This window comes from Bacteroides sp. RCH18 (genome assembly GCF_058231005.1).
Genome location: NZ_JBIPTC010000001.1, coordinates 3,344,941 through 3,806,313 on the forward strand (window position 1 = coordinate 3,344,941; position 461,373 = coordinate 3,806,313).

Below are 461,373 nucleotides of genomic sequence, written 5' to 3' on the forward strand. Positions count from 1 at the left end.
CAAAGATCAGCGGATAGACCGGTTTCTCATGCGTGTAGTTCATCACCGGCATAGTGGGGATGATGGAACCCTGCTTTACAAACATCGGGATGCACGACAAGGGAGCTTCCACGGTAGTCCACTGTTCTCCGGTATAGACTGTTTGTTTATTGTTGTAGTCAATCCAAGTGCCTTCGGGCAGATAGACATTCTTCGTACGTGCCCCCTTCTTCACCACCGGAGCTACCAGCAGCTCTTGTCCGAATAAGAACTGGCCATCTGTAGAGAAAGTCTCCATATCCGCCGGATATTCCAAAAAGAGAGGACGCATGATGGGCAATCCCGTATCATGAGCTTCGCGGGCATACGTATAGATATAGGGCAATAAACGATATTTCAGTTCGATGGCCTCCTTCGCGTTCTTTTCCGCTTCCGGACCGAAGAGCCACGGTTCTACCGGATTATCTCCCTCATGATGAATACGGCTCAAAGGATTGAATGCACCGAACTGTATCCAGCGGGTATAAAGTTCCGCAAAGGGGTGATAGTCTTCGATGTCTCCGCAATACCCCGTAATGTCACAGGTAGTAAACGGAATCACTCCCAGCCCTGCGGAAAGAATCACCGGAATCTGATTAGCCAGTTGCCCCCAACCCTGCAATACATCGTCTCCATTTCCGCAATCTCCCGTCCAACCGAACGTATAACGCTGCAATCCCGCATAAGCGGCACGAGTCATCTGGAAGACGCGACGGTTCGGATTCCGTTTCTCGAACTGCTCTTTGACCACTTTATCCCAAGTCAGTCCGTAGACATTATGGATTTCGTCGTGCATCCCCAGGTGATGTTTCATCACAAGGCGTTCGGTCTGCTCTTCGTTGCTCCATGCGGGTTCTCCCATATCCGTCCAGAAGCCGGAGATACCGTCGTCAATGGGTTTCTGCTGATAGGTTCCCCACCAGTCGGCTACGGCAGGCAAGGTAAAATCCACTACCCCACAGTTTCCACCCCAAGGCCACGGCATATCATAACTCTTCCCGTTCGTGCTGTCCTTGACAAAATATCCCAGACGGTCCGCCTCCTCCCATTGCTTCTTGTTGGCTTGCGAGATGACCGGGTCTTGCGATACGACTACCTTGAATCCCATTTCTTTCAGGTCGGCAAGCATCTTTTTCGGGTTCTCGTAGTTTCCTTTCCGCCATTCGAAGCCCTGTAGATGTTCCGTCCAGCCGATGTCCTGATAGATAATATCACAGGGGATGCCGCGTGACCGGTAGCCTTCGGCTATTTCGCGGCTCAGTTTCTCGCTTGTCAGCAAGCCACGGCATTGCGCAAAGCCCAATGCCCATTTCGGAGGCATGATAGGTTTGCCCGTCAGTCCTACATACTGACTCAGGATTTCCTTATAGTCCTTGCCGAAGATGAAGTAGTAAATCATCTCCCCGTCCGGCGCCTCGAAGCTGTAATAATCACGGCTTTCCGTTCCGAACTTAAATTCTGTCTTATACGTATTATCAAGGAAAATACCATACCGGTAACTGCTCATAAAGAAAGGGATGCTCTTGTAAAGAGGGTCTTCCACCACACTGTAACAAGGTTTATCGCTGTTCCACATCTTGTAAGATTCTCCTCTGCGGTCCATCTTGCCGGTCTTTTCCCCAAGCCCGAAGAAATGCTCGTCACGGCGAAGCGTTTTATATTCCACCTTCTTCGTGCCTTCGCTTACGTGTCCTTTATCGGCATAGTCACTGAAGAGGAGTTTCTGATATTTGTCGAATATCTGGATGCTCATCGGCGACTTGTTCACCCGTATGCGCAGCTTCGAGGTAAATATCTCATAGCAGGCGGCCTGTTCGTCCACATGAACCGTTCCCACATCTTCCAGTTCTTCCTTGATCACGGCAAAGGAAGCATTTCTCCGTTGCAGCTTCCCGTCCGGCGAGAACCAGATTCTTACTACGGAAGGGCTGCAAAGTTGCAGTTGCAGCGCGGCACTGTCCGCCAGGTGAAAAATCACCTGACGTCCCTGCTGTGTAAAAGAGGTACATATACTTTTTGCGTTTTCTGCCCAGACCAACGCCGGAAACATCAGACACAACATCCACACCCCAAACTTATATCTAATCTTCATACCTATCGTTTTTAGTTATTCCGTTGCAACTGCCTTATTCAGCTACAATCATTGTCCAGTATTTCAAGGCAGGCAGTGTGAAGGAAACTACCCCATTCTCCTGCGTAAACGCCAGTTCCTGCAAGGCTCCTCCGTGTACGTCTGGCGATGCCACCCACAATTTATTCACTTTGGCGGGAAGGTTCATCTGCAAGGCCGCTTTCGTGATCAGGGCAGGTTCGGGCATGGTGCCGTCCACGTCCCGCCAGCTAAGGCTGTTCGCCTGTGAGAAGTTAAGCAGATGCACTACTTGCTTGCCGTCTACCTGCTTGGCGTAGGTAGTGACCGACCCCAACTTTGGAGGCCATACGTTGAGTTTCATTTCTCCGTTGGTACAGTTCATAGCGATACTGTTCTCCGTTCCGCCATCGCGGAGCAGGTTCTGATAAGACGTGAGGAAGTCGTAGTAGTGAACCATTGCCGTTTTCAGTTCCTCGCTCATCGTCAGATTGTCGTTCGGAAAATATTCTTTGCACAGCATATGGTCACCACCCAGTTCGAGATGCGAGCCACCCAAAGCGAACATCACCGCATCCGTCAGCAAGATACCCGCTGTATTGAACTCTCCCCGATGATCCGCCTTATTATAGTTCATATAGGCAGCGAAAACCGTATTCAGCTGATTATTGCCATACACTCCGTTTTCATACAGGACGGCTTTCAGATGGGTAAAGTCCGCCTCATCCGCCCACATCTCATTATAGAAGAAATCTACTTTACCGGTTTCTCCGATCTGACGGGCACCGTAGCGGCTTACGGCATTCATCACCAGACTCTTGTCGGGATGCGCCTGCTTCATGGCTTCGATAAAAGAAGCATATCCTTCGCGGAGGTTGACCGGTGTACCGTTGTAGTTGTAAAGCGTTCCCCGCTTGCCCAACTGGTCGATCTGATAGCCGTCGAAGGCGAAGTTCGCATACACGTCGTCATTCCGTTCCGCCATATATTGCTGCCATTCCTTGTCGGAAGGATCTACCAGATAGATATTGCTCTTCCATCCGCTTGGCAGGTCGTGACTGTCTTTCGTGGTATGCGAAGCGTCCTTAAACAGATACCATTCTTCTTTCACCCCGTCGGAAGCCGCATCCTTCAATGCCCCGAAACAAAGATTATAGAACATGGACTTCATTCCAAAATGTTGTTGTGCCTTGATATAATTCTTCACAGAGCTTGTATGGACAGGGCGGTTCGCAATGTCGAGATATTCCTCGTCCAACTGCGTGCGTGTGCCGCCCAGCGGCCAATGATGTTTATTGTGCCAGTCCTGAAACTGTACCCAGTTGATGTGATGGCGGTTCAGATAGGCCATCTCTTCCAGTGTTTTCTCTTCTGTCTTGACTCCGTCGAAATCTGCCACGAAGCCATATCGGGGGAACCGTGCCGGATGGCTGGATACATCTACCGCAATCGTACCGACGATGACATCCGTACCGTTTTCCTGCCGGTAAAGTTCTGCCATGTATCCTTTGAAATCGGTGGAAGGAGCCTTCCATGTCCAGTTCGTACCGCTGACCGGTTCTTCTCCGACTATTTCTCCCAAAAGGCGATAGCGTACCTTTGTTCCGGCAGGCAAGGCATCGGCGGCAGTGAAAGTCACTGTCTCGTTCGGTTTATAAAAAGCCTTGTCAGTTGTCAGTTCCACGCATAAGTCCGATGTCACCGGAGTTACTTCGGTCACACTGCCCGACGCTCCTCCGTTCTGTGGGTTCGATTCATGATCGTCGCTGCAAGACAGACACAGGAAGGCAGCCACCAAATATATTATCTTCTTCATCTTGAATACTTGTTTATTGTTTTACAATTGAAATCGTTTCTTTCAACTGGTCAATCGTAATCCGATACGAGCCAGCTTCCTGAATATTCCATTTATTGTCCAGACTGCCGAGGTCTGTATCCGGATACATATTCTTCAGTTCCGCATCCGTTTTACTGGTAAATAAGGCTGTCTCCACTTCACCGGTCGGTGCCTTTCCGCTCTTGTCCGCCATCAGCCAGTCTCCGTTCCAGTCGGACTGCTTGTCGCAGGAGATCTTCATCTCCCCTGTATTCAGTGTACCGCTCCAGGTAAAGATGTAAGGGCTGTCGGCACTTTTAGCCATCGGGGTGGCGTTGTCGATGCTCCATCCGTTCGGAGTGGCATCGCCTACCAGATACAGTCCTTCGTAGGGGGTAAACGGACGCATCAGCATCTTTTCCTTTCCCTTGGCTGTGAGGAACAGCACTTTATAGGCCTTGCCGCATTCGCTTTCCTTCATTTGCCATTTATTGTCTTCACCTCCCAGTACAACTGAAGTGGAAGTATACGGAGCATTCCCTTCGGTGGGATGGAAGAAAGCATCCGACTGACCGAAGTCCGTCACGGAAGTAAACTTAAAATCACCGTCCGCCTTCCACGGAATCACGGCACCATAATGGAACAGATTCATCTGAACGGCATCTTTAGACAGTGCCTCGAATCCCCAGCCATTGTCGCCGGTAAAGGAGCCGACAATATAGAATTCTTCAAAGCGCCATCCGATGTTTTCCGTTTCGGTCATGGTCATTGTCAGGTCGAGCAGGTCTACCTTGACTATATAGGTCGCTTCCTTGCTGACTGTAAACGGTTCGTCCGGTTCGTCGCCCGATGTGCGGTAGATAAGCCGTAGTTCTTCTCCGGCAGCGGCATCCCGGTTGTAGGACGGAAGAAATTCTCCCAATGTCGTTATAAACTTGAATACACCGGTATTCAGCTTTCCTGTCCACGTAAACTGTCCGTTGTCCGTGCGCTCCATAGGCGTCGCTTGATCGGCGCTCCATCCGTTCGGGGCAGCTTCTCCGATGAGGTAAAGCGTCGGAGTAACCGGTTGATAAGTAGTCACATCCAGCGCAACTGTGGTACGCTGCTCCTTTTCTTCCATTCCGGCAACAGTAGCGGTAATGCGTGCTTCCAGCGATACTTTTTCGGCATAGCCGACGCCTAGCTGCGTGTTCAGAAACTGATTGAGTTCTTCCGTTTTCTTCGTCCACTGATAAGTTCCCGTTCCTAAATCTACGGAATAGGCACGGGCGAAGTCGGTTCCCGCCTTGGCTATTTCCAGTGTATAAGAAATACGGTTTCCGCTTCCGTAGTTCGTTCCCGTAGTCCATGAAAGCGTTAACGCCTCCTGACTGTGATTCTTTTCGTTCAATACGATCTCCTGCTGATTCACCGTAAGAGTCAGCGTATCATGTCCCTTGTCCGTCTCCATATAATCCTCGGCGCAGGAAACCATCGCTCCGCCGATGAAAAGAGAGCACAACATCTGATATATATATTTCTTCATCATATGATCTGTCTAAATGAATGATTGTAAAAGCGATTAATAACCGGGATTCTGAGTCATCAGATTGTTAGAGTCCATCTCTGTCTGCGGGATGGGCAGCAGCAGACGTTCCTTCGTCACCTGATTCTTGCCGATGGATTTCAGGAACTCAATCGCATAGTTACCATTATTGATGCGAATCATGTCAAACCAACGATGTCCCTCAAAAGCAAGTTCCATCCGGCGTTCGTGAATAATCTTTTCCCGCATTGTTTCCTGATTCAAGGTAGTCGGTACATCCGCCAGTCCGGCACGATGACGGACGATATTCAGAGGTGCGGCAGCCTGGTCGGGATGTCCCAGTTCGTTCAGGGCTTCCGCCTTCTTCAACAGGACATCCGCATAACGGTATACCACGAAGTTATTCGGGTTGGTATTATATTCCGGCGAAACGGTCTTCGACACAAGGAACTTCCGGACGTTGTAACCTGTACCCGACCATGAACGTCTGTATTCCATGCCGTCGAAAGCAGGACAGCCTTGATATAACACGGTCACATCTTTGCGCAAATCGCCCGCTTCGTACTCTTTGATAAATTCTTCCGTAGGCAGATTCCATCCGTAAGCGCCTGCCACCATACCGGAGTTGCGGGGTCCCATGAAAGTCGACAGCCAGGAAGCCTGGTTGTCCCCTCCCCAGAAATCGTATTCCGTACTGCCGGAGTATTGTACTTCAAAAAGGGATTCCGCACCGTTATTGATCGTAGCATCGAAATTATCGGCATACTTGCACTGAGACAAATCATATCCCATCGCAGTAATCTGGTCGCACAACGTAACAACTTCATTGTAATAATCCCGATGATTGGGCGCCAGCGTCAGGTAAATATCTGCCAGCATAGCCATCGCCGCCTCTTTGCAGGCACGTCCCTTGTCATTTTCTCCGTAACTGCTCTTTGGGGGAAGCATATCCACCGCATTCTTACAGTCCGAAAGAATCTGCGCATATACCTCATCTACCGTATTGCGGGCAATATCCGTCGACTGTCCCGGCTCAAAGGGCTGTAGCCGCAAAGGTACGCCACCATAAAGGCGGACGAGGATATAGTAGTAATGAGCACGCAGGAAATATGCCTCACCCATGCAACGGTCTTTTATCTCATCGGAGATGACAGCCGAAGGCAGATTGGAAAGCACGATATTACAACGTCCGATGCCTACCCACGGAGAACGCCATACGTACAGGGCAAAACCGTTGTCGCTCTGCGCTATAAAGTTAGCCGCCTGAACAGTTTCCAGTCCGTCGGTTCCTCCCCCGGCGCCTACCTCGCTGTTGCCGGCAAGGATGTCGAGGCTCCACAGGCGCTGATTATACATATTGGACGACTGCAACGTCTTATAGCAGGCAGTAGTCAGTGCTACGGCAATCTCATTGGTCACTTCCGATTCGGGGTCCACACCGTATTTGGGGTACTTATCCAGAAAATCACTGCACGATGTCAAGGCAAGTACGGCAAGTATCATTATAAAAGTCAGTTTCTTTTTCATTTTCTTCCTCCTGATTTAAAAGTTAAAGTTCAAGCCCATACTGAATGTACGCGAGATAGGGTAACGGCTGCTGTCTATACCGTTGACATCCACCTCGGGGTCGAAGCCCGAATATCCGGTGATAGTCGCCACATTCTCGCAAGAGAAGGAGATACGGGCATTTTCCAGTTGAATCTTTTGCAACCACTTTTTAGGCAGTGTATACGAAAGGGTGATATTTTTCAGACGGAGATACGAGCCGTTTTCCACAAATCGGTCGGATACGCGGCAGTTCTGGTTCGGGTCGCCCCAAATGGCACGCGGCATGGAGTAGCTTGTGCCTTCTCCTGTCCAGCGGTTCAGTACGGCTGTGGTCTGGTTGTAGGCGGCAGCCATTCCTTCGTTGTCCACATTGTTGGCATTATAAATCTTGTTGCCTGCCACTCCTTGCAGGAAAACGGAGAGTTCCCATCCTTTGTAAGATAGGTTGTTGGAGAGTGAGAAGAACCAGTTCGGGTTCGGATTGCCAAGAATCGTACGGTCTTCGTCGTTAATCACTCCGTCGTTGTTCAAGTCTCTGAAGCGGATGTCCCCCGGAGCTGCGCCCGGCTGGGTGGCGTGGCGGTTGACTTCTCCCCAGTTCTGGAAAAGACCGTCGGTAACGTATCCATAGAAAACGTTGATCGGGTAACCGGCTTTCAGCATGGTCACGTATGAATTGCCTATCTGGTTGATAAACATCGGAGTTTCGCTGTTCAGGTCCAGAATCTCATTTTTATTGTAGGTAGCCGTTAAAGCGGATTCCCAGGAGAAGATGCCTTTCAGGTTGATGGTACGCAATGTCATTTCCACTCCTTTGTTGCGCATCTTGCCGGCATTGGTGAAAGTCTCGGTAGTATCTTCAAAGCCCGAAGTGATGGGGATGGAAGCCTTCACCAGCATATCGTTCGTATTCTTGATATAAGCATCCAGTGAAAGGCTGACACGCGAATCGAACAGGCTCATGTCCACTCCGAAGTTGGCCTGGCGCACTTCTTCCCAATGGATGTTCGGATTGGAGAGGGTGGTAGATACCAAAGCGGTGGAGTTATTGTTTCCGAAAGGATAGACACCCGTGTTGTAGGATGCGACAAATCCATAGTTACCGATTTCCTGATTACCGGTCACACCGTATCCGACACGCAGTTTGAGATCGTTCATCAGGGAGTTATCTTTCGGGAACCAGTCTTCCTGAGAGACACGCCAAGCCAGAGATACGGAAGGGAATGTTCCCCATCGGTTGTTCTTACCAAAGCGGGAAGAGCCGTCGCGACGTACGGTAGCCGTCAGCAGGTATTTGTCTTCGTATGAGTAGTTGAGACGTGCCATCAGTGAAAGCAATGCCCAGTCGCTTTGGCTGCCGCCAAGGCTGTACATCTTTTCTCCGTTGTCCATCTCATGGATATTGTCGAACATGAAAATGTTTTTCTGTGCGTTCAGATAATCGTAGTTATTCCACTGTGCGGAAGAACCTGCCATCACACCTACACGGTGCTTCTTTGCAAAAGTATGATCGAATACGAAGTAGTTGTCCCACAGGTAGGTGAATGATTTGTTGTCGCTTTTATAGCGGGAAGATTCTTCTACCGGATTCGGTTTCCAGTCGTATGCCGGCGTGAAGTTGTCGGCAAACCAGAACTTGGCGTCATAGCCGAAGGTACTTTTCAGTTTCAGCCATTTAGTGAAGGTGATCTCTCCGGTGATGTTTGCGAGGAAGTTATATCCTTTCGTCTCGTTCGTCATCATGTGAAGCGTACCGATCGGATTGCGGATACTTCCGTACCATTGCGCTTCCTGTCCGGGACCGCTCCAACTGCCGTCGTCATTCTTCACCGGTTGGGTGGGAAGGGCTTTCATCGCATCACCGATACTGTATGTTCCTCCTTCTTTTACATCTGTGCTAAATGTCAGGTTGGTGGTGAATTTCAGCCATTTGTTGACTTGGGCGTCACTGTTCGCCTGAAAATTGAAACGGCGATAATTGACACTCTTCACAATACCGGACTGATCGAGAAAACCGCCGGATACATAATAATGCGCCTTTTCCGTGCCGCCGGAATAGCTGACCGAATAACTCTGCTTCACTCCCGTGCGCAGCATCTCGTCGAGCCAGTTGGTTCCTTTTCCCAATGAAGAAGGGTCTGCCCAGTAAGGGTTGGTGTTATCGTCATTGTTTGAGAGCATATCATTGCTCAATGCTGCATATTGGGCGGCATTCAGCATATCAGGCACTTTAGTTGCATTCTGTATCGCCCAGTTCGCATTGACCGTTACCTTTCCGGCGCCTTCGGCACCGCGTTTACTGGTAATCATCACTACACCGTTGGCACCGCGCGAACCGTAGATGGCAGTTGCCGAAGCATCTTTCAATACGTCTACCCGTTCCACATCTGCCATATTCAAGGAAGATAAGCCTAAATCGGTGGGAATCCCGTCGATGACAATCAGCGGATTGCTGTTGTTGATCGTGCCCAGACCACGGATTTTAATGGTTACATTGTCCCCCGGTTTGCCGGCATCGATAATTTGCACGCCGGATACTTTTCCCTGCATTGCCTGACCGATATTGGCTACCGGAGAGTCTTTGATATCTTTGACTCCTACAGAAGATACGGCGCCGGTCAGGTCACTCTTTTTCATCGTTCCGTAACCTACTACAACAACTTCGTCCAATACTTCGGTATCTTCCTGCAAGGTTACTAGTGCGGTTTTTCCGTTCACTGAAACAGTCTGCGTCTTATAGCCGACAAAAGAAATGGTCAATGTGCTGTTAGCAGAAACATTTAATGAGAAGTTACCGTCGATATCGGTAATCGTGCCGTTCGTGGACTTGCCTTCTATCACACTGGCACCGATCACCGGTTCGCCCGTGGCGTCCACTACATGTCCTTTTACTGTAATCTGCTGTGCGAATGCACTAAGAGATAGTAACAAGCCCCACATTATTAATAGGAGGCGATGTTCAAAGCCTTTCGACTTTATACTCTGTTCCATGTACATCAATTTAAAGTTAATATTAGGATTACTTTTTGTTTTCACTGAAACAAAAGTATCCACAATTAAATGCGCTTCTTTTGCCAGATAGCAAAAATATAGTGGTTTACACAGTACAAAACAGCATAAAACACTAATAATAAGAATATTATAGAATAGCGACCGTGCTAAAAAAGTAGTGGATTTCTTACTCTTCCACCTTCCCTATTTTCACTACTTTAGCCTCAAACTCATCCCGTTCGCCGAGTGCCTTGTTGCGGACACGTGTCCGGTAATTATAAATAGTGGTCACAGAGTAGCGGAGGAACTGGGCGATCTTGGTACTATCCGTAATCCCCAGACGGATCAGGGCAAAGATACGAAGTTCGGTATTCAGCAGTTCGCCCTGCTTGGGCTGCATCGGTTCGACAAGCAACGCATTAAATTCTTCCACAAAGTTAGGGAAGAGTTGCAGGAAGGTCATATCGAAGTTTGCGTAGAACTCTTTCAGCTCTTCTTCGAGGAATTGGGAAGATTTAATAGCTTTATACAACTCCTCTACCCTGCCGGTAGCCGCAATCTTATTCAGGGAACGACGGTATAAGTCCATCTTATCCAAGTAGGTGGAACACTGGTCCATATAGCGACCGATGTATTCCTCTTTAATATAGTTAGCTTCCGAAAGGGTATGGTTCATCTCTTTCAGTTGCGAATTGGAGTCATGAAGCTCACCGTTCAGCTCTTGCAGAAGCGTATTCGTGTCAATCACTTCCCGACGGGCGGCAGCCACTTTCTTCATCTGCTTGTAAACGAAGAATATAGCCACCAGCAGAAAGACGGAAAGCAGACTGATACAAATCAAAGATATCTTCATTTCCTGTTGCTGCCGCTTGGTTTTCAGTTGGTAAGCCTGATCGATGATGGGGAAGACTTGTGAGATTTCCAGGGTACGAAGGCGGGCATTGCAGAGCGTAGCATCTTCGAGCGAGCATTTCAGATAGTTGTATGCACGGTCAATGTCTCCGTCTTCATATACAAGAGAGGCGAGTTTCCGTAAGGAAACATATTCTTTGACTGCCGATTTTAAATCAGCGATGGCCGAGAGAGCCAGAAAGTGTTTCTGCCCTTTCTTGTCTCCTTTGAGGCGATAGGCTTCTGACAAGGTATAAGTAATCATCGCCTTGGAATGATCGTCCAGAGAGGGTTTCCGGTAGAAGTCGGTCAGCATGGTTATTGCCTGGTCATATTGGGCGTGTACGGTGCATTTGTCGGCCATCACCAGCACATGGCCCAATGAGTCGGAGGCATTAGTCTGTAAAAGGGAATCCCGATACAGGTCCGTCATCCGGTAATACTCTTTTTTCTCCTTCTCGGTGACGGCATAATCTCCCATCAACCCGTAAATAGTACGATACAAGTGGTAATAATAGGGATAGAGATAATCAGACAGAGTTTTCTTGTCTATCTGTCCCAACTGCTCCAAAGCTTCCTTGTACATTCCGGTGGTTCCCATCACCTCTGCCATATTCATGGCGGCATCATCCAGATAATCCTGTTTGTTCAAATGAGAAGCCAGTTCCTGCTTCCGCTGTGCATATACATACGAAGAGTCCAAATTATAAGCCCGATATTCGTCGAAAAGCCTGCCGCAAAATCCATAACGCTGCTCATCGGAGGTAGCCTCGGACAGCAACTTCTTCAAATCGGAGATACGTGCTTCTTTTTCTGCACCGTAAGTCTGACGGTTCCTGATAATTCCGTCAATCTCACGAAGCAGCATATCTGTACTCTTATCATCATTTCTTGCGCAAAGCAAACAGGGAAGAACAATTGTCACGAAAATCAAAATAATCTTTCTCATAGCGCCATATGTATTATATCTGCAAAGATAAAAGTCTTTCAGAAACCGACGGCCTTCTTTGAGAAATTATTGCAAGTATTGGGAATAAAAACGTGTCTGATCAGTAAGCCCTCAAACCGAAATCAAAGCTCATCTTTTTAGTTTCCCGTACTTCGATTTTCAACTCATTCTTTCCTTTTCGCAAATATCGGCAATAATTACTGATATTGTACTGATTATATTGCCTGGTTTGTTTCACCTCCTGCGAAAAGACCTCCACTCCATTCAACCATACCTTCACATCTCCGGTAGCACGCACCCACAAAGACAAATGGCTGAATTCCTCATTGACATCAAATGAGGTTTCCGACACAATTTCCGAACGGGGAGGACAATCGAAAGGCAAAGAGGTTATTTTTGACTCCTGCCCGTTAAGGCTGACTGCACGACTGACCGCACTCCCATTCTGAGCGTCGGACACCAAAGTAATGACTTTCGCCGGATTGACATGATATAAACGATCGTGCATGATATGCAACAAGCCTTCCGGAATTTTAATAACTTTCCGGTCATAAGTAATCAGACCATTTATTTCACCTTCGACATCAGTGGTTTGTGTATAAATCGCCGCACTCAGCCCCTGTGCTATCAATGTCTCCAAATCATAGACCAGACGACCATAGTTATCCATCAGCGCCATTGCTCCGTCAATATTTTTATATCCCCAGTTCCGCATACCGGGATTCCACAGATGTTCTTTGATGGCCCATCCATACCCTCCGAATTCTCCTAAGACAGAAATCCGATTGCCATTACAAGCGGGCAAAATCATGGAAGCAGACGGATAATTGTGTACATCATACATATGGCCTACTCCTCTGTCTGTCCAGCCGGTTACTCCGTCAATGATACGGCTTTTATCGTATTCCATTACCTTTTCCACTATTTCTACCGTATTATGCTGTCCCCATCCTTCATTGAAGACTACCCACGTTGTGATACAGGAATAAAAACGCAGACGGTCAATCATCTCGAACATCTCCTGTTGCCATTGGTTAGTATGTGATGCGGGTGCATTCCAGTCCGTTTGCGCATTGGGCTTAATATGTTCTTCGTCTTTTCTTTCGGTAGAGAAGCCGGATACCATATCCTGCCACATCATCAAACCCAACGAATCGGCATAATAATAATATTGCTCCGGTTCTACTTTAATGTGTTTGCGTATGGTATTAAATCCCATATTTTTGAGCTGAACCATATCCCAAAGCATTGCTTCTTCGGAAGGAGGTGTCAGCAAACCATCCGGCCACCAGCCTTGATCCAGTGTTCCATACTGGAATATTGGATCACCATTCAGACAAATACGCTGGTAACCACATTCATCTTTGCGGATACTGACCTCACGCATCGCAAAGTAGCTTTTCACCTTATCTATTACTTGTCCTTGACTTAACAACTCAATATTCAGATGGTAAAGTTTCGGAGAAGACGGACTCCAAAGAACAGCCTCCGGAACTTCCATTTCTATCTTTGAGGCTAATTTTTGCTCTGTCGTACCTACTACCTTACCTTCGTCCAGTAATTCCACTTTTACTTTTTCTCCTCCTTTAGCTTTAGCTACACTGATGTCCAGACTAACCGTCTTTTTATGAATATCAGCTGTAGGAAGAACCTGAAGAATATGGGTTGAATTTACAGCCTCCAACCACACAGTCTGCCAAATACCGGATACCGGAGAATACCAGATACCTTTCGGCTCCAACTGTTGCTTGCCACGGGAAATTGACTCCGTATCCGTAGGGTCGATAACAGCAACCTCAACAAGTTGCGAACCACTTTTTCTCAGCAATTTGGTTACATCGAAAGAGAAAGGATTATTCCCCCCTTTATGAATGCCCGCCAATTTGTTGTTTACCCATACCTGACATTCATAATCTACAGCTCCGAAATGCAAAATCACTGTTTTTCCTTTCCATGCGTCATCAAGGGTAAAGTTACGCTGATACCACAATTTCTCGGTAGGCAGAAAAGAACGCTGCACCCCCGAAAGGGAAGATTCGATAGCAAACGGAACGAGAATCTGTCCCTCGAACTTCACTTCTTTTTTAGGTGTATCCTGAGTAGTAACCGCATACTGCCATAACCCGTTCAGATTCATCCATTGCGAACGTTGTAACTGAGGACGCGGATAACTCTGCCATACATTTTCCGACGTAACTTTATCAGCCCAAACTGTTTTCATTCTATTTTCTTTCGGGCTTGCTGCGCAAGCGAACGTATGTGCCATAGCACTTACAAATACTGCAATTAGTAGTTTCTTGTTCATAAGTTCCTATCTTTTCTTTCCTACTGTGTTTTCCTACTTATCTCTATATTCTTTAAAGTCCTTCCGGCGTCCTTTATTATAAGTATTCCAAACCTTCGGGAAATAAAGCACATCACTATGGTCTGCCCACTCAAAATAAGCGTCTTCCAGTTCCTTTGCCATTTCAGGGTATTCCTTTATCAGATTATGTTGTTCTGTGCGGTCTTCTTTGATATTATAGAGTTCCCATTCATCACCTCTAAAATTCGCAGAGACCAGTTTCCAGTCACCTTTGCGTACCATACGATTACCTTCATGTTCCGCATAGATATAACGGTCCGGCATTTCTTCACCGCGTACAATAGGAAGGATTGACTTGCCCGGTGTAGGTACAATCTTTCTTCCTTCGTATTCTTCGGGATATTTAGTCCCTGCCAGTTCGATGCAAGTTGCCATGATATCCGAGAATTGTGCCGGTTGATGGTCAATACTGCCTTTGTGTTTGATCTGTTTACCCCACTGGATAATGCAAGGAGTGGATATTCCACCTTCATGCGCATAATGTTTATAAAGTGTAAATGGGGTACAACAAACGTTTGCCCAGCCGGTTCCGTAATGATGATAAGTTCCCGGTAGTCCCATCTGGTCTAATTCAGCACCAACATGAGTATGATATTCTGTTCCAGTTTGCTTGTCGAAACCAAATTCATGCCATTCGGCACAAGCTCCGTTATCCGACATGAACATGATAAATGTATTATCCAGTTCGCCGTTCTTCTGTAAAGTATCCAATACCCGACCAATATTGGTATCCATAATATCTATCATGGCAGCATAAATAGCCATACGGCGAGCCAGATCAGTCTGCTGTTCCTTTGTTAAAGAATCCCAGGCAGGCAGCGGATGTGTCTCATCCTCAAACAAACTTTCGGGAACAACACCACGCGGGCTTAATGCTGGTTTTCCTTGCAGAAGCCCCATCTTTACTATTCGTTTCCAACGTTGATCTCGAATCTTATCCCAACCCTGCAGGTAAATCTTCATATATTTATCCGTTACTTCTTTCGGAGCGTGCAACGGAAAATGAGCAGCATTGTATGCCAAATACAGAAACAAAGGTTTTTCTTCCTGATGTGCCTGATTAATAAAGTCTATGGCATAATCGGTTATTACGTTAGTAGCATAAAATTCTCCCTCTTTATATTGACGTGGGTTACGATCCTTAGGCAATCGGGTATATACGTCCGGATTCCAAAAAGAGTTGAATCCACCTAACAAACCATAATATTCCTGGAAACCGCGGTTTATCGGATTGGCGGATTTGCCCAGATGCCATTTACCGGACATGGCTGTGAAATATCCGGCATCTTTTAATACTTCGGCAATGGTAACGTTGTCAGAATTGGAACGAAAGCCGGCATATCCTTTCGGCCATGCCGGACGGGTTGCATCCATGTGTCCTAACCCTGTCTGATGCGGATAAAGTCCGGTTAATAAATTGGCACGTGACGGACAACTCCGCGCACTGTTATACATTTGTGTCATACGGACACCCTGTTTGGCCATCTTATCCAATACCGGTGTCTGTACTTCTCCTCCGTAGCAACCTAAATCGGAGAAACCCAGATCGTCCGCCAATATAACAATGATATTAGGCTTTTCTTGCGCAAAAGTCATTGCTCCGAAAGCCAATCCCCCGGTTATCAATAGTGATGTTTTCATTTTGCCTGATAATTGTGATTAGGTTTAAATTTTCCGTTTTCATAAAGCATCGGAATCAATCCCGGCCGGCATGTCACTTTATATTCGGCCGCCTGTGCGCCACGAGGGTTAAAAAACATGGTTGCCCACCAGTTGCCATCCTTATCCTGAAACAGATTGTTGTGTCCGCCGCCGGTAATTGCGTTATACCGTTTACCATAAGGACCATATACATTGTCGGCAGTGGCAATGATACAATCATAGCTATAACGAGTTTTCTTATTAGTTAACCCTTCCTTCTCGACATAAGTGTCCCCCTTCGCCGTGCGGTGTGCCCAGATAGCTTGTACCAAATGATATTTTCCATCATATTTAAAGATGAATGCTCCTTCAACATATGGCTCCGGAGAGTATTTACTTTCTTTTAATGTCTTTATCTCTTCTGCCAGACCACTCATATCTGGCTTCATGCGTGCTATATAGTGGTTGTGACCGACAAAATATACGGTACCATCCGTATCTTCAAACAGGCTTCCGTCAATGTTTGGAAAAATGGCTTTATCCTCGTTACCTTCGATATTTTCATAAGGTCCCTCCGGCTTCCCGGTAGTACTCCGCAGAATAAAAGAGCCTCTTCCGCCTGCCGATTGATTCATGCAGGCTACAATAAACCAATTTTTCGCACTCTTTATATAGTGCATTTCCGGTGCCCATACAGCGTGGAAACGGTTATCCATCGGATCATTATTGATAGACTTCTTCGCATATTTCTCTCCCTCTTTATATACTTTGGGATCTTTCTGCCAGGTACCGTCTTTTTCCATTGACCAGATTCGTCCCATAGCTTCCCATATCTTCAGGTCTTTGGAGCGCCAAAGATACAAACCGTCATTCCAATCCCAGCAATGTCTCTGTCCCGGAAAGTGACGGTCGGGGGTAGAAGTGGTTCCAGTGATATAGTAGTAACCGTCGGGGCCTAGTGTTGCCCATGTGTCACGCATCCAGTAGTCAAATGCCGGTTGAACAGATTTTGGGACACGCAGCTCCGGAGCGTTTGTATCAGCAGTTCCATATGCTTGTGCCGATGCTGTGCTGACTGAGACAAATCCTGTCAGTAAAGCAAGTCCTAATCGCAATATAAATTTCATAGATTACAGTTTTATTATTTACGGATACAAAAGTAGGCTGTTACAGGATTGAGCTCATGGAACAATGTCTTTAATATCCGTCAATATGTACATTCTTTTGATTTATTATTGTTCAGGTTGGAGATAATTATAAGGATCCTGTTTAAAATGATAACGTTTCCGGGGAAGAGGGAGTGGATCCTGCAGACGTAATTCCCATGCGACTAACTTCGTCAGAAGCTCTGTCTGAACAGCACTGTATTTCTTTTTACCAAACAGGTTATCTACTTCCGAAGGATCTTTCTTAAGATTATATAGTTCTCCGTTTCCATAGTTATCCATCACCAGTTTCCAGTCGTCTTTTCTGACCATACGAGAGGTACCGCTTTGAGTCCAGGTATTGAGTTCATCAAAGTATGCAATCTTACCCGGCGTCAATGCCCCTTCCTGTTCGAAAGTAAGAGAAGAATCCAGTCCGACATGTGCTCCTCCAAAACCTTGTTGTACGACAATGCTGGAAAACTCTTCTTTGGGGTATTCTTTTCCGGTCAACATCGGCCATAAGCTACGACCTTGAACACCAGCCGGAATCTTGGCACCGATTGCAGAACAAAGAGTAGGAAAAATATCAGCAATTGACACATGGCTATCCATAGGGGCTGATTGATTCTTGACATGATATCCTGCCCATACCATCGGGATACGTGCGAGACTTTCAGAAAGTCCGGCTCCTTTGCGGATCAACCCGTATTCTCCCCAATAATCGCCATGATCTGAAAGAACAACAAAGATTGTATTTTCAAACTGCCCGCTGGCTTTTAACGATTCGATCAGTCTCTTTATCTGGTCATCTATTAAACGGATCATGCCGATATAATTAGCACGGATTCTGGGTAGGTCCTGTTCCAGATTAGGACAAGACGCATCTTCCAGTTCTGCTAAAATGCGATATTTCTCTCCTTTCTTTTCCAAGTCTTTACGTGACGTCTTCAATACGGGAAGCTTATCCGGCGAAAACATAGAATAATAAGGTTCGCAAACCTGATAAGGATTATGAGGTTCCGGGAAAGATACCCACACAAAGAAAGGATTCTCTTTTTGACTCTCTATCCATGACAATGTCTCATTAACGATTTTAGCAGGGTGTTGCTCTTCTACAGGAATTGGCGAAGGTTCCAGCCATTGTCCCCTGGCTTTCTGGTTTAAGAAACGGGCTGTTTCTTTTTCTTCGGGAGTCGTTTTCTTATTTTTACCCCAATGCCCGTATTCTGACCAAAAGTCCAAGTCAGCAGGTTTCAGATAAGCATGGTTTTTACCTACAAGTGCTGTTTTATATCCGTTTTCTTTTAATACGCCCACCAAGTCCTGTTCAAAAAATATGTCCGGAATGTTGTGGTTGGTACGTACATGAGTTGCCGAAGGAAAACGTCCGGTGAACATAGAACAGCGGGCAGGAGAGCTGGCCGGTGCTACAGTATATGCTTTGTTAAACCATACATTTTCCTGAGCTAATTGATCTACATAAGGAGTAACTGCCAGAGGAAAACCTTCTCTGCCACATAGGTCAGCACGCTGCTGATCGGTCATAATGATTACAATATTCGGCTTGTCGGTTTGTGCCAGCAATGACATAGACAAACCCTGTAATGCTAATCCAGTAATACAAAACGCTGCATTTTTCATATTTATCTTATTTAAAACGGTATACAATCATTGAAGAAGCCTCGAGCTGCAAATCTTTGTTTAAGTCCAGTGTTACGGTCGACTGAACTGGCTTTACTGCATCCGGCATTTCCGGAGTGTTATTCTTTCCGGGTTCCAGACTCAATGTTATTTTTTGTGCCTGTATCTTTTTCCCAAATCCTTTCACTGCTGTTTGAAGTACCACCTCCTGTTTTCTCAAATTGATCAGTTTCAGGATATATTCTTTACTTTCACTATCATATCCCATCGTAACGAATACATTCTGCAACCCCTTCATCCCCTGAATCCCAGCATCCAGGCATACATCGAAAGTGTGATCTCTGAACATTTTTGATAAATAATAGAAAGATGTCCTGATGCTGCAATCTACCCCATTGATTAGCATAGAGTGCAACTGACGATGCTCTGAAAAATCCCAATGGCGCATCACCGGACGTTCTGCCAATAATGGATTCAAGTCTCCATTACGTTCAAGAGACATTCGTACCGCTCCGCTGGCTAACAGATTATAGGGATACTTCCCGTCAATGCCCAATTCTCCAACAAACAAATCCGCTATTCCCCGTTCATAGTTGTCAAAACGGTAATGCTGCTTGCAAGCCCATTCGACAGGTTGATAATGGTGTTCATCGAATACCTTCACATTCTTCGGGTTCACAAACTTCGCAATATCAATCCGTTTGTCGTCATTTTCTTTGCCTATGATACTGTTGGCTATGTATATCAAGTCGGGATACTGTTTGTGTAACGCTTGATAAATCTTCTCGTAACGTTCCCAATAAACAGGTCCAAAGTCTTCGTTTCCAATTTCAATGTACTTTAGAGGGAAAGGCTTCGGATGTCCGTTCTTTACACGTAAAGCCCCCCATTTGCTGGTTTCCGGACCGATTGCGTATTCTATGGCATCCAGTGCATCCTGAATATAAGCATCCAGATCAACGTCCGGTTGAATGAAATTCCAGGGAGAACTTTGCTTTACCCAACCTGTACAGATCATCCCTGTAGGGATTACGTACATAGCATCTGCTCCCAAATATTCGCACAATTCGTAAAACTCATGATAACCAATTCCATCTGTACGGTAGTAAGGCGCCCATTTACTCCATTGTCCCGGTCGATTTTCAATGGGACCTATTGTCTTTTTCCAGTGGTACATGGTAGCTTCATTCACCCCATGCACAATACATCCGCCGGGAAAACGAATGAAATCCGGTGCATATTCTTTCAAGTTCTGCATAATATCCGCCCGAAAAACAGATTTTCCATTGTCCCATGTATCAGAAGGGAATAAAGAGACGACATCCAGTTGGAATTGCCCTTTACCTAACGGCTGAATGGCAAGCATCCCCCGTTTGACATCTTTATCAGGTTTTAATGTTCCGGTAAGTTTCGTCCACTCTTTACCCTTTACATCCAAAACAAGCTGAGTACTGACCGGTTTACCTTGTTCGTCTACCAGCATAACTTGAAGAGGAGCTGTATAATTTTTGCTTTTTATATACATGGAAAGATGATAAGATACCTTCTTTCGTAGATTCATACCGTAATATCCCCGATTTAGAATCATTGCCTCCGGATTGTTTGCAATATCTTCAGTCACGTTGACCAGCATTGAATACTTATTCTCCTTATTCAGAGGATTTTCTTCTGTACGGCTAATGAAAATGGGAGTATAAGACAGAGGATAAGTGTTCCATCCGATCAGAGGGTCTACATGAAATACATCTTTGTTTTTTCCACGCGGATTCGGTACATTCTGATAAAGCCCATTTTTGACCGCCAGATCTGCGGGTGGAGTTGCTTCTTCGAATGAACGGTTGCGTACCAGTTCGGCATGCAAGGCACCTTCTCCTATCATACCAATCTCTTCATAATGGAACCCATATTGGACACGGCTTACTTTGCGTGTTTTCTGTTTGTCGATATGCAAAACACCCTCATAAGTATCATTTACCTGGCTTCCTGTTATCGGCTGGATAAACATAAAACAGCACAGGCAATACACTGCCGTTCTGCAAAATTTTGTTTTCATGGTCTTTTCATTTGGTTTACGATACAAATGTAGAGAATTCAAAGAATAAACATTCGTAACATCATGTTCAATATAAGGAAGCATGTATTGTTTGAGCCCATAAAGCTTCGATTGTGCACATAATTTCTAATGGAATATACATTTGTACTAGAAAAACCGATAGAAAAAAGACTATCTTTGAGCGTTAAACAAGGAGTAGAATCAGATATGAAAAGGAGTACACTCAAAAATCTTATATCGGTAGCAGTTTGTTTATTATTCCTGCTTCATCCGACATTTGCGGAAGGAAAAATCCAATATAATAATGTCCGCTTCAAACAGCTAAGTATTACAGAAGGGCTTTCTCATAATACTGTCAATGCCATATCTCAGGATAGTAAGGGATTTATGTGGTTTGGCACCAGGAATGGATTATGCAGATATGATGGGTATAATATTACCCGGTACTTTCACGAAGAAGGGGATTCCACTACGATCAGCCATGATTTTATCACCAAACTATATAATGACCCCTGCCGGAATGTCCTCTGGATTTCTACGGAGCAAGGAATCTGCAAATACAATCCTCAGAATGAACAATTCACACGCTATCACATAGAGGGAAACAATAAGAACAGTGTCTTATTTCTGAACACGTCTGACAGCAGATTACTGACCGGATGCAGTAACGGCATCTATCAATACGATAATGACAAAAACAGCTTCACTCCTTTTATATTAAATGAAGGAAAAGGAGAAAATATTCGTGGACTGGTAGAAGACTCAAACAATGTTCTATGGATAAACAGTAACAAAGGGGTGAAACGCTATAATCTAAAAAAGGAACAATTTGAACCGCTGCCTTTGAACATCCGTCCATTTTTGGAAACGTGCATTCAATTAGTTATGTTGCCTGGCAATCAGTTGTTATTCAATACACCTCAAGAGGTATTTGTGTACAATATCAATAATGATTCACTGTATCCTCTAGCCGCGATCAAGGATATCAGACAATTCAGATGTGCAACAACTGATACTATGAACAACATCTGGCTGGGAACCGAAAATGGAATTTTCATTTATGACCAGACATTTCGGTTAGTGACTCACTATCAGCAGTCGGAAAGTGACTTGAGCAATCTGAACGATTCTCCTATTTATAGCCTTTTTGAAGATTACAATCATAACATGTGGGTTGGAACCTATTTCGGTGGTGTGAATTATTTTATATATGCTTCGGATCAGTTCCGGATTTATCCTTATGGAAACTCTCCCAATCATCTGAGTGGTAAAGCTGTACGCCAGATCATCAATACCCCGGACAACGGTCTCTATATTGCTACCGAAGACGGAGGGCTTAACTACCTGAACAGCAATCGGGAAATAACGCGTTCCGAACGACTCCATGAACGGATGAATATAAAAGCCCGGAATATACATTCCTTGCTGATTGACAGTAAACAGAACCTATGGATCGGCCTGTTTCTTCGGGGAATGAACTATTATATGCCCAAAGAGAACAAAACGCTTTCTTTTAATGACGGAATGGGGAAAAACTCATCCGGTTTCTGCATCATAGAAGACGAAACCGGCAAAATCTGGTATGGAGGGCCGTCGGGACTATTTACCTTGAAGAAACAGAACGGCAGTTTCCAGTTGAAAAAAGTTTCTGCACTTCCTGTCTTTTGCATGCTTAACCTCAATGACAGCATTATCTGGACTGGAAACCGTCAAAATGGAATATACCAGATAAACAAACGAACAGAAGAACAGACACCTCTTCCACAATTCTCATCCAGTAAGTTGTATATGACTTATTTATATATGGACTCGCAGGGGAATATTTGGGCAGGAACGAACAATGACGGACTTTTTGTTCTGAATAAAAAAGGCGAAAAATTGAAAAGTTATTCGAAGAAAGAATTGGGATCGAACGCTATAAAAGGTATAATAGAAGATGATCAGAGCACTATATGGATAGGAACAGACAACGGATTATGTAATATTCAGCCGAAATCCGGATTAATCAGCCGGTATACCATAGCCGACGGATTGCCGACCAATCAGTTCAATTATTCCTCTGTCTGCAAGAAACCCGACGGCGAACTGTTCTTCGGAACAATTAATGGAATGATTTCTTTCTATCCTGAACAGGTGCGCCCTGTAGAACCTCATTTTAATATCGCTTTGACAGGAGTATGGAGCAATAACGATGTCGTATCTTCCAGCAATCCGGATGCGCTACTGCCCGCCTCTATCTCTGAAAGTGATGTGATGACGCTTACCCACGAACAGGCACAATCCATACGTATCGAATACTCAGGGCTTAATTATCAATACAAAGATAAAACGCAATATGCCATGAAGCTGGAAGGCATCGATAAAGAATGGCAGTTTGTAGGCAATCAGCATCAGGTACGTTTCTCTAATCTCCCGACCGGAGATTATACATTGAAGATTAAAGCAAGCAATGACGGAGTAAACTGGGATGAAAAAGGACAGAAAGAGTTGACTATCCATGTACTACCTCCGTGGTGGCTTTCTATATGGGCCTATCTGACCTACGTATGTATGGTTCTCTGCATCATCTATTTGGCATATAAATATACCAAAGCCAGGTTGATTCTTCTTATGAGACTGAAAACGGAACATGAGCAACGGGTTAATATGGAGAAGATGAATCAATCGAAAATAAACTTCTTTACGTACGTATCTCATGATCTGAAAACACCGTTGACTTTGATCCTGTCACCACTTCAGCGGCTCATCAAACAGAAACAAATCGATAATAATGATCGCGAGAAACTGGAAGTCATCTACCGCAATGCCAACAGAATGCATTATCTTATTGATGAACTGCTCACTTTCAGTAAAATCGAAATGCAGCAAATGGAGATTAACGTCAGAAAAGGAAACATCATGCATTTCCTGGAAGAGATTTCTCATATCTTCGATATTGTATCTAAGGAAAAGGAGATTGATTTCATTGTCAGTCTGGAAGAAACGGATGAAGAAGTCTGGTTCTCTCCATCCAAGCTGGAACGTATCATGTATAATCTGCTGTCGAATGCTTTCAAATACACCCAGCCGGGAGATTATGTGAAACTCAGTGCCAAGCTTCTCAAAAAAGATTCGGAAAATTTCATCGAAATATCAGTAAAAGACAGCGGCAGAGGGATTCCTAAAGAGATGAAAGATAAAATCTTTGACAGCTACTTCCAAGTAGAGAAAAAGGATCATAGAGAAGGCTTCGGATTGGGGTTATCTCTCACGAAGTCACTGATTCATATGCATAAGGGGGAGATTAAGGTTGAAAGCGAAGTCGGAAAGGGATCGGAATTTATCGTCAGCCTGAATGTTTCAGAATCTGCCTATAGCTCTTCGGAGAAATCTTTGGAAAGTATCACGTCCGAAGAAATACAGAAATATAATCTGCGGATGAAAGAAACGATTGAACTGATTCCCGACCAGTTGATTTCTACCGAGCAAGATAACACCGACGTCAAAGAAAGTATCCTTATTGTAGAAGATAATAAAGAGATGAATGATTATCTGGCAGAGATATTTAGCAAAGATTATCAGGTATTTCGTGCTTACAATGGTGCTGAGGCTTGTAAGTTACTGAAGAAGCAACTGCCCGATCTGATAGTCAGTGATGTAATGATGCCCGTGATGGATGGTCTGGAATTAACGGCATACGTCAAACAGGATTTGAATAGCAGTCATATCCCGGTAATTCTGCTAACTGCTAAAACGGATGAATTGGATCATACTCAAGGGTACTTGAAAGGGGCGGATGCGTATATAACCAAGCCTTTTAATGCACAGAATCTGGAACTATTGGTTCAGAATATGCGTACTAACAGAAAGCAGAACATTGAGTATTTCAAGCGGATCGAGAAGCTGAACATTACACAAATAACGAACAATCCACGTGATGAAGTATTTATGAAAGAGTTAGTTGACCTGATTATGGCTAATATCAAAGACGAAGAGTTCGGAGTTACTGAAATTATTACTCATATGAAAGTGAGCCGAAGCCTGTTGCATACCAAACTTAAATCATTGACCGGATGTTCTATCACCCAGTTCATGCGGACTATAAAGATGAAAGAAGCAAAGATTCATTTACAGAATGGCATGAACGTATCAGAAGCTTCGTACGCCGTAGGAATGTCCGACCCTAACTATTTTACAAAATGTTTTAAGAAAGAATTTAATATCACTCCTACTGAATTTATCAAACAATTGAATCTGTAATTTAAAAAACAAACTTAAAAGTAGAAAATTTATTGGATAAAGAATTCCTATGCTAAATTTAGCTCCGGCTTGTGCAATAAATAATCCCTTTCAGTGCATAAATTAATTCGTCCGTCTATAGGCGGACGAATTAATTTATGCACCTGCGGACATTATTTTTTATAAAGAAAATGTTTATTGTATTCGACGGCAATGGCTACAGTGGTTGGGAAGCAGATTCAGAAGCGAATCAGAAATGAACCATAATAAAGAGGAAATATCCAAATTCTAAGTGTTTTTTAATATGCAAACAGCTTAAATGGAAAAATCCCCGATAAAAAACGACTGGAAAATCAAAAGCCTCTATTTAATATATCCTAAAGATTTCAAGAAGACCACAGTAGCTGACATCGTTTTTTCAAAAAATTCTTCAAACTTAGCATTAAAGAAACCGTGCTTTTGTCCCGGATATAGCAATAAATCGCAACGTGACCCTACATGTTCCATTTTCTTCTTAAACTTTAGAGCCGTTTTAGGCAAAACAATATTATCCTCACTCCCTAAAAAAAATATAGCAGGAGGAGCATCTTTTTTTATATTATGTATAGGAGAAAAATCTCTATAATAATCTTTTACTCTGTCGAATCCGTACCCATGAGGTCCATTATCTATAACCGGATTAAAAAGGATCAAAGCTTTAGGTATTGATGACACATTAAGATCATCCTTCGGATTATTAATTTGATGACAAAAAGCTGTTGCAGCAGCCAAATGTCCACCTGCAGAGCCACCACCTGCCAATATTTTATCAGGATCAACATGTATGGACATTGCATGCTGCTTCAAATAACGCATAGCTGATTTTGCATCCATTAAAGCTTCTTTAGGAGTAGTACCCGCATTTTTTCGGGTTCGATAATCAGCTAATACAACTGTTACTCCATACTTATTCAAATAACTGGCTTGTGGTTCAAATTGTTTAGGAGAACCGGAATTCCAACCTCCACCAAAAAAGAAAATAACAGCCGGAGAACTCTGATTCGTTTGGTCCTTGGAATAATAAACATAAAGTTTACCTGTAGGATAGTGATTATATCTCAAAATCGTATCTGCACTTAAATCATTGTTATCTCTAATAAACAGGTTGCTACCTATTAATAGGTTTCCACTATTAATAAGAACTAAAGATAATGTTACAATAGCCTTTAATTCTATACACCGTATTAGTTTAATTCGCATTATTATACTTTTTATCATTTCATTCAAATTAACAGGTTTATTTATATCTGTCATTGGATAGCGAGATAACTTGCCTCATCAATATCAAAGATAAAACATTTATCCTCCTGAATCCATTGTCCCATAGGATGAAGACCATTAGAAGTATCTACTTCAATCTGCACACTGTTTACACATCACTTTTGTTTGGAAGGCATATGATCAAACGCCCGCATTTCGGTAGCTTGCCCTTCGTCTCCACACGCTTTCATCCATTTCTTTAGTTCTGCATCCAGCCGAATAATAATATTGGAGTATTTCGTATCTCCTGCCAAATTGTTCATGCAAAATGGATCATTCCGTACATCGTACAATTCAATGGCAGGACGATGCTGATACTTGAATGTCATCGCCTTTGCATGGGGATCTGTCTCTGCAAGCTGTTCCCATTCTTTAAATAAAGGCGTAGCAGTCATCGCATTCTGGAAGGTTGCCTCCGGAGTAAGGTTAACAATATATCGATATCTTCCATCATAGGCTGAGCGTATCCCGTAGTACTCCGGACCTTTATTTATCCCCCTGCTAGTCTGAAGAGAGAAAGAATATTTCTTATGCTCCTTCTTCTTCCCTGTCAAAACAGATTTAAAGCTTTCACCATCTACTCTCGTCTGCGGTTTTCCTCCTGCTATATCTACAAAAGTAGGAACTATATCCACATATTCTACTAATGCATCACTGACACTCCCCGGTTTGACTACTCCCGGCCAGCGGACAATGCATGCCGAATGTACGCCTGCATCATAACAAGTCCATTTGGCAAAAGGCAGACTGTTTCCTTGTTCACTCAAATATACTACAACAGATTGATCAGCGACCTTTTCCTGTTCCAGAATAGAGAGTACGTTACCAAACTCCTGATCCATAAAGTTGACTTCTGCAAGATACTTAGTAAACTCCTGACGTGTTTGTGGAACATCTACATACATAGGTGCCAAAGTTAATTTATCCGGATCGAACTGTGAGACATCACCTTTATTCCAAGGGGTATGTGGCTGATTGGAAGCAACAAACAGGCAAAACGGCTGGCCTTTCCTTTTGCAATCAGCGATAAATTCCTGAATAGCTTCAAAATGTAATTCCCCCCTTTCACTAGGCACGTAGAGGTCAAAGGGAAATACTGACTTTGGAGCAACATGCTTCTTTCCAATCAAAGCTACTTTATACCCCAATGGATGCAAATGATGCACAACGCTTAAAGTACCCTGATCAGCACAAGTATGGTTTGGATAAGCTCCGCTACCCACAGGCCATAAACCTGTATACAGATTATGGCGGGTAGGCGATGACATAGGAGCAGCTTGATAGGCTTGGGTGAAACGCACTCCCTGTGTGGCAAAATTATCTATATTGGGTGTTTTCGAATCCACACTTCCATAGCAACCTAAATCGTAATATGAACAATCATCGGCTATAAACAACACCAAATTAGGCTGCGTGATTTGCTGCGCAAAAGAGCAAGTTGTCGCACTTAATGCAACAGAAACACTCAAAAATAGTCTATTCATAATTTATTTCTCCTTTCATGGGAGTGCTTAATTTAAACATATATCTTTAGTATCCGGGATTTTGTTGTACTCCATCATTGCGAGAAACCTCTGCAAATGGTATCGGAAAATATTTCTTTCTTGCAGCCATAACTCCTTGCTTTTGTACATCCGCAGCCGGTCGTGATGGAATGAATGTATCCTTTATGTAGTCATACATCTGCGTGTTTTCATCATACTTCATACGAATAAGGTCGAACCAGCGTTTCTGTTCACCGGCAAATTCCAATCCCCGTTCCATGAATACCAGCCAGCGGAATTCTTGTTTGGTCAAGGTACGTCCGATATTATCGGGTCTGTCCGAACCTATATACTTCGGATAAGCACGTTCGGTTCCGTTCGCTTTGCGCGCACGTTCACGCACCATATCGATAGCCTGGCAGGCTTCTGTGTACTTTCCAAGTTCGTTCAATGCTTCTGCTCTTATAAGATACATATCGGACAGACGCAGACGTGGCATATCGTTTTCATTGGTACGGTTATTGATACCTTGCGGATCAATAAATTTGCGGATATATCCCCAGTTCTCCTGTGAGTTGCCTCCGGCAGCAGGATATACGGTTACAATATTGCCCAATACTCCTGTATTATTGTTCTTTTGTTGAAAACGTCTCCAGAATGTAACCTCAATCCGGTAATCTTTAGAAATGAGTTTGGATTCATCAATGGATGCATCAACAGAGGGGTCACTGTATCCTAGATTACCCTGATCGTCCTGAAAATATTTGATAAACCATTTTTGTACCCTATGAGCTCCTGCTCCTTTTCCATAGGGATTTCCAGAAACCAATTTACCACCAACCTGCACACCTGCCGGATTAAATAAATGAGCAATATTAGAACCCAATGACTGATCTGCTAAAGCATCTTTGTCACGAAAGAAAGGTACTGAGAAGATATGTTCGGTTTGAGCTAATGACTCTTGCTCAATGTCCCATAAATTCTGATAATCATTGACAAGCGTATATTGTTCGGAAGAAATCACCTCTTGGGCTTCTCTGGCTGCATCCTCCCATCTTCCGAGAGTCAAGTAGACTTCCGCCAAAAATGCATGAGCAGCTCCGTTAGTTACACGTCCGCTTGTGTACGCCGGATCTAAACGTTTCGGCAAACGGGGAGTATCATCATCGTTCAGTCCGGCTGCATATTCAAAATCACTTATTATCTGTTCGTAAACTTTAGATGCGGGAGATTGTGGTACATATGCGTTTTCAATTCCGGTCACAGGCTCAATAACAATAGGAATACCATTAACACCACCATACAAGCGCATTAAGTCATAATGATAAAGTGCTCTCAGAAAGTAGGCTTCTGCAATGATTCGATTCTTATCATTTTCACTTTTGAAGGAAATAGAAGGAACACGTGCTATTACTTCATTAGCGTTTTTAATGCCATTATATAGCTCTCCCCAAAAATTAACAACTGGAGCGGAACCAGCACTGTGTGTATTGTTGGAAACAGTGGCAGGCACAGCGTTTCCGGTAGAGAACATAGCGTCTTCATAGGTCGGAAGTATGATAGCCCAGTTTGTTTTATGATAAGCGAAAGCGTAAAGAGTGGAGTATACCCCGTTAATAGCCGCCAAGGCATGATCTTCCGTTTTGAAGAATCCGTCCTCTTTTTCTACACGGTCTACAATATCTACATCCAAACAGCTTGAAAGCAGCGCTGTTCCTATCAGTAAGGATAATATATATTTCTTCATATTTTCAGTATTTTGATGTTAAAAAGCTAGATTTATACCCATAGAATACGTACGGCTAGAAGGATAAGCAGCATAGTCAACATTAGGTGACATAGCGCCCGAAGTAATGCTGACTTCCGGATCATAACCGCTATAATTAGTGATTGTAAAGACATTGGTAACGGTACCGAATACACGTATACTACGTAACCATCGTAGTTTTTTCAAGCTAAACTGGTAGGCGAGTGTCAGATTCTTCAGACGGAAAAATGAACCATCTTCAAGCAAGAAGGTAGAGAAACGCTTGTTAAAGTAAGAACTGCCTTGCGAACCGTTTACTGCCGGATAAAAGTTACTGGTTCCTTCGCCCTGCCATCTTCCTTCCCAAGCCTCAGCACGAATATTGTCGTTGGTATCTGTAAAAGAATCCAAGAAATAACGGTTCAAATTGGCGATATCACCTCCTACACGGCCCGTGAAAATCATGGATAATGTCAGCCCCTTCCAAGATAGCTCAGAATTAATACCATAATTGAATTTCGGTTCTGCCGTACCGATGATAGTCATATCGTCAGAAGTTATTTTTCCATCCGGCAACCCGTCGGGTCCACTAATATCTTTGAATCTCAAAGAACCCGGAGTAGCTTGTGGAGTATCAAATGGAGCCAGTTTTGCTTCTGCTTCATTCTGATAAACACCATCCACTACGTAGCCATAGAAGCTGCCTACCGGATAACCGGCTTTAGTGATATGTATGCTTTGGCTGAATACACCGCCACCTGCCAGATAGGAGGTTCCCAGTAACTCATTGCCGCTGATATCGTCTACTTTATTACGGTTCAGGTATATGTTTCCTCCAAGAGTCCATTTTACGCGACCTGTCAGAATATCCGCACTGGCTTCCAGCTCAAATCCTTTATTGGTCATTTTTCCCATATTGTAAGGTATAGAACCGTATCCGGATGATAAAGGCAGTCCAAAATTCATCAGCATATCTTTTGTAGTACGTTGATATACATTCATGGTTACTCTAAAACGGTTGTCTATAAAACCTAAATCCAGTCCGGCATTGTAGGTAGCAGTACTTTCCCAACCTAAATTAGGATTAGCCAGCTTCCCGTTGACCATACCGTGAGTCACTGCACCTCCGGAATAAGAGCGGACATGGTTCATAATGGCGAGCGGAGCAGCATAAGCAATGCTTTGGTTACCTGTAACACCATAGCTCAAACGTAGCTTAATATTAGAGATAGCAGGTATGTCTTTCATGAACTTCTCTTGATTAATGCGCCAGGCTACTGCAAATGATGGAAAGAAACTCCACCTGTTTCCACTTGCCAACAAAGAAGAACCGTCGTAGCGTCCGGTTGCCGTGAAAATATAACGGTCATACAGGGTGTAGTTCATACGCCCTAAGAAAGAGGACAGTTTGGTTTGAATGACTGAACTGGATTTGTCCATCGTATTCGTTCCTTCTCCGATAGCGTAGTACAACAAGTCATTGCCTGCAAAATCACCTACCTGAATTGCCAGTGTCTTTCTCTGACGGTCTTCATGCGTATATCCCAAGACAGCATTGATGTGATGATGCTTCTTAAATTTACGATCATAATTAACCGTCGTTTCCAATACAATATTCTGGCGATTGTCTTCTCCACGAAATGCCATACCATGGGCACTGTTTCCAGCATTGGTACCTATTGGATAATAAGTAGAACGCGAACCGTCTGTACGATTGAAGCTACCGGCGCCTTTCCAGGAAAGCCCTTTACCAAAGTTATATGTCAAAGATGCATTCAGTATGAAGAACCGTTGTTGAAGAATGTCTTTTAGTTCGGTCGCCATAATATAAGGATTGTCTGCCGGAACATATTCCACATTTTCATCTTCATAAATTTGATCTCCAGGCATTAATGTCGGTTTGGTAGTCAAAATACGCCGTACCATTTGGTTCATACTTGAAGATTGAGAGTGCGACGTTTGCTTCTGCTCGGTCTGTGAATAACTTGTGTTCAGTTGCAAAACTAAACGCTTGGCAAGCTCAGATTTAAGATTCAGACGGAAAGAATAACGTTCGAGTCCAGTATTCATAATAATACCTTCTTGATCGGTGTAGCCGGCAGTAATATTATATTGAGTCATCTTGTTACCACCATTGACAGCCAACTGGTGGTCCTGAGATACTGCCGTCTGGTACATTAAGTCCTGCCAGTCAGTTGAATAAATCTTATATCTTTCCAAGGCATCATCTGTATGTCTGGGGACTTTTGTACTTGGAATGACGTTTCCTTGCATATCGTAACCGTTAGAGGTTCGATCCAATTCATTCTCAAAAAGCGCATAGTCATAAGCATTCAGTAAATTATAGCGTTTGGCAATGTTGGAAATATCTACACGGGTATTGTAGTTCACATTGACTTTTCCTTCTTTTCCCTGTTTGGTTGTGATCAGAATAACTCCGTTCGTAGCACGTGAACCATAAATAGCCGTTGCGGAAGCATCTTTCAGAACCTGGATAGATTCAATATCATTGGGATTGATGGAAGCTAGCGGGTTCATCGCCGGCTGTTGGCTCAACTCACTGGTGCCACCATTTACACTTGCTGTTGCAGCCTCTATCGGAAAACCGTCAACTACATAAAGCGGGTCTGTATTGCCTGACAGTGTAGAGACACCACGTATTTGAATATTCATGCCCGCTCCGGGTGCACCACTGTTAGCTGCGATACTGACGCCCGCTATACGTCCCTGCAAGAATTGGTCGGCACTTGTGATAGGCATAATCTCAGCTTCATTCTTCATACTGACAGCACTTACCGAACCGGAAAGGTCTGATTTACGAACGCTTCCATAGCCGATGACCACTACCTCGTCCAAATTGCGTGATGCTTCCTGCATTGTAATCGTCATCTTCCCTTTTAACTGTACCGGAACAGTTATAGTAGTAAATCCGATATACGATATCTGTAACTGGGCCTTGGGATTTTTTACTTCCAGCGAGAAGTTACCGTCAATGTCTGTAATGGTTCCGTTGTTAGCACCCTTCACTTGGATTGTAGCTCCAATGATAGGAGACTTTCCTTCATCAACTACCACACCGGAAATTTTATGAGACTGTGCTGATACGGTTGATATATATCCTAAAAAGCATATTAGTAGGACTAAGTATCTATCCGTCAACTTAAATCGAATCTTCTGTTTCATAATATTATATTCGTTATTCATTGATTGTTAAACCTTATTTTAATAAGCCCTGTAATGTCGGGTATTCACTTCCCATTTCCCAAACCGTACTGAAATTCCAGTTTGTGAATGAAGATGTGTTCTTCATTTCACTTGCAGACAGGTTCTTATAACTGGAAGAACCACCTGATATGTATGAGTCACTTCCGCTACTCTGTGACTTTCCGTCTTCGTTCAAAGAGAAACAGCTTTTCATTGTTATTTGAGAAATCTTGCCATCAGTACGATGGAACAGTCCGTTTCCGAAAGAAGCCCCGTTCGCAGTTGTCATGTCTCCTACGTTATGACAGTTTTCGATTGTCATGCCACCTCCTGCTGCTATAGTACATGTCGCTACAATTCCTGCGGCATTGCTGTTGCCATTGGTAGCTGTACCTGTGCTCTTTATCGCACCTGTATTGTAGCAATCTCTGACTATAGCATTGGTTCCACCCATACGTGCGATGATACCACTTGCCGAGCCCATCGCAGTGATAGAACCAGTATTGTAAGACTGGGATATTTCAGTATCAATAGTTGCACGACCGACAATTCCTCCTACTTGATTGTTAGCCTGAGTTCCAGAAATTTCTCCTGAATTTGCACAACCAGTCACTTTGATCAGGTCATTTCCTGCTGCTCCCGCTATTGAGCCGACCACACCTCCAACCGGTGATTTGCTGCTGCAAACTACATTCGCTTTATTGGTACAATATGCAACGGCAGGAGCATTGTTAGCATCACGCATTATGATTCCTACAACCCCGCCTACACAACCGGCTGTCCCTTCAATAGCCGCTGTATTAGAGCAATAGGAAACTTCGCCTTTCTCGGTGAGATAACCGACAATTCCTCCGAGATAGATTTCAGCATCCGTAGTTGCAGCCGTACTGATGCTTCCCTCATTACCTGTTGTGTGGCAAGAGATAATTTTACCAGAACAGTTACCGGCAATCGCACCAACTTTGGCTTTGGCCTTGATAACAACATTCTCGATACATACATTACGTACGATACCTTCCGCACCGATAGAAGCGAACAAACCGCAATTAGTATTGGAACTTTTATTCAGCGTCCAGTTCTTTATCTTATATTGTTCGGAAGAACGTCCTGTACCGGTATCGATAATATCTCCCTTAGTTGCTTCGTATACTCCGGTGAAATTACCGTTATAAGTGTTATTGACCAGTTCTGTACTGATAGGTGCCATATCTATGCCTGTAAGGTCAATATCTACAGTCTGTTTGTAGTTCTTATCAAGATACTTGCTGACGTTCCTCAAATGACGGGGCTTCGTGATAATATATTCAGATCCTTTTTCTCCGTCTCCGCTGGTCTCGTCAAACAGATTGTGTGCCTCTATAATTTCACTTCCCATCTGAGCTACAGTTCCTCCGCCAATGTTTGCGTAAGAGAATAACTGAATAGAAACCATTCCTACATATCCTTTCCAGTCAATAACATCCAGATTGTAAGATGCCGTTCCCGAAGGAATATCGATTGTGTTTTCGTTCTGGTCTGCAATGACTTTCAGCTTATAGCCGTCCACACCGGTAATTTCATTCCATGAAAGCAGGAAATCGTTGTGATCATCCAAAGTAATGACAGGAGCTTCCAGTTTGTCAGCCTGAATGACAGGAATACTCAGACTCTTGTCGGCAGCTGTAAAAACCAAACTGGCTTTACGTACCACTTCTGTCGTATTACTCTCGGTAGTGACTTTCAAAGTGGCTGCTCCTTTTCCTGTAACAGGAGTTACTGTACACCATTTAACCGGAGTATGGGTCGGTTCATCCACTACTTCGACATTCCATTCTACCGCATTGGTTTGTAGAGTAATATCCTTTTCACCTCCTCCAATGTTATATTGCAGTTCTTTAGAGTCCGCAGCCAAAGAAGTTTCGCTGGCTTCTTGCTCCACAGTTACTATCTTTATCTCCTGCGATTCATTGATAAGAAAAGTCAGTTCTGCCGTACGAGGTTCATTCCATGGATTCTCAGAATACGAAACAGGCACTTGGGAATATTTGAACCCTTCTGTTTCTGATACGCTGCACCATGCTTGTGAACTACTTAACGTCCATTTATCATCAGATATCACTTTCAATATATAGGTTCCCTCTGGTCCCGGTACTTGTAGAGGGGACTGAGTGAGCTCGTTTAAGGTCAAATAAGTTTCAGCGACCTTTGCATCCGGTTCGGGATATACAATATCTTCTTGTTGACACCCCGCGAAACATACAGCAGTCAGCATGATGACGGCTAGTTTACGATACTTATTTTTCATATGTTATAAATTAAAGATTATAATTCCGATACTTCTTATTTGAGATATTCTTCTACAGGAGTATACCATTTGCCAACCTTGAATTCGATCTCACTTTCTACTCCGATATGATCTGCCATTTTTTGGTAATCATGAATCATTCGGTTCAGTATTTCAGGCTCCCTATCTGCGAGATTCCGCATTTCAGTAGGATCATTCTTCAAGTTGTATAGCCTCCATTTCGGCTCTTTATATTCCTGCACTATTTTCCATTCTCCGTCACGCAGCATTTTGTTGCCTTCGTGTTCCACAATGGTCGGTTTGGTTTGCTTTACCGGTTCTCCCTTTAATAAAGGCAGTAAGGATATACCTTCCATTGGAGGTACTTTATGGCCGCCACGCGAAGAGGGATAAGTAGCGCCTGTAAGTTTCACCAAAGTAGGCATGATATCTACTATATGTCCGTAATTGTCTTTTTGAATAGTGCCGTTCAGACTTTTATCAATTCCATTCGGATAGGAAACAATAAACGGTGTGTTGCAACCTCCTTCATGACCGTGATGTTTGTACAAGAAGAATGGTGCATTAGCAACGTCTGCCCAGGCAGCACCCAGAAAAACTGTACTCCCCGCTGAACCGGGATTCTTTCCAGCAAAGCGTCCTTCTATGCCCGGTTCTCCATTTCCACCATTGTCCGAAAGGAGGATAATCAGGGTATTATCCAGCACACCTTTTTCTTTTAAATGTTCTACCACACGCCCGATACTCCGATCTACTTCCTCAATAACAGCTGCATAAATAGCCATCTGCATGTCATAGCGCTCCTTTTCTTCCTGAGTCAGTGAATCCCATTCCGGAACCTTGGGATTACGAGGTGTTAACTGGTCAGGACGCTCGAATAACCCTAATTCTAATTGCTTTTTGAATCGTGCATTACGCACATCTTCCCATCCCTTCATATATTTTCCCTTATATTTATTGATGGTTTCTACAGGAGCCTGCAAGGGAAAATGTGCAGCATTATGTGCCAGATACCAAAAGAAGGGCTGTTTTTCTTCAATAGCTTCATCAATAAACTTTAATCCAAAATCTGTCCACAAATGAGTAGAATACCAATTTTCAGGTAAACGATCATCATCGAATCCAATTTCTTCATCATTCAAATAAAGATTTCGTTGGTTGGTTCTTTCTTTTTTATTCTTCTTCAATGATTTGTCAGAAGAAAAATAATAGCCGCCAAACGGAGCGTTCAGTGAACGGTCAAATCCTCTGCTTATTGGAGTAACACCTTGAAAATATCCTAAATGCCATTTACCTGTCATGACATTAAAATATCCAGCTGTTTTCAATGCTTCAGGCAAGAAAACATTATTCTCATTTGGATATCCCTGATATGCCGGATAACCCGGAACTTTCCCTAAAGCACCATTCCCAACTTGATGAGGATATAAACCAGTAATCAACGAAGCCCTGGTTGGCGCACTCCGAGCCTGGTTATAAAAATGACGTAGTCTAATACCATTTTCAGCAAGCCGATCTATATTAGGAGTATTTATTTCCGAACCATAACATCCGAAATCGGAATATCCGACATCATCCAATAATATAAGGACAATATTAGGTTTTGATACATTCTGCTGGGACAATACAGGACAAGCACCTATTGACGCACCAAGGGTCAACATAAAAGTATAATCTATTCTTTTCATGGCTATATATTATTTTTTATTATTAGGAAATGGAATTAAAACTTTTGTCTCAGCTGCCCATACGGCCCATTTGTCCGATAACTGTTTAAGGATATCCGGATGAACGGCTGACAAATCACAAGCCTCCACGCGGTCTTTCCCGATATCATATAATTCCCAAACTTTTCCTTCCTGATCCCATACCGCTTTCCAGTTTTTCCAACGGACAGCTCTATTACCCTGATGTTCCCAATACATATATTCATGAATGGAAGAAACTTTTCCTTTTATAGCCGGCATAAGATCAGTGCCCACTAAAGGATGTATCTTATTACCATTGTGAAAGGTAGAAGGATATGTGGCACCAGTTACATTCAGTATGGTCGGCATGATATCCGGAAGATATCCGGGAACGTGGCACCATGTATTTTCAAAACCTTTCAAACGATTTTTCCATGTAATTATCAACGGAGTAGATATTCCCCCTTCGTATGCACGTTGTTTGTACTTTCTGAATGGAGTATTTGAGGTCTGAGCCCAAGCTTTGCCATACGAAGGATGGCCGCTTACCGCCGGATTATTGATATCTTTTTGCTTGCCACCACCAAGTTCATTATGCGGTTCGGCACATGCCCCGTTATCAGACATGAAAAAGATCAAAGTATTATCCAACTTTCCACTCTTTTTCAGGCTCTCAATCAGTTTTCCTATGTTATAATCCATACAATGCACTTGTGCAGCATAAACAGCCATTCTATAAGCTGTATGATCTTTTTCTGCTTCAGAGAGCTCTTCCCACTGACGATTCTCCCATTCAGCAAAACCGATCTCTGAGTCGATTATTCCTAAATCGGCCATACGTTTATGGCGTTCTTTACGAATCTGGTCCCAGCCTTTCGTACGATACAGTTCATAATATTTCTCTATATCTGCTTCTTTAGCTTGTAAAGGCCAATGCGGAGCATTATATGCTAAATATAAGAAAAAGGGAGTATTATCTTTTTGTTCATTTATAAAATTAACGGCATAGTCTGTAAACGCATCGGTAGTATAATAAGGTGCCTCGGGTGCAGGTAACTTTTCGTTGTCTAGGACCAATCCTCTTTCACCTTCTGGCCTCAGATAACTGCAAGCCCCTGCCAATATACCATAAAAACGTTCAAAACCACGCTGCAAAGGCCATTTTTCCATGCCATGCATCCCTAAATGCCATTTGCCCGTCATATAGGTATGGTAACCTGAACTTTTAAGAACTTCGGCAATAGTCACACAATTACGGTTCAAAGCCCCCCTATATTCAGCAACACCCCAGTCTTTCGGATCTTTATCGACATTTTTAAAAGGATCTTCTGACATCCATCCTATCCCAGCTTGATGTTGATACAAACCAGTCATAAGACTTGCCCGGGTTGGGCAGGAACGAGAAGTATTATAAAATTGAGTCAGCCGGATTCCCTGTAACGCCAAACTATCAATATGCGGGGTTTCTATCTCGCTACCATAACATCCGATATCGGAATAACCCATATCATCTGCCAATATCATAACTATGTTCGGACGCTCTTGTCCCGAGAGATTTCCAAACTGTAAAAAGGATAAAGCAACTATGCCTCCTATTCTTTTTCGAGATATAAAATTACCATCCATCATAATACATATTGTTTTATATACTTCTATTATTTCCACATTGGCTTGATAACATTTTCTTTATCAATCGTTATACTATATACGTCATTTTCCTTTTTTAAGATTAACGGAACAATGCGTGTCTTACGCGGCTGCACAATTGAATCTGAATGATGAACATGATATACATAGTAATATCTTCCGTCCAAACCTTTAAACAAATCCCCATGTCCGGAGCCGTTTTCGTGGACGATGCTTCGGTGAATAATAGGATTGTTTGCATGCTTCTTCCACGGACCGTAAGGAGACGTAGACGTAGCATATCCCACAGCATAATCTATATTCTTGAAATGATTGGCAGAATAGAACAAATAATATAAATCATCGAGTTTGACAACAGTAGGACCTTCCATTACTGGTGCCGATTTATAATTAGGCGTTCTTTCCCATGCCTCCGTATTATCGAAACACTTTTTCAGAGTTTCGGGCTTAATACAGCCTTTCTGCAAGTCAAATTCAGCTACCCACAGATAATTTCCTTTGTTGAAACGTACATGATACAAGTAGTACTTTCCATCTGAATCTTTGAATAAAAATGAATCGATATTTTTGGCCGTCTCGTCAATAGGACGTATGGAGTCTTGTCTGAATGGACCATATACAGAGTTGGAGGATGCCAGTGCAGTATGTTCATTAGCCGTATATGTCAGATAATACCTATTTCCTTCCTTAAATAATTGCGGAGCCCAGAATCCTCTTTCACCATAAGCGGAATCTCCCTTGCGTAGTATCAACTGAAGAGTATCTCCATTAGCAGTCTTCCATTCCTTCAAATCTGTAGATTCGAATATAGCAAATCCATTAGGTTCTCTATTGCGCGTACCTGTGAGATAATACTTGCCATTTTCTACAAATATAGTCGGATCTGCAAAGGTAATTTCATTCAATTTATCGTCTGTTTTTTCTTCTTTTGCAGTCTTGCAACATACACAAGCTAAAATGGTGAATGTCGCCAATAAAAATTGGATGAGTGTTTTCATATGATTCTAAAAAGTTAAACGTTATTTATGTATGATTGTGATGCAGCAAAAGTAAAAGAAAAAAGGTGTAGACGATAGAAAATATGTTTTATTATGAGCACACATGTTCAGAAACTATCCTTCTACACCAATTCCTGCAAAACAATCTAATACCTAATCAATCAAATGCTTTCCAGAAGGGGTTATCGGGCTTATTTTAATGGTTCTTCTTCCACCTCACTACGATAAAATCCATCTGTTTGCACAAAAAATTCCTGCTTTAACCGCTCAAGCAGTTCCGGATGTCTGCCAGCTACATTAGATTTCTGTCCCTTGTCTGATTTTACATCAAACAGACTGAATTCATCCAAGTTCCCCAATTCATTTCCGGTCAGGTTTCTTTGCGAACCTTTATAAGGTGGCATCATAATCCAGTCACCACTGCGGTAACCCAGTCTGCCTTGAGCTTCAATAATCAAATTTTCACGAGCTTTCAGTTCTGTTCCCATGAATGCATTTAAATAGTTGCGACTATCCAGTCCATCCGGCAGAGTGGCTCCCACCATGCTTCCTAAAGACGCCAACAAGTCCATCTGGCAGACTAGTGCATCCGATTTTACAGGCTGAATCTTTCCTTTCCAATAAACGAATAAAGGAATATGTGTACCTCCATCGAACAAACTATATTTACCACCACGTAATCCTCCGGCAGGAGCGTGCTTGCCAGCCAGTTCGGGAGCACCATCTTTATATCCATCATTCAAAACCGGACCATTGTCACTTGAAAAAATAATCAGAGTCTTTTCCAGAAGTCCTTCTTTCTTCAAATAAGTTAGTAATTCACCCACACACCAGTCTGCTTCCACAATTGCATCTCCACGAGGTCCCATAGTCGTTTTCCCAACAAAACGTTGATGAGGCGCGCGTGGCACATGAGGTTCATGCAAACCATAATAAAGAAAGAATGAAGAGTCTCTGTGTTCAGTAATAAAGTTCTTTACCTTGTCTACAAAATAATCAGCCATATCTTCGTCTTTCCAACGGGCTTTCTTCCCACCTTTCATATAACCGATACGGGGTATTCCATTTACAATCGAATTATTATGTCCGTGCGCCCATTGCATTTTCAGCATTTCGGGATTGGATATAGCAGTCGGCTCCCCCTCAAAGTTCTGTTCATAACTCACCTCAATAGGATCTGACGGATCACGACCTACCACATCTCCATTTTCTACATAAACAGTCGGAACGCGGTCATTTGTTGCCGCAATCAGACAAGAGTAATCAAAGCCAATCTCTTTTGCTCCCGGCTTGACTGTCTCATTCCAATTGACATTTCCATTTCCCATGCCCAAATGCCATTTTCCGATAGCTCCGGTCACATAACCACACTCTCGCATCATCTTTGGTAAAGTGTATTGGCTCTCGTTGATAATAAGAGGAGCATCACCCGGAAGGATTTTTGCATCTTTATTCTTCCATGGATACATTCCGGTCATTAGGGCATAACGACTGGGGGTAGAAGTAGCCGAAGTAGCATATCCATTTGTGAAACAAACTCCCCCACGGGCAAGACTGTCAATATTCGGTGTATGAATAGTAGTTGAACCATAAGCACTGACATCACCGAACCCCAGATCATCAGCAAGAATGACAATCACATTCGGCTTTTCTTCTACCTGCTGTGAAGTGCAACCTGCTAAAGATAACGCAGGAACAAGATAGATTATTTTTTTCATAATATTATATAGTTTATAATGATGCAAATTTAGTCAGTGCTTATTTATTTAAATAGAACATATGTTTAATAATAGGGAGTAATGTCCATCCATATCTATAAATGCACTATCTTAATATACAAACCTAACTTCACATCACCCCAATTTAACTCCCTTACGCTATTTGAAGTACCCCATATATCAAAGACCAAATTAAAAAATTGGAGGGTGACTGTTTTACAACCACCATCCTTTGCTGGTTATTGTTCTAAGTTAGTAATTTTATTCACTTTTACTTTTGCGTTTCAATTGTAAAAGCATCTTTTTTTCATAACTTTGTCCTCTGTATCCTTATTGTCTTTTTCTGTCGGAATATAACTTAATGATCCGGGATACTTCATAACATATGCAGATTCGACTACTACAACTAGCTGTTTTACTCATTTGCCTGTCCGGATGCATCGATAGACATACGAATACTCCCGCATTTTATGTCTGGAAAAGCAAATTGAGTGCAGAAGACGCGGATACTGCTTATCTGAATACACTCGGAGTCCAAAAGATATATGCCCGTATGTTCGATGTAGACAATAAAGGAAATGGGGCATTCCCTACGGCAGACTATTCGCCTTCTTCCGGCAATCCCGACTTTCAGCAAGAGGTAGTCCCCGTTATATTTATCACCAACCAAACCATCCTGCAATGTCCTGCCGCAGATATAGAAAAGCTTGCCCGCAATTGCGCCGACCGGATAGATACCGTTTACCGTTCGCATTTCAACAAGCTCCCAAATGAATATCAGTTCGACTGCGACTGGACGGTAAAGACAAAAGAAAACTACTTCAACTTCCTGAAACACATCCGGAAACTAAGGAAAGGAGCCCTGGTAAGTTGCACCATCCGCCTTCATCAAATCAAGTTCAAGGACAAAACCGGAATACCTCCTGTGGACAAGGGAACGCTGATGTATTACGCTTCATCGGAACCTACGGACTTCGAAAACAAAAACACCATATTAAACAATAAAGACGCTGCTTCATATATCAAAGACGTCGGCTCCTATCCGCTGCATCTGGACATCGCCCTGCCGCTCTACAGTTGGGGAATAGTGAGAAATCCGTTCGGACAGATTAAACTGATTAACGGAATCCGCCAAGCTACTATCGGCGCACATCCCGAATATTATAAACAAACGAAAGAAGGTGTCTACAACATACTCCAATCGCACTATCTGGGCGGAGTATGGGTGAACAAAGACTACGAACTCAAAGTAGAAGAGGTCAGCCCGGAAACCTTGCTCGAAGCGGCCCAACTCCTACAAAGGAAACTACGAAAAGAGAACAGGGAAATCATCTTCTACCATCTGGACAAAGAGATTCTCAAACAATATTCCACACAACAATTAACTAACATCATAAACGCTTTCTCATGAAATACCTGAAACGTTCTATCCTCACACTCGCCATAGCGGTGATTCCCTTCCACTCCTACGTCAACGGATGCGGAGGCGATTACTACGATTATATGAACTACTATAATCTTTTCGACCAACTTCTTTTAGAGAACAAAGGTCTGCAACCTTTCCTCCTGACTACAGACTACGCATTCTATGGAGAAGACACGAATCCGGACGCCGAACAGCAACCCGACGAGAACCTGAATGCGTGGATGACATTCTTCAAGAAAAACAACACCCTGCAAGGGATGGATGCAGCACAATTCAAAACATTGCTCTATTCCGCTTCTTACCAGTCGTTAAAGCAACCTTCTTCCCCATACGTCATCGCCCTGAACAAGACAGACGCAGGAAAGCAGACCCTCACTTACCTACAATATGCAAAGGAACTGGAACCCTACGCGCAACTATCAGAAAACGATGGCTGGTGGGACATGAAACGTGCCGCCTCCCCTTCGGAAGAGACGTACGCCCACTACAAAAACAAAGGGCTGGAACTCTACCAGCACTGCCCATATCATGAACTAAAATTAAGATACGGCTACCAGCTCGTACGCTTGGCGCACTATATGCGCAACAAGAACAATGAAGCCATCCGAATGTATAACCTATACGTGAAACCTCTCAAACAGGAACATTATATCTACTACGCCGCCCTTGAACAAACAGCCGGCGCCCTCTACAACATAGGCAAACTGGCAAATGCCAACTACCTCTACTCCCGTGTGTTCGACCATTCGGACAACAGAAAGAAAATAGCCTATTCCAGTTTCAGAATCCAAAGCGAAGTAGACTGGAACGAAGCGATGACCTGGTGTAAAGACAATCGGGAGAAAGCGGCCATGTACGCGCTCCGAGGGTATAATACCTTCTCCAACGAACTGGAAGAGGTGGAAAATATTCTCGAAATATATCCCGAATCCCCCTATATCAAGCTGCTCGCCATCCGTTATATCAACAAGATGGAAAGGAATGTGCTGACCCGCTACAATCATTCGAATGCCACAGATGACACAAGCTCATTCATGCAGCCTTCCGGAAAAGTACTTGCAGAGTATGAACGCGGACAGAAGGTTATCAAAGCAGTGATGAATCACCCCAAAGTGAGCGACAAAGACTTTTGGGCTCTCTACCTGGCACACCTGTCGTTCCTCTGCAAAGACTACCAACAAGCAGCCGCACTCATCGACTCCGTCCGAACCACGAAACCCGAATTGCTGAAACAAAAAAGCCGTACACAATTCAGCCTCTATCTGGCACAACTGAAGTTTATCGGTACAGACGAAGAAAAAACGATCCGCCAATACCTGCAGACGAGTAATGCCGATGAAGATTTCATCAACGAAATTGTCGGCCATCTCTATAAGATGCAGAAGGACTACGGCAAAGCATTCCTTACTCACAACCGTATAGAGGACTTGCGCCAGAATCCGGACCCGAATATTATCAATTCACTCATGAGTAATGCTGAGAAAGAAAATGACCAAGCACTGTTAGCCCAGCTTTACGAATTGAAAGGAACATATTTCCTGCACATGAATAAATTTGAAGAAGCTGCGAAATGGTTTGCCAAAGTTCCGCCATCTTACAGTATCACTCACTATGATTACGATTATGAAACAGAGAAATATATTCCTGTAGAAATCCTGCCGAACGAGTTCAACGGCTATTCAAAAATCTCCCCATTGATATTCAGTAATGGATTCAAGAGACTGTTTAGTGTACCTGCCGATTCGCAGCTGACAGATACGATGTACGAACAGTATCCCTACCTGAACCAAGAACACGATAAAGCTACATTGACCGCCGCCCTGATGCAACTGGAAAAAGAAAGCCAGATGATGACGGAAGAAAGCGCACGGGCTGCCTATATGCTGGCCAACTATTATTATAACATATCCCCTACCGGTTACTACAGGAATATTCTCATGTACTTCAAAGATAATTCCTATTATTGGTCTGCGTATGGATCATATGGCTCGGCAGTTTCAAACCGTATTCCCGATTACAGCAAAGAGTACAATTACAGGGACTTCACCCAAGAATACATGACTATCAACAACATGGAGAACGCCCTTGCCCTCTATGAACAGGCTGCCACTTACTTTACCGACCGTGAATGGAAAGCACGCGCACTGTTTATGGCATCCTCCTGTACAATGGACCTTTATGCCCAAAACTGGTGGGATAACTGGAACAACATCCTCGACCCTGATTTTAAACGGTCGGATGAAGAAAAGAAGGTGGACAGCTATTTCTACCAACTGGCAAAATCCTATTCCGACACGCAGTTTTTCAAGCAAGCTGTGCACGAATGCAAGTATTTTGATTATTACGTAAAGAATGAATTCTAATTCTCCCAACCATTATTTATAATATGAGAACAACAACATTTAAAACTAAGATTGCAGCTGTCACTATGTTACTGACAGGACTGACATTATCTTCTTCCTTACTTGCACAAGACATTTCGGGCACTTGGCATGGCAAACTCTCCCTTCCTGCCGGCTCGTTAACCATTGTATTCCATATCAAGCATACGGAACAGGGGACTTATGTGACAACTCTTGACAGCCCCGATCAGGGAACCAAAGATATAAAAACGGAAACAACTTCTTTTCAAGACTCTACACTGACTGTTCAGATACCGATTATCCATGCTTCTTATAAAGGAAAGCTGAATACCGACCAAACCATTACCGGCACATTCACACAAGGAATGCCCCTCCCATTGAATCTGACGAAAGGAGAGTTTAGCGGACCTAAACGCCCGCAGGAGCCTCAGCCACCTTTTCCTTATAAGGTCGAGGAAGTCAGCGTAAAAAATACGCAGGACGGAATCACTCTAGCAGGCACATTAACCCTTCCGGAGAAAGGGAATAAATTTCCGGCTGTAGTATTGGTTACGGGAAGTGGTGCTCAAAACAGAGATGAAGAAATCATGGGTCATAAACCATTTCTTGTTATCGCCGATTATCTGACACGTAACGGAATTGCCGTACTAAGATGCGATGATCGTGGCACAGCCGCTTCGCAAGGAGATTATGCAAGTGCTACCAACGAAGATTTCGCAAAAGATACGGAAGCAGCGCTGAACTATCTACGCAGCAGAAAAGAAATTAATACCCGGAAAATCGGCATTATCGGACATAGCTGCGGTGGAACAATCGCATTTGATATTGCCGCCAAAGACTCCAACATTTCATTTATCATATCATTGGCAGGAGCTGCCGTGCGAGGTGACAGCTTGATGCTTAAACAAGTTGAATTGATTTCCAAGTCCCAAGGGATGCCCGATCCGGTGTGGCAGACAATGAAACCGTCCGTTCGCCACAGATACTCTTTATTACAGCAAACGGACAAGTCGGCGGATGAAATCAGAAAAGAAGTTTACGCTGATGTTACCAGAACCATGTCTGCCGAACAGTTGAAAGACCTGAATACCGTACAACAACTATCTGCCCAAATAAACTCCATGACTTCACCGTGGTATCTCCACTTTATGAGATACGATCCGACTGCAAGTCTGAAAAAAATAAAGTGCCCGGTTTTAGCATTAAACGGAGAAAAAGACATTCAGGTAGATGCCGATATGAATCTGACTGCTATCAGGCAGCACATCAGCGAGAACGGAAACAAGAATGTGACAATCAAAGCCTATCCAAAACTGAACCACCTGTTTCAGACTTGTGAGAAAGGAACTTTAGCCGAATACGGACAATTGGAAGAGACAATAAATCCGGAAGTCCTGAAAGACATGACTGAATGGATAAAAAAGCAATAAATTGATTTAAATCAAAATCATTCCTGACGAACTCATTCTGAGAGATTTTGTTTTACCTTTGCACCCCGTAAAAAATACGCTAAATAAAGAAGGTAAAAAGTAACAGGTATCAGGTTGAGTTTCGTATGAAGAAGAGTCTTATTGCATTGGCATTCGGTACCCTCGGACTGGGTATCGCCGAGTTCGTGATGATGGGTATACTGCCCGATGTAGCCAGAGATTTAAAGATAAGCATCCCTGCTGCCGGACATTTCATTTCCGCCTACGCACTAGGCGTTTGTGTCGGCGCCCCTGTATTGACATTAGCACGTAAATATCCATTAAAACATATATTGCTGGTATTAGTCACGCTGATTATGGTAGGCAATATCTGTGCGGCATTATCACCTAACTACTGGATGCTGCTTATCTCCCGCTTCATCTCCGGACTCCCTCACGGAGCCTATTTCGGGGTCGGTTCTATCGTTGCGGAAAGGCTTGCCGATAAAGGCAAAAGTTCAGAGGCTGTCTCCATCATGATAGCCGGAATGACCATCGCCAACCTGTTCGGCGTACCGCTGGGAACCTCTTTAAGCACCATGCTTTCGTGGCGGGCTACCTTCCTGCTGGTAGGTCTTTGGGGAATCGTCATTCTGTATTACATCTGGCGTTGGGTTCCTCAGGTAGAAGGGTTGAAAGATACCGGTTTCAAAGGACAGTTCCGCTTTCTCAAAACTCCGGCTCCCTGGCTCATTCTGGGTGCTACGGCATTAGGTAATGGCGGCGTATTCTGCTGGTATAGCTATATCAACCCAATGCTCACTCATATCTCCGGTTTCTCTGCCGAAAGTATCACCCCGCTGATGATTCTTGCCGGATTCGGTATGGTCATGGGAAATCTGATCAGCGGGCGGCTCTCCGACCGCTACACTCCCGGAAAGGTAGGAACTGCCGCACAAGCACTGATCTGTCTGATGCTATTGCTTATCTTCTTCCTCTCTCCCTACAAATGGGCGGCTGCGCTATTGATGTGCCTCTGCACCGCAGGACTGTTTGCCGTATCCAGTCCGGAACAGATATTGATAATCCGTGTAGCCAAAGGAGGCGAAATGCTCGGTGCTGCCTGTGTACAGGTAGCGTTCAATCTGGGAAATGCCATCGGAGCTTATGCAGGAGGACTGGCAGTCAGCGGCGGATACCGTTATCCCGCCCTGACGGGTGTTCCGTTCGCACTGATCGGCTTCATCCTATTCCTGATCTTTTATAAGAAGTATCAAGCCAAATACTAAAGTAACTCCTATAAGAACGAATAACGCAATAAACAAAGCAAACAGGGAACTGCCTTTCAGTATGAAAGCATATTGACGTTTCTGCTGACAGATACATTTTCAGAAGAATGCCAGCCAGCTCTCAGAGCAATAAAACAATGTATCAATATGCAGACTATCTGCATATCCTTTCGATTATATTGGAAGATTATGCAAAAGGGTCGCTACTTAACATGCAGAACATTAATACCCAACCTGCAGAACATTAATGTCTGACATATTGGGTAAGGTTACCTGACAAGTCAGACATTAATATCCAACGTGTCAGTCAGCCTTATCCAACGCATCAAGCCTTCATATTTGACAAAATGGACATTACTTTCTAATTATTAGCATTGTAAAGATTCAGATACCGCCCTATTTATGAACGAAATACAGATTTTCATTCGCATATTTTCCCCTACTCCCGCCGTCGGGCAGGAAAAACGGATTCTAAGGAGACTAAAAATTCATTTTGTCAATTTGCTCAAAACCTTTTTCCAGCCAGCACAATTATCAGAAAAAGACAGAAAGTGCACCAAGTTTCCCTCATTAGCTCAAAAAATGATTATCTTTGCAAACTAAAATGAGCAGGCTGGCAATCAAAACTGTTTTTATCGGGAGATTAGCGCCAAGTCGCTGCTCACATGATATGATTCATTGATAATAAAAGAAATAATAGATTAATATGGCATTGCAATGTGGTATTGTCGGACTTCCGAACGTAGGTAAATCGACACTTTTCAACTGTTTGTCAAACGCAAAAGCGCAAGCGGCAAACTTCCCCTTCTGTACAATCGAACCGAATGTAGGCGTAATCACCGTTCCCGACGAACGTCTGAACGCACTGGCAGAACTGGTACATCCCCAACGGATTGTCCCCACGACTGTAGAAATCGTAGACATCGCCGGACTGGTGAAAGGTGCAAGCAAAGGCGAAGGGCTGGGAAACAAATTCCTCGCCAATATCCGCGAAACAGACGCAATCATCCATGTACTCCGCTGCTTCGACGATGACAACGTGACTCATGTAGACGGAAGCGTAAACCCCGTCCGAGACAAAGAGATCATCGACTACGAACTTCAGCTGAAAGACCTGGAAACCATCGAAAGCCGCATCCAGAAAGTACAAAAACAGGCTCAGACCGGTGGCGACAAGGCTGCAAAACAGGCTTATGACGTACTCGTTCAATACAAGGATGCACTGGAACAAGGCAAATCCGCCCGCACCGTCACTTTCGAAACGAAAGACGAACAAAAGATTGCTCACGAACTCTTCCTGTTGACCAGCAAACCCGTGATGTACGTCTGCAACGTAGACGAAGCAAGTGCGGTAAACGGCAACAAATACGTAGACATGGTGCGCGACGCCGTGAAAGATGAAAATGCACAGATACTCATTGTCGCTGCAAAGACCGAAGCAGACATCGCCGAACTGGAAACATACGAAGACCGTCAGATGTTCCTTGCCGAAGTAGGGCTGGAAGAATCGGGCGTTGCACGTCTTATCAAGTCAGCTTATAAACTGCTGAACCTCGAAACTTACTTCACAGCCGGTGTACAGGAAGTGCGTGCATGGACATATGAGAAAGGATGGAAAGCTCCGCAATGCGCAGGGGTTATCCATACTGATTTTGAGAAAGGATTTATCCGTGCGGAAGTAATCAAATACGATGATTATATCCAGTACGGCTCCGAAGCGGCTGTCAAGGAAGCCGGAAAACTCGGTGTGGAAGGAAAGGAATATGTGGTGCAGGACGGCGACATCATGCACTTCCGCTTCAATGTGTGATTATCGGTAATCACTAACGACTTATTAATTATCACATAAGCATCAATGACATGAAATATCTCATAGCAGGAACCGGTGGAGTAGGCGGCAGTATAGCAGGCTTTCTCTCGCTTGCAGGAAAAGATGTAACTTGTATTGCCCGTGGAGCTCATTTGCAGTCAATACAAACCAATGGTCTGAAATTGAAATCGGATCTGAAGGGTGAACATACGCTTCAGATTAAGGCTACGACGGCCGAAGAGTTCAAAGGAAAAGCGGATGTGATCTTCGTCTGCGTGAAAGGATATTCCGTCGATTCGATTACCGAACTCATCAAAAGGGCATCGCATGAGAAGACAGTCGTCATCCCTATCCTGAATGTTTACGGGACAGGACCACGCATTCAGCGTCTCGTTCCGGGTGTAACGGTGCTCGATGGTTGCATCTACATCGTAGGCTTTGTTTCCGGCACGGGAGAGATCACCCAGATGGGGAAAATCTTCCGTCTGGTATATGGTGCCCACAAAGGGACACAGGTGACTCCCGGCATCCTGGAAGCTATTCAGAAAGACCTTCAGGAAAGTGGAATCAAAGCTGAGATTTCTCCGGACATCAATCGGGATACATTCATCAAATGGTCGTTCATCTCGGCAATGGCGGTCACTGGTGCTTACTATGATGTACCGATGGGTGAAGTTCAGAAGCCGGGGAAAGTACGTGATACGTTCATCGGCCTTTCTACTGAGAGTGCCGCACTGGGACGTAAATTGGGAGTGGAATTTCCCGAAGACCCCGTCAGCTACAATTTGAAAGTCATTGATAAACTCGATCCCGACAGTACCGCATCCATGCAAAAGGACTTGGCACGGGGACATGAATCGGAAATACAAGGTTTGCTGTTTGACATGATTGCAGCAGCCGAGGAGCAAGGTATCGACATACCAACTTACCGGATGGTTGCCGAAAAATTCACAAAACACTAATTACAAACCGTAAACCGTTATCCAACATGAATACCCTTTTATTATCAATCAACTGGAATCCGAATCCCGAACTATTCAACCTGTTCGGCATTTCTATCCGTTACTACGGATTATTGTGGGCAGTAGGAATCTTCTTTGCTTACATCATTGTCCATTACCAGTTTCGCGACAAAAAAATAGACGAGAAGAAATTCGATCCCCTCTTCTTTTATTGTTTCTTCGGTATTCTGATTGGAGCACGTCTGGGGCACTGCCTGTTCTACGATCCGGGACAGTACCTGACCAGCGGAAAGGGATTTGTGGAAATGCTTCTGCCGATCAAGTTCCTGGCAGGCGGCGGATGGAAATTCACCGGTTATGAAGGACTTGCCAGTCACGGAGGTACACTCGGATTGATGATCGCCCTTTGGCTGTATTGCCGCAAGACGAAACTTCATTATATGGATGTGGTGGACATGATTGCCGTCGCTACTCCGATCACCGCCTGCTTCATCCGTCTGGCGAATCTGATGAACTCCGAAATTATCGGTAACCCGACCGATGTACCCTGGGCATTCGTATTCGAACGGGTAGACATGCTCCCCCGTCATCCGGGACAGCTCTATGAAGCGATAGCTTATCTGATCCTGTTCTTCATCATGATCTATCTTTATAAGAATTACAGCAAGAAACTGCATCGCGGATTCTTCTTCGGACTCTGTCTGGCTTATATCTTTACCTTCCGTTTCTTTATCGAATTCGTGAAGCAGAACCAGGAAGCATTCGAAGACAACATGATGTTCAACATGGGACAATGGCTGAGCGTTCCTTTCATCATCATCGGTTTCTACTTCATGTTCTTCTATGACCGGAAGAAGGTAGCAAAGAAATGAAACAAATCATAGATATAGAAAACTGGGAGCGGAAGGAGAATTTCAACTTCTTCCGCCACTTCCAGAATCCCCAATTATCCATTACCTCCGAAGTAGAGTGCGGAGGAGCCAAGCAACGTGCCAAAGCGGCCGGACAGTCTTTCTTTCTCCATTATCTTTATGCAGTGCTGCGTGCAGCCAATGAAATACCGGAGTTTCGTTACCGCATCGATCCGGACGGGCGTGTAGTGCTCTACGATACCATAGATATGCTGTCTCCCATCAAGATAAAAGAGAACGGCAAGTTCTTCACCACCCGTTTCCCCTACCACGACGATTTCGACACTTTCTATCAGGAAGCAAGGCTAATTATCGACGCCATCCCCGAAGACGGCGATCCGTACGCGGCAGAAAACGGAGAAGTAGCCGACGGAGATTACGGACTGATTCTGTTAAGTGCGACTCCCGACCTGTATTTTACTTCCATCACCGGCACACAGGAGAAGAGAAGCGGCAATAACTATCCGTTGCTGAATGCCGGAAAAGCCATCATAAGGGAAGGCAGACTGGTGATGCCTATCGCGATGACGATTCATCACGGATTTATTGACGGGCATCATCTTTCCTTGTTTTATAAAAAGGTGGAAGACTTTCTGAAATAATAGTGCTGTTCAAGTCGTATTTCTCATTCCTTTTATCTACCTTTAGCGCGACTAAATGATAAAAATATGAGCACAAAAACACTATTCAAACTACTATGGGTACCTTTCGTCACATCCGTATTCGCAAGTTGCAGTGACAAAGAAGAATTACCTTACACTCCTCCGGAGGAAACGAATGACAGTTACATAAGCCCTGCCGTACCACAAGGTAATAGCTGGCCTGAAGCCGCCATGTCACTTACACAGCCTTTTCTGGGTGCCGGATATGATATTATGGGCAGCTACATAGACAATAATTCGGTAAAAGAACCAGTGCTTGATCTGAGCAAAATAGATAATGAAAGGATTAGCAATCTGGTAGGTTCGAGCGGAGTAGGAGACAGCTTCATTGGTCGTGATATGAAAGAGTTTCTTCGGTCAATCACAAAATATAAGAAATTTGTGGTGCCGGCGGAAAACAAAGATGATTTGCTGTTTACCGCTACCATTACCGGTCATAAATATTTTCAGAAACCTTATGATTATTCATCCCAATACACATTTGCCTTTGGCAGTTCAGGAGCTAACGGAGTGATTCAAAGATTACTCACTCTGAATGCGGATTGGTCCAACTGGCTGGCCGATGATTTCCGGCAAGAGCTGGAAGATGCGTCACCTGAAACAATCATAGAACTATTTGGTACTCATATATTGGTAAACACTCATTTAGGTTATATAAGCAAAACCCTCTATCGCAGCATCGTAGCGGATGATGAAGAGAACTTATTGAGAACCGCAAACACAGGGATGGGCGCACAGCAGAGCAGCATTATTAAGCATCCCAATGTTTCCATCACTTATCCCGAAGAAACAGTAAAAAAGAACTATGGGGGAACAATTGTAGTGTCATTGCAAGGAGCTGATTCCAAAGTCTTTAATCAGCTGACAGGCGATCCGATGGATATCAGCCCCTGGATACAATCTGCCAATGAAAAGAATCGCGCCTTAACTACTCTGACCGGTGAAGACCTCATCCCCATCTATGAGGTAATAGCCGACCCCATAAAGAAACAGCAAATAAAAGAAGCGGTAATAGCCCATATCAAAGGCCACCAACTGTCCTTACAACAAACAGCTCCCATCTTTCAGGCGAGTGACGGGTACTATCACCGCTACTATACCTCTTATAAGGAGTTAACTGCAAAGGCGGATATCTGTCAAGGCGTGATAGGAAGCGTATTTATCAGACACGAACCGGGTACAGTACCGCTTTACCTGTCTTCCGACGGAAAGAATCACCGTTTGACATTAGAACCGGCACCGAACGGAGACGGAACAATCATAGGGTATGTCTATGAAAAGGAGAGCGATGACTTAAACTGTATCTACGAAATATCGGATGGAAAAAACTTTGCCTATACCACGGAAGAAAAGGATGCTTACGGAGACAAAGGCACATGGAAGCCAACCGGTCTCTCTTTCTATACAAAGAAGGTATAAGCATAAGGCCATACCATTGGCACGGCAAGTAACCCTATAACTTACAACATAAGAAGTCTATAGTATCTTCGTTGGGGCTGACTAAAAGTCGTTAGTATCTCCATTCTCCTCCTTCCGGAAGGAGGAGAGTTTAAAGTTACTAACGACTTTTTAGTCAGCCCCCGCATAAGTTATATCAGTTTTTACTTGCCTCTGACTATCTTCTTTATATCGTTCAGCTTATTCAACGCCTCAATCGGAGTAAGGTTATTCACATCCAGATTCAGTATCTCATCACGAATCTGACAAAGTATCGGGTCGTCCAACTGGAAGAAGCTGAGCTGCATACCGCTTCTGTTTTCACTGACTTCCGTCAATGGTTTGCCGGAAATACCTTGCTGGCGGTTGTCCGATTCCAGTTGCTTCAATATAGTATTTGCACGCTTCACAATACTCTTCGGCATACCTGCCATCTTTGCTACATGGATACCGAAGGAGTGCTCGCTTCCCCCACGCTCCAGCTTACGGAGGAAAATCACTTTATTGTCCACTTCCTTCACAGACACGTTATAGTTCTTGATGCGTTTGAAGGATTTCTCCATCTCGTTCAGCTCATGGTAATGCGTAGCAAACAGTGTGCGGGCTTTCGCTTTCGGATGTTCGTGGATATACTCGACAATTGCCCAGGCAATGGAAATACCGTCATAGGTAGACGTACCACGTCCCAACTCATCAAATAACACCAGACTTCTGGAAGAGACATTATTCAGAATATCCGCAGCCTCATTCATTTCCACCATAAAAGTAGATTCGCCCACCGAGATATTATCGCTGGCACCTACACGGGTGAAAATCTTATCTACCAGACCGATGTGGGCACTCTCCGCAGGAACAAACGAACCGATCTGCGCCAACAGCGTAATCAGTGCCGTCTGACGCAAGAGCGCAGACTTACCCGCCATGTTCGGACCGGTAATGATGATAATCTGCTGCGTAGTACTATCCAGCATCACGTCATTGGCAATATACTTCTCACCAATCGGAAGCTGCTTTTCAATCACAGGGTGACGTCCCTGACGGATATCCAGTACATCATTGTCCTCAATAACCGGACGGATATAATTATTCTCACGTGCCACATTAGCGAAAGACAACAGACAGTCCAGACGGGCAATCTGATTCGCATTAATCTGTATCTGCGGAATAAACTCCGTCAATGCCTGCACCAAATCAGTATATAACTGAGTCTCCAACACGAGAATCTTATCTTCGGCTCCCAGAATCTTTTCTTCGTAAACCTTCAGTTCCTGCGTAATATAACGTTCCGCATTGACCAGTGTCTGCTTGCGAATCCATTCCTGCGGGACTTTATCCTTATGTATATTACGGACTTCAATATAATAACCGAATACATTATTGTAAGCTACCTTCAGACTCGGAATACCTGTCTGCTCACTTTCACGCTGCTGTATCTGCAACAGATAGTCTTTGCCGGAGTATGAAATACGGCGTAATTCGTCCAGTTCCTCATTCACACCATCTTTAATCACGCCCCCTTTGTTGATCAATAAAGGAGGGTCATTATTGATTTCTTTGGCAATCCGGTCGCGAATAGAAATACAAAGATTCAGCTGTTCGCCTATCCGGTTCAAACTTGCGTTATCCGCTTCAAGACAAGCCTGCTTGATCGGCTCAATGGCCTGCAAGGCAACTTTCAGCTGCACCACCTCACGTGGCGACACACGTCCTACGGCTACTTTGGAAATGATACGTTCCAAGTCTCCTATCAGATGCAACTGCTCCTCGATCAGCTCTTTAAAATCCGGCTGGCGGAAGAAGTATTCCACCACATTCAGACGGTCATTAATCGGCTTCTCATCTTTCAACGGGAAAACCATCCAGCGTTTCAGCAGGCGGGCTCCCATCGGACTGATGGTACGGTCGATCACGTTCAGCAAACTGCTGCCGCCGTCATTCATGCTGCCGATCAGCTCCAGGCTGCGGACTGTAAACTTATCCAGACGCACATACTTATCCTCCTCAATACGGGCAAGAGAAGTAATATGACCGATCTGCGTATGCTGTGTCATCGTCAGGTATTGCAGGATAGCACCGGAAGCAATGATACCATTCTTCAGGTGCTCCACCCCGAATCCTTTCAGATTCTTTGTCTCAAAGTGTTTCAGTAGTTTCTCACGGGCGGTGGATTCGGTAAATACCCAGTCGTCCAGTTCGAATGTGAAGAACTTGCTGCCGAAGTTACCTTCAAACATCAGGCGTTTGCCCCGTTCGAAAAGAATCTCTTTCGGTCCGAAGTTATTCAGCAATTTGTCTACATAGTCAAAGGGACCTTCGGCGGTGAGGAACTCACCGGTAGATATATCAAGAAAGGCAACTCCACAGGAAGCCTTTCCGAAATGGACGGCAGCCAGGAAGTTATTCTCCTTATAATTCAGAACGTTATCATTGATAGATACACCGGGGGTAACCAACTCGGTAATACCTCTTTTCACCAGTTTCTTCGTCAGTTTCGGGTCTTCCAGCTGGTCACAGATAGCTACACGCTTTCCGGCACGAATCAGTTTCGGAAGATATGTATCAAGCGCATGATGGGGAAATCCTGCCATCTCGATAGTCTTTCCTTTTCCATTGGCGCGTTTTGTCAGTGTGATTCCTAAGATTTCGGATGCAACAATGGCATCGGTAGAATATGTTTCATAAAAGTCACCGCAACGAAACAGCATCACTGCATCCGGATGTTTGGCTTTCAAATCCAGAAACTGTTTCATCATGGGGGTAAGCACGATTTCTTCCTCGTTCACGGTTCGCTCCTTTTCTTTTTTGTTGAGTGAATAATGAGATTAACCTTGCAAAGATAACAGTTTTCCGGCAGAGAATCAACGGAATTTCCCGTTTCAATTTTCACAATTAGTGTTGCATCCTTTTAAAAAAGAAGGGTATATTTCTTAACAAGTAAAGGAAAACTATTAAAACGTGTTATAAAACATACTATTTTACTTGGATAATTTGCTAATTTCCCAATAGTCCGTATCTTTGCAATGTGTTTTTCATAGTATTAGATTTAAGGTTAACAAAGGTTGGGTCAAGGCGTTGACCCTTTTTTTATGTCCATACGTCCCGTTTGCCTCTTTCTTTCATTCATTTCTATTCAGCCAGCATCATCTTTTTATAGTAAGACGGAGTGAATCCGGTATGCTTCTTGAACGACTTATTAAAATGAGAAATCGTATCAAATCCGCACTCCACACTGATCTGCGAAATATTCATATCGCCCATGAGCAAGAGTTTACACGCATATCCTATCCGCATCTCCAATATGTAATTCTTGAATGATTTCCCCGTTTTGCTCTTAAAGAAGCGGCAGAATGCAGCAGGATTCATAGCTGCCAGAGAAGATATTTCATTCAGATCAATCTGTCGTGTATAGTTCTTATTCAGGTAAGCTATGATTTTGTCTATTCTCGAGCCGTCGTAGATAATATCATTTTCAAAGTCGGAAGTCGATAGCACAGACCGTGAAGCGACGTTTGCCATTTCTTTCAGAAGTTGCAGGAAAGAAGTGATCTGATCGACTCCTGTCTCCACCGGAATCGATTCAAGTAAATCAACCAGCCGCAGGGAGCATCCTGCGGGAAAGTAAATTCCCCGTTGCGCCTCTTCAAGCAGGTTCTTTATCTTCACAAAATGGGGATAATAATTGAAAGCGTGGTGCATGAAGTCCTTTTCAAACTGAATGATAGTCCCTGTTGTCCGAAGCGTACTGCCTTCTTGCCGATACACCTCATCGCTCTTCATATAATGAGGCAAATCGGAGCCTAGCAGAAGAATATCACCATCGGCATATTTCTCCGCGTTATTTCCTACAAAACGCATTCCCGTGCCCTCCTTGACATAGATAATCTCATACTCCGTATGGAAATGCCAAGGGTAAGTAAAATAAGGATAATCATAAAAACGAGCTTTCAAAGGAGACGACTTCGATATAGGAAGCTGCTCATTCATCATTTTTCTCATAATCTACTCTATTTCTTATCTACTCTATTTCTTTTCAGCCCAATATACCCCGCAGACAATACAAGCTGCGCCGCCTAAAGCGACTAGCGTAATCTTCTCATCCAAAATAAGGAACGATGCAATCATCGTGACCAGAGGATTGAGATAAATATAATTGGATGCCCGTACCGTTCCCAGCTGTTTTAACACCACATTCCAGAGCACATAGCAGATCAGCGAAGCCAATACGGCCAGAAACAGTAGGTTGAACAGCACGGCAGGCTGAAGAAGTACGGCGGTATCGGGCTGTAGGGGATGCAGGAGGAAGGCAGGCAGAATCGTCAGCACTCCGTAAAAGAAAATCTTGCGGGTGATAAATACGGTAGGATAACGCCCGGCCATCTTTTTAATAATCAGACTATAGAATGCCCATGATAATGCGGCAAGCAAGGTCAGCAGATCGCCTATCGGAGATATTTTGAGCACAAAACTGCCGTTAAAGACAATCAGCCCTACTCCCATCAATGCCAGCAGGGAACCGTATATCAGTCCTTTCGATGCCTTTTCACTTTTATAGAAAAGCAGGGAAAGGATAGTAGTCAGCAAGGGAGCCGTGCAGATGATAAACGATACATTCGACGCCTGGGTGATGCCTAAAGCGGTATTCTCTGTAAAGAAATAAAGGGAGCCACCGAATATACCGCCTGCTACCAGCCACAGTTCATCTTGCCAGTTATTGGTGAACAGACGTTTGGGAGAAATTACCCAGATGCCAAGGTATGCAATCAGAAAACGGTAAAAGAAGATTTCCTGAGGTGTCAGCCCGTGGTTTATCAATACTTTAGTCGAAATGAATGTCAGTCCCCAGATAGCTACTGTTAGTATGGCAATCAGATGATAGTACCCATGCTTTAGTTCCATAATTATGGTTTTAATGAGAATGCAAAGATACAGGGATTCATGGATATACCCACTGACTTTTACAGATATATTTTCAACAAAATTTCGCCGAAAGAGAACCGGTTATACATCCGGATATAACAAGAAAGCGAATATCCGGATGTCTGATAAAATGGCTGTATCTATTCAGGTAATCGTCTGCTTTTACCAGTTATCCGTCCGGAAAGGCGCCGCAGGGATGCCATGAATACTGAAAATACTTGCTTCCACATAATTCTTATACGCATACCGCACGGCAACGGGATGAGGGACTTTGTCACTCGAAACCGCCAGTCGGGCAGTCTTGGTTTCTATTTCGGCAAAAGCCGGATAGAATACTTTATCCTCGCCCGCAATCTCAAATCCTTTAAGAGATGTCCACATCGGACTTAGGCCGCGTTGGGCATTGTCGAAGTTTATATAGATTTTGTTCTCCTGTATCTCCATCGATTTATAAACAGGAGGAGCGTATCCGAATCCTTTCATGCCGTAGGTCTGCGCCAATGCCCAATACGCCAGTCGGTTCCCTACCGTCTCCTTGTCTACGGGATGGATGAAAACAGGATGGCCGACATCCATCGTCGTAACCATGCCACTATTCGGTATATCCTTCATATTCTGCAACTGGACCTCGCGCAGGCGGGCAGCCGATGTACCGTCGGCTCCTTCGTAATTGAAAGGCGCTATCTGCACAAAATAGAAAGGAAGTTCGCCCCTGCCCCATTTCGTACGCAAGTCAGCCACGAAGGCGGGCATAAGGCTCTGATAAAGATCGGCATTGTCACGATTACTTTCGCCCTGATACCACAAGAAGCCTCTCACTGCAAAATTAGTCAAAGGAGCTATCTTACCATTGTAGAGTACGCACGGAGTGGCGGTAGGATTCTTTACTTCAGCATCATTATCGAGGATGGAAAGATCGATACTACTAAAAGGCTTTATGGATTCTCTGCTCATCCATGCCTCTACTTTTGATCCTCCCCACGTAGAAACGACGATGCCGACCGGAACTTCCAGCACTTCCTGTATGTAACGCGCAAAGTAATAAGACACAGCACTGATATGAGAAACGTTTACCGACGTATTTTCCAGCCATTCGCCCTGGCAGTCCTCCTGAGGCGTTTTACTAAACTGGCGTACCCATCTCCCATCCTTTGAATCTGTAGTATACATTCGGATAGGCGTGGATGGCTTGGCTTTGGCAATAATATCGTTCGTCCCTCTGACCGGTTGCCGGTCGAAACCGCCCATCGGCATCTCCATATTCGATTGTCCCGAACAGAACCAGACTTCACCGATCAGTACATTCTGCAACGTCAGTAATTCGCCGTCATTGAAGGTGATCTTGTAAGGGCCTCCCGCAACAGGGGTGGATACTGTTAACAACCAGCCTCCCTTGCCATCCGATGAGGATTTATATGTCTGCCCGTTCCACGAAGTCTTCACCGTTACAGTAGCATTGGGACGGGCTTTTCCCCATAGTTTGACTTCTGCTTGCTGCTGTAATACCATATTATCTCCAAGTATGGAAGGTAATGTCACTTTAGCCTCACTTTTCATTGAAAATGCAAGAGCTAAGAATAAAAAGCTGATAAGATATTTCATATATATTTAATTTATTTATTCGGTTAATTACAACAGGATTGACCAATCTTCGGAATATATCCTACCGGAGGAGGTAGTCGGAATGAGATAAACTTTAGCTTGTTATTCCAATAGTCTCTGCTTTTTTGCGCTTCAGCAAAGAAGGATGTAAAAAGCATTGTTAATAGTACCAGCAACTTTTTCATTTCTTAGAATTTTATGATAACTGGCACAAATGTAAGTCCCGCTAGTTAATTTAGTAATTAATTTGCAATTAATTCGAGGAGAAAATAAAGGATATAGGTTGGAAAAGATACTTTTTAGTCGGTATACAGACTAGTTTAACGTTTATTTAAAGGCTTTTTCAGCCAACACTCTAAAAAGATTATCCCGACAGGACTTCAACTATAACCAGTATACACTCACATTTTATCCATATTCTTTGTATTATAAACGATCCTCCCAAAATATACTCACATTAATACGTATATAATAATACCAAATGAAAGAAACATATTATCCAAAAGTCTAACGAAAAAGAGATTCTTACAGATAGAAGCGCTCGTTTGTAAACAAATCACCACTATCAAAACAGTCCTATTAATATATCATATTTTTACCACATAAAGAAAGGAAGAGAACTTTACTCAAAAAAGTTTTCTCCCTTTCTTACACTACACTCCCGGAATCGAATAAACTCCTTCATCGTTTTTAATAAATAACGAGAGAGTTTATTATAAACGGTCCCCAAGTTTATTATAAACTATTTTTAGGCGTTTCCAGCAGTCCCAATAGAATTATTAATCGAGTAGGAGGAAAACGAAGTAGAAGTTTTCCTCCTACTTTCGTTTTCCGACCTCTCACACCACCGTACGTGCCGTTCGGCATACGGCGGTTCTCTTAACTGCGATGCAATTGGGTATAAAGAATTATCATTGACGGATAACCCGCCATTACAAGCTTATCTGTTGTGATTGCTCTATGCAATATCCAACTATCCGCAATGCGCCAATAGCCTTTACGGGTATTCGCCCATTCCCAAGATTTCCGACGAGGGATGCCACACTTCTGCAAGCTGGCAAAACGTGTACGTACCCGCTTCCAACTCTTCCATATATACATTCTAAGACGACGATTGTACCACTTCGCTGTTTTGATTATAAAATCTTTCATATCGGCATAACGATAGTATGTCAGCCAACCTCGGATGTATTGCGTCAGGTGGAGTTTCAGCCAAGCGTAGCCTTGACCACTACTACGGCTGGTCAGGTGCTTGATGGTGCGTTTGAACTTGGATTGACTTTTCTTATGAAGATTAAGACCACATTTACGGTCGGCTCTTCAGTAGAAGGAGTGTCCAAGATACTTCTTGCCGCAGATGGAACCGACTTCTGTCTTCTCTTTGTTTACTTTCAAGAATAACTTCTTTTCTATAAACTCGGAAATACTATCACGGACTCGCTCCGTTGCCCGAAGACTATGGACAAGGATCAGACAATCATCGGCATAGCGGACAAACGGGTGCCCCCTGCGTTCCAATTCCTGGTCCAACTCATTAAGAAGAATATTGCTCAATATAGGACTCAATGGACCACCTTGGGGGACGCCCTCGGCAGTCTCCGCGTATTTGTGAGATACTACAACTCCTGCATTAAGGTATTTGTGTATCAAAGATATTACACTGCCGTCCTTGACGGTTCGGGATAAGACCTCTATCAGTTTGCTGTGGTTAACACGGTCAAAGAACTTTTCCAAATCCAAACCGATACAGTAGCGATAACCTTGGTCTGCATATTCCTGCACCTTATGCAGTGCATCGTGAGCACTACGATGAGGGCGGAAGCCGAAGCTGTTGTCACTGAACTGAGGTTCGTAAAGCGGTATCAACACTTGGCTGATTGCCTGCTGAACAAAGCGGTCTACCACTGTCGGGATACCTAATGGGCGAGTTTTACCGTTGTCTTTCGGAATTTCTAACCTGCGCACAGGGGACGGACGATACTTCCCCCTGCGTATCTTTTCCAACAATTCGTCTTTATGGAGGGTAAGGTATGGCAACAGTTCGCTCGTCTCCATCTTATCGACACCTCCCACTCCTCCATTCCTTACGACTTGGCGGTATGCCGCATTCAAGTTCGATGGACTTAGAAGGAGTTCCAACAGATTGTTTTCTTCCAATTGCACTTCCACAAGCTGCTCATCTTTTATCTCCATAAAAGTCTGCACTCCCACATACTCGTCGGATGCTGTCCTATCCATTTGTGGGCAGTTCGTTTTACTGATTTTCCGCATTGACTCTTTCATAAAGTATTAAATGGTACTTGTTTGATTAAAAGTTCAGTCCTTCACCGACTGCCGATTTTTTTACCTTGTCGGTTACTATGACCTCTGCTGACTTCTCACGGTTCGTTATTACTGCTTGACTGTATTTATTTATTTTTCCTCGCCCGTGAGACCTCCCCAGTTATGGACATATTCTTTCCATCTTATGTCTGCTTGATTTACTTCGGATGTTCCGGACAACTATAGGACTTCGTTTTGTTTAGCAAACTTATCCACATCCTTAAGCCTTAATATCAAGTTTCTGTACGTCAGACCAGATATTTGCCGCAGGCTTCCTTCAGATTCCACCTCACGATGGACACCCTTGCCGTTGGCTATATACTTCCCGTTGTCAGGGCGCTTTAGGGACTTACACCCGTTAGAATATGTTCGTGCTGGGCGAACTAACAAAAATGGGCAAGAACCTTCGCAGTTTCTTGCCCATTCGTTACCCTGACTATGCAATTCTGCACATCCACCTATTGAACTTATGTTATAATTTTTATATATCCTATCATTACTATTCCGTTTTATATTCCTCCAAATATACGAAATAAAAACAAGAAAGTCAATAGCCGGACGGTATTTGCCGTGATATTTCTTCATTTATCAGGTATTACCTTGTTGTTCGGGCAATACCTTATTATAAAAGAAAGGTTTTTTTCACTCACTACGTGGTTATCTGAAAATAAACACGTAAATTTGCTGGCTCAAATTGAAATAACAGTATAAATCACTATAAATAAAAACTTTATCACTATGGAGTACAATTTCAGGGAGATTGAAAAGAAGTGGCAGCAAAGGTGGGTGGAAGAGAAAACCTACCAGGTTACGGAAGACGAATCGAAGCAGAAATTCTATGTATTGAATATGTTCCCTTACCCGTCAGGGGCCGGACTGCACGTAGGGCATCCGCTGGGATACATCGCTTCGGATATTTACGCCCGTTACAAACGACTGCGTGGCTTCAATGTACTCAATCCGATGGGATATGACGCATACGGTTTGCCGGCGGAACAATACGCTATTCAGACCGGACAGCATCCCGCAATTACTACTAAAGCTAATATCGACCGCTATCGCGAGCAACTCGACAAAATAGGCTTCTCTTTCGACTGGAGCCGTGAAATCCGTACGTGCGAACCCGAATATTATCACTGGACCCAATGGGCTTTCCAAAAGATGTTCAACAGCTACTACTGCAACGACGAACAGCAGGCACGCCCTATCCAGGAACTGATCGACGCATTCGCAATCTACGGAAACGAAGGACTCAACGCTGCCTGCAGCGAAGAACTCAGCTTTACCGCCGAAGAATGGAAAGCCAAAAGCGAAAAGGAACAGCAGGAAATCCTGATGAACTACCGCATCGCCTACCTCGGCGAAACGATGGTAAACTGGTGCCAGGCACTGGGAACCGTATTGGCAAATGACGAAGTCATAGACGGCGTCAGCGAACGCGGCGGCTTCCCTGTAATCCAGAAGAAGATGCGCCAGTGGTGTCTGCGTGTATCCGCTTACGCTCAGCGTCTGCTCGACGGACTAGATACCATCGACTGGACCGAATCACTGAAAGAAACTCAAAAGAACTGGATCGGACGCTCCGAAGGTGCCGAAGTACAGTTCAAGGTAAAAGACAGCGATCTCGAATTTACCATCTTTACTACCCGTGCAGATACCATGTTCGGTGTGACCTTCATGGTTCTGGCTCCGGAAAGTGATCTGGTAGCCCAGCTGACCACTCCCGCCCAGAAAGCAGAAGTAGACGCCTACCTTGACCGCACCAAGAAACGTACCGAACGCGAACGTATCGCCGACCGCAGCGTTACCGGTGTATTCAGCGGCTCGTATGCCATCAATCCGTTTACAGGTGAAGCAGTGCCCATCTGGATCAGCGATTACGTATTGGCAGGATACGGAACAGGAGCCATCATGGCCGTACCCGCCCACGATAGCCGCGACTATGCTTTCGCCAAGCATTTCGGACTCGAAATCCGCCCGTTGGTAGAAGGTTGTGACGTAAGCGAAGAAAGCTTCGATGCCAAGGAAGGTATCGTCTGCAACTCTCCGCGTCCGGATGTAACTCCGTACTGTGACCTGTCTCTGAACGGACTGACCATCAAGGAAGCCATCGAAAAGACCAAGCAATATGTGAAAGAACATAATCTGGGACGTGTGAAAGTGAACTACCGTCTTCGCGACGCCATTTTCTCACGCCAGCGCTACTGGGGGGAACCGTTCCCTGTATACTACAAAGACGGAATGCCGTACATGATCGACGAAGACTGTCTGCCGCTGGAACTTCCGGAAGTAGACAAGTTCCTCCCCACCGAAACAGGCGAACCTCCATTGGGACACGCCAAGGAATGGGCGTGGGACACGGTAAACAAGTGCACAGTAGAAAACGAAAAGATCGACAACGTTACCATCTTCCCGCTGGAACTGAACACCATGCCGGGATTCGCCGGTTCTTCCGCATACTATCTGCGCTACATGGACCCGCACAACAACAAAGCATTGGTGGACCCGAAAGTGGACGAATACTGGAAAAACGTAGACCTTTATGTAGGAGGAACGGAACACGCTACCGGACACTTGATCTACTCCCGTTTCTGGAATAAGTTCCTGCACGATGTAGGTGCATCGGTAGTAGAAGAACCGTTCCAGAAGTTAGTAAACCAAGGCATGATTCAAGGCCGCAGCAACTTTGTATATCGCATCAAAGATACTCACACCTTCGTTTCACTGAACCTGAAAGACCAATACGAAGTGACTCCACTTCATGTGGATGTAAACATCGTATCCAATGATATCCTCGACCTGGAAGCATTCAAGGCATGGCGTCCCGAATACGCGGAAGCAGAGTTTATCCTCGAAGACGGAAAATACATCTGCGGATGGGCGGTTGAGAAGATGAGTAAATCAATGTTCAACGTAGTCAATCCGGATATGATTGTGGAAAAATACGGTGCAGACACCCTTCGTATGTACGAAATGTTCCTCGGTCCGGTTGAGCAGTCCAAGCCTTGGGATACGAACGGTATCGACGGTGTACACCGCTTTATCCGTAAGTTCTGGTCATTGTTCTACAGCCGTACGGACGAATATCTGGTGAAAGACGAGCCTGCAACGAAGGAAGAATTGAAGAGCCTGCACAAACTGATCAAGAAAGTAACGGGAGACATCGAACAGTTCTCTTACAATACGTCTGTCAGCGCATTCATGATTTGTGTCAACGAACTCTCCAACTTGAAATGCAACAAGAAAGAGATACTGGAACAGCTCGTTATCACCCTCGCTCCTTTCGCTCCGCACGTTTGCGAAGAACTGTGGGATACACTGGGACACGAAACTTCCGTATGTGACGCCGCATGGCCCGCATTCAACGAAGAATATCTGAAAGAAGATACGATCAACTATACCATCTCCTTCAACGGAAAAGCACGCTTCAACATGGAGTTTGACGCTGATGCCGCTTCGGATGCCATCCAGGCTGCCGTACTAGCCGACGAACGTTCGCAGAAGTGGATCGAAGGCAAAACACCGAAGAAGATCATCGTAGTGCCGAAGAAGATTGTAAATGTGGTAGTATAAATAAGTATTAAGTAATAGGTATTAAGTATTACCGTAGCTGCTGTTCAAGCATATCCGCATGGTTAATACTTAATACCTGATACCTAATACCTATCAATTACGACTTATTACCTATTACTTAATACTTATTACCTATTAATTAAATGCGCAAACCAGCAAAAGCGGAAATAATGAGAGAAGTGAAGGATTATATCTACATCACTCTCGGATTGATAAGTTATGCTATGGGATGGGCGGCGTTTCTGCTGCCTTACCAGATAACGACAGGAGGTACTACCGGTATCGGGGCTATCATCTATTACGCAACGGGATTTCCTATCCAGTGGTCGTACTTCATCATCAATGCGGTTCTGATGACATTTGCCATCAAGATATTAGGTCCGCGATTCAGCATAAAGACTACTTATGCGATTTTCATGCTGACTTTCCTGCTATGGATATTCCAGGTGTTGGTAAACAACTACATACAAACGCCCGATATGTCGGCCGACGGAAAGCCTCTGCTGCTCGGCAGCGGACAGGACTTTATGGCTTGTATCATCGGTGCGGCTATGTGCGGTGTAGGTCTGGGCATTACTTTCAATTATAACGGCAGCACCGGAGGAACGGACATCATCGCCGCTATTGTCAACAAATACAAAGACGTATCCCTTGGAAGGATGATCATGATTTGTGATGTGTTCATCATCAGTTCCTGTTACTTTGTGTTTCACGACTGGCGCCGGGTAATCTTCGGTTTCGTCACTCTGTTCATCATCGGTGTCGTGCTCGACTGGATTATCAACAGCGCCCGTCAGTCCGTACAGTTCTTCATCTTCTCCAAGAAGTATGATGAGATAGCCGACCGCATCATCAAAGATACTGACCGTGGAGTGACCGTGCTCAACGGCACCGGATGGTACAGCAAAAACGATGTAAAAGTACTGGTCGTACTGGCCAAAAGACGTCAGTCGCTGGATATCTTCCGACTGGTAAAGCGTATCGATCCGAACGCTTTCATCTCGCAAAGTTCCGTCATCGGGGTGTATGGCGAAGGGTTCGATCAGTTGAAAGTGAAATAAACAGGTGAATGAATCCGGATAATTCCACTAAAAAACAAGAATAAGACAATGAAACGCAAACTTGTATTTGCCACCAACAATGCTCATAAGCTCGAAGAAGTAGCCGCTATCCTCGGGGATAAGGTAGAACTGCTCAGTCTGAATGACATTGGCTGCCACACGGACATCCCCGAAACAGCCGAAACGCTGGAAGGAAATGCCTTGCTGAAATCTTCTTTTATCTACCGGAACTATCAGCTGGACTGCTTTGCCGATGACACCGGACTGGAAGTGGAAGCTCTGAACGGAGCGCCCGGAGTGTACTCCGCCCGCTATGCCGAAGGCGAAGGACACGACGCTCAGGCGAATATGCGCAAGCTGCTCCACGAACTGGAAGGAAAAGAGAATCGGAAAGCGCAATTCCGCACTGCCATTTCGCTGATTCTCGACGGAAAGGAATATCTCTTTGAAGGTGTGATCAAAGGGGAAATCATCAAAGAGAAGCGCGGAGATTCCGGCTTCGGTTATGACCCGATATTCAAGCCCGAAGGGTACGAACAGACTTTTGCCGAACTGGGAAACGAAACAAAGAACAAGATCAGTCATCGTGCACTGGCTGTACAGAAACTTTGCGCGTTTTTACAACGCTGATTCTTTGGCATATTCCATACAACAGTCTGTCTTGACATCAACGAAGTACCAGCAGTAAAATTCTCTCAGGTCATTTCTTAACTATATGACACAGAGTTTAATAAAAGATTTTTTGTAATCTTCAGAAGAAAATTATTTCTTTGCAAAAAAAATAAAGCGTAATGAAGAAAATTGCATTATTTACTTTCCTTACATTGTTATTATGTACTTCATGTGTAACGAAAAAGAAGTTCATGATGACAGAAGCCGCACGTATTGCAAGTATCGACAGCTTGCAAAGTTTATTGACTGATTGCCGCAACACAGGCGACCAGCTGTCAGCACAAATCAAGAAGCTCCTGCGTGATACCACCCAGATGGGAAACAGTATCCGCCAGTATCAGAGCATGCTTAGTACTAACATGACGGAACAGGAAAAACTGAATGCCTTGTTGAGTCAGAAGAAAAACGAACTTAGCGAAAGAGAACGCACCATCAATGAGCTACAGGACATGATCAACGCTCAGAACGAGAAAGTGAAACAACTGCTGAGCAGTGTGAAAGACGCGTTACTGGGCTTTAGCACAGACGAACTGACGGTTCGTGAAAAAGATGGAAAGGTATATGTGGCAATGTCGGACAAATTGCTGTTCCAGTCAGGAAGCGCCCGTCTGGATAAACGCGGAGAGGAAGCTCTCGGCAAATTGGCGGAAGTCCTGAATAAGCAGACCGACATCGACGTATTCATCGAAGGTCATACCGACAATAAACCGATCAACACCGTACAGTTCAAAGACAACTGGGATTTGAGTGTGATTCGTGCTACCTCCGTCGTACGTATCCTGATCAAGAACTACGGTGTAAATCCTTTGCAGATACAGCCCAGCGGTCGCGGCGAATATATGCCTGTTGACGACAATGAAACAGCAGAAGGCAGAAGTAAGAACCGCCGTACGGAGATTATCATGGCTCCGAAACTGGACAAGCTGTTCCAGATGTTACAGACTTCCGAAGAGGTTAAATAAGAAAATAATAATAAGAGACTGTCAGAAGGTAGACAGTCTCTTATTATATAGAAACAAGGCTATAATATTTATTGCCCTATATGATATAACTCATCCATGTTTCTATTAGATACAATATCTGAATTCATACTGTTTACTTTCCCCATCCGGATGGTTTCTTACCCATCTTGAACACCATCGTACCACCGTTCATGATATCCTGATGAGTGATGAAGAAATCTTTGTGTTTCTTCCCGTTCAAAGTCACCGACTGAATGTAGATATCTTCGGGAGACTTGCGGATGGTCCGGATACGGAATTCCTTATTACCGGCCAGTTTCAAAGTACACTCATCCAAAAGCGGGGAACCGATGATATACCGGCCGTCGGCAGGATTGACCGGATAGAATCCCATCGCACTGAATACATACCAGGCAGACATCTGACCGCAATCATCATTTCCGGCATATCCCGAAGAAGTGTTGTTATACAGCGTGTTCAAAATATGACTGACATACTTCTGCGTCTTCCACGGCTGACCTGCAAAATTATAGAGATAAGCTACGTGATGGCTGGGCTCATTGCCATGTGCATACTGTCCCACAAATCCCGAAGCGTTATGATTCATCTGCTCACTCTTATAGGTAGAAGTAAAGAAAGTATCCAGCTTTTGTTCAAAGGCTTTCGTTCCTCCTGTCAGTTCCATCAAGGCTTGGATGTTGTGCGGAACATACCAAAAGTATTGCCATGCATTTCCTTCGGTAAACGGATGCCCACCGTTTCCACCGTATTGATACGGGTCGAAAGGTTCGATCCATTCTCCCTTGTCATTCTTAGACTGGAAGAACTTCGTTTTCGGATGGAAAAGGTTCCGATAATATTCGGAGCGTTTGTGGAATCGCTGATAATCGGCATCCTTGTTCAATTTTGCAGCCAGTTGGGCAACACACCAGTCATCAAAAGCCTGCTCCAGAGTGATGGAGACAGATTGAGTCTGAATGTTTTCGGGCATAAAGCCGTATTTCTCCCAAACCTCAAAAGGAGAGTTGGGGTGTGAGGTTACCGAACTGTTATAGACTGCTTCATAGGTTTTCTCCACATCAATTCCGGGAATACCTTTCAGGATGGCATCAGTGATCACAGGAATGGAGTGGTTACCGATCATACAATAATTGTCCTGTCCCCATAATTGCCAGATAGGCAGATAGCCGTAATATTCATACTGGCGTATCATGCTCTTCACGAAGTCAGTCACCCGTTCGGGTTCCAGCAATGTGTAGAGAGGATGAGAGGCGCGGAAAGTATCCCACAGAGAGAATGTGGTGTAATGAGTTTCATTGTTCGCCACCTTGCGGGTCGTATAGTCGGCAGCCATGTATTCGCCATTCACGTCGGACATGGTGTTAGGCTGTATCATAGTGTGGTAAAGAGCCGTATAGAATATCTCTTTCTGCACTTCCGTACCTTTCACTTCGATCTTTCCCAGTTGTTTTTCCCAATCAGCGTCCGCAGCAGCCACATAGCGGTCGAAGTCCCAGTGCGGTGCTTCCTGTTCCATGTTCTGACGAGCATTCTCCATAGAGACGGACGAAAGGGCTACCTTACATGTCAGTGGCTTGCCATTCAGTTGGCCGAAACGGAAACAGCCATGAAGATTCGTACCGTTGATCACGGCTGTGTTTTCATGAACACGACCACCGTCTCTCAGCGTAGAAGTAAGGATAGGACTGGAAAACTCCATATAGAAATAAATCTTGCGCAGTTTCGCCCATCCCGTAATGATACGGTAACCTTCCACTGCATGGTCATTCAGAATGCGGATCTGAGAGTTAATGATCCGGCGTCCCCAACTGCCCTTATCTGCCGAGTGGTCCATATCCAGTATAATCTCCGCATCTTTGCCGGCGGGATATTGATAGCGGTGGATACCGTTTCTCTGAGTAGTGGTAAGCTCTGCATTAATACCTTCATCTTTCAGCATTACCTGATAATAGCCGGGACGGGCTTTCTCTTCGTCGTGCGTGAATGCGGAAGAAGTGCGTCCGCTGCTGGTCGGCATCAATGTAATGTCGATCAGGTCCGAAGCTCCTGTCCCGCTCAGGCGGGTATGGCTGAAACCGAAGATTGTATTCCGGTTATAGTCGTAGCCGGAAGCGTCCCCCCAGTTAGGAGCTTCGCTGGTGTCCGGAGAAAGCTGTATCATACCGAACGGTGAGGTCGCCCCCGGGTAATTATTACCCGAAAGTCCCCCATCGATGGCCCCCGTTCCAATAAACGGATTTACATATTTAGTGATTTCCCCTGCCTGTAACGTAACAAGGGTCAATGAAAATGCACATACACTTAAAAGTAATTTCTTCATGGTTCGTGGTGTTTTTATAAGATATGTTTCTTATGTCTATGGCCTTTTATTCTTCTGTTATTTCAATGAGACGGCTGTTGAGCTGCTGCGTTGTGAAAAGATCCAGTCCGACGTTCATCAAATACTCTCCGGAGAAAACCTGGTTGTTACCCTTCAATGAGGAACCGCTACCGGGCATCATATTGATTTCCTTCACACGGTACTTTTTGTCGGCATCCAGTCCTTGCAGGCGGACAGGCAGTGTCTTTTCCGCATAGCGCGGATGGATATCGAAGGCGAATACCGCAGCTGTTTTCTTGTCCTTGCCTACAAACATGGAAGAAGTATGGTTGCTTCCGTAAGGAGAAACAAGGCGATACATATCACCTTCAAGGATAACAGATTTCAGACGGTTGTAGTTTTTGACTGCCAGATCACAGTACAAGTGCTCATTCTGATTCATGTCTTCCAGTTTGATGTCGAATCCTAATTTGCACATCATAGCTACATCGGTACGGAATTTGATACTGGTTCCACGGTTCCAGGTAGTGACGTGGGCACACAGTGTCTTACTCGGGAAGATCTGCGAATAGCCCCATTGGATAAACAGACGTTCGATAGGATCGGTATTGTCGCTTGGCCAAAATTCTGTGAAGTACTTCAATGCTTCATAGTCGGAGCGTCCGCCGCCACCGGCACACAGCATCATCGGAAGATCAGGATATTTAGCCTTGATTCTGTCCAGCACCTTGTAAAGTCCGCGTACATAGTCAACGTACAGATGAGACTGTTTATCTTTCAGATACATCGAATAGATATTCGTAATCGGGCTGTTGCAGTCCCATTTGAAGAAAGCGATGCCGGGATATTTGGTCATCAGGTTGTCCACCACGCCGAATACATGATCCTGTACTTTCGGATTGCTAAGGTCGAGAACCATCTGGTTGCGGAAGTAGTATTCATCACGGTTAGGCAGATGAATCACCCAGTCTTTATGCTTTTCGTAAAGCTCGCTTTTAGGATTCACCATTTCCGGCTCTATCCATATACCGAACTTGATACCTTTCTTTTGTGCTTCTTCAACAAGACGCCCTACTCCGTTCGGAAGTTTGCCGGCAGTCTCTTCCCAGTCGCCCAAACCCTGATGGTCACTGCTACGGGGATATTTGTTGGCAAACCAACCATCGTCCAGCAGGAACATATCTACGCCCAGCTTGGTAGCCTCATCCATCAAGCCGATCAGTTTGTTTTCATCAAAGTCAAAATAGGTAGACTCCCAGTTGTTGAGCAAAGTCATACGGGTATCATTACCGTTTTTCACCTGATGATTGCGCGCCCAGTCATGGAAGCTGCGGCTGGCCTCACCTTTCCCCTGCGTGCTGTAAGTGAAATAGAAGTCCGGAGTACGGAACACTTCTTTGGCGGGCAGGCTGTATTCGGAGTCGTACGGGTTGATACCGCTGATAATGCGCAGTTCGTTTTTATTGTCCACTTCGAAAGTAAAACGGAAATTACCCGTCCACCCGATAGTTCCTACCAGCACTTCGCCTGCATTCTCCTGCGAAGGATTGTCAAGAGCCAGCTGGAAGAAAGGAGATACAAACATATTGGCACGTGCGCCCAACTTCGTATCGATCACCTTTTTACCGAAAGCCAGTTCTCTTTCGGTCACGTTGGCTTCGTGTGCCCAGTCACCGGAAAATTCAGTCAGGAAATACTTGCTGCTGTTCAGGTGAAGCATTGATGAAGCATACTTGCAAAGTATCACAGGCTTCTTCTCTTCATGGCTGATTTCACTAAACGTACAGATAATGTTCTCTTTGCCGTAAGCCACATAATGTAACTTTACAGTCACAGGGTATTTATCATCTTTAAGGGTAATTACGGTTTCGTTGACCCCGTTACCGATGACATTGCTCGAATGATCTACGTATTTCAGCAGCAATGAAGAGTTATTATCATTATGACGTATGTGAATAGCCGGTTCAAAGTAGTCCTCCATACCGTGAGTCAGATAAGCTTCAGTCCCTTGTGGCAGATACTGGATATCGGAATCATGGTTAAGCTTTTTGCCCAAGTATTTCTGATACAGACGTCCGTTGTCAGCTACTTGATAGATAAGGCTGGTCCGTTCGGTTTCTATTTTGATCAGCGGCTTGTCGGCAGCCTGCAAAAGAGAAAAAGAACTCAATAGAAAAAAAAGTAAGAATGCTTTTAATTTCATGGTTTACATTGTTATGGTTGATATTTATTCTCTAGTGCGGAACGGGGGTACGGGAAGCCCGCTCTTGCCATATAGATTACAAACAGGATTGTCTGCCCACGCATAGCAAGCCGCCGTCGGTATTTCTATCCGGTCGGATTGCAGAATGACTTCTTTTCCCCGGATGGTTGCCTGTGCCGGAACGTATTTCCCGTCCGGTCCCGCCAGTATAAAGCCTTTCGGAGCCCCTTCTTTGGCTACTACTTCCTGATCGAAACTAAGAATCAGCGTACGTCCCGAAATGCGGTATCCAAGGAATGCGGGCACTTCGTATGTACCTTTGTTATAGGTCTTCGCCAATGCTGCTTGCGCCAGCCGCCTTCCTACCTCTTGCTTGTTTTTCGGGTGGATATCATAATCTTCGCCGAGGTCGATGGCACACGCCATACCCGTATTGGGCAGATGCAGCGCATGTGCCTGTGCATCACGGAGAGCCGCCCATTTGGAGTCCGGCTGCACTTCTTCGGGCTTCAGATAATTGGCCAACTGCACAAAGTAGAAAGGAAAATCCTGTTTCCATGCCCTTCTCCAATCTGTAATCATTGATTGGAAAAGTACTCTGTACTGCTCGTCGAATCCTACATTATTTTCTCCCTGATACCAGATAACACCCTTGATAGGAAAAACAGTAAAAGGATGTATCATTGCATTGTAAAGTACGGTCGGGTAACAGGATGTCGGCCAGCCGGTTCCTTCGGGAGACAATGGTCTGGAAGGTGCACCGGTCATCGATACTCCAGTGTGATAGTTCCAGTTGCCCGCCAAGGAAATCTTCTTGCCGTTCGCTTCCATATACATCTGCTGAGGTTCTCCATGGATACCACCTTCACCTCCATAATCTATGGCACGAATGGTGATAACCCCTTTACCTGCCTTTGCCAAGGTTGCGGGAATCTTATAGGTACGCATCGTATTACATCCCGAAGTTCTTCCTATCTCTTTTCCGTTAAAGTAAGTGATATCGTCGTCGTCGATCATAGCCAGATGGAAAGAGATTTCCTTGCCGCTCCAGTCGGCAGGTATTTCCACTTCTTTCTGGAACCAGACAGTACCGTCAAAATTCAGTCCGCGAGTTTCCCAGTAGGCGGGCAGTTCCATCGGTTTCCATTCATTCCCTGTCTGAAGAGCTGATATCCATTGGGGAGCTCCGTCTTTGAATCCGGCATCCCTGGCATCGAACTGCTGAAGCCACTCGTCCATTTCCCGATGGTAAAGTTCGACAAGTTTCTCTCTTTGGAAGCCTGCGCTTTCCATTTCGGCCATCTTTTTCTGGAATCCCATGACTCGCTTCAATGTCTGATGGCTTGTCCACGATTCGGCAGGTGTGCCGCCCCAAGTACAGTCAATCACCCCAACGGGCACATTCAGTTCTTTCCACAACTTACGGGCATAGAAATAAGCGACAGAAGAAAACTCCGATACAGTAGCGGAACTACATTCCTGCCAACCGTTCATATTCATTTCTACGTTATCCTGCGGAGAGAAAGCGACGGTCTTCTTTACCTGCAACAGACGGATGGAAGGATAATTGGCATCGGCAACCTCCTGTTCGTAATTCATCACTTTTCCCCATCCGGCAACGGGCATTTCCATATTCGACTGACCGGAACAGATCCAGACTTCTCCCGATAGGACGTTGTTCAGCACCAGTTTCTCACCATCCGAAACAGTGATCTGATAAGGTCCTCCGGCAGGCGGAGTCGGGACTTCTATACTAAAATGACCATCAGCTGACGCTTTAGCCGTATATTTCTCATGATTCCAGCTCACCTTCACAGTCACTTGTTTACCGGCTTTCGCTTTTCCCGGTAACGTCAGCTGACTGTTTTGCTGAATAACCATATTATCGGTAAAGAATGACGGCAATGTGACCTTCGCTTGCGCAAAGGCTGCCACACATAACGATAAGAGTGTTAATTGATATTTTTTCATTTCTTCGGTTATTTAAATTCAAGTAATTGCACGTCTTTGGAGGGTACGGTCACTTCAAGCTGTCCTGTGGCAGAAGTCTCGTTGCCGCTCCACAACTCCTTCACCTGATAGTTGCGTGCCTTGTCCAATCCTATTCTTTCTAACGAAAGCACAGTTGTCTGTTCCTGGTCCGAGTAGTTGAATACCGCACAATGGAAACGACCATCGGGTGTCTTTCTTACAAAGACATGTTCCGACTTCTCTCCGTTTCCTTCCACAGGACGGAACACTTCTCCTGTCGCCACCGCATTCACTGCCGCATTGGTCAGATATTTCTGTGACTTCTCTTTGGCGTCTTTTCCTCCTCCCGCACTGAAATCGTCTCCTGTAATGTAAATACCCGTAATGACACCCGAGGTAATACGGGCACGGTTTTCTCCGTCGGTAGCATCTCTCAGTACAATATGATCGGCATCATTATATTGGTAGATATACTTCTGCCACCAGCCGTATGAAAGAGCGTTCAATGTATATTCGGTATCCTTGATCTGGTTCCACGCATCACAGGCTATTCTGCGTGACTGCGCATACTGAGCGGGGAAAACAGGAGAAATGGAGAGATTGATATACATATCTCCAAAATATTGATTGAGCAGTTTCATGCCATAATTATATCCCTGTATACCTGTGGTAATCTCAGGATTATACCATTTGTCCGCTTCCATCGCACCGTGTGTCATGAAGTCCATCTTCACATACTCGAATCCTGCACGGTGGAACAAACCGGAAGTCTTCTTCATCATAGCTTCCACTGCCGGATGCGTTGGATCGACTGCATAGGCGCCGTCCAGTTCCTGCGGTTTTCCGTTGGCATAGAGATAGATATCTTTGTATTTATATTCCGGTGCTGCATCTACCGTCCGTTCCGGATCGCGTGCCCAGTCGGTGAACGGAGTCCAGTAGATACCACCGATCTGTCCGTTCGACTTACACTTTTCGATAAATGACTTCAGTTGCTCCTCATTCATACAGTCCCAACCGGAATCCAGACCGATATAGACAGTCTGATCAGGGTTTACAAAATAATTGTTCTGCAGATTCTCCTTGAAATAATCGGAGACTTCCATCGCTTTCTCATAAGTCAGATTGAATTGTAATGCCCCCCAGCTGTTCCAACCAAATGGAACAGCTTTCTCCCATGCTTTGGGAGGGGCAATTACAGCGTTGGCTTTTGCATACGCTTCAAGTCCATCGCACCAATCTTCAAAGAAACCCAAAAAGATTTTAGGGGATTTAATCTTTTTACCTGCTAATGCACCGTGAGCCTTTACGTCACGAGTCTGCTCATCTGCTATGCCCCCATAACATACCAGCGAACCAATGTTATCACAATCCCCCTTACCTATTGAAATACCTGTTTTCCAGTTATCATGTTCTACGGAGCCGATCACCAGACCGTTCCGGCTTTCATTATTGAATATGGCTGTCACTTCATAACTCACCAATGTATCGAAACCAAGCGGATGAGACTGATATCTGATCCATTTGTCATTGTCGAACGGAACAAAAAGGGCACGGTTATCACCTGCCTGCAAGAATCCGGATATAGAATCAACATTGACAGGAGCCATTCTGCCGGAACTGATTTCCTCTTTCGCTTCGACCGTAAAATCGGTCAGTATATATTCCTTACCCGGATAAAGATAGAAATACTGAGTCAGCTTCGGAAGTTCCTTATCCGTATACTCTACCTTATATATATGTCCTTTCCCGAAAGAATCGGAAACTTTGTCCGTACTGATTTTATGGCGGGCATAGTCAGTCGTCTTGATCTCCTTCCCTTCCCATTGATAGGAAGCATACATTCCGTTACAAATATTTTTTGACTTATAGGTGAGTGCTATCCCCCCTTGCTGATCATCGTAAGTTATATTCCATACATCGGTAGAGAAAATCTTGTCTCCACTGGCACAGTTGGAAAAGAAAAGAAACAGAAGAAGCATCAGGGATACTCCCGACATTTTTTTTAATAGTAGCTTTTGGTTTTTCATATGGTACAATGTTCTTATGTAAAAAAATAAAGCATACCCGAATAAGAAACCTTTTTCTCTTATTGAGGTATGCCACAAAGGTAAGGATTGGCATCTCCTTTACTATATACAAACGATTCAAAAAATGATAAAAATACGGCAAATAAGCTCCAATGGGGGCTAAGAGAGGTATTTTATCTATTTTGTGCCCTCTCCTGCCTCGACATTCTTTATCTCCTGCGTGATAATGATCTGCTTGCCGGATTGATATTGTTTCTCAAAATCTTTGGGTGTCATGCCGAATTGTTTCAGGAATAACTTGCTGAAATAAGACGGCGAATTGATGCCGACCATATAGCAGATATCTCCGATCCGGTATTTACCTTCCTGAATAAACTCGGCTGCCTTCTTCAGCTTGATCAACCGGATAAAATCGAGCGGAGACAAGTTGAACAGTGTCTTGATTTTCCTTAACAAACTGGAACGGCTCATGCAGAGTATATCCGCCATTCGTTCTACACCGAAATTATCATCGGTTATGTTATCTTCAATGACCTTGATCACCTTATTCATAAATTCTTCGTCCGCCTTGTTCATCTGCATATTGTTGACAGAGAAGAAGGGGCGTTTTGCAAAGGCTTCTCTTTCCCTGCGCCTGTTGTCAAGCAAGGACAGGACTTGTTCTTTCAGATAATTGAAAGAGAAAGGTTTCTCAACATATGCTTCCGCACCATATTTCAGACCGTTGATTTTGCTGTCGATGTCATTCTTGGCTGTCAGGAAGATAATAGGAATATGAGAAAGTTCCATATCCGATTTTACTTCCTTGCAGAGTTGGTATCCGTCCATTACAGGCATCATGATATCACTGATGATCAAGTCGATATGGCTGCTTCTCAATATTTCCAGTGCTTCTACCCCGTTCATCGCTGTCTCTACGGTGAAGTTTTCCTGCAAGCGTTCGAGAATAAAGGTCAGCATACTTTCATTGTCTTCTACCAGCAGGAGGGTATATCCATACATATCGGCCGTGACGGGCGTATGTTCGTCCAGCTCAACAATGTCTTTCTGTATGGCTTTGTTGTTCTCCTGTTTAATGCCCTCCATATTTAAAGGAATGGTCAGTACAAACATATTGTTTTCCTGACGGGTATCCAGATAGATCGTGCCTTTGTGCAGGGATGCCAGCGAACGTGCCAGAGACAAGCCGATGCCTACTCCATTACGGGGCTTCTCCTTTCTGTCCACCTGATAGAACGGTTCGAATATATATTGGCTGACTTCCGCCGGAATCTTGTTTCCGTCACTGGTGACGCGAATCGTAAAGCTGTCTTCTCCCTTTTCCAGTTCTACCAGTACATTCTGGCTGGCGTATTTCAGCGCATTATTGAGCAGGTTGCTCAGTATCTTGGTGATTGCTTCTTTATCTACGGCTGCCCATACCTGCTCTTCTGTCGATTTTAACTGCAATTCTTTCCGGTTCAGGCTGAACGTCACTTCAAAGCGTGCCACGATTCCGGCAAGAAGTTCGGTAATGTCCACGCTCTCAAATTTCATGGTCAGCTTGTTGGCACCGATCTTCTGGAAGTCCAGCAGTTGTCCGGTAAGTTCCAGCAGGCGTTTGGTGTTCTGAACCATCACACTGATATACTTCTTCATCTTGGGTTCCTGTATCTCCATTTCCTCAATGGCTTCGAGAGGACCGTTGATCAGTGTCAAAGGGGTACGCACTTCGTGCGCTATCTCTGTGAAGAAGTCCACTTTGGATTCGTACAGTTCCTTCTCCTTTTCGATCTCAAACAGCTTTTGCCGTTCTTCCAGTTGTTTCTCCTTGCGGCGTTTGTACCATAAGATGGTGCCAACCACGATCAGGATAATACATACTGTATATACAATGTAAGCAATGATAGACTGCCACCACGGAGGAAGAATGATAATAGACAGAGAGCGTGTGGACGACTCGGACTTGCTGCCGTGAGTAGCTTGCACACGGAAGGTGTATTTTCCCGGCGGAAGTTTGGCATACGAGATGTTCTGGTTGCTGGCAGCCCGTACCCAATCCCTGTCAAGAGGTTCCATACGATAATAGTATTGGTTGGACTCGGCCGTAGAGTAGCTGAGCAATGCCACATCAAAGCTGATATTGGCCTGGTCGTAAGGCAGGACGATTTCATCCGTATGTACGATACATTGTTTCAGGGGTGATTCGGGAGTATGCACCGTCACCTCCTTATTATATATACTGAACTTGGAAATGTAAACAGGCGGAAGCGGCTTTTCCTCCTCCTGAACAGTAGGATCGAACGCGATCAATCCGTCCACCCCGCCGAAATAGAACCTTCCATCCTGAGCTTTCAATGCCGATTGATAATTGAACTGATTACCCAGCAATCCGTCCTTATTGGTAAAGACACGTACATCTCCACTCTCGGGATTGAACTTGACCAATCCTTTATTGGTGCCAAACCACAGATTTCCGGCATCATCTTCCAATATGTTGTAAGCTACGTCATCCGGTAGTCCGTCTTCAATACTGAAAGTGGTAAAGTTGTCCTGCGCTTCATTATATCTGCATATACCGCCACGGTCGGTAGAGAACCATATATTCCCTTTACTGTCCTGCATGATGGAGCTGACGGAGTTGGAGCTTAGAGAGTTGTCAACTCCTTCCTTATAAGAATAATTCTTATAAGAATTATTCTTAGGATCACATTTCCAAACACCATTTCCCATAGTAGCAAGCCAAATTGTACCATCTCTAGCCTCCATTATATCGAAAACCCAGTTATATCCTACTTCTTCCACACGGTGAAATTTCCTTTCCTTAGGTTGTGATACATATAATCCCCACCCAGGTCCTATCCAAGTACGACCTTTACTATCTTTTAAAAAACTATATACACTTCCTTCTTCAATACCCAAATCCTTATCACTGACGTATTTAAGATGTTCACCAGGTATACTAATATCATTCATTCCTTGTTTAAATAATCCAACATATATATGATTTTCATAATGTTTTACTGATAGTGTAATGAGACGACCTGGAACATTATCATATATCTGATGTACTTTACCTGTTCGAGGATCCAATACATTAACACCATTATCTTCAGTACCTATCCAAATACACCCATTATTATCTTCTGCCAATCCACGGATACGTTTGGTATTTAAAGAATATGAATCGCTTCCCGGTACATATTTAGCAAAAGTCAAGATACGATTAGGCAGATAGTTGACACCTCCAAACATTGTTCCAATCCAAATTCCTCCTTCATAATCTTTATAAATAGAATAAATACTATTATCCGATAAACTAAATGAACGCATCAGGTCTTCTTTCAAATGAATAACATTATTTTCTTTCTCATTAATAATGAAAATTCCATGAAGAGAACCTACCCAAATTTCATCTCCAAAACACATTACATCTCGCAAAAATGTTTTTTTCTCACCAAGGAACGAAACTTCACTCAACTCATCTGTTCGAGTATTATATTTCAGCAAATCTCCTTCATGTATTCCCAAAATAGCATTTTCTTTCTGAAAACAAATACTTATAATTGTTTTGTCAATTAACGAACGTCCCATTCGGTCTGTCAAATATTGTTCAAAATTATCATCCCGATAATTGTACTTGAATAAACCTATTCCTGATGTACCTACCCATACTTCGCCCTGCTCATTGATACAAATACATTCCGGATTATTATTTTTTAAATTGTCTTTATCTATCAATGAATAATGATGTACCTTTCCGTCTTTATAACGAAAAAGTCCCTGATCAGGAATCAACACCCAAATATTATCTAGTGAATCAGACAGAATTTCCGCTACCCAGTTATCAAGAGTTATCCCTTCTGATGAAGCTATTTTGAAACGTTTAAATACATCGACCGCCGGATTATATATATAAACACCCCTGTCTGTTCCAACCCATAAATTCCTTTCTTTATCCTCAAAAAGAGCACCAATATTATGATTACCTGTACCCTCCTCCAAATCATCGCAATCGAATTGGAGAATAGAAGTTCCATCATAGCGGTTGAGCCCATTTTTTGTCCCAAACCACATAAATCCATAGCTATCCTGCAAGATTGCTTTTACATTACTCTCTGATAAACCATTTTCTCCATTAACACGGGTGAAATAAAAATCAGAATATTCCTGAGCAAAAATACAAATAGATAAGAATAGCAATCCATTTATGAAAGCTAATCGTAGTAGGTGTTTCTTCATAAATTATATAGTGGTTATATTTGGCTGTGCGCGCAAATATACACTAAAAAACAGTATATAAAAAGGAGTTGACGCATTTGTTTCAGTAATAGCCGCATTTGTTCATTTTTACTTTTCCCTTCTCCTATACCTTTGCAATATCATTTTGAAATAAACTATTTTATAACATGAGAAACGTAACATTAGGCCTGATAATAGGGGCCGCACTTCTAGTTAGTGGTAGTCTGTCACTGAAGGCAACCGAGAATAAAATGAAATTATGGTATGATAAACCTGCAGATGAATGGATGAAGTCTCTTCCTTTGGGGAACGGTCGTCTTGGTGTAATGATCTATGGTGGCATAGAAACAGAAACACTCGCTCTAAACGAATCAACAATGTGGTCAGGGGAATATGATGAACATCAGCAACGTCCATTCGGAAGAGAAAAACTCAATCAAGTAAGAAAGCTGTTTTTTGAAAATAACTTGTCAGAAGGTAATCACGTCGCAGGAAATATGATGGCAGGTAGCCCACATTCAGTAGGAACACATCTTCCCATAGGTGACTTGAAAATAAATTTTTCATATCCTCAAGGAGAAATATCAGATTATCGCCATGAACTGGATTTACATACTGCTATAAACACAGTTAGCTATAAAGTAGGTAATACTGAATATATACGCCAATGTATCGCTTCTAATCCAGATGACGTAGTTGCCATGCATATAAAAGCTAGTCGTCCAAAAGCAATAACGATGGAACTTGAATTGAAATTACTCAGACAGGCAAATGTAGTAGCATCCGGTAACCAACTTATTTATACCGGTAATGCAGAATTTGAAAAACATGGTAAAGGAGGAGTACATTTTGAAGGACGTATTGCTGTACAAATAAAAGGAGGAACAATAAAGGCTGAAGGGAAAAAACTTTATATTGAGAAAGCTACTGAAGTCACTTTATTATCTGATGTACGTACTAATTTTAAAAACAATACGTTCTCTGGTTACAACTACAAAATAAAATGTGAGAAAACAATTGAATTAGCATCAAAGAAAGATTTTAAGACTCTGAAGAAAAAACATATAGAAGACTATTCTCCACTTTTCTCCCGGGTAGGACTTTCGTTTGAGCATCACGCAAAGTTTGATCACCTACCAAACGATGAACGTTGGGCACGGGTAAAGAAAGGAGAATCTGATCCTGGATTAGATGCATTATTTTTCCAATATGCCCGCTATCTGTTGATCGCTTCTTCACGTCCTAATTCTCCTCTACCTGTAGCTTTACAAGGTTTTTTTAACGATAACCTCGCTTGCCATATGGGATGGACTAACGATTATCATTTGGATATCAATACTGAACAAAATTATTGGATTGCTAATGTAGGTAATTTAGCAGAATGTCATCTCCCTCTTTTTGACTATATTAAAGATCTATCAATTCATGGTGCAAGAACAGCAAAAGATTTATATGGTTGTAAAGGATGGACTGCACATACTACAGCCAATCCATGGGGATATACAGCTGTATCAGGTAGTATTCTTTGGGGATTATTCCCGACTGCATCTTCTTGGCTTGCCTCTCATTTATGGACACAATATGATTACACACAAGATAAAGATTTTTTAAAGAATACCGCATATCCATTATTAAAAAGTAATGCTGAATTTCTATTAGATTATATGGTAATAGACCCACGAAATAACTATTTGGTAACAGGTCCTAGTATCTCGCCGGAAAACAGTTTTCGCCATCAAGGACAAGAATTTTGCGCATCTATGATGCCGACTTGCGACCGTGTACTAGCTTATGAGATATTCTCGGCATGCCTGCAATCTACGGAAATATTAAATGTCGATGCCTCATTTGCCGACAGCCTCCGTACCGCTATCAGCAAACTCCCTCCTTTCCGTATCAGCACAAACGGAGGAGTACAGGAATGGTTTGAAGATTACGAAGAAGCACATCCCAATCACCGTCACACCACACACTTATTATCCCTCTATCCTTATTCTCAGATTACCTTAAATAAAACACCCGAATTAGCAAAAGCTGCCCGAAAAACTATTGAAAGACGTTTAGCAGCCAAAGATTGGGAAGATACAGAATGGAGTCGTGCTAACATGATTTGCTTTTATGCCCGATTAAAAGACTCTGAAAATGCTTATAATAGTGTAAAACAATTACTTGGAAAACTATCACGTGAAAATATGTTTACAGTTTCTCCCGCTGGTATTGCCGGAGCAGGTGAAGACATCTTCGCTTTTGACGGGAATACAGCCGGAGCAGCAGGTATTGCAGAAATGCTATTGCAAAGTCACGATAATTGCATTGAATTATTACCGTGCTTACCTAAAGAATGGAAAAACGGAAATTTTAAAGGACTTTGTGCTCGGGGAGGTATTGAAATAGATGCGAGTTGGAAAAATAGCCAAATAGAAAATGCAGTACTAAAAGCTACCGCTCCAATAGTATTTACTCTTCGTTTATCAAATGCAAAACTATACTGTTGGAAGTTGAACAAAAAAACATTCATTCCTAAAATAAAGGATGATGGACTAATTTATATATCCATGAATAAAGGAGATGATCTTACCATAATCATCCCTTAATAACAATTTTGCAGTAAATGCGTTATTTTTTGCTGCGTTTATACACTATTAAAATAACACATTTACCTAATTTTGACTCGTTGAATTTAGAAATTTATCACATTAAATCTAATAATATATGAAACGAATTCGAGATTTCCCCACCACTGACAAGACAACGATCTAGTTGCCAGAAATGTATTAACCTAATATTAATTTTAAATTATCCATGAAAAATATGAAAGAAAGACTCTTTTCATTCTTTAAAATGAATCGACTGATTCCAGTCATACTCTGTCTTTTCTTTGCGACAAGTATATATGCGCAAAATAGAGAAGTGAAGGGTATAGTGACAGGTGACGATAATGAACCTATGGCAGGAGCTACCATCAAAATAAAAAACAGTCAAGGTGGTGCAATTGCAGATATTGACGGAAAATTCACTATGCGAGTAAAAACCGGAGATATATTAGAAATTTCGTTTCTTGGTATGAAAAAGCAAGAAATAAAAGTAGATAGTAACGACTTTTACTCTATTAAATTATTTCCTGAAGCTAATGAGTTTGACGAAGTAACGGTAGTTGCTTTTGCCAAGCAAAAGAAAGAGAGCGTAATTAGTGCCATCTCTACAGTAAATCCACAGGAACTGAAAGTACCGAGTAGCAATCTGACAACCGCTCTTGCCGGAAGAATGTCCGGACTAATTGCTTTCCAAACAACAGGTGAACCCGGTAAGGACAACGCTCAGTTCTTTGTGCGTGGTGCCACAACATTTGGTTATAAAAAAGATCCTCTTATTTTGATTGACAACATTGAATTGAGTACAGATGATCTTGCCCGCTTGAATGTGGATGACATTGCTCAATTTTCTATTATGAAAGACGCTACAGCTACTGCTTTGTACGGCGCGCGCGGAGCAAATGGAGTAATCCTTGTGACGACTAAACAGGGAGTTGCCGGAAAGCCGAAAGTATCCGTCCGTGTAGAACAATCAGTATCCACTCCTCGAAAGAAGGTGAAATTAACAGATCCTATCACCTTTATGCGATTAAATAATGAAGCTGTAAACTCTCGGCGTGATCCTAATAATCCTGCTGCCAGCGCTAATTACACAGTTTATAGTCAAGAAAAAATAGAAAATACAATTGCTGGTACCAACCCATATTGTTATCCGGCAGTAAATTGGTATGATGAACTATTCAATGACTACGCTCTTTCTACAAGAGTAAATGCTAATCTAAGTGGAGGAGGCAGTGCAGTACGTTATTATGTAGCAGCTTCATACACCAAAGACGGAGGAGTGATCAAAAATGATAAACTCAACAACTACAACAGTAACATTAACTGGCAACGTTATTCTGTTCGGTCTAATATTAATATGGATCTTAGCAAGACTACAGAATTCTCTATTCGCGTCAATGGAAATTTTGATGACTATACCGGTCCGTTGGACAGTGGTGAAGGACTTTATAAGAAGGTAATGAAGACAAGCCCTGTTATGTATCCTAAAAGTTATCCTGCAACAGGCGAATATGTCAATGCTACGCATGTGCTATTTGGTAATGCCGATAAAGGAGCCTACATTAATCCATATGCAGATATGGTTAGAGGATACAAAGAATCCAATAATTTATTGGTAGCTGCACAAGCAGAATTAAAACAAAAGTTCGACTTCGTAACCAAAGGATTGGATGCCCGAATCTTAGTTAGTACCACTCGCTCTTCTTATTCCGACCTTACTCGAGCTATCAATCCTTATTATTATCAGGCCGACTATGACAAAGAAACCAATAGTTATACATTAACTAACATTGTAGAAGGGGAAGAGTATTTGTCATACAATCAAGGAAGCAGAAATATCAACACTACCAACTATGTAGAAGCTGCCATCAGCTATAACCGAACATTCGGTGTGCATGCCACTAGCGGAATGTTAGTATATACTCGCCGAGAAGAAAAAAGATCAAGTGAAGACACTCTACAGAAATCACTACCACGCAGAAACCAAGGGCTAGCAGGTCGCTTTACCTATGCTTACGATTCCAGGTATTTTGCAGAATTCAACTTTGGATATAACGGTTCTGAACGGTTTGCTGCTCACGAACGATACGGTTTCTTCCCTTCCTTCGGTTTAGGGTATATCATTTCGAACGAAAGCTTTTGGGAGCCATTATTAAACACAATGGATAAACTGAAATTCAAAATGACCTATGGTCTGGTAGGTAATGATGCCATTGGAAGTTCAGATGATCGTTTCTATTATTTATCGGAAGTAAATCCAAATGATGGTGGACGTGGCCAATATTTTGGAACAAATTACGGCAACCAAATGAATGGTGTATCTATTTCTCGTTATCCCAACACTAATATTACATGGGAGAAATCAAAGAAAGGGAACTTTGGTATTGAATTAGGTATGTTCAACAGTGCATTAGAAGTTCAAGCTGACTTCTTCTATGAACGTCGTACTCAAATTTACCAAAACCGCGCCTACATTCCTTCTACAATGGGACTTTCTGCCGGAGTAAGTGCTAATATAGGTGAAGCATCTTCCCGAGGAGTTGATTTATCAGTCAACTATTCTTATATTGCCAATAAAGATTTCTGGATAAAAGGAATGGGTAATTTTACGCTTGCCAAAGGAAGGTATGAAGTCTATGAAGAACCAGATTATGCTAGTTACGGACAAGGGTATCGTTCTAGAATAGGGCAACCAATCAACTTTAATTACGGATATATCGCCGAACGCCTATTTATTGATGAAAATGATGTTGCCAACTCTCCCTCACAAACAAGTTTCAATGGTGGAGCCATGCCGGGAGATATTAAATATAAAGATTTAAATAATGATGGAAAAATTACTAGTGAAGACCAAATTTTTCTCGGTTATCCTAATCAACCTGAAATTACTTACGGATTTGGTTTCTCTACCGGCTACAAAGAATTCGACCTCTCTATGTTTTTTCAAGGAAATGCAAGAGTATCTTTTTTCATCGACCCTAGAAACACATCTCCTTTTGTAAACTACGATGCAGGTGGAAAGACGGGTGTTCAACAATGTTTGGATGTTATAGCCAAAGATCATTGGTCTGAGGACAATCGTAATATATACGCATTTTGGCCACGTTTATCTCCCACACTTGTTGAAAATAATATGCAAACAAGTACCTGGTGGATGCATGACGGATCATTCATTCGTCTGAAAACTGTAGAATTAGGCTATACATTCTCGCAAAAAGCTCTGAAAAAAATAGGTGTACAATCTTTGCGCCTATACTTAACGGGAAGTAACCTACTAACCTTCAGCAAGTTTAAACTATGGGATGCAGAAATGGGTAATAATGGCCTAGGATATCCTATTCAGCGAGTATATAACCTCGGCATTAACATTAACTTCTAAAAAGCAATGATATGAAAAAATTTACGAAATATATTCCTACTATCATTTTGACGTTGCTTTGTTCTTGTTCAGATTATTTGGATATCGTTCCCGATAATGTGACAACATTGGACATTGTATTCAACAACAGAAATACAGCCGAACGCTATTTGGCCAACTGCTACCATTTTGTTCCAGACCATGGATCTGTCAAACGAATCCCCGGCATGGGAGCCGGACACGAATGTTGGTTCTATACTACTAATGACTCTCACTTTGACAATGAAGTCAGCTTTTATATAGCCCGTGGATTACAGAATATTGATGCTCCTTATGCCAATTATTGGGACGGAGAAGGAGGAAGTAATCTTCCCATGTTCCGTGCCATTAGAGAGTGTAATATCTTTCTTGATTATGTAAGAGATCAGCATAAAGTGAACGACTTGACAGATTCTGAACGAAAAAGATGGATCGCCGAAGTAAACGTACTAAAAGCCTATTACCATTTTTTTCTATTTGAACACTATGGTCCTATTCCTATTGTAGACAAAGCTCTTCCTGTATCGACTGATCCAGAAGGAGTAAAAGTTACTCGCATGCCAGTAGATCAAATAGTTGATTACATGGTAAAGCTTATAGACGACTCGTACAAAGACTTGCCACCAGTCATCACTATGGAAGCTACAGAAATGGGACGTTTGACACAACCTGCAGCATTAGCCCTTAAAGCCAAAATACTGCTGTGGGCAGCTAGTCCTCTCTTCAATGGAAACAAAGATTATGCAAATTTCAGAAACGAAGAAGGAGAACCATTCATCAACCAAGAATTCAGCCGTGAAAAATGGGTGAAAACAGCTGAAGCATGCAAAGAGGCCATAGAATCTGCAGAAACCAATGGATGTCAACTTTATGACTGCAGCATGGACATGTCTTATAGCCAGGACCTACCAGAAGAAATATTTTACAGCATGAATATCCGTCAAACAGTAACAGAACGTTTTAACTCCGAATTGATATGGAGCGTAGGCAAACAGGGTACCAATGAACTGCAAAACCTATCGATGGCTTGTATTGTTCCTTCTTTGCAACAAGGAAGTGGAAACGGTCAAGTAACAGGCAGTATTTTGCAAAGCAGGGCAGCAGGTGTATATGCTCCTACACTGGAAACAGCGGAACAATTTTACAGTAAAAATGGAGTGCCCATTGACGAAGACAAAGAATGGTTAACAAGCGGAAACTATGATAATCGTTACACAACCCGACAAGTGACTAGTGCTGATAAATATAACATGCGAACAGGCTGGACCACTGCCGTACTTCACTTCAACAGAGAACCCCGCTTCTACGGGTCTCTCGGTTTCGATGGTTCCACTTGGTATGGTAACGGACGTACAGATGTCAATGACTTGAATTATGTAGATGGTAAATATGGAAGAAACTCTGGAAACAAATGGGGATTTAACTACTCCATTACAGGTTATTTCGCTAAAAAAGTAGTATATTATCAAAATGCTATAACTCAATCTTCACAAGTAGTCTACGAATACCCATTCCCTATTATCAGATTAGGCGACTTGTATCTAATGTATGCAGAATCACTTAATGAAGCTGCAGAAGGTGATAATAATGTACCGGAAGAAGTTTATACATACCTACGGAAGGTACGTGAACGTTCCGGATTGAAAAAAGGTGTACTTGGACAGACCGAAGATATAGGAGATGTCAGAGTAGCATGGGAAAAGTACAGCAATGATCCTACCAAACCTAAAACTAAAGATGGGATAAGAAGTATCATCAAACAGGAACGTAAAATTGAACTTGCGTTGGAAGGACATCAATACAATGATCTCAGACGATGGAAAGACGCTTCAAAAGAACTGAGTAAATCCATTAAAGGATGGAACGTACAAGGAGAAATAGAAGAAGACTTTTATAAAGTCACAACTCTTTTTGTTCCTCGCGCATTTACAACTAAAGACTATTTGTGGCCTATAAAAAAACAAGACTTACAAGTAGACGACAAATTAATTCAAACGTATGGATGGTAATTATAAACATCGAAAAACAATGAAAAAAAGAATCTTATATTATATATGGATGGCATGTGCGGCAGTATTGCTACACAGTTGCGAAGATGTAGAAACTCATAAACCTTATGGGGATGACAGTGGACATGCTCCTGGTACAGTACAAGTGACTTCCTATGAACAAATTCCTGGTGGAGTGACATTGAAATTCACTGCTCCAACAGACGAAGATCTATTGTATATCAAAATAAAATATACACTTGACAATGGAAAAGAAATGGAAGCACGTGCTTCTCTCTATACTGATGAAACGACAATAGAAGGTTTCGGTAATACGAACCCGAAAAAACTAGTAATCTCAGCCGTTAACAAAATGGAGAAAGAAGGAGAAGCTATCATCACCGAAATAGTACCTGGAAAACCGGCATACCTTACTGCCATTGAAGAAATAGAAGTAAATCCTACATTCGGAGGTATTTATATACATACTACAAATAGAGGCAGAAACTATCTCATCTTTGATGTCTCTACAAAAGATTCAAAAGGTAATTGGAATGTAGAACATACAGAATATACTTCTGTAAAAAACATCGGCTTTACACTCCGAGGGTTCTCTGCCGAACCACATGATTTTAAAGTCCGTGTCCGCGATCTATATGATAACCAGTCAGAGGAATACTTAACAACCTTGACACCACTATATGAAGAAAAATTGGATTTGACCAAATTCAAAACTTTCTATCTAGCCAATGATATAAAGATGGACAACGCAGGTCATACTTTGGAGTCTTTATTCAATGGAGATCATGGATTAAACAGTTGGAATTATGCTCACGGTTATGACTTTAATCCTTCCGAGTTTCCTGTATGGTTTACATTCGATATGGGTCAAACCGCTCAATTAAGCCGCTTCACCTCATGGCAACGCTCCATGGGAGGTAGTTATTACTATCGTGCAGGTGCTATCAAAGAATGGGAAGTATGGGGACGTTCTGATTTACCATCTTCGGACGGAAGTTGGGACGGATGGACCAAACTGGCAGATTGTGAAAGTATAAAACCTTCCGGATGGCCCGCCGGTTCAAATTCAGAAGAAGATATAACATATGCTAGTAAAGGAGAAGAATTTGAATTTCCGGCAGATATTCCTCCAGTAAGATACATTCGATTTAAAATACTTTCTACTCATGACGGTGCCGGATTGGTAGTTATGCAGCAACTTTGGTTCTACGGAACCCCGATACAATAACCTTTTAACAAAGCAAAAGTATGAAAAAAATAAATATATTGATTCTCTGTAGTATCCTGTGCTTTTTCTATTCGTGTAATGGCATGCTGGATGGTATTCAGCCTTATCTAGACGAGGGAGAAAAAATCTATGTAGGAAAACTTGATTCACTCAAAGCTTTTACTGGAAAAAATAGAATCAAAATAGAAGGGAAAATGATGTACGGTGTAAATCAGGTAAAATGTGTTATTAGTTACAAAGATCCTATTACATTGGAAGAAAAGTTTAAAGAGTTTCCAATAGAACGTACGGAACCACGAGAAACCTTCGAATTTATGTTAGAGAATTTAACAGAAGGACAATATGACTTCTCGATAGTCACCTATGATCCCAAAAACAACACATCTATCCCGACAGAGGTATCTGCTTATGCATATGGCGAACTATACCAACAAGCATTAACCAACCGGATTTTACATAGTATCTCTCCTGAACAAAAAGAAATTGTAAATGAAAGTGGACAATCAGAAAGAATATGGGCAGCCAAACTGAATTGGAATATATCAAGAGGAGACGGTTTAGTAGGCTGTAACCTTGAATATGAACGTCAGGACGGAACTTTAGGCTCGAAATATATTTCAGTTGACGAGACTACAACAGAACTCGACAATTTTAAAGCTGATGGAATACTCCGGTACAATAGTATATATAAACCGACAACAACTTCCTTGGACGAATTTGTTACAGAATATAAAGAAGTTACATTGCCTTCCCAAAGTTACATTGGCATTACAAAAGACCTAACCAGTCTTTATATTAAGAATGCCGGATATCCATTTAGAGGATATGATGTAAGCAATAAATGGGGAAAACCTTACGATTGGAAATGGAATGAAGTTATGGAAACTAAAAATGCCAATGGAGGTGCCGGCTTCACAGAATATAACGATGGAACAATTCAGTTCGAAACAACACAATGGAGTCAGGGATATTATGACAACGGAAAGATCTGGCAAACATTTACTTTACCAGAAGGAAAGTATGAAATGCGTATCGAAGTAAAAAACGCCGCAAATATAGGTTCTGGCAGTACCAATATCCATTTTGCTGTAGCTCAAGGCGAATCACTACCTGACAATGAAGAATTGGAAAAGTCAGACATTATCCTCTCTTACCTCAAATTTGAGTCAGAACATACTAATAAAACATCTGCCTTACCTATATTTGAACTAACAGAAGAAAAAACTATTACCGTAGGCTGGGTAGTATCTTTCTCAGATATCTGTAGAAATATAGAATTTAAGTCAGTAAGATTGTGGAGTGTAGCTGAATAAAGTTCTCCATTTTATTAAACTATTCATCAAATGTTATTCTTATAAAAATAAACCCTGGAAGTTTGTATTATAAATTTCCAGGGTTTACTATAATCAAATCTTTTACTATATATTTATCTATTTCTTTTAAAATTGAAATAGAATTCATTTAAATAGGTGGTGCAACTGTACCCGATTTTCTTTTATTGTAACTTCATTACAATTATACATCTGAATAAAATCAGACTCTTTATTTTTTTCAGTATCTAGAGAATAAATCAAATTATGACGTATCATCAAGCCATCAACAGCTTTCGCTCGAATGGCACATGAGCTATTTTTTCTCATATAAAAATAATTTTCTTCAATAGTAATATTTTTATGAACCGCCCCTTTATATTCTCTATTCTCCGGATCAATGCTAATAATCGGTTCTCCACAGTTTAAAAACGTATTTTGACGAATAGTCAAGTCGTGTACCGGTCCTGACTCATACCAACTTAATCCATCATTGGCTACAAATATTCCACTCATCTGCATGCCGTAGAATGTATTTCCTTCTATCAGAGACTTACGTCGTGTTGTGATAAGAATCCCTCTGGTTGGTACTCTTGCAAAGTAATTGTTTGTAATCCGCACTTCCGGTGTCCACGTCACGTTCTCAACAACCAGGTCTTTCTGTTGCATTACCTCCGAAGAGAATGGACTTGACAGAGTGAGTTCCATTTCTCTTGGTGTTACTAATTTTGCCTCTTTTACTTTACATTTCCCTACTACCAACAAAGAACGTGAATCAACAAGTTCTATATCGTCTCCTTTAAAAAAGGCTTCAAATCCAAAAGTCTGATCATGCATAAAACGAAGTTTTAAACGATTGTCCGACAAAAATTCTATTACTCGCAAATGTGTACCATGTATATTGATAGGATCATCGTGTGCACCTACAAAACGGGAATTCTTAATATCAATCATACCACGGCAACCAGAAACCTGAATAAAATCAGCAAATCCCGCATTAGTACGTCCTGAACCTGGACGAGGAGCAAAGTTACAACGATCAACAGTAATATTCTCACTGTATTGACAGACTACCCCGAAATTTCCTAAATAATAGAAGTTGATATTCTCCAACAGTATTCCCTTACTCCTGTTTACAAATCCACTCACTTCGTCACGGAAAGAGTCGCGCATCTGAAAAATAGTATGTAGTCCTACTTGTGGTTTTGCTTTATATTGCAGATATAACACATTTGGACGAAGTTCTACTGTACGAAGCAAATTCTCCATCGGACTCCACGAACGCCAAGTCATTTCACTTATACGGTCATACGACTGCGCTATTCCGTTCTTAAAAGACCAACCATCACCATACCACTCCAACTGTTCGTCTACAATCCGATATTGGGATGTGGGATGTACCTGAACAATCAAATAATCATTCCCCTCTTCCAATACTTCAACCTCCGTTTGAGTAGGATGTTTATAATCTATATTAAAATTTTTCAAAACAATACCTTCACATTTATCAAGTACGAAACTTGTCATTTCACCATTCATCAATAAAGTTGACCCACAACCATCAATAGTGATATTCTTTAATGTATTAAGATACAATCCGATATGTTTAGTCGGATCAGGATCATCCAACTCAGAAGTCGTATTTGATATATAATATAACATTTGTGATGATTTCGCACGGTCTAACTGATAAATTCCCGGTGAAAACTTTACAGTAACTGGCCTCCCTTTACAGTCAGCAGCTTTTTTTAAAGCTAACGCTATATTTTCAATATCTTTTCCCTGCTCCGGAAAAACCTCTATTATCCTAGACTGGGCAAAAATAGCCAACTGGATGAACCAAACGCTCATCATAAACAAAATGTACTTTTTCATGATATTGATCTTTAAATTTTACTTTTTTCACAAAGATAGAAATTATCTATACCTTATTATAAATATAAAGCAATCAAAAAATAGAATGTTTGCTGCAAATATTTCATTTTTTGATTGCTTTGTACACATATAATCTTTCTGCTATTACCTAATTTTGTATCCGAACCTATATAACATAACCCATTAAAAAAAGAAAATAATGAAACACACTTTTATTACATTTATTCTACTGTCACTTTGTATTTTCACTTATGCACAGAAAAAGATTGCACGTGAATATATCGAATGGTCTGATATTTGGATTCCCGGAGCTAATAAAACAGATCTTCCACATGTATTGCTCATCGGTAATTCCATCACACGCGGATATTATGGAAAAGTAGAAGCAGCATTGAAAGAAAAAGCATATGTAGGGCGACTCTCTAATTCGAAAAGTGTAGGTGATCCGGCTTTAATCGAAGAATTGACTGTAGTACTCAAAAATACTAAGTTCGACGTTATCCATTTCAATAATGGTTTGCACGGATTCGATTATACAGAAGAAGAGTATGATAAAAGTTTCACAAAATTAATCAAAATCATTCGTAAATACGCCCCTAAAGCCAAGTTGATTTGGGCAACCACCACTCCCGTCCGTACCGGAGAAGGAATGAAAGAGTTTGCCCCTATCACCGAACGGTTGAAAATACGTAATCAGATTGCCTTGAAACATATCAATTATGCTGGCATAGAAGTGAACGACTTATGGAAAGTAGTCATCGACCATCCCGAATATTATGCAGGCGGAGACGGGACACATCCGATCGACGCAGGGTATTCAGCTTTAGCAAATCAAGTGATCAAAGTTATAAAGAATGTATTAGTACATTAAACCTTATTCATTCTATTTTAATATGGCAATAATGAAAAATCAAAAATCAACTCTATTATTAATTATCTGTTGTTTATCAACCTGCATAGTAACGGCACAACAACACGTAGAAACAATTAAAAATACTTTCTTAAATCCAAAATCAAACAAAGTGTTAGTTGTTGCTCATCGGGGAAATTGGCGTAGCGCACCGGAAAATTCAACTGCTGCTATTGACAGCGCCATTGCTATGAAAGTAGATATTGTAGAAATTGACATTCAAAAAACAAAAGATGGACAACTGATTCTAATGCATGATAATACACTAGATCGTACTACCACTGGAAAAGGAGAAATTAAAAACTGGACTCTGGCAGATATAAAAAAGTTAAAATTGAAAGATAAGGATGGAAAAGTAACAAATTATGTTGTGCCCACTTTAGAAGAAGCTTTGTTAACAGCAAAAGGAAAAATCATGGTTAATTTGGACAAAGCATATGACATTTTTGACGATGTATATGCTATATTGGAAAAAACCGAAACCCAAAATCAAGTAATCATGAAAGGAGGACAGCCTATAGAAACTGTCAAACGAGAATTTGGTTCTTATTTGGATAAAGTTTTATATATGCCAGTAATAGATTTAGGTAACAAAGAAGCTGAGAAAATAATCACAGACTATTTGAAAGAATTACGTCCTGCTGCTTTCGAAATTATTTATTCAGACCCCAAAAATCCGCTTCCTCCAAAAATAAAACAATTACTTTTTAAGAAAAGTTTGATTTGGTATAACACATTATGGGGATCACTTGCAGGAAATCATGATGATAATCTTGCACTGACCGATCCGGAAAAAAGCTACGGTTATCTGATCGAACAGCTAGGAGCCCGGATTTTACAAACAGATCAACCTGCTTATTTGCTCGATTATTTAAGAAAAAAAGGTTGGCACAATTAAATTAATAACATCTTTAATTCTCAATAAAACACATTATATGGATAAGAAAAAAATCAGTTATTTAATACTCCTTTGTTTATTCTCTTTAAGCTGCACGCTACAGGCAGAGAAATATGAAACGGTTTCTCCTAACGGAAAACTGAAGATTAAACTGAAAATAGACAAAGGTACCCAATACGAAGTATGGTACGATAATACACAACTTATACTTCCTTCTCCCATCGGATTACATCTGGCGGACGGCAAAGTAATCGGCAACGGAAGTGTAAAGTCGGCAAAGAAAAGAAAGGTGAACCAGACTATCGACGTCCTTGTTGGTAAAAACAAAGAATTACAGGATGCTTATAATGAACTCACCGTTTCTTTCAACGACAGCTGCGACCTTGTAGTACGTGCTTATGATGAAGGAGTGGCCTATCATTTCGTCACCCGTCTCAACGGAGAAATTACAATCATCAGTGAAGATGCTATTTTCAACTTTGCTTCCACCCCAACCATCTATTATCCGGAATGCGATGCTAATTATTCCGGCGAAACGGATCAATCCGGACGTACTCATCAGGTGCATCAAGGATATAGAAACTTTGAAAGACTCTATAAAGTCTACAAAGGTCCGTTGGAAATTCCTTACGAACGTTTTGCCGTTTCTCCGGTATTATACGAATATCCTGATTCTCCCTATAAAGTGGTCGTAACGGAATCAAATACCTATGATTATCCGGCTCTGTATATGGAATCCAACGGCTACAACTCCATGCGCGGAAAATGGGCTAATTACCCGAAAGAAACAATAGACTCCGATCCGTCCAATCCTTACTACTGGTATTCCAATCATTTGGTTGTTACCAGAGAGAATTACATCGCAAAGACTGATGGAAAGCGTAGTTTTCCGTGGCGTGTCATCATCGTTTCGGAAGATGATAAATCATTATTGAACAACGAACTGGTATACAAACTGGCCGATCCTTGCCGTCTGACCGATACTTCCTGGATCCAACCGGGAAAGAGTGCATGGGAATGGTGGCACAAAGCCGTTTTGGAAGGTGTTGACTTCCCCAGTGGAAACAAGCAGCTTTCTCTCCAGTTATATAAATACTACGTAGACTGGGCTTCAAAAAATCATATCGAATATATGACCTTGGATGCCGGATGGTCCGAAGATTACATCAAAGAACTATGCTCATACGCCAAAGAAAAGAATGTGAAGATTATCGTCTGGACATGGGCTAGTTGTGCCAGAGAGAATCCAAGTGACTGGATCGCTAAAATGCACAGCTACGGTGTATCCGGAGCAAAGATCGACTTTTTCGAACGGAATGACCAGATAGCCATGCGATGGGGAAAAGAATTTGCAGAACGTCTGGCCGAAAAGCAAATGGTAGCTATTTTCCACGGTTGCCCGGTTCCTACCGGATTGCATCGCACGTATCCCAATATACTGAACTATGAAGCAGTAAGAGGAGCGGAATGTAACTTCTGGGAAAAGACGTTAACTCCCGAATATCACACTCGTTTTCCTTTCATCCGCCTATTGGCAGGACCGGCAGATTATACTCCGGGATCCATGAGAAGTGTCACTCAGGATGAATTCAGACCGATGGATATAGATAATACTCCGCCTATGAGCATGGGAACACGTTCGCATGAATTGTCCATGTTTGTCATTTACGACCAATGGATGGCTTATTTATGTGACTCACCCACCGAATACAATAAATATCCGGATGTACTCGACTTCCTTTCCAAAGTTCCCGCAGTATGGGATAAGACCTTGCCATTAGAAGCAAAGTTAAGCGAATATATCGTAACAGCGAAACAAAAAGGCAATGACTGGTATGTGGGCGGAATGACCAACTGGAATGCCCGTTCTACAGAAGTGAACCTCAGCTTCCTGAAAGACAATGTCTCCTATCAGGCAACTATCTTTAAAGACGCTCCGAATTCCTACGAGCAACCTAAAGAATACATGGTAGAGAAAAGAACAGTGGATAATAAAACTATATTGAATATAGATATGGCAAAAGGCGGTGGATTCGTTATCCGTCTGGAAGCAGAAAACTAATATCGCTATGAATGAAATTTAAATGAGATAATTACATCTCAAAGAACGGTACCATCTGACGCACGGAATGGTACACTCCAATACATTAAACGGTACCTTCCAACATACTGGATAGTACCGTTTGATGTATTGGAAGGTACCGTTTGTATATCCTATCATAATCCCAGCTTCGCCGAAATCTCCAGCATCCGCTGAATAGGCTTCACTGCCTTCTCCGCTATTTCAGGATCCACCGTAATTTCCGGTGACTCATTCTTCAGACACTCATAGAGCTTCTCTAACGTATTCAACCGCATAAAGCTACACTCGTTACATCCACAGGTGCTATCGTTCGGAGGAGCAGGGATAAACGTTGTCTGCGGACACTTCTTCTGCATCTCATGCAAGATACCCGATTCGGTAGCCACAATGTACGTATTCTCCGGGTGGTTCACCGCATACTTCAGCAGTGCAGCTGTAGACCCTACCACATCCGCCAGTTTCAGCACCGTGCTTTTGCATTCGGGATGTGCCAGCACCAATGCTTCCGGATGCTGTGTTTTCAGCTCCACGATCTTTTCCACCGAGAACTGTTCGTGCACATGACAGGCTCCATCCCAAAGCAGCATATTCCTGTTCGTAACTGAGTTGATATAATTTCCCAGATTCCGGTCCGGACCAAAGATTATTTTCTCATCTTTGGGAAAACTTTCCACGATCTGCCGGGCATTGGTGGAAGTCACCACCACATCCGTTACCGCCTTCACAGCAGCTGTCGTGTTCACGTACGAAATAACGGTGTGCCCCGGATGCTCTTTGACAAACTGCGCAAACTGATCCGCCGGACAACTGTCCGCCAGCGAGCAACCCGCTTCCATGTCGGGCACCAGCACTTTCTTATCCGGACAAAGCACCTTCGCTGTCTCACCCATAAAGTGAACGCCGCACATCACAATGATGTCCGCCTCCGTTTTAGCAGCCAGTTGGGCCAACGCCAGACTGTCGCCAACGTAATCGGCGATATCCTGTATTTCACCCTTCTGGTAGTAGTGGCCCAGAATGATTGCATTCTTTTCTTTCTTCAGCTCGTTAATAGCCTTTATGAGATTATTCATAATAATATTCTTTTATTTTTTCCTTTTAAAAAAAATCCTTTGTTAGTGATGATAGCCTGTTAATAGTGTTAGCAAATAAATACGATTTTTCTTGCCGGATAAGTTATTAGTCCATACTTCTGCTTTATGAGTCCGTTATGAACGGAAGAAAAGGTGGAAGATTGACTATTTATTATCTTCATTATCAATGCAAGCCCTATCAAATGGGAGAATACTATTAACTCCCTGTTGATAAAGTGCAAAGTTAAAAACTTTATGGATATAAACAGGCAGATAAGTGCTGAAAAATATGTTGATGTCTGCATAGAAAGTTTCGTCTTTGTTTTTTGGAATGTTCATAATAAAGCACCCTTATACCTTCTTTTGAATAATGCAAGAATTATTTTTCAAATTCTTTCCCGATTGTTTTGACAGGTTTTAAACCGTTATCAACACCTCTGTTAACAGAAAAGAACTACCTTTGCAACCGAAACATAATAAATGAACAACGTATGCGAAAACTGAAAATAACAGAGCTGAACCGTATCAGTGCCGAAGAGTTTAAACAGGCAGAAAAGCTGCCTCTGGTGGTAGTGCTGGATGATATTCGTAGCCTGCATAATATAGGTTCGGTATTCCGCACGTCGGATGCTTTCCGTATCGAGTGTATCTATCTGTGTGGAATAACGGCTACCCCTCCCCACCCTGAAATGCATAAGACGGCTTTGGGCGCAGAGTTCACTGTTGACTGGAAGTATGTTAATAACGCTGTTGATGCTGTTGATAACCTCCGTAAAGAAGGATATATTGTTTATTCGATAGAACAGGCGGAAGGCAGCATTATGCTGGATCAACTCGAACTGGACAAGACGAAGAAATACGCTATCGTAATGGGAAATGAAGTGAAAGGGGTGCAACAGGAAGTGATTGATCATTCGGATGGTTGTATCGAGATTCCCCAATATGGTACCAAGCATTCTCTGAACGTGTCTGTAACAACGGGCATTGTCATCTGGGATTTGTTCAAAAAGCTACGTTGACGGTGTAAAATCAGTCGGTTAATAATTAGTTAATAAGTGGTTGATATCATAGTTAACTTGCTATTAATCAATATTCTTTTTCTGTTCATAATTGTGTGGGATAATAAGAGAGTATTGTAGCAATCTACTCTTGGATGAGTCTGATTGATTCAGTGTTTATTAACCATCCTGTTTCAAGCTGTTATCAGATGGCATCACAGCTATTAATAGCTGACTTCTCAACTGTTAATACTTGTCATGCAGACTATTAACACCTGACAAGTCAACTGTTAATACCCTAGAAGTCAGATAAAGCGGGGTAATTTTCCTATGGTGATCGTGGAATTAGATTTAATAGAAATATGATGGTTAATAACGACGTTGATAACCTTATAACAAGGTGAATCAGATTTGTCCGTTCTCTACCAGCAGCACGACTCTTTCCGTCAGTTTATCTTCTCCCAACGGATCATATTCCTTTTTCAGACTGGCACCGAACAGTGCGGCAAACGTCTGATAGAATCCTGCTTTGAAAGGTCCCATAAAAGCTTTTACCAGTTCATAACTGGTGGAATTACTTTGGCGGTCTATCAATTTAATCAAGAGTTTGCCTTGTGTGAAAGAAAGTTTCTTCATTTTGGCGGTATATTGTTCCTTCAGTCCTTTTTCCACCCGTTTGAGATGTTTTTGGCGAGCCTTCTCGTTGGGTAATGTTTGAAGATACTCATAAGTTTCGATAATAGCCTGGTTAATTTCTTTGGAGATAGGATATACCTTCTTTACGTTACGTACCAGCCGGTAGTATTCCAGCCGTTCTTTTTCGTTTTTGAATTTTAGCGGGCGGAAGATATAAACAGTCCTTAACTGGACACATGGAATGGTATCTCCGTTGTAGATACACATTGGAACCAAGTATCCGTTGATGCTTTGCTTGTCCTGTGCCTGCATCTTCGATGAACAGACCATAGCAAACGCCATCATTATTACTATGTTAAGCCTCCTTTTCACGTTACAAAAATAGAATTAAAATTTTATTATTCAGACATTTCTTTTAGACGTTAACCTATTTAAAGTATCTTTGTGCCCTTGTCTGTAAAAACGCAAGGTGCAAACAAATAATTTATTGATGAAAACTACTCAATTATTTCGGTTGATAAGTATTATAAACAGCCTGTTCGTTATTCCTGCTTGTAGTGCTCAAAACCCTTCTCAAAGTCTTATAGAAGATATTTTTGAAGATTTATCTGTTAATAATAGTGTTGATAATGCTGTTAATGAACCCAACTGGGAGAATGAACTGGAAGAACTGTCCGTCCGTCTTCACGAACCTGTAGATTTAAACCGGGCTACCCGTCAACAACTGGAACAATTTCCTTTTCTCAGTGATATTCAGATTGAGCATCTGCTGGCCTATATATACGTGCATGGGCAGATGGAAACACTTTATGAACTTCAGTTAATAGAGGATATGGACAGGCAGACTATTCAGTATCTATTGCCTTTCGTATGTATCAAAGCTATTAACAATGAGTCGTCTTTTCGGTGGAAAACTATGTTGAAAAGCGCTATGAAGTATGGAAAGAATGAAGTGCTAACTCGCATAGATATACCGTTTTACAAGCGGAAAGGTTATGAACATACCTATTTGGGACCTTCTGTTTATAACTCTGTTAAATACGCTTTCCGTTATCGCGATCAGCTCTATGCAGGTCTCGTTGCGGAGAAGGATGCCGGTGAACCCTTCCTTGCTCTGCACAATCGTCAAGGGTATGATTATTATTCTTTTTATCTCTTACTCAAAGATTGTGGGCGATTAAAAACATTGGCTGTTGGTAACTATCGGTTAAGTTTCGGACAGGGGCTGGTGATCAGCACGGATTACTTACTGGGAAAGACCGTATATGCTTCTTCTTTCAACACCCGCAGCGGAGGAATCAGGAAACATTCTTCTACTGACGAGACTAATTATTTTCGGGGAGTGGCGGCAACTGTAAGCATTACAAAACAATGGAGTATGTCCGGCTTTTACTCACACCGTTCGCTGGACGGTGTGCTGACCGATGGAGAAATAACTTCTATCTACAAAACCGGACTACACCGCAGTCAGAAAGAAGCTGATAAGAAGAACCTATTCACCATGCAGCTGACCGGTGGAAACGTGAGTTATCAACAGAACCGTATCCGGCTGGGTATCACCGGTATTTACTATGTTTTCAACCGACCTTATGAACCGCAATTAACAGGTTATTCCCAATACAACATTCATGGAAATCAGTTCTACAATTTAGGAATAGACTATGCCTACCGCTGGCATCGCTTTTCTTTCCAAGGAGAGATAGCTATGGGAAAACAAGGCAGTGCTACTTTGAACCGTCTTCAGTATTCACCGGTGGAAGGAACTCAGTTGATGATCGTACAACGATACTATTCATATAATTATTGGGCTATGTTCGCCCATTCTTTTGGGGAAGGAAGTGCGGTTCAAAACGAACAGGGATATTATCTGGGGGTGGAAACTTCCCCTTTCCGCCATTGGCACATCCTTGCTTCCTTCGATCTGTTTTCTTTCCCGTGGAAGAAATACCGGATCAGCAAACCTTCCCGAGGTATGGACGGATTGCTTCAGGCTACGTTTACTCCGCACAGTAATCTGACAATGTACTTGAAATATCGTTATAAACAGAAAGAGCGTGACTTGACAGGTAGCAAAGAAAACCTAACGCTTCCTATTTTTCATCACCAACTTCGATATCGTTTGAACTATTTTTATGGAGATGTGTTTAGCTGTCGTACAACTTTAGATTACAACCATTTTCATTCTCAAGACAGGGCTGCTAGTAAAGGATATCAAGTTACACAAATGATGTCCTCCCAACTGCCTTGGACCAGGCTGTTTGCTGACGTTCAAGGCAGTTATTTTTCTACAGACGATTATGATTCGCGGGTATATGTATCAGAGAAGGGATTGCTTTATACATTTTACACTCCCTCCTTTCAAGGTCGTGGATTTCGCTGTGCCGTTCGTCTGAGATATGAACCGAATGAACATTGGATGTTTATAACTAAATTCGGAGAAACCGTTTATCTCGACCGGAATGAAATAGGTTCCGGCAATGATTTAATCTTTGGAAATAAAAAAGCTGACGTACAAATGCAACTCCGTATTAAGTTTTAAAGTATCTTTGCCTCTGGATATTATAAAATAGTAAATGATAAAATAATGTGAGCTTGATGTGATAAACATCCGTATTGATATATTGAACTCACATTAAAACAATTAATAAAAAGATGACTATTATTTTTCCTTCACCCATCTTCGGCCCTGTTCATTCCCGCCGCTTGGGTGTATCTTTGGGAATCAACCTATTGCCGGAAGACGGAAAAGTCTGCTCGTTCGACTGCATTTATTGTGAATGCGGCTTCAATGCCGACCATCGTCCGAAGAAGCATCTGCCCACTCGTGAAGAAGTGCGCATCGCCCTGGAAGAAAAGCTGAAAGATATGCAGAAGAACGGTCCCGCCCCCGATGTACTCACATTTGCCGGAAACGGTGAACCGACTGCCCACCCTCATTTTCCGGAAATTATAGAAGATACACTGGCACTCCGTGACCACTATTTCCCGAATGCAAAAGTAAGTGTATTGAGCAATTCCACCTTCATCGACCGTCCTACGGTATTCGATGCATTGAACAAGATAGATAATAATATCCTGAAGCTGGATACGGTGAACGAAGAATACATTCATCTCTTGGATCGTCCCAACGGGAAATATTCCGTAAGGAAGATCATCGAAAAGATGAAAGAATTCAAAGGAAATTGTATTGTTCAGACTATGTTTCTGAAAGGTAGCTACCTTGGGAAAGATATGGATAATACATCCGATGAGTTTGTGCTCCCCTGGCTGGAAGCAGTCAAGGAGATAGCTCCCAGTCAAGTAATGATCTATACGATTGACAGGGAGACTCCCGATCATGATTTGCAGAAAGCCACTCATGAAGAACTGGACCGGATTGTAGAATTGATAGAGCGAACGGGAATTCCGGCAACAGCATCCTATTGATCGCTTATCTGAGATCATTTTAAACACATAAAACCCCCATATTATGAAAAACACGAATTTAGCCTTTTATGCTTTGGCAGGCATTTCTTCAATACCTGCTACGCTGACAGCCGGACAAGCTCATCCGAAGGAACGACCGGCTGATAAGCAGCAACCGAATGTAATCCTGATCGTCGCCGATGATTTGGGATACGGTGACTTGAGTTGCTATGGTGCTCATCGTATTTCTACACCGGGCATGGACCGTGTGGCGAATGAAGGAATTCGTTTCACACAAGGTTTTTGCACAGCGGCAACCTCTACTCCAAGCCGCTATTCCGTAATGACGGGTCTTTATCCCTGGACAAATACCGATGCAAAAATTCTGCCCGGTAATGCGGCACTAATCATCGACACCCAGAAGATTACTTTGCCCAAGTTGATGAAACAAGCCGGATACGCTACCGGTTCTGTAGGTAAATGGCATATCGGATTGGGAGACGGTAAAGTAGACTGGAATAAAGAGGTACATCCGGGAGCTGCCGAAATAGGATACGATTATTCCTTTATTCAGGCAGCAACGAACGACCGTGTCCCATGTGTATTTCTCGAAAACGGACGTGTAGTGGGGCTAGACCCCAATGATCCGTTGTATGTGGATTACCGGCAGAATTTTCCGGGAGAACCTACCGGAAAGAATAATCCGGAACTGCTCCGGATGCACCCGAGTGTGGGACATGCCGGTTCGATAGTCAACGGGGTGCCCCGTATCGGATTTCAGAAAGGTGGTAAGGCGGCACAATGGAAAGACGAGGAAATGGCGGAATTGTTTTTGAACAAGGCGAAGCAATTTGTCAATGACCATAAAGATGCCCCTTTCTTTCTTTATTACGGATTGCATCAGCCACACGTACCTCGTGTTCCTAACGAACGTTTTGCAGGTCAGTCGGGGATGGGACCCCGCGGGGATGTTATCTTGGAAGCCGACTGGTGTGTATCCGAATTTCTGAAAGAACTGGATAAACTGGGATTGGCTGAAAATACAATCGTCGTGCTGACCAGTGATAATGGTCCGGTACTGGATGACGGATACAAAGACGATGCGGTGGAGCTGGTAGGAGACCATAAGATAGCCGGTCCGCTTCGCGGAGGAAAGACAAGTATGTTCGATGGTGGTACACGTATACCTTTTATGCTTCGCTGGCCGGCAGCAGTTAAACCACAGGTTTCCGATGCATTCGTTTGCCAGATGGATTTGCTGGCATCCTTTGCAGCCTTGTTGGGGCAGTCTTATCCGGACAAGTTGGACAGTGAAAATACCTTGGACACCTTTTTGGGCAAGAGCAAGAAAGGACGTGAAGAACTTGTCATTGAAGGAATGTTCAATTACGCCTACCGTCAGGGTGACTGGGCACTAATTCCTCCTTATTATAATCCGTATAGCGAGGAAGACGGAGACTTTATCGGTTTGGGATATGGATATAAGCTCTATAATCTGAAAAAAGATATCGGGCAGCAGGAAAATGTAGCAACCAAATACCCGAAGAAGCTGGGCGAATTGATCAACCGCTTTGAATATCTGAAATCGACTACGAATAAGGTGACACGCTATTGACCTCCGCTTATCCTCATGGGATTTGTGAATAAATAATAATAAAGCAGCTTCTGATTTAGGGTAACCCAAAGATGAAGTGTATTTATTACCAAACGAGTAATTTTACAATCTGACACTAATAATCTTATAGTATGTCATCTGAATTAGTTAATACCATTTTTAAAAGAATATACAAAGGCACTTAATGTCTAATACTAAATAAATAAAAACATGAAAAAAGAAACCCCCATCTCTTTACGACATCTCAGGCGTATTACCGCCATTTTATTCTTATGTCCGATTTCCTTTTCTTCCATACAGGTATCCGCAGCATCGGATCAGAGTGACGTTTCTTCGGCATCTGTCCGCCAGGAACAGACTGCGGGAATCCTTCGTGCAGAAAAAATAAACCCGACGACGGTTGATGTACTGTTCGCGAACCAGCAACGGATGACTATCGACTTTTACGGAGAGAATATTTTCCGTGTCTTTCAGGACAATTCCGGAGGCGTCATCCGTGACCCTGAAGCGAAACCTGAAGCGCAGATACTTGTAGACCAGCCACGACGCAAAGTTTCCGGACTGTCGGTAGACGAGAAAGATGGATATATCACCCTTACTACCGCCCAAGTACGGATTGAACTGAATAAGCAGACCGGACTGATGAAAGTCTTTAATCCGTTGACCGGCAAATGTGTGATCGAAGAAATCGCTCCGGTGGTATTCGGTCCTAAAGAAGTGACCGTAACCTTAAAGGAGAATCCCGAAGAATACTTCTACGGAGGCGGTGTGCAAAACGGACGTTTCTCTCATAAAGGCAAGGTTATTGCCATCGAAAATCAGAATAGCTGGACGGATGGCGGAGTGGCCTCCCCTGCCCCTTTCTACTGGTCTACCAATGGTTACGGAATGATGTGGTACACATTCCGGAAAGGTGAATACGACTTTGGAGCAACAGAGAAAAACATAGTGAAACTGTCTCACAATTCTTCTTACCTTGATATTTTCTATATGGTCAACGACGGAGCTGTTTCCCTGTTGAATGATTTCTATCAGTTGACGGGAAACCCCGTTTTGTTGCCCAAATTCGGTTTTTACGAAGGACATCTCAATGCCTACAACCGTGACTACTGGAAGGAAGACGAGAAAGGAATCCTTTTTGAAGACGGAAAGCGTTATAAAGAAAGCCAGAAAGACAATGGCGGCATCAAAGAGTCTCTGAATGGTGAAAAGAACAATTATCAGTTCTCGGCACGTGCCGTTATCGACCGTTACAAGAATCATGATATGCCTCTCGGATGGTTACTGCCGAACGACGGTTACGGAGCCGGATACGGACAGACGGAAACACTGGACGGCAACATCGCCAATCTGAAAAGCCTGGGAGAATATGCCCGCAAGAACGGTGTGGAAATAGGACTCTGGACACAGTCGGACCTGCACCCGAAGGAAGGTGTAAGCGCCTTATTGCAGCGTGACATCGTGAAAGAAGTCCGTGATGCCGGTGTGCGTGTACTCAAAACTGACGTGGCATGGGTAGGAGCCGGCTATTCCTTTGGATTGAACGGAGTGGCGGACGTAGGACATATTATGCCTTATTATGGCAATGATGCCCGTCCCTTTATCATTTCACTGGACGGCTGGGCAGGCACACAACGCTATGCCGGCATCTGGTCGGGCGACCAGACCGGAGGCGAATGGGAATATATCCGTTTTCATATCCCTACTTATATAGGTTCCGGTCTGTCCGGCCAGCCGAATATCTGCTCGGATATGGACGGTATCTTCGGTGGAAAGAATGCGGCAGTCAATATACGTGATTTCCAATGGAAAACATTTACCCCCATGCAGTTGAATATGGATGGCTGGGGCGCCAACGAAAAGTACCCCCATGCTTTAGGCGAACCAGCTACATCCATTAACCGCATGTATCTCAAACTGAAATCGGAACTGATGCCTTACACGTATAGCTTTGCCCGTGAAGCGGTGGATGGTATGCCTCTCATCCGTGCCATGTTCCTCGACTATCCGAATGAATATACATACGGAACGGCTACCCGCTACCAATATATGTATGGTACCGACTTTCTCGTAGCCCCTGTCTATCAGAATACGAAAGCTGATAAAGAAGGCAATGATATCCGCAATGGAATTTATCTGCCCGAAGGCACTTGGATAGATTATTTCAGCGGAGAGAAATACGAAGGCAACCGTATTCTCAGCAACTTCGATACTCCGGTCTGGAAGTTACCCGTATTCGTAAAGAACGGTGCTATTATTCCGATGACACAACCTAACAATAATGTCAGCGAAATAGACCCCTCACTTCGCATCTATGAATTTTATCCGAACCGCCATACTGCAACCGTAGAATATGACGACGACGGTGTGACGGAAGCCTACCGTCAGGAGAAATCGGTATCTACCCTGATCGAATCGAACGTAGACGCAAAGAACCGTGTGACTATCACCATTCATCCCACAGCCGGAAGTTTCGACGGTTTTGTAAAAGATAAAAAGACGGAACTGCGCATCAACGTCACGGAGAAACCAAAGAAACTGACTGCAAGAATCAACAACAAGAAAGTAAAACTGACGGAAGTAAGCACGGCAGCGGAACTTCTGAATGGAGAAAACGTATTCTGGTACGAAGAAACCCCCAATCTGAATAAGTTTGCAACCAAAGGAAGTGAATTTGAGAAAGTGGTTATCACAAAGAATCCGCTGTTGCACATCAAACTGGGCAGCACCGACATCACCGCCAATCGTATCGAACTGGACGTGGAAGGTTTCCGTTTTGAACCGGCCGACCGGAACTTGGTAAGTACCGGAACCCTGTCTGCACCGCAAAACGCTCAGGTAAGCGAGCAGAACAGAGAAGCATATACCCTGCAACCGACTTGGGACAAAGTACCCAATGCCGATTACTATGAGATTGAATTTGACGGAATGCTTTATACGACTATCCGGGATACTCACTTACTGTTTGAAGACTTGAAAGCGGATACTCCTTACGCATTCAAAGTGCGTGCTGTCAACAAAGACGGTGTTTCCGAATGGGCAGAGATTCAGGTGAAAACGAAGACTAATCCGCTGGAATTTGCTATTCGTGGCATTGAAGGCGAATCGACTGCCGCATCGCAGGGAGGATTCGGTGTAGACCGATTGTTCAACTTCTCCGAATCGGGAGATACATGGCACACGAAGTATAATGTTAACTCCATACCATTAGATTTGATTATCGACCTCAAAACAGTTAACCAACTGGATAAGTTCCATTATCTGCCCCGTGCGGATGCCGGCAACGGTACACTGCTGAAAGGAACGGTATCTTACAGTATGGACAAAGAAAACTGGACGGAAGCCGGAGCATTCGAATGGCAGCGGAACGGTGATGTAAAAGTATTCACTTTCACAGAGCGTCCAAATGCACGTTACATCAAACTGAACGTTACGGCAGGTGTAGGAAACTACGGTTCCGGTCGTGAGATCTACGTATTCAAAGTACCGGGAACGGCAAGTTACCTGCAAGGCGACATCAACAATGATGACAAGATCGACCGCAATGACCTGACTTCTTATATGAACTATACCGGATTGCGTCGTGGCGATTCAGACTTTGAAGGTTATATCAGCAAAGGCGATATCAACATGAATGACTTGATAGATGCTTATGATATTTCTGTCGTAGCCACTCAGCTCGACGGTGGTGTCGACAGGGAAGCTACGGAGAAAGTATCCGGCTCTCTGTCTATCAGTACTCCGAAGAAGCAGTATCAAAAGGACGAAATCGTTGAAATCCGTGTGAAGGGTAATGATCTGCGGTCGGTTAATGCACTTAGCTTTGCTTTGCCTTATGATCAGAGCGACTATGAATTTGTAGGTGTGGAACCGCTGAATATGAAAGCAATGGAAAATCTGACTTATGACCGTCTGCATACAAATGGTGTGAAATCCCTCTATCCTACTTTCGTCAATATGGGAAAACAGGAGGCTTTGGAAGGTTCGGAAGAACTCTTTATTCTGAAATTGAAAGCGAAACGTAAAGTGAAGTTTGATCTGAATCTGAAAGACGGAATATTGGTTGATAAGCAACTGAGGATGCATTCATTCTAGAATGTATTTCGTGTAAATCATTGATATATAACAAAAGAGGATGCCTGTGGGGAACTATTGGCATCCTCTTTGGGAGACAGACGGGAAGGATTACTTTCACAAGCAGTCCTTCAGTCTGCTACCTCCATATTTAATCTGGTTAGGGATTTCTTCATTTGAATACTCTTTTTATGAAGTGAGAATCATTCTATTAGATAGTAATCTTTATTCTATTGTACGTAAACTGATTAGTTCCAGCCATTTATTCATACTCAGGTCAATGCCTCCTTTCTCTAAATAGTAAATGGCTTTTTTATAATGTGGGTTATCTTGCTCTCCAAATAAATTGTTACTTAATTCTCCAAGATTGTAATAAAGGCGTGCCATCTGCATATAGTCCAGCATAGTGTAGTTTTCATCGACGGCTCCGTCGGCCAAACGGTTCAACAGTTCATAAGCAATTCCTTTTTCTTCTTCCGATAACTCGGAGAGTCGAGAGTGAAGGAGTTTAGTAGATTGCATTAACTGAATAATGTCTTTTTTAAAATCTGATTGCATGTTTTGTTATGTTGCCGCATCAGTTTCCTGTTGGTGCGCGGTTTATAAAAAAGAGGACGTGGAAACTATCTACTATACGTCACCATAGGTATCCACTACGACCCCTCCACGACATAAGTGATAGTCCCACGCCCAACTGGTATATAACAAAGTATATATACGATTGTGCGCGAGACCTGTCACTCATTGTCACTCGTGGATAAAATTAGTGGATTCTATGGTGAGTGCAATAAATAACCGTTCTCAATACAAAATTTAAAGCTTTCTTTCTACGAGCGAAAGTAAGCATGTGGCAAAAGTAGCGATAATTATTTGTTTTACAAATAATTTTGTTTTATAATTTCGTTGATAATAATAAAGTAAATACTAGCCTGCAGATCACTTCCTTTACTAAGACTTAATACTGTGTATGCAAAGAACTAGTACTCGTTATACTTGAGCCTATTCGTCTGACAGTTGTTGAACTTTCGTCTAACAACTGTCAGACGAAAGTTCAACAACTGTCAGACGAATAGTTTTATGCATAACTTGGAGATAGATTTATTAAAGATAAGAGGCAGATATGTGTTAATCAGTATTAGTCTATTCTTGTACTGTTTAGCTCATTACACGCAGGAAATGATTCAAAGCTGTGCAGGAATGAATAAAATATAGTGTATTGAAAAAGGACTATTATTCAATATACAGGAGCTATATGCCCAATATATTGGATATATAGCTCCTGCGCGTTGGATATATAGCTCCTGTACGCAGGACATATATACCCTGCACACAGGCTAATCAGCTCTTACTTTACATCATCCCATGTATCCGTCCGGAACGGGAAAGCAGCGATCCCCAATGTATTGCGTAAAGTGATGTTTCCTACATAATTGCGGAAAGCATACCGTACGGCTACCGGTTGGGCGACCTGATCGCTCCATACTTCTACATTTCTTGTGCGACCTGCAATCCGTGCTTTTGCCGGATAGAATTTCTTGTCGGCTCCTGCAATTTCGAAACCTTCCAATTCACAGTTGCCCGGTGCCAGTCCGGAAGGGGCATTGTCGAGTGTGACGATCGCTTTGTTCTTTGAATATTCCACCTTTGTCATCATTGGTCCGGTAGATGGAAATTTATGGAGACCGTATGTTTTAGTCAGTGCGAGATTGGCCAGCCGGAGTCCTACTACATTTTTCTGAGGAGGATGAATGCAGAACTCGTCGCCGACATCTATCGTAGGAATCATTCCGGAGTTGGGGATTGTCTGTAATGCTTTCATTTGTGCTTCCTGCAATAAGGCGGAATTTATATTTCGGCTGTTTCCATATTTGTGCGGAGCAATCTGGACATAATAAAAAGGCATATCCGGTGCTTCCCATACATTTCTCCAAAGCTGGACCATTGCGGTCATCATCGGAGCATAGATCTGATAGTTGAATAGATTCGACTCTCCCTGATACCATAGAAATCCGCGTGCCGTAAAGTTTTTCACAGGCAGTAACATGATATTATACAGACATTGCAGTCGGCTATTCGTATCTAACTTTGGATTTTTGGCGGCCTTTATATTTGCGCCTTCCACGGAGGCGAGCGTTTCTTCTGTCATCCATGCCTCGATTCGTGAACCTCCCCAACTGTTGATGACCAGTCCTACGGGGAGATGAAGCGTTTCCGTCAGTTGTCGGGCAAAGAAGTAACCTGCGGCACTGCAATCCATAGTGGTTTCGGGCGAAGAAACTTCCCATTTCGCTCCTTCAAAGTCTGTCCGTTCTTTCACTCCTTTGGTTCGGGGGACAGTGATAAAACGGATACGGTCGCGGTAGTTGCCTGCGTTCAGAAGAGTTTCCAGCGAATGGTCGATGGGTTGTCCCATGTTTCCTTTCATGGTCATTTCCATGTTAGACTGACCGGAGCATATCCATACTTCTCCTATTAATATATCCGATAGCGTGACCCGGGTCCCGTCACTGATGGTAATAGAATAAGGAGTAAAACTTCCGGCAGGAGTATCCACTTTGACCAGCCATGCTCCCTCATCGTCTGTCGATACCTTATAAGTACGGTTATTCCAAGAGGTGGTGACAGTCACCTTTTTGCCGTCTGCCCATCCCCACAGCTTAACGGAACTGTTTTGTTGGAGTACCATATGATCTCCCATCATGGCAGGGAGCTTCACTTTGCCTTGTGCAAGCGAGAAAAATAAAAGAGAGATTGTAAAAATCAGAAAATGTTTTTTCATACTATTGTTTTATTAATTAGGATTTGACAAATACTTCACTTAGGTCTAGGGCAAAATTACAACCTAATTTGAATATGGAATAATACTATTTAGTCATTCTCTGACAGATTTTGGTCGATTTACTCTAACTTAGCTTCTATTCCAATGATTCATTTCCTTTCCGAGGTACTTGCAGGGGAAAGAAGTTTTGAATATATTTGTATTAAGACGCTTTACAGAATATGTTTTTGATGAGACAATAACTGAATAATAATATGAATTTGTTAATACTATGAGTAAATTATCAGAGAATAACACATCCAGACTTGCTTCTTTGGATATTCTTCGAGGTTTTGATCTATTTCTTCTTGTCTTCTTTCAGCCGGTGTTTGCGGCATTGGCACGACAGTTGAACTTGCCGTTTCTCAACGATATCCTTTATCAGTTTGATCATGAAGTGTGGGAGGGATTCCGTTTCTGGGATCTTGTGATGCCGTTGTTCCTGTTTATGACAGGTGCTTCGATGCCGTTTTCACTGTCAAAGTACGTCGGTATGTCCGGCAGTTACTGGCCCGTCTATCGGAGGATTCTGAGGCGGGTGTTTTTGCTGTTTATTTTCGGAATGATTGTTCAGGGAAATCTGCTTGGACTGGACAGCAGTCATATTTATCTCTATTCAAATACTTTGCAGTCTATTGCTGTCGGCTATTTTATTGCGGCAGTCATTCAGTTACATTTTTCATTCAGGTGGCAGATAGGAATCACTTTATTGTTGCTTTTCATATACTGGATTCCCATGACATTTTTGGGTGACTTCACACCGGCTGGAAACTTTGCCGAACAGGTGGACAGATGGGTTTTAGGTCGTTTCAGAGATGGTGTTTTCTGGAATGAGGACGGAACGTGGAGCTTTTCACCTTATTACAATTACACATGGATATGGAGCAGTCTGACATTCGGAGTGACTGTCATGCTCGGAGCTTTTGCCGGAAAGATTATGAAAGAAGGGAAAGCGGACCGTAAAAAGGTGGTACAGACTCTGTCGGTCATTGGTGTGCTTTTAGTAGGGCTGGCGATGCTTTGGAGTTTGCAGATGCCTATCATTAAGCGTTTGTGGACAGGTAGTATGACATTACTATCCGGTGGTTATTGCTTTCTGTTGATGGCATTGTTCTATTACTGGATTGACTATAAAGGACACAGCCGTGGATTGAACTGGTTGAAAGTGTATGGTATGAACTCCATCACGGCTTACCTGTTGGGCGAAGTGGTGAACTTCCGTTGCATTGCTGATTCGGTCAGTTACGGGTTGAAACAATACATCGGAGATTATTATCCCGTATGGCTTACTTTTGCTAATTATCTTATTCTTTTCTTCCTGTTGAGAATGATGTATAAACGGGGCTTGTTTCTAAAAGTTTAGTGGAGCGGTAATCCCTCCTCTCTTAAAATAAAAAGAGCCATTTTAATCCCGAAAAGCAGGAGATAAAATGGCTCTTTCTTTATGTTGGAATCTCTTTATTTCATGACTTCTTCCGCTCTATCCAGCGCTACCTTGAAGTTCGGGCAGATATTTTCTTTTCCCAGCAATTCATAGAATCCGGATTTCTCCAGCACCTTGTATACTTTCTCATTGACTCCGGAAAGAATGACGGTAATCTTTTCTTTCTGCGACATTTCGCAAAGTGTAGTCAGATTATGAATACCTGTGGAGTCGATGAACGGAACTTTACGCATACGGATGATGCGTACATTCGGACGGTCTCCCAGTTGCGCCATCGTTTCTTCGAACTTCGTAGCGATACCGAAGAAGTAAGGACCGTTGATCTCATATACTTCCACTCCTTTAGGGATCATGATGTTTTCTTCGTTGACGGCGATATCCGATTCTTTATTCGGGTCGATCTCATCCGTAATGACGGAGATTTCAGTAGTCTCCATGACACGTTTCATGAAGAGTACGCAGGCGATGATCAGTCCTACTTCGATGGCAACTGTCAAGTCGAAGATAACAGTCAGGAAGAAAGTGATCAGCAGTACGGTGACATCGGATTTCGGATTCTTCAGTAAAGCCTTGAAGACGCGCCAGCCGCTCATATTATAAGATACGATGACCAGTACTCCGGCAAGGCAAGCCATCGGAATATACTGTGCAAGGGGCATCAGGAAAAGAAGAATCAGAAGAAGGATAATCGCATGGATAACACCTGCAATCGGTGTCTTACCTCCATTGTTGATATTCGTCATCGTACGGGCAATAGCTCCGGTAGCGGGGATACCTCCGAACAATGGTGCTACGATATTTGCCGCACCCTGTGCGATTAGTTCCGTGTTGGAATCATGACGGTCGCCTATCACACCATCGGCTACGGTGGCAGACAAGAGTGATTCGATAGCTCCCAGCACTGCAATAGTGATAGCTACCGGAAACAGATTTTTGATAGCTTCCCAATCCAGAGCCGGTACAACGGCATCCGGCAATTCTGACTTAATGGTGAAACGGTCGCCGATGGTCGGAATGCAATCTATTCCGCCATAAGTCTTCATCAGATAGACGGCCACTGTCACTACAATAATAGCAATCAGCGAACCGGGAATTTTTTTAGAAAACCGGGGAGTGATTGCAATGATAATGATGCTGACAATACTTACAATGGTATTCCACCAATTCACGGTATCGAAATGACGGAAATAAATCATCCATTTCCCGACAAAGTCTCCCGGTACCTTTTCACCTCCGAAGGATAGTCCGAAGATATCGGCAATCTGCGTAGTAAAAATGGTAACAGCAATACCGCTGGTGAAACCGACGATAATGGGATACGGAATAAACTTGATAACGGCTCCGAGCTTGAACACTCCTAATAATATAAGGAGAACACCTGCCATGAGCGTTGCCACAATCAGTCCGGCTTCGCCATATTGCTGGATGATGCCGTAAATGATCACAATGAAAGCTCCTGTCGGTCCGCCGATCTGGACTTTGCTTCCTCCCAGCAGAGAGATGATGAATCCGGCAATAATAGCGGTGATAATACCTTTCTCGGGCGATACTCCCGAAGCAATACCGAAGGCGATGGCCAGTGGAAGTGCTACGATGCCGACAATGACGCCTGCCATCAGGTCCGCCATAAACGTTTCTTTCGAATAATTCTTTAAACAAGAAACCAATTTGGGTTTAAATTCAAATAACTTCATTTCTGTGAATTATTATATATAATTTGCTCTTTTGCAAAGTAGAGGTTGCAAAATTACGCAAAATAATCGAGATAAGTATGTTTAGCAACATGCTATTTGATTGTTGATAGGTTTTATCTATGAATTGATAGTTTTTATTCATCAAGAAAAGGGAGCTTATTACGAACAAATCGCTTATATTTGCGTTATAAATAGTACGACAAGTTACGTTTGGTAATAACCAATTTAAATATAGATTAGAATTATGACTAAAAGTATTAAAGGAACCCAGACAGAGAAGAATCTGCTGACTTCATTCGCAGGAGAATCACAGGCTAGAATGCGTTACACTTATTTTGCAAGTGTTGCAAAGAAGGAAGGTTACGAACAAATTTCAGCAATCTTCACAGAGACAGCTGATCAGGAAAAGGAACACGCTAAACGTATGTTCAAGTTCCTGGAAGGTGGTATGGTAGAAATTACTGCCAGCTATCCGGCTGGTGTGATCGGTAATACACTCGAAAATCTTCGCGCTGCCGCTGCCGGCGAACACGAAGAATGGTCACTGGATTATCCTCATTTCGCTGATGTAGCAGAACAGGAAGGTTTCCCGATGATTGCCGCTATGTACCGCAATATCTCAATCGCCGAGAAAGGCCACGAAGAAAGATACCTGGCTTTCATGAACAACATCGAAAATATGACCGTATTCGCTAAAGAAGGCGAAGTGGTATGGCAATGCCGTAACTGCGGTTATATCGAAATCGGTAAGGAAGCTCCCGAAGTTTGCCCGGCATGTTTGCATCCGCAGGCTTATTTCGAGGTGAAGAAAGAAAACTATTAATAAGAGGTGTTTATTAGATAATAAAAATGCCGCTTGCATATAATTGCAAGCGGCATTTTATTTATTAAGACATTTCATTATCTGACTGTATCATCTCTGTAGATCGTTACAGTCCTTTCTTTCGTAGAGTCATTCTTGATACTGGTCACATCCCCCTTTGTGGTAAAGTACACATAGTTTCCCATATCCATAAAACGATAGACTTTGACTCCGTCATGCTCGAACAAATAGCTGACTTCGTAGGTTCGGTTGTTTTCCGATTTGCCTTGTTTCAATGGGATCCCTGTATAGCAGGAACTTACACCTGCCATAACGAATAAAAGAATAAATAGTCTAGTTAATGTTTTCATGATTATTTTTTAGCGTGTGGATAATCAATCGTATAATGCAATCCGCGGCTTTCTTTGCGTTCCATCGCCTGACGCATAATCAGATATCCTACGTTGACCATATTACGCAATTCGCAAATCTCTCTGGAGGCTACGCTGCGTTTGAACAGGCTTTCAGTTTCTTCGTAAATGATATCCAGTCGGTCCCAGGCACGTTTCAGGCGAAGGTCACTGCGGACAATACCTACATAAGTACTCATAATCTGGTTGACTTCCTTCATGCTTTGCGTGATCAGTACCATCTCTTCCGGTGAACGGGTTCCCTCGTCGTTCCATTCGGGGATAGCTTCGTTGTAGGCATACTGGTCTACAACTCTCAGGCTATGCTTGGCGGCAGCGTCGGCATATACGACAGCTTCGATCAGTGAGTTGGAAGCCAGACGGTTACCACCGTGGAGACCGGTGCAGGAGCACTCTCCCACTGCATAGAGGCGTTCGATGGAAGACTGTCCGTTCAAGTCTACGAGGATACCGCCGCAAAGATAGTGGGCTGCCGGAGCTACCGGAATGTAATCTTTGGTGATGTCGATGCCCAGGCTGAGGCATTTCTCGTAAATATTGGGGAAGTGCTTCTTTGTCTCTTCCGGGTCTTTGTGGGTGACGTCGAGATAAACATGGTCATCACCCCGATTTTTCATTTCGTTGTCGATGGCACGGGCTACGATATCGCGCGGAGCGAGTGAAAGACGGGGATCGTATTTCTGCATGAACTCCTTGCCGTCCATTGTGCGGAGTACGCCACCGTAGCCACGCATCGCTTCCGTAATCAGGAACGAAGGGCGGTCACCCGGATGGTACAGGGCGGTAGGGTGGAATTGTACGAACTCCATATCCTTCACCGTACCTTTGGCACGATAGACCATGGCGATACCGTCTCCAGTAGCGACTAGCGGATTGGTGGTCGTTTTATAAACAGCTCCTACTCCACCGGTGGCCATAAGAGTCACTTTGGCGAGGTAGGTATCTACTTTTCCGGTTTTCGGGTCGAGGATGTAGGCACCGTAGCATTTGATGTCCGGTGTCTGGCGGGTAACGGTTACTCCCAGATGATGCTGGGTCAGTATTTCAACGGCAAACTGGTTTTCGATCACCTCGATGTTCGGATGCCTTTGCACAGCTTTGATCAGGCTGTCCTGAATCTCTGCTCCCGTATTATCTTTATGGTGAAGAATGCGGAACTCGGAGTGTCCTCCCTCGCGGTGCAAGTCAAATTCGCCTTTCTCGTTTTTGTCGAAGTCCACGCCCCATTTGATCAGTTCTTCAATTTGCGCAGGCGCTTCGCGCACTACTTTTTCTACTGCGCCACGGTCGCTGATCCAGTCGCCGGCAATCATCGTATCTTCAATGTGTTTGTCGAAATTATCCACCAGCAGGTTGGTGACGGACGCCACTCCTCCTTGTGCGAAGTACGTATTGGCTTCTTCCAGCCCGCTTTTACAGATAAGAGCAACTTTACCTTTGTGCGCCACTTTGAGCGCAAAACTCATACCGGCAATTCCGGAGCCGATAACGAGGAAATCGAATTTTCTTACCATAATTTTGTTTATTTCTCACCGCAAAGCTACAAAATAAGTCACTTCGTTGTTCTTTTCGTTGTCACTAATTCATAAATTTGCTACCTTGCACGCAAAAATCTGACAAAATGAATCGAATTTTTCATGCCCGCATCGCCTGGTACCAGTATTTTCTGCTGGTGGTGCTTACTGTAAATGCCGTCGGTGCTTTGTGGTGTAAATATATCTTGCCGGCAGTGCTACTAATGCTCCTGCTTATTGTAGTCATCGAACAGATTATTCATACGGTTTATACCGTATCTACCGATGGACTTCTGGAGATATCCACCGGACGTTTTATGCGTAAAAAAGTAATTCCAATTGCCGAAATCACGGCTATCCGGAAGTATCATTCCATGAAATTCGGAAAGTTTTCGGTGACGAATTATGTCTTGATAGAGTATGGAAACGGGAAGTTTGCTTCGGTGATGCCTGTCAAGGAACGTGAATTTGTGGAGTTGATTAAAAAGAGAATGGAACTATAAATTTTATACCTATGAAATACCAAGTCATTATCATCGGTGGCGGTCCCGCAGGATATACAGCCGCCGAAGCTGCCGGCAAAGCCGGTTTGAGCGTACTCCTTATCGAGAAGAACAATCTGGGAGGTGTCTGCCTGAATGAAGGATGCATCCCGACGAAAACTCTGTTGTATTCGGCAAAGACTTACGACAGTGCACGTCATGCCTCGAAATATGCGGTGAATGTCTCCGAAGTCTCTTTTGACTTGCCGAAGATCATTGCCCGCAAAAGTAAAGTGGTGCGCAAACTGGTATTGGGTGTAAAGGCAAAGCTGACCTCCAATAATGTCGTGATAGTGACGGGAGAGGCGCAGATCATAGATAAAAATACGGTTCGCTGTGGCGAAGAGACATACAATGCGGAAAATCTGATTCTTTGTACAGGCTCCGAGACCTTTATCCCTCCTATTACTGGCGTGGAAACGGTGAATTACTGGACGCATCGGGATGCGCTGGACAGTAAGGAACTGCCTGCCTCCCTTGCCATTGTAGGCGGTGGCGTGATCGGTATGGAGTTTGCTTCATTCTTTAATAGTCTCGGTGTGCAGGTGACGGTGATTGAGATGATGGATGAGATTTTGGGAGGAATGGATAAGGAACTGTCTGCATTGCTTCGTGCCGAATATGCGAAGCGGGGCATTAAATTCCTGCTCAGCACTAAAGTTGTCGCCTTATCACAGACGGAAGAAGGTGCGGTTGTTTCATACGAGAATGCAGAAGGAAAGGGCAGTGTTATAGCAGAAAAACTATTGATGAGCGTTGGACGCCGACCTGTGACGAAAGGTTTCGGACTCGAAAATCTGAATCTGGATAAAACCGGGCGTGGTGCTATCAAGGTCAATGAGAAGATGCAGACTTCGCTGTCCGGCGTTTATGTCTGCGGTGATCTGACAGGCTTTTCTTTGCTGGCTCATACGGCTGTCCGTGAGGCGGAGGTTGCCGTACATTCTATTTTGGGTAAGGAAGATGCAATGAGTTACCGGGCTATCCCCGGTGTTGTTTACACGAATCCGGAGATTGCAGGAGTCGGAGAAACGGAAGAATCAGCCTCAGCAAAAGGAATTACTTATAAGGTGGTGAAACTTCCGATGGCTTATTCCGGTCGTTTTGTGGCAGAGAATGAAGGTGTGAACGGAGTCTGCAAAGTACTGCTGGATGAACAGGAACGGATAATCGGAGCACATGTGCTGGGCAATCCTGCTTCGGAAATTATCACTCTTGCCGGTACTGCCATTGAGCTTGGACTGACTGCCGCCGCATGGAAGAAGATTGTTTTCCCTCATCCTACGGTAGGAGAGATTTTCCGGGAAGCGTTATAAGATTAAGCATAAGCGGATAGCCGTGATATCCAAGATACGGAAGAATCTGAAGTAGCATGAAAGTTAATGTAGAAGGTTGATGAAGAAGTATTTGTTGTTTTTGGTTTTATCAGTTGCCCTGTTGCCCGCATCCGTATGGGGACAGGCAAATTTTTCTCAGATTGATTCATTAATCAAAAGAATGCTTCCCGAAGCATCCGAAGTCGGCATCTCCGTGTATGACCTGACGGCGAAGAAGTCATTATATACTTATCGTGATACGAAACTCTCCCGCCCGGCTTCTACCATGAAGCTGCTCACGGCTATTACGGCTCTCTCCCGCCCCGATGCGGACAATCCTTTCCGTACGGAAGTCTGGCACGACGGGGTGATAGAGCATGATACGTTGCAAGGCAACTTATACGTTGTCGGTGGATTCGATCCGGAATTTGACAGTTTGATGATGGATTCATTGATCGAAGAAGTAATCACCTTCCCTTTTTCGGTAATCAACGGACAGGTGTATGGCGATGTTTCGATGAAAGATTCCCTTTATTGGGGGCACGGATGGGCATGGGATGATACTCCGGAGGCTTATCAGCCTTATATGTCTCCGTTGATGTTTTGTAAGGGTGCTGTGGAAGTGACGGTGGTTCCCGGCTCTCTGCAAGGAGATACGGCAAGCGTTTCCTGTAAACCTGTGTCTTCTTATTATACCTTGACGAACCGGACAAAGACACGTACTCCTTCTGCCGGAAAATATTCATTATCGAGAGACTGGTTGACCAATGGGAATAATCTGATCGTAACAGGCAATGTTCCTACGTTTAGAAAGGATTTGATAAATGTCTATGATTCAGGGAGCTTCTTTATGCACGCTTTTTTAGAACGTCTCCGTGCTAAAGGAATCGTGGTTCCCGAATCGTACGGTTTTACCGAATTACCGTCCGATGGAGCAGAGCAGATGGCTCGCTGGGAGACTCCGGTGCAGAAAGTCTTGAATCAGCTGATGAAGGAAAGTGATAATCTGAATGCGGAAGCAATGCTTTGCCGGATTGCGTCACAAGCTACAGGAAAGAAACGTGTAACGGCGGAGGATGGCATTGTTGAGATTATGAAACTAGTTCGTAACCTCGGGCACGATCCGAAAGACTATAAGATCGCGGATGGCTGCGGATTGTCTAATTATAATTACCTGTCTCCTGCCCTGTTGGTCGATTTTCTGAAATATGCCTATTCACAATCCGATGTTTTTCAGAAACTGTATAAGTCCCTTCCTGTTGCCGGAATAGACGGAACGCTGAAAAACAGAATGAAGAATACTCCCGCATTCAGAAATGTCCATGCAAAGACCGGTTCGTTTACGGCTATCAATGCTCTTGCCGGTTATCTGAAGATGAAGAACGGACATACCTTGGCTTTTGCCATTATGAATCAGAATGTGCTTTCGGCTGCCAAGGCGAGGGCGTTTCAGGATAAGGTTTGTGAGGTGATTATCGGACATTGAAATGAGCATTGAATAAGGTTGTTGATAGAAATGATAAATATTTGCTGAAAAAGTACTCTTTTATTTGAACGTTTGCTTTGCTCGCGTGTATGCTTTGTCAGAACGGTTCTAATTAAGCAATGTTGAATTTAATAAAAGAGTGAATAATGAAAACTATCAAATACTTGTTACTTGTCTTATTGTGCTATTGTACAGCACAGGTTTATTCTCAAAACAAGGCAAGCTGGGTCCCGGACTCTATTGCATCTCAGATTCCTGTAATTCAGAATCAGGCCCGGGAATGGAAACAGAAGATCTATGAAAACCCTAAAGATGAAAAAGCATGGATGTCTTATACACGAACGATTCAAACACTCAAATCGCTTACTCCCGGCGATGATATAGAAAAGGAAATCAATGAGATGATGGACAAAATGAAAAAAGAGATACCCAATACTGCTACTTATGCCTTAATACAGAATATGATTTTACCTTTTGGAAAAAATGATATGACTTTTGATGAAATTATAGATAAGTGGCCTGATGCTGTGATGCATTATCCTGTTTATATGGGCTTGTCTTTTAGCAATAAGGATAGGCTGAAAGACATTTCTACCCGGTGGTATCAATCAGGTGCATATCCTGTTCAGTCTTTAAATTATACCTATAATGAATTGGCTTCTGCCGAAAAGGACGCATTGATATTTACTGATGTTAATTGGACGCTGTTTGGAAGTTATCTGCTTCAATATGGAAAGGGATTGTTTGATGATAAAAAAGTAATCCTTTCAGGTTTAATCCTTCCTTCATTTTCTATGAACAGGCTTACGGAGGAATTAGGCATACCGGAGTTCAAAGATACTGACCCTGAATTTTATAAAAGTAAAACTCCTACGGCAACATTTGCAAATGAAATCAAAAAACGTATAGAGCATATTGCCAAATATACCAACCGTCCCATTTATATCTCTGTCTCAACCAATGAAGCTGTGAAAGATCTGCTGAAAGACCATTTATATACTGAAGGTCTGTTAATGAGATATTCTGCCAAACCTTATGATAATCTGGCTATCATGCGTCGCAATTATGAGAATACTTATCTGTTAGATTACTTATACGAGTCTTTTTATCCTGAGACGTTGACGAATGTTTGTCTTGATTTGAAAGGAGTAAAAATGCTTAGCATATATTATGTACCGGCTTTCAAGTCCCTTCTCCAGTTTTATAAGGAATCAGATGATGTGACTCATTATGATAAGCTTCATGCTTTATTGGAATCTATCATTAAGAAAGCGGATTATTACAATGAGGAAGTACGTGAACGGTATCTTAAAAGTATTAATTTCTAATCGTTCTTCTCATAAAGACTATGAAAAGACTTATATATATATTATTCCTCTTGATAGGTTTTGAGCAGGCTTTGTTTGCCCAGAAAATAGACACCTTGAGAACTGAACGTCTTGAGCTACGTTTGGAACCCGATTTGGTAGGCTTTATTCCTTGTGGAAAAGAATGGTTTCAAGTTCAAAAAGATGCATGGAAGTTAGAAATCGATAAAGATGTGAGAAATGAAAAAGCGTGGGAGAATTACTATCTTGCGTGCAAAGGAATTTGGGATGAAGACACATTGCTATGGAAGAAAGAACAGCCTCGTTTACTTAAGAAAATGAAAAAGTACATTCCTGATACACGGGTGTATTATAAAGTATTGGATGATGAGGTTATGATTTCTGACAAGGACAAAAGAGAGGCAATCAAGGAGAAGATTGTTTATTTGAGACGGGATTGTGAAAGGGATTACAGAGATGATATGTGGTATTATCAACGGCATGGACAGATAGATAAGGTGAGGGAAATAGCACGCGAATGGTTTGACAGCGGATTATATTCACGAAGTATCCTGACTTATTATTATAATGAATTTGTAGGGCTGAAAAGGAATGCTATTCTTGCGGGAACCGGTCCCGAATGGGCCTACAGCGTATTGCTTCAGTATGGAGCAGGGTTGTTCAAGGATGTGGAAGTAGTAGACTTAAGTGAGTTAATGAATCCGGAGGAAGAGAGCGACTTTTGGAAAGCAAAAGGAATAGATGTAAATACTTTTCCCGACCGGGGAAAGGTAAAATGTCCCGGTGCATGGTATTTTGCGGAGAAAGAGCAGCGTCCTGTATATATTTCTCAATATTCTGCAAGTAGACAAGACGTAGTGGAAATGAAAGACTTCCTCTACTCTGAAGGATTGGTATTCAGATATTCCTTAAAACCATATGATAATATGGCTATTTTAAGAAGAAATTATGAACAGGTTTATTTGCTTGATTATTTACAGTCTCCTATTATTACGGATATTTCACGTGGTGAAGATTCCTATGTTCTTTCTTTTCTTCCCCTTTTGCAATTCTATCATACGAGTGGAGACAAGAATCAATATTTGAGACTGAAGAAGTTATTATTAGATATTGTGGATCGTATGGATGATGGGTGTTTTGTAAATAAGTCTTGGGTAGATGCAAAGACTGCCGAACATTTGAAGTTGTTTAATAGAATTTTTGATCATGTAAGAGATATGGAAAAAAAAGGACCAACTTCTGTTATAGTTCGTTCATTTAAGGAAGAGCACCGGAAAGAATATCAACAATTAATAGAAATGGTAGAGCCATGATGCTATTCACTTCTTTCAGCCACGACGAAACAGACGAACAGCTAATGGAACGCTTTGCATTCAGGAACAATGAGAAAGCATTCGAAGAGCTTTACTGCCGTTATGCTCCCCGGTTTAAAGGTTTCTTTATGCGAATGCTGTCGGCAGACGGAGCGTTGGCGGATGATTTTCTGCAAGAGTTGTTTCTTCGCGTCTATGAGGCAAGAGGCAGTTATCAGCATGGAAAACAGTTCTCTACATGGGCGTTTGCGATGGCGTATAATCTTTGTAAAAATGAGTACCGCCATCGTGATATAGTAGACGAGTATCGTTTACAACAATCATATACCAATGAAGAAGATAGCTATTCCTCGCTTGAGTTTGAGGTGGCACATGATCGTCAGGTTTTCGACCGGCAGTTGAAGAAAGTACTTGCAGGGTTGACAGATGAACAACGGGCAGCATATACGCTGCGTTATGAAGAAGAGCTTCCGGTACAGGAGATTGCGCAAATCCTGTGTTGTCCGGAAGGTACGGTAAAGTCTCGCTTATATTATACTTTGAAAGTATTGCAGCGTTCTTTATCAGATTATAACCCCCAAAAATAGATGAATATGAAAAGTGATGATTTAGAAAGACTGGAAGAGTCTCAGGAAATGCAACAGTTGATTCATGCTGCTAAAGAGCAATATGAGCAGGTAAAGTCAGTTCACCCTCCTGTTTCTTATGCTGCTTTTGCACAGAATCTCAGAGAGAGACAGAAGGACGGAAAGATGAAGGCGAAGCAGGAACCGCCCGAAAGGGAAACTTTTGAAGTGAAAGGTGGAAAACGCTCGGGGATTTCTCCCTGGTGGCTGGTGGCCGCGTGTTTGTTGGGTGGGATAATAGGCTATGGGATTTCGACTACTTCAGACAGGCAGGAAGCTGGTTTGGAGAGACTTGCTGTAGCAGATACGGTGATTGTCGTACGCGAGCGGGTGGATACTGTCTATCGGGAGGTGAAAGTTCCGTCTCAGCCTTTGGTAACTTCACGGTCAATGGTAAAGTCTCAAAGTACGGGACTTCCGAAGGAACATGTTAAGCAGAGTAGGAAAGCTGTGCAGAAAGCGGACCCTGCTTTTATTTCTATTGAGTTCTTGCAACAGCAACAAAATCTGCCGGACCCGAATAGTGAGTGTTATGCTGCAAACGGGATGACTGTTGCAGAAGGTAATTATCCGTTCCATTTATTGGCAACAGTTCCATGTAAGTAGCACTTTGTTGTTGCGGATGCCAGCTTACGTATTTGTTTTTACCTGTAACGAATCAATGACTTGGTAGTCTTGCTCAATGACAAAGTTTATAGGAACAGACATACGGACTGCTACAGGACGCCCCAGTTGCATACCTGATTTCCATCGTGGCATGGATTCGATGATGCGTAATGCTTCTTTATCCAAGCTGGCAGATACGCTTTTGGTAACTTTTGCATCGCTGACATATCCGTTTACGTCGATGGTGAACTCTACGGTGACTTGTCCCTCTTCTCCTGCCTGAAAAGCTTCTTCCGGGTATTGTATGTTTTTCTTGATAAATTCATCGAGCCCGCTTAATCCTCCCGGGAAGTCGGGACCGTTGATTATAAAATTAATCATCGTTTGCTCAGGCATATCTTCGGGCTTAACCTTGATGATTTGCTTTTTCTGAATAAATATATTATTAATTTGAAAAGTATCCGGCTTCATTCGCACAAGAAGTTCCGATGGAAAATCTTTATCCAATTGTATCAGCACATCTTTCATACCTATATGTGAGAAACGGAGTGTCTCTTTATGTTTGGCCTCTACAGAAAAGTCTCCATTCATGTCCGAGGAAGTATATCTACCGGTTCCCGGAATATAGACGCTTACGGCACGCATAGGCTCTCCCTGCAAATTGGTCACCTTTCCCTTGAACTGTTGCAGTTCCCTTTTTTGCGAAAAAACATCGTTTGTATTTGCAACGCAAATACAAACGATGAATGATAGTATGAACGACAGACGTTTCATGCCTTATCTGGCATACTCTGCCCAATTCGTATTCTTCATATCCCCGCTCTTGGCCAGTTCGGCGTGCATGCCGAGTGCGGCCTGGATAGCGTGTGGAGTCTGCGCCCTGCCACCGGCCAGTTTGAGATAATCCCAGAGAAGCTGTTGATAGTCGGGATGTGCACAGTTTTCGATGATGGCTTGTGCACGTTCCTTCGGGCTCTTGCCACGCAGGTCGGCTACACCTTGCTCGGTGATAATGATATTCACGGAGTGTTCGCTGTGGTCGAGGTGAGAAACCATCGGGACGATAGCACTGATCTTACCTTCTTTGGCAACAGACGGACAAGTGAAGATAGAGATATAAGCATTGCGGGTGAAGTCTCCCGAGCCACCGATACCGTTCATCATCTTCGTTCCACCGATATGAGTAGAGTTTACGTTACCGTACAAGTCCACTTCGATAGCTGTATTGATAGAGATAATACCCAGTCGGCGAACCACTTCCGGATTGTTTGAGATTTCCGACGGGCGGAGAACCAGCTTGTCGCGGAAGAAATCCATATCGTTGTAAATACCTTCCAGACAGTCGTTGGTAACAGTCAGTGAGCAGGCGCTACCGAATTTGATACGTCCTTCACGGATCAATCCGATCACGGAATTCTGGATAACCTCTGTGTACATTTCGAATGCGGGAATCGTCTTGTCACGTCCCAGTGCACCGAGCACGGCGTTAGCGATATTTCCTACGCCCGACTGCAACGGAAGGAAAGTAGACGGAATGATGCCACGCTTCATGTCGGCAGCGAGGAAGTCGGCAACGTTCTGACCGATTTTGTCAGTCAACGGATCGGCATCGGCAAATGAGCGTGCTTCATCCGGCCAGTTGGTTTCTACTACGCCTACGATCTTTTTCGGGTCTACCTGAATATAAGGCAATCCGATGCGGTCACTCGGCTTGTAGATGGGGATTTCGCGGCGGTAAGGCGGGTCGAGCGGTTCGTACACGTCGTGCAGACCCATGCAGGATTTGCTGTGTGCGGCGTTCAACTCAACGATGATCTGGTCCGCCAGGCGGCAGATAGTCGGAGAAATACCACCGGCAGCGGTCAGATAAATCTTTCCGTCCGGAGTCACTTCGCAGGCTTCGATGATGGCTACGTTCACTTTGCCCATGAAGCCATAGCGCACTTCCTGTGCCATTTGCGACAGATGGATGTCGTTGTAGGCAATTTCACCGTTATTCACGGCTTTGCGGAAGTCGGAGTTGGTGGTATAAGGAGCGCGGTAGCGGATGGCCTTTGCGCGAGACATAACGCCGTCACAAGATTCTCCGGTAGAAGCACCTGTAAAAATTCCTACTTGAAATGGATTACCTTTGGCATGTTCCGCTTCTGCAATTTTTGCAAGTTCAGCTGTAACAGCCTTTGCAGTTCCGGCGGGAGTAAATCCGCTCAGACCGATGTTGTAGCCATGTTTGATCAGGCTTGCAGCTTCTGCTGCCGAAATACGATTGAATGACATAAATAGTATAATTTCGCGTTAAATGCGGTTGATATTTGTTGGTTAATACTTATCACTTAATACTTTCGCTGCAGGATTTCTCCCCAGATAATAGCGCGGCGAGCTTCTTCTACGGAATGGATGGAGAAATCTTCCTCGCCGGCGGGTTCCGGATGGTCATAGTGGGAACCTTGCTTCGTGTTTCGTTTATCTTGTGCGGAACTGTTTGCTATGGAGGCAGCTACAGATACTTCTTCTTTTTTCTTTTTCTTTGGCACCGGTTTGGGAGCCGGTTGTTCCATAGGTATGGGCTGGAGCAGTTCGTCCAAAGCCCTGCTGCCTCTCCCCCAGAATTCGGGTATGGGAGTAGCATCAGGATCTACTTCGACCGGAGACGGTGCAGGCGGGACGGGGCGTTTATTCTGAGCCTTTTTCGACTTGTTGTTCTTGCTCACCTCTTTGAATATTCCCACAAGAATGACACCTGCTATCAGGAGAAATTTCAAAAAATCTTCCATTCTGTTTCACTTCTAAATAGTTAATCTGCCAAAGTTACACATTATATCTGGTTTGAGCTAACATTTTGTTATGAAAAAAGGGCAGCTTCACAGCTCCCCTTAATTTTTTTAACCTAAACCTTAACTATGAAAAAATCTAATGTTTCTTTCATTGCACAAATGTGAAAAATAAATTTAAATTTAGCAAGGATATGCCCCGCAAATGTTTATTTCATTAACATTAATTATCAGAATAACGCCTGAACTACAAGTTTTTGCGTTATTTTCGTACCATTTTACCACTTATTGATTTCGAAGCCGTATCTTTGCGGACAAATTTAAAACAGGATTTGAATATGAACGAATTAACGGGAGCGGACTTTAAATCCGCAACTGCTGATGACAACAAGAAGTTGTTTATCGAGACTTATGGCTGCCAGATGAACGTGGCGGACAGTGAGGTGATCGCTTCGGTGATGCAGATGGCAGGCTATTCGGTAGCCGAAACGCTGGAAGAGGCCGACGCAGTGTTTATGAATACCTGCTCTATCCGCGACAATGCGGAGCAGAAGATTCTGAACCGCCTGGAGTTTTTCCATTCGCTGAAGAAAAAGAAGAAGGCCCTGATTGTAGGCGTACTGGGCTGTATGGCGGAACGGGTGAAGGATGATCTGATTACGAACCATCATGTCGATCTGGTGGTCGGTCCGGATGCTTACCTGACGTTGCCCGAACTGATTGCCGCGGTAGAGGCCGGCGAGAAGGCGATCAACGTAGACCTTTCGACGACCGAGACTTATCGTGATGTGATTCCGTCGCGTATCTGCGGCAACCACATTTCCGGATTTGTATCCATCATGCGCGGATGCAATAACTTTTGCACCTACTGTATCGTGCCTTATACACGCGGACGCGAACGCAGCCGTGATGTGGAAAGTATTCTGAATGAAGTGGCCGACCTTGTTGCCAAAGGTTATAAGGAAGTTACCCTGTTGGGGCAGAATGTCAACTCTTACCGGTTCGAGAAGCCGACGGGCGAAGTGGTTACCTTCCCGATGCTGCTCCGTACGGTGGCCGAAGCTGCTCCGGGCGTGCGCATCCGTTTCACGACTTCCCATCCGAAGGATATGAGCGATGAAACGCTGGAAGTGATCGCCCAAGTGCCGAATGTGTGCAAGCATATCCACCTCCCTGTGCAGAGCGGCAGCTCCCGCATTTTGAAACTGATGAACCGCAAATATACCCGTGAGTGGTATCTGGACCGGGTAGCCGCTATCAAGCGTATCATTCCCGATTGCGGACTGACTACCGATATCTTCTCCGGTTTCCATTCCGAAACGGAAGAGGATCATCAGCTCTCACTCTCTCTGATGGAGGAATGTGGCTATGATGCCGCTTTTATGTTCAAATATTCCGAACGTCCGGGGACGTATGCGTCAAAGCATCTTGAAGATAATGTGCCCGAAGACGTGAAAGTTCGCCGTCTGAATGAGATTATCGCTTTGCAGAACCGTCTGTCTGCAGAGTCCAATCAACGTTGCATCGGCAAGACGTATGAAGTGCTTGTAGAAGGCGTTTCCAAACGTTCGCGCGATCAGTTGTTCGGTCGTACGGAGCAGAATCGTGTGGTGGTGTTCGACAGAGGTACGCACCGTATCGGCGATTTTGTCAATGTGCGGGTGACGGAAGCCAGTTCGGCTACGCTGAAAGGAGAAGAAGTCTAGTATATCATTTTCTATGTCGGGACTGATTAAAAAATCGATAGTATCATAAATTCCCCTCCCTTCGGGAAGGAGGGGTGGCTGAAAGCCGGGGTGGTAGGTAAAATAAGGTTGACTATATTTTGTTGTGAATGAAAGGATTATGTATTCACCTACCACCTCCCCCTGCGGGTACTCCTCCTTCCCGAAGGAGGAGATTTGAGATACTGCCGACTTTTTAGTCAGCCCATGCAATATATTAAAGAAGGTATTTCAAAATGAAATGAACCCCGAAAGTCAGACAATAAACTTTCGGGGTTCACTTCGTTTAGACTTTGCCCTTTTCCTCTTTCCGGAGCAAAAGAAGCGTCATTCAAATTACATCATCATGTGTCTGCGGATGGAGAATTTCACGATTGCCATTGCATTGATGGAGCTGAAAGGGATATCCATTGGGTCGTGATGAGCGTTGTAGCTTACCAGCTTGAGGCATCCTTCCTTTTCCGAGCGGTTCACATACTTCACCGCCAGGTACTCGTCTCCTTCGATAGTAAACGAAACCAGATACATCTCACCGTAGATGAGGTTGCTGAAACTGTTAATCTCTTTAAAGCCTACGATGTCTCCCGATTTCAGTATCGGATACATGCTGTCGCCACTGATGTAGACGGCTCCGTCACATAAGGGAATGCTTGGAATCTGAATCTTTCCTACCATATACTGCCGTTTGTTGGTGAGCAGCGTTTTCAGGTTGGCGGCAGCTGTAATATCATATAGGGCAACGCTGCGGTCGTCCAACGCCTCTACTGTTTTAGGGTTGTGAATCATCTGGACCTCACCGCTTGCTAAATCGCTTTCGCAGAACTTGGCTTGATGTCTGGGCGTACCCTTTCCCACCAGCAGCCAATTGAGGTCTACATCTCTCATTTTGTTGAGCAACAGATGAAAGTCAATCCAGTTTCTGGCGCACCAGTTGGATAATGTTGCACGTGAAACACCTAAGTAACTGGCCAGTTCACTATCCTTTTTAAAGTCGAGCGCCTGCTTGGCGCGCTTCACAATTCCCGAAACATCTAGAAATGTATCCATTTTATTCTTGTTTTAAATTAGTGTAAAGATATTAGAAGTTCTTATTCGTTCATTGATAGTCAGTTATGTAATTTTTTAGCGTTAATTTCCAAAACCGTTTGTTTTATGTAAGAAAACTGATTTATCTTTGTAGCAGCAAACTTAGAAATATGTTTCAAAAATATAAATTTAAAATAGAATAACCATGAAAAACGGCAAAAAGTTTATGAAAGGTTGTAAAATGCCTCATCCACCCCCTTCCGGAAGATTCTGTATCGGATGAACACCAGTGATATTGAGCTGGTTTACAGCATCTATATATCCTGCATACAGGAGCTATAGATCCAATACGCTGGCCATATATCCCCAATATGCAGGAACTATATGTCCGATAATCACATAAACAAATATTTAAGCATGAAAACTTTAAAACGCAAAATCAATATGGAACCTTTAATGAATCAATCTCTGCACATTTGCGGGTGCTGCAAACGGGAGCTACCGCATGAGGCCTTTTATACAAACAAACGCACCGGGACCCTTGACAATTATTGCAAGGAGTGTCGCAAGGCAAACACCCGCAAGCGTCGTGATTTGAGACGATGTACATCATTTGAAAACAAACCTGTTTCTTATCCGGTGATAACCGAGGTGAAAGACCCCGCTTTGCGGATGCTTCTTATTCTTCATGCCCGTCAGGTTGTGGCAGAAAGTATCTCACGGAAACAAGAAAAAGAAAAACTGAATACGCTATGGGAAGAATAAAACGGGGACTGGATTATTTCCCCATGAGCACCAGCTTTATGCACGATCGGATGGTGCGCCGAATTATGAGACGTGAAGGTGATTCTGCCTTTGCCACACTGGTGGAAACGCTGTCGTACATCTATGCCGGGAAAGGGTATTATATCTCTGTCGGTGACGAATTTTACGAGGAGCTTGTGGACAGCCTTTACAGTACGGAACTGGATGATGTGAAGCGTATCATCAGTCTGTCCGTGGAATATGGCTTGTTTGATGCCGGACTTTTCCGGCAATACAACATCCTGACTTCCGCCGACATCCAGCGGCAGTATCTTTTCATCACCAAGCGGCGTAGCAGTGCGCTGATAGAGCCGGAATACTGCCTGCTGGAATCGGAAGAAATCACCTCATACCGTTCGTCTCAGAGCGGTAAAAGTAGTACGGATGATTCTTTGGATAGCGAATGTGCGGAAGCGGTAAACGGTGATGCTGATCACAAGACCGCCTGTACGGTAACATCAAGCTCCAATTCTGTAACAATGGAGGATGAAATTGTAACATCGGGTACACAAAACAAAAGAAAACAAATAAAAATAAATCAAAACAAAGTAAACCACCTCTCTAACCCTCCTCAAGGAGGAGATGAAGGAGGAAAATATTTGAAAAGTAGAACGGCTGTGACACAGGAAGATATTGACTGTCTGCAACCTCCATGCGATGGTGTGCAACGTAACTTCCGGGGACTGACAGATAACCTGCGGCTTTATAAAGTTCCGCCTTCCGAGCAATATGCCATTATTCTTAAAAGTAACTTCGGAGCTATTGGAAACCCTGTTTGGAAGGGATTTAACACCATCCGGGGGAGCAATGGAAAGATCAGATTGCCCGGGCACTACCTGCTGAGTATAATTAATTAATTTATGAACGCACTTTGAAAAAATGATTAGGTCAGTCTGAATAATGCTCCTATCTTTGCAATGTCATTAAGCTTGAGGACAAAACTAAACGAAATTATTAACACAAAAAAACTATTACGATTATGGCAGTATTGTACAAGTCATTCCAGTCTGTTCTGGAAGACAAAAATCACAAAAAAATGTTTCATCCCCGTGTGATATACACGGCTAATATCAGCACTTCGCAGATTGCTAAAGAGATTGCCGCTTACTCGTCTCTCTCCCCGGGTGATGTGAAGAATACGCTTGATAACCTGGTGACTGTGATGGGGCAGCATCTACAAGCATCGGAAAGCGTGTCGCTTGACGGTTTCGGGACTTTCCGCATGGTGATGAAATCCAACGGTAAAGGGGTGGAGACTTCGGAAGAAGTGTCGGCTGCGCAAGCTTCTCTTACGGTCCGTTTCCTTCCCAACTTCACCAAGAACCCCGATCGGACTACCGCTACCCGTTCTTTGGTGACCGGTGCGAAGTGTGTGCGCTTCGACCGTACAGACACTCCGGCTTCCGGCAGTGGAAATACAAATAAGCCGGGTGGCGGCGATGGTGGCGAAGGAGATGGTGAGGAAGCACCGGACCCGACAGTATAACCTTCCGTCACAACACAAAATATAAGAACGAATGACTAAACTAAATCGGAAACTTAACTAACTAGTAATCACTTATTCACATGAGAATTATCAATTTGATCGTGGTGCATTGTTCCGCCACGCAGGGGAATCGTACGCTTTCTCCGGAGGCTTTGGACCTGATGCACCGCCGCCGCGGTTTCAACGGAACAGGCTATCACTACTACATCCGCAAAGACGGAACGGTGCATCTCACCCGCCCTGTCGAACGCATCGGTGCACACGCAAAAGGTTTTAATGCCAGCAGTATCGGAATCTGCTATGAAGGTGGTCTGGACTGTCGGGGACGCCCGGCAGATACCCGGACTCCGGAACAGCGTGCTGCGCTTCGGCTGCTGATTCATCAGCTGCTGGAGGTATTCCCCGGCTGCCGGGTGTGCGGGCATCGGGATCTCTCGCCGGACAGGAACGGTAATGGAGAGATAGAACCGGAAGAGTGGATGAAGGCGTGTCCGTGCTTTGATGCCGAGCAGGAATTTAAAGAATTAGCGGCAGAAGGTACGGAAGAAACACAGAGTAAACTAAACTATTTAAAGAACAAGAAAGGAGGTAAATGATGGCAATGAAGAGATCTGTATGGGATATGATCCTGAAGGTGGTTATCGCGGTAGCGTCGGCTGTGGCAGGCGTTTTGGGTGCTAATGCGATGAATCTGTAAAAGAAGTAATTAACGGGAACTCCCTGTCATGGGAATATGCGCGCTACTTTATCGGGCAGGGAGTTTCTTAGTATTGTGATTTTATTTAAGAAACTATTATATATCAAAGAATATGAAAAAAAGACTACTATCAGTATTTGTTTTTCTGGCAATATTCAGTTTCAACTGTATAGGTCAGCAACAAATACCTATTAAAAATGTACCCAGTCCGGAAATAGCCGGTTTGGGAGAATATGGAAAAGTTCCAGTTAGTTTATATACGGGAGTTCCGGATATATCCGTGCCTATTTATGAATTGAAAGCTGGTAACTATTCGTTACCACTTGCTGCAAGTTATCATTTGGCTTCGGTAAAGCCTAATTCCCAGTCTGGTTGTCTTGGACTTGGATGGAATCTTATAGCAGGCGGCTATATTACACGTTCTGTTCGTGGAATGTATGATGAGAAATGTCAATCAAATGGATATGCTCCGGGTTATTATGCACATGCTTCTAAATTGAAAAATATCAGTAATGAACAGTTTAAAGCAGAAACGATGCATATACAAAGCACGGAAAATGATTATTATGAATTAACTGCTGACGAATTTTCGTTTAGTGTTTGTGGTTATTCTGGAAATTTCTACTATGCCGGTAATGGAGAGTGGAATGTTGTTTCTGATCAGGATATACGTGTGGAATTTAATCCTGTTGATGGGGAAGGCTTTCTTAGTTTGTCGGAAGTCGGAAAACGTCTTGATGTAAGGAGATGGGGAGCAAGCACAAGAAACAATCGTTTTTTCAATAAATTTACGCTGATTACTCCTGATGGATGCAGGTATGAATTTGGTGGAATCAACGCTACTGAATATAGTATTCCTTATTATGCCCGCTATAACAGTGATTTAATAGCTACTACCTGGAGGTTGTCCAAAATAACAACCGTAGACAAGCGGGTAATAGAATTCAGTTATGACACTTCAGCTATCATGTGTGATCTTCGTTATGTACCCCAACAGAAAGTGGTGACCAACATACCATGCACTTATAGTGGTATACAAAGTGGGCGTTCAGGGATGACTGGGTATCTGCTTTTCCCAGTTAATTTAAAGACTATAAAAACACCTAACGAGATATTGGAATTCAATTATTACAATGAATACGGATATGGAGATAAGTTTGTTGATAGTTATTTGGCATGGAAAGACAATGCAAATTATGACCGTCAGGATATAGATAACATGAATTTTGAAGACCCGGCTAATCAATTTACTCTGTTTTTAGGAAACCAAATTGATAATACTGATCAGGCAACATTGCGTCAATCGATTAAATCAAAACTACAACATAAAATTCTTCATTGTATTTATGTGAAAGGAAAGAACTCCAAGGCTTTGAAAACTATATATTTTGACTATGCAAGGAATAATCGTACTAAATTGTCTTTAATTACGGAACGTTCAGGGAATCCGGATTTGATCCCTAACTATGTATGGCACCCACATGGATTTTATTTTCTTACTTGGTATAATATACCTGAGAATTTGACCGGAGGTCGCGTACCTGAATATCGTTTTCTTTATAATTCGGAAAAACGTATGCCAAATGATTATGTACGCCCGATTGCCGATTCGTGGGGATATTATACAGGAGGAAGTGTTGCTTTTGCCGAGATACCTAATTTTTCTCAGACTTATAGTAGTTTGCAATATACTTTGGCAGAGGTCTTGACGGAAGTCATTTATCCAACAGGTGGAAAAAGCCGTTTTGAATATGAATTGAACAACTATTCAAAAGTGGTAGCTCCTTCTTTGATGTCATTAACAGACAAAAGTGGTACTGCAGGCGGTTTGCGTATTCGGCGTATTACCAATCTGGATAATGAAGATAATGTACTCGGTGCCAAGCAATATTACTATTCGAATACTCGTGACCGATTTGGAAAAAGTAGTGGAATATTGAAAAGTCTTCCTGTTAATGAGATGGTGTATACTCTTAAGGATGGAGATAAGGAGCCTGATCCTAAGAATGCAATATCGTTATATCTCAAATCAAAGGGAGGTTTTTCCCATCAGTTACTAATCTGAATACACCGGATGTAGGTTATTCTTGTGTAATTGAAGAAGCGTTCGACAAAGATAATAAGTCGCAAGGTTATATTGTGCGTCATTACTCTAACTATAATGAGGATATTTATGGTAATACTCATTATGACGAGCTTGCTTTTTATTCTATGTTTGAAGGGAACTCTTATACAATGCCATTTAGCAGTCGTTCTATGGAGAGAGGAAAGTTGTTGTCTGAAGAATACTATGATGTCAATGATCGTTTGCGAAAGAAGGTGAATTACCGATACAAAGAGGTAACTCCAGGCTCATTTGTAACAGCTGATCAAATGGTGTTGTTCTTTTGTACAGATTTAGACAATTTCATGCTAGGAAAAGTGGGGACTTTAACTCGTACATATACACATGCTTATCTGACCGACTCTGTTATAGAAACTCTTTATCCTCAATCGGGAAATACGGCATTTGTTATAGAAAAGGCGTATCAATATAATAAGTATAAGCAGTTAAGCCAAATAGCCGGTAGAAACAGCGATGGAAAAAGTACTCTGACAGAATATGTTTATGCTGCAACTTTACCGGAATATAAATGGATGGAAGAAGCACATATACTATCTCCGGTTTCTAGTAAAAAAGAACAGACAGGCGGCTCTTATTTAAAAGAGGTATATCAGTATATGGGTCCTATACCTTATATAAAGCAGATTAGTACAGATAGAGATGGTTATGTGCATAAACATTACACTGTGCAGGCTGTGGATGGTTATGGGAATCCTATATATCTTCACGAAGAGTCAACGCCCGTTGTATTGATATGGGGAGCTGAAGGTCAACGGTTAATATCACGGATAGAAAATGCCACTCTTAATCAAGTGGAAGAAGCATTGGGAATGAATGTGAAGGATTTCTCTTCATCCGATATCTCTGCAACTAATTTGCTAAAAATAGAAAATATCAGGCATAAGATATCCGGAACGCATTTCTATATTTACAAATATACAAATGAGTTGCGTTTGGTCTCAGAAACAAAGCCTAATGGAATCACTGTGTTTTATAAATATGATTTTCTGGGTCGCCTGACAGAGAATTATATTATGGAATTTAAAGATGGAGATTATCAAAAACGGATATTAAATATATATGATTACAATTATTATTATGGCTCCAAGATTGAAAGTGGAGAAGTAGCCATAGAGAAAGGAGGACAACTATGAAATTGCATAAAATAATATTACTTCTAATTTTGCTATCAGGATTTTCGATAGAAATACCTGCGCAGAATTCTTTGCAGAATGAGATAGGTAAGCTCGAATATGACACGTTGAAGAGGGATATGGTTAAAACAAAACATCTGGACCATATAAACATTTCTGATACATCGTCAGTGAGTTGCGCAAACTACTTGTTTCGTGTGAAAGAACCATTATATATTTCTTTTAAGTCTAATTATTTCACTATGGGAATGGAAATGGAGAAAGTTCCGGGACAATTGGAATGTCAATTAAAAATAACAGATGATAATTTGCTCACTAATCAGGTGTATTATCAGAATGCGAAAAGTGTTGATCCGGATTCTTTATCATCAGTGAGTTTCACTGATACTCTTTTGTTATTTGCCGGTACATATTGTTTGACATCGACTGTAATAGAAAAGAACAAAGATATTCTTGTTCCTGATGATAATGGTGTGAATGCTGCAAGTGTATTGAAAACTAATACTTTTGATCTTAAACCGATCGACCCGCATGAACCAATAAAGCCTTTTCCGCCGATTGATCCTTTTCCGCCAATAGACCCGGTCTTGCCGATGGACTCAATTCGACCACTTCCTTTATTTTATATCATGACTCTGTCAATAGAGACAAAAGGACTTGCTCCGGAAGAACAGCCGATGCCGGCTATTCCTTTTCCTGCAATAAATTGGGGAAATGATCTATTGCCCGAACGTTTTGGCAAAAATGCTGTTTCTGTTTTCAAGAGTAGGACAGGAAATAAGGAAGAAGGTATGCTTGTAGTAAATTACTATGATGGGCTGGGGCGTTCGAAAGAAACGGTACAACAAGGTGTGAGTCCTAGTCATAAAGATTTAGTAACCCTACAAGAATATGATGGGTGGGGGCGTAAAGCCAATACATGGTTGCCAGCTGTAACGACACAAAACACAGGTGATTTCATATCTGTAGCTTCTTGTGGAGAATTGGCACGCAATACTTATGGAGGAGATGCTTATCCGTATTTAACCTTTACCTACGAAAATTCTCCTTTGGAAAAAGTAATTAAACAGCATAATCCGGGGAGAGTATGGCGTGAAAATGGCAGATCATTGAAAATAGATGAGTACGTTAATATCGCTGGTAATGATACTTTAGGTTGTTTCGGTTTTCAATTGATCAATGGGGCAAGAGAAGCATTAAATATTAGTGTAAGTAAACAGTATGAAAATGGAAGCTTGCTTGTTACACGCTCAGAGGATGAAGATGGAGTCACTTTGTTTGAATTTAAAGACCGTTTGGAAAGAACCGTTTTGGAACGTCGTATAGAATCAAGACTGAAAGGGGATAAGCAATTGTCGGATACTTACTATATTTATGATGATTTGGGAAAACTCTGTGCTGTTCTTCCTCCTGCATTGTCCGATCGGTTGAGTGTAGGTAATATTCCTGCAGAAAAACTCGATATGTATGGATATTTATATAAATATGATGTGGCGGGAAACCTCATGGCTAAAAAGCTTCCAGGAATTTCATGGGAATACTATGTCTATAATGCAAACAACAATCTTATATTTAGCCAGAATGGCGAGGAACGTAAAAGAGGAGAATGGAATTTTAGTATTCCGGATGCATTCGGTCGTGTATGCTTGCAGGGAGTATGTAAAGTTGCGATTGATCCGTTTGATAATCCTTATTTAAAACCTATTTTTAGTGGATTGTCGAATTGGTATGTCTGTCAATACGTAGGAAGTTCTGAATATGGGGGGTACCAGTTCAGTGGAAGTCTTATGGCAGGATTAGTGGGGCCGAAACCATTAGTTCAGGTAATCAATTATTATGATAACTATGACTTTATGTATCGGACAGATCTTTCGGCAAGAGATGAATTTAGATATACCCGTGAAGAAGGTTTTGCCGCTACGTCATCCAGTGCTAAAGGAATGTTGACAGGAATAGCTAAGTTGCATACGGATACATACGATCAGTATCGTAATGGTGAATATGGAGTGGATTCTCCCTACAATTACTCAGTGATGTATTATGATGATCGTGGTCGCCTTTCTCAAACTGTTTCTGACAACCATTTAGGTGGTATGGACCGTGATTTCTTTTCCTATGATTTTAATGGGAACGCCTTGCGGCATTTACACCGTCAGACCGGGGCTGGAAATGAGATTTTGAGTGACAGTTATACCTATGAGTATGATCACGCCGAACGTCTTGTAAAGGCGCTGCATCGTTTGGGAGATGCTCAGGAAGTGACTCTTATTGACAATGCGTATGATGATTTGGGACGCTTATCCCGGAAGACGTTCCATAATGGTCTGTTGAATACGTCTTATTCGTATAATATTCGCAGTTGGCTAACTGGTATCACAGGTTCAACTTTTGAGCAAGTATTGCATTATACGGACGGAACGGGTATTCCATATTACAATGGTAATATCAGCAGTATGGTTTGGAAATCGGGTGAAGATGATATAATGAGAGGCTACCACTTTACTTATGATAATTTGAATCGTTTGACGAATGCGGTGTATGGAGAAGGCAGTGTTCTCGTTCAAAATCAGAATCGCTTCAATGAACAAGTAACCGGATACGATAAGATGAGTAATATTTTAGGGATCAAACGTTCCGGACAGACTTCATCTACCGGATACGGCTTGATAGATGATCTGGCAATGTCCTATAATGGGAACCAACTAAAATCAGTATCAGATAGGGCTACAAATTCTGTTTACGGCAATGGCTTTGATTTCAAAGACGGAGTAAACAAAGAAGCTGAATATGAATATGATGAAAATGGTAATATGACGAAAGATTTGAACAAGAAAATATTGAATATCCAATATAATTGTTTAAATTTACCGAGTCGTATAGAATTTGAAAACGGTCATGTCATTTCTTATCTTTATGATGCTGATGGAATAAAACTTCGTACGACGCATATCATAGGGAGTGATACTACAGTAACTGATTATTGCGGCAATGTGATCTATGAAAATGGAATCCCTGTCAAGTTGCTTACAGAAGCTGGCTATGTTACACTGGCCGATTCTAAGTATCACTATTTTGTCCAGGATCATTTGGGTAATAACCGTGTGGTTGTAGACCAGAGTGGTAATGTTGAAGAAGTGAACCATTATTATCCGTTTGGCGGTCTGCTATCAAGTTCGGTAAGTAATGCTGTGCAGCCTTATAAGTATAACGGTAAGGAGCTGGATAGGAAGAATGGTCTTGATTGGTATGATTATGGGGCGCGTATGTATGATGCAGCGCTTGGTAGATGGCATGCGGTTGATCCGATGAGTGAGAAGTATTATAGTTGGAGTCCGTATACTTATTGTAAGAACAATCCTGTGTTGAGGATAGACTTAGACGGAAAGGATGATTATGTTATCAGCAGATCAGGAAGATTATTTAATGAGACTCCTATTGATAAGAGAGGTAAAGGCTCAACAGATAATTTATATCTTTCCAGTGATCGTTCTATTTCAGTAACTGTAAATCAGGGGTTACTTGGGGAAATGCATAGTATGCAGGCGAAAGAGCAGAAGGAAAATCGGGTGAAGAAATCTTATGGAAGTACTCAAGATTTGGAGACAGCTGCTACTGTTTTTAAATTTGCTGCTGATCACACAACTGTTGAATGGAAGTTAGATGTTTATGATGATAATGGTACAAGAACAGCTGTTGTTGCGACAGATCGAGATCCATATGGGGTAGATAATGGTGTATATGCTCAAAATAAACTTTCTGTGAAAGGAGAAAAAGTTATAGATATTCATTCTCATTTGCCCGGAGGAACGAAAGGTGGAGCTGGTAATGATTTTAACTTAGCTAAGCCACAACGTAAGAATGCTGTGTATATGAAAGATAACCGTGTGAGTACTGATAAAAAGGGTATGATATATGAATATACCAAAAATGCAAGTCGGGTAAATTCTATTCGTGTATATGATGCTACAGATTTATTGCAATATATAAAACGTAAATGATATGCTTATGAGAAAATTAGTCTATGTTGTTCTATTAATTATACTGGGGGGATGCATATCCCCCTCCCCTTCTTTGGAAGATATTCATCAGCGTGTAGCAAAACAGGTGGAAGTGCTGATAGATAGTGGCTATTTACTTACGACATATATAGAAATAGATGAAGTGTTTTCGACAGATTCTAATTCACTTTATTATATCGGTGAATCAGATTCTCCTGGTTCTGATGGTGCTGAGTTACCTTCCAGAGTGATAAAGTATAAAGAAAGATATCTTTGCTTTATCGAATTAGATGAGCCTGAAATGTCACGCACAGAATTGTTTGAGAGAGGTTTTGTTTCGGACTCTAACTTTCATGAAAATTTATGTTTAAACAGAGGTCGTGATTGGCTGTTGGCTCTTCGAAAATATGAAGATAAACATATCTTAGTAAAGATGTTGCCTAATTATTATCGTCTATTTGAATATCCGGAACTTTGGTCGTATTTTTCTGGAGATATACCCCAGGAGAAAACTGCATTGATGGGATTGACTTCGCACGATATTATTGTTCCCAGTTCATATATTCCGGACCTTTTTGAACTTGAGATTGATAGTCTGAAGAATTATGTAGAAAGATTCTCAGGAGAAATATTTGTAAGAAATCAGACTGATTCCGTTTTGCTATTATCGAGGAATTCAGCGAGGAGTATGTGCTATGCTGTAATAAATGGACCGGATACATTAAAATTGGTTTTGAGGGATTCACTTCCAGTTGCTATTGCCCCTCATGATTTTAAATCCTTGAAATATGATAGTGAACCTCCCCATTCATTTCTTCAGAATTTACCGGATAAGGATATTTGGATGTCTATGTATAAGCTGTTTAGCGATTCGACTTTTTGCTTCTTGAATATTAATAATATCCCACAGAAATTTAGAATAATGCATAATGATGCAGTTTATTCGAGTGACTTAAGAGATTCTTTATCAAAAAGGGTAAGGTATATTTATAATAAAGGGGTTTATGATAAAGAAGAGAGAATACGACGTTTTTTTAAGTGGGATTAGAATTACAGCAGTTTAAATGAAGTTGGCTATATTGAAGATGGGCAGTATTCTTTTTATCTTCAGGATCATCAGGGTAATAGCCGTGTGGTAGCAAAGTTTGATGGAACAGTTGTCCGGACTAATCACTATTATCCTTATGAGGTGTCATTTGCAGAGAGTACATTAGTAGATAAACATTCGTAAGTATAACGGTAAAGAACTTGATAGGAAGAATGGTCTTGATTGGTATGATTATGGGGCGCGTATGTATGATGCAGCGCTTGGTAGATGGCATGCGGTTGATCCGATGAGTGAGAAGTATTATTCAATTAGTTCGTATGTATATGGATTAAATACACCACATAATTGTATTGACCCCGATGGGCAGAAGATTATTTTTGTTAATGGGTATTTAGGGTCTGGATCTCCTAGAGGAGGTGGCACTTATTGGGGAGGAGTAAATAGTTCTTTTGTTAAAGGTGCAAAAAACTTTTTTAATGATCAAAGTGCCTATTTCACCGACTTTGATTTTAACTATTTACGTAGTTCTACCTTTTTAAGAAATTTAGATGGATATGCATATGCTAAAGAAAATTACAAACAATTGATAATGGGTATGAATCCACAAGAGGATGTATTCCGAATTATTTCTCATAGTATGGGAGGTGCTTTTTCAGAAGGTATTATTCGATATTTAAAAGAGCAAGGTTGGAATGTTGATTTCTCAATTCATCTAAATACATGGTTGCCTTCTGAATTGATGGGCTCGGTTGGAACATTTTTGATTGATGCTACGATTACTAATGATTGGGTACAAGGATTAAGTCTTCCAATAGATGGTAGCAGAGATATTCCTAATGCGAATTATAAAATAAGAAAGAAAAGTAATGAAGGGTATCAATATAGGCATAGAGATTGGATTGATAGTGGAAGTTTTTGGAATGCTAACAATGGTATAACTTGGAATCAACTTATGCCAATCTTAGATTCATGGTTAATACAAAATCCAAATATACAAATAAATTATGGACAATAACATATTGAAAATTATTTTCAGGGTAGTTGCAGTGCTACTAAGTTTAGGTGCATTATTTTTTCAATTAATTAATTTTGTTTTTGGGACTATGGTTAAAAATGTCTCAGATATGCAAGATGATTATTGGTATTATGGTACAGAACTTATACCTCATTTATTTACGATTATTATTATTATCTGGTTTGTAGTATTCCAAATAAGGAAGATTATAAATATGAAATAATTATAGAATTTTGATATAGATTGGCCTCTTGCATTAATAAGTGTTACCCTGACATGAAGCGATATATATACTCATGTTGGGGTACCTTTTATTCGAGGAGCTATGTGAAAATTGATTTATTTAGATAATATGAATTTTAATACTGAATTAAAAAAGAATATAGGTTGTAACATCGTATATAGTAGTTCTGATGGAGGTAATTACTCAATTATTCTTATGGAATTTGATAGTGGGAATCGTATAATGACATATTGCTATTGGGAAGTTCAGAAAGATGGAAAATGAATTGCTACATCAGAAGATGATATTACAGCTGTCATGGTTTGATGGCACGAACAATTTGACTTTTCGAGAGTCAAAAGGTTGTGGATATTGAAATAGATGAATCACTTAATTTATTCATTGAAGTAGAGGATGGGTTGAAATAAAGTAAATTTTTCATTTTGGTGATTATGAGAAAAGTGATTATTTCTTTGATATACGTATCAATAGTATTGACTATTCCCCTGGCAGTTGCCTGTCAGGGGGTAAATTTTACCTACCAATGCTATGAATTACAAAGATAAATATATTCTTTTTTATTTGGAAGGGAAAAAAGCGCTGAGTGAAAAGAGAGTTAGTAGAATATTAGGTATTTCATATCCAGATGATATGCCTGATGGCTATCATGGACAAGATCCACGAATATGGGTATACATCAAAGATAAGTAATTAGATAAATCAGCTTTTACACAAATAGGTTATGACACTGAAATTAACTAGAATTTTCATTTGAGATATTTTAATGGTGGAGAAAAAATCTGCTGTAATTGATATCATAGCTTGTGGCAGCCTATTAAATTAGAAGATACGTTCCCGCATGAATGCCCTCACAAATTATATGTTCTATTTTGAAGATTACTTTTAAAAAGGGGATGTTAAGACTTATCCTGATAGAAGAAATACTGCATAAAAAGATGCAAGAATATGCAGGAATAATCTTGCTTTTGGATATAAATAGGTGAAATATGCATGATAACTACCAATGTTAGGAGACGTTTCATTTAAAGAAAAGCTTCGTTGGTTTTAAAGGAACGACTCGTTGGTCGGTGAGAAGCACTTCGCTTCATTTAAAGGAATGGGTAAAAAGGTACTTTGAGTGCTTGTTTTGCTCCGGATGTCGTCAGTTACAGAAGGATTCAAAAATATTAGATTGAAACTTAAATTATGAAATATGTGTTCGGATTTCGTGTTTTTGATCTAATATATGTTTTATTGATCGCTATAAAGTAAAATCTGTGTGATTCGGAAATATGTTAATCGCGAATCCTTCCGTTTTTCCTGTTCAGTCCGTACTTGTGTTGGATATTTCTGATTCTGCGAGATGATTCCTATCCATTCTTCATGTACTGAGAAATCACTGTTCTGATTGAGGGAAGTTGATTCACATTTAATTTCATCTCCTGTTTTGAGATACACTTTGATATAAGTGTCAGAGTAACGTTATATTATTAAAAGTACTTAACGAAAGCCCAATCCATCACTTTTTATTTGTTTCTTTGCACCAAATTCGGGAATAGTGTTGTCTTGTGAATCGAGGCAGCACTTAATTTTGCTTAGAAATTAATGGAGAAACTCATTATAAATGCTTGTCCGGTGTGTGGCAGTATGCACTTGAAACGCGTCATGACTTGTACGGATTTTTATGCTTCGGGCGAACAGTTTGAATTGTGTTCGTGTGAAGACTGCGGATTTACGTTCACGCAAGGTGTGCCGGTAGAAGCAGAGATAGGCAAGTATTACGAGACTCCCGATTACATTTCCCACACTGATACGCGCAAGGGCGCGATGAATACCATCTACCATTATGTACGTTCCTATATGCTGGGTCGCAAAGCGCGTCTGGTAGCAAGGGAAGCACACCGTAAAAGAGGGCGTTTGCTCGATATCGGGACGGGAACCGGATACTTCGCCGACACCATGGCACGCCGTGGATGGAAGGTGGAAGCAGTGGAGAAAAGTCCGCAGGCACGTGCTTTTGCAAAGGAGCATTTCGATCTGGACGTAAAACCCGAATCGGCTTTGAAAGAGTTTGCTCCCGGTAGTTTCGATGTGATCACCCTCTGGCACGTGATGGAGCATCTGGAACACCTCAATGAAACATGGGAAATACTTCGTGAACTGCTGACAGAGAAAGGGATGCTCATTGTGGCAGTGCCCAACTGCTCTTCCTATGATGCAGGACGTTACGGTGAATATTGGGCGGCATACGATGTCCCCCGCCATCTCTGGCATTTCACTCCCGTCACTATTCAGCAGCTGGCTTCCCGTCATGGATTTATTATGGCGGCTCGTCATCCGATGCCGTTTGATGCGTTCTATGTATCGATGTTGAGCGAGAAACATCGCGGCAGTTCGTGCAGTTTCCTCAAAGGGATGTATGCGGGGACGCTTGCGTGGTTCAGCACGTTGGGGCGGAAAGAACGGAGCAGTTCGATGATTTACGTATTCCGGAAAAAAAGATAGCGCATGGGAAATAAAAACAGATATAAGTCGAAGTCACTGTTCGATATGCAATTCATAACGTCCAGTATCAGTACGACATTGGTGTTGTTGCTGTTGGGGCTGGTCGTGTTCTTTGTGCTCACGGCGCACAATATGTCTGTATACGTCCGCGAAAATATCAGCTTCTCTGTTCTCATCAGTGATGACATGAAGGAGGCGGATATCCTGAAACTCCAGAAGAAACTGAATCAGGAACCTTTTGTGAAGCAGTCCGAGTACATCTCCAAAAAACAGGCTCTGAAAGAGCAGACGGAGGCGATGGGCACCGATCCCGAAGAGTTTCTTGGCTATAACCCTTTCACGGCCTCCCTTGAAATCAAGCTTCACTCCGATTACGCCAATTCCGACAGTATCGCGAAGATAGAGAAAATGATCAAGAAGAACTCTAACATACAGGATGTGCTCTACCGGAAAGAGCTGATCGATGCCGTCAATGAGAATATACGGAACATCAGCCTTGTGCTGCTGGCGCTGGCGGTGGTGCTCACCTTCATCTCCTTTGCACTGATTAACAATACGATACGGCTTGCCATCTACTCCAAGCGATTCCTCATTCATACCATGAAGCTGGTGGGTGCCAGCTGGAGTTTTATCCGCGGACCTTTCCTGCGGAAAAACGTGTGGAGCGGCGTATTGGCAGGTATGCTTGCCGATGCCATTCTGATGGGAACTGCCTACTGGGCGGTGACGTACGAACAGGAGCTGATTCAGGTCATCACCCCCGAAGTGATGCTCATTGTCTGCGGCAGCGTGCTGGTATTCGGAATTGTGATAACGTGGTTGTGTGCCTACATCTCGATGAATAAATATCTGAGGATGAAAGCCAATACCTTATATTATATTTAGGAGAATAACATATAGTTGGAAATTTAGTAACTTGTAACAAAATAAGCTTATGTCTGACAAACAGAAATTTGCCTTCGATAAAGTGAACTTTATCTTGCTCGCGATAGGGATGGCGATTGTCATTATCGGATTTCTATTGATGACGGGACCTACGTCGTCCGAAACGGTTTTCGAACCGGATATTTTCAGTGTACGCAGAATCAAGGTAGCACCTGTTGTTTGCCTGTTTGGCTTTATATCGATGATATACGCAGTGTTGCGTAAACCTAAAACAAAAGAATAATAAAAAGAAATTATGAGTTGGTTGGAAGCAATGATCCTCGGATTGATTCAGGGATTGACAGAGTATTTGCCTGTAAGCAGCAGTGGCCATCTGGCCATCGGATCGGCATTGTTTGGGATACAAGGGGAAGAGAATCTGGCATTTACGATTGTCGTGCATGTAGCTACCGTATGTAGTACGCTGGTGATTCTGTGGAAAGAGATTGACTGGATTTTCAAAGGATTATTCAAGTTTCAGATGAACGATGAGACTCGTTATGTGATCAATATCGTGATTTCGATGATACCGATTGGTATTGTAGGCGTATTCTTTAAAGATTATGTAGAAGCTATTTTCGGTTCGGGACTGATGATTGTAGGCTGCATGCTGTTGCTGACTGCTGCCCTGCTGTCATTCTCGTACTATTATAAGCCACGCCAAAAGGATAAGATTTCGATGAAAGATGCCTTTATCATTGGTCTGGCACAGGCTTGTGCAGTGTTGCCGGGGCTGTCCCGTTCGGGATCTACTATTGCTACGGGACTTCTGTTGGGAGATAACAAGGCAAAACTGGCGCAGTTCTCTTTTCTGATGGTGATCCCTCCCATTCTCGGGGAAGCGTTGCTTGATAGTGTAAAGATGATGAAAGGTGAAGATGTAGTAGGGGATATCCCTGCGTTATCATTGATTGTTGGCTTTCTGGCGGCTTTTGTAGCCGGTTGCCTTGCCTGCAAGTGGATGATTAATATTGTGAAGAAAGGAAAGCTGATCTACTTTGCCATCTATTGTGCAATAGCGGGATTGGCAGTAATTATTACGCAGTTGTAAGTCGTGGGTCATTTTACTCCCACTCACAACTCGTTATTTATAACTCTATAACGTGAATTTTAAAAAAGGAGAAGTACTGTTTTTCAATAAACCTCTCGGCTGGACATCATTTAAGGTAGTAGGACACGTCCGCTATCATATCTGCCGCCGGATAGGAGTGAAAAAACTGAAAGTAGGTCATGCCGGAACGCTCGATCCTCTCGCCACGGGAGTGATGATCCTCTGCACCGGCAAGGCTACGAAACGAATAGAAGAATTTCAGTATCATACCAAGGAATATGTAGCCACGCTCCGGCTGGGCGCTACCACTCCCTCGTACGACCTGGAACATGAAATAGATGCCACCTACCCTACCGGACATATCACCCGGGAGCTGGTGGAAGAAACACTGACGCACTTCCTTGGTGCCATCGAGCAGGTGCCCCCTGCCTTTTCCGCCTGCATGGTGGACGGCAAGCGCGCTTATGAGCTGGCACGTAAAGGCGAAGAGGTGGAACTAAAGGCGAAGCAACTTGTTATTGATGAGATAGAGTTGCTTGAATGCCGTCTGGACGATCCGGAACCGACGATCCGAATCCGCGTGGTGTGCAGCAAAGGGACGTATATCCGTGCCCTGGCCCGTGACATCGGCGAAGCGCTTCAGAGCGGAGCCCATCTGACGGAACTGATCCGCACACGTGTGGGGGATGTCCGTCTGGAAGATTGCCTGGACCCCGAACACTTTAAAGAGTGGATCGACCGGCAGGAAATAGAAAACGACGAAGATAATAATTAACGTAATAAGGAATAGATATGAAGCTATCACAATTCAAATTTAAGTTACCCGAGGATAAAATCGCTTTGCATCCTACGAAGTATAGAGATGAGTCGCGCTTGATGGTGTTGCACCGTCGTACTGGAGAGATTGAACACAAGATGTTCAAGGATGTTTTGAACTACTTTGATGATAAAGACGTATTTATATTCAACGATACGAAGGTATTCCCGGCACGTCTGTATGGTAATAAGGAGAAGACGGGAGCTCGTATCGAAGTATTCCTGTTGCGTGAGCTGAACGAAGAACTCCGTCTGTGGGATGTGCTGGTAGACCCTGCCCGTAAAATCCGTATCGGTAACAAGCTGTATTTCGGTGCCGACGACTCGATGGTAGCGGAAGTAATAGACAACACCACTTCCCGCGGCCGTACGCTCCGTTTCCTTTATGACGGACCGCACGATGAGTTCAAGAAAGCCCTCTATGCTCTGGGTGAGACTCCCCTGCCCCATTCCATCATCAACCGTCCTGTAGAGCCGGAAGATTCGGAACGTTTCCAGTCCATCTTTGCCAAGAACGAAGGTGCGGTAACTGCTCCGACAGCCAGCCTGCACTTTAGCCGTGAGCTGATGAAGCGTCTGGAAATCAAAGGTATTGACTTCGCCTATATCACCTTGCATGCCGGTCTGGGCAACTTCCGTGATATCGACGTAGAAGACTTGACGAAGCATAAGATGGACTCCGAGCAGATGATTGTAAACGCGGAAGCTGTCAATACGGTCAACCGTGCCAAGGATAAGGGTAAAAACGTGTGTGCGGTAGGTACAACCGTGATGCGTGCTATCGAAAGTGCGGTGAGCACCGACGGACATTTGAAAGAGTTTGAAGGCTGGACCAACAAGTTCATCTTCCCTCCGTATGAGTTTACTGTGGCCAATTCGATGATTTCCAACTTCCACATGCCGTTGTCTACACTGCTGATGATTGTGGCCGCTTTCGGTGGTTACGAACAGGTGATGGATGCTTATCATGTAGCGTTGAAGGAAGGTTATCGCTTCGGTACATACGGTGATGCGATGCTGATTCTGGATAAATAAACGAAAAGATACCGCTATGAAAATCTGTCCCAAATGCCACGAAGAAGCATTCGACTTATACGTCTGCCCGAAATGTGGCAAAGTAGAGTTCTTTGTTCCTTTGGACAGGGAGCGGGAGTTTAAGGTAGAATAGACCGGTAATGGCGAAAGTGTATATAAGTCTCGGCACTAATCTGGGAGATAAAGAACAGAATCTCCGGACTGCCGTGCAAAAGATAGAGGAGCAGGTAGGGAAAGTCATTTCCCTGTCTGCTTTTTACATCACTGCCCCTTGGGGATTCGATTCGGAGCATAGTTTCTTGAATGCGGCGGCGTGCATAGAAACGGAACTGTCGCCTCTGGAAGTGCTGCAAAAGACGCAGGAGATCGAACGGGAACTGGGACGTATACATAAGTCTGTCGGCGGCGTATATAGCGACCGGCTGATTGATATAGACCTGCTGCTTTATGATGATCTGATACTTTCGGTTACTTCTCTTTCCGGAGCAGCACTCAACCTCCCCCACCCTTTGATGGCGGAACGTGACTTCGTAATGCGCCCCTTAACGGAGATTGCCCCCGAACTGGTGCATCCGGTATTGGGAAAGACAATGAAGGCGCTGCTGGCGCAGATAGAAGAATAATACAGCATTCTCTTCCCCTTGCTTATCCTTTTACTTTTTACTTTTCTTTTCGGCGATAAACCTCGGCAGATAAGCCACGCAGCCTACCAATACTGCATATAACAAGTGAATATCCTGAAACTCAATCTTCAGGAAGTGGCATACAATGGCGTAAATGGCAATGGTGAATCCTATATAAAGCGCCAGTACAAAAAGGGTTCTTAATTTATTGTTGATAATCATATTTTTTTCTGTTTAGGATTAGGATGGCGGAGGAATAAATGACGGTTCAGAAGGCAGATGATAGTTCCGCCGATTCCTCCTTTTACAAACTCATACGTCCATGAAAATTCGTCTCCTTTCCAGAAATAATCCATGACGAGGAAGATGATGACCAGAAGGATAATGGAAAATACATATTGCATTAATGTAATTGTTCTCATACCAATTTCCTGTATATATGTGTTAAACATTGCCCAAAGATAAATATAATCTCCGAATAATACCTATCTTTGTCCCCGAAATGAAAGTGTGGACAGATTTGAGCAGCTTGCAACCACGGAAAAAAATGCTAAAACACGTCTTGTTGACGCCTTTTCGGCAATGCTTCCGCAGCTCTCTTCCTTCCCTCTTTATTTTCCCAATTTTAATTTTCAATTTATAATCTTTAATTTAAAAAGATGGGATACTTATTTACATCCGAATCGGTGTCGGAAGGACACCCCGACAAGGTAGCCGATCAAATATCGGACGCCGTGCTTGACAAACTGTTGGCTTACGACCCCAGTTCTAAAGTAGCTTGCGAAACACTAGTAACTACCGGACAGGTAGTATTAGCGGGTGAAGTGAAAACTAAAGCGTACGTTGACCTCCAGCTCATCGCACGTGAAGTGATTAAGAAAATCGGTTACACTAAAGGAGAGTACATGTTCGAAAGTAACTCTTGCGGTGTGCTTTCTGCCATTCATGAGCAAAGTCCCGACATCAACCGTGGCGTAGAGCGTCAGGACCCGATGGAACAGGGTGCGGGCGATCAGGGCATGATGTTCGGCTATGCAACGAACGAGACAGAAAACTATATGCCGCTTTCGCTTGATCTGGCACACCGCATTCTGCAGGTGCTGGCTGATATCCGCCGCGAAGAAAAGGTGATGACCTACCTCCGTCCGGACGCCAAGAGCCAGGTGACGATTGAATATGACGACAACGGAACTCCTGTCCGTATTGATACTATTGTTGTTTCTACGCAACACGATGACTTTATTCAGCCGGCTGATGACTCTGCCGAAGCACAGCTCAAAGCTGACGAAGAAATGCTGTCTATCATCCGTCGTGATGTTATCGAAATCCTGATGCCTCGTGTCATTGCTTCTATCCATCACGATAAAGTACTGGCATTGTTCAATGATCAGATCGTCTATCACGTCAATCCGACCGGAAAGTTCGTGATCGGTGGTCCTCACGGAGATACCGGTCTGACAGGCCGTAAGATTATTGTGGATACTTACGGTGGTAAAGGCGCCCATGGTGGTGGTGCTTTCTCCGGAAAAGACCCCAGCAAGGTAGACCGTAGCGCTGCTTATGCTGCCCGTCACATTGCCAAGAATATGGTTGCGGCAGGTGTTGCCGACGAAATGCTTGTACAGGTGAGCTATGCTATCGGTGTAGCACGCCCCATCAACATCTTTGTGGACACTTACGGACGTAGCCACGTGAATATGACCGATGGCGAGATTGCCCGTGTGATTGACCAGTTGTTCGACCTTCGTCCGAAAGCTATCGAAGAGCGTCTTAAACTTCGTAACCCGATCTATCAGGAAACTGCCGCTTATGGCCATATGGGACGTGAGCCGCAAGTGGTATCGAAAACGTTCTTCTCCCGCTATGAGGGCAACAAGACCGTAGAAGTAGAACTCTTTACATGGGAGAAACTGGACTACGTGGATAAGATCAAAGCAGCTTTTGGTCTGTAATTTTATTTGAAATCAGCTTATAGCTTTACGGCTATTTAGTCCATAGTGAGCCGCAATTTCATCTCTTCTTATACGGGAGAGATGGATTGCGGCTTTTGTTATTCGGGGTGATGCTATAAGGAATATAATCATTTGCTGTTTGCAAACAGCAAATAAAGCCAAATTTTGCTGTTTGCAAACAGCAAATGATTATATTTGTATCTGGATAATATAAACAAGGGAATATATGGAAACGCTTTTTGCCAAACAGGATCGTTTGTTGATGCTTACATCAACGGATATTATAAGGACTCTCATGCACCAGATTAACTGGGATGCTCAACTGATTGCTATCAAAGGACCTCGTGGTGTAGGTAAAACTACGTTAATGTTGCAGTATATCAAACAACATTATTCACTATATAGCCGTGAAGTACTTTACTGTACATTAGATTCGGTTTATTTTTCCAATCATACTTTGCTGGAACTTGTGGATACTTTTTATAAAAATGGAGGTAAACATCTTTTTCTGGATGAGGTGCATAAATATCCGACTTGGAGCAAGGAGATAAAGGAGATTTATGATATGTACCCTGATTTGAGAGTGGTATTTAGTGCGTCCTCTTTACTCAATATAATGAATGCGGATGCTGACTTGTCCAGACGTTGTATTCCTTATCAAATGCAAGGGCTTTCTTTCCGTGAGTTTCTTCTGTTTTATAAGCAGTTGGATTTGCCTATATGTACATTGGAAGAAGTGTTAACTTCTCCTGGAGATATTTGTTCTAAAGTGAACGAAGTGTGTCGTCCTTTGCCTTTTTTTAAAGAGTATTTGCAGTATGGCTATTATCCGTTCTATCTTAAGGACCAAATGGATTATTATACCAGTATAGAGCAGGTTACTAATTTTATAATTGAGACAGAATTGCCTCAGTTATGTGGAGTAGATGTTGGTAATGTACGTAAGATAAAAGCATTATTAGGAATTTTGGCAACTTCTGTTCCTTTCGAGGTTGATATTTCCAAGTTGTCAACTACTATTGGCATACATCGTAACACAGTGATAGAATATTTGAATAGTTTGGAAAAGGCTAAATTACTTCATTTGTTATATGCGGATTTGTTATCTGTCAAGAAGATGCAGAAGCCGGATAAAATATATTTAGATAATCCTAATCTGCTGTATGCTTTGGCTTCCCGTCCGGTGAAAATAGGGACAGCACGTGAGACTTTTGTTGTGAATCAACTTTCTTGTGAAAATGAGGTAGAATATGGGAAGAAAACAGGTGATTTTAAAATTAATGGCCGATATACCTTAGAGGTTGGCGGTGAAGGTAAAACTTATGACCAGATAGCTGATGTACCTGATTCGTACATTTTAGCAGATGGGATAGAGACACCTTATCGTTGTAAGCTTCCGCTATGGATTGTGGGTTTTCTATATTGATCCTTATTCGGTGTTTCAGAAAGGGCTTTCTACATGAATCATTGCTTTTGTTATTCGGGCGATTTTATAAGTTACGACTTATAAATAGGTTGAATTTGAACTGTTTATAAGTTATGATTAATAAAATCGTTATATTTGTTGCGGTTGACAAACTTGTAAACAGCAGATGACTATTCTGCATTCAGCTTTTTCAGTTTCGTCCGCAAACGCCTTGTCAGAAGGGGATAGCGGCTGAAAGCACTGCTTTACAACCCCGTCTCTGACATACTTTGAAAGGGGGCAGGTGGTTTCAGTTCTTTCAGCCCTGACATACGGGCTAAATTTGGTAAGCCCCGAGCTGAACTTCATTCATCGCCGAGCTAAAGTCTGCTCGCCTCCGAGGTGAAAGTTGGCGAGCTGCCGGCTTATTTCAGATCAATCAAGCGAAGAGAGTGTTCTGATCAAACAGAGGGTCTGTTTGCCTTGGATAGAGGCTCTGTTTATCTTGAATACAGGCTCTGTTTGAGGTAAATGCAGGCTCTATTTCAACTGTTGGCAGAGTTTATTCATTATACACAGTGACTCGGATAGTAATTAGCGGAAAGCCTGTGTAGTAATGAATAAAATATGGGGAGATTTCCAACTCCTTGAATGATGCTGGCTGACCTGCGGAATGGTACTTTCTGACACGCTGAGAGGTACCATCTGATATCTTGAACGGTATCAAGTTTGAGATTGTTTTTGGGGACTGAAAGGACTGAAGTACCTTACTCCCTTCATAAAGCTTCAAGAACGGGGTTGTAAAACTGTGCCTTCAGCCGCTATCCCCTTCTGACAGGGAGCTTGCGGGCGAAACTGAAGATACTGAATGCGGGTATTTCTTCTTTGTGTGGAATATCAGAGATTTAGTTCATCTTTTTAAAAAGAGACAATGAAGTCATCTAGGTTTGCGGGTGTTCCTTCTTTATTGAATATCTTCTTATAAAGCTGTTTTCTGCTCATAGATACAGCGCTTTGTGTACGGCATACCAATTGTGAAATTGTAGAAACTGGAATTTTAATTTTTAACAGTAAACAAATACGTAGTTCCATCTTGGTAATAGAGGGATGCAGTATGAATAACTTGTTGGTGAAATTGTCATATGTATCATTAATGATATTTTCTAGTTCTTTCCATTCTGTTTCGGTGAGTCTGATCGAGGAATCTTCTATCGCACGATAACAATAAGCATAAATATCAGACCTTCTAAGCGCTTCCTCAAGTAATGCTTGTTCTCTTTGTGATGTTTCGATAGCTTGATTGGTTTGTTCTAGCTTTTCCTTTTTTGCAAGTAAAAGTTTTTGTTGTAAATCATTGTTTTCCTGCTCGAACAATTTTACCTTTTCTTTTAATTCTTCAATTTTTTTCTTGTTCTCCTCTATATATAGTTGGCTTTTCCGATATTGTTGTTCGTTAATCTCATGAAGTTTTTTCTCTTGTTCCCGAATCATAGCTTTCCTGTTTCTATTATATCGAATAAGGATGATAACTCCTAAAACGATGGCAATAACAATAAAGATGATCCATGCTTGTTGTTCTGCATTTTTCTTGCGCAAATATTCTTTTTCTTTCTCAATATGTTGGTAATCATACAAAGCCTTTATTTTTCGCAAAGATTCTGTGTTGGATATGTCGTAAATGCTATCAGAACATTCTGTATATTTCTCCAGATATGCTAATCCTTCTTCATAGTTGCCACGTTCTTTTTCTATTTCATATAAATTCCGATAGGCTCCTATGTCTGAATATACATTATTATGTCCTATATTTTTCTTGAAGTAATAGGCTGCTGAATCTTTTTGTCCTATACTTACATAGAAATTTCCCCAAACATCATAATTTATATCTTTCTCATCTTGCCATTTACTATTTGTTTCTTGTAGCGTTTTCAATGCTTCGTCATATTTTCCCATTTGAATATAGATGCCTGCCAATTCTTCGAGAATATTTACTTCCCTTTGTATGTCTCCATTGCTATTAGCTAATTGGTATGCTTTGTTATAATAATAGATTGTGCTGTCTGTTATCTCAAGTAAATTGAATGCTCTTCCTAAATCTCGTAGTGCATAAGCGCTAGTAAGACTGTCTTTGCCTAGTTGTAAGTAGTGATAAGCGTTTCGATAAGCTTGTAGTACTTCCTCTGTGAGACCTTCATAGGCAAATAGAGTTCCCATTTGGCTGTATATTCGCCCCAATAAAGCGTAGTTCTTGCTATCTGTAGAAATATCAAAAGCTTTGTGGAAATAAGAAAGTGCTGTAGGACCTTCATGAAGATCAAGGTATACTCTGCCTGTGTAATAATAGGATTTTATCAGTTTGTCCTTATCATTTTCTCTTTCATAATAATCAGTGACGGATAACATTAGAGAATCAGACGTATGAGGCACGTAACATCTGTCACGTGCCTCTGTTAACAGCAGGTAATAGTACATTCTTGCTGATTGTGATTCCTTTGTGATACTCTCACTCAGAGAGTCTAAAATGGTTAATGCACTATCTGGATATTCTTTAATAATATTTTCCACCCGCAGTATTGTGTTGGGGTATGGGGCAGTGCATGAGAATAGGCATATAATGCTTAAATAGAATAGTATAAATTTTCGTCTTTGTTTCATTTGAATGTATGTATCATTGCGATTTTATTTGCGCAAATATACACATATATCAAGACTTATAATATAAAACAACCGATAATATAGTTTTCGCCGGATTTTATTTCGATAATATATTCTCCGGAAGATATATTTTCCAGAGTAAATACATGTTCATTGTTAGCTTGAATACTTGTAAGGTCTAGGTAGATAGTTTTGTTGAAGGAATCCTTTACTTCAATTATAATGTTTTCTAAATCTATATTAGCATGAATAAAGAGTGTACTCCCTTCGTAGTAAAGATTAAGGGGGGTAGATATTGGCACTCTAGTACTTGCTTTTACTTCCCAAGACTCTCTTTTTATTCTGATGCGATTTTTAGCTTGGAGTGCTGTGCATCCTAATACTGCAATAATTGCAATAAATAGTAGTTTTTTCATCATGATCGTTCTTTTATTTTTTTTGCAAATTAAAGGCTAATTGTCTGATTGTTTAGTATGGATGAGTTCAGAAATAATTCAGTTTTTAGATCAAATGGCATTTTTTATTTCTGAATTATTACTGAATTGAATATCTAGGTCGATACCTCCATTATCTCTACTTTTGTAGCAGATAATCTGGTCAAAGTTTTGGTAAGGGTTTTTTGAGTACAGGATTATTGAAGGATAGAAAAAGCCATTAAATAATTGAGTCATAAAAAATAGCATAAAGATAGTTGCAACTACGAATTGATATTAACTAAAAAAGAAAAAACAATGAAAAAACTATTTTCAACACTGACACTAACAGTATGTTTAGGTGCATTTATTTCTTGTACCAATGATGAACAGGAAGTGAATATGGTTAAACCGACGAATGCTAATCCTGAAATAGAAGTAATAAACGACGGTACTATGATTAAATTTAAAGATGTGGAATCGTACGAGAATGCTCTTTTGAAAGTGAGTGCAATGTCTACTTCAGAACAAGTTAGTTTTCTTAATTCATTATCTTTTAAGTCTCAGATGATTCTGATGCAAGAAGCGGATGGTGAGTTGGATAAAATCTGTAATCAAGCTGCTGATAAAGCGGAGTTTGATGTTCTATATGAGAAATATAAACATAAATATGGTGATGTATTTATGTTTAATACTATCGATGCTACTGATCTGTCACCTTATTCAAGGCTTGTTTATGTAGCCAATGAATACTTTGTTAATATGAAAGGTGAATTTATGATTGGCGATTCTTTGGTTGTGGATAAGGTATATACTGACTTTAAAGAGCGTCAACAACAATTTACGGTTTCTACTCGTTCGTCTGTTTCAGATTTAAGTTCTATAAATGAAGCATATAGTCGTCAAAAAGATAGAAAAGTAGGATTATATTTATCTGTTTCATCAGGAATAATACATGCTAATTTTACTTCGCAAAAGAAAGGAGTCTTTGGATGGAGCCGTTACTCTACGACATACCATGCTAAAGTAAACCTTCGTGGTTTTGAGTTTGCTCAAGGAGAACTACTGGGGTATGGTCCAGTGTATGTAAATAAAGATGGTATTCCTTTTGCTATTGATACCAAAGAAATGGGTGGAAATGTAACCAAAGTTTTTGGACGTAAGTTAGCACAAGAGTGTACGGGTACAATAGAAATCTGGTCTCGGGGTGTGCCGTATGACCAAAGAGGATTTGCCACTGTGAGATTATAAAAGTGTAAATGAGGACGAAAGTAGCAACAACCATAAACTCTTTTGTCCTCATCATTTGTATATTAAATAATAAAAACTGAACTTCTAATGAAAACAATTACTAATTTAATATTTATAGCATTGCTATTTGTTACAGCATCATTATCTGCACAGGAACATGGTCCTGTTTTAGGAGGCTCTTTAGGAACATTGCATGAAAAAGTGAGTGTGGTTTCCAGTAATTTTGAGGGATATAAACTTCATTATCATATTGGATATGCTTATCGGCAGTATTGGGGTAATCGTAAATTTGCAATGGATGGCATTGCTCTTTTTGGCTCGCAGGGGACTGATTATCAAGCCTTCAATTCGGATAGTCCTAAGTATAGTGTAAACGGAAAATATCTATCAATAGGGACTGTGTTCAGTTATGAATGTTTTTCTAATTTTAGACTTGGAGTCGGAGCAGATGTGGCTTGGTATGTAAATCGATTGGGTGCATCTACTTATAATAGCAAAAAAAATGCGATCGATATACCTATTGTGGCAAGAGTTAGTTATACGCTGAAATGGCTTGAACTACAACTATCTTATAAACAAGGTACTTGCAATCTGATGAATACTAGTGGTGTTGGAAAAGTAACTTCACGAAATATTCAATTTTCTGTTTTTATGCCAATATTTAAATAATGAGTGTTGAAGTAGGAGAATATAGGCTTGACTGTGCTATTTATAGAAATAGAATATGCAGTCTTGCCTTCGTGTTTATTCTTCTATCTTCACTTTGACATAAATTACACATTCATTTTGATATGTATATGATTTCTTTGTACTTTTGTACCCATTCATCCAGTAAACTTGCAAAAGACAATGAATCAGATACATTCCGTATGCGTATACAGCGCATCCAGCACTAAGATAGCCCCCGTATATTTTGAAGCAGCCGAAAAGCTCGGCAGCCTGCTTGCCAAACAACATATCCGTCTGATAAACGGTGCCGGAAGCATCGGGCTGATGAGCTCCGTGGCCGACGCAGTTCTGAAGAATGGCGGTGAAGTGACAGGTGTTATCCCCCACTTCATGGTCGAGCAGAACTGGCATCACACAGGGTTGACGGAATTGATCGAAGTCACTTCCATGCACGAACGCAAGCAGAAGATGGCGAATCTGAGTGACGGCATCATTGCCTTGCCGGGCGGATGCGGCACTCTGGAAGAATTGCTTGAAATCATCACATGGAAACAGCTCGGACTGTATCTGAATCCGATTATCATTCTGAATATAAACGGCTTTTTTGATCCGCTGCTCCAAATGCTCGAACGGGCAATAGAGGAAAACTTCATGCGCCAGCAACACGGTGATATATGGAAAGTAGCACAAACACCGGAAGAAGCGGTGGAGTTACTTCAGACAACTCCCGTATGGGACGCTTCTATCCGTAAATTTGCAGCCATATGATAGCCGATATACTGAACTCCGGATTCGAGGGAATCCCTATCTCCTACTCTCCCCGTACGGATGATGTGATTGCCTTGACATTGCTTGCCTGCTTCTTTCTTTCCTCCATCGCTCTGGCTCGCGGAAAGAAGTTTCTCACCCAACAAGTGAAAGACTTTGTATTGCATCGCGAGCGGACAAGCATTTTTGATAGTTCTACGGCAGCCGATGTGCGCTATCTCCTCGTACTGGTAGTGCAGACCTGTGTATTGACAGGTATCGTGTTCTTCAATTATTTTCATGATACATGTCCGATGCTGATGACCAAGGTCTCCCCTCTCCTGCTATTGGGGATTTATGTCGGCTTCTGCCTTGCCTATTTTTTACTGAAATGGTTACTTTATATGTTCCTCGGATGGGTGTTTTTTGACAAAAACAAGACAAATATATGGTTGGAATCTTATTCTGCGCTCATATATTACGTCGGATTCGCCCTTTTTCCTTTTGTTCTATTCCTTGTTTATTTCGATCTGAATCTGACCAATTTAGTGATAATCGGACTAATTATTCTAATTTTTACTAAAATATTGATGTTTTATAAGTGGGTAAAGCTTTTTTTTCATCAATTAAGTGCGGCTTTCCTATTAATTTTGTACTTTTGCGCTCTTGAAATCATACCCTGTCTGCTACTCTATCAGGGAATGATTCAGGTAAACAATGTATTGCTAATAAAAATTTAGGACGTTGAAAATTAAAAAAGTACTAGTTTCGCAGCCTAAGCCTGCGTCAGAGAAATCTCCCTATTACGACATAGCAGAGAAATATGGCGTAAAAATAGATTTCCGGCCGTTTATAAAGGTCGAGAGTCTTTCGGCGAAAGAATTCCGGCAACAGAAGGTTTCAATTCTTGATCACACTGCCGTTATATTCACTTCACGCCACGCAATCGATCACTTCTTTAATCTGTGTACGGAGCTGCGTGTGACTATTCCGGAAACAATGAAGTATTTCTGTGTCACAGAAGCGGTTGCATTGTACATTCAGAAGTATGTGCAATATCGCAAACGTAAAATCTTCTTCGGCGCTACCGGAAAGATTGAAGATTTGGTGCCATCTATCGTAAAGCATAAAACGGAGAAATATCTCGTCCCTATGTCGGACGTGCACAATGATGATGTGAAAAACCTGCTCGACAAGAATAACATACAGCATACAGAAGCTGTAATGTATCGCACTGTGAGCAATGACTTTACATCGGATGAGGAATTTGATTATGACATGCTCGTGTTCTTCAGCCCTGCCGGAGTGACTTCTTTGAAGAAGAACTTCCCGGACTTTGACCAGAAAGAGATCAGAATCGGTACCTTCGGGTCGACTACCGCGCAAGCTGTACGCGACGCCGGACTCCGTCTGGACCTTGAAGCACCGACTGTGCAGGCTCCGTCAATGACGGCTGCGCTCGATATGTTCATCAAGGAAAACAATAAATAAACAGCGTGAGCGTATATACTTTGCGTAAAGCCGAAAGGCTGAATAGTAAAATATTGATCGGAAAGATGTTCGAAGGCGGCCATTCCAAGTCGTTTTCCATCTTTCCGATACGCGTTGTATATATGCCCATAGAACAAGGTGAAGTGCCGGCAACGATACTTATCAGCGTATCGAAGCGGCGTTTCAAACGTGCTGTAAAGCGCAATCGGGTGAAGCGGCAGATACGCGAAGTCTACCGGAAGAACAAACAGCCACTGCTGGACGGTCTGCAAAACAAGGGGCAGCGTCTGGCAATCGCTTTTATCTATCTGTCGGACGAACTTGTAGCCACTGCCGAACTGGAAGAGAAAATGAAGACAGCGCTTTCGCGCATTTCTGAAAAGTTATCCTTATGAAGCCCCGTGCTCACCGGGTGTCCGTCTGTTGGATGTCCCTGAAAAGTCTTGTGAGGAAGGTGTTTTCATTCTTACTGCTGATTCCTATCTATTTTTACCGGGTGTGTATTTCGCCCCTTACCCCTCCGTCTTGTCGGTTTACGCCCACCTGTTCGGCCTATGCGGTCGAAGCAATCAAGAAACACGGTCCCGTTAAAGGACTCTATCTGGCTGTCCGGCGCATCCTCAGATGTCATCCGTGGGGTGGTTCCGGTTACGATCCTGTACCTTAAAAACGATTTATCCTAAAGAACGAGAGATATGGAGAATAACGCGAGTCATATTCTGGATATTCATACTCACAAGTCGGAGGATGTTTCCCACGGTAAAGCGATTATCAATTTTCCATTACCGGTGGATGATTCGCTGTGCCTGTCGGCTTCGGATGTCGGGACGGCAGGTAAAGAGGGATATTTCTATTCGGCCGGCATTCATCCCTGGAAACTGACGGAACGCAATGCGGATGAGCAATTTGAACTTCTGCAGCAGTTGCTTGTGAAAGAGCAGTTTGTGGCGGTAGGAGAGGCGGGGCTCGATAAACTGACAGCTGCTCCGATGGAGCTTCAGGTAAGGATGTTTGAGAAGCAGGTGGAATTGTCGGAGAAGTATCGGTTGCCACTGATTATTCATTGTGTGAAGGCGATGGATGAGTTGCTGGCGGTGAGGAAGAAACTGAATCCGGCTCAGTCCTGGATTTGGCACGGCTTTCGCGGGAAACCGCAGCAGGCAGGGCAATTGATAAAGAACGGCATTTATCTTTCTTTCGGTGCGCACTATCCGGAGGAAACGGTGAAGGGAGTGCCTGCCGGTCGCCTGTTTCTGGAGACGGATGACAGTCCGGTCGACATTGAAGAAGTGCTGAAGCAGGTGGCGAAAGCACGAAGCACGGATGTGGAAGAGCTGCGGCAGGCGATTCGGGAAAATATTCAAAAAGTCTTTTTTAGGCGTTAAGAGTTGTATCTTCCGAGAAAGAGTCGTACTTTTGTCGCACATGGAATTGAAAGAAAATAAAAACCTAATAAAAAGAGTAATACGATGAATTTTGTAGAAGAATTGAGATGGCGTGGCATGCTGCAGGACATCATGCCGGGAACGGAAGAGTTGTTAAACAAAGAGCAGGTGACTGCCTATTTGGGTATCGACCCGACTGCCGATTCGCTACACATTGGTCACCTTTGTGGAGTGATGATCCTTCGTCATTTACAACGCTGCGGCCATAAGCCGCTGGCACTCATCGGTGGCGCTACAGGTATGATTGGAGACCCTTCCGGAAAATCGGCAGAACGTAACCTGCTGAATGAGGAAACATTGCGTCACAATCAGGCGTGTATCAAAAAACAGCTTGCCAAGTTCCTCGACTTCGAGTCGGATGTGCCTAACCGTGCTGAATTAGTGAACAATTATGACTGGATGAAAGAGTTTTCTTTCCTTGACTTTGTTCGCGAAGTAGGTAAGCATATTACTGTAAACTATATGATGGCAAAGGATTCTGTAAAGCGTCGCCTCAACGGAGAAGCACGTGACGGACTGTCATTCACCGAATTTACTTATCAGCTGCTTCAAGGCTACGACTTCCTTCATCTGTATGAAACAAAGGGGTGTAAACTTCAGATGGGCGGTTCCGACCAGTGGGGAAATATCACTACCGGAGCAGAACTGATCCGCCGTACCAATGGGGGAGAGGTGTTCGCGCTGACTTGCCCGCTGATCACAAAGGCTGACGGTGGTAAGTTTGGTAAAACTGAATCCGGAAATATCTGGCTGGACCCTCGTTATACTTCTCCCTATAAGTTCTATCAGTTCTGGCTGAACGTAAGCGACTCTGATGCAGAACGCTATATCAAGATTTTCACTTCGATCGAGAAGGAAGAAATCGAAGCATTAGTGGCCGAGCACCAGCAGGCTCCGCACTTGCGTGCTTTGCAGAAACGTCTGGCCAAGGAAGTGACTATCATGGTTCACTCCGAAGAAGATTACAATGCAGCGGTAGATGCGTCTAATATCCTGTTCGGTAACGCTACTTCCGAGTCGTTGCGCAAGTTGGACGAAGATACGTTGCTAGCTGTATTCGAAGGCGTTCCCCAGTTTGAAATCTCTCGTGACGCCTTGGCAGAAGGAGTGAAGGCTGTTGACCTGTTTGTCGATAATGCAGCTGTATTTGCTTCGAAAGGCGAAATGCGTAAGTTGGTTCAGGGCGGTGGCGTATCATTGAATAAAGAAAAACTGGAAGCTTTTGACCAGGTTATTACGACTGCCGATCTGCTTGACGAGAAATATCTGCTTGTTCAGCGTGGTAAAAAGAACTATTTTCTGCTGATTGCGAAGTAAAATTCAGCGATTTGCAAGGTGGCAAAGTAAAAAAGTAATCGAAATATTTGGAGGTTTGCTTGCAAACCTCTATCTTTGCACCGCTTTTTAACAGAAAGCGCATATGTTTGTCCTATGGTGTAATGGTAGCACAACAGTTTTTGGTTCTGTTTGTCTAAGTTCGAATCTTGGTAGGACAACCAAAAGGAAGCTCTGATAATCATTGATTATTGGAGCTTCCTTTTTTTATATCGTTTTGTGTCATTGAAAATAGCCGTCAAAGTGTGCGCATACCGGCTTCTTTTTTCAGAAAAAACAGGGACAGTCTATTTTTCTTCTATTAGGTAAAAAACTCCTTTGAAACGTATTATAGTTCGTTAAAAAGATGTACATTGCATCAATTCTGGACATTTTTGGTGGATAATTGGAACAAAATTGCAAGGTTAACCCGTTTTCTTTTACTATTTTTGCATCGTGTACGTAAACGATGTGCATTTGAGAAAGAGAGCTTATTCAATAACTATAAATAAATAAGGTATGAAAACGAACTATGAAATTCGCTATGCTGCGCATCCTGAGGATGCAAAAAGTTATGATACTGCAAGAATCCGTCGCGATTTCTTAATCGAAAAGATATTTGTTCCCAACGAAGTGAATATGGTGTACTCCATGTACGACCGTATGGTTGTAGGCGGCGCGCTTCCGGTAGGAGAGGTGCTGACACTCGAAGCGATCGACCCGCTGAAGGCTCCGTTCTTCCTGACCCGTCGTGAAATGGGTATTTATAATGTAGGCGGACCGGGCGTAGTGAAAGCCGGAGACGCGGTTTTCGAACTTGACTATAAAGAAGCCCTCTACCTTGGTTCGGGCGACCGTGTGGTGACGTTCGAAAGCAAGGACGCTTCCAATCCTGCCAAATTCTATTTCAACTCACTAACCGCACACCGCAACTATCCCGACCGTAAAGTGACGAAAGTGGATGCCGTAGTGGCTGAAATGGGCTCGCTGGAAGGTTCCAACCACCGTAACATCAATAAGATGCTGGTCAATCAGGTATTGCCTACCTGCCAGCTACAGATGGGTATGACGGAACTTGCTCCGGGAAGCGTATGGAACACGATGCCTGCCCACGTGCACAGCCGTCGTATGGAGGCTTACTTCTACTTCGAAATCCCCGAAGAGCACGCTATCTGCCACTTTATGGGTGAGGTGGACGAAACTCGTCACGTATGGATGAAGGGCGATCAGGCGGTTCTGTCTCCCGAATGGTCGATCCACTCGGCTGCGGCTACCCACAACTATACCTTTATCTGGGGTATGGGCGGTGAAAACCTCGATTATGGCGATCAGGACTTCTCATTAATTACAGATTTAAAATAAACAACTACAATAGTTTTCATCATTTAATAACAAAAAATTATGAATCAGTATTTGAATTTTTCTTTGAAAGGTAAAGTAGCTCTCGTTACAGGTGCTTCTTACGGTATCGGTTTTGCAATTGCTTCTGCATACGCAGAACAAGGCGCTACTGTATGTTTTAACGACATCAACCAGGAGTTGGTAGACAAAGGTATGGCTGCCTATGCTGAAAAGGGAATTAAAGCTCACGGTTATGTATGCGACGTAACAGACGAACCGGCTGTTCAGGCAATGGTTGCTACTATCGAGAAAGAAGTAGGTACGATTGATATCCTTGTTAATAACGCTGGTATTATCCGCCGTGTTCCTATGCACGAAATGGAAGCTGCTGACTTCCGTCGTGTGATTGATATCGACTTGAACGCTCCGTTCATCGTTTCTAAGGCTGTATTGCCTGCCATGATGAAGAAGCGTGCCGGTAAAATCATCAACATCTGCTCTATGATGTCTGAGCTGGGGCGTGAAACTGTATCGGCTTACGCTGCTGCCAAAGGTGGTCTGAAGATGCTGACTCGCAATATCTGCTCTGAATATGGTGAATACAACATTCAGTGTAACGGCATCGGCCCGGGTTATATCGCTACTCCGCAAACTGCTCCTCTTCGTGAGAAACAAGCAGACGGAAGCCGTCACCCGTTCGATTCATTCATCTGCGCCAAGACTCCTGCCGGTCGTTGGTTGGATCCGGAAGAACTGACTGGTCCTGCCGTATTCCTGGCTTCTGAGGCTTCTAACGCTGTTAACGGTCATGTTCTTTACGTAGACGGTGGTATCCTGGCTTATATCGGAAAACAGCCGAAATAACGATAACAAGAGATTATAATAAGGTGATAGGGTGGTAAGGAGATTCTTTACCGCCTGTCACCTTATCGTTTTTCTGTTGAATAGTTTACGGTTTACATTTATCCCCTTTCGTTTTTTTACCTGATTCTATCCCCTTATTTGTTGTGTATAATATGAAGAAGATATTTATTCTGGCTGCTATTGCCCTGATGGGTTTTGCCTCTTGTGCTGACAGCAAGCAGTCAATGACGGTTACAGTAACCAATCCTCTGGCGTTGGAGCGCACAGGTGAAATGGTTGAAGTTCCGATGAGTGACGTTACAGCCAAGCTGCAGCTGGCTGATACGGCCCAGATCGTAGTGCTTGGTGAAGATGGTCAGCAAGTACCTTATCAAGTGACGTATGACGAGAAAGTGGTTTTCCCGGCTACGGTGAAAGCAAATGGCACAGCCACTTATACTATCCAATCCGGTACTCCCGACCCGTATAATGTAATTGCCTGCGGCCGCTATTATCCCGAACGTCTGGACGACGTGGCATGGGAGAATGACCTGGGCGGATACCGTGCCTATGGCCCTGCCTTGCAGAAACGTGGTGAACGTGGTTTCGGCTACGACCTCTTTACGAAGTATAACACTACGGAACCGATTCTTGAAAGCCTTTACGCTGAAGAACTGGATAAGGAAAAGCGTGCCAGAATTGCCGAACTGAAAAAGACAGACCCTAAAGCGGCTGCCGAACTGCAAAATGCCATCTCTTATCACATTGACCACGGCTACGGAATGGATTGTTATGCCGTAGGTCCTACGCTGGGCTGCGGTACAGCCGCTCTGATGGCGGGTGATACGATTATCTATCCTTATTGCTATCGCACACAGGAAATCCTTGATAATGGCCCGCTGCGCTTCACAGTGAAACTGGAATTTAATCCATTGACTGTCCGTGGCGATTCTAACGTGGTGGAAACGCGTGTCATCACATTGGATGCCGGCTCGTATCTCAACAAAACCGTCGTTTCGTATACTAATCTGAAAGAAGCGATGCCTGTGACTACCGGAATCGTTCTTCGTGAACCGGACGGTGTGGTTACAGCAGACGCTGCAAACGGCTATATCACCTATGTAGATCCTACAACCGATAGAAGCGGCGGTAACGGTAAGATATTTATCGGCGCTGCATTTCCTTCACTGGTAAAAGAGGCAAAGACCGTTCTTTTCCCGGAAAAGGAGAAGAAGGAGCTGCGCGGTGGAGCTGACGGTCATGTACTGGCAATCAGCGAGTATGAACCGGGTTCGGAATATACTTATTACTGGGGTTCTGCCTGGGATAAGGCTGCTATCAAGACAGCTGATGCGTGGAATGCGTATATGGCTGAGTATGCGCAGAAGGTGCGTACACCGTTGACGGTGACTTACTAAGACGGTAGTTAATAAACTCTGGTACAAGCATTCTAATATGTCACGACAGGTCTTAATATCTGACTTCTCAGGTATTAATACTTGTCGCGTCAGTTATTAATACCTGAGAAGTCAAGTATTAATAGCTGATAACCCAGTTATATAAGGCTCTCCTTATTTCATTCGAAAGGCTGAAATAAGGGGAGTTTTATTGTCGGGTAGAATATGGGTATAACAAGAAAAACGGTTTTATAAGAGATTTCCTAGTGTGAGTACTATATAAACGAACAATGCAGTACTTAAAATGTATATCCTATCACTCCTGACCATCCATTAACGAGGGCTGATTTTTCCATCATGTCTCTTAAGCCTTTGAATTGAGCGCGTATGCATATCATTTGTTTGTTTTTTCGCGAAAGTTTGAAGTTTACTCCCGCATTGGCGTAATAGCCAGGGTAGACACCATCCAGCCATCTCTCGCTCTTATCATTTATCTTTATCTTGGCATTGATCATTCCACTGAAGTCTGCTCCAAGCTCAACAAATGGTCGCGCCATTCCTTTCGGATAGGTATAGCGTATTCCTAACTTACCCGAAAACATTGTTCCGCTATGTTTAAATATAGTGGATGAATTTTCATTATTCAATGATCTTGCAGAGGATGTTATGCGGGAAAAAGACACATCAAAACAACCACTGAGTGAACTCATCCACCGTCTATTGCTGATAGCTAAAGTGACTCCTGCCAGGTAAGATAGTTCGGGTGAGCTATAGAGCCCGATCGGACTACCCGATGGTACATTATATTGAATAACTCCTACATAAGGAGTTATATCTAACTGTATTGAACGTTTATCTTCTTTTGCTTCAAATTCAATGCAATCTTCATTGCTGGTACACATTGCATAATGATATTCTTTTGTGATTTTTATCATCTCCTTTCGGCTGAAACGGGCCCGGTCTATTTGGGGAGCCAGGCTTGGGCAGTCTTTGAATGCGTAATGAAGAAGGGGAATATATCGGTCAGTCTGGCCTTTAAACTGTATATTGGTAGCCTGCTTGGACAGTTTGGGCGCATCTATTTTTACAAGGGTATTATTATCTTCAACAAAATAGATTGGTATGTTATCTTCTGTCTCATAGTAGTACAAGCTTTTCATTCCTTGTAGCAAATATTCGAGAAAGACGGGGGTAGAGACACCGTATTTCAATTCTATGTTCTTGGAGACATAGTATTTACCGTCGTCTGTAAAACGGTATCCCAAGATTTCGAAAGGATGATAGGTTACTGGTTCGGTATCATTACCTTGTGATTGAAAGACGCAGCGTTTAGCATTCATCTTATCTGTACGGTAGTCAATTTCTCCGTATACCGTATCTTTTTGAACAGTGATGATAAATCCCGGACGATAGTTGTTTTGTGCGTAAAGTACAGGGATTAATAGTAGGCATGTCTTTAAACATATTAGTCGGAAAAGAATCATTTTCATATGTGTGATTGTTGGTTTAACTTTTTTGTGTGTCCGAAAGATACGAATTAATTTAATAATAACATCATCTTTTGTATTGCTTTTTATATGGAAAAGGATAATGTAAAGGGTGTCCAATGTTGAACACCCTTTATATGAATAATTAATGTAAAGCTAAATCTTATACATGTTAGAGAGACAGACTTAGCTAAGCACGCTTGCCGTCTTATTTGCTTAGTGTAAGAGCGTTGAATTTCTCCAACCATCCTGCACTTCCTGTTCCCGCAGCACCGGAGAATGCCCAGTAGGCAATGCCATTGACTACGTCTCCATCCCAGGAGCCATTATCACCAAATACCAATGCAAATTTGCCATTGATGGATGACGGATAAGCAACATATTGCGTTGACATATCCCAACTGACATATCCACCTTCAGACAATGTTACTGTATAGATGTTATATCTCCCAGCATATGTTCCTAAATTAAGACCTCCCATTGTGAGTAAGGCCTCTCCATTATAGATTAACGGTAGGTCAAAGAAATTGGAAATACCTGACAAGTAGAAGATGGTAGGTTCCTCTTCATCCTGAACTACTTCTATTTCTCCAGCTAGAGTACTATCATCTCCATCAACAAAGGATACTCTCCATTTGCCTGCGATGTCTTTCAATTCATACTCTCCAAGATGATAGTAAATCGTTTTTTTACCTGCGGTAACTTTAACTGCCGCTCCTCGTGGGGTTTTATCAGCACTCGCAGCAACATTAAATGTTATAGTTCTGTTTTCTTCGTCAAGTGTGTATGATAACCAACTTTGGGCTTCGGCGGGTACTTCTATTGAATAGGATGCTGTGGTTGAGAAAGATACTGTAGCAGAACCACCGGCATAAGTAAAAGCATGCCCCAATTCTGATTTATTATACAGAATAACACAGCCACCCTGTGAAACAGGAACCAAAGTGGATGCTTCACCATCTGTTATGGTTACTGCTGCCGTACGTCCGGACATATCATTATTTTCAATGACAGAAACATTTATAATATCTCCATTCACGCTTACGGTACACCAATCTTTATTGGAGGTAGCAGTAATTTCACTTATTGCGTTAACTTTTATTGTACCGGTTCCTCCAGCAGATTCAAATGTGACATTTGAGCTAACAATCTGCAAAGAAGATGTTTCTTTATCGTCGTCGTTACTACATGAGAAGACGAATACGCATAATAATAATGCAAATATGCTTGTTATTTTCTTCATAATATGCTGTTTGTTAATTAATCAACTTTTATCAATGTTACATCTTGGAACATTGTAGAGAATCCATACCAACCGTCTGTTTTTTGATATACCAGCAACATAAGGGTGCAAATAGGATTGTTTACATAAGTGAACTTAATTGTAAGCGGATCTGTATTTGCAATACGTCCTTGGAATACAGCTGAGTCATCTGCATAGAAATTGCCTCCGGGAATTCCTGGATATAATAATACGTTGTAACCTTGATATACGCCAACTGTCTGAGAAGGTACATCAATACAGTCTGTTGTCATATTATAGTTATAGACAAATTCAATAGGAGTACCACTCAAAGCAAAATTCATTGCAAATGATTTTCCTATCATTTTTTGTTTGAGCTCAAGTTGTATACGTTGCCCATTTGCTAATTGTAGTATATAGTTGCCTAAATAGTTGAGATATCCTTCCGGACAATAGAATTCTATTTTTGCATCTACACCTGTATCTGTACAAATATATGTAAGGTTTTCATTATCCCATTTGAAGTTGTTTATTTCTACTCCATTAACTACTAATGGTTCATACATTTTAATGCCTTCCTCTGTATATATGAACGGATATAGACTTACGGTTGTTTCACCGGTTTCGTCTACTTTGGTAACTGAGAAGGCATGCTCTTCCTGTCCCATTTTAGTTATTTCCTGACCATTCACAATTAACTTATAGGTTACATATGAAGCCTGTGAAACGACATTGGCAATATTGGTCAGTTTCTCTTGCCAATTTGTTTCAGCAGGCAGAGGTGTCATGATCAACGTTACTCCATGTTTTTTCCCAGTCAGTACGATCTTTTCTTTTGAAACGCTTCTGAAGACGAACTCATAATCTCCGGCATATCCTGGTGAATTATAACCACTCGGTTCACAGAATTCGTGAATTAATTCATTGTATGAATCAAAACTTAATTCTGTTCCCTGGTATGATTCAACTTTATACAAGGAAGTAGATTCTTCTCCAATTTCGTAATTATCTGTAGCGAAATCTGCAGCCATAATTACATTATTGCCATCAAATCGTGCCAAAACATTGAAGCCACCATATTCTCCGTCTTCTCCTGTATAATACTCGAGTAACCACCCATTGGTTGCGCCCTTTAAAATCTCCTGACATTCGTTGACGGAGGCTATAGCCCGTTGTGCAGAAGATTCATCAAAGATATCATCTTCATTAAACAGACACGATTGCATCATCAGGCAAACGCAAGTCAGTAAGCCATATATTTTAATCTTTCTCATATCCTACAATTATTAAAGCGTACTTAAATCTAATTCGGTAATTTCACTTTGCCGGCGCAAAACAATTTCGCGCAATTTGTCTAAATCAAGTCCCCAGGAATTGAGCATGTAATCAAATACAATCTCAAATTTCTTTTCTATGATCGGTCTTCCTGTTGTGCCGGCACTTGCTAGCATATCTTCCCAAGTACTAGCGTCATTGGTGACATAAATAGCAACCATCTCCGCAAAATCTTCCGTAGCACGGTCCATTGCATAAGGAGAGATAAATCCTTTTTGCAGAGCAACCGACTCAGATACCCTATACCAGCTTGAACCTACGTAGTCGGATTCCGATATACGATCGTATGATGTATCATAGGCTTTTTTCTGATTAAGAATATGTGTAAATTCATGATGCATTGTCTTGAAATAGTACTCATTTAATTGAGCTACACTGAGATTGTTTTTATCTATTTCATTTACACGAAACAGGGTTACTTTCATTCCTCCTTCGGCTTGTCCGAGGATCATACCTGACTCGGTATAAGCAACATTTCCAATGAATTGGAGTAGTTTAGGGACATACGTACGGGTCATGTCAATTCCCCATATTTCGTCATAAGCTTCCATCCATACAAATTTTACAATCTTAGCCAATGTAATTGCGTTGTCATACTTGGCTGGAACCAGATGATATTCTACATCCGTTTCATTGTCATCCAGACGATATTTCACCTGGATATTATAAGTGTAAACATAGTTGTCAAGTAGCCATTTGTCAAACTCGTTGGGCTCATAAACTTCACTAGGATCAAATATACTGCGTTTGGTATCAATATCATCTTTATTACATGAGCCTAAAAAAACGGCTATAGTAACGATCAATGTATATATTATATATTTTTTCATAACTTATCGATTTTTATTTAGTTCTAGGGTTTGGTTTTAATCCGGCTGAAATAACATCGCTCGGTATCTGTATTGCTCGACGAGGATCATTGGGTTCCAGCTTATCTGTGACGGTAATAGTACCATTATCATTCATTAAACGACGATAGATAGTAATACCGTAGCGTTTAATATCCTGCCAGCGTAACCCTTCATGTAAAGTTGTTAAACGTCGTGCATGAAGTATGCAGTGAATTACATTTTCCTGTGTTTCATTTGTTATAGTAAAGTCGGGATTCAATTTTTTCTTAACTGTAGATTCAGTAGGAGTGTAATATTCCATGTTTCCGTAGAAATCGTTTATAGATTCTGTGGTAAGCGGGGTAGTAGAACGTGTGTATGCTTCTCGCCATATATTTAAATCAGCAATTGCCTGTGGATACATTTCTTTCATTGCATAAGCTTCTGCACGGCAGAGTAATGTTTCATCCGTAGTAAATGCTGCATTGATCATGTGTCCGTTGATTGTTCCGGCTACTGCGTCAACTACTTCTTTATATTGAGTTATTTTCATAACAACGATTTTGGTCGGCAGTGCACTTGAGTTACTCCAAACACCCATATAATAGTCACTTCCCCAAGGACCAACAGAATTGCATGTCTCATTGCCTACTTTCGGTCCATGGGCGTATCTTTCGCCTAGTCCATAAGGTGCATGAACATATCCCCAATAAGAACCTGCACTGACCAATAATAAGTTAGCGCCATTCGTTGCATCTACATAAGCATTTGGCTGAACACTGCCATTTATGTCTAGTGCACCCAAAGATTTCCAGTCGCGTACAGAGGTGGCTGGATTGCTTCCTAATACTTTTGTTGCGTAATCGATCACCTTGGTGTAATTTGATTTATCCGATTTTACATAGTACAAGTAAAAGCGTGCAGCAAAAGCTTGAGCTGCTTTCTTTGTAAAGTGATATTTGGGGACTGCATAAATATCAGTAACCAGATCTAGACCTTCCAATAGATCTTTCTCAATATTTTGGTATACCTCCTCTAGAGTTCCGCGTTGATAATCAGGGCTTACGGTTGTCTCTATCGTTTTCATGTAGGGGATACCCAAGTCTGAACTTGCTTGGCTGCTATAAGCGTTACAAAATATATTGGCAAGTAAAAAATGAGCATAGGCGCGACATACTAGGGCTTCTCCCTTTTCAGCGCTAAGAGAAGCTGGATTTCCTGCGTCTTCAATCACTTTCAAAACCTCGTTGCAGGCAGAGATTGCCATATAGCAAGATTCCCAAAGTGCATGGGGAGAGTCCTGATCTTGTTCTGCAGAGTCTGCCCACTTATAGAGATCTTCTTGCAAACGGTTGAAAGAAGAAAAGCGATTCGGATAAGCATCAGTATTGTCTGATGACATTTCTCCCATCTCACAGATTGCTGTAGTAGGATAGGCGGAAAGTAATATTTTGCCAACATTGTTTTCATTCAGCTCGGTACGATTGTCGGGAAGCTCATCTAAGAAATTAGAACACGATGAGAGCCCTATTGCGAGCGCGGCCACACTGGCCATTATTATGTATTTCTTCATATTCGTTCTTATTTTAAATTATAACCCCAGTCTTAAAGTAATAGTAAATTGGCGGGGAACCGGTGAGGCAACACCACCTGCATTAAAGAATTCCGGGTCCTGACCATTTAGCTTATCATCCGCATAGATTAAGAAAAGGTTGGTGGCTTGGACTTTCAGCGAGAGGTCTGTTAACTTCAATGGGTTGATCCATGCTTTGGGGAAGTCATAAGCCAGTGAGATTTCTTTCAGACGGATAAAATCCCCCTTTGCAATGCGTTCTGTTGAATAATTGTAAGCATTGTAGGCATACTTCAAGTCTTCATTGCTGTCGTACATACGTTTGCTCAAAATAGCAGGAACATTAGTCTTTGCTTCGTCTCCGGGGAGTGTCCATCGATTTTTAAATTCACGAGTCATTGCCGTTAGATCCGAATAATATGCTTTGAATACGGGATTTAAACGGATAACATTTCCAAATGAATAAGTGATAAATAAATTCAAACGGAAACCTTTGTATGAGAACATATTACCCAAACTACCTGTAATGGTAGGATCAGTCGGACCTTCATACTTCAGGAAACCGGTATTTTGGCGTTCCTGGAAATTTATATCGGTACTAGTCGCTTCGCCCTTTTCATTTATAATGACTGGAATACCATCTTTGTCAAGACCTACAAATGGGATAGAGAATAGCCCACGAACCGGATAGCCTTGTTTAGCGAATCCATTACCGGAAATAAGCTCCATCACATTCGCATTTTGTTTCAAATCAGTGACTTCATTTTTTGCATTAGAGAATATAAAGTCGGTGTTCCAGTTGAAATCTTTTGTTTTAATATTCTTGGTTGATAAAGTGAATTCAATACCATGTGATTTCATTGAAGCGATATTTGCATACTTCAGGATCTGTCCACCTGCGCCTTGTGTATTAACGATACCAATCAAATCGTAGTTGTTACGTTTGTACCAGTCTACAGCTAAATTAATGCGGTTATTCAAGAAGCCCATGTCGGCACCAATATTCAACTCGTGCTTCTTTTCATAAGTTAATTCGCTATTTTCTAGTTCCTTAATATACAATCCGGACTCCTGGATAGAAGTAAATGGTCGATAAGGACTATAGCTGGTTATAATAGCCTGTGAGTTTGTTACGTCTGCCGGACCGCGGTCGGCTGTTAACGAATAAGATGCTTTCAGTGTAAAGTGTGAAAGAACAGAAGTTAAATTGCTGAAGAATTTTTCTTCATGGGCATTCCATGCTCCTGATACGTTCCATGTAGGTAACCAACGTGCCGAGCGGCTCTTACCCATACGGTTGGTACCTTCGTAGCGGGCTGTTCCATTCACAGTATAACGACCTTTATAAGAGTAGGTAGCATTGGCGAAGAAGGCGGCACTACGGCTACGGGTCTGACTCAATGAGTAGTAATTATTGCCGTCTTCGATACCTTTTTTGAAGAATTCATATACATAGTAGGGTATTTCGCCCATTGAGTATTGCATACCCCATCCTTGATAGTAATTCTTTGATCGGTCTGTAGAGTTGATTTCTGTTCCTGCAAAGAAGTTAGTGATATGTATATCATTAAATACGTGGTTCCAACTAGCTGTAGCTCGGAAGTCGTAACCTAGCATCTTATAGTCTCTACGTTGATAAATACCACCTTCCGGTAAGATAGAGATCGGTAGTGCATATGGATTATCTGGGTTTTTATAAAGAAATGGATTGCGGTCCATAATTGTCTTGTCATCTAGACCTGCACGATAAGCCGATGCCTGGTTTGACTGGTCTTTAATGTTGTGCTCCTGTGAAGTTGATTGATACTTCACGGCTCCCAAAGCGCTTAGCTCTAATCCGGTAATTGGTTTCCATTTCAACTCGCCTTGGAACTTTAAATCTGCAATGTTCAGTTCCATGTAATTGTTGTCCAATTCGTTCAGAATGTTGAAATCAGCATAGTTGCTGGTGTAATAAGTGTTTGGGTCTAATGTACGTGAAGTATTCAATGCATATGAATAGGGGTTGATGTCAAATTCACGTTTTACCTGACCGTTTACTAGGTCAATGTCTTGTCCTAAAGTTCCCGGTGCTTTTTGCTTACGATAAGAAGCACTTGATATCAAGTTTATGCTTAGGTTCTTTAAGATATTATGATTCATATTTAAGTTGGCTGTATAGCGATCAACTCCACTTTGCTTGTACCATCCCGGATCGTGCATAGCACTTAAAGAAGCATAGAACGATGACTTTTCTGTACCAGAGCTAAGACTTACAGAATGATTCTGACTTAGACTGGGAGAGAAAAGTGTGTCAAACCAATCGGTATTTCTCATTTCAGCTTCACGTAGATAGGCATTTTTAGCTTCGTCAGTATTTAATAACGCATATTGTCCGGTAGTAGGATCGTATGTGTTAATTAACTGATACATCTTTCCGTATACACCACTTTCTGCAGTTCGGGAGGTTTCAGCGAAATTTAACCAGCCTTTCTGTTGCATTTCTTTGTATACTCCCATCTGATCTTGCGAGTTCATGATGTTAAAGTCATTGTAGCTTGGTACTAAACGGGTAGTAAATTCACCGGTATAGCTTATTCTACTGACTCCGGCTTTACCTTTCTTTGTAGTAACAACGATTACACCTGCCATTGCACGTGCGCCATAGATTGAGGTTGCTGAGCCGTCTTTCAAAATCTGAAAGCTTTCAATATCATCTGCGTTCAGACCGGCAATAGCCGAACTAATCAGAGTTTCAGCATCGCCTGAAGATAGTTGATCAGCGCTGACTTCTACAGCGTCTTCCATAATAACTCCATCCACTACCCATAATGGTTTGGAGCTACCATAAATGGAGGTAGCACCGCGAACGCGGATTTTGGGAGCTGTACCAAATGTACCGGATACATTCTGGACTGACACACCCGCAGCACGGCCTTCAAGACCACGGCTGATATCTGCCATACCATTAAGTTTTACGCCTTCTGCATCAAGTTTTGTTGCAGCTCCCGTGAAAAGGCGCTTGTCCATTTTTTGCATACCGGTTACCACTACTTCCTCCAGAACTTCTGCATCTGGTTTCATCAGAATTCTTATTGTTCCTGTTTTGATAGGAATCTCCTGAGTTTTCATTCCAATGTAGCTAATTTTCAAAGTTCTAGCAGAACTTGTACATCGTTTATTACTTACCATCGATATCGTGACTGTTCCATCGTTGTACCTTTCACTAATACGGATGCTCCACAACAGCTGATCATCTTCCTCAGAAATGACGACACTGTCACTTTTTAGGTGTTTGGCAATCACTAGACTATGCTTGCAGCAAGCAGGCAATAACAGCATTAATTTTCTTTTCATAAACACTCTTTATTATTATAAGAATTAGTAAGTCGCTTATTTTCGCTTAGTGCTATTTTGCAAATATAAGCACATATTTATAAATACAAAACAATTATTCAAAATAAATTTGAAAACTATTGCAAATACATTATGATAGTTATGAAAACAAATACATATCATCAAACTATCATAATGTCATATTTCTGTCAGTATATGCAAATTTAGCCTTGTTTAAATAATCATTATGTCATCTAAACACTCCTTTTTATCTTTAACTAAGCCTTGAATAATATAAAATTATATTAGATATAATATTAGTATGAAATAGGTATAGGAGAATATGATACGATTATGTGTTAAGTAAAAAAGAGAAATAAAATAAGTTCTGCTAGAACTTTGAAGATTAGCTATATCGGATTGAAAACTCAGGAGGTCCCCATAGAAGCAGGAACGATAAGAATTCTGATGAAACCAGATGCAGAAGTTCTGGAGGAAGTAGTGGTAACCGGCATGCAAAAAATGGACAAACGCCTTTTTACTGGTGCAACTCAACAATTAACAGCTGATAATGTAAAATTGGATGGTCTCCCTGATATTAGCCGTGGACTTGAAGGCCGTGCTGCGGGTGTGTCAGTCCAGAACGTATCCGGTACGTTTGGTACTGCTCCTAAAATTCGTGTACGTGGTGCTACTTCCATTTATGGTAGCTCCAAACCATTATGGGTGGTGGATGGAGTTATTATGGAAGATGCTATTGATGTGGGACCTGATGATTTATCTTCAGGTGATGCTGAAACTCTGATTAGTTCGGCTATTGCTGGTTTAAATTCCGATGATATTGAGAGCTTTCAGATTTTGAAAGACGGTTCAGCAACCTCAATCTATGGTGCACGTGCAATGGCAGGTGTAATCGTTGTTACTACAAAGAAAGGTAAAGCCGGAGTCAGCAAAATTAATTATACGGGTGAGTTTACTACGCGTATGGTGCCCTCATACAAAGAGTTCAATATTATGAATTCTCAGGAGCAAATGGGAATATATAAAGAATTGGAGCAAAAAGGTTGGTTGAATAGTGCTGATTTATTTCGTGCAAAGAATTCAGGTGTGTACGGACGTATGTATAAACTGATCGACCAGTTTAATGAAACGAATGGTCAATTTGGGCTGATGAATACTTTAGAAGCACGTAATGCTTATTTGACCGAAGCCGAAATGCGTAATACCGACTGGTTTGATGTATTATTCTCAAATAATATTTCACAGAATCACTCTGTAAGTATTACTTCAGGTTCTGATAAATCATCTTTTTATGCGTCATTGAGTGCCATGCTTGATCCGGGATGGTATAAGCAGAGTGAAGTGAAACGTTATACAGCCAATTTGAATACGACTTATAATATCTTAAAGAACCTAAGCATAAATTTGATATCAAGTGCTTCTTACCGTAAACAGAATGCACCAGGTACCATGAACTCATCATTGGACGTTGCGGCAGGTCAGGTTACACGTGATTTTGATATCAACCCCTATTCATACGCACTGAATACTTCGCGTACATTAGACCCTAATACAGATTATGTGGCTAATTATGCTCCATTTAATATTCTCCGTGAATTGGACAATAATTTTATTGAGTTGAATGTTGTTGATGTAAAGTTCCAGGGGGAGTTGAAATGGAAGGTGTTGCAGGGTCTGGAAGTCAGTGCGCTGGGTGCTGTGCGTTATCAATCATCATCACAAGAACATAATATAATGGATGATTCTAATCAAGCAATTGCTTATCGTACGGGATTGGACGATGCTACTATTCGTGATGAAAACGACTGGTTGTATAAGAATCCAGATAACCCATATGCATTACCTATTTCGATTCTCCCTGAAGGAGGTATTTATCAGCGTCAAGATCGTAAGATGTTGGGACTGGATTTCCGTGGTACTGTATCCTGGAATCATCTATTTGCAGAAAAGCATATAACTAATCTTTTTGCAGGAATGGAAGTAAATGATCTTCAACGCTCTAACTCTTCATTCCAAGGATGGGGTATGCAATATTCTATGGGTGAGATTCCATCATATGTTTATCAGTATTTTAAGAAAGGTATTGAGACTGGAGAAAAGTATTATTCTATGGGGCATACTAGATATCGGAGTGTAGCTACATTTGCAAATGCTACTTATTCGTATGACGGACGTTATACGCTGAATGGTACTTTCCGCTATGAAGGAACTAATAGAATGGGGCGTAGCCGTTCTGCTCGTTGGCTGCCAACGTGGAATCTTTCTGCAGCGTGGAATGTTCATGAAGAGAAATTCTTCCAATCACTTCAACCAACGCTTTCAAATTTGACATTTAAGGCATCTTACTCATTGACAGCTGATCGTGGTCCGGCTGATGTAACAAATTCACAAGCTATTATTAAGAGTTATTCACCTTATCGTCCTTTCACTGATATTCAAGAAACGGGTCTTCATATAGTGGATTTGGAAAATAGTGAATTAACGTATGAAAAGAAGCATGAATTGAATATAGGAGTGGATGTAGGTTTTATTAATAATCGCATTAATCTTTCAGCTGACTGGTACACGCGCAATAACTATGACCTGATTGGGTTGATTCCAACACAAGGAGTGGGAGGTACTATTTATAAATATGCCAATGTAGCTACAATGAAGTCACATGGTATTGAATTTACCCTTTCAACCAGCAATATTAAAACGAAAGACTTCTCATGGAATTCTGATTTTATTTTTTCTCATGCTAAGAATGAAGTTACTGATTTGCGAGGACGTACTCGTATGATGGAACTTGTTTCGGGAAATGGATTTGCACGTGAAGGATATCCTGTGCGCGGGCTTTTCTCCATTCCTTTTGCAGGTTTGGATGAAAAAGGTATTCCTATGTTCGATATCAATGGAAATATAACATCGACTGATATTAATTTCCAGGAACGTGAGAAGTTAGATTATTTGAAATATGAAGGTCCGACAGATCCTACAATAACTGGTAGTTTCGGTAACGTTTTTGCATATAAAGGGTTTAAACTCAATGTATTCATGACTTATTCATTTGGTAATGTTGTTCGTTTGAATCCATATTTTAATTATAAATATTCCGATTTGAGTGCTATGCCTCGTGAATTCAAGAATCGTTGGACGCTTTCTGGGGATGAGGCAAAGACTAATATTCCTGCAATCTTGAGTAATCCGCAATATGAAGCAAACCGAACATTGTATAAAGCTTACAATGCTTACAATTATTCTACAGAGCGAATTGCAAAAGGTGATTTTATCCGTATGAAAGAAATCTCACTTTCTTATGAGTTTCCTAAGAGCTGGATTTCTGCTGCGAAGATTTCCAATCTTTCTTTGAAGTTACAGGCAACTAATTTATTCCTTATTTATGCAGATAAGAAATTGAATGGTCAAGATCCTGAATTCTTTAATACTGGTGGTGTAGCTTCACCGGTGCCACGTCAGTTTACATTAACTCTGCGTTTAGGATTGTAAGAGAATGATTTTAATAATAAAAAAAAGATTAAAGATGAGACGAAATCAATTATATATTCCATTGTTCATCGCAACGCTTGCTATTGTCGGTAGCTCTTGTAATGATTTTCTTGACGAATTACCAGATAACCGGACGGAGCTGAATTCTGAGCAAAAAATAGCTAAAATGCTTGTTTCTGCTTATCCGGAAGGATCTGCGAATGAACTGTTTGAACTTTATAGTGATAATACCGACGATAACAGTGCCAGATATTCTTATTATAAGTTATCTGAGGAAGAGTGCTATAACTGGAAAGATACCCAGGAAGAATATCAGGATACGCCTACAAATCTTTGGGAAACCCATTATATAGCTATTGCTTCTGCTAACATGGCTTTGGAAGAGATTGAGAAACGGGGAAATCCGGAATCGTTGATGCCGCAGCGAGGAGAGGCTCTTGTTTGTCGGGCGTACAATCATTTTGTATTAGCAAATATTTTTTGTAATGCTTATAATACTCATGCATCACAGGAATTAGGTATTCCTTATATGACTAAAGTTGAAACAACTGTGCAACCACAATACGGGCGGGGTACTTTGCAGGAGACTTATGAGAAGATTGAGAAGGACTTATTAGATGGTATGGCTCTTATTTCCGATGATAGTTATTCTGTGCCGAAATATCATTTCACAAGGAAAGCTGCATATGCTTTTGCTGCACGTTTCTATCTTTATTATATGAAGCCTGACTTTTCTAATTGTGATGAGGTGATAAAATATGCAGATCGTGTGTTGGGAAGTGATCCTGCTGCCGAATTACGGGATTGGGAAGCGTTGGGAAAACTCTCTGCTAATGATAATGTACAGCCCGACGCATATATTGCTTCTACAAGTAAGGCTAACTTGTTGATAGGTAGTACCGTATCTAACTGGGGTATTATTCTGAGTAATTACATGACAGGAAAACGTTATCTACATAATAAGTTAATTGCTTCTTACGAAACATCACGTTCTTCCGGATTATGGGGTATCCCTGACCGCATGTATATGCAGCCTTTTACAACATCGGGCTATGAATGCAGTATGTTGAGAAAGGGCGGTTATTATGCTGGTGACTACCTGTATTATATGCCTGTGATTTTCTCTACAGACGAGACTTTGCTTTGCAGGGCTGAGGCTTATACGCTGAAAAAGAACTATCCAATGGCTGCTGCAGATCTTACTACATGGGAGAAAGCATATACTTCTAATAAGCAAACTTTAACTCCGGAGATGATAAATGAGTATTATGATAAGATGGATTATTACAATCCGACACAAAATCCGACTCCCAAGAAAAAGCTTCAGCCTGATTTTACTATTGAATCAGGTATACAGGAGAACTTTATTCACTGCATTCTGCATATGAGACGTATTGCTACTTTGCATGAAGGTCTGCGCTGGCCGGATATTAAACGTTATGGAATTGTTATCTATCGCCGTTCTATTGCTAATAACAATATAGTCGTAACAGATGAAATGCCGGTAAATGACGCAAGACGTGCTATGCAAATTCCTAAGAGTGTAGTTCTGGCAGGAATGCAACCCAATCCACGTACTGAAAATTAAAAGGAGGAAATAATATGAAGAAATATTATATTTATATACTAACGGCTGTTTTGCCCATTCTTTGGGGAGCCTGTAATAATGGTGATGATATTGACACTAAGCATAGTATTTTTTCGACAGAACCAGTGGAACATAATGGTTTTGATGAATGGTTGCTTGCTAATTATACATATCCGTATAACGTTGATTTTAAGTATCGTATGCAGGATATTGAAAGTGATCATAAATATAATCTGGTACCGGCGGATTACGATAAATCGGTTGCCTTGGCCAAGATTATCAAGCATGTATGGATGGAGGCATATACTGAACTTGCCGGACCGGCTTTTCTTCGGTCTTATGTGCCAAAAACTTTTCACTTGATAGGTTCTCCGGCTTATGATAGCAGTGGTACGAAGGTGTTGGGTACTGCCGAGGGAGGAAAGAAGATAACATTGTACGAAGTGAACAGTCTGGACTTTGAGAATGTCGATATCGAAGTTTTGAATGAGTATTACTTTAAGACGATGCACCATGAATTTGCACATATCCTGCATCAGAAGCGTAATTATGACCCATCGTTTGATCGCATTACCGAAGGAAAATATGTTGGTTCCGACTGGTATTTCTATGTTGCTGAAAATGGAAATTCATATTTGCGAGAGGATGCGGATGCATGGCCGGAAGGATTTGTGACGGCATATGCGATGAGTGAGGCAAGAGAAGATTTTGTAGAGAATATCGCCATGTATGTTACTCACGATCAGGCTTACTGGGATAATATGCTGAAGGTTGCCGGAACTGCCGGAGCGGCTATTATTAATCAGAAGTTTACTATTGTATACAATTATATGCTTGAAACTTGGGGTATTAATTTAGATGATTTGCGTGAGATTGTGTTAAGGCGTCAGCAAGAAATTCCGGAGCTGGATTTAAGTACTATTGAATAAAACAGGAAGATTATGAAAAAGAATATAATGATTTATTTGTTGATGGCTCTTGTATGCTTTGGTTTGCAATCCTGTCTTTTCCAGGAAGAGGATTATTTTGATGATTCTTCAGCGAACCGTGCAACAGAGGAAGTGAAGCAATATAGTGAGCTATTAGAATCGGCATCTAATGGTTGGAGAATGGAATATTACATAGGTCAGGACTATGCTTTGGGAGGCATAACTCTTCTGTGCAAGTTTGATGGTCAGCGAGTTACAATGGCATCTCAAGGATACGAAGGCGATGAGACTATTTCATCTCTTTATAAGGTTGTATCGGAGGAAGCTACAATGCTAACATTCGACACTTATAATGCTTTTATTCATGCATATGCTAAGCCACAAGGCGGCGGTTCCAACCCCAATGCCAACCTGCAAGGAGATTACGAGTTTATTATAAAGGAAGCTTCAGCCGAGAAAATTGTAATGCAGGGCAAAAAGTATGGAAATACGATAGTAATGTATGCGCTTCCGGATGATTTGAACTGGGAGGCATATATAAACTCTGTGAATGACGTAGAAGAGAATGCTTTCTTTATACAATATCAGTTGTTGGTTGATGGAAATTTAGTTGGTATGACGCAGCGAAGTAATTATACTTTTGTTATAGCCTATAATGATGGTGGTAACATTGTACAAGAGCAATCTCCTTTCCTTTTTACAACCGATGGCTTTCGTTTCCGGGAACCAGTTTCACTGGCAGGAGTAACTGTGCAAAATTTTGTGTGGGACCCTTCCTCCGAGCTTTTTACTTGTACTGACGAGGGGGCAACTAACGTTAAAATGAAAGGAATTTATCCGGAGGGATATATTAAATATAATGATTATCTAGGTAATTATACTCTTACCTGCAAGATGTATAAAGATAATAATTTGACAGACGAAGAATTACCAATATCTATTATGGAGGATGTAGAAAATAAGAGTTATATTCTCAGGGGACTAATTGGTGATATAGTGCTCGATTATGATAGAGGTGAAGGAATTATGTCCTTTAAGACTCAAAAGGTAGGTTATATATCAGGATATTATTTGGGATGTACTACATATTGTTATGCCATGGGATTTTATCCTACATATATTAGTTATCAGGCAGGTCTGATGTTTGGTTTTGTGGCAAATGTACAACAGTCTCCGTTTGGATTTACATTTGAGGATGATGGGGTATTCGAAGCAGTAGGTGGTGCAAAAGCTGATTATATGGCCTTCGACCGCTATTCGGCACCTGATTATAGTCAAAGTTCATATGTTCAAGGGGTGGCACGTATGTATGGAGAGATGGTCTTTATGAAAGTTGAGGAATAAATAAAAAACTAGATTATGAAAAATATACTGAATTTATACTTAATAATATTCTGCTTATTTTTTGTTGCAGGATGTTCTTCAGATGACGATGCTGCCACTGTAAAATTGACAATTATAAAATCAGATTTGGATATGAAAGCTAGTGGTGGCACTGGAACTGTCGAATTTGCAGCAACTGGAACTGTCACGGCTACGGTGAATGCCGATTGGTGTCAGGTAATCGAAGTTGCAGATCATAAAGTTTCCATTTCTGTAGATGCTAATACAGGTTATCCGGGGCGTAGCGCACAAATCGTTTTAACTGATGGTGTGAGTACGCAGCAAGCAACCATACTGCAGGAAGGAGCTATTTGGAAATATAATAGAGATGCTACCTATTTCACATTGACAGATGCTGCAGAGGAGGTCCCTGTTGAAATGTCGAGTAATTTGCCTATTCAGGTATCTATTCCAGCAGATGCTTCTCAATGGTTATCCTATGAAATGACGAGTGATGGATTTAAGTTTATTGCAAAAGAGAATCTCACTGGTAAAATTCGTTCGGCCATTGTAAAAGTGACTACTGGCATTCGTGAAATTGAATATGCTTTATTGCAGTACGATATTGATGACTTATTGGGACAATGGACAGGTGTTGTGAAAGTCGTTGCTACAGCATTTGGTATTAATCAAGTTCTTTCATTAGAGGAAAATACTCAAATTGTTAAAAATCCGGGTGGTAATGGCTATATATTCCAGCTACCAATGACAAGACTGTTGGGAGCAACGATTGTTTTAGCGGTCACCTATCAAGATGGAGCTTTAGTTATAACCACTCCACAGCAGCAAAATTATGCTTTGTCTGATGGGCAAGGAGGAGTGATGTACGGCTCAATAATAACTAAAACTGATGATGGTTTGTATTTACAGGGAAAAATTATTCTTTCTCCTGTATTAATGAATGATGGGCAGGTTGCGTTAGCTTATATTACAGATGCATATATGTCAATGGGATTATTTAAGGGAAGAGTTCCGTCTACTGCAAATTATGCAGGACTTTCTATTGATTTTCCTGCTATTTTGATGCAATATGCTGAATAATATTTTGCATGAAATACTATTTTTATATAGTGGTTTAACTGTTTGTTATGAGAAGAACTTGCATTAATTGATCCTAAGAGCTATTATCGTAAGGTAGTAGCTCTTAATATTTAAATATTTATTTAATAATCTTTATATTACGCATCAATCCACTATACTTAGCCCTTTTCACTGCGCTACCTTTGAAAATGGTTTTATATTGCTCTTCACTCAGCGAATGCCAATCATCCTTCTTCATACTTAGCAAAGAAGGAGACGGTTGAAATTCGGCTGTCTGGCAAGGAGTGGCAAAGCGATTCCAAGGGCAAGCTTTCAGACATTCGTCACAGCCATATATCTTGTTGCCCATTTTTTTGCCTACATTGAGCGAAAGTTCGCCACGATACTCAATGGTAAGATAAGAAAGACATCTCTCGGAATTGAGCCTGAAAGGAGCTTCCAGCGCTTTTGTCGGGCAGGTATTCAGGCAACGTGTACACGAACCGCATTGATTTCGTTGTGGAGAGTCATAATTATCAGCTTCCCTATCAAGAATAATTTCTCCTAAGAAGAAGCAGGAGCCGGCGTGAGGAATGATGAGTTGTGTATTCTTTCCCATCCATCCCAAGCCGGTACGCCATGCCCAATAACGTTCGAGTATGGGAGCGGTATCACAGAATATGCGGCCTTGAAGTGGAGAAGCGGAGGTTTGGGATACCGGAGCTTGGGGTGCTGAGGCGTAGTTTTCAGTATATGTGCCGATATTGTTTGTCGAGGCGATAGTACTGTCTGTTTCTTTGGAGAATGAAACTTCTTTCTCTATAAACTCAAAAAGTTCCTTCAATTTCCCCTTCATCACATCGTGATAATCTTTCCCGTAGGCATACCATGCAATCTGATACTCACCTTCGGGAAGTTTTTTTGCCGGATAATAGTTTAGCGCAACGCTGATCACCGTACGTGCCCCTTCCACCAACAAGCGTGGATCGAGCCGTTTATCCTCATAATTCTGCATATACACCATCTCTGCCTGGCAACCGTCCGCCAGCCATTGACGGAAGGCGGTAGCCACAGTTTCATCTACAGCTTCGGCAGGCGCCAGTCCGCAGGCGGAAAAGCCGAGGCGTAGTGCTTCGGCTTTAATTCGGTCTGAGGAGAGGAGCTTTTTCATAATGGATATGGATGAAAACCTTATCGGTAATTAGAAAACTTGCTGTCGGCAGGTAAAATGTTTCTTTGCCGGCAGCTAGAATACCTTGAACTCATAGCCCTCCGCTTTCAGAAACTCGATGGCACGGGGGAGGGCATATTGCAGATTCCCGTTGTTCCACGATTTCAGAGAGTCGTGGAAGGTGATGATGGAACCGTTGCGTACGTAGCGTTTTACGTTGTTCAGTACCTGTTCCGGGCGCATTCGCTTACTGTAATCGCGGGTTACGAGATCCCACATGATGATACGGTAATGGTGGCGAAGGGTATAATATTGCCGGAATCCCATGTGGCCGTGTGGAGGGCGGAACAAGTCCGAGTGGATAATTTCGTCTACCCGTCTGGTGTTGGCCAGATAATCCGGATTGGAATATTCAAAGCCGCGGATGTGGTTGAAGGTATGGTTGCCGATGCGGTGTCCGTGTTCTACCACCATCCGGTATTCGTCCGGGTGTTTGCGGATATTGTCGCCTACCATGAAGAAGGTAGCTTTAATATCGTGTTTCTTCAGTAGCTCCAGTACCCAAGGGGTAACTTCCGGGATAGGGCCGTCGTCAAAAGTCAGGTAGACTGCCCGTTCGTTTGGGTCCATCCGGAAGATGGCTTGTGGATACAGCGCTCGGAAGAACCAAGGTGGTTGTTCTATAAACATAAGAGTCTTTATTAATAAGTAACAGGTAATAGGTAATAAGTAATAACCGTGCGGTTTATGGCGCAGCTTATTACTTATTACTTAATACTTATTACTTAGTTTTTATTTCCCTTTCATTCTCGCAACATACTCATTGTATAGCTGGTCGAGTTGTTCCGAGTAATGTTTAGCCAATTCTTCTGATTTGTATTTCTCCATCAGGCGTACTTCTGCGTCAAGCAGTCCTGCGTTGTACATGAAGTTTTCGCTGGCGATAGAAAGTTGGTAATCAGTCAGGCTGAGGTACCAGATCATGTATTCGAGAGACTTGTTGGCAAGTTCGTCGATGATCTTGTTCGCTTTTTCGTTTTGTCCCAGCTGGTAGTAGGCTTCCGCCATTTGGAAGGCGCCGTTTGCCCAGTCATACGGTACGTTGTATGACGGGATCATCTTCTCGGCGTAGTCGAGTGCGGCGAGTGCCTTGTCTTTTTTGCCTTCTTTGATGAGCTGTCCTACGAGCTGTGTGAAGATGCGCCGGTGTGTGTAGCACATACGCATTACGTTTTCGTCGATGTAGATGCCCGGTTTCTCGATGCCGCCGAACTTGAACTTGTTCATCAGGTTGTCGTACATCTTTTCACTGTCGATCTTGCTGTTCAGCTTGTCCGTATCAAACGGAGTGAAGCGGTATGCCAGACCTTCCTGCGTGAAGTGGTTGTCCATGCCGAGGTGGTTTTCACTGCCTACGGTGATAGCCATGTAGATGGGACGTTCCCAGTTGGCGTTGGCAAGCATTTCGAGCATCATCAGTTCGCTCTTGTAGAGGGCGCGTTTGGGGTTGCCGTTGGCGTCTCTCAGCAAGATGGTCATGTATTCGGGGATGGAGTCGCCCAGTGCTTCCGGTATCTTCATGCCGGAACGGCGGACAGCTTCCTTGTCGATCTTCATTACGATGCTGTCGGTAGGGATGACGCGCAGTCCTTCCTTATCCGAACGAACCCAGTATTTGAGGATATTCTTCAGCTCATACGGGTTTTCTCCGAACTGTTCTTTCAGTTCGTTCATCGCTTCCGGATTTCCGTTTTCGAGCGCGCTGTCTGCCTGTGCATACATCTGGTCGATATTCTTCTTTACTTCCGGACGGATGGGGATGTATTCGTTCTGGCCTTCGACGTATTCCACACGGTCCCAAGTGATCGGGAGTGACGGAGAGTCGTAGGCGGGACGTTTCATCTGGTCGATGTACCAGTCGGTCTGCAGGTAGCTGAGGTTACAGGTACGTGCATCGGTACGGAAACCTTCTGTCTCCTGATTGTACCACAACGGGAAAGTATCGTTGTCACCATTGGTGAAGATGATTGGATTTCCTTCTTCCTGCAAGGTCATCAGATAGTTCTGACCGAAGTCACGGGCAACAAAGCGTCCGCTACGGTCGTGGTCGTCCCATGTCTGTCCGGCCATTTGGATGGGGACAAGCAGACAGAGTACTGATGCGAGAGCGGCAGCCGGAACTTCTTTCATCTTGCAGTAATCGCGTAACATACGGATGATACCTGCGACTCCCATACCCACCCAGATGGCGAAGGCGTAGAACGAACCGGCATACGCATAGTCACGTTCACGCGGCTGCGCAGGTGTCTGGTTAAGGTAGAGCACAATGGCGATACCTGTCATAAAGAATAGGAAGAACACCACCCAGAATTGCTGGATACCCCGCTGGCTGTGGTATGCTTGCCAGAAGAGTCCGATCAAGCCGAGCAGCAGCGGCAGACAGTAGAATACGTTGTGTCCTTTGTTGTTTTTGAGGTCCTGCGGAAGCAATTCCTGGTTGCCTACCAGCAGATTGTCGATAAACGGGATACCGGTGATCCAGTTACCGTGTTCTATTTCTCCGCTGCTCTGAATGTCGTTCTGCCGTCCGGCAAAGTTCCACATAAAGTAGCGCCAGTACATGAAGTTGAGCTGGTAGGAGAAGAAGAACTTGATGTTTTCCCATTGGTTCGGTACGTTCACCATCACCATTTCGCCGCATTGGTCGTATGGGACGTCATGCCCCTTGATGTCTACCCACTGCTTGTAGAGTGAGGAGTGCGCAGAGCTGTACATACGGGGGAAAAGCATATTTTGCGCGTATTCGTATTCGATACGTCCCGGCAGTTCGATGTATGAGTCTTTTTCGTCCGGTGAGGTTTTTTCTTTGCGGACGTATTTGCTTCCCGTCTGTGACTGGCGGGGGACGCAGTATCCGTCTTTCACGTCGAGTGCCACTTTCGAGGAGAAAGCAGGACCGTAGAAGAGAGGACGGGTTCCGTATTGTTCACGGCCGAGGTATTCGCCCAGCGTGAAGATATCTTCCGGAGAGTTCTGGTCCATCGGTGTGTTGGCGGTAGAACGGATCACAATCAGTGCATAAGAGGAATAACCGATCACGATCATCATGGTGCACAGCAATGCCGTATTCATGGTACGGGCGGAGATGCGCCATTTCTCTTTGATCTTTTCCTGTACTTGCGGAGCAAGATAGATGCCGAGAATTGCGATCACTACGACACCGATAAGGATGCTGCTTACGCCGTGTCCATAGAATGGAATACCCAGCAGGGCGATGGTCAGAATGAATGAGATGGCCATGCGGAGTCTGCTCTTTTCGGTGTAGCTTTCGTACACACCCCAGATAAGGGCGGCAGCAAGCAGAATGATATAGACAACAACGCCGGAGTTGAACGACATGCCGAGTCCGTTGACAAACAGCAGTTCGAACCAGCCGCCGACTTTAACGATACCGGGCACGATGCCATAAAGCACGGCTGCTACGAGTACGCCCGATCCGAGCAGGGCGAGCAATGAGCCTTTGGCAGTGGCGTTCGGAGTTTTCTTGTAGTAGTACACCAATACGATTGCCGGCAGACAGAGGAGGTTCAGCAAGTGAACACCGATACTCAGTCCGGTCAGATAAGCGATCAGGATCAGCCAGCGGTCGCTGTGAGGCTGGTTGGCCACATCTTCCCATTTCAGAATCAGCCAGAATACAACGGCTGTAAAGAGGGAGGAGAAAGCATATACTTCGCCTTCTACGGCAGAGAACCAGAAGGTGTCGCTGAATGTGTAGACCAGCGCGCCGACCAGTCCGCTACCCATGACAGTGATAAGTTGTCCTTTCGTGATGTTGTTCTCGTCGGTGATCACCAGTTTGCGTACCAGATGGGTGATGCTCCAGAAAAGGAACAGGATACAGGCACCGCTCATCAGTGCGCTCATGTAGTTTACCATCTTCGCTACGGTGGTTACATCGGAGGCAAATTGAGAGAACAGGTTCGCTACCAGCATGAAGAAAGGTGCGCCGGGCGGGTGTCCTACTTCCAGTTTATAACCGGTAGTTATAAACTCGGGACAGTCCCAAAAACTTGCGGTCGGTTCTATTGTCAGGCAGTAGACCGTTGCCGCAATGATGAATGTAAGCCAACCCACGAGGTTGTTTATAGTTCTGTACTGTTTCATTAGCACTATCTAGATTTTTCGTTAAAAAACAGATTACGTGGGCGCAAAGATAGTGATTTGTAAGGATAATGAGGCAGAAAGTAAGAAATATTAAGTAACAGAAAGGTGATTTACTTTATCTTATGTCCTTTTAGGGAAACAGTGGAATCACTAAACAGTATAAACAACGGTAGGTATGAAGATACCAATTTTGTGTCTTTTATACCAAGCAATGAATCATTTGTTGGTCAATAATACTTGCGTTGTCAGACATTAATAGCTGACTTCTCAACTGTTAATACCTGACATGTCAACTATTAACATTTGACATCTCAATCATTAACAGTTGAGAAGTCAGTTGTTGCTGCTTGATGTGACCGTTGTAAATGACTGATATGCAGTGCGGCCGTTCTTTGATGTAGCACCAGCAAATGAATGTTTAGTGATGATGATGATGTTCACCGAGAACGCGGTGTGGCAACGTGCCGTGTCCCAGCAGTTCGATAGGGCAGTTGAAATTTCTTTCCAGCCATTCTGTGGAAACGCCTGTGTCAGGGTGGTAATCCAGTGTCTCGTTGACGCAGGCGATGGATTTCACTTGTTGCAGTACAGTGCCAATGTCGTGACTGACAAGGATGATGGCGCATTCTTTGTTAATCTCCGCCAGCAGTTCGTAGAGTCGGGCTTCAAAACGTTTGTCGATATACGTGCTGGGTTCGTCAAGAATCAGTACCGAAGGGTCGGAGATGATGGCACGTCCCAGCAGTGCGCGTTGTAGTTGCCCGCCGCTAAGCTGCCCGATGGAACGGTGTTCGAGTCCTTCGAGTCCCATACGGGCGATGATATGCTTGCCTTTTTCTCTTTGCTCGGGAGTGAAGCGGGAGGTGAGGGATTTCTGGATACTTAGTCCGGAAAGTATCACTTCCTCTACCGAAATCGGGAATTTCCGGTCGATGGTACTATACTGCGGCAGATAGCCGAGGGAAAGTGAAGAATTGGAAGTGGAAAGTTGAGAGTGGGAGGATGCTTCTGTAGGGGCATGGAAGTTGATTTCTCCGGCTGTCGGTTTCAGCAGACCGAGGATGCACTTGATGAGTGTTGTCTTACCGCCTCCGTTCGGACCGATGATGCCCAGAAAGTCCCGTTCGTAAACGTTCAGGTTGACGTCGTGGAGTACGGTACGGCCGTCGTATCCGGCAGCAAGGTTCTTTATTTCGATAATCGGTTTCATATTTGGAGAATTACTTCGTTTATGTATCATTCGGTCATTAACGCTATGGAGGCCCGTTGTTATTCGGGGTCCATAGGGGTGAGAGCTTTGGCTACGTTCAGCATTTCCGTTTCCCAGTCGTAGCTTAACGGGTTGATGGGGACTACCTTTGTGCCGGTTTGCTGTGCGATGGTTTCCGCGTTGCGCTTGTCGAACTCCGGCTGGACGAAGATGACGTTTACTTTCTCCGATTTGCACAGGTCTATCAGTTCTTTCAGATGGGCGGGCGAAGGTTCCTTGCCGCCTTCTTCGATTGAAATTTGATTCAGTCCGTAGTCACGGGCGAAGTAGGAGAGAGCCGGATGGTAGATCATAAAGGCTTTGGCCGATTCTGGAGCGGAAAGTTGCTGGCGGATGAGGCTGTCGGTGTGCTGGATACGTTGGCAGAGGGAGTCGTAACGTGCCAGATAATATGCTTCGTTGGGTTTGTCGAGCATACAAAGTGCCTTGAAGGTGTTTCCGGCAAGGATGAGGGCGTTGGCGGTAGAGTTCCAGATATGCGGTTCTACGGCGTGGTTGTGCCCGTCGTGGTCATGATGTCCTGCTGCGTGGTTGTGCTCACCGTTGTTCAGAATCAGGTCTATGCCTTTCGAAGTGTCGAATACTTGGATATGAGGGGTGTTATTCATCAGTCGGTCCATCCAGGTCTGCTCGAAGCCGATGTAGCCGATGCGGAGATAGGCTTTGCTGTCTCCCAGAGAGACTAGTTGCTGAGGAATAGGGTCGTATGTCTCCGGACTGGAACCTTTCGGGACCATGCTGACTACCGTGAATTTATCACCGGCAATCGCTTCCGTGAAGTAGCGCTGCGGTTCGATAGTGACGGTAATGACCGGTTTCGCTTCTTCGCTGCCGCTTGCTTTGGACGTGCGACCCGTGCAGGCTGCCAACAGGAGGCAGGAGCCGAGAAGAAGGAGTGTTTTCAAATCTTTTAGTTGTTGTTTCATGACTATTGTATTAATATCGGGGGTTGATTCTGTTTCAGTTTTCGGGCACGTAGTATTTCCCGCTTTCCTCCCGGAGGACCGGGAAGGCGCTCTACGATAAAGCCTGCGGCCTGCAGCATACGTCGGATGACTCCTTTAGCACAATAAGTGGTGAGGATGCCTCCTTCATTTAATAAAACATATAAACGGTTAAATAGTTCCTGCGACCACATTTCCGGCTGCTTTTCCGGAGCGAAGGCGTCGAAATAGATAACGTCAAATAATAATGGAGAATGGAGAATGGATAATGGAGAATGGCTGTGCTGTGTAATCCATTCATTGACGTCGGCTTGTACTTTGCAAAGAGTGAAGTGTGGGGTAAAGGATATTTCTTCTTCCCACGGTGATGTATGAATCGCTCTGAACAGGTCGATAGGTGCTTGTTGTCCGCTACTGCTTGCTGATTGCTCATCATTCTCTTTCCCTATATATCCCAGTTGCTCCACCATCTTCCATTCCAACGGATAGAGTTCAAGTCCTGTATAATGTATATTGCGCCCGCTTCTTTCTGCTTCTTCAAGGGTAAGCCAAGCATTCAGCCCCGTTCCGAAGCCGATCTCCAGAATATGCGGAGAGGGGGCAGCGGAGGCTTTCAGGCCCATATTGATGAAAATGTGTTGGGACTCCGTACGTGCTCCTTTGGTCGAATGATAATGTTCATTCAATTCCGGAACAAATAGGGTGGCGCTCCCATCATCAGTCTTTTCAATCACTCTTTTCATCTCAAAAAACTTATTACCTGTTACTTATTACCTATTACCTGTTATTTCATCCCGCAACGACGTTCCATGCGCTTTCCAGTACGTACAGAAGCAGAATATAGCGTATCAGTTTGCCGGCAAACATAGAGGCGGTGGTGAGCCATATATTACTTCGCATAAATCCCAGTGCGATGGAGATCACCTCGCCGATGGCCGGCAGGAAGGCGAAGAATGCCATCAATGCTCCTTTCCCTTGCAGGAATTTCATCATTTTGTCTACTTTCTCCTTCTTTACTTTGAAGTATTTCTCAATCCAGCTTATTTTACCCAGACGCCCCATGTAGTAGCAGGTCATTCCGCCGGCTGTGTTGCCAAGGGCGGCAGCCAGTATGCAGGCGGTAGGGTTCAGTCCGAGTTTTACCAGTGCTACCAGTACCAGTTCGGAACTGAATGGTATAACACTCCCTGCGAGTAAGGCCGAGATAAACAATCCCGGAAGTCCCCATTCGATGAGGAGTTGTATCGTTGAGTCTATAAAAGCGTCCATACGTTAAAACCAAATAAGAGGATGAGTCCGACCATGGCAACAATGAAAAATACATTCGATGTTTTATTGTTGGTCAGTACAAAAAGGTGTCCGATCAGTATGCTGCTGCTTATCATGAGCAACGGCAGGAGATTGCTGCATTGTGACGGCTGTAGTGCAATCAGCAGGAAGAGGAAGAACGTCAGGTCTATGAGAAACTGCAAATAGGCGCGTGTACGTATCTTATCTTCGAATCCGGCAACGACGCAATGGGCGGCGCTGACGATGAACAATACAAGCAGATAACCGAGAGTCGCCAGCTCCCACGGCTGGAGTATCTGTAGGTTGAATATATCTCCAAAGGTAGCCAGTTCTTTGAAAGGATGATAGAACAGCTCCATCTGATCGTAGAAGAAAGCGTGTCCGAACAGCATCCAGTAGGGCATTGTCCATCCTATCAGCGCGCCGCAGAAACTGCGGAACGTAAGTGACTGAAAGCGATGCGCCTCAAACAGCCAGAGCACCGAGAAGAAGGTGAGCTGAGGAAAAAGAATGCTCCCTGCACCGATAAACAGGAACGAGTAGAACAGATATCCTGACGCCTGCGCCTGCTGGTAACTCTTGAACAGGAAATAGATGGAGAATAAAAAGGTTATGGCGGCAACGTTTCCGGCATATAACAGGTGCATCTCCGGACAGACGGTGACCAGCAGAAAATAGATGGCTGTCTGCACGGAAGCCCGCATACGGATGATACTGAACCGGTTGTTCAGCTCGATCAGGAAATAGCCGATAGCCGCGTAAATCAAGAAACTGACAAGATGCTCCGCCCATGCGGGGAGCAGCAACGTGCGGGCAGACTGCCAAAGCACGGAACCGCCTTCTTCGCCCGCTGTCATGGTGAGTTCGGGCAATAGGGCAGAGGTCAGCACCCAACAAAGGGTGCAGATGAAAATCGCAGCAGGGAGTGTCCACCGCCCTGCTGTGACCAGACCTTGTAGTCTCTTGCTTTTCATTATAAGTCGAATCCGATATCGCGACGGAAATACTTCTTGTCGAAGTCGATCATGTCTGCCACTTTATAGCTCTGTGCCAGCGCTTCTTCCTTCGTTGCGCCATAAGAGCAGACGGCGATCACACGTCCTCCGTTCGTTACGATTTGTCCGTCCTTCATGGCTGTTCCGGCATGGAAAATGATGCTTTCGGTAGCGGCAGCCTGTTCCAGACCACTGATAGGGAAGCCTTTTTCGTATGCTTCGGGATAACCGCCGCTGACAAGGATCACACAACCTGCCGAGCGCGGGTCCATGACCAGTGTCTTTTCATCGAGATTGCCTGCGGCTGTGCCTTCCAGCAATTCCACGAGGTCGCTCTGGATGCGGAGCATCACGCTTTCCGTCTCCGGGTCGCCCATGCGGACGTTATATTCAATCACCATCGGTTCGCCTTTTACCCGGATCAGTCCGAGGAAGATGAAGCCTTTGTAGACGATGTTTTCTTCTTTCAGTCCGTTGATGGTAGGTTCGATGATGCGGGTACGTACTTTTTCCATGTATTCTTCATCGGCAAACGGAACCGGAGTCACGCTGCCCATACCGCCTGTGTTGAGTCCTTTGTCGCCTTCACCGATACGCTTGTAGTCTTTCGCTACGGGGAGGACTTTGTAGTGTTCGCCGTCGGTAAGCACGAATACGGAACATTCGATACCGCTCAGGAACTCTTCAATTACGACTGTGGCCGATGCGGAGCCGAACATACCGCCAAGCATTTCCTTGAGTTCTTTCTTTGCCTCGTCCAGTGTGGGGAGGATCAGAACGCCTTTTCCGGCACAGAGTCCGTCAGCTTTCAGCACGTATGGGGCTTCCAGCGTTTCGAGGAAAGCCAGACCTTCTTCGAGATTTTCGGCTGTGATACTTTTATACCGGGCTGTCGGGATTTGATGACGCATCATGAAGCCTTTGGCAAACTCCTTGCTGCCTTCCAGCTGTGCTCCATTAGCGGACGGACCGATAACGGCGATATGTTTCAGTTCGGGACGATTCTGGAAGTAATCGTAGATGCCTTCTACCAACGGGTCTTCGGGACCTACTACCACCATTTCGATGTTTTCTTTCAGAGCGAAAGCGCTGATCGCTTCAAAGTCGGTAGCTTTGATGTTGACATTCTCGCCTACGGCGTTTGTTCCGGCGTTTCCCGGAGCGATGTACAGCTTTTCAACTTTCGGACTTTGGGCAATTTTCCATGCCAGTGCATGTTCGCGGCCGCCCGAGCCTAGTAATAATATCTTCATAATGAGTATTAAGTTATGAGTTTTCAGTTATGAGTTTTTCGGTATGATGCTGTGAGCTGTCAACTATAGATTGCTATAGGTTCTGCTCAAAGTATCGGGTGATTTTTTCGTGCAGATGTACACGGTCGCGGCCTGATACGTTGTGCTTGTGGCACGGATAGATAAACAGGTCGGGGTAGGTGCGGGCATCTACACAGGCTTTCATGAACGACAGTGTGTGCTGCGGTACGCAAGTGTCATCGTGGTCGTCATGGATAATGAGCAGATGACCTTTCAGTTGTCCGGCAAGGTTCTTCAGGTTACATTCTTTGTAGCCTTCCGGATTGCTTTCCGGAGTGTCCATGTAACGTTCGCCGTACATCACTTCGTAATATCCCCAGTCGATGACAGGTCCGCCGGCTACGCCTACCTTGAATATTTCGGGGTAGCGGAGCAGAAGGGCAGTGGTCATGTGCCCTCCGAAGCTCCATCCGTGTACACCGATGCGGTTTCCGTCTATGTAGGGGAGGGATTTCAGAAATTCAATGCCTTTCACCTGGTCTTTGCCTTCTTCGATGCCGAGGCGGCGGAAAGTGGCGTTTTCGAACTCCAGTCCACGGTTGGCACTGCCGCGGTTGTCGAGGGTGAACATGATATAGCCTTTGTTAGCCATATAGATATCCCATCCGCGGGAGCCGTTCAGCCAGCCACCGGTGACGAGTTGTGCGTGCGGGCCGCCGTATACGTAGACGATGACCGGATACTTTTTGTTCGGGTCGAAATCTGCGGGTTTGGTGAGGCGGTAATATAGGTCGGTCGTTCCGTCGTCGGCTTTGATAGTGCCGGTTTCGATGGTCGGCATCTCGTAGCCTTCGTATGGGTTTTTGGCTGTCAGCAGGTTGACTGTTTTCAGGCTTTTGGTATCCACGATGTCAATGCGGCGCGGAAGGGTAGGAGTCGAATAACGGTCGATGAGGTAGCTTCCCGATGCGCTGAGCATTCCGTTATGTTCTCCTTCTGTGATAGAACGGAAGCTGAACGGGAGGCTGCGCTTTCCTGTGTTGACATTTACTGCAAAGTTATTGGAGCCTGTGCCATTCACTCCTTGGAAGATGACTTCTTTCCTCTTGGCGTTGAAGCCCAGAATGTCACCTACCAGCCATTTGCCCTCGGTCAGTTGCTTCGTCGGGATGTATTCGATGTGCTTGCCGCCTGCGGCATCGCTTTTCCAGTCGCCTTTGAGGCTGGAGGTGAGGTCGCATAAATATAGATGGTTATATCCGTCACGCTGGCTCTGGTAGATGAATTTACTGCTGTCCCAGGGTAAGAATACGATGGGGTGCTGAGGCTCTACATATTTGGGGTGCGTTTCTTCCAGCAGTTTGCCCAGTAACTTGCCTGTCGTTGCGTCATATTGGCAAAGTACGGCATGGTTCTGGTCGCGGTTCAGTTCGATAAGGTAGATGCTCTTTTCGTCCGGTGACCAGCTGATATTGGTGAAGTAACGGTCGGTCGGATCACCTGCATTCAGATAGATGGTCTTGCCGGTGGAAGAGTTGTAGACGCCTACTTTTACTTGATGGCTGGTCATTCCTGCCATCGGGTAACGGACGTTATTCACTTCTCCTACACGTGCGGTGATGTCTACAAGCGGATATTGCGTCACCATGCTTTCGTCCATGCGGTAGAAAGCGAGCAGGTTGCCTTTCGGGCTCCAGAAGGTACCTTTATTGATGCCGAACTCATTGCGGTGGACAGACTGCCCGCAGACAATGCCTTCGGGTTCGTCGGTGATTGCCTGTTCGTTCACATACAGGTTGTTGTTGACTGTGTAGGCTACGTTTCCGTTGGCGACGCAATAATCTTCGTTGGCTGCTTTATCTTTCAGCTTCAGCGTGCTGACAATCCGGTTGTTCTCGAAATCGTATACGATGTACTTACCGGATACTTTCAGTAACATTTGCGGTTTGTCCGCCCATGGGTAGCGGATTGAGTACGGGGTCGGCAGCTTCCCTGCTTTATTGTCTACCAGTACTTTGTTGATTTGTCCGAGGGTAGTCAGCACTGTCTCTTTCCCTGTTCTGGGTTGAACAGTGTAGATGGTGTCGGTACTCGGTTTGATACACACGTCTCCCCACCATTGCAGACCGTAGAGGTTTTCTGCATAACGGTAGGTCTCGCCGCCCGGAATCAAGTCTTCCAGTGTCAGCTTTTTGATTTCCTGTGCCATAACATTGAATCCGATTGGTAGCGCCAGCAATATCAGAATGGCTCTTTTTCCAATTTTACTCATTGCTTTTATTTATCTTTATTGGTTTTAAATCCTTCTATTTTACCCTGTTCAGGGGAGTTGTCTTTCTCTGTCGGATGATACGTCTTTTTCGAGATATTCAATTCGCTTTCTTACTCATCAAATGATAAGATCGCAAAATGTGACCTTATATTGTCTATCAATAAGTTAATGGCATTTTTTTTTAGTGGGATGCCATTAACTATCTATGAAATTACTCTTCTTCCTTCTTCGGTATCCTAGGCTCACGGTTTCCTCTGAATTCTCTCGGAGCTCTCGAATCTCTTTCCCCACGGAACTCGCCTCTAGGCTTTCTGTCCCTATCATCCCGGGTAAAGCCTCCTTCTTCCCGTCTCGGCTTGAAGTCTCCTTCTTTACGAGGTTTGAACTCCCCTTCCCGACGTGGCTTGTACTCTCCTTCTCTGCGTGGCTTGAATTCCCCTTCGCGACGCGGTTTGAATTCTCCTTCCCCGCGCGGTTTGAATTCCTTTCTTTCTCTGGGTCTGGAAGTATCATAGTTTCCTTCAGTCTCTTTCTTCTCTTCTCCTTCTCCCTCCTGACTCTTGAACTCCTTATATTTCCCGTCGAAAATCTCGTATTTGCGGAACTCGCATTCCAGTGCACCATTGAACAACGGCACTTTCTTGCTTGGTTTCAGCCCGATCTGATCGAAGCATTCTTCTCTATAAGAGAGTACCCAAGCCTCGTTTCCTACAAATGCGTGCTTCAGACGTTCGCCAATCATCTGGTACAGTCCGAGCAGGTCATTGGTGGAGATACGCTCGCCATAAGGAGGATTCATCACAATGATTGACTTCTCCTGCGGCTGTTCGAATTGTTGGAACGGTTGCAGTTTCAGCGTCACATCTTTGGATACACCCGCTGCCTTTATATTATGGGTTGCGATTTCATTTGCTTTCGGATTGTTGTCGTATCCGTATATCTTGTGAGTAAACTCGCGCTCCTGACTATCATCATTGTAAATCTCATCAAACATCTCCGAGTCGAAGTCCACCCATTTCTCGAATGCGAATCCTTTGCGGAATACTCCCGGAGCGATGTTTCTTGCGATCAGCGCAGCTTCTATAGGAATCGTTCCCGAACCACACATCGGGTCAATCAGGTCACATTCACCGCGCCATCCTGTCATCAGAAGCATACCGGCAGTCAATACTTCGTTCAACGGAGCATCTACCTGTTCCTGGCGATATCCGCGACGATGAAGTGACTCTCCGGAAGAGTCCAGAGACAACGTACAAGTCGTTTGTGCAATGTGAATATTGAGCAGCACATCCGGATTATTGATGCGTACTGACGGGCGTTTGCCTGTCTTTTCACGGAAATAGTCCACGATGGCGTCCTTCACCTTATATGAGACGAACTTTGAATGGCGGAATTCTTCGCTGAATACAACCGCGTCTATCGCAAACGTCTTGTTTACATCAAGATACTCTTCCCATGGAATGGCCTGTATCTGGTTGTAAACTTCATCAGCATCCTTTGCCGTAAAATTCTTGATCGGTTTTAGAATGCGGATAGCAGTACGGAGGCAGAAATTTGCCTTGTACATCATACGCTTGTCTCCTGTAAATGAAACCATGCGACGTCCTATCTGGATATCGTTGGCTCCCAATGTTGTAAGTTCTTCAGCAAGTATCTCTTCCAGTCCCTGGAAGGTCTTGGCTATCATCTCGAATTGTTCGCTCATATATAGTTTATTGATTTTATTTCTTTGCTTTTGTTTGTACAATCTTTGCTCCGGCAGGAATGTTTTCCGTTACCCAGATATTTCCTCCTACGGTTGCGTCGCTTCCGATAGTGATTCTTCCAAGGATGGTGGCGTTGGAGTAGACTATGACATTGTCTTCCAGTATCGGGTGGCGGGGGATACCCTTGATCGGTTTTCCGTCGGCATCCAGCGGGAAGCTTTTTGCTCCCAGGGTGACACCCTGATATAATTTGACATTGTTCCCGATGATGCTTGTAGCACCGATCACGACACCCGTTCCGTGGTCTATGGTAAAGTGACTGCCTATCTTCGCTCCCGGATGGATATCGATACCCGTCTCGCTATGAGCCATTTCCGTGATCATGCGAGGAATCAGGGGAACACCCAGTTCCAGCAGTTCGTGCGCAATACGATAATTGCTGATTGCCTTAATGGCGGGATAGCAGAAAATTACTTCACCGTAGCTTTTGGCGGCGGGGTCACCGTTGTAGGCGGCTTCTACGTCCGTAGCCAGTATTCTTCTCATGGCGGGTAGTTTGCTGATAAAGTTCGCAGCCAGTCGGGCGGCTTCTTCTCTTCTCGACTCCGAGCAGACGTTGCAGTCTCCTTCTGCCGTACTGAAACATAGTCCGGCCAGGATTTGCTCTGTGAGCAAGTCAAATAACTTTTCGATATTTACACCGATGTGATAATTGATTGTCCGGCTGTTGATGGTGGAATTTCCGTAGTATCCGGGGAAGAGAATGGCACGTGAAAGCTCGATAATTTCATACAAAACTTTAGCAGAGGGCAATGGTTCGCCATCTTTATGTTGATGAAACAGCCCTTTGTAAGATTCGCTTTCCGATAGCTCATCGACTGCCTGTGTCAGAATGTGGGTAAAGTTCAATGGACTCATTAGGTCAGTTACTCATGTTTATATGGGGACAAAGGTATTAAAAAAAATAATAAATTTCGTTGAGATTCAATATAATTAATGTATTTTTGTGGCATTCAAAATTCAACACGGACAAAGGGGATGAATAAAGCGAAATCTACTATGAAGCTATTTGGGTTGATAGGGTTGTTGATATTGTGGAACTGCAGTTGCGTGGATAGGCACCGCAGTCACGCTTTGTGTGAACAGTCACTTATCGATTCTTTAGAAGTCCGTGCACAGGATTCTCTGTTTTCCAACTTACCTTATTCACGTTCTTTATTGCGTAACGCAATGCGTCAGGCACAGGACTCGATGAGTTATTACCGCTTGATGGGATTGTATGGAAAGACTTTCTTCATCTCGTCCGATTTCGACTCTATCCTCTATTATAACCGCCCTGTAAAAGAGTATGATAAGCGTGCAGCTGCCTGCCCGCGATGGAATGATGTACTTTCGGATGTGTATAACATTGAGGGAAATGTCTGGATGCAACTCAATCAGCCCGATTCGGCGGTTGCCTATTATGAGAAATCCTATGCTTACCGTCTGAAAGGAGATAAGGCGCATCTTCTGTCGGATATCTGCATGAATCTGGCGGATGCCCATCTGCATCGTGGCGAACTGGCACATACCGCTTCCTATTACCGGAAAGCATTGTTTATCTGTGACTCCCTGCATCTGTCGGAACATTCCAAATTTCCGGTCTATTGCGGACTGGGACAGACTTACATGGACCTGCGTGATTTTGATTTGTCCAATCATTATTACGAACTGGCAGGACAGTTTTTTGATGAAATGACAGTCAGTGAAAAGTGGGTGTATCTTAATAATCGGGGAAATCATTACTATTACAAGAAAGATTATCAGGAAGCCCTGGTCTATATGCGGCAAGCAGCGGAGCTGATAGCGGATTACCCGCAAATGGTATTCGAAAGCAATCTTTCGAAAGTCAATCTGGGCGATCTTTATCTGCTGACGAACCGGCTGGATTCTGCCGAAAACAATCTGAATGAAGGCTACCGCTACTTTTCGGAGATAAAGAACAACTCCGCCATGCACTACATTGAAACCCTGATGATTGAGCTTTCCCTGAAAAAAGGAAATATCGCGCGTGCCAGAGAAATGATAGTACGGACCGCTTCTACCGGACACGTGGATGCTAATATGCTTACTATACGCAACCAGTATCTGCAACATTATTATGAAAAGGCAGGTGACTACCGCAATGCGTATGAGTATCTGAAACGTGACTATCAACTGAATGACTCCATCCGTAGCGAACGGATTCGCACCCGCGTAGCCGAACTGGATATGCGCTATCGTCAGGACACGATCGTATTGCGCAAGGAAATGCAGATTCAACGGCAGGCGGGTGAAGTGCGTGTCTTGAAACTGAGTATGTATATCTGGGTACTTGTCTGCCTGTTGCTGGCAGCCGGAACGGTGGTGATCATGTGGTATATGCGGAAAAAGCGGGAGTTTCTTCGTGAACGTTTCTTCCAGCAGATAAATCGTGTCCGTATGGAGAATTTGCGGAGCCGGATTTCTCCCCATTTCACATTCAATGTGCTGGGGCGTGAGATTAATCAGTTCAATGGATCGGAAGAGGTGAAGAATAATTTGATGGAACTGGTCAAATATCTCCGCCGGAGTCTTGAACTGACAGAAAAACTAAGTGTATCTTTGCAGGACGAGCTGGATTTTGTACAGTCATATATTGGCTTGGAAAGCGGGCGTGTCGGAGAAGACTTCACGGCGTCGGTCGTAGTGGAGGAGGGGCTGGACGCAAAAAGTATAATGATTCCTTCCATGATTGTACAGATTCCGGTAGAGAATGCGATAAAGCACGGGCTCGCCGGAAAAGACGGTGAGAAGGAATTGACTATCCGTATTTCCCGTGAAGGAAAAGGAGTCCGTATCGTGATTTGTGACAACGGGCGGGGGTATCTTCCGCAAGTGGTTTCTTCGACCAGAGGAACGGGGACAGGGCTGAAAGTGCTCTATCAGACGATACAGCTACTCAATACAAAGAATAAAAATGAGAAGATACGTTTCAATATAGATAACCGAAACGATGGGCAGACCGGTACGCAAGTGTCGGTGTATATACCGTTTCATTTTTCTTATGATTTATGATGAATGCAGAAGATAAATATAAAGTCGTTATTGTAGATGATGAGCGTACGGCAATCGATGCTTTGCGCAGGGAACTGGGCGCCTATCAGGAATTTGAAATAAAAGGAACTGCAAACAATGGCGCAAAAGGTAAAAAGATGATAATGGAACTCCGTCCGGACCTGTTGTTTCTGGATGTGGAACTTCCGGATGTGCTGGGGCTTAACTTGTTGAGTGAGATGCGCGATGAGGTGCTGTGGGATATGAAAGTTGTCTTTTATACTTCGTATGATAAATATTTGCTTCAGGCCCTGCGTGAGTCTGCCTTCGACTTCTTGCTGAAACCTTTTGAGACGGGAGATCTGAGAGTCGTTATAGAGCGCTACCGGAAAGCTGTAGCTTCAATACCGGCAACTCCTTCTTCCTCTTTTTCTTCTTCTGTCAGTGCTTTGATGCCGCAACAGGGAATGTTTATGATCAGCACGGTGACGGGATTCAAGCTTTTGCGACTGGAAGAAATCGGCTATTTCGAATATCTGAAAGACAAGCGGCAGTGGCAGGTAGTCCTGTTCAATCAGACCCGATTGAATCTGAAGCGAAATACAAAAGCCGAAGATATCATTGGTTATTCACAATCTTTTATCCAGATCAGCCAGTCGGCTATTGTCAATGTTAATTATCTGGCGATGATTGATGGGAAGTGTTGTCAGCTCTATCCGCCTTTTCATGATAAGAGTGATCTGGTGATTTCCCGAAGTTTTTTGAAAGGGTTGCAGGACCGGTTTTTTGTGTTGTGACAATGATTCCTTAAGATAGATGCGAAAACGCCGTTTCTTCATCAGGAACGGCGTTTTCTCTTTGTTAGAATATTAGAATGAGAGAGTATGTTGTTAAAAAAATGCTGTTACAAATTAGTATTGTCCATGGTCACTGTCATTTCCGGAACTAACACGTAAGCGCGTTTCTTATTGTTCCATTTATAGTAATTGGTTGTTACCGTTTTTCCTTCGTATGTATAATTGATGCGGAGATCTTTTTCCCATTCCTCTTTGGTGCTGTTCCATTTCAAGGTCTCGCTTTCAATCATGCGCTTGTTGTCATCGTACTTATAGTTGTACTTCATATAGTTGGCAAGTGTACTTCCGTTCATTTTGTAAACGGTCTGACCTACCATTACTCCATTTTCTTCTACTGGATTATAAACCAACTGACCATCATAACTGCGTGCAGAAGCAACAAAAGAGGTCATGAGAAGAACTACGGATAGAACAAACATTTTTAAAGATACTTTTGTTTTCATGGCTATTTGATTTTAGTATTATACTTTCATTTGTCTAGTAATACTCTTGTATTACGCTGCAAAGTTATATATTTATTCGATATTTATGCAAATGTGAGGCTGAAATAATATCAAAATGTCAGAGTGTGGTTAGGGCGATATCTTGCTTTTTGCCAAGATTGGTGACAAAAAAATATCCGGCAGTCAACCTGCCGGATATAGAATGAAGCACTTCGTTGGGGAAGTGATCTTTTTCCTTGCTTTCTGGATAGTGAGTTAAATAATGTTATAACTCATTCTCTCCATTATTTAGCTGATTTATCCTGTTTTGTTATGGCAGGATAAACCTTGTTTTAGTGTGCTTCGAGCCAGTTCTTGCCCCAGCCGCAATCTGCTTTCAAGGGGACGTGCATGCGGTAAGCGTGTTCCATTTCCTCAATAACGATCTCTTCTACACGTTCTTTTTCGTTGACGGGCACGCTGAAGTTCAATTCATCGTGTACTTGCAATATCATTTTAGCTTGTATGCCTTCTGTCTGGAATCGCTGATAAATGCGTGCCATTGCTACCTTTATGATATCTGCGGCGCTTCCCTGGATCGGTGCGTTGATGGCATTTCGCTCGGCATAGCCGCGTACAACGGCGTTTCGTGAGTTGATGTCCGGTAAGAAGCGTTTCCGGTGGAAAATCGTTTCTACATACCCTTTCTCCTGAGCTATCTGGATACTCTTCTCCATATAGGCTTTCACGCTTGGATAAGTTTCGAAATAGCCGTCGATCAGTTCTTTGGCTTCCTTCCGGTCTACGTTCATTCGCTCTGCAAGGCCGAATACGGAGATGCCGTAGATGATACCGAAGTTGGCGGTTTTCGCTTTGCGTCGCATATCGGAGTCTACATCTTTCAGGTCGATCTTATATATTTTGGCAGCTGTAGCCGCATGGATATCGTGATTGCTGAGGAAGGCGTCGATCATATTCTTGTCTTCGCTGAGATGTGCCATGATACGGAGTTCTATCTGCGAATAGTCGGCAGAGAAGAACAGGCAGCCTTCGTCAGGGATAAATGCCTTGCGGATTTCCTTGCCGTTCTCGTCGCGGATAGGGATATTCTGCAGATTCGGGTTACTGGAGCTGAGGCGTCCGGTAGAGGTGACGGTCTGGTTGAAAGACGTGTGTACCCGTCCCGTGCGTGGGTTGATTAGTTGGGGAAGTGCATCGATATAAGTTCCCAGCAGTTTCTTCAGTCCGCGATGTTCCAGAATCTTTTCTACTACGGGATGTTTATGCCGGAGGCTTTCGAGCACTTCTTCCGAGGTGACGTACTGGCCGGTTTTGGTCTTCTTCGCTTTCTCGATGATTTTTAGTTTGTCGAACAGTACCTCGCCTACTTGTTTGGGCGAAGCGATATTGAAGGTTTCGCCTGCCAGTTCATAAATCTCCTGCTCGATGCGCTGCATCTGAGCGGTGAAATGAACAGACGATTGTTTGAGCGCTTCCGTATCCAGCAGTACTCCATTCCGTTCTATATTGACCAATACGGGTACAAGCGGCATTTCGATATCGTAAAACAAACGTTCGGCATCGTTCTCTTTCAGTTCTTTCTCCAGGACGTTTTTGAGTTTCAATGTTACGTCTGCATCTTCGCAGGCATAGCGGTAGACATCCTTCGGGTCGAGATCACGCATGTTTTTCTGGTTCTTCCCTTTCGGACCTATCAGTTCGTCGATGTGGATGGTCTGATAGTGAAGATAGATTTCTGCCAGATAGTCCATTCCGTGACGAAGTTCCGGTTGAAGAACGTAATGGGCGATCATCGTATCGAAGAGCGCACCTTTTACTTGCACTCCGTAATTTTCAAGAACGATCATGTCGTACTTGATATTTTGTCCGACTTTCAATGAATTCTCATTTTCGAAGACCGGACGGAACTCATTGACGATTTTTAACGCTTCGTCACGATTGTCGGGGACCGGCACATAATAAGCCTGATTTTCGGTGATAGAGAAACTCATCCCGACCAGTTCGGCGTCCATTGGTTCCGTTCCTGTAGTCTCCGTGTCTAACGAGAGAATTTTCGATGTAAGTAACTTTTGAATAATTTCAGTTCTTTTCTTCTCTGTATCAATGAGTTGATAGTCGCAGTTAAGCGTTTCTAACGTCTCTAGATTCGATTTTTTGGCTTCGCCTGCCTCATTGCCCGTAAAATTCGCAAATAAATCGCCTTGTATGGCTCCTCCTTCTTCGGGAAAAAGTGGAAGAGGAGAGGGAGTACTTTTGGTCGTTGCTGTTTTGCTTCCGGTTGCTGTTGTTACTCCGCCGGCAGAATTTTCTTTTTTCAGTACCCGGTCGATCAGTGTCCGGAATTCCAGTTCTTCAAAAATTCGTCGGAGTGAATCTTCGTCTGCCTGTTCGCGGACGAGCTTGTCCATTTCGAGTTGGATAGGGACATCGATTTTGATAGTGGCAAGGAATTTGGAGAAAGTAATCAGTTCCTTGTTGGTTTCCACTTTTGTTTTCAAGGCTCCTTTCAGTTGGTCGGTATGTTCCAGCAGATTTTCGATACTTCCGAATTCGGCGATTAGTTTCTGGGCAGTCTTTTCACCGACACCGGGACAACCGGGGATATTGTCGGAGGCATCGCCCATCAGTCCGAGCATATCGATTACTTGTGCGGGCGACTGGATATCGAACTTCGCTTTCACTTCTTCGATGCCCATTACTTCAAAACCTCCCGTATGTTTGGGGCGATACATGAATACGTTGTTCGTCACCAGCTGGCCGTAGTCTTTGTCGGGAGTCATCATATAGGTGGTGATGCCCTGACGTCCGGCTTCTGTGGCTAGAGTTCCGATCACGTCGTCGGCTTCGTATCCTGCCACTTCCAGAATCGGGATGCGGTAGGCGTGGATGATATCCTTTATAATAGGTACGGAGAGGCGGATGGCTTCCGGAGTTTCTTCACGCTGGGCTTTGTATTGCTCGAAAGCTTCGTGGCGGAAGGTCGGTCCGGAGGGGTCGAAGGCTACTCCTATATGTGACGGATTCTCCTTTTTCAGCACCTCTTCGAGGGTATTGACAAATCCGAGGATAGCTGAAGTATTGAACCCTTTGGAGTTGATTCTGGGATTCTTGATAAAGGCGTAATAAGCCCGATATATCAGTGCATAAGCGTCTAAAAGAAATAATTTATTGTCTGACTCCATAGATTTAATTAATTTTTCATGGTAAAAGTACAAAAAAATACCGTATTAAGCGTTTTATTATTACTTTTGTGCTCAAATAGTATTGTGAATGGATAGTATCTCTCTCATCAAAACCCCGATAGAAGCGGAACTGGAGGATTTTAAAGCTCTTTTTGACACCCCTCTTTCCGATTCGAATGCATTGCTCGATAGCGTAATAACTCATATACGCAAGAGGAATGGTAAGATGATGCGTCCTATTCTTGTCTTGTTGGTGGCACGCCTTTATGGGGCTGTGACTCCCGCCACCCTTCACGCGGCGGTTTCTCTGGAATTGCTTCATACAGCCAGTTTGGTGCACGACGATGTAGTTGATGAAAGTACCGAGCGTCGCGGCCAGCTTTCGGTAAATGCTGTATTTAATAATAAGGTATCTGTACTGGCGGGTGATTATCTGCTGGCTACAAGCCTTGTGCACGCCGAGCAGACTAATAATTATGAGATTATCCGCCTGGTATCTTCGCTGGGGCAGAAACTTGCTGAAGGAGAGTTGCTTCAACTTTCGAATGTAAGTAATCATAGCTTTTCGGAGGAAGTTTACTTTGACGTAATACGTAAGAAAACAGCGGCTCTTTTTGCTGCTTGTGCCGAGGCGGCTGCCTTGTCAGTGCAGGTGGGTGAGGAGGAAGTCGCTTTTGCCCGTCTGTTGGGCGAATATATTGGTATCTGTTTTCAGATTAAGGATGATATTTTCGATTACTTTGATAGCAAGAAGATCGGCAAGCCGACAGGTAATGATATGCTGGAAGGTAAGCTGACGCTGCCTGCCCTGTATGCATTGAATACAACGAAAGATGCGTGGGCGGAACAGATAGCGTTCAAGGTGAAGGAAGGTACGGCAACTCCCGATGAAATCGTACGTCTGATTGAGTTTACCAAGGATAATGGAGGTATTGAATATGCCTGTCGTACGATAGAACAATATAAAAAGAAGGCCTTTGATTTGCTGGCTACCTTGCCGGATTCAAATATTTGCCTTGCCCTGCGGACTTATTTGGATTACGTGGTCGCCCGTGAGAAATAACTACTCCCCACTGTTTCTGAGCAGAGAGTAGCACAGGATTAATTCCTCCCAATCTTCAATTTTATTCGATTTCATCGCTCCTCCGATGAGGAAACTTTTGTCTATTTCTTCCGGTGTGCGGAGGATTTCGGAACATAACGTGCTCGCCTGTTCGATGTATTCCCATGCTTGTTCTTTGGTGATGTAGCCGCAGTCTTTGGCAGCCCGGGCCAGCCCGACAACTTGTGCCATATCCCATCCGATCACTCCTCTCTCTAAGTCATTAATCCATACAATCGGCTCTCCTCTTTCTTCTATATACTCTTTGAATTTGTATAGATTTCTGCCCTGTTGAATGAATCGGTCTACTCCGTAGAAGCGTTCGCGGATGGTGTTTTCAAACTGGTTTAGGTTTTCGGTAGAGAGTAAATAGGGGACCATAATAGAATAGGAGGCTCTGTCGCCTTCGTTGATGAGGAATAGGAATAGCTGGCAGGAAGAAATTGCATCTGTGCAATGGAACTTATCTGATAATAGTTTACTTAGTTTTTCCGGGTGTACTCCGGTTTCCATGCAGTTAAGATAGAAGCCATCCAGTGCAGCCTCCATATAACCGATACGCAGTCCTTGTTTCTTTCTGGTGCCGAGTATCAGATTTAAGGGGTTATGGTTAAAACGTAAGTTCTTTGTGTGTGACTTCATTTTATACTTTTTATCGCTTATGGTTAACTAAAAAAAGCGTGAGAACTGCTGCTATATGTCTTTTCCTGGGGCTTCGGCAAGCCGTTATGATGACATAAAAGCAACAGTCTCACGCTCCGTTCGATATATAACAAAAGTATATACATGAAGGTGCGTGAGACCCGTTTGCTTATTACCACTCATAACTTTGAATTTTGCCGAATTCCAGGAATCAGGTAATAAAAGAAACGTTCTCTAATACAGATGATTAACTATGTTAGCATAGCTACATCTATGACAAAGATAATGAAAATAATGGTTTTGTCCATAAGTATCTTTAGTTTTTATTATATAAAAAATACCGCGCTTCCTTCCGTAGGAACGGAATGTGAAGCGCGGTACGGCATACTTGATTGCTAATGTAATTCCTTAGAAGAATTTGATCTCTTCGCCCTTGATATCGGAGAGAAGCAAATTGGCCAAACGGCTGGTCCCCAGACGGAACAACCGGTTGTTCAGCCATTCTTCGCCTAATATTTCTTTCACAATAGTGTAATAAATGATTGCATCATGGACGGTATTGATGCCTCCTGCCGGTTTGAAGCCGATCTTGTTGTTTGTTTTTTGATAGTACTCCTTGATGGCTTCGCACATCACATAAGCGGCTTCCGGGGTAGCGGCAGGCTGTTGCTTTCCGGTCGATGTCTTGATGAAATCCGCACCCGAATACATGGATAGGATAGAGGCTTTCTTGATGTTGGAGGCGGTTTTCAAAGCACCTGTTTCGAGGATTACCTTGAGGTGGCGTTCCTTGCAGACTTCTTTTAATTCCTGAATTTCTTCGCACATTGTTTCGTAGTCACCGCTCAGGAATTTACCGATAGAGATAACAATGTCTATTTCGTCCGCACCGTCGGCGATAGCCAGTGCCGTTTCCGCTACTTTCACTTCGATGAAAGTCTGAGAAGAAGGGAATCCGCCCGAAACACAAGCGATATTGATGCCGTCCACTTGCAGTGTATTCTTTACAATATCCGCGAAATTGGGGTATACGCAGATAGCAGCGACGTTCTTCATATCGGGGAATTCATTGTCGAACTCATTCACTTTTTCGGTGAAATGCATCACGCTTTCATCGCTGTCCGTGCTGTTCAGCGTGGTCAGGTCGATACAGTTGAACAGGAGTTTCTTGACTTCTTCCGTATTGTTTTCCGGCACTTTCTTTTCAATCAGGTCAGCCACCCGAGCCTGTATGTCTGCATCGCTCAGATTGGTGTTATACTTTGCCAATGCGGCATCATACTTGTTGGATTGTGAGCTATTCTCTTCCATGATCGTTCAGTTTTGGGTTATTGATATGTCTTTTATTATCTCGTTTCGTTTTCTTTTCCAGGCTTTCCCGGAAGGCTTTGGTGACGTCTACGCCTGTCTGGTTGGCAATACACAGGAGCACCCATAAGATGTCTGCTATTTCTTCGTCAAGGTTGTCTTTCTCGCCTTCTTTGAAAGACTGGTCGCCGTATTTGCGGGCCATGACACGGGCCAATTCTCCGACTTCTTCAGTCAGTACGGCCATATTTGTCAATTCGCTGAAGTAGCGGACACCGTATGTCTTTATCCATTTGTCTACTTCTTTTTGAGCTTCTTCCAGGGTCATAATTGCTGTTGGTTTATGATGATTAGTTTGATGTTTGGAGCCTGTTTATCGCTCTTCGAAGAGCTTTACCGGCTTTTTCATCAAGGTTTTACTCTTTATTTTTGGTGTCCATACATATAGTAACAGGACCGTCATTTAAAAGTTCAACTTTCATGTCCGCTCCGAAAGTTCCTGTGCCGATTTCTTTTCCCAGCGCCCCGCTCAGGTCTTTGCAGAACTGTTCGTAGAGTGGGATAGATATCTCCGGCTTGGCGGCTTTGATGTATGACGGACGGTTGCCCTTCTTGGTAGAAGCGTGCAACGTGAACTGACTGATGACCAGAATTTCGCCTCCGTCTTCCAGGATCGACTTGTTCATTACTCCGTTTTCATCGTCAAAAATACGCAGATTTACTATCTTTTTGCAGAGCCAGTCTATGTCTTCCTGTCCGTCGGATTCTTCAATGCCGACTAATATCAGCATCCCTTTTCCGATGGAAGACTTGCACTGTCCTTCGATGGTTACTGATGCGTGGCTTACTCGTTGTACAACTATTCTCATTGATATTTTCTCTATTCTATTGAATGTTACGAAAGGCAAATTTACGAAATTAAGAAGAAAAAACGATGAATTGGAAGGAAATATTATAGGATATAAGTATTAAGTATTAACCGTAACTGTCATTCGGAAGCGTGTCAGTCTGTTGTGCAGAAGCATATCTATTAGGATGACAGATGTATTTGTCTCATAACCTGATTCAGTTTGCCTTAGAACCGTACAGGAATGAATGCATAATAAGCTACCGGGAGAAGTATAATATCTAATACATGAGCTATATATACCCTGTATATTGGATCTATATGTCCTGTACATTAGATCTATATACGCTGTACGTTGGATCTATATGTCCTGCACGTTGGAACTATATCCCCAACAACCAGTCATTTCTGATGCTTGTTGGAGTCAGATCAGGTAAGAAGTGAGTCTATTCATTACTTAACCCTTTTTTTACAGTCTGAGCCTTTACTTCTCCTATGACCTTTGCGATCTCTTCAAGGGATGCCTCTTTGATTCGTTTTACACTCTTAAACTCCTTCAATAGGGCTGTTTTTGTCTTTTCTCCAATCCCTTTGATGCTATCCAGAGCCGATGCAACCTGTCGTTTGCTGCGCTTGTCGCGGTGGAAAGTAATCGCAAAACGGTGTACCTCATCTTGAATCTGTGTCAGCAAACGGAATAAAGAACTTTGTTGCTTAATCCCAATCGTCTGTGCGGGAAACCCGAAAAGCAGCTCTGAAGTGCGATGCTTATTATCCTTAGCCAAACCGGCAATCGGAATATTCAGATGCAGTTCATCCTCGATTACTTCTCTGACGACCTCCATTTGTCCTTTACCACCATCGGTAATAATCAGGTCGGGAAGGGGAGAATTTTCTTCGATGGCACGCTGATAACGTCGTCTGACCACCTCTTTCATGGAAGCGTAATCATCCGGCCCTACGACCGTCTTAATATTGTATTTACGGTAATCGTTCTTCGATGGTTTCGCCTTTTTGAATACTACGCAGGCAGCTACGGCATCCGATCCTTGTATATTCGAGTTATCGAAACATTCAATCTGCAAAGGCGGCTTGTCTAAATGCAATTCGCTTTGTATCTCTTTCAGCAGACGCATACTGCGCTGTTCCGGATTCAGTTTCTCGGCTTGTTTCAGCCGGTCGGCCTTATATTGCTTCACATTTAGGATAGAAAGATCGAGCAGTTTTTTCTTATCTCCCCTTTGAGGAACGGTGAAAACGACATTATTCAACTCCAGATCAAGTTCGAAAGGAACAATAATCTCCCGCGAATGGCTTTTGTAGCGTTCCCGCATTTCGATAATGCCTAAGGTCAGTAATTCTTCTTTCGATTCATTCAGCTTCTTCTTATATTCAAAGGTGAATGCCTGGTTAATGGCGCCATTAGTGATGTGCAGATAGTTGATGAAAGCCGAATTTGAATCGTCTTCTTCAATGGAGAAGACATCGATATTGTGCAGGACAGAGCTTACCACCTCCGATTTAGACCGGTAATTCTCTATCAGCAGATACTTCTCCTTAATCTTCTGAGCTTCTTCAAACTTCATTTCGCTAGCCAGATCCTGCATCTTTTCTACCAACATACGGCTAATATCCTGCGTATTTCCTTTCAAAATCTCCTTGATTTCATCGATATTTTTCAGATAATCCTCGTGCGATTGCAGTCCGACGCATGGGCCGGCGCACTTCTTGATGTGATACTCCAGGCAAACCTTGAACTTTCCCGCCCGTATGTTCTCCGGAGAAAGGTTCAGGTTGCAGGTACGCAGCGGATATAGATGCTTGATCAGGTCGAGCACCGCATACATGGAAGGAAGGTGGCTGTAGGGGCCATAATAAGAAGAACCGTTTTTGATAATCTTTCGAGTCCTGAAAATGCGTGGAAAGTATTCATTCTGCACGCAGATGGAAGGGTAGGTTTTGTCGTCCTTCAGCAATACATTGTAGCGGGGCTTGTATTTCTTGATCAGATTGTTTTCCAGCAATAATGCATCCTCTTCGGTGTTAACAACAATGTAACGGATGTCGGCAATCTTGCTGACCAATACTCGTGTCTTGCCGGGTTCATGCTCTTTGCTGAAGTAAGAATAGACCCTTTTTTTAAGGTTTTTAGCCTTTCCAACGTATATAATAGTCCCTTCTGTGTTCAGGTACTGATAGACTCCCGGCTTCTCGGGCAGGTTGGCTACAATACCTCTCAGATATTCATTCGTTTTGGCTTCCGGTTCTGTATTCATAATCGTTATAGATGAAATAGCGGGAAATAAAAAAAGGGCGTAGATTCTCTACGCCCTGCAAATATAAGCAATTTGTTTATAAAGTCAATACGGATTCTACTTCTACGTCATCTCCGAATACGGATTTGCCATTCAGGTCTTTCAACTCGATAATGAAGTTCACATATACCTTTTTAGGCTTCAGTTTCTTCACCAGCTCGCAGGCTGCTTTCATGGTTCCTCCCGTTGCCAACAGGTCGTCGTGTAGTAAAACTACGTCGTTTTCATCGAGTGCGTCCTTATGAATCTGCACAGTGTCCGTGCCATATTCTTTGTCGTAGCTTTCTTCGATCACCTCTGCGGGAAGTTTGCCCGGCTTGCGGATAGGAATAAAACCTGCGTTCAGTCGGGTAGCCAGGATAGGCCCCATGATGAATCCTCTGGATTCTATACCTACTACTTTGGTGATACCTTTATCCTTGTACATTTCGAACATGATGTTCGATAATTCCTGCAAGCACCAAGGGTCTTTAAACAGGGTGGTGACATCGTAGAAAAGGATTCCGGGGATCGGAAAATCAGGAATTTCCCGAATGCTTTTAATTAGCGTTTCTTTGCTCATAATCATTGGTTTATCTCGTTTCTTTAAATGATTTGTTTCACGTGAAACGTTGCCGCTTATCGGCCGGAAAGTACCAGCAATACGTTGATGTCGCTTGGTGATACTCCCGGAATCCGGCTCGCTTGCGCAATCGTTTCCGGATCAATCTTCATTAGCTTCTGACGAGCTTCCGTAGATAGCGACTGGATGGAAGCATAATCAAATTTGCCTTTGATCTTGATGCTTTCCAGGCGTGCCAGCTTTTCTGCTATCATTCGCTCTCTGTCAATATAGCCTTGATACTTGATCAGTATTTCTGCCGCTTCCAGAATTTCTTCTTTACGGTCGGAATCTGCAGCGGTTGCTTTTTCTAATTCTCGTTGGAAGGCGGGGACATGTTCCGCGATATTTTCAATCGTGATTTGCGGACGATTGAGAACTTCGATCAGCTTACAGCCTTGACGAAGGGGAGTCGTACCCAACTTTTCGAGGGCATCATTAATTAATGCCGGTTTCATCGAATAGTTCTTTGCGAAATTTACTATCTGCTCTAATGCCTCCTTCTTGGTCTTCATTAATTGGTAGCGATCCTCCCTTGCCAGTCCGAGGTGATATGCTCTTTCGGTCAGTCTCATGTCGGCGTCGTCCATGCGGAGAAGAATGCGGTATTCGGCACGTGAAGTGAACATACGGTATGGTTCGTCTACTCCTTTGGTCACCAGGTCATCTATCAATACACCGATATATGCTTCATCGCGGGCCAGTGTGAAGGCTTCACCACCGTGGCAGTTGATGTGTGCGTTGATTCCGGCGATCAGTCCTTGTCCTCCCGCTTCTTCATAACCGGTTGTTCCGTTCACTTGCCCGGCAAAGAACAGGTTTTTGATAATCTTCGATTCCAGCGAATGTTTTAATTGGGTGGGGTCGAAGTAATCGTACTCAATCGCGTATCCGGGACGATAGATGACGATATCCTTGAATGCCGGTACTTTTTTCAGCGCGGCTATCTGAATATCCATCGGAAGAGAAGAAGAAAATCCGTTCAGGTATAATTCCTGTGTTGTTTCACCTTCGGGTTCGAGGAACAGTTGGTGCTGTTCTTTGTCGGGGAAGGTGACAATCTTGGTTTCGATGCTGGGGCAATAGCGTGGACCGATACTTTGAATCTGTCCGTTGAATAGGGGAGAATCCGGCAGCCCTTCGCGCAGAATCCGGTGCACTTCTTCGTTGGTATAGCAGGTCCAGCATTGCAGTTGCTTCAAGTGGCGCGTACTGGTGTTCATGAATGAGAACTTGTGGAAGTCGCATTCTCCGTCTTGTGTATCCATCAGATCGAAGTGGATGCTGCGTGCGTCGATTCGTACCGGTGTGCCGGTCTTCATCCTTCCGTAGGCAATGCCATGTCGGGCGATGGATTCTGTCAGTTGGTAAGATGCGGGTTCTGCCATTCTTCCGCCAGGCAACTGGTGGCGGCCTACGTGCATGAGTCCGTTCAGGAAAGTTCCTGCGGTCAGTACGATACACTTCGCTTTGAATGTGACACCCCAGAGAGTCACGAGTCCGACTACCTCACCGTTTTCGATGAGTAACTCGCGCACGGTGTCTTGCCAAATATGAAGGTTGGGGGTATTTTCCAGTTTCTCGCGCCATGACCAGATAAACTTGGCGCGGTCGCATTGAGCGCGGGGGCTCCACATGGCGGGACCTTTCGAACGGTTCAGGATTCGGAACTGGATAGCAGTTTCATCCGTCACCAATCCCATCTGTCCGCCCAGTGCGTCTATTTCGCGTACTATTTGTCCTTTGGCGATTCCTCCTACTGCCGGATTGCAACTCATCTGTCCGATTTTGTTCATGTCCATTGTGATCAGACAAGTTTTGGAACCTAAATTCGCAGCGGCGGCTGCCGCTTCACAACCAGCATGTCCGGCACCAATTACAATTACATCGTACTTAAAATCCATTCTACCTTATTTATTATCAAACGCTGCAAAGTTACGGAAAAGTTGCGAGAGTTGTATCTTCTGCCGGTTTTTGCTTCCGAAATTTCGAGGAGGAGGCGGGGCGGGCGCAAAAAAACGCCGTAATTTTGGATTGGAAATATGCAAGATGTAACGTTTCTGGCTTCTTTTCTTTTATGTCAAGGTTTCGATCCCTTTCAAAAAGAGATGTAAATGCTCTTTTTCGACATTCTAGGCTTACTTTTTGTCACTTGGAAAAGTGTGGGGCCATGTGATGAAATAGAAGACAAACGGAGCGTTTGGACAGATTTTGTGTCAAATCAGCCTTCGGATGTATGTTTTATACCCAACCTCAACTCTTTCTCTTGACATAAATCAAAAAAATAAGGTAAAACATGTTTTTTAGCATAAGAATTCTTGTTGTTTTCCAAAACACCTCTACCTTTGTAGTGTAGTTGTGAAACTACTAAGATTTTTAGGTATTAGAAAATAAGGTAATAACAAAAGAGTAGTATTAGTTTATAAAATTAAGGTATTAGATTTTAAGATTAGTTTTTAGGAAAAAGATTGTTTTGATTAGGTATTAGGAAAAAAGTAGTTTTCAGGTAACAGGTAAATTGAGATGCAGAAAAAAGAATCCCATTTATGGGGGATTCTTTAGGTGGGGCGGAGTTATTCGCTCTTTTTTTATTTTATGCCTCTTTATTCTATTTTTTTATATGAGGGGTGAACTTACATACTGAAAAAACAGATATATTTGTAAGTCATATCTATTATAACCAGTTTTTGCAGTAATTTGAAGAGAGTCTTTTATTGTTTGATTAATCTTGTTGCCGTATGAGCGATAAAGATGATTTGATAGTAGCAGGTGTCAACCAGAAAGATAAGGGAATCTGGAGGGACTTTTATGATCGCTATTATGCGGCCTTGTGCTCATATGTCGAGAAAATCCTGTTCCTCACCGATGCCGTAGAAGATCTGGTTCAGGAGGTGTTTATATCCGTGTGGGAAGGTAAGCGTACTTTTTCCGACTCCCGTGAGCTGACTAATTATCTTTATCGTGCCTGCTATAATAATGCACTGTTGTATATCCGCAACCATCAGATTCATGATTCTATATTGAATGGCTTGCCTCAGGAAGAAGATTTTGAAGACGAGGAAATGCTGTATGCTTTGACTGTGAAAGAAGAAGCTATCCGACAACTTTATTTCTATATCGAGGAGCTTCCCGCCGAACAACGCCGTATCATCCTGCTAAGAATAGAGGGACATTCGTGGGATGAAATCGCATCCCGGCTGGGAGTCAGCATCAATACGGTTAAAACTCAGAAAAGCCGTAGCTATAAATTCTTACGCGAGAAGCTGGCAAATTCCAGTTATTCTGTACTTCTTGCTCTTATATTTTATTAGAAACCGGGCTGTGCATCCTTGCTTTTGTGGGGGTGAAGTGACTGTGATGTGGTTTATTTAAGTGGATGAGCCGGTATGTTTAACAGGTAAACAAAGCTTGGTTAGCATTTTTAGTAAGCTATATGTGTTCGTTCCATGTCTGTGTCTTATTGCATTGTATATCAATCAGCTAAGTCCGAAAGTGACGGATGATGATAAAATATGAGTTTCAAACTCCTTGATAAAAGCTAAAAAATACATCATTTTAATAGCGGTAACGGAAAAAAAACAAATATTTTTTAAGATGCCTAATTGTCATTTATTGATGGCTGAATTTTGATTCTGAAAAGGAAATGATTTGTTAAATATGTCATTTTTGTTGCTGAATAATGTCATAATGATAGTTTTTCATTCTTTTCCGTTTTCGTACGGAGAGTGTCTCATAAAAAATAATCATCTTTTTGTCACCCATTTATGGACGTTATGTATAATTATAGTAAAGCAAAGATAAAATCCTCATTAGAAATAGATAAAATTATGAAAAAGTTAGAAAACACATATCAAGATGCCTCTTTGATAAAAAAGGCTCTTTTGGGAGATGCAAGCGACAAAGAGCAGCAGGTGTTGGAACAACGTTTATCTATGCATCCGGAACTGAAAGCCGTGTATGAGAAATTGCAGGATAGTGAGGAATTAAAAGATGCTTTTAATAAGTATAAAGAATATTCATCGGAAAAGGCTTACGAGCATTTCCTTCAACAAATTCAACAAAAAGAGAATTCGTCCGGTGGAAAGATTCGTCGTATCCGGACATGGTGGTATGCTGCCGCAGCAGTGGTAGTACTGGCAGTAGGAATTTCTTTTTATGCCGTGAATCATTATCAGGCAGTGGAGGAGTCCCAGACACGTATCGCGCAAATCAAGCCGGGTAGCAAACAGGCAGTGTTGACTTTGCCCGATGGAAGCACTATTGATGTACAAAAGAAAGATATAAATGTAATAGTAGACGGCGTCCAGGTGAAATACAATAAAGGGGTGCTGTCATATCGACCGACCGTCACAACACAACAACACGAAGAAGAAAATGTCGATGAAAGTCCGGTGAAGTCAAATGAACTGGTTATACCACGGGGAGGAGAGAATACTGTCCTTCTTGCTGATGGAACCACTGTTCATTTGAATGCCGGTTCTAAATTGCTTTATCCGGTCCGTTTTGTCGGAAAGCGCCGAATTGTGACACTGGAAGGTGAAGCCTATTTTGATGTGAGAAAGGATGAGGAACATCCGTTTGTGGTCCGGACTCGTTTCGGAGAAGTAACAGTACTTGGTACGGCATTTAATATCAATGCTTATAATGATGCGGATGCGTGCTATACCACCCTTGTATATGGGAAAGTAAATTTCTCGACACCCGATCAGAATACAATTACGCTGGCGCCGGGTGAACAGGCAGTCGCCTCTTCCCGTGGCATTGAAAAGCGGGTGGTGGATGTCAATGAATATATCGGCTGGGCACAAGGTGTATATGTTTTCAATAACAGACGGCTGGGCGATATCATGAAAACCTTCGAGCGCTGGTATGATGTTCATGTCTATTATGAGAAGGAGTCTCTGCGCGACCTGACTTATAGTGGTGACTTGCAGCGATATGGCACGATCAATACTTTCCTGAATGCATTAGAACTAACCGGCGATATCTACTATAGAATAAACGGAAGAAATATATTGATATATGAGAATGAGTAATATTGAGTTTTGATTTAAAAATTATGAAAAAAAGAAGAGTCTTTATGCTATGTCTTTTTGCATTGAGTATGGTACTCAGTGCATGGGCACTTCCACCTGATGAGAAGAAAGTGACGCTTGATTTGAAGGATGTGCCGATGGAAACATTTTTAAACACGGTAAAACAGAAAGCTGGAATCAACATGCTTTATAACTCTCAGATGTTTAAAGGAGTTGAACCGGTGACTGTAAAAGCTACCAACGAGCCTTGGAAGGAATTGCTGGACCGCGTTCTTTCACCTAAAGGTTTCACTTATGCTACCAAAGATGGTATTGTGGTCATCAAGAAGAAAGATCAGAAGACACGTACGTTGGAAGGTAAAGTGGTGGATGAACAGGGTGGCGAACTACCGGGTGTGACGGTGCTGATACTGGGGAAAGAAAGAAATATCGGAACAATGACTGATGCAGACGGTGCTTTTTCTTTAGGACTTCCTGAAGGAGATGTAACAATTCGTCTTTCCTTTGTAGGCATGCAAACTTTGGAAATATATACTGGCAAGCTCAATCTTGATAAAGTGCATACCTTTAAGTTGAAACCCGATTCAAAGCAATTGGAAGAGGTGGTGGTAACCGGTTATGCAAAGATCAGTAAAAATAGCTTTACGGGTACTTCTGTGACGGTTACGGCAGATCAGTTGATGTCGGTTTCCAAAACAAATGTATTAGGGGCCTTGCAAACGTTCGATCCCTCTTTTCGTATTGCTGAAAATAATTTAGCAGGTTCGAACCCGAATAATGTTCCGGAATTGTATATTCGTGGACGTTCGGGTATTGGAACAACACAATTGGATGCGCAAAGCCTTTCTAAAACATCATTGAAGAACAATCCTAACCTTCCGACTTTTATCATGGATGGCTTTGAAATCAGCGTGCAGAAATTGTATGATATGGACCCTAGCCGTATTGCAAGCATTACGATCTTGAAAGATGCTGCCGCTACGGCTATGTACGGTTCGCGTGCAGCGAATGGTGTGGTTATTATTACAACAGTAACTCCGAAAGCTGGTAAAGTCAATATCGATTATAACTTTACCGGAACATTGGAATATCCTGACCTAACTGATTATAATATGATGAATGCACGAGAGAAACTTGAAACAGAGGTTGCTGCAGGTTTATTTAAGGCAAATCCAGAACAAGGTTTTAGTGAACAAAGTCGGTTAGATGCACTTTACAACCAAAAACTGAACAATGTAGTTCGTGGAGTTGATACTTATTGGTTATCTAAACCCCTTCGTACTGTATTCAATCACAAACATAGTTTGTATTTGGATGGTGGTACGGAGGATTTGCGTTGGGGAGCTGACTTTTCTTATAATAGTGGAGAAGGCGTTATGAAAGGTTCTTATCGCGACCGTATGGCTGGTGGGTTGTCTTTATCTTATCGACTTGGAGCTTTTCAGGTAAGAAACTATTTTTCATATACTTATACTAAATCTCAGGAGTCTCCTTATGGAAGCTTCTCCGACTATACTTCAAAATTGCCATATGATGAATATATTGATGAGAATGGAAGATATTTGGAGACAACTTATCCTTGGACCGGAGGATCAGGAGAAGTAAACCCTTTGTATGAAGCTACATTGAAGAATTATGATCGAAGTAAGTCTTGGGAATTGATTAATAATACAGAATTGTTGTGGAATATCGACAGTTACTGGTTGTTAAAAGGACAATTTAGTGTTACGAAGTCAAATTCGGATGCACGTACCTTTCTTGATCCGCGTTCAAAGAAGAATGATGATTTGTTAGGCTTAAATAATGTGGTTTCAGGACAGTTGGATATCGCTACTTCCAATAGTTTAAGTTGGGATGCTACTGCTACTTTATCTTATAACAGAAATATAAAGAAGCACAATCTGAATTTTTTGGTAGGTATTAATGCTACTTCAAGTACTGGTGATAGTTTTGGTATTACTTACAAAGGATTTCCGTCTGGCGAATTGTCTTCTCCAGGCTATGGTAATAAAGTCTCTGGATTACCTTCTAACTCGGATAGTAAAAGCCGTCTTTTCGGTGCATTAGGGACATTCAACTATTCATTTGATAATATTTATTTGGCGGACGTTTCTGTACGCTTCGATGGAAACTCAGAGTTTGGTGCTGATCAACGTTTTGCACCTTTCTTTTCCGGTGGTCTTGGTTTGAACTTGCATAATTATAAGTTCATGAAACAGTTTGAATGGATGGACCGTCTAAAGATTCGTGGAACTTATGGTATTACTGGTAAAGTTGACTTCTCTCCCTATGAAGCGCAGACTATTTATAAAGTAGTTACAGACAACTGGTTTAAAACAGGTCTAGGAGCATCATTGATGGCATTGGGAAATAATGGATTGGGTTGGGAAAAGACTCATAACATGGATTTAGGTCTAGATGTTGATATGTTTAAGGGATTACTCCAGATGAACTTTTCATATTATCGTAAGAAAACGGTGGACTTGGTTAATAGTGTTACATTACCTAGTTCTACAGGTTTTACTTCTTACAAAGATAATATTGGTGAGGTGATGAATAAGGGTGTTGAAATCCAGTTGAGAAGTAATATTTTGAATGCAAAGGATTGGTTTGTTGCAGTTTTTGCAAATATGGCTCATAATGAAAATAAAATAACTAAAATCTCAGATAGTCTGAAAGAGTACAATAAGCGCGTACAAGAAAAATATGCGAAATATGATTCTGGAAAAGGAGATTCAAAATATAGTGAGACTTACTTGCAGTATGTAGAAGGTGGTTCTCTGACATCTATTTTTGGTGTGAGATCATTAGGTATCAATCCAGCAGATGGTAAGGAAATTTATCTTCGTCCTGACGGTACAATAACATATGACTGGAATGCGGCTGACCAAGTTGTGATTGGAAACGAAGAGCCAAAACTCCAGGGTACTTTTGGATTTAACCTTCGTTGGAAGCAGTTTTCTCTCTATTCTACCTTTATGTATGAATTTGGTGGACAGCGTTATAATTCTACATTGGTAAGTAAGGTTGAGAATGCACATATTCAAAGTAGTAATGTAGACCGTCGTGTATTGACAGGACGTTGGCAAAAGCCTGGAGATTGTACTCCTTATGGACGTTTACAGACTGATGGTGTAGTTGCAGTGACTCGTCCTACTAGCCGTTTCATCCAAGATTATAATGTGCTGACATTTAACTCTCTTACTTTAGGATATGATTTTAATGCTGAATGGTTGAAGAAAGCGCGTATCGGTCTGTTACGTGTAGAACTTTCAGGAAATGATTTATTCCGTGTTGCTACTGTACGTGCTGAACGTGGTTTGGATTATCCATATTCACGGTCTTTTGCAGCTTCGGTGAAGATGAGTTTTTAATAGTTTAAAGTAGATGAATAATATGAAGAAATTATATACAATATTACTGTTGGCTACAAGTCTGTTTACTACAAGTTGTAGTGATTGGCTGGATGTAGCACCGAGTAATCAGGTGAATGGGGATAAGCTTTTTGAGGTAGGAGATGGATATCGAAATGCTTTGAATGGAATATATTTGAATTTGGGCACTTCTTCTATGTATGGACGAACAATGTCATGGGGATTTATGGATGCTATTGCTCAATATTATCAAACAGATAATAATTTTATACCTAAAAATTCAGCTTATTATAAATCGGCTAAGTTCCAATTTGATGATTCGGATGTGAAAACTTTCATTTCCAATATATGGTCTATTGGTTATAATAATATAGCTAATTGTAATAATTTGATTCTCAATGTTAGCGAAGCTAGTTCTTCTATTTTCAAAGAGGGAGAATTTGAGAAAAATATGATTTGGGGAGAAGCATTGGCACTACGAGCTTTTATACACTTTGATTTACTTCGTTTATTTGCTCCTGCCATATCGAAAGATGATGGAAAGTCTTATATTCCCTATGTAGAGGTATATCCTACCATTGTTCCTCCATATGAAAGTAGTAAAGAGATTCTTTCTAAGATAATTAGAGATTTAAAAGCTGCAAAAGAGATGTTAGCTAAGTGTGATATAACTGATGAACATAAAATTTGGATGAGTACAGGTTATCGTATGTTGGCATCAAGCATACTTTCTAGCGATATTGCTTCTAGTGATGTATTCTTCGCTTATAGAGGATATCGTATGAATTATTATGCTATAGTAGCGGCATTGGCACGTGTATATTATTGGGAAGGAGAATATGAACTGGCTTATAAAGAAGCAAAAGAGGTCGTAGAAGCGACTTATCCATATGGAAGCAAGCCTGAATCCTGTTTTAATTTTGTGGAATACTCAAGCTTAGGTACGAATCTTAAAGACTATAATAGTATTATTATGTGTTTTTTTAATAAAACATTACAAGAAGACTATATACCTTATATTACAAGAGGAAATCAGACACTGTTTATCCTTGACAGTGATAATATCTTTGCTGATAATAAAGAACAGGATCGTCGTTTCCTTCTACAGACAGGTTCTTATAATTCTAATGCATATTCTTTAAAATATGATATTAAGTTGGGACAGGATGGTTCAGATATGGTTCCAGGCATACGTTTGAGTGAGATGTATTATATTATGGGGGAATACTTTGCTCGTAAGGGTGAATATTCTCAAGCTGGCAAAATGCTGGATGAAGTACGTTATGCGAGAGGAATTCTGACTACTAATATGGAGAACAGTATTGGGTCATTGGAAGGATTTCATACAGAGTTATTGAAGGATATGCGTAAGGAGTTTGTAGGAGAAGGGCAAATGTTTTTTCAATACAAACGTATGGATAAGAAACCGGTAGATAATGCAATCTTTGTATTTGATAAACCGGATAATGAAGATGTTTAATGTATGATAATCAACGAAAAAGAAAGATGAAAAAATATATTCTATTTGCTTTAATATCTCTTTGTTTTTGGGGATGTTCGGAAGATGAGATAAAACCTTATCATGGTGGACAATATCTTTATTTTAGCCAACTGAAGGAATTTGGTGATGAGGATTTCGAAGTATCTTTCAATAACTATCCTACTAGTAATGCTATTATTGTGAAGATTGGTCTGGGGCTAATCGGAAAACCGTTTTCAATAGATACACCTTACAAAGTAAGTGTGGTTGCGGAAGATGAGAGTGAAGATAAGATAAAAAATGCCGATCAGAAAAATTATCGTTTGCCTGATAATCCAATGTTTAAAGCTGGACTATCTAATGATACATTGGAGGTTATGCTGTTAAAAACGGAAGATTTGAAAGAGAACGTGAAGTTGTGTTTGAAACTTCTCCCAAATGAGTATTTCGAAGGATCAATACCGGAATACGAACAAATTAAAATTATATTCAATAATATTATTAGTAAACCTTTATGGTGGACCAATGATGTCACGAAGTTGTATTTAGGTACATATTCTAGAAAGAAATATGAAGAGTTTGTAAAATGCACCAATATCTCAGATTTTGGAAAACTAAGTACTGCCGAAAAACGGCAATATGCATTGACATTCAAGTACTACATTGCAGTAAACAATGTAATGGATAAAAATGATACAACTGGTGAGGAGTTTCCGATGGCTGTACCTATTAACTAATTAGAATAGCAATTGAAATATGAAAATAAAGATATTATTTGTTGTAATGTTCCTTTTGATCATCACGTCTTGTTATGAGGATAAGGGAAATTATGATTATAGAGAAATGAACGATATCGAGATTTCTGTAGAGACTGAAAGTTCTTCGTATGCGTTAGGAGATAAAGTGACATCAAAACCAAAATTGGTTTTCACTTTAGGAAAAGAATCCTCTGATTTATCATATGAATGGACGTTTGATGGACATGTCATAGCTGATACTAGAGATCTAGAGTGGGTAGCTGATACAATTGCTAGTACTAAAGAACTGAGGTTGGCTGTAATGGATAATAACACAGGAGTTACCTATTTTGGTTCCACGTACATTTCTGTTTCTTCTGCTTATGCCTCTAATGGTTGGGTAGTACTTTCTGAGAAAGAAGGTATCAGTACTTTAGCTTTTTTGAGAGAACAGACTGAAGAGGGAATATTAAAGCCTGTTGTTACACGTGATATTTATCAAATGATTAATGGTGTACCGATGGGAACACAGCCTGTTTCTATGTATCCTCACTGGACAGAGCGCTGGGATGGAGAAGATAAAACCAGTTGGCTATGGGTAGCACAGAAGGGTGGTCAAGGAGCTGTTGATATATCAGGTAGCAGTTATAAGCAAGAAGGGATATTGTCTCAAATGTTCCTTAGTAAATCATATCCAGAAGGATTTGTTCCGGTAGGTGTTATTGATATGCAGTTTCTCACAATGGCAATTGGTGAGGATGGAACTATTTATACCCGCGTTAAAGATAGCAATTTATTGTTTAACTCTAGTAATTTCCTTGACCGACCATTAACATCTGATGAAGAAGGCAAGGTAAAAGTGGATGGTAGCATGATTGCTTATGCTCCTTTTGATGAACATGGAGGTATGGTTCTTTATGATAAAAATTCTTCGCAATATTTGCATATTGCTGATTATAAGAGTTGGCAAGGTTATAACTATTCTGGAAAGGTACTACCTTTGAAGGTGGAGGAGTATGAGTATGGTCCTTCTGATGCTAGGTTAGATAACATGAAGGATTATTCTGTATACTTTGTAGGCGCTAGTTTAGTTGATTGGGGAGATGTCTCTTATATGTCTATTATTAAAGATAAAGCTGGCAGGTTCTATATACAGAAATTTACGGTAGAAGCTTATGGAGGAGGTAGTTCTGTCACTAAAGTTGGCGCTAGCTTTACATCTCAAAGTGAGATTGAGGGGCTAAGTTCAGTAATTGACGGAACGTCCAAAAATTGCTTTTATCTTTGCCGCAATCAAGATAAAGCTCCTTATCTTTTTATAAGTAAAGGAGAGACTCTTTATTTTTATTATACGGATGGAAATAAGATATATACATGTGCCCAGTTTGATTCTCCAATTACTTCAATTGATGCTGAATGCTTTAATAACAAATATATTATAGTGGGTTTGGAAAATGGAGATGTTTATATTTTGAAAGGAGATGATGATAATTCGGATTATACTCTAAAAAAATATGTGATCCAACAGAATAAAGTAATTCAGGTGAATGATGCCGAAAATAAATTTGTGTTATTCCATGAAAAAGATTTTGGACGAATAATTCAAGTTCGTTATAAATGGAAAGAATCTTGGAATGAATCATTTAGTTAAAACTTTAAAACGATAAAACCTTGAAAAAACTGTATTTACTTCTTCTGGTTGCACTATGTGGGGCGATGATCAGCCCCGCTGTGGCTAAGAAGAAAAACAAGAAGAAAGCTTCCACCGAAGCGACTACAAAGAAAGAGAAGAAGGAAACCAAGTACGACAAACTGTTTAAAGACAAGAAAGTCACCACGGCTAAAGGTTTCATTACTCTTCACAAGTTGGACAATAAAATTTACTTTGAATTGCCGATTAAGGTGATGAATCGGGATATTCTACTTGGTTCTACCATCGTGGAAACGACCGATAACCAGTTCGGCTGTGTAGGAGAGAAGTCAGGTGATCCTTTTCTGATTCGTTTTGTGCAACGCGACTCAACTATTACATTGCGTCGTGTACAGGCAGGGCAGTTCTCTGAAGATCGTGAAATCAAGAAGCGCTTGGTAAGCAGTACCATGCCGGCAATCGCTGAAACATTCGAGATCAAAGCATATAATAACGATAGTACAGCAGTTGTATTTGATATGACAGACTATCTGCTGAGCGATAAAAAGAACCTTTCTCCGTTCTCACCATATTCAATGATGGAGATGATGGGAGCCGATATTAGTAAGGATTTTGAGAAGGAAAGCTCATTTATTCAGGGAGTCAAAGGCTTTGAGGATAATGTGAGTATACGTTCTTTACTGACCTACAAAATCAGCGTGGGTATGAAGGGAAATTATGCAGTGAAGAAAATGCCGTTTACTGCGGTTATGAATCGTAGCTTCATTCTGTTGCCTGAACAACCAATGCGTCCCCGTTATGCTGATCCACGTATTGGTATTTTTGAACACTCTGTAGTAGAATTTGCTTCCGAAGGTCGTGGGTTGCGCACCCGTCATATTGCTCACAGATGGAATCTGGAGCCATCGGATTCAGCAGCCTATCTCCGTGGCGAACTGGTAGAACCGAAGAAACCTATTGTTTTCTACATTGATGATACTTTTCCGTTGAGTTGGAATAAATATATTCATAAAGGAGTTGAAGTATGGCAGAAAGCGTTTGAAAAGATTGGTTTTAAGAATGCCATCATTGCAAAAGATTTCCCGAAAGATGATCCGAACTTCGATCCGGAGAATATCAAATATTCCTGTATACGTTATGCTCCGTCAACAGTGGCCAATGCGATGGGACCTTCTTGGATAGATCCGCGTTCCGGAGAAATCATTAATGCATCTGTTACGGTATTCCACAATATTGTGCAGTTGGTTCAGTACTGGCGCTTCTTACAGACTGCCCCTGCTGATGAGGAAGTGCGTGATGTTGTTTTGCGTGAAGACTTACTGGGAGATTGTATCGCTTATGTGCTCTCGCATGAGGTAGGACACACATTGTCATTGATGCACAATATGGCAGGTTCTTCTTCTATCCCTGTGGAATCTTTGCGTGATCCGAAGTTTACTCAGGAGTTTGGTACGACTTACTCTATTATGGACTATGCCCGTAACAATTATATTGCTCAACCGGGTGATAAAGAGAGAGGCGTGCGTTTGACTCCTCCGGAACTGGGAGCGTATGATTATTACGCTATCGCCTGGTTGTATTCACCGATCTTTGAGGCTAAAACGGCAGAGGAAGAAGTTCCTATCTTGGATAAATGGATCAGTGAGAAGTCTGGAGATGTTAAATATCGCTATGGTAAACAACAGTTCAGACGTCGTTTTGACCCAAGTTCAGTAGAGGAAGACTTGGGAGATGACCCGGTGAAAGCTTCTGAATATGGACGTCGCAACTTGCAATATCTGCTAAAGCATATCAATCATTGGGTAGCGGATAAGGATAAGGATTTTGAGTTCCGCACGGCTGTTTATGACGAAATTGTATATGCTTACGTACGTTATTTGACTTTCGTTTTGGGAGATATCGGTGGTATTTATCTGAACGAACGCTATGACGGTGATCAGCGTCCAAGCTTTAAAACTGTATCGAAGCAACAACAAAAAAAGGCTCTGAATTTCTTATTGAATGAACTGAAGGACCTTTCGTGGCTGGATGCACGTGAAACTCTGAAAGAATTCCCTATTCGTACTTCTGTGGCCATGCAGATGGAAGATGCAATTATTGATGGTATCTTGTCTCGTTGTGGTGCGGTGGCTATCTGTTCGGGTAAGGCGACATCAGCTCCTTATACCCAGAAAGAATATCTTGCCGATATAGAACGTTTTGTATGGGCTCCTACCCGTGCCGGAAGAACCTTGACAGAAACAGAAATGCGTTTGCAGATGAATTATCTGACGAAGCTGATTGAAGGTTCGGTTGCAGGGGTTGCAAAGAATGCTACCCGTAAAGGTATCGCAGATATGTATGCTCACATTGAAGTGCCCGAATGGCTGAAAGCTGCTTCGCGCGAACGTTTCGGAATCATCTCGGAGGAATTTATGGGATGTTTTAATAACAAGCCTCGTGAGATGCAGGCTGCCCGTTTGGAGGAAATCAGTGGATTTGATGATGATGTAGATCTGAAAGCACCGATCGAACCGATGGAACATATATACTACGGTGAGTTGAAGAAGGTTCGTAGTCTGGTTGCAGCGAGTGCTTCTACCGGTTCGGCTGATACACAACGCCACTACCGCTTATTGTTGTACAAAATTGACCAGGCATTAAAATGATAGGAAGTATGAGAAATAGATATAGTAAGATACTTTGTTTATTGCTTCTTTTTGCATGTTGCCTGCCACAGGAAGGAAATGCTTTCTGGCCTTTTAAAAAGAAGAAAAAAGAAGATAAGAAGGAAAATCTGACACCATATCAGAAGCTGTTCAAGAATAAGAAAGTTCAGACAGCACACGGGCTGATGACTATTCATAAGGTGGAAGGGAAAGTGTATGTGGAGTTCCCGGTTGCCATGTTAGGCCGTGAGATGCTGTTTGCTTCTTCTATTGAAAATACGAGTGACGGTGGTGAAGGAGCTCCCGGACAGTTAGGGGGTACCGACGTACGTTTCCGTTTTGAGATGATCGATTCAACTCTTGTGGCACGTATGCCTTTATTGAGTAAGCCGGTAAATACCAGTGGTGATGCTTATATCGCACGTGCGTTGGACAATGCGCATAATCCGGGTATTTTCAAAAGCTTTAAGGTATTGGCTTGCACTCCGGATAGTTCTGCACTTGTGGTAGATATGAAGGGATTATTTTTGGAGGGATCTGCTTTTACCAAACCTTTCCCTTCGACATCGGCTAACGGATACTATGGATTCGTGTCGCGCGATCATTCTCTGCAATCGGATAAATCTGCTATTTTGGGTGTATCGGCTTCAGAAAATCATATAAGTGTACGTGAAGAGTTGTCATATACTGTCGACCATACGCTGATGGGAGCATACAATATGTACAAAGACGTACCGTTGACAGCGGTCGTCACTAAAATGCTTTGTATTCTGCCCGAGGAGCCGATGACTCCTCGCCTGGCTGACTCACGTTTGGGATTGACTACACAATTGAAAAGTGATTATTCTGGGGCAACTCAGGAAGTAAAGAGTATACGCTATGCAAAACGCTGGCGTATCGAGCCTTCCGACTCTGCTGCCTATCGCCGTGGCGAGCTGGTTCGGCCAGTCAAACAACTGGTGTTCTATATCGACAGTCTGATGCCTGTCAAATGGAATCCGTATATCAAGGCTGGTGCGGAATCATGGAATAAGGCATTTGAGAAGATCGGCTTTAAAGATGTTATTTGTGTGAAAGAATTCCCGAAGAATGACACATTGTTCAATGCAAACAGCTTTGACTGTATGACAATACGTTATTCGGCGTCTTGGCTGAATTCGGCACAGACAACGATACACTCAGATACACGTACCGGTGAAATATTGAACGCGTCTATTCTGATTAATGCAAATATGATCAGTGTTCAGTATGCTGACCGTATAGGGGCCACTGTTGCTATTGATCCTCGTGTGCGTACTACTGTTTTCCCGCAGGAGATACAGGGTGAGTTGATTCAGGCTGCTATTGCTCAGGCTGTAGGAACCGGACTGGGACTAACAATGAACTGGGGAGCTTCCTGTGCTTATCCGGTGGATTCGTTGCGTTCGGCAAGCTTTACTCAAAAGTATGGTCTAGCTTCTTCTGTTATGGGAGGCGTAATCATTAATGACGTAGCTACGGAGGAGGATGTTCGTAATGGAGTGTGTCTGGTTAATACAAAGCCTGGTCCATATGACGAACTGGTGATTAAATATTTATATCAACCTATCTATGCTTCTTCATTACAGGAAGAAAAAGAGACATTGGATAGCTGGATTCGTGAACATACGGGAGATCCATATTATGCTTATATACGTAATCAGTCACGTTTTGATTCTGATCCTCGTAATAGTCGCGGAAGTTTGGGAGATGACCATTTGAAATCATTCGACTATATGCTTCCCAATGTCCGCAAAGGATTTGAGAACTATTATAGTTGGTTTGCCAAGGAAGACCGTGATTTTTTAATGCGCAGACGTGTACACTCTGCCCTTAGTGAAAGACTGAGCGGGCGTATTTATGCAATACTGAGTTATATTGGCGGTATTTATTTGAATGATATTCGCGAGAAGGATGCGATACCAAGTTATTCAATGGTAGATCGTGAGAAACAGAAAGCAGCTTTGAGCAAGGCATTGGAACTGGCAAAGAATCTGGATTGGGTGGACGATACCGCTCATTTGAATGAATTTGAAATTTCAGATAAGAAGGCTGACCGTTTACGTTTGGATATCTTTAATGGTATTTTCGGACGTCTGCCTTATGTTGAGGTTTGTACAGAACGCTTCCCGGATGCAGCATATACTGCTTCGGAATATCTGGATGATATCTATGGAATAGTTTGGGAAGGTGTCTTGAAGCATCGTCCGTTGGAGAATTTCGATAGAGCACTGCAGACAGCGTTTCTGGAAAGTATTATTTCAACATCGACAGCAACTGCGCCTATTGGTAGTTTCAAAGCCTCAAAAACAGGATTTGCGGCTACAGGCAAACCGGAGATCAATCTGGCTGCTTTGAGAAATGGCGGAAAGGTGGATATGAAGATGCATTCATTGCAGAATGCAGAAGAAGTAGCAGGCTTCTCTTCAATTCCGCCGATCTATACCAACCAGACAAAAATAGCTGCTTACTATTTTGACTTGTTGATGCGTACGAAAGACATGCTCAAGAAAGCAATTTCGACGGCTCCTGAGGCAGATCGTTCTCATTATGACCTGTTGATCTACCGCATCAATAAAGCAACGGAAATTGAATAAATCTCTATTACATAAACTCTCTCTTAATTAATTTGTCTCTATGAAAACAATATTGTAAGAGATGTTTTTAAAGATTTCTTCTATGCAATATTGAGCATTTTTCACCCGGGTTTACATTGTCGAATGTAAATCCGGGTGAATCTTTTATAGGCGGATATCTTTTGGAAAGTACCATACAACTAGATTGTCCGAAAGAAAAATATCAGTCTTTCTGTATAGAACATTATTATTTAATTTGTATTTTTGGCGCAAAACTCCCGAAATGACTAACAATGAGATTTCCATAGAACAAATTAATAAGTTGGATGCGGCTGCTTTCCGACTGCTTTATAAGAACTATTATAAAGCATTGGTTTGCTATGCAATAACAATTGTCGGAGATTCAGAATCTGCAGAAGATATTGTCCAGGAGTTATTCTCCACTATTTGGGAGAAAAAGATGTTTTTCCGGTCTCTGGCTTCATTCAGGGTTTATCTGTATAACTCTGTCAGAAATGCTTCCTTGGATTATTTGAAACATAAGGATGTGGAAGGCAACTATCTTCAGAAGATGCTTGATAGTCATTCCACTACATTTAGGATGGAAGAGGAGGAAGAGGGCTTCTTTAGTGAAGAAGTCTATCGCCAGCTTCTTCAGACAATTGATGCGCTGCCGGATCGATGCAGGGAAGTTTTTTTGATGTATATGGAAGGCAAGAAGAACGAGGAGATTGCCACTGCACTCCATGTTTCTCTTGAAACTGTGAAGACTCAAAAGAAGAGAGCAATGTCCTTCCTTAGAAAAAAACTAGGCTCCTATCATTTTCTATTATTACAAATGTTATTTCTCTAAAAAGAAGTATAACACTCAATCTGCTTTACTTGTTAACACCTGTTTGCAATGAACAAAATGTTCGTTGTTTTTCTTGATTATTGTACAAAAAGAACGGTCTTCTAACTAAATAAAGTATCTTTTGAATAAAAAAACTTCAGAATCCTGTCCCTCATTTTTTCTTCTTAGTCGTCTTTACTATAAATAACCTGAAATAATATGATAAAGCGTAAAAGAAGTATAAATTCTATTATCCATGATCAGTTGTTGGGATACGCTTCGGAAGAAGATAAAAAACAGTTGCAGTCATGGCTTGATAGTTCTCAAGAAAATAGAGAGAACTATGATCGTCTGATGCGTGAGGCTTGTTTGATTGACAGGTATAAACAGTTTGCCCAGGTAGATGAGGCACGTGCTTGGGAAAGGTTTCAGAAAAAGCATTTCTCTATTCGTTCTGCTCGTTGGATCAAAATAGGACGCTATGCTGCAATTTTCTTATTGCCGATAATTGGTTTTGCAATATGGTTTTGGACTTTGCGGCTGATGGATTCTCAGCCGGTGATTTCGGATGAAGTTCGTATTGCTATGATCCGGTCGGAGAAGATGGGTAAACAAAAGGCAACGCTGGTTTTGGCAAATGGACAGAAGATGGATTTAAAATCAGTGCCTGCTAAGCCGTTACAGGATTCGGTGGAACAGGTTCCTGTTGCTCAGCCGTCTGTCCCTAAGACTGATATGAATGAATCGGAAGAGGTTCCTGTTGTAGAAAATAATAAGTTGAGTACTTATGATGACAGTGAATTCTGGATGACGTTCGAAGACGGAACCAGAGTGCATCTGAATTATAATACGACGTTGAAATATCCACCACATTTTGGTACTACCACTCGCACGGTCTATTTGGATGGGGAGGCTTATTTTCAGGTAGCCAAGGATAGCAAGCGTCCTTTCCGTGTCATTACGGCGAATGGAGTGGTCAAGCAGTACGGGACAACTTTCAATGTAAATACACATGTGCCCGGAATAACGAAAGTAGTGCTGGTGAAAGGTTCTGTAAGTGTGCTTCCTAATCAGGGAGGGGAATATAAAATAAAACCGGGGGAATTGGCGGTTCTTCAGGCTGATACGCAAGATGTACAAATTAGCGTAGTGGATATCGAACCGTATATCGCATGGAACAGTGGACGCTTTGTTTTTGATAACTGTTCTTTGGAGAGTCTGATGAATGTAATATCACGTTGGTACAACAAAGATATCGTATTCGAATCGGAAGATACCAAGAAGATACGTTTTACAGGAGATATTGATCGCTACGGCTCAATAGAGCCCATATTGAAAGCGATACAGCGGGTGACTCATCTGGAAATGGAAATACAGGGGAAGACCATAATTATAAAGAAATAAACATATTAACTACTATTAAAAAAGGAGGACGACATGCAAAAAAAGAGAGCTCGAGAACGCATTATCATGTTTCTCTGTATTATTTCCTTGTTGTTTACACCGGTGTTGGCTGCATCGCAATCTAATGCAATGAGGGTATCCTTAGATCTTAAATCTGCAACAGTTAAAGAATTTTTTGATGCTGTAAAAGTACAGACTGGCCTGAACTTTATTTATAGTACGGAGCAAGTGAAGAATATGCCTCGTATCACTATTCAGAGCAATAGTCAGCCTATTAGTGAGGTGCTGAACAAAGTGCTGGCAAATACCGGATACAGTTATGAGATAGAAGGAAATATTGTAACCATTGTATATCAGCAACCTAAAGAGAATGTCCGCACGGCTACGGGCGTTGTGGTTGATGAGGGAGGGTTGCCCTTGCCGGGAGCTTATATAAAACTCTCTAAAACGGAGCATTCGACGATAACTGATAATGAAGGTAAGTTTTCTATTAATTTGTTCCATCAGAAAGAGCCTGTCCTGATTGTCTCGTATTTGGGAATGATTGTACAGGAAGTAAAAGTTGCCGGTACTAAACCTATGACAATCGTGATGAAATCGGATGTAAAGTCAATCGATGAAGTTGTAGTAACAGGTTATCAGGAGATTGACAGACGCAAGTTGGCAAGCTCTATATCCTCTATAAAGGGAGCTGATCTGATTGGTGGAGAGTATCTGTCTATCGACAAAATGCTGCAGGGACGCCTGCCGGGTGTTGCCGTGATGAATATGTCATCTACTCCGGGAGCTGCTCCTAAGATCAGAATCAGGGGATCTTCTTCTATTACAGGAAATAGAGAACCGGTATGGGTAGTCGATGGAATTATTCTGGAAGAACCTGTCAATATCTCTACAGAGGAGCTGAACAGTCCGGATAAGATAAATCTGATCGGAAATGCCATCGGTTCGGTCAATCCGGAAGATATTGAACGTGTGGATATTCTGAAAGATGCCAGTGCTACTGCTATCTATGGTATCAAAGCGGCCAATGGAGTTATTGTGGTCACTACCAAGCAAGGAAAAAGCCAGAAACCGAGTATCTCGTATACCGCTACATTGGGGATAACAGCTCCTCCTACTTACGATAAAATGTTTCGGATGAATTCTGCCGACAGAATTGATATGTCTATCGAAATGCAGGAGAGGGGATTATCTTTCGGAAGTTACAAACCTTCGGATATTGGCTATGAAGGGGCATTGCAACATCTGTGGAATAAGGATATTACCTATCAGGAATTCTTAAACCAGGTGAAGACCCTGAAAGGATTAAATACCGACTGGTATGACTTGCTGTTCCGTACAGCATTTACACATCAGCATTCGGTATCCATTACAGGTGGAAATGACCGGAGTAATTATTATATGTCCATGGGATATGCGAATAATAACAGTGTGACGATAGGGGAAGGGTTAGAGCGCTATAACGTACTGGCTAAAATAAATACCAGAATTAACCGGAATATACATTTGGGATTAAAGGTTAGCGGTTCGCTTTCCAAAGCCGAACATCCTCATACTTCCATTGATGTGTATGAGTATGCTTATAATACTTCACGGGCTATTCCACTTCGGACAGCTTCTAATGAGTTGTATTTCTATGCGAATGAGGCTGGACGTAACGGAGTATTGTCTTACAATATCATGAACGAACTGAATCATACAGGAAACAAGAATGATAATTCCGCTATAGATGTAGCTGTCAATCTGGATTGGAAGGTTGCTTCATGGATGAGGTTTTCATCCATATTAGGACTGTCCAGAAGCAACGTGACACAAGAAAACTGGGGTGATGAACAATCATATTATATTTCTTCTATGCGACAAAGTCCCTATGGGAAGATGTTGCCGAATCCCATTGAAGATTCCGAATTTGCAGAAAGATATTGTCTGCTTCCGTTTGGAGGAGAGTTGATGACGACCAATACACGTAATACTTCTTATACATGGAGAAATAGCCTGTCTTTGATGCAAAGTTTCGGAAAACATGAAGTTTCCGGAAGCATCGGACAAGAAGTCAGATCTTCAAAATATGACGGATTAAGCTCTACACAATATGGTTATTTGCCCGAAAGAGGTAAAAAGTTTGTTGATATTGACCCGACAGTCTGGAAAAGATACGGTGCTTTGGTAAAGAGTCATCCGGATGTGGTGACCGATACAAAGAATAATGTGATTTCATTATATGCTACGGCTGCTTATGTTTATGACAGTCGCTATATTCTGAACTTCAATATACGTACTGACGGTTCTAATAAGTTCGGCCAGAGCAAGAGCGTTCGTTTTCTGCCGATATGGTCAGTGTCTACACGATGGAATGTCATCAATGAGAAGTTTATGAAAAACGTCGACTTCCTGAATGATCTGGCAATTCGTGCCTCATACGGTATACAAGGTAACGTGCATCCGGATCAGACCCCTAACTTGATTGCTAGTTTGGGGACATTGGAATCAATGCCACAGGAGTATATTTCAACATTGTATAAGCTGCCGAATAATAAACTGAAGTGGGAAAAAACCAATTCGTATAATATTGCAATCGACTGGGCATTCTGGAATAACAGAATCTATGGATCGCTTGATGTATATTATAAAAAGGGAGTAGATCAGGTGGTTACGAAAAACGTAGCTCCTTCTACAGGTGCGTCAAGTGTCTCCATTAATGATGGTGATGTTGAGAATAAAGGTTGGGATTTGGCTGTTTCTTTTGTTCCAATTCAGACCCGGGACTGGATGTGGAGTTTATCATTCAATACAGGTAAAAACTACAATAAAGTGTTGAATGCTGGGAACTCAGCGATCACTTGGCAAGACTATATCGCAGGAACATTAGTGAGCAATGGCAATGCGATAAATAGTTTCTATTCTTATAAATTTGATAAACTGGATGATCAGGGTTTTCCTACATTTAAGGATATTAATGAGAAAGATGAAGAAGGAAATGCTGTGGTTCATTCTTTGCAGGAGATGTATGACCGTGCTTTTGTTCTTTCCGGAAAACGTGAACCCGATCTGACCGGTGGATTCTCTACTTATTTGAAATATAAGAATATTACATTTAATGCGTTATTCTCATTCAGCTTTGGTAATAAAATGCGCTTGAACGATTTGTATGAGTCCTCCGGACAGCGGCTTCCTTATCCGGACCAGAATATGTCCAGTGAATTTGTGAATCGTTGGAGAGAGCCGGGTGATGAAGACAGAACCATTATACCGGTTTTATCGGATAAGAGTTTGCAGATCAACGATAAGGATGTGACCTATCGTATTGCGGATAATGGATGGGATATGTATAATAAGAGTGATATCCGTGTAGTTTCAGGCAGTTTCCTCAGATGCCGTTCGATGTCTATTCGCTATGATTTTAAACGTGAATGGTTGAAACCTGTCTATCTGAAAGGAGCAAGTGTCAGCTTTGATATGGGTAATGTATTTGTCATTAAAGATAAAGCGCTGAAGGGCAGAGACCCCGAACAGATTGGATTTGGTTCAAGAAGTGTACCACCGCAGCGTTCTTACTCACTTCGCTTTAATATTACTCTTTAATAATGAATGATGATGAAAAAGTATAATTTATATATCATATTGCTTATCTGCACATTATCGTCGTGCAGTGACTTTTTGGAAGAAAGTTCACAAGATTTGATGATACCCAGATCGGTGAAGGATTACAAGGAACTGTTCTTCGGTGAGGTAATGAAAACGAATGAAAAAGACATACCTCATCCTTATCTGGAATATATGACAGACGATGTGAAAGACCAATGTTACTATGGAACCAGACCACAAGTCATTTCTAATGATTTCAGAGAATATGTTTGGGCATATTATACGTGGCAGGGAAACCCGGAAGTGGGAATTTCAAATGAACTAACGCCGGATGTTGCATGGACAGTCTATTATCATAAGATATTGATGACTAATATTATACTGGACCAGCTTTATACCATGAACGGGACGGATATGGAGCGTCAGGATTTAGCAGGTGAAGCTTATTTTATGCGGGCTTTCTCGTATTTTATGCTTGCTAATTTGTATGGAAAGCCTTATCATCCTGCTACGGCAAATGAAGACTTATGTGTACCGCTCAATAAAGAAATCGGCTTATCAGATAAGATGATGAAGCGGGCCACGAATGCAGCTGTTTATGCCCAAATGGAAGAAGACATTAATAAGGCTATCCAGTGTTTTAAAGCTATAGGAGGCGAGAAAACTATTTTCCGTCCTAACTTGCCGAGTGCTTATCTATTGGCATCACGTATTGCCCTTTTTCAGGAGAAATATGATGAGACCATTCTTTATTGTGACTCGGTCTTTAAGGTCGCGACTCAGCCACTTTACAAACTTCAGGAAAAAAAGGACCACTATTTCTTTTCTCTTGCTAACAAAGAAATCTTGTTATCCTACGGACTTACATCACTTGAGACGCATATGAAAGAAGATTTCAGGTATACGGGGAACTTGGTGGTTTCTGATGATTTACTAGCGCTATATTCGGAAGATGATTTGCGTCTTACGAATTATTTCAAGAATACAATCGGCAACCAGACCAGACCTACTAACAAACAGTATAGTGTCTATACACCTATTAAGTGGACTAAAAATTCTGCTACAGTCTATGCCAACGCCTTACGTATTTCGGAAGCTTATCTGAATCGTGCTGAGGCTTTTGCTGAACTTGGCAATACGAACAAGGCTCTTGCTGACTTAAATGAGCTCCGTGAAAATCGAATGAAACCGGGAACTCCGCCGTTAGCTGTTGATGAAGACGGAATTGTAGCAACCGTACGTAAGGAACGTCGTAGAGAACTGGCGTTTGAAGGATTCCGCTGGTTTGATTTGCGCAGATATGGCTGCCCTCCTCTTACGCATACTTACAGTTCAAAGGAGAACGAGGGAGCAGGAGATGTCTTCGAACTGAAAGAGAAAGGCTCATACGTGTTGCCGATTCCTAAGAGCGAAAGAGAGAGAAATACGGAAATAGAAATATTCGACCGTCCGAATAGTGAACCTGTTAATAATTGATCGATTATGAAGAAACTTATATTATTAATTTGTATGTTGGCAGGTATGTCTTCTTGTTATCATGAAGATGCGTTAATCGTTCCTGAGCAACCGGATAAATACAACATTTTGACAGATGACCCGTCAGATCCGACACAGCATTTTATATACCAGTTTTATCAGAAATATCAGACTGTGATTATAACCAATCCGACTGAGGCTGATTATAAATTCAACTTTACAGCGAATAACGGAATTAAAATAACTGCTCCCGAACAAAAGCAGGAGATTATTGATGAAGGGATTGAGTTTTTGCAAAAGGTATTATTGAATTTGTACTCGGATAGTTTTTTAAAGAAGAATTTGCCTTTTTCTATATTGTTATCTGAAGAGGTCCGGATGGCCTCTTATGGTGAGACAACCATCATGAATTGCTATGCTAGTAGCAGCTTTATAGCTTTAGGTAATGTATCATCTTCTTTGAAAACAATGACCGATGAGGAGTTTGTGAAAATCAGAGCAGATGTGAATGCCAGCTTTTGGGCAAAGTATATGTCGGAAGTCAGAGGATTGTTTACTATTTCAGATGCTTTTTATGAAGCTAGTGAAGAAGTTGAACCGAAATTGTACGACCCGAACTGGTATCGTTTTAAAGGAACGGACCCTAATGAAATCGATTTTTATAAGTATGGGGTGATTACTTATTCTGAGAATTCCTATATTGATGAAGATTGGCCGGATTTTAATTCCATTTATGCTCCTTTAAAGAGTGAAGACCTTGCGCAATGGATGAATTTCGTCTTTGAGAAAACTCCTGCCGAGATTCAGGAAATCTGCGATAAATATCCGGTAATGAAGAAGAAGTATGATGTGATTCGGGAAGCTATGCTTGAAAACGGATTCGATCTGTCTAAACTGGAACTATAGAACTTAAAAACAACATGATATGAACAAAATTTTCACCTTATTACTTGTAGGAGCATTAACTGCCGGAGCGGTAACTGCTAATGCCGAAAGTCAGATTTTTAAAAAGAAAAAGAAGAAAGCAAAAGCGGAAACAGAGCAGCCGGCGGCAAAAGATTCCACAAAGAGTAGTATGACCGAATACAAAAAACTACTGAAAGGAGCCAAGACGATTGATGGCATGTTTAAGGTACACATCGTTAAGGATAAGTATTATTTCGAAATTCCTAAAGACTTGATGGGACGCGATTTTATGATTGCGTCCAGAGTATCGAGTACCAGTAACAATAAAGATATAGCTGCCGGACAAATGCCACGCAATCCGGTACTGGTAACTTTCTCGGCAGATAAAAAGAAAATCTACATGCACAAAAAGATGGTGCGCAATTTGTGTGATACTACTTCCAATATGTATGCTGCTTTTCAGCGCAACTTCTCAGACCCTATTTGGGAAGCATATAAGATAGAAAGTCTTTCACCGGACTCTTCAGCATATGTCATCGATATGAGTTCGCTTTTCATAACGGATGTACCCGAATTCAGCCCGTTTCGTTCGGAAAATATAATGGATGTATTGATGAAGAGAAAAGCACTGAAGGGAAGTCTTGCTTCTTCCAAATCGACTATTCTGGGAATGAAGTGTTTTCCGCTGAATATAAACATCAAGACGCTGATGAGTTATACTGTTGACGGAGGACCGTTCACTGTAACCATGACGCGTAATATTATTTTGCTGCCGGAGGAAATTATGCGTCCCCGTTATGGTGACTCGCGTATCGGTTATTTTGATGAAAGCAAGCGGTTTTATACTGAAAAGAAAGATGGTTTGCAAGAGCTTACTTACATCAACCGATGGGATTTGCAACCAAAACCAGAAGACTTGGAACGTTATAAGCAAGGTGAGTTGGTGGAACCTCAGAAGCCGATTGTATATTACGTTGATACTGCTATCCCCGACAAGTGGAGAGATTACATAAAGAAAGGAATAGAAGACTGGCAGGTTGCGTTTGAGGAAATAGGATTTAAGAATGCGATTGTAGCGAAAGACTATCCGAAGGATGATCCGAACTTTGATCCGGATGATATTCGTTATAGCTGCTACCGAATGATTACCACTCCGATACAAAATTCAATGGGACCTTCCTGTGCCGATCCTCGTTCGGGTGAAATCATTCAGGGCGACGTCTTGTTTTATTCAAATATCATTAAGTTGTTGCATAACTGGCGGTTTGTTCAGACTGCTACCGTTGACCCCAAAGTACGCAAGGCAGTGTTTGATGACGAGACGATGGGAAGCTCGTTACGTTATGTAGCAGCGCATGAGATCGGACATACCCTGGGACTGATGCATAACTTCGGTGCATCTTATTCGTATCCGGTAGATTCGCTCCGTTCGGCCACTTTCACTCAGAAGTATGGTACCACTCCGTCCATCATGGACTATACGCGCTATAATTATGTAGCTCAGCCGGAAGACAAAGGAGTTGCTCTGACTCCTCCGCTTTTGGGTGTATATGATAAGTTTGCCATCAAATGGGGATATAAACCTATATTTGATGCGGCATCTCCTGAAGAGGAGAAAGCTACTTTGAACAAGTGGATCAAAGAGAAAGAGAATGATCCGATGTACAAATACGGTCCGCAGCCTTTTATTAATGAGGTCGATCCTTCTTGTAAATCTGAGGATTTGGGTGATAATGCTGTGAAGGCAGGAAGATATGGCCTAAAGAATCTGAAACTTATCATGAAAAACCTGCCGGAATGGACCTATGAAGATGATCATCAATATGAACGCCTGACGGAATCATATCAGGAAGTGATTATGCAGATGCAACGCTACTTACTGCATGCCATGGTGTCCATCGGTGGAATTTACTTTGATGAGCCGAGACGGGACAGCGAAAAGCCTGTTATCCGTTTTGTGCCGAAAGCAGAACAGAAGGAGGCATTGAAGTTTATTATGGAAACTATGATGGAACTACCCGAATGGGTACTTGACAAGAAGGTGATTGAGTATACCGGTCCGACTTATTCGCCAAGTACTTTGCAGTCAATCATTATGAATCGTTTGTTCTTCACATACATTACATCCAGTCTTGTTTTGTACGAGGAGTTATATCCCAAACAGGCTTATACCTTTGCTGAGTATATGGATGATATTTATGATTTTGTGTGGAAGAAAACCATATCCGGTGCCCGGTTGAATATGTACGACCGTAACCTGCAAATTACTTATGTGGAAAAGTTGTTGAAAGAAGGAGGGATGCTGAAACAAAAATCTTCTCCATTCTCATTTAAAGACTTGAATGAAGTTGAGAAACAACTGCTTACGGATAATGTCGATTGGACGAAAGCCGGCTTTGAACTCAACCCGCTCGGAAGTGTGGATATGGTTAAGAATCCGGCTATTTATCAGAAGGTAATGGATAGCTATAGTTTGCTGCGAAGCAAAGTAAATACGGGTGATGCTACTACCCGGGCACATTATCAAAGTCTTGTCTTTAAAATAAAGCAAGCGTTAACGGAACAATAACTATCTCTCTTAGATACTTGGGGGCACCTCGTCGCAGTGATTGTGGCGGGGTGCTAATTTTATCTGGTCAATGGCTTTTATTGAATCGCCGACTATCGCATTGCCAACGCCTTATTCTCCGCCTCTTCCATAATTTCCCTTTCTCCGGGACCTTTGTCATTGATACCGCAGAGATGAAGAATACCGTGAATAATAACCCGGTGTAGTTCATCATCATAAGCTGCCCCGAATTGCTCGGCATTGGTGCGTATCGTATCCAGACTGATAAACAGGTCGCCCGACAGACGATCACCCTGGCAATAATCAAAAGTAATGATATCCGTGTAATAATCGTGTTGCAGATATTGTCGGTTTATCTCCAGAATCTTTTCATCGGAGCAGAAGATATAAGCGATTTCACCGAGTCTTTTTCCATAAGAGGCAGCTACATTCTTTATCCATTCTGTAGTTTCCCGTTTTTTGATATCAGGCATCTTGACGCCTTCGGTTTGATAAGTTACAGCCATAATTGAGTCTATGCTTTAAAAGAAAAATAAATAACTGATTAAGATGGCGGCTATAATACCGGAGAAGTCTGCAATCAAGCCGCAGGTGACTGCATTCCGGGTTTTACTGATTCCGACGCTGCCGAAGTAAACGGCAAGGATATAGAAAGTGGTGTCCGAAGCTCCGCGTACCACGCAACTCATTCGGCCTACAAACGAATCCGGTCCCATCTCTTTCATCGTGTCAATCATCAGCCCATTGGCACCGCTGCCGCTGAGAGACTTCATCAGCGCTGTCGGCAATGCTCCCACAAAACTGGTATCCACTCCGCACAGACCGACTACATAACCAATGCCTCCCACGAGGAAATCCATCGCTCCCGAAGTACGGAATACGGCAATGCCTACAAGGAAGGCAACCAGGTACGGAATGATTCGTACGGCTGTCGTGAAGCCTTCTTTGGCCCCTTCTACAAAAGAATCATATACGTTAATCTTCTTCCGGACCCCTGTCAGAATAAACAGGATGATCACCCCGAACAGAAGAATATTTGCTATCAGCGTAGAGTAAGTACCCATTTCCTCACGCGAAATATTCAGAAACAGATAAATCAATCCGGAGAAGAAAAGGCAGATAACGCCCATCAATATCAGGATAGGCTTGTTGATCAGATTGATCTTCTGGGCGATACTGACGGCTATGACACCGACCAGAGTCGAGATAAAAGTACTCAGCAGGATAGGGATAAACACATCCGTAGGCTGGGCAGCCCCCATCTGCGCACGGTATACCATGATACTGATCGGGATGATGATGAGGCCGGAAGTATTGATAACCAGAAACATGATCATCGGATTGGAAGCCGTATCTTTCTTCGGGTTCAGTTCCTGCAGTTCTTTCATCGCTTTGAGTCCCAATGGGGTGGCGGCATTGTCGAGCCCGAGCATATTGGCGGACATATTCATGAAGATGGAACCCAATACCGGATGCCCTTTGGGAATGTCCGGAAACAGGCGGCAGAGTACCGGACTCAGAAAGCGGGCGAGTGCATTGATCAGTCCGCTGTTCTCTCCGATCTTCATGATACCGAGCCAGAGGGCCAGTACTCCGGTCAGTCCCAGAGATATTTCGAAAGCGGTTTTCGAAGAGTCGAAAGTTGAGTTCATGATAGCTGTAAATATCTCCGTGTCTCCCAGAAAAATTACTTTTATCAGGGCGATAATGAAAGCGATAACGAAGAATGCTATCCAGATATAATTTAGAACCATAGTCGATTGCGTGTATATAGATGGTGCAAAAGTAGTTATTACGTTTTAAATAAACTAATTGTTTTCGGGCAAAAGAGTAGAAGACCGGAACCGGGCTTGTGTACTTTTTCACTCTATTCTTCAATAGAATGATGCGTTGCTTAAGAAAAGAATGTGTAAATACGGTATTTTTAGGAAGAAGAGGCTTTTATGGTCATTAAATAGCAGGGGAAAAGCGGAAAGCAATTACTTGTTATTGTATTTATACACAGCCAGATGCAGGTTGCTATATTCTCAGAGTATTCTCACCGTGATGAGAAAAAATTCTCACCGCAGTGAGAAAAAATACTCATGCCTATGAGAATATTTTCTCATTGCATTGAGAAATTTTTCTCATGCCTTTGAGAATAATTGCGCTTTGGTAATATTGAAAATGATCCCCTTGTTATCAGGGAATGAAGTCACCGAAAGAAGACTGAATGGCATCTTATCATCGCATCGATTTTGAGATTTATTCTTCATAATTCCTCTTGGAAAAGAGAAATGGATAATGGCCGGAGGTTTTTATTATTCTTTCTTATATCGAAAATGAATGGATTTCTCTATCTTTGTCTCCTACATTTCAAGAAGAAAATGGAACAAGAAGATTTTAACATACGCGAACATCAGCTGACTTCACGGGAGCGGGATTTTGAAAATGCGCTCCGTCCGTTAAGCTTTGAAGACTTTAGCGGGCAGGATAAGGTGGTGGAAAACCTTCGCATCTTTGTGAAGGCGGCACGTCTGCGTGGCGAAGCGCTCGACCACGTTCTGCTGCACGGGCCTCCCGGATTGGGTAAAACAACGCTTTCCAATATTATAGCTAACGAACTGGGAGTAGGCTTTAAAGTAACCTCCGGTCCGGTGCTCGACAAACCGGGCGATCTGGCAGGAGTTTTGACCAGCCTCGAACCGAACGACGTGCTCTTTATCGATGAAATTCACCGCTTATCGCCAGTAGTAGAGGAATATCTCTATTCGGCCATGGAAGATTACCGGATAGATATCATGATTGATAAGGGACCTTCGGCACGTAGCATTCAGATTGACCTGAATCCGTTTACGCTGGTCGGTGCAACCACCCGTAGCGGATTGCTGACGGCTCCACTTCGTGCCCGTTTTGGTATTAATCTGCATTTAGAGTACTATGACGATGATATTCTGAGTAATATCATCCGGCGTTCAGCTTCCATACTGGACGTACCTTGTTCGGTGCGGGCGGCATCGGAGATTGCTTCCCGAAGTCGTGGTACGCCCCGTATTGCCAATGCTTTGCTTCGTCGCGTACGCGATTTTGCGCAGGTGAAAGGTTCCGGCTCTATCGATACGGAAATAGCTCAGTTTGCGCTGGAAGCGTTGAATATCGACAAGTATGGTTTGGATGAGATAGACAACAAGATACTTTGCACCATCATAGACAAGTTTAAAGGCGGTCCTGTCGGTCTGACAACCATTGCTACCGCTTTGGGCGAAGATGCGGGCACCATTGAGGAAGTGTATGAACCTTTCCTGATCAAGGAAGGTTTTATGAAACGGACTCCTCGTGGACGTGAAGTGACGGAGCTTGCCTATAAGCATTTGGGAAGGAGCCTCTATAGCAGTCAGAAAACCTTGTTTAATGACTGATAGTTTGGTCTGACACAGTCAAAACAGAGTTTGATTCATAAGTCAGTCAATAGTATCTCCAATTAGGGCTGACTAAAAAGTCGGCAGTATCTTAAATCTCCTCCTTCGGGAAGGAGGAGTACCCGTAGGGGGAGGTGGTAGGTGAATGCATAAATCTATCATTTACAAAGAAATAGGAACAAACATTATTTCTCCTACCACCTCGGTCTGCGACCACTCCTCCTTCCCGAAGGAGGAGAATAGAGATAGAATCGACTTTTTAGTCACCCCCTGGCTGAAAGCCGGGATGGTAGGTAAATACATAAAATGGAACTATCTTATGCAAGATATAATGAATAAACCTGAGAATAAATCAGCTCGCAAGAACTTACGTAACTGTAGTACTTCAGCTGAGGCCACTCTTTGGAAATTGATAAAGGATAAGCAAATTGACGGACTTAAGTTTCGCCGGCAACATAGTGTCGGCTCTTATATTCTTGATTTTTATTGTCCGAAACTTCGGTTGGATATAGAATTGGATGGAGAAGTGCATTCAACATCAGAAGCTATGGACTATGCTGATGCCCGTGCCCGTTTCCTTATTAACGAGAAAGATATTTGGGTGATTCGTTTTGAAAACAGGGTAGTGTTTGAGAATCCATCACAGATTGTAGAGGAGATTAGAGAGGTGGCGAAGAGGCGTAAAATACCTACCACCTCCCCCTGTGGGTACTCCTCCTTCCCGAAGGAGGAGAATGCGGATACTACCGACTTTTTAGTCGGCCCCAATGGAGAAAGTATTGCTAATCATCTTATCACTAATCATTTATAAACATGGCAGAACTAAAGTCATTGGCAAAGGACACTGCGATTTATGGTGCCAGCAGTATTATTGGTAAGTTTCTGAACTATTTTCTGGTACCGATTTATACTTTTTCACTTCCTGCTGCTTCCGGAGGATATGGAGTGATCACCAAGATGTATGCTATTGTGGCGTTATTGCTCGTAGTGCTAACCTTCGGAATGGAAACCGGCTTTTTCCGTTTTGCCAATAAAGGAGATGACGATCCGAAGAAGGTATATTCTGTTTCGTTATTGATGGTAGGGGGCGTATCGCTCCTGTTTTTGCTGTTGTGTCTGGTCTTCCTCAATCCTATTGCAGGGCTGATGGGGTATAGTGAACATCCATGGTATCTGGGCATGATGCTGATTGTACTGGCTATGGATGCCATTCAGGCTATTCCGTTTGCTTATCTTCGTTATAAGAAACGTCCTATCAAGTTTGCCGGACTGAAACTCTTATTTATATTTGTCAGTATCTTGCTGAATATCCTTTATTTTGTTGTCATGAAAGGCGATGACGTAGGGGTAGCCTTTCTTATTAATCTGATCTGTTCTTTTGTTGTAATGCTCGGGCTGATACCTGAATTCCGTGAATTCCGCTATTGTCCTGACCGTTTGCTGATGAAGCGGATGTTATATTATTCATTCCCTATTCTGATATTAGGGGTGGCAGGCATTGTGAATCAGGTTGGAGACAAGATTATTTTTCCTTTTGTCTACCCCGATAAGGTGGAAGCGGATGTACAGTTGGGCATTTACAGTGCAGCTACTAAGATAGCCATGATAATGGCAATGATCACGCAGGCTTTCCGCTTCGCATACGAGCCTTTTGTCTTTGGCAAAAGTAAGGATAAGGATAATAAGCGAATCTATGCGCAGGCAATGAAGTTCTTCATCATCTTTACGCTGCTGGCTTTCCTGGCAGTCATGTTTTATCTGGATATTTTACGTTATATCATAGCAGAAGACTATTGGGAGGGACTCAAGGTAGTTCCCATCGTGATGATTGCGGAGATGTTTATGGGGATTTATTTTAATCTCTCGTTTTGGTATAAACTGACGGATGACACCAGATGGGGGGCATATTTCTCCATTATAGCCTGTCTGACTGTTGTTCTGATGAATATCTTCCTGATCCCTGTATATGGGTATGTAGCTTGCGCATGGGCGGGTTTTACCGGATATGCCATAGCTATGTTGCTTTCTTATTTTGTCGGTCAGAAGAAATATCCTGTTGCTTATGATCTGCGTGGAATAGGTTGTTATGTAGGCTTAGCTATTATTCTGTATCTGATTGGTGAATGGACGCCGATTCATAATACAGTCTTGCTTCTTGCATTCCGCACAGTCCTTCTGCTACTATTTATTGCTTATATTATCAAACGGGACCTGCCTCTGAGTCAGATTCCTGTTATTAACCGGATTATAAAAAAGAAATGACTATGAAGACAGATGAACGGAATAAGTTTGCGATCAAGTCGTTCCTGGGTGAATACCTGGACTTGAAAAAGGATAAAGACAATGAAATGGAAACCGTTGACTCTATCCGAAAAGGAGTAGAATTCAAAGGAGCTAATTTGTGGATTCTTATTTTTGCCATCTTTATGGCATCACTGGGATTGAATGTCAACTCTACGGCAGTGATTATCGGTGCCATGTTGATTTCACCGTTGATGGGACCTATCATGGGTGTCGGACTTTCTGTCGGTTTGAATGATTTCGAGTTGATGAAACGTTCTTTGAAGAGCTTCCTCATCACGACTGCTTTCAGTGTGACGACGGCAACCATCTTCTTTCTTTTCACTCCTATTGCCGAAGCACAATCGGAGCTGTTGGCGCGTACTTCGCCTACGATTTATGACGTATTCATCGCACTTTTCGGTGGTTTGGCGGGAGTTGTCGCCCTGTCTACCAAAGAGAAGGGAAATGTGATTCCGGGAGTTGCCATTGCTACGGCGTTGATGCCTCCCCTTTGTACGGCAGGTTATGGCCTGGCATCGGGCAATCTGGTTTATTTTCTGGGTGCTTTCTACCTCTACTTTATCAACTCCGTATTTATCAGTCTGGCTACCTTCATCGGTGTGCGGGTGATGCACTTCCAGCGTAAGGAATTTGTGGATAAGGCACGCGAGAAGATGGTGCGTAAATACATCATTCTGATTGTTGTGCTGACGATGTGCCCGGCTGTTTATCTGACGTTCGGCATCATTAAAAGTACTTTTTATGAGACGGCAGCCAATCGGTTTATCAATGAGCAGTTGAACTTTGAGAATACGCAGGTACTTGATAAGAAGATCAGTTATGAGCATAAAGACATCCGAGTAGTTCTGATCGGTCCCGAAGTTCCGGATGCTTCGATATCCATTGCCCGTAGCAAACTGAAAGAATACAAGCTGGAAGAAACAAAGCTGACTGTACTGCAAGGGATGAATAATGAGGCGGTAGATGTCTCTTCCATTCGTGCCATGGTAATGGAGGACTTTTATAAAAACAGCGAACAACGCCTGCAGGAACAGCAGAAAAAGATTACCCGACTGGAAGAAAACCTCGCTCAATATAAAGAGTACGATACGATGGGACGTACTTTAGTGCCCGAATTGAAGGTGCTTTATCCTTCCATCACTTCGCTTTCTATCGCTCACTCGCTGGAAACACGGGTAGACTCGATGAAAACGGATACAGTGACACTGGCTGTTTTGAAATTTGGCAAACATCCATCAGTTGCCGAGAAGGAGAAAATCAGCGCATGGCTGAAAGCACGGGTGGGAGCGAAGAAGTTGAGGCTCATTACCGAATAATGATACCCGGATTGATCATAGAATATATAAATCTAAAAATAATAGCATGAAACTCAGACTAACCGCAATGATTCTCCTCTCCCTTTGCCTGTCACAGGCATTTGCTGACGAGGGAATGTGGCTATTGGGGAACCTTCGCAAGAACAAACAGGCGGAACGGGTGATGAAGGAACTCGGTTTGCAGATGCCTGTAAATAAACTGTATAATCCGAAGAAGCCGGCTTTGGCAAATGCCGTTGTCAGTTTCGGTGGATTTTGTTCGGGAGTGGTGGTTTCCGAAGATGGTCTGGTGTTTACCAATCATCACTGTGGTTTCAGCAGTATCCAGCAGCATTCTTCCGTAGAACATGATTATCTGAAGGATGGTTTTGTAGCCCGCAATCTTGGTGAAGAACTGCCGAATCCTGAATTATATGTCCGTTTCCTTCTTCGTACGGAGGATGTGACCAAGCGTGTGCTTTCGGCTGCCAAACATGCTCATACGGAAAGTGAACGTCGGGTAGTTGTCGACTCTGTCATGAATGTAATCGGCATGGAAGTATCAGAGAAGGACTCTACGCTGACGGGAATTGTCGATGCGTATTACGCCGGAAACGAGTTTTGGCTTTCTGTCTACCGTGATTTTAATGATGTCCGGCTGGTTTTTGCTCCTCCTTCTTCAGTCGGCAAGTTCGGGTGGGACACGGACAACTGGATGTGGCCTCGCCATACAGGTGACTTCAGCGTTTTCCGTATTTATGCCAACAAACAGAACGGACCGGCGGATTATTCACCTGAGAACGTCCCTTATCGTCCGGAATACGTAGCTCCTATCTCATTGGATGGATACAAGGAAGGCTCTTTCTGTATGACTCTCGGATATCCAGGCAGTACGGAGCGCTATCTCTCTTCGTATGGGATCGAAGAAATGATGAACGGCATTAATCAGGCTATGATCGATGTGCGTGGGGTAAAACAGGCTATCTGGAAGCGGGAAATGGATCGCCATCCGGATATCCGTATCAAGTATGCTTCTAAATACGATGAAAGTTCCAACTACTGGAAAAACAGCATAGGAACCAATAAAGCCATCCGGCACCTGAAAGTGCTGGAAAAGAAGCGCGCAGCAGAAGCAGCCCTCCGGGACTGGATTCAGTCTCATCCGGAAGAAAGGGAGAAACTGATTCGCCTGTTCTCTTCTCTGGAACTGAATTATAATAATCGTAGGGAAACAAACCGTGCCCTTGCTTACTTCGGGGAGTCGTTCATTAATGGTCCCGAACTGGTTCAGCTGGCACTCGAAATTCTGAACTTCGATTTTGAGGCCGAAGAGAAGTTGGTCGTTACCCGTATGAAGAAGTTACTGGAGAAATACGATAACCTGAATCTGTCTATTGATAAGGAAGTATTTGCGGCCATGCTCAAAGAGTACCGGTCCAAAGTGGATAAGAAATACCTACCGGCGATGTATCTGCAAATAGACACATTGTATAACGGAAATGTCCAGACTTATGTAGACTCTTTGTATGCTACCTCTCAAATCACTTCCCCGAAGGGACTGAAGCGCTTCCTTGAACGTGACACGACCTATAATCTCATTGAGGACCCTGCCATTTCTTTAAGCCTCGACCTGATAGTGAAATACTATGAGATGAATCAGAGCGTCTCGGAGGCTTCCGAACAAATAGAGCAGGATGAACGCCTGTTCAATGCCGCTATGCGTCGTATGTATGCCGACCGTAACTTCTATCCTGATGCTAATTCCACCATGCGCCTTAGTTTTGGTACAGTCTGCGGATATTCTCCTTTTGACGGGGCTACCTTCAGTTATTATACGACAGTAAAAGGCATTTTCGAGAAAGTAAAGGAACACGCAGGCGATATTGACTTTGCTGTTCAACCGGATCTTCTGGCTTTACTCTCTTCCGGTGATTTCGGCAGATATGCCGATGAAAAGGGAGATATGAACGTTTGTTTTATCTCAAATAATGATATTACGGGAGGAAATTCCGGCAGTGCCATGTTCAATGCGAAAGGGGAATTGCTTGGCCTTGCTTTTGACGGCAATTGGGAAGCGATGAGTAGTGACATTGTCTTTGAACCGGACTTGCAGCGTTGTATCGGAGTAGATGTGCGCTACATGCTTTTCATTATGGAAAAGTATGGAAAGGCTGCTAACCTTATCGAGGAACTGAAATTAACCCGCTGAAACGGAAAACAAAACAATCTTATAGGAAGGCTGCTCTTATCGTTTCAGTATAATTACCATTACAGCAACGATAATCAGTGCAATGCCTACGCCAATGCTTGTGGTGAATGCTTCTCCAAAGAGGAAGATGCCTACACATACGGCAGTTACCGGCTCCATAGCTCCCAATACAGAGGTGAGTGTGGAGCCGATGCTTTTTACTGCTCTGACCAGTGCAAGATTGGAAACGACGGTCGGGATCAATGCCAGCAAGATTAGATTTCCGGCAGTATGCCATTCGCTGATAGGCTGAAGATGGCTGATACTGCTGGTTCCGATAAACAGAAGGATTCCTCCGAAAAGAAATACATAGAAAGTGAGCAGTAATCCTTTCATCCGGCCGATCTTTAACTGGCTCATTGTGACAAGGTACAGTGCATATCCCAATGCTGATAAAAGAACGATGAAAAGGCCGAAAAATGAGAAACTTCCTGTCTCTGTATTTCCACCGGATAAGAAGTAGACACCTATCACGGCAGAGGCGATGGCGGCTATCCGCCAACCGGACTTTTTTTCTTTGAAGAATAGCATCATGACCAGGGTAGTCAGTACCGGATACATGAAGTGAATGGTGGTAGCTACACCGCTTGCCATAAACTTATATCCCCAGAACAGGAAGACGGCAGACATCAGATAAAGTATCGCAAGTAGGAGCAGGGAAGGAATGTCCCGTCTGCTGATTCGAAAGGATTGCCCGTTGATCAGCAGAATCCCGCCTAATGCCATACATGCAAACAGGAAGCGATAGAAGAGTATCGATTCGAATTGCATGCCCGCCTGCATGGCAGGAATGGTGAATAGGGGGATAAGCCCAAAAGAGGCCGACGAAAGCAGACCGTACAGGAAACCGTTGACTTTATTCATAGTTAAGTATATATTCGGTGTGCAAAGATATAGCTTTTTTAGGGTATTTATTCAAGGATTGTCATCTAACGTCAGGGATTCATATAATAATGTCGCGAATATGTGAGGAATACTCGTCTGAACGCACTATTTTTGTAAACGAAAGTTCTTGGAACAATTTATCATGATAAAACATTGAATTACCTACTAACTAATCCTATTTTATGAGAAGAAAAATCATGTCTGGTGTAATGGCTACATTTCTGTTAATGCCATTCTCCGCCTTAGCTCAAACGACAGAACAGCCTGAGTGGTGCAACGAGTATGTTTCGGGAGTCAATAAGGAAGAAGCAGTTCAGATTGCTATTCCTTTTACTGATGAACAACAAGCAATGAATCTGACTATTGAAGAGTCACCTTATTACAAAACGCTGAATGGAATATGGAAATTTCACTGGGTGGCTGATCCGAAAGACCGACCGCAGGATTTCTGTAAACCGGAATATGATGTAAGCCAATGGGATAATATTAAAGTCCCTGCAACTTGGCAGATAGAGGCCGTAAGACATAATAAAAACTGGGATAAGCCCTTATATTGCAATGTGATTTATCCTTTTTGTGAGTGGGATTGGAAAAAGATTCAGTGGCCTAATGTAATTCAACCTCGTCCGTCTAACTATACTTTTGCAACGATGCCTAATCCTGTCGGTAGTTATCGCAGGGAGTTTATATTGCCAGATTCATGGAAAGGGCGTGATGTCTTTATTCGTTTTAATGGGGTAGAAGCCGGTTTTTATATTTGGGTGAATGGTAAAAAGGTCGGCTATTCGGAGGACAGCTACCTGCCTGCCGAATTTAATCTGACTCCTTATCTGAAAGCTGGAAAGAATGTTCTTGCTGTCGAGGTGTATCGCTTTACAGATGGTAGCTTTCTGGAGTGTCAGGATTTCTGGCGTTTCAGTGGTATATTCAGAGATGTATTTCTGTGGTCGGCTCCTAAAACGCAAATCAGAGACTTCTTCTTCCGTACGGATTTAGACAAGGAGTATAAAAATGCATCCGTCTCTCTGGATATAGATATTACAGGTAAAAAAAGTAATAACGAGATTCAAGTGAAGGTGACGGATCAGAATGGTAAAGAGATTGCTACCCAAAATGCGCGTGCTGTAACGGGAACGAATAAACTTCAGTTTGAGGTTGTGAATCCTTTGAAATGGACGGCAGAAACGCCCCACCTTTATAATCTCACTATTCTTTTGAAGCAAAAAGGGAAAACTGTAGATATTCGTAGTGTCAAGGTCGGTTTTCGTAAGATTGAACTAGCGCAAGATGGTCGGCTGTTGATTAATGGAAAATCAACTTTGTTTAAGGGAGTTGACAGACACGACCATAGTTCGGAGAATGGTCGTACGGTATCTAAAGAAGAAATGGAAAAAGATGTGCAGTTGATGAAGTCATTGAATATTAATGCTGTACGTACTTCTCATTATCCTAATAATCCTTATTTCTATGATTTATGTGACAGATATGGTATATATGTTCTTTCCGAAGCCAATGTAGAATGCCATGGTCTTATGGCATTGTCCTCTGAACCTTCATGGGTGAAAGCATTTACGGAACGCAGTGAGAATATGGTGCGACGCTATAAAAATCATGCTTCTATAGTCATGTGGTCGTTGGGCAACGAATCCGGTAATGGCATTAACTTTAAATCTGCTGCAGAGGCTGTTAAGAAACTCGATGATACCCGTCCTACTCACTATGAAGGTAATAGCTCTTATTGCGATGTAACCAGTTCTATGTACCCCGATGTGCAATGGCTGGAAAGCGTAGGGAAGGAGCGTTTACAGAAATTCCAGAATGGAGAAACGGTCAAACCTCATGTGGTTTGTGAATATGCTCATGCGATGGGTAATTCAATCGGGAATTTCAAGGAATATTGGGAAACTTATGAGCGCTATCCTGCACTTGTCGGTGGCTTTATTTGGGACTGGGTAGATCAAAGTATTAAGATGCCTGCTCCGGATGGTTCCGGTTATTATATGGCCTTCGGAGGAGATTTTGGAGATACACCGAATGACGGTAATTTTTGCACGAATGGCGTAATCTTTTCCGATCGTACATACTCTGTCAAGGCATACGAGGTGAAAAAAATACATCAGCCTGTATGGGTTGAGGCTATGGGAAATGGGACGTATAAACTGACTAATAAGAGATTTCATGCAGGGTTGGATGACTTATATGGAAGGTATGAGATTGAAGAGGATGGAAAAGTTGTATTCTCGGCTAATCTGGAAGAATTGTCCTTGAACGCACAGGACAGTAAGGTCATTACTATAGCTGATAATCAGATCAATAAAATTCCGGGAGCCGAATACTTTATAAAGTTCCGCTTCTGTCAAAAGCAAGATACTGAATGGGAAAAGGCCGGATATGAGGTAGCATCAGAGCAATTCAAACTTTCTGATAGTGCGAAGCCTGTATTTAAAGCAGGAGAAGGTAGTATTGATCTGATAGAGACTGATGATGCATATCTGGTAAAAAGCTCGCAGTTTGAAGCGTCTTTTTCAAAGCAGCAGGGAACGATCTCTTCTTATACATTAAATGAAGTGCCCATGATTAGCAAAGGGTTGGAATTGAATGCTTTCCGTGCTCCTACTGATAATGATAAGCAAGTGGATGGTGACTGGTATCAGAAAGGCTTGTATCAGATGACTCTTGAACCTGGACATTGGAATGTGAGGAAAGAAGATAATAAGGTAACTCTGCAGATAGAGAATCTATATCGAGGAAAAACGGGTTTTGATTATCGAACTAATATAGAATATACGGTGGCTGCCGATGGTTCTATTTTGGTTAATAGCACTATTATTCCTTCAACAAAAGGTGTAATTATTCCCCGTATTGGTTATCGTATGGAACTTCCGGAAGGCTTTGAACGCATGCGTTGGTATGGTCGCGGACCGTTGGAAAACTATGTTGACCGAAAAGATGCCACTTACGTAGGCGTGTATGATGAGTTAGTATCTGACCAATGGGTGAACTATGTCAGAGCACAGGAAATGGGTAATCGCGAGGATTTGCGTTGGATTTCAATAACCAATCCTGATGGAATAGGCTTTGTCTTTATTGCAGGTGATAAGATGTCTGCTTCTGCTTTGCATGCTACAGCGCAGGATATGGTTGACCCTGCCAATCATCGCAGGTTGCTTCATAAGTATGAAGTACCGATGCGTAAAGAAACTGTTCTTTGTCTGGATGCTAATCAGCGTCCGCTTGGTAATGCCAGTTGTGGTCCTGGCCCGATGCAAAAGTATGAACTTCGTTCTCAGCCTACTGTTTTCAGTTTTATCATACTACCTTTGGAGAGAAGTTATTCGACAGAAGAACTTATAAGGAAGGCACGCGTACAGATGCCCGTATGTATGCCTGTATTGATAGAAAGAGATAACAATGGTTATTTGAATTTAAAGACTAATACTCCCGGAGCTACTGTTCATTATAGTCTGAATGGCGGAGAAGAGAAGATATATACTGAACCTTTCGAATTTATTTCTGGTGGTCATGTGGAAGCATATGCCGTTTCAGAACAATTAGGAAAAAGTGCGGGAACTTCAGCTGAATTTCCGATATATGTGGATCGTTCACTGTGGAAAATTGTATCAGTTAGTAGTGAGAATGGGGGTGAAGAGGCCCGTAACGCAATCGATGGTGATCTGAATACTATCTGGCATAGTCGGTGGAATGATCCTGTGGCTAAACATCCCCACGAAATAGTAGTGGATATGTCTTCATCACTTGAGATTGATAAGTTTATTTATCAACCTCGTAACTCTGAGAACGGACGTATCAAGGACTATGAGCTCTATTTCAGTAAAGATGGAAAGAACTGGGACAACAAGACTAAAGGTCGTTTTGAAAATTCATCTTCTGCACAGTTTGTAACATTGGAGAAACCAATTGTGGCACGTTACTTTAAATTGATTGCTTTATCTGAAATTTATGGTCGGGATTGGGCTTCGGCAGCAGAATTAAATGTCAATGTAGTCCGTAATTTATCGGGTGCATCTGAAGAGAGACAGAAGGTTGTATATGTGGATAGTGATGCTGATGGAAGTATGAAATTGGCTGCGGATGGTGATATTAATACATTCTGGCATACGGTACATAACCAGTTCTATCTGGCTCCTTATCCTCATGAGATACAGATTGCATTAGCTAAAGAAACTACAGTAAAAGGTCTTAAATATACGCCTCGTCAGGATTCTTCGGAAGGTAGAATCGGTAAATATGAAGTGTATATCAGTCATGATGGCAAAGAGTGGGGAAAGGCTGTGGCTTCTGGTACATTTGCCGATTCAAAGGAAGTACAGACAGTTGAATTTAATCCATGTAAAGCACGTTATGTAAAACTTCAAGCTCTGTCTGCTGTCATTAAAGAGGCTAAGATGGCTGCTGTGGCAGAGTTAGAGGTTCTCTTGGCTGAATAGGAAAAGCGATAAAGAGTGTTATGAAAAAGAGAGACTGCCTCATTTTTTGATTGGAGGCAGTCTCTTTTTTATGGGAGATATCTTGATTTCTACAGTATAGGCTTATTCGAGAACAGCTGCAAACCCACCATTTCTAGCCATTTTGACAGAAAGCTTTTGATTCTTATTCATTGCTGCCGATTTCATACGGTAATCCATGGCCTGATATCCTGCATTTATTCCATCCTCAAACGAGGTTACACGGTAGGTCTTGCCATCTTTCAGGAAGTCGAGATTTATTTCAAATTCTCTTTCATTTTCCTTATCATTAGTCATCCCACCAATAAACCATTTCTCTCCTTTACGCTTCGCAACGATTACATATTCACCTACTTTGGCTTCCAGAACAACTGTTTCATCCCATGTTACAGGTACTTGGGTAATGAAACGAGTGCAATCTTCATTGCGGTAATATAAGGTCGGATTGTCTGCCAACATTTGTAAACCGCTTTCGAATATGACAAATAAAGCCATTTGGTATGCACGGGTACCGATACTTGCAGAGTTAGGACGTTCGGAACGATAGATATTCGGTTGCATACTGATCATAGCTCCAGGAGTGTAATCCATAGGGCCTACCGCATTTCTCATGAAAGGCAAGTAGATGCTATTCTCCGGCTTACAGCCTCCCATTTGTTCCATACCTCTGACCCCTTCATAGGATAATACATTGGGATACTTGTATTCCAGTCCGGCCGGCTTGAATGATCCATGGAAGTCAACAAATAAATGATGTCTGGCTGCTTCTTGGGCTACTCGTTCGTAGTAGTTAACCATCCATTGATCGCTGCGGTCCATGAAGTCTATTTTTACTCCCTTTATTCCCCATTCATTGAATGTTTTGAAAAGGTCAAAATTCTTTTCTACTGTTAACCAAGTCAGCCAAAGGACAATACCCACATTCTTTTCTTTTCCATAACGAATCAGCTCATGAAGGTCTACGTCCGGATTAGGAGTGTAAGGATCGCGTGTACTCTTGGCCCATCCTTCATCCATAATAATGTAAGGGATTCCGAACTTGGATGCGAAATCAATGAAGTATTTGTATGTTTCCAAATTACAACCAGCTTTAAAGGTTACATCTTGCCCATACGGGGTTGCTCCGTTCCACCATTCCCAACTTACTTGCCCTGGTTTTATCCATGACACATCTTCTAACTGATTCTTATCAGCCAGTTTATAGGTCATAGTGTTCTCAACTAATTGCTTGTCTTCCTTGGTAATGACAAAGTAGCGCCATGGAAAGTTCCTTTTTCCACTTGTTTTAGCGATATATTCCGCTTCTTTTTCGATTTTGAGGCTGCGGTCTCCGTCTTCACCAAATGCAAGGGGGACTTTTGGAAAAATAGAGGATATGCCATTGGTCCCGTTTCCTTTCAGAAACATGCAAGGATAGTCCGACAGATCAGATTCACTGATTAGTATCTTATATGATTTACGTGTATCAATGAGAACTGGAAGTACGGACATTTTATCCGATGGTTTCCATGAGTGACTGGAAATGTGTGTGTACGGCTCTTCATAAGCTGTTTTGAACCCTCCCGGCTGTTGGAGATGTAATAAATAGTCTGCCGGGAATTGCAATGAAAGGTCTTCTCCCAATACTTCGATTTCTCCTTTTTGGCGGGTGATAAAACGATAGGCTATTCCATCGTTAAAAGCACGGAATTCTACTGAGTAGTTTCCTTTAAAATTGAGTAGAAGTTGGTTATATTCGTTATTGATCGTTGAAAATTTCAGTGGAACGACAGGGGTTAAGGTTTCTTTTATTTTGTTCTGTTTTTGTCCGGACAGTTTGGGATGTTCGCCCAATATTTTATCTTTTAGTTTAAGTTGGAGATAATTGTCTTTCAACAGAACTTCATCATTGCAGGCTACGTCATAGTAGATTTTGTCGGTGAGGCGGACGGATACTTTTATTTCTCCGTTTGGGGAACTTAATTCTACATTCTTTTGTGCTTGTGCATGTAGCACTAATCCACAAATAAATAGGAATAATAAGAGTAACTTTCTCATTGTTTTAGATCATCAATATGTTATATTTATAATATGAGTTATTTCTTTATGAATTAAATTTGCCAAATATAAGTATTTTTAATCTAAGTAAGGCTGTTTATGAATAAAAAGTGACACTTATAGCGAAGTTGCTAACTAAGCTAAGTGTCACTTTTTATTTGGCAATAATTATTCTTTCTCCAATCAGATTGAGCATATAGTTTAAATGCTCCTTAGTATAGAATCAAACCATTGACTTGATATATTTCATTGAGTAGGGATATAATATTGCATTTTTACCATTGAATAGCTTGGTCTTGGTCTGGTATTAGAGTATTAATCTTTCGTTCCATGAGCAATGAACCGCTAGCTCTGTACGAAGTAGGAACATTGGATGAGGTTACGTCATCATAACTATATTCCATTCTTAATACATGATAACGATGCAATAGATAAGGCTGATTTGTATCCATTTCATCCCAAATCTCATAGGTAGGATTACCTATTATTTGGAAATTTATTGCCGGGTTGGTAGCTGTTATTGTCAGATTACCTGTTTTTTTTGTTTCAGTTTCTTCTATAGGTTTTTCGAACTTGACATTAATTTTGTAAGTTTCCCGGTCGATTGAGTTATCTTCCTTCGTTCCGACATAGAAAAATACTGTATTTTCATCAACGACGTGTGCTCTTCGATTATCAACTACTAATGGATCGTCATTAGAGCCAGCAAAATAAATATTCATTGCTGTTGCAGAATAATTGCCTGAGTAATCATTATATGGCAAAACATGGAGTAATGCTTTACGCCAGCCTTTCCGTTTATTGGTCACATATGAAGGATCTTCTTCAACGGTCAGAGGTAATACCCATTCTTTTGACAGGTTTAGTCCAGAAAACTTAAATTTGATAGGGAATAATTCCTTTCTTGTGCCTGCAGGCATATAGCAGGTAGGTGCTGTAAATTCATAGTTTTGCTCAGGTAATAATTCATACCATAAATCTTTTCTCAACTCATGGTAGTTGGCTAGATTTAGAGCAACCAGCGTGTCTGGGTCCACAGCAATACGAACATTCAAGTCTCTATCTAATGGGGTTGATCCGCTGACTAGCACCGGGAGATCATATACAACTTCTCCGTTAGGTTTGTATCGTACATAGATATCAGACACCTCTTCACTGCCTATAGGTGCTTTCAAGGAGATCATATGTGAATAAAGTTCGTCTTTCCATTCGTCATTACATGCACTAAAGAAAGATAGTGCAGCAAACATTGTAACTATATAAATTATTCTTCTTTTCATTTTTATCTTCTTTTTATATTAATCGAAAGTTTCCCAGCCAGGAGCTTGTGTCATCCGTCTATTCCACTGTAGCTCTCTTTCCAGAATAGGCCAGAAGTACATTTTACGTGAGAAGTTGGCTTGTAGATTCTCGACTCTTACACGTTCATAGAATCTTTCTTTAGTAGCTTCTGTCATTAATACATTGCAACCGTAGATCTGCTCCGATTCCTCGATAGCTACATTTTTCCAGCGTCTTAAATCGTGGTAGCGCTGGTTCTCTCCCATAAACTCAACTTGTCGTTCATGCATTAATTTTTTGCGGAATAATGTTTGGTCGTTATATACTTCCTGTTCATAATCTGGCATTCCGGCACGAATACGAACTCTTGAGACTGATTTACTCATTTCTTCCGTATTGCGTGAAACTACCATCGTTTCTCCTTGCCAGTTTGTTACCTCATAACTATTACCTGGAGTAAGTTCATTTAAAGCTTCTGCATACATCAAAAGAATATCGGCATAGCGAATTGCGACATCTACTTTATCATAGATCTTTCCATTATTTGTATTACAATCATTTGGATTGATGAATTTCATCATTCCAATTCCAGTTGGTATCCATTTATCAGATCCGTTTTTGCGTCCTTCTTTGTTGCCTCTGTAATACCATATTTGTTGGTTACGATATTCTGCATCTTTGGCACTGGCAAATGGCCAAAAAGCACCGCTAAATGCTACACTGGCATAAAAGCGCGGTTCTCGGTTGGCATATTCTTTCCATACATTCGGGCGAAGCTGCGGATATTTTCCTGCTTTGTATTCATCTTCGGTAACAAAACGTTTGCTTGCGTCGCAAGTGTCCAAGAAATGTTGCAAATTAAAAGCGTCACCATTTGCCATATCGTAAGCATCACATTGTTTAGCGGTTAAACCATGACGATTCTCTCCTCCTGCAAAGGTCGGCATTTGATTTCTGACGAGATAATTCACTTGATCTGCTAAGGAGTTATTACCACGAGTAAAGATTAATTCTTCATTTTCATTTGCATATAAATCTCCGTTAAAAATCGAACGATATGATTCAAACGGATCGATATTTGCCCACCCATCAGGAAAGTTTTTGGTAGAATATTTTGCGTTGTATGGAGGCTTAACTGTAGCTGGATAAGTATTGTCTCCTTTATCTTGATAGTCTGCGATATGTAACTCATAACGGCCTAAATCAATTACATCTTTTGCTGCTGCAGCGGCTCTTGCCCATTTACTTTCATCATATGTTTGTGACATTAATATACGGCCTTGATCATCAACAAAGTCTGTAAACTTATCGGGATCATTTGGTAATGGATTATTGAGTGGACTCGCAGAGTATAATAAAACTTTTGCACGTACAGCTAGTGCTGCGCCCTTTGTTGCCCGCGCAATATTTTGTCTGTCTCGTCTGTCAGGCAGATCGTTAGCTGCAAGTATCATCTCTTTATCAATGTAGTCTACTACTTCATCATATGTAGCTCTTGGACAGGACATGCCTATATATGTTTCATCAATACTGATTGTTTCATCAGGAATTAAGGGTACTGGACCATATCTTCTAAGTAGTAGCCAATAGAAGTAAGCTCTTAAGAAACGGGCTTGTGCCTTTTTGTCTAAGATCTCTTCTTTTGTCAATTCTTCGTTAATATCTACATTATTGATCATGATGGAAGCTTGGCGTACACCTTCATAACAACGGATATAAGAGTCATTTACCCAACCGTTATCATATTGACCAAATTTAAGAGCGTTGTAATTTACAGCACCATCGCTTTCATTAAAAATAATATCGTCCGAATAATTGGAGAGTGTAAATTTGATAAGTCCGTATTCTATATTCGAACCATTTAAAAGCCCATAGCATTTAGCTAACCATTCTTCAGTAAATTGTTTACTTTTGAAGATTTTTTCTTCACTTTGTCGGTCGTTGAAGAAACGTTCTACACTTAGATAGTCTGAACAGGAAGATAAACTAACTCCTAGTCCAATACTGAACGCAATGGCTAATAATATATGTTTCTTTTTCATGTCTTTGATATTAGATATTGATAGTTAATCCTAAAGTATATGATTTAGACAGTGGATATTTTTGTCCATTACTGCTACCTAATTCAGGATCCCAAAGTTTGAAACTGGAGAAGGTAACTAAATTGGTACCCATAAAATAAATACGGATGTTATTTAAATGCATTTTATTAACAAGACTTTTTGGTATTGTATATCCTATCTCTAAATTTTTCAAACGTAGGTAAGAACCATTACGCAACCAATAAGTGGAGGCGCGATAGTTATTGCTGTTTCCTCCATAGCTCAAACGAGGATATTTAGCATTTGGATCTTCATTTTCACCTAATATCCAACGGTTTGATTTTACTACATCAGTTAGAATGTTTCCCCAGTCTCCATTTTCAAATGGATATACAGTGGGACCATCAATGCAAAAAGTAGACTTTCCAGATCCTTGGAATAAAACATTAATGTCAATACCTTTCCATTGTCCAGAGAGACCGAAACCATAAACTAAGTTTGGACGTGTTGTAGCTCCGATAGGAACTATATCATTATCATTTACATAACCATCACCGTTTACGTCTGCGTATTTGATATCACCTGGCATTACATCTCCCCAAGATTGTTTGGGGCTATTGCGTATATCATCATAATCTTTAAATAGTCCCAATGCGATAAGTCCACGGGTTTGATCAACTCGGAAACCTCTCTGGCTTTTGTATGGGTAGTTGCTATATTCTTCGTCATATTCCAAAATTTCGCTTTTGCTATAGGTGAAGTTGCCACGTAAAGTGAGGTTCACATCTCCGATACGTTGTTTGAATCCGAAATTTCCATCAAATCCTTTGGATAAAACAGAACCAATATTGGTCGATATTCTCATAGCTCCGTTCAGACCAACAGAAATGGGAATGAAATTACGTTGTTGGTAAATACCGTCACGTTGTTCGTGGAAATAGTCAATTGTCCCAGTGAACTTATCGTCCCATAAAGAGAAGTCGATACCAATATCATGTTTAGTTGCTATTTCCCATGTTACGGCTGTAGTAGCGTAATGTGTGTAGCTTAAACCTGTAAATTCATATTTTTGTCCGATGTCCGCATAATTAAATCCCCCACTGGCACCGAAGGTAGATAAATAGGGGAAACGCTGGTCATTGTCTCCTACGACGTCATTGCCGACTTTGCCATATGAATAACGGAGTTTGAACATATTCATCCATTTCAAATGTTTTTTGATGATAGGTTCTTCTGCAATATTCCATGCTGCAGAATAAGCTGGGAAAAAGCCATACTGATGTCCCGGTGCAAAGTTTTCGGAACCGTTATACCCAAAGTTGAAATCGAAGAAATAACGGTATTTCCATCCATAGGTGAAGCGTCCAGCAAGTCCTTGATGGCGTTTATCAATACCTTGCATAATATCATTTCCATTCTGAGAGGTATCTATCGTTTTGTCTTGAGAATATTTAAATACTGCTCCAACAATGTGGTCTCCAAAGGTACGGTCATAATGCAGTTCGGCTTCTAGATATTCCTTACGATTTCCGTTAGAAGATGATTCTTGTGTCATTAGTTGTTCGTCTTTGATTTTTTTCATGACTAAACTTCCGTCAGAAGCACGATTTTGTTCTGCCCTCCACATTTCAGGGAATTTTTTACGGTTTATCCACTGATAGTTGTTTGTGTCAAATCCGTAACGGCCAATAAATTTTAATCCTTTTGTAATAAAGTTGAGGTTTTGTTCTAAAGTAGCATTGGCTTGCAACTTATTGTTCCATGTTTCTTGATAACCGGTTTGTGTAGCGGCTACCCACGGATTGAGTTGATCATTCTCCGAACCGTAGGCAGGAACGTATCCGTTGGAATACATCACAGGAACTGAGATAGGATTGTTGCGCATGGCTGATGCCCAAATGTTTCCTGCCATTCCAGGTTCGTTTTTTTTATCTAGTGAACCTGCGACTCCTACTTTCAATAAGGTGGACTTTGTGATATCCATATCTACGTTGAGACGGTAATTCCAACGTCTGTAATTTGCATTGGTGTTATAGTCTTTTAATCCTTCGTCCACTTTATACATACCTCCTTCGTCTACGTAACTAACAGATACATAATAACGGGCAAGCGAGCCACCACCGTTCAGATTTAAAGTTGCTCGATAAGTTGGTGCCCCTTTTTTTAAGAGTACATCCATCCAATCTACATTGGGGTATAAGTCTTTGTCCAATCCGTTGCGGAGTATGTATAGCTTTTCATCAGAGAAGAATGCTTCCTTATTACGAGTAGTACGTGCTTCATTCATTAAGTTGGCATAGGTATAGCCATCAACAAGTTCGGGGGTATATGTACGTGTGTTGTAAGTAGTTTCGACCTTTGCATCGATTTGAACCTTACCTGATTTACCACGTTTAGTAGTAATCAATACAACCCCATTTGCTCCACGTGAACCGTATATTGCTGTTGCAGAGGCATCTTTTAATACAGTAAATGATTCAATATCTTCAATATTGATCTCATTCATGTCTCTTTCGAATCCATCAATTAATACTAGTGCACCCGAACCTGCACCAAAAGTAGAAATTCCACGAATCCAAAATTCAGATATATTATTGCCTGGCTGTCCAGATGTTTGGCGTGCCATTATACCTGCTACATTACCAGCCAACGCATTTGTAATGCTTGAAGTGGAAGTTCTCAGTGTATTTACATCTACTGTAGTAGCCGCTCCAGTCATTGTAATTTTTTTCTGTGCGCCTGTTCCTGTGATAACAACCTCGTCGATAGCAGTTGCTTTTGCTTCTTGCATAATGACATTGATGCTCTTTTGTTCTTTAACAAGTATTTCTTGTTTATCAAATCCTATAAAAGTGAATACTAACCATTGATAAGGTTCAACCTTTATTTTAAACTTACCGTTTATATCTGTAATAGCACCTAGTCCGGGTATGTCTTTTACGGAAACGTTTACTCCGACAAGTGGCTCTTTATTCTGATCCAGAACAATGCCGCTGATTTCTATTTTTTCTTGTTGTTGTTTTTCTGTATGTGCGTATGTGTTAAGCACACAGCTAATTAGAAAAAACAAACTTAAAATATATTTTTTCATTCGAAATGTGTTTTTATAGTTTATTCTACAGAAATTGTGCGAATTCGATGGTTTTCTCTATCTGCTATATAGAATGTTTGTGTTTCTTCATCATAAGCGATCCCACAAGGACTGTCGAAACGTGCTTCTGTGCGTAGCTCGCCGTCTATGTATCCATTTACTCGTCCATCAGAAGATACACTACCTCTGCCGGCATAAGTCGAGATGATACCGTCAGGAGTTATTTTACGGATGCAATGTCCGTTTCTATCACAAAGATAAAAATCGTAAATATCTGATTTACCAGCTTCTATGTAATCCTTGTTTTTTACAAATGTGCCTTGATAAGGCCATACGAAACGCCCTGATGTACCGGGAGAGTCTACCCAATCACTGGCTCCTTCAGAACCGGCAAACATTGTTGGCTTTTGGAATTCTTTTGTTTCTGGATTGAACATGGATTTATAAAGGCAATTTGCTCCTGTAATATACATATATTTACCTTCAGGGTGTACTGTTAGGTAGGCATGTTCATTCCTGCTTTCATATGTTGGGAATACTTCTTTTGCTACCATTCCTTGTGTTGTCGGGTCAAAAACGGCTTTGTCAATAGTTCCCTGCCAATAAACGGTATAATATAGAGTTTTTGTCAAAGGTTGATAAGCGCAACTATATCCAGTACGATCATAAACATAAGGTCTTGCTCTTCGGAAGTCTTCAGAGCGTAGCAGGTAGGCAATCTCTCTTCGGTCTTTGTTACTTTGTCCGTGGTCGTCTGATACAAATAAAGTGTCCCCAGTCGCATCGAAACACATGTAGTACATACCTCCAAACAATCCTTGCCCTTCAGTCATAAGTGTGGATACTTCTTGAGTTTCCAGATTGATTCTCCGGATAGGTCCTTTAAAACCATTAACGATCAAGCATTTTTGTATTCCGAATGTATCCATTAACAACCATTCTGCATTTCCGAACCTTGCGTTTTCAAAATCTCCATCTACATCAGAAGAATTGCCTTGTTCATCTTCGTTTCCTACTAATGTACCTACTGAAGTTTGAGATACATATTGGAAACGTCTCTTAAATTCATATTCTATGGGTGAAGACGTCCCATCAGCACTTTCGATAGATATTTTTATATTTCCATCAAAAGCTTTTGGGGGTATCATACAATAAATTTCATTATTGTTACAGCCAATTGTAGTGGTAGTTTGCCCTCCTACAGTAATATAAATTTTTGATGGGTCGTTTCCGAAGTTCTCACCGTAGATATGGAGCTGAGTACGGAGACTTCCCTGACTTGGAGAGAAATCTGTAAAAACAACAGGTTTAGACGGATCATATCCGCTAGAACTGATTTTGTCGTCTTGGCAACTACTAATACATGCCATCAGATACAGTAGCAATACCCCGCACCAATGGGGATATTGCTTTTTCATGTGCTCTTTTTTCATAAAACTTTTTTTTTAGGTTTCCAAACAAAGTATAGTGCTTTTTTATAGTCTTATTTCAATGCCTTCCACTAGATTTCCACTGGCTTGACGTATGCCTTGATCTGTTATAATTTTAATCACTGCCATGTCTTTATTCTCAGTGTTGTATTTTCCAGTTTTCTTTGCCAGCTTTACAGTCACTTTATCACCATTTCGCTCTGCGGCAAATTGTTGCAGGCTATAGTCTCCTTTTTTGTAAGACCAACCATCTCCCGCATCCCAATACATACTTCCGGACGCTTTGCCTTGTTCGTCCAGACATACTAGTAATGTCAGAGGGTCTAATGAATTTTCTGTAGTGTTCTGAATTATTTTTCCAGTCGGAATGATAGCTCCCCCACGAATCTTCATTTTTGCCTGATATTTATCATTCTGATCTCCTTCTACAAGTGACAGTTCTTTCCAGATCCCTTTCGGAAGTGCCGGTTGATTAGCAAATGCTGGAATGATAAGTAAATTATCACCGACAAGGAAAGCTTCTTCCTCTGCTCTCAGTGACAAGTCTTTAGGGTCGGAGAAGAAGACAGGACGCATGATAGGCATGCCATTAGTTGAGGCTTCGTGTAAGAGTGTATAAAAGTAGGGTAGTAGTATATATCTACGTTCCAAAGCGATGCGTGAGGCATCTTCTACTTTTTGTCCAAATACCCATGGTTCCTTGTTGTTTGTTCCGGCGCAAGCATGACCACGTGCGAAAGGATAAAAGGCACCGAAACCAATCCAGTTGCCGAATAAGTCAACATCAGCATTGAATAAGAAACCGCCTATATCTGCACCACTAAACGGTTGACCGGATAATCCCAATGTTAATGACATGGGAACTGACATTTTTAGATGATCCCAGCAAGAACCGTTGTCGCCAGTCCATGTAGCGGCATAACGTTGTCCCCCAAGGAAGTTGGAACGTGTCAGAATGAAAGGACGTTTTTCTGGACGAGCATCCAGTATACCTTCCCTGGATGCTTTAACCATCAGGAAGCCATATACATTATGATACTGAAGATGTGTACCTGCCGGAAGCTTTCCTCCTCCACGATGCAGGTTGTCTTCCGGCATTGTTTTGTTGGGCGTATCATTGATCTGGGGTTCGTTAACATCATTCCATACGCCATCTACTCCTTGTGCTAGAAAATCTTTATATAAGTTACTCCACCATTTGTTTACTTTAGGAGAAGTAAAATCAGGGAATGCTGCTGCTCCCGGCCATGCATCACCGTGGAAGTTCTTACCGTCTGCTGTTTTCACCCAAACGTCATTTTCTGTTCCCGATTTATATACGAAATAGTTAGGGTCAACTTTTGCTCCCGGGTCAATCATCCATGCAGAATGGAATCCACGTATGTGCAAATCACGGTTCACCGCTTTAGGATTCGGAAAACTTTTCGGATTAAAGGTAAAGATGCGGTATCCGTCCATATAATCAATGTCCATCCAGATAACATCACATGGTATTCTTTTTAGTCTGAAAGTATCTGCTATTTCAATGACACGGCTGTCGGGAGAATATGAGAACCGGCATTGCTGATAACCTAGTGCCCAGCGAGGAATCATTGGCATTGTGCCGGTCAGTTCGGATAGTCCGCGAATGACTGCTTGTGGAGATTCCCTGTCAATGATGAATACCCGAAAGGGTATTCCTTCACTTTTTAATTCGATTTTTTCGTCTGTACTGCTTAGTTCTGCTTTCCAAGTAGTATCGAATAAAATTCCAAAAGCTGTTCCGTCCTTTCGCACTCCCATCATCCAAGGATGTGATTGATACAGACGAGTACCTTTGTCTACACCATAAGCTCCTGAGTCTGTATTCCATAATTTGATGGTCTTTCCATTTCTCAGAAGTGAACCGGTCACTTCACCACCGCCATAGATGCTTGTACCTTCCGGCACTGTTAATGATGCGTTTGCTTTACCATCCGTGAGTGAGAACTCGGGAACAAGTACCCAGTCGGCAGGAAGTGCTCCTTGTTCGCGTGGTTCTTTTTCTATTGCAAAAGAAGGTATCTTTTGAGCGTCGAAGCCTTCCGGGATGAATTTTGCGATTCCGTCCCCAACCATGACGCTATGTGTAATTTTTACCTTGTGTGTTGAGGCGTTCGCCAATAAAGGTAAGGTTGCGAGCAAGTAAATTGCTACAGTTTTGATACAAGTATATTTCATGTTACTTATTGATTATGCAATCTATAGTGTATATTGAATATTTTTTTGTGCTTTAATATCTCTAGAGGAGAAGCCAAGCATTATATTGTAAATACCCGGATCAGTGACGAACTGAGTTCTGTTGACATCAAAATACATAAATGATTCTTTAGGTAATGTCATCTTGACAGTTGTGGATTCTCCGGCTTTCAGGAATATCTTTTCAAATTTTCTCAGTTCTTTTTGGGGACGTTCTACCGGGCTGTTTTCTGCTTTGCCCACATAGGCTTGTATGACTTGTGCACCATCTCTTTTTCCTGTGTTGGCAAGACGGCAGGTTACTTCTACTGTTCCATCAGCATTTGGCTTTGAGACTACTATATTAGATAGCTTAAAGGTGGTATAAGACAATCCGTAGCCAAAAGGATATTGTACTTCACGTTTCAATTTGTCATAGCCGCGATAGCCGATGAATATTCCTTCCGTATATGCTACATGTTTGTCTTTATCCGGATCATGATAGCTGTTGTAAGCGGGGCTGTCTTCCCATTTCTTTTCAAAAGTCATAGGTAATTTTCCTGATGGGTTAACTTTACCGAATAAAGCTTCGCCGATAGCTGTTCCCGCTTCCTGACCTCCATAAAATCCCCAAATAAGCCCCTTCAAAGACGGTTCCCATTTTTGCATTTCAATATTACCTCCGGCATTTACAATACCGATAACAGGCTTTTTACATCCGGATAAGCTGGCCAGCATTTTTTTATCTACTTCGGGCAGTTCGAATGTGCGGTCGCTTGCTTCTCCTTCTGTATCGGAACTATGACCGAAGCAGGCAATCACTAAATCTGCTTTGTTCAGGTAATCGGCAAACTTATTCTGAGTCTCGTTCTTACGTTTCCATAAAAAGCAGATACCTGCTCCACCACCCTGCTGATAGTATTCTACACGTACATGATATTTTTCACCGGCTTTTAGTGTCTTGGTAACATTGGTCGTTCTGAAACCTCCGGGCGTCCAGTCATCAATAATCGGTTGGTCGTTGATAAACAATTTATAACCATCGTCGCCTCCTAATGTGAACTCATAGTCAGCGGTTTCGTCTACGCACATTGTACTGTACCATTTCACAGAGAAATAATCTTTGGGCATACCTTCCAATTCTGTGCCTGCAGCCCAAGAATAATTGATTTTTTTCTCAGTCTGTTTTACCACAGGGGCTCCTTCGAAGTGAATATTCTTGAAGTATTCGGCATGAAATCCCTTTTCGTTGAGATTGTCGTCTGTATACATGATGGACGGCATAAAGTCGAGTTCATCAATATATTCTACTTTTACATTATTCAGTTTACCTTCTTTTTGGATTCCGTCGAATAAATTGGTATAATGGAAAGGAACTACAGCGCCACTACCACCACCATGTACATATCCATGTGCATTTTTGCCGGTAACGATAATATGTTTGTATTTTTTGGGATTGATAGGAAGAATGTTGTTTTCATTCTTCAAAAGAACAAGTCCCTCTCTGGCAACATTTAATGCTGTTTCTACAGATTGAGGGTCATCCAGAGCGATACTTTTGTCAGCTTCCGTACCATCCTTGAATCCGAAAGCAATGAGTATGCGTAAGATGTGGCGTACTTTTTCGTCAACCATATCCATAGTCACATCTCCTGTTTTAAGATAGTAAGCCATATCTTTAGGATTCATCTTTTCTCCTCCTGCCATTTCCAGATCCAATCCGCTTCTTGCAGCTGGAACACAGTAATGAGTCGATCCCCAGTCAGACATCACTAATCCTTTGAAGCCCCATTGATTTCTGAGTACTTCTTTCAATAGCCACGGGTTTTCAGTGGTGTAGATGCCATTCATTAAGTTATAGCTTGTCATGATGGCTCCTACTTCTGCTTCCTGAATGGCAGCTTTATAAGCAGGGAAGTAAATCTCATTCAAGGTTCTTTCATCAATATCATTACTGATATTATTACGGTCATAGTCGGAGTTGTTGGCAACGAAGTGTTTGACTGTAGCCATGACACCTTGATCTTGTACACCTTTGATGTATCCTACACAGATACGGGATGTTAAATACGGATCTTCACCCATATATTCAAAGTTACGTCCACACATTGGGGCACGGTAGATATTGACCGCTGGACCTAATATGACATTGATGTTTCTTGCTCTGCAATCACGTCCCAAAGCTTTTCCGTATTGATAGGCAAGATTCTCGTTCCAAGTAGCTGCTAGTGTCACTGTAGCTGGGTATGCGGTAGACTTGCCTTTTGTGCCTATCCCTTGCGGTCCATCGGACATTCTCATGCGATGAATACCCAGGCGATCAATGCTTTTAGTGTACATCCAGTCAATGCCACCGATATATCCAAGTTTTTCTTCTACTGTCATTTGGCTCAGTAGCTCTTCAACTTTTAGATCAATCTCTGGTTTATACCATTTTTGAGCAGATGCACAAAAAAGGTTGGAGATTAACAGGAGTAAAAACGTAAGTCTTTTTTGTTTCATATTAATTTTCTTTTGAGTATTGGTTTTTATGTAGCTATTATTTTGTGCTGTGTTGTGACGGAAGACCTTTATATTATATAGCCTTAATTATTTATTGTTTTAAATTTGTACTTATTGTATAGCTGCTAGTCGGCTATACATTTCGACCATGGCAGCTTGCGTTAGCAGCCACTTCTTCTTATTATTATTGTTATTGCCAGTTAGGTCTGTACCGAATAAGCCGTTTTCATCACGAGCATTATCCCAAGCATATGACAGGCATTGATTGAAGGCGTCGATAAAAGTTTTGTTTTGGTCCAACTGGTAAAGTTCAATGAATCCTCTTAACATGACAGCAGTAAACCAGATATTTCCTTGTTTCAACATTTTAAGGCTTTCTCCTGTGTCAGTTGTAAAGTCTGTGAAGAAGTAATTATAGCATTCTTTGGCAATGCTCTGCGCATCTTCCAGGTAATCCGGATTTTTGGTCAGTTGATAGAGTAGGGCAGCCGATTGCATCATTTGTCCGCTGTTGTAGGCAAATTTGGCCTTTCCTATCTTACCGTCAAGACGGATATTGTCAAAATAGAGGTAGTCGGTAGAATCTTGTAGATTCTTTTGTGTCCATTTATATAATTCTTTTCCCCGTTTGAAATAGAGGCTGTCATTGGTTGCTTTAAATAGTTTGAGGGCGAATACAGAACCGGGAGCATTTGAACAAGTGTTTTTGGACTCTTTCTTTTGTTCACACCAATAGATGCCATCTCCTAGCAGACTATCAGTACCGCTTTCTATGAAATTCCATATGAGTTGAGCTTTATCCAAATATTTTTTTTCTTTGGTAATCTGATAGATATCGATGAAGTCAATGCCTACCCAGATATTATCGTCATAAAAGCGGTCGGAGGTCGGAGCTGTTCGGATATACGATGAGTAAGCAACAGGAGTTCTTTCTGTATCGAAGTATTCTTCCAAGCCGGGTAATACCTGTTTTTCTAATAATTGCTGGTATTTCTTGTCGTGGGTGGCTTCTAATAATGCGTTTACTGCGGAAAATGTACCTGAATATGGCCATAAATAGGAGAACTGATTAGGCATGTTTGCTTGGTTTTCCGATGCCAGATAAGTGACTTTATATTGTTCGTTGAAAGGATAGTTTTCACGAAGCAGATGAGAGTTGCTTACAGAATAATTTAGATAAAGTGAATCCAGTGTTTGCCGGGCTCTATCCAGATTTGAATTAGAGTCTGCCTGTTTGGTGGAAACGCAACTTGCCAAAAAGTAGGCACAAACTATGATTAGTAAAAAACGCAGTGCTTTCATTTTATATAATATTCATTATTAACTAAAGATTTTCCTTCCAAAATACAGGTAGCTGAATATGCTACCTGTTTGTGGATTACCTATTTCAAACTACAATCCTTTTTATTTTGCTTTTTACCTTATTCCGTTGTCTGATGCTGCAAAGTTATTGTGGTTAGTATAAGATGATGTACGGACTCATGACATAAATGTCTCTTCTCGATGAAATGTCGCAAAAGTATATATATGTGTCGTAAAAGCGTACTTCTGTTATGTTAATTTTCAGATGATCAGAATGTTTTTTGTGCAGTTCTTGGACGTTTTCCCGATTTTCCATATCTTTCCGTCGATTTTTGTGTCTTGATTTAAAACAAGAGAATGCTATATGAAAAAACACAATGAATGGACGAAGAGAACTACTCTTTTAAGAAGAGTTCTGCTAATACTGGTTTCTTTTCTTTTGATAGGAGTAGACATAAATGCTTCGTATAGTCTCCGGCAATTTTCCAGTAAGAACGGATTATCCAATAGTGCTATTCTTTCGATGTGTCAGGATAGGCATGGCGTGATATGGATCGGTTCATGCGATGGGCTGAATATCTACGACGGCACTTATCTGGGATTGTACAAACCAACCAATGTGCACCATAGTTTCTCTGGTAATCTCATCGAACGGATTATCGAGGCGGACAACGATGTGCTTTGGATACAGACTAATTATGGGCTCGACCGCTTTGATACACGCAGACAGACCATACAAAGCTTCAAAGACTTTAAATACATAAACCGTATGGCGATAAGTCCCGAAGATGATTTCTTTATTATTAAAGATGATGGCTACATTTATTATTATCAGCCGGAGCAGAAGGACTTCTGTAAGCTTGATGTGAAAAAGATACATTTTGAGGAAGTACAGCAAATGGCTATTGATAACTTTGGAGTACTTTGGATATTCTCTTCAGATAATGATAACCGGAGTTATATAATAGAGAAAAACGGAAATCAAGTGAAGTTGGTTCCCAGTAATTGCCTGAATCATTCGGAAAAGTTGTTGTGGACGTTTGTAGATGGCGATTTTCTCTATTTCATAGACAATACTTATGCACTTTATGAATACGATCTGAATAATCATAAAGCGTATTTTATAGCAGATATGGAGGAAGAGATACTTCGTCGGGGTGAGGTTTCTTCCATTATAAAACAGAAAACTGATTATTTTATCGGCTTTAAGAGTAGTGGATTAGTCCAATTAAAGTATATGCCGGATTCAAAGGTAAAATATAGCCTCCAGTCCATAAATGTTCAGTCCGGTATCTTTTGTCTTATGAAAGACCGGTTTCAGGATATAATTTGGGTGGGCGCTGACGGTCAAGGGCTTTATATGTATTTTACAGATGAGTTTTCTATTGACAACATCATGTTGGATGTACCGGAGTATCGGGTAGATAATCCGGTTCGTGCTCTATATCAGGATCAGGATCAGACATTGTGGATAGGTACGAAGGGAGGGGGAATATTAAAGATGTTTGATTTCCATCCTGATATGGAAACTTTGCCTCGGGCAGAAAGGATCCTGGCAAGTAATAGTCCGTTGATGGACAACTCGGTGTATAGTTTTGCTCCCAGCCGGAGGAAACTCTTATGGATTGGAACGGAGAGCGGACTTAATTACTACTCCTATTCACAAAAGCGGATACAGGAATTTCCGGTCATGGCAGATGGCAAGATGGTGAAGTATGTACATTCTGTCCGTGAGACAAATGATAGTACGTTGTGGGTGGTTTCTGCCGGTGAAGGTATTGTGAAAATCATTCTGGATGCTACTTCACTTTTACCTAAAGTGAAGTCTGCCCGTCGCTTTACACTGGATGGCGGAAAGAGAAACTCCAATTATTTCTTTGTCTCTTTTCAGGAGAATGATTCGGTTATTTGGTTTGGTAACCGTGGATATGGAGCGTATAAAATGAATACGCATACCAATCAACTAACTCCCTGCCGCATTGACGATGTAGTGAAGAATCAGACTGTAAATGATATTTTTGCCATTCATAAGAATGACGAAGGATACTGGTTTGGTACGAGTTTCGGATTGACCCGGCTTTATCAGGGCGAATATAGGGTATATAACGAGACTGACGGCTTTCCCAACAATACGATTCACGGCATATTGGAAGGAAGGGACAATAACTTGTGGCTTAGCACCAATCAAGGGTTGGTGAGGTTTAATGTCCGCGAAAACACAGTTCAGACGTATCGGCAGCAGGGCGACCTGGAAGTGATTGAGTTTAGTGACGGTGCTTTCTTCAAGGATCAGCAGACGGGGACATTATTTTTTGGTGGTACGAACGGATTCATTACGATTAGCGAGAATGATCAACTTTCGGAAGAATACATGCCTCCTTTGCATTTCAACCGCCTCTCTATTTTTGGTAAAGAGTGCAATATTTATGATTTTCTGCAAGGTGCTACGAAGCAAGAAACTTTGGTGCTGGACTATAGTCAGAACTTCTTTAACCTTTCATTTATTGCTGTCGATTACATTAACGGGAACAATTATACTTACTCTTATAAGATAGACGGTTTGAGCGATAGTTGGATTGAGAACGGATTGTCTACGGTGGCGGTTTTCTCTAATCTATCTCCTGGAGAATACACCTTGCTAGTGAAGTACCGAAGTAATATAACAGGGAAAGAGAGTGAACCTTATTCATTATTGATCCGTATCACTCCTCCCTGGTATATGACTACTTGTGCTTATATTGTCTATTTCTTATTATTAGCCGGGGTAATTGCAGGAGCTATCCGGATGGTGATAAAACGTTATCGCAGAAAGCGGAATGTTATGATCGAGGAAATGAACCGCCAGCAGCGCGAAGAACTGTATGAATCGAAATTGCGTTTCTTTACTAACATTACCCATGAATTTTGTACTCCGTTGACATTGATCAACGGTCCGTGTGAAAAAATCCTTTCCTATAGCCGGGTAGACAGTTATGTCCGGAAGTATGCTTCCATGATTCAGCAGAATGCGTTGAAACTGAATGCGCTGATATTGGAACTGATTGAGTTCCGCCGACTGGAGACGGGGAACAAGATTTTGAAGATAAAACATGTTCCTGTCACAGAACAGATACGGACTATTGCCGAATCATTCGGAGAGCTGGCGGAAAGCCGGAAACTGAACTATCGATTGCAGATAGAAGATGGAGTTTTTTGGAATACGGATGTCAGCTGTCTGAGTAAAATTGTAAATAACCTGATTTCTAACGCTTTCAAATATACTCCGGAGAATGGTTCCATTACGGTAGAGCTGCGTATTGAAGGAGAACAACTTTGCATTCGGGTATCTAATACGGGAAAAGGAATCAAGGAGGCTGATCTCACGAAAATATTCGACCGTTATAAGATTCTGGATAATTTCGAAGTGCAGAACAAGAATGGGATTTCTCCGCGAAATGGATTGGGACTGGCCATTTGTCACAGTATGGTAAATCTGTTGAATGGACAGATTCAGGTATCCAGTATTCCTAATGAGGTGACTACTTTTGATGTATGGCTGCCTGTTATGGAGGTTACGGTGGATAATGAAGATGAAAAAGTAGCTGAAGAATTGGTTTTGCCATCAGATGAGCAAGCAGTCGAACTCAAGAATTCGTCGGTTGAATTTGATAAGAACAAGCAGACGATTATGATTATTGACGATGACCCTTCTATGTTATGGTTTGTTACGGAGATATTTGTCGGGGCATACAATGTTGTCTCTTTAGGCAGCGCAGAGGAAGCCTTGAAGCAGTTGGGCATCCAGTTACCGGATTTGATTATTTCGGATGTAATGATGCCCGGTATGGATGGAATGTCGTTTGCCAAAAAGATAAAGTCGGATAAACTGTTGAGCCGTATCCCGTTAATACTGCTTTCGGCACTGAATAACATCGACGAGCAGACGAAAGGAATTGAATCCGGTGCGGAAGCATATATCACGAAACCTTTCAATGTGGAATATCTGGAGAAAGTCGTGAGAAGGCTGTTACAGCGTGAAGAGGACCTGAAAGAGTATTATAGCTCTGTTCTAAGTGCTTTTGAACTGGATGATGGTCATTTTCTGCATAAAGAGGATAAATCCTTCTTCGAGAAGATGATGCAGATTATTGATAGTCATATACAGAATACGGATTTATCAGTGGAATTGTTGAGTAGTTCATTAGGATACAGTACCCGGCAGTTCTATCGGAAGCTGAAAAATGTCACGGAGAAGACTCCTGCCGATATCATTAGAGAGTATCGCCTGACGATTGTAGAACGCTTGTTGCTGACAACGCAACTTTCCATTGAAGAGATTATGGATAAAACCGGATTCTCGAACAGGGGGACTTTCTATAAAGCATTTGCCCAGAAGTTCGAGATGACGCCCAAGCAGTACAGGAATATCAAGACGAAGGATGTTCATGATGCTTCTGAGGAAGGAGGAGGAACTATGAACGTATAAAACTCCTGAAGACTTGACAAACAGCTTTTAATGTTGTATATTTGTATCCTTACAATAAATGAATTAAAACTTAGACCAATGAGAATATCTTACCTTATACTGCATTTGTTGTGCTGATATAGTATAATATGACAACATTTTATCCGATAATGCCTTGCTTCGGAAGGCTTTTCGGTAGCTTGTATATAAGAAACAGGCTGCAAACTTTTGAGAGGTTTGCAGCCTGTTTTGCCTGTTACTTCTTTTTCGGCTTTCTGCGTGCCCATCCTTCCTCGCTGAAGTCAGGCTCTTTATCTTTAAAGAACTGTTGCCAGTCGTCTGTCTTTTTAGGACCACGTGCTCCGTAACCCCGTTCTTCGCGGCTGGGCTTGTCGCTTCTTTTTTTCTTGTCGGTCTTGTCACTGCCTTTAGTCGCTCTGTCAGCTCGCGGTGCTCTGTCCGATCTTTCGGAACGTGAGTTGCGGCTACTGTCACCACGCTTTTCGGAGGAACTTCCGAAAGGACGTTTTCCTCCTCTGCGTTCGGCAGAACCACTGCCTCTCCGGCCTTCTCCTGCTTCCTCACCGGCAACTTCTACAGATACTTTGCGGCCGTTCCAGTTAGCGCGGTTCAACGCCTTCACTACGTTTTGTGCTTCTTTCTCTTCTACTTCGAAAAAGGAGAAATTTTTCATCAAGTCAATGCGTCCCAACTCGATTCGTCCACGTGTATTGCTGTTCAGCAAGCTGATCAGTTCGCTTGGGAAGAAACTGTCCATTTTTCCCAGATTGATGAATAAGCGGGTGAAACCCGGCGCTGCCTTGCGGCTGCCTCTTTCACGGCTGTCACGTGTGTTACGTTCGCGGCTGTCGGTCGGAGTCTCGATCTCTTCACGGTCGCGGTAGTAGTCCAGAAAACGATTGAACTCATGCGATACCATGCGTTTGATCAGATCCTCTTTGCTCAGCCATTCCAGCTTACGATAAATCTCCGGCATGAAGTCCGTGATTTCTTCTTCGTTTACCTTCACCTTTTCCAGTTCATCAATCACTTTGATAAGCTGTTTTTCGCAGATCTGCTTGCCTGTCGGCATTTCTCCGGCAATAAACTTCTTGCCGATGATGCGCTCTATCTCACGCAGCTTTCCTTTTTCGCGCAGGTTGATGATAGCGATGGAAGTACCTGTCTTTCCGGCACGTCCGGTACGTCCGCTACGATGTGTGTAGCTTTCCGTATCATCGGGCAGGCCGTAGTTGATCACGTGTGTCAGGTCGTCTACGTCCAGTCCGCGTGCGGCAACGTCCGTAGCAACCAGTAATTGCAGGTTGCGGATGCGGAATTTCTGCATCACGGCATCGCGCTGAGCCTGTGACAGTTCTCCGTGCAGTGAATCTGCGTTATAGCCTTCCTGCATCAATTTATCGGCTATTTCCTGCGTTTCTTTACGGGTACGGCAGAAAATGATACCATATATTTGCGGGTAATAGTCAACAATGCGTTTCAGGGCTGCATATTTGTCTTTGGCTTGTACGGTATAAGCTACGTGTTTCACGTTGCTTGTACTTTCGTTCTTGCGTCCGATGGTAATCTCCTTGGCATTCTGCAAGTAGTTCTTGGAGATGCGGGCGATTTCGGGGCTCATGGTTGCCGAGAAGAGCAAGGTGTTCCGTTCTTTGGGGACATCGGCAAGGATAGCGTTGATGCTGTCGGTGAATCCCATATTCAGCATTTCGTCCGCTTCGTCCATCACTATGTTGTGAACGGTCGATAAAGATACGGTTTTGCGCTCCATCAGGTCGAGCAGTCGTCCCGGTGTGGCCACGATGATATGTACGCCGCGTTTTAGGCTGCGTATCTGGCTGTCGATGGAAGAACCGCCGTAAACTGGCAGTACTTTCAGTCCGTCAATGTATTTTGAGTAATCGTTCAGATCGCCCGCTATCTGGAGGCATAGCTCACGGGTGGGGCAAAGTATTAGTGACTGGGGAACCCTGTTCTTTACGTCAATCTGTTGGAGCAGAGGCAGGCCGAATGCGGCTGTTTTACCTGTTCCAGTTTGTGCAAGAGCTACTACATCGTTATTTTCTCCTAAAAGGTACGGAATCACTTCCTCTTGTACCGGCATGGGATTCTCATATCCCATCTCTTCAATTGCTTTACGTATCTCCGGAGAAACGCCAAGCTCTTCAAATGTCTTCATTAAATCTCTGTATATCTTTTATTTCGGGCGCAAAGATAGAGAAAAATAATGAATAATGAATAATGGATAATGGATAATTATTGCTGCCTGCATAGCATTCTCCATTTTCCATTAACCATTATCTATTAATAAAATGCTGCGCAACCGTTCGATTTCTTCTGCCGAGAGTCCTATTCCTTTTTTCAGATATGCCTGTACGCTGCCGTATTCCGCATCAATCTGTTCTTTGGCTGCATTCAGGAAGTCTTCCTTGGCAGAGTAAATTGTAGTGATGGCTTCTTGCGAGTTGATAGGGAGTTTATATGCGTATCTGGAGGCTTTGGGGATGTTGAAATAGTCATTACTCAGGCGATAGTCTTTCATGATGGCTTCTTCATTGACTCCCAAAGCGGCAAGTACCAGTGCTGAAACAATGCCCGTACGTCCTTTGCCTGAAGTACAGTGGATGACGACGGGATAATTGTTGCGGTCGAGTAGGAGTGTGAACAGTTCTTTGTATTCCTTGCGGTAGTTGGTGACCAGTTGACGGTTCATCCGCTCTACTAAACGATAGATCGTATCCGTTTCTATTTTCTTATCACGTATGTCTTGCAGGATGTGTTCCATGTTTCCTGTTGCAATGGGGAGGTGCAGGACGTTAAAGTCTTCATCATGAAACTGTGGATAGTTATGGCGTTCTTCTTCCGAACGCAAATCGATGATAGTCCTTATGCCCATGTTTTTCAATTCCCGGCGGGAGCAGAATGGAATGCTGTCAATCTGTGCAGAACGGTACAGCATTCCCCAGCGGGTATCTTTGCCTGTTTCTGCAGACTTGTATCCTCCCAGGTCACGGAAGTTCTGAATGCCGGGAATATTGACGTTACGGGCAGCTACCCTCACCCGGTATCTGTTGTTGAATACCATCAGGTAGTAATAGCGCTGAGACGGATCATTGGTCACGATGGTCTTTTTCCCTTTTTCAATGTTGATGGTGGCTACGGGATTTTCTTCGGGAATGAAGTCGGGAGAAGTGGAAGCATATACTTTTACCTGTCCTTTCAGTATAGGTGCTGTTTCCCATTTGATAATGGCGTTTCCCACATTGTTCTCTTCACACACTACGGATATAGTGGGCGAAGTGCCGGAACATGACGGAAGTACCAGTAGGATGGTCAGCCAGTTTAACAGGTTTCTGTACATAGTTTCTTTGTCTGATGAATCATGTACTGCAAAGATAGGAATTACCGTTAGATGTGGTAATTCCTTTGCGATTATTAGCCAAAGTTAATAGTAATTTAGGGGATGGTTGTATCTGTAATTACTTCGATGCGTACTGTCCGGCGAACTCCACCGATACCGAATTACTGAAGCTGTGGCATACTTCGGCGGCAAAGTCTTTCCCGCACTGAACTACTTTGTCCCAGACTTCTTCATTCAGATTATTCAAGTCACGGTATCGTACATCATATTTAAGCAATCCGTAGATCAATCCCGCATTGAAATTATCTCCGGCACCGATGGTGCTGACTGCTTCCAGCGGTTCTATCGGATATTCTTTGCTGACCAGATTGGTACGAAGTGATACTTTGTCCCCACCGGCCGTGCATATAAACCGCGGGCAGTAGAATTTAATCTTGTCTTTATATATCTTGTCCACATCTTGCAAGCCATACATATAGAAGAAATCTTCCAGCGATCCCCGTACAATATCGGCGTACTCCAGATTCTCGATAATCGTAGGAGCCAGTTTCATTGCTTCGTTCTTATGTGAAGAGCGGAAGTTCGGGTCGTAGTAGATGATTGCTTTCTTCTCGCGTGCCTGGTCCAGCAGTTCCAGAATCTTCTCCCTGAGTACCGGGTTCAGCGCATAGTAAGAGCCTACCATGACGATATCGTCTTCCTCTAACTTAGGATAAAGCACATCCAGACGTTGCTTGGGATAATCCTTATAGAAGATATATTCAGCATCGCTCTGTTCATTGAGGAATGCCAGTGATACAGGTGATTTACCATCCGGGAAGACATTTACGTGATCCGTCGGAATATTATTTTCACGCATGAATTGCAGAATGATATTTCCTACCCGGTCATTACCTGTTTCACTGATAAAACCTACCTTGATCCCCATTCGTCCGAGGGATACGATGCCGTTGAATACAGAGCCTCCCGGTACGGCTGCGGAAGGCTGGTTTCCCCGAAAGATGATATCGAGGATTGTTTCTCCGATACCGATTACTTTTCGCATAGCGATCTTGATTTTTCGCCCAAATAACCACCGTGGTGGCGTTTTGAGTATTCTTCGATGGTGAATCCTGTCTTCTTCATTGTCTGTACTACCAGTATGTCACCGATGACGGTCATGGCGGTAGTCGATGTAGTAGGAGTCATGCCTAACGTACAAACTTCGGCGGGTTTACCGGTGCTCAGACAGACGTTTGATTCGTTGGCCAGCGGGCTGTCGGGATTTCCGGTGATAACGATAAACTTCAGTTCCGGGTCCAGATTATGTGCCAGTCGGGTCAGTTCCACGATTTCGCGTGTTTTGCCGGAGTTGGAGATAAGCAGGAGCAAATCGTTTTTTTGTAAGATGCCGAGGTCGCCGTGCTGCGCTTCGCTGGGGTGCAGGAAGACCGATGGAATGCCGGTGGAGCAGAAGGTGGTGGCGATGTTCATGGCAATCTGTCCGGCTTTTCCCATGCCGGAAGTTACTAATTTCCCTTTTTTCTGATGTATCTGTTCTACAATCAGTTGTACCGCTTTCTCGTAAGCGTCTGTTACAGGGATATTGAGCACTGCTTGTGCCTCTTGTTGCAAGAGTTGTTTGATGGAGTCTATCATATAATCAGTTTATTTTTTCTTTTAATTCATCCAGATTGTTTGCTGTTTCATAATAAGTAGAGAAAGATTGTCGGGCGAAGCCCTTATCCTCTAACGTCTTAAGTGCAGCCAGAAGTTCATTGTAAAAACCGTATTCGTTATAGAAGATCACCTTTTTCTGATGATATCCGATAGAGGCGGCGGCTATGACGTGGAAAATCTCGTCGAGTGTACCTACACCACCAGGCAATGCGACCAATATCTCCGACTTCTCTGTTATCACATCTTTCCGGTCGCTCAGGTTACGGGTATGAATCACCTCGTCCAGTAATGTGCTCACACTACCTTTTTCTTCCAGTTTGGCAGGAACTACTCCGATGACCGTACCTCCATTCTCTTTCACGGCGCGGGCTACGCATTCCATCAGTCCGAGATTGGCTCCTCCATAAATCAACGTTTTGCCTGCTTTTCCCATCCATTCTCCGATTTGACGGGCACTGTCAAAGTACATTTTGTCAATGTTTTCCGAGGCAGAACAGAATATTCCTATCTTTTTCATACACGTTGTTGCTAATATAGTCTACAAATATCTGCAATTTTCTATAAACGACAATAAGTTTTATTGTATTTTTGCGGCATTAATTCAATAAGGAAGTAGAAAACAATGCATTACAACGAATATACATTGCCGAATGGCCTGCGCATAATTCATGAACCGACTCTCTCGAAAGTAGCTTATTGTGGTTTTGCCATCGATGCCGGAACGCGCGATGAGGCTGAGAATGAGCAGGGGATGGCTCATTTCGTGGAACATCTTATTTTTAAAGGGACGGAGAAGCGGAAAGCGTGGCATATCCTTAACCGCATGGAGAATGTGGGCGGCGATCTGAATGCCTATACGAATAAAGAGGAGACGGTTGTCTATGCCGCCTTCCTGACCGGGCATCTGGAACGTGCACTCGAATTGCTCGGAGATATTGTATTCCATTCTACTTTCCCGCAGCATGAAATAGAAAAGGAGACGGAAGTGATCATTGACGAAATCCAGTCTTATGAGGATAATCCTTCGGAGTTGATCTTCGATGATTTTGAAGATATGATTTTCCGTAACCATCCGTTGGGAAGGAACATTCTCGGTAAGCCGGAACTGCTGCGGAGTTTCCGTACGGAGGATGTTCTCTCGTTTACCCGTCGCTTTTATCAACCGGGGAATATGGTATTCTTTGTTCAGGGACAATATGATTTCAAGAAGATTATCCGTCTGGCGGAAAAGCATTTGTCCGATATCCCGGCAGTGACGGTGGATAATCAGCGTATGCCTCCTCCTCTTTATGTGCCCGAACGGTTGGTAGTGCCTAAAGATACTCATCAGGCGCATGTAATGATTGGTAGCCGGGGATACAATGCGTATGATGATAAGCGTACGGCACTTTATCTGCTGAATAATGTGCTTGGCGGTCCGGGCATGAACAGTAAGCTGAATGTATCGCTTCGCGAGCGGAGGGGATTGGTGTATAATGTAGAGTCCAATCTGACTTCTTATACCGATACAGGAGCTTTCTGCATCTATTTCGGTACGGATATCGAAGATATGGATACCTGTCTGAAACTGACTTATAAAGAACTGAAGCGAATGCGGGATGTGAAGATGACATCTTCTCAGCTGGCGGCAGCGAAGAAGCAACTGATAGGCCAGATCGGTGTGGCGTCTGATAATTTCGAGAATAATGCGCTGGGTATGGCGAAAACATATCTGCACTATCATAAGTACGAATCGTCAGAATCAGTGTTCCATCGTATTGAGGCGTTGACGGCAGAACAACTGCTGGAGGTTGCCAATGAGATGTTTGCGGAGGAATATTTGTCGACGTTGATTTATAAGTGATACCTTGAGTGAAGAATGTCATATTTCCTACAAAACTTTAATACTCTAATGAAAAATAAATGTTTGCTGTTGTTGCTGTTTGCTTCTTTTCCGATTTTTTCATGGGCTGATGAAACTCTTGATTCACTATTGCATGTCCTTGATCAGACAATCCTAGCACATGACACTTATGTGGTACAGCGCGAATCGCGGATACGGCATCTGAAAGAGCTTGCCGGAGACGTGGCTCCTAATTCCATAGAACGCTATAATCTGAATAATCAGATCTATAAGGAATATAAAGCCTTTATTTGCGATTCCGCTATTTACTATTTAAATGAGAATGTTCGTATTGCGGGTAATCTGGGAGATACTGACCGGGAAATAGAAAGTAAACTGCAACTTTCTCTTTTGCTTTCTTCTACGGGTATGTATACCGAATCAATTGATGTCTTGAAGTCAGTAGACCGACAGAAGGTAACTTCACATCTGATACTTGATTATTATACATGTTTCGATCATGTGTATGGTGAGATGGGATTTTATACACAAGATCAGACGTTATCTGCTTATTATCGGGAAATATCGTCAGCATATAAAGATTCATTATATGCGATATTATCTCCTCAATCGGAAGAATTTATGGTCATGCGCGAAACGTTATTTCGTGACCGGCACAAGTATGATGAGGCCTTGGAGATAAACGACCGTCGCCTGATGGCAGCAGAGCCCGATACGCCTCAATATGCACTTGTAACTTACCATCGCTCACTTATTTATAAATATCTTGGAGATAAAATAAGAGAGAAACAGAATCTTTGCCTTTCTGCTATCTCTGATATTCGTTCTGCTATTAAAGATCATGCTTCTTTGTGGATGTTGGCTCAGTTGCTCTATGAGAATGGCGATATGGAGAGAGCTTACCAATATATGCGTTTCTCGTGGAATGCTACCAAATTTTATAATGCTCGTCTTCGAAGTTGGCAGAGTGCCGATGTACTTTCTTTGATTGATAAAACTTATCAGGCGATGATTGAGAAACAGAACGACCGCCTTCAGCAGTATTTAGTGCTGATTACGGCATTGCTGGTGCTGCTGATTGGTGCGTTGGGCTATATATACCGGCAGATGAAGAAATTGGCTGTTGCAAGGAATCATCTGCAGACAGCCAATCATCAATTGAATCAATTGAATGAAGAATTACAGCAAATGAATGCCTGTTTGACATCTACCAATGCAGAACTGTCTGAATCTAACCAGATTAAGGAAGAATATATTGCCCGTTTTATTAAACTCTGCTCTACTTATATCAATCGGCTCGATGCATATCGTCGTATGGTAAATAAGAAAGTATCTGCTGGTCAGATAGCAGAATTACTTAAAATCACCCGCTCACAAGATGCCCTTGATGAGGAATTGGAAGAACTATATGCCAACTTTGATACTGCTTTCCTGCATTTATTTCCCGATTTTGTGAAGAAGTTCAATGCATTGTTGCAAGACAATGAACAAATCATTCTGAAGAAAGATGAATTATTGAATACCGAACTGAGAATTTTTGCATTAATACGTCTTGGTATTGAAGATAGTTCACAAATAGCAGAGTTTCTCCGTTATTCGGTGAATACAATTTATAATTATCGGGCGAAAGTAAAAAACAAAGCTCGTGGTTCCAGAGAAGATTTCGAAGATTTAGTTCGGAAAATACGTTGATCGATGTTGTAACCTATCCACTTTTTAGGCCTCTTTGGTTGATATTAACTTTCTGTTTATTAGTGGTTTGTCTGTTTGTATAATCCACTTATTATACCCTCATTGTCAAATCACTTCAGTTTCTTTATACTTTTGACCTGTGCTTCTGAAATAGTGGCGAAAGTCCTGTCAAGCACATACCTTAATTATAAACTTTAAAATTAATACGCATGAAAAAGAACAGGCGAAAAATCCTTTCGGGGAGTCGCAAGATTCTCTTTGCTATCTTAGCAGTATTTTTTTCTCTGAGTGCATCCGCACAACAATTTACTGCATCCGGTCAGGTGCTGGATGCACAGAAAGAACCGCTTATCGGTGTAAGTGTACAAGAAAAGGGGACAACTAACGGAGCGATAACTGATTTAGACGGTAACTTTACATTGACGGTCCGGTCCAATGCTACTTTAATATTCTCTTATGTAGGATATAAATCGCAGGAACAGAAAGCATCCCGACAGATGAAAGTTACACTTCAGGAAGACAATGAAGTACTTGAAGAAGTAGTTGTGATCGGCTATGGTTCGGTAAAACGTAAAGATGTTACGACAGCCATTTCCACTGTGTCTACTAAAGATCTTGATGTACGTCCCATCGTTTCTGCCGGACAGGCTATTCAGGGTAAGGCAGCCGGTATCTCCGTAATTCAGCCTAGCGGTACGCCGGGAGGAGAGATGTCTATCCGTGTGCGTGGTACTACTTCTATGAACGGAAGTAACGATCCGCTATATGTAGTGGATGGTGTTCCTGTGGATAACATTAAGTTTTTATCTCCGAATGATATTGAAAGCATGCAGATTCTGAAAGATGCCTCTTCGGCTTCTATCTATGGTTCGCGTGCTGCCAATGGTGTAATTCTGATTACAACAAAGGCCGGAGCGACCGGAAAGGCAAAAGTATCTCTGACAGCACAGTTTGGCTTGAACAAGGTGGCGGATAAGGTAGAATCTCTGAATGCTGCGCAGTATAAAGAGTTACAGGATGAAATCGGACTGGTATCCTTGCCTGATGGACTGCCCGACCGTACTGATTGGTTTGACGAAACATATAAGACCGGAAAGATGCAAAATTATCAGGTAGCAGTATCTAACGGTAATGAAAAGATGAAATACTATCTTTCTGCCGGATATCTCGATGAAAAGGGAATACTGGATATCTCTTATTATAAGCGTTATAATTTCCGGGTGAATCTTGAAAATCAGATTCGTAGTTGGTTGACAGTAAGTGCTAATATCTCCTACTCGGACTATACCAGTAACGGAGGGGGAGCGATGGGAACAGGAGCGAATCGCGGTGGCGTTGTATTGGCTGTTATCAATACGCCGACATATGCTCCGATCTGGGATGCTTTAAATCCGAACCAGTATTACAATAACTTCTATGGAGTTGGAAATATCACCAACCCGTTGGAGAACATGGCACGTGCAAAGAATAATAAAGATAAGGAAAACCGTTTGCTGGCATCGGGCAACGTGTTGCTTACCTTGCTGCCGGAGTTGAAGTTTAAATCAACTCTAACACTTGACCGTCGCAATGCTGTAAATACTACTTTTCTTGATCCGATTTCTACTGCCTGGGGACGTAACCAGTATGGTGAAGCTTCCGACAACCGGAATATGAATACGGTATTGACATTCGACAATGTATTTACTTACAATAAGAACTTCAAGAGACATGGTCTGGAGGTAATGGCAGGGTCATCGTGGACGGATTCAGACTACTCTAACAGCTGGATAAACGGTTCACACTACCGCAATGATCTGATACAGACCTTGAATGCCGCGAACAAGATTGCCTGGGATAATACCGGTACAGGTGCTTCTCAATGGGGAATTATGTCATTTTTCGGACGTGTAGCTTACAATTTTGATAGTAAGTACCTGTTGACGGCTAACCTGCGTGCCGACGGTTCTTCTAAGTTGCATCCTGATCATCGTTGGGGGGTATTCCCATCGTTCTCAGCTGCCTGGCGTGTATCTTCCGAGAAGTTTATGGCTGATTTGACGTGGATTGATGATTTTAAAATACGTGGAGGCTGGGGACAGACAGGTAATCAGTCTGGTATTGGTGACTATGCTTATTTGCAACGTTATAATATCGGTCGTATTGAATGGTTTAAGGTAGCGGCTGAAGGTGATACAACAGATTATGCGAATGCGGTACCGACTATCAGCCAGGCCAATTTACGTACGTCTGACCTTACTTGGGAAACGACTACTCAGACCAATATTGGTCTGGACCTGACAGTATTGAATGGACGTTTGACTTTTAACATGGACTACTATTACAAGAAGACCAAGAACATGCTGATGAACGTATCACTGCCTGCCGGTGCTGCCGCAGCTACTTCTATCGCCCGTAATGAAGGTGAAATGACTAATAAAGGTTTTGAGCTTACCATTAGTTCGAAGAACTTCCGGGGGGGAGCATTTACCTGGGATACGGACTTCAATATTTCCTTCAACCGGAACAAATTGACGAAACTTGAATTGCAGAAAGTGTACTATGATGCCAAAACTGCGGATGTAGTCAACGATTATGTAGTGCGTAATGAGCCGGGACGTGCTTTAGGAGGCTTTTACGGATATATCAGTGACGGTGTAGATCCTGAGACAGGTGAATTAATGTATCGTGACCTGAGTGGTGATGGTAAAATCTCGACTTCCGACCGTACTTATATCGGCGACCCGAATCCGGACTTTACTTATGGTCTGACCAACACTTTCTCATGGAAAGGATTTAATTTGAGTGTGTTTATCCAAGGCTCTTATGGAAATGATATCTTCAATGCTTCCCGTATAGAAACAGAAGGGATGTACGATGGAAAGAATCAGTCTACCAAAGTACTGAACCGCTGGAAGATACCCGGACAGATAACCAATGTGCCGAAAGCTAATTTCAAGTTGCTGAACTCTACTTACTTTATTGAAGATGGCAGTTACCTGAGATTGAAAGACGTTTCCTTGTCGTACAACTTTAAGGGCAAATTACTGCAGAAATGGGGAATCACCCGTCTGCAACCTTACTTTACCGCTACCAATCTGCTGACATGGACAAGCTACTCCGGCATGGATCCGGAAGTAAACCAATGGGGCAACAGCGGTACGGTGCAAGGCATCGACTGGGGTACATACCCGCATTCTAGATCATACGTGTTTGGTATTAATGTTGAATTCTAATGAAAGGAAAGACTATGAAACTAAGATATATATTTTATGGACTCACTTCCGGTTTGCTGTTCGGACTTTCTTCCTGCTCACTGAATTACGATCCGATCGATACTTATTCGGATGTGACCGAAGGTGTGACGGATACCGGTACAAAGGTGGTATTTAAAGATAAAGCGGCTGTAGAAAGTCACCTGACGACTATCTACAATCAGATGCGCGACCGTCAGGAACACTGGTATGTGGACTTGTTGCTCATATCAGATTCGCATGCGGATAATGCGTACGCAGGAACTACGGGAGCTGAGGTACTTCCGTTTGAGAACAATTCCATCGAAGGTTCCAACTCTGTGCTCGAACGTGACTGGAATCGTTATCTGGAAGACGTTGCCCGTGCTAATAAATTGATATGTAATATTGACTTGGTGACCGATAACTCTTTGACTACTGCCGAACGTGCGCAGTATAAGGCGGAAGCAATGATATTCCGTGCCATGGTCATGTTCGATATGGTACGTCTGTGGGGGGATTTCCCGGTTATTACAACAGTAGCTGATGATATTACTTCAGAAAATATCGAAGATGTGTATGAACAATATTTCCCGGCACAAAACACAGAACTGGAAGCTTATCAGCAGATAGAGAAAGATTTGCTGGCTGCCATCCAGCATGCGCCGGATAATACGGCAGGCAACAAAACTCTGTTTACAAAATCCGTAGCCCGTACTCTTCTTGCAAAGATCTATGCAGAGAAACCGTTGCGTGACTATTCAAAAGTAATCCGTTACTGTGACGAGGTGAAGGCTGATGGTTTTGAGCTTGTGAAGGACTTTAGCGATTTGTTCGGCATGAATGCTGCCGGAACGGATGCAAAAGCCCGTAATACTAAAGAATCTATACTGGAAGCTCAGTTTACTCCCGGTTCGGGTAACTGGTGTACATGGATGTTCGGACGTGACCTTGTAAACTGGAATAATAACTTCACTTGGGCAAAATGGGTAACTCCGTCACGTGATTTGATCAATGCTTTCAAGAAAGAAGGAGATCAGATTCGCTTTCAGGAATCCGTAGTTTACTATGATTGTAATTGGAGCAACTATTATCCGTCGGACAATTATCCTTTCATGTACAAATGCCGTTCGGCTAATAGCAGCATTATTAAATACCGCTATGCTGATGTGCTGTTATTGAAGGCAGAAGCATTGATCATGCAGGATACGCCGGATCTGGAAGCGGCAGCTAAGATCATCGACGAAGTGCGTGAACGTGCCGGATTGGGCGAATTGTCTTCATCCGTACGTAAAGACCGGGATGCGATGATTACCGCATTGCTCAACGAACGTCGGCTGGAACTGGCATTCGAAGGACAACGCTGGTTTGATCTGGTTCGTCTGGATAAGGTAGAAGAGGTGATGAACGCCGTATATGCGAAAGATTCAGGTCGCAAGTCACAGGTTTACGCCTTTGATAAGAACTCTTATCGCCTGCCTATCCCACAATCGGTAATCGATGCCAATGACAAGATTGAACAGAACCCCGGATATTGATAGAGCCGGAGATAACATCACTTATAATGTATTTAAATAGAAAAAGAAACTAACGATTATGATAAACATGAGAAATATAGCACTGACCTTTTTAGGATGCTTCACCATATTAGCGGCTTGTAGCAATAGTGATGATGCGGAAAAACCGGTAGTACCTGTCCCCACCGGAGATGTAGCCATTTATACGACAACCAGCAGTCTGACCCGTGATTTGACCCGTGATGCGGTTAACTTCAGCCCGAAAGACAATTTGGCTCCAACCACAATAACTTTGAATCCTGCGGAACAGTACCAGACGATGGATGGTTTCGGAGCAGCTATCACAGGTTCTACCTGTTACAACCTGTTACTGATGAAACCGGCTGACCGTCATGCTTTCCTGACGGAAACATTCTCCGATAAAGATGGTTTCGGATTCAGTTACATCCGTATTTCCATTGGTTGTTCGGACTTCTCGTTAAGCGAATATACCTGCTGTGATACGAAAGGGATCGAAAACTTTGCTTTGCAGAGCGAAGAAAAGGACTATATCCTTCCGATCCTGAAAGAGATTCTGGCCATTAACCCTTCTATCAAGGTAATTGCTGCTCCTTGGACCTGTCCGAAATGGATGAAAGTGAAAAGCCTGACAGACCGTACACCATTGGATTCGTGGACGAACGGACAATTGAACCCGGATTATTATCAGGATTATGCTACTTATTTTGTGAAATGGATACAGGCATTTAAAGCCGAAGGCATTGACATTTATGCAGTAACTCCGCAAAATGAACCTTTGAACCGTGGCAACTCCGCTTCGCTCTATATGGAATGGGAAGAACAAAGAGACTTCGTGAAAACAGCGCTCGGTCCTCAGATGAAAGCTGCCGGACTGTCTACCAAGATTTATGCTTTCGACCATAACTACAATTATGACAATATCGAATCGCAGAAGAACTATCCGGGCAAGATTTACGAAGATGCCGCTGCTTCTCAGTATCTGGCAGGTGCTGCTTACCATAACTATGGCGGCAACCGTGAAGAATTGCTGAATATACATCAGGCATATCCTGAGAAAGAACTTCTGTTTACAGAAACTTCTATCGGCACATGGAACAGCGGACGTGACTTGTCGAAGCGTCTGATGGAAGATATGGAAGAGGTAGCATTGGGAACAATCAATAATTGGTGTAAGGGCGTAATTGTCTGGAATCTGATGCTCGATAACGACCGTGGTCCGAATCGTGAAGGTGGTTGTCAGACTTGCTATGGTGCGGTAGATATCAATAACAGTGATTATAAGACAATCATACGTAACTCTCACTACTATATCATTGCTCATCTTTCAAGTGTTGTGAAGCCGGGAGCTGTGCGTATCGCCACTACCGGTTATACGGACAACGGTATTACCTGTTCTGCTTTCGAAAATACGGACGGAACGTATGCCTTTGTTCTGATAAACAACAATGAGAAGTCGAAGAAGATAACTGTCAGCGACGGTCAACGTCATTTCGCTTATGACGTTCCCGGTAAATCAGTAACTTCATACCGTTGGGCAAAGTCAAAGTAAGAACCTTAAAAGTATAAAGACAATGAAAAAAAGTATCTATATAACATTGGCATTGGCGGGAATCTTATCCATGAATTCCTGTAATGATGACGAGTTCCTTCCCGGTAATCCGAGTATGGAGATCAAGGCGGAGAATGCGGATGCCCTTTTCGGCGACAGCCTTCCGTTTACGATCAAGGCTTCGGATGTAGACGTTCCTCTTTCTACTTTGAAAGCGCAGCTTTTCTATGGAGAAGAACAGGTCTCTGAAACGGTGATCCGAACAAAGACAAGTGGAAGCGACTATACCGGAAAGATTTATATTCCTTATTATGCTAATATTCCTAACGGAAAGGCGACATTGAAGTATATCCTTCAGAATATTCACTTTACTACGACGGAACAGGAAACGGAACTTACGTTGGCACGCCCGGACTTTCCTTATCTGACCCTGGTAGATGAAGAAGGGCAGGAGTACCGGATGGACAGGCAATCGATGTATCATTATAGCGTATCGGGAGACTTTTCGCAGAAGATGAAAGCGTATATCAAAACTCCGAAAGTAGGGGAGCACGGCAACGAGCTAACTTTTGGCTGGGAAGACAATACGATTGCAGTAGGCTCTACTACGTCTATCCCGTTCTCCAATACAGAGCCGGGCAATTATACGATTCAGTTTAATACTTTCAACTATGAAGCAAGTCCGTTTGCCAAATTATTGCTGAATGGAAAAGAAATGGAACTGGTAGAAAACGATGTATATGCTGTTAAACTGTCGTTAAAGCAGAATGACATTCTGACGTTCGAAGGAGTGCCTGCTTATGATGAATGGTGGATTGATCCGGACTTCTTTGAAAAGCAGGAGGATGGAACACTGAAGTTCCTGCCGATTGACGGAAGCTATCAGATTACAGCAAACGGTAAGAGACAGTACTTCTCTGTCATAGCTTTAAAAGACGGTGAAGCAGCTAAATTGCAGGATGACGGAACAGGAGCTATCTGGGCTATCGGAAATGGAATTGGCAAGCCGTCGGTATCTTTGTACGAAGTGGGATGGACGCCGGAGAATGGTTTGTGTATGCCGCAACTTACGGCAAAGAAGTATCAGCTTACGTTTACTGCCGGTGTGACTATGAAAACAAGTGATATTGACTTTAAATTCTTCCACATAAACAAGTGGGATAATGGTGAATTTAAGGGAGATGCCATCTCTACTACAAGCGACCTTGTTGAAATAACAGAGTCGGGTAACTTGAAGTTGCAGGAAGGTCAGAAATTTGAGAGAGGCGGTGTTTATAAGTTTACGGTAGATGTAACGAAAGGTAATACCAAAGCAGTACTGACTGTAGAGAAAGTAGGACAGGTAGACTTGCCGCGACCGGACATTACAATCAATGGAATGAAGCTGGAAGAAGGCAGTTCCGATATGTATCAATTGCAGATGTCTTTGACGCAGAACCAGACACTCGAAATAGGTGGCATCGAAGATCTAAATGATTGGTATGTTGATCCAGATTATCTGGTGAAGACCGGAGATAATCACTTGAAGTTCTTGCCGGTTGCCGGTAGCTACAGGGTGATGGTAAATGCTACACGTAAATACTTTGCAGTAATACGTATGAATGGCAATAGTGAAGCCGGACTGGATGCTGACGGGCATGGTGCCGTATGGTTGTTGGGCTATGGTATGGGCTCTCCGTCTATTAAGGACGAATTTAACTGGGACTTTTCGACTGCTTATTGTGTGGCGGAAATCAGTCCGAAAGTTTATCAGTTTACTGGGAAGACTGGTGCTGAAGGCAGTACGGTTATTGGTGAACGCATACGATACGATTATATCAGTGTTAAATATCTGGGTGGAAAGTCTTGGGATCAGCAATTTCATCAAAAGAACCTGCAAATGGATCAGGCTACCCGGAACTTATTCAATGTTGATGAGGAAAATCTTGTATTGGCCTCTCCGTTGGAACAGGGAGTTACTTATGTGTTTACGTTAGATTTCACTCAGGGGATAGATAAAGGAATTCTTTCTGTTGTGAAGAAGTAAAAATACAGAAATCATTTATGAACATGAAATTTAAAGCAACGTTACTTGGCTTGTCTATAGCCGCCGTTTTACCGACTATGAATATGGCGCAGACACCAGTATATCTGGACACGAGCAAGCCTGTCGAAGAACGGGTGAAAGATGCGCTGAGCCGTATGACACTTGAAGAGAAGGTGAAGATGACTCATGCGCAGTCTAAATTTAGTTCACCGGGAGTCCCTCGTCTGGGGATTCCCGAAGTATGGGCAACCGATGGCCCTCACGGCATCCGTCCCGAAGTATTATGGGATGAGTGGGATCAGGCAGGATGGACAAACGATTCCTGTATAGCCTATCCTGCATTGACTTGCCTTTCTGCAACATGGAATCCCGAAATGTCTTATCTTTATGGGAAGAGCATTGGCGAAGAAGCCCGTTACCGGAAAAAAGATATTCTCCTGGGGCCCGGTGTCAACATCTACCGTACCCCGTTGAATGGGCGTAATTTTGAATATATGGGCGAAGATCCGTACCTGTCTTCCATAATGGTAGTTCCTTATATTAAGGGAGTACAGGAAAACGGTGTTGCTGCTTGTGTGAAGCATTACGCATTAAACAATCAGGAGTTCAACCGTCACACCACCAATGTTCATTTGAGCGACCGTGCTCTTTATGAGATTTATCTTCCGGCTTTCAAAGCGGCCGTTCAGGAAGGTGGTGCTTGGGCGATAATGGGAGCTTACAACCTTTATTCGTTTAGTGAAGATACCGACTCCGGTAAGCTCTATAAGACTCAGCATGCGTGCCATAATAAGCGATTGCTGCAAGATATTCTGCGTAAGGAATGGGGCTTTGATGGTGTCGTCGTTTCAGATTGGGGCGGAGTACATGATACTTTCCAAGCCATTTCGAATGGTCTGGACATGGAGTTCGGTTCATGGACAAACGGACTTTCTGCCGGGACAAGGAATGCTTATGACAATTACTATTTGGCGCATCCTTACCTGAAACTGATCCAGGACGGCACAGTCGGAACCAAAGAACTGGACGAAAAAGTGAGTAATATCCTCCGTCTGATCTTCCGCACTTCGATGAACCCGCATAAACCTTTCGGTTCTCTGGCTTCGCCCGAGCATGGACAAGCCGGACGCAAAATCGGTGAAGAAGGAATTGTACTGTTACAGAATAAGGATAATGTATTGCCTATTGACTTGAAGAAAGCCAGGAAGATTGCTGTTATCGGTGAAAACGCCATTAAGATGATGACTGTAGGCGGTGGTAGTTCTTCTCTGAAAGTGAAATATGAGATATCTCCTTTGGACGGCTTAAAGAACCGCGTAGGTTCACAGGCGGAAGTTTTGTATGCCCGTGGATACGTTGGTGACCCGACAGGGGAATATAATGGAGTACAGACCGGACAAGATTTGAAAGACGACCGTTCGGAGGATGAACTTCTTGCTGAGGCTGTAGAAGTGTCTAAAGATGCGGATTACGTAATTTTCTTCGGTGGACTGAACAAGAGCAATCATCAGGATTGCGAAGATTCGGACCGTGCATCCCTAGGATTGCCGTATGCGCAGGACAGAGTGATTGGCGAGTTGGCAAAAGTAAATAAGAACTTGATTGTCGTAAACATCTCCGGTAATGCGGTTGCCATGCCTTGGGTAAATGAAGTGCCCGCTATTGTTCAGGGTTGGTTCTTAGGTTCGGAAGCCGGAACAGCTCTTGCTTCGGTACTGCTAGGAGATGCTAATCCGTCGGGGAAACTTCCTTTTACTTTTCCTGCAAGACTGGAAGACGTAGGCGCACATAAACTGGGTGAATATCCGGGGAATAAAGAAGAGTTGGCATACTCCAAGAACAATGGTGATACCATAAACGAAATCTATCGTGAAGATATTTTTGTAGGCTATCGCTGGGCAGACAAAGAAAAGATCAAACCGCTTTTCCCGTTCGGACACGGATTGAGCTATACTACTTTCGCTTACGGGAAACCTTCGGCTGACAAAAAGGTGATGACTGCCGATGATACCATCTCTTTCACGATCAACGTAAAGAATACAGGTACTCGTGAAGGTCAGGAAGTTATCCAGCTTTATGTCAGCGATAAGAAATCCTCTCTGCCTCGTCCGGTCAAGGAACTGAAAGGCTTCAAGAAAGTAAAACTGGCTCCGGGTGAGGAGAAGGCTGTAACGCTGACGATTGATAAAAAAGCCCTGAGCTTCTTCGATGATGTCAAACACGAGTGGATGGCAGAACCGGGTAAGTTTGAAGCAGTCATCGGAACATCATCCAGAGACATTAAAGGAATTGTACCATTTGAGTTGAGATAGGTATCCGTTTGGTAAAACTGGGGTCCTCCCCCGGTAAAACAGATTGCTGGGAGAATGTTGTTATCTTATAAAAGAGAGAGTCACAACATTCTCCTTTTTCTTTGAAACGAGTTTGGCTTGTGATTAGAAATAAGGTTTATACCTTGCATTTTACTGTGGTATATGCAATTTAGAATGAATTTCTTTTTCCTATTCTGATTTATGTCCTATCTTTGTAGTGCTCTTTTTTCAAAATCACACAAGGCTGGAAACCTGCCTTGTAATTGTGGCAGGCATTTTTATGCCTGTCCGGTTCATTCTATATGGGCGGTTTCGCACCCCCATGTAGAGTGTTAATGCACCTGCTGCCTTGTGTGAACGAGAAAAGAGCAATGGGACAGGCGGAACCGCTTCTTTTATTATCTAAAACCACCTTTCTGTTTAGCCCCGTTGAACTTAATTTATTCACCATTTAATTTAAATTCTTATGAAGGAGGTTTTAAACAACCAGCAGATTGTTTGTCCGGGGGACGCAACACAATTCATGCATGCCATTTTTTCTTCAGATCATGAAATGATGACCTTTTATCTTACGCTCAATCGTTTTATAAATCCAGCCAGTTATTTGGTGGAACGCTCGGATCGGCAAAGACTGGAAGATTTAGAGAATGTTCTTTTTGGTAATGTAGCAGCTTTCGAGGCAGTTCATCATTTTAAGAAAATTAGTGTAAAAGATGTGATTAAAGGATTTGGTATGCATATGATGAATATGCAGGTTTCAAATGCCAATCGTATGCAAAGTGCCAATATAATGGGCTCTTTTATAGATTGTATTATTGATACAACTAAAAATAGTTGGCAATATAAACAGATGTACCGGGTCAATCATTTACATCTTGAGAATGTCAGATATTTGCTGAATCGACTGAATGAAGAGTAATCTGTTGAAGGATATAATAGTGACCTGGTGATTATAATTTGTCTCTTTCTACAGAGTTAAAAACGTTATTCTTATTGTCACTTGTCACTTTTCAGACTTAATGTGCTGGAATTTAGCGTGATAAGGGTGATAATAGGTGGTGACAATAGGGTGATAATAGAGAAAAATCGCTTTTCTATTGTCACCTTCATAAGAGATTCTGCCTTCCTAGTTCAGGTAAGCCGGTTCATTTAATAGTTTGTGCTACGTTTATTAAGCTGTTTTCAACGTTAGATTAATGTATTACGGTCGTTACATTTCTTCGTTTCACGTCTGTAATCCCATGAGTCCATGTACGTGAACCGATGGGATCACGTACGCAGTCCCAACGGTTTACGTACGTGGAACGAAAACAGAAAGCGGACAAAAGATATTAATCAAGGCTTGTCCGCCTGTTAACCTTACCGGGATATATGATAAGATACGTAGTGTCAGGACGTTTGATGTCTTTGTCTGGCTATTATAATGTTATTTACTTGTTAATACCAACAAACTCTCCGGTCCCATATTGAAAAGCAGGTCAATAATACTCAGATTAGGGAGAAAACCGAGTTTGGAATCAAAGACTTGGTAATAGGGATGCGGAATAAATTCTGGATCAGCTATCTGGAAATCTTTCTTAGGATGAATAATCTCGCGGAAATCTGTTTCTTCTGCTGCAAATTCCGTTTTATATTCTGAAGTTCGTTCAATGCAGGGTTGAATGTCTATCAATTTACAGACCAGCTGGCAGATTTCTTCGTTGAAATCGGCTAAAAACTCGTATTTCTTTTCGTAGAAAGGGCGGAAGTCGTCTTTGTAATATTCAAAGTAAGGAGTACTGTTGTAGGCTGATTCGATGGCATTCCAATGCAGATGGCGCCAGTTACCGTGATCGGAAATACGTATATCCTTCATCGGACATTTCAGCGTATCCGGTTTGACGGTTGGAATGGAGAGTGCCAGTTCACCGTCAGGTCCGGCAATCGTACAACGGTTGCGATAGGTTTGCTTTATATAATGATCGTGTTGTTCGACATATATTTTATCATATTCCAATAGTTTGGTATAATATTCTACTGGAGCAAGGTAGGCAGATGATAAATAAGCTATTCTCATTATTTTATGTACAGATGTTATGTTGAAAACTATGCATGTGAATTATTTTACAGACTGAAAGAAGCGATTCCATCGGTATCCGTCAAAGATTCCCGTTCCTTTTTCTTTAGAGAACCAGATTAGTGATGCTTTCCCGATAATATGGTCTTGCGGAACGAATCCGAACAGACGTGAATCGGACAGATTGACACTATTGTTGGAAGCCATCCAGTAGTAATCTTTGGTAAAAAAACAATGCTGTGTGGGTTTTCCGTCGATATAAAGCGTATCATTCTTTATTTCCGCCTGTTTGCCTTCGTGCATCACGAGGGTATTTCGCAGCAATGTGATATTCCACGGATATACTCGTAGTGCTTTCCCTTTGCCGGGAACGATGAGCGGTTTAAGCTCTTTTTCGCTCTTTTCCGTCAAAGGCTGAATCCAGTTCTGATCGCTGATCGCTTGTTCCAGTAAGTAATATTCATAGCGGCTGAAACTGCGGACATGAGTACTGTCATTACTTCCCATCAGTCCGTCGTTGGTGATGGAAAGGGTTTGCATAAGCGAAGTGATCAACTGCTCTTTGGCAGCGGGATAGGTGTAGAGCCTTTTCTTGTCCGGATTGAGTTGCGCTTCGGGAGAGGATACGGAGAAAAGGGAATCGACAAGCAGGGTATCACCGGGAGTACCGATACAACGGCTGATATAGATTTCTCTTCGGTCAATAGTCGGTTGCCCGATAGCGGCGGGATTATTAAAGACTACAACATCTTGTTGCCGGACAGATCGCTCGCACCAGCGGTGATATGAGAACAGTGACATCAGCGGAACCCGCAGGCCGTAGCTCCATTTGTTGACCAGAATACGTTCACCCTGAAAAAGTGAATTCTCCATACCGGTGGAAGGGATAAGGCAGGATGTAAAAGCGAATCCCCGGAGCAGAAGCACGACGGCTATTGCTCCGGCGAATGCGAATATCCATTTGAATTTACGAATGTTCATCAATTTCTATCACCTTATCACTCTATCACGTCTGTATCCTTATTAGTCTACCCACTTGAAGAGGCGGTTCCAACGGATTTTTCCGTCAAACCATCCGCGGTCTTTGTCAAGTGACAGCCATACAACGATAGGTTTACCTACTACATGGTCTTCAGGAACGAATCCCCAATAACGGGAGTCCGCAGAATTGTGGCGGTTGTCGCCCATCATCCAGTAATAGTCCATCTTAAAGGTATATTGATCGGTTTTCTCGCCGTTGATATAAATACCGTCCGGCTTGATCTCCAGCTTATTACCTTCGTAAGCGACAATACAACGTTCGTAGATAGGCAGGTTATCTTCAGTCAGAGTGATAGTAGCACCTTTGGCGGGAATCCAGATCGGACCGTAGTTGTTACGGTTCCATTTGGTATGTAAGTTGAGCGGGTACATCTGTCCGGCATACTCTTCCGGTTCCATGACGATCTTGCTGATGAGCTTTTTGTTGCCGGACAATGTTTCGTACATTTTCTTCGTCAGCGGAAGATGATAAATAGGAGCCATCTTTCCTTGTGCATTCCGATTGTCCAGTCCGATCTGTCTGAAGGTTTCTTCCCATGAAGAATCATCATACAATGTCTGGTCTGCCTTGCTGATGCCTAATTCACGGAACATATCTTCCGTGATATACGGGCCTGTGGTCTGTACGAAGTAGTTGAACTGCAGATTTTCGGGATTCTCGATAGCCTTGCCGTCAATCATGACCTGACCGTCTACGATCTGCAGCGTATCTCCGGGCAGACCGACACAGCGTTTTACATAGTTTTCACGGCGGTCTACCGGACGATAAACGACCTCTCCGTAAACACGCGGATTCGATAGAATCTGCTGGCGACCGGCATTATAATACAAATCGTAAACAGCACGTTGCTGCTGGCGTGTCAGACTGTCCATCTCTATCTGCTTGGGATACAGGCGCTGACCTTCACCGTAAGCTATAGAGTAGAAATCTGTTTGCTGATTGTTGAGCGCTACCGTATCACCGGCAGGAAAGTTGAAGACAACAATGTCATTGAGTTTCACTTTTCCGAACCCGGGAACTCTTTTATATTTCCACTGAGGCCATTCGATATATGATTTGGTATTTAAAATAGGCAATGTATGTTGCGCCAGCGGCATGGAAAGCGGCGTATTCGGCACACGTGGCCCGTAACTCATCTTGCTGACGTACAGGAAGTCGCCTACCAGCAATGACTTTTCCAAAGACGAGGAAGGAATCTGATAGTTTTGGAAAATGTAGATATTGACAAAGTAGACAGCAACCAATGCAAAGACAATGGCATCTACCCAGCTCATAACATTACGAACGGTAGGATTCTTCGATTTTTTCCAGAATGACCAGGGTATTTTCTTGGTGATATAAATATCGAAGATGAAAGGAACGACAATCAGCCCCCACCAACTGCGTACCCAGATGAGGAAGGCGAGATAAAGGAGAATAGCAATGGTGCATTTGATCCATTGTGTGCGTGTGGCTTGTCTCATAATCTATATTCGTTTGATAGTGGCTTTGAAGCCTTATTCGTTTAAGAATGGGAATAAATCACTCATGCCCAGATATCCCTCATGTTGGGCCGTGTATTCGGCAGCAAGGATGGCTCCCAATACAAAGCCGCCGCGATTCTTGGCATCGTGCGTGATGGAAATGCTGTCTACTTCTGACTCGTAGCGGATGGTATGGATGCCGAAAACCTCTCCTTCACGGATCGAGTCGATAGGAAACTCGTTGGAGGCGCAGGCGTCGGTGCCGCTGACGGTACCGTCCGGTGCAAGGAGCGTTCCTTTTACCCATTTGTCTTTGCGGTCCATGTTTTCCAGTATGCCTTCAGCCAGTGTGATGGCAGTGCCGCTGGGTGCATCCAGTTTATGGATATGATGCGTCTCGCTCATGGTGACGTCATAACCGGGGAATTGATTCATTATTTTTGCCAGATACTTGTTGACAGACGAGAAGATAGCTACTCCAAGGCTGAAGTTGGACGACCAGAAAAGGGTTTTTCCTCCTTCGGTACATAGCTTTTTGATTTCTTCGCCATGTTCCGCCATCCATCCTGTACTGCCTGATACTAATTTGACTCCGGCTTTGAAAGCTTTCATATAATTGCTGTAGGCTACCATCGGATTGGTGAACTCAATGGCTACGTCGGCGGACTTGAATGCTTCCGACTCAAAGTCTTCCTGATTATCAACATCAATAATGCAGACAATTTCGTGTCCGCGACTAAGGGCTGCCTTTTCAAGTTCCTTGCCCATTTTTCCATAACCGATCAACGCTATTTTCATTGTTTTCTGACTTATATTCAAAATAATAGTCGCAAAGATAAGATTTTTATTACATTTGCAGTGCACATTAACTTTCTGTTAACATGGAACACCTTCTCCACTATGTGTGGAAACATAAATTATTCCCTCTCAAAATACTGCAAACCACCAAAGGCTTACTGGTAGAAATTATCGATTCAGGACTGCAGAACCCTGATGCCGGTCCCGACTTCTTTAATGCGAAGCTGAAGATAGACGGTACATTGTGGGTGGGAAATATAGAGATACATACTCATTCTTCAGACTGGTACTGTCACGGTCACGACCATGATAAAGCATACGATTCTGTGATTCTGCATGTGGTGGCCGAGGCAGATGCCGAAGTAACCCGTTCCAACGGTGAGCAAATCCCCCAACTGCTATTGACCTGTCCCGAGAATGTACAAACCCATTATCATGAACTCTGCATTGCCGACCAATATCCTGCTTGCTATTCCATCATCAGCTCTTTATCCAAATTAACGATTCACTCCTGGCTGACGGCTCTTCAGACCGAACGACTGGAGCAAAAAGCAAGGCAAATTGCCGACCGGCTGGAACGATGTGACCGTCATTGGGAAGATGCCTTCTTTATCACTCTTGCCCGTAATTTCGGTTTCGGCTTGAATGGCGATGCTTTTGAGACGTGGGCAGGACTGCTTCCGTTCCGGGCGATAGACAAGCATCGGAATGATCTGTTTCAGATAGAGGCTTTTTTCTTCGGGCAGGCCGGTTTGCTGGAGGAGGCGTTTTTAAAGAAGGAGCAGGAAGATGAGTATAGTCTCCGGCTTCGTAAGGAATTTCGCTATCTGCAACGGAAGTTTGAAATAACTCAGGTGATGGATGCCGGTTTATGGCGTTTTTTGAGGCTTCGTCCGGAAAACTTTCCTCATATCCGGTTAGCACAGTTGGCCTACTTGTATCAGAAAGTTGATAAGCTCTTTTCGCAGATGATGGAGGCAGAAACCTTGCCGGAAGTGCGTCAATTACTGTCTACTCATGCTTCTGCATATTGGGATAATCATTATATATTCGGCCGGCCTTCTCCGCAAAGAGAGAAATCGATGGGAGAGAAGTCACAGAACTTGATTGTGATTAATACCGTTGTTCCTTTCTTATATGCTTATGGTCTGCATAGAACCGATGAGCGTATGTGCGATCGTGCCGGACGTTTTCTGGAAGAGTTGAAAGCGGAGAATAACCATATTATCCGGTCGTGGGGAGATGCCGGGCTACCGGTCGGTTCGGCGGCAGATAGCCAGGCATTGATACAGCTCCGCAAAGAGTATTGTGATAAACGGAAATGTCTCTTTTGCCGTTTCGGATACGAGTATTTGCGGAAGAAATGAGTCGTTTATTTCTCTAATAACTTATAGACTGCATTGAGAAGATCATTTTCCCTGTTGGGTCTGGGGGCGTCACGGTTTACGATGTTTCCTTCCTTGTCTATCAACATATAGGTGGGGAAGGAGCGAACCTGCAGGAACGTCTCAATAGCCCTTTGCTGCTCATCGGGCAGATTATAGTGGACGGCAATTTTGCCGGTCAGTCCATATTCCTTGATAATGTTTTTCCACGATTTGTCCGAGGAATGGTTGCAGAGATATAAGAATATCACGTCTTTTCCCTCAAACAGTTTCTTGGCGCTTCCTGCATATTGCATCATGTCCTTGCACGGACCGCACCAGGTGCCCCATACATCCAGATAAACCACTTTCCCTTTATAAGGCTCAATGATTTTGCGGAATAATTGTTCTCCGTCTGTGATCTCTGCCAGAGGTTCGTTAGGCATCAGGCTTTCGGGATATTCGATGGCCTTGTGGGATATTTCTTCGTATATCCCTTGTTGATTTAATACATAAGCCTGTAGGGAAGGATTAGAAACTTCTGCTTTGAATTTACTGATGAGGCTGTCCGGCAATTCTTTGTGAGTCTGCTGCAACATCTCATAATAGCAATTCGTCTTTAGTATTTCCTTTAATTTTGCGTCCATTTGCAGGGAATCGATGATAGCAAGGGTACGATTGATGGAGTTAGCGAGTAAGTTTCCCATCATATATTCATTGAGAATTTCGTCTCTGTCTACGAGGCTCTGTATTGTTTTGATGCTCGGTTCCATCTTTTTGTTGTAGGCAGCCATTGTCAGTGAGTCAGCCGTATTCGCAGCTTTCATTTTTTCAATTTCTTGTTCGAAGTTACTGAAGGCGTGTAATGCGTCTTTTTCTTCTTGTGATAGCTGAATCTTTCCGTCCCTTTCAAATTTAAGATAGAGCATTTCCATCTTTTGAGGAGTCACGGTCAACCTGTTCGAAGAAGCGGGAGCAATGTCCGTTATGTATCCGACGTAATCCCGCAGGAAAGAACCATAATCTCTGAGAAGCGTATAAGGCTTTACCGGACGGGGATATAGTGCGGAGTCTACATAACTCATAAATTCCGGTTGCAGATGCTCCTGCTTGTTACGGTCTACCGAAAAGCGGCGCTGCATCAGGTCGCGTGCAGCGTTGTAGCGGATTTCCTGTTCTGTGTAATAGCGGAACTTGTGCGAGAGAAGCGGATGATCATTGAGTATCTTTGCACGATATTCTGATTTATGACGGATGATATCCTGCGTCTTTTGCAAATATTCCATATTTTCCATTTTTTCTCCTTCGTCGTAGCCGATATATTCACTGAGTCCTTCGTGGGCCAGCAGTTCGTTGAGGATACGTGCCTTTTCTCCCATTACTAATTTCTTTTTGTCAGCGAAGTCCACATAGAGGAAATAGGTCTCTCCCGGCTCTACGGATGTCCAGATAGTAGTACGTCCCCAATCGATGAACACGTTGTGGCTGTTCAATACAGGGAAACGGAGGGTGAACCTTCCCAGTGAGTCGATTTCGGTTGTATATTCTTCTTCATTATTGGTGATCATATCCGGTACGTCTACTCCGAAAGGACGTGTCGAAGGCAGGTTACGCAGGTATCCGATGAGAGTCACGCTATCCGTTTGATAACCATTGTCTACGAAAGGAGTGGTATCAGCTATCGGATAATCGGGCAGATACTTGTCGTTACAAAGAATATATGTCTGTGCCTTTTCTTTTCCGACAGACAGGGTGCAGGATGTTTCATCTTTACGAGTTAAACGTACTTTCAGTTGTTCTGTTCCATTTTTCAGGATGATGGTGGTTCGATTCTTTTGGGTGTTTATCGACTCATAATCCCAAAATTGACATTGGTAGACAGCAAAGTCTTCGAAGAATCCGATGCGCCAGTCTCCGGTCGCTTGATTGATCCAACATCCGGCGAAAGCATATATTTCAGGGCGTGAGGCGATGGGAGAGACTTTTTCATTTTGCAGTTCAGCGGCTACGTTCATTGTTTTCGGCAGGGGGAAGCTGAGGTAAAGCAGTTTGTACGCTTCTCCGCTTTTGACGAGCAGCCGATATTCTTTATTGAGAAAATATCCGGCCGATAAGATATCCCATGTTTTTCCGTCATAGAGCAGTTTTCCGTCACGGGTGAATTCGTAGATTACTTTTCCGGATAATCCTTTCACCCATTTCTGATAAACACGGTCGGGCAATGTAAGGGGAGTGAGCGGTTCCGTATGGTCGGGGACTTGCTTGCGGATACAGTTCTTCGGCTCTTTCCAGCCTTTGTACCAGATGGTGGCAGCGTCATTACCGGTAGGTGTGATACGGAATTCCGTCGTATCTCCTTTCTGATTGCGTAAATGGAAGAAGTAGCTGCCGTCAGCTTCCTGTTTTATCTGTTCGGCATAGAAAACGACGTAATAGTTCTCTACGAAATTCTCTCCGATGAGCGGACCGTTCCAGTCAGATACATTGTCTGCTTTAAATTGCCAGTAGCCTCGCAAAGATTCGGGAATTGTCTGATAAGTGCCGGATTGGGCGAAAGCGATAGTCTGTGTGCTGCATAAAAGCAAAAGACCTATCAGGAGAAAACAGTGGGGGTGTCTCATAGGTGTGTTTTTATTTAAGTTAGTATTTCGATTTATGACAAAGGTATTTTAATACCGGAATAATGAGGTGTGGTAAGTTTATTATTTGTAGTAGTTTAACTATTTTCTTCCCGATTCGTATCAAGATATTGAACTTGTCATTATCTTTGCAGCGTTATTTTAAACTCTTAATTTATATCGTGTTATGAGAGCTAAGAAGTTTGCATGCTGTTTGATGGTCATGTCATTGCTGGCAGGTATTTCATTTATTTCCTGTGGCAATAGCTCCAGGGCGAAAGTAGAAAGTGAAGCAGCACAGACAGGAGAAGATTTCAAGTCGTTTCTGGATAAGTTTACTTCCAGTGCGGCGTTTCAGTATACTCGTGTCAAGTTTCCGTTGAAAACGCCGGTTACTTTATTGGCGGATGACGGGGAAACTGAGAAAACGTTCCCTTTTACGAAGGAAAAGTGGCCGTTGCTGGACAGTGAAACGCTGAAAGAAGAACGTATCACTCAGGAAGAGGGCGGTGTTTATGTATCTAAGTTTACGCTGAACGAACCGGCGCATAAGGTATTTGAGGCGGGATACGAAGAATCGGAGATCGACTTACGTGTGGAGTTCGAACTGCTGCCCGATGGAAAATGGTATGTAGTAGATTGTTATACCGGCTGGTATGGATATGATTTGCCGATTGCAGAGCTGAAACAAACCATTCAGCACGTGCAGGAAGAGAATGCGGCTTTTAAAGAACTTCACCCTTAAAAGCAGGACCGGCAGAGAGCATATCGGTCATTATCTATAAGATATAGCACATAATTTGAACTATTTTGTACGATTTGAACCCCTCTTTCCAACAAAAGAGGGGTTTCTTTGCATTCGGAAGATGAACAGGTGATCTTCTCTGTAAATACCGGCTAATGATAAACCGATTTACCATCGGACCTAAAACGATATATTCTATGATAAAGCAATCTTTTACTCTGTCAGTGACAATGCTGATATTGTCTTTTCTCTGTCCGGCATTCCTCAATGCGCAGATAGTTACGGATGAGCGGATGTTCTCTTTTGAAGAGCCGCAGTTACCTGCCTGTATAACCGGTGTTCAGTCTCAGTTAGGCATATCCGGTGCACATTATAAAGACGGGAAACATTCGTTGGAATGGACCTTCGAACCGAACGGGAGACTGGAACTCCGGAAAGACCTGAAGTTTGAAAAGAAGGACCCGACAGGGAAAGACCTGTATCTTTCCGCTTTCATCGTATGGATATACAATGAGCAGCCTCAGGACGCTGCTATCGAGTTTGAATTTCTGAAAGACGGCCGTAAGTGCGTTTCTTTCCCTTTCGGCATCAATTTCAAAGGCTGGCGTGCGGCATGGGTCTGCTATGAACGCGATATGCAAGGCACGCCGGAAGAAGGAATGAACGAGCTCCGCATCGTGGCTCCCAATGCAAAAGGACGCCTTTTCATCGATCATCTGATCACTGCGACAAAGGTGGATGCCCGTCAGCAGACAGCCGATCTGCAAGTCCCCTTTGTCAATGCCGGCACTACCAATCACTGGCTGGTACTCTACAAACACTCCCTCCTGAAACCGGACATCGAACTGACTCCCGTAAGCGACAAGCAGCGGCAGGAAATGAAACTGCTGGAAAATCGTTTCCGTGACATGATCTATACCAAAGGGAAGGTGACGGAGAAAGAAGCCGAAACCATCCGTAAGAAATACGACCTCTATCAGATAACCTATAAGGACGGGCAAGTGTCCGGAGTGCCCGTTTTCATGGTGCGTGCTTCCGAAGCCTACGAACGGATGATTCCGGACTGGGACAAGGATATGCTGACCAAGATGGGAATAGAGATGCGTGCCTATTTTGACTTAATGAAACGGATTGCCGTGGCTTACAATAACAGTGAGGCAGGATCACCGATCCGCAAGGAGATGAGGCGGAAATTTCTTGCGATGTACGACCATATCACCGATCAGGGAGTGGCTTACGGTAGTTGCTGGGGCAATATTCATCATTACGGATATAGCGTGCGCGGACTTTATCCGGCTTATTTCCTGATGAAAGATGTATTGCGGGAAGAAGGAAAACTGCTCGAAGCGGAGCGTACGTTGCGTTGGTATGCCATCACCAACGAAGTATATCCCAAGCCGGAAGGCAACGGAATCGACATGGATTCTTTCAATACACAAACCACCGGGCGTATCGCAAGCATTCTGATGATGGAAGACACACCGGAGAAGCTGCAATACTTGAAATCCTTCTCCCGATGGATTGACTACGGTTGCCGTCCTGCACCGGGACTGGCCGGTTCTTTCAAAGTGGACGGAGGAGCTTTCCATCACCGTAATAACTATCCTGCCTATGCCGTTGGAGGACTGGACGGGGCAACGAATATGATATATCTTTTCAGTCGGACAAGCCTTGCCGTTTCCGAATTGGCACACCGGACAGTCAAAGATGTCCTGCTTGCCATGCGTTTCTACTGCAATAAACTGAACTTTCCCTTGTCTATGTCCGGGCGCCATCCCGATGGAAAGGGGAAATTAGTTCCCATGCACTATGCGATAATGGCAATTGCCGGAACTCCCGATGGAAAGGGCGATTTTGATAAAGAGATGGCATCCGCCTACCTGCGTCTCGTATCTTCCGATTCCTCTTCTGCGGAACAGGCACCGGAATATATGCCGAAAGTTTCGAACGCTCAGGAGCGTAAGATTGCCAAACGACTGGTAGAGAACGGTTTTCGTGCCGAACCCGATCCGCAGGGTAATCTCTCGCTGGGCTATGGCTGTGTATCTGTGCAACGGCGTGAAAACTGGTCGGCTGTGGCACGCGGACATTCGCGCTACCTTTGGGCTGCCGAACATTATCTGGGACACAATCTCTATGGACGTTATCTGGCACATGGAAGTCTCCAGATACTGACAGCACCTTCGGGACAGACAGTGACTCCCGCCACCAGCGGATGGCAGCAGGAAGGTTTCGACTGGAACCGTATTCCGGGAGTGACTTCCATCCATCTCCCGCTGGACCTGCTCAAAGCCAACGTGCTGAATGTAGATACATTCTCCGGAATGGAAGAGATGCTTTATTCGGATGAAGCCTTTGCCGGCGGCCTGTCACAAGGAAAGATGAATGGCAACTTCGGAATGAAGCTGCACGAACACGATAAGTATAACGGAACACATCGTGCGCGAAAATCCTACCATTTCATCGATGGAATGATCGTTTGTCTGGGCTCGGATATCGAGAATACAAACACGGATTATCCAACGGAGACGACCATCTTCCAACTGGCGGTGACAGATAAAGCGGCACATGACTATTGGAAGAATAATGCGGGTGAAGGAAAAGTATGGATGGATCATCTGGGTACCGGATATTATGTGCCGGTTGCTGCAAGATTCGAGAAAAACTTTCCGCAATACTCCCGTATGCAGGATACAGGCAAAGAAACGAAAGGAGACTGGGTATCATTGATTATCGACCATGGGAAAGCACCGAAAGCGGGAAGCTACGAATATGCCATTCTGCCGGGAACCGACCGGAAGACGATGACTGCCTTTGCAAAGAAACCTGCCTACAGCGTATTACAGCAAGACCGGAATGCACATATCCTTGAATCGCCTTCGGACAGGATAACTTCTTATGTGCTTTTTGAAACTCCCCAGTCACTGCTTCCCGGTGGATTGTTGCAGCGTACGGATACGTCCTGCTTAGTGATGGTCCGTAAGGAATCTGCTGATAAAGTATTATTGACTGTAGCTCAACCGGATCTGGCATTGTATCGTGGTCCGAGTGATGAGGCTTTCGATAAAGACGGAAAACGTATGGAACGCAGCATCTATTCCCGCCCGTGGATTGACAATCAAAGTGGTGAGATTCCTGTGACGGTAACTCTGAAAGGCAGGTGGAAGGTAGCGGAGACTCCTTACTGCAAGGTGGTATCCGAGGATAAAAAACAAACGGTACTCCGCTTCCTCTGTAAGGATGGAGCCAGCTATGAGGTAGAATTGGAGAAATAATCTTTTGTTCTGTGCTATGCTATCTGAATAATCAGATCCCCCCTAGAGCATTTACGGCCAAAGGAATCGGCTGTAATAGCAGCAATGAAAGCTGAGGAGCCTACATATCAGCTTAGGCTCTCCACAGTGATTTGATAGCCGTTTTTGCTCTCATGCTCTAACAGATGACCTGTATCCCTTTATTCATCGTGGTTTTCGGTGTGGTAGCAACTGTGGTGGCAGGTATGAGGGCAAACGGTTGCTCTCACTCTGTCTCATCCTGATCTGTCTCATTTCTACAATGTTATCTTTTGACTTACAGGATGTTAATAGCTGATTTCTCAACTGTTAACGTTTGATCTCTCAGCCATTAATAATTGAGAAATCAGCTATTAATGACTGAGAGATCATCCATTATTGACTAATAAATGATTTAATGCTTCCTGAAAAAACAGATTAATTGAAACAACTGATACGGTTGAGTTCATCGGATCGGGCGGTCAAATCATCCTAATCGAGTATTTCTCCAGGTTGTTTCATGGGGCGAAACTTTTGGTTTCGCGCCTTGAAACCTTTAGTTTCATTCCTTAAATCTAAGTGGTTGATTTTATCTTTTTGAAAATCAAAAAGTAAGGGTTAAATTCAAAGGTAACAGGTAACACATTAGTAGCAAAAGTCTTGCTGCATATTACGTTTCTCTGCATAATTTCAAATATCTCTATCACAAAGATAGTCAATATTTTCGAGTGCAACAAATCAATCGAAAACTTTTTATTGAGGACTGGCATTATTTGCTGGTCCTTTTTTTATTGGAAATCCGAAGGCATATTGATACTTTTTTAAATCTAAAGACAACTTCCAATCCTGCCACGTTTTATTCGGGCAAACAAAAAAAATAAAAGAAATAGGTATTGATAATAAGTGTATTACAGATAAAAGATAGGGCTGGCGGTATCCGTCAGCCCTATTTTTACCTTTCTTTTTTCCCAAACTTTGCGGCAGAAAGAAGGATAAATGATGAACGAAAAAGAACAAAAGATGGAAGCAGGAAATGAAGACATCGAAATGCTGAAAGCATTAATCCAGAAGAGCTTCTCCGAGCAGCGGGAGCTCATCACCCGGCTGGAAACGGCACTGGATGCCATGACCAGCTTTAATGGCAAACAGATGCTGGACAGCCGCGACATGCGCCTGCAGCTGAAAGTCTGTGACCGGACCCTCATCCGCTGGCGTAACTCAGGCAAGCTGCCTTATTTCAAGCTGAGCGGCAAGGTATACTTCTGGGCTTCCGATGTATACCGGTTTCTCCGTGAGGAATACAGGGACGAAAGTTCGGACATCAGAAATAACAAACCCGTAAAAAAATCATAGAAGATGGAAAATCAAAGTAAAGTCATCATGATCGAGCGCAACAAGTTTGCGTCTCTTGTCAAAGCGCATCGCAAATGCCTGCAGATGTTGAGTATCCTGGCCTATGCCTGCGCGACGAAGGAAGTACGGCTGACCTTCACATTGAAGGAAATCTGCGAACTGCTACAAATGAGCCGTGAGGAAGTGGAAAGACAAAGACAGAAAGGCTACATCCGCTTCGTCTACCGGAACGGCATGACAGTCTATGAAATCACCGACGTCCTCCGGCTCAAGAACATGCTTGAGATGGGGAGTGTCTACCGGAAGATAGATGAGAAAGCCTTCATTCTGGAAGTGGCGGAGAAAGAAAAAAAAGAAACGGAACCTTCAATCAGACAATAAATATGGGACAGCTGGTACACGCCTCGCTTTTCAGCGGGTTCGGAGCGGCGGATCTCGCTGCTGAATGAATGGGATGGCGTAACGCCTTCCATTGTGAGATAGATGAATTTTGTAACAGGATTTTAAATTACTGGTTCAACCATGCAGAAAGTTATACAGACATTACAACTACGGATTTTCGGCAGTGAAGGGGACGGATCAACGTTCTTACAGGAGGTTTCCCCTGCCAGCCGTTTTCTGTCGCCGGCCAGCGCAGAGGTGCGGAGGACAGCCGTTACCTCTGGCCTCACATGCTCCGTGCCATTCACGAGATCCGGCCCGATTGGGTTGTTGGTGAGAACGTTGGTGGCATCCTCACGATGGTACAGCCCGGTAAGGAGACTCACGTGGGATATCAGCCCTCTCTTTTCGGAAAGGCTCAGCCTGTATACCGCAAGCGGGAGGAATACGTCGTGGAGACCATCGCGGGAGATCTTGAGCGTGAAGGATATACCGTCCAACCGTTACTTATTCCGGCTTGTGCCGTCGGTGCCCCGCACAGAAGGGACCGTGTATGGTTTGTTGCCCACTCCGATGGCTTCGGACTTCAAGACACGGGGAGCGGGCAGCGCGCAGAAGGGGCTTCCGGAAGTCGTCCGTGAAGGGTTGCTTCCCACTCCCATGGCGATGGAGATACACCACTGGCAGCGGGTGGAGAGATGGAAGCGGCAGGGCCGCGTGTCGATGCACGAGTCGGAGGACGGGGAGAAGAACCCCAACGGCCTGGTCGATTTCCTGGACTTTTACGGCCTGCTCCCGACCCCGACAGCAAGGGATTGGAAGGGTGCCCCGACGCTGGAGAACTTCGAGAGGAAGGGCAAGAACCCGCAGCAGGGGAGCCTTCCCGATTTCTTTGCCCAAACTGGGAGAAGTTTTCAACTCAATCCCCTGTTTGTGGCCGAGATGATGGGGTTCCCCGTCAGTTGGACGGTATTACCTTTTCTTCCTGGCGGCAGCAGTCCGTCAAGGGATATGGAAACGCCATCGTCCCTCAGGTAATCCATGAGATATTCAAAGCGATAGAATCAACCTATAAATAACATGATATGCATACGTTAATTATTGCGGAACATCCGCAGTTCGGCAAGGTCCGGACCATAGAGAATGAAAGAAAAATGTGGTTCTGTGCCGCTGACGTGGCACAGGCCCTCGGTTACGTGAACTCCAATGATGCCATTACCCGCCATTGTAAGACAAAGGGTGTCGAACTTTACGATATCCCTACGGCGGGCGGACGGCAGAAGGTGAAATTCATCGACGAGGGGAACCTGTATCGTCTGATAGCCGGCAGCCGTCTGTCATCAGCCGAGAGGTTCGAGAGCTGGGTTTTTGACGAGCTGGTACCACGCACGTTGAAAGAGGGCGGCTATCTGCTGGGGAAAAAGGGAGAAACGGACGCTGAACTGCTTTCACGCGCCCTGATGCTGGCGGAAAACAAGCTGAAGGAGCGTGACCGGCACATATCCGAACTGAAAAGGGAAAATGCCCTGAATACCCTGAGATTGGGTTTACAAGCCCCCAAGATACGTTACTTCGATGAGGTACTGCGTTCATCAAGTACCTATACGCCTACACAGATCGCCAAGGAACTTGGCATGAGCGGCAGGGAACTGAATCTCAGGCTCAAGGCTCTCGGCATCCAGTTTCGCCAGTCCGGTACTTGGCTGCTTACCGCCCGCTATCAGAAGGAAGGATATACACGGACCCATACGCACAGATGGCAGAACCGCAGCGGGGAAACCGGCACGGCCATGCATACGGTGTGGACTGAGAAGGGCCGCTTGTTCATCCACTGCCTCTTCATCCACCTGCCCGTCTTCTAACCATCCGCCACTGACGGCAGCAAAAAGGGCTGTTCCCCGTTATTTGGGAGAACAGCCCTTGATATATCCGTTCCGGCACCCGGCCTGTCAAGATGTGCCTGCCGGATGCCCCGCTTTCCACAGGCAGGTTCCCGTACCCGCTCCCAGATAGGCCCCCCAATGTTTTACACTACGTTTTACAATTCTCATTATCAATGACTTAACTTGATTTTTATTATACCCACCGAGGATAAGCAGGACTTTACAGTTTAGGTCCTCTCCGGTTTTCCCTTTCCCGCAGTGTCCGAATGTCCCGTTGTGTCTCCTGCTGCCGGAGCGTGTCGGCAAGTATCCGGATGAAATGCCCGTAATCCTCCACGAGCTGCTGGACGCATTCGAGCCGCAGCGTGTGCGCCATCGGGCTTGTACTGCGGGCGGCGATGTCCTGCCTGAGCAACGTGTCCAAGCAGACATTCTGCCTCTTTTTCAGATACTCCAGCACTTTTTCCGGACTGCCCAATTCCCTTGCCTTCTTTCTCAAGTCCCTGAAACATTTGTACAGGTAATACTCCTTGTACGCCTCTTCCGCGTGTGACTCGAAAAAGGAGAGGTAATCCTCACTGGCTTTTGCCGCCTTGTTCTGGATTTTTTCGTCCAGGAGTTCCATTTTCTCATTCAGCCGGTCCATAAACCGGACCATGCCTGGATTCTGTCTTTCCATACCTTATCGTTTTAATCCGTTTGTCCTATGTTTTACGGGTTGTCTGTTTTCCTTTTTCACCTCATCTTCCTACTGTCCGAGGGAAAGGATACGCGAGAATTCCATGCAATCTTTCAGCACCTGCCGCGAGCATTCCAGCGACAGCGTGCGGCAGGTATCCGCCATCGGGTGGGTGCCGCTTCCCGCCGGCGCTCCGCCCGCCAGCCTTTCCCTGTGGACCTCGCGATATCCCCGAAATACCTCCTCAAATCCTCCACGTCATCCGTCCGGCTGACTTTATTACGTAACAGGCGGTAATGCCTGCGCAGTAACTCCCCCTTGTACAAGTACGCAGCTTTCCACTCAAAGAAACGGCAATAGTCCGTAGAGGCGGACTCCAACCCCTCGCGCATGACATTCTCGAGGGCTGCGATCTTGTTGTCCAACAATTTCCGTAATTTGCGGACGTTCCAGTTTTCCTGCCTCATATACGTTACATCTTTAATCCGTCCGGCCTCTTTCTTTCAGGGTCCTTCTTCGTTTTTATCTCCTTCTGGGGAGCTTTCATGGACAGAAGCCGTTCAAAGCCCGCATAATCCTTGACCAGTCTCTGCATACATTCCAGCCGGTAGGTATGTACCAGATTGAAAATATCGTTCGTGCTACGCCTGCGGATACTCCCGCTGACCAGCTCCTTCAGACATTCCTCCCGTTTATGCCGTATATATCCATGTACCTTCCCGGGAGCTTCCGCCATCCTGATTACCTGCCGGAGTTCCCCGTATTGCTTTACCATGAAATGGGACTTGAACAGCTCCTCCCCGTTTCACGCAAAATGATAAAGGTAATCCCGGTCCAGTTTATCCCGGTTCTCCTTTATACTTTTTTCCTCGTTCCGTATCCGCATGTCCAGATACTCGGCAAGCTGCTCCATGCCGTATTTTTCCTGTTCCGTCATAGCTTCCGTTTTTCTTTATTTGACAGTTTCCGTATTTGTTTTGTCTTCGATGGAGAACGGGATGTCCAGTGTCCGTTCCACGCCGAAGTTATCCACCGCCACGAAGCGGATCCCAGGATTGTTCCCACCCGTGTTCCGGTAAAAGAGGGTGAATACCTGACGGAGGATGTCCGTCGTGTCCAGCCCCGCGATGCCGGAGAGATCCGTTAGCTCGCGGTTCACCAGTCTGGTACCGTCCGCAGCGAACACCTCGCCGTCACCCTCCAGTTGTATGTATCCGATGCGGTAACGGACCTCGCGGTAATCCCCTCGCGGTTAAGCGTCAGACGGATCTCCACCGTCTCATCAGGTGCGATGCCTTCCTGCAGGTACCAGGAAGAGAGCGAGAAGTCGTATGCCTGCCGCACCTCCAGACGGTCGTTGCAGCCGGCAAGAGTGCACGCCAGCAAGGCCAGCGCGCATCCCATGATGAATGTTCCTAATTTCATTGTTTCCTGTTCTTAAAAGATTAATCGATGATATATTTCAGTCCGACGGCCACTACCGTATGGAAATGCCCTACGGACGAGCCGAAGAAGACACGCTGCCGGACATTGAAAAGAAAGGCCCAGCGGTCCGTAAGGAACGCCTCCATCTCGAATGCCGGGGCGAAGCCATAGATGAAGGCACCCTTGTGCAGCAGGGTCGCCCCGTCATAAAGGAGCCTGGCGTTCCGGTTTGCCCTCTCATAACCGGCCAGCGCGAACAGGCCGGCAGAGAGGAACACGTTCCTGCCCCTGTCCGAGAGGAACGGGAAGAGACAGCCCGCCTCCGCGGTGAACTGCTCCTTGGGAACGGCCGTCTCCTTATAGGCATAGTGTTTCTTCACGTAGTCTGCACCGAATACCCAGCGTGAGCGGTTGCGGTTGTAACGGCTCAGGGCCAGCCCGACCTGAAAATTCCCCCTCAGGTGCCTTACGTTCCTTCCGAAGTCATCCACACCGCCCAGCCTCAGTTCAAGCGCCGTTTGCCCGGGCAGGTAGCGTTGAGCGGAAACCTTGCCTGCCCAAAGGGACAGGAAGGCGCATATCATTATAAACAGATATTTCCCCATAGAATTATTCCTTTATTAGTTCGTCCACCAGTTTGGCATCCACCAGGTCGCTGTTCTCGATATGGAACCGCTGGTGGCGTCCGCCGCCTTTCTCGTAAATCTCCACCTCGATGAGCTTGTCATCGGGGATGACCACCTTGTGGAAAGCATAGACGATGCGTCCTTCCCCTTTGCCCTCTATACGCCTCAGTTCGTTGAGCGCACGCACCGGCTTGATGTAGGTCTCCTGCTGTGCCGTACGTTTGGCTACTTTCTTATCCACCACCTTGAAGCGCACGAAGTCGATGTCGAAGGGTACATGCGAGGAATTGGCCAGCGAGACGTGGAGGAACAGCAGGTCCTTATGCACATAGATGCCCTTGAGCAGGGCCTGCATCCCGAACTGGCGGCAGCCGATATGCTTCACGTCCCTGCGGTCCAGACGGTGTACGGTGTACATCAGGCTGGCGATGACCGAAGGGTCCTCCTCGCCGAGTTCGGTCACACGGACGGTGCTCCCGCTTGTGGAGGGTTCCGCCGGTAACCGGCGGTCCATGTTGATGTTCAAAGCTTCCGGCTCCTCCTCGTAGGAGACGAGGAACGAATAGAACGATCCGTCGCCCGTAATGACCGAGAAGTTTGTCTCGCCGGGGAAATCCCGGACGGCCGCCTTTACGCGCACCACGTTCTCCACGCCGTCCGCCTTGCCCGCGATGATGTCCGTGCTGCCCAGGTCGACATAACGGACATCTGAGGGGAAAAGGATATGCACTGTTTTGCTGAACGGCACGCCGATCCTGTAAGGCGTGATATGCTGGCCGGCGATCAGGATTCTGACCCCGCCCTCCGGCTTGTGCTCCTGCGCCCGGCAGGTCATCCCCGCCAGCACAGCCATGATTAAAAGAATGGATGTTCTCATCTTGAATGATTGCTTTTAAAAAAGATTACAATTAAACGTCATTATTGCTTTTTTGTGACCAGCAACACCTTGTACCCGGCCTTCAGCTTTACCTTGACCGCCTTGACCCGCTGCGAGATGAACCGTGTCCCGCCTTGCAGGACACCCCGTGTGAGGTCCATCGCCACCTGCTGCCCGGCGGAACCAGCAAAGGAGATGCTGCCTCCCATGCCCTGGCTCACGTCCCCCAATACTTCCTTGGCGGCCGTCCAGCTTTCCGATCCCGGCACAAAGATGCCCCGCTGCCCGTCAATGTCATATGTGGCCAGTTCTACCGGGATGATATTCCCGGCATATTCGATGCTGCTTACCAGGATGTCCAGGCGTTCCCCCCGGATGTCGGCCGTACCGGTCACCAGGCTGTTGGCCGGCACGGTGACACTTCCGGCCTGCAGGGGCTCGAGCAGGCGCAGCTTCACCCGTCCTCCCTGCTCGAGGGTCTGGCTCTCGGAAATGCAGGCCGGGATGGTGTTTATCCCCATCCGGTAGCTGCCGCCCACCGCTGTGTTGAAACCGTAGTTCCTCTCTACGGCCAGTGAGGCAACAAACGTGGAATCCGTTAGCGGCTGCTCCAGGGAGGAGGTCGTTTCACTCTCCATCCTGCTGACGGGGACAGGCTCCGGCTTTTCTCCCTCCTCCGTCTCGCCGGGCGTGGTTTCCGGTTTGGGGTTCAGATATCTAGCGGCCATCCGGTAGGACTGTTCCATCATCCGCTCGCGGGATTCCGCACGCCTGTTTTCCGCTTCTGCCTCTTCCAGCCGGAGGCTCAGCTTGTCCACTTTTTCCTTCAGGGTGCCATCGACTGTCCCCTGCGGTGTCTCATAGAAACTTTCCAATTGGTCTGTGATCTTCTCGTAAGTGTCCGCTGACTGCCGTATGCTTCCGTCCGGACCGGATACGCTGTCCGTCTGTCCCTTACCTTTCAACAACCTTCCGGCAAGGTCGGAAAGCGACTGCATCCGTCTGTCTTTCTCGCGACGGACCTGCTGTCTTTCATAAACGTCCGTTTTATTCCCTTCCAGTTGGACCGCTGCCGGGTCCGGTACGTTCACGTTGAATCCGGAACCGCCCGCCACCGTTTCCCCGCTGCCCCCAGAAGGGGCGAATATTCAGTAGAGTACAGCAAGGAATACCAGCACGAAGACCGGTATGACAATGTATTTCCTGCGGCGCAGGATTTCCTCCCCGTTAAGCCGTTTTTCCGGTTTTGTCTCTTCGGAGGGGACGAAACCGGCTTCCGTCGGTCGTGTGCCTTCTGGGGCTTCCCCGGCGGGCACGTGTTCTTCTTCCATGTTACTTTTCCTGTTTTCCATTCTGCTGGGGTTGTTTAATGGTCCGGTAAATACTTGTTACTTGTCCTTTCAGGGGATCGGGCAGCCTGCGCAGGGTATCCGTGAGGCTGCCTTCCCCGAAAGGAAGCTCCATGTGTCCCCTTGCCGGTGTCAGCCGGTCGGCGGCGCGCAGCAGGACGATACCCGATGCGATGCAGGTGAAGACCAGCATCGCCACGAGGATGCCCCGTCTCTGTTTCTCGGAAAGGCCCTCCAGGTATATCTTCAGCCTTTCCCTCGCTGTTGATTTTATATCCATTTTTTCTGATATTGTTAAAAAAGTTAATTGTCATAGGAGGACGTTACCTTTCCACGGTACGCAAGTCCCTGTTTTCCAAAATCTCGAAATGCTCCGCAAGGAAGCCCTGCGGGTTGTTGTCCGAGCGGACCGTGCTCTGCAGGCGGCAGCGTGTCACCAGGGAGCGTTCGGTGATGTTGCTTCCTCGGATGATCATCTGCCGGGCATAGGTGGTGACGCGGTAGGGATAGCTGTCGAAATCGCAACTCATGCTGTCCACCACCACCGTCTGGTTGACGTTCCCGCTGATGAGCCGGTTGTAGAACCCTTTCTCGTTCCAGTCGCGGTAATACCCGTATAGGCTCTTGTCGGCCAGGTACATCGCCCGGTTTATGTTCGACTCGATGGCCGCCTTGTCGGGGGCCAGTGTGAAGAACAACTCGTGCAGGCGGCGCACGTGCTCCCTCGCTTCCACCGGGCGGTTGCGCGCGGCATCCTGCGAGAGGGCCATGATGAGCGACTTGCCCTCGTCCAGCACGTAGATTTTCTCCCGCTGCGCTTCGGCGAACCGGTAGGACTTCCAGACGGAAAAGCCGGTCAGGAGAGCGCATGCGACGAGGAAGACGATACTGAACAGGCGTATCTGCCTGAACGAGGACTCGATGTTTTTCAGACTCTTGAATTCCATGTCTTACAGTGAATGAATGTTATTATCCGGTTGTCTTTACTTTTTCAGCAGCACTCCAGCCACGTTGCCCGTGGATGCTCCCGCCACGGCCCCGCCCACGTTGGCGGCCTTGCTTGCCGTGTTGTTCATGTTCCGGTTGTACGCCCCCATGCCGCCGGCCTGTACCACCCAGCTCGCCACGGTAGGGACGCAGAAATATCCCACCAGCCCTATGAGCATGAACACCAGATAGATGGCCGTCGATCCGTCCGGGGAGAAGACGCTCAGGGGATCTTGTATCATTTCTATCTCGCTTTGCAGCACCAGCGTCTGTATCCTGGCGAGCATCACCCCTAGCAGGTCGGAGATGGGCAGCCAGAGGTATACGCTGATATACCGTGCCAGTCACTGGACGAGCGTGCCCTGGAAACCGTCGAAGACTGAGATCGCGAAGGCTATAGGCCCCAACACGGAGAGGACGATGAGAAAGAAGGTGCGGATCGTGTCCACCACCAGCGAGGCGGCGCGGAAAAGGAACTCCATCACCTTGCGCATGATGGTCTGCACGATACTTTGCAGGGAGAAAGAGTAACAGGTGTGGGACATCCGCTGCATCACCGCGTAGTCCTCCCCGTTCCAGCCCATGTCGGCGATCTCCTTCTCCAGCTCCTCGTCCATGGGGTTGAACTCCCCTGTCACGGCCACCTTCAGGGGCATCTCGGAGAGCAGCCTGTCCTTTTCCTCCTGGAACTTCCTCACGTCGAAAGTCTGGTCGTGGAGCATGGCACCCGTTCCCTGCACGACGGGACTTAGGATACCGTTCAGGCTCCCCAGCACGATCACGTCGAAGAACAGGATGCAGATGCCCAGGCAGAAGGGGCGCAGCATGCCGAACACGTCCACCGGCTCGGCACGCGAGAGGGATTGCCACACGCGGTAGGCTATGTAGAAGAGCGCGCCCAGAGCAGCGATGGCCGTGGCCAGCGTCATCATCGGCTGGCAGAGTTCGGTCATCTCGTCATACAGCCGGTACAGGATACCGTGCAGGCTGTTGAAAGATAGGGATAGCATTACCATATAGTCTGTATCTTTTTAAAGGTTTACCAATAGCGTTCGTTCTCCCCGTAAAGCTTCAGGACCTGCTCGGTCTCGCCCTTCTCCCTGGCCCGCAGGTAGGAGACGCGTTGGTTCTTTCGGGTATAGTAGTTCACCAACGTCCTGTAATGCCTCATCTCGCGGTACACCCTTTCTATAAGGTCCAGCCGCTCCTTGTCGGTCATGGACATGCCGGTGGGGTTGATGATGTTCTTCAGCTCGGCCACGGACGCGCTGCTTTTCTTCATGATGTTGTTGTATCCGAAGGCGATGGCCTCCAGCTCCCGCTGCGTATAGTTTTCGTCGGTGAGCATCTTCCCGTAGTTCGTCACGTAGCTCTCCGAGATTTCCGAGAGCATCAGCACGGACTCCTTGACCTTCAGGCTCCCGCTCACCAGCGAGTTCACGCTCTTGAGCATGTCGTAGTATTTCCGGCTTTGCTCATAGATTTTCGAGGCCTCCTTGAAGGTGGACATGGCGTTCTGCGCCGTCTCGGAGGTCTCCACCATCTCGTTGACGCTGTTCACGATGCCCTGAGCCAGGTTGCCCGGGTCGGTCACCACCCATTGCGCGTGCAGGGCCGGTACGGTAAGTAAAAAGGCGCACAATGCGCTGAAAATTCTTCGTTTCATTGAATCGTTCTTTTAAATGTTTTACAAAGATTATTTCCTGCTGCTGTTCTTTTCGGTGGCCAGTACCCGTATGGCCTGTTCCATGCTACCGGTTTTTGCCGCCATCCGTTCCACTTCCAGCTTCTCGCCCTCCTCCGTCGTGTAGGTAAGGTACTCGGCCGTGGAGGTCTCCGTGGCATAGACGGCCGACTGCATGCCTCCCAGTCCTATTCATACCTCCTTGTACCGGCGTGAGGGGTCGTTGGCACGGTTGATGGAGAGAATCTGCGAGCATTCCTTGCCGGTCAGCCCCAAAAGGGTCTGTATCCGTTCGAACTTATTGAGGTACTTCCTCTGGTCCAGCAGGATCTTGCAGTCCGAGTTGTTGATGATGGCCTCCTTCACGATCGGGGACGAGATGATGTCGTCCACCTCCTGCGTCACCACCACGGCCTCACCGAAATACTTTCTGACCGTCTTGAAAAGGTACAAGACATAGGCACTCATATTGGCCGACATCAGGGCTTTCCAACATTCTTCGATCAGTATCATCTTCCGGATGCCTTTCAGGCGGCGCATCTTGGAAATGAACGTCTCCATGATGATGAGCGTCACCACCGGAAGCAGCACCTTGTTCGATGATATGTTGTCCAGCTCGAATACGATGAACCGTTTGTGGGTCAGGTCGATCTCCTTGTCCGAGTTCAGAAGGAAGTCATAGTCCCCTCCCTTGTAGAACGGCTCCAGCACGTTCAGGAACCCGTCGATGTCGAAGTCCTTCTCGCGCACCCTCTTTTTCTCCATCATCCGGCGGTAGTCGTCACGGACGAACTCGTAGAACCCGTTGAAGTCCGGTCGGAGCTCCGGGTTTTCCGTAATCCTGCGGATATAGGCGTTCACCGCGCCGGAAAGGGCGACCTCCTCGGAGCGTTTCGGCACCTCGTCCTCCCGCTTCCAGAGTGTCAGGATCAGCGTCTTGATGCTCTCCCTCTTTTCCACGTCGAACTGCCGGTCCTCGCTGTAGAAGGGATTGAAGGTGATCGGGCGGTCCTCCTCATACGTTATGTAGATCCCGTCCTCCCCGCGGGTGCGCTCATGGATAAGCCGGCACAGCCCCTTGTAGCTGTTTCCCGTATCCACCAGCAGGATGTGCGCGCCCTGCTCGTAATAGTTGCGCACGAGATGGTTGGTGAAGAAGGACTTGCCGCTGCCCGAAGGCCCCAGGATGAATTTGTTGCGGTTGGTCGTGATGCCCCGCCTCATCGGCTCGTCCGAGATGTCCAGGTGCAGCGGCCTGCCGCTCAGCCGGTCTGCCATCTTGATGCCGAATGGCGAGGGAGAGGAGGCATAGTTCGTCTCCCCGATGAAGAGACATGCCGCCTGCTCGATGAACGTATGGAAAGACTCCTCCGCCGGAAAATCTCCCTCGCCGCCGGGAATGGCAGCCCAGTAGAGGGTCGGCGCGTCCACGGTGTTGTACCGGGGCTTGCAGCCCATCTGTGCCAGGGCCGAACCGGTGTCGTTCTTGACATTCCTCAGTCTTTCCCGGCTGTCCGCCCAGGACATGACGTTGCAGTGGCAGCGTACGGGGATCAGGCCGAAGGAATGCGCCTCGTTCAGGTATTCCTCGATCCACTGGCGGTTGATCTGGTTGACGCGGCTGTAGCGTGAGAGGGACTGCATATTCCGGGCCGTCTTCTCAAGACGCTGAAGGGTGTCGGCCGGATCGTCCATGAACACGTACTGGTTATAGATATGGTTATGGGAAAGCATCAGCCCCACGGGGGCGGCAAAGGAGAGGCGGCAGTCGCTGCGGTCGGTGGAATACTTCTCGAACCGCCCATCCGTCCGCACCGCGGCGGGCAGGTCGTCCGCGTCGGAAAGCGTATGCACCGAGAGGATCTCGTCCCCGATACGCATCTCCGCGGGGGAAAGACTGATGTCTTTCAGTGTGGTTGTGTTCTCTTGCGAGAGGGAGAAATACTTCTCGATGATGCCGGCCTTCTTTCCGGTACCGACAATCTCGTCCGTCGTGAGGCGTTCAAGCCCCACCAGCCCTGAATCGACCATGATGCGTTCGAACTGGTCCACGCTCTCCATGAACCGGACCACCGCCTCCCTGTCCCTGACCTCCCGGGGGATGATGGCCCCCCGGCAAAGGATGGAGAAGTTGCTCTGCTGCAGGCTTCTTTCGCGGGTAGTCCGGGTAATGAACAGGTAGGCGTAATGGTTCAGGAAGGGACGCTCGTTGAAATGCAGCTCGAAGCTGCGGTCCAGGAATCCCATGTCGTCCCGGCCAGTTACAGCCCTGTATTTTTCCTCCAGGAACCAGTCCTGTCGGTGGACGACCGTGTAGCAGGGCAGCACCTTTATGGCTTTCACCCACGCCCCGTGCATGGCGGCGTACTCTGTCGAGGTGAGGGTGAACAGCTCCGGCAGGCGTACCTTGAAGCCGACGGTCACGTCCGCATCCTTGGAGAGGATGCATCCCCTTTCGACCGAGAGGACCGGGAACTTACTTTCCAGTGTTGCCGCTTTCAGGATGTTTCTCATGACTGCTTCGTTTAAAGAGTGAAATGATACGTTTACGATTGATAATATGGAAGGGGCGGCACTTTGCCGCGGCCAGTTTCATCAGTCCGTGGGGACCGTACTTCCTGCCTAGGCGGAAGACCGCGAGGACCAGGGTCGAGGCCGAGACTGTCCCGAAAAGGATGCAGAACCACCGGTTCACCCCGACCATGTACAGGATGACGAACACGAGGAAGACGGAGAGCAGGCCCCCGGCAAGGACATAGAGATACTGCGCCTGCAGCCCGCTGAATTCCACGCCCCGGTCGGCTCCTTTGTTCACTTTATGTTCCATGACCGCCGGATTACAGGAAGAACGCCCTCAGGACGGTGGCAGCCACGATCAGGAACACGCAGGCTCCGAACCAGGCACCGGCAACTTTGCCCGTATCGGGATCGCCTGACGAGAACTTTGAATACACTTTTATGGCTCCGATAAGCCCGCAGAGCGCACCGGCCGCATAGATCAGCTTGGTGGCGGGATCAAAGTACGAAGTCACCATCTGCGTGGCCTGTACCAGCCCGGCGGACCCGTCACCGACGGCGAACGCGGGGGCTGTTCATGTGGCCAGTCATGCCAGCAGGAAGACCGTTTTTGCCGGTATGCGCCCGATAAGGGATACAAATACGTCCGTCACTTTGCTCAGAGGGAAGAATCTTAAAAATGAATGGGATCTTGAATGTATCATTGTTTTTATACCTGTATGATTAAAATGTTAGACTTTCTTTTTTAACAGGCCGCAGGCCGGATGCCCGCGGCTTGTCCTTGCAACCACATGTTTACTGTCGGCATCAGCCGGAATCATAATAACCTCGCATAGTTACCTCCTTCCTTAATTGTTCGTCACTCGTGTTATTCTCTCTTCAGAATGGGATGTCCACCGGATCATCCCGAGTCATAATATCCGTTTGTCATTGTACTTTTTCTTTGGATGGTTGTATGTACGGACCAGCCCCGGTCCTTTTTCCCTTTCCGCTACCGGAAGAAATCATCCTGAGTCGAAATATCCGTTTGTCATACTTCTTTTTTTACCTGTTTAACGTAATGTCAGTTTTCTTCGGGGACGGGATTCCGGGATCATCCCGAATCGCAATATCCGGTCATCGTTACCTCCTTCTTTTAAATCCGACTTTGCCGCCCGGCGGCTTTTGTTTTCTTGGAAAAATGTCCGCGATGCGGATCAGCTTGAATCATGATACTTCGCCATATACACTATATTGTTGGTTATCAGGGTATGAAATCCATGATATCGAAATCCTTGATAATGCTTTCCCTGTCCTTTCCCGCCAGCAGGAGCGGCTCCCTGCCACTGTCCACATACAGTCCTATATACCGTTTCAATGTCTCGTCACTGCCCAGGATGCCGGCCTGCAGAAGCCGTTCTACGTTGGTCCCCTCCAGCCGTTCCAGTGTCTGGCGGGCATGGGACTGTTCCGGTTCCGAAAGGCGGTCCGTGGTCATAAACCTGGAGAGCAGGTCCATGTCGTCGAAGGTCACACCTCTGGCACGGTGCGGATCGGGACGTTCCACATAACCGGTGATCTCGTAGCGTTCCGGCACTTCCCCGTCCTCCGGTCTCCCGAAAGGATTGGGGAATTCGGACACAGACGCCTTTTTCTCTTTCATGACCGTATCCGTCCGCTTTTCGCTTATCGCGTATTCTTCATCCATAGGCGGGGATTGCCATAACCGGTACCGGCTCCTGCCGATGACAGCTTCCTCAGACGTTTCCTCCCGTGGCTCCGTCGGTTCTTCCTCCACCGGGAGACCGGAGGCAGGACGCTGGCCTCCCCTCCATTTAAGGACGCTGCCCGTGTGGACATACTTCTCTATGCTCAGGTAGGAGGCATACAGGAACAGAAGAATGAATGCGTATTCCATATGTCTATTGTATCCCGTTTTTATATGTCGAAGCCACCCCGTCATAGATCCTACTGTCTATAGCAAGAGGGACAGTCATGGGACAGTCATCCTTGCGTCGGCAGGATTCAATGAAACGCTCCGCGTCTTCTTCCGACACAGACCACAGATATTCCTCACAAACCGTATTTTTCATTGCCACACCGCAACTTGCATTCACCCTTTCAATATTCCCGTATAGGGAACGGATGTTCTTCTTTTTCTTCATTGTCTATTGTTCCTTTTTTAATCCAGTTGTTTCTTGTAGAATTCCTTTATCTTCTCTATCAGGCCACCTTTTTCCTTGAAATGGTCGATTATGATCCTGCTGGCCATGCCCGAGATTGAAAGATCCTTACGACGGACGATCCAGACAAAATCGGCCAGAAGCCTGTACGCTTCGCTGTCGATATGCAGGGGGTTGCGTCCGGAAGATAAGAAATTGTTCAGGTGTGCTCCTATGTATTCCTCAATATCCTGTTCAGTAAACGCTTTCTGGATATCCGGAGGTGAGGTTCTCTCTCTCAGAGGCGGAGGTTCTTCTTCCGGAGACGGGCTCTCCTTTGCCGGAGGTGATAATGCCCCGGAAGAGTCGCGGCTGTGTATTTTAACGGCGGGCATGGCACCCACGGCATCCAGAAAGCTTTTCTCATCAATCCGGAAATGTCCCGCCTTTTCCATTCCGGGCTTTTCCATACTATATATTTTATGGGATTGAATACTTTTCCAATCCGCAGATGCCGCAGATCTCGTCCACCAGTTCCATTAGCCCCGAACCTTTTACCTGCCGGTTATCCGGTGGGAACAGGGTGGAACGGAAAATGCTGTCCTGCATGCAACTCAGTTCCTTGTTGTAACGCTTCGTGTCCGGAACGCGCGTTGTCATCAGATGCTGGTCCGATGCCTGTATGACCTTGTTCCATGCCTCGTAGGCATCCTTGCGCTCCCGTTTGTCGAGCATGTTCCAGAAGAGATGGACGCCTTTGAGCGGACAGTTCCCGCGGGCAATCAGTTCCTCCCGGGTTACAGTGGCGAACTGCAGGGAGCTCTGCATCACGACATTGTCCGCTTTGAGCGGAATGAAGATATGGTGCATGGAGGCCACAGTCTGGATCACGCCTATGCTGCGAAGCGTACCGGGAAGATCGAACAGCACGATGTCGAATACCATATCCCGTTCCCTCGCATAATGGTAAAAGTCCTCCACGGCGTGCTCCGGGTCGCTTTTGATGATAGGATAAGCCATTTTTTGGAACTGTTCGTGCTGGCGGTAAAGGGCTACTTTCAAGGAGTCGTTCTCCTTGACGCATTCCATGTCACGGTCTCTCATCAGGCCGATACTGTGCTGGGGTGAGTCGCAATCCACCACGGCGATGTTGTATCCCCGGCGGTAGTGCAGAATGCCAGCCGTGAGTACGGTGAAGGCGGTCTTACCTACTCCTCCCTTCTGGCTGGCGAATGCGATAAATAAAGGTTCTTTTTCCATTGCATCTTTTTTTAATGGTTATACTTGCAGGGGATTCCTGCCGTTTCATGTCACAAAGGAAATAACAAGCGGAACATCCTCAAATACCCTGTCATGTATTGTCATGGATAGTCAGTTTTTGTCATGGCGGAAGGGGCGGTGAAAAGAAAAAAAGGCTTTCCCGAAGGGAGTCGTGAAGCCAGCCCTCCTCCGGAAAACAAGATACGGCGGACATCCGATGCCGTGAAAAAAGAAAAATCCCCACCGGTAAAAGCTGGTGGGGATCCGATAATAAAGGAGCAGGCTTCTCAGCCCTTGATGTAACCGTATTTTTTCAGGTCCTCCATGAAGTGTTCGGGCGTGTCGGTCCTCACCGTCACCCCATGCAGTTCCCTGTACCGCCCGGAGAAATTCACCATGTACTCCCCGTCGGTGCACTCGCTGTCAAACCAGCTACCCTCACGCAGGACGCGTACAAATTCGGAAGGGTCGGAGGCGGCAATCCTGCCGCCATCCGCCAAAATATACATATGCTTGTTCATGCCGATAATTTTTTAGTCCTCAGTTTATAATATAGTTTCTGTTCATCGTCCAGAAAGGGGATGTCCCGGAGCGCGGTAGCCGCAGGCACTTGCCCCCTTGTGGCAAAGGTAACCAATTTGTGGAGAAACAGCACCCAATTTCGCATTTTTGTGAAGTTGGTCGTTCCCGAATGCTGGCGGAACTCGACCGTCTTGTGCCGTGAATAGGCTTCGAGATTCACCTTGTGGTAACGGTTGCCGATTCTGCTTTTCAACTCGTCCACCGTCCGGGCGGAACGTATCATCTCATCAGATACATGACCCAATCCCTTGCAATAGTAGTTGTCCCTGCGGGATGCCGGCATAAACTTATCGATGACTGGTTCCAAATGCTTGTAACTCAGGGCCAGGTTACGCCAGGTCGCCATGCTGAAACCGGCGGCATCGATATGCACGTGAAGCCCGCAGCTCTCGTTCACCTTCACCTCACACAGGTCAAGCACCCAGCAGACCTTCTCCAGTTCCCGTAACCCGGCTTCACCGACCAGGATCGGACTGACCAGCTCGAAGGTGTCGTTGCCGTTCAGGCTGCTGTCCGTCACGAGCTTCCAATGCGGACGGATGGTATGGTTGTAGCCTTCCACCGTAACCTCGATACCGACCTCCCTGAGCTCGCGTGCGAGCCGTTCACGGGAGCAGTTGTAAGCCTCGATCTCGATACCGAACTTGCGGTTGAAAGTGTAATCCAATATGGCTGTCGCCGGATGGATATTCAGACCATCCTCACGTTCACTCATCCGGCGCAGGGCGTTCACTACAAAACCGTAATTGCCGTTGGTCACCATTCTTGCGATTTCTGCCCGGGGAACCCCCAAAAGGAACAGCTGCCGGATCTTACTCGTCTTCGTTGTCTCTTGTGCTAAAATGCTTCTAATTTGCTCGTTCATAACTTGTTACCTCCTTTATGATTCTACTACTAAGGTAATGCTTTTATAGGAGAAGACGTAATCATAAGAGCTTTATTATCATGTTATTAGCTTACTTTATCTTAGACTAAAACTCCTTATTTGAGGTCTCCGGATCTTGTCTGCCGTAAGTCCAGGATGACAAAAGGCGGCAATATATCGTAACAGCCGGATAGCAGTATATCATGATATGATAAGCCGCATAGGACGTGATATAAGAATAGGGATAGGCGGAGCTATGCAGATAGCGGTATAACGGGTTAACCGAATAACGATATATCATGATATGACGAGCCGCATAGGGCGTGATATCGGAATAGGGATAGACGAATCTATGCTGATGGCGGTATAACGGGTTAGCCGGATAGCGATATATCATGATATGGCGAGCAACGTAGGACATGATATCGGAATAGGATAGGCGAAACCACGCCGATAGTGGTATAGCGAATTAAAGACTATGGGCGAGACATTCCCCCAAAAAATCGGTGAATAATGCTGCCAATCAATGATATTTCAATCTCCGGTTCTTTTTTATATGGCTATATATTTATAGCACTATCGCAAATAACCATATAGCCGGCATGAAATATTTGCCTTCAAAAGAACGGAAATGCGGAAAAGCCGGCAGAAAACGTATGCGTTTTCCCCTTGACAAAAGGCTTTATAGCATTATATGGATATAGCGTGATATTCAAAACGTGGTCCGCTCCTGCGGACAGCAAGTTGTCTTTTCGTTTAACGAAAACCAAACGGTTTAACGGTAAAAACACCGCCAAACCGTTATCTATTCCAAGCTCCGGAGTCGACATGAAATAAAAGAGAAAGCGCATACCTAAATAAAAACATCTTATTGTAGGTATTGAAGAAGAATTCCAGACAAGCTAATTTTACAGATAAATCATATCAATATTATCAGAAAACAATGGTACTATTCTCCTAATCTGGAGGGAAAAAAGAATAAAATTACTCATTGGTCTAATGGAATGTATACTTTAAAACTGTCTGGTCAGTTAGGAGAGAAGCTTTTTAACACCACACAGGTGACTTACACTTATTGTACCAAATAAAGCGCATGCAGATATTCTCGACTTTAAGGCAGAACGTTATATTTTTGCTGGCATTAAAGAGGTTTCTTTCAACTCTTCTTTTAATGATCACTTGAATAATAAGGTTTTGATGACTTATGGGATTAAGGGAACTCATTCTATTTTTAATACCGAAAAATAATCTTTTCTTTTTGCTTAAACAAACTTTCAATGCGAACGATTGCGTTATAATACTTTCAATATTCAATCACTCATAAACTAGTACCATACTTAAGATAGATCTCATAACAAGTAGAATTCATCAATAGACTTTCTCATATTTTGTAAACTCAACATATAGTAGCTAGTATGCGGTGAATTAGCCGAATTACAAAGTTTTATACAAATCGGAAAAACACAAAAATAAAATGAATTATATAGCTTTCTTTAATTACCTCCTTACCTACTTGTTGATTCAAGTTATAAACTATTAATTAGAGCGACTTGCGACTATAATAGATTTCCTCCCAAAATGTGGAGATATTACAGTCAAATGTACGCACGTTCCATATATTTTTCCCTCCGTTTCCCATACCATGCGTACCTACTGATTAGTGATCTATAACAAGGAGCGGATATACGACCATTTCCAATTATGCTTGCTGCAAGTATTGGCTACACAAGCATCAGTTATATGACAAGTTCTTTATCAACTTGAGTACGACAGACAAAATACTTGTTTTCTTTCGTTTCTGTATCAATCAAAGAATACCCCATAACACATATGGGTGGAAACACTCTTGCCCCATGTATTATTTTTTTTGTAACGGTCATTAATAGTTTCGGATCAGCAGTTCGTCTACGGTTTCCCTCTTCTCTGCTATGGAACATACCGGTGGAGAAGATGCTCGGCCTCTAGATATGGCAGCTGTCGTACAGGTCGTTGAATAAGTTGTTCTCCGGACTCTTCCGACGGCGATCTGAGTTGAAGAGCATTCCTTTGCCACCTTTCTCTCCCAATCCTTGCATAATCCGGCCAGCTCTATTTGGCAGTCGTCATCGAAGTCGTCCGGCATGTAGGCTATGCAAGCTCCGGCTTCGTTGACGGGTTTGTAGGGCGTGTGGCGTATGACGCGGTAGACATTCACCAAGCTTTCGTTCGAGTTGTTGATCACGCAACGGATATGGGGATAGTTCTGTCTTAGTCTGAATACGGGGCGCGGGCTTCGACAAAGGGTTCCACATATGTTTCTATTTCCGTGATATTTTCCGTTCAGTACCTCTCTTCCCTTATGAACGTTCCGTCCTCTGAATATATCAGTTCCAGTCCGTTTCCTATTGAAATCTCATATCCTCCGTATTCCCGCTCCGCTTTGTATATTCCCGCCGCTTGATAGCGTGTTTGGATGTCTAGCTTGATTTTCTGGGGTACTATTCCTTGAGTTCCACTTCCGTCATACCATGCTCATAGTCAACATCTGTGATGCGTGCTCCGGGGTGTCTGTTGCGGATATAGTCTTCGATGCCTGTCAAAGGCTTGGAGGGGATATAGTCCTCGTAATCATAGTCATTGCCTGCACCGGCCACTTTCTTGATCAGCACGCCGTCTGCCGCGTAGTAGAGATGGACCTGGGTCTGCGCGCCTGTGCCTTCTTCCTTGCGGGCTTCGATCACGTACACCGTCTCCACGCCTGTTCCTCGGTCAAGCTGGTCGGCGTAGCTGGTAATCCACCAGGGTTCCTGGCTGTATTCGGTCTTTTCGAAAGCTTGCTGTACGGGTGCGGGAAGTGTTTCCTTCGGGATATCGGTTTCGGTCATATACCATTCACCGCTGTTGTCGAACCAGCCTGTGTTGCTCAGAGAGTCTGAGGCGGTGCGGGTGGCAGTGGCGGGGGTGGAGAAGGTTGCAATCACATAGTTTCCTTTGCTTCTCCAACGTATGTTTGAGGCTCCGGGATATTTGGCAAGGAGCGCTTCCTGTGCCCGGTGGCTTACATAATCTGCCGCTGGGGCATTGTCATCGTTTGTACAAGCGGCGAGGGTGACCAATACGCCTGCCGCCATCGTCTTCAATAAATTCTTCATGCTTGTAAAATTTTTAGATTAAGTGAATATTATCCCCGGCACATTCTCCGCTGTCCGGGGGGGAGCGGGGAAGGAGAAGAGGCGGAAAAGTATCCGGTAGTCCTCTTCCCCGGTCTGAAATTGAGTTAAAATACCCGGACTCCTCCGGCAATATTCTCAGTCGTCATAACCAATAACGGTGAATTTGCTGTCGAACTTGATTTCAAGTCCTCCGGAAAGTTTGATTTCCCATGTATAGGGCGTCCTCTCGATCTCACGGATGAACTGTCCCCGGAACATATCGTTCTGTGCGACGAAATCGGAAATAGCCTTGGGGATGATGGCCGCTGGGACGGGAGCGTACTTGCGCTCGACGCTTTCCCAAGAACCGTCGGCTCGGAAGTCCACCTCCGTACGGTCCGTGTAGGTCACCTCATATTCTACAGTCATGATTTTGTGGTCGGCAACGGCATAGGCCAGTGTCAGGTCCTGGAAATGCGTTGAAAGAAACTCACGCGCGGCAGCCGGGAGGCGATCAAAACTTATCGCTTCTTCTCGTCCTTCAGCATACGCTGAAGGAGAGAAAAGCAGACACACAATAAAGATAAAATAAACTGATAGTCGTTTCATAATTATTTTTTTAGTGTTTAAACAAATGGTTATAACGGAAGTTAATTGTGGCCTACATACATAGGAATAACGGCACATGCGTCGCTGTTGCTTCTAAGCGTATTGTCTACATGCAAAAATCCTCCTTGATTTCCGGCGGAGAGCTCCACAGTATACGCTTTTCTGCTCTCCCAGTTAAATGTAGCGGTCCAGAAATGCGAGGTGTTTCCGCCTGCATGACCATAATCTATGTCTACTCCGTTTGTGCCTCCGGCATATGGAGCAGCGAATCCTGTAGCCGGGATAAAGATCGTTTTATCCTCCTCCTTATTGCTAGGGTTAGTGTAAAAGTAGACTCCATAGTCATTCCTATAAGAAGCATTATTTACTCCCGGAGATAGCCAATTTGAGTAATCTTCATGAGTTTCATGATTCTTCCCGTCGCGGGATAAACCAGTGAAAGCAGCCGCTGGCGGCATGCAATAGCCATACGGGCAAGGGTCATAGATAGTCTTGACTACTCCTCCATCATAATTATAACTGCCGTTGGTATGAAAATTAGCATTGTCCCAACGATTACGGAACTCGTCATTACACCATGTAGAGTAAGTACCACGTATTTTACGATATAAACACCTGGGTCGTTCAAGAGCTACAGCAGTATTAGGAGCGTAATCATCCCACTGCCGAAAACCAAGTTTCCCATCTCTATCGGGATTGTCCTTATGATGCCAGACTGTAAACCAACATTTCTCCTCCCACTGGTAAGTCTCCTTGAATTCCGTTGGAGGAAAAGGCACAGGCCGTCCGTGCTGATATAGAGGTGTACGTCCCGGCTTGCGCATTTTATAGCTGAGACGTTTTAGAGTAAATACTTTTGTCTTCCCTCCAGTAGCCTCTTGCTTGATGCGTATCTTGATAGAAGATTCCGGAAAACTCGCCGATTGACCTATACAGTGTCCTAACGGCATTCCCATCATTCGAAAGCTTTTACCAGCATGATTTGTCATGTTGACGTCCGTGAATGGAGATTGTGTGTACTGGTCTACAGCTGAATCAAGTTTGTATGGAGTTACCCAGATATGCCAAGCCCATAAGACAGCATTAGAAGTATTCTTTAGAGCGATAACTGCATTTCCCTGTTTAATATTAGCGCTAGGTATATCAAACGAGAGATATCTGTTTTGCTCACCTTGAATATTTGCGAGACGGATATTCGTGACTAAATCCGGAACATCCTGCCATAAGAGTTCGACTTTATTGAGTTGGCCCGGATATCTCTCGACTATCCATTTTCCATCATGAATCCCCTTACCAGCATGATCTAACAGGGGAGACAAATACCCTCCTCTGGCATCATTAGTACCGTTATCAACCGATGATTTGTTGAATACATTGCCTTTTATAAGATTACCATAGACAAGAGGAATACAATAGTATCCCGGTCCGTTGATAACATAACAGTTGGCAGAATATGCTGCTCCTGTACCTTGGCTGTGAGTGGCAAGGTTATAAGGTGAGGATGCCAGGCCTTTGAATTCTCCATTTTTCAGTGTTTCCTCTTCCGGATTCCCCCATACTGGATTACCTATATCCGTGTAGGCATTGATTATGATGTTGTCGTTAACGCCTGGCTTGTTCTGACTCCAAGATAAGAATTGCATATACTTATTAAACGCTCCATTATTGCCTGGGAATGCCTGCCAGGTAGCTCCATTGTCAGTGGAATAATCTGCTGTCCAAGGTTCATGTGTTTGGGTGCCGTTTCCGCCAATGACTGTACTATAGCTTTGGAATTCCAGTTTTTTATTTGTAGTTCCGTATCCGAGGACAATCTCCGATTCTATTGGTCTTTGATTTTCGCTATCCCATGCCTCAAGCGTATACTCCAATTTCGGGTCCGGAGCAGTGGGTGAGTTTGATAGTGTGAATATATGGGTCTTTCCCTCTGCGATCTTTCCTGTCCCGTAAAGGTCCAGGTTCGAGATCTTGGATTGGCTGACTCCTTCGGGCTTGAATTTAATATTTAGATGTACTGATCCGCTTTGATTATTCTGGTTTGGATATTGCGGTATGACAAAAAAACAGCCTCCTTGAATAAGGTCGGTGTTCTTGTCTGTGATTCCGGATCCGTTTTGTAGTAGTGTGAGTGTGCCCCGGCTCTGCTCGTCTAATGTCCAATCGAAAGTTCCGGGTCCGTTCTTGCCTATTTCGGCAGTGGCTTTCCGGACGACATTGGTTAATTTGATCTCCTCGAATGTTCCTTTGTAGAAGTTTTCGCTTGTACGTACCTGTACAGCGGAAAGCGCGTGTTGGAAGTTCAAGTTGGCAGGCTTGCGGCTGTCTCCCGTAGAGACCTTGGAAGATGCCACAAGCAGGTCGACGGTCTCGGCGGAAGTGGTTTTCTCGTTCATCTCCAGGTCGAAGGAAAGCCCCTCGCTGGAGCTGTTTTTTCGTACATTGCTGATTTTGAAGTTCTCCTTGTTTACCGAGGCATCCGTATGGTAAGGGGCGTAGGCATAGAAAGATACCGATCCTGACACGGGCCATTTGACGTCTGTGCTTCCTGTACCCCCTGAGCATACTACTTGCCTGTTTTCCATCAGGTTAAACGGACCGGTGGGACTGAACTGGCTGTAGTTGACTGCGCTCACTCCGAAAGAGCTTATGCTGCTGACCTTCACTCCGCGTGTGGCGGGAAGTCCGCAGGGCCGGTCGGCTAAGAATCCGCTCTCATCCGTGCTGTCGGGAAGGGCGGATGCCATGTTATCCAACAGCGAGCTGTCTATCCCGTCGATCACCTGCACGTGAAGGTACACCGGCTTGCCGTTCTCGGAAAGCTCGTCAAGTTTGACCGTATAGGAGGTGTCAGGAGCGAAAACACCGCTGCCTGAACGAGTGCTGGAATCGGTCACCCATTGGTCGGGACTGAGGGCTTCGAAGGTAACGGTATCCGATTCCCTGCCGTCTACCAGTTGCTCGTCTTGGCAACCGGTTAAAAAAGGAAGGGAAACAAGGGCTCCCGCCGACAAGGCAAGAAAGAAGGAGCCTGAAAAAAAACTTCTCTTATTCATAAGTTTGATCATTTATTGTTTAATCGTAGTTTTCTCTAAATCTTCAGACAGAAAAATAAGGCCGGTGCGCATATAAAAAACAAGATAAACATGGCCTGAATAAGAAACCGGGAGGGGGATAGAGCACACCGGCTTTCACCTCGGAGTGCTCCCCAAATAAACCCAAAACTAGAGGGGATACCTATCTCTGCGCAACCAATAGCCAAGAGCTTAAAACGGTCCAACCCCGCCCGGTCAAAATATAAATCACCGAGTGATTTTATAGAATAATTACATTGGTTTTACATAGGTGGTATTTCTACGGTATTATCGGTTCCCCAGCCCTCTACAGTAACTGTAAATTTAATAGGTTGGCCTTCATACTCCTCACCGCCATCACCACCTCCCGGAGGAGTAGGATCAACATCCGGATCCGGTTCGGGCAGTGGAGTCGGGTCAACTTGTCCGGAACCGTTACTAAAGTCAAGAGTATAAGTATATTGCTTGCCGCCCTCAATATTGAATGAAAGAGGAAGCATTGCCAAACCGTACTTAGTTTCACTTCCTACAACTATATGTGGGCGATTTTCAGCGTCGAATGTAGTTACGCGGCAGATAACAGAAAGATATGTCCCACTAGTGTTTGTTTGGCTCCACTCTGTACTTGCTTTTTTCGTCGGGAATACCATGAATGATTGTCCCGCCGGTAGAATAGATTGTGCTGAAGCATTTAGAGTAAGAGGCATTTGCTTTGTATTCCAGCGAATGCGGAAGTCCCCATGCGGAGTAACATCTGTATGGCTCCATTCACCTATTACGGTATCTCTCACCTCTGTTGGCACATCTGGAATACCATTTAATTTATAAGTACCACGGTTCTGCATGTTAACTATACGTACTCCCATTACTTCCACTTTTCGCTCAGTTGCCGGTTTGTCGCACTTTGCCTTCACACTAATTTTAGACATCAAATGATAAAAGTTCAATGGTACATTGCCCTGTCCATCGCTTTCCCTTCCATCATATTGAGCCATAGCGACATCGTGCATCCCGTGATGTGATGTCTCTAGGCTATTATTTATACTGTCTGTATAATTACCGGTTTGATCCAGATAGTGTATTGGATGGATTTCGAAATCCTTGATGAATGGATACTTACCATAGCTACCGATTTCCTCAGTAGTCGGTTCTCTGAAATACTGGTTCGTTGTACCAGTAACAGCAAAGAATCTTAGGAATTTGTCTTTTCCTTTCCAGTTGTGAGTTCCCTGATAAGTCCACGCATCTCCTTCTTTTGTAACATCAATAGGACCGAAGTAATGCTTATTCTCATGGGTGTAGCAGACTACTTTGAATTTGTTGATGTTCTCCCCGGTCAGCAAATTAGTACTACGTGTACCGATGAGCGATTTATCCAAAATAGTTCGGAAAGTGATTTGTCCTGTTTTTGCAGCCTCTTGAGAAGCGACATTGTCATTGATCACTTCATCTTGGGAACAAGACACCATGGCTAAAGCAGCCAAGGCCAGAAGATAGTTTTTTTTCTTCATAATAAAATTGTTTTAAGTGATTAATTAAAAAAAAATAGACTATGCTTTTTTATAGTGTTGTTACATCTGGATCTCTACATCCTCTCCCTCTCCCCATTCGGACACATCCGGATTGAAACCGCCTCCGTTTATAATCGGCTTGGGAAGTTCCAGACCGTCGATGAGGATCTCTATATTGCGGGGATCGGCGGCGGTGTGTATTTGCTCCGTGACGTCAAAAGTCTTATAGAACTTGCTGCCGTCCAGGCGGTTGTCCGCCCTAATTTTCGACATTATGGAATCAACAGCTCCGATAAACAATTCCACAGATAGCGTTTCACCCTTTTCAGGAAACAGAAATCCCCCCTGTGTCATACTGGCATAAGGATAATCTAGTATTAAGAAGTTATTGCCTGCGTCACGTAGCAGGTTGCTGTGGCAAAACTATTCGGCATAAAAGAGCATTTTACGCTTGTCCACTGCCTATGAATCTGCATAAGCGTCGATCATATCACCTAGCTGAAGTACAAAGTTGTTGAAGTTATCCGAGTCTGCAGCATACAGTTGCCATCCTAGAAGGCGGCAGTTTTTCTTTTTCAGTGCGGCAACAATCGGATTGATCGCTTCATCCCGGAGTGCTCCTGTTTTACCGACCGATACAATCAGGTTGGTGGCTTGTTGCCGCTCGTCCAGTAAATCCAAAGACATTTTCAGTGCACTCCAGGCGGGGAGGGGGGCGAGAGCTTTCCCTCATAACGGATGCAATCCTGCTCATGGCATCGGTCAGTGATTGATATTCGGAAGTAAGCGGAATGGTGACTATTTTTGCGTCAAGGCTTATTGCTGCCCCGAAACGATAGCGCTAATTATCGTCCGGTGACTCAAACAGGGGCTGAAGGTTTTGTATGGCATTTAGGAGCATTGGGAACTGTTCAGCCTGTTTCGTACCTGATTCCATGGCAAAAATCAGGTTGATGTTTTGCTGCCGGTGTTTTATTGCCCGGCCTTCGGAATAGCTGGCCGGCTGTCCGTCGATGTTATATACATAATTCAAGCTTTTGTCTATGAGCGAGGTAAATTCCCCGCTACAGAAAGTATAGGTCGAGTCTGTATTGTAGGGGCGTATTACCGGCGAATAGGCTAGTCTGTCCGGTTGCTGGCATACGTCCGCAAGTCCGGTCTTTACAAATACCTTCCGCCCGATATTACCGAGCATGACTTCCGGAATCCATCCCACGATTTGTTCCCCTGCTTTATCGGCCGTAATATCCGTGGTCCGTGATATCAGTACTCCACGCCCGTCAGGAGAGTATTTCAAGGCAAATACAATTTCGTTCATACTGATGGTTGCCGTCTGTTTTTCCAAACCGGGATCACTGAATACCTTTAGGGAATCGGTAGTTGCAAAATAAGCCTCCGGATGAAGCACGGATGAAGTGTCCGTAACTGCTGTCAGCAACTTGTCATGCTGTCCGGACCGTATGTCGGTTATGGAAGAGGGCGAAAGGATAAGCCGGGAGGAACGCATCCAGCCTATATATTCAGCTTTTTTACGTCCGGTAAACCGGTTGTTTTTTATGTGTTCCGGTTTATACTTTATCAGCCGCAGGAAATCGCCTTTATGTCCAATGACCAGGAAGGGTTCCCTGAACGTGGTTTCTACCGATTTTATTCTGCCGCCCGGGTTGACGTAAGCCGCGTTCCCTTCCCTGTCGGAATAGACAATCTAGGTCTTTTTGTGTGCCTTGCTTTTAGGAGCCTTAATACCGGGAATCTGATAATTTTCAGAATAGACTCTTGGAAACTTACGTAAGCGTGTAAATCGGTTGACCGGGCTGCAACCACTTAGAAAAGCCATCACACAGTATAGTATCATTATTTTCTTCATATACTATCTCTTTTTATCGGTTTGCATGACCGCTATCCGGTTTATTTGTCCGTTTTTTTATTCACAGATTAAACGATTACGTTCTGTATAACCGTTTCTTTTTTGCCGATGTGGTGCAGCCCTTGGCAATAAGAATAAAAGCCATTATATTTATTGTTGTTCACAATAACCAGCGTGTTCGGATTATTATTGTTATCTTTGCATAGTAATTCAAAGTTTAATGATGAGATTAAATCGTATAAAAACTGTATTAGTCGATAAGGGATTATCTCAAAAATGCCTTTCTGAGCAGATTGGGAAAAGTTTCAGCACAACAAATGCGTATTGTTGCAATCGTCAGCAGCTCAATTTAGAGACATTGTATAAAATAGCGCAGTTGTTGTCTGTTGAACTGAAAGATTTAATTGTAAATGGGAAAGTAGAAGACAAATAAAAATGCTAAGTTCTGTAATTCATAATACAAATTGCTTTATGGCATCTGTGCCAAAGTCAAAGCGGAAACTATATGGTCAGTTTTTTACAAATGTGGCTACCGCTAAATATATGGCTGCATTATTCGATTTTAATTTGTCCAAACCCCAACTTCATATTTTGGACGCTGGTGCAGGTTCTGGTATTTTGTCTGCAGCTGTTGTTGACAAGTTGGTTCATGATGGCTATAAAGGTAAAATCTATCTGACTTGCTATGAAACAGACAAACAAGTATTATCCTTATTAAGAACTAACTTAGAATTGGTGAAGTCAGAATATGGTGTGTACTATGAAATAAGACAAGATAATTACATAACAAGTCAGACATTTGAGGATGGGTATTTATTTGGCGAGGAAAAGAATGCATATGATTATATTATAGGTAATCCTCCGTATCTTAAAATTTCAAAAGATGCAAATGAAGCGAAGATGATGCCGAGCGTATGCTATGGTGCGCCAAATCTATATTTCTTGTTTTGGGCAATGGGTATCCATAATCTGAAACAAAATGCAGAATTGGTTTATATTGTACCACGTTCTTGGACTTCTGGGGCATATTTTAAGCACTTTAGACAATACTTATTTGCAAATTGTGTAATTACAGATATGCACTTATTTGAAAGCAGAGATAAGGTGTTTGAAGGAGAATCTGTATTACAGGAAACTATCATTATAAAAGTCAAGAAAACAACTCTAAAGCCTGACTATATGAATATCACATCGTCATCTACCTCGGCCTTTGAAGATGTTGTGAAATTCAGTGCGCCATACGAAACGATTGTGGCTCAAAATCAATTTGTGTATCTTGCTACTAACGAAAATGATGTAAAGGTTCTTAGCCAAGTTAATCATTTTGACACTACACTCCCGGATATGAATATGCGTATGCAGACTGGAATTATTGTTGATTTTAGGACAAGGGAGGTCTTGCGTAACCAATTGGAGAATGATTCATATCCATTATTTTACTCTCAACATATTAAAGGTGGTCGTGTAATATGGCCGTTAGGGAAAGAGGGAGAGGTTATCAAAACGGATAGAAAAGGGTATTTGCAAGAAAATAGTGACTTTTTGATGGTAAAGCGTTTTACTTCCAAAGAAGAAGAACGTAGATTGCAATGTGGTATATATTTGAAGAAAAAATACTCGCAATTTCCTTATATCAGTACGCAAAATAAGATTAATTTTATCAAGTGTGATTCTCCATGTGTGACCTATGGGCTATATGTCATATTGAACTCTACATTATATGATAATTATTATCGGATTCTTAATGGGTCAACGCAAGTCAACTCAACAGAAATAAACCAAATGCCCATCCCTAAAAAACAGATAATAGAGAAAATGGGCAAGGATTTGATGCATAAGGAATTATCTGTTGAAAATTGCAATAAAATATTAAGCAAATGGATAATTTAGAATCAGCCAAAAACTTACTGGCAAAAATAAATATGCCTACCAAACAACAAGGGACACTTTGCTGTTTGACCTTACTTGCTATGGCAAAACTTAAAAATGGAATGCCTTGGAATGAAGCTACAAATGATTGGATAAGAATACACGACGTTATAGCTTTTATTGCGGAAAACTATGGTGTAATATATGCGGAAAATTCAAGAGAAACTTTTCGCAAGCAGGCCATGCATCCATTCAGAACGGCGGCATTGATAGAGGATAATGGTAAAGCTACCAATAGTCCCAATTATCGTTATCGGATAACTTCGGAGTTTTTGACTGTTATTCAGTCTTTACAAGGTAAGGAAAATTGTGTTTGCGAAGGCAGTTCGGAATTGACAATGTTTCTGTATAGACATGATACATTGTCCAATCTTTATGCATCAAAAAAGAAGATGCAGAAGATGCCTGTAAGGATAAATAATTTGGAGTTTACATTTAGTCCGGGCAAACACAATCAATTACAGAAGTCTATAATTGAGGAATTTGCTCCACGATTTGCGCCTAATTCGGAATGCCTATATGTAGGCGATACCATTCAAAAGGACATGGTAAAGAATGTGGAAAAATTATCTTCTCTTGGTTTTGAAATTACATTGCACGATAAAATGCCAGATGTGGTTCTTTACCGAGAGGATAAAAATTGGATTTATTTTATTGAATCAGTTACTTCCGTTGGACCGATGGATCCCAAACGTATCTTAGAAATTGAATCCATGACAAAAAATGTTATGGCCGGGAAAATATATGTAACAGCATTTCTTGATTTTATTACATTCAAGAAATTCTCTGGGCAATTGGCGTGGGAAACAGAAGTATGGATTTCTGATATGCCAGACCACATGATTCATCTTAATGGAGATAAATTTCTCGGACCACGTTAAATGTGGAGAACTTTTGAAAAATTAAATTAACCATAGGGATATGACAATACAAGATTTTTATGAAAAAACCATCCATTCTTTTTTGTTTACTTTTTATTGCGATTTATGCTTCTGCACAGAATCAAACAAATTCCATTTTAAATAAAGCGATAAACGATTCAACGTTAATTAAGATTCATGCCATTGTAGAAGATATCGATTTCCGTATGCATGGACTTGATAGATATAAACTTTATCCAACAGAAAACATATACAATTTTCTACAGTTAGATACAATGACTGGAAAAATAGAAATTGTACAATGGTCTTTGGATAACGATAAAGAAGGTTCGGCTACGCTTAATGACGAAGATTTATCACTCAGTACAGGGTGCGGAACATTTGAATTATATCCTACGAAAAACATGTACCAATTTCTCCTACTTGACAAAGTAACAGGAAGAAGATGGCATGTTCAATGGGGTTTTGAATCGAATAAAAGATGGATTCAGAGAATATACTAAATCCATACTAATTATGATTATAATTGGCGTTATACTATTTTTCGTATTGGTAATCTTCATTAAATGGAAGATACCAATGTGGAAAGGCAAGTATTCGGAAAAGCTCGTTTATAATAAAATGTTGAAATTATCGGATGAGTATGTAATATTCAACGACTTATTATTCGAAAGCAATGGTCGTTCTACACAGGTAGACCATGTTGTTGTTTCGCCTTATGGGGTATTTGTAATTGAAACAAAAGGCTATAAAGGTTGGATATTCGGAGGTGAGAACTCTGAATACTGGACACAGACAATATACAAAAGCAAGCATCAATTTTATAATCCAATTAAGCAGAACGAGGGGCATGTGAGGTTTCTCCGTTATTTGCTCAGATGTTCTGTGAATATACCTTTCATTCCAATTGTCGTATTTAATAATGCTGCTGATTTGAAAGTGCATATTGAAAACCATATCGTTGTAAACCGATGTGATTTGACATGGGCTATCTCGGAATATAAAACGCCTGTTCTGGATAAAGCTACCATTGATTGGATTATCAAAACTATCCAACAAAACCATATTGTTGCAAACAAAGAAAACCTAAAGCGGCATAAGTATAATGCAAAGATCCAACAATACAAGAGTAGAAATCTTATAAGTCAAGGTATTTGTCCCCGATGTGGGGGACAGCTTATTTTACGTCAAGGCAAATTTAGCTCTTTCTATGGATGCTCGAACTTTCCCAAGTGCAAGTTTATTCTAAAATGCTATTATAATGATATACAAATGATTAATTATTTATAGAATAACATTTTCCATTGTTAAACATAAGGATATATTCTTTGTACAAACCTTAATCACTCCTTGTGTAATTGGGGGCATTTCAGTAATTTTGCAGTATTATATCCCAGAACGATGAAAAAGTTGATTGTTTTTTTATTGCTGAATGCTTGCATGGTGGTTGTGGGAATGTCACAGAGTGCTGCTGATTCCGTACGGATCCATTTCCGGCCAAGGAGTAGCCGGATGGATCCGGATTATGGCGACAATACTTTGCACAGCTTTTTACAAAAAGTACGCAAATGTGATGCAGATGGAAGTTTGGAGCGGCTGATTGTACGGGCATATACCTCACCCGATGGGGTGAGCACGGTTAATTTGAAATTAAGTGCTGACCGTTGCCAGTCTGTGGCCGACTATATCATGGCTTATCTTGGAATTGATCCTGCCCAAATTGATATTCTTCCCGGTGGAATAGCATGGGAGGAACTACGGTGTATGATTGCTGCTGACAGCCGTGTGCCGGGGCGGCAAGAGGCGCTTGGTATTATTGACTACACTCCGGTATGGGTATACGATGCATATGGCAGGATTGTAGGAGGTCGCAAGAAGAGCCTTATGGACCTGCTGGGAGGACAGACCTATCGATGGTTGAGACAACATTTTTTTGACAGACTGCATGGTGCATCGGTCGTCCTATGCGTCAAGGAGATGGAAAAAAAGGTCCAACCACTTCACCGTGATACGGTTCGGATATTTACATATATTGTTGATTCTGTAGTTGTCGGCTCTTTACGAGTATCGGACTTTCCTGTTATTAAAAGCACGTACGCGGACAAATCAGCTACGGTTAACGTTATTCAAGCGGATGCATTTTTCAACACAGACACTTTGCCGTCGCAAGAATCAGTCTTGCAGACAGACCGAGCAGAGAACGGGAAGATATTCTCCTCTTCACTGGAGGATGACAGGCTGCCGGTCAATCGACTAGCGCTGAAAACCAACTTGCTTTATGCCGCAGCATTATTACCTTCCATTGAATTGGAATGGAGATTGAACAATTGCTGGACAATGGCTGTGGAGGGAAATATGGCATGGTGGAAAAAACGTAAAGCGCATAAATGCTACCAACTGGCGGTGGCAAGCGGTACGGTACGTCGATGGTTTCATAATGAAAGTCTGAGGAAAGGATTGTATGCGGGAGCTTTTGTCGGAGCAGGATTGTATGACTTTGAGAATGGCAGGAAAGGGTATCGAGGAGAAGGCGTCCTGGCAGGGTTGGGCATCGGATACCTGTATCCTGTGAGCAAACGTCTCGCCATTGAGGCAGAGGCAGGAGGAGGCTGGATGATGACACGTTATAAAGAATATATCCCCTATGAAGGACATCACTTGTATGTACGTACACAAAATATGAATTTCTTTGGACCACTGAGATTGAAACTATCCCTCGTATGGTTGTTGGGCAGGACTGTATGCAGTAGTGAGAGGAAAGGAGGTGGAAAATGATACGCACGTCTTCTGCATATCTTCAGATATTCATGCAGTTCCTGCGGCCTGCTTTATTGCTGATTTTAATCTTTGCATCGGTATCGTGCCGTGAGGACCTCTGCTACAACCACTTCGGTGAGGCGGAGGTTGATTTTCAGTGGCCTGAGACTTCATCCTCACAAACTGTTCCCCAGGGCGTAACATTGCTGATTTATGGTGATGATTCAAAACAGCCCATTGAAAACTTTCTTTCGCCTGCAGGTGGTAATGTGAATTTCGGTAGCGGAAGTCCACGGTCCATACTGATATATAACAATGATACCGAACACATCCGCGTCTTTGACCTCTCTTCACCTACTATGGCATATGCCACCTCTACCGCTGCTGACCGTTCCGCTTCCGCCAGTATCCGCAAGTTGCACCCAGACGAGCCTGCACTCAATCCACCTGACATGCTCTATTCCGCCTATATCGAATCTCTGCCTGAGGTAGGTACGCATGAGAAATTGGACCTGGCATTCGACATGAAGAAGTTGGTATGTGCTTATGAAGTGGTTTATGAATTTGAGTACGGTTTAAACCGTGTCGCCCTGGCGCGCGGAGCTTTGGCAGGTATGGCTGAAACGGTAATGTTACATAACGGAGCAACCCCTTGGGGCGCAGCCACATTACTCTACGACTGCGCCCTGACCGAACAAGGAATCCGTTCCACAGTCCTATCCTTTGGGGTACCTGGTTATTTCGAGGAAGGAGTGAACACACGCGACACCCGCCTTCACACGTTACAGTTGGAAGCGAAGCTTATCAACGGCAAGGTCAAGGAATTTGTATTCGATATCTCCGGGCAACTTGCCAACCAGCCTCGCGGGGGCACAATTAAAGTGTCGGGCTTGCGTGTCGAAGACGATGAGAGTTCGAGCGACTCCGGTTTTGATGTTGATATCAATGATTGGGGCAATCGAGAGGAAATCGATTTGCCTGTAGGAGGACAACAGTAATCACCGGGCAGCTTTGCCCGAGTGGCTACCAGTTATATTAAAGGTAGAATCCTTGTGAATCATGCTTTATTTTTCCTTTGAGAAGCGCTTTCGCATTGTTATGGCAAATAACAATTGTAGGGTAGTAAGGCAGGTAAACCTTTTGGTATGACTTACACAGCAGGTAAGGAGATTCTTTTCCCGTATAAACTGCTGGGATATACCCCATGCGGGATACACAGGTGGAAGAAATGATGCCTGTTACCCAAGAGTACGAGGAGATTATTAGCCTATAGCTATTTGAACAATGCGTACTTCTAAAACAAAAGGAAGCATATAATCTTTTGATAAGCAAGGTAAAGATAGAACATTAGAGCCATAGCCATCTATGGACATATCACAAAGTACAAGAGACTTCAAAGATTCAGACTTCAAGGGAGTCCACTGAAGTTTGCCATAAGAGCTATTGCCCATAATCTGGGAAAATTGTGTACCTTAACTCCATCCAAATACTTTTCACCTGACTTTTCTTCACAAAATAGAGGTCCAGTATTAAATTAAACATTCTATGGCTACGAAAAAATGCGGGATACTATTTTATAAACTATAGAAGAAGATTTAACAAAAAAAAAGACTGCCTAACTTTGAGTCGCCAGGCAGTCTCTTGTTAAATTTTACTTGTAAAGTATAGAAATTTCCGTAATTAACTACCTACATTAAAATCTGTGTCCGGTGATTCGGTCCAATCCTGAATGCCATTGGATGCATCAACTGTAAATTCAATTTTTTCTACTCCGGCAGCGCTACCATTCACGGTAATATTATACGTATAGGATGTTGCGATAGCCCATGTCGGTTTAAGGTTACCCTTTACATAGTCACTCTTTATCACATCCGCTCCCTGCTTAACTGTAATCTTAAAGCTCAATGTAACATTACTTGAACTATAGGGTACAGGAAGAACAAAACCGTTCTGCGTAGTCAGTTCTTTGGCCGCTACTGCCTCAGTACCTTCACCGGCCGGTTTTGCAGCCTGGATAGTATTGCTTCCCTCTACAGAGAGTGGTACCTTGGTCCATTTATTTTCACCCGCATTGTATTCTACCGTACGTGATTGATTACTCCAGTTACCTGACTGGGAAGAAAAATCGGCCTTGTCATATACATTCTGGAATTCCACATCTGAAATATCAATGGTGAAATCCGGATCAAATCCACTTTTGAACTTGGCTTTCACTTGTGACAACAGGTGTTTGAAACTGAAAGAAACAGTAGAGTTACCTGTTTCTTTGGCGGTAATGGAACCGGATTCTGCATAAATCAGGTCGTGCTGATGACTATCATTACACACAAAATCTGTAATCTTGAAAATACCGGCTTCAGAGCCCGTTGTAGCGAATTCGGGAGTACCCTTGGTCAAAGCCGTATTTTCGCAGCTGTACGCGTAAAACTTATAGGTGGCGTCTTTTACCCAATACTTTGAAGACCCCTCATACGTCCATTTGTCAGTTTCCTTTGATACCGGTACTCCACTGAACACAGTATGATATTCACTCTGATCCTTTGGCGTATAACCTCCATACACCATGAACTTGTTAAAAGAGTCATTCGTCAGCGCACGAGTAACATTTGTATTAAAACCGATCATGGCACCTGACTCTACATTTTCTTCAATCACATCAGTGTTTGTACATGCAGCCAGTGACAAAGCGGCTGCCACACAAAAAATACTTCTTTTAATCATTTATATTTAATTTAAAATTAATTTATCCTTGATCGCGGCGCGAAATTAACAATTAGACTTGAAAAAGATTAATGAATCCCTACCTTTGTTAACAATGTTTTAACTAAATAGATAGGGATTTATAAAAATTAACGAGACTCTCTTTTTATGGAGCCCCTTAAGCTGACTTTTCTTTTTATTTTCTTAAATAGTAATATCTGATTGCAGGCGGATTGTTGTCAGATCGGTGATTTTATCTGTTTTTACAAACGAGTATATCGGGCTGAAGGCCGAACAAAAAAGAAAATAGCTCTCCAAAAAGCTAAAAGGGATTGAATAAAATAGATTTTAATTCTCCCCTTGTTTTTCTATTGGAAACTGTCATCGTATATATAATGAATTCTACAATAATAATAGCATACTTCATCAACAATCAGAATCGCACTCTTATTTTTCATTGAGAATTATATTTTTAATCCTTTTCAAATGGCTGTATTTCGTTAATTCACTGCCAGAATTTTCCTTTCTTTTGCAGATCACTTTTTACAGCTGATAGAACCTCCCTCTCACACCGGCTACCAAAATAACGAAAAAGATAAAGGAAGACACTGTATGGTGAAAACGGAATAACCTATTTTGGGGCTGGCAGACGAACAAAATGCTTCGGCGAGTTGTCGCCAAGCTCAAGATATAAAGAAAGACGCAAAAGAACCAACAGAAAATGAGAAAATAGCATATCGGATTCTGTATTTTCATTTCTTACCGCAAAGATACCTGTTTACCTGACTCAATGCGCAAGACAGCCCGCCCCGGAAACAACGACGGGCTCTTTTACATATCCGGAAGATTCACCCTCTACTCCCGTAAGGAACCGGACAGACCGCCCAGCCCCCTTTACGGGAAACTCTTCGACAGAATATACATCGCCCACTCGTTCTATGGAAATACACATGACATGGGATCATCAATCATTTTTTATTAAATTTACTAGGACTCACATTATAATGTTTTTTAAATACCTCACGGAAGTACTTCGCATCCGAGAACCCGACTATGTCGGCAATTTCCGTTATTGTATATCCACCTTCCTTTAGCAATTGCGCAGCATGTTGCAAACGTATCATCCGGATATAATCAGCCGGAGCATAACCTGTCAATGCCTTTAATTTATTAAAGAAACTAGTACGACTCATATGGTGTCGGTTGCTGAGTATTTCCACATTAAAATCCGGATCCCCCATGTTCTTCTCTATACATTCCTTGACCGAAGCGATAAATTTCCAGTCCAGGGTATTGGTGCAATTAGCCGGGAAATTCTGTTCCTCCTCTTCGATACTGTTATAAATCTGGCGGAGCAAAGCACGATTCGCCAGTAAATTTTTAACCGTTGCCTTGAGTATTCCCACACTGAAAGGTTTGGTGATATAAGCATCCGCCCCGATTTCCAGCCCTTCGAGCATATTCTTCTCATCTCCCAGCGCAGTCAGTAAAACAACCGGAATATGGGACATCTCAAGATCCCCCTTTATAGTTGCACAGAGTTCATCTCCGTTCATTTCAGGCATCATAATATCGGATATGACGAGATCCGGATTAAATTCCCTGATTATGACAAGTGCATCCTTCCCATTCGGACAAGCCTGAATATTATAACTCGTCTTCAGCATATCCACTAGATAATTGCGCAAATCATCATTATCCTCCACTATCAGGATACGCTGCAAGGAACTGTTTGTCCGGGATGTCTCCATAGCCGACAAATCAGAAATGCTGGCCGGGAGAATAGTATCCGGACGTTCATCCGGCAGCTTGGGAGAAATGAATTTTGCTTTATGAAGATGGCTGCACCCTTTCGGGAAAGTGAGGCGTACACAAGTACCTTGCTGTTCATTACTCTGAATCTGAATCTTGCCTTTATGTAACTTGACTAGCTTGTATACCAACATCAGACCGATTCCGCTACCTGTCACTTTGAGATTGACAACATTACTACCTCTAAAACAGTTCCTGAACAATTTCTTCTGTTCGCACGAAGGAATACCAATCCCCGTATCTTTCACCTCAATGCTCCAGGTGTTTTCTTCCTCGCAGGCGGAAATGCAGACACTACCTTCTTCAGGCGTATACTTCAATGCATTTGACAAGATATTCTTCAGAATAGATCCCATCTTGTCACTATCAAACCACACATTCAGATAGTCAAAGTTGCTTTCATAGACAAACCTGACATGTTTCATTTCAGCATACTTGCGGAAAGCGGCACAAACATCATTCATAAAAGTATTCAGTTCATACTCGGAAACATAAAGAGTGGATGAATAGACATCTATCCGTTCGAAATTTATCAGGTTAGTTGTCAGCTGAAGTAACGTACTCACATTCTTAAGAGCCATATTCATGTGGGGTAACGCCTGTTCGGGCACCATACGATTTTCCACCACCTCCTCCAACGGTGCTTTTATCAATGTAAGCGGTGTACGTATGTCATGGGCCGTATTAATGAAGAATCGTGTCTTCTCATCCGAGACTTTCTTCTGTTTGTGTAGCATGATGATACGGAAAATGATAACCATAACCAGCACCAACAGGATTGCATACCCCACCATAGCCCACACACTGGCCCATGCCGGAGGCGTTATGAAAATGCGAATATTCCTTGTCTCATAGGTTTTATACTTTTCCTCATTGGATATGGCACGAATTTGTAACGTATAGCTGCCGGGAGGCAGATTTCGGACAATAATCCGGTTATCCTGGCTCGGACGGCTCCATTCCTTATGATATCCGTCAATTTTCCATGAATAAAGAATGTTGGAGGGATAATCATAATTAATGGAGGCTACATCAAGAGAGAAAGTGTTTTGTTCATAAGCCAGCTCCAAACGGTCTGTTTCGTTAATATCCCTCTCCAAAGGAGAGCCCTCATCACCCGGATAAACAGGCTGGTAAGAAACCATAAAATCACGCAGTAGCAGACGCGAATAATGTGGCTCCGGTATCTGTATGTCTATCGGAAATTTGACAGCACCGTCATTGCCACCGAAAACAAGCGCGCTTTTGTTATAGGCCGTAGCAGCACCAGCATTAAAATTGACACTCATCAGTCCTTGCTCCCGTGTCCAGTTACGGAAGGAATGTTCCTCAGGTGAATAGATTGTAATTCCGGCCTCTGTACCCATGAGGAGATTCTCGTCCTGACGAGAAAGAATTGTATAGATATTGTCAGAGATCAATGCGCAATTATCAGTCCGGTACTGATGGACAAACTTCTTATTATAAATATCATAAACAAGAAGTCCGGCTCCATGAGTACCAATATACAAGATACCGTCTTCTCTCTGGTATAATGCACATATATAGGGAGATTCAACAGGCAGATCAACATACTGGTAAATACCGGATTCCTTATCAAGCAGGTAGAGTCCCATTCTCGTACCAATCCACATCAACCGATCATCTTTCTCCTGAATAGTGGTAATGGAACTTACTCCCGGGTATAAACGTACATCTTTAGTCTCAAGATCAATACGTTTCAGATGATAATATCCACCGGACCATACATCACCGTTCGAGTCTTTTTTAATGTCATAAATATATTGGTCGGGACGAATTCCTGTAATGGCAGAAGGAGAAAGGCAGGTTATCTTAAAATCTTTTTTCTTCTCTATCTTGTAAATATCCGATGTATACCCACCGGCCCATATTACACCGGGAGAGACTTCGCACAGTGCTAAAAAAATATGATTCTCATCATTAGGTACAGATTCAAAAGAACTAAAGAAAGAGTGCCATTCCTTTGTATCTGTCCGGTAGAGACTGATACCGTTACTGGTTGCAAACCAGAGGTCACCGTCACTGTCCTCCACTACGTCATGAACCTGGTCATTCACCAGCGACTGGGGACTTCCAAGGGAATGCCTTATCAGATCGTAACTCCCATAGCGATTGTTACGGACTGTAATGCCGGTAGGATAATTGGCAAGCCAGATACGCTCTTCCTCATCCACATAGATATCATTGATATTGTTTCCGTTCATCCCGTTATAACTGTTGTAATCGGCCGTTATATAAGGTTCACTCATGCAAGTATTCACATCCAGTTTATATACGCCCTTACCACCTGTAGCAACTAAAAGTTCATGAGCGTTCAAGACAACAATTTGAGTGATCTCTACATTATTGGGTGACGGACAGGGAATTATTTTTCCTGTTCCACCCATATCATATATGAGTATTCCCTCCTTATAGTTTCCCACAAACAATTGTTTTGAAATAGCGTGGTAATAAAGCTTATGTACAGGTGTCGCAATACTTTCCGCAATTTCGTCAGGGAGCAACTTTAACTCCCCCGCTTCTATACTGGCACGAAATAGACCAATTCCTGTACCAATGAAAAAATAAGCATTATCCGCCTGCTCAATGGCAGTTATTTCGCTATCAACCGGTACCGGTATATGTAATGCTGTTCCCGTATGGGTATCATACCAGGTAATGCTATCTTTATAACAGAGCCAGATCCGGTCGTTCTTGTCCAAATAACCGCAATTCACAAAAGCCTGTGACCTGTTTTTAATTAGTTCCGGATGTACATAAGCCAGCTCAAATTTATCATGTTGGAAATCATACCTAAAAATACGACCTTTCTGACCAATAACCCACAATACCCCCATCTTGTCCATATAAAGCCATTTCAACGCAATCCGCGAATCCAACCTTATGCTGTTATCTGAAAAAGTGTAATGCTTGATATGCTTACCGTCATAACGGTCTATCCCTTCCTGGCCCAAAAACCACATATACCCCTGTCGGTCTTTTTGGATATGGTATATTTTCTGGGTGTTCAACCCGTCTTCCAAACCTATGTACTTATAAATCTGCCCTCTACAGGTAAGACTAATAAAAAGAATAACAAAAAGAAAAATAAACCTGGTATTAAAATATATTTTCATACTTGTCACAATATATTCAGAAATTAAGTTGCAAAACTATAAAATATTTATGAAATTACCACAAAACAAATATCATTTACTGCACCAACTGGTTAATTAGAGTCTCGTTATATAGACTATATATAAGAAAAAGATAAAAGCACGTCAAAAATAAAACATTCATAAAATTGAATTATATAGACACGGATTCATCCAAAAATCTATAATTATTAGCAAAATATTATTGTCACATACTGAATTATCTGTTTTCCAGAAGGCCTACAACATGATTAAAGTATGCATGCTACTTGCAACCCACGGTTGACAAAACATAAGGAATAAATCTTTTCCGTCATCATTGAAGGGCACTTTTATATACCCTAACTGATGACCATGAAAAAACGTTATTTATTTGCAAACATTTCTTACAGATATACGTAAATACATAAAATATTCTAACACCACCAATTTGAGTCCTCCACAGGGTATTTGAGATTTGCCATAAAACTAGTAGTACACCAAATCTTACACGGCCGGTAAAAATTATCAGGATAATTGCTATTGGAATTTTGGAGGTCGTTACATGGGTAAAATATATTTTCAAAGAATTATAAGCATAAAGACGTCTCCCATCCCGTCAATATTATAGATATCTTTATGCTTTGGAAAATGTCCGGATATTCTATCAGGTATTTTATCCCATTAATAATCATCGTACTAATTCCGGAAATTTGTACGTCCTTTATCTGATATGTCAGTAAGGATTATTTTCACGTTTCCAAATCAAGGTTGCTCATTGTCCTTTTTTTGTTCGCTGCACACGGAGCATCGTTATCTTCCTGACCCAGTTCGGAATGTTGATTCTGCATAATATGGGGCGATCGGTTTTCCGAAAAAGATATTTTATACCATATATTAATGAAAGCCTGCCTCTAAAGACAACATGACAGGTTGGCATTTCGAGGCAGACTTTTTTAAACATCTCTAGTGAATCAATGTTAGATATCCACTCTCTCCTGTGTTTTTTTGCTGCCGTAGCCTCCTGCAACGCAGCATAATACGGCTCCTGCCAAAATAGAGAAGAATGAAATCAGTGCGGACTTCGCTGCGGCATCCGTTGCCTTATCGGCAGCCACCAGTGCCTCGTGTTTGATCTCTTTCCATTCCTTTGCGGCTTTCTGCAGGGTCATCTCCAGCTTGTCTATCTGTTTCCCGGCTTCCATACGTGCATTTTCCATTAAGGCCATATATTGGTCTATAGTTTTATCCGCTTCCGCCTTAGACATATTGGTATTGTTCGCTATTGCCTTGGCCAGATCATTGCGGTCAATATTCTTGGCAAGGTTTTCTGTACGTTGCTTCAGGCGGTTCAGGAAACCGTCAATGGTCTCATCCGCTTCCTGCGGGGAACGGACAATCTTTTTTACGGACGTCTCCAGATCATCTTTCACTTCCGCCAGTTGCTTCTGCAGATAATCCGGCTGAAGCTCCTTTACGTCACTTTTGGAAAGTGCGGCTCGAATATTCTGAGGTATACTCCCTTCTTTCAGGGTTGCGTTGAAATCGATTTTCCCGAATAGCTCCTTTGCGTCCTCAGACAATGCGGAAACTCCGTTTTCAACAGCATTACCCGCACCGGATAAGACGCTGCCCGTAACAGAGGAGACTGCCCCAAGCGCATTCGCCGTCATTTTTGCCGCACCTGCTGCCAAAAGACCTCCCAGTACCACGGCAACAATCAATGTGGTCGCCCAAACCAAAAAACCGTGTATTATCCCGTCAGCACCAGCTAATTTTCCGGCAACAAAACCACCTGCGACCATGCCGGCAACCAGAATGACGGCCGAACCGATGCCTACTACGGTGCCTATGCCCGAAACCGGGTGGTCGGATAACGGGTCAAACATAAACAATCCGATACTTGAGCTTAGAATGGACAGCAACACGGATATTGCCAACACGGTCATGACACCGCCGAAAACACTGCCCCAGGACACTCTGCCCTTTAGTTCTGCAAAACTTAATTTTTCCATAATTGTTAGGTTTTTAATTAATACTATGAGTTATACTCAATTTAAAAAACAGCCCTGAAAGAATATTTGTTTGATTAATATTTGTCATTTCTATAAATGGTTGTGTTAAAAAACTCATGAATACATGAAGTTATATTTGAGGCATTATATATAAATTTCAGAGAACGCGTACCTTAAATAACCAGAATGCGTTTTATCGCTAGTACAGGTTCTGGCTTCTTTTTTTATTTCTCAAATAGATGTTAAATCCATTTCGGGTTGCCGAACTATCTTTTCGGACGGGCTGTTTAAACGAAGACCAGTGACAAGGTAATTCATTACATTGTGCACAATCATAACTGCACAATTGACAATATACCGTGTGTGATATTTTATTGTATTACTATTAATTTGTATTTAATTATGAAAAGATCTATCTTTGTTTTAGCATTAAGCATGGGGGCTTTTACCATGCACGCGCAGAATGACCGTACAGTCCTTGAAGGCACACGCCCTAGCGACAACTGGTCTGTCGAGCTGAAAGCTGGTGCCGTGACTCCCCTTACTCACCATGCTTTCTTCAAAAATGCCCGGCCGGCTTTTGGAATCGGGATAGGCAAACAACTTACTCCCATATTTGGTCTGGGAGTTCAAGGCATGGGATATGTAAATACCTCAGCCAGTAAGACAGCATTTGATGCCTCCGAGGTGAGCCTGCTCGGGAAAATCAATCTGATGAATCTCTTTGGCGGCTATACGGGTGAGCCGCGTGTCTTTGAAATCGAGGCCCTGACAGGTATCGGCTGGCTTCATTACTATCAGAACGGTCCTGGTGATACAAATTCCTGGTCAACCCGTCTGGGGATGAATTTGAACTTCAACCTGGGGGAGGATAAAGCATGGACGCTCGGTATCAAGCCGGCTGTCGTTTATGATATGCAGGGGGACTTCAGCAGAGCCAAAAGCCGTTTCAACGCCAATAATGCAACTTTTGAACTGACAGCCGGACTGACCTACCATTTCATGTGCAGCAACGGCACACACCATTTCACGACAGTGAAACCTTACGACCCGGTAGAAATAAGCGAGCTGAATGATGCGGTTAACCGCCTGCGGTCGCAACTGAACGACAAGGACATGCAGTTAAACAATGCCGTGCAACAGACAAATAACCTTCAAAAGGAACTGTCCGAATGCCGAACACAGGCTGCCAACATAGAAACCGTAGTAAAGACCAACCGTATTCCGGAATCCATCATTACTTTCAGACAGGGGAAATCGGTGATTGACGCCTCCCAACTGCCCAACGTGGAACGTGTTGCCACTTACATGAAGAAGCATCCGCAGAGCCAAGTGGTCATCAAAGGATATGCTTCTCCCGAAGGAAACCTTGCATTCAATGAGAAACTGGCAAAAGCACGTGCTGAAGCCGTCAAAAGCATACTTGTAAAAAAATACAAGATTAACGATACCCGTATTACCGCAGAAGGACAGGGTGTGGGTGATATGTTTTCAGAACCGGACTGGAACCGCGTCAGCATTTGTACTATCGAAGAAGGTAAATAATCTTCCACTATGAACGGAAAGTAAATTCCGATAAGGCAACTTTCCTATTTTTCACTCCTTCCCCTCACTTTCTTTCCATGCTTTTCCGGCAGAAAGAAAGCGGAGGGGAAACTCAAAAGATATATTATGGACTTACATTCAGGATTACCCTATTGGATCATCAGAAATTCCTTATTGGACTATTTTCAACCTTTGGAGGATGATCTGTCAACGGATGTCGTCATCATAGGTGCCGGTATAACGGGCGCCCTGATGGCACATGAATTATGCCGTGCCGGAATAGAGTGCTGCGTGGTTGACAAACGCAGTATTGCAACCGGAAGTTCCGCAGCAAGCACCGCTTTACTGCAATATGAAATAGACGTTCCCCTCTGCCGGATGGCGAGAATCATCGGTGAGGAGAACGCGGTGACAGCTTACCAGGCATGTCTGCAATCCATTGCCGATATTAAAAAAGTATTGGAAGAAACCGGTGTCAATGCCGGCTACGAGCAACTGCGCAGCCTTTTTTATGCCAGCAGTCCGGCAGACAACAGGTTACTGGAAAAAGAATATGAAATACGGAAAAAGAATAGGCTGCCGGTCAGTCTGCTCAAGAAAGAGGAAGTCAGGGAACAATATCATGTGGAAGTACCCGGCAACGCCCTGATGAACGAAGCCTCCGCACAGATGGATGCCTACAGAGCCGCGACCGGGCTGCTGACATATCATATGAAGGAAAACGGTCTGAAAGTTTTCACCCATACCGGTATAAAGGAGTGCATCGAAACATCTGACGGATGTATCATAACAACAGACAGAGGCCATGAAATTAAATGTGGATATATAATTATAGCCGCAGGATTTGAAGCCGGAAGATTTCTTCCGCAGAAAATCATGGATCTGACTTCTACATATGCGCTCATATCACATCCGGTAGCCCCAAAAGAACTGTGGCCGACACATTGCCTGATTTGGGAAACAGCCGACCCCTACCTGTATATCCGCACCACTGATGGGAACAGGATTATTGTAGGCGGTGAGGACGAGAAGTTCAGCGATCCGCAACGCCGTGATTCATTGCTCAGAGAGAAAACCCGGATCTTGGAGAGAAAATTCAGGGAGCTGCTGCCAGATATCCCTTTCAAGACAGAAATGGCATGGTGCGGCACATTCAGCACAACTAAAGACGGATTGCCTTTCATCGGTACCTGGCCCGACAAAGAGCGGATTCTTTTCAACTTGGGATATGGCGGAAACGGAATTACTTTCAGCATGATCGGAGCACAAATAATAACTCGTAGGCTACAGGGCATCAGGGATGAGCACGACTGTATTTTCGGTTACGAGAGAATCAAGCAGTACTGGTAAGGCCAGTCATCCCTTCACAAGAGACGATACTCTCCCGACACTTTCATGCGGGCACGAATTCCACCGTATAATTTACAAAAAAGCGAGATTCGTGCCTGCAATGTTATCTTCATACAAGTGCTTTGGGCGCAGACCCTTACATACAAATATCCCAAAAACAAAAATGAACCGGGCACTATTGCCGACATACGCATTTTTTGTTTTGGGATATCCCTGTCCAGTTAACATGAATGGCTAGGCGGCCATCAATATCTTTTGAGACCAGCACCCAGCCACTGTGTCATACGGGGCTTGCCGTAAAAGTAATAAAACAGCAATCCTATCCAACTGGTAAGCACCACCAGGACAATGGCTATCAGCCTTCTTTCCGCCGGCGCCTGAATGCGCCATATCTCCAAAGCCGCCCTGATAGTCAGAACCAGGCCTACAATCCATATTACAAGTCCAACCATAATTTATTCGTATGTAAGATGTTAATACTAGCAGAATGATATAAGCTCAAAATCAGTCAAGTTTTTTACTTGCTTCTTTTTTTACGTCATTATATCCTTTCTTTATTTCCTTCTTGGCCTTTTCAGCACCGTCTTTGACATCTTTCTTTGTATCTTTCCATGCATCCTTCACAGCTTCAGCGCCATCCTGAACTTTATCGGACACTTTATCCGCCGCGTCATTAATATCTTCTTTTACTTTTTCAACTTGATGTCTCGCTCTGTTCTGCTCTTTTTTATCACGGCAGGATGTGAAAGATACTACCAGTGCCAATACAAAAACTGCAAATAATATTTTTTTCATATTCATTCATTTTTAATTATATTACAACTGTCCGGGAACTGGACTCCCGGACAGTCCGTACAAATTTTAAGATACTAAACTATTACTTCTTCTGCGCTTTTTTGCTTGAAGTTGAAGACTTACACTCTTTGGCCTGAACACTCTTCTTGGTGTTCTTTGCCTCTTCCTGTTTCTTTTCAGTTTTCTTGTTCATAATTAAGATGGTTTATAGTTAATAATTACAGCGGTTTTAAACCGGTGTTTCTTTCAATTCAAATTCATTTATATTCGCACCAGGACATATCCTTCTTGGGGGTAGCCGACAGCACCTGCCCGCTGCGCTCCTTGGACAATTGGGCTTCTTTCATTGTAATTTCTTTTTCCGAGCGGTCGGTACCTTCGGGTTCTCTATCCAGCAATCCGTCAGTGCTTCTCACTTCTTCGAGCGGTTTTTCTATATACTGCCACTGCTCTTTCAACTGCGTGCTCTCCCCCTCATTCCAAGGCCCACGTGCGTCTTCACCTTTCGATAGGTTGAAATACAGGTTGCTGTATTTGGGGGATGTCTGGAATACTCCCGGTGGAAAATTGGGTTGGATTGTGTTCAAAGCAGCTTCAAACTGCTGGTAATGTGTCACCTCACGGGTCATGAGGAAACCGAGTGTTTCCTTCACCAGGGGATCGTCCGTCAATTGAAGAAGGTTTTCATAACCTATTTTGGCACGGGCCTCTCCCGCCATATTGGAACGCAGGTCCACTGTCAGTTCCGCCGTGGCGGATACATAGGTTGCGCACCAAGGGTTACCATTACTGTCCGTCAAAGCCGGACTGCCGGGGGCACCCACCAGAAATTGCGGATTGGTGAACGCTTGATGGATCAGGTCTTCTTTAGCTGCCTTGCCGCTCATCATCGTGTGGAGAGGCGTATCTTCAAGCGCATTCTTCATTTCCCCATTGACCGGTCCCAGAAGCATCTGGATAGTGGCTCCCACAATTTCCAGATGTCCGAACTCTTCAGTGGCAATATCCATCAGCAAGTCATATTTGTCCGGAAAGGGATTGTGACAACTGAAAGCCTGTACAAAATACTGTAAGGCGGATTTCAACTCTCCGTTCGCGCCACCGAATGCCTCAAGCATTACACGTGCAAAACGCGGGTCGGGTTGTGACACCCGGGCGTTGAACTGCAAGTCTTTTACATGATAAAACATAATTTTTTCAATTTGAAGTTAATAATTCAGGTTTATTCGGGTGTGTTCTCCACACACCCGCCGAGCTTGTACAGCTCGAATTCATACTTTCTTATGTAGGGACAGTCCGCATCACATATCTTTTTTTGATCCGCCCTGTTTCCGGCAAAAGAAATGCATCTGTTCCCGAACAGTCTGCTACAACAAAGCCTGTATGCCTCGAGAGCTTTCTTTTTTTCTTCTCTGCAACCTTCAGCATATGCCTGTAGCGATACCTGGTGCAGTTCCTCATAATTTTGCCCTCCACTTTCAGCGGATAATTGATGTTTGAGGCATTCTTCCCATTCCATAAGCACATGAGTAGTAAATAGTTACCTGACGGTTTATTTTTTCGCTTCGGACGCAATTGTTTGCACCTTCCCTTTCAGGTCATCAGCTTTACCGACAAGGTCGGAAGCTTTGTCAGCCACCTTGTCCGCTACGGCTTTTCCCGTATCCGACACCTTTTTCTTGGCTTCCTCCACCATGTCTTCCGTCTGGCCGGCTATCTTTTGGAAGGTATCACTTACTTTTCTTTTTAACTTCCTGGCTTTGGAAGTGCGTGAGAAACGGTAGGCTAAAGCACCGATGACCGAGCCTATTCCAAGGCCGAGCCACAAACTAGAATTTCTATTTTCCATAATTAAGTTGGTTTTAAACGGTTAAAATAATTAAAGTTCAGTTTTCTTTTTGTTACTAAATAACGAAACGATCCATAGCAGTACGACAGCTCCCACAATTGAAGTTATCAGGCTGCCTAGCAGACCTGTCGTTACAACTCCCAGCAGGCCGAACACCCACCCGCCCAGGACGCCACCAACGACACCCACCAGCAGATTGACAAGGAGCCCGAAACCACCGCCCCGCATGAGCTTGCCGGCAATGAATCCGGCTGCAATTCCGATAATAATGTACCATAGAAAATACATAGGCTGATTTTTTTTTAAAAGTTATACACTCTGATTTAAAATTTACATGTAAATATATAGGTAGATATATCATACGTTTATTTCAACTATATAAGGTACTACTTTCAATCCTTTACTTTGAAATCAATTAACTTGTTTGGGAACACTTGAAAAGAAATAAATTATAGCCCCGATGATAGAACTGGCTATTAGTCTGACCCATAAATTAAAACTTAAACTTTTCATGGCTGTAGATTTTAATAATAAAACAATCCTGATATTTTATTCTTTCCTAATAAGGCAGGGAATCTAGTTATGACAATCCGGTATGCCATGCGGTTCTTTTTATGCAATTTGACAACTGGGAATGTAACTAACTTTAGTCCCTGTCATATACTGAAAAAACAGAGGATTGAAAAAAAAGGTTCGGGATATAAAAACTGAATTAACATCATTTCTCTGTTTATGAAAAATTGAAAAAAACACTCGTATATTAACTTTGTGTTTCTACAATTATGTATCGATATATAGTAAACAAATGTAAACAAACGTTTGTTGTTTCTATCAAAAGAAAGGTATTATACTTTCAAAATAACATTTTATTAACTAAATGCCTTAATTATGAAAAAATTATTTTTACTGGCCATGATTGCATTGGCATCAGTGGGTGTAAAGGCCCAGACCGTTAAAGGTGAAGCCTCCTTAATGGGTAATATCGGTTATCAAACGAATTATGAAAGGTTCGGTTTGGGAGTGCAGGGACGTTATGCGATAGCGAATAACCTTCGGATTGCTCCGGATGTGACTTTTTACTTTCCTAAAGATAAGGTTACCGGATTGGATGTGAGTGTGAATTTCCATTATGTATTCAACTTTAAGAAAGACGGTCAGGGATTCTCTGTATATCCGCTTGCAGGTATCGGTATGCAGAACAACTTTTATGGGAAAAAAAGTATTGAAGTGGACAGGAGAGAAGTGGAAATAGACCGGAGTAACTCCACCAAATTTGCCTTTAACCTTGGAGGAGGCATCACGTTGCCTATTTCTGAACGGAGTTATCTGAATGCCGAAGCCAGGTTTATGTTTGCCAAAGATAATAATGTGGCAATTATGCTGGGGTATGGATACAGATTTTAGGGAAAAGCGGAAGTTTTAATGGTTGTTATTAAATAACCCCCATATTTTGTCTTATAGTAGGAGGTTGTGCCAGAGTTTTGGCACAACCTCGTTACTCATTTCAGACTCCGAAGTCGCTTTTGTATGAAAAATCATTATCATAAGAAGCTATAAGGTCAAAAAACACAGATGTTAGTAACCCTCTGGTGTATAATATATAGAATAAATTCCATTGCTTGAAACTGGAGTTCTTTACGAAACTTTATTTAGAGAGTTCTCCTTTACCCCAGTCGGTGACTGTTTCTCCGCTATGGTATTACAGGTACCGTTAAAAGAGGCCTGAGGCTCAATCTCCAGTTTACAGGTATAAATGTCACCATTCATCGTGCAGCCTGATTTCAGGGATAGTTTATCCGTTATATGTATATCACCCTCCAATGTACCTTGCAGTATGGCCAAGGAAGAACTTACATTCCCTGTTACCTTTCCTTGAGGACCGATCACAACAGTATTATGACATGCTATGTCCCCTTCTATGATTCCATCCACCCGTAAACTTCCCTCTACTTCAATCGTGCCTTTCAAGATTGTACCAGTAGCTATAGTAGTCAACTTTAAAGGCTCGGAGGTTGCAATACAACTTACCTCCTTGTTTTTCTTTCTGCCAAACATAGTATCTATATTATTATTTTTTTAGTATGCCCTTGCTTATGGGTTTGCAAAAGTAATGAAAAAGAGGAAGTTTCAAAAATTGGAAAAGGAAAACCAAACCAAACGAACAGAACCAATCCTCCCTACTTTGTGTTTCTTATCTGCGGCAAGGGTAATTATTATATAGAAGGTGCCCAAGTATCCTGAAACATTTCCTGTTTCAACATTAAACAAACCATTGTCACTTTTAATGCTACTTTTGCCGTTCAAATTTAAAATTAAAGAAATGGCAACAGTAAAGCTAACGTTAAACAGACACCGCTGTCTTAAAAGCGGTACCTACCCGCTGGTATTCCAACTCATTCACCAGCGTCAGAAAAAACTTATATATACGTCATACAAACTCTTTGAGGAGGAATTTGACCCCACCATACAGTGCGTGCGTTTTGTTTCCAAGAACGTGCGTAGCAAACGGGAAGTTGGAGAACTGAACCGGGAGCTCAGGCAAATGCTACGTGAACTGAATACCCATATTTCTGTATTGGAAGCACGCCGAAGTCCATACAGCGTATCAGACATAGTGGTGAAGTACGATATCGGGCACAATAAACTGAACCTGCTGCATTATATGGACTTGAAGGCGGAAAACAAACACACCCTTAAACGGTTCGGAACGGAATCTGCCTTGCGGCATACCCGTGCGTCAATAGCAGAATTTACAGGCTCACGCATAGTGTATATATCAGAGATTGATGCGTGCTTTGTCAGTGAATACGAGACATTCCTATACAGGCGAGGCATAAGCCCTAACACGGTGTGCTATTATATGCGTAACCTTAAATCAATATACCGCCAAGCAAAAAACGAGGGATATCGCGTAACAGATACCGATCCTTTCATTCATGTATACTTCAAACCGCGTAAAACGGTCAAGAGGGCCTTAAAGCGCGCGGAACTGCAAAAAATCTATCATGCCGATCTTGCAAGATCTCCCCAGCTTGAATTTGCCAGGGACATTTTCATGTTCAGTTACTTCTGCCGGGGGATGCCCTTTGTGGATATCATATACTTGAAGAAACGCAATGTGAGCAATGGGGTGATCGGTTATTTCAGGCATAAGACGAACCAATGGCTTCAAGTCTCGCTCACAGCGCAACTAAGAAAGCTGATTGATAAATATGACTCCGTCTCTCCGTATGTCTTTCCGGTTCTTCACGGGGAGGATGACTGGCAACTTCACCGCCAATATCGGCAGATGCTGGAATACGTGAACCGCAACCTAAAACGGATTGGCAAAATTTGCGGCATAGACACTAAACTCACCACTTATGTGGCGCGGCATACATGGGCGACGTTAGCCAAGGAAATGGGGACGCCTGCCGCCATTATCAGCGAGGGATTGGGGCACACTACCGAGAAAACCACAAGAATCTATCTGAAAGAATTTGACCATAACGTGGTGGACAAAGTAAACGAACAGATGTCAATGCTTTAATTTTTTTTAAGAAACGGGGTGTTGACAACAAATGTGAAAAACGTTATTTTTGCGCCCGTCTCTATATATAATAGAGCAGTATTTTTACATTTGTTTTTTTATCTAAATCTTTTTCGGCTGCAAAGATATATAAAATTATGCATACATATATTGCAAATTAGTGCCAATTTGTATTTACACATATTGCCAATTTATATATTTCCTATTTTTCGCTTACATGCTCGTAGAATAGGTATGAGTATATAATCAACACCCCAAATCTATTTGTTTGATTTCTCCGTTCAGGCACTTTTGTGCAAGTTCGGTTGGCGTGAATCCCATATTGCGTTTACAGAAATTACAAAAGTTGCTTGTGGATTCGAATCCTAATTTATCGGCAATCTTCTTTGAAGTAGCGTCCGGAGTTGAAAACTCCTTTATTATATTATTGCACGTTTGTTTCAGCATCCATTGGTATGCCGTCATGTTGAACTCCACTTTGAATCTCCGAAAAAAGCTCCGTTTGCTCATGTTCGAGATTGAAATCAGTTCATCAAGCGAGTCTACCTTTTTATAGTTTTGGCAAACGAATGCTTTAAAATCCATTGAACGATTCACTAGCGGGTAGAGTAGTTCGGTGATTTCCTCCTTTGAATAATACGCCCTTAGGTAAAAAAGCAGTTCCATGTGTTTCAGTTCGTGAAAATGTTTGCAATACATTTCATTACGAAGACAGAAGGCGAGTGTCTCACAGAACTCCGGTAGTGGCTTGCGCACAGGCGTAGGACGTAAGTTGTAGTTTATTTTTGGCTTGAAGTGCGAATAGCTGCGCAAGACCATTTTGTCACAACAACTCACTGGCACTTCAAAGCGCATATCCACAAACCTAAGCCGTTGGCTCACCCTTCCCCAAAAACGGGCGGACATTGGTATCAACACCATCTCTCCTTCGGAAAAATTCCTCCTTGTGAACTGGTTGCAGTCGATAACGCAATTTCCCTCCACAAAAATAAGCAGGTGATGCGTGGAAGAAGTATCCAGTGTTATCAGCATGCCTCCATCAAGTTCTTTATAATCGAAAATGGTGTCGCTCTTCGTAAGATAATGTTTGCAGGATAAATGTTCCTTAAAATAATGTAATGATTGGTTCCTTTCGCTCATAATACCATATTTATATAACTAAATGTTTCAGTATTGTTTCAGCACTATTCTATATAATTACCTAAAATACATGCTACTGTATCTCTAAAATCAGACCGTTTCAGTCATTCTTTGCAATGCTGAAACATATGATGTATAGAACATGATATAACTAACTATAAATCATTGGTTTCTTATATCCATATTGACAGTACTGCTCTATTATATATAGAGCAGTACAATATGCCAGAAAACATAGAAGGATTTTGTTGATAAAATAAATATGAAAAGGAAGCTATTATTAATCATGGTTATGATTCTCTCGTTAGGGTCGGTTCGCGGGCAGGGATATTCTTGCGCTGACACTTTGGGGCTGAGGATTCATTTCCGGACTGGACGCTCCCAATTGGAGCCATCGTTCAGTAACAATGCTGCAGTGCTGTCGGATGCAGTGAAGCTGCTCCGAAGACTCAAGGGCGACTCGACTATCGTGTTTCGTCAGTTGCGTTTGGAGTCCGGTTCTTCACCGGAGGGGACGAACAATCTCAATGAACAATTGAGCCTAAAGCGAGGCAATACAATGCGTAACTACTTTGTACGGGAGGTTCCGCTGGCGGATTCGCTCATCGCACTAAGTTCGCACGGTGTGGATTGGGATGGGTTAATCAGGTTGGTGACAGCCTCGCAGATGCCTTACAAGGAAGAAGTGCTTGGCATCCTGAATAATACTCCCGAGTGGGTATTCAAGAACAATAAGGTTGTAGACAGTCGCAAGAGGCAGTTAGGTATGCTTCGTGGAGGGCGTGCCTGGAACTATATGTTCAAACATTTCTTCCCGGAATTGCGCGGCGCATGCATTAGTGTGGTGTGTGAGTATGACACCATCCCTGACCACAGTGTAAATATAGCCCAGGCCTCTGACTTCTCCATCAAGGCGAATGTCTCGGCAGACAAGGCGCTTGCCGCAGCGGCACGTGCCGAACGTGAAGCGGATATCGCTGTAGCAGCCGCCGCCGAGACAGTGGCCGCCGCCAAGGAGACGCTTGTTGGTAACAAAAAAATCACGCCTGAAGAAGCGGCTACCATTCGGGCTTCGGCCGCTCGGGCTTCGGCTGCAGCTCAAAGAGCACAGGAGGCTGCCGACGCCGCGATCGAAGCTGCTGACGAAGCTTTCGCAGCAGCCGCTCAGGCGCGCCACCATGCAGAGGAGATACTTGCTGCCATTGGTCATGTGCCCGCCGACCACGTGGCAAGGGTAAACGCCGAAGCCGTCATCGCCCGTACACAGGCACAGGCCGACGAAGCGGTTGAACGCGCACGCGCTGCCGCTGAAAAGGCAAGGCGTGCAGCTGCCGAAGCCGCTCAGGCCAACATCATGGCGGCCGATGTTACCGCGCAAACCGAAGAACGCATCCGCTTGCCCTTCCAGGTAGCTGTCAAGACCAATATGCTCTATGACCTTGCCCTCGTTCCCAACATCGGGATTGAGTTCCATCTTGGACGGGGATGGACCGTGGGAGCATCCTGGATGCACGCCTGGTGGAAGAACGGTCGTGCACATAACTACTGGCGCATCTACGGCGGCGAGCTCGACGTACGCAAATATTTCGGTAGCCGTGCGGAACGCAAGCCGCTAACCGGACACCATCTGGGGCTCTATTTACAGGCACTAACCTACGACTTCGAGTTGGGTGGAAAAGGATATATGGGCGGAAAACCCGGCGGTACGCTCTTTGACAAGGCTTCCTATGGGGCCGGTCTCGAATACGGCTACTCACTGCCAGTGGCACGCCGCCTGAACATCGACTTCGGCATAGGTATAGGATACTTTGGCGGTGAGTATCGCGTGTACGACCCGCTCGATACCCATTATGTGTGGAAAGAAACTAAGCACCGTCACTGGTTCGGTCCCACCAAGGCAGAAGTATCGCTTGTGTGGTTGATAGGCCGTGGCAACTGTAATGAGAAGAAAGGAGGAAAACTAAAATGAGAAAAATATTCGGCATACTATCAGTCGGGGCATTCTTGCTGCTTAGTTCGTGCGAACACAAGGAACTTTGCTATAACCACACCCACAACGCGGAGGTGAAAGTGGTCTTCGACTGGGCGAACGCCCCCACTGCCAACCCCGAATCAATGGACATTTATTTCATTCCCGAAGAAGGGGGTAGCCCCCAGCGCTACCAATTCGGTGGCAAGCACGGCGGAACGATACAGGTACCGTTGGGACGATATCACGTCATAGGCATCAACAGCGACTCAGAAACCAATCTGATAGCCGGTGCCGATAAATGGGAGAACTTTGAAATAAGAACCGTAAACACCTCGTTACTTTCGTTCCTCGGAGTACGCGGAACCGAGCCTCCCCGCGCCGATGGTACGGAAGACGAGCGTGTGGTTCACGCTCCCGACAAACTCTGGCACGCTGCTGACACAGACCACCATCTGGATGACCCAACCAAAAGCTATGTAATTACGCTCTATCCCGAAAACGGGCTCTGCAACTACACGGTGAAGGTCATCAACGTCACAAATCTGAAGTATGCCACCAACCTGAGCGGATCACTCTCAAGTATGGCGGGCGGACTGAAGGCGGCAATGTGCGAACTGACCACTGACCGTGTGACTGTCTCCTTTTCTTCAGATTCCGACCAGGAGTCTGTCATCAGTAGCCGCTTCCGCGTGTTCGGTCACTGCCCCTCGCTCAACGATCCTCACCAGCTAACCATCTATGCCGTGGTAGCGGACGGCAGCAAGTTCTATAAGACTTTTGACGTCACGGAGCAAATACACACCGCCGCCGATCCCCGCAATATAGAGATCCTCATCGACGGTCTGGAACTTCCCAAGCCGATTATAAACGGAGGCGGTTTCAATCCGGATGTGTCCGAATGGGGAGAGGGAGAGGATGTAGAGATCCAGATGTAACAACACTATAAAAAAGCATAGTCTATTTTTTTTTAATTAATCACTTAAAACAATTTTATTATGAAGAAAAAAAACTATCTTCTGGCCTTGGCTGCTTTAGCCATGGTGTCTTGTTCCCAAGATGAAGTGATCAATGACAATGTCGCTTCTCAAGAGGCTGCAAAAACAGGACAAATCACTTTCCGAACTATTTTGGATAAATCGCTCATCGGTACACGTAGTACTAATTTGCTGACCGGGGAGAACATCAACAAATTCAAAGTAGTCTGCTACACCCATGAGAATAAGCATTACTTCGGTCCTATTGATGTTACAAAAGAAGGAGATGCGTGGACTTATCAGGGAACTCACAACTGGAAAGGAAAAGACAAATTCCTAAGATTCTTTGCTGTTACTGGTACAACGAACCAGTATTTCAGAGAACCGACTACTGAGGAAATCGGTAGCTATGGTAAGTATCCATTCATCAAGGATTTCGAAATCCATCCAATACACTATCTGGATCAAACCGGTAATTATACAGACAGTATAAATAATAGCCTAGAGACATCACATCACGGGATGCACGATGTCGCTATGGCTCAATATGATGGAAGGGAAAGCGATGGACAGGGCAATGTACCATTGAACTTTTATCATTTGATGTCTAAAATTAGTGTGAAGGCAAAGTGCGACAAACCGGCAACTGAGCGAAAAGTGGAAGTAATGGGAGTACGTATAGTTAACATGCAGAACCGTGGTACTTATAAATTAAATGGTATTCCAGATGTGCCAACAGAGGTGAGAGATACCGTAATAGGTGAATGGAGCCATACAGATGTTACTCCGCATGGGGACTTCCGCATTCGCTGGAATACAAAGCAAATGCCTCTTACTCTAAATGCTTCAGCACAATCTATTCTACCGGCGGGACAATCATTCATGGTATTCCCGACGAAAAAAGCAAGTACAGAGTGGAGCCAAACAAACACTAGTGGGACATATCTTTCTGTTATCTGCCGCGTAACTACATTCGACGCTGAAAATCGCCCACATATAGTTGTAGGAAGTGAAACTAAGTACGGTTTGGCAATGCTTCCTCTTTCATTCAATATTGAGGGCGGCAAGCAATATACTTATACTCTTGACTTTAGTAACGGTTCCGGACAAGTTGACCCGACTCCACTGCCCGAACCGGATCCGGATGTTGATCCTACTCCTCCGGGAGGTGGTGATGGCGGTGAGGAGTATGAAGGCCAACCTATTAAATTTACAGTTACTGTAGAGGGCTGGGGAACCGATAATACCGTAGAAATACCACCTATGTAAAACCAATGTAATTATTCTATAAAATCACTCGGTGATTTATATTTTGACCGGGCGGGGTTGGACCGTTTTAAGCTCTTGGCTATTGGTTGCGCAGAGATAGGTATCCCCTCTAGTTTTGGGTTTATTTGGGGAGCACTCCGAGGTGAAAGCCGGTGTGCTCTATCCCCCTCCCGGTTTCTTATTCAGGCCATGTTTATCTTGTTTTTTATATGCGCACCGGCCTTATTTTTCTGTCTGAAGATTTAGAGAAAACTACGATTAAACAATAAATGATCAAACTTATGAATAAGAGAAGTTTTTTTTCAGGCTCCTTCTTTCTTGCCTTGTCGGCGGGAGCCCTTGTTTCCCTTCCTTTTTTAACCGGTTGCCAAGACGAGCAACTGGTAGACGGCAGGGAATCGGATACCGTTACCTTCGAAGCCCTCAGTCCCGACCAATGGGTGACCGATTCCAGCACTCGTTCAGGCAGCGGTGTTTTCGCTCCTGACACCTCCTATACGGTCAAACTTGACGAGCTTTCCGAGAACGGCAAGCCGGTGTACCTTCACGTGCAGGTGATCGACGGGATAGACAGCTCGCTGTTGGATAACATGGCATCCGCCCTTCCCGACAGCACGGATGAGAGCGGATTCTTAGCCGACCGGCCCTGCGGACTTCCCGCCACACGCGGAGTGAAGGTCAGCAGCATAAGCTCTTTCGGAGTGAGCGCAGTCAACTACAGCCAGTTCAGTCCCACCGGTCCGTTTAACCTGATGGAAAACAGGCAAGTAGTATGCTCAGGGGGTACAGGAAGCACAGACGTCAAATGGCCCGTGTCAGGATCGGTATCTTTCTATGCCTACGCCCCTTACCATACGGATGCCTCGGTAAACAAGGAGAACTTCAAAATCAGCAATGTACGAAAAAACAGCTCCAGCGAGGGGCTTTCCTTCGACCTGGAGATGAACGAGAAAACCACTTCCGCCGAGACCGTCGACCTGCTTGTGGCATCTTCCAAGGTCTCTACGGGAGACAGCCGCAAGCCTGCCAACTTGAACTTCCAACACGCGCTTTCCGCTGTACAGGTACGTACAAGCGAAAACTTCTACAAAGGAACATTCGAGGAGATCAAATTAACCAATGTCGTCCGGAAAGCCACTGCCGAAATAGGCAAGAACGGACCCGGAACTTTCGATTGGACATTAGACGAGCAGAGCCGGGGCACACTCACACTACTACAAAACGGATCCGGAATCACAGACAAGAACACCGACCTTATTCAAGGAGGCTGTTTTTTTGTCATACCGCAATATCCAAACCAGAATAATCAAAGCGGATCAGTACATCTAAATATTAAATTCAAGCCCGAAGGAGTCAGCCAATCCAAGATCTCGAACCTGGACCTTTACGGGACAGGAAAGATCGCAGAGGGAAAGACCCATATATTCACACTATCAAACTCACCCACTGCTCCGGACCCGAAATTGGAGTATACGCTTGAGGCATGGGATAGCGAAAATCAAAGACCAATAGAATCGGAGATTGTCCTCGGATACGGAACTACAAATAAAAAACTGGAATTCCAAAGCTATAGTACAGTCATTGGCGGAAACGGCACCCAAACACATGAACCTTGGACAGCAGATTATTCCACTGACAATGGAGCTACCTGGCAGGCATTCCCAGGCAATAATGGAGCGTTTAATAAGTATATGCAATTCTTATCTTGGAGTCAGAACAAGCCAGGCGTTAACGACAACATCATAATCAATGCCTACACGGATATAGGTAATCCAGTATGGGGGAATCCGGAAGAGGAAACACTGAAAAATGGAGAATTCAAAGGCCTGGCATCCTCACCTTATAACCTTGCCACTCACAGCCAAGGTACAGGAGCAGCATATTCTGCCAACTGTTATGTTATCAACGGACCGGGATACTATTGTATTCCTCTTGTCTATGGTAATCTTATAAAAGGCAATGTATTCAACAAATCATCGGTTGATAACGGTACTAATGATGCCAGAGGAGGGTATTTGTCTCCCCTGTTAGATCATGCTGGTAAGGGGATTCATGATGGAAAATGGATAGTCGAGAGATATCCGGGCCAACTCAATAAAGTCGAACTCTTATGGCAGGATGTTCCGGATTTAGTCACGAATATCCGTCTCGCAAATATTCAAGGTGAGCAAAACAGATATCTCTCGTTTGATATACCTAGCGCTAATATTAAACAGGGAAATGCAGTTATCGCTCTAAAGAATACTTCTAATGCTGTCTTATGGGCTTGGCATATCTGGGTAACTCCATACAAACTTGATTCAGCTGTAGACCAGTACACACAATCTCCATTCACGGACGTCAACATGACAAATCATGCTGGTAAAAGCTTTCGAATGATGGGAATGCCGTTAGGACACTGTATAGGTCAATCGGCGAGTTTTCCGGAATCTTCTATCAAGATACGCATCAAGCAAGAGGCTACTGGAGGGAAGACAAAAGTATTTACTCTAAAACGTCTCAGCTATAAAATGCGCAAGCCGGGACGTACACCTCTATATCAGCACGGACGGCCTGTGCCTTTTCCTCCAACGGAATTCAAGGAGACTTACCAGTGGGAGGAGAAATGTTGGTTTACAGTCTGGCATCATAAGGACAATCCCGATAGAGATGGGAAACTTGGTTTTCGGCAGTGGGATGATTACGCTCCTAATACTGCTGTAGCTCTTGAACGACCCAGGTGTTTATATCGTAAAATACGTGGTACTTACTCTACATGGTGTAATGACGAGTTCCGTAATCGTTGGGACAATGCTAATTTTCATACCAACGGCAGTTATAATTATGATGGAGGAGTAGTCAAGACTATCTATGACCCTTGCCCGTATGGCTATTGCATGCCGCCAGCGGCTGCTTTCACTGGTTTATCCCGCGACGGGAAGAATCATGAAACTCATGAAGATTACTCAAATTGGCTATCTCCGGGAGTAAATAATGCTTCTTATAGGAATGACTATGGAGTCTACTTTTACACTAACCCTAGCAATAAGGAGGAGGATAAAACGATCTTTATCCCGGCTACAGGATTCGCTGCTCCATATGCCGGAGGCACAAACGGAGTAGACATAGATTATGGTCATGCAGGCGGAAACACCTCGCATTTCTGGACCGCTACATTTAACTGGGAGAGCAGAAAAGCGTATACTGTGGAGCTCTCCGCCGGAAATCAAGGAGGATTTTTGCATGTAGACAATACGCTTAGAAGCAACAGCGACGCATGTGCCGTTATTCCTATGTATGTAGGCCACAATTAACTTCCGTTATAACCATTTGTTTAAACACTAAAAAAATAATTATGAAACGACTATCAGTTTATTTTATCTTTATTGTGTGTCTGCTTTTCTCTCCTTCAGCGTATGCTGAAGGACGAGAAGAAGCGATAAGTTTTGATCGCCTCCCGGCTGCCGCGCGTGAGTTTCTTTCAACGCATTTCCAGGACCTGACACTGGCCTATGCCGTTGCCGACCACAAAATCATGACTGTAGAATATGAGGTGACCTACACGGACCGTACGGAGGTGGACTTCCGAGCCGACGGTTCTTGGGAAAGCGTCGAGCGCAAGTACGCTCCCGTCCCAGCGGCCATCATCCCCAAGGCTATTTCCGATTTCGTCGCACGGAACGATATGTTCCGGGGACAGTTCATCCGTGAGATCGAGAGGACGCCCTATACATGGGAAATCAAACTCTCCGGAGGACTTGAAATCAAATTCGACAGCAAATTCACCGTTATCGGTTATGACGACTGAGAATATTGCCGGAGGAGTCCGGGTATTTTAACTCAATTTCAGACTGGGGAAGAGGAGTACCGGATCCTTTTCCGCCTCTTCTCCTTCCCCGCTCCCCCGGACAGCGGAGAATGTGCCCGGGGATAATATTCACTTAATCTAAAAATTTTACAAGCATGAAGAATTTATTGAAGACGATGGCGGCAGGCGTATTGGTCACCCTCGCCGCTTGTACAAACGATGACAATGCCCCGGCGGCAGATTATGTAAGCCACCGGGCGCAGGAAGCGCTCCTTGCCAAATATCCCGGAGCCTCAAACATACGTTGGAGAAGCAAAGGAAACTATGTGATTGCCACCTTCTCTACCCCCGCCACTGCCACCCGCACCGCCTCAGACTCTCTGAGCAACACAGGCTGGTTCGACAACAGCGGAGAATGGTATATGACCGAAACAGATATCCCGAAGGAAACACTTCCCGCACCCGTACAGCAAGCTTTCGAAAAGACCGAATACAGCCAGGAACCCTGGTGGATCACCAGCTACGCCGACCAGCTTGACCGAGGAACAGGCGTGGAGACGGTGTACGTGATCGAAGCCCGCAAGGAAGAAGGCACAGGCGCGCAGACCCAGGTCCATCTCTACTACGCGGCAGACGGCGTGCTGATCAAGAAAGTGGCCGGTGCAGGCAATGACTATGATTACGAGGACTATATCCCCTCCAAGCCTTCGACAGGCATCGAAGACTATATCCGCAACAAACACCCCGAAGCACGCATCACAGATGTTGACTATGAGCATGGTATGACGGAAGTGGAACTCATTGACGTGCAAGGAAATGAATGCTTCTGTCGGGAGTTGCTCTTCGACAGCAGCGGAGCCTGGCAGTACACCAAGACGGAAGTACGCTATGACCAGGTGCCCCAGCAGGTCCTTACAGCACTCAAGGGAAGCAAGTATAGCGCTTACTGGATTGACGACATAGACTACTTTGACACCCCACAGGGCGAATTCTACCGCTTCGAACTCGAATCGGCGGATGACGAGGATGTGAAAGTGGATATCACGCTGGAGGGAACGGTGACGGAGGCAAGACCGCAGCCCGGACAGGGAAACGGGCAGATGGTGGCACAAGAAGTCAAGGAGTTCATCAACACGAAGTACCCCGGTGCGCTCATCCTCGAATATGACTGGGAGGACGGCTTGCTCGAAGTGGAAATCCGGCATAAAGAAATCAATATAGGAAAAGAAGTCAAGAAGAAGGTGCTTTTCAACGGTGCAAACGCATGGGTATGCACCGAGTGGGATGTCCGCCGCTCCGAACTGCCGCAAGCCGTGAAGGACGCCATTGCCACATCACCGTGGGCAAACTACGACGAGATAGATGACATCGAGTATGTGCAGACACCGCAGGTGGAATACTATCTCATCGAGCTGGAGAGCGGCAAGCAGGAAAAGGAGCTACGAGTTAAAGCTGACGGAACGATACTTTAAACCGTAACCTGACATGAAAATGAAGATGTATATGGTAATGCTGGCGGTCATAGCCGCCAGCTTGCTTTCGCTTACAGGATGTGACGACGAACGGGAAATCCCATACAGCAAACTGCCCGCGGCCGCAAAAAACTTCATTGAGACCTATTTCCCGAAGGAGAGTTGCGTGTATGCACAGCGGGAAAAGGAGGACGGGCGAAAAGAATATGAAGCGCGACTGAGTAACGGAACGGAGTTGGAGTTCAACCAACTGGGAGAATGGAAAAAGGTCGACTGCAAGTTCTCAACACTACCAGAAGGAATAGTACCCCAGAAAATCAAGCTGGACATCCAAACACGCTATCAAGCGGCGGGAATATACAAAGCGGAACGGGAATACGGAGGATATGAGATTTCAATAGGAAACGGACTGGAACTGATATATTCAGAGGACGGAACGTTCATAAGGGAGGAGAGGTACTGAACGGAAAATATGTCAATTCCTAAATTACAAAATATATGTTTTTGAGAAAACGGAACAAAAAGCCGTATATGTTTCCCAAAAAACGGAAGAGGAAGTCGTTTACAGTCGGAGCGACCATACTCGCACTCGCCTGCATACTGCTCTACTGCATGTATGGAGAGATGCGCATTCCATACCAGTGGCTGCCCAAACAGGCAAAGGACTTTCTCGAATCCAATTTCCCAAAAGACAGGTGCCTCTGTGCCGAACGCAAGCACGATGACGCGCTTATCGAGTATGAGGTCCAACTGGTCGGAGGTACGAAACTGGAGTTCACCTCTTCGGGAGAGTGGAAGAAGATTGACTGCGGCTACTCCTTCGTGCCCTCCGGCATTGTTCCCCAGGCTATTTCCTCTGATGTGAAATCTCGTTGTCCCAACGGGCATATCTGCAAGATAGAACGTGCGCACGGAGGCTACAAGGTGAAGGCAGGCAGCGGACCGGAACTGATTTACGCGGCTGACGGAACATTCATACGGACAGATACCTGAATCCGATTCAAACGAACTGACTTGAAAAAGGACTTGAAGAAAAATGAAGAAAAAACATTGCATAATAGTACTGACGATGCTGCTGGCAGGACTGCTGCTGTTCACTCAGTGCGGCTCCATGCGTATTCCTTACCGACGCTTGCCGGGAGAAGCAAAAACGTTTATCACCGCCTACTTCCCAACCAGAAAATGCATCTATGCCGAACAGGATAGGGATGACGGCCGCAAAGAATACAAAGTGAAGCTCAACGACGGCACGGAGATAGAATTTTATGCTACCGGAGACTGGAAGAAAGTGGACTGCAAGTACGCGTTCCTGCCGCTCGGCATCCTGCCGGAAACCTTAGTGGCAGACTTGGATACAAGATGCCCTGGAATGAGAGTGTATAAGGCGAAGCGGGAATACGGCGGATATAAGATTTCAATAGGTAACGGACCGGATATGATATATGCAGCTGATGGAACGTTCATAAGAAACGAATTTGATTAATCACATAAAAACAATGCCAATAACACTATGACCAAGAAAGAATTTATAGCCAATGTGGCTGCCGCAAGCGGCCTGAGTATAAAAGAATCGGAAACGGCGATCAATGCCCTGATTAAAGTCATCCGCGACACCATGCACCGGGGAGAAAGAATATCCCTTGTCGGCTTCGGCTCGTTCGCGGTAGTGGAACGAAAAGCGCGCAGGAGCTATAACCCGCAGAAGAGGGAAATGATGCAGGTGCCTGCCAAGAAGATTGTGAAGTTCAACCCTAGCAAGGACCTAGATATCGACAGTAAACCTGTCGGCGGTGAAAGTAAGGACAAATAACCCCGGTATGGCATGATGACTACGGAAAATGAAAAAGAACGGATGCAGGAACTGTATTATTCACTTATGACCGGAGAGGATGACACAAGGATAGAAGTGGAGGCACCGAAGTTGCAAACCCTATTTTATGTCTTGTCCGGAAGTTTGTGTCTGAATCTCTTGCTCCTGATACTGCTCATCGTCCTTACGGTGGCTACCCCCATGATTTGACACATATCGGCAACGCTTTATGAAAACCTCTTCCCCGGAAAAAGCCCGTCAAGGAAAAGTTTCTGCCAAGACCGTGGAAAAATACGCCAAGGCAGTGGAACTGTATGGCAGCACACAGCTCTCCTGCCGGGAGATATGCCGTATGTGCGGGGTGACACCCTCGGGGCTCGGGGCACACATAAACAGATACCACCGCCATCTGCTGCTGAAGCGGAATGGGATAGAGTGTGAAGACGCGCAGGCCGCCCGGCATATCAAGCTGGGCAGCCTGCGTGGTCAGTCACCAGCCACTCGTGCCAAATACCGGGAAGCGATAGAGGCATGCGGGCGAATGGAACACATAGAGATGAACCTCTCGGAACTCGCCCGACTCTTCGGCCTGGACGGTTCGGGACTTGCACGGCAGTTACGGACACATTATCCCGAAATCCTCGAGCAGAGGGAAAAGGAGCGTTTGAGCTTGGGGCATGACGACCATCTGCCCAGGGGAAGCAGGCATTTCAGCAAGAAGCAGTACGCAAAGGCCGTAGAGATGCTGCGAGCGGACCGCTACATAACGGTAAGGGAGGCTGCAGACAGGTGCGGGGTTTCCTACTCGGGACTGGAGCAGCACCTGCTCTTCTACCACAAGGACCTGGTAAACAAACGTATAAGGATACGGGAAAAGGCGGTGAGGCAAAAATGCAAAGGGGAGATTACAGGACGTGGAAGCGTGCACGCCCCTGCGCCAAAAATCGTGGAGAAGTACGCCCCCGCCCTGCGGCTGTATCGGACAACTTGCCTCTCGGCAGCACGCATCGCAAAACTGACGAATGTGCCCAAAAAGGGATTTTGTGAGTACCTGCAAAAATGGCACAAGGACTTGGTATGCAAACGAAGGAATATACCTTATGAGGAAGGGAAACCCGTGGACTGGTCGAAAGCAAGGAAATATAATCCGGCAACACGGCAGAAGTATGCCCAAGCCATCCGGAAACTGAAGGAGAGCGAACTGCCGACAGCAACGGTCGCCACTGAATATGGCCTGCATCCGGAATGCTTGAGGAGATACATCAGGGAGCACGAACCGGAACTGCACGCCAGACAAGGGATGGTAAAGGGAAAGGACGGACAGGTCATGGCCAGGCGGAGCATGCAGAAGTATGCTCAGGCGGTAAGGATCTATGAGACGACAACCGAGTCGCTGAAGTCCATCGCACAAAGACTCTCGCTCGTCTATCCGTCGCTGTGCTGCTTCGTGCGCAGAAACTTTCCGCAGGCCGGCACAAGACACAAAGCGCTGTGCGCGGCCGGAAAAGAAGCACGTACGAAAACAGGCGGCGGCAGGGCAAGCGGAAAGGTATAGAAAAGTTACGAACAAGTATTTTGAAATGATATTGAAAAGTTATGTTATTTGAATCCATAGTACGTTTTGCGGTCACAAAGAAACTTTTTGTTGCGTTGACAACACTGTTTCTCGTGGCCGGGGGGATTTACGCAATGCTGACACTCCCCACTGACGCCGTACCTGACATTACGAACAACCAGGTGCAGGTAGTCACCCTTTCACCGACCTTGGCCCCGCAGGAGATCGAACAGCTCATCACCTTCCCGGTAGAAATGGCCATGAACAACGTCATGAACGTCGAGGAGATACGTTCCGTCTCACGCTTCGGGATGTCCGTAGTAACTGTAGTATTCAAGGAGAGCGTGCCCATCCTTGAGGCAAGGCAGCTTGTAAGCGAGCAGTTGCAGACACTCGCCGGAGAGATCCCCCCGGGACTGGGAACACCCGAGATGATGCCCATTACCACAGGGGTGGGAGAAATTTTCCAATACACACTAGAGGTGGACCCAGACCACAGGGAACGCTATGATGCCACTGAGTTGCGCACCATACAGGACTGGATTGTTAAAAGGCAGCTCTCGGGTATTTCCGGAGTGGTGGAAATCAACAGCTTCGGAGGCTATATGAAGGAATATGAAGTGGCCGTCGACCCGGACGCCCTCTACGGGCTGGACATCACACTGGGGGAAGTATTCGAGGCACTCAGCCGAAACAACCGGAACACGGGTGGAAGTTACATTGAAAAGCAGGGACGCGCCTACTACATACGCACCGAAGGTATGGTATCCTCCTTGCAGGACATTGAACGCATCGTGGTGGGAAACCGCAAAGGCATCCCCGTCCACGTAGAGGATATCGCAACAGTGCGCTACGGCGCAGCCAAAAGGTTCGGCGCCATGACAATGGACGGAACGGGGGAATGTGTCGGAGGAGTGGTGATGATGCTCAAGGGTGCCAATGCGGGAGCGGTGACTAAAGAACTGGAAGAACGCATGGAGAAGGTAGCGAAAATGCTGCCCGAAGGAGTATCAATCGCCCCCTACCTGAACCGTTCGGAGCTGGTGGAACGCAATATCTCCACTGTCATCCGTAACCTGGTCGAAGGAGCTGTCATCGTCTTCCTGGTACTGATAATCTTCTTGGGAAATGTACGGGCCGGCCTTATCGTGGCATCGGTCATCCCCCTGGCAATGCTCTTCGCTTTCATATGCATGCGGCTCACAGGAGTGACGGCCAACCTGATGAGTCTGGGAGCCATAGACTTCGGCATCGTGGTGGACGGTTCCATTGTCATTGCCGAAGGAATACTCGCGCACCTCTACAGCCGCCCTTTCCTGGGACGGACACTCAGCCGGGAGGAAGCGCAGGCGGCAGTCATCAACGGAGCGGGCGGAGTCGTACGCTCAGCGGCATTCGCGGTGCTGATCATACTGATCGTTTTCCTGCCGATACTCACACTTACCGGCATAGAGGGGAAGTATTTCCGTCCCATGGCGCAGACGCTCATCTTCTGTATCATCGGGGCACTCCTGCTCTCCCTGACCTACGTCCCCATGACGGCCTCCCTTTTTCTAGGACGCCGCATACGGGCACACCGGACACCGGCGGACAAATTCTTCGAAGTGCTCGGTACCCTGTACCAACGGTGTCTGGGAACGTGCCTGCGGTTCAGCCGGACCACCCTTGTACTGGCTTTCGCAGCGCTGGCGGGAAGCCTCGCCCTCTTCACCAGGCTCGGGGCGGAGTTCATCCCAACACTTGACGAGGGAGATTTTGTGCTGGCAGCCTCGCTGCCGGCAGGAAGTTCGCTGGAGAACAGTATAGGAATGACCACCAAAGTGGAGAAGCTACTGCTTGACAACTTTCCCGAGATCGAGCATGTAGTCGCCAAGATCGGTACGGCAGAGGTCCCCACCGATCCTGTCGGCATCGAGGACAGCGACATGGTCATACTGATGAAGCCTGCCGGAGAGTGGACCAGCGCATCCTCACGCGCAGAGCTCGTATCGAAGATGAAAGCGGTCCTCGACACGATTCCCGGCCTGATTTTCAATTTCAGCCAGCCAATCCAGCTACGCTTCAATGAACTGATGACCGGAGTCAAGTCGGACATCGCCATAAAACTCTATGGGGAGGACATGGCAGAATTATACGCCAAGGCCTTGGAAGCTGCACGTTTCGTTAGGGAAGTACCCGGAGCGGCGGACGTGATTGTGGAACAGACCATGGGACTCCCGCAACTGGTGGTACGTTATGACAGGGCACGCATCGCCCGCTACGGAGTGGATATCGACGAGCTGAATACGGTCATACGGACGGCATATGCGGGTGAAGCAGCGGGCACGGTCTTCGAGAACGAACGGCGCTTCGGCCTTGTCGTACGCCTAGACCACGGCAAAGCACGGGAATTGAACCTCGACCGCCTGTTTGTACACACCTCGGAGGGAGTACAACTGCCGGTAAGCGAGGTCGTATCGGTAGAGGTGACAGACGGCCCGCTACAGATCAACCGGGAGGCCGCTAGGCGGCGTGTAGTCATAGGTGTCAATGTACGGGACGCCGATACGCGGCAGGTCGTGGAAGAAATACGCAGAAAACTGGAAGAGAATGTCATGCTCCCGGCAGGATATTATTTTGAATACGGAGGGCAGTTTGAGAACCTCCAGAACGCCATCGGGACACTCTCTATTGTCACTCCCGTGGCACTTATGCTGATACTGCTGCTGCTCTTCCTGGCTTTCCGCAGCGTGCTGTACACGCTTGTCGTCTTCAGTACCGTGCCGCTCTCGCTTATCGGAGGCATCCTGGCCTTGTGGGCACGCGGGCTGCCTTTCAGCATCTCGGCAGGAGTGGGATTCATAGCGCTATTCGGAGTGGCGGTACTGAACGGAATACTGATGATCGACCGCTTCAATACGCTGCGGGATGAGGGACGCTACCCTCTGGCCACATCACGTGTCATCACACAGGGAACGCCACACCTGCTACGCCCCGTGTTCCTTACAGGACTGGTGGCATCACTCGGCTTCGTACCCATGGCCGTAGCCACGACAGCGGGTGCCGAAGTGCAACGCCCGCTGGCAACAGTCGTTATCGGAGGGCTCGCGGTTTCCACGCTGCTGACCTTGCTGGTGGTTCCCGTGTTCTACCGGGTCGCCGCCATGCTGCCGGTACTTGGGCGAAGGGAGGCGGTCAGAAAACTGTTCCCATTCCTGTCCATACTTGCATTGCTGTTGCTGCCGACACAACAGATGGCGGCACAGCAGCACGTAACGCTCGATCAGGCGATAACCGTCGCCCTGGAAAACAGCCCGAGGCTGCAGGGGGCGAAAGCGGCCGTAGAACGCGCGCGGAGTATGCAGGGCGAGTCATGGGAACCGGGAGCGCTGTCCGTGGAATACACGGCAGGACAACTCAACGGCCCCTCACGAAGGGACAACCAAATCACCGTGACCCAGCCACTCGGATCCCCTGTGACGCCTTTTTACAAGAATGCACTGGCCAAAAGGCGGGTCATCACCGAAAGCTACCGCCGGGAACTGGTAAAACGGGAAGTAACGGCCGAGGTAAAACGCGCATGGGTATATTATCTGTATACATTACGATTGCGGGACATTTACCGCACGCAGGAGGAGCACGCAAGCAGGCTCTTCCGCACGGGGGAAATGAGGTACGAACAGGGCGATATCTCACAATTGGAACGCAACATGACTGCAACACTTGCAGCAGAAATGAAAAACAAGTTCTTTCAGGCCAGGGAGGAACACAGGCTTGCCACATCACGCCTGCAATGGGCCTGCCAGACTGACGAGATGTTGCTTCCGGCAGAAACGGAGTTCGTACAATGGAGCGTGCAGGAAAAACACGTGGAAATGCCGAACACATACAGGAACTATTTCAACAGCCTAGCAGAACAGGACAAGCTGCAACTCAAACTCGAAAAAAGCAGGATGTTCCCCGAATTCTCCATTGGATACCAAAGACAGAACATACTCCCCGACAAAGGGCTCAATGCATGGTCCGTAGGAATGTCGTTCCCCCTGTTCTTCAACGCGGGCAGGAGCCGGATACGCCAGGCACAAGCCCAGGTCAGGATCAGCCAGGCAGCCGTGCAAACGGAAAGAAAAACACTGGCAAACAAAATCCTGGAGATAGAAGCGACAATAGCGCGGTATGACTATAGCATACGCTATTACCAAACCTCGGCAATCCCACAGGCGGATATGCTGACACGATCGGCGGAACGGGCTCTCGAGGAGGGGGAAACAAGTATTTCCGAATTCATACAGAGCATGCGTAGCGCCCTGGAGATACGACGCGGGGCGGCCGATGCACTCTACCAATATAATATTGCAGTAATTGAATATGAGCTATACCGGTAAAAGAATAATGAAAACAACATTGATTTTAGCATTAGGACTGCTGCTGACAGCATGCGGCAACAGCACTACATCCGTCTCGCAGGAAACCCCTGAAAAGAAGGCGGTTTCCTCACAGAATGGACAGAAACAAACGAAAGAAAATGAGAAAAGTGTCAACAACCGGGCACTGCCGGCACGGACAACCTTCAACGGAACGCTCGTCGTGCCGCCACAAAACCGCGCCTCAGTGACACTGTGCATGGATGCAACAGTGAAAAGCACTGTCCTGCTGCCAGGAGCAAGGGTGAATCGGGGCGACTTGGTGGCCACAGTTGAGAATCCCGCATTTATTGACCTGCAACAGACATTCCTGGAGTCACATGCCCAGGAGGAATTCCTGCATGAAGAGTATCTCCGGCAACATATACTGTCAAAAGAAGAAATCGCCTCACGAAAGAAACTCCAGCAAAGTAAGGCCGCATGGTTGTCCATGAAAAGCAGGAAGGATGCGGCAGCCGCACAGCTATCACTCTTGGGGATTGACACCGGGCAGCTACTGAAAGCCGGCATAGCACCAGTATTGCCGGTACATGCACCAATTGGAGGATACGTGAGCGGAACGGACATCAATCCGGGAAGACACGTAGCAGCAGGGGCTCCCCTGTGTGAAATCATTGACAAGAACCGGATCATGCTAAGGCTGACAGTGTACGAAAAGGACCTCGAAGGAATCACCGAAGGAGACAGGATTGAGTTCCAAGTAAACGGAACAGGGGAAAAAATGTTTTACGCAAACGTAACATCCATAGGAAAACAGGTGGATAAGGCGGCAAGGTCGGTCGAAGTATATGCGGCAATAGAAAGGCCCGATGAAAGGTTCATGCCGGGAATGTATGTCACGGCACAAGTAACCCGTGGTGCAAAACAGCCAGAATGACAAACGGGAGATACGATGAATACCCCCGGTCGCAAAAGTAAATGAAGCCGGGGCATTCATATGGAAGAAACAGGTATCTGAGTCTGTATACCATACAATATATGCAGAATTTTATCCGTCAATACACTGCCAAAACCAAGTCAACAATTCTAAAACACAATAAATCAGGAATAAAGATAATAACTTGTGCATGTGGTTAAGACTTAAAATATTTTTAGGATATGTAATATTGATAATTCTGCTTGTTATGACTATCTGCTTTTTTCGTATAGAGCAGATACAACGCAACAGTCTGCAACTGGACGAACGGGAACTGGACCGTATTCGCCATCTGGCTGAGGAAACGTATTACGGACTACTTGAACTGGCCACTTATGGAGAAACGGTCAGCGCATGGGATAAAAGCGACTTCAGCCTTTACCATATAAAAAGGAATGAGGTTTGCGATACGTTACAAGAATTAAAGCGATATGTGGATATCTCCGAACAACAAATACGCATAGATTCATTATGCCTGTTGCTAGGGAGAAAGGAACTGCTGTTAGACAGTGTAATGAATACATTTGAGCGTTTTTGCAAAGTTAGCGAAATCGTAAACCGTAAAATTCCGGTAATCGTATCTCAAGTCTACCCCAATAATGTTCTTTCCTCTGCAGACAAAGAGAGGAAAGAACCCCCAAAGAAGGGCTTTTGGTCCTTCCTCAGACATAAGGATAGAAAATCCGCTTATTCGAAACAGAAAGCGCAACATAAACAACCCAGCGGAAAACGCCAAGGAAAACCAACTGCTGCAGATATGCTGCATAATCTCGGCAGGGAGGTGACTGATATGGAGGAGAGTGAACGGGAAAGGCTGTTGGAACAGATGGACCGCCTGTACAGCAACAATATGGACCTAAACCACAGGCTGCGCCGAATAATTGGAGACTTTGAAGCAGAAGCCAGAATACGGTTAGAAGAGCGTTATAGACAGTTCCTTTGGGCACGGGATCGGTCCTTTTATACGGTTTCCACCCTTGCCGTCTTTATTTCATTGCTGACTATTTTCCTTTATATCATCATACACCGGGAGCTGAACCGACGGAACCGATACCGTCGTCAGCTGGAAGCTTCCAACAGGGAAAACACGGGACTCCTCCAATCCAGAAAGCGTATGATGCTGACTATCGCCCATGATCTGCGCTCTCCCCTTGCCACTATCAGGGCAACGGCAGAACTGCTGCCCGGTGAAAAGAAAAGAGCCGAACAGCAGGAATATGCTGAAAATATCCGGCATGCATCAGATTATATGCTTTCTCTGGTTGACACTCTGATGAGTTTCTATCTGCTTGATACAGGACAGGCACGGGAAAATATCTCCGTCTTTTGCCTGGAAACCCTGTTCAAGGAGATTGCGAACAATTACATGCCGCTCGCCCAGAAGAAAGAATTGCAACTGTTGACGCGGTATTCCGGCATAAACGCTGTTGCCAGCTGCGATAAGGGACATTTGCAGCAGATTGTGAACAACCTGCTTTCCAACGCCCTGAAATTTACCGGGAAAGGATATGTCCGGTTAGAAGCGACATTCAACGGTGGAGAACTATGTATCAAAGTGCAGGATACGGGAGCGGGAATGAATGATGAGGAACAGAAGCGGATATTTGATGTGTTCGAAAGGCTTGACAATGCCCGCGGCGTTTCCGGTTTCGGACTTGGTCTTGCCATTGTTTCCCGGCTTGTTTCACAGATGGGCGGTTCCATCGGGGTGGAGAGCTACCCGGGGAAAGGCAGCTGTTTTACCGTTTCTCTGCCCCTTCGCCCTGCAGACAGTGCTTCCTTGAAGGAAGAACTACAATTTCCGTCTGATTATCAAATGGATAGTCTTCGTATTCTCCTCCTTGACGATGATCCGAGACAACTTTCCATTATACGTGAGATGTTCAGGCGAAACCGGGTTGAATGTGACTGTTATACCGATTTCCGGCAGGTGGTTGCAAAATTGCGGGATGAGGATTATGACGCGTTGCTGACGGATATCCGCATGCCTGACATGGACGGGTTCGAACTGCTGGAATTGTTGCGCTCATCCAATATGGAAAGGGCCGGAACAATTCCGGTCATAGCCGTGACTGCCGATATGGATCCGCAGGAGGAGTATCTTTCCCGGGGATTCGCCGGGTGTGTCCGCAAACCCTTCCGGATGAATGAGCTGCTGGAAACCGTTTCCCGAATCGCCGGAGAGAATAGGCGGACGGCATGGCAACCGGATTTCTCCCTGATTCTGAACGGGGAGGATAACAAGGGGGAGATGCTCGGTATCTTCATCTGGGAAACTCGCAAGGACCTTGACAGGCTGCATGGGGCGTTGGAAAGAGATGACCGTCAGACAGTCCGTGAGATCCTGCACAAGAACCTTCCCCTGTGGACAAGTGTCCGCCTTGATTATCCGATAGGGGAAATGCAGGCTATTGTACTGTCTGATCCGGAACTCTGGACGGAAGAACAGATAAGGTCTGTCTATAAGATAGTGGAAGCGGCAGAGAAATTAATTGCCTGTGCGGAAAATATGAAGAAGAATATAAAATAAGTAAATGAAAAACATATTGATTATAGAGGATGACGTTGTCTTCAGCCGCAGTATCAGTAACTGGCTGAAGAAAAAAGGCATGGCAACCAGGCATGTGGCTACACTCTCGGCGGCCCGTAAGGAACTTCAGGCTAAAGAGTTTGACCTTGTCCTGGCCGACCTGCGCCTGCCGGACGGCAGCAGTATGGAACTGCTGAAGTGGATGAAAGGAAAACATTATTCCATCCCGTTCCTTATCATGACCAGTTACGGTCAGGTGGAGAATGCTGTGGAAGCCATGCAGCTTGGGGCTGCCAATTACCTTTGCAAGCCGATACGGCCGGACCGACTTTTGGAAGCCATAGAGAAAGAACTCAGCTGTCCGCATCATGGCGGAACAGAATTCTACCGCGGTGAAAGCGAAAAGTTCCGTGAGATGTATCGGCTGATAGGTCCTGTGGCCCGTTCCGACATGTCCGTCTTGCTTCGTGGAGCGTCGGGTACGGGGAAGGAGCACATTGCCGCCGAGATTCATGAGCGGAGCCTGCGCAGGCACAAGCCTTTTGTAGCCGTGGACTGTGGGGCCGTTTCCGACGACCTTGCCAGATCCGAGTTCTTCGGGCACTGCAAAGGGGCATTCACCGGTGCGGACAGTGACAAGGCGGGACTTTTCCAGGCTGCCGAAGGTGGTACGTTGTTCCTTGACGAAATCGGTAACCTTGCTCCCCAGAATCAGATGAAACTGCTTCGTGCCTTGCAGGAAAAGCATTACTTGCCGGTCGGAACAATCAGGGAACGTCCCTTTGACGTCCGCCTTATCACCGCCACCAATGCGGATCTGGAGAAAGCCATTGCGGAAGGGAGTTTCCGTGAGGACCTGTACCACCGGCTGAACGAGTTCACTATACAAGTACCGTTACTCTCAGAGTGCAAGGAGGATATTCTCCCTTTAGCCGAGTTCTTCCTAAAGCATTTTTCCCGAAAATACCGAAAGGCTGTTCGTGGCTTCGAAAGGTTGGCGGCAGCTGCACTACAGCAATACGGCTGGCCGGGGAATATCCGGGAACTGAAGAATACGATTCAACGTGCGGTTGTATTTGCAAGGACAGAATGGATATCCATAGAGGAACTGAGACTGGATTTGAGTATGAGGCGGAAGCAGACCGAAATCCTGTCAGAGGAAGAAAAAGAAAAACAGTTGATTCTCGCTACACTCGAACGGACTGATGGCAACCGTGCCCGTGCGGCCCGAATACTCGGTATCAGCCGGACCTGCCTGTATGACAAGTTAAAAAAATATAGTATCACCTGATAAAGGATATATGACTTCACGATATCCTGCAATACGAGAACCGGATATTATTAACATCCGTCATTTGCGTTTCCGGCTGTTTTAGGATATATTTGCGGAAAATATGTATATATTACACAAGGTGTACACATGTCTTACAATCCTGTAAGGTACTGTATGCCTTTTGTGTTTACACCTGTTCGACAATATTATGATATATTTTGCTGATATTTAGCTATTTGACTATTAATTTTTCAGATGCGATTGTTCTTGGCATAGCATTCGCCCTTATTTTTTTGCCGAAAAGCTTCATTGTCAAACTTAAGCAAATAAAATCAACAGTATGAAAACACTAAAGACACACCGTCTGCTGGACTGTTTCCGAAAAGCGGTCCAGGAACAAAACACCATTTCGGAAAACATATTGTTATCCGCCTATGAGGAATTTCTGGATTTTCTGCTGCAACTGGCAGAAGGCGAACTGTCTGTCCTTGAGAAGCTCCGTCATCTATACCATACGAAGCTGGAACTGGATACCTGCCTGAACATGGCACAAGAAACAACCTGTAGGTACCTGTATGCCTGCCTGTCGAAAACCGTTGCCCTTGTCAAGACAGAAATTGAACTGCTCCACCTTGCCGTGAAACATCCTGAATACTGTACTGTCCCTTCTGTGATGAAAGAAAGGCAGCACGGTTCATCCCCGCTTTACTGGAAAGGCTCCCTGGCCAACCTTATGGAGCTGATCACCTCTCTGGATTATTCAGGGTTCATAACGGATAGTACGGGAGCACAGCAGTCATTCGCTTCCCTGGTGGCAGCATTTGAAGCGTTTCTCCATGTGAGGCTTCCTAAACCTTATGACCTGCGTGCCGATCTCGCACGACGTAAGAAAAGCCTTTCAGTGCTACTACCTAAACTCAGGGAAGTCTTTGAAAAAAATATCATAAATTGTGGAATCAGCTACAAATGACAGAGGAAAAAATCCCCCTGTCATGAATAGTCATTTCCTGTCATGAATAGTCACATTACGGAATTTGGACGGTACCCAAATAATCGTTTATTTTGCTCCCGATAAAAACATTAAGAATATGGCTAAGATCAAACAGGCGTACAAGAAAGAGAAAACGGCCGTTTCGCAGGCATGAAGAGGCGGCCGCAATCCGAAAGAACCCTCCCAGCTTCATTCCTATTATTACGGGTTTCGGCTGAACGAGCTCCAGAATATCGAGTTCGAGCGGCTCTATGAGAATTCCGGTGCCGGAACCAAGTCGCAGTTCATCCTGTCGGCCATTTTCGGCAAACCGATGAAAGTGGTGAAAATCGACAAGGCGGCCACGGAGTACTACATCAAGCTCACCAACCTACAGAGCGAGTACCGCCGCATCGGAGTGAACTACAACCAGGTTGTCAAGGCGGTCCATAGCGGGGAGCTGACCCAAAAGAAAGCCCTTGCCCTGCTTTACAAGCTGGAACAGCTGACCGTGGAGTTCGTATCGTTGAACAAGGAAATCATCCGTCTTACCAAGGAGTTCGAACAATGGTTGCAAAGATAACATCCGGTGCCGCCATCTACGGGGCGCTGTATTACAATCAGGAAAAAGTGGAGAAAGGGAAAGCGCGGACACTGGCATGAAACCGCGTGATGGAGACACCGGAGGGAAAGGTCGGTATTGCCGAATGCATGCGCAGTTTCGAGCCTTACCTTGCCATGAACCGCCGGACGGAAAAGCCGGTGATCCATCTCTCGCTCAATCCCCATCCCGATGACGTGCTCTCCGATGAACAACTGGAAGCCATCGGGCGGGAATACATGGACAGGCTCGGATATGGCGACCAGCCTTACATTATCTTCCGCCATGACGACAACGCACGGCCCCACATCCATATCGTCTCCCTGCGTATTGACCAGCAGGGAAAGAAAATCAAGGATTACAAGGAATGGGAACGCTCGATGGGTATCTGCCGGGAACTGGAAAGGAAGTACAACCTGCTGCAATCACGCAGGGAGGAATACAGGGTTTCCCGGCCGATGAGTGCGGTGGACTACACGAAAGGCGATCTGAAACACCAGATTGCGGCTGTGGTAAAACCGGCCGTGCAGAATTACCGCTTCCAGTCATTCAAGGAGTTCAGGGCACTGCTCGGACTTTTCAACGTGACCGTAGAGGAAGTGCATAAGGTCGTGGACGGGAAACGTTGCGACGGCCTGGTCTATGCGGCGACCGACGGGAAGGGAAAACGTACCGGGGTCGGAATCAAATCCAGCGATATCGGGAAAAGCGTGGGATACCGTGCCCTCCAAAAGAGGTTCTCACAAAGCAGGGCATGGATGAAAAAGCATCCCCTGCCGGAAAAGACAAGGGAAAACATCCGTACGGTACTCTGCCGGGATACCCGTGAAGGATTCCTGCACGAGCTGGCAGGTAAAGGCATCGTGCCCGTACTCTGGGAGAACGGGACGGGCATGATCTACGGCGTGACCTATATAGACCATAATACCAAGGCGGTCTTCAAGGGATCGGCGCTCGGCAAGGAGTTCTCCGCTTCTCTTATCAACCGGAAATACGGCACACCCCCGTTCGTCCCCGACCGGCCGGCTCCCGGACAGGAACCTCCCGTGAATATGGACACAAGGGAAACGGGGTTTGCGGAAGGCCTGCTGGATATCTTCTCCATGGAATCCTGTCCCTACCCGGCTGAGGACATTCCCCGGAATATTTATGGAAAGAAGAAAAAGAGGAAGGGGCGGAAAGGCCCGCGGATCAACTAACGAAGTATTCACGTATAACAACCAATCATAACCCATATGGCACAAGAAGATTCCAGAGGGCTTGGCAAGACCATCGACTTCATGCGGGCGGTCAGCATCCTGTTCCTCGTGATGAACATCTATTATTTCTGCTATCCGTTCTTCCATGCCGCCGGTTGTACCAACGGCATGGTGGACAGGATATTGCTGAACTTCCAGCGTGACACCGGACTGTTCACCAGCTCCCCCGTGACCAAATGCTTCAGCCTGATGTTCCTTTTCTTCTCCTCAATGGGCGCCAAAGGGCGGAGGGTCCCGGATATGACATGAAAGCGTATCGGCTGTTACCTGGCAGCTGGGCTGCTCCTCTATTGGGGAAGCGAGCTTTTCCTCACCGTCGGCTGGAGTGTTCCGCTCACCACCCTTGCGTATGTGTCCGTCCTTGCCGCCGGGTACATCTGTCTGCTCACCGCAGGCATGTGGATCGGGCGTCTTTTAAAGGAACACCTGATGGATGACGTCTTCAATGAGGAGAACGAATCCTTCATGCAGGAGACCCGCCTGATCACCAACGAATACTCGGTGAACCTGCCCACACGGTTCTATTATAAGAAGAAATGGCATGATGGATGGATCAATGTCGTATTGCCCCAGAGGGGCTGCATAGTGGTCGGATCACCGGGCAGCGGGAAGAGCTACTGTGTCATCAACCAGTTCATCAAGCAACAGATAGAGAAAGGTTATGCGCTTTACTGCTATGATTTCAAGTTTCCCGACCTGAGCCTTATCGTCTATAATCATCTGCTCAAGAATAAGGACAAGTACAAGGCGAACGTTCAGTTCTACGTGATCAACTTCGACGATCCGCGGCACAGCCACCGCTGCAACCCTATCAACCCGGCCTTCATGTCTGACATCGCTGACGCCTATGAATCGGCATATGTGATCATGTTAAACTTAAATAAGACCTGGATACAGAAACAGGGTGACTTCTTCGTGGAGAGTCCGATCGTGCTGTTCGCCGCCATCATATGGTATCTCAAAATCTACGAGAACGGGAAGTACTGTACCTTCCCCCACGCCATCGAGCTGCTGAACAAGCCCTACTCGGACATATTCACCATCCTGACCTCGTACAGGGAGCTGGAGAACTACCTCTCGCCTTTCATGGACGCCTGGAAAGGCGGGGCAATGGAGCAGCTCCAGGGACAGATCGCAAGTGCCAAGATCCCGCTCTCGCGTATGATCAGCCCCTCGCTCTACTGGATCATGAGCGGGGACGACTTCACGCTGGACATCAATAACCCGGACGAGCCAAAGGTACTATGCGTGGGCAACAACCCCGACCGTCAGAACATCTATTCGGCGGCCCTGGGGCTGTACAACGCCCGTATCGTCAAGATGGTGAACCGTAAGGGAAAGCTCAAGTGTTCCATCCTGGTGGACGAGGTTCCGACGATATATTTCAAAGGGCTCGACACCCTGATAGCCACGGCCCGCAGCAACAAGGTGGCCGTCTGCCTGGGCGCGCAGGATTTCAGCCAGCTGGTACGCGACTACGGTGAAAAGGAGGCGCGCGTCATCCAGAATACCGTCGGCAATATCTTTTCCGGGCAAGTGTTGGGGGAAACGGCCAAGAACCTCTCGGAACGGTTTGGGAAGGTGCTCCAGCAGCGCAAGTCCGTCAACATGACCCGTGAGGACACATCAACCAGCATCAGCACACAGCTGGACTCGCTGATACCGGCCTCGAAAATATCCAATCTCTCCCAGGGCATGTTCGTGGGAAGCGTCTGCGACAGTTTCCAGGAGAAGATGGAACAGAAAATCTTCCATTGCGAGATCGTTGTGGACAACGCGAGGGTGGCGGCCGAAACGAAAGCCTACAAACCGATCCCCGTGATTACGGACTTTACCGGCGGGGACGGCAAGGACCATATGCGGGAAGAGATAGAGCGGAACTACTACCGCATCAAGGAGGAAGTGGGCGGGATCATCCAAAAGGAGCTCTGCCGTATAGAGAACGATCCGAACCTGAAACATCTGCTGGAAACGGAAGATGGCGGGTAACAATAGTTTTAACCATTCATTTTAATTTATCGAATCATGGAAAAGAAGAAAACCAGCGCGGGCTGTCTGCCCGGCAAACCCTGCTTCCCTTGGGTGGGAGGCAAGAGAAGACTGCTTCCGGTACTGATCCAGTCACTACCAGAAAATATCACGGAAATGGCAACCTATGTGGAGCCCTTTGTCGGGGGCGGTGCCCTGTTCTTCTGATTGAGACAGACCTATCCGCATATCCGTTGTGTGATCAACGACTCGAACGAGAGTCTGGTTAATGTCTACCGTGTCATACGCGACACGCCGGAAGAACTGGTCGGATTGCTTGCCGGCATCCAAGGCGAGTACCACGCCCTTGAGGAACGTACGGAAAGAAGGGGCTATTTCATGGAAAAGCGTAGGGTCTTCAACGAGGAACACCCGGATGACATCACCCGTGCCGCCCTTTTCATTTTTTTCATGCGTACCTGCTACAATGGCATCTATTCGGTCAACCGCAAGGGCAAGCTCTCGGTAACCTTTGGTACGGGCAGCCGCGCCAGAATACTGGAGGAGGAACTGATCCGCTTCAACCACAAGCTACTGCAGGGCGTCATCATCCTGGACGGGGACTACCGCCAGACGAGAAGATATGCGGGAGAAAAATCGTTCTTCTACTTCGACCCGCCCTACAAACCCGTCAACGAGGCCGGAACCTGCACCTCCTATATGCCGGACGACTTCGATGACAACTGCCAGATAGAGCTGGCCGGATTCTGTAAGGGCTTGGGAGAGAAGGGAAGCAAATGAATGCTCTCCAACTCCGACCCCCGTCAGAAGAACCCGGAGAACACCTTCTTCGACGACCTGTACGCCGGCTTCCATATCCAACGACTGAGCATCTTCCGCTCGGTATGTTCCATAGCCGAGAAGAGGGAGACGGTCAGCGAACTGCTGATCAGAAATTATTAGACATATATAAAGAACAAGTAGAGGGAGAACCGTTTTCTCCCTCTGCCCATTCAAACTAGCTAGGAACAGTTCAAAGACACTTCCATTTCTTCCCTTAGCTTGTTATAACCTTTCAAAATATCAATAAATTCCTCGATAATAAAATCCGCTCCCTTCTCAGGAAATTTGATACCAGTCTGCACATCAACAAAAACCTTTAGTGCTGTCATAAACTGCGCGTTATTGAAGGCCTCCAGGTACAACATCTGTTCAATATCCAGTTGTTGCTTGTAGCACGAGAGGAATTCTGTGATATAGGACTGAATATTCCTGAAATCGTCAAAGAACGTTTGGTATAATTGATTCCTGCCATCAGGATATGTCCAAAGGGCATTCTTTTTATTCCAGTCCGCTGATTTCAACAGGTTCCTACATCCTTCCAGATCTTTGAGGTCCACGAACGACTGCCCCTCTTTCAGGGGAAATCCCGTTATCATATACTCAAGCATCGTCCCTATATTTTCTATCTTCTTATTTATCACAGGACGAAGACGGTATTTCTCGTGCCGAGCAGGCCATATTACGGTAAACCAAAAGACAATAATTCCGACAACATAACTGTACGAGAGTCCCAGAAATATCCGGTTGAGCCCTTTAACAAACTCCTCGGACCTATTAATCTTCATGGGCGGCAATGCCTCCAGCTCTATAACAAGAATGGCGTATAAACTCGTTATCAGTAAAACAGTAAATAACACCTTGGAATGCCCCAGTACCCAAGCTAGTCTTTTTGACAACAATGTCATAAACTTACATTTTCTAGTTTCTTTTCCCCACATGCAAAAAACGTTCTTATTTTTAGTAAGAGTAAAATTAATAAAAGAACGTATTTTTTACAAGATTCCGGCTGATTTTTATTTTTCTAAGGAGTGGAAAGTAACCACTCCTCACTATCTTTTTAATTTTCATTCGTTCTGACCAGGAATAACTTTGGGGCTCCTAAAAGTTTTCATTTTTTCCTGCAGGAATTCGTTCAGATCCTTGTGTGGCAGATAGTGTACGGCCTTGTCGATCACTTTTTCACACTGCCTTCCGATCTCCTCCACCGCCTTCCTGCCGGCTTCATCATTATCCAAGAAGCAACAGACCTGTCCGTAGCTTCTAAGGATATCCACTGCCTTGGGCAGGTTGGCCACAGAATTGAGCACCACGCAGTCCGGCACGGCTTGCCCTTTTTTCAAGGCCAGATACGAGAGATAATCCATGAACCCCTCGAAAACCAGTACCGATGACTGCCGTCTATCCTCTGCATTATGGCTGACATGCGTGATATCCTTGGGAGAGACCGCTCCTTTGAAATACGGGTTGCGTATCTCAAGCCCTCCTTTCCTGTTTTTGAAACCGACCGCGAAATACCCTTTGCCGCGCATGTGGTAATGTACCTCCACGCATTCCCTTGAGGCGATATCGGGAGGAATACCCCTTGTCCCGAGATAATCCAGCAGGACGGTGTTCTTAAGAGGTGAGACGCGCAGCTCCTCAAAGGCCGATGTCACAGTCCGTCCTTTCGCAGGAGAAGGAACCGGCCTGAACGCCGGAAAATCGCTCCCGATCCTCTGCAATACGGTCGGGATATCCGTCACCCCGTACAGCTTTTGTGCCAGGTCGATGATGCTGCCCCCGGTTCCCTCCCCGAAATCATGTCACAGGTTCAAGGAAAGGCTGACCTTGAATGACGGGGTACGCTCCTGCCTGAAAGGCGAGAGGTACCATACACTGTCCCCCTGTCTTCTGACAGGCGAGAATCCCGCCCGCCCGAGGAAATCCTCCAGCGGAATCTTCTTTACTTCCTCGATGTTCATCGCTTGCTTGTTTTACAGGTTATTTAAAAGGCGGCCATGAGAGCGGGTCCAGCAAGGCACCGTCCTTCCTTAACTCAAAATGCAGGTGGTTGCCAGTCGCCACCCCCGTATGTCCGACATCCCCGATATGCTGCCCGATACGGACATGAGTGCCCGCCTTTACATGCAGCCCGCTCATATGCGCGTACAGTGTCGAGTATCCTTCCGCATGCCGGACATGCACGAACCAACCGTAACTCCGGCTGTAACGTGCCTCGATGACCCTGCCGTTACCCGCACTGTACACGGGGGTGCCACAGGGAGCGGCCAGGTCCACCCCCTGGTGGAACAGCCTCCTTCCCTTTACCGGATGTACCCTCATACCGAACGTGGACGAGACCCTGAAACGGGTGTATCTTCTGTCAAGGGGGAAGAGTATGGGATAATCCGTCAGGGGAATAAGACCACGTTGGGCCATTCAAGTAACCGTTCACTTCTCGGCAGTACCGGTGGAATGTTCCTTTAACAATTCACCCTTGTTTCCGCCAGCCGTACCGTTCTCCCTCACACAGGAGGAGACTGACAAAAGGTGACAAAACATGACTATTAATGACAACTTTCTCATAATCAGAATATTTTAAGACGAAGATAGTAATTTTATCTCCCGAAACGATTTATCCACTTTAAAATTTAACAGTATGGAAGAGGTAAAACCGGCTGCCACAGGCAGCGAAAACGCCACTCAGGAACAGGGTTACCTGATGGCTTACGACAAGAAGGAGCAGAAGGCGAAAGGTGTCAAGGGCATCGCGGCAAACGGAGAGTTGGAGACGCTCGAGGCCAATGAAACGAACAAGAGCCAGTTTATCCGCGTGGACCGGCATGGAAATTTCTTCACCAACTTCGGGAAGAACTTCATGTACCAGTACAACCATCCGACACGCTATGCGCTGTACCGGATGGAGGAGAAGACCCCGGTGGAGGAAGCCAAGCGTAGGATCGAACAGGCCCAGCTCCCCGAGAACGAGTCCTTAAGACGCGAACTCTCCCGGGATAACCGGATCTACAACAACCACCTTTTCAACGAGCGCGAGATCAACTGGCAGCAGGCCGAGCGTTACGGGCTCGCTCCGGACGTACTCAAACAGACGGGCGACATGGAAAGGCTGTTGCAGGGCAGACAGTCCGGCATAGCCTATGACATCTCCATGAACACTGAGCTGGGACGCCAGAAGGGGGATGCCAAGCTCTCGCTCTTCCGCGACGAGAACGGCCTAGCCAAATTCGACCTGCACTTTATCCGCCAGGCTCCTAAGGTGGGACAGGAATACCGGGGATACAAGCTGGAGGAGGACGTGCTGGACGCCTTGAACCGGACAGGCAACGCCGGAAGGCTGGTAGACCTGGTCGTCGACTTCCGCAGCAAGGAGACGAAACCGTGCTACCTTTCAAAAGACCCGGTTACCAACGAGATGTTCTTCCTCCCAGCGGACCAGGCTCGCTGCCCCAAGAAAATCAAGGATTACACGCTCTCGCAACAGGAGTACGCCGACTACACGGCCGGCAAGGAGGTACCCATCGAGTTCAAGTCCTCAAACGGAAAAATCCTGCGTACCTCCATCCAGATGAGCGCCGCCGAACGCGGAACCGAGTTCCTGTGGGAAAGAAGCACGAAGAAGCCAGAGAAAACACAGAAGCCTGAAAAGAGGACCTATGCGCGCAAATCAAAGATAACCCCGAAAATGTAACGGCATGGCATCCATAAAAGACAACATGGAACAACTGGAGGAGCTGTTCAGGCAGGACAGCGGAGGGTGCCTGCTCATCGGGTACGAAACCGGCATGGACAAGCCCCATGCCGCGATTTCCTACCAGCTTTACCCTGTCAATCCGGATCAGGACGGCATGACCTACCAGTTCCTCAGCCTGCTGCATGTCGGGATGGAGACCGCCCGGATATCGGCCTTCGTCCCCGATACCCGTCTGGAGATCTACCGCTTCCCCCGTATGTCCGATGTCCCTTCCATATCCCGGGACATTCCCGTGAAGGAATACATCATAGGCAAACTGCTGCCCCATATCCAAAGGTGCGGCCTGGAACCGGTGGTGAGCGTCAACCTGCGTGACGCGGTGTTTATGAGATCCGTCTTGAAACGGTCCATGGAACCGGGCGGACGGCTGCGGCTGACGGCCGCAGAGATCGACCGCCTGGTGGATTTCCGCCGACAGCAGGAAGAGAAGGCGCGGCTATACGGCTATGATCCCGCCTACAGGCTGCCCCTGCATATTGTGGAAACATCAAGGGGTATACTTGTTTTCAGTGACGGGCTGACAGGAAGGAAAGGGCTGGAGGAATTCTACCAGCACCTGGCGGACAACTACTGGCAGATACACAGCGAACCGGGACCGGTCAAACAATATGACATGCATTCCGTTCCGGCAAATCTGGCTCTGCTGATTGACGCCTGCTGCAGGAAAGATCCCGATACCGGGAGATACGTGTACGAGTTCACGAACTCCCCGGTACGGGCAGACCTGCCCGATGAAAGAAAACTGAAACTGGTCTTCTTTACCGACATGACACCCTGTGCGGAAGGATACCGCAACCTCACGGAATTTTCCGGATGCGGAATGAACAGATGCAACGCGGATATCTACCGGCTGCTCTCCCTTACCCGGCACTTCGACCGGCAGCTCATTCTTGATCCAGCCTTTTCCTACCAGCATCAGTTCCGGAAGTTCGTGGAACGCATGGACAGCTTTCTCCGGGGAAATCCCGGCGGCGATGACATGGGAAAGATACTGGACGACATGCACGACAAGGCGAGAGGTATCCTAAAAACGGATTTTGACGTAAGGGGGCACCGCACCCTGGAGCGGCTCCTGAATGACCGCAGCGTGCCGTTCCTCATCGGGGAACACGAGGCCGATGACACTTTGAGAAGGGCGCTGCTCGAAGGGAGATGGATTTACTTCCCCGGACTGTCGGCAAAAATGCCCGGACTCCGTTACATCCATGCCGATAAGACCTGCGACCGGGTCATGGCCTATAAGAATCCCCCGGGACTCAAGCCTGTATACCAGGTCAAGGACGGCAAGATCGTCCCTTATGAGGCGGGGGCAGTAAAAACGGATAAAGCGCGGGCAAAGAGAAACGGGAAGAGGAACGGGAACAATTTAAAGTTATAGACATCATGGAACAGACCTACACAGCGATAGAGACCCTGGGCGGCTTCCTCGCCTTTACCGACACGGCGGAAGGCAGGAGAAAGCTGCGGCAGTTCCTTCAACAGACGGCTGACGCCTATTTCAATCCGGCATTCAATTCCGGAGCGTTACGTGTATACAGGGCCGAAGGGGAACTTGGCAACCGCCCCTGGGTCAACCCGGGGAGGATGCGGCCGGACGAGTACCCCTATGGTCCGAAGCCTCATGGCAGCCGGATGGAACTCCTCTACAGCAATGAGATGAGGCCCACTGCGGAGGACTTCCGCAGTTTCTGCCATAACGCGGGCTGTGAGATAAGTGCCCGCAACGTCAATATTACGGACACCCTGGATGCCTTGGAGCGTTATGATCGCCAGGCGGAGGAGTTACAACGGATACCCGCAAAATCCGCCTGCGACAGGGAGAATTTACTGCAGACCCTCGAGACCAGGAGGCAGCTGCAGAAACTGATGGACTCCGCCTATGATGTCCGGGGACACCGGACGGCCGGGAGAATACTAGACGATCCGGCGGAGCGCGTCATCCTGGAAGGAGTCCCTCTCTACGGACCTCATAGGAGCGTACTGAAAGAGGGCTTCGGGCTGTATCTGCCGCAAGAAAGCGGGAACAACCCCTCGCATGCCTACGCGTGGGTGGACCAAGCTACAGACCGGATCATCTTCGGTGGCAACCCGCCAGAGGACCGGAAAACCGTCAGGATCAGACCGGAGGTTGAGAAGAGGCTGTACAGCCCGCTAGGAAAAACACGTAAAAGGACCGGGATACGTCCCAAAATGTAAAATAAGAAACATATGACAATGGAAAAAAACAACAGGACCGCCCCCTTGAAAGTGGTGCTCCGAAAACACGGTTACCTGCTGTTCTCCGGCAGCAGGACCGGTGAGGAGGCCCTCAGGGGATATCTCCAGCGTGCCGCTGACAGGTACTTCGAACCGCATGCCCATGACGGGGCGCTGGAGATCTATGAGTACTCCGGGCGGCGCAGGGAGCTGATGCCCCATATCAACGGTGGCGGACATGGCATGTCCTGCCGGGAAGGAACGGGAAAGGCGGAATACATTCCACGGGAGGCCCTTCCCGCCGGGTTTACCGATAGCCTCGAGCCAAGACTCTACCACGCGATGAACCCGACAGCCGACGAATACCGGGGACTATTCTCCAAAGTGAGGGGATACACGGGCTTCGAACTCTCTTCCAGGGGAGAGAACGAGGACATATACCGCCTGCTATCGATCAGGGAGCGCGGCTACATGAATATCCATGACCGGCCGTTCACCTATTACAGAGAGCTGCTTCCCCTGGCCGAACGGTTCGAAAAGGTGACGCAGGTGAAAGCCGCGGAGCTGTTTGACCCGCAGGCTTTCAGGGAGCTTTCATCCCAGATAAGGAAAAAGGCGGACGATATCCTCCGCCGGGACTTTGACGTAAGGGGGCACCGGTCGCTGGAGAAATACCTCGGCAATCCCGACACCGCCCTGCTTGTGGGAAACGTGAGGCTGGAGAACGAACAGTTCAGAGTGCTCTCCGAAGGCCACGCCCTGTACCTGCCGGAGAATGACCGCCCCGCCTCACGGCACCTGCTCTACTGCATGGCGGATTTTACACGGAACAAATTGCTGGTATCCGGTGAACCGTTCCCTATCAGGACATACCGGGTAAAGGACGGCATCCGTCATCTGGCAGGGCAGTGTGAGAAGGCATCAGAGAAAAGGAAAAGGGCCGGACGGAAAACTTCCGGTAGAAAATTATAAATTAAAACAGTACTACCATGTATATCGGATTCATATTGAACGGCAGGAACGAGCTGGAATACTGCCGAATGCTGTCTTCTGACGTAAATGACCTGGACCGCCGGTTCGGGGAGTTCTGTTTCAGTCAGGTCAGAGGACAGCTGAAAGGGGCCTACCTGCCCGAGGAAAGGATCTACTGTATCGAGGCCGTCGGTGAAGATGGCAACCGGGTGGAACCCCTTGTGCGGGATATAATTGACAGAGGCGCGTGGCCCTCCGACGACTACCAGAGACTGCGGGATATCGGATTTGTCCATGAGACGGCCGACTCCTACAGGAGGACCGACAGCCGGGACTTTATCGTCGGCGAGCTTGAAAGGACAATCCACAACGGGAGGGCGGGCAGGCTGCTGGAAGCCTACCACGACTTCCACCGCAACCGTGAGAAGGATACCGGCAACCGTGTACTCACGGCTATACAGACCGGACAGGGCGTGCTGCTCTTCGATGACACAGGCCGGGGACTGGAGCGGGCGGAGAGCTATCTCCAGTATAATGCGGACAACTTCTTCAGCTCGATACACCGGAATACCGACAAACTGGGCGTCTATTATTTCAGCACGGACAATGCGAGGCTGGTGGAAAAGGCGCGGGAGTGCGGCAGGATGTTCACCCCTGATGACCGGTGCCGTTTCATTCCCGCCAGGGCGGAATTCCTCCGGACGGACATCCTGCGGGGATGCAAGCCCGCCGTGGAGTGCGACATGTCCCCCGACCTCGCCCGATACCGAGAGATGCTGAAGACATTCAAGCTCAGGGAAAGTGAGACTCCCTTCAACATCGGCATACTGGACAGGCTGTGCAGGACGGGAAATCTTGACGAGATGCCAGAAAACAGAAACTTCAGGCATTTCTGCAGCTTTTCCTCTCTGCGCTCGCAGATGAACCATTCCTTCCTCTCCTCACAAGCGGACACGCTGCTCGGGAGCTCTATGAGACAAGCCGTCAGCGATACGGCATGGCGCATCCTGCAGAACGAATACGACGTGCGGGGATATGAATTGCCCACCTCGGATACGAGGTGCAGACGGGAAAAGAAACCGGAAAAGATAGGTAAAAAAACTAAAATAGGAAGATAATATGGTCTCATGGTTGGAAAAGCTGGGACTGCAAAGAACGCGTCCCCAAAAAGAAGAACTAAAGGACTTCTGTCTGGAACTGTGTCCAGACAACCGGATAGCTTCCTTCATGATAACGGACCATACACCCCGGAGCGGGAACCCCTTCATCCGGTTCATCAAAGAAGCGGCCCGTAAAGCCGTACTTGAGGAAGCCCGAGGTGTCCCCGACAACCTGCTGCTCTTCTATGCCGGCATCCGGAAAGAGGAGCTGCCCCCTTCCAACGGACTGTTGGAGAAGGAACCCAGGCAGGTATGGCGCTTCATCATCGAAAACGGCGGGATCACGGACGACAACTCCGTCCCGCTGCGACGGGCCGCCTATCTGGAGGCACACGGTGTGGAAACGGACCGCAGGAACCTGGAGGGGCTGGAACACTCGCCTGGCTACAAAGATTTCGTGGCACACGAGACCGCACGGGAACGTATCCTTCAAGGAAAGACCGCCCGGTTCCTCGTGACCGCCGTAAAGACAGACCAGGGTGTCAGGGTGTTCAACAGGGGACTGCATGGCCCGCGCCACCTGCGTGAATACCTACAGGAAATAGCCGACAATTTCTACTCATCCTGTGGAAAGGGACTGGGGACATTGTCCATATTCCGCATCGAGACCTCGTCAAAACGGCTGATGGAGATGTCCCGGCAACCCGGAAGGTGTTTCCCTGCCTCCCAGCCCGGACTGGAAGTGTTCGGAAATTACCGTCCGGTAGCCTTCTTCGACCTGTCACCCACGGCAGCCAACCTCGACAGGTTCATTACGGCCGGCTCCCTGGAACTTTCCAGACGCAACCTGGATATCATGACCCTGCAGGACATCGCAGAAAAAGGATACGCCCACCTGGCGCTGGAGGAACCGTTCCGCTACAGGAGGGAGTTCGCCCCCGTGGAAAAAGAACTCGGAAGGCTATCCAGGGAAAAGGAGCTCCATCCGGACTTTCCTCTCGGAGAGAGGATGGCGGAGCTCCGGGAGACTTCCAGAAAGATCGCTGCCGCCCTGTTGGTAAGAGAGGGAGTCCGGACAGGGATGCCATGGTCAGAAACGAGGTATGCCGACAGGATATCACGCATGCTGGAGAGTCCGGCGGATACCCCCAGGGGATCCGATACCGGCAAAAAGAGAAAACAACCCTCTTCCAAACGGAAACATGCCGCAGGAAGACAAGTAAAACTGTAAATTGTAAGCATATATGACAACCAACAAACCACTCACCCCGGAAGTGCCCGTCGATATGGGCCGCCGCGCTGTCGGCCGGCGGGCATTGATGCGAACACTGAGGGACATCTTCTCGTACCGTAACCCGCTACGGCAGTTCATGGACGCCTACCGCTTCAACGTCATCCGCTGGAGTGCGTCCAATCTTAGGGAACCGACACCTGGAAAACGTATCAGGCTGTTCCTCGGCACCAGAAATCCGCTGCGGATTCTCCGCGACAACTTCCGGCAGAACCGCGCGGACCTGACAGCGGACTGGGAAAGGGCGGTCATCGGCCGTATCAACCTCTCGCTGGAAGAGCTGGGGAGCATCCCGCTGCATTCCAGGCCCCGTGACCTTGCCAAAAGGCTGGACCGTGTCGGAAGGATGATAAACCGGATGAACGGCTATGAGCGTTGTCCCAGCCTGCTCACAGAGAGGCTGCTGCTCTCCACCTACAGGTATATATTCATGGCTCCCCATGACAGGCGGTTCGGCGCCCTCTGTCCGGACGGGATCTGCGGGATGCTGCGCCAGAACGGCGTACCGCCGGAGAGCCTGTATTACCAGAACTACGAAAGCCTGCTGCAAGGAAGGGAGACGGTCATCTACGAGTTCGCCTCTGGCGGGAAAGGGCAACAATATCTGCGTCCCCTGGAACATGTGAGGCTGGATGCCGGCCCGGGCGGGTATGACATGTTTCCCGCCCGCCGGCCCGACAGCCCGAAGGTCACTTCCATTTCCCAAGGGGCGGAAGAGGCTGTACCGCTCTCCGAAAAGGTGGAAAAAAACGGGAGGAATACCGCAAGGGAGAAGAGAACGGTCCGGAACACAAAAGTCAAAAATACAAAGGCCAAAAACAAAGGCATAAGAATATAATTAATTATTTACCTGATAAAAACAAAAATTATGAGAATCGTACTTACAGACAAGCCAACCATGGCAAGGAGCATCGCCTCCGTACTGGGCGCCAACGAAAAGGCGGAAGGATATCTTTATGGCAACGGGTATGCTGTCACATGAACTTACGGCCACCTGCTGGCACAGGCACCGCCGTCCGTTTACGGGCCCACTCGTGTGGAACGGCAGGCGCTTCCCCTCATTCCGGTCCCGTTCCGCCTCGTTGTCAGACAAGTCAGGACGGAGGAAGGGTATGTCACCGACCCGGTAGCCACCCGGCAGTTGGAAGTGCTCCGCGGGTTGCTCGAAAACGCCGACGCTCTGGTCATAGCCACGGACGCGGGGCGTGAAGGAGAACTGGTCAGCCGGTATCTCCTGGACTATCTCGGTTACCGTAAACCGGCCCTGCGCCTGTGGATATCCTCCCTGACGGAAAAGGCCATCCTGAATGGCTTCAAAAATCTGAGAGAGGACGGTGACTTGGACAACCTCGCCCTGGCGGCGAGGGCACGCAGGGAAGCGGACTGGATACTGGGCGTGAACGCGAGCATCGCCCTGGGGATAGCCACCGGCATGGGCAACCACTCGCTCGGACGGGTGCAGACGCCCACGCTGGCACTGGTCTGCCGTCGTTATCTTGAGAACAGGGATTTTGTGCCCGTGAGCTTTTACCATCTGCGGACCGGAGTCTGCAAGGACGGGCAGAAAGTTCTTTTCACGCGTCCTTTCCGGTATGAAAGGAAAGAGGATGCGGAAAAAGCCCGGGCCGGACTGGAGGGCGAAAGCCGCTGTACGGTCCTTGCCGTGGAAAAGAAAGAGAATATGGAGAAGCCGCCTCTGCCGCATGACCTGACCGGTCTGCAACAGGAGGCCAATACACGTCTAGGCATGGCAGCCGGAGAGACCCTCTCCGTCGTCCAAAGGCTCTACGAAAGAGGATACGTCTCATATCCGAGAACCAGATGCCGCCACATTCCGGAAGATATCTTCGAACAGGCACCCACGCTCGTCGCCTCCCTTAAAAGACATCCCCAGTTTGGAAGGCACGCAGAAAGGCTGCTCGAGAATGGTCTGAACCCTCATGCTGTGGACGGGAACAGCGTAACGGAACACCATGCCCTTCTCATTACGGGAGAGGTGCCCGAAGGGCTCTCCCCGGACGAGCAGAACATCTACTCCTTGATCGCCGGGAGGATGCTGGAAGCATTTTCCGAAGGATGTGTTAGGGAGAACGTACGTGTCAGGGTCGATTACGGCGGAATGGAATTCGAGACCGAAACCTCATGTGTGAAGTACCCGGGATGGCGGGACATTTATAACGGACCGGACATGGTGGAAGAAAGCAACCCCTTGCCACAGTTCCATCAGGGAGAGACACTGGCGGTACTGGAAACAGAAATACTGGAAGACAGTACAAAGCCGCAGCTACCATTCACGGAAGCCGGACTGCTGGCTGCCATGGAAAACGCCGGCGGCACGGTGGACGGTGAAAGCAAAAAGAAAATAACGGAGAGGTGCGGGCTCGGGACACCGGGCACCCGTGCGGGAATCATCGACCTGCTGGTGGCCCGCCGGTACGTAGAGCGTATCGGAGGCCGTCTCATCCCGACGGAGAAGGGGCTGGAGATATACGGTATCGTAGGAGACAAGCTAATCGCCGATGCGGCTATGACGGCCGCCTGGGAAGAGGCACTGCGTGAAATCGAGGAAGGAAGGCTCAGTGCCGGGAAGTTCATGAAGGGTATCCATGAGTACGCACGGAAAATCGTATCGGAACTGCTCGCCCTGCAGGTCAGGAACCCGGGCGTGGCAAGGTGCGCCTGCCCGAAATGTGGAACAGGAACAGTGACACTCTACGACAGGGTGGCCAAATGCGGAGATCCCGACTGCGCGTTCCATCTTCCGCGCATGTTCAACGGACGGGAGATGGCAGACGAAGAGATGACACGGCTGATGGCAGGGGAAGCTACCCCCTTCCTGAAATTCATCACCAAGGCGGGAAAACCCTATGAGGCGTCGCTCAGAATGGACGAGAATTACAAGGTAGAGATTACATTCAAGGACAGAAGACCTGAAGGATAGCGGACTGCCAGCATTCACCATAGCTGTAATTTAGATGGCAAGCATCGCTTGGGAAAGATTCATTTCCGGTCAGTTTCCAGAAGACAGGACCGAGATTTCCCTTGAATGTCTAGAGGCGCGCCTTATATGGTAGGAAACAGACAAGCCGAACAGGCTGCCAACAAAGGGTATAGTGGTTTACGACAGCCTTTTGGGAAAAGCGACCGGCCATTAGAGACAATACATGACTATGCATGACACAAAAAAGAAATGCCTTCATCTTCAATATCTTGCACCTGAATTTACTAAAAACATTAAATTATGGAAATAATAATTATGGAAACAAGTGCTTATCTGGAATTAAAACGACAGCTTAGCACACTGTCTGTACAAATGGAAGAATTCAACCGGAAAACTGCTCCGCCATCTCCGGATAAATGGATTGACGCGCAAGAGGTGTGTCAGGCTCTGGGTATCTCAAAAAGATGTCTTCAGGCACATCGGAACAGGGGATTGATACCCTGCTCCCATATCGGTGGAAAATATTTCTACCGTGAAGCGGATATACAGAAAATACTGGAAGAAGGTTTAATAAAAAACAGAAAATAACAGATGGCAGAAATCATTTCCAAAGATTCGGAAGAGTTCAAGGAACTCACCGGATGGATCAAGAGAACCGGAAGAGCGCTGGAAAAAGCAACGGCACGAATACGCCCGGGCATAGCCGATGAACATTATCTCTCAGGAGAGGAAGTCTGTGAGAAACTGCATATCTCCAAAAGGACACTGCAGGCCCTCAGAGACGAGAAAGCGATTCCTTATACCTCCGTCACCGCGGCAGGAGGTAAACTGCTCTATCCGGAAAGCGGATTGTACGAGGTTCTAAAAAAAAATTACAAGGACTTCAGAAAGTATATAAGATAAATAACGTATACTTTACATGAAAAAAACTCCTTCAGCAACTTTGGGCCGAAGGAGTTTTTTCATACCTAGTGGTTTCTTTAGTTGGTAAGCCGGTATACGTCACCGATCTTCATACACAGCTTGTCCGTGTCTTCACCGACTTTCGGATTGATCAGCTCGGCATAAATTTGGGTAGAAAGGATGGATTTGTGCCCCAACACTTTCTGCAGGGTTTCCAGCGGCATCCCTTTTAAAATGGCCAGAACAGCAAAGGTGTGACGCCCGATGTGCGGGGTTATCTCGGTCGAGCAGCCGCACTTTCTGGTCAGAACCCTCAGGCTGGATACCATGGTCTGGTATTCGCCTACGGGAAACACCTTGTCAGGCGAACTTTTCTTTTCATTCTCACCCTTGTACCTGTCGACCAGTTCGATAGCGATAGGCAGCAGCTTCACCACATAGGCCACACCGGTTTTTATACGGTTGCCCATCAGCCATGTTCCACCCTCGGAATCCGTATGGATATTCTTATACGTGATCTCCTTCAGATCCGCATACGCCAAACCAGTGAAGCACATGAATAGGAACATGTCACGGATGGTACGCTGGCGCTTGTAATTCAACTTGACATGGATGATACTTTGCAAATCTTCCTCGGTGAGGAAAGAACGCCGCTTGTATTCGGGCAGGCAGTCGAAACCGATGAATGGATGAAGCCTTATCCAGCCTCTTTCCTGAGCGGTATACATCAGCCATTTCAGGGTGTTGACCCGGCAGAAAGCCGTCGAGCTAGCCAAAGCGCATGTTCCGAGCATCCAGTTGTAATAGTCCTCGATGAACTTCTTGTCAAGGTCAGCGATGGCTATATCCTCGATACGCCTCTTCTCTTTGAGAAAAAGCAGTAGATTGTTGTAGTCTGCCACCAGCCCGCGGTAGGTACTTGCCGCCTTTTCTTTGCCCACCTTTTCCTTGTAGGAGGCAAGCTCCTCCCTAAACAGCCCCATAAGGGTGTGATAACCATCTCCAAAACCAAGATAACGATTATAGACACTTTTAGCAGTCACTAGACTCTCATGGTCACAGATATACTGGTAATGCCTTGTTATCTGGGCCTTGATATGATCAAGCTCTTGATTCAGCCATCTGGCCTCGTCGGACTTCCCCTTCGCTCTATTGGCTTTAGCATCCCATAATGCCAGTGAAACTTCCCGCTTACAACTGAAGCAGGCAGTAGTCTTATTGATGGTTATACGTCCCATGATGGGGACCCTACCATCTTTCAACGATTGGTTCTTGGTATAAAACAACACGGAAAATGTACTTCTCATAAACTCGTTTCTTTTAGTTACAAAATTAATAAATATCGAGCTTTTTGAAGTTATGAAAAGCAACGCAATGCATTGAAAAATAGCCGTTTAATCTCTATAAAATATCCGTATTTGCAGGGTAACGGATAAGTAACGGAAGTCGCAGCAAAACATCTCCTATAATGCTCGCTTTCTCTACCATCAACCAAAATCAAAAAATGATAACTCTTTGATTGTTAATTGGTTTTCGCTACCTTCGTAAATTGTGAAAAAATACTTAGTTTCATTCCTTGAAACCAATGGTTTCAACCTTTGAAACTAAAAGTTTCAAGCGTCTGAAACTTTTTGAAACAAATTGAGACTGATAAATAAGTCAATAGTATCATTAATTCCCCCTTCCCGAAGGAGGAGATTTAAGATACCACCGACTTTTTAGTCGGCCTTAAAATGATGTAGGAACTTAAATTCTGTTGAATGATCTTCTGCAAATTAGAACATGAACATAGCGACTGCTACAATACGGTTGTTGCTGACGGAGTGGGTGTCTATGATTTTACCATCCGATTTATCCAGCTTGCCGTACCATGCCGAACTCAATGTATACTCAACTCCGAACTTCCAGTGAGGAACGTTGTAGGTAAGTTCAGCTCCGGCAGTTACCAGTTTATCGAGGTTGGTTCCTGTACCATAGAGTTGTTCAGAGACTAATTCGTCGCTTGTTCCTAAGTTTTTGGCGTATCCTACAAAGATTCCCGGTTTCCATTTCTGTCCGTAGACCACATTCAGCCAGGAACTGGAGAAGCGTATCGGAGTGTATTCCTGCTCTTTTGTCTTGTTGTCTATGTGCTTAATTCCAAATCCTCCCAAACCGGATGCTTGTGTCAGGTTGGAACCTAATACGCTCTTGGCGCCGATGAACCAATTTTTATTGGTATATTTTACATGAGCCTCATAAGAGAGGGTAGTGATACGTTCGTCTACTTTGTACGTATGTGGGATTGATATAGTACTATTGGTGGTCGGATCAAACGTCTTTTCTTCCCATGAAGATTGAGTACGTGGCTTTAATGAAATCATTTCAATGCCGGCACCCGCCAGAAATCCTCCGTTTTTGTAATCTGCTCCGACATAAATCTCAGGGATATTGCTCTTCTTTATGTATTCCTGACTTTTACCGGCAGGTCCTTGTGACAGATACTGAGACTGCCATACCAACGCTCCGGTCAACTGAAAGTGTTTGTTGTTGAAGCGGTAACGAATCTGTGGTGCACGGCTGAACGGCTGGAACGGTGCTCCTACGGAAAGATTAAGAATCTGAGGAGAAACATCACCGAACAACGGATGCCATGTCTGACCTACCAGCACAGCCGACTTTCCCCAGTCCAGGTTAAAGTATGCATGGCGCAGACGAATGGTGGAGTAAGAAGTTCCCGACCCGCGGAAGTCCACTTCCACTTTGGCGGATGTCTTGGCTGTTCCCAACTTCGGGCCTGCCACATCCAGTCCCAAACGGGAGTATAATGTATAGAAATTACTGTTCGATGTAGCGTTCAGGTCTTCACCATTGCCGTCGAGCACTTCATCTTTGGGATACATGTAGAACAATCCGTCTACAGTTTCCTCGTTGGCACGGCTGTTATAGTAGAAGTCCGTGCGAATCTGTCCGTAGAATTTGAATTTAAAATCCTTTAATTGTGCGAAACTACTTGATAGTGTCATCAAGCAGAGAGATAATAGAATGTATTTTTTCATAATGTGCTTGTTAATAAACGGGCGCAAAATTACATAAAATAACTGATTCTCAATCTACCGTTGATTAAAAAAGGCACTGACAGCCTGATAATATTTGCTGATATTCGTACTTTTATGAATCGCTTTCAGTACTTTTCTGTCGGTTTGGGGCGCCAGGTATTCCCAAAAGGTCTTCATTTTAGTCAGTAGCTGTCCCTCTCCTCCTTCCAATAGTACGTCGTAATTGTTGTACACGCTTTTGTGCATGGATTTCAGTCTATCCCTCATTTCATCGGGCGCGAGCGTACGGTTTTCTTTGTATTCCAGTGCTAAAGCCGGATTTGCCAGTAGTCCGCGTCCTATCATGATTCCCGCCAGTGAGGGGAATTGTGCGCTGATACGTTGAATATCTTCCAAATTATGAATGTCTCCATTGTAAACAAGCGGAAGCTGACAGACCTCCCGGAAAGCTGAGAATCCTTGCAAGTCTGTTTCTCCTTTGTAACCTTGTTTGCCCAGACGGGGGTGCATGGTGATCTGGCGCAGAGGCAGGTCATTCAGTATGGGGGCGAGTGCCAGGCATTCATCCGGCTGTTCCCATCCCAGTCTCATTTTGACGGAGAAGCTGATTTGCGGATATCGGGTGACAATGCTGAGCAATGCTTTCACCTCTTCGGGATAAGGAAGGATGCCGGAGCCGTTATGACGTTTCGCCAGAAGCGGGAACGGACAGCCTAGGTTTATATCCACTTCCTGATATCCTTTTTCGATGAAAAGGGATAAAATCACTTCTGCTTTCTCTGCCGATGAGGCTATCAACTGAGGAATCAGGTGGGGCACCCCATTGTTCTCAGGTTCGATTCCCCGGACATCTCTGCGACGGAAGTTACCTTTTTCCAATCGTACGAACGGAGTATAATAGGTGTCTACACCGCCGAAGAAGGCGTCATGTGCATTGCGATAAATTGCTTCGGTGTAACCTTGCAGCGGAGCAAAATGGATGGGTAGTGTATCTTGCATATCTTTTAATTTGCTGCAAAGATACGGAAAAGTAAAAGAGAGGAACCTCCCGGCCCCTCTCTTTTGGGTGTTAAATTGATTAAAGTCTGATTTTCATATACGTTTTTAACTGAAGGTTAGAAAAATCGTGCGGGTGATTGGTTGTTATTTAAGTGCGTTGAGCCATCCGGGTACATAGCCCAGACGTTCCCGCAATTGTGCCTCGTACAAAGATTCGGGGGATACCTTCATACCGGTACTTTCTTCGTATGTGACTTGTTGCTGCTCTTTACCGGAGAATTTCACGTTCATACCATGTGTACCGACTACGATAGGCGGGAAAATCTTCCACCATGTATCGCTGTCGCTCCACCATGCGAAGTTAGAAGCGTGAGAGTCCGTTCCGGTCACATTCGGATTCCACAGGGTGAGGTCGCCCAGGTGATTGGGGACTTCATTTTCATCGCCTCCTGCGCGGTAGTATACAAGTCCGCCGCTGCAATTGTCTATCAGCGTGGCACGGGGCTGTGTGGCGTGGGATTCGAAACAGGCGTCATTGCCCCAGGTTACGTTCCATAATACGGTTCCTACACTTGGCTTCGATACGCCGCAGCCGTGGAACTGCCCTTGACAACTCTTTCCGTATACGTCATTTCCTGCGCTTTCATCGCGGACTTTGCCGATAAAGACGCGTGAAGAACCTTGCGAACGTACGGCTGAATGTCCGCGTTTTCCACTGATACGGATATCGTATGCCGAGCTGTTGGCAGATTCGGCAAAAGTAAGCGCTTCGCTGACACTCTCGAAGTGGACGTTGCGTACCCATGAATTGACTACACGTTGCAGCAGCAGCGGTTTATAGGCTCCGTCGTATTGCCAGCCTACTTTAGCCTGTTCGGCGTGTCCTTCTCCGTGATGGGCGTAGCCGTCCAATGCGTTTCCTACGAAGCTGAGGTCTTCTACACCGACATTCTCCAGATATTTGTACGTGCGGATTTCCCATCCTTCTGTATCGTTATACTTGATGTCGATGTCGTGCATGATCGGTTCGTAGAAAGTGATCTTGCCGTTTGAGGCGGATTTCACCTGATGAAACTCGGTGATTTTGACGCCATACAGGTCGTCGGAGCTTTGGTTGATGGAGATAGGGGCTTTCGCTATCGCCCAGTTCTCGTTGAGGGCAATCGGACCGATCTCTTTCTTTACCAGTTCCCTGTCTCCGCTGCGCAGACGCAGTTGTACCCACTGACCGGAGGAGATTCCGGTGGTTCCGCTGACTTGCACGGTAAAGTCTCCGCGCTTGGCATTCTCGGTTACGGAAGCGAGCTTGGGGGAGTTACCGGCATTGTTCGGACCGTTGGTGTGCTTGATTGCCAACAGTATAGGTGATGAACTGAGGTTACTGATACTTGTCGGCAGATTAGGCGTTTCCATGATCAGACGCGTCTTGTCGGGACCATCGCCTTTGATCACAAAGTTACCGCCATAGATTTCAATGCCACTGCTGACATTGTTGTTTTTCGAGTCAACGGCGTCCTTCTGCTTGCTTTCGTCGCGGGTGTTGTCGTCGTCGTTGTGAAGAACGTAGTTGCCTGCGGGGAAATAGATTACAATCCTCGCGTTGGCGTTCAGCTTGTTGGTTCCGTTTACTCTTGTCATACCTTTCTCTTGCAGGATGCTGATCAGCGCTTCACGGGCGGTCATGTTCTTGGCGGTCATGCGCTCTTTTACGTTGATCACTTGGTATCCTAAAGAAAATGCGCCTTGCGGCGCACTTTCTCCATGATTATATCCGGCATACGAATAGTCGAGCAGCACATTGTCCTCTCCCTGCCTGAAGCGTTGCCAGGCTAAAGCCGAGTTGGCATCTATCTCCGTGGTCAGCAGTTTTACCGGAAGTTTCACTACCCGGCAGTAGCCTTCTTTCGAGAATATCTTGATGTATATCTGTTCTTCGTATTCTTTCCCTTGCACGTTTGTCTTTGGAGCGGTGACGATCAGTTTGTTTTCCGTCAGTTTCACGCCCCATGTCTGGTTTTCGATGGTGGCTGTTTCCACATTGGCTTGTTCTACAAGGAATTCCTGCTTTTGTCCCAGACCGAAAGTGGCTGTGCCTTCATACTTGATTGTCAGGTAGAAGTCTTTTCCGTAGATGGGGACTTTTACTTGGCTGTTGTCGGCACGGATGGTAAAGGTGATCTGTCCGGTCGCTTCGTCGATGGTTACGTTGCTGAACAGGGAACTTGCGTTGGCAACGGCTTGTGTTCCGTCGGCAATCTGGTTGTTGCCTAGTTTGTTCCAGGTACTTCCGTTGTCGATAGAGATCAGCCAGAAACCGTTTGCATCTACTTTCAGTTTCGGGGTTACGCCTGCTGTTCCCGCTTCGGGGATGGCGCTTACCGGTTTGTCGTTAACGAGCAGTTCGGTGGTCATGTCGTTGATGGTATATGCCCAGTGACCTGACGCGTTGACGCTGAACAAAGGCATATCGTTTATGTCTACTTTGCCGCTGTATATGGTTACAGTTTCGCCGTTACTCAGTTCGATGGTATAGTTGTCCTGCTCATCCTTGCTATATCCCACCACCAAAATCTTACCTTCAACCATCTGCTGATAGTTGCTGATGTCCGAGTTCATCTGTTCTATGCTTGCTTCCAGATTGGCTACCCGTTCTTTCAGGTTGTCAATGTCGGAGCGCAGATCATCCCGTTCGTCGCACGAGTAAAGTGCGACGAGGAGGGTGATACATATGATTGATATTACTTTTTTCATACGTTAGTCGGTATTAGTTGGTTGCACCGTATTCGGCATATTCTGCATTCGGAACGAAGATACCGTTGGCGAGGTCGAAGGTGCCGCCGTCGAACGGATTTGCTTCTGCCAAAGGAACTACAGTGTTTGGGTATCCGGGGGCGGCGGTTCCTCCGAACGGATTGAGGTTGATTACAGAAGTTCCGTTGTTATAGCGAATATTATCTGCAAATGTTAATGTTCCGATAGCTCCATCTCCTACATTTATTAATGTGGCGTTTTTATTTCCAAAGTTTGCGTTATAGAAGAATAAGAGGTTAGAGAAAGTAACATCGTTATTTACGTTTGCTCTTACAAGGGACTGAGAACTAGAGATAAAATTGATGAATGTATTATGGCTGATTATCACTTTTGAATCCAAATTCTGTCCTTGTGCAAAGAGCAGACAACCGTTAATCGTATATTCTATTGTAGAAGGATAAACTACGTTGTTTTCGAACGTTACAGATGTGCATGTGAGTCCCTTGGTGAAGTTTAATACGCGTGAAGCTGTCCAATCTTTAGTCACATTAAATTTAACTAAGCTCTTAATGATAGAAATATTTTCAGATACGCCTGCATTATCGGCTGCACAATTAACCAGATTTCTGGCTTCATACACAGAAAATTCGCTATTACTGAATGCCAGATGAGAAAGATTACCTGTAATTGAGAATACATAGTTGGCAAGTGTGCTGGCATCCATGTTGATATTCATAATGAAAGCTCCCTTAGCACTTGCTGTTCCTAAGATAATAGGTTTGCTGACAATACATTTAACCTTTTGCTCTGCATTGTCTCCGATAAGAACTAGGTTATCGAGAGTTCCGGTTCCAGTATACGTAATTTCAACTCCCGGTTTGATGAAGTAAACTCCTGCCTGGCTGATTTCCTTGCTTTCAGACTCGGAAGTAATCAAGGTTGCTTCTCCATATCCATCTGCGCCATCTTTTTGTATTTTGATTCCGTTTATTTCGATAGTTCCTCCTGCGTTGTAAAGTTCGTAGTAGCTGTCAACTACCTCTACAGCCTTCACCTGAATCTTGGCAACCGCCCAACTGGCACCCTTATTAACCTGCACTGTTACGTCGGAACCGTTATCCGCCGTTGCACGTGTACTCATTGCGTTTGCCGGAGCTGTAATGCTCAATGTAGCTACATTGGTCGTTTCATCCGCTTCGCTCACAGTAGCCACCCATCCGGCAGGAGCAGTAACGATAATGTTTTCACCTTTCACTTTTACAGTCGTAGTGGCAGTCTTGCCATAGCCTATTTCCCAGTATCCGTTCTTCATTCCGGTTTCCGGTTCGGTGATTTCGCAAAGCAAGTCTTTTACGATAGGGATAGAGATGGCTTCCGTCTGTCCTTTCAGTTTGACAACGAAGAATTCCCCGGTTGAATCTACGTATACTTCCTCAAAGAAAGAGTCTGCACTGCTTCCTCCGGAACCATTGCTGACTGCGGATACCTTTTGACCGTCTGTATCGAGTACGTCTTCCCAGCTGGTTCCGTTATCATAACTTACCTGCCAGAAACTTCCCTCGTCCGTAATCCGGAACTTGGGAGCTATACCATCCTTACCGGGAGTGCCCACAGCCTGAACAGGTATGCCATTCTGCATCAATACCTCACCGTTCACTACCCATTGACCCTCGTCATTGACAGTAATCTCAGGATAAGCAACTTCTCCCTTCGAGCCTTGTGTCAGTGAGATGGTTTCTCCGTTACTCAGTTTCAGTTTATATGTACCGTCTGTATTCGTCACTTCTGTGATAGTCTGACCACCTTCAAGCAGTCGCTTGATAGCTGTCATGTTATCGTTCAATAGACTGACTTGCGCTTCCAAAGACTCTACGCGGTCTTTCAGATTGTCAACATCGTCTCTCAAGTCGTCTGTATCGCACGCTGCCAATGCAAACAGCGCAAATGCGGTTAACATGATTGATTTAAAGTAATTCATAGATATAATGTATTAATTATTATTTTATTCGTTTATTGTTATTCCACTACGTTTACCACCATGTGGTAAGTAGTCGTGGAGGAATGATCGATATTGGCATTACGAGCGAGGAATGTCACGTTGTAGATACCAATTTGATTGTAGGTATATGTGTACTTATCCAGACGCTGGGTAATATCCTTTACTTTCGTTCCCTGATCGGGACTGCAAGAGTTAACGGTAATCAGATCGGAAACCAGCCAGCTGTATTTCAGCGGATCGTTGGCATTCGTACTATGGATGAAGAAGGAGCCGCCGCCTACACCTGTCAGGTTCCAGATACCGGATACGTTATTGGTAACTGTCCCGTATTCACGGTCTTTGGTCATGCTGGTCTGATCCTTCAGATTCCATTTGTTCTTCATATTGATCGGAGTAAAGCCGAAAGAACCGGCAGAATATTCTGCTTCCTGTCCGCTCGTCATCACATTATTGATGCGCATCCGCTCAAAGTACATCTTGGATTGTGCCACTGTATTGTCAATGCCACGGTAGCAGATAGCGATTGCAATCCGTTTGCCCATGTATTCTTTCATATCAAAACTGTATGGAGTGGCAAGATCGGCATTGCCTACCGCTGCTGTCGGGAATGCGGACTGCGGAACCAGTTCTTTCCATTTACCGTCTTTCTCAAATTGCTCTACAAGCAAAGAGTCAGCTTCGAAATTATCCTTGTATAATCCGGTGAATTCGTCGGAGATATATACGTGTTTCTCCAATGTCGTGCTCGGGTTACCGTACTGGAACCAGATAGAGAAGTTCAGCATAGACGACTTGATCTGTGAAGGATCAATCGTTTCGCGTTCGCGATATTCGTATTTGCTGCCCGCTTCTCCACTGAAGAATGTCAGGAAGTCCGGATCGCCCGAAAGGATGAACTCTATCGGAGTACCTTTTTTGGCAGTAATGATCTGTCCGTCGAAGCTTACATTCTCGTTGGTCGCTACTTTTACGTGCAGACCTACCGCTTCGTCCAGCCCGTCGCTGCAAGCCCCAAAGAAGAGGCTTGCTATACAGATGGCTATGAGTTTATATGTTTTCATAATCTATGATACTTTTATCGATGAATACTGTGATTACCAACCCGGATTGTTCTGTGTGATATCTTTGTTCACACTCATTTCCGCATCCGGAATCGGGAAGTAGTTGTAAGTGCTGGAGATGTTGAAGTAGGTATATACGTTGGTAGGTCCCTGCGTCCAGTTGTTGCCGGATTGTGCTTCGGTTACCAATGCTCTCATATTCTTCACATACTCACCCCAGCGGATCAGGTCGAAACGGCGGGTGTATTCGAAACAGAGTTCCATGGCACGTTCGTCTTTCACGGTCTGGCGGAATTCTTCCTGCGTCATGTCGGGAAGCTCGTTCAGTCCGGCACGTTCTCTTACTTCCTTCATACATTGGTAAGCCAGAGTGGTAGGGCCGTTGTTCGCTTCGTTTTCCGCTTCTGCGATCATCAGCAGTACGTCAGCATAGCGCAGGATCGGGAAGTTGATAGACGTATAGTTCTTGTCTTTCTTATCCGCTTCGTATTCACGGCGGTATTTGCCGCACATACGGCTGAAGTTCTTGGTGGCTGTGGTCTTTTCTGTGTCATCTGCGTACTGGTAAGTTCCGCGTTGCTGACCGTATTGAGACATTACTTCAGCAAGTTTGCCCTGCTCAAATTCACGATGGGTAACGCCTGTATTCTTGCCTCCGGCTTCTTTGTATTCAAACGGAGCGATACTCCAGTTGAAACGTTTGGTATCCCCGTTGTTCACATAAAGGTTGTACAGTTTCGGAGTGCTGTAGATAAAGGCATAGCCATATCCGGGGTCTTTGGCTCCCGTCACATCGCTTTTGGAGGACAGATCCGGACCGGCCAGTCCGATGATGTTACCGATACGGCCTTCGGCTTGTGTATCCGAAGTGTTGTTTCCTGCAAATTCGGCTTCCCAGATGCTTTCGTTGGCAGTGGTGTTATACTTGTCGGAACACATATCGATGAAAGGGTCCCAGTAGTTGGCAGCCAGTTTGTGACCGGCAGTCATTACTTTCTGGGCGTAGAAGCTGGCTCTTTCGAAATAGTCTTTCTTTTCGGCCTGTGTGGCATTGCGACCTTCACGGTAATGCTCGCCTGCACGGAACAGATATACACGTGCCAGTATGCCCCATGCGGTAGACTGAGAGATACGTCCTGGCTTGTAAGCAAGATCGGAGGCCGATTTCAGACCAGTCTCGGCGGCATCTGCCATTTCGGAGATGATGAAGTCATAGATTTCCTGCTTGTCCGTACGCGGGATATTCAGGTTGGTAACGCTTTGGGTTGAAACTGTTTTGAAAGGAACATCTCCCCAGCACTCTACCAGATTGAAATAATAGAATGCACGCAGGAAGCGGGCTTCGGCGATGTACTGTTCTTTGACGCCTGCATCGAAACCGTTTACTTTGTCGATGTTTTCGAGGAACATATTGGCACGGTTGATGCCTGAATAGAGGGCATACCAGAAGGCAGTCACGGCGTTGTCACTGGTGGTGGCGTTGTTGCAGATCAGTCCGGTAGATGCGGGACCGCGTCCGCTACCTCCGTAGTGGGATAAGTCGTCACCGGCTACGAGGTACATATAGTCGCCGCCGTAGAAAGTAGGTTGCGACAGTATGGCGTAGATGCCTGTCAGGAAGGAGTTGGCTTCAGCGGGGGTGTTGAAGTAGTTCTCCGGCGTCAGTTTGGTAGGTTCTTTGTCCAGAAAGTCACAGGATGCCATGCTGAAACCTGCCAATAGAGCTATGATTGTTATTTTTAATGCTTTCATAATCGAATACTTTTTTCTAACTGTTACTATCATTATCCGTTTAGAATCCCAGGCTTACACCGAAGCTGATAGAGTATGCTCTCGGATAGGAAGAGTAGTCCAGACCGGGAGTGAGCGCACTGTTGCGTACAGATACTTCCGGATCATAACCGGAATAACCGGTACATGTCCACAGGTTTTGTGCGGCAACGTAAACACGTGCTTTGTCTATCTTCCATTTCTTCACCAGCTTGGCGGGGAAGGTATAGCCTACTGTTACGTTCTTCAGACGCAGGTACGAACCGTCTTCGATGATGCGTGAAGAGATCACACGGTTGGAAGAGGAGTTGGTAGCCGCAGGGATGTCACTGGTCGGATTTTCCGGTGTCCAGCGGTTGGCATAGCTGGCGAACTGGTTCAATTCGCGTGAACGGTTGTTGGAGCTTTCAAAGAACAGGCGGTTGGCATTCATGATATCGTTGCCGTATGACCACTGGAAGAAGACGCTCAGATCGATGCCTTTATATTCAAAGTTGTTGGTGAAACCACCGGTATGTATCGGAAGTCCGCGTCCGATAATCGTACGGTCGTTGGAGTCAACTACTCCGTCTCCGTTAAGGTCGGCATATTTGGGCATACCCGGCTGAGTGTTGGTCTCAGTAGAGTAGTGGGGCACTCCCGGTTTCAGGCTGTATGAGTTACCCGATTTGTTGAAGTCGTCGTACTTGTATGTACCTTCATAGACATAACCATACATCAGTCCCATCGGCAGACCGACTTTGGCGATGTAGCTGGACTGACCGTTGTAGTTCTGGTCGAATTGCGCGGCAGTCAGCAAGGCTGTCTGATTCTCCGACAATGCCAGTACTTTATTCTTATTGAATGAAATGTTGAAGTTAGTCGTCCACTTGAAGGCGCGTGTCTGGAAGTTGACGGTGTTCAGACTAAGTTCCAGACCATCGTTACGTACTTTACCGATATTCTTGGTAGCGCTGTAATAACCCGAAGAAAAAGGCAGGGAAGCGTCCAGCAACAGGTCGCGGGTGGTCTTCCGGTAAATATCCATCGTTATACCGATGCGTTCGTCGAAGAATCCGAGGTCGAGACCTGCGTTCCATTGTTCGGTTGTTTCCCATTTCAAATCCTTGTTGGGCAGAGAAGTAGGAACAACACCTGCATTCGTCGCATCATTGTCGAATGGATAGACGCCGCTTGGGAGGGAGTTTGTCGATGTATACGAGCCGACTCTTGATTTCAATACCGCCAGGAGCGCATAATAATCATATTCGCCGATACGGTTGTTACCCGTGAGTCCCCAGCTCAAACGAACCTTACCGCTGGACAGTACACTTTTCAACGGCTTCATAAATTCTTCTTCCGAGAAGCTCCATGCGAGAGAACCGGAAGGGAAGTATCCGTAACGGTTGTCCTTGTTGAACTTGGAAGAACCGTCGGCACGGAAAGAAACGGTAGCGTAATATTTAGACATATAGTTGTAAGTCACACGTCCGAGGTATGATAACATCGCCCATGAAGACTTTGCCGAAGTGGTAGTACCTGCCTGTCCTTCGCTCATGCCTGCCATACCGAGTGATTCGTTGGGGATGTGCGTTGTGCGGAATGAATAAATCTCATAGTCCGAGTTCTGGAACGTGATACCTCCCAATACATTGAGGAAGTGTTTCTTTTTGATGTTAGTCTGATAAGTCAGGGTGTTTTCGTTCAGCCATGTCAGGCGTTCCTGGCGGGTTACCTGAGCATTCACTTTATCTGTAGAGGTAGGACCTCCGTAGCGGGTATTCGAGTTGTTGAACTGATCCTGCTTGCGTGAATCATAAGTATATCCAGCGGAAACTTTCAGTTTCAGTCCTTTCAGTACTTCGTATTCTGCGAATCCGTTCATTTGAAGATTGTTGGTGTAGCTCTTCCGGTATTCGTTCTTCTGTGATTTGATCGGGTTGAAACGGTAGTCGTTGCTTGAATCTACGGCGTTGTCCGTTGAACTGTCCATCAGGAAGCTGAGCGGAGTGTCGGGGGAAGTCACCGGACGGTATCCCCATACGCTATAGAAAAGGTTGTTCATACCACTGTAAGAGGTGGATGATGGAGTACTACCTGTTTGGATAGAGCGTGAATAGTTGGTGGTCAGGCTCATGTTCAGTTTGCCGCGACGGACTACTGTGTTCATACGTCCTTGCATACGTTTGTAACCGGTTTCTATCAGCGTACCGTCCTGATCGAAGTAAGATAAGGAAGCATTGTAGCGTACACCTTCCGTACCACCGGCAAGTCTGACCGTATGATTCTGCTGCCAGGCAGTCTTGAATATCTCGTCCTGCCAGTTATATTGCGGTATGTCTTTATAATCGTCCAGTGTCCATTGCTTGCCTTCGTAGTTCATCAGGTATGAGCCGGCAACGACGGTAGGATACATTTCATTCTGTAGCTTGACAAACTCATAAGCATCCATCATCGGAATAGTGCGGGTGACGTGCTGCACACCGAAACTACCGTCATAGGACAACTGTGCCCGTCCTACCTTACCTTTCTTGGTGGTGATGATGACAACACCGTTGGCACCGCGCGCACCGTAAATGGCCGTAGCCGACGCATCTTTGAGGAAGTCGAGCGACTCGATATCGGAAGGGTTCAGCGTGCTGGCTGCCGATGAATCTTCTATCGGGAAACCGTCGATAACGAACAGCGGCGAGTTTTCTTGTGTCAGTGAGTTGTTACCACGGATCACGATGCTCATGTTGCCGCCCGGCATGCCTTCGCCCGAGGTTACGTTGACTCCGGCGATACGTCCGCCGAGTGCCTGGTCGAATGAAGCGACGGGGGCAGTAAGTACATCCGCCATGTTGGCTTTCGCCACGGAACCTGTAAGGTCACGGCGGCGTACTTCCTGATAGCCGACAACCACTACTTCGTCCAGCGTTTTAGTATCTTCTTTTAATGTGATGACCATTGGTTTTTGCGAGTCCGCCTTTTGTTCTACGGTGACGTAGCCGATAAAGGAGATAACCAAGGTAGCGTTCTTTTGGGGGATGTTAAGAGTGAATTTACCGTCAAGGTCGGTGATCGTTCCCTGCGAAGTGCCTTTTACCTGAACACTGGCTCCGGGAACACCTTCTCCTAGATTATCCTTCACAGTACCTTTGACAAGTACTTGTGCAAGCACAAATGGAACAGAAAGCAGGAGCATTCCCAAAATGGAGAGCATCCTTTTTCTTGTCTGGTTGGATAGATGTTTTTTCATATATTAAAAATTAAGTGATTTTGTTGAATTTACGATGGCAAAGATATACGCATTGATTGTTCTCATATGGATAGAATTATTCAAGATTGATACAAAATAATACAAATCTGCTATTCTCATTGGTTATCTTGTCTTTACCGATTCAAGCAGTTCGGACAACTCTCTGACAACCTCCGGATGCTGTTTCGCTACATTGTTTTTCTCCGATGGATCGGCGGATAAATCGTACAGCTGGGGATGCCTGTCGTTGCCCAGTTCCATTTTTGTCCAGTATTCGATGGCGGGGGCGTCACTCGGTTCGATGTACTTCCATTGTCCTTTCACGATGGCGAGCGTATTATTGAGATTTTGCTGTACGATGTATTCACGACTGGTGTAGTCTTTTCCCAGAAGCGTGTTCAGATGTTCCTGACTGTCAGGAGCTGCGTCTTCCGGAAGCGGTTGTTTCAGTAAAGCGGCAAGTGAGGCAAAGATATCGATTTGTGAGAAGAGAGCCTGTTGCTTGTTCGGCTTCACTTTGGCAGGCCAGCGGACGATGAACGGAATGCGGGTGCCGGCTTCGTAAACGCTGTACTTTCCACCACGGTAAATACCCATCGGGGTATGTCCGTTGAGGCGTTCGAAGGCTTGGTCCTGATAGCCGTCGTCGATGACGGGGCCATTGTCGCTGGTGAATATCAGGATGGTGTTGTCCGTCAGCTGGAGGCTGTCGAGGGTGTTCATGATCTCTCCGATGGTCCAGTCGAGTTGCAGGATTACGTCTCCACGAGTTCCCAAACCGCTTTTCCCGGCAAAACGGGGATGCGGGACGCGTGGTACGTGTACATCTTGCGTACCCATATATAAGAAGAAAGGTTCTTCTTTATGGGAGGCGATGAAGTTCTTTGCTTTATCGGTGATGATGTCGGCGATGTCTTCGTCTTTCCAGAGAGCGGACTTGCCTCCGGTCATCCAACCGATGCGGGGGATGCCGTTGATTATCGTATTGTTATGTCCCTGACTGGGTTTTAGTTTTACGAGTTCCGGATTCTCCTCGCCTGTAGGCCAGTCGCCTACTTTATGCTCGTAGTTCACAGTGATCGGGTCGTTCGGGTCGAGTCCTGCCACGTGTCCGTTCTCGACGAATACACAGGGGACACGGTCTACGGTTGCCGGAATCACGAACTCGTAGTCGAAGCCGATACTTTGGGCGTTGGGGGTGATGTGCCCGTTGAAGTCGGTGCCTCCTTTCGGACCGAGTCCGAGATGCCATTTGCCGACAACCCCGGTGGCGTAACCTGCTTCTTTCAGCATATCGGCCATGGTGACGCAGGCGGTGTCGATGATTAGTTCCGAGTTTCCGGGGGCGATGCCTGTGTTCTCCTGTCGCCACGGGTACATGCCTGTCAGGAGTCCGAAGCGGGAAGGGGTACTGGTGGCGGAGGTAGCGTAGGCGTTGGTGAACTGTACGCCCTGTCCGGCAAGGCGGTCGATATGGGGAGTACTGACCTTTGTCGCTCCGTAGCAGCTAAGGTCGCCTATGCCAAGGTCGTCCGCGAATATATAAATAATGTTAGGCTTTTGTGAGTTTTGTCCGTTGTCTTTTTGTACTTTCTGATTGCATCCGGTCAGCAGGGCTATACCGGGCAATAGCGGTAGTAAACGTGAGACATTCTTCATAATGTTGATCTTTTATGGAGTGATTACTGAACACAAAGATAAGAGGATTGGCGGAAATGAGTGAGCAGGAATGTACAGGTGTGATACAAAATAGTCCATTCTAAAGGGTTAAATGTTTCGGGGCTACGGATGCCTTTTCCTGACATCGTAGCCCAGATCTTGTGCCACGCTGTTGGCACAGCTGTGCCACTGCGATGGCACGGTCGTGCCAGCAGCGTGGCACAAGTGTGCCAACAGGAGGGAACTACTTTGGCATAGGTTCTCCTGTTACAAATGCTACTTGCTTACCTGTTTGTGGGTTATTGATCCGTTTCTTCGTTCCCTTCTTCCTCTTTTTCTTCACCCTTGCGGTAGGCAAGCGGACTGACGTGATAAATCTCCTTAAAGCATTTACTGAAATAGCGGGAAGAAGAGAAACCGATGCGGTCGGAAATCTCCGTAATGTTCAGCTCCGGATTGTTCCGCAGCATGACGGCTCCTTTCTTGAGACGGATACTTAATATAAAGTCATTCGGTGTCTGACCGGTGACGGCTTTCAGCTTCGTGAACAGATTGGTACGTGCCATCCCCATTTCACGAGCGAAGATGTTGACATTAAAGTCCGTATTATCCAAGTGCTGTTCGATGATGGCCATGGCACGGTCCAGCATTTCTTTATCCATCGGGTTGGTGGCAAGCATCTGGGCAAAAGCCTGTGGCTGTTTGCTGAATTTCTCCTGTAGCAACCGCCGTGAGTTCACCAGATTGTTGCAACGGGAGATCAGGAGATTGGTATTGAACGGCTTGGTGATATAATCGTCCGCGCCGATCTTTAATCCTTCAATGTTGTGTTCCACGGCTGTGCGTGCCGTCAGTAGTACTACCGGGATGTGACAGGTGTTGAAGTCCGTTTTGATTTGCTTACAGAGTTCCGTACCCGACATACGTGGCATGACAACGTCGCTCAGTATGATGCTTGGCATATCTTTCTGTATGATATCCAGTGCCTCTACACCGTCGGAAGCGGTGGTGACCTGATAGAACGTTTCGAAGATACCTGCCAGCATTTGCTTGATGGATTCGTTGTCTTCCACTATCAGCATTTTCGCATCTTCGATGCGTTTGTTGTCTTCCTCCTTCCATTCGGAATCGGGCAGTATTTCTACGGTTGGAACGATTGTTTCCGGTTGTTGCTGAATGTTGGTGTCGGTGTTGTCCCGTATGATTTGTTCCTCAGTAAAGTGCTGGTTGCCCGATTTCAACGTAATGATAAAACGGCTTCCCTTGCCCGGTTCGCTCTCTACACGGATGGTTCCGTGATGAAGTTCGATGATACCTTTTGTCAACGCCAGTCCGATGCCCGTGCCGGCTCCGGTATTCAGTGAATCGAGGCGTTCGGTCTGGTAGAAACGGTCGAATATCTTGTCGATCTCGGCGGCGGCAATGCCTGTTCCCGTGTCTTTGATCTCGATAATGACGTATTTATCCTCCTGCGATACGTTGATGGAGATGGTATCTTCCGCTTTCGTATGCTTCAATGCGTTGGACAGCAGATTGTTCACTACCTTCTGCATCTGCTTCTGGTCGTACCATACTTCAATATCATCCGACTGCTTGTTGAACTTGAAATTGATTTGCTTGCTGCTGGCGTATTCAAGGAATAACAGATAATTCTCGTACAGGAAGTTCACCAGATTATGTCGGCTGACTTTGATTTTCATGTGCCCTTGTTCCTGTTTGCGGAAGTCGAGCAGTTCCGTAATTAGTTCACGCAGTTGGAGGCTGTTTTTGTAAATTCCCAATATCTTGTGATAAATATTAGGTGTGAATGTCTGTACTTGCAACAGCGTTTCTACCTGTCCTACGATCAACGTCAGCGGAGTGCGGAATTCGTGGGAGATGTTGGTAAAGAAGCGCAGCTTGGATTGGTTTAATGCTTCGAGGTCTTCGATGTGCTTCTTTTCATATTTCAGTGACTCACGCAGTTTGATGCGGGAATTGTAGTTCTGAATGAGATACCATAACAGACTGACGGTACAAATGGTGTAAATCAGATAAGCCCACCATGTCTCATACCAAGGCGGTAATACACGGATCAGTAGTCGGGCTTCTTCGATACCGTCTCCGTCCGACTTGATGACGAGCGTATATTTGCCCGGATTCAGGTTGGTATAAGTGATAAGCGTCTGTTTGCGGTCGGTGTGATTCCATTCGTCGGAGAAACCTTCGAGGCGGTAGACGATTTCATTCCTGTTGGCAGGGATGAAGTTGGAAGTGGCGTATTCTATGCTGAACATGGATTGGTCGGCTTTCAGGCTGATTTCCGGTGTATAGGCGATGGACTGTTCCAAGATGCCGGTGTCGTCTCCGGCAGTGATCTCCTTTCCGTTGACCAGCAGGCGGGAAAGGATGATGCTGTAGGACTTGGGCGTAAAGTGCAGTTTCTTTTCCCAGAAAGAAATCATGCCTTGGATGCCGCCCAGAAATACTTCTCCGTCATGCGTTACGAACAATGCGTTTTCGTTGACGGCAGTCAGCGGGAATCCGTTTTCTGTACCGTAGTTGTAGAACTTCTTTTGCGGATAGTCAAACTGGGAGAATCCCTGATTGGTAATCAGCAGCAAGTCTCCCTTTTGTATGGACGACTCGAATACTTCGTAGATACAGTCGCTGGATAGGCCGTCTTTCTGCATATCGAAGTTTTCGAAGTCGTTGCTCTCCTTGCGGTAACGGTCGAGCCCGCTTCCGGAAGTGGAGAACCACAGGTTACCGTTGCTGTCCTGCATGATGTTGTTGACATTGTTGTTGCTGAGAGTGTTCGGAATGGAGGGATTGTGTGCATAGTGGGTGAGCTTGCCGGTGTCGAAGCGGTAAGAATATACGCCCTCTCCGGTAGCGGAAACCCATAGCGTTCTGTCCTTGTCGATGTAGAGGCTGGCCACCATACCGATATTTCTGCCTTCTTTGGTATCCTTGAAAAGATGTTCGCAGGTGCCCGTTGCCGGGTTGAAAAGGCAGACTCCGTTTTGTGTGGCGATGATCAGTTTGTCTCCGTAGGGCACGATGTCGCGTACAATATCCGAGGGCAGTGTGGTCGGGTCGCCCGCTTTCATCCGGTAAATGGTAAAGCGGTTGGTGCGCAGGTCGAGTTTGTTCAAGCCTCCCAAGTGTGTGCCGATCCACATAATTTCCTCTGTCCGGTCGTAATAGATTGCCTTGACGTTGTTGTGCGAGATACTGTTCCTGCCTTCTTCATGGCGGTACCAGCGATAAGTATTGTTTTTCCGGTTGTAGACGTTTACGCCACCGCCTTCGGTGCAGATCCATAAGTTACCGTCTTTGTCTTCCGTCATTCTGCCGACGATGGGACTGCTTAATCCTTCTTTCTCCGTGTCTCCCACTTTATAGCGGGTATAGATTTCATATTCCGGATTGAAGTAGTTGACGCCGCCGAAGTAAGTTCCCAGCCATAGGGTTCCCTGTCCGTCTTTCACGATACACCAGATGGAAGAGTGGGTGAGTCCGTCGGGTTTGTTGTCATTGGCGGTATAAAGTTGGAACTGTCCCGTGGTCTTATCGTAACGATTCAAGCCGTGGAAAGTTCCGATCCATAGATTTCCCAGATTATCTTCGCAGCAGCTTCTGACAAAATCGGAACATATACTGTTCGGATTCTTCGGGTCGTGGCGGAAGTTGTCGATAGTGCCGTTTGTGCGGATACGGTAGAGTCCTTCTTCCCAGCTGCCAATCCACAGTTCTTTGGATGAGTCTTCGTAGATGCTGGCTATGTTTCCTTTCGTGATGGGCTGAGAGAGTTGCTTGTCGTCCGACAGGCAGTAAACACCATTGCTGGTGGTTCCCATCCACAGGTTTTTCTTCTCGTCCAGATGGAGGCAGGATAGGTTAATGTCTTTCCCGGCAAGGTGGTAGTAAAGGTCGAAGTTGTTCGTGTTCTCGTTGAAAACGAATACTTCTTCTCTTTTTCCGATATATAGTTTTTCGTTGTAGTAGATGGCGTCCACATTGCCTTGCAGTAAGGTTTTGAATCGTTGAGTGGTCATGTCAAATTCGGCTACACCGTCGGTGCAAAGCAGGTAAACCTTCCCGTTCTTATTACCTGTGATACGGAGCACGGTATTGCTGAACAGACTGTTCGGATCATTCTTCTTGAGCTTGAAACTTTTGATATCGTTACCGTTATAACGGTTCAGCCCTTCGCGCGTACCTATCCATATAATGCCCCGTTCGTCAATGTACAGGCTGTTGACGGAAAACTGGGAAAGTCCGTCATCTGTGGTCAAATGGCTGAAAGTAATATTTTGTCCTAACGTACGGACAGCAGTTACGCTTAAAAATAGCAGAAATAAAAGGATTGTTTTTCTCACTAATTCGGTTGTTTAGGGTATTACTAATGGCAAATATATTGTTTTTATTTGATTTTCGGGAGCCTTATTAGGAGAAAGTAACTATATTTGTATCCTCCAAACGAAAGATATATGAAAGTAAAGAAAATTAGTTCTGCTAATGTAGAGGCTTGTTCGCTTCCTAAATTATTTGATGAGGAAAAGATAGATTTCCAGCCGGTTCAGTGTGTCAACTGGGCTGAATATCCTTATAAACCTAAAGTAAGTTTCCGGATTGCGCATACCAAAGATTCTATTCTGTTGCATTTCAAAGTCAGAGAAGAAAGTGTACGTGCCAAGTATGGAGAAGACAATGGATCTGTATGGACTGATTCCTGTGTGGAGTTTTTCTCCATTCCGGCCAGTGACGGAATCTATTATAATATAGAATGTAACTGCATCGGAACGATTCTGATCGGTGCCGGACCAGCCCGTAACGGTCGGGAACACGCTCCGAAAGAAGTGACGGCTCTCGTGCAGCGTTGGTCCAGTCTGGGCAATGAACCCTTCGAAGAACGTGTGGACGATACGACTTGGGAAGTAGCCTTGATTATTCCTTATGCTGCATTCTTCAAGCATCAGATACAGTCACTGGATGGAAAGGAAATTAAAGCGAATTTCTATAAATGCGGGGATGAACTGCAAACCCCTCACTTCCTGTCATGGAATCCGATAAAGATAGAGAAACCGGACTTCCATCGTCCCGACTTCTTCGGTACGCTGGAGTTTGAATAAATAAGAAGGGTGATGTCTTTTTACGGACATCACCCTTTCTCTATGAAAAGTGTACTTTGTTTATTTCACAATCCCACGTTCCGAACCTTTTACGAAATTCACGATATTCTCGATTTCTTCACTCATCGGAACCTGATCGATAATCTTCTGGACAGCATCCTGAACACTGAAATTACCTTGATAGATCAACCGGTAAGCATTGGCAATATGACGAAGGATTCTTTCCGACGTATTGTGATGCTGTGACAGAACGACTGCATTCACTCCATGATAGGCAACAGGATTGCCGGACATAATTACGTAGGGAGGAACATCTTTGGAGATGCGGCATCCGCTTTGTACAAGTGTCCAGCTACCAATGTGACAATATTGGTGCAACGTTACGTTGCCGCTTAGGATCACACAATCATCTAATGAGCATTCTCCTGCAATTGTAGTGCCTATTCCTACCACACAATTATTGCTGATCTGCACATCATGGCAAAGGTGTACCTTATCCATCAGGTAGTTCCCGTTTCCGATTCTGGTAGCATTTCCTGCAAAAGTGGCACGGCTGATTACTACATTCTCACGGATATCGTTATTGTCTCCGATGATCAGACTGCTTTCTTCCCCTGTATAGTGAAAGTCTTGCGGTTCTGCTCCCAGGACAGCATTCTGATGTATTTTGTTTCCTTTCCCCATTTTTGTACCTTTCAGGATACTGGCGTATGACATGATGGTACAGTCATCGCCGATTTCCACATCCTTCTCAATGTAGGCGAAAGGCAAGACAGTTACATTCTTGCCTAATTTCGCTTCGGGGTCTACGTAAGCTAACGGACTAATCATAATAGTATATGTTTAAAGTTAATCTTCTCTTCCACCGCCTAATGCCTGGTAGAGGCTGACCACAGCCTGCATCTTGTCGAAACAGTCGGAAACCTGAGAAATCTGTGCGCTCAGATAAGATTGCTGTGCCGACAATACTTCCAGATAGGTTGACGTCCCTAAGTTAAACAATTCTTTTGTATCTTCCGAAGCCTTCTTTGCAGATTCTACCTGCATTTGGCGGGATTCAGCCTTTTTACTGGTGTTTTGGTATAAACTTAGCGCATTGCTGACTTCGCTTCCGGCATTGTACAACGTTTGCTGGAAAGATAATTTAGCTTGTTCTTCCTGTGCTTTCGCTGCTTTCAGGCGGGCGATATTCGTACCACGGTAGAACAATGGCTGAGTCAGTGAACCGATAGCGGAAGCCAGTAACTTACCCGGATTGATAATGGCGGAACCTGCACTGTTCGTCCATCCGGCAGAACCGCTGAGAGTGATCTGCGGATAAAAAGCGGCACGGGCAGAGTTTGTATTATAATAGCAGCTTGCCAAAGACATTTCGGCTGCTTTTACGTCCGGACGGTTAGATAACAACTGCAAAGGAATCCCTGCGGAAAGTTCCTCTGGAAGTGCCTGTGCTTCCAGTACACCACGTTTGATCGCGTGCGGAGCTTCTCCCAGGAAGGTAGACAGGGCATTTTCCGTTTCGCGGATGCTCTGCTCGATGTCGGGGATGGAAGCCACTACTTGTGCATAGGCAGCTTTGCTTTGTGCTAAAGCGGCAGATGTGTAGGTCGATCTTTCCGAAAGTGCCTGTACGGTTTCAGCATTACGCTTCAGTACCTCAGCCGTAGCCTGAGTGATCTCCAGCTGGCGGTCGAGCATAAGCAAGGTATAATACATGTTGGCAATGTTGGCAATAACTTGTGTCTGTACAGCCTGGCGATAAGCCTTTGTCTGTTTCAGGGTGACTTGTGCATTTCGTTTGGAGTTCAGCAGTTGCCCGAACAGGTCTACTTGCCAACTGGCTGTAACCGGCAATGAGTACGTTTTAGTTGCTGCGTTCTTGTCAAAACTGCTGATTGTTCCCTGTGGAGACAAACCGATGGACGGTGCATAAGCCAGTCGGGCTGACATCAGAGACGCTTCTGCTGCTTTGACGTTTAATGCAGCAGAAAGGAGGTCAGTGTTTTGCTTCAGTCCCTGTTCGATGAGAGACTGGAGCTGTGGGTCGGTGAAGACTTCTCTCCACGGCAGGTTACCGAAGTTGGTGGTATCCGAAGCTAATGTATCATTGTCCGCTGCCGGATCACGATACAGGCCGGAAGCGGTAATATCTTCGGGTCTGTCATACGACTTATAGATGTGGCAGCTGCTCAGGAGAGCAGTTGCACACAACATATATAGAATCTGTTTCTTCATATCGAATTTCATTATTTAGCGTATTGTTCAATCTCAGTTACGGCATCCGTATTGTCGATGTCTTCCCATTCCATCGGTTTAACCTTCTCTTGCAGGTACTGGAAGATAACGAACAAAGCAGGAACGATGAAGATCTGGCAGATCATACCGATCAACATACCACCAATAGAAGCTGTACCCAGTGTACGGTTACCGTGGGCACCTACACCGAATGCGAACATCAACGGAAGCAGACCGACTACCATTGCAAGGGACGTCATCAAGATCGGACGGAGACGGGCACCGGCACCCAGAACGGCTGCCCATGTGATGCTCATACCCATCTTACGACGGTCGAGGGCAAACTCTACAATCAGGATCGCGTTCTTTGCCAACAGACCCATCAACATGATCAACGCAATCTGCATATAGATATTGTTGGACATGGTACCGAGTATCATTTTCAAGGCCGATATACTACCGATCGCGCTCATTCCGTTGACGAACAGGAAGCTGCCTAGCAAACCGAACGGAATGGATAACAATACGGCCAGCGGAAGAATATAACTTTCGTACTGAGCACTCAACAGCAAATAAACGAATACGAAACAAAGGATAAAGATCAAACCAGTCGTACTGCCGCTACTTTGTGCTTCCTCACGAGCCATACCTCCTAGTTCATAAGTGTAACCTGCCGGAAGGTTTTCTTTGGCCACTTCTGCCAGTGCAGCCAGTGCCTGACCGGAAGTATAACCGGAAGCCGGAGCTACCATCACCTTCATGGAAGTATACAAGTTGAAACGGCTGATAATATCAGGTCCGTATACCTTCTCTACAGAGATGAACTGGGAAATCGGAGCCATTTCGCCTTGGTTGTTACGAACCTTGACATTATTCAGTGATTCCAGATTCTTGCGTGATAACGGGTCCGACTGGATCATTACGCGGTACATCTTACCGAAACGGTTGAAGTTGGATGCGTACAAACCTCCGTAATATCCCTGCATCGTGCTAAGAATATCGCTTGGGCTGATACCTGCCTTCTTACAAGCTGCCGCATCAATATCAATCATATATTGCGGGAAGTTCGGGTTGAAGGTTGTTTTGGCAGAGTTAATTTCCGGACGTGCCTCCAATGCTGCGGTGTAGTTGTTGGCTACATCAAAGAATTTGTTCAGGTCACCACCTGTCTTGTCCTGCATGTTCACCTCGATATCCGTAGATGCCGAGTAACCGGGGATCATAGGAGGAGCGAAGAACAATACCTGTGCTTCCTTGATAATCTTCTGCGCACGCATGTATAAAGAACCGACGATAACGTCTGAGTTCTGAATCATGGAGCGTTCATCCCAGTCTTTCAGTTTGATAATGAAAGAACCGTAAGACGGTCCCTGACCACCAATGAAACTGAAACCGGAGATCAATGTACGTGAAGCTACGGCAGGGTCGGCAGCAATCAGACTGTCTACACGTGCCAGTATTTGTTCTGAGCGGTCTTGTGATGTACCCGGAGGTAGCGTTACAGCTCCCATCAGCGTACCGGTATCTTCATTAGGGACCATACCTGTCGGAGTAGTGTTCATAAAGAAGATCAGCAATACGATAGAGAGAACTACCAATCCCATTGACAACCACTTTTTCTGGATAAAGAAGAGTACGCGTTTCTTATACCTCTTTAATATAGAGTCATAAGCGGCATTGAAAGAAGTGTGGAAGCGAGAAACAAGTGTTTGTTTCTTATCTCCATGATCAGTATGCGGTTTCAGAAGAACGGCACACAATGCCGGACTCAGTGTCAAGGCGTTCAATGCGGACAGACCGATAGCGATAGCCATTGTCAAACCGAATTGGCGATAGAACGTACCTGCCGTACCACCCATGAAACTTACCGGAATAAACACGGACATCATGACCAGTGTGATAGATACGATGGCACCACCCAATTCGTTCATCGCATCGATAGATGCCAGACGGGCGGATGTATATCCCTGATCGAGCTTGGCATGTACACCCTCGACAACCACAATCGCATCATCGACCACAATCGCAATGGCAAGCACAAGGGCACACAGGGTCAGCAAGTTCAAACTGAATCCGATCAGTGACAGTACGAAGAATGTACCGATAAGGGCTACCGGAATAGCAATGGTCGGAATCAAGGTAGAACGCAAATCCTGCAAGAAGATATATACTACGATAAATACCAGAATAAATGCCTCGATCAATGTCTTCAACACTTCGTGGATAGAAGCGAACAAGAAGTCGTTGGCGTTCATGGAAACGTTAATCTTCAATCCCGAAGGCAGTGTTGTGGATGCTTCATCCAATAATTTCTGGATATCAGTGATGGTTTGCGTAGCATTTGTACCAGCCATCTGATAAACGATACAGGTTACAGCTTTGTGTCCGTTTACACGGTTGGTAAAGTTATATCCCAGACGGTCCAGCTGAATCTCCGCAATATCATTCAGTCGAAGTACCTCACCGTTAGGCAGAGACTTGATGACAATGTTCTCAAACTCTTCCGGCTGTTGCAGACGTCCTTTGTAACGAATGGTATATTGGAAAGTCTGGTTACTACGTTCACCGAATTGTCCCGGAGCCGCTTCTATATTCTGTTCAGCCAAAGCGGTAGATACGTCGTTGGGGATCAGTTTATACTGAGCCATTACGTCCGGTCTCAGCCAGATACGCATGGAGTAGTCCTGACCCATCACACTGGCATCACCTACACCCTGTACACGTTGAACCTGAGGAATCAGGTTGATTTTTGCATAGTTCTCGATGAAAGCATCTGTATATGTATCGGTTTCATCGTAAAGAGAGAATACTACCAGCATGGATGTCTGACGTTTCTGAGTAGTCACACCAATTCTGGTAACTTCGGCAGGTAGCAAACCTTGTGCCATGGAAACACGGTTCTGTACGTTAACGGCAGCCATATCCGGATCAGTTCCTTGTTTGAAGTAGATCGAGATATCACCGGAACCGGTATTGGATGCGTTGGAAGTCATGTACATCATGTTTTCTACACCGTTGATCTGCTCTTCCAGAGGGGCAATTACAGAGTTCAATACGGTCGATGCACTGGCACCCGTATATGTGGCTCTTACCGATACGGTAGGAGGCGCAATGTCCGGATACTGTGTGATAGGCAGTGTTGCCAATCCGATAGCACCTAGGATAACTATCAAAATGGAAATAACTGTTGATAGTACCGGACGGTTAATGAATTTATCTAATTTCATACGATTATCTAAATTATTAGTTGAAAGCTGTAGCTAAATTTCCGTCGTGCTGGTCTTTCAAATGCTGTTGATAGTTCGCTTCTTTTTGAGCCGGCGTGATTGGTTGTATTTTTTGGCCGTCCTTCAGGCTCTGTACACCTTCGATTACGATTTTATCGCCGGGGTTCAGTCCGGAAGTTACCAGATATTCTTTTCCGTTGTCCAGGTTGAATATACCGATCTCGGTATATTTCACCGTGTTGTCCGGCTGCAGAACGTAAACGAACTTTTTGTCCTGGATTTCTACAGTAGCCGATTGTGGGATGCTGATAACGTTCTCCATATTATAAGGGATCAGAACGTTGGCAGTTCCACCACTACGAAGCATATGCTCCTTGTTAGGGAAGATAGCACGCATGCTAACAGAACCGGTTGACTGGTCGATCACTCCTGTGATAGCGTCTACCTTTCCTTCTGCATCATATGTTGTGCCGTCAATCAATTGTAGTTTGATGGCTGGTATTTTACTGATTTCTTCTTTGATGGTTCCTCCGGTTTTGGTCATAGCCAGCAGTTCTTTTTCAGTTGTAGAGAAGTATACATATACTTCGTCTATTTCAGATACTGTAGTCATTGGTGTAGCCATAGAGGGGCTTACGAGTGCTCCCAAACGATAAGGAATGTCGTTGATAACACCGTCTGAAGGACTCTTTACTTGTGTGAAAGAGTAATTTTGTTGTGCTGTGGTCAGCTGTGCTTTGGCCTGGGCGAGTTGTGCCTGAGCCTGTGCCAGTGAGTTCTTCGCCATTGACAAGTCATAATCGCTGATAATCTGTTTCTTGTTCAGTTCGATCTTATTGTCAACAGTCATTTGTTGTGTATTCACGGCTGCTTCTGCTGTTGCAACTGAAGCTTTTGCTGTGCGTACTGCTGCTTCATACTGAGTAGGGTCTATGATGAATAAGAGCTGTCCTTTGCGAACGGTTGCTCCTTCATCTACACATAACTTTGTGATGAATCCCGATACCTGCGGGCGGATTTCTACGTCTTGTCTACCTTTGATAGTAGCCGGATAAGCTTTCATTAGATCTGCAGTTGTCTTCTGTAATTCTTGTACTGCATATTCTGGGACTTTCCCTGTGTCATTGCCCTTATTGCCGCAACTAGACAAGAGGGCTAAGCAAAATGCAAAAAAAACAATTCTACTTTTCATACTTTATATTTATCTGTTTTTTAAAATTGTGCGTTCGTCGCTGTGTACATTCATTGTATGGATAGATGATCTAAGGAAGAAAAGCCGGAAACTTATTCCATGAAATAAGTTTCCGGCTGCAAAAGTACTTTAAATTCGGTATTCTTGTACTCTGATACCGTGTTTTTTAACTATGTTTTTTACTTCAGTTTATGATATACAGGATTCATTATGAAACTGAACTCATAATCCTGATATGGAAGACGATATTTTTCCAAAGCGATAGCACCCCAGCTGTTTACGCAGGCGAGTCCCGTTTGTGCTTTATCAATACAGAAGTTTGTGAAGTTGGCTTTTTCTACTTCCGGTGAGTGACGCTGGTCTTTGCCGGCACCGTCATCCAATGATTCGATTGTATAATTCAGTGCGGAAGCGGAGAACGGTGCATCAGCTACAAACTGCAGTCCGTTGCCGCCGATATTAAGCAGTCTCCACCAACGGATATCAGTTTTGGTACCGGTTTCCTGCGGGCGGATATATGGATAGAATTGTTCTTCTACGGTCTGGCGGTACTTGCCGATCCTTGCGGCATGGTTACGGTCAGAATAGTTTTCACCCGGTCCGCGTCCGTAATATTCAATCTCATTGAAGGTGACAGGCATACGCAGCTGCATTCCGAAACGGAACATATCGGAAACCTTCTTGCTCTTGTCTGCTTCCATCTTTTGAGTTACTTTTACTGCTCCCTTATTATTGATGGCATACGTCAGGTACAGCTTTCCACCAATAGATTTCATGTCATATTCTGCGCGAACCACTGCTTGTTCGTTTTCTATATCATGCTTCAATGAAGTCAGTTTTAGTTCCGGATTCTTCCATGCGGCATATCTGTGTTGTAATCCTGCTCCAAAGTCGTTGTCGGTCGGAGCACGCCAGAAGTTGGGAGTCAGTGCACTTCCGTCTTCCATCAGTTGCGTTCCGCTGACGTCGTAGCGGCAGAGGTAACCGTTGTGCTTGTTGAATTCGAGCGTGAAGTCTTCGCCGGAAACAATCAGATAGTTGTGGTCGTTATCCTGGAAAGAGGGAACTACGACTGCGATATTGGAGGACTGCTTGTTTTCCAGTTTTAGTTCCGGTGCCTTGTAGTCACGGATACTCATTTGGTCATAAGCGATGGTTTCTCCCGCAGGAAGCAATGTCTCGGCAGCTTTTAGCTTGTAGCTGACGTTCAGAAGCAACTCCTTGCAAGAACAGATGTTCTTTATGTCGAATGGGAGTTGAAGTTTTGCAGTCTGTTGCGGGGCTACATTCAGGTCTGATACGATGCCGTTTTGTACGATTTCCCCGTTAGCCAGTAACTGCCATTCCAGATAGAATGCAGACAAGTCACGGAAGAAGTTCTCGTTATAGATATTGATCTCACCTTTGGAAAGATCGGCCGGAGTAGTCCAGATATTCTGATAGAAATATCCTACTTCGTAAGCGTGCGGGTTTGGTACGCGGTCGGGGCTGATCAAGCCGTTGTCATTGAAGTTATTGTCCGAAGCGTCATATTTGTTAAAGTCGCCTCCATAGCCGTAGATGGCTACACCGTCTTTGTTTTTCCAATGGCAGGACTGGTCGACAAAGTCCCAGATAAATCCACCTTGATATTTCGGGTACTTGCGGGTGATGTCCCAGTACTCCTTGAATCCACCTTGTGAGTTGCCCATAGCGTGTGCATATTCGCATTGGATAAGGGGTTTGTCAATGTTGCCTTCACAATATTTGATACAGTTATTGTAATCATAATACATCGGGCAGAAAATGTCGGTGAATTCGCTGGTTCCCGCTTGTTCATATTGTACGGCACGTGTTTTGTCTTCGTTCTTGATCCATGTATAGCAATGTTCGAAGTTAGGTCCCATACCGGCTTCGTTACCCAATGACCAGAAGATGATGGACGGATGGTTGTAACTACGTTGTACATTGCGTTGATTACGTTCCATATGTGCTTTTGCGTAAATGGGGTTTTTGGCAAGGCTCTTGTCTCCATATCCCATTCCGTGAGATTCGACATTGGCTTCGGCTACTACGTATAAACCATATTGGTCGCAAAGATCATACCAGCGGTTGTCGTCCGGATAATGGCAGGTACGTACTGCATTGATATTAAGCTGTTTCATAACTTTGATATCTTGTATCATACGTTCGAGGGAAACGACATAACCACCGTCCGGGTCCATTTCATGACGGTCGGCTCCTTTAAAGAGTACTGGTTGGCCGTTGACGAGTATTTGTCCGCCTGTCAGCTCGATCTTGCGGAAACCTACCTTGACAGGGATCACTTCAGTAACGGTACTTCCATTTTTCAGAGTAGCGGTCAATGTGTAGAGGTTGGGCGTTTCAGCAGTCCATTTGGCAGGATTGGCTACATTGATAGTCGTGTTCAATTTGCCGGAACCTTTCAGATCGGCTGTGGCTACACTTTTTCCTTGTGCGTCTGTCAGGTCAAGAGCTACAGTGCCGCTGCCTTTCATGTCGATAGCTATGTTCAGTGTACCGTCTTTATACTGGCTGTCCAGATCGGGAGTGACGCGGATATCCTGAATGCGTTTCTTGTCGCGTGCATACAGATAGCAGTCGCGTCCTACGCCGGAATAACGGAAGAAGTCTTGATCTTCCAGATAACTGCCGTCGCACCAGCGGAACACCTGGAAGGCAATCAGGTTTTTGCCGGGTTTCAGGTAGTTGGTCAGATCAAATTCGGCTTCCAGTTTGCTGTCTTCGCTATAGCCTACGTAGCGGCCGTTTACCCAAAGATACATATTGGAAGTTACCGAGCCGAAGTGGGCAAAGATGTCTTTTCCTTTCCAGTCGGCAGGAAGAACGATTTCTTTTCGGTAAGAGCCTACGTGATTGTTTTCTGTGGGGACAAGGGGAGGATTGTTCTGAAATTGGTTTCTCCAGGCATAACCGACATTTACGTAGATCGGATCGCCATAACCATTCAATTCCCAAACGGCGGGTACTTTAATATTGTCCCATCCTTTGTCGTTAAAACTGGTCTGATAAAAGTTTGTCGGGCGTGCGTCTGCATTTCTTACCCAGTTAAATTTCCAGAGACCGTTCAGAGTCATAAAATTCTGAGAGTCTTCTTTGCTGCCCGCTTTAGCTTCATCAGCCGATGCATAGGCAAAATAATTAGTGTGCATTGCGGAGCGGTTTACGGAATTCACTTCCGGATCTTTCCACTCGTTAAAGTTTTGTGCTTGGATGGCTGTTGTTAGTCCTAGTGCAGCCAAACAGCAGGAAAGTAGTTGTTTCTTCATGGGTTTTTTGTATTAGGTTTGAATTTCGGGAGTCAAAGATAGGGATTTATTAACAAGATAAGGACCAATAATCATTCATTTAAGGCTACTTTTTAATAAATTAGCTAGAAAGTGTAGTGTTTATTGGTGAAGAACGTTTATTTTTGCACCATGTTACAATTTGAGAATCAAAAGATAAAACATATCGTGCGCAAAGCTCTTCCGGTGATTGCACTGGTGGCTATATTGTACTCCTGTGCCAGCATTGGACGGCCGGAAGGCGGGCCTAAGGATTACGATCCTCCGCGTTTTGTCGGCAGTACCCCTGCTGCAGGTGCGATTAATAATAAGAGGACTAAAGTTTCTCTTCAGTTCGATGAGTTTATTAAGCTAGAGAAAGCAACCGAGAAAGTGGTTGTTTCTCCTCCTCAGATTCAACAACCGGAGATAAAGGCTTCCGGAAAGAAAATACAAGTGAATCTGCTTGACTCACTAAAGCCTAATACTACCTATACTATAGATTTCTCGGATGCCATCGTCGATAATAACGAAGGCAATCCTCTGGGTAATTTTGCATTTACTTTTTCTACCGGTGCGCAGATCGATACAATGGAAGTATCGGGAACGGTGCTTGACGCCTCTAACTTGGAGCCTATTAAAGGTATACTGGTCGGACTGCATGCAAATCTGAATGACTCCGCCTTTACTAAACTTCCTTTCGACCGTGTGGCACGTACCGACAGCCGTGGGCGTTTCTCTATTCGTGGGGTAGCTCCCGGCAAGTATCGTATCTTTGGCTTGATGGATTCAGATCAGAACTTTGCTTTCACTCAGAAGAGTGAGGTCATTGCTTTTAATGATTCACTGATCATCCCCCGTATGGAAGAAAGACTTCGTATGGATACGGCTTGGGTGGATTCATTGACTTATGATACGATCGTTGAGAAGAAATATATGCATTATTTGCCGGATGATGTGATTCTCCGTGCTTTTAAAGAGCTCAATTATTCGCAATATTTGATTAAGTCCGAACGACTGGTTCCCCAGAAATTCACCTTTTATTTTGCTGGCAAAGCAGATACCCTGCCTGTACTGAAAGGGTTGAACTTCGATGAGAAGGAGGCTTTTGTGATAGAAAAGAACCAACGGAACGATACGATTCATTATTGGGTAAAGGACTCTTTGCTCTATAAACAGGATACTCTGGCTCTTAGCCTTACCTATCTTTATACGGATACGCTGAACCAGTTAATTCCGCGTACAGATACATTGAAATTGGTATCCAAACAAAAGACTCTGACCAAAGAAGAGCCCGAGAAGAAGAAAAAGAAGAAAAAGAAAGAGGGTGAAGAAGATGAGCCGATACCGACTAAATTCTTACCGGTGAATGTGAATGCACCTTCATCAATGGACGTGTATGGCTATGTTTCTTTAAACTTTGAGGAGCCGATTGCAAGTTTTGATACTGCGGCAATTCATCTACGGCAGAAGGTGGATACAATTTGGAAAGATATTCCTTTCGAATTCGAACAAGACTCATTGAATCTGAGGCGGTTTAATCTGTATCCGGCAAATGATTGGGACGCTACAATGGAATATGAGTTCTCGGTGGACTCAACTGCATTTCATGGCATTTATGGTTTGTTTACCGATAAGATAAAACAATCATTTAAGGTACGTAGTGAGGATGAATATTTTACTCTTCATTTTATTGTAACAGGAGCAGATCCTCAGGCATTTATAGAATTACTGGATACCCAAGATAAAGTGGTTCGACGAAGACTGGTGGAGGATGGAAGGGCAGATTTCTATTACCTGAATCCGGGGAAATATGCCGCCAGACTGATCAATGATAGAAATGGAAACGGAGAATGGGACACGGGAGACTATGCAAAAGGAATACAACCGGAAGAAGTTTACTATTTCCCCAAGGTTGTTGAATATAAAGCGTTATGGGATGTTGACCAAAACTGGGATATACACGCAACTCCTGTAGACAAACAGAAACTGGATGAACTAAAAAAACAAAAACCAGATGAAGACAAGAAAAAGAAAGAAAGAGAAAGAGATAGAAATAGAAATAACCAAAACCGTAACCGTCGCTAATTTGCGACGTCATTTAATTGTTGGAATTCTTGCATTGTTGATGGGAAGTTTTGCGCTTCCTGCCAATGCTCAGTGTGAAGCTAAAAACGATGCTTTTCAATCCGGAGAGCATGTAATGTATGACTTGTACTTCAACTGGAAATTCGTTTGGGTGAAAGCGGGTATAGCCAGTCTGACGACTAATGCAACTACCTATCATTCGGAACCGGCTTACCGTATCAATCTGCTTGCCTTAGGTAGCAAGCGTGCCGACTTCTTTTTCAAGATGCGCGATACACTGACTTGCGTCATGGGTGAAAAACTGGAACCTCGTTATTTCCGTAAAGGTGCCGAGGAAGGAAAACGCTATACGGTAGATGAGGCTTGGTTCTCTTATAAAGACGGCCTTTGCTTTGCCAAACAAAAACGTACGTTCCGTGACGGAGAAGTTCAGGAGTCGGAAGAAAGCGACAGTCGCTGCATCTACGATATGCTGACTATCCTTGCCCAAGCGCGTTCTTATGATCCTGCTGATTATAAGGTAGGCGATAAAATCAAATTCCCGATGGCTACCGGACGTAAAGTGGAAGAACAGACACTGATTTATCGGGGAAAAGAGAATGTGAAAGCGGAAAATGGGGTTACCTATCGCTGCCTGATCTTCTCATTAGTTGAATACGATAAAAAAGGGAAAGAAAAGGAAGTGATTACTTTCTTCGTAACAGATGATAAGAACCACCTTCCTGTCCGTTTAGATATGTTCTTGAATTTCGGTTCAGCCAAAGCTTTCTTAAATGATGTCAGAGGTCACCGTCATCCATTGACTTCTATAGTTAAATAGTCTGTCTACAGAGTAAAAGGTACTTTCTGATCTTTCCGGAAAACACTTGATTCGAATGTAGCGATCAAGTCTCCGTTCTGGTTAGTAACATCTACTTGATAGCAGCCGGTGCTTCGGCCGATATACCGTTCGCGTGCCTCGGCATAGAGAGTGTCGCCCGGACCGCTGGCACGCAGAAAAGTGATTGAGGATGAAAGAGAGAAAGCGAGTGTTCCGTGCGAATTGGCAGCTGCGGCGAGTGCCAGATCTGCCAGCGTGAAAATCGCTCCTCCTTGTGTCCGCGCTCCGGCATTAAGATGTTCGGGTTTTATTTCCAGTTTGGCTTTACTGTATCCTTCGCGTACTTCAAGCAATACTACGCCTGCATTTTCGGCGAACAGGTCCTTTTTAAAAAACTCTTGTGGGGTCATAATGATTAATTTTGAATTACTAATTTGAAACGTTGAATGATAAGTTATGAGAGCCGAATTAGCCTATAATTTAAAATTCAAGATTCTTCCGCAAATGTAATAAATATATTCCCATATATGGCTGTCGGATACTTACGTTTTTAGGGGGTTATTATTCTTCATCAATCTCGAATACCTTATGACTAGTATGGTGTTTGCATTCGTATCATCTAATAAAAATGCTATATGGAGTATCCTGATAAAAGAAAGAGGAGATAAGCTTCTATGTTTAATCAAGTGCTTGTCTCCTCCTTTTTTAATTTTCTTTTACCATTCAATAGCTTGATCCTCATCCGGTATCAACGGGTTGATCTGGCGTTCCATTGTCATAGAACCTTTTACTTCGTAAGTTATCGGATAATCCGGATTGGAAGTGACATCCGTGTACTTATAACTCAGTTCCAGTGTGGTAAGGTGGCGTTCCATATATTTGATGGTCTCGTGCTGAATGATTCGTTTTTCATATTTGCATTCTCCCAATGGTCGGATATTGATTCCCGGTTCGCCTTCGTCACCGTACAACTTCAACTTTCCTTTAATAGTACCTTCCTCGTCCTCCGTTCCTTCTTCAAACTCGACAAATACTTTATACCTGGAGCGGTTTTCATCTTCCACCCACGTTGAACCGGCATAGAAGAAAATGGTATTTTCGTCCACTACGCGGGCTAAGCGCGTATCTACCTTAGCGGGATCGGTTGTCGTTCCTTCGATGTAGATGTTCATCAGCGTGGTGTTATACGTTCCGGAGTAGTCATTGAACAGATTGACTCCCAGCAGCGCTTTATAACGTCCCTTATATTTGTTTTGAACATAAGAAGGGTCTTCTTCAATAGTCAGCGGAAGTACGTATTTCTCATCCAGTTCCAACCCGTTAAAGTTGAAATGGATGGGGTAGAGCTGTATATTCTTTCCCGCAGGAATATGGCAAATGTTTGATTCAAAAGAATAATGCTGTTCTGCAAGGGGGACATACCAGAGGTCCTGACGACCTACGGGGAATTTTTCCTGGTTAAGTATTCGGAGCGTATCCTCATCCACGGCTATTTTTGCATCGATATTCCGACTGTTGCTTTTCGAGCCGCTGACAATGACCGGCAACTGGTATATTCCTGTTCCATCCGGCTGATAGCGTACATAAATTTCACTCAAGCCGTTGTCACCTAAAGGTGCCTTGAAAGAAAGCATCTGTGTGTAAAGTTCATCTTTCCACTCGTCATTGCATGCACTGAATGTTGCATACATCCCCAGTATCATTCCTAAAATATATAATTTTCTCATATTGATCTTTTGGTTTATAATGTTAACACTAATCATAATTCTGCCATCCGGGAGCTTGTGAGAGATTATTGTTGCGTTTCAGCTCATCGAAGCTGATAGGCCAGAAGTACTGTTTGCGTGAGAAAGAAGTCTGTAGTTCGGCCACTCTGACTGGCAGATAAAACATGTCCTTGTATTCTTCGTTCATCAGTGTATTGCAACCGTAGATTTGTTCTCCTTCATGTTCTTCGACAATTTTCCAACGACGCAGGTCATAGTAGCGTTGGGTTTCTGCAAAGAATTCGATCTGCCGTTCATGAACTATTTTTTCAAAGAATTTTTTCGTGTTTTCATATACTTCATCGCTATAGTCGGGGACTCCGGCACGCATACGGACAGGCTTAACTCCACGTCGCATCTGTTCTTTGTCACGGAAGATGTCGTAAGTCTGGCTTCCGTCCCATGCGGTCACCTGGTAGTGTGTCCCTTCGGAAATATTATTCAGTGCTTCTGCATACATCAGTAATATGTCGGCATAACGAAGTGTAGGTTCCACTTTCTGGTAGATCGAGCCTCCCCATTTGGCGCAATCGTTCGGATTTACATATTTCATGATGCCGATGCCCGTAATGCACCAGTTATCAGATCCATTGATACGACCGTCGGTTGCTCCGCGATAATACCAGATTTGTTTGTTTCGTGAGTCTTTTCCTCCTTCTTCCTTAATGCTCAGTGCGTTCCATTGTGCTCCGTTGAAAGCTACGGAAGCATAGAAGCGAGGCTCACGGTTGGTATATCCCCACCATACGCTATTTTTTACATTGTCGTATTTGTGTTCATCTTTGTTTTCATCGTTTGTGAACTTCCCTTTCCATAATGTGTAGCATTCTTTGTCAAATGATGTACCATCCGCCATAGCGTATGCTTCACTCTGCTTCAGGGTCATTCCGTGTACGTTATATCCTCCAAAAGTTCCGGGCAGTTGATGTTTTACAAAATCTACCATCGTGTTGTCTGTTTTTAAGTCATTGCTGTCACCATTGGTTCCTCGGGTAAAAATAAGTTCCGGATTTTCGGCTGCATAGATATCTCCATTAAAAAGAGACCGATATGATTCAAATGGATCTATATTGGACCATCCTTCCGGAAAAGGCTTGTTACTGTATTCCTCATGATATGGCGGTTCAATAGTGGTTGGATAAGCCTCGTCTGTACTAACCGGGCGCCTTTCAAAAGTATAAAGTTTGTAGAGTCCGCTCGTTTCCGAGTATTCGATCATGTCTCTGGCGGCAGCAGCGGCTTTTGCCCACTTCTCTTCATTGTATTCTTGTGGAATCAACTGTTGGCCGTCCTTGTTGATGAAGTCTGCCATTTCCGTATTTCCGTTTACCAGCGGACTGGCAGCATAAAGGAAAACTTTGGCACGTACAGCCAGCGCGGCTCCTTTAGTCGGGCGGGCAATGTTCAAGTTATCGCGTTTTTCGAACAGTTCGGTAGCTGCAATTTCCAGTTCCGAAGTGATGAATGCCACGCACTCATCATAGGTTTTACGTGGGTAGGCCAGCTCGTCATACGATTTTGTATAGTCGGCTCCTTCCGGTGGTAGGATAGGTATCGGACCGAATTTTCTCAGCAGTAACCAGTAAAAATAGGCACGCAGAAAACGGGCCTGTCCTCTTACGTCCGTCACTTCTTCCGGAGTGAGATCTTCATTCTCGTGCAATTCATTCAGCAGAATGGAGGCTTGATAGATTCCGTCATACGACCATTTCCATGCATTTTGGCCACCAGTGGAGTTTAAATATTCGCCGCGTTTGAATTTGGCAAAACGGTCTCCTCGTTCGTTGAATACTTGGTCGTCTGAGAAATTGAAAGGGCATACGTCACTGTGTCCCACCTCCAGATTATCTCCCTGCAGGCGACTGTAGCAGAATGACAGCCATTGAAGTGTATAGTCTTTGTCCGAGAAAATGCGTTCTGTAGATTGTTGGTCTCTGAAATAGCGATCTACATTTAGGAAATCGGAACAGGAAGTGAGTCCCAAGCCGAGTACCACTGCTCCCAATAAAATGTATTTATTTTTATTCATAACTTTTCTTTTAATGATTGTTTTAGATTCCTACCGTCAGTCCGATGGTCACTGTTCTGGATAACGGATATTGTTGTCCATTGGAACTACCCAGTTCCGGATCCCAAAGCTTAAAGTCGGAGAAGGTCAGCAGATTCGTTCCCATCAGGTAGAGGCGCACACGGTCCAAATGGAGTTTATTGACAAACCGTTTGGGGATGCTGTAACCTAATTCCACATTCTTTAAACGGATGTACGAACCGTTTCGCAGCCAGTAAGTAGAAGCACGATAGTTGTTGCTATTACCTCCATAACTCAGACGCGGGTATTTGGCATTCGGGTCTTCGTTGGTTCCCAGCGACCAGTAGTTACCCACTACATCCGTCAGAATATTGCCCCATGACTTCTCTTGGAATGGATATACGGTGAATCCGTCTATGAAGAAGGATGACTTGCCGGCTCCTTGGAAGTGAACGTTGATATCAAATCCTTTCCATTGTGCAGATACACCGAACCCGTAAATCAGGTTAGGGCGGGTGGTCGCACCAATGGGCACTTCATCATCTCCGTTAATGACTCCGTCACCGTTTACGTCCTTGTATTTGATGTCTCCCGGCATGATGCCTGAACCCTGTGAGGGTCTGTTGCGGATTTCTTCATAATCCTTAAACAATCCTTCGGCTATCAGGCCGCGTGCCTGGTCTACACGGAATCCGTATTTCATCTTATACGGATAGCGGCTGTTCTCTTCGTCATACTCCTTGATTTCATTCTTACTATAGGTCATGTTGGCACGTACTGTAAGATCTACCTCACCTATTCTCTGCTTATAAGCGATATTACCGTCAAAACCTTCGGACAAGACAGATCCCACGTTAGCATAAGGTTTCGTTGTGATGTGATTCAGACCGATGATCTGAGGAAGGTAACTACGTACCATATAAATACCGTTGCGTTGTTCGTGGAAGTAGTCAATGCTGCCACTGAACTTATCATTGAACATAGAGAAGTCAAGTCCGAGGTCATGTTTCTTGGCTACCTCCCAAGTGATGCTGCTTGATGCAATTCTCGAATAGGTCAGTCCGGTATAATAATAATTACTGGTGCCGATATCACCGTAATAATAACCGTCTTCATCCCATGTCCCGAATTTCTCTACGTATGGGAAGCGGGTTCCCACATTGTCGTTACCTACCTTACCATATGAGTAGCGCAGCTTAAACATATTCAGCCATTTGAGATGTTTCTTGATGATTGACTCTTCAGCGATGTTCCATGCTACAGAATAGGCGGGAAAGAATCCAAACTGCTGACCTGAGGCGAAGTTCTCGGAGCCGTTGTAACCGAAATTAAAGTCAAAGAAGTAGCGGTATTTCCATCCGTATGTGAAACGTCCTGCAAACCCCTGATGACGATTCTGAATACTCTGTACAATCTTCTCGTAGCTATCTGTATTGCCGTTGTGAGATGTATTGGTAGTCTTATCCTGAGAATACTTTAAAACGGCTCCTAGCATGTGGTCGCCAAACGTACGGTTATAGTGTAGCTCTGCCTCCAAATATTCCTTCCGTTGTCCACTTGAATACATCGTTCCGTCCATCAGTTTCTGCGTCTCTATTCTTCTGAATTGCAGTTCTCCATCGGAGGTACGCTGCCGTTCTGCTAACCAACTTTCCGGCCATTTGAAACGGTTGTCACCGTTATCTGTATATGTATCGAATCCGAAACGTCCGTAGAATTTTAATCCCTTTGTGATAAATTTCAAATCTTGTTCAAGATTAACCGTAGTCTGTATTTTATTCTTCCATGTTTCCTGATATCCCTGCTGGGTGGTCAGTACCCACGGATTTCTTCGTCCTTCACTACCGACTGCTGCCCATTTCCCGTCACTATACTGTACCGGAGAAGCGATGGGACTGTATCCCATTAGCGAGTGCCATATTTCATGATACTGGCTTCCCGGCAGGTTCTGCTTGTCCAAAGAACCCGATACGCCTACTTTTAGCAGCGTGGATTTTGTCAGGTCTATGTCTACATTCATGCGGTAGTTCCAACGATGGTAGTTGGCATTGGTGTTATAGTCTGTCATAGCACGATCTGTCTCGTACATGCCGCCTTCATTTACATAACTGGCAGAAATGAAATAGCGGGCTACCGTACCACCTCCGGTCAAGTCTACAGTTGCGCGATAAGTGGGGGCACCGTCTTTCAGTATTAAGTTCATCCAGTCCACATTCGGGAAAAGATCCTGATCCAGCCCGTTTGCAAACAGTTCCAAGTCGCTTTCGCTATAGGCCGGAGCCTGACTACGACTAACCAAGGCTTCGTTCATCATGCGGGCATATGTTGGACCGTCCACAAATTCCGGAGTTCTGGTGCGTGTATTATACGAGGTTTCTACTTTGGCATTGACGCGGGTCTTCCCTTCCTTACCGCGTTTAGTCGTGATCAAGACGACGCCATTTGCACCGCGTGAACCGTAAATGGCTGTTGCGGAGGCATCTTTCAACACAGAGAAGTCCTGGATATCTTCTACATTGATCTCATTCATATCACGTTCGAAGCCATCGACCAATACCAATGCACTGCCTCCGGCACCGAAAGTGGAGATACCGCGTATCCAGAACTCAGAGATATTGCTACCCGGCTGTCCGGAAGTCTGGCGGGCGAGTATACCGGCCACATTGCCCGCAAGAGCATTGGTGATGCTTGCCGTCGGAGTACGTAGCTGGGAAACGTCGACTGTGGTAACGGCACCTGTCACAGTTACCTTCTTCTGAGCACCGGTCCCTGTGACAACAACCTCGTCGATGACTGTTTCTTTCGTTTCCGCCATAATGACGTTAATGATTTTTTTGTCTTTGATAAAGATTTCCTGCTTTGTAAAGCCCACATAGGAAAAAATCAAGTAAGAGTAATTGGGAACCTTGATCTTGTAACGTCCGTTTATATCTGTTATCGCACCGAAGCCGGGCATATTTCTTGCTGTAACGTTCACGCCTATTAAAGGTTCGTTCTTTGGATCAGTGACGATTCCCGTCACCTCAATCGTCTCTTGTTCGTTTTGAGCGCAGACTGTAGTTGTCCAGCCTACTATCAATAAAAATAGTAAGATTACATTTCTCATATTTACTTGTGTTTTAAATAGTATTATTCCGTTGTCATATAACGAATCCCTTTATTATCAATATCTCCAATATAGAACATATCTGTATCAGGGTCGTAAGCAAGACCGGCTGGCTGATTGAAACGTGCCTCATGCAACGGATTGCCGTCTACGTATCCCCATATTTTGCCGTCGGCGTTTTCGTTACTTCGTCCGGCTGCAAGAGACGCTACCCCATGAGGATCCAGTTTCCAGATGCAGTGATTTTCTCTGTCACAAAAATAGAAGTCATATTGGTCGTTGTCAGGACCAATTCCTTCGCCGTATTTCTCATTTTTTACGAATACACCGAACTGTGGTTTGTTAAATCGGGCGCTTCCTCCCGTTCCTTCCTTGAAACTTTTATCGTTCATGTTTCCGGCAATGATGCTAGGATTACCGAATGTTTTTGCCACCGGATCATAATCGGCTCTGAACACTGCGCCAAAATTGTCGGAAAGCATATACATGAATTTATTGGACGGGTGCCTGAATAATATCGTATGTGAACCGCCCACTGCCGATATCTGACTCAGGCTAAAGGCAACTTCCGCATTCTCGTCGATATTGGGAATAGCTCCATTGCGTATCATTTTGTAGACTTTTCCCTCCCACCAGGTGGTGTAAAAGATGGTTCCGTCATCCATATACACTAAGCTATATGCTGTCCTGCCATAGTTGTAGGGACGAATTCGTCGAAAGTTCTCGCGACGGAGAGAATAATAGATATTTGCCCGGGTGGTGTTGTCCTGACCGTGATCATCGGTAAACAGCAACGTGTCTCCGTCAGCACTGAATGTGAAAGAGTACATTGTGCTATATCCCGTTCTTGGGAAGAGACGTTTTACAGTCCGTTCTGTCAGGTCTATTAGGTGGAGACCGTCAGAATGGTTTGAAGAAAAAAGTAACCGATTGTCCCCATCCTTGTATTTGGGATCGAACACCATACAGTCATTGGAAGGAATAGAAGCTCCTTCATCGAAAGAACCCTCTTGAAATGCAGAATTATTATCCTCGTCTACCTTACGTAGCAAGGTACCTACGATCGTTGCAGGAGTGTATTTGAATTCCTCTTCAAATGTATGTTCTGCAATAGGTTTGCCATCCGGACCATCTACACGAACATTGATTATTCCATCAAAAGCCTTGGAAGGAACCATGCAATAAATCTTTTTTCCATCGGCTCCGATGGTTTTGGTTTTTTCTCCACCGATCGTAATGTGAATTTTGGTGGGATCATTCCCGAAATTACTGCCTTCAATGTACAGGCGGGTTCGCATACCTCCCTCTTTAGGGCTAAAATCTGTAAATACTACTGGTTGAGATGGGTCATACTGATTAGAGCTGGCTTTATCATCTTTACAACCGATGAAGAATAAACAGCAGACAAATACTGTTATTAGGTGGTTTTTCATAAATATAAATAATAAAATGGTTAAAGTGCGTCCGAACAATAAATATGATTGCTTACAACGTTTGCCTATCTTTCTTATTATAAGCATAATACATATCTAAATCTTTAGGAGTTTTAGGTATCCTTCACCTTGTTGATGTTGGCATGTTGTGCTCATAATATGTTGTAGATTTAAGTACAAATATCTATATATATCTGATTCTCATCAACGAAGAGTTTGACTGAGAAAAGACATGGCAAAGCTAACTAAATAAGTAATTTCTTATTTAATTTGCATAACTTTATGTAAACGTGATGATGATAATTATAATTAACAATCAATTGATTAATTACAAATAAATATAATAAAAATGTAGAAGAGTTAGAATGCCTTTTTCCTTAAAATGACCAGAATATATTATATATTAGTCAGATTATTATAATTACATTAAATAATTAAGCAGGCTTTTGGGGAATATCTGTGCAAATATGCCCTTCAAGAGAGAAATGTACCAAATTTGTCCCTGAATTGGATTATTTGGGACGGTCTATTCTATTTGAAAGTACTACTTTTGCCACCAGATAATTATTAACTTAACAAATAATCCATGTATTATGAAAACAATTCTTAGCGCATTGGGACTTTCGCTTCTGATCTTTACGAGTTGCGGTGGACAAAAAAAGGTTGAAGTCGATTTTATTCAGGACAACATCGACAACGCAGTAGCACAAAACACAATTCAAACAGACATTATCGAGAAATCCGGTAAAATTCTGAATCCAAGAACCATCAATGCAGATGGTAGTATCTCCTATATACCTATTGATGACTGGTGCTCCGGTTTCTTTCCGGGCAGCATGTGGCTGACTTACAATCTGACAGGGGATAAAAAGTGGTTGCCTTTGGCAGAAAAATACACAGAAGCCCTCGATTCTGTGAAATATCTGAAGTGGCATCACGATGTCGGCTTTATGATCGGGTGCAGTTATCTTAACGGTTACCGTTTTGCAGATAAAAAAGAATATAAAGATGTGATTGTAGAAGCCGCAAAATCATTGTCTACCCGTTTCCGTCCGGGAGCAGGCGTTATCCAGTCATGGGATGCCGATAAAGGCTGGCAGGGAACACGCGGATGGAAATGTCCGGTGATTATCGATAATATGATGAATCTGGAATTGCTGTTTGAAGCTACGGCTTTTTCCGGTGACTCTACCTTTTACAATATAGCAGTGAAACATGCGGATACAACGATGGCTCACCACTTCCGTCCGGACAACAGTTGCTATCATGTGGTAGACTACGATCCCGAAACAGGAGAAGTGCGTAAGAGACAAACAGCACAAGGATATGCGGACGAATCATCATGGGCTCGCGGACAGGCTTGGGCATTATACGGTTATACCACTTGCTATCGCTATACAAAAGACAAGAAGTATCTCGATCAGGCACAGAAGGTGTATAACTTCATCTTTACCAATAAGAACCTGCCGGAAGACCTCGTTCCTTACTGGGATTACGATGCTCCGAACATTCCGAACGAACCTCGTGACGCTTCTGCAGCCGCATGTACGGCTTCTGCTCTGTACGAACTCGACGGTTATCTGCCGGGCAATCACTATAAGGAAACTGCTGATAAGATTATGGAAAGCCTCGGCTCACCGGCTTATCGTGCGAAAGTGGGTACGAATGGAAACTTTATATTGATGCACTCTGTAGGCAGTATCCCTCACGGCCAGGAAATAGATGTGCCTTTGAACTACGCTGACTATTACTTCCTGGAAGGATTGATGCGCAAAAGAGACCTGGAAAAGAAGTAAGAACTGCCTTGCTTGTACTTTAGCCGGATATGTGCATATATTAGTCTCTTCCGGTACATTAACTGTTATTCTTTATATCATGATAAACAAATCAGTAAACTTATTGATGGGAGGCTTGACCCTCTTTGCAGCGCAAGGCTGTAAAGCCCCCAAACAGGTGGCAGAGCAAGCGGAACATCCAAACATCATCTATGTATTTCCTGATCAGTATCGCAATCAGGCAATGGGCTTTTGGAACCAGGAAGGTTTCAGAGATAAAGTAAACTTCCGGGGAGACCCCGTGCATACTCCTAACATAGATACTTTCGCACGTGAATCTATGGTGCTGACTTCCGCTCAAAGCAACTGTCCGCTGAGCAGCCCTCATCGTGGAATGTTGCTGACCGGTATGTATCCGAATCGCAGTGGTGTACCTTTGAACTGTAACTCTACACGTCCTATCAGCTCTTTGCGTGACGATGCGGAGTGCATAGGCGACGTATTCAGCAAGGCCGGTTATGATTGTGCTTATTTCGGTAAACTTCACGCTGACTTCCCGACCCCGAATGATCCGGAGAATCCGGGACAATATGTAGAAACACAGCGTCCGGTGTGGGACGCTTATACGCCGAAAGAGCAGCGCCATGGTTTCAACTATTGGTATTCGTACGGCACGTTTGACGAACATAAGAACCCGCATTATTGGGATACGGACGGCAAGAGGCATGATCCGAAAGAATGGTCACCGCTCCATGAGTCGGGCAAAGTTGTTTCTTATCTCAAGAATGAAGGAAACGTGCGTGATACGAAGAAGCCATTCTTCATCATGGTGGGAATGAACCCGCCGCATAGCCCATACCGTTCGCTGAACGATTGTGAAGAACAGGACTTCAATCTTTATAAAGATCAACCGCTGGACAGTCTGCTGATTCGCCCAAACGTAGATCTGAATATGAAAAAAGCGGAATCCGTCCGTTACTACTTTGCTTCTGTGACCGGAGTAGACCGTGCTTTCGGACAGATTTTGGAAGCACTGAAACAATTGGGATTGGATAAAAATACAGTAGTCATCTTTGCTTCCGACCATGGCGAAACAATGTGCAGCCAGCGAACGGACGACCCTAAGAACTCTCCCTATTCCGAATCTATGAATATTCCGTTCCTGGTTCGTTTCCCCGGTAAGATTCAGCCCCGGGTAGATGATTTGTTGCTTTCTGCTCCCGACATTATGCCTACCGTACTCGGCTTGTGCGGTCTGGGGGATTCGATTCCTTCCGAGGTGCAGGGACGCAACTTCGCACCTCTTTTCTTCGATGAAAAGGCGGAAATTGTTCGTCCGGCAGGTGCGTTGTATATTCAGAATCTGGATGGAGAGAAAGATAAGGATGGATTGGTGCAATCTTATTTCCCCTCTTCGCGCGGCATTAAGACGGCTCGCTATACATTGGCTCTGTATATCGACCGGAAGACGAAACAGCTAAAGAAAAGTCTGCTGTTTGATGACGTAAACGACCCTTATCAGCTGAATAATCTGCCTTTGGATGAAAATAAGGAAGTTGTGGAGCAACTTTATCGTGAAATGGGAACAATGCTGAAAGAAATCGACGATCCGTGGTATACGGAAAAGATTCTTTCGGACCGTATACCTTACTGATACCGTATACTAATACGGTTTGTATGACACCCGGGTCTCATACATACCGACACCCGGATCTCATACATGCTGACACCCGGGTGTCGTGCATCCTGACACCCGGGTGTGGTAAGAACTGCCTTTAAACAATTAATGATCATGAAAGCTGTTTGTTTTATATTTCTGTTCTTGTTTTGTTCTTTGTCCTCTTATGCGCAGGTCATAGGGTTTGAAGAAAAGGTTCCCGAGACGTTCAAAGTTTCGGGGAAAGGTGAAGTGAAACTTTCTTCTCTTTTCTATAAAGAGGGAGAAAGCAGTCTGGAATGGGATTTCCAACCTGCCTCGACACTGGACGTTCAGATAGAACCTTTATCGCTGAATGCCAAAAAGGAACAGCAATTTGGTATTACCCTGTGGATATATAACGAGAAACCCCAACAGGACTCTATCCGTTTTGAGTTTCTAAATAAGGCGGGTGAAGTCTCTTATTGGTTCACGTATCATCTGCAAGCGGCAGGCTGGCGGGCTTGCTGGATATCTTTCGCCTACATGAACGGTGATAAGAAAGATAAAAATATTGTTTCTTATCGTCTGGTTGCTCCCGACCGTAAAGGGCGCATCTTTCTGGATCGCCTGACCTTTCCGGAAAAGAAGATGAACCTGCGCACGACACCGGACCAACAACTGCCAGCTAACAACGGTCTTTCCAATCGTGACCTCTGGCATTGGTGTCTTGTATGGAAGTGGGAACAGCAGTCTTATGATGTCCCCTTGCTTTCTAAACTGACAACTCGGCAAAAGAAGGACTTGAAAACAATCGAACAACGCCTGACTGAATTTCTCGATGTGAAGAAAGCTCCCCAAGGACAGATCAACGCTGCAAGGAAGACTTTTGAAAGAGCTGCCATTGCTCCCTCCGCAGCCGGAACCGGCTTTACCGGAACTCCTGTTGTAGCACCGGACGAGCAAGACAAGAAGAAAGGGGAGATGTCATGGAATGATATCGAAACGATGCTTGCCGGTTTTGCATACGATGCCTTCTACAATCAGAATGAGACATCGAAGAAGAACTATTTTACCGTATTCGACTATGCAATGGATCAGGGATTCGCTTTTGGCAGCGGCATGGGGACGAACCATCATTACGGCTATCAGGTACGTAAAATATATACTACCGCCTGGCTCATGCGGGACGCGATTTATAAACATCCTCACCGGGATGCCTATCTATCCACTTTACGTTTCTGGGCTGCTTTACAGGAGACCCGTCAACCGTGTCCGCCGGAGCGGGATGAATTACTGGATTCATGGCATACGCTCTTGATGGCAAAGTTTATCTCCGCCATGATGTTCCCCGATGCAAGGGAACAGGAACAGGCTTTGAATGGTTTGTCGCGCTGGTTGTCTTCATCGCTGAATTATACTCCGGGCACTCTCGGCGGTATCAAAGTAGATGGAACGACCTTTCATCACGGAGGTTTCTATCCCGGCTATACAACCGGAGTACTGGCTACCATCGGCCAATTTATCGCTCTCACCAACGGGACTGGATTTGAACTGACGGAAGAGGCACGTCAACATATCAAGTCTGCCTTTCTCGCCATGCGCAATTATTGTAACCTTTACGAATGGGGGACAGGCATTAGCGGTCGCCATCCTTTTGGCGGAAAGATGGGAAGCGATGATATAGAAGCATTTGCCAATATTGCATTGTCAGGAGACTTGTCCGGTCAGGGAAATACATTCGATCATGGACTGGCCGCCGATTATTTGCGTCTGATACGTGATCGGAATACAAGGAATGCACATTTCTTCAGGAAAGAAGGTATTCAGCCTGCACAGGCTCCCCACGGCTTTTTTGTTTATAACTATGGATCGGCAGGTATTTTCCGCCGTGCAGACTGGATGGTGACACTGAAAGGATATACCACAGATGTATGGGGTGCTGAAATCTATGCGAAAGATAATCGTTACGGACGTTATCAAAGCTACGGATCGGTACAGATTATGGGAAAAGGAAATCCCGTCTCCCGTGCCGGAAGTGGTTTTGTACAGGAAGGATGGGACTGGAACCGTCTGCCCGGTACGACTACCATTCATCTTCCTTTTGAACTCTTGGACAGTCCCCTGAAAGGTACGACGATGGCACGGTCTACGGAAAACTTTTCCGGAAGCAGCTCTTTAGGCGGCATGAACGGAATGTTTGCAATGAAACTGACGGAACGTGATTATGAGAACTTTACTCCTGACTTTGTAGCCCGTAAGTCCGTCTTCTGTTTTGATAACCGGATGGTCTGCCTCGGAACAGGCATCACGAACAGCAATGCTGACTATCCTACGGAGACCACTCTCTTCCAAACGAAATTTAACGGCAAAGAGCAGAAGACAGGTAAGGATAACTATTGGCTGCACGACGGCTATGATAACTATTATCATGTAGTTGACGGAACCCTTCGTTCACAGATAGCCGAACAGGAGTCGCGTCATGAGAAAACCCGCGAAAAGACTAAAGGAACATTCTCTTCTGCCTGGATTGAACATGGCAACGCCCCGAAGAATGCTACTTATGAATATATGGTACTGATTCAGCCTTCAGCTTCGGATTTGGATGAACTGAAGAAAACGCCTGCATACGAAGTATGGCAACGTGATCAGACTGCGCATATTGTCTATGACAGGAAAACGGGTATAACCGGATATGCTGCTTTTGAAGATTACCGGTCTGCTGACGATAAGCTGGTGGTTGCTTCCATTCCTGCGGAAACGATGGTCATGTATGCGGCAGAGGGAGAAACAGCGATTCGTCTCAGCGTCTGTGACCCGAACTTGAATATTGCGGAAAAGACGTATACGACAAAAGAACCGAGCCGCCCTGTTCATAAAATAATAGAGCTGGAAGGCCGCTGGAGTTTGTCGGAGACACCGGCGAATGTAATGCTTGAATATAAAGGTGACCATACGATACTGGATGTAACTTGTCAGCATGGACAACCGGTGGAAATGATTCTTGAAAATAAATGAAGAGAGAATTTAAATAGGTATTGATGTTTGTGTTTCATTCCTTGAAAGAGGGTCGGTTCAGCGAAGAATCGACCCTCAGTTTTATATGCGATTAATGAGACAGCTTGTTATGGAGAACTTGAATTATTTGTTTAATCTCCATTCAAAACCATCCTTCGTATCTTTCACCTCAAATCCGAGTGCAGTCAATGTATTACGGATTTCGTCGGAAGTAGCCCAGTCTTTGTTGGCTTTTGCTTTCATGCGTTGTTCAAGAAGCATATCAACGACTTTGCCATAAGCGGCTTCGCGACCGTCCGAAGACCCTTTCTCTTCTTTCAGCCCCATGATGTCGAAGCAGAACAGGTGGAAAGTTTCTTTCAGGTCTTTCAGATCTTCTGCGGAGATCGTTGCATTTCCTGCGTTGATATTATTGATGATGCGGGCACCTTCGAAAAGCTGTGCGATGACAATAGGAGTATTCAAGTCGTCATTCATAGCTTCGTAGCATTTAGCACGCAGCTCTTTCACGTTGATACCTTCCGAAGTTGTTGCGGCCGGAGTGATCTTGTCGAGTCCTTCGATTGCTTCTATCAAACGTTGCAGCCCTTTTTCCGAAGCTTGCAATGCTTCGTTACTGAAGTCTACAGTGCTGCGATAGTGAGCTTGCAGGATGAAGAAACGGATGGTCATTGGAGTGTAGGCTTGTGCCAGCAACTTGTGAGTACCGTTGAAGAATTCATCCAGCGTGATGAAGTTGCCGAGTGATTTACCCATCTTCGTACCGTTGATGGTAATCATGTTGTTGTGCATCCAGTAGTGAACCATGTCATCGCCTTGCGAAGCTACCGACTGTGCGATCTCACATTCATGATGCGGGAAGATCAGGTCCATTCCTCCTCCGTGAATATCGAAGTGCTCGCCCAGATACTTGCGTCCCATGGCGGTACATTCGGCATGCCATCCGGGGAAACCGTCGCTCCATGGCGAAGGCCAGCGCATAATGTGTTCCGGCTGCGCTTTTTTCCAGAGGGCGAAGTCGGCGGGATTACGTTTTTCGCTTTGTCCGTCGAGGTCGCGGGTGGTATTCAGTACGTCGTCGAGGTTGCGGCCGGAGAGTTTGCCGTAATGATAGTCCTTATTATATTTGGCTACGTCAAAGTAGACGGAACCTTCGCTTTCGTAAGCGTATCCGGCGTCCAGAATCTTCTGTACGAGCTGGATTTGTTCGATAATGTGACCCGAAGCGTGCGGCTCGATGCTGGGAGAAAGTACATTCAGTGCTTCCATTGCCTTATGATAGCGGTTCAGGTAATACTGAACGACTTCCATAGGTTCCAATTCTTCGAGACGGGCTTTCTTGGCTATTTTGTCTTCTCCTTCGTCAGCATCATGCTCCAGATGACCGACATCGGTAATATTGCGTACATAGCGTACTTTATATCCTAAATGAGTCAGATAACGGAAGAGTACGTCAAATGTGATGGCGGGACGGGCATGTCCCAAGTGAGCATCACCGTATACTGTCGGTCCGCATACATACATGCCTACATGCGGTGCGTGAAGCGGTATGAACAATTCTTTCTTTCTATCTAACGTGTTGTAAATGGTAAGTTGATGTTCCATAACATTTTATATTTGTTCTATTGGAAGTGCAAAGTTAGAATAAATAATTGATTTCAACTTAACTTGCAAGGGATTTTGTCTGATCTGCTGAAGGAAGAATGCCTTATGGGACGTTGAAGATTCTCTCTATCGCTTCCGCAACCCCATCTTCGTCATTAGTCAGTGTAATGTAGTTGGCAGCCTTCTTCACAGGCTCCTGCGCGTTCCCCATTGCTACGCCCATACCAGCAAATTTGATCATCGACAGGTCATTGTAGCCATCGCCTATAGCTATCACTTCCTCGCGTGTCATTCCTATATTTTCCAACAGGACGCTGAGGGATAAAGCCTTGTCGATACCTTGCGGAACCAACTCCAGGAAATAAGGTTCCGAACGGAAGACATTGATCTTTCCTTGCAGGCGGATACAAAGCTCGGATTCTACAGGAATTAGCTTGCCGGCATCTCCGACGATGAGGCACTTGGCTACTGGGAGGGTGATGTCAGTCAGGAAGTCGTTTGTTTCCCGTATCGCCATTTTATTGAGGAAGGCTTCTTTTTGTACGTATGGATCCAACGAGTTTTCGGTCACTATTTCTGCTCCGTCGTAAGTCAGTATGCTTAGATGATTGGTGCGGGCACATTCGTAGAGTACCGGAACGACTTCATTGGGCAGTACATTCTCGTACATCATTTCTTTGCTTTCCCAGTTGATGATCTCTCCACCGTTATAGGACAGGATAAATCCGCCGAACTCATTCATGCGTAACTCGTTGGCGAGCGGTACGATGCCGTAAGTCGGTCGCCCTGATGCAAGGACCAGACGGATACCTTGTTCTTGTATGCGTATCAGCGTTTCCCGGTTGCGGGAAGAGATTTCTTTTTTAGAATTGGTGAGTGTGCCGTCGAGGTCGAGCACTATGAGTTTGTATTTCATGTCGCATTGTTTTGGGTTGCAAAGATAGGAGAAAATGGATGACTACAAAGTGCGTGGTAATTAAAATATGCTTAGATTATGCACTTTTATGGTGCAATAGTGAGATGTTTGATTGTTATTTCAGCAAATCCGCCCACTGCTCATTGCTCAGTGCAGGCAGTGCCTCACTATCCGTAATAAATGTTTCTGCCAGCCTCCTCTTGTCCTCCTGTAGTTGGAGAATCTTTTCTTCGATACTATTCTGAGTGATAAAACGATAGGCGATAACCTGTTTATCCTGACCGATACGATGTGCACGGGCGATGGCTTGTGACTCGGCAGCAGGATTCCACCAAGGATCGATGATAAATACATAATCGGCTTGTGTAAGGTTAAGACCGACTCCTCCTGCTTTCAAAGAAATAAGGAATGCCTGCACATCCTTTTGCTCGGTGAAATGGGCGATTTCGGAAGGTCGGTTGTTGGTGGAACCGGTCAGCAGAGCATACTTCCAGCCCCGTTGGCGGAATACCTCGGCAAGTATCTCCAGATGCCGGACAAAGGAAGAAAAGATAAGTACCTTATGTCCTTCACTTCTTAGGGTGTCAAAGGTATCGATGATTTGTTCCGTTTTTCCCGATACCCCATCGAAGTCGGGAAAGATAAGCTGCGGATGGCAAGCCAGTTGACGGAGACGCAGGATACCGTTCAGGATGCTGAACATATGGTATCTGTCTCTGTTTTCGGGTTGCTGGAGTAATATGTTGCGGAGGCTGTTTTTCTCCTGTTCGTAGCTCTCACCCTGCTTTTCGGACATGGTGCAATAGATCGTTTCTTCGGTAAGCGGGGGAAGTTCCGGCGCTACCTCGCTCTTGCTTCTGCGAAGGATAAACGGAGCGATGATCTGTTGCAGCCTTTTCTCCATACGGACGTTTCCTTGCCGGATCGGAATGATAAATTGCTTATGAAAAGCGTTTTCTTCTCCTAATAGGTCCGGTTGCAGGAAACGGAACTGTGCCCACAAATCTTTGAGAGAGTTCTCGATAGGCGTACCGGTAAGTGCAATCCGGTGCTTGCCTTGCAACTGGATGACCGAACGGAAAGTAAGGGAATCATTGTTCTTGATATTCTGACTCTCATCAAGTACGATGTATTCGAATGTGTAGGAGCGGAGAATATCAATGTTATTCCTCATCATCCCATAAGTCGTGAATATCAGATGGAAATGATTGAAGAACTTCTCCGAATGTCCTTTGGGAAACGCGGTGTTGCTGTTATATTCCGCTATCGCAAGAGTCGTGAAGCGTTTAGCCTCTCTTCGCCAGTTGTGGAGCAGGGAAGTGGGGACAACGATCAAAGTGGCAGGCTTACGGGAGTTCTTTCCGTGTTCCTGTCTGTGACCATCTTCTTTCGGTTTATTTTTCTCTCTGATTTCCCGTGTGTCCGGCAGCAGTTCATCTTCGGAGGAAAACGAGAATAAGGAGAATTGTCCTTCGGCATCTGCTATCTGCTCTCTGGCGGGAGGATTACCGGCAGTACATTCCTTGTCCGGCTGATTGTCGGAAGCTGTACTTTCTGTAAATACGGGCTTTATAGGAGCAGTGACCGCATCGGGAGAAAGCGGTTTGTATATATATTGCAGTAGCGTCAGGGTCTGAAGTGTCTTTCCAAGTCCCATATCATCTGCCAGGCAGCCGCCGAATCCTTGCTTGTTCAGCTGTACCATCCATGAGAATCCTTTCTGCTGATAGGGTCGTAGTTTCGCATTCAGTCCTTGGGGAACAGGAATATTACGTATCTCTCTCTTGAAAAGCAGGTTTTTAGGCCCGTTTTCTTCTAAAGCTGATTGTACGGCACCGACAAAGGTCGGTTTCAGACGAATCCCCGTCTCCGTTTGAGTGCCCAGTTCCAACAGGTTACCGTATTTGCTGAACCATTCTTCCGGTAAAAGAATCATGCGCCCGTCCGGTAACAGAAATTCTCTTTTCTCTTCAAGGATGTGCTTGCGGAAGCGTGAGAAAGGGATTCGCAGATTGCCGATGACTACTGTGATATGCAGTTCAAACCAGTCGGGTTCGTCATCACAACTCTGTTCGATGCGGATTTCGTCCAGACAGTAAGGGGTATTCCCCATGTTTCCTGTCAGCAGAAAAGACTGTTGGAGCATCTCCCGATATGTACTGATCCATTCGGTAATTGTCTTTTCGGGCGCATCGGGCGACAGCTTGAAATGAACGTCGCTGACTCGTTGCAAGCCGGAATCCGTTAACATCCGGAGCTTCTCTTCTTCGGCATCGCTATCCCGACGGAAAAAGAATATCTCGCCGAAATCGTTCCGGTAAATGATCTTCTTCATCTCGGTCACGGTGTCGGGAGTAAATGACTGGTCTCCATAACGGAAGCTAAGCCGCAACATCTGTTCATCGTAAATGGTATCTTCAAGAGACAGGACAGCTTCGCAGGCATAGGTCTCTTCAATGATATTCAATCCCTGAGTCGTAATTTCATGATAGCGTGCTATCGGAATGACGATGTTATCGATGTATTTCTCGATTTGGGAAGCAGGGACGCTGATTTTCTTTTTCTTGGTAAAGGGCAGAATGCGTACGCTCTCAATATGCGGAAAGAAGTACAGCTCCATTCCCAGTAAGAGGGCGGACGGTGAGGAGGTCAGCACGATAACAGGCTTTTGCTCACTTAATGAGAGCGGCTGCCCGTCATAATAGCATTGTAGCTGGTAGCGGAAATTGGTCTCATCGGCAAGAAACGTAAAACGAATTTCCACGTCATGAGGATGCACATGATAGGCATGATGCGCATATAGCAGTTTGCTTCCGACCTGTTTCTGATACAGAGGAAGATTATGATGGCGTATCAATGTCAGCATCTCCTGCAACTTTTTCTCGATGAATGGGCGGATATTGTTCTTTACCCGTTCCGGATCTTCGGATAATTTACGCAGAAAACGGGATACTGTTTTCTCGCGCGAATAGATCCCCATCAGATATTTCTCTGTATAATGTGAGGCGATGTCGATAGCTTGTTGCTCGGCCTCGTTCATTCGGCTGATTGCTTCGGGTGAAGCGTGAAAAGCCTGTTCAATGAGTTGGTATGTACCGTCGTCAGATTTCTCTGCCATATAAGGAATCAGTAGTGTGCCGAACGTCAGATGTTCGGTTAAAACGATGATAACTTGTCCGGTATTTGCTTTCTCTTCCATTCTCTTTAGGCTTTAACAAACAAAGATACGGGAAAATCCTTAATTTTGCAGCATGATGGAAGAAAACAAACGAGTATTGTTAGGAATGAGCGGCGGTACGGACAGTTCCGTAGCTGCCATGCGATTGCTGGAAGCCGGATATGAGGTGACCGGAGTTACTTTCCGTTTCTATGAGTTGAACGACTCGACCGAATATCTGGAAGATGCCCGCCATCTGGCAGAGCGTTTGGGAATCCGTCATATCACGTATGATGCCCGCGAGATATTCCGCGAACAGATCATCGAATATTTTGTGCATGAATATATGGTGGGGCATACTCCTGTGCCCTGCACATTGTGCAATAACTATCTGAAATGGCCCCTTCTTTCCAAAATTGCCGATGAAATGGGGATTTTTTATATTGCTACAGGGCATTATGTCCGGAAAGTAAAGGTGGATGATACCTATTATATAACTTACGCTGCCGATTCGGACAAGGATCAGACCTTTTTCTTATGGGGACTCAAACAAGATATTCTTCGGAGAATGTTGCTTCCGATGGGAGATATTACCAAAGTGGAAGCACGTGCCTTTGCTGCTGAACGGGGATTTCAGAAAGTGGCGGTGAAAAGGGACAGTCTGGGCGTTTGCTTTTGCCCGATGGATTATCGAAGCTTTCTGAAAAAGTGGTTGGTCAGCAATTGTCAGCCACAGGTCAGCAATTGTCAGCCGCAGGTCAGCGTAGGTCAGCCGCAGGTCAGTGCAGGTCAGACTTGGTCAGCGGAGGTCAGACGTGGACGATTCGTCGATGAAAAGGGAGATTTTATAGCCTGGCATGAGGGCTATCCTTTTTATACCGTCGGACAGCGGCGTGGCTTGGGCATTCATTTGAATCGTGCCGTCTTTGTGAAGGAAATTCGCCCGGAAAAGAATGAAGTAGTACTCGCTTCCCTACAGGCTTTGGAGAAAACGGAGATGTT

315 protein-coding genes, 1 tRNA gene and 10 pseudogenes (2 of these 326 cut by a window edge) are annotated in these 461,373 nt (G+C 44.3%); 166 read left to right on the top strand and 160 right to left on the bottom strand.

Translation table 11 applies throughout. The features are described from left to right. The 11 genes from ACHLI0_RS13160 to ACHLI0_RS13210 all read right to left on the bottom strand — a co-directional run. Positions 1-2,110 carry the 5' portion of a glycoside hydrolase family 31 protein gene (locus ACHLI0_RS13160; RefSeq protein WP_490749347.1) on the bottom strand. The gene continues 395 nt to the left of window position 1, outside the view, so the window shows 2,110 of its 2,505 coding nt (coding positions 1-2,110); the start codon lies at positions 2,108-2,110; its stop codon lies off the left edge, out of view. Positions 2,111-2,144: 34 nt separating this feature from the next. Then, positions 2,145-3,923 (bottom strand): endo-dextranase, encoded by a 1,779-nt coding sequence (locus ACHLI0_RS13165; RefSeq protein ID WP_113748017.1) that lies wholly within the window; start codon positions 3,921-3,923, stop codon positions 2,145-2,147. A 13-nt stretch (positions 3,924-3,936) separates the two neighbouring features. Then, a complete protein-coding gene (locus ACHLI0_RS13170) occupies positions 3,937-5,451 on the bottom strand; it encodes a SusE domain-containing protein (protein WP_490749583.1) in 1,515 nt (504 codons plus the stop codon). Between the two features lie 36 nt (positions 5,452-5,487). Next, entirely contained in the window at positions 5,488-6,978 is a 1,491-nt protein-coding gene (locus tag ACHLI0_RS13175; RefSeq protein WP_490749348.1) for a RagB/SusD family nutrient uptake outer membrane protein, read from the bottom strand. A 15-nt stretch (positions 6,979-6,993) separates the two neighbouring features. Beyond that, positions 6,994-9,990 carry a SusC/RagA family TonB-linked outer membrane protein gene (locus ACHLI0_RS13180; RefSeq protein ID WP_490749349.1) on the bottom strand — a complete coding sequence of 999 codons (2,997 nt, stop codon included), beginning with the start codon at positions 9,988-9,990 and terminating at the stop codon, positions 6,994-6,996. 187 nt (positions 9,991-10,177) lie between these two features. Next, positions 10,178-11,830, bottom strand: a complete 1,653-nt coding sequence (gene susR / locus ACHLI0_RS13185) for a SusR family glycan utilization regulator (RefSeq protein WP_490749350.1) — start codon at positions 11,828-11,830, stop codon at positions 10,178-10,180. A 100-nt stretch (positions 11,831-11,930) separates the two neighbouring features. Next, positions 11,931-14,135: a glycoside hydrolase family 2 protein gene (locus ACHLI0_RS13190; RefSeq protein WP_490749351.1), complete on the bottom strand. Its 2,205-nt coding sequence runs from the start codon at positions 14,133-14,135 to the stop codon at positions 11,931-11,933. 33 nt (positions 14,136-14,168) lie between these two features. Further along, positions 14,169-15,836 (bottom strand): arylsulfatase, encoded by a 1,668-nt coding sequence (locus tag ACHLI0_RS13195; RefSeq protein WP_225709843.1) that lies wholly within the window; start codon positions 15,834-15,836, stop codon positions 14,169-14,171. After that, positions 15,833-16,963, bottom strand: coding sequence for a family 43 glycosylhydrolase (locus ACHLI0_RS13200; RefSeq protein WP_225709844.1), 1,131 nt, complete (start codon positions 16,961-16,963; stop codon positions 15,833-15,835). Before ACHLI0_RS13200 ends, ACHLI0_RS13195 begins: the two co-directional genes overlap by 4 nt. A gap of 105 nt (positions 16,964-17,068) precedes the next feature. After that, on the bottom strand, positions 17,069-18,625 hold the full coding sequence (locus ACHLI0_RS13205; RefSeq protein ID WP_225709845.1) for a sulfatase family protein: 1,557 nt from the start codon (positions 18,623-18,625) through the stop codon (positions 17,069-17,071). A 7-nt stretch (positions 18,626-18,632) separates the two neighbouring features. After that, complete coding sequence (locus ACHLI0_RS13210; protein WP_317197683.1) at positions 18,633-20,630, bottom strand: alpha-L-arabinofuranosidase C-terminal domain-containing protein; 1,998 nt, start codon at positions 20,628-20,630, stop codon at positions 18,633-18,635. A 255-nt stretch (positions 20,631-20,885) separates the two neighbouring features. Between ACHLI0_RS13210 and ACHLI0_RS13215 the strand changes: the two genes are divergently transcribed. Beyond that, complete coding sequence (locus ACHLI0_RS13215; RefSeq protein ID WP_317197684.1) at positions 20,886-24,917, top strand: hybrid sensor histidine kinase/response regulator transcription factor; 4,032 nt, start codon at positions 20,886-20,888, stop codon at positions 24,915-24,917. A gap of 342 nt (positions 24,918-25,259) precedes the next feature. Here the strand turns inward: ACHLI0_RS13215 and ACHLI0_RS13220 are convergent, their stop codons facing one another. The 9 genes from ACHLI0_RS13220 to ACHLI0_RS13260 all read right to left on the bottom strand — a co-directional run bounded on the left by ACHLI0_RS13220 (position 25,260) and on the right by ACHLI0_RS13260 (position 40,965). Then, positions 25,260-26,189 carry an alpha/beta hydrolase gene (locus ACHLI0_RS13220; protein ID WP_490749352.1) on the bottom strand — a complete coding sequence of 310 codons (930 nt, stop codon included), beginning with the start codon at positions 26,187-26,189 and terminating at the stop codon, positions 25,260-25,262. Positions 26,190-26,311: 122 nt separating this feature from the next. Beyond that, positions 26,312-27,679 carry a sulfatase family protein gene (locus ACHLI0_RS13225; protein WP_490749353.1) on the bottom strand — a complete coding sequence of 456 codons (1,368 nt, stop codon included), beginning with the start codon at positions 27,677-27,679 and terminating at the stop codon, positions 26,312-26,314. A 46-nt stretch (positions 27,680-27,725) separates the two neighbouring features. Further along, positions 27,726-29,426, bottom strand: a complete 1,701-nt coding sequence (locus ACHLI0_RS13230) for a RagB/SusD family nutrient uptake outer membrane protein (RefSeq protein ID WP_132060245.1) — start codon at positions 29,424-29,426, stop codon at positions 27,726-27,728. Between the two features lie 18 nt (positions 29,427-29,444). Continuing rightward, positions 29,445-32,609, bottom strand: coding sequence for a SusC/RagA family TonB-linked outer membrane protein (locus tag ACHLI0_RS13235; protein WP_225709850.1), 3,165 nt, complete (start codon positions 32,607-32,609; stop codon positions 29,445-29,447). 34 nt (positions 32,610-32,643) lie between these two features. Continuing rightward, positions 32,644-34,914 carry a BACON domain-containing protein gene (locus ACHLI0_RS13240; protein ID WP_490749354.1) on the bottom strand — a complete coding sequence of 757 codons (2,271 nt, stop codon included), beginning with the start codon at positions 34,912-34,914 and terminating at the stop codon, positions 32,644-32,646. Between the two features lie 35 nt (positions 34,915-34,949). Further along, complete coding sequence (locus ACHLI0_RS13245) at positions 34,950-36,602, bottom strand: arylsulfatase (protein WP_490749355.1); 1,653 nt, start codon at positions 36,600-36,602, stop codon at positions 34,950-34,952. A gap of 9 nt (positions 36,603-36,611) precedes the next feature. Continuing rightward, entirely contained in the window at positions 36,612-38,126 is a 1,515-nt protein-coding gene (locus tag ACHLI0_RS13250; protein ID WP_225011800.1) for an arylsulfatase, read from the bottom strand. Positions 38,127-38,257: 131 nt separating this feature from the next. Further along, entirely contained in the window at positions 38,258-39,247 is a 990-nt protein-coding gene (locus ACHLI0_RS13255; RefSeq protein ID WP_008767372.1) for a glycoside hydrolase family 43 protein, read from the bottom strand. A gap of 191 nt (positions 39,248-39,438) precedes the next feature. Next, a complete protein-coding gene (locus ACHLI0_RS13260; protein ID WP_008767373.1) occupies positions 39,439-40,965 on the bottom strand; it encodes a sulfatase-like hydrolase/transferase in 1,527 nt (508 codons plus the stop codon). A gap of 385 nt (positions 40,966-41,350) precedes the next feature. Here ACHLI0_RS13260 and ACHLI0_RS13265 point away from each other — a divergent pair, with 385 nt between their 5' ends. The 9 genes from ACHLI0_RS13265 to ACHLI0_RS13305 all read left to right on the top strand — a co-directional run bounded on the left by ACHLI0_RS13265 (position 41,351) and on the right by ACHLI0_RS13305 (position 53,216). Beyond that, positions 41,351-42,376, top strand: coding sequence for a hypothetical protein (locus tag ACHLI0_RS13265; protein WP_008767375.1), 1,026 nt, complete (start codon positions 41,351-41,353; stop codon positions 42,374-42,376). After that, a complete protein-coding gene (locus ACHLI0_RS13270; protein WP_490749356.1) occupies positions 42,373-44,754 on the top strand; it encodes a hypothetical protein in 2,382 nt (793 codons plus the stop codon). The genes ACHLI0_RS13265 and ACHLI0_RS13270 overlap by 4 nt, the downstream gene beginning before the upstream one ends. A 23-nt stretch (positions 44,755-44,777) precedes the next feature. Beyond that, complete coding sequence (locus ACHLI0_RS13275) at positions 44,778-46,184, top strand: alpha/beta hydrolase family protein (protein ID WP_490749357.1); 1,407 nt, start codon at positions 44,778-44,780, stop codon at positions 46,182-46,184. A 125-nt stretch (positions 46,185-46,309) separates the two neighbouring features. Beyond that, a complete protein-coding gene (gene araJ, locus ACHLI0_RS13280) occupies positions 46,310-47,452 on the top strand; it encodes an MFS transporter AraJ (protein WP_008767378.1) in 1,143 nt (380 codons plus the stop codon). A 706-nt stretch (positions 47,453-48,158) separates the two neighbouring features. Then, positions 48,159-49,262, top strand: coding sequence for a redox-regulated ATPase YchF (gene ychF / locus ACHLI0_RS13285; RefSeq protein ID WP_008767379.1), 1,104 nt, complete (start codon positions 48,159-48,161; stop codon positions 49,260-49,262). A 50-nt stretch (positions 49,263-49,312) separates the two neighbouring features. Beyond that, on the top strand, positions 49,313-50,224 hold the full coding sequence (locus ACHLI0_RS13290; protein WP_196070414.1) for a ketopantoate reductase family protein: 912 nt from the start codon (positions 49,313-49,315) through the stop codon (positions 50,222-50,224). 26 nt (positions 50,225-50,250) lie between these two features. Beyond that, entirely contained in the window at positions 50,251-51,096 is an 846-nt protein-coding gene (gene lgt / locus ACHLI0_RS13295; protein WP_008767381.1) for a prolipoprotein diacylglyceryl transferase, read from the top strand. Continuing rightward, on the top strand, positions 51,093-51,737 hold the full coding sequence (locus ACHLI0_RS13300) for a chloramphenicol acetyltransferase (RefSeq protein WP_490749358.1): 645 nt from the start codon (positions 51,093-51,095) through the stop codon (positions 51,735-51,737). Before lgt ends, ACHLI0_RS13300 begins: the two co-directional genes overlap by 4 nt. A 66-nt stretch (positions 51,738-51,803) precedes the next feature. Next, positions 51,804-53,216 carry a hypothetical protein gene (locus ACHLI0_RS13305; RefSeq protein WP_490749359.1) on the top strand — a complete coding sequence of 471 codons (1,413 nt, stop codon included), beginning with the start codon at positions 51,804-51,806 and terminating at the stop codon, positions 53,214-53,216. A 182-nt stretch (positions 53,217-53,398) separates the two neighbouring features. Here the strand turns inward: ACHLI0_RS13305 and mutS are convergent, their stop codons facing one another. From mutS to ltrA, 5 genes and pseudogenes are all read right to left on the bottom strand, one after another. Continuing rightward, on the bottom strand, positions 53,399-55,987 hold the full coding sequence (gene mutS, locus ACHLI0_RS13310; RefSeq protein ID WP_032841392.1) for a DNA mismatch repair protein MutS: 2,589 nt from the start codon (positions 55,985-55,987) through the stop codon (positions 53,399-53,401). A 373-nt stretch (positions 55,988-56,360) separates the two neighbouring features. Further along, positions 56,361-57,230, bottom strand: a complete 870-nt coding sequence (locus ACHLI0_RS13315) for an AraC family transcriptional regulator (protein WP_070750479.1) — start codon at positions 57,228-57,230, stop codon at positions 56,361-56,363. A 24-nt stretch (positions 57,231-57,254) separates the two neighbouring features. Next, a complete protein-coding gene (locus tag ACHLI0_RS13320) occupies positions 57,255-58,130 on the bottom strand; it encodes a DMT family transporter (protein ID WP_221647051.1) in 876 nt (291 codons plus the stop codon). A gap of 183 nt (positions 58,131-58,313) precedes the next feature. Next, a complete protein-coding gene (locus ACHLI0_RS13325; protein ID WP_490749360.1) occupies positions 58,314-59,753 on the bottom strand; it encodes a sialate O-acetylesterase in 1,440 nt (479 codons plus the stop codon). An 839-nt stretch (positions 59,754-60,592) separates the two neighbouring features. Continuing rightward, positions 60,593-62,036, bottom strand: a pseudogene (gene ltrA, locus ACHLI0_RS13330) (group II intron reverse transcriptase/maturase). Positions 62,037-62,813: 777 nt separating this feature from the next. On the opposite strand from ltrA, the gene leuS reads away from it, so the two are divergent. The 4 genes from leuS (at position 62,814) to ACHLI0_RS13350 (ending at position 68,343) form a co-directional block, all read left to right on the top strand. Further along, the gene (gene leuS, locus ACHLI0_RS13335) at positions 62,814-65,648 is read left to right on the top strand and encodes a leucine--tRNA ligase (protein ID WP_490749361.1); all 2,835 of its coding nucleotides are present in this window, start codon (positions 62,814-62,816) and stop codon (positions 65,646-65,648) included. A gap of 143 nt (positions 65,649-65,791) precedes the next feature. Then, positions 65,792-66,709 carry a YitT family protein gene (locus ACHLI0_RS13340; protein WP_008762766.1) on the top strand — a complete coding sequence of 306 codons (918 nt, stop codon included), beginning with the start codon at positions 65,792-65,794 and terminating at the stop codon, positions 66,707-66,709. A gap of 48 nt (positions 66,710-66,757) precedes the next feature. Next, a complete protein-coding gene (locus ACHLI0_RS13345; protein WP_490749362.1) occupies positions 66,758-67,339 on the top strand; it encodes a non-canonical purine NTP diphosphatase in 582 nt (193 codons plus the stop codon). Positions 67,340-67,500: 161 nt separating this feature from the next. Beyond that, on the top strand, positions 67,501-68,343 hold the full coding sequence (locus ACHLI0_RS13350; protein ID WP_234119219.1) for an OmpA/MotB family protein: 843 nt from the start codon (positions 67,501-67,503) through the stop codon (positions 68,341-68,343). Between the two features lie 133 nt (positions 68,344-68,476). Here ACHLI0_RS13350 and ACHLI0_RS13355 read toward each other — a convergent pair whose 3' ends face one another. The 5 genes from ACHLI0_RS13355 to ACHLI0_RS13375 form a co-directional block, all read right to left on the bottom strand. Beyond that, complete coding sequence (locus tag ACHLI0_RS13355; RefSeq protein ID WP_490749363.1) at positions 68,477-70,684, bottom strand: GH92 family glycosyl hydrolase; 2,208 nt, start codon at positions 70,682-70,684, stop codon at positions 68,477-68,479. A gap of 46 nt (positions 70,685-70,730) precedes the next feature. Continuing rightward, positions 70,731-72,887, bottom strand: a complete 2,157-nt coding sequence (locus ACHLI0_RS13360) for an alpha-galactosidase (protein WP_490749364.1) — start codon at positions 72,885-72,887, stop codon at positions 70,731-70,733. Between the two features lie 24 nt (positions 72,888-72,911). Continuing rightward, positions 72,912-74,858, bottom strand: a complete 1,947-nt coding sequence (locus ACHLI0_RS13365) for a sialate O-acetylesterase (protein ID WP_490749365.1) — start codon at positions 74,856-74,858, stop codon at positions 72,912-72,914. 8 nt (positions 74,859-74,866) lie between these two features. After that, entirely contained in the window at positions 74,867-76,888 is a 2,022-nt protein-coding gene (locus tag ACHLI0_RS13370; protein WP_490749366.1) for an alpha-galactosidase, read from the bottom strand. 177 nt (positions 76,889-77,065) lie between these two features. Beyond that, the gene (locus tag ACHLI0_RS13375; protein WP_490749367.1) at positions 77,066-81,109 is read right to left on the bottom strand and encodes a hybrid sensor histidine kinase/response regulator transcription factor; all 4,044 of its coding nucleotides are present in this window, start codon (positions 81,107-81,109) and stop codon (positions 77,066-77,068) included. A 167-nt stretch (positions 81,110-81,276) separates the two neighbouring features. On the opposite strand from ACHLI0_RS13375, the gene ACHLI0_RS13380 reads away from it, so the two are divergent. From ACHLI0_RS13380 to ACHLI0_RS13400, 5 genes are all read left to right on the top strand, one after another. Continuing rightward, complete coding sequence (locus tag ACHLI0_RS13380; RefSeq protein ID WP_055219069.1) at positions 81,277-83,703, top strand: glycoside hydrolase family 95 protein; 2,427 nt, start codon at positions 81,277-81,279, stop codon at positions 83,701-83,703. A gap of 217 nt (positions 83,704-83,920) precedes the next feature. After that, a complete protein-coding gene (locus ACHLI0_RS13385; protein ID WP_490749368.1) occupies positions 83,921-87,082 on the top strand; it encodes a SusC/RagA family TonB-linked outer membrane protein in 3,162 nt (1,053 codons plus the stop codon). An 11-nt stretch (positions 87,083-87,093) separates the two neighbouring features. Next, the gene (locus ACHLI0_RS13390; protein ID WP_055219073.1) at positions 87,094-89,109 is read left to right on the top strand and encodes a RagB/SusD family nutrient uptake outer membrane protein; all 2,016 of its coding nucleotides are present in this window, start codon (positions 87,094-87,096) and stop codon (positions 89,107-89,109) included. 19 nt (positions 89,110-89,128) lie between these two features. Further along, a complete protein-coding gene (locus ACHLI0_RS13395) occupies positions 89,129-90,337 on the top strand; it encodes a DUF5000 domain-containing lipoprotein (protein WP_217719654.1) in 1,209 nt (402 codons plus the stop codon). A 20-nt stretch (positions 90,338-90,357) separates the two neighbouring features. Then, positions 90,358-91,650 carry a DUF4998 domain-containing protein gene (locus ACHLI0_RS13400; RefSeq protein WP_062695862.1) on the top strand — a complete coding sequence of 431 codons (1,293 nt, stop codon included), beginning with the start codon at positions 90,358-90,360 and terminating at the stop codon, positions 91,648-91,650. Between the two features lie 144 nt (positions 91,651-91,794). Here ACHLI0_RS13400 and ACHLI0_RS13405 read toward each other — a convergent pair whose 3' ends face one another. After that, complete coding sequence (locus ACHLI0_RS13405) at positions 91,795-93,522, bottom strand: right-handed parallel beta-helix repeat-containing protein (RefSeq protein ID WP_234133986.1); 1,728 nt, start codon at positions 93,520-93,522, stop codon at positions 91,795-91,797. A gap of 199 nt (positions 93,523-93,721) precedes the next feature. Between ACHLI0_RS13405 and ACHLI0_RS13410 the strand changes: the two genes are divergently transcribed. From ACHLI0_RS13410 to ACHLI0_RS13420, 3 genes are read left to right on the top strand one after another with little or no spacing between them, the layout of a single operon-like run. Next, complete coding sequence (locus tag ACHLI0_RS13410; protein WP_055219082.1) at positions 93,722-94,393, top strand: SGNH/GDSL hydrolase family protein; 672 nt, start codon at positions 93,722-93,724, stop codon at positions 94,391-94,393. 31 nt (positions 94,394-94,424) lie between these two features. Next, positions 94,425-95,330 carry a glycerophosphodiester phosphodiesterase family protein gene (locus ACHLI0_RS13415; RefSeq protein ID WP_008767408.1) on the top strand — a complete coding sequence of 302 codons (906 nt, stop codon included), beginning with the start codon at positions 94,425-94,427 and terminating at the stop codon, positions 95,328-95,330. A 37-nt stretch (positions 95,331-95,367) separates the two neighbouring features. Then, positions 95,368-97,392, top strand: coding sequence for a glycoside hydrolase family 97 protein (locus ACHLI0_RS13420; RefSeq protein ID WP_490749369.1), 2,025 nt, complete (start codon positions 95,368-95,370; stop codon positions 97,390-97,392). Positions 97,393-97,547: 155 nt separating this feature from the next. Here ACHLI0_RS13420 and nadA read toward each other — a convergent pair whose 3' ends face one another. Continuing rightward, entirely contained in the window at positions 97,548-98,486 is a 939-nt protein-coding gene (nadA, locus tag ACHLI0_RS13425; protein ID WP_061473335.1) for a quinolinate synthase NadA, read from the bottom strand. 491 nt (positions 98,487-98,977) lie between these two features. Between nadA and ACHLI0_RS13430 the strand changes: the two genes are divergently transcribed. Beyond that, on the top strand, positions 98,978-99,505 hold the full coding sequence (locus tag ACHLI0_RS13430; RefSeq protein WP_055219088.1) for an RNA methyltransferase: 528 nt from the start codon (positions 98,978-98,980) through the stop codon (positions 99,503-99,505). Between the two features lie 384 nt (positions 99,506-99,889). Here ACHLI0_RS13430 and ACHLI0_RS13435 read toward each other — a convergent pair whose 3' ends face one another. After that, positions 99,890-100,465 (bottom strand): DUF4294 domain-containing protein, encoded by a 576-nt coding sequence (locus ACHLI0_RS13435; protein ID WP_490749370.1) that lies wholly within the window; start codon positions 100,463-100,465, stop codon positions 99,890-99,892. A gap of 145 nt (positions 100,466-100,610) precedes the next feature. Here ACHLI0_RS13435 and ACHLI0_RS13440 point away from each other — a divergent pair, with 145 nt between their 5' ends. From ACHLI0_RS13440 to ACHLI0_RS13455, 4 genes are all read left to right on the top strand, one after another. After that, positions 100,611-102,659, top strand: coding sequence for a helix-hairpin-helix domain-containing protein (locus tag ACHLI0_RS13440; protein WP_490749371.1), 2,049 nt, complete (start codon positions 100,611-100,613; stop codon positions 102,657-102,659). A gap of 113 nt (positions 102,660-102,772) precedes the next feature. Next, a complete protein-coding gene (locus tag ACHLI0_RS13445; RefSeq protein WP_490749372.1) occupies positions 102,773-103,546 on the top strand; it encodes a radical SAM protein in 774 nt (257 codons plus the stop codon). Positions 103,547-103,589: 43 nt separating this feature from the next. Next, positions 103,590-105,140, top strand: coding sequence for a sulfatase-like hydrolase/transferase (locus ACHLI0_RS13450; RefSeq protein WP_490749373.1), 1,551 nt, complete (start codon positions 103,590-103,592; stop codon positions 105,138-105,140). Positions 105,141-105,350: 210 nt separating this feature from the next. Continuing rightward, positions 105,351-109,235, top strand: a complete 3,885-nt coding sequence (locus ACHLI0_RS13455) for a TIM-barrel domain-containing protein (protein WP_490749374.1) — start codon at positions 105,351-105,353, stop codon at positions 109,233-109,235. 204 nt (positions 109,236-109,439) lie between these two features. Here the strand turns inward: ACHLI0_RS13455 and ACHLI0_RS13460 are convergent, their stop codons facing one another. Further along, the gene (locus ACHLI0_RS13460; protein ID WP_225664787.1) at positions 109,440-109,736 is read right to left on the bottom strand and encodes a hypothetical protein; all 297 of its coding nucleotides are present in this window, start codon (positions 109,734-109,736) and stop codon (positions 109,440-109,442) included. Between the two features lie 823 nt (positions 109,737-110,559). Then, a complete protein-coding gene (locus tag ACHLI0_RS13465; protein ID WP_490749375.1) occupies positions 110,560-111,993 on the bottom strand; it encodes a sialate O-acetylesterase in 1,434 nt (477 codons plus the stop codon). 271 nt (positions 111,994-112,264) lie between these two features. Here ACHLI0_RS13465 and ACHLI0_RS13470 point away from each other — a divergent pair, with 271 nt between their 5' ends. Continuing rightward, positions 112,265-113,395: an acyltransferase family protein gene (locus ACHLI0_RS13470; RefSeq protein ID WP_490749376.1), complete on the top strand. Its 1,131-nt coding sequence runs from the start codon at positions 112,265-112,267 to the stop codon at positions 113,393-113,395. A 95-nt stretch (positions 113,396-113,490) separates the two neighbouring features. On the opposite strand, the gene ACHLI0_RS13475 is transcribed toward ACHLI0_RS13470, so the two are convergent. Beyond that, the gene (locus ACHLI0_RS13475) at positions 113,491-115,170 is read right to left on the bottom strand and encodes a SulP family inorganic anion transporter (protein ID WP_008762793.1); all 1,680 of its coding nucleotides are present in this window, start codon (positions 115,168-115,170) and stop codon (positions 113,491-113,493) included. Between the two features lie 244 nt (positions 115,171-115,414). Between ACHLI0_RS13475 and rbr the strand changes: the two genes are divergently transcribed. Continuing rightward, positions 115,415-115,993, top strand: a complete 579-nt coding sequence (gene rbr, locus ACHLI0_RS13480) for a rubrerythrin (RefSeq protein WP_008762794.1) — start codon at positions 115,415-115,417, stop codon at positions 115,991-115,993. Between the two features lie 77 nt (positions 115,994-116,070). Here the strand turns inward: rbr and ACHLI0_RS13485 are convergent, their stop codons facing one another. Further along, entirely contained in the window at positions 116,071-116,343 is a 273-nt protein-coding gene (locus ACHLI0_RS13485; RefSeq protein WP_008767421.1) for a DUF4884 domain-containing protein, read from the bottom strand. A gap of 2 nt (positions 116,344-116,345) precedes the next feature. Beyond that, positions 116,346-117,917 (bottom strand): L-aspartate oxidase, encoded by a 1,572-nt coding sequence (nadB, locus tag ACHLI0_RS13490; protein WP_011108697.1) that lies wholly within the window; start codon positions 117,915-117,917, stop codon positions 116,346-116,348. A 107-nt stretch (positions 117,918-118,024) separates the two neighbouring features. Between nadB and ACHLI0_RS13495 the strand changes: the two genes are divergently transcribed. The 7 genes from ACHLI0_RS13495 to ACHLI0_RS13525 all read left to right on the top strand — a co-directional run bounded on the left by ACHLI0_RS13495 (position 118,025) and on the right by ACHLI0_RS13525 (position 125,134). Next, the gene (locus ACHLI0_RS13495; RefSeq protein ID WP_270300190.1) at positions 118,025-118,420 is read left to right on the top strand and encodes a PH domain-containing protein; all 396 of its coding nucleotides are present in this window, start codon (positions 118,025-118,027) and stop codon (positions 118,418-118,420) included. Between the two features lie 11 nt (positions 118,421-118,431). Continuing rightward, the gene (gene lpdA, locus ACHLI0_RS13500; protein ID WP_490749377.1) at positions 118,432-119,775 is read left to right on the top strand and encodes a dihydrolipoyl dehydrogenase; all 1,344 of its coding nucleotides are present in this window, start codon (positions 118,432-118,434) and stop codon (positions 119,773-119,775) included. Between the two features lie 79 nt (positions 119,776-119,854). Further along, positions 119,855-121,261, top strand: a complete 1,407-nt coding sequence (gene dacB, locus ACHLI0_RS13505; protein WP_490749378.1) for a D-alanyl-D-alanine carboxypeptidase/D-alanyl-D-alanine endopeptidase — start codon at positions 119,855-119,857, stop codon at positions 121,259-121,261. A 146-nt stretch (positions 121,262-121,407) separates the two neighbouring features. After that, the gene (locus tag ACHLI0_RS13510; protein WP_490749379.1) at positions 121,408-122,589 is read left to right on the top strand and encodes a hypothetical protein; all 1,182 of its coding nucleotides are present in this window, start codon (positions 121,408-121,410) and stop codon (positions 122,587-122,589) included. A 20-nt stretch (positions 122,590-122,609) separates the two neighbouring features. Continuing rightward, positions 122,610-123,902, top strand: coding sequence for a hypothetical protein (locus ACHLI0_RS13515; RefSeq protein WP_490749380.1), 1,293 nt, complete (start codon positions 122,610-122,612; stop codon positions 123,900-123,902). After that, complete coding sequence (locus tag ACHLI0_RS13520; RefSeq protein WP_414198518.1) at positions 123,899-124,489, top strand: RNA polymerase sigma factor; 591 nt, start codon at positions 123,899-123,901, stop codon at positions 124,487-124,489. The genes ACHLI0_RS13515 and ACHLI0_RS13520 overlap by 4 nt, the downstream gene beginning before the upstream one ends. A 6-nt stretch (positions 124,490-124,495) precedes the next feature. Beyond that, on the top strand, positions 124,496-125,134 hold the full coding sequence (locus ACHLI0_RS13525) for a hypothetical protein (protein WP_490749381.1): 639 nt from the start codon (positions 124,496-124,498) through the stop codon (positions 125,132-125,134). Between the two features lie 24 nt (positions 125,135-125,158). Here the strand turns inward: ACHLI0_RS13525 and ACHLI0_RS13530 are convergent, their stop codons facing one another. From ACHLI0_RS13530 to ACHLI0_RS13540, 3 genes are read right to left on the bottom strand one after another with little or no spacing between them, the layout of a single operon-like run. Next, positions 125,159-125,908, bottom strand: coding sequence for a TonB family protein (locus tag ACHLI0_RS13530; RefSeq protein ID WP_258970821.1), 750 nt, complete (start codon positions 125,906-125,908; stop codon positions 125,159-125,161). Between the two features lie 3 nt (positions 125,909-125,911). Next, complete coding sequence (locus ACHLI0_RS13535; RefSeq protein WP_490749382.1) at positions 125,912-127,411, bottom strand: butyryl-CoA:acetate CoA transferase; 1,500 nt, start codon at positions 127,409-127,411, stop codon at positions 125,912-125,914. 56 nt (positions 127,412-127,467) lie between these two features. Then, positions 127,468-127,908: a ferrichrome ABC transporter substrate-binding protein gene (locus ACHLI0_RS13540; protein ID WP_490749383.1), complete on the bottom strand. Its 441-nt coding sequence runs from the start codon at positions 127,906-127,908 to the stop codon at positions 127,468-127,470. 335 nt (positions 127,909-128,243) lie between these two features. Between ACHLI0_RS13540 and miaB the strand changes: the two genes are divergently transcribed. Beyond that, positions 128,244-129,611, top strand: coding sequence for a tRNA (N6-isopentenyl adenosine(37)-C2)-methylthiotransferase MiaB (gene miaB / locus ACHLI0_RS13545; protein WP_008762807.1), 1,368 nt, complete (start codon positions 128,244-128,246; stop codon positions 129,609-129,611). A gap of 354 nt (positions 129,612-129,965) precedes the next feature. On the opposite strand, the gene ACHLI0_RS13550 is transcribed toward miaB, so the two are convergent. Continuing rightward, positions 129,966-130,676: a helix-turn-helix domain-containing protein gene (locus ACHLI0_RS13550; RefSeq protein ID WP_490749384.1), complete on the bottom strand. Its 711-nt coding sequence runs from the start codon at positions 130,674-130,676 to the stop codon at positions 129,966-129,968. Positions 130,677-131,099: 423 nt separating this feature from the next. Between ACHLI0_RS13550 and ACHLI0_RS13555 the strand changes: the two genes are divergently transcribed. The 18 genes from ACHLI0_RS13555 to folK all read left to right on the top strand — a co-directional run bounded on the left by ACHLI0_RS13555 (position 131,100) and on the right by folK (position 150,138). Beyond that, positions 131,100-131,420, top strand: a complete 321-nt coding sequence (locus ACHLI0_RS13555) for a hypothetical protein (RefSeq protein ID WP_008767435.1) — start codon at positions 131,100-131,102, stop codon at positions 131,418-131,420. After that, the gene (locus tag ACHLI0_RS13560) at positions 131,408-132,316 is read left to right on the top strand and encodes a DUF4373 domain-containing protein (RefSeq protein ID WP_258970831.1); all 909 of its coding nucleotides are present in this window, start codon (positions 131,408-131,410) and stop codon (positions 132,314-132,316) included. The genes ACHLI0_RS13555 and ACHLI0_RS13560 overlap by 13 nt, the downstream gene beginning before the upstream one ends. 122 nt (positions 132,317-132,438) lie before the next feature. After that, positions 132,439-132,945, top strand: a complete 507-nt coding sequence (locus ACHLI0_RS13565; RefSeq protein ID WP_016269189.1) for an HU family DNA-binding protein — start codon at positions 132,439-132,441, stop codon at positions 132,943-132,945. A gap of 80 nt (positions 132,946-133,025) precedes the next feature. Further along, on the top strand, positions 133,026-133,541 hold the full coding sequence (locus tag ACHLI0_RS13570; RefSeq protein ID WP_258970833.1) for an N-acetylmuramoyl-L-alanine amidase: 516 nt from the start codon (positions 133,026-133,028) through the stop codon (positions 133,539-133,541). A gap of 5 nt (positions 133,542-133,546) precedes the next feature. After that, positions 133,547-133,642: a smalltalk protein gene (locus ACHLI0_RS13575; RefSeq protein WP_149192781.1), complete on the top strand. Its 96-nt coding sequence runs from the start codon at positions 133,547-133,549 to the stop codon at positions 133,640-133,642. 112 nt (positions 133,643-133,754) lie between these two features. Continuing rightward, positions 133,755-135,707 (top strand): hypothetical protein, encoded by a 1,953-nt coding sequence (locus tag ACHLI0_RS13580; protein ID WP_490749385.1) that lies wholly within the window; start codon positions 133,755-133,757, stop codon positions 135,705-135,707. 191 nt (positions 135,708-135,898) lie between these two features. Continuing rightward, positions 135,899-136,900, top strand: coding sequence for a hypothetical protein (locus ACHLI0_RS13585; RefSeq protein ID WP_225719962.1), 1,002 nt, complete (start codon positions 135,899-135,901; stop codon positions 136,898-136,900). Further along, positions 136,897-140,898 carry a DUF6443 domain-containing protein gene (locus tag ACHLI0_RS13590; RefSeq protein ID WP_490749386.1) on the top strand — a complete coding sequence of 1,334 codons (4,002 nt, stop codon included), beginning with the start codon at positions 136,897-136,899 and terminating at the stop codon, positions 140,896-140,898. Before ACHLI0_RS13585 ends, ACHLI0_RS13590 begins: the two co-directional genes overlap by 4 nt. 7 nt (positions 140,899-140,905) lie before the next feature. Then, the gene (locus ACHLI0_RS13595; RefSeq protein WP_225637758.1) at positions 140,906-141,946 is read left to right on the top strand and encodes an Imm65 family immunity protein; all 1,041 of its coding nucleotides are present in this window, start codon (positions 140,906-140,908) and stop codon (positions 141,944-141,946) included. Positions 141,947-142,121: 175 nt separating this feature from the next. Continuing rightward, on the top strand, positions 142,122-142,961 hold the full coding sequence (locus ACHLI0_RS13600; RefSeq protein WP_490749584.1) for an RHS repeat-associated core domain-containing protein: 840 nt from the start codon (positions 142,122-142,124) through the stop codon (positions 142,959-142,961). Between the two features lie 772 nt (positions 142,962-143,733). After that, the gene (locus tag ACHLI0_RS13605; protein WP_206665472.1) at positions 143,734-143,895 is read left to right on the top strand and encodes a hypothetical protein; all 162 of its coding nucleotides are present in this window, start codon (positions 143,734-143,736) and stop codon (positions 143,893-143,895) included. Positions 143,896-144,789: 894 nt separating this feature from the next. Continuing rightward, positions 144,790-145,689 carry a class I SAM-dependent methyltransferase gene (locus tag ACHLI0_RS13610; RefSeq protein ID WP_490749387.1) on the top strand — a complete coding sequence of 300 codons (900 nt, stop codon included), beginning with the start codon at positions 144,790-144,792 and terminating at the stop codon, positions 145,687-145,689. A gap of 3 nt (positions 145,690-145,692) precedes the next feature. Then, positions 145,693-146,574, top strand: coding sequence for a cell division protein FtsX (locus ACHLI0_RS13615; protein WP_008762817.1), 882 nt, complete (start codon positions 145,693-145,695; stop codon positions 146,572-146,574). 49 nt (positions 146,575-146,623) lie between these two features. After that, entirely contained in the window at positions 146,624-146,857 is a 234-nt protein-coding gene (locus ACHLI0_RS13620) for a DUF3098 domain-containing protein (RefSeq protein ID WP_008762818.1), read from the top strand. Between the two features lie 12 nt (positions 146,858-146,869). Beyond that, on the top strand, positions 146,870-147,664 hold the full coding sequence (locus ACHLI0_RS13625) for an undecaprenyl-diphosphate phosphatase (protein ID WP_008767449.1): 795 nt from the start codon (positions 146,870-146,872) through the stop codon (positions 147,662-147,664). Between the two features lie 52 nt (positions 147,665-147,716). Beyond that, positions 147,717-148,439, top strand: coding sequence for a tRNA pseudouridine(55) synthase TruB (truB, locus tag ACHLI0_RS13630; RefSeq protein ID WP_008762820.1), 723 nt, complete (start codon positions 147,717-147,719; stop codon positions 148,437-148,439). Positions 148,440-148,456: 17 nt separating this feature from the next. After that, entirely contained in the window at positions 148,457-149,515 is a 1,059-nt protein-coding gene (gene queA, locus ACHLI0_RS13635; RefSeq protein ID WP_008762821.1) for a tRNA preQ1(34) S-adenosylmethionine ribosyltransferase-isomerase QueA, read from the top strand. A 140-nt stretch (positions 149,516-149,655) separates the two neighbouring features. After that, positions 149,656-150,138 carry a 2-amino-4-hydroxy-6-hydroxymethyldihydropteridine diphosphokinase gene (gene folK, locus ACHLI0_RS13640; protein WP_490749388.1) on the top strand — a complete coding sequence of 161 codons (483 nt, stop codon included), beginning with the start codon at positions 149,656-149,658 and terminating at the stop codon, positions 150,136-150,138. Between the two features lie 30 nt (positions 150,139-150,168). On the opposite strand, the gene ACHLI0_RS13645 is transcribed toward folK, so the two are convergent. Further along, a complete protein-coding gene (locus tag ACHLI0_RS13645) occupies positions 150,169-150,360 on the bottom strand; it encodes a hypothetical protein (protein ID WP_008762824.1) in 192 nt (63 codons plus the stop codon). Continuing rightward, positions 150,357-150,560 carry a hypothetical protein gene (locus ACHLI0_RS13650; protein ID WP_490749389.1) on the bottom strand — a complete coding sequence of 68 codons (204 nt, stop codon included), beginning with the start codon at positions 150,558-150,560 and terminating at the stop codon, positions 150,357-150,359. The genes ACHLI0_RS13645 and ACHLI0_RS13650 overlap by 4 nt, the downstream gene beginning before the upstream one ends. A gap of 237 nt (positions 150,561-150,797) precedes the next feature. Between ACHLI0_RS13650 and metK the strand changes: the two genes are divergently transcribed. Further along, a complete protein-coding gene (metK, locus tag ACHLI0_RS13655) occupies positions 150,798-152,090 on the top strand; it encodes a methionine adenosyltransferase (RefSeq protein ID WP_008762826.1) in 1,293 nt (430 codons plus the stop codon). A 226-nt stretch (positions 152,091-152,316) separates the two neighbouring features. Beyond that, entirely contained in the window at positions 152,317-153,516 is a 1,200-nt protein-coding gene (locus ACHLI0_RS13660) for an AAA family ATPase (protein WP_178068619.1), read from the top strand. Between the two features lie 897 nt (positions 153,517-154,413). Here ACHLI0_RS13660 and ACHLI0_RS13665 read toward each other — a convergent pair. Both ACHLI0_RS13665 and ACHLI0_RS13670 read right to left on the bottom strand, forming a co-directional pair. Then, positions 154,414-156,060, bottom strand: coding sequence for a tetratricopeptide repeat protein (locus ACHLI0_RS13665; protein ID WP_234119858.1), 1,647 nt, complete (start codon positions 156,058-156,060; stop codon positions 154,414-154,416). A gap of 146 nt (positions 156,061-156,206) precedes the next feature. Then, positions 156,207-156,569 (bottom strand): DUF3244 domain-containing protein, encoded by a 363-nt coding sequence (locus ACHLI0_RS13670; protein ID WP_011108706.1) that lies wholly within the window; start codon positions 156,567-156,569, stop codon positions 156,207-156,209. A 312-nt stretch (positions 156,570-156,881) separates the two neighbouring features. Here ACHLI0_RS13670 and ACHLI0_RS13675 point away from each other — a divergent pair, with 312 nt between their 5' ends. From ACHLI0_RS13675 to ACHLI0_RS13735, 13 genes are all read left to right on the top strand, one after another. Next, positions 156,882-157,814 (top strand): DUF4848 domain-containing protein, encoded by a 933-nt coding sequence (locus ACHLI0_RS13675; protein ID WP_234119857.1) that lies wholly within the window; start codon positions 156,882-156,884, stop codon positions 157,812-157,814. 87 nt (positions 157,815-157,901) lie between these two features. Continuing rightward, positions 157,902-158,483, top strand: a complete 582-nt coding sequence (locus tag ACHLI0_RS13680) for a hypothetical protein (RefSeq protein ID WP_008767455.1) — start codon at positions 157,902-157,904, stop codon at positions 158,481-158,483. A 180-nt stretch (positions 158,484-158,663) separates the two neighbouring features. Then, the gene (locus tag ACHLI0_RS13685; protein ID WP_234119855.1) at positions 158,664-159,251 is read left to right on the top strand and encodes an LOG family protein; all 588 of its coding nucleotides are present in this window, start codon (positions 158,664-158,666) and stop codon (positions 159,249-159,251) included. Continuing rightward, positions 159,248-159,970, top strand: a complete 723-nt coding sequence (locus tag ACHLI0_RS13690; protein WP_490749390.1) for a DUF4271 domain-containing protein — start codon at positions 159,248-159,250, stop codon at positions 159,968-159,970. The genes ACHLI0_RS13685 and ACHLI0_RS13690 overlap by 4 nt, the downstream gene beginning before the upstream one ends. 4 nt (positions 159,971-159,974) lie before the next feature. Continuing rightward, a complete protein-coding gene (locus tag ACHLI0_RS13695; protein ID WP_008762834.1) occupies positions 159,975-160,721 on the top strand; it encodes a uroporphyrinogen-III synthase in 747 nt (248 codons plus the stop codon). A 5-nt stretch (positions 160,722-160,726) separates the two neighbouring features. Continuing rightward, the gene (gene rnpA / locus ACHLI0_RS13700; RefSeq protein ID WP_008762835.1) at positions 160,727-161,116 is read left to right on the top strand and encodes a ribonuclease P protein component; all 390 of its coding nucleotides are present in this window, start codon (positions 160,727-160,729) and stop codon (positions 161,114-161,116) included. A 32-nt stretch (positions 161,117-161,148) separates the two neighbouring features. Beyond that, positions 161,149-161,388 carry a membrane protein insertion efficiency factor YidD gene (gene yidD / locus ACHLI0_RS13705; RefSeq protein ID WP_370448174.1) on the top strand — a complete coding sequence of 80 codons (240 nt, stop codon included), beginning with the start codon at positions 161,149-161,151 and terminating at the stop codon, positions 161,386-161,388. A gap of 28 nt (positions 161,389-161,416) precedes the next feature. Further along, positions 161,417-162,106 (top strand): TatD family hydrolase, encoded by a 690-nt coding sequence (locus tag ACHLI0_RS13710; RefSeq protein ID WP_490749391.1) that lies wholly within the window; start codon positions 161,417-161,419, stop codon positions 162,104-162,106. Between the two features lie 84 nt (positions 162,107-162,190). Next, entirely contained in the window at positions 162,191-163,483 is a 1,293-nt protein-coding gene (tyrS, locus tag ACHLI0_RS13715; RefSeq protein ID WP_234119851.1) for a tyrosine--tRNA ligase, read from the top strand. A gap of 108 nt (positions 163,484-163,591) precedes the next feature. Then, positions 163,592-163,665: transfer RNA gene (locus ACHLI0_RS13720), tRNA-Gln, on the top strand. 334 nt (positions 163,666-163,999) lie between these two features. After that, positions 164,000-164,842, top strand: coding sequence for a 5-dehydro-4-deoxy-D-glucuronate isomerase (gene kduI / locus ACHLI0_RS13725; RefSeq protein ID WP_490749392.1), 843 nt, complete (start codon positions 164,000-164,002; stop codon positions 164,840-164,842). Positions 164,843-164,881: 39 nt separating this feature from the next. Then, positions 164,882-165,685: a gluconate 5-dehydrogenase gene (locus ACHLI0_RS13730; protein ID WP_008762840.1), complete on the top strand. Its 804-nt coding sequence runs from the start codon at positions 164,882-164,884 to the stop codon at positions 165,683-165,685. A gap of 152 nt (positions 165,686-165,837) precedes the next feature. Beyond that, positions 165,838-167,082, top strand: a complete 1,245-nt coding sequence (locus tag ACHLI0_RS13735; protein WP_143919397.1) for a BT3233 family polysaccharide utilization protein — start codon at positions 165,838-165,840, stop codon at positions 167,080-167,082. 278 nt (positions 167,083-167,360) lie between these two features. On the opposite strand, the gene ACHLI0_RS13740 is transcribed toward ACHLI0_RS13735, so the two are convergent. The 6 genes from ACHLI0_RS13740 to ACHLI0_RS13765 all read right to left on the bottom strand — a co-directional run bounded on the left by ACHLI0_RS13740 (position 167,361) and on the right by ACHLI0_RS13765 (position 176,700). Further along, positions 167,361-168,551: a hypothetical protein gene (locus tag ACHLI0_RS13740; protein WP_373258994.1), complete on the bottom strand. Its 1,191-nt coding sequence runs from the start codon at positions 168,549-168,551 to the stop codon at positions 167,361-167,363. A 205-nt stretch (positions 168,552-168,756) separates the two neighbouring features. Beyond that, positions 168,757-169,791: a BACON domain-containing protein gene (locus ACHLI0_RS13745; protein WP_008762843.1), complete on the bottom strand. Its 1,035-nt coding sequence runs from the start codon at positions 169,789-169,791 to the stop codon at positions 168,757-168,759. A gap of 17 nt (positions 169,792-169,808) precedes the next feature. Then, positions 169,809-171,065 (bottom strand): DUF4302 domain-containing protein, encoded by a 1,257-nt coding sequence (locus ACHLI0_RS13750; RefSeq protein ID WP_490749393.1) that lies wholly within the window; start codon positions 171,063-171,065, stop codon positions 169,809-169,811. Between the two features lie 12 nt (positions 171,066-171,077). Further along, the gene (locus ACHLI0_RS13755; protein ID WP_490749394.1) at positions 171,078-171,956 is read right to left on the bottom strand and encodes a zinc-binding metallopeptidase; all 879 of its coding nucleotides are present in this window, start codon (positions 171,954-171,956) and stop codon (positions 171,078-171,080) included. Between the two features lie 13 nt (positions 171,957-171,969). After that, positions 171,970-173,529, bottom strand: a complete 1,560-nt coding sequence (locus tag ACHLI0_RS13760) for a RagB/SusD family nutrient uptake outer membrane protein (RefSeq protein ID WP_055219167.1) — start codon at positions 173,527-173,529, stop codon at positions 171,970-171,972. A gap of 18 nt (positions 173,530-173,547) precedes the next feature. Further along, positions 173,548-176,700, bottom strand: a complete 3,153-nt coding sequence (locus ACHLI0_RS13765) for a SusC/RagA family TonB-linked outer membrane protein (protein WP_490749585.1) — start codon at positions 176,698-176,700, stop codon at positions 173,548-173,550. Between the two features lie 525 nt (positions 176,701-177,225). On the opposite strand from ACHLI0_RS13765, the gene ACHLI0_RS13770 reads away from it, so the two are divergent. From ACHLI0_RS13770 to ACHLI0_RS13790, 5 genes are read left to right on the top strand one after another with little or no spacing between them, the layout of a single operon-like run. Further along, positions 177,226-180,354, top strand: coding sequence for a SusC/RagA family TonB-linked outer membrane protein (locus ACHLI0_RS13770; RefSeq protein ID WP_490749586.1), 3,129 nt, complete (start codon positions 177,226-177,228; stop codon positions 180,352-180,354). 34 nt (positions 180,355-180,388) lie between these two features. Beyond that, complete coding sequence (locus ACHLI0_RS13775; protein WP_008762850.1) at positions 180,389-181,942, top strand: RagB/SusD family nutrient uptake outer membrane protein; 1,554 nt, start codon at positions 180,389-180,391, stop codon at positions 181,940-181,942. Positions 181,943-181,956: 14 nt separating this feature from the next. Further along, complete coding sequence (locus ACHLI0_RS13780) at positions 181,957-182,871, top strand: zinc-binding metallopeptidase (protein WP_022471740.1); 915 nt, start codon at positions 181,957-181,959, stop codon at positions 182,869-182,871. 12 nt (positions 182,872-182,883) lie between these two features. Then, on the top strand, positions 182,884-184,215 hold the full coding sequence (locus ACHLI0_RS13785; RefSeq protein ID WP_225700618.1) for a DUF4302 domain-containing protein: 1,332 nt from the start codon (positions 182,884-182,886) through the stop codon (positions 184,213-184,215). A 15-nt stretch (positions 184,216-184,230) separates the two neighbouring features. Then, on the top strand, positions 184,231-185,295 hold the full coding sequence (locus ACHLI0_RS13790; RefSeq protein WP_008767467.1) for a BACON domain-containing protein: 1,065 nt from the start codon (positions 184,231-184,233) through the stop codon (positions 185,293-185,295). A 118-nt stretch (positions 185,296-185,413) separates the two neighbouring features. Here ACHLI0_RS13790 and queG read toward each other — a convergent pair whose 3' ends face one another. The 12 genes from queG to epsC all read right to left on the bottom strand — a co-directional run bounded on the left by queG (position 185,414) and on the right by epsC (position 201,260). Next, positions 185,414-186,445, bottom strand: a complete 1,032-nt coding sequence (gene queG, locus ACHLI0_RS13795) for a tRNA epoxyqueuosine(34) reductase QueG (protein ID WP_490749395.1) — start codon at positions 186,443-186,445, stop codon at positions 185,414-185,416. A gap of 75 nt (positions 186,446-186,520) precedes the next feature. Beyond that, positions 186,521-187,135 (bottom strand): polysaccharide deacetylase family protein, encoded by a 615-nt coding sequence (locus ACHLI0_RS13800; protein ID WP_016269215.1) that lies wholly within the window; start codon positions 187,133-187,135, stop codon positions 186,521-186,523. Positions 187,136-187,237: 102 nt separating this feature from the next. Next, entirely contained in the window at positions 187,238-190,612 is a 3,375-nt protein-coding gene (locus tag ACHLI0_RS13805; protein WP_061473792.1) for a protein O-mannosyl-transferase family, read from the bottom strand. Positions 190,613-191,030: 418 nt separating this feature from the next. Then, on the bottom strand, positions 191,031-191,822 hold the full coding sequence (locus tag ACHLI0_RS13810) for a metal ABC transporter ATP-binding protein (protein ID WP_008767471.1): 792 nt from the start codon (positions 191,820-191,822) through the stop codon (positions 191,031-191,033). Between the two features lie 59 nt (positions 191,823-191,881). Continuing rightward, positions 191,882-192,808: a metal ABC transporter solute-binding protein, Zn/Mn family gene (locus tag ACHLI0_RS13815; protein ID WP_011108714.1), complete on the bottom strand. Its 927-nt coding sequence runs from the start codon at positions 192,806-192,808 to the stop codon at positions 191,882-191,884. A 2-nt stretch (positions 192,809-192,810) separates the two neighbouring features. Further along, on the bottom strand, positions 192,811-193,569 hold the full coding sequence (gene mnmC2, locus ACHLI0_RS13820; protein WP_490749396.1) for a tRNA (5-methylaminomethyl-2-thiouridine)(34)-methyltransferase MnmC2: 759 nt from the start codon (positions 193,567-193,569) through the stop codon (positions 192,811-192,813). 46 nt (positions 193,570-193,615) lie between these two features. Beyond that, complete coding sequence (locus ACHLI0_RS13825; protein WP_490749397.1) at positions 193,616-194,095, bottom strand: YqaA family protein; 480 nt, start codon at positions 194,093-194,095, stop codon at positions 193,616-193,618. Then, entirely contained in the window at positions 194,080-195,090 is a 1,011-nt protein-coding gene (locus tag ACHLI0_RS13830) for a hypothetical protein (protein WP_490749398.1), read from the bottom strand. The genes ACHLI0_RS13825 and ACHLI0_RS13830 overlap by 16 nt, the downstream gene beginning before the upstream one ends. Continuing rightward, entirely contained in the window at positions 195,090-196,364 is a 1,275-nt protein-coding gene (purD, locus tag ACHLI0_RS13835; RefSeq protein ID WP_011108718.1) for a phosphoribosylamine--glycine ligase, read from the bottom strand. The genes ACHLI0_RS13830 and purD overlap by 1 nt, the downstream gene beginning before the upstream one ends. Before the next feature lie 73 nt (positions 196,365-196,437). Then, positions 196,438-198,636: a S9 family peptidase gene (locus ACHLI0_RS13840; protein WP_490749399.1), complete on the bottom strand. Its 2,199-nt coding sequence runs from the start codon at positions 198,634-198,636 to the stop codon at positions 196,438-196,440. Positions 198,637-198,847: 211 nt separating this feature from the next. Next, complete coding sequence (locus ACHLI0_RS13845; protein WP_490749400.1) at positions 198,848-200,341, bottom strand: THUMP domain-containing class I SAM-dependent RNA methyltransferase; 1,494 nt, start codon at positions 200,339-200,341, stop codon at positions 198,848-198,850. Between the two features lie 16 nt (positions 200,342-200,357). Beyond that, positions 200,358-201,260 carry a serine O-acetyltransferase EpsC gene (epsC, locus tag ACHLI0_RS13850; RefSeq protein WP_008762864.1) on the bottom strand — a complete coding sequence of 301 codons (903 nt, stop codon included), beginning with the start codon at positions 201,258-201,260 and terminating at the stop codon, positions 200,358-200,360. A 120-nt stretch (positions 201,261-201,380) separates the two neighbouring features. Between epsC and ACHLI0_RS13855 the strand changes: the two genes are divergently transcribed. Beyond that, positions 201,381-203,417, top strand: coding sequence for a tetratricopeptide repeat-containing sensor histidine kinase (locus ACHLI0_RS13855; RefSeq protein ID WP_490749401.1), 2,037 nt, complete (start codon positions 201,381-201,383; stop codon positions 203,415-203,417). After that, on the top strand, positions 203,414-204,193 hold the full coding sequence (locus ACHLI0_RS13860) for a LytR/AlgR family response regulator transcription factor (protein WP_490749402.1): 780 nt from the start codon (positions 203,414-203,416) through the stop codon (positions 204,191-204,193). Before ACHLI0_RS13855 ends, ACHLI0_RS13860 begins: the two co-directional genes overlap by 4 nt. 107 nt (positions 204,194-204,300) lie before the next feature. Here the strand turns inward: ACHLI0_RS13860 and ACHLI0_RS13865 are convergent, their stop codons facing one another. Continuing rightward, entirely contained in the window at positions 204,301-204,696 is a 396-nt protein-coding gene (locus tag ACHLI0_RS13865; protein WP_008767482.1) for a DUF3836 domain-containing protein, read from the bottom strand. Positions 204,697-205,028: 332 nt separating this feature from the next. Continuing rightward, the gene (polA, locus tag ACHLI0_RS13870; protein ID WP_490749403.1) at positions 205,029-207,878 is read right to left on the bottom strand and encodes a DNA polymerase I; all 2,850 of its coding nucleotides are present in this window, start codon (positions 207,876-207,878) and stop codon (positions 205,029-205,031) included. 88 nt (positions 207,879-207,966) lie between these two features. Here polA and ACHLI0_RS13875 point away from each other — a divergent pair, with 88 nt between their 5' ends. Further along, positions 207,967-208,941 carry a polyprenyl synthetase family protein gene (locus tag ACHLI0_RS13875; RefSeq protein ID WP_234119827.1) on the top strand — a complete coding sequence of 325 codons (975 nt, stop codon included), beginning with the start codon at positions 207,967-207,969 and terminating at the stop codon, positions 208,939-208,941. On the opposite strand, the gene ACHLI0_RS13880 is transcribed toward ACHLI0_RS13875, so the two are convergent. The 7 genes from ACHLI0_RS13880 to mnmG form a co-directional block, all read right to left on the bottom strand. Continuing rightward, a complete protein-coding gene (locus ACHLI0_RS13880) occupies positions 208,942-209,622 on the bottom strand; it encodes a DUF1266 domain-containing protein (protein ID WP_011108725.1) in 681 nt (226 codons plus the stop codon). It lies immediately after the preceding gene. Positions 209,623-210,030: 408 nt separating this feature from the next. After that, entirely contained in the window at positions 210,031-210,933 is a 903-nt protein-coding gene (deoC, locus tag ACHLI0_RS13885) for a deoxyribose-phosphate aldolase (protein WP_008762870.1), read from the bottom strand. Next, the gene (locus ACHLI0_RS13890) at positions 210,920-211,258 is read right to left on the bottom strand and encodes a nucleotide pyrophosphohydrolase (RefSeq protein ID WP_008767487.1); all 339 of its coding nucleotides are present in this window, start codon (positions 211,256-211,258) and stop codon (positions 210,920-210,922) included. Before ACHLI0_RS13890 ends, deoC begins: the two co-directional genes overlap by 14 nt. 88 nt (positions 211,259-211,346) lie before the next feature. Beyond that, the gene (dtd, locus tag ACHLI0_RS13895; RefSeq protein WP_008767488.1) at positions 211,347-211,799 is read right to left on the bottom strand and encodes a D-aminoacyl-tRNA deacylase; all 453 of its coding nucleotides are present in this window, start codon (positions 211,797-211,799) and stop codon (positions 211,347-211,349) included. A 424-nt stretch (positions 211,800-212,223) separates the two neighbouring features. Continuing rightward, positions 212,224-214,053 carry an excinuclease ABC subunit UvrC gene (gene uvrC / locus ACHLI0_RS13900; RefSeq protein ID WP_055219203.1) on the bottom strand — a complete coding sequence of 610 codons (1,830 nt, stop codon included), beginning with the start codon at positions 214,051-214,053 and terminating at the stop codon, positions 212,224-212,226. Between the two features lie 76 nt (positions 214,054-214,129). Beyond that, complete coding sequence (locus tag ACHLI0_RS13905) at positions 214,130-214,660, bottom strand: adenine phosphoribosyltransferase (protein ID WP_008762874.1); 531 nt, start codon at positions 214,658-214,660, stop codon at positions 214,130-214,132. A 50-nt stretch (positions 214,661-214,710) separates the two neighbouring features. Next, positions 214,711-216,597 (bottom strand): tRNA uridine-5-carboxymethylaminomethyl(34) synthesis enzyme MnmG, encoded by a 1,887-nt coding sequence (gene mnmG, locus ACHLI0_RS13910; RefSeq protein ID WP_490749404.1) that lies wholly within the window; start codon positions 216,595-216,597, stop codon positions 214,711-214,713. Between the two features lie 834 nt (positions 216,598-217,431). Between mnmG and ACHLI0_RS13915 the strand changes: the two genes are divergently transcribed. The 14 genes from ACHLI0_RS13915 to ACHLI0_RS13980 all read left to right on the top strand — a co-directional run bounded on the left by ACHLI0_RS13915 (position 217,432) and on the right by ACHLI0_RS13980 (position 242,985). After that, a complete protein-coding gene (locus ACHLI0_RS13915; RefSeq protein ID WP_008767492.1) occupies positions 217,432-218,004 on the top strand; it encodes an RNA polymerase sigma-70 factor in 573 nt (190 codons plus the stop codon). Positions 218,005-218,520: 516 nt separating this feature from the next. Beyond that, positions 218,521-219,729 carry a FecR family protein gene (locus ACHLI0_RS13920; RefSeq protein ID WP_055219482.1) on the top strand — a complete coding sequence of 403 codons (1,209 nt, stop codon included), beginning with the start codon at positions 218,521-218,523 and terminating at the stop codon, positions 219,727-219,729. 44 nt (positions 219,730-219,773) lie between these two features. Further along, positions 219,774-223,103, top strand: a complete 3,330-nt coding sequence (locus ACHLI0_RS13925) for a TonB-dependent receptor (RefSeq protein ID WP_055219207.1) — start codon at positions 219,774-219,776, stop codon at positions 223,101-223,103. Positions 223,104-223,116: 13 nt separating this feature from the next. Then, positions 223,117-224,583 (top strand): RagB/SusD family nutrient uptake outer membrane protein, encoded by a 1,467-nt coding sequence (locus ACHLI0_RS13930; RefSeq protein ID WP_011108730.1) that lies wholly within the window; start codon positions 223,117-223,119, stop codon positions 224,581-224,583. Between the two features lie 26 nt (positions 224,584-224,609). After that, on the top strand, positions 224,610-225,320 hold the full coding sequence (locus ACHLI0_RS13935) for a DUF4843 domain-containing protein (RefSeq protein ID WP_011108731.1): 711 nt from the start codon (positions 224,610-224,612) through the stop codon (positions 225,318-225,320). A gap of 19 nt (positions 225,321-225,339) precedes the next feature. Continuing rightward, positions 225,340-226,971 (top strand): PKD-like family lipoprotein, encoded by a 1,632-nt coding sequence (locus ACHLI0_RS13940; protein WP_055219209.1) that lies wholly within the window; start codon positions 225,340-225,342, stop codon positions 226,969-226,971. A 65-nt stretch (positions 226,972-227,036) separates the two neighbouring features. Then, on the top strand, positions 227,037-229,619 hold the full coding sequence (locus ACHLI0_RS13945) for a zinc-dependent metalloprotease (RefSeq protein WP_490749587.1): 2,583 nt from the start codon (positions 227,037-227,039) through the stop codon (positions 229,617-229,619). Between the two features lie 8 nt (positions 229,620-229,627). Next, positions 229,628-232,234 carry a zinc-dependent metalloprotease gene (locus ACHLI0_RS13950; RefSeq protein ID WP_490749405.1) on the top strand — a complete coding sequence of 869 codons (2,607 nt, stop codon included), beginning with the start codon at positions 229,628-229,630 and terminating at the stop codon, positions 232,232-232,234. Between the two features lie 262 nt (positions 232,235-232,496). Continuing rightward, positions 232,497-233,066, top strand: a complete 570-nt coding sequence (locus tag ACHLI0_RS13955; RefSeq protein ID WP_055219211.1) for an RNA polymerase sigma-70 factor — start codon at positions 232,497-232,499, stop codon at positions 233,064-233,066. 198 nt (positions 233,067-233,264) lie between these two features. After that, entirely contained in the window at positions 233,265-234,449 is a 1,185-nt protein-coding gene (locus ACHLI0_RS13960; protein ID WP_074857592.1) for a FecR domain-containing protein, read from the top strand. 33 nt (positions 234,450-234,482) lie between these two features. Further along, on the top strand, positions 234,483-238,031 hold the full coding sequence (locus tag ACHLI0_RS13965) for a TonB-dependent receptor (protein WP_008767502.1): 3,549 nt from the start codon (positions 234,483-234,485) through the stop codon (positions 238,029-238,031). 12 nt (positions 238,032-238,043) lie between these two features. Next, positions 238,044-239,510, top strand: a complete 1,467-nt coding sequence (locus ACHLI0_RS13970) for a RagB/SusD family nutrient uptake outer membrane protein (protein ID WP_008767503.1) — start codon at positions 238,044-238,046, stop codon at positions 239,508-239,510. A 6-nt stretch (positions 239,511-239,516) separates the two neighbouring features. After that, complete coding sequence (locus ACHLI0_RS13975) at positions 239,517-240,416, top strand: hypothetical protein (protein WP_008762888.1); 900 nt, start codon at positions 239,517-239,519, stop codon at positions 240,414-240,416. Positions 240,417-240,435: 19 nt separating this feature from the next. Next, a complete protein-coding gene (locus ACHLI0_RS13980; RefSeq protein ID WP_055219217.1) occupies positions 240,436-242,985 on the top strand; it encodes a zinc-dependent metalloprotease in 2,550 nt (849 codons plus the stop codon). Positions 242,986-243,077: 92 nt separating this feature from the next. Here ACHLI0_RS13980 and ybeY read toward each other — a convergent pair whose 3' ends face one another. Together ybeY and ACHLI0_RS13990 are read right to left on the bottom strand one after the other, a co-directional pair. After that, complete coding sequence (ybeY, locus tag ACHLI0_RS13985; protein ID WP_413555384.1) at positions 243,078-243,491, bottom strand: rRNA maturation RNase YbeY; 414 nt, start codon at positions 243,489-243,491, stop codon at positions 243,078-243,080. Between the two features lie 15 nt (positions 243,492-243,506). Then, complete coding sequence (locus ACHLI0_RS13990) at positions 243,507-244,739, bottom strand: nucleoside recognition domain-containing protein (RefSeq protein ID WP_008762891.1); 1,233 nt, start codon at positions 244,737-244,739, stop codon at positions 243,507-243,509. Between the two features lie 612 nt (positions 244,740-245,351). Here ACHLI0_RS13990 and ruvB point away from each other — a divergent pair. The 5 genes from ruvB to ACHLI0_RS14015 all read left to right on the top strand — a co-directional run bounded on the left by ruvB (position 245,352) and on the right by ACHLI0_RS14015 (position 252,191). Continuing rightward, on the top strand, positions 245,352-246,383 hold the full coding sequence (gene ruvB, locus ACHLI0_RS13995) for a Holliday junction branch migration DNA helicase RuvB (RefSeq protein WP_008762892.1): 1,032 nt from the start codon (positions 245,352-245,354) through the stop codon (positions 246,381-246,383). A gap of 145 nt (positions 246,384-246,528) precedes the next feature. Further along, on the top strand, positions 246,529-247,194 hold the full coding sequence (locus ACHLI0_RS14000; RefSeq protein ID WP_490749406.1) for an endonuclease domain-containing protein: 666 nt from the start codon (positions 246,529-246,531) through the stop codon (positions 247,192-247,194). A 2-nt stretch (positions 247,195-247,196) separates the two neighbouring features. Next, complete coding sequence (locus ACHLI0_RS14005) at positions 247,197-248,645, top strand: lipopolysaccharide biosynthesis protein (RefSeq protein WP_413555382.1); 1,449 nt, start codon at positions 247,197-247,199, stop codon at positions 248,643-248,645. A gap of 2 nt (positions 248,646-248,647) precedes the next feature. After that, the gene (locus tag ACHLI0_RS14010; protein WP_008762895.1) at positions 248,648-250,003 is read left to right on the top strand and encodes a TIGR00341 family protein; all 1,356 of its coding nucleotides are present in this window, start codon (positions 248,648-248,650) and stop codon (positions 250,001-250,003) included. A 46-nt stretch (positions 250,004-250,049) separates the two neighbouring features. After that, positions 250,050-252,191 carry a S46 family peptidase gene (locus ACHLI0_RS14015; protein ID WP_490749407.1) on the top strand — a complete coding sequence of 714 codons (2,142 nt, stop codon included), beginning with the start codon at positions 250,050-250,052 and terminating at the stop codon, positions 252,189-252,191. Between the two features lie 36 nt (positions 252,192-252,227). Here the strand turns inward: ACHLI0_RS14015 and ACHLI0_RS14020 are convergent, their stop codons facing one another. Continuing rightward, positions 252,228-253,094 carry a DMT family transporter gene (locus ACHLI0_RS14020; protein WP_490749408.1) on the bottom strand — a complete coding sequence of 289 codons (867 nt, stop codon included), beginning with the start codon at positions 253,092-253,094 and terminating at the stop codon, positions 252,228-252,230. Positions 253,095-253,297: 203 nt separating this feature from the next. Here ACHLI0_RS14020 and ACHLI0_RS14025 point away from each other — a divergent pair, with 203 nt between their 5' ends. Then, on the top strand, positions 253,298-257,563 hold the full coding sequence (locus ACHLI0_RS14025) for a glycoside hydrolase family 2 TIM barrel-domain containing protein (RefSeq protein WP_490749409.1): 4,266 nt from the start codon (positions 253,298-253,300) through the stop codon (positions 257,561-257,563). A 102-nt stretch (positions 257,564-257,665) separates the two neighbouring features. Here ACHLI0_RS14025 and ACHLI0_RS14030 read toward each other — a convergent pair whose 3' ends face one another. The 8 genes from ACHLI0_RS14030 to ACHLI0_RS14065 all read right to left on the bottom strand — a co-directional run bounded on the left by ACHLI0_RS14030 (position 257,666) and on the right by ACHLI0_RS14065 (position 273,462). Next, on the bottom strand, positions 257,666-259,618 hold the full coding sequence (locus tag ACHLI0_RS14030) for a glycoside hydrolase family 97 protein (RefSeq protein ID WP_490749410.1): 1,953 nt from the start codon (positions 259,616-259,618) through the stop codon (positions 257,666-257,668). Positions 259,619-259,893: 275 nt separating this feature from the next. Next, entirely contained in the window at positions 259,894-260,898 is a 1,005-nt protein-coding gene (locus ACHLI0_RS14035; RefSeq protein WP_008762898.1) for a DUF4973 domain-containing protein, read from the bottom strand. An 18-nt stretch (positions 260,899-260,916) separates the two neighbouring features. Further along, positions 260,917-262,941 (bottom strand): RagB/SusD family nutrient uptake outer membrane protein, encoded by a 2,025-nt coding sequence (locus ACHLI0_RS14040; protein ID WP_008767513.1) that lies wholly within the window; start codon positions 262,939-262,941, stop codon positions 260,917-260,919. A gap of 10 nt (positions 262,942-262,951) precedes the next feature. Next, positions 262,952-266,032 (bottom strand): SusC/RagA family TonB-linked outer membrane protein, encoded by a 3,081-nt coding sequence (locus ACHLI0_RS14045; RefSeq protein ID WP_490749411.1) that lies wholly within the window; start codon positions 266,030-266,032, stop codon positions 262,952-262,954. 20 nt (positions 266,033-266,052) lie between these two features. Further along, complete coding sequence (locus ACHLI0_RS14050) at positions 266,053-267,465, bottom strand: IPT/TIG domain-containing protein (protein ID WP_490749412.1); 1,413 nt, start codon at positions 267,463-267,465, stop codon at positions 266,053-266,055. A 42-nt stretch (positions 267,466-267,507) separates the two neighbouring features. Continuing rightward, on the bottom strand, positions 267,508-269,661 hold the full coding sequence (locus tag ACHLI0_RS14055; protein WP_490749413.1) for a TIM-barrel domain-containing protein: 2,154 nt from the start codon (positions 269,659-269,661) through the stop codon (positions 267,508-267,510). A gap of 21 nt (positions 269,662-269,682) precedes the next feature. Further along, on the bottom strand, positions 269,683-272,160 hold the full coding sequence (locus ACHLI0_RS14060) for a glycoside hydrolase family 3 C-terminal domain-containing protein (RefSeq protein ID WP_490749414.1): 2,478 nt from the start codon (positions 272,158-272,160) through the stop codon (positions 269,683-269,685). A 111-nt stretch (positions 272,161-272,271) separates the two neighbouring features. Then, positions 272,272-273,462: a glycoside hydrolase family 76 protein gene (locus tag ACHLI0_RS14065; protein ID WP_117981506.1), complete on the bottom strand. Its 1,191-nt coding sequence runs from the start codon at positions 273,460-273,462 to the stop codon at positions 272,272-272,274. Between the two features lie 364 nt (positions 273,463-273,826). On the opposite strand from ACHLI0_RS14065, the gene ACHLI0_RS14070 reads away from it, so the two are divergent. Next, a complete protein-coding gene (locus tag ACHLI0_RS14070) occupies positions 273,827-277,927 on the top strand; it encodes a hybrid sensor histidine kinase/response regulator transcription factor (protein WP_490749415.1) in 4,101 nt (1,366 codons plus the stop codon). A 235-nt stretch (positions 277,928-278,162) separates the two neighbouring features. Here ACHLI0_RS14070 and ACHLI0_RS14075 read toward each other — a convergent pair whose 3' ends face one another. From ACHLI0_RS14075 to ACHLI0_RS14095, 5 genes are all read right to left on the bottom strand, one after another. Then, positions 278,163-280,106: a DEAD/DEAH box helicase gene (locus tag ACHLI0_RS14075; protein WP_008762906.1), complete on the bottom strand. Its 1,944-nt coding sequence runs from the start codon at positions 280,104-280,106 to the stop codon at positions 278,163-278,165. Positions 280,107-280,217: 111 nt separating this feature from the next. Then, entirely contained in the window at positions 280,218-281,288 is a 1,071-nt protein-coding gene (locus tag ACHLI0_RS14080) for a tyrosine-protein phosphatase (protein WP_055219252.1), read from the bottom strand. A gap of 118 nt (positions 281,289-281,406) precedes the next feature. Then, positions 281,407-282,333 (bottom strand): carbohydrate kinase family protein, encoded by a 927-nt coding sequence (locus ACHLI0_RS14085; protein ID WP_490749416.1) that lies wholly within the window; start codon positions 282,331-282,333, stop codon positions 281,407-281,409. Further along, entirely contained in the window at positions 282,321-282,926 is a 606-nt protein-coding gene (locus ACHLI0_RS14090; RefSeq protein WP_008762908.1) for an SIS domain-containing protein, read from the bottom strand. Before ACHLI0_RS14090 ends, ACHLI0_RS14085 begins: the two co-directional genes overlap by 13 nt. Positions 282,927-282,930: 4 nt before the next feature. Beyond that, entirely contained in the window at positions 282,931-283,464 is a 534-nt protein-coding gene (locus ACHLI0_RS14095) for an LOG family protein (RefSeq protein ID WP_008762909.1), read from the bottom strand. Between the two features lie 105 nt (positions 283,465-283,569). Between ACHLI0_RS14095 and ACHLI0_RS14100 the strand changes: the two genes are divergently transcribed. From ACHLI0_RS14100 to ACHLI0_RS14135, 8 genes are all read left to right on the top strand, one after another. Next, positions 283,570-284,790, top strand: coding sequence for a M16 family metallopeptidase (locus ACHLI0_RS14100; RefSeq protein WP_054959279.1), 1,221 nt, complete (start codon positions 283,570-283,572; stop codon positions 284,788-284,790). Between the two features lie 48 nt (positions 284,791-284,838). After that, on the top strand, positions 284,839-286,482 hold the full coding sequence (gene susR / locus ACHLI0_RS14105; protein WP_008762911.1) for a SusR family glycan utilization regulator: 1,644 nt from the start codon (positions 284,839-284,841) through the stop codon (positions 286,480-286,482). Between the two features lie 209 nt (positions 286,483-286,691). Beyond that, the gene (locus ACHLI0_RS14110) at positions 286,692-289,697 is read left to right on the top strand and encodes a SusC/RagA family TonB-linked outer membrane protein (protein ID WP_008762912.1); all 3,006 of its coding nucleotides are present in this window, start codon (positions 286,692-286,694) and stop codon (positions 289,695-289,697) included. After that, complete coding sequence (locus ACHLI0_RS14115) at positions 289,697-291,232, top strand: RagB/SusD family nutrient uptake outer membrane protein (protein ID WP_008767524.1); 1,536 nt, start codon at positions 289,697-289,699, stop codon at positions 291,230-291,232. Before ACHLI0_RS14110 ends, ACHLI0_RS14115 begins: the two co-directional genes overlap by 1 nt. Before the next feature lie 58 nt (positions 291,233-291,290). After that, the gene (locus ACHLI0_RS14120) at positions 291,291-292,781 is read left to right on the top strand and encodes an endo-1,6-beta-glucanase (RefSeq protein ID WP_011108760.1); all 1,491 of its coding nucleotides are present in this window, start codon (positions 291,291-291,293) and stop codon (positions 292,779-292,781) included. Positions 292,782-292,803: 22 nt separating this feature from the next. Beyond that, entirely contained in the window at positions 292,804-294,807 is a 2,004-nt protein-coding gene (locus tag ACHLI0_RS14125; RefSeq protein ID WP_225683843.1) for a DUF5125 domain-containing protein, read from the top strand. A 17-nt stretch (positions 294,808-294,824) separates the two neighbouring features. Beyond that, positions 294,825-297,119 carry a glycoside hydrolase family 3 C-terminal domain-containing protein gene (locus tag ACHLI0_RS14130; RefSeq protein WP_202572923.1) on the top strand — a complete coding sequence of 765 codons (2,295 nt, stop codon included), beginning with the start codon at positions 294,825-294,827 and terminating at the stop codon, positions 297,117-297,119. A 466-nt stretch (positions 297,120-297,585) separates the two neighbouring features. Continuing rightward, positions 297,586-298,038 carry a hypothetical protein gene (locus ACHLI0_RS14135; RefSeq protein WP_055229113.1) on the top strand — a complete coding sequence of 151 codons (453 nt, stop codon included), beginning with the start codon at positions 297,586-297,588 and terminating at the stop codon, positions 298,036-298,038. A 507-nt stretch (positions 298,039-298,545) separates the two neighbouring features. On the opposite strand, the gene ACHLI0_RS14140 is transcribed toward ACHLI0_RS14135, so the two are convergent. From ACHLI0_RS14140 to dapB, 4 genes are read right to left on the bottom strand one after another with little or no spacing between them, the layout of a single operon-like run. Further along, positions 298,546-299,175: a WbqC family protein gene (locus ACHLI0_RS14140; protein WP_490749417.1), complete on the bottom strand. Its 630-nt coding sequence runs from the start codon at positions 299,173-299,175 to the stop codon at positions 298,546-298,548. 42 nt (positions 299,176-299,217) lie between these two features. Further along, positions 299,218-300,156 (bottom strand): signal peptidase I, encoded by a 939-nt coding sequence (gene lepB, locus ACHLI0_RS14145; RefSeq protein WP_011108765.1) that lies wholly within the window; start codon positions 300,154-300,156, stop codon positions 299,218-299,220. Between the two features lie 42 nt (positions 300,157-300,198). After that, a complete protein-coding gene (gene lepB / locus ACHLI0_RS14150) occupies positions 300,199-301,680 on the bottom strand; it encodes a signal peptidase I (protein WP_008767531.1) in 1,482 nt (493 codons plus the stop codon). A 33-nt stretch (positions 301,681-301,713) separates the two neighbouring features. Next, the gene (dapB, locus tag ACHLI0_RS14155; RefSeq protein WP_008762922.1) at positions 301,714-302,478 is read right to left on the bottom strand and encodes a 4-hydroxy-tetrahydrodipicolinate reductase; all 765 of its coding nucleotides are present in this window, start codon (positions 302,476-302,478) and stop codon (positions 301,714-301,716) included. Positions 302,479-302,561: 83 nt separating this feature from the next. On the opposite strand from dapB, the gene ACHLI0_RS14160 reads away from it, so the two are divergent. Beyond that, positions 302,562-303,845, top strand: a complete 1,284-nt coding sequence (locus ACHLI0_RS14160) for a DUF2851 family protein (protein ID WP_490749418.1) — start codon at positions 302,562-302,564, stop codon at positions 303,843-303,845. Between the two features lie 5 nt (positions 303,846-303,850). Here ACHLI0_RS14160 and ACHLI0_RS14165 read toward each other — a convergent pair whose 3' ends face one another. Beyond that, positions 303,851-306,463, bottom strand: coding sequence for a thioredoxin-like domain-containing protein (locus tag ACHLI0_RS14165; RefSeq protein ID WP_490749419.1), 2,613 nt, complete (start codon positions 306,461-306,463; stop codon positions 303,851-303,853). A gap of 184 nt (positions 306,464-306,647) precedes the next feature. Here ACHLI0_RS14165 and ACHLI0_RS14170 point away from each other — a divergent pair, with 184 nt between their 5' ends. The 7 genes from ACHLI0_RS14170 to ACHLI0_RS14200 all read left to right on the top strand — a co-directional run bounded on the left by ACHLI0_RS14170 (position 306,648) and on the right by ACHLI0_RS14200 (position 314,073). Next, positions 306,648-307,205, top strand: a complete 558-nt coding sequence (locus tag ACHLI0_RS14170; RefSeq protein WP_008762925.1) for a hypothetical protein — start codon at positions 306,648-306,650, stop codon at positions 307,203-307,205. Between the two features lie 197 nt (positions 307,206-307,402). Beyond that, positions 307,403-310,480 carry a chondroitinase family polysaccharide lyase gene (locus ACHLI0_RS14175; protein ID WP_490749420.1) on the top strand — a complete coding sequence of 1,026 codons (3,078 nt, stop codon included), beginning with the start codon at positions 307,403-307,405 and terminating at the stop codon, positions 310,478-310,480. Positions 310,481-311,497: 1,017 nt separating this feature from the next. Beyond that, positions 311,498-311,830: a helix-turn-helix domain-containing protein gene (locus ACHLI0_RS14180; protein WP_490749588.1), complete on the top strand. Its 333-nt coding sequence runs from the start codon at positions 311,498-311,500 to the stop codon at positions 311,828-311,830. Positions 311,831-311,833: 3 nt separating this feature from the next. Next, positions 311,834-312,211 carry a hypothetical protein gene (locus ACHLI0_RS14185; protein WP_490749421.1) on the top strand — a complete coding sequence of 126 codons (378 nt, stop codon included), beginning with the start codon at positions 311,834-311,836 and terminating at the stop codon, positions 312,209-312,211. A gap of 197 nt (positions 312,212-312,408) precedes the next feature. Further along, complete coding sequence (locus tag ACHLI0_RS14190; RefSeq protein ID WP_490749589.1) at positions 312,409-312,852, top strand: DNA cytosine methyltransferase; 444 nt, start codon at positions 312,409-312,411, stop codon at positions 312,850-312,852. A gap of 19 nt (positions 312,853-312,871) precedes the next feature. Further along, the gene (locus ACHLI0_RS14195) at positions 312,872-313,249 is read left to right on the top strand and encodes a hypothetical protein (RefSeq protein ID WP_490749422.1); all 378 of its coding nucleotides are present in this window, start codon (positions 312,872-312,874) and stop codon (positions 313,247-313,249) included. A gap of 47 nt (positions 313,250-313,296) precedes the next feature. Further along, positions 313,297-314,073 (top strand): phage antirepressor, encoded by a 777-nt coding sequence (locus tag ACHLI0_RS14200; RefSeq protein WP_490749423.1) that lies wholly within the window; start codon positions 313,297-313,299, stop codon positions 314,071-314,073. A 241-nt stretch (positions 314,074-314,314) separates the two neighbouring features. Here ACHLI0_RS14200 and ACHLI0_RS14205 read toward each other — a convergent pair whose 3' ends face one another. From ACHLI0_RS14205 to ACHLI0_RS14295, 19 genes and pseudogenes are all read right to left on the bottom strand, one after another. Then, positions 314,315-314,773: a hypothetical protein gene (locus ACHLI0_RS14205; protein ID WP_490749424.1), complete on the bottom strand. Its 459-nt coding sequence runs from the start codon at positions 314,771-314,773 to the stop codon at positions 314,315-314,317. A gap of 472 nt (positions 314,774-315,245) precedes the next feature. After that, complete coding sequence (locus ACHLI0_RS14210; protein WP_490749425.1) at positions 315,246-315,548, bottom strand: hypothetical protein; 303 nt, start codon at positions 315,546-315,548, stop codon at positions 315,246-315,248. Between the two features lie 30 nt (positions 315,549-315,578). Continuing rightward, positions 315,579-315,710, bottom strand: coding sequence for a hypothetical protein (locus tag ACHLI0_RS14215; protein ID WP_490749426.1), 132 nt, complete (start codon positions 315,708-315,710; stop codon positions 315,579-315,581). A gap of 15 nt (positions 315,711-315,725) precedes the next feature. Continuing rightward, positions 315,726-316,198: pseudogene (locus ACHLI0_RS14220) on the bottom strand (TraQ conjugal transfer family protein). 20 nt (positions 316,199-316,218) lie between these two features. Next, positions 316,219-316,803: a conjugal transfer protein TraO gene (locus ACHLI0_RS14225; protein WP_490749427.1), complete on the bottom strand. Its 585-nt coding sequence runs from the start codon at positions 316,801-316,803 to the stop codon at positions 316,219-316,221. A 4-nt stretch (positions 316,804-316,807) separates the two neighbouring features. Beyond that, positions 316,808-317,701, bottom strand: coding sequence for a conjugative transposon protein TraN (traN, locus tag ACHLI0_RS14230; protein WP_490749428.1), 894 nt, complete (start codon positions 317,699-317,701; stop codon positions 316,808-316,810). Between the two features lie 41 nt (positions 317,702-317,742). Beyond that, positions 317,743-318,849, bottom strand: a complete 1,107-nt coding sequence (gene traM / locus ACHLI0_RS14235; RefSeq protein ID WP_490749590.1) for a conjugative transposon protein TraM — start codon at positions 318,847-318,849, stop codon at positions 317,743-317,745. After that, positions 318,850-319,032, bottom strand: a complete 183-nt coding sequence (locus tag ACHLI0_RS14240; protein WP_490749429.1) for a hypothetical protein — start codon at positions 319,030-319,032, stop codon at positions 318,850-318,852. 1 nt (position 319,033) lies between these two features. Further along, complete coding sequence (locus ACHLI0_RS14245) at positions 319,034-319,330, bottom strand: hypothetical protein (RefSeq protein ID WP_490749430.1); 297 nt, start codon at positions 319,328-319,330, stop codon at positions 319,034-319,036. Positions 319,331-319,373: 43 nt separating this feature from the next. Further along, the gene (gene traK / locus ACHLI0_RS14250; protein WP_490749431.1) at positions 319,374-319,997 is read right to left on the bottom strand and encodes a conjugative transposon protein TraK; all 624 of its coding nucleotides are present in this window, start codon (positions 319,995-319,997) and stop codon (positions 319,374-319,376) included. A 36-nt stretch (positions 319,998-320,033) separates the two neighbouring features. Beyond that, positions 320,034-321,053, bottom strand: a pseudogene (traJ, locus tag ACHLI0_RS14255) (conjugative transposon protein TraJ). Between the two features lie 23 nt (positions 321,054-321,076). Beyond that, on the bottom strand, positions 321,077-321,703 hold the full coding sequence (locus ACHLI0_RS14260; protein WP_490749432.1) for a DUF4141 domain-containing protein: 627 nt from the start codon (positions 321,701-321,703) through the stop codon (positions 321,077-321,079). Positions 321,704-321,733: 30 nt separating this feature from the next. Next, positions 321,734-324,235 (bottom strand): annotated as a pseudogene (locus tag ACHLI0_RS14265) (TraG family conjugative transposon ATPase). Then, positions 324,198-324,548, bottom strand: a complete 351-nt coding sequence (locus ACHLI0_RS14270) for a DUF4133 domain-containing protein (RefSeq protein ID WP_490749433.1) — start codon at positions 324,546-324,548, stop codon at positions 324,198-324,200. The pseudogene ACHLI0_RS14265 and the gene ACHLI0_RS14270 overlap by 38 nt, the downstream one beginning before the upstream one ends. 10 nt (positions 324,549-324,558) lie before the next feature. Next, positions 324,559-324,813, bottom strand: a pseudogene (locus tag ACHLI0_RS14275) (DUF4134 domain-containing protein); the annotation flags it as partial. Positions 324,814-325,481: 668 nt separating this feature from the next. Beyond that, positions 325,482-326,135, bottom strand: a complete 654-nt coding sequence (locus ACHLI0_RS14280; protein ID WP_490749434.1) for a hypothetical protein — start codon at positions 326,133-326,135, stop codon at positions 325,482-325,484. A gap of 4 nt (positions 326,136-326,139) precedes the next feature. After that, a complete protein-coding gene (locus ACHLI0_RS14285) occupies positions 326,140-326,382 on the bottom strand; it encodes a hypothetical protein (RefSeq protein WP_490749435.1) in 243 nt (80 codons plus the stop codon). 17 nt (positions 326,383-326,399) lie between these two features. After that, positions 326,400-326,849, bottom strand: a complete 450-nt coding sequence (locus ACHLI0_RS14290; protein ID WP_490749436.1) for a hypothetical protein — start codon at positions 326,847-326,849, stop codon at positions 326,400-326,402. Between the two features lie 10 nt (positions 326,850-326,859). After that, on the bottom strand, positions 326,860-327,639 hold the full coding sequence (locus tag ACHLI0_RS14295; protein ID WP_490749437.1) for a ParA family protein: 780 nt from the start codon (positions 327,637-327,639) through the stop codon (positions 326,860-326,862). A gap of 123 nt (positions 327,640-327,762) precedes the next feature. Here ACHLI0_RS14295 and ACHLI0_RS14300 point away from each other — a divergent pair, with 123 nt between their 5' ends. After that, positions 327,763-327,942 (top strand): hypothetical protein, encoded by a 180-nt coding sequence (locus tag ACHLI0_RS14300; RefSeq protein ID WP_199676278.1) that lies wholly within the window; start codon positions 327,763-327,765, stop codon positions 327,940-327,942. Here the strand turns inward: ACHLI0_RS14300 and ACHLI0_RS14305 are convergent. The 10 genes and pseudogenes from ACHLI0_RS14305 to tssR form a co-directional block, all read right to left on the bottom strand. Then, on the bottom strand, positions 327,927-328,160 hold the full coding sequence (locus tag ACHLI0_RS14305; protein ID WP_199676276.1) for a hypothetical protein: 234 nt from the start codon (positions 328,158-328,160) through the stop codon (positions 327,927-327,929). The genes ACHLI0_RS14300 and ACHLI0_RS14305 overlap by 16 nt on opposite strands. Then, the gene (locus ACHLI0_RS14310) at positions 328,157-329,086 is read right to left on the bottom strand and encodes an amidoligase family protein (protein ID WP_490749438.1); all 930 of its coding nucleotides are present in this window, start codon (positions 329,084-329,086) and stop codon (positions 328,157-328,159) included. Before ACHLI0_RS14310 ends, ACHLI0_RS14305 begins: the two co-directional genes overlap by 4 nt. Positions 329,087-331,405: 2,319 nt before the next feature. Next, positions 331,406-331,567 (bottom strand): PepSY-like domain-containing protein, encoded by a 162-nt coding sequence (locus ACHLI0_RS14315; protein ID WP_490749591.1) that lies wholly within the window; start codon positions 331,565-331,567, stop codon positions 331,406-331,408. Then, on the bottom strand, positions 331,564-332,181 hold the full coding sequence (locus tag ACHLI0_RS14320) for a PepSY-like domain-containing protein (protein ID WP_490749439.1): 618 nt from the start codon (positions 332,179-332,181) through the stop codon (positions 331,564-331,566). Before ACHLI0_RS14320 ends, ACHLI0_RS14315 begins: the two co-directional genes overlap by 4 nt. A gap of 192 nt (positions 332,182-332,373) precedes the next feature. Continuing rightward, on the bottom strand, positions 332,374-332,826 hold the full coding sequence (locus tag ACHLI0_RS14325) for a PepSY-like domain-containing protein (protein ID WP_490749440.1): 453 nt from the start codon (positions 332,824-332,826) through the stop codon (positions 332,374-332,376). Positions 332,827-332,867: 41 nt separating this feature from the next. Then, on the bottom strand, positions 332,868-335,879 hold the full coding sequence (locus ACHLI0_RS14330) for a fimbrillin family protein (RefSeq protein WP_490749441.1): 3,012 nt from the start codon (positions 335,877-335,879) through the stop codon (positions 332,868-332,870). A 281-nt stretch (positions 335,880-336,160) separates the two neighbouring features. Next, positions 336,161-337,408: a fimbrillin family protein gene (locus ACHLI0_RS14335; RefSeq protein WP_490749442.1), complete on the bottom strand. Its 1,248-nt coding sequence runs from the start codon at positions 337,406-337,408 to the stop codon at positions 336,161-336,163. Between the two features lie 60 nt (positions 337,409-337,468). After that, positions 337,469-338,095 (bottom strand): annotated as a pseudogene (locus ACHLI0_RS14340) (hypothetical protein). A 154-nt stretch (positions 338,096-338,249) separates the two neighbouring features. Then, positions 338,250-338,915 (bottom strand): hypothetical protein, encoded by a 666-nt coding sequence (locus tag ACHLI0_RS14345; RefSeq protein WP_490749443.1) that lies wholly within the window; start codon positions 338,913-338,915, stop codon positions 338,250-338,252. 36 nt (positions 338,916-338,951) lie between these two features. Further along, positions 338,952-339,113 (bottom strand): annotated as a pseudogene (tssR, locus tag ACHLI0_RS14350) (type VI secretion system protein TssR domain-containing protein); the annotation flags it as partial. A 385-nt stretch (positions 339,114-339,498) separates the two neighbouring features. Between tssR and ACHLI0_RS14355 the strand changes: the two are divergent. The 7 genes from ACHLI0_RS14355 to ACHLI0_RS14385 all read left to right on the top strand — a co-directional run bounded on the left by ACHLI0_RS14355 (position 339,499) and on the right by ACHLI0_RS14385 (position 345,840). Beyond that, positions 339,499-339,708: a helix-turn-helix transcriptional regulator gene (locus tag ACHLI0_RS14355; protein ID WP_490749592.1), complete on the top strand. Its 210-nt coding sequence runs from the start codon at positions 339,499-339,501 to the stop codon at positions 339,706-339,708. A gap of 38 nt (positions 339,709-339,746) precedes the next feature. After that, a complete protein-coding gene (locus ACHLI0_RS14360; RefSeq protein WP_490749593.1) occupies positions 339,747-341,165 on the top strand; it encodes an Eco57I restriction-modification methylase domain-containing protein in 1,419 nt (472 codons plus the stop codon). Then, positions 341,153-342,085, top strand: coding sequence for a BsuBI/PstI family type II restriction endonuclease (locus tag ACHLI0_RS14365; protein ID WP_490749444.1), 933 nt, complete (start codon positions 341,153-341,155; stop codon positions 342,083-342,085). The genes ACHLI0_RS14360 and ACHLI0_RS14365 overlap by 13 nt, the downstream gene beginning before the upstream one ends. A 59-nt stretch (positions 342,086-342,144) precedes the next feature. Continuing rightward, entirely contained in the window at positions 342,145-342,588 is a 444-nt protein-coding gene (locus tag ACHLI0_RS14370; RefSeq protein WP_490749445.1) for a hypothetical protein, read from the top strand. Positions 342,589-342,664: 76 nt separating this feature from the next. Beyond that, positions 342,665-343,375 (top strand): NERD domain-containing protein, encoded by a 711-nt coding sequence (locus ACHLI0_RS14375; RefSeq protein ID WP_490749446.1) that lies wholly within the window; start codon positions 342,665-342,667, stop codon positions 343,373-343,375. A 111-nt stretch (positions 343,376-343,486) separates the two neighbouring features. After that, a complete protein-coding gene (locus ACHLI0_RS14380; RefSeq protein WP_490749447.1) occupies positions 343,487-344,860 on the top strand; it encodes a DUF3575 domain-containing protein in 1,374 nt (457 codons plus the stop codon). Next, positions 344,857-345,840 carry a DUF5119 domain-containing protein gene (locus ACHLI0_RS14385; RefSeq protein WP_490749448.1) on the top strand — a complete coding sequence of 328 codons (984 nt, stop codon included), beginning with the start codon at positions 344,857-344,859 and terminating at the stop codon, positions 345,838-345,840. Before ACHLI0_RS14380 ends, ACHLI0_RS14385 begins: the two co-directional genes overlap by 4 nt. 682 nt (positions 345,841-346,522) lie before the next feature. Here the strand turns inward: ACHLI0_RS14385 and ACHLI0_RS14390 are convergent. From ACHLI0_RS14390 to ACHLI0_RS14400, 3 genes are all read right to left on the bottom strand, one after another. Then, positions 346,523-347,563: a fimbrillin family protein gene (locus ACHLI0_RS14390; RefSeq protein WP_490749449.1), complete on the bottom strand. Its 1,041-nt coding sequence runs from the start codon at positions 347,561-347,563 to the stop codon at positions 346,523-346,525. Positions 347,564-348,510: 947 nt separating this feature from the next. After that, complete coding sequence (locus ACHLI0_RS14395) at positions 348,511-352,491, bottom strand: hybrid sensor histidine kinase/response regulator transcription factor (RefSeq protein WP_490749450.1); 3,981 nt, start codon at positions 352,489-352,491, stop codon at positions 348,511-348,513. Between the two features lie 977 nt (positions 352,492-353,468). Further along, on the bottom strand, positions 353,469-354,503 hold the full coding sequence (locus ACHLI0_RS14400; protein WP_490749451.1) for a hypothetical protein: 1,035 nt from the start codon (positions 354,501-354,503) through the stop codon (positions 353,469-353,471). Between the two features lie 402 nt (positions 354,504-354,905). Between ACHLI0_RS14400 and ACHLI0_RS14405 the strand changes: the two genes are divergently transcribed. Both ACHLI0_RS14405 and ACHLI0_RS14410 read left to right on the top strand, forming a co-directional pair. Beyond that, a complete protein-coding gene (locus ACHLI0_RS14405; protein WP_490749452.1) occupies positions 354,906-356,048 on the top strand; it encodes an OmpA family protein in 1,143 nt (380 codons plus the stop codon). 126 nt (positions 356,049-356,174) lie between these two features. Then, a complete protein-coding gene (locus ACHLI0_RS14410) occupies positions 356,175-357,398 on the top strand; it encodes an NAD(P)/FAD-dependent oxidoreductase (protein WP_490749453.1) in 1,224 nt (407 codons plus the stop codon). Between the two features lie 245 nt (positions 357,399-357,643). Here ACHLI0_RS14410 and ACHLI0_RS14415 read toward each other — a convergent pair whose 3' ends face one another. The 6 genes from ACHLI0_RS14415 to ACHLI0_RS14440 form a co-directional block, all read right to left on the bottom strand. Beyond that, a complete protein-coding gene (locus ACHLI0_RS14415; protein WP_490749454.1) occupies positions 357,644-357,850 on the bottom strand; it encodes a hypothetical protein in 207 nt (68 codons plus the stop codon). A gap of 52 nt (positions 357,851-357,902) precedes the next feature. Then, positions 357,903-358,193: a YtxH domain-containing protein gene (locus tag ACHLI0_RS14420; RefSeq protein WP_490749455.1), complete on the bottom strand. Its 291-nt coding sequence runs from the start codon at positions 358,191-358,193 to the stop codon at positions 357,903-357,905. 257 nt (positions 358,194-358,450) lie between these two features. Then, the gene (locus ACHLI0_RS14425; RefSeq protein ID WP_490749456.1) at positions 358,451-359,383 is read right to left on the bottom strand and encodes a manganese catalase family protein; all 933 of its coding nucleotides are present in this window, start codon (positions 359,381-359,383) and stop codon (positions 358,451-358,453) included. 32 nt (positions 359,384-359,415) lie between these two features. Then, positions 359,416-359,712 (bottom strand): hypothetical protein, encoded by a 297-nt coding sequence (locus ACHLI0_RS14430; protein ID WP_490749457.1) that lies wholly within the window; start codon positions 359,710-359,712, stop codon positions 359,416-359,418. Between the two features lie 33 nt (positions 359,713-359,745). After that, positions 359,746-360,042: a YtxH domain-containing protein gene (locus ACHLI0_RS14435; protein ID WP_490749458.1), complete on the bottom strand. Its 297-nt coding sequence runs from the start codon at positions 360,040-360,042 to the stop codon at positions 359,746-359,748. A gap of 30 nt (positions 360,043-360,072) precedes the next feature. Continuing rightward, complete coding sequence (locus ACHLI0_RS14440) at positions 360,073-360,330, bottom strand: GlsB/YeaQ/YmgE family stress response membrane protein (protein WP_490749459.1); 258 nt, start codon at positions 360,328-360,330, stop codon at positions 360,073-360,075. Positions 360,331-360,930: 600 nt separating this feature from the next. Between ACHLI0_RS14440 and ACHLI0_RS14445 the strand changes: the two genes are divergently transcribed. Beyond that, positions 360,931-361,446 (top strand): outer membrane protein, encoded by a 516-nt coding sequence (locus ACHLI0_RS14445; RefSeq protein WP_490749460.1) that lies wholly within the window; start codon positions 360,931-360,933, stop codon positions 361,444-361,446. A 231-nt stretch (positions 361,447-361,677) separates the two neighbouring features. Here the strand turns inward: ACHLI0_RS14445 and ACHLI0_RS14450 are convergent, their stop codons facing one another. Beyond that, positions 361,678-362,097, bottom strand: a complete 420-nt coding sequence (locus tag ACHLI0_RS14450; RefSeq protein WP_490749461.1) for a bactofilin family protein — start codon at positions 362,095-362,097, stop codon at positions 361,678-361,680. 265 nt (positions 362,098-362,362) lie between these two features. Here ACHLI0_RS14450 and ACHLI0_RS14455 point away from each other — a divergent pair, with 265 nt between their 5' ends. Further along, the gene (locus ACHLI0_RS14455) at positions 362,363-363,571 is read left to right on the top strand and encodes a phage integrase SAM-like domain-containing protein (protein ID WP_490749462.1); all 1,209 of its coding nucleotides are present in this window, start codon (positions 362,363-362,365) and stop codon (positions 363,569-363,571) included. Between the two features lie 246 nt (positions 363,572-363,817). Here ACHLI0_RS14455 and ACHLI0_RS14460 read toward each other — a convergent pair whose 3' ends face one another. Beyond that, positions 363,818-364,711: a helix-turn-helix transcriptional regulator gene (locus tag ACHLI0_RS14460; protein ID WP_490749463.1), complete on the bottom strand. Its 894-nt coding sequence runs from the start codon at positions 364,709-364,711 to the stop codon at positions 363,818-363,820. A gap of 262 nt (positions 364,712-364,973) precedes the next feature. Here ACHLI0_RS14460 and ACHLI0_RS14465 point away from each other — a divergent pair, with 262 nt between their 5' ends. The 21 genes and pseudogenes from ACHLI0_RS14465 (at position 364,974) to ACHLI0_RS14565 (ending at position 392,271) form a co-directional block, all read left to right on the top strand. After that, positions 364,974-366,680, top strand: coding sequence for a DUF3575 domain-containing protein (locus tag ACHLI0_RS14465; RefSeq protein WP_490749464.1), 1,707 nt, complete (start codon positions 364,974-364,976; stop codon positions 366,678-366,680). Next, the gene (locus ACHLI0_RS14470) at positions 366,677-367,618 is read left to right on the top strand and encodes a DUF5119 domain-containing protein (RefSeq protein WP_490749465.1); all 942 of its coding nucleotides are present in this window, start codon (positions 366,677-366,679) and stop codon (positions 367,616-367,618) included. The genes ACHLI0_RS14465 and ACHLI0_RS14470 overlap by 4 nt, the downstream gene beginning before the upstream one ends. 60 nt (positions 367,619-367,678) lie before the next feature. After that, positions 367,679-368,926, top strand: a complete 1,248-nt coding sequence (locus ACHLI0_RS14475) for a fimbrillin family protein (protein WP_490749442.1) — start codon at positions 367,679-367,681, stop codon at positions 368,924-368,926. Between the two features lie 281 nt (positions 368,927-369,207). Continuing rightward, a complete protein-coding gene (locus ACHLI0_RS14480; protein ID WP_490749441.1) occupies positions 369,208-372,219 on the top strand; it encodes a fimbrillin family protein in 3,012 nt (1,003 codons plus the stop codon). 41 nt (positions 372,220-372,260) lie between these two features. Next, complete coding sequence (locus ACHLI0_RS14485; RefSeq protein ID WP_490749466.1) at positions 372,261-372,713, top strand: PepSY-like domain-containing protein; 453 nt, start codon at positions 372,261-372,263, stop codon at positions 372,711-372,713. Between the two features lie 155 nt (positions 372,714-372,868). Further along, the gene (locus ACHLI0_RS14490; RefSeq protein WP_490749467.1) at positions 372,869-374,185 is read left to right on the top strand and encodes a PepSY-like domain-containing protein; all 1,317 of its coding nucleotides are present in this window, start codon (positions 372,869-372,871) and stop codon (positions 374,183-374,185) included. Between the two features lie 13 nt (positions 374,186-374,198). Further along, positions 374,199-374,648, top strand: coding sequence for a PepSY-like domain-containing protein (locus ACHLI0_RS14495; protein ID WP_490749468.1), 450 nt, complete (start codon positions 374,199-374,201; stop codon positions 374,646-374,648). A 68-nt stretch (positions 374,649-374,716) separates the two neighbouring features. Next, complete coding sequence (locus ACHLI0_RS14500) at positions 374,717-375,178, top strand: PepSY-like domain-containing protein (protein ID WP_490749469.1); 462 nt, start codon at positions 374,717-374,719, stop codon at positions 375,176-375,178. A 43-nt stretch (positions 375,179-375,221) separates the two neighbouring features. Then, the gene (locus tag ACHLI0_RS14505) at positions 375,222-375,668 is read left to right on the top strand and encodes a PepSY-like domain-containing protein (protein ID WP_490749470.1); all 447 of its coding nucleotides are present in this window, start codon (positions 375,222-375,224) and stop codon (positions 375,666-375,668) included. A gap of 27 nt (positions 375,669-375,695) precedes the next feature. After that, complete coding sequence (locus ACHLI0_RS14510; protein ID WP_490749471.1) at positions 375,696-375,995, top strand: HU family DNA-binding protein; 300 nt, start codon at positions 375,696-375,698, stop codon at positions 375,993-375,995. Positions 375,996-376,007: 12 nt separating this feature from the next. Then, positions 376,008-376,205 (top strand): hypothetical protein, encoded by a 198-nt coding sequence (locus tag ACHLI0_RS14515; protein ID WP_490749472.1) that lies wholly within the window; start codon positions 376,008-376,010, stop codon positions 376,203-376,205. A 19-nt stretch (positions 376,206-376,224) separates the two neighbouring features. Beyond that, on the top strand, positions 376,225-377,550 hold the full coding sequence (locus tag ACHLI0_RS14520) for a hypothetical protein (RefSeq protein WP_490749473.1): 1,326 nt from the start codon (positions 376,225-376,227) through the stop codon (positions 377,548-377,550). A gap of 41 nt (positions 377,551-377,591) precedes the next feature. Then, entirely contained in the window at positions 377,592-381,914 is a 4,323-nt protein-coding gene (locus ACHLI0_RS14525) for a CusA/CzcA family heavy metal efflux RND transporter (RefSeq protein ID WP_490749474.1), read from the top strand. 7 nt (positions 381,915-381,921) lie between these two features. After that, positions 381,922-382,830, top strand: a complete 909-nt coding sequence (locus ACHLI0_RS14530; protein ID WP_490749475.1) for an efflux RND transporter periplasmic adaptor subunit — start codon at positions 381,922-381,924, stop codon at positions 382,828-382,830. Between the two features lie 190 nt (positions 382,831-383,020). Continuing rightward, positions 383,021-385,399, top strand: coding sequence for an ATP-binding response regulator (locus ACHLI0_RS14535; protein WP_490749476.1), 2,379 nt, complete (start codon positions 383,021-383,023; stop codon positions 385,397-385,399). 4 nt (positions 385,400-385,403) lie between these two features. Beyond that, positions 385,404-386,690: a sigma-54-dependent transcriptional regulator gene (locus tag ACHLI0_RS14540; RefSeq protein WP_490749477.1), complete on the top strand. Its 1,287-nt coding sequence runs from the start codon at positions 385,404-385,406 to the stop codon at positions 386,688-386,690. A gap of 322 nt (positions 386,691-387,012) precedes the next feature. Beyond that, positions 387,013-387,642 (top strand): RteC domain-containing protein, encoded by a 630-nt coding sequence (locus ACHLI0_RS14545; RefSeq protein WP_490749478.1) that lies wholly within the window; start codon positions 387,013-387,015, stop codon positions 387,640-387,642. Positions 387,643-387,823: 181 nt separating this feature from the next. Continuing rightward, a pseudogene (mobA, locus tag ACHLI0_RS14550) lies at positions 387,824-388,225 on the top strand (conjugal transfer protein MobA); the annotation flags it as partial. An 89-nt stretch (positions 388,226-388,314) separates the two neighbouring features. Continuing rightward, complete coding sequence (gene mobB / locus ACHLI0_RS14555; protein ID WP_490749594.1) at positions 388,315-389,442, top strand: conjugal transfer protein MobB; 1,128 nt, start codon at positions 388,315-388,317, stop codon at positions 389,440-389,442. Positions 389,443-389,478: 36 nt separating this feature from the next. Further along, positions 389,479-391,491, top strand: a pseudogene (gene mobC, locus ACHLI0_RS14560) (conjugal transfer protein MobC). Positions 391,492-391,527: 36 nt separating this feature from the next. Next, positions 391,528-392,271 (top strand): annotated as a pseudogene (locus ACHLI0_RS14565) (DNA adenine methylase). Between the two features lie 221 nt (positions 392,272-392,492). Here the strand turns inward: ACHLI0_RS14565 and ACHLI0_RS14570 are convergent. The 3 genes from ACHLI0_RS14570 to ACHLI0_RS14580 form a co-directional block, all read right to left on the bottom strand. Then, on the bottom strand, positions 392,493-393,218 hold the full coding sequence (locus ACHLI0_RS14570; protein WP_490749479.1) for a hypothetical protein: 726 nt from the start codon (positions 393,216-393,218) through the stop codon (positions 392,493-392,495). A gap of 159 nt (positions 393,219-393,377) precedes the next feature. Continuing rightward, positions 393,378-394,055 (bottom strand): toprim domain-containing protein, encoded by a 678-nt coding sequence (locus ACHLI0_RS14575; RefSeq protein WP_490749480.1) that lies wholly within the window; start codon positions 394,053-394,055, stop codon positions 393,378-393,380. 238 nt (positions 394,056-394,293) lie between these two features. Next, entirely contained in the window at positions 394,294-394,731 is a 438-nt protein-coding gene (locus tag ACHLI0_RS14580; RefSeq protein ID WP_490749481.1) for a M23 family metallopeptidase, read from the bottom strand. A gap of 220 nt (positions 394,732-394,951) precedes the next feature. Here ACHLI0_RS14580 and ACHLI0_RS14585 point away from each other — a divergent pair, with 220 nt between their 5' ends. The 11 genes from ACHLI0_RS14585 (at position 394,952) to ACHLI0_RS14635 (ending at position 405,467) form a co-directional block, all read left to right on the top strand. Continuing rightward, on the top strand, positions 394,952-396,001 hold the full coding sequence (locus ACHLI0_RS14585; protein ID WP_490749482.1) for a DUF4099 domain-containing protein: 1,050 nt from the start codon (positions 394,952-394,954) through the stop codon (positions 395,999-396,001). A 25-nt stretch (positions 396,002-396,026) separates the two neighbouring features. Further along, positions 396,027-397,442: a DUF6047 family protein gene (locus ACHLI0_RS14590; RefSeq protein WP_490749483.1), complete on the top strand. Its 1,416-nt coding sequence runs from the start codon at positions 396,027-396,029 to the stop codon at positions 397,440-397,442. A 5-nt stretch (positions 397,443-397,447) separates the two neighbouring features. Next, the gene (locus ACHLI0_RS14595) at positions 397,448-398,260 is read left to right on the top strand and encodes a DUF6047 family protein (protein WP_490749484.1); all 813 of its coding nucleotides are present in this window, start codon (positions 397,448-397,450) and stop codon (positions 398,258-398,260) included. Positions 398,261-398,272: 12 nt separating this feature from the next. Continuing rightward, positions 398,273-399,232 carry a DUF6047 family protein gene (locus ACHLI0_RS14600; RefSeq protein ID WP_490749485.1) on the top strand — a complete coding sequence of 320 codons (960 nt, stop codon included), beginning with the start codon at positions 398,273-398,275 and terminating at the stop codon, positions 399,230-399,232. Positions 399,233-399,249: 17 nt separating this feature from the next. Next, positions 399,250-400,350 carry a DUF6047 family protein gene (locus tag ACHLI0_RS14605; RefSeq protein WP_490749486.1) on the top strand — a complete coding sequence of 367 codons (1,101 nt, stop codon included), beginning with the start codon at positions 399,250-399,252 and terminating at the stop codon, positions 400,348-400,350. Position 400,351: 1 nt separating this feature from the next. Next, positions 400,352-401,563 (top strand): DUF6047 family protein, encoded by a 1,212-nt coding sequence (locus ACHLI0_RS14610; RefSeq protein ID WP_490749487.1) that lies wholly within the window; start codon positions 400,352-400,354, stop codon positions 401,561-401,563. A 13-nt stretch (positions 401,564-401,576) separates the two neighbouring features. Continuing rightward, positions 401,577-402,461, top strand: a complete 885-nt coding sequence (locus ACHLI0_RS14615) for a phospholipase D-like domain-containing protein (protein WP_490749488.1) — start codon at positions 401,577-401,579, stop codon at positions 402,459-402,461. Positions 402,462-402,491: 30 nt separating this feature from the next. Then, entirely contained in the window at positions 402,492-402,605 is a 114-nt protein-coding gene (locus ACHLI0_RS14620; RefSeq protein ID WP_490749489.1) for a DNA topoisomerase III, read from the top strand. A 54-nt stretch (positions 402,606-402,659) separates the two neighbouring features. After that, positions 402,660-404,564, top strand: coding sequence for a DNA topoisomerase (locus tag ACHLI0_RS14625; RefSeq protein ID WP_490749490.1), 1,905 nt, complete (start codon positions 402,660-402,662; stop codon positions 404,562-404,564). Positions 404,565-404,984: 420 nt separating this feature from the next. Beyond that, complete coding sequence (locus ACHLI0_RS14630; protein ID WP_490749595.1) at positions 404,985-405,152, top strand: helix-turn-helix domain-containing protein; 168 nt, start codon at positions 404,985-404,987, stop codon at positions 405,150-405,152. Between the two features lie 3 nt (positions 405,153-405,155). Next, a complete protein-coding gene (locus ACHLI0_RS14635) occupies positions 405,156-405,467 on the top strand; it encodes a helix-turn-helix domain-containing protein (protein ID WP_490749491.1) in 312 nt (103 codons plus the stop codon). 77 nt (positions 405,468-405,544) lie between these two features. Here ACHLI0_RS14635 and ACHLI0_RS14640 read toward each other — a convergent pair whose 3' ends face one another. The 10 genes from ACHLI0_RS14640 to ACHLI0_RS14685 all read right to left on the bottom strand — a co-directional run bounded on the left by ACHLI0_RS14640 (position 405,545) and on the right by ACHLI0_RS14685 (position 426,328). Further along, a complete protein-coding gene (locus tag ACHLI0_RS14640) occupies positions 405,545-406,774 on the bottom strand; it encodes a site-specific integrase (RefSeq protein ID WP_490749596.1) in 1,230 nt (409 codons plus the stop codon). A 468-nt stretch (positions 406,775-407,242) separates the two neighbouring features. Next, positions 407,243-408,505: a DcaP family trimeric outer membrane transporter gene (locus ACHLI0_RS14645; RefSeq protein WP_490749492.1), complete on the bottom strand. Its 1,263-nt coding sequence runs from the start codon at positions 408,503-408,505 to the stop codon at positions 407,243-407,245. A gap of 54 nt (positions 408,506-408,559) precedes the next feature. Beyond that, positions 408,560-409,504 (bottom strand): tRNA-dihydrouridine synthase family protein, encoded by a 945-nt coding sequence (locus ACHLI0_RS14650; protein WP_490749493.1) that lies wholly within the window; start codon positions 409,502-409,504, stop codon positions 408,560-408,562. A 144-nt stretch (positions 409,505-409,648) separates the two neighbouring features. Then, positions 409,649-412,255, bottom strand: a complete 2,607-nt coding sequence (locus tag ACHLI0_RS14655; RefSeq protein WP_490749494.1) for a BT3328 family hyaluronic acid endo-lyase — start codon at positions 412,253-412,255, stop codon at positions 409,649-409,651. Between the two features lie 13 nt (positions 412,256-412,268). Further along, the gene (locus ACHLI0_RS14660) at positions 412,269-414,233 is read right to left on the bottom strand and encodes a DUF4988 domain-containing protein (RefSeq protein WP_061473276.1); all 1,965 of its coding nucleotides are present in this window, start codon (positions 414,231-414,233) and stop codon (positions 412,269-412,271) included. A gap of 38 nt (positions 414,234-414,271) precedes the next feature. Then, positions 414,272-415,315 (bottom strand): DUF5017 domain-containing protein, encoded by a 1,044-nt coding sequence (locus tag ACHLI0_RS14665; protein WP_011108772.1) that lies wholly within the window; start codon positions 415,313-415,315, stop codon positions 414,272-414,274. A 33-nt stretch (positions 415,316-415,348) separates the two neighbouring features. Further along, positions 415,349-417,067 (bottom strand): RagB/SusD family nutrient uptake outer membrane protein, encoded by a 1,719-nt coding sequence (locus tag ACHLI0_RS14670; protein ID WP_055219273.1) that lies wholly within the window; start codon positions 417,065-417,067, stop codon positions 415,349-415,351. A 40-nt stretch (positions 417,068-417,107) separates the two neighbouring features. After that, on the bottom strand, positions 417,108-420,269 hold the full coding sequence (locus tag ACHLI0_RS14675) for a SusC/RagA family TonB-linked outer membrane protein (protein WP_050547428.1): 3,162 nt from the start codon (positions 420,267-420,269) through the stop codon (positions 417,108-417,110). Positions 420,270-420,428: 159 nt separating this feature from the next. Further along, positions 420,429-421,964, bottom strand: coding sequence for a sulfatase family protein (locus ACHLI0_RS14680; RefSeq protein ID WP_490749495.1), 1,536 nt, complete (start codon positions 421,962-421,964; stop codon positions 420,429-420,431). A gap of 299 nt (positions 421,965-422,263) precedes the next feature. After that, positions 422,264-426,328 (bottom strand): hybrid sensor histidine kinase/response regulator transcription factor, encoded by a 4,065-nt coding sequence (locus ACHLI0_RS14685; protein WP_490749496.1) that lies wholly within the window; start codon positions 426,326-426,328, stop codon positions 422,264-422,266. A gap of 111 nt (positions 426,329-426,439) precedes the next feature. Here ACHLI0_RS14685 and ACHLI0_RS14690 point away from each other — a divergent pair, with 111 nt between their 5' ends. Continuing rightward, positions 426,440-427,081 carry a carbohydrate-binding family 9-like protein gene (locus ACHLI0_RS14690; protein ID WP_490749497.1) on the top strand — a complete coding sequence of 214 codons (642 nt, stop codon included), beginning with the start codon at positions 426,440-426,442 and terminating at the stop codon, positions 427,079-427,081. 60 nt (positions 427,082-427,141) lie between these two features. Here ACHLI0_RS14690 and lpxA read toward each other — a convergent pair whose 3' ends face one another. The 5 genes from lpxA to lacZ all read right to left on the bottom strand — a co-directional run bounded on the left by lpxA (position 427,142) and on the right by lacZ (position 437,025). Then, the gene (gene lpxA, locus ACHLI0_RS14695; RefSeq protein ID WP_008762937.1) at positions 427,142-427,912 is read right to left on the bottom strand and encodes an acyl-ACP--UDP-N-acetylglucosamine O-acyltransferase; all 771 of its coding nucleotides are present in this window, start codon (positions 427,910-427,912) and stop codon (positions 427,142-427,144) included. An 18-nt stretch (positions 427,913-427,930) separates the two neighbouring features. Further along, entirely contained in the window at positions 427,931-429,316 is a 1,386-nt protein-coding gene (locus ACHLI0_RS14700) for an efflux transporter outer membrane subunit (protein WP_008767546.1), read from the bottom strand. Between the two features lie 11 nt (positions 429,317-429,327). Beyond that, complete coding sequence (locus ACHLI0_RS14705; protein WP_008767547.1) at positions 429,328-432,543, bottom strand: efflux RND transporter permease subunit; 3,216 nt, start codon at positions 432,541-432,543, stop codon at positions 429,328-429,330. Positions 432,544-432,559: 16 nt separating this feature from the next. Beyond that, positions 432,560-433,735: an efflux RND transporter periplasmic adaptor subunit gene (locus ACHLI0_RS14710; RefSeq protein WP_048695215.1), complete on the bottom strand. Its 1,176-nt coding sequence runs from the start codon at positions 433,733-433,735 to the stop codon at positions 432,560-432,562. Positions 433,736-433,914: 179 nt separating this feature from the next. Further along, on the bottom strand, positions 433,915-437,025 hold the full coding sequence (gene lacZ, locus ACHLI0_RS14715) for a beta-galactosidase, LacZ type (RefSeq protein ID WP_414202567.1): 3,111 nt from the start codon (positions 437,023-437,025) through the stop codon (positions 433,915-433,917). 150 nt (positions 437,026-437,175) lie between these two features. Here lacZ and ACHLI0_RS14720 point away from each other — a divergent pair, with 150 nt between their 5' ends. Together ACHLI0_RS14720 and ACHLI0_RS14725 are read left to right on the top strand one after the other, a co-directional pair. Further along, the gene (locus tag ACHLI0_RS14720; protein ID WP_414202566.1) at positions 437,176-439,110 is read left to right on the top strand and encodes an Ig-like domain-containing protein; all 1,935 of its coding nucleotides are present in this window, start codon (positions 437,176-437,178) and stop codon (positions 439,108-439,110) included. Next, positions 439,040-439,930, top strand: coding sequence for a DUF3108 domain-containing protein (locus ACHLI0_RS14725; protein ID WP_414202565.1), 891 nt, complete (start codon positions 439,040-439,042; stop codon positions 439,928-439,930). The genes ACHLI0_RS14720 and ACHLI0_RS14725 overlap by 71 nt, the downstream gene beginning before the upstream one ends. Positions 439,931-439,935: 5 nt before the next feature. Here ACHLI0_RS14725 and ACHLI0_RS14730 read toward each other — a convergent pair whose 3' ends face one another. From ACHLI0_RS14730 to ACHLI0_RS14750, 5 genes are all read right to left on the bottom strand, one after another. After that, complete coding sequence (locus ACHLI0_RS14730; protein ID WP_008762944.1) at positions 439,936-440,340, bottom strand: PaaI family thioesterase; 405 nt, start codon at positions 440,338-440,340, stop codon at positions 439,936-439,938. Between the two features lie 306 nt (positions 440,341-440,646). Further along, complete coding sequence (locus ACHLI0_RS14735) at positions 440,647-441,657, bottom strand: DUF4973 domain-containing protein (protein ID WP_414202564.1); 1,011 nt, start codon at positions 441,655-441,657, stop codon at positions 440,647-440,649. 28 nt (positions 441,658-441,685) lie between these two features. Then, entirely contained in the window at positions 441,686-443,725 is a 2,040-nt protein-coding gene (locus ACHLI0_RS14740) for a RagB/SusD family nutrient uptake outer membrane protein (RefSeq protein ID WP_414202563.1), read from the bottom strand. Positions 443,726-443,747: 22 nt separating this feature from the next. Next, positions 443,748-446,831, bottom strand: coding sequence for a SusC/RagA family TonB-linked outer membrane protein (locus tag ACHLI0_RS14745; protein ID WP_414202561.1), 3,084 nt, complete (start codon positions 446,829-446,831; stop codon positions 443,748-443,750). A 23-nt stretch (positions 446,832-446,854) separates the two neighbouring features. After that, the gene (locus tag ACHLI0_RS14750; RefSeq protein ID WP_195380626.1) at positions 446,855-448,264 is read right to left on the bottom strand and encodes an IPT/TIG domain-containing protein; all 1,410 of its coding nucleotides are present in this window, start codon (positions 448,262-448,264) and stop codon (positions 446,855-446,857) included. A 593-nt stretch (positions 448,265-448,857) separates the two neighbouring features. Here ACHLI0_RS14750 and ACHLI0_RS14755 point away from each other — a divergent pair. The 3 genes from ACHLI0_RS14755 to ACHLI0_RS14765 all read left to right on the top strand — a co-directional run bounded on the left by ACHLI0_RS14755 (position 448,858) and on the right by ACHLI0_RS14765 (position 454,693). Next, positions 448,858-450,060 carry a glycoside hydrolase family 88 protein gene (locus ACHLI0_RS14755; RefSeq protein WP_016269279.1) on the top strand — a complete coding sequence of 401 codons (1,203 nt, stop codon included), beginning with the start codon at positions 448,858-448,860 and terminating at the stop codon, positions 450,058-450,060. A gap of 82 nt (positions 450,061-450,142) precedes the next feature. Continuing rightward, positions 450,143-451,693, top strand: coding sequence for a sulfatase family protein (locus tag ACHLI0_RS14760; protein WP_032841405.1), 1,551 nt, complete (start codon positions 450,143-450,145; stop codon positions 451,691-451,693). A 138-nt stretch (positions 451,694-451,831) separates the two neighbouring features. Beyond that, a complete protein-coding gene (locus ACHLI0_RS14765; protein WP_414202560.1) occupies positions 451,832-454,693 on the top strand; it encodes a chondroitinase family polysaccharide lyase in 2,862 nt (953 codons plus the stop codon). Between the two features lie 123 nt (positions 454,694-454,816). Here ACHLI0_RS14765 and cysS read toward each other — a convergent pair whose 3' ends face one another. From cysS to ACHLI0_RS14780, 3 genes are all read right to left on the bottom strand, one after another. Further along, positions 454,817-456,298, bottom strand: coding sequence for a cysteine--tRNA ligase (gene cysS, locus ACHLI0_RS14770; protein WP_414202559.1), 1,482 nt, complete (start codon positions 456,296-456,298; stop codon positions 454,817-454,819). A 103-nt stretch (positions 456,299-456,401) separates the two neighbouring features. Continuing rightward, the gene (locus ACHLI0_RS14775) at positions 456,402-457,214 is read right to left on the bottom strand and encodes a Cof-type HAD-IIB family hydrolase (protein WP_414202558.1); all 813 of its coding nucleotides are present in this window, start codon (positions 457,212-457,214) and stop codon (positions 456,402-456,404) included. A gap of 115 nt (positions 457,215-457,329) precedes the next feature. Next, complete coding sequence (locus tag ACHLI0_RS14780; protein ID WP_490749498.1) at positions 457,330-460,413, bottom strand: DEAD/DEAH box helicase; 3,084 nt, start codon at positions 460,411-460,413, stop codon at positions 457,330-457,332. A gap of 52 nt (positions 460,414-460,465) precedes the next feature. On the opposite strand from ACHLI0_RS14780, the gene mnmA reads away from it, so the two are divergent. Next, positions 460,466-461,373, top strand: partial view of a tRNA 2-thiouridine(34) synthase MnmA gene (gene mnmA / locus ACHLI0_RS14785; protein WP_490749499.1) — the 5' portion only. It continues 226 nt past the right edge of the window; the window shows 908 of its 1,134 coding nt (coding positions 1-908); it begins with the start codon at positions 460,466-460,468; the stop codon falls past the right edge of the window.

What these genes read in the sequence shown, in the direction of transcription:
- ACHLI0_RS13570 (WP_258970833.1), top strand. Translation starts at nt 133,026, where the DNA reads ATGAGAATTATCAATTTGATCGTGGTGCATTGTTCCGCCACGCAGGGG.
- ACHLI0_RS14245 (WP_490749430.1), bottom strand. Translation starts at nt 319,330, where the DNA reads ATGGATATAAAATCAACAGCGAGGGAAAGGCTGAAGATATACCTGGAG.
- folK (WP_490749388.1), top strand. Translation starts at nt 149,656, where the DNA reads ATGGCGAAAGTGTATATAAGTCTCGGCACTAATCTGGGAGATAAAGAA.
- ACHLI0_RS14605 (WP_490749486.1), top strand. Translation starts at nt 399,250, where the DNA reads ATGTATATCGGATTCATATTGAACGGCAGGAACGAGCTGGAATACTGC.
- ACHLI0_RS13325 (WP_490749360.1), bottom strand. Translation starts at nt 59,753, where the DNA reads ATGAAATATCTTATCAGCTTTTTATTCTTAGCTCTTGCATTTTCAATG.
- ACHLI0_RS13260 (WP_008767373.1), bottom strand. Translation starts at nt 40,965, where the DNA reads ATGAAAAAAATAATCTATCTTGTTCCTGCGTTATCTTTAGCAGGTTGC.
- ACHLI0_RS13525 (WP_490749381.1), top strand. Translation starts at nt 124,496, where the DNA reads ATGAAAAGTGATGATTTAGAAAGACTGGAAGAGTCTCAGGAAATGCAA.
- ACHLI0_RS13350 (WP_234119219.1), top strand. Translation starts at nt 67,501, where the DNA reads ATGAAGAAAATTGCATTATTTACTTTCCTTACATTGTTATTATGTACT.
- ACHLI0_RS14175 (WP_490749420.1), top strand. Translation starts at nt 307,403, where the DNA reads ATGATAAAGCAATCTTTTACTCTGTCAGTGACAATGCTGATATTGTCT.
- ACHLI0_RS14505 (WP_490749470.1), top strand. Translation starts at nt 375,222, where the DNA reads ATGAAGAAAAAACATTGCATAATAGTACTGACGATGCTGCTGGCAGGA.
- ACHLI0_RS14065 (WP_117981506.1), bottom strand. Translation starts at nt 273,462, where the DNA reads ATGAAAGCACTGCGTTTTTTACTAATCATAGTTTGTGCCTACTTTTTG.
- ACHLI0_RS14745 (WP_414202561.1), bottom strand. Translation starts at nt 446,831, where the DNA reads ATGAGAAATGTAATCTTACTATTTTTATTGATAGTAGGCTGGACAACT.
- ACHLI0_RS13670 (WP_011108706.1), bottom strand. Translation starts at nt 156,569, where the DNA reads ATGATGAAAAAACTACTATTTATTGCAATTATTGCAGTATTAGGATGC.
- ACHLI0_RS14720 (WP_414202566.1), top strand. Translation starts at nt 437,176, where the DNA reads ATGTTACAATTTGAGAATCAAAAGATAAAACATATCGTGCGCAAAGCT.
- nadB (WP_011108697.1), bottom strand. Translation starts at nt 117,917, where the DNA reads ATGGTAAGAAAATTCGATTTCCTCGTTATCGGCTCCGGAATTGCCGGT.
- ACHLI0_RS14100 (WP_054959279.1), top strand. Translation starts at nt 283,570, where the DNA reads ATGCATTACAACGAATATACATTGCCGAATGGCCTGCGCATAATTCAT.
- lepB (WP_011108765.1), bottom strand. Translation starts at nt 300,156, where the DNA reads ATGAACATTCGTAAATTCAAATGGATATTCGCATTCGCCGGAGCAATA.
- ACHLI0_RS14130 (WP_202572923.1), top strand. Translation starts at nt 294,825, where the DNA reads ATGAACATGAAATTTAAAGCAACGTTACTTGGCTTGTCTATAGCCGCC.
- ACHLI0_RS14460 (WP_490749463.1), bottom strand. Translation starts at nt 364,711, where the DNA reads ATGAGCGAAAGGAACCAATCATTACATTATTTTAAGGAACATTTATCC.
- yidD (WP_370448174.1), top strand. Translation starts at nt 161,149, where the DNA reads ATGTCCCTGAAAAGTCTTGTGAGGAAGGTGTTTTCATTCTTACTGCTG.
- ACHLI0_RS13645 (WP_008762824.1), bottom strand. Translation starts at nt 150,360, where the DNA reads ATGATTATCAACAATAAATTAAGAACCCTTTTTGTACTGGCGCTTTAT.
- ACHLI0_RS14375 (WP_490749446.1), top strand. Translation starts at nt 342,665, where the DNA reads ATGTGGAAAGGCAAGTATTCGGAAAAGCTCGTTTATAATAAAATGTTG.
- ACHLI0_RS13520 (WP_414198518.1), top strand. Translation starts at nt 123,899, where the DNA reads ATGATGCTATTCACTTCTTTCAGCCACGACGAAACAGACGAACAGCTA.
- ACHLI0_RS13415 (WP_008767408.1), top strand. Translation starts at nt 94,425, where the DNA reads ATGAAAAATCAAAAATCAACTCTATTATTAATTATCTGTTGTTTATCA.
- ACHLI0_RS13710 (WP_490749391.1), top strand. Translation starts at nt 161,417, where the DNA reads ATGGAGAATAACGCGAGTCATATTCTGGATATTCATACTCACAAGTCG.
- ACHLI0_RS13365 (WP_490749365.1), bottom strand. Translation starts at nt 74,858, where the DNA reads ATGAAAAAATATCAATTAACACTCTTATCGTTATGTGTGGCAGCCTTT.
- ACHLI0_RS13740 (WP_373258994.1), bottom strand. Translation starts at nt 168,551, where the DNA reads ATGAAAATGATTCTTTTCCGACTAATATGTTTAAAGACATGCCTACTA.
- ACHLI0_RS14755 (WP_016269279.1), top strand. Translation starts at nt 448,858, where the DNA reads ATGAAAACAATTCTTAGCGCATTGGGACTTTCGCTTCTGATCTTTACG.
- ACHLI0_RS14095 (WP_008762909.1), bottom strand. Translation starts at nt 283,464, where the DNA reads ATGAAAAAGATAGGAATATTCTGTTCTGCCTCGGAAAACATTGACAAA.
- ACHLI0_RS14735 (WP_414202564.1), bottom strand. Translation starts at nt 441,657, where the DNA reads ATGAGAAAATTATATATTTTAGGAATGATACTGGGGATGTATGCAACA.
- ACHLI0_RS14055 (WP_490749413.1), bottom strand. Translation starts at nt 269,661, where the DNA reads ATGAAATATACTTGTATCAAAACTGTAGCAATTTACTTGCTCGCAACC.
- ACHLI0_RS14475 (WP_490749442.1), top strand. Translation starts at nt 367,679, where the DNA reads ATGAAGAAAAAAAACTATCTTCTGGCCTTGGCTGCTTTAGCCATGGTG.
- ACHLI0_RS13495 (WP_270300190.1), top strand. Translation starts at nt 118,025, where the DNA reads ATGAATCGAATTTTTCATGCCCGCATCGCCTGGTACCAGTATTTTCTG.
- ACHLI0_RS14435 (WP_490749458.1), bottom strand. Translation starts at nt 360,042, where the DNA reads ATGGAAAATAGAAATTCTAGTTTGTGGCTCGGCCTTGGAATAGGCTCG.
- ACHLI0_RS14165 (WP_490749419.1), bottom strand. Translation starts at nt 306,463, where the DNA reads ATGAGACACCCCCACTGTTTTCTCCTGATAGGTCTTTTGCTTTTATGC.
- ACHLI0_RS14500 (WP_490749469.1), top strand. Translation starts at nt 374,717, where the DNA reads ATGTTTCCCAAAAAACGGAAGAGGAAGTCGTTTACAGTCGGAGCGACC.
- ACHLI0_RS13380 (WP_055219069.1), top strand. Translation starts at nt 81,277, where the DNA reads ATGAGAAACGTAACATTAGGCCTGATAATAGGGGCCGCACTTCTAGTT.
- ACHLI0_RS14730 (WP_008762944.1), bottom strand. Translation starts at nt 440,340, where the DNA reads ATGACCCCACAAGAGTTTTTTAAAAAGGACCTGTTCGCCGAAAATGCA.
- ACHLI0_RS14590 (WP_490749483.1), top strand. Translation starts at nt 396,027, where the DNA reads ATGGAACAACTGGAGGAGCTGTTCAGGCAGGACAGCGGAGGGTGCCTG.
- ybeY (WP_413555384.1), bottom strand. Translation starts at nt 243,491, where the DNA reads ATGGCTGTAACTTATCAAACCGAAGGCGTCAAGATGCCTGATATCAAA.
- ACHLI0_RS14050 (WP_490749412.1), bottom strand. Translation starts at nt 267,465, where the DNA reads ATGAAAAAAGAGCACATGAAAAAGCAATATCCCCATTGGTGCGGGGTA.
- ACHLI0_RS13460 (WP_225664787.1), bottom strand. Translation starts at nt 109,736, where the DNA reads ATGCAATCTACTAAACTCCTTCACTCTCGACTCTCCGAGTTATCGGAA.
- ACHLI0_RS14410 (WP_490749453.1), top strand. Translation starts at nt 356,175, where the DNA reads ATGGACTTACATTCAGGATTACCCTATTGGATCATCAGAAATTCCTTA.
- ACHLI0_RS13805 (WP_061473792.1), bottom strand. Translation starts at nt 190,612, where the DNA reads ATGAAACAGTACAGAACTATAAACAACCTCGTGGGTTGGCTTACATTC.
- ACHLI0_RS13345 (WP_490749362.1), top strand. Translation starts at nt 66,758, where the DNA reads ATGAAACGCAAACTTGTATTTGCCACCAACAATGCTCATAAGCTCGAA.
- ACHLI0_RS14210 (WP_490749425.1), bottom strand. Translation starts at nt 315,548, where the DNA reads ATGGTAAAGCAATACGGGGAACTCCGGCAGGTAATCAGGATGGCGGAA.
- ACHLI0_RS14075 (WP_008762906.1), bottom strand. Translation starts at nt 280,106, where the DNA reads ATGAAGACATTTGAAGAGCTTGGCGTTTCTCCGGAGATACGTAAAGCA.
- ACHLI0_RS14295 (WP_490749437.1), bottom strand. Translation starts at nt 327,639, where the DNA reads ATGGAAAAAGAACCTTTATTTATCGCATTCGCCAGCCAGAAGGGAGGA.
- ACHLI0_RS14520 (WP_490749473.1), top strand. Translation starts at nt 376,225, where the DNA reads ATGAAAACCTCTTCCCCGGAAAAAGCCCGTCAAGGAAAAGTTTCTGCC.
- ACHLI0_RS14600 (WP_490749485.1), top strand. Translation starts at nt 398,273, where the DNA reads ATGACAATGGAAAAAAACAACAGGACCGCCCCCTTGAAAGTGGTGCTC.
- ACHLI0_RS14010 (WP_008762895.1), top strand. Translation starts at nt 248,648, where the DNA reads ATGAAGACAGATGAACGGAATAAGTTTGCGATCAAGTCGTTCCTGGGT.
- ACHLI0_RS13400 (WP_062695862.1), top strand. Translation starts at nt 90,358, where the DNA reads ATGAAAAAAATAAATATATTGATTCTCTGTAGTATCCTGTGCTTTTTC.
- ACHLI0_RS14645 (WP_490749492.1), bottom strand. Translation starts at nt 408,505, where the DNA reads ATGAAAAAATACATTCTATTATCTCTCTGCTTGATGACACTATCAAGT.
- ACHLI0_RS13515 (WP_490749380.1), top strand. Translation starts at nt 122,610, where the DNA reads ATGAAAAGACTTATATATATATTATTCCTCTTGATAGGTTTTGAGCAG.
- ACHLI0_RS14620 (WP_490749489.1), top strand. Translation starts at nt 402,492, where the DNA reads ATGAGAATCGTACTTACAGACAAGCCAACCATGGCAAGGAGCATCGCC.
- ACHLI0_RS14180 (WP_490749588.1), top strand. Translation starts at nt 311,498, where the DNA reads ATGGAAGCAGGAAATGAAGACATCGAAATGCTGAAAGCATTAATCCAG.
- ACHLI0_RS14225 (WP_490749427.1), bottom strand. Translation starts at nt 316,803, where the DNA reads ATGGGGAAATATCTGTTTATAATGATATGCGCCTTCCTGTCCCTTTGG.
- ACHLI0_RS13470 (WP_490749376.1), top strand. Translation starts at nt 112,265, where the DNA reads ATGAGTAAATTATCAGAGAATAACACATCCAGACTTGCTTCTTTGGAT.
- ACHLI0_RS13420 (WP_490749369.1), top strand. Translation starts at nt 95,368, where the DNA reads ATGGATAAGAAAAAAATCAGTTATTTAATACTCCTTTGTTTATTCTCT.
- ACHLI0_RS14170 (WP_008762925.1), top strand. Translation starts at nt 306,648, where the DNA reads ATGAGAGCTAAGAAGTTTGCATGCTGTTTGATGGTCATGTCATTGCTG.
- ACHLI0_RS14395 (WP_490749450.1), bottom strand. Translation starts at nt 352,491, where the DNA reads ATGAAAATATATTTTAATACCAGGTTTATTTTTCTTTTTGTTATTCTT.
- ACHLI0_RS14405 (WP_490749452.1), top strand. Translation starts at nt 354,906, where the DNA reads ATGAAAAGATCTATCTTTGTTTTAGCATTAAGCATGGGGGCTTTTACC.
- ACHLI0_RS13785 (WP_225700618.1), top strand. Translation starts at nt 182,884, where the DNA reads ATGAAAAAGAATATAATGATTTATTTGTTGATGGCTCTTGTATGCTTT.
- ACHLI0_RS14080 (WP_055219252.1), bottom strand. Translation starts at nt 281,288, where the DNA reads ATGTACAGAAACCTGTTAAACTGGCTGACCATCCTACTGGTACTTCCG.
- ACHLI0_RS13765 (WP_490749585.1), bottom strand. Translation starts at nt 176,700, where the DNA reads ATGGTAAGTAATAAACGATGTACAAGTTCTGCTAGAACTTTGAAAATT.
- ACHLI0_RS14215 (WP_490749426.1), bottom strand. Translation starts at nt 315,710, where the DNA reads ATGACGGAACAGGAAAAATACGGCATGGAGCAGCTTGCCGAGTATCTG.
- ACHLI0_RS13395 (WP_217719654.1), top strand. Translation starts at nt 89,129, where the DNA reads ATGAAAAAAAGAATCTTATATTATATATGGATGGCATGTGCGGCAGTA.
- cysS (WP_414202559.1), bottom strand. Translation starts at nt 456,298, where the DNA reads ATGGAACATCAACTTACCATTTACAACACGTTAGATAGAAAGAAAGAA.
- ACHLI0_RS13735 (WP_143919397.1), top strand. Translation starts at nt 165,838, where the DNA reads ATGAAGAAGATATTTATTCTGGCTGCTATTGCCCTGATGGGTTTTGCC.
- ACHLI0_RS14360 (WP_490749593.1), top strand. Translation starts at nt 339,747, where the DNA reads ATGGCATCTGTGCCAAAGTCAAAGCGGAAACTATATGGTCAGTTTTTT.
- ACHLI0_RS13195 (WP_225709843.1), bottom strand. Translation starts at nt 15,836, where the DNA reads ATGAAAACATCACTATTGATAACCGGGGGATTGGCTTTCGGAGCAATG.
- traN (WP_490749428.1), bottom strand. Translation starts at nt 317,701, where the DNA reads ATGAGAACATCCATTCTTTTAATCATGGCTGTGCTGGCGGGGATGACC.
- ACHLI0_RS13965 (WP_008767502.1), top strand. Translation starts at nt 234,483, where the DNA reads ATGCAAAAAAAGAGAGCTCGAGAACGCATTATCATGTTTCTCTGTATT.
- susR (WP_008762911.1), top strand. Translation starts at nt 284,839, where the DNA reads ATGAAAAATAAATGTTTGCTGTTGTTGCTGTTTGCTTCTTTTCCGATT.
- ACHLI0_RS13245 (WP_490749355.1), bottom strand. Translation starts at nt 36,602, where the DNA reads ATGAAAAGAATAGATTATACTTTTATGTTGACCCTTGGTGCGTCAATA.
- ACHLI0_RS14595 (WP_490749484.1), top strand. Translation starts at nt 397,448, where the DNA reads ATGGAACAGACCTACACAGCGATAGAGACCCTGGGCGGCTTCCTCGCC.
- ACHLI0_RS13165 (WP_113748017.1), bottom strand. Translation starts at nt 3,923, where the DNA reads ATGAAGAAGATAATATATTTGGTGGCTGCCTTCCTGTGTCTGTCTTGC.
- ACHLI0_RS13595 (WP_225637758.1), top strand. Translation starts at nt 140,906, where the DNA reads ATGAGAAAATTAGTCTATGTTGTTCTATTAATTATACTGGGGGGATGC.
- ACHLI0_RS13975 (WP_008762888.1), top strand. Translation starts at nt 239,517, where the DNA reads ATGAAGAAACTTATATTATTAATTTGTATGTTGGCAGGTATGTCTTCT.
- ACHLI0_RS14660 (WP_061473276.1), bottom strand. Translation starts at nt 414,233, where the DNA reads ATGAATTACTTTAAATCAATCATGTTAACCGCATTTGCGCTGTTTGCA.
- ACHLI0_RS13590 (WP_490749386.1), top strand. Translation starts at nt 136,897, where the DNA reads ATGAAATTGCATAAAATAATATTACTTCTAATTTTGCTATCAGGATTT.
- ACHLI0_RS14270 (WP_490749433.1), bottom strand. Translation starts at nt 324,548, where the DNA reads ATGGAACATAAAGTGAACAAAGGAGCCGACCGGGGCGTGGAATTCAGC.
- deoC (WP_008762870.1), bottom strand. Translation starts at nt 210,933, where the DNA reads ATGGAAGAGAATAGCTCACAATCCAACAAGTATGATGCCGCATTGGCA.
- ACHLI0_RS14470 (WP_490749465.1), top strand. Translation starts at nt 366,677, where the DNA reads ATGAGAAAAATATTCGGCATACTATCAGTCGGGGCATTCTTGCTGCTT.
- ACHLI0_RS13270 (WP_490749356.1), top strand. Translation starts at nt 42,373, where the DNA reads ATGAAATACCTGAAACGTTCTATCCTCACACTCGCCATAGCGGTGATT.
- ACHLI0_RS14740 (WP_414202563.1), bottom strand. Translation starts at nt 443,725, where the DNA reads ATGAATAAAAATAAATACATTTTATTGGGAGCAGTGGTACTCGGCTTG.
- ACHLI0_RS13930 (WP_011108730.1), top strand. Translation starts at nt 223,117, where the DNA reads ATGAATAATATGAAGAAATTATATACAATATTACTGTTGGCTACAAGT.
- ACHLI0_RS13580 (WP_490749385.1), top strand. Translation starts at nt 133,755, where the DNA reads ATGAAAAAAAGACTACTATCAGTATTTGTTTTTCTGGCAATATTCAGT.
- ACHLI0_RS13450 (WP_490749373.1), top strand. Translation starts at nt 103,590, where the DNA reads ATGAAAAACACGAATTTAGCCTTTTATGCTTTGGCAGGCATTTCTTCA.
- mnmG (WP_490749404.1), bottom strand. Translation starts at nt 216,597, where the DNA reads ATGGATTTTAAGTACGATGTAATTGTAATTGGTGCCGGACATGCTGGT.
- ACHLI0_RS14510 (WP_490749471.1), top strand. Translation starts at nt 375,696, where the DNA reads ATGACCAAGAAAGAATTTATAGCCAATGTGGCTGCCGCAAGCGGCCTG.
- ACHLI0_RS14185 (WP_490749421.1), top strand. Translation starts at nt 311,834, where the DNA reads ATGGAAAATCAAAGTAAAGTCATCATGATCGAGCGCAACAAGTTTGCG.
- ACHLI0_RS13585 (WP_225719962.1), top strand. Translation starts at nt 135,899, where the DNA reads ATGGAGAGAGGAAAGTTGTTGTCTGAAGAATACTATGATGTCAATGAT.
- ACHLI0_RS13865 (WP_008767482.1), bottom strand. Translation starts at nt 204,696, where the DNA reads ATGAAAACAAAAGTATCTTTAAAAATGTTTGTTCTATCCGTAGTTCTT.
- ACHLI0_RS14640 (WP_490749596.1), bottom strand. Translation starts at nt 406,774, where the DNA reads ATGAGAAGTACATTTTCCGTGTTGTTTTATACCAAGAACCAATCGTTG.
- ACHLI0_RS14355 (WP_490749592.1), top strand. Translation starts at nt 339,499, where the DNA reads ATGAGATTAAATCGTATAAAAACTGTATTAGTCGATAAGGGATTATCT.
- ACHLI0_RS13970 (WP_008767503.1), top strand. Translation starts at nt 238,044, where the DNA reads ATGAAAAAGTATAATTTATATATCATATTGCTTATCTGCACATTATCG.
- ACHLI0_RS13275 (WP_490749357.1), top strand. Translation starts at nt 44,778, where the DNA reads ATGAGAACAACAACATTTAAAACTAAGATTGCAGCTGTCACTATGTTA.
- ACHLI0_RS14775 (WP_414202558.1), bottom strand. Translation starts at nt 457,214, where the DNA reads ATGAAATACAAACTCATAGTGCTCGACCTCGACGGCACACTCACCAAT.
- ACHLI0_RS14440 (WP_490749459.1), bottom strand. Translation starts at nt 360,330, where the DNA reads ATGTATTTTCTATGGTACATTATTATCGGAATTGCAGCCGGATTCATT.
- ACHLI0_RS13215 (WP_317197684.1), top strand. Translation starts at nt 20,886, where the DNA reads ATGAAAAGGAGTACACTCAAAAATCTTATATCGGTAGCAGTTTGTTTA.
- ACHLI0_RS14110 (WP_008762912.1), top strand. Translation starts at nt 286,692, where the DNA reads ATGAAAAAGAACAGGCGAAAAATCCTTTCGGGGAGTCGCAAGATTCTC.
- ACHLI0_RS14000 (WP_490749406.1), top strand. Translation starts at nt 246,529, where the DNA reads ATGCATAAATCTATCATTTACAAAGAAATAGGAACAAACATTATTTCT.
- ACHLI0_RS13605 (WP_206665472.1), top strand. Translation starts at nt 143,734, where the DNA reads ATGAATTACAAAGATAAATATATTCTTTTTTATTTGGAAGGGAAAAAA.
- ACHLI0_RS14710 (WP_048695215.1), bottom strand. Translation starts at nt 433,735, where the DNA reads ATGAAAAGTAGAATTGTTTTTTTTGCATTTTGCTTAGCCCTCTTGTCT.
- ACHLI0_RS13980 (WP_055219217.1), top strand. Translation starts at nt 240,436, where the DNA reads ATGAACAAAATTTTCACCTTATTACTTGTAGGAGCATTAACTGCCGGA.
- ACHLI0_RS14780 (WP_490749498.1), bottom strand. Translation starts at nt 460,413, where the DNA reads ATGGAAGAGAAAGCAAATACCGGACAAGTTATCATCGTTTTAACCGAA.
- rbr (WP_008762794.1), top strand. Translation starts at nt 115,415, where the DNA reads ATGACTAAAAGTATTAAAGGAACCCAGACAGAGAAGAATCTGCTGACT.
- ACHLI0_RS13750 (WP_490749393.1), bottom strand. Translation starts at nt 171,065, where the DNA reads ATGAGAAAGATTAAAATATATGGCTTACTGACTTGCGTTTGCCTGATG.
- ACHLI0_RS14515 (WP_490749472.1), top strand. Translation starts at nt 376,008, where the DNA reads ATGATGACTACGGAAAATGAAAAAGAACGGATGCAGGAACTGTATTAT.
- ACHLI0_RS14450 (WP_490749461.1), bottom strand. Translation starts at nt 362,097, where the DNA reads ATGTTTGGCAGAAAGAAAAACAAGGAGGTAAGTTGTATTGCAACCTCC.
- ACHLI0_RS14290 (WP_490749436.1), bottom strand. Translation starts at nt 326,849, where the DNA reads ATGGAAAAGCCCGGAATGGAAAAGGCGGGACATTTCCGGATTGATGAG.
- ACHLI0_RS13575 (WP_149192781.1), top strand. Translation starts at nt 133,547, where the DNA reads ATGAAGAGATCTGTATGGGATATGATCCTGAAGGTGGTTATCGCGGTA.
- ACHLI0_RS13410 (WP_055219082.1), top strand. Translation starts at nt 93,722, where the DNA reads ATGAAACACACTTTTATTACATTTATTCTACTGTCACTTTGTATTTTC.
- ACHLI0_RS14035 (WP_008762898.1), bottom strand. Translation starts at nt 260,898, where the DNA reads ATGAAAAGAAGAATAATTTATATAGTTACAATGTTTGCTGCACTATCT.
- ACHLI0_RS14545 (WP_490749478.1), top strand. Translation starts at nt 387,013, where the DNA reads ATGAAAACACTAAAGACACACCGTCTGCTGGACTGTTTCCGAAAAGCG.
- ACHLI0_RS13690 (WP_490749390.1), top strand. Translation starts at nt 159,248, where the DNA reads ATGATAGCCGATATACTGAACTCCGGATTCGAGGGAATCCCTATCTCC.
- ACHLI0_RS13175 (WP_490749348.1), bottom strand. Translation starts at nt 6,978, where the DNA reads ATGAAAAAGAAACTGACTTTTATAATGATACTTGCCGTACTTGCCTTG.
- ACHLI0_RS14120 (WP_011108760.1), top strand. Translation starts at nt 291,291, where the DNA reads ATGATAAACATGAGAAATATAGCACTGACCTTTTTAGGATGCTTCACC.
- kduI (WP_490749392.1), top strand. Translation starts at nt 164,000, where the DNA reads ATGAAAACGAACTATGAAATTCGCTATGCTGCGCATCCTGAGGATGCA.
- ACHLI0_RS14325 (WP_490749440.1), bottom strand. Translation starts at nt 332,826, where the DNA reads ATGAAACGACTATCAGTTTATTTTATCTTTATTGTGTGTCTGCTTTTC.
- ACHLI0_RS14580 (WP_490749481.1), bottom strand. Translation starts at nt 394,731, where the DNA reads ATGGCCCAACGTGGTCTTATTCCCCTGACGGATTATCCCATACTCTTC.
- tyrS (WP_234119851.1), top strand. Translation starts at nt 162,191, where the DNA reads ATGAATTTTGTAGAAGAATTGAGATGGCGTGGCATGCTGCAGGACATC.
- ACHLI0_RS14260 (WP_490749432.1), bottom strand. Translation starts at nt 321,703, where the DNA reads ATGAAACGAAGAATTTTCAGCGCATTGTGCGCCTTTTTACTTACCGTA.
- ACHLI0_RS13375 (WP_490749367.1), bottom strand. Translation starts at nt 81,109, where the DNA reads ATGAAGAAACACCTACTACGATTAGCTTTCATAAATGGATTGCTATTC.
- ACHLI0_RS13880 (WP_011108725.1), bottom strand. Translation starts at nt 209,622, where the DNA reads ATGAAGTCACACACAAAGAACTTACGTTTTAACCATAACCCCTTAAAT.
- ACHLI0_RS14380 (WP_490749447.1), top strand. Translation starts at nt 343,487, where the DNA reads ATGAAAAAGTTGATTGTTTTTTTATTGCTGAATGCTTGCATGGTGGTT.
- ACHLI0_RS14455 (WP_490749462.1), top strand. Translation starts at nt 362,363, where the DNA reads ATGGCAACAGTAAAGCTAACGTTAAACAGACACCGCTGTCTTAAAAGC.
- lpxA (WP_008762937.1), bottom strand. Translation starts at nt 427,912, where the DNA reads ATGATTAGTCCGTTAGCTTACGTAGACCCCGAAGCGAAATTAGGCAAG.
- ACHLI0_RS14370 (WP_490749445.1), top strand. Translation starts at nt 342,145, where the DNA reads ATGAAAAAACCATCCATTCTTTTTTGTTTACTTTTTATTGCGATTTAT.
- ACHLI0_RS14465 (WP_490749464.1), top strand. Translation starts at nt 364,974, where the DNA reads ATGAAAAGGAAGCTATTATTAATCATGGTTATGATTCTCTCGTTAGGG.
- ACHLI0_RS14085 (WP_490749416.1), bottom strand. Translation starts at nt 282,333, where the DNA reads ATGCGAAAAGTAATCGGTATCGGAGAAACAATCCTCGATATCATCTTT.
- ACHLI0_RS13180 (WP_490749349.1), bottom strand. Translation starts at nt 9,990, where the DNA reads ATGGAACAGAGTATAAAGTCGAAAGGCTTTGAACATCGCCTCCTATTA.
- ACHLI0_RS14725 (WP_414202565.1), top strand. Translation starts at nt 439,040, where the DNA reads ATGAAGACAAGAAAAAGAAAGAAAGAGAAAGAGATAGAAATAGAAATA.
- metK (WP_008762826.1), top strand. Translation starts at nt 150,798, where the DNA reads ATGGGATACTTATTTACATCCGAATCGGTGTCGGAAGGACACCCCGAC.
- ACHLI0_RS13465 (WP_490749375.1), bottom strand. Translation starts at nt 111,993, where the DNA reads ATGAAAAAACATTTTCTGATTTTTACAATCTCTCTTTTATTTTTCTCG.
- ACHLI0_RS14445 (WP_490749460.1), top strand. Translation starts at nt 360,931, where the DNA reads ATGAAAAAATTATTTTTACTGGCCATGATTGCATTGGCATCAGTGGGT.
- ACHLI0_RS14090 (WP_008762908.1), bottom strand. Translation starts at nt 282,926, where the DNA reads ATGATAGACTCCATCAAACAACTCTTGCAACAAGAGGCACAAGCAGTG.
- ACHLI0_RS13305 (WP_490749359.1), top strand. Translation starts at nt 51,804, where the DNA reads ATGAGCACAAAAACACTATTCAAACTACTATGGGTACCTTTCGTCACA.
- queA (WP_008762821.1), top strand. Translation starts at nt 148,457, where the DNA reads ATGAAGCTATCACAATTCAAATTTAAGTTACCCGAGGATAAAATCGCT.
- ACHLI0_RS13435 (WP_490749370.1), bottom strand. Translation starts at nt 100,465, where the DNA reads ATGATGGCGTTTGCTATGGTCTGTTCATCGAAGATGCAGGCACAGGAC.
- ACHLI0_RS14690 (WP_490749497.1), top strand. Translation starts at nt 426,440, where the DNA reads ATGAAAGTAAAGAAAATTAGTTCTGCTAATGTAGAGGCTTGTTCGCTT.
- ACHLI0_RS13815 (WP_011108714.1), bottom strand. Translation starts at nt 192,808, where the DNA reads ATGAAACAACAACTAAAAGATTTGAAAACACTCCTTCTTCTCGGCTCC.
- ACHLI0_RS13945 (WP_490749587.1), top strand. Translation starts at nt 227,037, where the DNA reads ATGATCAGCCCCGCTGTGGCTAAGAAGAAAAACAAGAAGAAAGCTTCC.
- lacZ (WP_414202567.1), bottom strand. Translation starts at nt 437,025, where the DNA reads ATGAAGAAACAACTACTTTCCTGCTGTTTGGCTGCACTAGGACTAACA.
- ACHLI0_RS14160 (WP_490749418.1), top strand. Translation starts at nt 302,562, where the DNA reads ATGGAACACCTTCTCCACTATGTGTGGAAACATAAATTATTCCCTCTC.
- ACHLI0_RS14570 (WP_490749479.1), bottom strand. Translation starts at nt 393,218, where the DNA reads ATGACATTGTTGTCAAAAAGACTAGCTTGGGTACTGGGGCATTCCAAG.
- ACHLI0_RS13315 (WP_070750479.1), bottom strand. Translation starts at nt 57,230, where the DNA reads ATGAGAAAAATGATGAATGAGCAGCTTCCTATATCGAAGTCGTCTCCT.
- ACHLI0_RS14765 (WP_414202560.1), top strand. Translation starts at nt 451,832, where the DNA reads ATGAAAGCTGTTTGTTTTATATTTCTGTTCTTGTTTTGTTCTTTGTCC.
- lpdA (WP_490749377.1), top strand. Translation starts at nt 118,432, where the DNA reads ATGAAATACCAAGTCATTATCATCGGTGGCGGTCCCGCAGGATATACA.
- ACHLI0_RS14490 (WP_490749467.1), top strand. Translation starts at nt 372,869, where the DNA reads ATGAAGAATTTATTGAAGACGATGGCGGCAGGCGTATTGGTCACCCTC.
- ACHLI0_RS13220 (WP_490749352.1), bottom strand. Translation starts at nt 26,189, where the DNA reads ATGACAGATATAAATAAACCTGTTAATTTGAATGAAATGATAAAAAGT.
- ACHLI0_RS13555 (WP_008767435.1), top strand. Translation starts at nt 131,100, where the DNA reads ATGGAACCTTTAATGAATCAATCTCTGCACATTTGCGGGTGCTGCAAA.
- ACHLI0_RS13290 (WP_196070414.1), top strand. Translation starts at nt 49,313, where the DNA reads ATGAAATATCTCATAGCAGGAACCGGTGGAGTAGGCGGCAGTATAGCA.
- ACHLI0_RS14115 (WP_008767524.1), top strand. Translation starts at nt 289,697, where the DNA reads ATGAAAGGAAAGACTATGAAACTAAGATATATATTTTATGGACTCACT.
- ACHLI0_RS14310 (WP_490749438.1), bottom strand. Translation starts at nt 329,086, where the DNA reads ATGAACGAGCAAATTAGAAGCATTTTAGCACAAGAGACAACGAAGACG.
- ruvB (WP_008762892.1), top strand. Translation starts at nt 245,352, where the DNA reads ATGGAACAAGAAGATTTTAACATACGCGAACATCAGCTGACTTCACGG.
- ACHLI0_RS13845 (WP_490749400.1), bottom strand. Translation starts at nt 200,341, where the DNA reads ATGAGCGAACAATTCGAGATGATAGCCAAGACCTTCCAGGGACTGGAA.
- ACHLI0_RS13550 (WP_490749384.1), bottom strand. Translation starts at nt 130,676, where the DNA reads ATGGATACATTTCTAGATGTTTCGGGAATTGTGAAGCGCGCCAAGCAG.
- epsC (WP_008762864.1), bottom strand. Translation starts at nt 201,260, where the DNA reads ATGAGTCCATTGAACTTTACCCACATTCTGACACAGGCAGTCGATGAG.
- leuS (WP_490749361.1), top strand. Translation starts at nt 62,814, where the DNA reads ATGGAGTACAATTTCAGGGAGATTGAAAAGAAGTGGCAGCAAAGGTGG.
- ACHLI0_RS13510 (WP_490749379.1), top strand. Translation starts at nt 121,408, where the DNA reads ATGAAAACTATCAAATACTTGTTACTTGTCTTATTGTGCTATTGTACA.
- ACHLI0_RS13560 (WP_258970831.1), top strand. Translation starts at nt 131,408, where the DNA reads ATGGGAAGAATAAAACGGGGACTGGATTATTTCCCCATGAGCACCAGC.
- ACHLI0_RS14070 (WP_490749415.1), top strand. Translation starts at nt 273,827, where the DNA reads ATGAAAAAACACAATGAATGGACGAAGAGAACTACTCTTTTAAGAAGA.
- dacB (WP_490749378.1), top strand. Translation starts at nt 119,855, where the DNA reads ATGAAGAAGTATTTGTTGTTTTTGGTTTTATCAGTTGCCCTGTTGCCC.
- ACHLI0_RS13530 (WP_258970821.1), bottom strand. Translation starts at nt 125,908, where the DNA reads ATGAAACGTCTGTCGTTCATACTATCATTCATCGTTTGTATTTGCGTT.
- nadA (WP_061473335.1), bottom strand. Translation starts at nt 98,486, where the DNA reads ATGAATAATCTCATAAAGGCTATTAACGAGCTGAAGAAAGAAAAGAAT.
- ACHLI0_RS14705 (WP_008767547.1), bottom strand. Translation starts at nt 432,543, where the DNA reads ATGAAATTAGATAAATTCATTAACCGTCCGGTACTATCAACAGTTATT.
- ACHLI0_RS13255 (WP_008767372.1), bottom strand. Translation starts at nt 39,247, where the DNA reads ATGAAAACACTCATCCAATTTTTATTGGCGACATTCACCATTTTAGCT.
- ACHLI0_RS13730 (WP_008762840.1), top strand. Translation starts at nt 164,882, where the DNA reads ATGAATCAGTATTTGAATTTTTCTTTGAAAGGTAAAGTAGCTCTCGTT.
- araJ (WP_008767378.1), top strand. Translation starts at nt 46,310, where the DNA reads ATGAAGAAGAGTCTTATTGCATTGGCATTCGGTACCCTCGGACTGGGT.
- ACHLI0_RS13370 (WP_490749366.1), bottom strand. Translation starts at nt 76,888, where the DNA reads ATGAAAAACCAAAAGCTACTATTAAAAAAAATGTCGGGAGTATCCCTG.
- ACHLI0_RS14365 (WP_490749444.1), top strand. Translation starts at nt 341,153, where the DNA reads ATGGATAATTTAGAATCAGCCAAAAACTTACTGGCAAAAATAAATATG.
- ACHLI0_RS13800 (WP_016269215.1), bottom strand. Translation starts at nt 187,135, where the DNA reads ATGTTTATAGAACAACCACCTTGGTTCTTCCGAGCGCTGTATCCACAA.
- ACHLI0_RS13355 (WP_490749363.1), bottom strand. Translation starts at nt 70,684, where the DNA reads ATGAAGAAATTACTTTTAAGTGTATGTGCATTTTCATTGACCCTTGTT.
- ACHLI0_RS14430 (WP_490749457.1), bottom strand. Translation starts at nt 359,712, where the DNA reads ATGGAATGGGAAGAATGCCTCAAACATCAATTATCCGCTGAAAGTGGA.
- ACHLI0_RS13620 (WP_008762818.1), top strand. Translation starts at nt 146,624, where the DNA reads ATGTCTGACAAACAGAAATTTGCCTTCGATAAAGTGAACTTTATCTTG.
- ACHLI0_RS13890 (WP_008767487.1), bottom strand. Translation starts at nt 211,258, where the DNA reads ATGACCCTGGAAGAAGCTCAAAAAGAAGTAGACAAATGGATAAAGACA.
- ACHLI0_RS13935 (WP_011108731.1), top strand. Translation starts at nt 224,610, where the DNA reads ATGAAAAAATATATTCTATTTGCTTTAATATCTCTTTGTTTTTGGGGA.
- ACHLI0_RS13775 (WP_008762850.1), top strand. Translation starts at nt 180,389, where the DNA reads ATGAGACGAAATCAATTATATATTCCATTGTTCATCGCAACGCTTGCT.
- ACHLI0_RS14420 (WP_490749455.1), bottom strand. Translation starts at nt 358,193, where the DNA reads ATGAAAAAAATATTATTTGCAGTTTTTGTATTGGCACTGGTAGTATCT.
- ychF (WP_008767379.1), top strand. Translation starts at nt 48,159, where the DNA reads ATGGCATTGCAATGTGGTATTGTCGGACTTCCGAACGTAGGTAAATCG.
- ACHLI0_RS14700 (WP_008767546.1), bottom strand. Translation starts at nt 429,316, where the DNA reads ATGAAGAAACAGATTCTATATATGTTGTGTGCAACTGCTCTCCTGAGC.
- ACHLI0_RS14415 (WP_490749454.1), bottom strand. Translation starts at nt 357,850, where the DNA reads ATGGTTGGACTTGTAATATGGATTGTAGGCCTGGTTCTGACTATCAGG.
- ACHLI0_RS14240 (WP_490749429.1), bottom strand. Translation starts at nt 319,032, where the DNA reads ATGGAAGAAGAACACGTGCCCGCCGGGGAAGCCCCAGAAGGCACACGA.
- ACHLI0_RS13205 (WP_225709845.1), bottom strand. Translation starts at nt 18,625, where the DNA reads ATGAAAAATGCAGCGTTTTGTATTACTGGATTAGCATTACAGGGTTTG.
- ACHLI0_RS13565 (WP_016269189.1), top strand. Translation starts at nt 132,439, where the DNA reads ATGGCAGTATTGTACAAGTCATTCCAGTCTGTTCTGGAAGACAAAAAT.
- ACHLI0_RS13235 (WP_225709850.1), bottom strand. Translation starts at nt 32,609, where the DNA reads ATGAAACAGAAGATTCGATTTAAGTTGACGGATAGATACTTAGTCCTA.
- ACHLI0_RS14060 (WP_490749414.1), bottom strand. Translation starts at nt 272,160, where the DNA reads ATGAAACAAAAAAGACTTACGTTTTTACTCCTGTTAATCTCCAACCTT.
- ACHLI0_RS13240 (WP_490749354.1), bottom strand. Translation starts at nt 34,914, where the DNA reads ATGAAAAATAAGTATCGTAAACTAGCCGTCATCATGCTGACTGCTGTA.
- ACHLI0_RS14665 (WP_011108772.1), bottom strand. Translation starts at nt 415,315, where the DNA reads ATGAAAACATATAAACTCATAGCCATCTGTATAGCAAGCCTCTTCTTT.
- ACHLI0_RS13210 (WP_317197683.1), bottom strand. Translation starts at nt 20,630, where the DNA reads ATGTTTATCCAGCCGATAACAGGAAGCCAGGTAAATGATACTTATGAG.
- ACHLI0_RS14385 (WP_490749448.1), top strand. Translation starts at nt 344,857, where the DNA reads ATGATACGCACGTCTTCTGCATATCTTCAGATATTCATGCAGTTCCTG.
- ACHLI0_RS13830 (WP_490749398.1), bottom strand. Translation starts at nt 195,090, where the DNA reads ATGAAAAGCAAGAGACTACAAGGTCTGGTCACAGCAGGGCGGTGGACA.
- ACHLI0_RS13920 (WP_055219482.1), top strand. Translation starts at nt 218,521, where the DNA reads ATGAAAAAGTTAGAAAACACATATCAAGATGCCTCTTTGATAAAAAAG.
- ACHLI0_RS13230 (WP_132060245.1), bottom strand. Translation starts at nt 29,426, where the DNA reads ATGAAGAAATATATATTATCCTTACTGATAGGAACAGCGCTGCTTTCA.
- ACHLI0_RS13225 (WP_490749353.1), bottom strand. Translation starts at nt 27,679, where the DNA reads ATGAATAGACTATTTTTGAGTGTTTCTGTTGCATTAAGTGCGACAACT.
- ACHLI0_RS13170 (WP_490749583.1), bottom strand. Translation starts at nt 5,451, where the DNA reads ATGAAGAAATATATATATCAGATGTTGTGCTCTCTTTTCATCGGCGGA.
- queG (WP_490749395.1), bottom strand. Translation starts at nt 186,445, where the DNA reads ATGAAAAAGCTCCTCTCCTCAGACCGAATTAAAGCCGAAGCACTACGC.
- ACHLI0_RS13390 (WP_055219073.1), top strand. Translation starts at nt 87,094, where the DNA reads ATGAAAAAATTTACGAAATATATTCCTACTATCATTTTGACGTTGCTT.
- ACHLI0_RS13745 (WP_008762843.1), bottom strand. Translation starts at nt 169,791, where the DNA reads ATGAAGAAAATAACAAGCATATTTGCATTATTATTATGCGTATTCGTC.
- ACHLI0_RS13760 (WP_055219167.1), bottom strand. Translation starts at nt 173,529, where the DNA reads ATGAAGAAATACATAATAATGGCCAGTGTGGCCGCGCTCGCAATAGGG.
- polA (WP_490749403.1), bottom strand. Translation starts at nt 207,878, where the DNA reads ATGGAGTCAGACAATAAATTATTTCTTTTAGACGCTTATGCACTGATA.
- ACHLI0_RS13790 (WP_008767467.1), top strand. Translation starts at nt 184,231, where the DNA reads ATGAAAAATATACTGAATTTATACTTAATAATATTCTGCTTATTTTTT.
- ACHLI0_RS14030 (WP_490749410.1), bottom strand. Translation starts at nt 259,618, where the DNA reads ATGAGAAAGTTACTCTTATTATTCCTATTTATTTGTGGATTAGTGCTA.
- ACHLI0_RS13405 (WP_234133986.1), bottom strand. Translation starts at nt 93,522, where the DNA reads ATGAAAAAGTACATTTTGTTTATGATGAGCGTTTGGTTCATCCAGTTG.
- ACHLI0_RS14345 (WP_490749443.1), bottom strand. Translation starts at nt 338,915, where the DNA reads ATGCGTTCCTCCCGGCTTATCCTTTCGCCCTCTTCCATAACCGACATA.
- ACHLI0_RS13960 (WP_074857592.1), top strand. Translation starts at nt 233,265, where the DNA reads ATGATAAAGCGTAAAAGAAGTATAAATTCTATTATCCATGATCAGTTG.
- ACHLI0_RS14750 (WP_195380626.1), bottom strand. Translation starts at nt 448,264, where the DNA reads ATGAAAAACCACCTAATAACAGTATTTGTCTGCTGTTTATTCTTCATC.
- uvrC (WP_055219203.1), bottom strand. Translation starts at nt 214,053, where the DNA reads ATGAATACAGAACCGGAAGCCAAAACGAATGAATATCTGAGAGGTATT.
- ACHLI0_RS14045 (WP_490749411.1), bottom strand. Translation starts at nt 266,032, where the DNA reads ATGAAAAAATATATTTTAAGTTTGTTTTTTCTAATTAGCTGTGTGCTT.
- ACHLI0_RS14635 (WP_490749491.1), top strand. Translation starts at nt 405,156, where the DNA reads ATGGCAGAAATCATTTCCAAAGATTCGGAAGAGTTCAAGGAACTCACC.
- ACHLI0_RS13950 (WP_490749405.1), top strand. Translation starts at nt 229,628, where the DNA reads ATGAGAAATAGATATAGTAAGATACTTTGTTTATTGCTTCTTTTTGCA.
- ACHLI0_RS14005 (WP_413555382.1), top strand. Translation starts at nt 247,197, where the DNA reads ATGGCAGAACTAAAGTCATTGGCAAAGGACACTGCGATTTATGGTGCC.
- ACHLI0_RS14525 (WP_490749474.1), top strand. Translation starts at nt 377,592, where the DNA reads ATGTTATTTGAATCCATAGTACGTTTTGCGGTCACAAAGAAACTTTTT.
- ACHLI0_RS14280 (WP_490749434.1), bottom strand. Translation starts at nt 326,135, where the DNA reads ATGGAATACGCATTCATTCTTCTGTTCCTGTATGCCTCCTACCTGAGC.
- ACHLI0_RS13190 (WP_490749351.1), bottom strand. Translation starts at nt 14,135, where the DNA reads ATGAACAAGAAACTACTAATTGCAGTATTTGTAAGTGCTATGGCACAT.
- lgt (WP_008767381.1), top strand. Translation starts at nt 50,251, where the DNA reads ATGAATACCCTTTTATTATCAATCAACTGGAATCCGAATCCCGAACTA.
- ACHLI0_RS14300 (WP_199676278.1), top strand. Translation starts at nt 327,763, where the DNA reads ATGGCGGAAGGGGCGGTGAAAAGAAAAAAAGGCTTTCCCGAAGGGAGT.
- ACHLI0_RS13445 (WP_490749372.1), top strand. Translation starts at nt 102,773, where the DNA reads ATGACTATTATTTTTCCTTCACCCATCTTCGGCCCTGTTCATTCCCGC.
- ACHLI0_RS14480 (WP_490749441.1), top strand. Translation starts at nt 369,208, where the DNA reads ATGAATAAGAGAAGTTTTTTTTCAGGCTCCTTCTTTCTTGCCTTGTCG.
- ACHLI0_RS13810 (WP_008767471.1), bottom strand. Translation starts at nt 191,822, where the DNA reads ATGAAACCGATTATCGAAATAAAGAACCTTGCTGCCGGATACGACGGC.
- ACHLI0_RS13385 (WP_490749368.1), top strand. Translation starts at nt 83,921, where the DNA reads ATGAAAGAAAGACTCTTTTCATTCTTTAAAATGAATCGACTGATTCCA.
- ACHLI0_RS14535 (WP_490749476.1), top strand. Translation starts at nt 383,021, where the DNA reads ATGTGGTTAAGACTTAAAATATTTTTAGGATATGTAATATTGATAATT.
- ACHLI0_RS13955 (WP_055219211.1), top strand. Translation starts at nt 232,497, where the DNA reads ATGACTAACAATGAGATTTCCATAGAACAAATTAATAAGTTGGATGCG.
- ACHLI0_RS13840 (WP_490749399.1), bottom strand. Translation starts at nt 198,636, where the DNA reads ATGAGTAAAATTGGAAAAAGAGCCATTCTGATATTGCTGGCGCTACCA.
- ACHLI0_RS13685 (WP_234119855.1), top strand. Translation starts at nt 158,664, where the DNA reads ATGAATCAGATACATTCCGTATGCGTATACAGCGCATCCAGCACTAAG.
- lepB (WP_008767531.1), bottom strand. Translation starts at nt 301,680, where the DNA reads ATGAGACAAGCCACACGCACACAATGGATCAAATGCACCATTGCTATT.
- ACHLI0_RS14540 (WP_490749477.1), top strand. Translation starts at nt 385,404, where the DNA reads ATGAAAAACATATTGATTATAGAGGATGACGTTGTCTTCAGCCGCAGT.
- ACHLI0_RS13675 (WP_234119857.1), top strand. Translation starts at nt 156,882, where the DNA reads ATGAAAAAACTATTTTCAACACTGACACTAACAGTATGTTTAGGTGCA.
- ACHLI0_RS13250 (WP_225011800.1), bottom strand. Translation starts at nt 38,126, where the DNA reads ATGATATTGGCAGATGATATGGGTTATTCCGATATCGGATGTTATGGT.
- ACHLI0_RS13610 (WP_490749387.1), top strand. Translation starts at nt 144,790, where the DNA reads ATGGAGAAACTCATTATAAATGCTTGTCCGGTGTGTGGCAGTATGCAC.
- ACHLI0_RS14125 (WP_225683843.1), top strand. Translation starts at nt 292,804, where the DNA reads ATGAAAAAAAGTATCTATATAACATTGGCATTGGCGGGAATCTTATCC.
- ACHLI0_RS13625 (WP_008767449.1), top strand. Translation starts at nt 146,870, where the DNA reads ATGAGTTGGTTGGAAGCAATGATCCTCGGATTGATTCAGGGATTGACA.
- ACHLI0_RS14400 (WP_490749451.1), bottom strand. Translation starts at nt 354,503, where the DNA reads ATGGAAAAATTAAGTTTTGCAGAACTAAAGGGCAGAGTGTCCTGGGGC.
- ACHLI0_RS13855 (WP_490749401.1), top strand. Translation starts at nt 201,381, where the DNA reads ATGAATAAAGCGAAATCTACTATGAAGCTATTTGGGTTGATAGGGTTG.
- ACHLI0_RS14020 (WP_490749408.1), bottom strand. Translation starts at nt 253,094, where the DNA reads ATGAATAAAGTCAACGGTTTCCTGTACGGTCTGCTTTCGTCGGCCTCT.
- purD (WP_011108718.1), bottom strand. Translation starts at nt 196,364, where the DNA reads ATGAAGATATTATTACTAGGCTCGGGCGGCCGCGAACATGCACTGGCA.
- ACHLI0_RS14305 (WP_199676276.1), bottom strand. Translation starts at nt 328,160, where the DNA reads ATGAACAAGCATATGTATATTTTGGCGGATGGCGGCAGGATTGCCGCC.
- ACHLI0_RS13915 (WP_008767492.1), top strand. Translation starts at nt 217,432, where the DNA reads ATGAGCGATAAAGATGATTTGATAGTAGCAGGTGTCAACCAGAAAGAT.
- ACHLI0_RS14040 (WP_008767513.1), bottom strand. Translation starts at nt 262,941, where the DNA reads ATGAAAAAGAAACATATATTATTAGCCATTGCGTTCAGTATTGGACTA.
- ACHLI0_RS13660 (WP_178068619.1), top strand. Translation starts at nt 152,317, where the DNA reads ATGGAAACGCTTTTTGCCAAACAGGATCGTTTGTTGATGCTTACATCA.
- ACHLI0_RS13755 (WP_490749394.1), bottom strand. Translation starts at nt 171,956, where the DNA reads ATGAAAAAATATATAATATATACATTGATCGTTACTATAGCCGTTTTT.
- ACHLI0_RS14330 (WP_490749441.1), bottom strand. Translation starts at nt 335,879, where the DNA reads ATGAATAAGAGAAGTTTTTTTTCAGGCTCCTTCTTTCTTGCCTTGTCG.
- miaB (WP_008762807.1), top strand. Translation starts at nt 128,244, where the DNA reads ATGAACGAATTAACGGGAGCGGACTTTAAATCCGCAACTGCTGATGAC.
- dtd (WP_008767488.1), bottom strand. Translation starts at nt 211,799, where the DNA reads ATGAGAATAGTTGTACAACGAGTAAGCCACGCATCAGTAACCATCGAA.
- ACHLI0_RS14285 (WP_490749435.1), bottom strand. Translation starts at nt 326,382, where the DNA reads ATGAAGAAAAAGAAGAACATCCGTTCCCTATACGGGAATATTGAAAGG.
- ACHLI0_RS13780 (WP_022471740.1), top strand. Translation starts at nt 181,957, where the DNA reads ATGAAGAAATATTATATTTATATACTAACGGCTGTTTTGCCCATTCTT.
- susR (WP_490749350.1), bottom strand. Translation starts at nt 11,830, where the DNA reads ATGAGAAAGATTATTTTGATTTTCGTGACAATTGTTCTTCCCTGTTTG.
- ACHLI0_RS13875 (WP_234119827.1), top strand. Translation starts at nt 207,967, where the DNA reads ATGGATAGTATCTCTCTCATCAAAACCCCGATAGAAGCGGAACTGGAG.
- ACHLI0_RS14495 (WP_490749468.1), top strand. Translation starts at nt 374,199, where the DNA reads ATGAAAATGAAGATGTATATGGTAATGCTGGCGGTCATAGCCGCCAGC.
- mnmC2 (WP_490749396.1), bottom strand. Translation starts at nt 193,569, where the DNA reads ATGAAAAGAGTGATTGAAAAGACTGATGATGGGAGCGCCACCCTATTT.
- traK (WP_490749431.1), bottom strand. Translation starts at nt 319,997, where the DNA reads ATGGAATTCAAGAGTCTGAAAAACATCGAGTCCTCGTTCAGGCAGATA.
- ACHLI0_RS13540 (WP_490749383.1), bottom strand. Translation starts at nt 127,908, where the DNA reads ATGGAAGATTTTTTGAAATTTCTCCTGATAGCAGGTGTCATTCTTGTG.
- ACHLI0_RS13905 (WP_008762874.1), bottom strand. Translation starts at nt 214,660, where the DNA reads ATGATTATGAGCAAAGAAACGCTAATTAAAAGCATTCGGGAAATTCCT.
- ACHLI0_RS14670 (WP_055219273.1), bottom strand. Translation starts at nt 417,067, where the DNA reads ATGAAAGCATTAAAAATAACAATCATAGCTCTATTGGCAGGTTTCAGC.
- ACHLI0_RS13615 (WP_008762817.1), top strand. Translation starts at nt 145,693, where the DNA reads ATGGGAAATAAAAACAGATATAAGTCGAAGTCACTGTTCGATATGCAA.
- dapB (WP_008762922.1), bottom strand. Translation starts at nt 302,478, where the DNA reads ATGAAAATAGCGTTGATCGGTTATGGAAAAATGGGCAAGGAACTTGAA.
- ACHLI0_RS13650 (WP_490749389.1), bottom strand. Translation starts at nt 150,560, where the DNA reads ATGAGAACAATTACATTAATGCAATATGTATTTTCCATTATCCTTCTG.
- ACHLI0_RS14195 (WP_490749422.1), top strand. Translation starts at nt 312,872, where the DNA reads ATGGCGATGGAGATACACCACTGGCAGCGGGTGGAGAGATGGAAGCGG.
- ACHLI0_RS13485 (WP_008767421.1), bottom strand. Translation starts at nt 116,343, where the DNA reads ATGAAAACATTAACTAGACTATTTATTCTTTTATTCGTTATGGCAGGT.
- ACHLI0_RS14140 (WP_490749417.1), bottom strand. Translation starts at nt 299,175, where the DNA reads ATGAGAATAGCTTATTTATCATCTGCCTACCTTGCTCCAGTAGAATAT.
- ACHLI0_RS14335 (WP_490749442.1), bottom strand. Translation starts at nt 337,408, where the DNA reads ATGAAGAAAAAAAACTATCTTCTGGCCTTGGCTGCTTTAGCCATGGTG.
- ACHLI0_RS13265 (WP_008767375.1), top strand. Translation starts at nt 41,351, where the DNA reads ATGCAGATTCGACTACTACAACTAGCTGTTTTACTCATTTGCCTGTCC.
- ACHLI0_RS14585 (WP_490749482.1), top strand. Translation starts at nt 394,952, where the DNA reads ATGGAAGAGGTAAAACCGGCTGCCACAGGCAGCGAAAACGCCACTCAG.
- ACHLI0_RS14650 (WP_490749493.1), bottom strand. Translation starts at nt 409,504, where the DNA reads ATGCAAGATACACTACCCATCCATTTTGCTCCGCTGCAAGGTTACACC.
- ACHLI0_RS14530 (WP_490749475.1), top strand. Translation starts at nt 381,922, where the DNA reads ATGAAAACAACATTGATTTTAGCATTAGGACTGCTGCTGACAGCATGC.
- ACHLI0_RS13475 (WP_008762793.1), bottom strand. Translation starts at nt 115,170, where the DNA reads ATGAAGTTATTTGAATTTAAACCCAAATTGGTTTCTTGTTTAAAGAAT.
- ACHLI0_RS13360 (WP_490749364.1), bottom strand. Translation starts at nt 72,887, where the DNA reads ATGAAATTAAAAGCATTCTTACTTTTTTTTCTATTGAGTTCTTTTTCT.
- ACHLI0_RS13860 (WP_490749402.1), top strand. Translation starts at nt 203,414, where the DNA reads ATGATGAATGCAGAAGATAAATATAAAGTCGTTATTGTAGATGATGAG.
- ACHLI0_RS14675 (WP_050547428.1), bottom strand. Translation starts at nt 420,269, where the DNA reads ATGCTCTCCATTTTGGGAATGCTCCTGCTTTCTGTTCCATTTGTGCTT.
- ACHLI0_RS13990 (WP_008762891.1), bottom strand. Translation starts at nt 244,739, where the DNA reads ATGGTTCTAAATTATATCTGGATAGCATTCTTCGTTATCGCTTTCATT.
- ACHLI0_RS14025 (WP_490749409.1), top strand. Translation starts at nt 253,298, where the DNA reads ATGAGAAGAAAAATCATGTCTGGTGTAATGGCTACATTTCTGTTAATG.
- ACHLI0_RS14390 (WP_490749449.1), bottom strand. Translation starts at nt 347,563, where the DNA reads ATGATTAAAAGAAGTATTTTTTGTGTGGCAGCCGCTTTGTCACTGGCT.
- mutS (WP_032841392.1), bottom strand. Translation starts at nt 55,987, where the DNA reads ATGATGAAACAGTTTCTGGATTTGAAAGCCAAACATCCGGATGCAGTG.
- ACHLI0_RS14200 (WP_490749423.1), top strand. Translation starts at nt 313,297, where the DNA reads ATGCATACGTTAATTATTGCGGAACATCCGCAGTTCGGCAAGGTCCGG.
- ACHLI0_RS14655 (WP_490749494.1), bottom strand. Translation starts at nt 412,255, where the DNA reads ATGAAAAAAGTAATATCAATCATATGTATCACCCTCCTCGTCGCACTT.
- ACHLI0_RS13440 (WP_490749371.1), top strand. Translation starts at nt 100,611, where the DNA reads ATGAAAACTACTCAATTATTTCGGTTGATAAGTATTATAAACAGCCTG.
- mobB (WP_490749594.1), top strand. Translation starts at nt 388,315, where the DNA reads ATGGAGACACCGGAGGGAAAGGTCGGTATTGCCGAATGCATGCGCAGT.
- ACHLI0_RS13940 (WP_055219209.1), top strand. Translation starts at nt 225,340, where the DNA reads ATGAAAATAAAGATATTATTTGTTGTAATGTTCCTTTTGATCATCACG.
- ACHLI0_RS13430 (WP_055219088.1), top strand. Translation starts at nt 98,978, where the DNA reads ATGCGAAAACTGAAAATAACAGAGCTGAACCGTATCAGTGCCGAAGAG.
- ACHLI0_RS13680 (WP_008767455.1), top strand. Translation starts at nt 157,902, where the DNA reads ATGAAAACAATTACTAATTTAATATTTATAGCATTGCTATTTGTTACA.
- ACHLI0_RS14135 (WP_055229113.1), top strand. Translation starts at nt 297,586, where the DNA reads ATGAAGGAGGTTTTAAACAACCAGCAGATTGTTTGTCCGGGGGACGCA.
- ACHLI0_RS14485 (WP_490749466.1), top strand. Translation starts at nt 372,261, where the DNA reads ATGAAACGACTATCAGTTTATTTTATCTTTATTGTGTGTCTGCTTTTC.
- ACHLI0_RS14610 (WP_490749487.1), top strand. Translation starts at nt 400,352, where the DNA reads ATGGTCTCATGGTTGGAAAAGCTGGGACTGCAAAGAACGCGTCCCCAA.
- ACHLI0_RS14680 (WP_490749495.1), bottom strand. Translation starts at nt 421,964, where the DNA reads ATGAAGAATGTCTCACGTTTACTACCGCTATTGCCCGGTATAGCCCTG.
- ACHLI0_RS14205 (WP_490749424.1), bottom strand. Translation starts at nt 314,773, where the DNA reads ATGGAAAGACAGAATCCAGGCATGGTCCGGTTTATGGACCGGCTGAAT.
- ACHLI0_RS14425 (WP_490749456.1), bottom strand. Translation starts at nt 359,383, where the DNA reads ATGTTTTATCATGTAAAAGACTTGCAGTTCAACGCCCGGGTGTCACAA.
- ACHLI0_RS13455 (WP_490749374.1), top strand. Translation starts at nt 105,351, where the DNA reads ATGAAAAAAGAAACCCCCATCTCTTTACGACATCTCAGGCGTATTACC.
- ACHLI0_RS14615 (WP_490749488.1), top strand. Translation starts at nt 401,577, where the DNA reads ATGACAACCAACAAACCACTCACCCCGGAAGTGCCCGTCGATATGGGC.
- ACHLI0_RS13340 (WP_008762766.1), top strand. Translation starts at nt 65,792, where the DNA reads ATGCGCAAACCAGCAAAAGCGGAAATAATGAGAGAAGTGAAGGATTAT.
- ACHLI0_RS13925 (WP_055219207.1), top strand. Translation starts at nt 219,774, where the DNA reads ATGCTATGTCTTTTTGCATTGAGTATGGTACTCAGTGCATGGGCACTT.
- ACHLI0_RS14015 (WP_490749407.1), top strand. Translation starts at nt 250,050, where the DNA reads ATGAAACTCAGACTAACCGCAATGATTCTCCTCTCCCTTTGCCTGTCA.
- ACHLI0_RS13300 (WP_490749358.1), top strand. Translation starts at nt 51,093, where the DNA reads ATGAAACAAATCATAGATATAGAAAACTGGGAGCGGAAGGAGAATTTC.
- ACHLI0_RS13320 (WP_221647051.1), bottom strand. Translation starts at nt 58,130, where the DNA reads ATGGAACTAAAGCATGGGTACTATCATCTGATTGCCATACTAACAGTA.
- ACHLI0_RS13825 (WP_490749397.1), bottom strand. Translation starts at nt 194,095, where the DNA reads ATGGACGCTTTTATAGACTCAACGATACAACTCCTCATCGAATGGGGA.
- ACHLI0_RS13535 (WP_490749382.1), bottom strand. Translation starts at nt 127,411, where the DNA reads ATGTCATTCAATCGTATTTCGGCAGCAGAAGCTGCAAGCCTGATCAAA.
- ACHLI0_RS13200 (WP_225709844.1), bottom strand. Translation starts at nt 16,963, where the DNA reads ATGAAATTTATATTGCGATTAGGACTTGCTTTACTGACAGGATTTGTC.